The sequence below is a fragment of the Methanolobus sediminis genome (genome assembly GCF_031312595.1).
Classification (GTDB): Archaea; Halobacteriota; Methanosarcinia; order Methanosarcinales; family Methanosarcinaceae; genus Methanolobus; species Methanolobus sediminis.
This window is the reverse complement of record NZ_CP133592.1, coordinates 749,731-1,211,103: the sequence shown is the minus strand read 5'-3', so window position 1 is coordinate 1,211,103 and position 461,373 is coordinate 749,731. Positions and strand designations below refer to the sequence as shown.

Sequence of the window (461,373 nt, the reverse complement as noted above, 5' to 3'; positions counted from 1 at the left end):
TTTCTATGAGATGAGCTTTGCAACAGGTTCCATCAGGACCGTTAGCGGTGATGTGTCCGATGCCGAAGCAATTAATTTCTCGAACCAGACACATATCACCCCACCTATCGAGGGAACACAGGAACAGTTTGAGACAGGGCAGAATCTCTTTAACCTGTACTGTTCCCAGTGTCACGGTGTTGAAGGACAGGGGGATGGTGTTGCCTCTATTCTGAGTTCGGGAGGATATATCAATCCGGAGCCTGCAAATTTCACAGAATCCGGTGGTGATTTCCAATACTACGGACAATATGTCTGGAAGGTAAAAGAGGGTGTGGAGACCACTAATATGCCTCCATGGAAGTATGCTCTCAGTGATGAGGAGGTATACATGACGATATTCTATATCCAGAATTTCGCCACAACAGATGATTACAATGCAAAGTGGGGTCCATTGTATGAAAGTGACTATGCAAGAAATATGAGGAGCTGATATTTTATGGATGAATATAATCTGTCAATGCTTGTGGTAGCATTTTCATTATTCCTCATTTTCCTTGGTTTTTTAATATGGGGAATTAAGACCGGTCAGTTCAATGACATAGAAGAGGCAAAATATAGAATGCTTGAGATCGACAGGCCGGGTAGAACGGGTACGGATGAACCGGATGAAGTAAGGGGGGAGATAATATGAGTTTTACCATGGAGTACGCATCCCATGTGAATTTTCTGGTATGGCTAACTGTTTTCGTAGTGCTGTCAAGCCTGATATTTGTCTGGCTGAGCGCAAAGAACAGGGACCACTACAGTCTGGAAGATGCAAATTCACATGCAGAGGAGTTTGGAGGAGTGATAGCTGAATCCCATGGACCTATCACAATTTTCCTATATGTGATCTACTTTATACTATTTGTGTGGACAGTGGCTTACTTCATTGCACACTGGGCTGAGTTTGGAAGTATTTCAATGTGAATGGTGACAATGTATGAAGGAAACGGCAACGTCAGGTATAACCAATGCAAAAGATCTGAGTGTGGATGAGTTATTCACCAAATTAGGATCGACTTCAAAAGGCATAAAAGATAGTGAAGTGCAGGACAGGCTTGAACAATACGGCTATAACGAACTGCTTGAAAAGAAGACAAGTCCTTTCATAAAGTTCATAGGTTATTTCTGGGGTCCGATTCCCTGGATGATTGAGATAGCAGCTTTGCTTTCGGCATTTATTCAACGCTGGGAAGATTTTGCTATAATCTCGATCCTTTTGATCCTGAATGGTGTGGTGGGTTTCTGGCAGGAGAACAAAGCGGATAATGCCATTGAGTTACTTAAAAATAAAATGGCTCTTCAGGCAAGAGTTCTGAGAGATGGAAAATGGAAACCTCTTCCTGCACGTGAAATTGTTCCGGGAGATGTTATCCGTCTTCGCTCAGGTGATATTGTACCTGCAGATGTCAAACTTTTCGAAGGTGACTACCTGCAGATAGATGAGTCTGCATTGACAGGAGAATCGCTGCCGGCAGACAAAGGTACTAACGATATTGGTTTTTCAGGTTCCGTTATCCAGAAAGGAGAAATGAACGGACTCGTATTTGCCACCGGAATGGATACTTATTTTGGCAAGACCACAAAATTGCTGACTGATGTCAAGACACAAAGTCATTTCCAGAAAGCTATCATTAAGATAGGTGATTACCTCATATTCCTTGCTGCCATTCTGGTTGCAGTTGTTTTTATTGTTGCTGTCTTCAGGCAGGAGAGTCTTGTAGAGACGCTTCAGTTCGCTCTGGTGCTTGTTGTTGCTGCCATACCTGCAGCTTTGCCCGCAGTACTTTCGGTATCCATGGCTGTTGGTGCTACCAACCTTGCAGGAAAGGGAGCTATCGTAAGTAAGCTTGTATCTATTGAAGAAATGGCAGGTATGGATGTTCTCTGTTCCGATAAGACCGGTACGATCACAAAGAATGAACTGACGTTGTCTGACATGATCCCATTCGGTTATTATACAACAGAGGACCTTCTGATTTACAGTGCCCTTGCTTCCAGAGAGGAAGATAATGACCCAATCGATAACGCGGTTCTGAGAAAGATAGCAACTCTGGATGGTTTGCAGGAAAAAGCTGCTGGTTATAATGTACTGGATTTTAAACCGTTCGATCCTGTTATCAAACATACGGAGGCCAATATTGAGAGTTCTGATGGCAGAAAGTTCAAGGTAGCCAAGGGGGCACCACAGGTTCTTCTTGATATGGCTATTAACAGGGACAGTATCAAGGATGATGTGGAGGAAAAAGTAAATGTCCTTGCATCGAAAGGTTATCGTCCTCTTGGTGTTGGTGTATGCGAAGGGAATGAATGCCATTTTGCAGGACTTATCGGGCTGTATGATCCGCCACATGAAGATTCTGCAGAAACGATAGATACGGCTGTGAGCATGGGTGTTGATGTTAAGATGATCACCGGTGACCATGCTGCCATTGCAAAGGAGATTGCAAGCCAGATCGGTCTGGGTACTAATATCACCACCGCTTCTGAACTGGAAGATAAGACTGACCTTCAGGCACAGGAGGTAGTTGACAGGTCGGATGGTTTCGCACAGGTGTTCCCGGAACACAAGTACAGAATAGTGGAACTCCTTCAGGATGACGGACATATAGTGGGTATGACCGGTGATGGAGTAAATGACGCTCCTGCCCTTAAAAAGGCGGATGCCGGAATTGCAGTTGCCGGAGCCACGGATGCAGCAAGGTCTGCTGCTGATATTGTGTTCACTGCCCCGGGTCTTTCAACGATCATCGATGCAATAAAAGAGAGCCGAAAAATATTCCAGCGTATGAAGAGTTATTCTATTTACAGGATAGCTGAGACTGTGCGTGTGTTATTCTTTATTGCAACGTCGATTATTGCTTTTAATTTCTATCCTGTGACTGCTATTATGATAGTATTGCTCGCACTGTTCAACGATGCTCCTATCATGGCCATTGCATATGATAATGTGAATTACTCACCATTCCCTGAGAAATGGAATATAAGGGAAGTCCTGAGTATGGCAACTTTCCTGGGAATTATAGGTGTGATATCTTCATTCATAATATTTTATATCGGGCTAAATATTCTCAATCTGAATCAGGATGTACTACAGTCATTCATATTCCTGAAACTTGCAGTTGCAGGTCATCTGACAATATTCCTTGCACGTACAAGAGGTCCTTTCTGGTCTATCAGGCCAAGTGGAATACTCTTCTGGTCAACTATCGGAACCAAGATCCTTGCAACTCTTGTTGTTGTCTATGGTTTCTACATATCCCCAATAGGCTGGAAGCTTGCAGGCATTGTATGGCTGTATGCACTTGTGGCTTTTGTGATTACTGATCTGATAAAAGTGAGATTGTATCATCTACTGGATCATAAGGGTATAATTTTCCAGAGGTAATTATCAAGATAACTACTGACCAGGAACAAAGGAAGAACATCGGCAAAGCGGTGTTCATTTAGGGTTGGAGTAGTATAAAATACCAATGAATAGGCATGTTCTTATGTGTAATTAAGAAGAGAGTACTGAATATGCCTATCTTTCTCTCTAATTTATATCACTCAAAAGTATATTAAAGAAAGAACACATATTATTATTAAGGAGGGAAAAGGTTATGCTGAATTGTCAGATGAAATCAGAGAATATACCGGAAAACTCTTCGATGGTTCCTAAAGGATTGTTATCGACAACACAGAATAGACAGGAACTCTCTTCAAAGTGGGAAAAGACGGCACAGTCCGAAAGACTACAAAAATTATCGAACTTTCGTGTGTTATCAATGTAATAGCGTACCCTGGTATGCCTGGAAGAACTGCAACTTGTGAACCAAGAGCAGAGTAGTTCTTTGTAATATCAGGTGCCTGGTCTGGACAAATTGGGATTTGTCGGACCTTCAGATGAGTTTGCCTGCCCGAACCATCTCTCACTTTCAGACCACATTTTTAATTATGGCACAAAGCAATCAGATAATGTTATATTGGCAAATAAAAGCACAGTGTAAATCACTGCGCTTCGATCACTGCCCAGTTCCTGGGGAGAACTGCCTTGGCTTCAAATGCCCCGTCAGTCTGGAATTCTCCAAGCAGTGTGGCATCAGCTGTTATTTTTATGTCCTTTGCAGTAATGGTCGTAATGTGTTTTCCTTCTTCCGTGTAAATCTCAAATTTAGTTCCCATTCCCATTCACTTCCATTCTTTGTTATTTTGTTATATATGACCCTAGAGATTTTAATTTTGTGTTCTGAACGCAAAAAACCGGATTATCTATAGCTGAAAATGCATCGTAACATTTATCTGTCTGAGATTACCACGTAATCTTGTGGGGAAATATTTCAACTCGCACAATGGGGAATCAACTATGACGGAAACAAGCTCTTCCAATCTCACCCAGGTGACCTACCATAGAATATATATGGACTCACAGGGTGATTCTCACTTTGATGTAGTGACAGTCAAACAGAGTCTCTCACAAGCAGCACCACCAGCTGCCCCGTTCTATGTCTCTGAGGATGGACCTGCGACGAAGTATCGTTTCTATACATTTGATTCCGGCTGGATTGGCGAACTGCATCCGGCTCCAACCCGGCAGTTTCTGATCCTCATGTCAGGTGCGGTGGAGATGGAGACAACAGATGGAACTGTCAGACGGTTTATGCCCGGGGATCTGGTCCTGCTGGAAGATACATCCGGTAAGGGTCATGTGACAAGGAACATCGGTGATGGGTTCTGCACGTACTTTGTGGTACCTGTCCCATCGGTCTGATATATTTCCTAAGATATCGGCTCTTCATCACCCAAACTGCAAGGGTGTATACGTACTTGAACGTCTCTCCATTATTGGCAAATAGACAACAATATGCATAGCAGTAGTTTTATTCTGGAGAGGGGGGAGGTGTTAACACCACGTGGATGAGCATGCATTATGGCAGCCCCTCTAATAGTAAATAAGCACTTCAATTGGTTCAATACCTTGTGACTGTTATCAGGACTAAATGCTTCTAAAGGGAACTAATATTTAGCAGTTAAAATCTAATTCTTATTTATGAAATCTATTACCATCCTTTTTACTGTTGCACTTGTGCTGATAGTCGTCCTTGGTGCCGGCTGTACTGACACGGATACCACTCTTCCTCAGAACCAATCGGAAGCAGCCACGACCGACTCATTGTCGCCAGCTAAGAACTCTACCGTATCTCCGGCGGAACTCGTAGCATTCGTAGAGAGAGCTTATGAATATGCGCATGTCCATGGACAGGAAGCCGCTCTGCGGGAATTCAATGACCAGAACGGCCAGTTCGTTGACGGTGAACTCTATATCTTCGCCTACGATCTCGAAGGCAACACACTGGCCCTTCCTTTCCAGCCCGAACTCATCGGTACGAATCGGTGGAACATTACAGATGAGAACGGGATTGCATTTATCCAGGATCTGGCAGCTGCTGCAAAGTCTGACAAAGGCTTCTCAAGCTACCTCTATGTAGACCCTGCGGATGAATTCACGGTCAAACAAAAACTCAGCTACGTGATGATGGTAGACAAGGAGTGGTTCATTGGAGCCGGCATCTATGATCCGGATGAGGATTCACCCGTTGTGAGGATTGGAACCGACCCCCAGATAAGAGGGGAATTGGAATCTTTTGTAGGGGAAGCGATCGAGTATGCCCGTACGAACGGGAAGGATGCTGCAATCGCGGAGTTCAATGACCGGAATGGTACGTTTATACGTGACAACCTCTACATCTATGCTTTCGATTACAACGGAACTACCCTGGCTCTCCCTTATCAGCCCCAGTTGCTTGGAACCGATCTTTCGGGACTTCAGGATCCTTATGGTGTAAATTATACCCGGGTAGAAATTCTGCTAGTGCAACAAGGTGGTGGTTTCATCTTCTATCACTACTACAACCCGGCCCACGATCTGACCATTGAACCTAAGATGAGCTACGTCCAGAAGGTTGATGATACCTGGTGGCTCGGTGCAGGCATCTACCTGTCAGATGTAAAGCAGGTGATGACAGTGAATGACCTGGCTGAGTTTGTTGAGGATGCCTCGGAATATGCAGTTGCAGCCGGAGAGCAGGCAGCTCTTTCCGAGTTCTCGAAAAAGGATGGTCAATTCTCTCGTGACAATGTGTATATCTACGCCTATGACTATAACGGCACGCTTCTTGCTCATCCGTACCAGCCGGAGGCGGTCGGAACAAATAGGTTGAACTGGTCCGATGCCAGGGGATTGCCGATGATACGAATAGCTGAATCTACTGCTTCCAACGGTGGCGGTTTCATCGCCTACCTATACCCTGCGCCGGAGGATGGGGTGATAGATGAGAAGGCGTTGGACTCATATGAACCGAAGATCGGCTACGTTGCACCGGCGGGAGAGAACTGTTGGATCGGATCGGGAATATACTTCTCGGATATGGTGTCTGCAGGCTCCGGCCGGCCTGAGGTCATATCAGAGATGATCGGACTCGTGGAGGACTGTGCAGTCTACGGACGCGAGGAAGGATCTGTAAAGGCCTTTGCCGAGATCTCGAATCAGTCCGGGATGTTTGTGGACGATGAAGGACACTATATTTACGCCTATGACTATGAAGGCACACTCCTTGCCCATCCCTACCTGCCTGAACTGATTGGGTCCAATCTTATTGAAAAGCGAGATCAATTCGGCATGGAGACGATTAGGGCGCTAGCCGAAACTGCACGTTCCGGTGGCGGTTATGTGGTCTTTATATGGCCGAACCCGGACAATGAGAACATGGATGAATTGAAGATAGGATACGTTCTCCCTGTGAATGATACCTGGTGGGTCGGTTCCGGAGTGTATTTGAGCGAGATTACCGGAGAGGATTCATCCCTCTCCTCTTCAGTTTCAGGATGAAGTGTATATTCGCTTACGATTATTTATCCGTGAAAATGGCATTGCTGGTGTGTCACTAGCTGATTTGATGGTACCATCAACGTCTGTTCAGGTTCCTACGGAAATATCACCAAATGTGGTTCCAGGTATGTCAGCAACTGACACTGGTAAAAATGACACCGTTGTAGGAAAACTCACGGAAATTCTCAGCACCCCCACAGCAAGAACCCCGGCAGGTAGACCTTGACGCTGAAATAGAAATCAAAAACTACACTGATATCTATGACACCTTGCAAAGAAAGTTGCAGAAATCCTTCAGAGAGATATCACATACGGAGGGCAATAATGTCTGAATTGAGAATTCTGAAAGAGTATTTCTGTCAGTTAACCAAAGCAATGTGATTACATTTGTATGGCTGAAGAAAAAGAAGAATAAAGGAAGATTTTTCTTCAATTAATTCTTCCTGCGCTGAATTATGAATGCAAGTCCAATAATTGCTGCTATAGGAACAACAATTGTTGGGAACTCTGGGATTTCGTTATCTTTAACACCGAGGTAGTGGCTGTAATCCATATCATACCCCGAACCAATCAAAGTTGGTCCTGGATCATATATATCAACTGCTACATCAGCAAAGTTCTCATATTGACCAAACACAGCTATTCCACATGCAAAAAATTCAACCGATTCGTTAGCAGGAATAGTTTTTGGTGATATCGGCAGTCCATTTATAAAAGCAGGGATAGTGCAATTCTCGTCCTCGTAAATAATGGAGACGTTTGAGTAGTCATTAAGCCATGCAATAACCATTTCCCCAGGTGCATATGTATCCAGTATGCCATCTGGCTCGCTTACTGGCATGTTATTTGTGATTACATACTTCCACTTTACAATAGAACCGACAGGAATCTCTGGTCCGGTTGCTACATCAGCATCATACCAAACTCCATCTGTACCCAATGTATATTTCTCGAGGGAAACAACCTCAATTGGTTGAGCAATGGCATTCCCCACAAACATTGCTAAAAACACCAAGGCTAAGCCTATGTAAAGCGTTACGCTTTGTTTACTTTTCATTTTCACTCCACCTATAAAATATCCACTATAACTGTATCTCTATGCACGGGTATAAATATTTTTGGTAAGTATATTTCATGGAATAAATATTATCTATGTTGTAAAAAGAAATATTAACTAAAATAGAATATTGAGCATGGTGGAGAACGGAGGAAAAGAATGGTGCTTCCGTCATGCTCATACGAATAGAGAACAAAAGGATACACCGGAAATGTGAACCGGTGTTTATGATGTCCCACTCCTGAGACTTATTCCACTATATTATAGTCTGATGTTAGGGTATATAGAACGAACTCTTCTGAAATTACAACGTCATTATAATTTATATTGCTTTATATCACAACATAATTATGTTTCAAAATATTAGAAAATAGTTTGAGGCATGTGGTTTGGGGAGTGGGGGGTTAGTGTGGGAGTTGTATAAAAAGTGGGTTTCCACATGCCTCGATTAAAGAACTGTTTTTTGCTTTATAAAATGGTTAGTATCCATGTGGATACCCTTTGATTCTATAATCTTTTATTTCTTTAAAACAGGATACAGAATAAGGACTATGGCAAAAGAAAAAGATAGTCCCGGCCGAATTCGAATCGGCGTCTTCGGCTCCAAAGGCCGAAAGGATTGACCGCTACCCTACGGGACTACGATGATCAGCACAATAAATGCATAATAATACTTATTTGTTATGCAGGCAAGGCATTTAAGTTCATCATTTGGCGATGATAAGTGTCAGTAAGTCCTTGTCCGCAAGCACGTGGTCAAGACCGGCTCTCTGTCCGGGGTGCTTGGCAGAAGTTCCCCAAACTTGGGCGTATCTGAACTTTCTCCTGAAATCGCGATGCAGGTGGTCACAGATATCACCCACATTGACACCGTTTCTCACAATAAGAGGTTCTTCCATGTCAGCAGATTCACCCTGAGGTTTCAGGTAGATGCGAATGAAATCAAGAGCATCGTATATCAGATCTTTCACTGCATCAAGGTTCTCACCTTTATTGGCGGAAATGTATATAGCTTCAGGATATTCTGCTTTGCACTTCTTCAGCACATACTCATCAGCCATATCCACTTTATTCACAACGGTAACCGCAGGGATATAGACCCGGTTACCCATGATAGCATCGATAAGCTGATCCACATCGATATGATCCCTGATAAGCACGTGGGCATTGTGGATCTTATAATCGTTAAGTACCGCCTTGATAAGGTCATCGGATATCTCCAGGTCAAGGGTACTGCTAATGGTGATTCCGCCACGGTCCTGTCTTTTGATAACAACGTCAGGTTCCTTCTGGTTAAGACGGATACCTGCATCGTACAACTCCTGTGTAAGGACTTCATGGTGGTAGTTCTGGAACACATCCAGTATAAAGACTACAAGGTCACAGTTCCTCACAACTGCAATTACTTCCCTTCCACGGCCTCTGCCGCTGGCTGCACCTTTCACAAGTCCGGGTACATCAAGAATCTGGATAGTTGCATTATTGTACTCAAGCACACCGGGAATTACATCAAGTGTAGTAAACTCATAAGCACCGACCTCTGAATTTGCACCGGTGAGCTGGTTAAGCAACGTGGATTTACCTACAGACGGGAAACCTACAAGTGTTACCGTGGCATCTCCTGATTTCCTAACGGAGTATCCTTCACCGCCACCTTTACTTGCGGCCTTCTTCACAACTTCATCACGCAGACGTGCAAGTTTTGCCTTAAGTCTGCCTATGTGGTGTGATGTAGCTTTGTTGTAAGAAGTCTTCTTAATTTCCTCTTCAACTTCCTGTATATCCTCGTGTAATCCCATTTGCAACCTACCATAACGTCAAAATAAAAAAGATTTTCCCGATTTTTGAATATGACTTAACGTTAAAAGGAGGATATTATACTACCGGTCATTTCATAAGTACTGATTCCGGCTGGCAGTCTCTTTGAGAACTCTTCAGAACGCAATACAGCAAGGAAATTCTGTATCTCCTCAATTTCAAGAAGGTCCTTTTTTATAACAAAATCAAACTCATCCTCTGCCAGCGGGATGAATTCAAGTCCTGCCTCCTCTGCCGCAGCCCTGAGTCCAAATCCTACATCAGCTTTGCCACTCTTTACAGCATCACATACTGACCTGTGAGTCTTGGAGCCGGAATTGTATCCTTTCAGGCTTTTTATCATCTCACTTTTTGAGATTCCCTTTCCTTCAGCCAGCAGACCAATCTCCCTGTCAAGAAGTGCTCTTGTGCCTGAACCTCTGTTCCTGTTGATGATCTGGAGATTGATTATATCTTCAAGACCGTATACATGGTTATCCGGAGTGAATATCAGGCCCTGTTCTCGCCTGTATCCTTTTACAAGCACCACATTATCAAGGTTCATTCTCTTCAGGATAGATGAATTGTAATTACCATAGCTATCAACCATATTGACACATGCGATATCTGCAATGCCACCAGATATTGCTGTAAAACCTGCACTTGATCCCATATTCAAAGTCCTGAACGTAAGTCCCGTCATCTCTTCAAGCAGGTCAACTCCGGGACATTGGCCACCAACAAGCATCAGGTCAGGACTCCTTACATTGCCAAACATGGTAACCTCAACTTCTGCGCCGGGTTCGATGTACTCGGTATGTGCCCTTATCTCAATAATTCCGTCCGCATCTGATAGTGTTGTGATTGCTCCTGATGTCTTATCCGCAGGATAGACTTTTCCACGTACTACTCCTACAGGGAAAAGTTCCTCCCTGCCACCGGAACGTATTCCAGTTCCCATAACAGCAGTTACTTTTGTCTTAAATGATGGCTTAACGCCAAGTGAATTGTAAATGATCGGTGCAACAAACTCATTAAAAATACTAAGAGCAGAAGTAGGATTACCCGGAAGCCCGATTGTCGGGACATTGTTTATCATGCCGATAACTACAGGTTTTCCCGGCTTGATAGCAATTCCATGTGTAAGAGTTTCTCCCTTTTCCTCAATTATCATATACATGATGTCGCCTGCACCGGCGGAAGTGCTTCCTGATGTAAGCACGATATCACATTCTGCGATTGCCCTGTCAAGGGTCTCTTCCATGAGTTTTTCATCATCACGCACGATTCCGTATATTCGTGGTGTGCCGCCACATTCTTCGATTGCAGCAGCGATAGCATATGAATTAGCGTCATATATTTTGCTCGTTCCAAGCTTTTCTCCGGGTCTGATAAGCTCACTGCCAGTTGAAATAATTCCAACGACCAGTTCTTTGACAGGAACTTTATCCATACCAATAGATGCCAGAACTCCAATCTCACGGGAACCTATACGTGTGTTCTTTCTCAGGATCCTCTCACCTTTCATGATGTCGGTTCCTGCACGCATTATATTTTCATTGATGTGCACGGGCTGGTAGACAAGAAGTGAGTCTCCGGTCTGTTTTGTGCTTTCAACCATCACAACAGCATCGGCACCATCAGGAATTGGTGCACCGGTTGAGATCTCTATTGCCTCGCCGTCATCGACAAAGAAACTATCTTCACAGCCTGCCTGAATCGATGCAGTAACTTTTAACTCAATTGGCTCAGGCTCACTTGCCTGGTATGTATCTTTTGCCCTTACAGCATAACCGTCTTTAACAGAACGATTGAAAGCAGGTACATCTAACCCTGAAAGTATGTCCTCTCCAATTATGTGTCCTGCAGCTTTCTCAATAGGTAAAACAGTAATTTCCGGTTGAACTTTTATGCTTTCAACCAGTTTTCTCGCATCCTCTACGGATGTCAGCTCTCTGAATTCTTTCCTTTCCATTCTGGTCTGTCTACTCTTCGTCTATATACTCAATAAGCTTTTTGTTAAGCTTGAAAACTCTTGAAGCTACATACCAGAGTCCCATCAGGTACACTATCCATGTTGCAATGGAAATCCATTTGAGACTTCCTGTATCATCAAGTGCTTCAAAGGTGATGACAAGGGTAACAGGCATCAAAAGTAATATGGCCAACACTGAATCGTTCAGATATTTCAGGTTCTCCAGAACTATTTTATCTTTTCTTCCCTCTTCTACCATTTAATGACCTCATTAATTGGGCTATAGTCCCTCAGTCTTTGCCCAGTTGTGAATATAAGTTCAATTATTATTGTAATTATATATTACAAGACTTATTCCTAATTAATGTTTTGAAATATTTTGCTCTATTTTAATTATGCAGAGCATAAGCTGACAGGAAAAGAAATGTCAAAGAAAAAAGAGAATGAAGAACTATGTCTTCATTTTAGTGTCTTTTTGTATTATGATTTAGGGATTAATTGGTGTGCCAGTGGTAGTGGTTACCTTTTCAAAGGCTGCAACCATCTTCTTTGTGATCGGACCTGGCTTACCATCACCGATTGGACGGCCATCTACCTTTACGAGAGGTGCGGCTTCAGCTGCTGTTCCTGTAACGAAGATCTCGTCTGCGGTGTAGAGGTCGAACATTCCAAGGTTTTCAACATGGGTCTCTAGTCCGATTTCTGCAAGAAGCTCAATAGCTGTTGCCCTGGTGATTCCCTTCAGGTTGTTGATCGTTGGTGGTGTGTAAACCTTACCGTTCTTGATGATGAATATGTTATCTCCTGAACCTTCTGAGAGGTAACCATTCTGGTCGAAGAAGATTGCTTCATCTCCCCCCTTCTCGTTTGCTTCGATCTTGGCAAGGATGTTGTTCAGGTAGTTGAGTGACTTGATGTTTGGTGACAGTGCATCACAGGAGTTCCTTCTGACTGATACGGTAACGCCGGTAAGACCAACTTCATATAGGTCGCCATACATTGCGCCCCATTCCTGTGAGATTATGAATATGTTTGGTATAGGACACTTTCTTGGGTCAAGACCAAGGTCGCCAATACCTCTTGAAACGATAGGTCTGATGTATGCGTCTGTCAGGTTGTTTTTCCTGAGTGTCTCCAGAATAGCCTCTTCCATCTCTTCTTTGGAGAGCGGGATGTTAAGAGCGATTGCCCTTGCGGAATCATAGAGCCTGTCAACATGCTCACGTAACTTGAAAACACGTCCGTTATATGCTCTTATTCCCTCAAAGACACCATCTCCATACAAAAATCCGTGGTCATAGACGGAGGTTGTGGCCTGTGATTTAGGGACAAAGTCACCGTTGTAATAAATCAATAGTTCACTCATTGTAAAGCCTCAGTATAATAACAGTTGCTAGTGTTCATGTTAAACTATTATTTATTTGTATTCACATGAACCTCTTGCATTAATTGTTAAAGTGTACCCGGTTTGACAAAAGTGTTTTATACTAAAAAACCTATTTGCAATCCCAGTCAATGCTTAGCGGTCCCGTGGCTTAGCCAGGATATAGCATCGGGCTTCTAACCCGAGGGTCAGGGGTTCAAATCCCTTCGGGATCGCTTTTCTTCTTTTTCCTATCTTATTATGGATTAGCTTTGAGTTTATTTTTCAAATGTTCTATTTAGGAATATATAGTAATCATAGCCCTACAATTATTATTGTGTAAATATTATATATTGTCTCTATTATTATTATCACTTGTTAAAATCATATTAATTCAATTGGTGAGACAATGAGCATTTTGGTGGAAACAAATGATTACAGAAAACGTGAATCTTCCGGTATTCTGGATGAAGATGCAGATTACAGACCCATACTTCATGGAGTAATCAATACTCGTTGCAATTACGATGGTGGCAAGATTGAAGGACTTTTAGAGTAAATAAATTTGCATTCAAACAGCTATACTCAACTGTAGCAATATCTATCTTGAAGTTACTTTTTCCGATGTCTGTCATTTGGCAAAAAAGATACTAATAAAAAATATGGGCGCCGGTGAACCAGTTAGACGCCCGTTCGTACACCAATACGTTTTTCAGAAATATTTTAGGAAGGCACTTACAGTGAGTAACATGTTACTCAGAGCATACTAGTTCAGTCTCGTATTTAGTTGTAGGCAAAAGAATCTATATAGGCACATGTGCTGGTAAATATGCCTCTGAAAAAGAAGTAGGCACGATAAAATAAAAAAGGAAAAATCAGTCATTAAGGCCAAGGATATTTCTTTTATCTTTCTTTTTCTCGTCTTTTTTCTCTTTCTTGCTGGTCTTTACAAACTCAGTTACTTCTTTGAGCCTGTGAATATTTGCTTCATCCTTTCCCATGTTTTTTATCTCCAGGATATTCTTCCCTTTTATTATATGTCCAGTATCCTTTTAGGCTTTTCTGCCACCTTTTAAGTGTAAAATCGTGCTACCTTTTCTCAGGGCACATTATTATATTGTATAGTATATTTATAATATTATTATATATGTAACGTGCCATTCTCAATGGCTGGCGGGTATCAGATGAAAAAACAAGTAAAACACTACAGTTTATCCTTAATATGCTGCTTAATTATGTTCTTTACTATTATTCCTGTAAATGCAGCAGAGTTAGATCCACAAACCGAAATAAGTTCCAGTGACAACGGATCTCAATTATCTATGGCTCCTCTAAATCCCGCATTTCTTCAATATCAGGAAGAACTGGAACAGAGTCAAAATGACGCATTAGGTGCAGATTATCTGATATCCGTGTCTAGTTTGGTATTACCGGGCAGTCAATCAAATTTAGTATTTTCAAATGAAAATGAATCATCTGATATATTTACTCCTTCAAATGGTTTTATTCCATCGCCCGTTGACTTTTCTCATTTATCCTCCGTAAGTATGGATGCCTTGCTTACCGATGATACCATTAGGACTTCGGGCCTTGAACTTATGGATTCAGAAGTATCATACCCGGCACGATATGACCTGCGTGATGAAAATGGTGTCACAGCAGTAAGAGATCAAGGCAGTGCTGGAAGCTGCTGGGCACATGCATCAATAGCATCTCTTGAATCCTACCTTCTTTATAACAGATCAGAAACCTGGGACTTTTCAGAGAATAATGAAAAGAACGTTCTTGCATATACTTATCCGGATGGATTTGACCGTGATGCTGACGGTGGAGGTAACGCAGTTATAGCATCTGCTTATTTCACAAGGTGGTCTGGTCCGGTACTCGAGTCAGACGATCAATATAACGATCTTTCAGGGGACTCTCCTTCTAATATACCAGTATCAAAACATGTTCAGGAAGTACTTTTCATACCTCTGAGACAATCTGCACTTGACAACGATGAAATTAAATTTGCACTTCAACAATACGGTGCGGTGCATGTTAGTATGTCGTGGTATAATGAAGCCTACAATTCTTCTTTCAGTTCATATTATTATAATGGTTCTTCTAGCGGTGGGGGCCATGCAGTGACTATCGTAGGATGGGATGATAATTACGATCGCAATAATTTCACCGATGTTGCACCGGGCAACGGAGCTTTCATTGTTAAGAACAGCTGGGGTGATTCATGGGGAGATGATGGATATTTCTATGCATCATACAATGATGCCAAATTTGGAAGAAGATATGATAATGCTGTTTTTACTGCCGAGAATGTCAGCAATTACGATCGTATATATCAATATGATGAGTTAGGGCTGGTTGACAATATTGGCTACAATACTATCAGTGCCTACGGAGCTAATATTTTCACTGCAAGTTCAAATGAAACCCTGGAAGCAGTAAGTTTCTACACTGTAGCCTCCAATTCCATTTACAACATTTCTATTTATGTGGACCCGATTTCTGGTCCAATTAATGATTCTGGTCCGGTATCAGTGCAAAATGGAACATTTGCCTTTGCAGGCTATCATACTATCGATCTTGATACAAATATTTCACTTAATACAGGTCAGAATTTTTCAGTGGTTGTAAAATTCACAACACCTGCCTATAACTATCCTCTTCCAGTAGAATATCCAATGTCAGGCTATAGTAGTAATGCACATGCTGAAGCGGGTCAGAGTTATGTAAGTTCAGATGGATTTGAATGGGATGATATAAGCGAATCTGATGCAAATATATGTATCAAAGCTTTCACAACTGAAAATAAAGAACCTGAAGCATCATTTGTTGCAGGTACAAGATACGTTCATGTTAATGAGTCTGTAGATTTCCACGATGCAAGTCTCTTCTCATCGGAAAGCTGGGAATGGGACTTTGGGGATAATTCGACATCATCAGTACAGAATCCGTTGCATTCTTATGCAGATGCCGGTGTTTATAATGTATCACTGAATGCATCGAACTCTTTTGGAGATAACATTTCCACAAGAATTTCGTTTATTCATGTCCTGGACTCAATAATCATTGTCAATAGAAGTGGAAGTGCTGATTTCACGACAATCCGTGAAGCGGTTGATGCTGCATCTGATGGTGACACCATTGTTGTTGAATCTGGTACTTATAATGAAAATCTGTATTTCCAAAATGATAATATAAGTCTTGTTTCATCAACCGGCAATCCCGAAGATGTCAGGATAGTTTCATCATCTTCCAGTAACGTTGCTATTTACGTAAAAGCAGATAACATCACGATTTCAGGCATAAGTGCCGAAGATGGCTCTACTGCAATAGTCGTTGATTCATCAAGCAGTTGTGTCATAAGTAATTGTTCTGTATCTGGAAATACATATGGTATTTATTTCTACAATTCTCAGGACAACAGTCTCTCTAATTGTACTTCATATGAAAACTCATATGGTTTACGTTTGAGTGGTTCAGTGAATAATATTTTGAATAACAATTCTATGAATAATAACACGTTTAATTCATATTTTGATTCAAACGCCAATATTGTAGGAACAAGTAATCTGGTAAATGGAAAACCAATATATTATCTTGTTAACAGCTCTGATCAGGTTATAGATGCCAGTTCCAGTGCCGGACTTGTCTATTTACTTAATTGTTCTAACATAACAGTAGAGGATCTGGAAGTTGAGAATAATTATTATGGATTTTACCTCTACGACAGCGATAATATAAGTATTGATAATTGTACGAGCACTGATAATCGATATGGTGTATATCTTTCGTCTTCTGATAACAACACAATATATGGTTGCAATATAAGTGACATTTCCACTTATGGTCTTTCACTGGTTGATTGCAGTGACAATCTGATATATAACAACTACTTTAACAACAGTAACAACGCCTACGTATCTGGTGGCGGTTTCAACAACTGGAACATCACAAGAACAGCAGGCACTAATATCATCAATGGAACTTATCTTGGTGGAAACTTCTGGGCAAAGCCAGATGACACTGGTTGGAGCCAGACTGAGTACTCCGTTGGAAATGGTTTCTGCGATGCATATGATATCACAGATAATGGAAACAATACTGACTCTCTTCCATTGACTTTGAATAGTGTTCAACCAGTAGTCTCAGACGACAGTTCCAGCAATGAAAATGATGGAGTTCGTGTAAAGATAGCCACACCCACATCATCTACTTCAGATATTGTCGCAACTGATTTCAGTGTACGTTTTGTAGGTAAGGGTGCTGAAGTGGAATATGTGTTCACAGATGGTTCCACTCCGGTAAACGAGATTAGTTTTGAATCCGGGACAAATCAAGGTTATGTCATGGCAACTGTCAGTCTGCTAAATGAACTACCGGAAAGTTCTCCCGCACCTGCAACAGTATTGGTTTATCAGGGAATGGAAATTCTCCTTGGTGACAACGAATTCTCCTCTGGCATTGGTGATGCAAAGATATCTTTCTCAGTTTCAAAAGAATGGCTTGATTCAAATGGTTTTGGTGAAGGAGATGTCCGCATGGAGCATTTCTCTGAAGACATATGGAACAGGTTACCAACGGTTGTGACAGGTGAAGATGATGAGTACTTCTACTTTGAAGCGACAACAACAGGATTTTCGCCATTCATGATATGTGCTGAAGTTTCAGAAGAAAATCCGGTGAATGCCGGTTCTTCGTCAGGTATTGTAAATGACGATGCAGTTGCTCAGAATTCATCCGTAGAGAACCCGTTAAACTCACTGGTAGTATTGTCTGGTTTGATAGTGGTCACAATTCTGGCCACGATTATGGGTTCAGGTTACAAGAAGTCAAAGTAATCCTTTGATGTCTTCTTTTTTATTATTTATTCTGAAATTAGCAACATGCCTGCTGAATAAACAATAATAAAAAACGCGTGATATGTTATCAGGTATTATTCCTGATATCTGATCTCCGATTCCTCACCAAAGACCACTCTTAAGTTCAAAAGAAGTGATGATTTTGCCATATCAAATTCATCTTTAAGATTGTAAAGGTGCTTGCTCTCTGAATCTATCTCGTTGTTCACATCTTTCAGATTGAGATTGTACTTCTCAATCTCTTTCTCAATCTCTTCCTTTTCCTGATAGATGCTAAGGCCGTTCAGTTCAGCAATAAGCTCATCCTTTTCTTCAATGTGTTCTTTCCTGTTTTCAACAAGTGATGATAATACTTTCTTGTTGTTGAGAACCTCTATCTGCTTCAGAGCCTTTTCGCACATCTGGTCCTTCAGTCCGAGTTCTCCGCTATCTATCCTGTTTGTAAGCTCTAAAAGGAACGGATCGATATTCTGTTCAATTGCAGTAGCAGGCTCCTCTTTGATTGACTTCAGTATTGCCCTGTTTTCAGGCGAAAGAACACATCTGTCATTATCATGCTGCTTTTCCATTCTTGAAATTGCCTTGGAAAGTGGTGTAAACAGTCTTCTGGCTTCTGCTTCTATATCCATGATATCTGATTCAACAGTTTTTATCTCATCCTTCAGTTGCTTTGCCTTTTCAAATTCTCCACTGTTCACCAGTTCCGTGAGCCTCGAATCCGCTTTTCCAAGTTTCTCTTTTGCAGCATCATACTTGGAATGCATTTCCTGTATCTTTTTGGCACTGTTGTTCATTTCATCTTCTATTCTTTTTACATCCTCAACACCAGATGCAATTTTATCAAGATCTTCAATTCTTTTGATTCCCTGCATAATTGAGGAATAAAGCCCATCAAGAGAGTCCTCAAGTTCAGCCATACCTTGATTTATTTTCTGGTGTTCCTGAGGATAAAGAGCTTTGATATACATCAGACTACGGCTGGTATTATCAAGAACAGTTTTAAGGACTGATTTTGCTTCTTTGTAGAATTCCGAAGCGATCAAAGGCGATGTATCTTCTGGAACTTTCACTTTATCGTGAATAATATTCAGGTTGTTGACAACGTTATCCCTGTTGGAATCTCCGAGTTTTTCTCCTCGTTTGCTGACATTCTCAATATGATCGGCATTCAGTAAATCTTCCTTCAGGGTTTCAAGTTCCTCTAGCGCAGCCTTAATTGACTCATAATTCTTTTCAACAACAGGTCTGAGTCCCTCTATCTGCTTTTCAGATTCCTCTGTCACAATTGCGGCAAGTTTCCTGTACTCAAAAACAGCTGAATGAGATTCTTCTTTTTCCTGCTTTTTTCCCAAAAGCCTTTCAATGAGTTTCATCTCTTCATACAAAAAAGGCAATGTAACTTTAAAAGTTTATTGGGCATTTTGATTCAGGCAAAAAGCAAACATCAGAACAGGACTATCCTGTCCCTTTCAAAACGGACAAGACATCTGTCATCTTCTTTCAGGTTGAGACTTTCAAAGAACTGGTCAGATATCTCAGCTATCATCAGATTATTATGTTCCTTGATCTCAAGTGCGAGGTTTTTACTTGAACCCTTATTCACTATGCTCTTTACACTTGCATGGAATGTATTCTCATCTGTAACAGTGTCGTCAGTTGCAGGCAGTATGCGTAGATTCTCAGGTCTTATGCCCCATGATATTGTTTCTTTGACCTCGCATTCTGGTCTTTTTGCAGTTACCTTCAGATTTTCACAACCAATGGTGAGTGTTCCTGCCATCTCATCATCTTTGAGTACCGAAGAATCTTCAAATATATTTGTAATGCCTACAAGTTCGGCAACGTGGCTGTTCTTTGGATGATAGAATACATCTTCCGGAGTTCCTATCTGCTGAACTCTCCCATCATGGAATACAACAACCTTGTCTGCGATTGTGAAAGCTTCTACATGGTTATGAGTGATGAAAAGTACAGGGATCTTCAGTTCTCTCTGGATTTCCTTGATCTTTTCCCTGAGCTTCATGCGGACAACTCTGTCAAGAGCGGAAAAAGGCTCGTCCAGTAAGAGTATGTCGGGTTTTGGTGCCAGTGCACGCGCCAGTGCAACTCTTTGCTTCTGTCCTCCTGAAAGCTGAGAGGGATAATTATTCTCCAATCCCTTGATGTCCAGCATCTGGAGCATTTCATCAACTCTTTCTTCCTTGTCTCTCTCATCCCATCCTTTCAGTCCGTAAGCTATGTTCTTTTTCACATCCATATGCGGGAAAAGTGCATAGCTCTGAAAAACGTAACCAAGACTGCGCTGCTGTACCGGCAGGTTGATTCTCTTATGGCAATCAAAATACACATTGCCGTTGACAATTATCCTGCCTCCGTTGGGCTCCAGCAGTCCTGAGATACACTGGAGGGCTGTTGTCTTTCCTGAGCCGGAGCGACCGAAAAATACTGCAAGCTCATCACCGATCTCAAACTGGGCATCAAGTGTGAAAGCGGCTTCAATGCCTTTCCTCCTATCGCTTTTTTTCCTGTAATACCGTTTTCTGAAATCTGCTTTAATGCCCATGATCCCACCTTATATTTTCCAGCTATTGATGACCTTTGCAGTTATGGCCATTGAAAGCAGGGACATTACTATCAGTATAATGACCAGCATGTTGGCAAGTTCATTGTTTCCTGCCTGGAATGCGCTGTATATTGAAATTGACATTGTGTTAGTTCTTCCGGGGATGTTTCCGGCAAACATAAGTGTTGCACCGAACTCTCCAACTGCCCTTGCAAAACTGAGGACTATTCCTGCAAGTATGCCTTTCTTTGCAAGCGGGAGAGTTATGAAGAGGGCAGTGTCAAGTTCTTTTCTTCCAAGGGTGAAAGCCGCATATTCGTATTCCCTGTCCACTGCTTCTATGGCTGCAGTGGTGGTTTTGACCATAAGCGGCAGGGATACAACAAAAGCTGCAATTACTGCTGCCTGCCAGGTAAATACTATGCTCCATCCTGTGAAGTTGTATAAAATACTCCCCAGCACTCCTTTTTTCCCAAGCAAGACTACCAGAAGGTAACCTGTTACTGTGGGAGGGAGTACAAGGGGTAAAGTTACAACAATGTCGGCCAGCCATTTCCCGCGAAAATCACGTCTTGCAAGTATGTATGATATCATCATTCCTATTATTGCCACAATTAATGTGGACAGACCGGCGATCTTAAGTGTGATCAGCAGGGGAAATCCAATCTGGTCGAACATTATTATTTTCCTTTTAAGCTGTGAATCCGTAAGACTGCAGGATTGTCCTTCCTTCATCAGATGTGACAAAGTCTACAAATGTCTGTGCTTCCGTCTGATGTTCTGATGATGCAACCACTGCTATCGGATAGCTGATAGGGGTTACAGTTGGAACGGTTGCTTTTACCTCGATTGTTCCTTCATCTGCTGTTGCTGCGTCTGTGCTGTAGACAAATCCCGCATCAACTTCTCCTATTTCAGTATATACAAGTATCTGTTTGACGTTCTCTGCAGGCACATTTTTTGATTTAAGCTCATCCCAGAGGCCTGCTTCTTCAAGTGCCTCGATTGTGTATTTTCCAACAGGCGCAGTATCTGGGTTTCCTACACTTATTTTATCAACATTATCTGACAGGAGGTCTTCTGGTCCTGTAATATTCAGTTCACTGTCAGCAGGTGTTATCAAAACAACTGTGTTTGATGCAAAGTCCTTTCTTGATTCTTCAACAATAAGGGATTCATTACTTAATATATTCATATGGCTCTGTGATGCTGATGCGAACACGTCAATTGGTGCGCCTGCTTCTATCTGCATTCGGAGTGAACCTGATCCTGCAAAGTTGTAGGATACCTTAATGTCTGGATTCTCTTCCTCAAAAACAGTCCATAGTTCTGTGAATGCTTCTGTAAGGCTTGCTGCTGCTGATACCGTGATGGTCGTTACTTCACCTGAGGCACTATCGGTATTTACGTCAGTTCCTACATCTTCGCCTGTTGTACCGGTGTCGGTACAGCCGCTTACGAATACCACAAGAGTAAGTATGGCTGCAATAGCCAGAATTAGTTTTTTGTTAAATGTCATAATTACTACCTTCCTGCATGCAGTCAGCCGAACTTAACGTAAAATATCCATAAAATATGCGTTATGTTGTCGACCACATAACGCTAACTTCCTCATTCTGATATAAGTAATTTTCCTGATAATGATACTGTTAAGTTAAGGAGTATTTTGATTATCGAAATATTCTATTATTACAGAAATAATCCGGTAGATTAAAAATGTATCTTAAAAAAAAGAGAGTAGCAGCACAAAAGCTGCCAAAACAAAACAATTATTCTTCGACGACAGTGACTTTGTTCATCTTGTCTCTTGCCTTGATCTTGTTGACGACATCCTGGCCTTCGATTACCTGACCGAAGACGGTGTGTACGCCATCAAGGTGTGGCTGTGGAGAGTGTGTGATGAAGAACTGGCTTCCGCCGGTGTCCTTACCTGCGTGTGCCATTGAAAGTGCGCCTTTGCCGTGTTTGCGTGGGTTGCCCTTTGTTTCACATTTTATTGAGTATCCCGGTCCGCCGGTTCCGTCTCCTCTTGGGCATCCACCCTGGATAACGAAGTTTGGAATAACTCTGTGGAAAGTAAGTCCGTCATAGAATCCTTCCTTAATGAGTTTCTCAAAGTTTGCAACAGTCTTTGGTGCGTCCTTCTCGAACAATTCAAGGACAATATTTCCTTTATCGGTCTCAATGATTGCTTTCTTCATGAATTTCACCTTATGGGATTTCTTAATGGTCGGGGTTGATTTAAGGATTTCTGTGAGACTGCTAGTTTCTCAACTCAGCGTAACATCAAGCTCGTTATTTGTTATATGCAGGTAGGTAAGAATGGCTCCTTCTGCATCATAATCAAGAGTGTATGAGGACATGTCATACTCGATTTTATTACTGGGGTCCTGCTCAACATGAACCGTGATCTTGCCCTCCTGTGCTAGAAGTCTCATGTAATGCTGGGTAATGTTATTCAATGACTGGGTACTATTTGTGCTATCTGTTATCATTAGGTCTGGAGTTGTAGAATTGGAGCCAACAGGACCCCAGGAGAAATCATTATCTGAGCTGTCGTAATACATCAGGAAAGTATCACTAAGAAGATCTATTGTGGTATTTGTCTCTGCACTACCTCCTTGACCACCTGATTCGTTAATAGGAAAACTACTGCCCGGATTTGTTTCCCATATTTCGTTAAGTCCTTCTACTGAACTATCAGTATATTTGATTCCATAAGAGCTACTTTTCAGTAGTATTATGGGCGGGTTGGATCCCGGTTTTTGCCTAATTTCATACGTTAATGTTTTTGTTCCAGCCGTGGCGGTTATAGTCATTCCCGAGGCCACAAACTGACTTGAATCACCACTTGTATATAAATACAATGAGAAATTGTCAAGTGGTGTGGGGTTAGTGTGATTCAGAGAATAAATATCAAAATACTCTGGTAAAGGAGAAAATGTTCCCATTTTAGGTTCAGCATTCATCTCAATAATGGCTGTCTTGTTCTCATGATCAAGAGTTGCGGTGGTGGATGTGAGGGTTTCCGCATATGTGGCCCATCCTTCATAAAAATCGCTTTTGATGTATATCAGTAACTGGTTAGCTCTAATGGGATTTGTAAAATTAGCATTTGTGGTGGTATTGGGATAGAGGATTGCAGGAATATTTGATGATTTTATTTCGATATTAACATCAGAACTTCCGCTTATAGAGTCATTTCCCCGTACTTTCACAATTGGCAAGGTCATAGTCTCACCGTTGTAATGAAATTCAGGAGGTGAGGTCATTATTGTTCCTCCTCCGGGATATTTAGACCAGACTCCACCGCCCTCATAGGCAATCTCTCTGTCATCCAGATAATATCTCACTGATCCCATGGAAGTCTCAATCCCTGTAAAATCATTCAGATAGTTGCTCTCATAACTTTCCCATGCATTCCAGTAATTATGGTTCTGGTAGAAACTGTCATACCAGGATGAGTCAGAGTGCAGGAATATAATCATCATCTTGCTATTGTTGTAGGATTCATTGTTCCCATTAACTTCTATATTTCCTCCCATAAGAGTAAGTGAGGTTGTCTGGAGGGGAGACTCACCAAGTGATGCTTTACTTGTTCTTGAATCAAGAACCGTAAATGCCTGTTCAATCTTCTGGGTTTTGGCCATATCCTGTGTTTCACTTATAATAGGGGCAGTGTATAGTATCATTAGACCTATAGACAACAAAGTAATAGTAAGTATTATTGTAATGCCAACGACAGATGACACCGCCATATTATTTTTCCACATCTTTTTCAAGACCTTCACCTTCTCTGACACCTAGTCGATTGTAACTTTCATGGGTGAATATATTATGTATACATCAACATTGGTATTTTTACTACAGTTCACAGTTCTATTATTACTATCTTCCACAACTATTGGCATTTGAATGGTTTCATTAAGGTATCGACCCCATGCTGCATAGTAATCACTTGTGACGGATATGTTAACCATTGAGACATTTTCATATTTGTATATTTTTTTACTGTTTGCGTCCGCAGTCACTCTGACAAGACCGGATCCTGATAGGGAATCATATCCATCTACATTAGTAACGGGTATCACCATTACATTGTTTGCGTAGGTGATACGTGGCTCAGATAACATCACGACTCCACCATTTTCATATTTTGCCCATACGCCAGTATTTTCATAAGAAATGCTTGTATCAAGATAACTGTTCTCTATGTTTTTAACTTCATAAACGCCGGTGGATGTCATTTCTGTAGTGTTTGAAGAAGAATTCCATACCTGCAGGTCAATACTAATATAATTGTCACCGGTTAAAGACAAAGTTCCTCCATACATTTTCAGTTCAACGGATTGGGAAGGAGCGTTTCCGAACACCACTTTGTTCATATTCATAGCAAGTACCTCAAAGCTTTGTTCCATATTCTCTATATGCTGGACTTCCTGCATATGTTTCAGCATGGGTACACCAGCTACAGTAATGATGGCAGTTGCAAGAAGTATGATACTCAGGATGATGCTATAGTCCACCATTTCGGACACTGCGCTATCATCTTTCACAATAGTGTGTTGTTTCATGCAACTCTCCTTTAATATACTTCTATCATGTTAGAGGATGGGTCATAATTCAATACAAATTCGTTCGACCCACTGAACAATTTCACAGATGCAACTTCTACTTCTTGTACCTGATATGGCACTTTTACACGCGTGGCATCTTTTCCATGTGATTCGAATATGATCTCATTTGTCTGATTTGATATCTCCATAGAATATTGCTGGCCGGCAATCTCATCCGGAAGTGATAGTTTGAAATAAAAACTTCCAACATCTCCTCCTGCATTTCTGGTAATCTGCACTGCAGTGTCAATATTGGATAACTGTAAAGCCATATCGTTCCCATGTATCTCGAACTCATCTCTCATGATGGTCTGTTCTGCCCTGTCCATCATGGTATAGAACGAACTGATGACGACCATCATTGTTATTACGGTTATTGAAAGGGTAAGTACAAAGCCCACAGATATTGACACAGCTTTTTCATCTTCTCTGAAAGGCAACATTAGACATGCCCCCTGGGAAGAGTGATCGGTATTGTTGCATTGATCTCAAGATGTCCGTTCTTGTTGAGCTTTATATTACTATTGACCACTTCTACTCTTTCAATATAGAATGAGTTTCCGTTGACAAGGTCACCTTCTATGAGGAAAGTTCCCATGACCTTGCTTCCGTTTATGAATTTGATACTGTATGTTTGGTTTGCTGTCTGGTTATTGAAATGAAAATCAAATAAATTAGTTTCATCTTCGTCAATTTTATTGTTTGTGATATTGATCTCACTAAATGAACTGTTTTCTGAATTTAGTATGTAACTTCCATCGTATACTGTAAGGTTGATGTTGCCATTGCTCGAATTGAAAATACTAGCTGACCAGATTGTGTTCCCGGATTGATTATTGACTTCTATTACAAATTTATTTGATTCATTTCCCAGGGCAGATGCATTGAGACTACCCAATAAGAACAAATCTGTATAGTTTACCCTTTCAATAACGATCCAATCATCATTTCCATCGTCAAGGCCATTTTCTGTAAAATACGCATCCTGTAATGCGCCTGTATCAAGTGTGAATATGAATCCTGAAAGAGAATAGCTTTTCACCATTTGCTCCGAGTAACTGTCCATGTAGGCATCGAATGTGTTATTATTTGCATATGCTTTCTCATAGGCTTCAATGGTAGTATCAACAACATTTGAATAATCAAAGACATTTGTTTCTATGCTGGATTCTGATGCAGTGTTACTGGCATAGATAATATTGTTGAGCATGACGGTAAGGACTACGATCCCTATGCCTATTATAAAACCAGCAATCAATATCATCTGTCCGTGTTCATCCAGTCTTTTCATAGGATCGCCTTCACATTCTCCACAATGTCATTTTTACATCTATGAGATTATAGAAATCGGTACTTTTATCTGCATCCGGTATGCCCGTATTTGATTGGAACGTAGAGCTATTTGACATATCTGAATTTGATAATAGAACTCTTCTGGATATTGTTACTGCATTATCTGAAGGTTCACCACTGTAAATATATGGAAGAGTCACTACTGATTCGGATTCACTGATGTATGTGAATTCAACATTGTGGGCAATGCCTTTTGATACAATCACAGTTTGTAGTATATCTGCGGTTGAACTTGCTGAGAGTGTATTATTCTGTTCTGAGTGATAGGCTGTTGAATTCCAGGTATATTCTTCTCCGTTCCAGTTCAATATATCCTCTTTAAGGCTCGAGTTCTGTCCCTGAGAAGTATGGTCCAGCACAGTCAGTATATCCTGTCCGATTGTCTGTAGCTGTGCTTCTATGTGTGCATTTGCAGTTGATGATGTAAGGGGAGTAAGGGATGTTGCCTGAACAGTGAAGATGATTATACCTGTTATGATTACAACTACTATCAGGGCTTCAAGTGTATGCAACTGTGCAGAGATTTCTGCTCTGAGCGACCTGTCCGTTCTGCTACTTATTTTACCACACCCTCACAGCCAGTATTCCAAGAGTTTCATCCCCTGTAGTATCATCTTGGATAATAACTATCCTTTTAGTCTGGCCTATATTTCCATATACAGGCAGTGTTTTCCCTGTAGAATAAAATGTTCCTGTATCAATATTATCTAACGTTACATTGAAGTCATAATGCAGGTATGAACTTTTCATTCCATAGTGATTGATTTTACTCTCATAATCTCCACTATTAAAAAAATCATCAACTTTTGTGCTGCTAAGCATATTCGGTGTACGTATGCTTTCAGCACTCATGTTCTGTTCTATGAGGTTAGTTGCTATCCTGTCAGCTATTAGTGTCACTTCATCCGAATTCGATTGGAATGGAGTGAAAAGACCTGTAGTATATGTAAATACAAAAATGACACTTGTCAGGAAAATAGCGATGCCTATTAGATAATCTATGTGCATCTGCCCATAATCGTCTCTCATAGTTCCTCATGATATATAATAATGTTATTATATAAAAAAATAGTTATGGCTTATTTTTATTTATCTCTTAGTCCAAGGTAGCTACAAGGTCATTCCTGCTTACGTGGAGATATGTGATACTTCCCGGCATTCCATCATAGTTCAATGTAATGGTTGATTCATCGTAGTCTACTGGGTCGGAGTTACCATTGGTAACGATGTTGAATATCACTGATCCATCCAGGGTAAGAGCTTTCATATAATGTTGGGTTAAATTATTGAGTGGGAGTTCATCGTTATTTGTTTTTGTATAATTGATGTTCTCCCATGAAAAATCGGTATCTTCCTCATATGTCATATTCAATGTTGTGGAGAGCAGATCAACGGCTGATTCTGCATCTTCTTTATCACCTGTTACATTAAATGCTCCAACACTTGTCCATTTCTCGGCGTCCATACTTAGTGACGTATCTTCATAAATAAGGTCAAGTATAAGCTGATCAGCCCCATTTTTCTTTTGAATGTGGTATGTAAGTGTTTTAGTTCCCGATGTTGCAATTATATCATAGTCCAGTGAGTTAAGCTCATTTGATGATCTGGCTCCAAGGTCAAAACTGAAATCCCACATAGGTGCAGTGTTATCCTGATTCACCGCTCCAATTTTGAAATTTGATTTCAGTGTATCTTTTCCCATTGCAGGAATTACTTGTAGCTCGATGACCGCTGTTTTATTTTCATCATCGGTTGTTGCGCTGGTATATGTAAGTGTATTTGCATAGTCCGCCCATGCGCTGTAGAATTCACTCTTTATGTAAATGATTACTTTATCTACAGTCAGGGGATTAACCCTCCTGTAGTCTGCTGAAGGGTCCGGGTACATTACAAATGGCGTGTTGTCGGAACTGACAGTAATAGATACGTCTGCATTTCCACTGGACATTTCGGTTCCATTTATCTTCATTATTGGCAAGGTCAATGTTTCACCATTGTAATGGAACTCTGGAGGAGATATCATTACTGCTTTGCCAGTAGGATATTTTGACCACACACCACCGCCTTCATAACCGATGATACGATTATCATTGGTATAGGTTATACTTCCCATGGATGAGCTGATCACATTCATTCCACTTTCATTCACATGTGGTTCCCATGCTTTCCATTTATTTTTGTTTGATTTAAACGTATTATTGTACCACGAAGCACTCATATTTACACAGATAATGACTATCTCACTTTCATTATAAGAATCACTGTCTCCATTTACTTCAATGCTGCCATCCATCATGGAGAATGATGTTGTCTGGCTTGGTGATTCTCCGAGTGCTACCTTACTGGTTCTGGAGTCGAACACTGTGAATGCCTGTTCAACTTTCTGGGCATTTGCCATATCCTCCATATCATATATCGTCGGTACGCCATAAAGAAAGATCACACTAATGGATGTGATAGTTAGTGCGAGTATGATCATCATTCCCATTAGTGCTGAAACAGCTTTTTCTGATCTCAGGAAGTTTTTCATGATATGGCCTCTCCGAACTTTCTCATTCAATGGTAACGCTCATAGGGGAAATTGTCACCAATACGTCTATATTCTGGCTGTAGTTCTTTTCCATACTCACAGTATGTGAACTTGAATTGATGTCAACTGTGTGCATGCCTATCGAATCACCCAGATATCTCTCCCATGCATCATAGTATTCGCTGGATATTGTTATCTGAACTCTTGAAACATTCTCATACCTACCAACTGCAAGTTGCCCGCCATCTGCAATAACTCTGATAAGCCCTGAACCTGACATCCCACTGTTGCCTGTGATAGTTACCATGGGGATGACCATTGAATTGTTGTCGTATGCAATGTTGGGTTCGGTCACAACAACCGATTCCCCAGGTGGGTATCTTGCCCATGTGCCTGTGTTCTCGTAGGCTATTGTTGTGTCCCTGTATTCATTTTGTACCATACGTAATTGTCTCTCATGAGACACTGTTTCTGTGGCAGATGTTGTTTCATTCCATGTATCCATAGTAATATTCATGTAACTGGTCCCTGTGACAAATACGCCTCCTCCACTATACATTTTCAGTTCTACAGATTGTGAAGGTGCTTTGCCGGTCACTATCTTGTTCATGTTGGGTGCAAGTACGGCAAAACTTTGCTTTATATTATCTATGTGCCCAGACTCTTTCATATGTTCAATTAGAGGGTATCCTGCAAGACCAATGACACTTATCGCCAGAAGCATTATTCCAAGTGTGATGACGAAATCCACAACTTCGGTAAGTGCATCATCGGAAACTAATATGCTCTTCTTTCCTGTCTTTCTCATTTTAGTCCCTCAGGATATGATCATTGCATTGATATCGGGGTCATATTCTATTGTGTATTCACCCTTTGAGCTTTGCAATGTAGTTGAATATACTATCGTGTTCTCTGTGTAATAAGGTACTTTGATCCTGGTCTCTTTCCTGTCCTGTGAGATGAAAACAATATCTTTTGTGCTGTTATCGAACTCAATTGAATACGTCTTTCCAGCTATCCTTTCAGGCAGAGATATTTCATACTTTAGTTCATCAACTTCTGACCCAGAGTGGGAAGCAGTTCCTATCATAGTGTCGATTGTCGCTATACGTACAGCTATGTCATTGGCATGGATTTCGAACTCCTCTCTCATGACAGTCTGTTCTGCTGTGTTCATCAGGGAATAGAATGAACTGAGTATTGTCACAAGTATGATCACGGTAATCGAGAATGTAAGGATGAATCCTACAGTAATGGATACTGCACTGTCGTCTTCTCTCAGGCTACGGATGGTCATGATATCCTCCCTGGTAATGAAATAGGGAGGCTGCGTGTGATACTCACATCACTGGAATAAATGGTCACTGTTGGTTCTGCAACATAGTGCCTTATGAAGGTGAATGGTTCGCCAGTAGTGTGGTTCCCTATGAGGGTGAAGAGTGCGATTGTATTGCTCCCTCCAATGATATTAATGGAATAATCTTTCCCTTGCGTGTTATCAATGAATTTGTATGAGCTCTCTCCTGTTACATTGATATCAAAAACAGTAGTTCCATTTTCTATTATTGACATGTTATGGTCTTTAACAACAAAGTATCTTTGTCCGCTGGAGTTGTATATCTCAATGGACCAAAGGAGTCCTGTACTGTTAGTTGCAGTTATCATCAGGCTGTTTGAACTGTTACCCAGCTTGGAAACATCTGGAATATCTAGCACAAATTCATCGGTAGTATTTATATTGCTAACGATAGTCCAGTCATCCTTTCCACTGGCAAGTCCATTCTGTGTCATGTATGGGTCATATCGTGCACTGTTCTCAATACTAAATGTATGTCCTGATATGGCATAACTTTTTGAAGCTGTTTCAGCAAAGATTTCAAGCTCCTGCTCGAATGTTACGTTATCTACCGACCCATTCACACTAGCAGATTGGTATGCATTCTCATATGCCTGTGTTGTCATTTCAAGTGCATTTGAGATATCGTAGCGTGCAGTGTCAATGCTTGATTCTGATGCGATGTTACTTGCATATATCACATTGTTCAACATAATGGTGAGCACTACAATACCAACTCCTACTGCAAAACCTGCAAGGAGTAATAGCTGTGCTTTATCATCATATCTTTTCATTCTTTTACGCTCCGATGGGTCACATTCTCCAGAGTGTCATCTCGACATTGACTATGTTGTAGAAACCACTGCTGTTGTCGGCATCAGGTATTCCTGTGTTCGTCATGAAGGCTGACGTGTTACCGACATCGGTGTCTGAAAGGACCACTTTTTTCGATATTATGACTGCGTTATCAGAAGGGTCTCCATTGTAGATGTAAGGCAGTGTAATTGTGATCCCGTTATCACCGATACATGTAAAGTCTACATTATGGGCAATTCCTCTTGGAATCGCTATGAACTCGAACATCTCTGCAAGGGAACTGTTAGTGAGCGTTATATTCTTGGAATCGCTTGATTTGTACACCGTCCCATTCCATACATATTCGGTACCATTCCAGTTCATTACATCATTCTTTAGGTCAGAATCATGGCTGAGTCCTGTATAGGAGAGAACGTTAAGCATATCCTGACCCATGGTCTGCAACTGGGCTTCAATATGTGCGTTCGCAGTGGATGATGTGAGGGGTGTTAGCGAGGTTGCCTCGACTGCAAAAACGATGACCCCGATCATTATTAGCGAGGCCATTAATGCCTCAAGGGAATGCATCTGCCCGCAGGTGTCGAATCTTTTTTGAAAAGGTTTTTTGAACATCATTACCACACCCTGAATGAGAGAATGGCTGTCTCTCTGGTACCTGTGTCTGAATATTTCAACAGGATTATCCTTTTTGTCTGGCCTATGTTCACACCGGATGGCATTTCCTTTCCTGCCATAGCTACGATACCGGTTTCATTTTCGAGGGTGACGTTTAGATTGTATGATATGTATGAACCGGTCATTCCCAGATCACTTACAGTACTTTCATAGTTAGTATCATCAAGTTCTGTGAAAAAAGTTTCAACTTTTGTTTTGTTCACCATGTTGGGTACATTCTCATCACCTTCGCTCAGGATCTTTTCCACAAGGACAGTTGATACCCTGTCGGCAACAAGGGTAACTTCATCAGAATTAGAATTAAAAGGCGTGAATATTCCTGACGTGTAATTAAACACAAAAGCAACTGCAAACAGGAAAATGGTTACGCTGATAAGATAATCTATAGTGATCTGTCCTTTTTCATCCATGATGCCCGGTGTATTATTATGCATTTATTATATAAAAACAAATTGTAAATATATCTATATACAATAATATGATGGCATATTCTAATAATTGCCCAAAGAATTAAAAATCACAAAAACATATCATAATCCCTGATGGATGAGATAAGGATAATCCACACAGGGGATACACATCTTGGATACCGGCAATATCACAGCGATGTTCGTCGGAAGGATTTTCTTAATGCCTTTTCTGCTGTGGTGGATGATGCTATTGATATGGGTGTGGATGCTGTAATACATGCAGGTGACCTGTTTGACTCGCGTAATCCCACACTGGATGACATTCTTGATGCAATGGGACTTTTTTCCAGGCTTAAAAGTACCGGCATCCCATTGCTTGCGATAGTTGGAAACCATGAAAGCAAGCAGAATACACAATGGCTTGACCTTTACAGCAGTCTGGGACTTGTGACCAGACTCAGTAACGAGCCTTACAGGCTTGGAGATGTGGCTATATATGGCATTGACAGTATTGCCAAGACAAAGATTCCTCTTTTTGATTATTCCATATTTGATGGTATGATCACTGATGCACGTTACAATCTGCTTGTGATGCACCAGCTTGTAAAACCATTCTCATTCGGTGACTGGGACATAAAAGAAGTAATCGATTCCATTCCTTTTGATATACATGCAGTGCTTCTTGGTGATAATCACAAGTATGAGATCACCAAGGTTGATGGTACGTGGGTCACCTATCCGGGAAGTACGGAGAGGAACAGTACATCAGAACGCGAACCAAGGTCATATAACATAGTCACAATAAGGGACAGCGGTATAGAGATTAGCAAAAGGATCATTCCTACCAGGGATTTCCTGTTCATTCCAGTGGATGTGAATGAAGGACCAAATGCCCTTGAAGATGTTTTTAATGCTATAATGGAACACGACATTCATGATAAGGTCGTGTTCGTTGAGCTTTCAGGTGATGTAAAAGCCCGGCTTGATTTCAGTGAAATAGAGAAGTTCCTCATTTCAAGAGGAGCTCTTGTCCCCGGAATAAAGGACTTGAGAGCAGGAGTTGACACCCTGAATGACCCATCTCTGAAAGTGGTTTTCTCAGATCCTGATGATGTTATCAAAGAAGAGATCCGGAAAATGAATCTCACTTCAGGGGGTCTGCTTCTTGATGATATGATAAGGGATTCCCAGATAGCCAAGACCCGGATGGGAGACGAGGCAGAACTTAAACTGGGTGAGCTTCTGGAAAAGATCGATTTTACAAATCCTGTTCCGGTTTCAGTTTCTGTTGATGAACCGTTTTCTGAAAACTCCAATGAAAAGGAGTTGCAGTCTATTAATGAAACTCCCGTTTCCTCCTCTGAAACAGTTAAGGCTCCAGAAGTATCCTCTGGGCTTGTGGAAGACGAAAAAACGGTTTATGAAAGTGATGATGAAAATCCTTACGAGAATTCTGAGATCGAAGTATCTGATTCTGGTTCAGATACAGCATCAGAGCAGAATGCAGAACCGGCTGAAACTGTAACCCGTGATGAAAAGAAGCCATCTGCTGAGAATAAGAAGAATGAGGATACTCCAAAACCACGACAGTACAATCTGGGTGATTATCTGTGATGCTAAAACGCCTGAAAGTTGAGAACATCAGGAGCTACAAAGAGCTTGACCTGTCTTTTAAGGATGGGGTAACTGTAGTTTCAGGTGTGAACGGGAGCGGGAAATCCAGTCTTCTTGAGGCATGTTTTACAGGACTTTTCGGGAGCAAGACTCTGGATAAGGAATTCGTTCTTTCTGATATCATAACAAAAGGTGCTTCAAAGGCGTCAATATTGCTTGAATTCGAGCAGAATGGTCATGCTTATTCCGTGGAGCAGTCTTTCAGGAACGACCCTGAAAAAGGACGTGCTTCCAATACTAAATCTGTTTTCAAGAGGGATGGAGAGATAATATTCGATCAGGCTTCCCGTACCTATGAGGCAGTTACTTCCCTTCTTAATATGAATGAGGAGGCGTACCGCAATTGTGTTTACATCAGGCAGGGCGAGATCGATGTACTGATTAACTCCAAACCAAAAGACCGCCAGAAAATGATCGATGACCTGCTGCAACTTGGAAAACTGGAGGAATACAGGGAGAGGGCTTCAAGTGCAAGGGTCGGTGTGGGAAGGCACCAGAGAGACAATGAAAGGCGGATTAAAGAACTCAATGCAGAGATTCAGCTTATTGAGGATTCAGACCCAAGCGGAAGGCTGGCAACCCTGAGGACAAGGTCATTGCAGATTGATGAAGAAATCTCATCCCTGAATGAGAAAAGGGATCAGGCACGCAGTCTTATTGATGAGGTTACAAAGAAGCTGTCAGAATTAAGTGAGCTTTCATCCAAAAAAGAAGCTGTGCAGCAGCAGATAAAGGAACTTGCAGACCGCAAGTCCCGTTCTTTCGTTTCTATTGACACTCTTTCAAAAGATATTCGCTCACGCAGGGAAACTCTTGAACTGAAAAAAGCACGTGTGTCTGAAATTGAATCAAAACTTTCTGTTGATTCAAAGGAAGCTGATTCTCTTGTAGCTAAAACGGATGAGGAAGAACGTTCCGTTCGTGACAGGCTGGCTGAAGTGAAGAGCAGGAAGGCTGTTGCTGAAAAAGACATTCTCAACACGGGGCAATCGATAAAAGATGCTGAAAAACAGGTAAAGGCTCTTGAGGATGGGACGGCGGATGTGCAGTCCAGAATAGAATCTGTTCATGCCGAAACTAAAAATCATAAACTTAAGATCGCTGAACTTGAGAGCACGCGTAAGGAGATTGTTTCTAAAGTTTCCTCTCTTGGATTCAGTCTTGAGAAACTTGAAAATATCGATGAATTTCTTGATCTTGTAAATGACCAGCAGAAAAGGTTCCATGGTCTGCAGTCTGAGCTGAAGGTAAAGATCTCAGAATTGAAAGCCCGGCTTGAAAGATCAAAAAAGCTGTTGGAAGCCGGAAAGTGCCCGACGTGTGGTCAGGAACTGAAAGGTTCCTGTGTGGAGCAATCCACTGTTGAGGATGATGAGGCGCTTGTAAAGCTTGAAACTGAACTTTCAGAGTTGCAGGTTAAGCAGACTGAAACGGAAGCACGGGTTGAGAAAATAAAGTCTGCAAGAAGCTGTAAGTCTGATATTGACAGTGTTCTTCGGGATATTGGGGCTGAAAAGGAAGCAATCGAGCGTGATGAGAAGAGAATTGAGGAATACGGACTTCGTATTAAGAATGATGAGGCCAGGATAAAGGAATTACTGACTGATAAGGAGTCGCTGGAGAAATCCCTTGAAGGAACTAATGCGGCAATTCAGCAGATAAAGCAGGATGAGGATTCTATACAGAAAGAGCATGCTTCAGTGCTTGAAAAACTTGGTTTTCTCAGGGAAATGCAGAAGGCGCTTGGTGAATCTGAAAAGATAAACTCTGAGATCCTGCAGATGAATGATAAAATAAAAGGCATTCAGGAAATGGTTTCTTTGTTCGATGCTCAGATCGGTGAAAAGAAGGAATCACTTGCTGAGATTGATAAGAGTATTGGTGAGTTTGATAAGAAGGAACTGGAAATCCTGAGTAAGAAATACAATACTGCTTTTGAGAATATCAATTCCATGATCGGTAAACTGAAACTCGAAAAGGATGAAGTTATGAAGAAGGCAGGTATGGCTGAAAATGACCGTAAAAGACTTTCTGATATGAAGAAAGGTCTTACTGTGCTTCAGAATAAAGGTGATTTCCTGCGGGCTGTGTACTCGGATGCTGAAAACCTTGAGAGTATGTATATGCGTATCCGGGCTCAGTTGCGTTCAAGTAATATCCAGACGCTTGATACTCTCATCAATGAGATCTTCACATTCATGTATTCCAATAATGCATATTCTCATGTGATGCTGGATGCTGATTACAACCTGACTGTTTTTGAGAAGGACGGAACTGCGCTTGAACCCAAACTTCTCAGTGGTGGTGAAAGGGCGCTCTTTAACCTGGTGCTTCGTTGTGCAATCTATCGTTTATTGTCCCTTGGAAGTTCAACACATGCAAGAGAAGGTCTTCCACCTCTTATTATGGATGAACCGACGGTTTTCCTTGACCGCGGACATGTGCACCAGCTCATCAAACTTGTTGATATGATGAGGGATATAGGGGTTGCTCAGATACTCATTGTATCTCACGATGAGTCATTGATAGATTCTGCAGACCATGTATTTGCGGTTGAAAAAGATCCTATTACGAATACTTCTGCAATATTCTCCCGGTAAACTGGCCGATAAAGCTGGGTGAAACCGGTGAAACGCCAATCAAATTAAATAATTATTTATTGCTTGAATAAAATACAAGAGACAACCATAAGGTATATTATACTTTTATTCATATATTAACGTGGTATTTTCGCGTAACCGCGATGAGGGACTGAATGGATTTGCGAGGCTTTTCATGAACACTGAAAACAGGGACTTTGTCATTGAACGCCTTGAGCGGCAGCTCAAGGAAAAAGAAGCAGAACTAGACGATATTAAAACCAATCTCCGAGAGTCTATACTCCGTGAGATCAGAAGTGATCTCAAGAACGACCTTGATTTTAATAATCGCATTGCTCAGCTTGAACGTAAGGTCCAGTCCATAAGCAGTAATCTTAACGGGATAATGGATGAGCTTCTTGATCAGAAATCAATGATCAGGTCACTGAAAGAGGTTTCAGTTTCAAAAGAAAGGAAAGTTGAGCCAAAAGCCACACCAGATCTTTCATCAAATCTAACACCTAATTTAACACCTAATCCTGCACCTAAGGTTGAAAAGCCAGTTTCAGAGGCAGCACCTGTTGAATACTCAAGTCCCAGAGTTTACAGGCCGGAACCAAAACCTGTTTCAGCTTCAGCCAGTACTTCCCAACTTAAGAGTGTATCACCTTCATCGATGTTTCCTCCGTCAAACCCCTCAGTTCCTAAAGAACCCGCATCTTATGCAAGCCAGTCAAATCCAAAGGTTTCCATCAGGTCCGCAGAACCAGAATCAATTTCCAGACAAACAGCAACCTCTCAACCATCAAATATGCGTTTTAATGTGAGAGAAGTTCCTTCTGTGAAGCGTCCCGAAATGCCAGAACCTGAACCAAGATCTGAATATATTATTGCAGAAACCGATGATGAACGCCAGATGAGAATCAACAGGACATCACGCCAGGAAAGAGACTCCTGCAGTTATATCGTTGCTGAAGAGGACAAGCCAGCTTCACGCAATGATAATATCCATAATAATGAAGATTCTGATTACGACTCCATAGAGGCGCGTGAATCTGAAGATGCGGTAATAATGACTACCACACGACGAAAATAACCTTTCATAAAAACAGAGGAATCACGTGCATATCAAGGAACTTGAGTTTATAAACTTCAAATCCTTCGGGAAAAAGGTAAAAATACCTTTTTTTGATGGTTTCACCACTATTTCCGGCCCTAATGGTAGTGGTAAGTCTAACATAATAGACGGTATTCTCTTTGTGCTGGGTCTTTCAAGTTCCAGAACCCTGAGAGCCGAAAAGCTCACCGATCTCATATACAATGGAGAAGGCTCTAAAAAACCTGATTTTGCCCAGGTTACCATTCGTTTTGACAATGTTGATCGTGAAATGCCTTTTGATGCTGATGAGATCTCGATCACAAGGAAGATTAGGGAAACTGATTCCGGTTATTACAGTTATTTCTATTTCAACGGTAAGGCTGTAAGCCTTACTGATGTTCACAATTATCTTGCAAAGGCCCGTGTAACTCCTGAAGGATACAACGTTGTGATGCAGGGAGATGTCACCCGTATCATCAACATGACAGCCGGTGAGAGACGTAAGATTATAGACGAGATTGCCGGTGTTGCTGAATTTGACAGCAAGAGAGACAGGGCACTCAGCGAACTTGAGATCGTGCGTGAGAGAGTTGAAAGAGTCGACATTATCATTGAAGAGGTTGGTCAGCAGCTTGAAAAGCTAAAGACAGAACGTGACCAGGCTCTCAAATACCAGTCTCTCAAAGAAGAGAAAATGAAGTTTGAAGGCTTCGTTTTGCTGGCAAAGCTGAAGGATGCCAAGGTTGAACTCACAAATGTTGCTGACGATATTCTTGCAAAAGAAGAAGTCCTTGCCAAACTTGAAGTTGACCTCGAGGCCAAGAGAGTTGCTGTGGATAAGCTCGAGCAGGAACTTGAGGAAATGACCCTGAACATCCAGAGAATGGGTGAGGATGAGCAGATCCAGATCAAGAAGGATATAGAGGGCATCCGCGGTGAAGTTTCAAGGTGTATGGACACCATCGAGATCTCTGAAAAGGAGATGGAGGATGTAGAATCCAGAAGAAGGAAAGCTTTTGTAGAGATCGATGAGATCAAAGGCAAGCTTGAGGAACTGGATTCTAAGATTTCAGAAGAAACAATGCGTAAGGAAAGTATCCTTGCTGAGATGTCCGAGCGCAAAACTGAACGCATGCTTCTGCAAAGTAAGATTGCTGATGTTGATGCTAAATTTGCCCAGACCCGCGATGAATTGAGTAAACTGAAATCCCGGCTCGAAGCTGTGAAGAATGAGAAAAATGAACTCATGCGCCAGGAAGACCGCCTGCTTGATGCCCAGAGGAGAAAGTCTGTTGAGGCAAGGGACATTGAGAGCGAGATCGCAGATGCGAAGTCAAAAGCAGAATCTTCAGGTAGCGACACAAAATCCGTAGAATATGATATTGATAAACTCAATGAGAAGATCGATGCCCTGACCAAGGACATGGATGATCTTGAGTTCTCACGTTCCCAGTTAAAAGTTATTGTAAAGGAATTTGAGGACGAGCTTCGAAAACATGAGAATGATTATGCAAGGATCGAGGTTCGTGTCAGGGCAGCAGAGGACCACAGTAAGTATTCCAAAGCAGTTGACATGGTGATGAATGAGAAAAAACACCATGGTCTTCCAGGTATTTACGGGACGATTGCAGAGCTTGGCAGTGTTGACCAGAAGTATTCCAATGCGCTGGGAATTGCAGCCGGTGGACGTATGCAGGCTGTAGTGGTTGAGAATGATGAGGACGCTGCAAGAGCGATCTCTTTCCTGAAGCAGAGGCGTGGTGGTAGGGCAACTTTCCTTCCACTGAATAAAATGGAATCCCGCAGGCCGTACAAGGACCTTTCTGATAGGGAAGGTGTGATTGGCTATGCAATTGACCTTATTGATTTTGATAACAAATTTGAAGCTGCTTTCTGGTATGTTTTCAGGGATACACTTATTGTTGATACCTTGACGAATGCACGTCGCTTAATGGGTGGCCTGCGAATGGTTACTCTTGAAGGTGAAGTCATTGAGAAGAGCGGTGCAATGGTTGGAGGTTCCCAGCAGCAGCAGTCCGGTCTTTCCTTTGCCGCATCTGAAAAGGATAAACTTGTGAGAATAGCTGAACAGATCACCGAACTTGATTCCAAACGCAGCAACGCAATCAAGAAACTGGATCAGGTTGAAGGGCACATTGCTCAGATCAATCGTGAGATTCACGAGCACGATAAGGAAATCTCCAAGAAGCAGATGCAGCTTGAGGAGATCGAAGGTAGGGGCGAGCGTCTTGAACAGCTCATTGAGGCTAAGAGCCACGAACTTGCAGAGATCGAGGAAGCCCGCAAGCAGCTAAGAGTTGAGATGGATGCCACACTCACAAAGAAGCAGGAGCAGGAAGAACTTGTGGTTTCGCTTGAAAAGGACATTGAGGTCCTGGAAGAAAAACTTGAAGGTTCAGAGGTTCCTGAACTCAACAGGCAGGCTGAGCAGCTTGATGAGGAGATCAGGCGTCTGGATGGTCGTGTAAGGGATATTGAATCCACTCTTAATGCACTGAACCTTGACCGCAATTATGCATCTAATAAGATCGAAGAGAACAGGGAACTCATCAAGTCCATGGATGAGAAGAAGAGCACTCATAAGCAGCGTGTCTCTGAGCTAAAGAATAAGATCGCTGAACTTGAGGAATCTCTCAAGGAGAAACAGCAGCGTGAAATGGAACTTGCTGATGAGCTCAAGGAGTTGCAGCAGGAACGTGCCCGCATGCATGATGAGCATGTTGCATTGAAGAAGGAATTCGACAAGTTCAAGGGCAGGTTCGATGAGGGCAACAGGCAGATGATGGCTCTTAATGCAACAAAGGAAGCCCTCGATGAGCAGGTAAATGATCTTGCCGAAGAGATTCAGAGGCGTGGTATAGAGGAAACAGAAGAAGTTCCTAATTATGAGACTGTGCGCACAAGGATAGCTTCTATTGAAAGGGCAATGGAGCGCCTTGAACCTGTGAACATGCGTGCAATTGATGAATATGATGAAGTTGAAGCAAGACTTGACGAGCTTGTAAGCAGGCGTGATACTCTCTCATCTGAAAGGGAGCAGATTCTTGAGCGTATAAAACAGTACGAGCAGCTCAAAAAAGACACTTTCATGGAAACTTACAATGGTATCAATGAGCCATTTAAGGAAATATTCCACGAGCTTTCCGATGGAATAGGTGAGCTTGTTCTTGATAATTATGAAGACCCATTTGCAGGTGGTCTTACACTGAAGGCACAGCCAAAGGAAAAGACACTGCAGCGTCTTGAAGCGATGTCAGGAGGAGAGAAGAGTCTGACTGCGCTTTCATTTGTTTTCGCTATTCAGCAGTACAGGCCGGCGCCTTTCTATGCATTCGATGAGATTGACATGTTCCTTGACGGAGCAAATGCCGGAAGGGTTGCCCAGCGTGTGAAAAAGGCAGTTAAGAATGCACAGTTCATTGTTGTGTCCCTGAGAAAACCAATGATCGAAGCTGCAGAGCGCACGATAGGTGTTGCAATGCAGGAAAATAACATTACAAGTATTACGGGAGTGAAATTACGTTGAACGAAATAGCAGAAGATATGGAAATGGTTCAGGCAGTCGACATTGCCCAGATAGCTGATGTTTCGTTACCATGCACCATTGACCCTGAGTTCGTTGAGACTTTGAGGGGTCTGGGTGTTGATGAAGCCCTTCTGGAATTTCCGGAAGATGTCCTCAGCGAACCTGTTGAGATTCTTATGAACCTTGCAAAGGATGGCGCTATCAATCCCTGGGAAATTGATATTGTAAATGTCACCGACATGTTCCTTGAGCGCATCGAGGTCATGCAGATGCTTGATCTACGTATTTCAGGCAGAACTCTCCTTTATGCAGCGATACTCCTGCGAATGAAATCAACGGGAATCGTTCAGGAAGAAGAGGAAGATGACTGCTTTGACATGTTTGATGCTGAGCTGGATTTCTATGAAGTGGATGAATATCCTGTTCCAAAATTACCAATCAGGCGCAGGGCGACCCGTCCGGTCACACTTCAGGAGCTTATCGTTGAACTGCGCAAGGCTGAGAAGGTGGAAACCCGCAGGAAAGACCGCAGTGTCCACCGCAGGATTGAAGAAAGGGCAGTTGTAACCACAGATGAAGTCCTTGGAATTGCACATGAAGAGGACATTCTTGGGCGTGTAAGGGACATGGGTGCAATGCTGGAGAAATCCTTTGAAGACTGCGAATTTGTCATCCTTTCTGATCTTATGACCGATGACAGGTCTGAGAATATCATGACCTATGTTTCATTATTGTTCCTTGCAACCGAAAAGAAAGTCTGGCTTGCCCAGAAGGAACTTTTCGGTGAATTGTATGTGTATCCATGCAATGAGGCTTGCGATATTGTAAATGTAACTGAGGCTGCGTGAGGTGTATTCACAGTTATGAGTGATAAGGAAGTTATCGAAGCAGCTCTTTTTGCTGCCGGAGGCGCACTTGACGCTACAACTCTGGGCAGGCTGATCGGCAAAAACAAAACAAAGGCTATTCCTGTTGCTCTTGAGCTTGTGAAGGAATATTCGGAGCGTGAAACCGGCCTTGAGGTTCTGGACCTTGGCGAACGTTACGTTATGCAGGTCAAGCCCAAATATACTGATGATGTAAGACCTCTGGCTCCAAAGGAACTGAGTGCACCGATGCTTCGCACACTTTCCATGATTGCATATCACCAGCCACTTGTCCAGTCTGACCTTGTTGATATGAGGGGTAACTCTGCTTACGATCATATCAGGGAATTGAAAGAACGCGGATTTGTCGAAGCACTTCCTCACGGCAGGACTAAGATTCTGCAGACTACTTCTTTGTTTGCCGATTATTTTGGTCTGGAGTCCAACGACCCTGAACTTGTAAAAAAGAAGATCATTGAACTATCCCGCGTCCAGAGCGGACAGAGTGGTCTTAATAAATGGCTTGGAAGAAGGTTCATCGGGGTCACTCCAATGTATGAGTCCCTGATGCAGCTTTGTGGCATAAAGGAATACAAAGTTATCAATGCTTATGACCCGACTGAAGAAGAACTGGACGAGCTTGAGGACGTTTACAAGCTTGTTATTTCAAAAGGCTATCTTGAGAGGGTCAGTAAGTACTATGACGGAGAGATAATCGAGGTCAGCTCAACTACATTTGATGATCTTATAGATTCCATTAAGCTGCTTGAGAATGTCTGGGATGAAGATACCGCAAGTTCAAGTATTGAATCTATAAATGAACTCAAAGAACGTTATGTTTCTAGGGCCCTTGTAATCAGCAAGAAAGTCCGGCCTGCCACAGAGATGGTTGCGCGCATCGTCAGTGATTTGCGCCTTGGTGTTTCATCGACTGGAATTGTAATCGCTCCTGACTATGGACAATCAAGTGAGGGTGTTGAAGTTTCAGAGGGTGCTGACATTTTGATACCCACGCACAGAGGCATGGAAGGCGACCTTATAGAACGTATATGCAGCAAATATGATGCAGTGATTGATGGTCTTAAAAAACTCGAAGATGAATGATGCAGGACAAAAGTGTAAATTTCCTGCTAATAAATCTTAAAACATTTCCCATTTTATCATTTTCTTAAAAACATATATAAATGAGAGGGTATAACTTTATATACTGAATTGTTGAATATTAGCCCGCTTTAAATATGAGGATTATACTATGTCAGATTACAACATCAAAATTGAAAATGTGGTCGCATCTACCAAGCTTGCTGAGGAGTTCGATCTTACAAAAATAGAAGCTGAGTTCGAGGGTGCAGAGTATAATAAACAGAAGTTCCCTGGTCTTGTCTACCGTGTTTCTGACCCAAAAGCCGCATTTCTTGTATTCACTTCCGGTAAAGTTGTATGTACCGGTGCAAAGAATGTCGCTGATGTTCACACTGTCATAGGTAATATGGCCAAGAAGCTTAATGACATCGGCATCAAGACAATCGAGGATCCTGAGATCACCGTTCAGAACATTGTTGCATCAGCAGACCTTCAGGCGGTCCTGAACCTTAATGCAATTGCAATAGGTCTTGGTCTTGAGAATATCGAGTATGAGCCAGAGCAGTTCCCTGGTCTTGTTTATCGCATTGACGATCCTAAGGTCGTAGTACTTATTTTCAGTTCCGGAAAGCTTGTAGTCACCGGCGGTAAATCACCTGAGAATTGTGAACAGGGTGTTGAAGTCGTAAGACAGCAGCTTGACAGCATGGGTCTGCTTTAAGACCTTTCATTTCTATTTATATTAAGATGTCAAACGAAAATGTTTGTATTCTGTTGCCTACTCTGAATGAAGAGGCTACCATAGGTCAGGTCATCAGAGATTTTCGCTCTGAAGGCTTTGACAATATTCTTGTTATTGATGGTAATAGCAAGGATAAAACCCGCGAGATTGCCGAAGCAGAAGGTGCCAGGGTAGTTGTCCAGACCGGTAAAGGAAAAGGTCAGGCTATCAAGCAGGCATTTGAGCTTATCGAAGAAGACTATGTTGTCATGGCGGACGGTGACGGGACTAATCTTGCAAAGGATGTTCATGCTGTGCTAGGTCCGGTGCTGGAAGGTAAGGCCGATCATGTAATGGGCAACAGACTTGTGGATTATGAACAGGGAGCTTTCACAAGACTCAACCTTTTCGGTAACAAGGTAATAAACAAAATGTTTGGTATGGCTTATGGGGTCTGGCTTGAGGACATTCTTACAGGTTACAGGGCATTTAACAAAAAGGCTATCAAGTCCTTTGAGCTCAAGAAAATGGGATTTGAGGTCGAATCTGAGATCACAATAGATAGTGTGAAGAAAGATCTCAGGATACTTGAAGTCCCGACTACATATCTTGCCAGGAGTTCTCAGGGAGCTACAAAGCTGAATCCGCTAAAGGACGGTTTCAGGATAGTTTCCACGATCTACAAGATGGCCAAGCTTCACAATCCGATGTTCTATTTTGGAATAATAGGTGGTATGCTCATTGTAGCTGGTCTGATAGTTGGCACTTATGTCGTTCATCAATGGTTACATGGAATTACGCGCATTCCAATGACAATACTCACTACTCTGTTGGTAGTCGCAGGTTTCCAGATGTTTATTTTCGGAATGCTCAGCGACCTTATGGTTGCCCTTCACAGGGAAAACATGCGCATGCTCCGTAAGATAAGTGAAAAGGATGATGACTGATTTTTGATGACCCGTTTATTCTGGTTATGAAGTTTCAAATATCATAATTTTACGTCATTTTTCCTGTAAGCAAAACAATTTTAGTTGTATCTGGTCTTTTAGAAGATTACTTCCTATATTGTTATACTGACTTTAGATATGTCGATTGCTTCTTATTTTGTTGGAATATGTTCTTTTTTATGTTTTCATGTTCAACTAAAAATCAGCATCTATAAAGTTAACTTGACTTTCCCTCAAGTTTATTTTTTGACAAACATTATATACGATTTGGTTATTGTAGGATACATCAAAACTTGAGGTATAAACAATGACAATAGTTACAGATGCAAAAAATGGTAAGATCACAGAAGAGATGAAGATCGTCGCCGAGAAAGAAGGCAAGGATCCTGAATTCATAAGGCGTGGTATCGAAGCAGGAAGAATTGTAATCCCAATGACACCATACAGGGACATCAAGATCTGTGGTATCGGTGAAGGCTTAACCACAAAGGTCAATGCATCCATTGGTGCATCATCAGACATTGTTGACCTTGACATGGAAGTAAAGAAAGCACAGGCTGCTGAAGCTGCTGGTGCAGACACACTTATGGAGCTTGGAACCGGTGGAGACTTCCTTGGAATCAGGAAAGCAGTATGTGATGCAATATCCCTCCCAGTAGGTTCAGTACCACTCTACCAGGCATTCATCACTGCAGCAAAGAGAGATGGTTCCATTGTCCACATGACAGAGGACGACCTTTGGTATGCAACCGAGGAACAGGCAAAGCTCGGTACAAACTTCATGGCTATCCACACAGGTATCAACAATATTGTCCTTGACAGGTTGAAGTCACACGGCAGATACGGTGGTCTCTGTTCCCGTGGTGGTGCATTCATGAGCACATGGATGTTGCACAACGAGAAGGAAAACCCACTTTACGCAGACTTCGACTACCTCTGTGAAATCCTCAAGGAACACGAAGTCACCCTTTCAACAGGTAACGGAATGCGTGCAGGAGCAGTCCACGACGCAACCGACCGGGCACAGGTTCAGGAGCTCATAATCAACTCCGAGTGCGCAGAGAAAGCACACGACAAATACGACCTTCAGGTAATCGTAGAAGGACCAGGTCACGTACCACTTGATCAGGTAGAGATGAATGTCAAGCTCATGAAAGCAATGAGCAACAGGAAACCATTCTACATGCTCGGTCCACTTGTATCAGACATTGGTGCAGGCCGTGACCACATCGTAACAGCAATCGGTGCATCAGCATCTGCAGCAGCAGGCTGTGACTTCCTCTGTTACGTAACACCAGCAGAACACCTTGCACTTCCAAACCTTGAAGATGTAGTTGAGGGTGTCAAGACATCAAAGATCGCAGCACACGTCGGTGACATGGTCAAATACCCAGACACAGCTCGTGATGTAGACCTCGCAATGGGCAGAGCACGCGCAAAACTTGACTGGGAAGCACAGTACAAACTTGCACTCGACCCAGAACTTGCAAGAGCAACCCGTGACAGCAGATCCCCAGGCGACGAAGATGCATGTACAATGTGCGGTGACTTCTGCGCTCTTAAGATCGTAAACCAGAACTACGACCTTTGCAAATAATGCCATCGGGCATTATTTCTCTTCTTTTTTCTTTTTCAGATCTACACAAAACCTTTTTTCTTCTTTTCTGAATGTTTTTTGAAAAATCACTATCTGTCCGATTTTCATGGAAAGCACCTTTATGTAAATCCTGAGGAATGCAGGGTTACAGTTTATTCATGTGAAGAGCATCCTGAAAATGCATATTTATGATTAATTCTTGCTTCATGCATGGATACTTATGCGAATCTGCACTGTATAATCTAAGTATGTATTTATATCAAAACTGGCAAAAATAACCTTATGTCAGTAATCACTCTTACTACTGATTTTGGCTCTCTTTATCCCGCATCCATGAAAGGTGTCATACTCAGCATAAATCCTGATGCTACAATTGTTGATATTAGTCATTCAGTTCCTCCCACTGACATCAGGGCAGGTGCTTTTGCTCTCTATTCTGTGGTCAAATATTTCCCACCGGGGACAATCCATATAGGCGTAATTGATCCGGGAGTAGGCAGTGACCGTAAAGCAATAATTGTCAAAGCAGGTGACCAGTGGTTTGTAGGACCTGATAATGGTCTTTTGATTCCCTCTGCACGTCTGCTAGGAGCGATTGAGGTCTATGAGATTATGGAGGATGGACTTTCTGAGCGTATCTCATCAACGTTCCATGGCAGGGATATCTTCGCTCCCGCAGCCGCATACTTATCAAATGGAAAGGATGTCCTTGAAATTGCACGCAAAACAGATGATTATGTGGGCATGGATTTTTCAGGTTATACAATAGAAAAGCAGTTTATCGAAGCAACTGTTGTTTACGTGGATGATTTCGGGAATATAATTACCAATATCCCTGGTGAGAAGATACTGGATGAAATTGAAGTAGGAACCCTTCTCTCTGTATCTGGCAGACAAATGCCTTTTCTGAACACTTATAGTGGAGTTTCAAAATGGGAATTGGTTGCATTAATAGGAAGTCATGGATTCTTTGAGATAGCTGTGAATCAGGGTAGTGCTTCACGCCTGCTTCATCTGGCTAATGGTAATAGCATAAGAATAGGAATGAGCAGGAGTTAACTGCGCATCTCCTCATCTCCTCTTAATAAAGTACAAACAGCACATTGCCATTATTGCTATTAGTGCACTGTTCTGGCCGGTTTTTGGACTTTTTTCTTCAGCTGTGGTTTCCATATCAGTTTTCGGAGTGGTTAGTTCCACATCACCAACTGCAATCTCTGCATTGGTTACTGTTACGGGGAGTTTGTCCCCTTCAGAGTTGGTAATTACCACATTTTTCATCTCAAGATTGGCCAGTCCTGAATTGTTCTTTGCCTGAAGTGTAACGGTCGCAAATGCTTCCCTGTCAAGAATCATGTCATCTCCCATTATCACTGAATAGATATTGGTAACAGTTCCAAGCTCGTTATCAATAGTTCCTTTTGAGAACATTATTTTTGCTCCCTTCTGCTTGAAGAAGTTACCTTCTGCAATGGATACAACTTCTATCAGTGAGGGGTCATACGTAAGTTGCATCTCTGCACCGGAGACATTTACATCACTTTCCATCATAATATCAAATGTAAAAGTCTCATTTTCTTCAACGTGTAATTGAGATGGTTCCAGAGATACTGCTATCTCCGCGTTTGCAGTTCCTGCAATCAGCAGGGTTAAAAGAATAAAGACGGAGACGGCTGAGAATATCCTGCAGTTCTTAATATATGGAATATGATCACCTTCAATTATTGTATATAATTATTGGTGGGTTATTATATTAAAAGCATTGCAGGTGCTATTATGGGTAGATGAATTCACATCCATTCGTAGTGCCTTGCAACTTCGGTATTGAAATTATACATAAGACTGTTCTCAACATAACCAAAGAAAAGACATTTCTGGCAAACACGCGCTTTCTCTTTTCGGACTTTCGTTGTTCTTTCCCAAAAGTTCGCAATACCTTCGTTGATGTGACCTATTTGTTCACGATATACTCTGCAATTTTCTATACTGCCATCTGCTGTGACATCGAGTATGATGTCGTTTGCATGGCAGGTGAAATCAGGTTTCAGGTCACGGACCATTTTAAGATATGTATATGAGTTAATTATCGGATAACCTTCTTTTTTCATCTCAATTATCCTGTCCACAGTCTGATGATACCTTGAGATGTCACGAATTCCCATTCTTTCCCATGTATCGTTTTCTATTCCCTGGAATTCGTACATGGGCTCGAATGATATTTTCACGTCCAGATCTTTTGCCATTGTGATCAGTTCTTCGATATCATCCAGGTTCTTTCCACTGATAACACAGTTTAGCAGAAGAGGATTGTCAATCCTGTCTTTTGCTTTAAGGATTCCTTGCATTATTCTATCAAGATCCACGCCTCTAATGTCCTTGTAGCTGGAAGTCCCGTCAACAGAAACAGAAAGGTAGTCCAGGTCTGTGAGTTCATCTATTCGTTTTTCAAGCAAAAGTCCGTTGGTTATGAGGGATGTTACCATTCCAATGCTTTTTGCATGAGCCAGTATTTCAGGAAGGTCTTTTCTGAGAAGCGGCTCCACTGTCCAGGCGTTATATACAAGGATTCCAAAGTCTCTTGCTTCGTCAAGGAGCTTGAAGATATCCTGAAGCTCCATTTCTTTACCCTCTGTTTTCCAGTATTCGCAAAATGAGCATTTCATGTTACATCTGGAATTGATTGCGTGTGATAATACAAATGGACGTTTCCTGATGTGCATTTGCCAGACAGCTTTTGCAGCAATGAATGGTGAATATTTAGACATGTATTTTCATCCGATTTTATAGTTCTATCACTTTCTGTATTATATATCTTGGTTCTGATGGCTTTAGTGGAGGTAATACGAATATTGACAATGTTAATTCATTAAGTATATATAGTTCCTAGTACGTATCCACAAGTGTTACAAAAAAAGATAATTTTCATATTATTCCATATGACTTAATGAGGATTTAAAATGCATATTCCGGATTCCTTTATACCAATGGGTCAGGCAATCGTCTACTGGGTGATTGCTCTACCTTTCATATTTATGTCCCTTAAATGGGCTAGAAAAGAACTTGATGACATGAAAGTACCTATTCTTGCAGCTCTTGCAGCAGGTATATTCGCGATACAGGCATTGAACATTCCAATTGGAATGGGAACCAGTGGTCACATGGTCGGTGCAGTCCTTGTCTCCATTATATTCGGAAGCCCTATGGCAGGTGTTCTTGTACTTACACTTGTACTTCTGGTTCAGGGTTTCGTCTTTGGTGACGGTGGTATCACGACAATGGGTGCAAACATCTTAAATATGGGTGTCATATCCGGCTTTACAGGATATTACCTGTTTGTTGCACTGAAGAATAAGACTGGTATCAAAGCAGCTTCATTCGTAGGAGCCTGGATCGGTCTTCTGATTTCTGCTCTTACCTGTGCAGTTGAAATGTCAATTGCAGGTACATTCCCTCTGGTAGCAGGACTTGCAACAATGGGTCTTTACCATCTGATAATCGGCTTTATCGGTGAAGGTCTTATCACAGCAATTGTAATAACTGCGATTGAAAAATCAAGACCTGATCTGCTTGATTCATCGGTTACAAATGCAAAAGGTGTGAGGGCATGAGTGTGGCTGCAAGTTCCAACATGAACATGAAATTCCTTTATGCAGGAATTGCTATTGCCTTGTTGATCGCCATTGCTGCTCCTTTCCTGGCCTCTCCTGATCCTGATGGTCTTGAAAGTGCAGCGGGAAGCATTGTGGAAGAATCAAAATTAGCTGGAATGGAAGAATCAGCTCCTTTTGTAGAGTCTCCAATGCCGGATTACTCAATTGAAGGGCAGGGCAAGATGGGAGAAGTAGCCGCAGTTGTTGCAGGTACTATCCTTGTTCTTGGTATCAGTTTTGTATTGGGAAAAGCAGCGAAAAAGAACTGACCCTTTTCCTTTCTTTTTTTATTTTGTTTTCAGGCTGCAAAAGCCATAATTATTGTTCCGATGGTAATTAGCGAAAACAGTATGTCACTTGTTTTTATTTTGTTCTTGTGAACGTATACTTTATTGGTGCTGGAATAACCTCTGCATAGCATGCTGATATAGGTACGCTCGCCCTGTTCGTATGAACGAATGAACAATGAACTGATGGTATATGCAACCTGTTCGAGAATCCATTTACGTGGTACATCTTTATTCCACATATAGAACAGCCGTGTTTTCTGTGCAACCCTTATACGCTTGAGAATTATCCAGAATACGAAAAGGTACCTCACCATCATTGATAGTATAAGTGTGAACTCTGCGGGCATTCCGAGGCGTCTTGCAGAGCTAACCATGTCATTCATCTTCATTGTAGATGATATGAGGACAATGGCTGTGATGCAAACTATGTACTTGGCAAGCAGTATAATGCCGAATGTTATGCCTTCATAGGTCATAGTGAGTCCAAGCGGCAGGTCTACTGGGTAGATCGTGAATGTTTCAATAAAGGGTTGCCTTACAAAAGGTTGTATAAGGACAATTGCAAGTCCGAAAGGCAATATTGAGAGAATCCTTAAAAGAGAGTATAATGGATTAAGTTTTGCAATTGCCATCAGGAGTACGATATAAAGTTCCAGTATTGCGAGTTTTGTGAAATTGGCTTCATCCATGCGCGGAAGACTGACTGCAAAAATGATTATGGCAAGGAGTGCAAGTATCTTTGTTCTTCCGTCAAGCCTGTGGACCGGGCTGTCCTTATATGCTTCCCTTTCAATATCAGTGAGTGTGATCTTCATGGGCAGGCCTTTTATTTTTCATTGATGAGGCGGATAATTTCGTCTCTTGCATCCGGTGGTGTTATTTTTATATCTGCATCAAATCCGGATTCCTGAAGTAATTCAAACACTTCTGCAATGCGTGGCATTCTCAGGTGTGCATTTTCGAGTACCTGGTGCTTTTTGAATATTTCCTTTGCAGTTCCTCTGGCTTCTATCCGTCCGTGATGCATCACATAGACCACATCCGCAAAAAGAGGCACAATGTCAACATCATGGGTTGAAAGGATTACGGTTATTCCGAATTTCCTGTTCATGCCATCAATAATTTTCATTATATTCTCGGCGCTTTGGGGGTCAAGTCCTGCAGTTGGTTCATCAAGTACAACCACTTCGGGTTGCATTGCAAGTACGCCTGCTATAGCCACGAGTTTCTTCTGCCCTCCGCTTAGGTGGTGCGGGGAACGTTCCTCAAAACCTGAAAGGTTCACCAGTTCAAGTGCTTTCTTTACTCTTCTCTCAACTTCTTCTTCGTCAAGACCCATGTTTATGGGTCCGAAAGCAACATCCTGCTCAATTGTGGGTGCAAGTATCTGATCGTCAGGATTCTGGAACACAATACCTACAGTCTGGCGAACGGTCCTGATGTTTTTCTTTGAGATTTGCTCTCCTTTTACAAGGACTTCTCCTGAGGCAGGTTTTAATATGCCGTTCAGGTGTCTGAAAAGGGTGGATTTGCCGGCTCCATTTGCTCCGAGAATTGCTATCTTTTCTCCGGGATAAAGGTCAAGGTCTACATTATCAAGAGCCTTTGTCTTGCTGTTTGCGTAAAAATAGGATACTCCTTTTAATTGAACTATAGGTTTTTCGGTCATTATAGTCACGCTGATTTACAACCGGCCAAAAAGCCTGTTTTTGACAGGGAGCTTTTTCATTCTACATAAGAATCCTGTTATAAATACTTGTTTGGTGTTACCAAATGAAATTATTTTTTTATTCAAGTTATTTTAATGCACATTAATAGTAATATCGTGTTTTTATTCAAAAGGAAGAATTATTAGGATGATGCTAAGTTATATCTACTAACAGGACAAACATAGTATCGATGTTCAGGAAAATCCGCAGATACATTACTATCTTCAGGGTATTCTCAAAATACAACCTTTTCAGCCTTATATACAGTGAGGTCAACCAATATTATGTTTCCAACAGGAGAAATCCATGCGTTCTGGATTCCAAAAACAGGGAAAATGCTGTTAAACTCAGGAAAGCCATGGAGGAACTCGGTCCTACTTTCATAAAGCTGGGTCAGATCTTGAGTAAAAGGCCTGACATTGTTCCTGCTATATACATAGAGGAACTCGGGAACCTTCAGGATAATGTCAATCCACTTGAATTTGATAAAATGAAGGTGGCATTTGAAGGTTTCAGTTGTAGTATTGGTACTGAAGAGATCAACGATTCCCTTGAACATTCTAATTTTGATATTCTGAGTATTTTTGATGAATTCAACACTGAACCAATTGCTTGTGCTTCAATTGCTCAGGTCTATGAAGCTAAACTCGATGGAAAAAGAGTTGCTGTAAAGATTACAAGACCTAATTTGATAGAGACTATCAATCTTGATCTTGCAATACTTTATGACCTCAGACCTCTGATTGTAAGGATGATAGGTCTGGGTAAGAATTTTGATATCGGTTCTTTCCTTTATGAGTTCAGGGAACTCCTGAATCGTGAGCTTGACCTTAGTAATGAGGCAAGGAACATCAAGCGTTTTGCAGAGAACTTTGAGGATGTGAAGGAGGTCCATGTTCCGTATATTTATGATGATTATTCCAATGAGAATGTGCTTGTTATGGATTATATGGAAGGTGTTACCATCAGGAAACTTTCAGGAGTTACTCCTGAAAAGAAGAAATGGTATGCAGATATTGTCAGTAAGAGCTACCTGAAGCAAGTCTATCTTGATGGCTTTTACCATGCCGATCCTCACAGTTCCAACATTATATTGCAGGAAGATGGTATTGCATACATTGATTTTGGGGCAGTTGGCATAATTGATGATGAACTGCGCCGCAATATGCTAAATCTTTTCTACGGTATCTACAAGAAGAGACTTGATGTTGTTTTTGAATCTTTCATGAAGATCACGGGAGTAAATAAGGAAGATGTCAACGTACGTCGCTTCAAACTTGATCTTGATGATATAATATCCAAGCAGAATTATTCATCCGGCGAACGCCAGAGCGATAATTATGCAACACTTGCCCTTAAGTATGATCTCTCCTTGCCAAGCGAGTTCTCAACACTTGAAAGAGCATTAATTCTAATTGAAGCAAACTGTCTTGAACTGGATCCAAAATTCAACCTTCTGGAAAATGCAAAGCCTGTAATTATCAAGGTTTTGATGAAACGCTATTCGCCATTTGAGGCTTTCGAGTACTTGCAACTTGAAGGGGATAGGTATCTGGAAATTATCAAGGAATTGCCTCAGGGTGTCAATGATGTTATTGAAACCATCAGGGGCTATAAGATTGAGAGATTTGAAAAGAAGACCGATGAGATCAGGAAGTACAAGACAATTGATTCAATTTCCAAATATACCTTCCTTCTTGGTATTTTTCTTGCGTCTTCATACTTTGCGATTAGTGGCGAAGGTTACCTGCCATTAATGGGTATCATAGGATTTATCTGTGCTATATTCCTGTTTGCAGTTATGTTTGTAAAGAACTCCTGACTTTTGTCCATATTTTTATTTATTATCATGCAGTGATTGCAAATTTTATTTATGTTTAGTTTCATAGTAAATATTGGGAGTAAGAGTTCATTAGTTTTTAGTTAAGAACGGAAGAGGATGTGAGGAGATAAATCACACAAAGGGAAATTATTTTGGGTGGTTATTTGGTGGGAAGCACTATGATTTTTTTGCAACTATTCTCGGATTTGGTAATGCATATTACAATCAGGTAGCTGAAATTCTGCCACTTGAAAACGGGATGTCTGTCCTTGACCTGGGATGTGGTACCGAGTCTGTTGGTATTGCAATTTCCAGATATCATAGAAGGGATGTGGAAATCCATGGAGTTGACCTGTCAGGTACTCAGCTGGATTATGCAGCTGTTAAAGGCACAAGATCAGGTATTGATCTGAATCTTTATAGGGGCTCAATGGATCTGTTGCCTTTCAATGATGGATCATTTGATCTTGTAGTTACATCAGTGGCTTTCTGTGAAACAACATCCGAGGTTAGAAAAGGAGCTATTATGGAAGCTTCACGCGTGCTAAAGGATAAAGGTTTTTTTGCGATTGTGGATTGTGCAAAACCAATTCTTGGTCTGGATACAGTGATGATGCTTCCGTTCTTTATGTTCAAGGAAACAGCTGAAAGCTGGAATAACCATTATCCTGAAATTTGTAGGGAAAACGATCTGATTCTTGAAAAAGAGGTCTATATCAAATCCTATGTAAAATGCCAGCTTTTCAGGAAAGCTGATTAAAAAAGAATGTTTGTCCGCACAAAGGCGGACAAGAAGTAGTTTGTTTATCCGAAAAGTGCTCCGAGACCAGCCATGCCGCTCTCTTCTGATGCATCTTCTTCTTCTTCAGCTGCTGCTTCTTCTGCTGGAGCTGCCTCAGCTGCTGCTGGTGCTGCTGCTGCTGGTGCTGCTGCTACTGCTGCGGTTGCCATTGCTTCCTCGATGTCTACGCCATCAAGAGCTGCGACAAGTGCCTTTGCACGTGCATCGCTTACTTCAACGCCTGCTGCCTGAAGTACTGCTGTTACTGCTTCTTCTGTAATGTCTTTACCTGCTTTAAAGAGTAAAAGTGCTGCATATATGTATTCCATGTGAAATCACCTTTTATTTATTAATGTAAGTTATGTAGTTTGTTAATTCTGATTATCCGAAGAGTGCTCCAAGTCCGGCCATGCCATCTTCTTCTGATGCCTCTTCTTCCTGTTCTTCTTCCTTCTCTTCTGCTTCAACAGTCTCTGTTACAACTGCCGCGGCTGCTGCGCTTGCTGCTGCACCGAGTGCTTCCTTCAGTTCATCGTCAACTGCGTCTTCATTGTTAGCAGATGCAGCGGATGCGACTGAGAGCATCTCCAACTGTGCTTTTCCAAGGAGCAGATCGACAATTCCTGGTTCCAGTACCACTGCTTCGACACCAAGGTTGCGTGACTCTGTTGTTGCTTTTGCAATGAGTGTCTTGATGTTCTCTTCTGTTGGGTATGCTGCGAACACGGATGTGTTGAATGCCTGCTGTGTTGCCAACACAATGTCTGAGAAGAATTTGTCTTCGTCGATAGCCAGTACATCTGGTGTGAAGATCATTCCGTTCTCAAAGGCTGCTCTGAGGTCAAGACCTACTTCCATTGGGTAGATCTCAAGTCTTGTAAGCATTGCAGCAAGTTTCTGTGAAACTGCTTCGCCTTCCTTTGCTACGGCTTTAGTCTCTCTGATTACCACCTTGCCACCGTCGATAGCTGCAGGGATTCCTGCTGCCTGCATATCTCCGAGTATTGGGCCTGGTGGGAATGATGTTGGTCCCTTTTCGACGATAATATCGCGAGGTGCAATAGTACCTGCTTTGATTGGGGATGGGCTCTTGCTCTTTTCCAGTGTTTTGAACAGTTTGAATGGATTCTGTTCTGTAAATACAAGGGCGGTCTGTACGTCTACGTACTCTTCCATTTCCTTTACTTCACTGGACTGCTCAAGTGCTCTTCTGATAAGGGTGTTCCTTGCGACTTTCAAAACAGCCTTGCCTTTAAGATCCCTTCTCATTTTCTGAAGCTGCTTTGCTGGAATTCCACCAATACCAATGACACCCATTATTGGGTATTCCTTGATGAGTTCCTTAATTGCCTCAACTTCATCCTTCTTCCACTGTGGGATGTGGCTTGTGTGGTGTTCTTCAGCCATATTATACCACCTTCGCTGATTTACCCATAGTGGTCGTAACATAAATGGATCTTATGTTATGCTTACCTTTTTCAAGGGCACCTTCCACTCTGCTAAGGACTGTTTCTACGTTCTCTGCAAGTTTCCGGACATCCATGTCTCTGCGGCCAACGGATACGTGGAATGTGAGCTTGTCTTTTGATCTTATCCTGATTGAGCTTCTTGCGCTGTTGATAAGATCAGCCACGTTCTTTCCTGGTGGCAATGGAGTTGGCATCTTACCTCTTGGACCCAATATGGCACCAAGAGCCTTACCGATCTGTGCCATGTACTGAACTTCTGCAATGAAGAAGTCATACTCATTGGCAACTGATCTTGCACGTGCTTTGTCTTCTCCCATCTCTGCAAGATCTTCTTCGGAGAATACCATCTCTGCGCCAGCACTCTTTGCCTGGAGGCCGACCTCACCTTTCGCAAATACTGCGATCTTGAGGTCTTTACCCAGACCGTGTGGAAGTAATATCTCTTCATCAACACGGTTTTTAGGCTGACTCATGTCCAGATTCTTTAAGTTAATAGCGAGTTCAACACCCTCTGGGAATTTCCTCTCAGGTGAATCTGCTAATAACTTCTCAATAGTTTCTACTATATTTTCGTCTGCCATTCTTTACCTCCCGTAGTGTGAACTCATGGTTCAGGCAGGACCTTAACGGTCTACTACGGATTTGTCTAGAGTTTCAGGCTTTCAGACCTTCACTCTGTCTATAATGGGCACACCAATTAACGGTATTTATGTTAAAGTTATTGGTTAAAGCATGGAATTACCATGCTTCTTGTGCCAGTGCATCGTCAAACTGTCCCTCGTCGATAGCTTTCTGGCATTCTTTTGGAGACATGCCTTCTGCTGTAACGCCCATTGGGACACAGGAACCAATTACTTCTTTTATTGCAGCCTTAAGTTCGTATGAAAGAATATCGTCTTTCTTCATACGTGCTATTTTTGCTGCCTGTGCAATAGTAATGTTTCCTACGATTGTTGTGCTAGGTTCGCCGGATCCCTTCTGGATTCCTGCTTCCTGCAATATGAGTGCAGATGTTGGTGGGGTTCCGACTTCGATTTCGAAACTCTTGTTGTCTGCTACTATTACCTTGACAGGGACTTGCATCCCATTGTAATCTTTTGTCTTTTCGTTGATCTTGTCGATCACGTCTTTGATGTTAATTCCAAGAGGTCCAAGTGCAGGACCGAGTGGTGGGCCTGGATTTGCTTTTCCTCCTGGGACCAATGCTTCTACAACATTTGCCATTTGAATATCACCGTTGGATTAAATAATAAATATTAATTTAGATTCTTTATGTTCTCAGGCGTTTCCTTCTTCATCTTTCCTGAGGACTCTTACAGTATCTCCGCGAATAGTTATAGGTATCGGTACAACTGCATCGAACAGTTCTACTGTGATTTCCTCATGTCCTTCATCTACTCTCTTTACACGTGCCTTTTCACCTTTGAAAGGACCTGACGTGATTTCGATGATTGCGCCTTCTGAGATTCCTGTAACTGTTGGTTTTGGTGTAAGGAAATGTGATATCTCCTCTATGGAAGACTGCCCTTTTACCAATGCCCTGGCATGTGGTACGGTCTGTATTGCCTGTTCCACATCTCCGGGAGACGAAGCTTCAATTAGCACATATCCTTTCAGCTCATCCGGTGCAAGGATCGCCCTGATGTCCAGGTGCTCTTTCCTTGCGGATTGAGTTATCATATTTGCTACTGATCTTTCCTGATTCGCAGTTGTTTTTACTACGAATATTGCTGACTCTGCGGTCATGATTACACCCATTTAGGCATTTCCACCAGAAGTATATAAATAAGGAAACCTATGAACCCAATTGCAAGGATTCCAAGACCAGCAACCTTGGCTATGGTCAGGAACTCCTCTCTTGATGGTTTCTTTGTTAGTTTGAGTACCCTTAAATATGTCTTCAAGGATTGGTTTATGCTTGCGCTATTGATATTGCTTAAATCAAATGAATTTTCTGCCAAAGTACTTCACAACCGGTTATGATCGTTTATAATGCATGCGTTTATTTTGAAGCCGTATAATGTCAGAACTTTGTGTCTGCTGATATATAGCGCCATCAAAACAACGTCTTTGATAAAATACCTTTCGATTGGATTGCGTATATATGCCATCCCATCGAAAGTATGTATGTTAAAAAAGGGAGAGATTCTATTTAACAAAATCGATTCCGTATTTTCTGGTTACATTCTTCGCGCCGCCGTGACCATAGATTTGTGGTGATTTCACACCAGTTACCACGATCATTGTACGCACGGTCTGCTCAAGTTCATCGTTGACCTGGGCACCCCAGATAAGTCTTGCTTCGGGGTCGATCCTGCTGTAAACTTCCTGTACAACACTCTCTGCCTCTGCAATTGTCATGTCCGGTCCGCCGATCACATTGACTAGCGCTGAAGTTGCACCGGATATGTCTACGTCCAGAAGTGGACTGCGAAGTGCTTTCTGTACGGATTCGACAGCTTTTGCTTCACCATCTGCTTCGCCAAGTCCGATCATTGCCACGCCACCGTTCTGCATGACTGTTCTGACATCGGCAAAGTCAAGGTTAACAAGACCTGGTTTTGTGATTAGTTCTGTGATACCTTTTACTGCTCTCATGAGAACTTCATCAGACACTTTGAATGCTGCCTGAAGTGGTAATCTTGGAACAACTTCAAGGAGTTTGTCATTTGGAACTACAATAACTGTGTCTGCAACTTCCCTGAGTCTCTCAAGACCAGCTTCTGCATTTGTTCTTCTGACCTGTCCTTCCACACTGAAAGGCAGTGTAACAACAGCAATGGTAAGAGCTCCGGCATCCCTCGCAGCTTCAGCTACAACTGGTGCTGAACCTGTTCCGGTTCCTCCTCCCAGTCCGCATGTAATAAATACCATGTCACTGCCGTTTACTACGGCTGCGATCTCGTCAACGCTCTCCAGAGCTGCATCCTCTCCGATCTGCGGGAGACTACCGGCACCAAGGCCTCTGGTTTTCTTCCTGCCAATGAGTATCTTCTGGTCTGCCCTTATGTTTAAAAGGTGCTGAGCATCTGTATTTACCGCAATGAACTCTGCGCCTTTTATTCCTTCCTCGACCATTCTCTGAGTACTGTTGGAGCCTCCTCCGCCACAACCTATCACTTTGATATTGGTGTGTAACTGGCGTAGCATCTCCTCTAATTCTGCATTTATGTCTTTGTGCTCAGGGCTTGCAGGTGAACCGCGGATATTTGCCTCCTGCTCAGACCTTGCAAGTGCCTCTTCTACTATGGATCTCATTCTTTTTCTCCCTCAAATGAAAATCGTATATTGGATTACAGGTATGATTATATATATCTAATCGGACAACTGGATATGCTTTACCCTTCTTTTGTGCACCATTTCGGGCATGATGGTCTTTCCCTCTAATACTATTGGGTTACCTTTTGCAAGTTCCCCAAGCATTGGCCCGGGAGGAATACCCAGTTCTTTTGCTGCTTTCGGATCAAATTTTTCACTGATGATGTAAAGTATATTCTCATCAGCAATATATTTAATTTCATAATGCTCTTTTAGTATTTTAATGCATTCATTTGTAACGTTCTGCATAGCACTTTTAGTTTCTTCCCCGATTCCCAGTATGGTATTTGAAAGAGTTCCGTTATTTTTTTCCATGTAGACAGGAGCACAGCGTGCAAGCATTTCTTCAGTAAGCTTCCGGTTGGCTTTTATAGTTTCCTGGAACAATTCCTCATTGATGCTACACAGGGCGATTTCATCATCTGGTTTTTCGTCTTTCTGCCGGGATTCTTCAATTTGCGATGTGAATACATCAGTAGCCCTGAACTTCCCCTCGGGACAGAGTTCGTCACATCTGTTCTTGATGTCCATAAAGAGATCCCATGGAATCCTCTCAAATTCTCTGATATCACTCTCTCTTAGTAATATATAATGCAGCTCATCTATGATGCCTGAAAGTCTTTCTCTTTCTTTTGCACTCATGGACTTTCTGTCAAAATATGCAAAATCAGCACCTGACTTCTCAAAAGCCTGAATTATCATTTCTTTGTCTACAAAGGTTAACTGGTAGTCCGGGAAATTATGTCCGAATGTAACTTCTGAATTAAGTATCAGTTCAGTTTGTCTGGATGCATAATGTCCTCCTCCAAAACCAACCGCAATTGGGGTATACTTCTCATCATTCTCAGTGGATATGAATTCTCTAATAGCTTCCAGTATTGCCTTAGATGCAATATTGCCAGCTTCAGGATCATTCCACTGTATTTCAGAACTTCCTATCTCTGCATAGACCATTGGTGTTTTCAGGTCAGTGGGTCCATGGTGGGTGGATTCCATATTTACTTCATAATCCAGTTCCCTCGAGAACATTTGCATATTTTTCAGTATATGTCGCAACATGTGTGGTGCTGCCACAGAGAGCTCTTTTGTTCTTCCTCCAAAATCAGCTTTATCCGGATTTCCTGTAAAATGGGCAGTAAGTACAGACCTTCCGTCGCTGCTCTTGTGCTTTGAAGCGACGATTATCATATCTGTGTCAAAACCGGATGATTTCATCTTCTCATCGATTCTGTCTTCGTAAATATGGTGGCCTTCAATTTCCAAAATTCTCATTTCCGGATTATCGTAAACTGAAATGAGATCTCTCCAATTGTCAGGGGTCTGCTCTATTTGTTCCCAATGTGCATTTTGAAGCAGGTGGTTCTTTATGTTCTGGCTTGCTGCATCGGCAGCAGAACATAATATGTTGATCTTCTTCATGTTTTGTAGTCCTGTCTCTCGATGTGTCAGTGTATTAAATAATTACTTTTCTCTCAGTAGCTTTAATGCTTATGATGCATTCATTTGGGATGAAGTTTTATCATAGTAATAATTCCTCTGAGATTTGTGCCCGGAATAAAGGAAATGATACAGGCTGAATCCTGATGTGTTTCATAAAATTGATTTAAAGACGTGATACTTTGGCTGATATAACAATTAATGGTGTACTGATAAGAAAACTGGAATATGCAGGTTTTATGGTAAAGTCCGATGAGATGGTACTTTATATTGATCCCAATGGGCTTGGTGATGAACAAATTCCAGAAGAGGATATGGCAGACTTGATTCTTATTACACACGAACACTTTGGCCACTGCGATCCGGATTCTATCAGGAAGATTCGCAAATCTGATTGCACAACCCTTATACCTGAAAAGATGAGCTTGCAGTTCAGGGGCGATGCAAGAAGGGTGATGGAGGGTGACTCTTTAACAGGTGAGTTAAGTATCAAAGGCGTGGACATTGAAGTTCTCCCTGCTTATGTTTCCTGCGAGTCAGGCCAATCTCTTATGAGTGAAGGCGTAGGTTATTTCTTCACTTTAGGAGATCTTAGCATTTATCATGCAGGACATTCCTGTGATATTGCAGACATTGGAGGTCTTTCTCCGAATTTAGTAATGTTGCCTATCGGTAATGATCAGTTAATTAGTGTCCAAAAAGCAGCAGATTCATTAGCAAAACTTTCACCCGATTATGTTATTCCTATGTGTTATGATGATTCAACTGATATTGATGCATCGGAATTTGTAAATGCAATACATTCAAAGCTTCCATCCGCAGAGGTCTTGCTCTTCTAAGTTTCAGGTGCTTATTATGGCAAAATCCCGGAAAAATAACAAGGCAGTAGCTCGTAATATTGCACAGGAGCGAATTGAGTATCTTTTTGACCTTGCAAAAAGTGAGTTTTCAGAGAACCCTGAAATGAGCAAAAGATATGTTTCACTTGCCCGTAAAATAGGGATGCGTCACAGAGTCAGTATTCCCCCTGAACTGAAAAGAAGTTTTTGCAAAAATTGTGGCTCTTTGCTATTAACGGGAAGTAATTCAAGGGTGCGCTTGAAGGATGGCACTATCATAATAACGTGTTTGGATTGTGGGAGCATCAAAAGATATCCTTTTGACAAAGAAAAGAAAGGATGATTATGGATTAATCCATGAGAGCAACATTGTTGCCAGGTATGCTACAAGGAATATTATCACACCCATTGCTAAGTAGAGGAATATATTCCTGAACACCACCTCTTTTTCAGAGCCTGCTTTTATTCCAAAGCTGCCGCCGCATCCTCCGCCGCATCCTGCACCACATGATGTGCATGCAACATTTCTGCCTAACTCTGCTTCATTATCTTTTTTGTTTAATAAAGGAACTACTGTTTTTTCAGACATCATATTTTATTCTCTCCTTTATTCTATTAGGTTCTTGCCAGTGAAATATGGCATGATGTTCACTCTATGGTTTGACATTTATTAAAAACAGAGCGACGAGAGGGGGATTCGAACCCCCGAGGCGCATAGCACCACAGGATTAGCAATCCTGCGCCATACCGGGCTTGGCTATCTCGTCATATTTGTAGTGTTCGTTCCTAAATGCAATTCAGGTATTTAACGTTTTCCGGGTTAAAGTGACAGGCACGCCCGAAGTCGCTGCTTTTTCCATGATCAGGTGGTCTGGAATTTCTTCTCCACCCCGCAACCCTCCAAGCGACGATTGTCTACGGTAGGCCTGCTCCCTTCCGGGCCTGGGCTGGTTCCCACAGTTAAGGTATAAGTACATGCTCTCCAGCAAGCACCTATATCAACGTCATCCAAGCAGGACGGGGTTTCTCAGTTGAAATCACAGGTTTGAAAATGGTCCAAACATCTTCTTCAGGCTTCGTCCCCCGCGTATCGGCGATTTCGGGTTACAGGTAACGCCGGCCTACCCGGACTAGCCTGCCACCCTTAGATATGCATTACAGGTTATAAAAGTATCCTTCGGCGGTTAGCATAACCGTGTTCGATGGTTTTAAATACATTTTCCGGATTTACACATGTAAAAGTAATATATACAATGCTGGACAATACTATATAGGAGGCCTAAAATGGAAGAATTGATTGGATTTGTAACTGGTAACAAGAATCGCCAGAAATTGCTTACTCTCTTAGGTTCTAAACATCAGCTTGATGCCGGAAAACTTGCCAAGAACATGCACATTGCACGTCCATCAGTAGAAAAGATCGTGGAAGAGTTGCTTGAAAAAGAGTTGATAGTTCAGGAATCTGATATGTATATGCTTACTGAACTGGGGGAATCTCTGGAACGTAAGGTTCAGAGCATTTAATCCCTCTATCTTTTTTCGTTTTTGCTTATTCGTTGTTTGTTGAACTATGTAACATATTCAAATAAGGGCGTCTGTCCTGAGTTTTATGCCGCTCTCTGTAATTGCATACTCCTTTATTGAACGTTTATGTTTTGCACCTCTGGATTTAGTAACACACATGTATCTGCGGTCTCTTGCTTTGGAATTATGTAAAATTAACACAGAATCCATTATTGATGAGATATCTATTTTCTCGTTACCTGGGCATTCCGAAGGTGCAATGTCTGTGGTGAACAAAGACGTTATGTTCTTGCTTTTAAGGTAACTCGTAATTGAATAGATATATCCCTTAAGTTCAAGTATATCAGGTATGGATATCTCCATGTGGTTAGTACCATCAAAAAAAACCCTTTTAATATTGTTCGTTTCTATTATTTCCTTAATCCTGTCAGCATGTTCTGCAGGATATATTTGATTTGGATTTGTGCATATAAAATGTAAAAGTCCTTTATTAATGTATTCTTCCAGTTCCCAACCCATTCTTTTGGAATCAAGTATCATCTGATGAGGGGTATCCTCAAAGGTGATAACCATTGCAGATTCGTTGTTTTCCAGTCCCTTTAGTATAAATTGCAATCCAAAAAGTTTCTTGCCGGTGCCCGGGACACCTGCAACAAGCAAACTATTGTAACGGTATAATCCTCCTTCAAACATGCTGTCAAGGCCTGGGACTCCAATTTCGACCTGTGTATCATCAAGATCTATTTCTTTTACAGGTCTAAGGTGGGGATAGACCGTAAAACCAGATGAATTGATGTTGTAAAGATATTTGTGTGAAGTAATCTCTGAACGTTTGCCCGGATCGATTCCTCTCATCTTTATGAATTCAAGGCGATGGTCCGCTCTTGCGTTCCTATCTTCTCTGGAGAGGTATATTATTCCATCAGATAGATGACTGACAACAGAATTGTGAATATCGGATTTGAGTAGTTCTCCTGCCAGGAATGTAACCATATTTCTTTCCTGTAGCATGGAATCAAGTGTATAAAAAAATCTTCTTTTTTCCTGTTCGATAAAACCATATCCCAGTGGTGTAATAGGGTCGATGACAAGTCTGTCAGGTTTTCTCGATTCAAGGATGTTTCCTATTTCTATTAAAGTGGTCAGCGGATCTTTCTCAGCCAGTTGCCTGTTAATAGGGTGAACTTCAAAGGAGTCCTCATAAAAATCAAGTGTTGAATTGTAAAGCATCAGTTTTTCAGGACTTTCGGTTGTAATCGGGATATATAGTGCGTTTTCCCCATTTTTGGAAGCATTTGATAACATCTGGAGTGACATAATAGTTTTCCCTACTCCGGATGATCCTGCTATCAGGACTGTGGAGGGCGACATGATTCCTCCTAAGATTGTATCAAGTCCTTTGATACCACACGAAACATGTTTCAATTGGTCCATTTTATCTCTGGATTTCTGTAGTTTGAGTAAATGTTTATTCGTTAATTTAATATATGCTTTTATATAATTAATTGTTGGTGAAAATAATGAATTACAGATGTCCTGTTTGTGAAGGTAAAATGAACCGCTGGCGATACCCTGTACTAAAAAGATATGATCAATTTGGCCGCACACTGATAATCTATAAATGCGTAGAATGCGGCCATGAAGAAATGTATCCTGACTTATGATCTATTAAAACATTGAATAGACTTCTTCATGCGGATGGATCACAAATCCGTCAGGAGTTATATCGTACGGGTGGATCTTCTTACTATGATCCGATCCTCTCATCTTATATATTTCCATACTTCTCATTCTGACGTTCTCGTGCCTCTTGTAGTATAATACTATAGTACCGTCAGTGACGAAGTTTTCGACACCAAATCTTGAAGGTTTGGATTCGTCAATTAGTTCACATGTCATCATTGATGTAAGGCCAATAACTTCCAGTGTGGTGCTGAGTTTAAGAAGTTCTATTCTGATTTTAGCAGGGTCCTGCAGATAGAAACTGACAGATGTTGTAGAGTCAACAAGTGCACGCTTTGCATTGATCTCTTCCTGTGTAGCTATGATCTGATCCATCATTGACCTGATGTCAAATGGTCTCACATCAACATATTTTTCCTGAGAGGGGATGCCTATCTTAGTAGAGCATGCATCGATGATAACGAGTTTGTTTTCATCTTCAAGTGCCTGAAGGTCCCATCCAAACTTTAGGACGTTTTCCCTGATCTGCTCAGGTCTTTCCTCGGTTGCCACAATAATTCCATTCTCTCCGTATTTCGTGATTCCGTTGTATATGAATTGTATGGAGAAATTTGTTTTTCCTGCACCGGATGTACCTGATATGAGGTATGTTCGGTCACGTATCAGGCCGCCGCCACATAATTCATCAAAACCTGGAATGCCAGTTTTGACACGATTTGTTTCATCTTCCATTGATATTTCTTCAGAAACTGCACCATCGAACATCTTATTTTTCACTCCTTAATAATTGGTAAATCCCTCATTGATTAATAATGTCGAAAATTTTCTGAATTTTGCCAGACTTTTATTTCATGTCTGTTTTATGTAATAACATATATAAATATGTTGAACTATTCTAGCTTCAATGGCATTGATTTCATTGATGTTTTTCTAAATCTTCAATTCATACATCGACAATTAGTGAAGATTAATTTATGATTTGTCTGTTTTTTGACCTTTGTTTCTAAACGAGTTCGACATTTACCGTCGAATGCATCGGTGTTTGCCAATGCAATGCGATAATTGTCCTGTTTTAGACCACAAAAGATTTAATACGGCAATTGTTTAATAGAACACTTGTAATCCAATATGACGGGATTAGGAGGGTGATGAAGTCTCCTTCGGCAAAAGACGAACTCAACTGTTTGTCTGAAGCTAGAAGACTAATAGGGCGAAATTCGCTTTATTCCTTGATTCTCACTCTTTTACACGAATAAATACGGAGGAAAATAATGAAAAGATTTACAACTATCGCATTAGTTGCTCTTCTTGCAATTGCAGCATTAGTAGTGCCTGCAACTGCTCTTGTGGAGACAGTCGAAGTGCGCAGTCAAGTCTACAATGGCACTAATCTGTCTACTATAGTAGATGCTAATGGTGACCTTGTTTTTGATGAAACGAACTTTGCAGGTTTTTGGTATGATATTGATGCCAACAAGTCAAGTGAAAATCTCACTATCCTTAACAGTTCACTGATAAGCGGAGATTCTATCGAAGAGAAAGGTCTTTGGTATAACTCTACAATTCAGCAGACCGAGTATGAAGGATCATTTGCCGGAGAAGAGGGCGTTGCTTATCCAGATAACGAAACCTTCCCAGTAATTGGTCTCTTTGCAGAGAAGTATGTTCCACTTGATGACGCAGATGCAAGTGAACTTGTAAAGCTTCTTGTTGACAATGATGACAAATACACACTCAGGACCGGTTCTGCACTTGAACTCGCAAATGGCTATGAGCTTACTGCAAAGCAGATCGATGTTGAGGGTGACAAGGTCTGGATGGAACTCAGCAAAGATGGCGAGTTCGTCGAGGATGAAGTTGTCGATGTAACTAATGGCGAAGCAACCTGGGACTACGACACTGATGTCGGAGATCAGACTGATGTAATCGTCTTCAGAGTAAAGATCACTGATGTATTCCAGGGTCAGGTCGACAGCCTCGCTGTTGTTGAAGGTCTCTGGCTCATTGACTACGAGAATATTCTTGAAGTAGAATCTTCAGATGAATTTGGTGAACTTGAAGTCAATTCTGCTACTGGAAATACAATTTCCATGTTTAACTCTGGTACACTCACACTTTCCAATGATAAGACCGTCGACCTTGCAGAAGGTCTGATGTTTAAGACTGCAGATGTCGCATCTGGGGATCTCAGATTTGCACTTTATAAGGAATACACTGATGTAGGAACTTATGAGGTAAGGGGTAGTGTTGCATACGGTAACGCTTCAGAAACATGGACCGCAGCTGAATTTGCAGGTTTCTGGTACGATCTTGATGCCAACAAATCTTCAGAGACACTTACAATAGATCCAAACAACTGGAACATTGCAGAGAAGGACTTGTGGTATAACTCTACAATTCAGCAGACCGAGTATGAAGGATCATTTGCCGGAGAAGAGGGCGTTGCTTATCCAGATAACGAAACCTTCCCAGTAATTGGTCTATTTGCAGAGATGTATGTTCCACTTGATGACGCAGATGCAAGTGAACTTGTAAAGCTTCTTGTTGACAATGATGACAAATACACACTCAGGACCGGTTCTGCACTTGAACTCGCAAATGGCTATGAGCTTACTGCAAAGCAGATCGATGTTGAGGGTGACAAGGTCTGGATGGAACTCAGCAAAGATGGCGAGTTCGTCGAGGATGAAGTTGTCGATGTAAATAATGGCGAAGCAACCTGGGACTACGACACTGATGTCGGAGATCAGACTGATGTAATCGTCTTCAGAGCAAAGATCACTGATGTATTCCAGGGTCAGGTCGACAGCCTCGCTGTTGTTGAAGGTCTCTGGCTCATTGACTACGAGAATATTCTTGAAGTAGAATCTTCAGATGAATTTGGTGAACTTGAAGTCAATTCTGCTTCTGGACTTGAAATCAGCATGTTCAACTCTAATTCAATCGGATTCGGAAAGGACAAGACCGTCACTCTCGCAGAAGGCTTAATGCTTAAGACTGCTGATTCAGATAATGGTGAACTCAGATACTATCCATTCGTCGAGAGAACAATCGGTGAAGAAGTAACAGTTGACGACTCCGGTGTAGGCGAAGTTTCTGATGAAGAAATGCCTGCTGATGAAGAAGTAGCTGGAGAGGAAACTCCTGTTGTTGATGAAGAAGCACCTGTAGAGGAAGAAACTCCTGTAGAGGAAGAAGAAGCACCTGCAGAGGACACTGAAGAATCCCCTGGATTTGAAGCAGTTTTCGCAGTAGCTGGTCTCCTTGCAGTAGCATACCTTGTCAGAAGAAACTAAATTTCTAAAATGAAGAAGGGTTAATCCCTTCTTACTATCTTTTTTAATTTAATATTATTTTTTAAGAGGTGTAACCATGAAAAAAATGATTTTAGTTCTAATACTAAGTATTCTAATGTTGTCTATCTCCGGTTGCACGGATGAAGTTGTAGAAGAAACTCCTGCATCATCGGCAGGTTCTATCACGGATTCTGAGACAACAGCTGACCTTGTACCAATTGATAATCTCCCTGAAAACTATGAGTTACTTGGTATCCGTGATTTATCTGCAGAAACAGTAGGCTCTGAGTATGCAGTGGTTGAGGGCATTGTAGGGGGTTCAGAAGGTCTCTATACTAATGCAGAGTCAACAGATGTTTATGTTGATGTTATTGAAACTAACAGTGCTGAAAATGCCGAAGAATTTATAAATGCATACAAAGGTGAATTCAGTGATCTTGCTGTAGGTGACCGATTCACTGATGTTTCTATAAACGGACATTCTGCAGTACAAATACTTGATTATGTAATAGTAGGTATGGAAGATGCTAAAAGATATACTTACATCTGGAGCAACGGTAAGTTCGTATTTGTTGTAGGTGGCGCAACAGAAGATTCTGAAGTACTGCTCACATTGGCCGAATCAACTGGATATTGATTAGGTTCAATATCCTTTTTCGCTCTATTTTTATTCTTTAGACTGTCTCTCTTTCAATCGATACGCTTTAATATGACTTTGCCCTTTTACATGCTGCACTGCCCGGATAGCCTAGTTGGTTGGGGCGCCAGACTCATAGGGAATAAAATTCCGTGCGTCCAAAATCTCCTGAGATATCTGGAGGTCGCGTGTTCGAGTCACGCTCCGGGCATTCTTCCTTATTTTTTCTTTAATTACAACGTAAAGCATATATGGTGCAAGCCTGTAAGGTAAGTCATATGAACTTTCAGATACTGGATGCTGATTACATAGGACATGAAAGTGGTCCTGTTATCCGTCTTTTTGGTAGAGCAGAAGACGGACAAAGCGTCTGCTGTTTTGTACCGGGATTTGAACCTTATTTCTATATGAATGCAGAGGGGGAGCTTGATAAGCTTGCCACTATGTTGAAAGAAAGGTTTGATGTGATCAGGAAGGTAGAGATTGTTCCTAAATTTGAGCCTGTAGGTTATCAGGTGTCAAAGAAACCAATGTTATGCATTACTACCATGGAACCTCGTAATGTTCCAGAAATACGTGATGATGTTCTTAATCTCCCGGGCGCCAAAGAAGTATATGAGACTGATATCCTATTCAGAAACCGTTTTATGATCGATATGGGCCTGCATGGGATGGGTTGGGTTACTACAGAGGAGATCTCGGAAACTCCATTTTCTAATGATCATATTTACTGTGATTCAGTATTCACCGCTTCGTCTATTAAAGAAACTGAAAAGCTCTCCGTTGCTCCACTTAAGCATATATCATTCGACATAGAATGCCTCCCTATAGATGGTTCAATGCCTGTGCCAGAGACATCTCCCGTCATTATGATAAGTATGTCTTTCGGTCCTGCATTCAATGGACATGACACTCTTGTTCTGGTATCCAAAAAAGTAGAAGGCGCAGGGGAAGATGTCATAAGTTTTGATACCGAGACTCAGATGCTTAACAGGTTCTTTGAGTTGTTCCAGGAATATGACGCAGATATTGTATCAGGTTACAACATAAATGATTTTGATATTCCTTATATTGCCGACAGAGTTGCCATCCTTTCCAATTCAGGTGAATCTGTCAGGCCAACGGTTGGACGCGATGGCAGGGTATTAAGTTACCGTAAGATAGGCAACAGGACAATGGTATCAATTCCTGGAAGGGTTGTTGTGGATGCGTTACCACTTATAAGGAGTCAGTACAGTCTTAAACGCTATACACTAAGGAATGTGGCAAAAGAGTTACTGGACATGGAGAAATTGGATGTTGCGCCATCCGAGATGGAAGAATATTGGCTAGATGATGGTGAAAAGCTCCTAAAGTTCATAGATTATGCGCGCAGGGACTCAGAGCTTGCAATCGAACTAATCCTGAAGCTTCGTCTTCTTGACAAGCATATAGCAGTGGCTCAGGTAAGCGGTTCTCTTCTTCAGGAAGTTGTCGACGGTGGCCAGACCTCAATGGTTGATAACCTTCTTTTAAGGGAATATGGCAAGCAGGGTAGGGTTATTCCTCCAAAGCCAAGTGATGAACTTGTAGCGATGAGGAATCGCAGCAGTGAGGGTCTGAAGGGCGGTGAAGTACTTGAGCCTAAAAAAGGACTGCTTGAGAATGTTGTGATTCTTGACTACAAATCACTTTATCCAACTATTATGATGGCACATAATCTCTGTTATACGACTGTTGTGGAGCAAGACCGTCCTGCAGGAGGGGAAACTATAGTTCCTCCATCAGGCGGTGAGTTTGTATCTGCACATGTTTCTAAGGGTATAATGCCATCCATTCTTGAAAGTCTGCTTCAGAGAAGGGTTGAGACCAAGAGGAAAATGAAAAATGCATCAGATGAATCCGAATATCGCGTACTTGATGCCACACAGCTTGCACTGAAGATTCTGCTTAATAGTTTTTATGGTTATTCCGGATATACTCGTGCAAAACTTTACAGTCTGACTCTTGCAAATGCCGTAACCAGTTTTGGAAGGGAAAATATTCTCAATACACGTGCTCTTATTAATGGCGGTATCAGCAAAGTAATCCTGAAGGATGGTTCTGCTTATTTTACAGAAGAATTGCCCTCGATTGAACCTGATGATCATGTGGTGTCCCTGTCAGTAGTTTATGGTGATACTGACAGTGTGTTTGTTCAGTGTGCTTCCAAGAAGGAAATCTCTCTTGATGATGCCGGTCTGGTAGGCAGCAAGATCGCTGCAACAGTTTCAGCTTCTCTTCCCGACCCGATGGAATTAGAGTTTGAATCCATTGCAAAACGTGCTCTTTTCATCGCAAAGAAGCGTTATGCAATATGGGTATTTGAAAGGTCAGGGGAAGAATGGAAAGGTGGCATAAAGGTAAAGGGCATGGAAACGGTGCGAAGGGATTGGTGTGAGCTCACATCCAAGACTCTTAACCGTATCCTTGAGTTAGTGCTTAAGGAAGGTAATGTAGAGGCTGCTGTGCAGCATGTTCGAAAAGTGGTTGATGGTGTACGGAATATCGATGTCAGGAATGACTCTGATATAATCGAAGATTTGACTATGACTCGTATGTTCTCCAAGAAGGCTACCAGCTATAAAAATAAACAACCTCATCTGACTGTGGCGGAAAAAATAGAAGAAAGAACCGGAACTCCTCCTCCTGTGGGGGAACGTATTCCTTTTGTTATCATAGCGGGCAAAGACCTTTTTGTGAACCGCGCTGAAGATCCCGAATACGTAAAGGAGAACAATATTCCTATTGATGTGGACTATTATATCAAAAAACAGTTGTTGCCTCCGGTAGAGCGTATTCTGGGTGTTTTTGGAGTGGATGTGGCAAACCTCGACTATGATTCAAAGCAAAAAGGTTTATTTGACTTTTCTGACAAGCCGCCAGAATCTCCTGTTAAAAAGTTTAAGCAAAAGGAAGCGGAAGTAAAAACCCAGCAAACACCTGTGAACAGGAAATCACAGAGTTCGCTGTTTGATTTCTAAACATTCTATCAATTTAAAGATTAATTCAGATCTTTTCTCTGTGCTTCTGCAATGTAGACTATGCTTTCGCATATATTGCATGCGTGATCTCCTATTCTCTCAATGTAGCGGATCACGAATAGAAGATGTGATGCGTTTGTAATTATACTAGCATCTGCTACCATCATTTCTATGAGCTCTTTTTCAATAGCATAGAATGCCCGGTCAATCTCATCATCTTTTTTCGCAGTAGCTTCAGCAAGTTTAGCATCATTTATTTCAAAAGCTATCATTGCCTGTTCAAGCATTCCGCTGGCAACTTCTGCCATTTTGGGGATGTCTACCAGAGGCTTGACATGATCTCCTTCTATTCTTTCTGCAATCTCTGCAATATTCACTGCAAGATCACTCATTCTCTCAATATCTATTGCTATTTTGAGGCATGATGTAACAAATCTCATATCTCCTGCGGTAGGGCTTTGGAGTGCAATTATTTGAGATATTGATTTTTCAATTTTCATTTCATAATCGTCGATTGGCTGGTCTCCATCAATTACACTTTTTGCCAGCTCTTTATCAAGCTCTTCCAGGGCTTTTATTGAGTTTTCAATGGCTTCATGTGCCAACATCCCCATTTCTTTCACATCGCTTCTCAAACTATCAAGACTTTCATAGTACTTTGTACGCGTCATTTGTTCACCCCGATTATAATATCTGTTTATCTTTTATCATGATTTTATACATTTATTATGCATTTTGGTTGCTTTGCATCGAATGATGTTTATTATAATGATTCTCTAACTAATATATAATTGTCAATGTATCATGTAGTTTCCTATTTTTCATCTATTTTTGTAAAAAACGATTCTTTCAGATATTTACAACAATTCTTTAATAAAAAAGTGAAAATCCAAGCTTTTTATTTAATCTAAGCTCTGAATCTGTGATTTTGGCTTTATTGCTGTATTTTTAGGTATTAATTGAGATTGACTCTCTGACCAGTGGCCATATAGACAATACTCTCACAAATATTGCATGAATGGTCTCCAAACCTCTCAAGGTAGCGGAGTACCAGTAGGAGGTGTGATGCATTGGTAATGAGTGCTTTATCGCCCATCATCGATTCAATAAGCCTGTTTTGTGTTCCATAAAATAGTTTATCAACTTCTTCGTCTTTTAAGGCTGTAGATGCTGCCAGTTCATGGTCAAGTGTCTCAAAGGCCTTGATTGTCTGTTGTAGCATCTCATCACATATTTCAGCCATTTTCAGAATATTGTCCAGGTGCTCTGTATGTTCTTTTTCCATACATTTGGCAACGTTAGCAATATCCACAGCAAGGTCACTCATTCTCTCCAGATCAATAGCTATCTTGAAGCAGGAAATTATTAGTCTCATATCTCCGGCTGTTGGATTCTGGCGTGCTATCAGTTGTGTCGTACATTTTTCGACTTTCAGTTCATAGTCGTCAATTATCTCATCACCCTGGTAAATCAGGTCTGCAAGTTCAGGATCATGTGTTTTGAGTACCTGTATTGATCCGAGTATTGCCTCATTGGATAAATTTCCCATTTCAATAATGTATCCTTTAAGCGTTCCCATATTTTGCTGAAATAAGTCCCTTGTCATTTAATTTCACCCGAATCTGCCAGTGATATAATCTTCTGTTTCTTTTTTCTGAGGATTTTCAAAAATCTGGTTTGTTTTACCAAATTCTATCAGGTCGCCCAGCAGGAAGAATGCTGTGTAGTCTGATATCCTGGCAGCCTGTTGCATATTATGTGTTACAATGACAATTGTGTAATCTTTTTTCAGCTCAAGGATGAGATCTTCGATCTTGCTTGTGGATATTGGGTCAAGTGCACTACAAGGTTCGTCGAAAAGTATCACTTCCGGTTTAACTGCAAGTGTCCTTGCGATACACAATCTCTGTTGCTGACCACCACTAAGGTCAAGTGCAGAAGCATCAAGCCTGTCTGATATCTCTTCCCAGAGTGCTCCTGATTTGAGGGCGTTTTCAACTATTGCTGGCATCTCTTTTTTGCTAAAACCATGAATCTTTGGTCCATAGGAAATGTTGTCAAAAATTGACATTGGGAATGGATTTGGTTTCTGGAAAACCATTCCTACTTTTTTTCTGAGATCTACAACATCTGTACCCTTTGTGTATATGTCCTCTCCACTAATATTGACATTACCTTCTATCCTGCAACTGGGAATAAGATCATTCATCCTGTTAAGGCATCTGAGGAACGTGGATTTTCCACATCCGGATGGGCCAATAAAAGCGGTTACACTATTCTTTGGGATATCGATTGATATGTCATGGAGCGCATGGTTATCTCCATACCAGAGGTTAAGGTTCTTTACCTCAATTTCGGTCCCGTTGTCATAAATTTCTGGCATATGTTATCCTCTTAGTCTGATATTGAATTAGGCTTTGATTGGATTATCTTTTGAGCTTTTTTCTGTAGTGTGATCTTACAGTTACCGCAACGACGTTCACACTTAGTACGATTATTAGCAGTATCAAGGCTGTACCGTATTGTATTGGTCTGGTCTGGGTAATGTTGGTGCCCGACGTTGCAAGCACATAAAGGTGGTATGGCAGTGCCATAAATTGTGAATAAATTGAATCTGGGAGTCTTGGCAGGAAATATGCTGCTCCTGTAAGCAGGATTGGTGCAGTTTCGCCTGCAACTCTTCCGATACTGAGGATTGCTCCGGTTATCATTCCAGGGATTGCAGCTGGAAGAACTACTCTTCTGATAGTTTCCCACTTGGTAACTCCAAGTGCAAGTGATGCTTCCCTGTATTCTTTTGGTACTGTGAGAAGCGCTTCCTGGCTAGCTCTGATTATCACTGGAAGTATCAGCAGTGCAAGTGTCAGGGATGCAGAAAGGATTGAGGGGCCAAAGTCAAGATACTTTACAAACATTGCAAGTCCGAACAGTCCGAAAACGACGGATGGTGTTCCAGCAAGGTTGCTGATGGCCATTTCAATTGCCCAGGTTGTTTTCCCGGGTTTTGCATATTCTGTTAGGTAAATAGCAGAAAGCATTCCAAGTGGCAGTGCAACAGCTATTGATCCTATAATGAGGTATGTTGTACCTATTATGGCAGGGTATATTCCACCTTCTGTCATTCTATGCCTTGGCATTTCAGTAATGAACTCGATACTTAAGGCACTGTATCCGTTGGATACTATGTAATAAAGGATTACCAGTACAAAGAGAACAACCAGTCCCGTTGCTAATTTCAATAACCCGAAGGCTATTTTTTCATTTGTTTTTGCATTGGAAAACATGGTTATCACAGGTCGAACCTATATCTCCTTTTTATATAGTTGGCTATGATGTTGATTATGAATGTAGTAATGAAAAGTACAGAACCGATTGCAAAGAGTGCATGAAAGTGATCGCTTCCCTGTGGGACTTCTCCCATCTCAAGGGCGATTGTTGCTGTCATTGTTCTGACTGGTTCAAAAAGGCCAGAGGGAAATCCTGGTATTACGGCTGAGTTTCCTGTGACCATCATTACGGTCATTGTTTCGCCAATCGCTCTTCCAATTCCAAGCATAACAGCTGCAGATATTCCTGAAAGAGCTGCAGGAACTGTTACTTTGTATATTGTTTGCCATCTTGTGGAGCCCAGTGCAAGTGATCCTTCTTTGATAGATCTTGGGACTGCACTAATAGCATCTTCTGAAATGGATATGATCGTAGGCAAAGCCATAATGCCTAACATGATCGAACCTGTAAGTGCCGTCTGGCCAGTTGGGAGTCCCAGTGTCTTCTGTACAATTGGTACTAGTATAACAAGACCAAAGAAACCGTAGACCACAGATGGGATTCCTGCAAGTATTTCTGTGATTGGTTTAAGGAAATTGGCAACTTTGGGATTAGCAAGTTCTGAAATATATATTGCTGCTGCCAGTCCAAGTGGAACTGAGAATAATATTGCTCCAACAGTTACTATCAATGATCCAAGGAACAGTGGCAGTAGTCCGAAATGTTCCGGGTCCGCTGTTGGGAACCATTTAGTGTCGGTTAAAAAACTAGTGACCGGATAATTTTCAAATAATAATACTCCATCGCGGAATAAAAATATACAAAGGAGGAAAAGGACAACAACTGCCACTGCCCCGGATGCAAAGAGGAGTGACTCAATGCCCTTTTCCTTCAGGTATCTATTTAACATCTATTCCTCTGATACCTGTATTGTTTTTAGTTTACTGGGAAGTATCCTACGTCAGATACTATTTCCTGTCCTGCAGTACTCATCACATAGCCTATGTATTCTTTTGTAAGTCCTGTTGGCTCACCATCTGTGTAGTAGTGGAGAGGTCTTGCAAGTGGGTAGTTTCCTGCCATGATATTCTCTGGGGTAGCTTCTACAAAGCCATCTCCGCCATCAAGTGCAAGTGCTGTGACTGTGTCATCAAGGTATGCATAACCTATGTAGCCGATTGCTCCTGTGTTCTGTCCTACTTCCTGCACGATTGCACCGGTTGCTGGCTGTACAAGTGCATCAGCACGGTATTCTTCATCAAGGAGTACTTCTTCCTTGAAGTATGCATATGTTCCAGAGCTGCTGTCACGGGTGATTACTGTGATTTCAAGGTCATCACCGCCGACATCTGCCCAATTGCTTATGCTACCGTTGTAGATTGCCTTGAGCTGGTCAAAAGTGAGTTCAGTTACTGGGTTTTCAGGGTTTACGACTACTGCAATTCCATCCCATGCAATTACCTGTTCTACAGGGTAAATGCCGTTAGCTTCTGCATTTTCAATTTCTGAGTCCTTGATCTGTCTTGAAGCCATTGCAATATCGACTTCGCCATCAACGAGTGCTGCAATTCCAACACCTGATCCTCCGCCAATGACTGTGATGTCTGCGTCAGGGTTTTCAATCATGAATTCTTCAGCTTCTGCCTGTGAAAGTGGAAGTACTGTGTCTGATCCTTTGATCATAATGCTTCCTGTAGCGCCAGTAGCTGCATCATCTGCTGCAGTGTCTTCTGTAGTTGTATCTCCGTTATCTACACAACCGATTCCAATGAATGCAGCTGCAATAATTAACATTACCACGAAACAAAGTGAAATGTTTTTGAATAATTTTCCTGATATCATATTCTGGTTCACCATTTAGTTATGGATTCTACGTAACTTGTCAGTGAACCATTACAAAATCGATACATAAGGGTTATGTAAGTACAATATATACTACTATATTCTTGATAGCCGTATATATTGCCTATATAGTTACTATGTAGCTATATATTTGCTCAATATTTTATCATTGAGTGCTCTATCATAAAAAGCATATACTTCAATAGGAATATAGGACACTATGTCTGATATTCTTATCAAGAACACCAAAGTCTTTGTCAACAATTATCTTCAACCTGCAGAGGTTCTTATTGAGGATGGAAAGATATCCCGTATTGCAAAAGAGATAGATGTTCAGCGGTTGAACCAGGTCATTGATGCCAAGGGTTCACTTACCCTTCCTGCTGGTATTGATGTCCATGTCCATTTCCGTGACCCTGGCTTGATTGAAAAAGAAGACTGGTATACAGGATCCTGCTCTGCCGCAGCTGGTGGGATCACTACTGTTATCGACCACCCTAATACTATCCCTCCGACTATTGATAAGAAGACATTCAAGGACAAGCTTAAGATCGCAAATCGTAATTCTATAGTTGATTTCGGACTATATGGTGGAGTGACTGGGAATATTGAAAAACTTCCGGAGTTATGGAAGAGTGGCGCCACTGCATTTGGTGAGATCTTCATGGCAGAATCTACTGGTGCTCTCAATATTGATGAAAAATGTCTTGATGAAGCACTGGGTGTGCTGAAGCAGCTTGATGCGCTTCCATGTATTCATGCGGAAGATGATAAGATCAGGCTGGAATGCGAGGCTTTCCTTAAGGATGACTATGCTCCGGATTCTCACTCCCGCGCACGTCCTAATTATTGTGAGGCACTTGCCGTTGAGAAGGCAATCAAGCTGATAAGAAAAAATGGGATAAAGGCACATTTCTGTCACATAAGTGCCATGGAATCAGTTGGTCTTCTGCGCAAGGAACGCTATCTTGATTCTAAAGAGGGCATTGCTCCCTCAATTACAAGTGAAGCTGCGCCGCATCATCTGTTCCTTTCAACCAAAGACTGGGATCGTCTTGGTTCATTTGGCCGGATGAATCCGCCTCTGAGGGATCGCAGAAGTGTAAAGATGTTGCTGAATTCCTTAAATGATGGCACCATTGATGTAGTTGCATCGGATCATGCACCACATACTGAGGCTGAAAAAGATGTGGATATCAAGAGTGCACCTTCCGGAGTTCCGGGTGTTGAGACTCTGATCCCGTTGATGCTTGTTGCAGTAAAAAGGAATCTTCTGCCGCTGGGGCGCATGATTGATGTGACAAGTAAGAATCCTGCAAGGATATTTGGCCTAGATCGGTTCTTAAAAGGTAATTTTGCAGAAGGGTATGATGCTGATATCATTATAGTTGATCATTCCAAGGTTACTGAGATCAAGGGTGATGAGCTCCATAGCAAGGCAGGATGGACTCCTTATGAAGGTATGGATGGTATTTTCCCGGAATATACTATTGCCCGTGGTGAACTTGTGTGGGATGGTGACCTGATTGCACCAAGGGGTCGAGGAAATTTCCTTCCGGGCAGAGGTTTTACATCAGGTGACTCTGAATAGATATGTTCATAATTTTGAATGTGTGTTCACAATACCATAACATTTTAAATATAATAATCGCATATTATGTACATATGGTGGTGTGATGAAAACCAAATTCCCTATTCATACTACGTTGAGCGCAGACGCTATTAAGGTTCTTGAGCGATACGAGAAAGAACTTGGTGCAAAGAATGTTGTGCTTGAAAAGGCACTTCTCAATCTTGATTCTACACGTTTCAAGGCCAAACTTGATACTCAGAATATTGACCGTATCATCAAGAGAGTCCCAACTGGGATACCAGGATTGGATGATTTTCTGGAGGGTGGATTTCCCAAAGGGTTCGCCGTCGTTGTGACTGGTCCTCCCGGTACTGGCAAGACTACTTTTTCAATGCAGTATCTCATAGAGGGGGTAAAGAATGGTGAACGATGTATCTTTTTCTCATTTGAGGAGAGGGCGCAGCAATTAGTTCAGCATTTTGCAAGATTTGGGTGGGATGTTGGTAAGTTCATCGATGATGGCTATCTTGAAATATTCGGAATCTCTATGCTGACATCAGAAGAGATGATGGAGATAATTGATTCCCATAAACCTGAAAGGGTTGTTTTTGATTCAATGAATATCCTTACGGCACCAAGTGATTTCAGAACATCATCTTCGTGGCGTGGACTTCATCGTTTGCTAAAGAAGAATCAGACTACTGCTATTCTTGTTACTGAGAAATCCCATGGGATAGAAGTCAAGGAGTATGACGACTTTGATTTCCTTGGAGATGGTGTTATTTTCCTTGACTTCATTCAGACAAATGATATTGATACAACTCCAATGCCTGTGATGGCAGTTCAGAAAATGAGGGCAACACGTTTGGATCATACGCCTCAGCCATTCAGGTTCACAAACAATGGCATAGCCAAATACAGGGCTCTCAACCTTCCTTCAAAGGTTCTGCAGGACAGAATTGAAAAGCGTAGGGCTGAGAGGCTTGAAATGTCAATGGACGAAGAATGATAATAAACTGGCAACAATTGTTGTCAGGTATATTGCTTTAAAGGTACCGGCACCGCCTATGCTGATAAAGGCGCTACCTGTTTTTTCTTTGTTGAACGTGAGTACTGAGATTATATTTCCGGTAAGTATCCCGCCAACTCCTGCAATGAATGTGACCGATGCGGCATTTTCGGGAGAAACTATCAGTGAGAATGGTAATGCTATAAGGCCTATATAATCCGGGATTATGAGGCCGATTCCTCCCATCATTTCTGAAAGAAGGCTAACTGCAACTACGACAATGAGCATAATTTCCAGCGCTGTGTTGTTTGGTTGTGTCAGCAAGAGGTATATTGTTGCAAGTGCAGGAATAATTGCACCGCCAAGGTTCGCGGTTATTGTTGTATTGAAAACCCTGTCCTTTCCGATGTTTAGTTCTTTTACGACAGGCACTGAATATATATCTTCAAGGATTGGTGCATATCTGAACAGTTGTTCAGGTTTTTTGGATCTTGTTGTGAACAACGGGATATCAACGATGGATCCAAGAAGCATGGCAAAAAGGATAATCATCAGTGCAAAGGAACTTATTGTTCCCAGTGCAATGTGTCCTTTATAACAAAGGGCTGCTGTTGGGAGTAGAATCAGTACAAAAGCTGTGTATGTCCTAATCTCGGAACTGTTGATATATCCTCTCATCTGTCCTCCGATTGTTATTAGGGCTTTAGAGCTTTAATATTTTTGGTGAGATATACTATTCGTATATCTCTAAATGGTTTGTTTTATTTAATAGTAATCAAGCTGTGACTGGAGTAGTTCCTGTCTTTTCTTTTCCAAGTAGCTGTAAACACTTCCGTGATTCGCTCCTTCAATGAGCATCTCAATTGCGGTTCTGGCTATTTGATTTTGTTCAGGAGTGCCAATCACGCTAACTGTCTTTCCATAGACTGACATTTTCACGCCTATCAGCCTTTCAGTTATTTCACGTGTCTTGCCGCCTTTTCCTATGATCCTTCCTTTAAGGCGCAACAGTTCTTTTTGCGTTCCTGTATGTTTTGAAAGGTCAATGACTTCAAGCATCAGCATGTCATCATCGAACATTGTGAATGTTTTGTCAGGATTGAATCCTCTTGCAATTGCATTGATCACATCCTCCGCTTTCATAGCTCCGACCGGGTCATCTCCTGGTATGATCTCTACAGTTCCTTCTTCACTGTCAATATCCAGACTTGCTGTTGATTTCTCTTCTATTATCTGTTTGACGCGACCTTTTGGTCCGATTATTGCGCCAACTCTGTCTTTAGGAACTTTGATATGTGTCATAATTGTCTACCTTTGTAAGTTATAGGTCATTTTCTTCGTTTTTAGCTTCTTTGTTCCTGATCGATGTATACAGCTGGTGTGGATCTTCGTTAATGCTATATTTTTTGAAATAGCGTACTATGTTCTCGATATCTCTTATCAGGAATTCTATTGATCGCGGATGTTCCCTGGTAACTGACTGGCCCATATCTATGAATACGGGTTCGTCTGTTTCAGGTATTATGAGTATGTTATACTCGCTCAGATCTCCATGAACCAGGTTTGCTTCGTTGTACAGGAGATCAATGTAATTGATGATTGTATTGAATGCTTCCTTTGCAGCCTCTTTTTCCATCTTATAGTCTTTTAATTGTGGGTAGGGTATTCCTTCCTCTCCCATAAATTCCATTACTAGGATGTTGCGTTCTGCCACAATGGGTTCAGGTACTTTAAGACCCGCTTCTTTTGCACGTACTAGGTTTCTTTGTTCTTTTTTTGTCCATGCAAATATTATGTCGCGTTTCGAATGTCTCACGTTTCTGAAACGCGGGTCTCCGAGGATGTAGTCCTCCATTGAATTGAAGGTGCTTGAAGATATTCTGTATATCTTCACAGCTATGTCTTTTTCAGCATCTTCAGCAAGGAATACATTTGCTTCTTTTCCTGTGCTGATGGATCCTCCAATTGCTTCTATTATTCCTTTATTAGATAATGTATAAAGGGTCTTTAAGGTTGGTTCGTCAAAGACATTCTCTTTTACTTTAAGAGTGTCAGTGTCTTTGCGTCTCATCCTTGATTTATCGACTTCGGTATCAATGCGTTTTACTTTGCTTGTAACTTCTTTTTTCATGTTCTGTTTTACCCTTTCAGGTATCCTTTGCGCTCAAGCCAGTTTACCTGTGGACGTGTATATTTCCATATTACGTCTGCTTTCTCGTTCTGGAAGTCCCAGGGGACTGCAATTACAATATCTCCTTCCCGTATCCATGTTTTCTTTTTCATTGATCCGGGAATTCTGCCCATCCTCACGACGCCATCCATACATCTGAGCTTTACATGATTTGCTCCGAGCATGCTTTCCACGGTGGCTAGAATCTCGTTGTTTTCTTTACGCGGGGTGCGAACTCTTGTGACTTCGCCTGTATCTGGAACATTGTTTCTTTTCTTATATTGCAAGCTTATCCCTCTTGCATTTTTGTGGGTGAGTACTGCTATGTCACTTATATTGTTAAATCTTGCGTAGCTTTGCTTTTGTTTATAATTTTGTTCTTTTTTTATTATGTGATCGTTGATTTGCAGGTTATTATCTAGAGTAAATTAATTAAATACGTTAGGTTTATATGGGATATGTGGTATGTATGAATTCCCTCCAAGGTAGCTTGGAAGGGTCATGAGCACTTTTCTGTCAGATAGGCAGGGTGTCTTATGACAGTACCACAAACTCCATATAGGATAAAATTCATAAATATAAAATCCGAGTGGAAATGTGGACATTACATGTGTTCCAAAGGTCCGTCCTTTGGCTTCGAACTCCGCGTTCGAAAGCCTTATATACGATGGTGACCTTTGAAGGAGTCCGCGCAAATCGCGCGAAAACACTTACAATCACCGCCTTACAAGTGGAGACTGAAGTTTTTTCAGTCTGACGTTGGATTTGGCAGTTCGGTTAATTCTGACCGGTAGTGTATAACTACAAACAAATTAAGGAATTAACCAAACTTATGTGCAAATAGGAAATTTTCTCTCAAAGAGAGTTCTTTCCGACTGATTCCTAAATGACTTCCAAAAATAAACAATTCTTTGTGTGTGATCAACAATTCTGGTTGATCCTGCCAGAGGTCACTGCTATCAGTATTCGACTAAGCCATGCGAGTCAAATGTTCTTCGTGAACATGGCGTACTGCTCAGTAACACGTGGATAATCTGCCCTAAGGTCAGGTATAACTCCGGGAAACTGGTGATAATCCCTGATAAATCATAGATACTGGAATGTTCTGTGATTCAAAGCTCCGGCGCCTTAGGATGAATCTGCGGTCTATCAGGTTGTAGTGGGTGTAGTGTACCTACTAGCCTACGACGGATACGGGTTGTGAGAGCAAGAGCCCGGAGATGGATTCTGAGACATGAATCCAGGCCCTACGGGGCGCAGCAGGCGCGAAAACTTTACAATGCGGGAAACCGCGATAAGGGGATACTGAGTGCCAGCATATTATGTTGGCTGTCCATATGTATAAATAGCATGTGTTAGCAAGGGCCGGGCAAGACCGGTGCCAGCCGCCGCGGTAACACCGGCGGCCCGAGTGGTGGCCACTATTATTGGGTCTAAAGGGTCCGTAGCCGGTTTGATCAGTCTTCCGGGAAATCTGACAGCTCAACTGTTAGGCTTCTGGGGGATACTGTCAGACTTGGGACCGGGAGAGGTAAGAGGTACTACAGGGGTAGGAGTGAAATCTTGTAATCCTTGTGGGACCACCAGTGGCGAAGGCGTCTTACCAGAACGGGTCCGACGGTGAGGGACGAAAGCTGGGGGCACGAACCGGATTAGATACCCGGGTAGTCCCAGCCGTAAACGATGCTCGCTAGGTGTCTGGGACGGTGCGACCGTTTCAGGTGCCGCAGGGAAGCCGTGAAGCGAGCCACCTGGGAAGTACGGCCGCAAGGCTGAAACTTAAAGGAATTGGCGGGGGAGCACTACAACGGGTGGAGCCTGCGGTTTAATTGGACTCAACGCCGGAAAACTCACCTGGGGCGACAGCAATATGTAGGTCAGGCTGAAGGTCTTACCTGAATCGCTGAGAGGAGGTGCATGGCCGTCGTCAGTTCGTACTGTGAAGCATCCTGTTAAGTCAGGCAACGAGCGAGACCCGTGCCCACTGTTGCCAGCATATCCTTCGGGATGATGGGTACTCTGTGGGGACCGCCGGTGCTAAACCGGAGGAAGGTGCGGGCTACGGTAGGTCAGTATGCCCCGAATCTCCAGGGCTACACGCGGGCTACAATGGTCGGGACAATGGGTCCCTACCCTGAAAAGGGTTGGTAATCTCATAAACCCGCCCGTAGTTCGAATTGAGGGCTGTAACTCGCCCTCATGAAGCTGGAATCCGTAGTAATCGCGTTTCAATATAGCGCGGTGAATACGTCCCTGCTCCTTGCACACACCGCCCGTCAAACCACCCGAGTGAGGTATGGGTGAGGGTATGGACTAGTGCCGTATTCGAACCTAAATTTCGCAAGGGGGGTTAAGTCGTAACAAGGTAGCCGTAGGGGAATCTGCGGCTGGATCACCTCCTAAGCAAGATAGGCACAACGTCTATCACCACTTACCGGTCAGAAATCGAAAGACTGTCAGATTCAAGAAAAAAAGGCAAGATTCAATAAGTGAATCTTCTATGGGCTTGTAGATCAGTTGGAAGATCGTCGCCTTTGCAAGGCGAAGGCCCAGGGTTCGAATCCCTGCAAGTCCATTATTAGTGCACCTACAGAGTAACGTCTGTGGGGAAGGATGAAGCGGCTGAAGCAACAACAGCTGCAATGAAATCGTGTATATGCATGCATATATCAGACGCTCACTGGACAAAGTGAGATGGACTCTGGTAAATATGCCTTCAGGTGGATGGCTCGGCTCAAGAGCTGATGAGGGACGTGCCAAGCTGCGATAAGCCCGGGGTAGGTGCATGGAGCCTATGATCTCGGGATCTCCTAATGGGTCTTCCTAACACATTTTGTGTGTTGATCATCAATGATCGGGAACGCCCCGAATTGAAGCATCTTAGTAGGGGCAGGAAAAGAAATCGAAGAGATGCCGTTAGTAATGGCGAATGAACACGGTAAAGTTCAAACTGAATCCCACTGGTAACATGTGGGAGATGTGGTGTTGTAGGTTTTTTCTAAAGGTCCCACTTGGTTGAAGTTTAACTTTTCTGGAACGTTAGACCATAGAGTGTGATAGTCACGTAAACAACAACCAAAGGATCTGGATTATAACCTGAGTAGCGTGGGTCGGAATTCCCGCGTGAATTTGGGAGGCACCAACTTCCAAAACTAAATACTCCTTGAGACCGATAGCGAACTAGTAGGGTGACCGAAAACTGAAAAGTACCCCAAGAAGGGAGGTTAAAAGTGCCTGAAACCTGGAGGCGATAGAGCGATATGGCGTTAAAGGATCTTTATTACGAAGGAAACAGTCGCGAGGCTGCAGTACGGGTAATATTGCCAATGTCATATCTTACGTTTTGAAGAACGGGCCAGGGAGTGTATTCAAATGGCGATGGCTAACTTCTAAATAGGAAGCCGAAGCGAAAGCAACATGCTCGCAGTCGTAAGACGAGGAGCGACGTATACAAGTGCGTGGAGTCATTAGGATACGACCCGAAGCCGGGTGATCTAGGCGTGGGCAGGTTGAAGCGTGGCGAAAGCTACGTGGAGGACCGCAAGCGGTATTGATCTGCAAATCATTCGTGTGACCTGCGTCTCGGAGTGAAAGGCTAATCTAACCCGGCATCAGCTGGTTCCTTCCGAAACATGTCGTAGCATGACCTAACTGGAGATAGTCGGTGAAGTAGAGCACTGATTGGTGGTCCCGGGGAAGAAATTCCTCAGCCGCTTGTCAAACTCCAAACTCACCGTCGTCGTAGAAGGTTGGAGTCCGGACTACTGGGGTAAGCTTGTAGTCCGTAAGGGAGACAACCCAGCCCGTGGTTAAGGTCCCAAAGTGTCGACTAAGTGTTAATACTAAAGGGCGTCCTAAGCCCTAGACAGCTGGAAGGTTAGCTTAGAAGCAGCTATCCTTTAAAGAGTGCGTAACAGCCCACCAGTCGAGGTTTGGGGCCCCGAAAATGGACGGGGCTCAAGTCGACCACCGATACCACGGAGCACCGTAAGGTGATCTCGTAGGAAGGCGTTGCGTTCGGGCAGAAGCAGGGCTGTGAAGTCCTGTGGACCGTGCGGAAACGAAAATCCTGGTAATAGTAACAGCATAGATAGGTGAGAATCCTATCCGCCGAAGGGGCTAGGTTTCCTCGGCAATGATCGTCAGCCGAGGGTTAGTCGGTCCTAAGACGTACCGTAATTCGAGTACGCCAAAAGGGAAACAGGTTAATATTCCTGTACCTCATGACAGTGAAACCAACGTTTTTGGGCAGGCCAAGCGGCGCCGTCGCGCCGTCTAAGCAGCGAATCCCGTGGAGAGCCGTAATGGCGAGAAGCGGGCGAATCTGTAATGGCGAAAGTTGGCTGCACCCGGGAACCCGTGAAAAGGGAGTCATGGGTCCGTACCGAGAACTGACACAGGTGCCCCTAGCTGAAAAGGCTAAGGCGTGTCGGAATAATTTGGCTAAGGGAATTCGGCAAATTAGCTCCGTAACTTCGGGAGAAGGAGTGCCTGCTATGAAGATAGCAGGTCGCAGTGACAAGAGAGCTCTAACTGTCTAATATCAACATAGGAGATTGCAAACCCGTAAGGGCTAGTACAATCTCTGAATCCTGCTCAGTGCAGGTACCTGAAACCCCGGTTCAACGGGACGAAGGGCCTGTAAACAGCGGGGGTAACTATGACCCTCTTAAGGTAGCGTAGTACCTTGTCGCTTAATTGGCGACTTGCATGAATGGATCAATGAGAGCTCTACTGTCCCTAGCCAGAGTCCGGTGAAGCTTACTTTCTAGTGCACAGTCTAGAGACCTCTAGGGGGAAGTGAAGACCCCGTGGAGCTTTACTGCAGCCTGTCGTTGGGTTGTGATTTTGGATGTACAGTGTAGGTAGGAGACGTCGAAGTCGGTGCGCCAGCATCGATGGAGTCGCCATTGGGACACTACCCTTCCAGGATTACGACCCTCACTCCGAGAGGAGGACCCCGATAGGTGGGCAGTTTGCCTGGGGCGGGACGCCCTTGAAAAGATATCAAGGGCGCACAAAGGTTGACTCAAGTGGGTCGGAAACCCACTGAAGAGTGCAAGAGCATAAGTCAGCCTGACGTTATTCAGCACAGTAGTGGATGACGAGACGAAAGTCGGTTCTAGCGAACTTTTGAGCTCGCTTGGTGCGAGCCAAAAATGACAGAAAAGTTACCCCGGGGATAATTGAGTTGTTGCCGGCAAGAGCACATATCGACCCGGCAGCTTGCTACTTCGATGTCGGTTCTTTCCATCCTGGCCGTGCAGCAGCGGCCAAGGGTGAGGTTGTTCGCCTATTAAAGGAGATCGTGAGCTGGGTTTAGACCGTCGTGAGACAGGTCGGTTACTATCTACTAGAGGTGTCTGTAGTCTGAGGGTAAGCTACTTTTAGTACGAGAGGAACAGAGTAGCGGCGCCACTGGTGTATCAGTTGTCCGACAGGGCACTGCTGAGCAGCTACGCGCTAAGGAATAAGAGCTGAATGCATCTAAGCTCGAAATCTGACTTGAAAAGAGACTACATTAAGGGTCCCGGTAAAAGACCGGTTTGATAGGGTCGGGATGTACGCACCAAGGCAACGAGGTGTTCAGTCCGCGGCTACTAATAATCCGTGCCTGTCTGTCTTGCTTTGTCCAGGCGAAATCTGATATGTGTGTGTTGAGTATACACGGTTTTTTGATAAAGTATTTATACAATGGTTCCATCCATGTATCGCTCATTGCCAAGATGGCGGAGCGGCTACGCAATCGCCTGCAGAGCGATTCCATTCCGGTTCGAATCCGGATCTTGGCTTTAACTTTATCGTTCATCGTGAGTGAGTTTGGCGGCCATAGCGGCGGGGTAATTCCTGTACCCATCCCGAACACAGAAGATAAGCCCGCCAGCGTTCCTTATTGTACTGAAGTATGAGAGTCTTCGGGAACTCTGGATCGCTGCCAACTCACTCACATTTGATTCTACTTTTCTAAATACTATATTTTTGATTACAACTTGTCCTGAGCTTTTGGCTATTTTTGATTTTAGTACTATCCTAAAGGCTCACTGCACCGCGCAAAGCGCAGTACAGAGCGATAATGTCAAAATAATGGATAATTATTTATCCACGTTTCTACCCATGGCTTCATTTACATCAGAAATAAAATCAGCCTTTGTAACAATGATAACTTCGTCCTTTTCTCTGAGCTTTGGGTCTTTCTCTGCAAGGATAAAATCACTCTTTCGATAAATCCCAATGAAAGCACTATCTTCTGGTAGTGATATTTCTGACAATTTCCTGTCAATCACACTTTCTGTTGCCACAATTCCCATAAAACGAACATCAGAGCGAACCAGATTACTCAGTTCAATAGTATTAATCCCTCTAAGCACGTCTGCAATATATCTGGATGAAATGCTTGAAGGATTTATCATATAATAAAAACCAAGCTTATTAGCAACATCCATGAACTGGTTGTCATCTATTTTTAGAATGATCTTCCCAACTTTTGCATCTCTGGCAATCAAACCAATAAGAATATTGTTCTGATCATTACTGGTACAGGCAACAATGGCATCTGCGCTTGGAAGATCCGCCTTTTCCAGAATATCAGGTCTAGTGCCCTCTGCATTTATCACAGTACAGTCCAGGGTTTCAGCAAGCTCTTTTGCTATTGCTTCATCTTTCTCGATAAGTATGACTTCTTTTCCCTGATCGATCATATTCTTTGTCAGAAGTATTCCCAGTGAACCTGCACCTACAACGATAACTCTCATGTTCTCACAATCCTCCTATTGTTCCTTTTTCTTTTAATCCATGTTCCTGGCATAAACAGCAGTATCAATGGTATAATTTCAATTCTGCCAAATAACATATCAATAATTAGCACTGCTTTTAGCACCGTTGGCATGGCAGCATTAGTAACTCCTGCGGAAAGCCCTACTGTGCTCAAAGCACTTGATGCCTCAAAAACAGAACTGCTTGTTTCCACTCCATGAAGCATGAATATGAACGATGAGACTACAAGTATCAGTGTGTAAAGCAGCATGAATGTAACAAGATTGTATATCTCCTCACTTTCTATAATGTGTTCCTGTATCTTCATAGGAGTGATAGTTTCTTTTGGAAGGAACAACCTGAGAAGCACATTATGTACCACCTTAAAGAGTAAAAGTACTCTGAAAACCTTAATCCCCCCGGCAGTTGATCCCATACATCCCCCAATCCACATCATGAATATCAGTACTGCTTTTGATGCTTCCGACAGGATGGACAGGTCAAAGGTGGAAAAACCAGCAGTTGTAATCGCAGAAATTATCTGGAATAAGTTGTCCTTTATCACAGCATACTCAAAGTTTTCTCTGGATAATGTAAAAGCAAATACAATTGAGCCAAGCACTATCAGTGCCAGGAATAACTTTAGTTCCTTGTCCCTGAAAAACTTCTCCGGCTTCTTGAACAGATGTGGGTAGAGTACAAAACTGATAGCTCCAAGCAAGCAGGAAATGCTTATAGCAGTGGGTATAAGATTTCCATTATATGCACCTATGCTATTAATCTGTGTTGAAAATCCTCCTGTTGATACGCAACAGAACGCATGGCAGATGGAATCAAAAAGTGACATTCCACTGAGCAGTAGCAGCCCAATGGAAACAAGTGTGATAATGACGTAAACCTTGCCAATTGTACGGGTTGTGGATATCACAGTTGGTTTTATTTTCATGTCTCCATAGTTGGCTTTGTAGATTCTGGATGCTGTAGTTCCCGGGCTGATTAGAACCGAAAGAACCACAAGAATTATTCCTATTCCTCCAACCCATTGCCCCCATGAACGTGCAAAAAGAAAAACCGGTCCTACATCAGCAGGAGCGACACTAAGTCCTGTTGTTGTTACCGCGGATACACTTTCAAAGTAAGCATCAAACAACGGCATACCAGTTGACAGTGACATAGGAATGGAGCTAAGGAATGCAGATATGGGGAAAACCAGAGCAACAATAATGAGTGCTTCTTTTGTTTCGAGGTCGTAATCCGGCAAAGTCCTGTAGACAATAGCTCCTGCTATAAAAATGATTACTGCACTTGCCCCGTAATATGCAGCAGCTTCAAAATTGTGGAATATTATTGCAACAATCATCGGAACTACCAGAACAAATGAAAATGCCAGAAGGTAATATCCCATGTACTTAGCTACAGCCTTGGTATTAACAGGGGTATGCAGTTCATACATATACTATAATGATGCCTGAATCATTATAAATTATATAGTAAGTTCTGATAGTAAATTCGGGATAAATTCCATTATTTCCTCGTTAATTTCCTCGTTCATTATTTTGAAGAATATCCCAGAGGAAGCTTAAATATATCTTAACCTCATCTAGTGGCTCATGTCACAATTCGATATAATACATAAGGATGCGGCAGGGCGTATCGGTAAACTCACAACACCGCACGGAGTGGTGGAAACCCCTACCGTAATGCCTGTTATCAATCCAAATATCCAGACCATAAAACCATCCGAAATGAAGGATTTTGGTGCTGAGATACTTATCACGAATTCATATATTATCTACCGCAAAGACGAGTTAAGGGAAAAAGCTCTCAAAGACGGTTTGCATGCATTACTCGATTATGACGGTCCAATCATGACCGATTCCGGTTCTTTCCAACTTTCAGTTTACGGAGAAGTGGAAGTCACAAACCAGGAAATTATCGATTTCCAGCAAAAGATAGGAACCGATATCGGTGTCCCTCTGGATATTCCAACACATCCGGATGTATCCTATGAGAAAGCAAAGGAAGACATGGATATTACAATCGAGCGTCTTAAGGAAGCAAGAGGTCTTGTAAAAGAAGGCGGCATGCTCCTTGCAGGTCCTGTCCAGGGTGCCACTTACAAAGACCTTCGTGAAGAATGCGCACGTGAGCTTTCAGATGTTGGTTTTGATGTTTACCCATTCGGTGCTGTAGTTCCACTCATGGAAGCTTATCGCTATTCAGACCTTGTGGATGTTATCGCTTCAGCCAAAAAAGGTCTTGACCCTGTAGCACCAGTACATCTTTTCGGTGCCGGGCACCCAATGATGTTTGCACTTGCTGTTGCTCTGGGGTGTGATCTCTTTGACTCTGCAGCCTATGCTCTCTATGCAAAGGACAAACGCTACATTACTTCAAGAGGCACTTACCATGTGGATAAACTAAAGTATCTCCCATGTTCCTGTCCGGTATGTATGGCTCACACAGCAGAGGAGCTTAAAAAAGCCCACAACTGTACTGAACTTCTTGCAAGGCACAACCTCTATGTTACATTTGAGGAAATGCGAGAGGTCAAGCAGGCTATCTGGGAAGGCAACCTTCTGGAACTTGTAGAACAGCGCTGCCGCTCACACCCAAGAATGCTGGAAGCCTTAAAGCAGATGACCAATTATTCCTCATGGCTGGAGGAATGTGATCCTTCATCCAAGTCCACTTTCTTCTACTGCGGGCCTGAATCTGCAAAGAGGCCTGAGGTTCTTCGTTTCACCAAACAGCTTGAAAGGCTAACCATCAAGGGTTCAGTGCTTATCAGGCCATATCCTACAAAGAAGGATAAGGAGTATGATAATGTCATGGTATTCAAGCCACCATTCGGCTCCTATCCCCAGGATCTTGCAGAGGTATATCCATTCAATGCAGAGGTTGTGAGGACTCCTGACTATGAGTCTCTGGAAACTGCTTTCCTTAATACTATTAAGTTGATAGAATTGAATCCTGAAGCAACCTACACTTTCCTGATGAGAGAGAGTTTTGCACATCCACTGGTAGAGAAGCTTGCTGAAATGGATAACGTTACAGTTGTTCCTCCAAAGAGCGACTGATAACTTTTCCTTCTTTTTTCAAAATCTCTGTTTTCTTCTGATACTAAATTACATATAAGAGTCCAGCAAATGTAACTTCATGGGAGTTATTTTAACTGATGATCTATTGGAAAATATGGATGAGTATAAACTGATCGACATCAGGTCGGTTGATGCTTATAATGGCTGGAAGGAAAATGATGAGGCAAGGGGGGGTCACATCAAAGGTGCGAAGTCACTGCCATACAAATGGTTGCACTATATCGACTGGATAGAGATAGTCAGGAATAAAGGTATCCTGCCGGATGATCCTCTTGTGATCTATGGTTACGATCAGAAAAAGACAGAAGAGGTTGCAAGACAGTTTGAAAGGGCTGGATATTCTGATGTGACTGTTTTCAACTCATTTTCTGAATGGTTGGAGAGAGATCTGCCAATGGAGCATCTTGAAAGATACAGGCAACTTGTTTCAGCAGACTGGCTGAACCAGTTGATAACCACGGGCAACGCTCCTGAATATGACAATGACAGGTTTGTTGTTTGCCATGTTCACTACAGGAATCCTTCTGACTATGAAGAGGGGCATATACCAGGCTCAATATCCATGGATACCAACTCCCTTGAATCCACAGAGACATGGAACCGTCGTTCACCTGAAGAACTGAAGGAAGCTCTGGAAAGTGCAGGTATAAGCTCCGATACCACGGTGGTGGTCTACGGAAGATTCTCATTCCCCTACAATGATGACCCATTCCCGGGAAGCAGTGCAGGTCATCTTGGTGCAATGAGAGCTGCATTCATAATGCTCTATGCCGGTGTCAGAGATGTACGGATACTTAACGGAGGTCTTCAGTCATGGTTTGATTCCGGTTATGGGATAACTAAGGTCCCGACCGAGAACAACAGGCTTCCTTTCGGGGTTGATATTCCCCGGAAACCCGGGATAGCCGTTGACCTGGAGGAAGCAAAAGATATCCTTGCCTCTCCTGACAAGAATCTGGTCTGTGTCAGAAGCTGGAGGGAATATATCGGAGAAGTGAGCGGTTATAATTACATAGAGAAAAAGGGCCGTATCCCCGGTGCAGTGTTCGGTGATTGTGGGTCGGATGCGTATCACATGGAGAACTACAGGAACCTTGATCATACCATGAGGGAATACCACGAGGTTGCAGAAAGCTGGAAAAAGGTAGGTATCACTCCGGATAAACGCAATGCCTTCTACTGCGGGACCGGCTGGAGGGGCAGTGAGGCCTTTTTCAATGCCTGGCTCATGGGCTGGGACAATGCGGCTGTCTATGACGGCGGATGGTTCGAATGGAGTAACAATGACCTTCCATTTGAGACCGGGGTGCCAGAGTAATGATAATTGAGAATTTCATGCCCAGCACCGGGGAGAGCTCGGTAAGGGATAAACTGGTAGCAGGTCTGAGATCCAACCCCAAGACGCTTCCTTCTATGTTCTTCTACGACCATCGTGGCTCCGAGCTGTTCGAACAGATCACTAGATTGGAGGAATACTACCCACCCCGGATAGAGATACCACTTCTTGCATCGACTGCACGGAAACTTGCACCCGACCTTAAAGGTTGTGATATCGTGGAGCTTGGAAGTGGCGACTGCTCGAAGATATCTGTGTTCCTTGACGAAGTTCCAAAGGATGTTCGTGCGACGATGGCCTACTATCCTGTTGATGTCTGTAAGGAGGCTATTGAAAAATCCGCATGCAATCTCAATGTGAAATATCCTGAAATGGAGATACATGGCATCACTGCCGATTTCCTTGAGCATATGGAGATGATTCCGGGGGACAGGAAAAGGTTCTTCTGTTTTTTCGGAAGCACAATAGGTAATCTTACTAAAGCAAAAGCGATGGAGTTCATGGAAAATCTTGGTGAGGTCATGAACATTAATGACCGGCTGATCCTGGGGATGGATATGGTGAAGGATATCGATATCATCGAGAGGGCCTATAACGATGATAAAGGAATTACGGCTGAGTTCAACAAGAATATTCTTAATGTCACGAACAACAATCTCGGGACCGACTTCGACCCGGACGATTTCGAACATGTGGCTTTTTTCAACAGGGAATATTCACGGATCGAGATGCATCTGAGGGCAAAGAAGGATCTGGAAATAATGATCCCTGTGTTGAACGAAAGGGTCTTCATCAGGAAAGATGAGATGATCCATACTGAAAATTCCCACAAGTATACTGAGGATGACATCGAAGAACTGGCAGCTGCGGCAGGACTTGATGTGGAGAATGTCTTTACCGATGAAAGGAAATGGTTTTCTCTTGTTAGGATGGTGAAAAGATGATAGATGTCAGGAAGGATTTCCCTATACTTGAAAAAGAGGTCTATGGAAAGAGACTTGTCTATCTTGACAGTGCGGCCACTACCCAGAAACCATCCTGTGTAATCAATGCTATCTCTGAATTTTACAGGTCGGGTAACAGCAATATCCACAGGGGAGTTCACTATCTGAGCGAAGTTTCAAGTGAGAGATATGAGAAGGCAAGGGAAAAGGTAAGTGATTTCATTGGTGCCCGTAATTCGAGTGAAGTGGTATTCACTGCCGGTACGACCGATTCCATCAATCAGGTTGCATGCTCGTTAAGGCCAGTACTGGCCGGGAACGAGGTTCTGATAACTGGTGTGGAACATCATTCGAATATAGTGCCATGGCAGATGGCAGGAGCCACATTAAAAGCAATTCAGATGGATGACGACTGCAATGTATTGATAGATTCAATGGAAATTACTGACAGGACTAAATTAGTGGCAATAAACCATGCTTCCAATGTACTTGGTTCGGTGAATGACATTAAAGAGATAACTGAGATTGCAAAAGACCATGATGTTCCGGTTCTGGTGGATGCAGCCCAGTCAGTTCAGCATGTACCCATTGATGTAAAGGATGTTGATTGTGATTTTCTTGCTTTTTCAGGCCATAAAATGTATGCAGGCACTGGTGTGGGAGTGCTGTATGTAAGTGAACGTTTCAATGATCTCTTGCCTGCAAGAGGAGGTGGAGGAATGGTCGACAAAGTAACCCTTGAAAAGACGACCTATCTGGACCCTCCGCAGAGATATGAGGCAGGCACACCTAATATTGCAGGAGCCATAAGTATGGGTGTAGCTGTTGATTATGTGCAAAATATAGGCATGGATAAGATAAAAGAGCACGAGCATGAGGTATATTCCTATGCAAGGGAAAGGCTGCTGGAAATGGACGGTGTGACGGTCTACGGGAACACCGATGAGATGTGCGGAGCTATCTCATTCAACATAGAAGGTGTCCATCATTATGATGCAGGTCTGATCATGGATAAGATGGGAATTGCCGTAAGGACGGGTCACCACTGCGCTCAGCCGTTGATGAGGTCACTTGGCATTGAAGGCACTGTGAGGGCGAGCTTTGCACTATATAGTACTAAAGAAGATGCAGACATGCTGGTCGAAGGCATAGAGAAAGTAAGGGTGCTGCATGCATGATTGATGCTGTTCAGGATGAGATTATAAAGGAGTTCGAGGGACTCGAATGGTTCGACAAGTATGAACTCCTGATATCCTCTGCGAAACAGGTCGAGACCATGGCCGAAGAATTCAGGATCGAGGAGAACTCCATAAGCGGCTGTCAGTCAAAGGTCTGGATCAGGAGTTATATCAATGATGGCAAACTGCATTTCGAGTATGACGGTGATGCCATGATCACCAAAGGGATAATCTCTCTTGTACTCAGGGTTCTGAACGACCGTTATCCTCAGGAGATCCTTGACACTGATCTGTATTTCATAGAGGCCATCGGTCTGAAGTCTAATCTGTCTCCGGCAAGGGCTGATGGTCTGGCTTCTATTATTCGAAGGATTAAGGAGATTGCTGAGGCAGAATATTCAGGGATTTGATCAACAGACTTCTGAAGTTATACATGATGTAATTCTTACTTTTTAAAATTCGATCCGGGTTTTTAATCCACATAACCCTAATACTAATATACGATACTGGAGATTAGAAGCTATAATCTATCAGGTGATATACTTGGTTTCCACTTCAGGCTCTAAAACACGAAATCCCTATCTTGAGATGTTAAGGCCGGAAATTTCGGACATGGACTTAGCCCTGCCTGCAGCCAGCGCTTTACTGGCATCATATCTCACAATAGGGGCACTGCCGGACCCAATAATGTTCATTATAGCTGTGATAGGTGGCTATGCGGCTATCACCAGTTCCTATGTTTACAATGATTGTTGTGATATCGATATTGATACCATCAACCTGCCTGACAGGCCGCTTGTAGCTAACAAGCTCACAAGGGATCAGGCACTTAAATATGCAGGTTTTTTGTTTTTAGTTGCCAGTGCAGCAGCTCTTTACCTCAATCCGGAATCATTTTTGGTTCTTGTAATTGCTGTGTTAACCATCAGTATATACTCAAAACTCGCAAAAAGAATGACATTCCTGAGCTTTGTTCCCGTAGGAATTGCATACGGACTTGTGCCCATTGGCATATGGCTTGCCTTTGACCCTGCAGGCTTCCTGAAAACACCGGATTACGGTTCAATTCTCCCGCTTCCTGCAATATTCCTTGGTCTGATGATGTGCTTTACAGACTGGGGATTCACACTTTCAGGTGTGGCAAGGGATGTAGAAGGTGACAGGGCCAGAGGAGCACCAACATTCCCGGTAACCTTCGGCATTCCCGCAACAGCAAAATTTGTCACTTTCATGTGGACAGTAGGTGTAATTGCTTCAGTTGCCATTGGAATTACTGCAAAGATAGGTCCTATATACTTTGCAGGCGCACTGCTTGCAGGCGGATGGATGCTCATCCAGTCATTTGATTTCATAAAGAATCCAACAGAAGAGCGTGGAGGAAGACTTTTCCTTCAGGGTTCCAGATACAGGGGAATAATGTTTGGTTCTCTCATACTTGATGTAATACTTTGTATACTCGTACCGGCATATTCCGGTATCCTGTGGTAAATTTAGTCTAGAGGTTCAAAATGGATGCAGATATCATAGTAATAGGAGCTTCCCCTGCGGGAGTCATGGCAGCCAGAAATGCATCGGCAAAAGGCTGCAAGGTCATACTTCTCGACAAGAAGGAAGCTGTGGGAGTACCCACTCATCCTGCAAACACATTTTTCAAAGGAATGTTTGACAGGACCGGAGAGGAAGTAGACCAGAGTTATGTAATAAAGAACCTCAAAGGTGCCTATATCATCGCACCTTCCGGGAAGAATGTACTCTTTGAAGGTGATGCTTATTTCCTCGACAGGAAAAAGTTCGATGAATTCTATGTCAAGCAGGTCAGGGATGCAGGTGCTGATGTTCGCTTCGGTATTGAAGTGCTCAATGTCCTCAGGACAGAAGGTGGCTTTATTGTAAGCACATCAAAAGGCAAGATAAAATGCAAACTTGTCATTGTCTCAGATGGAATTAATTCAAGGATTGCCGCACTTCTTGGAATGAAACCGATCAAACATACACAGGATATTGCCTGGTCCCTTGAGGCTGAGATCGAGGCAGAAGGAATTGGTGAACCTGATTATTTTGAGTATTATGTAGGTAATCATGCTCCCGGATGGAAATCCACATACTCTCCATGCGGTGGCAACAGGGCTACACTTGGAATGTATGTACGCAGGCATGGTACAGATGTTTCAGACTTCTTCGATGCATGGCTTGAAAAGTTCAAGGAGCTTAAAGGTCTGGATGATGTGAAGATTATAAGCAAATCTGTTGGTGGTGACCCGATAGTTGCAATTCCAGGTGAGCTTGTGGCTGACGGTGTGATGATTGTCGGAGGTTCTGCAGCACAGTCCGGAATTGGTTATGGTATGCATGCGGGACAGATGTGCGGTGATGTTGCAGCCGATGCCATTGCAAAAGGTAATACTTTCAAGAACTTCCTGTTCGAGTACAGAAAACGCTGGAACGAAGCTTACAGGACAGAATACTATCTTGGAAGGTTCGCAATGGAGACTCTCAGGAAGATGACTGACAAGGAGATCGATGGGATGATGGAGGTCTTTGAAGGTGAGGACCTGAAGGTTCTTAGCGGAAGTCCTTTCAATCAGGCACTACAAGTATCAAAGATGATACTGAAGAACAATCCATCTTCTATACTGTCATACAGGGCAGTTTTCAGGAACAAGTAGTGATGAAGCCAAAATATTATTTCTACAGGAACCCGGTTTTCAAGGTATATGCCCAGGTTGAAAATAACCGGGTAAGAATGAAGACCTCAGGTATTGCATCATCTATTATGGGTTCTTTTGTAGCGGATATGATGGAAATATTCGAGAACACAAAACCCTCAAAGGTTGAAAAGGATAAACTCATCTATTCAACATGGATGCCTCCGATACCAAGCAAGGCATTCGACAGGCTTGTATCAAGCCAGATGAAAGCTATGAGGGGAAAGTATGTTCCGGAGCAGATCACAATTTCAATTACCGAAGAATGTCCTAACAGGTGTCTTCACTGTGCTCTTCCGGATACTAAGAACAAAGCAAGGTTAAACCCTGATACTGTAAAAAGTGTGATTGACCAGACTATTGATCTTGGTACCACGCTCATAATCTTTGATGGTGGCGAACCTTTGCTTTATGATGGCCTTGAAGATCTTATTAGCTATGTAGACCAGTCACGTGCAATTCCGGGTCTGTTCACATCAGGTGTAGGAATGACTGCGGAGCGTGCAGAGAGTCTCAAAAACGCAGGTCTTTCAATGTTAAGTGTAAGCTTTGACAGTGCCAGTGAAGAAGGGCACGATTACATGCGAGGAAGGCCGGGTGTTTTCAAGGAAGCTGTAAATGCTCTCAAGAATGGACTTGACGCAGGTCTGCTGGTTGGAATTTATGTAGTTCTTTCGCCACGTAACGTTGATGAGCTTGATGATTTCTACGAGCTTGCAAAAGAGATTGGTGTTCATGAACTTTCATTCTACGAGATAGTTCCAACAGGCAGGTGGGAAGCTCATGAGAAAGAAGTGCTTTCGCTGGAAGATATCAAAAAGTTCGATGATTTTGTTGAAAGAACCTCCCATACAGAAGGTCCCCGTGTATTCCCGATTCCTCAGATCATCAGAAAAATGGGATGCTTTGCAGGCAGGAAATGGCTCCATGTAACTCCAGAAGGTAACGTACTTCCATGTGCATGCATGCCAAAACCATATGGTAATATTCACTCAGATAGTCTTGCATCTATATGGAAGAAGATATACACAGACCCTGTGTTCGGTACAGGTCCCTGTCTGATGCGTGATTCTTCATTCAGGATAAATCATCTTGGCCTTGAACGCTAAGATTATTTCTTTTTTACTCTTTCAGATAATCATCTGAAATTTAAGCATATTTTTACTTCAAGAACTAGCTAATAACTTGCAATAGTAAGAAAATAACTAATAAAAAACAGTTGAAAAAAGGGTGAAAAATCACCCTCTAAATTTTGATTATTTCAGGAAACCTGATCTCTGGAGCGCCATGAGGTTCTCCATAGTAAGCTTCTCACCAGATTTGAATTTGTCAAAGATGTCTTCTGCATCCTTGCGTGCCTCTGCCTTTGAAGCTTCTTTCTTGCCATCAACATCTCCCTTCTTCATCTTGCGGAGTTCTTTGTCGATGTCACGGATCTCTTTCTGAGCTGTAATGAAGAGCTTGTGCTGTTCATCAGCCTTTTCCTGGAAGTTAACGAATTCTTTGTGAGCAGCATCAGATTCTGCACGGACCTTGTCAGCCTCTTTGAAGGTAGTGATCATCTTGTCGTGATACTCCTGAGCCTTCTGTGCGTACTCTGAAAGTGTAGTGTGATAGGTGGATGCCTCGTCCCTGATCTCCTGTGCTTCATTCAGCAGTGTCTTAAGCTCATCGTTGCTTTCAAGCTGCTGTTTCTTTACAACATACTGTTTCTGGAGTTCAGTTATTTTGTTGACCAGCTCTCTTTCCTTGTTGGTTGTAAGGACTTCTGTCTGCTGTGCGAATTCCAGCCTGTCGATCTCCTTGCGGATATCTTTGATAGAAGGACCACCAAGGTTGTTCTCATTGCGTATCTGGTCGATCTTGGCAAATACATCGTTAGCCTTGTTGTTGACCTCATCACGGAGTGCTTTGTTCTCCTTTACCTTCTCGTTGTTCTCGTCACGGAGCACTTTGTATTCCTGTGCTTCATTGATAAGGTCTTTTGTTTTCTTGTTCAGCTCGTTACGCTTTGCTGCGAGTGTACTTGCTTCTGCGTTGAGTTCGTTACGTTTCTTCTTGTAGTCTTCAGACAGGTTCTTAAGCTCTGTCTTCTTGTCGTTCAGTTCTTTCATCATTTCCTTATTATCCTCCCGGTCCAGCAAAAAAGCTGGCATTTCATGCATCTCTAATGCACGATACTTGGCATTACTCGCAATCCAGAGACTGGATTACAGGTATAACTGCTTCAAGGTTCTTCTCTGTAATGACAATATCAGCATGTGCATGAAGGATCGGTTTGGAATTGAATGCAATGGCATACTTTGCCCTTTTGAATATGCATATGTCATTGGCACCATCGCCAACTACTATACATTCATCAGGCTTAATTCCATATTTTTCTGAGATCTCTTCCAGAACACACTCCTTGGAGCCCTGATCTGTCAGCGGACCTCTTACCTCTCCTGTAAGACACCCATTGTCTATCAGAAGTTCGTTTGAAACCACGTGATCCATTCCCAGTGTCTCTCCAACACGGTCAGCAGCTATTGTAAAGCCGCCTGAGACCATTGCAGTTTTATAACCCTGAGATTTCAGGTAAGATACCAGTTCTTTCGCACCTGGCATAAAAGGCATTTTGGCAAGAGCCTCATTTGCCCTTTCAAGTGGCAGTCCTTTAAGTAGCTTAACCCTTTGCTGAAGAGCTTCGGAAAAGTCAAGTTCTCCATGCATTGCCCTTTCAGTTATGGCGGCTACTTCGTCTCCCACTCCTGCGGCCTCCGCTAGCTCGTCAATGGTTTCAGCATCAATAAGGGTGCTGTCCATATCAAAAACTATTAACTTGATCCTATCAGAATTGTTGCTGGTACGACTCACTTCATCAAACCTGGAATTTGAATCCCGTATTGAAACAGTATTTAAGTGCCGAGATTGATGTGAGATAAGTTACATTGCTTTTAAGGCTTTCGGACAATACCCGGTACATCTTTTTATTTTTTTGGCGGATGGTGTGAGTATAAGCTATAATTCAACCATAATATATAATACCAATATTATATATGTAGGATTCATAATACAACTTCTAGTCTGGAGGTTTCCGATGATAACAAATGATATATCTGCTAAAATTGAGAATTTCGATATTACAAAGGATGTTCTTGACCAGCTGCCATGCATGGTCATGGCAATTGATCGGGATTTTAATATTCTTTCTCTTAATGCAGTTGGATGTAAATGGCTTGAGGTGGAGAATCTTGAAGGTAAGAAATGCTATGATATAGTGCAATCTCCTCATTGTCGTACAGACAACTGCCGTGTAAAGCAGGCAATGGAAAGTGATCGCATATATGTATGGAGAAATAAGATGACAGCTGCTGGAAAAACATTTCCCATTGAATATACTGCTGCCCCTTTGAAGGACAAAGAGGGTAACATAGTGGGTGGACTGGAGTATGTCGTCGATATAAGTGAAAGGGTAAAGATAGAGGAAGAAGTCCGTGCCCATAGTCGTACTATTATGGAACTCTCAACACCTGTCATCAAACTGTGGGAAGGCATTGTTATTCTTCCGCTTGTAGGTGTAATTGACACAATGCGTGCCCAGCAGATAATAGAGAACCTGCTAGCTTCCATAGTAGAGAATGAAGCAGCAGTAGCAATTCTGGATGTAACCGGTGTTCCTATGATCGATACAAGTGTTGCCCAGCATATACTTAAAACCGTAAGTGCCGGAAAAATGCTCGGTGCTGAAGTCATCATTACAGGATTCAGTCCAAATGTCGCACAGACACTTGTGACACTTGGAGTTAACCTCGGTGATATCACTACCAGTGGTTCATTGCGTGACGGTGTCTCAAAAGCATTCGGCATAATAGGCAAGAAACTGGTATGATAAGGGGTGTTTCCGTGCAAATACCAATACTTAAACTAAAGAATATTCTCCTTACATCAATACAGAGTGACATGACCGATGATGATGCCTTGAGGTATCAGGCGGATGTTGTTTCTTTCCTCGAAAAGAGTGATGCAAAGGGCTTTATCATAGATATCACTGCAATGGATATTGTTGATTCCTTCATGGCCCGTGTGATAAACGAGACTGCAAGAATGGCACGTCTAATGGGTGCTAAGGTCGTTCTATGTGGAATGCAGCCAATGGTTGCGCTTACACTGGTGGAAATGGGACGTGAACTTATCGGCGTAGATACTGCTCTGAATCTCGATAAAGGCTTTGATAAGCTTCTGGAAATGATATCAGAGGGAGTTGATTAACATCACTGATAAGTGTATTGAACTCAAGATCGAGGATGATATTCTCATAGCCAGGAAGATTGCTAGGCAGGAAATGGCAGACATTGGATTTGGCTCGGCCGACCAGACCCGTATGGCTACAGCCATCTCTGAACTGACAAGGAACGTAATAAAATATGCAGGTCATGGTGTATGCCATATAGTTACCGAATCCTCATCTGAAGAGATCAGGATCAAGGTAGAGATTGAGGACTATGGGCCAGGTATCGAAGACATTGATAAGGCTATGGAAGATGGCTACACAACAGGCGGAGGTCTGGGAGCAGGTCTTCCGGGTGCAAAAAGGCTCGTTAATGATTTTTCCATAGAATCCAGTCCGGGTTATACCAAAATTAATTTAGAAATGAGTCGTCCGAATGTCTGAAACTGGAGATAATGCATTTACTGAGAAATATCTGGAAGCAACAATAGAGGTAACTAACCTGGTACATGTTGCGAACGTCCAGACAAAAGCCTTATCCTTCGCAAGAAAACTCTGCTTTTCGGATATAGATGCTCATAAAGTAGCCACATCTGCTTCAGAGCTTGCTTCGAATCTGGTTTACCATACTCTTAGTGGTGGCACTATCACGATTTGTGAGTTAAGAAAAAAAGGCTACGTAGGAATTGAACTTATTTCTAACGACTCTGGCCCAGGAATAAAGGATGCTGAACGGGTTTTAGTGGATGGTTATTCGACAGGTCCAGGTCTTGGTTCAGGTTTATCTGCGGTAAAAAGGATGATGGACGAACTTGAAATCTCAGTGACAGATGATACAAATACCTGTATTATAACACGGTTGTGGTATTCATGCGAATAGCAACGGAATCCCGTTCATTTAATAACGATGTACATTGCGGTGACCAGTGCGACTGGTGGCTTGAAGATGGCACATTGACAATGTGCATGATCGATGGTCTGGGACATGGGAAGCACGCTGAAGAAGCGGCAAAAGAAGCTCTTGATTATGTATCTCTCCATCTGGATGAGTCGCTTGATAAATTGTTTTCAGGTTGTGACAAAGCTATCAAGCATACCAGGGGTGTGGCAATGAGTATTGCACGCATCTATCAGGATGATGTCACTCTCGAATATGGCGGTATTGGAAATACCCGTACAATGTTGTATGGTGAAAAGTCCTCTCATCTTACATCCAGCTGGGGTATCGTAGGTGGTGGATACAGGCACCTGTATGTGGAGAAAGTGGATATCTCTTCTTATGGGCTCCTGGTCATGTGGACAGATGGCATACCTGAACATATTAAGCTATCATCGTATGGTATGTATCTGCTGCAGGATGAACAACAACTGGCAAAGGCAATACTTGGGGATTATGGACGTATGACTGACGATGCAACCATATTGGTCTGTACAATGAAGTGATCAATATGAATAACGATGAAATTAACGACAGATATTACGATATCTTGAAGGGGTATGTCTCCACTCGTGAAGAAAAATATCTAATGAGGTCAGAGGACCTTGGGTATGAATTGGTCAGATTAAATGTGCCTCCCGAAGATATTATTGAAATGCATGAGCTAGCGGTAAAGAAGCTGGCAGCAGACTTGCCTGCTAAAAGTGTGATGGAATCAGTCGGTTTCCTTTCAACTCCTCTTGTAGAATTAATGATGGCTTATGGTCTTGCATTCAGACAATGGATAGAGGATCTGGAAAAAAACAAGAAGGAACTTGAGGTTTATGCACAGGAATTGCAACATTCCAATGAGCTGAAAGAACTTTTTGCTGATATAATGCGGCATGATCTTTTGAATCCGGCATCTTTGATAAACGGCTTTGTTGCTGTCCTTCTTGAATGGGAGGCTGACGATAAGAAAAAGTCACTGCTATCAAATATTGATAAAAGTAACAGGAACCTTATCTCTATCATAGAAAAAGCAGCAGAATTTGCCAAACTTGACTCTGTGGAAGAAATTGATTTTTCGATTCATGATCTTGGTTCAACCCTGGAGAACATAGTTGATAATTTCAGGCCCAGATTTGAAGAGAATGAAATGACGGTGGATGTTCAGATCAATAGCTTTTATCCTTCAATGGTGAATTCCGTTATTGATCAGGTCTTTATCAACCTGATTTCAAATGCTATTAAATACAGTCCAAAAGGCAGCCATGTAGAGGTAACTATATCAGATATCGGTGAACAGTGGCAGGTTAATATAATAGATCATGGGTCCGGTATCCCTGAAGAAGACAGAGAACTGATTTTCACTCGTTTTTCAAGACTGGATAAGGTTAAAAAAGGGTGTATAAAGGGAACAGGATTAGGTCTTGCAATCGTTCATAAGATCGTAACTCTCCATAATGGTGAGGTTGGTGTGGATAGTAATTATCCTGAAGATGGCAGCACATTCTGGGTGCGTCTCAACAAGGTGCACACAGATTAATTCTTTCATTCATATTTTCTCATTTTTCATTTTATTTCTGGTATAATTATTCATTATTGAAGTGTAGCGGTATTATTCCAAAAGTAATATATGCTACACTGCCCATTGCACTACTGTGATTTTACATGGCAAAGATTGGATTCATTAAGCTAGGTAACTTAGGCATGAGCCAGGTGATTGACCTCGTACAGGACGAGATCGCAGCAAGAGAAGGAATTTCCGTTCGCGTATTCGGTACAGGTCCTAAAATGGGTAAAGACGAAGCAGCAGCAACAGCAGAACTCAAAAACTTCGATGCTGATTTCTACGTAATGATCAGCCCTAACTCAAGCGCACCAGGCCCAACCGCAGCTCGTGAGATATACAAGGACGTTCCATGTATCGTTATCTCAGACGGTCCTACAAAGAAGGAAGACCGTGAGGCACTCCAGGCAGCAGGTTTCGGTTACATTATCATGACCGTAGACCCACTCATCGGCGCAAAGACCGAATTCCTCGACCCTGTAGAGATGGCATCATTCAACTCTGACGCAATGAAGGTCCTTTCAACCTGTGGTGTTGTAAGACTCATTCAGGAAGAGCTTGACAAGGTCGCTGCAATGGCAGACGAAGGTAAGGAACTCGAACTTCCACACATCCTCGCAAAGCCAGAGAAGTGCATCGAGAGAGCAGGATTCAACAACCCATACGCAAAGGCAAAGGCACTTGCAGCTCTCCACATGGCTGACTCCGTCGCAAAGATCAACTTCCCAGCATGTTTCATGATGAAGGAGATCGAGCAGGTTACACTCACAGCAGCAGCAGGTCACGAAATGATGCGTGCTGCAGCACAGCTGGCAATCGACGCAAGAGAGATCGAGAAAGCAAACGACAGTGTCTTCAGGCAGCCACACGCAAAGAAGGGCTACCAGATGACCAAGACAGCTCTCTACGAGAAGCCACAGCAGTAAATTCAATGAAGTACCCTTGTGGTACTTTCTTTCTCTTTTTATGGATACTATTTACGTAATACTATTTGCCATAGCTTTGTTTCTGGCATTTGTTCTCTTCACTGCTTATTTTATGAAAAGTACATTGTACATGAATAAGCAGTCTAATGAAGCAGAAGGGAATAAAGAATATGATGTTAAAAATGAGAATGGGAATTGATTCCCATTGAAAGATTCTTATTTTATAGTTACTTTGGCTCTTCCTTAGCCCTTGGCATTGCTATGATTTCCCTTACCTGCATGCCAAAGAAATCAAAGGAATGTGCAGGTCTGACAACTACGGATACGTCTGCTCCCTGCCTGGTTCCGCCAATTGCTATAATTTCTGTGTCAAGGGATACTGGTATGTGACCTGAGTCGGCTGCCATCATTACGCATTCCAGAGCTACCTTGAATCCTTTTCCAAATACAGCTCTCAGTGTGTCGGATATGACATCAGCACGGCTTGCACCGCCAATACGCTTCTGGATAGCACGCTCAACGCCTGAGAACATGTGTGACTGTGTTGTCATTACAACTCCAAGCTCGTTGAGCTTTGCAAGCTTGTCTTCATCGACTTCCCACTTTCCAGGTTCCTTAAGTCCGTACTGGTGTGTGATCGCTATGATCTTGACATCCTGTCCTTTGAATGCTTCTGCGGCAACAAGTGCTGTTTCCCCGCTTGTGCTTGCCAGCACAACGTATTTGATTCCAAGTTCTGCTGCCCTCTTTGCAGATAACTTCATGACCTCTTCAGTGTTTGCTTTTCCAACTTCGTTAAAGTATGTGATTGTCTTTTCCATAGTATCGCCTTCATGCTTATGGTTTTATGATTGCTTCGTTAATGGCATGTTGATGATGATATTTTTGTATTGTGGCTTAGTGATGTGTTTGTATTGTGTTTACATAAAAAAGATTTAAAGGTGAGTGTTTGTACTATTTTTTTGAGCTTTCTTTTTACTCACCAAACTCAAATTATATGTTAAGTTGTTGTTATCCGCATGTTAAGCACTAATTTGGAAATACGCTCCATATTTGTAAATTATCATGTCTGCAGATTTTGCAGCATTTTTTACTCTATTGGAACAATCTTCACACAATATTGCAGTTTTAACATTTTTGTCAGGATATCGGTCTTCAATATCTCCTTTGTAACTAAGAACCTGAGCTACAACATCATCACGTGGAAATCCTTTTTTTATTTCAAGAATCACTATTTCGCCGGCTTCATTTTCTAATAAAAGATCAATTCTTCCCGTGGGTATTGTTAGCTGTCTTGAAATTACTTTCATTCCGGGTTCTACAAGATTGGGTTGCATAAAAACCATGTCTTCTATATATTTTTCTGGAAAATCAATGTCCAATCGAGTTTCGAATTCTAAATACGCCTTATTGCTTTCTTTGCTGAAACCGTCAATTTCATTCAATAAGCTAATTTCTTCAAATAAAGTACGAACATCGTTTTTAGTGATGTAACGAGGAACTCGTGTACAGGAAGTAATACATTCACTATCACTCATAGTTCGTCCGTTTTTGTTTATTATTCCAAGATTTATTTGATTGCCTTCAAACACTAATTTTTCAGCGAGTTCTTTATCAAAAGGTAATGGATTCTCAAGTTTCCCAAGAGACTTTTTTTATCTCCAAAAATGACAATGTCATTTGAATCTGTCTCTTTTTCCAAATTAACATCATAGGATGGCCACCACTCTTCGAAATTTTCAGGGTGAATGTGTACGTTTCTATATGTTGCTCTGGTATCTTTATCTTGCCTTGCGTCAAAGCCTTCCATAATCTTAGAAACAAAATAATGGGCTGTAATATAGCGTTGTCCTCCAATTGTAGTATGAAAGAAAATATGGCTTCCAGGTAGAACATTTTGCCTAACCATACTACTAAAGTTTCCACCTTCTCCGTAAGTTAATTCATCAAATAATGGATCAGGGTGGTCAATGTGCTTCTTTTTCATTACACTTGGACTCAAATAACGATACAACATATTTTTTCCATTTCCATACTCAATATCCAAACTATGAACCCTCCTATTCAATTTAATAAAATACAAAACCTATGATGAATATGGCTATATTCACAACATTTATTAATACAGTTTAACTGCCTTTAAATCTTACTCATCATGTAACAGTTCAATCAACGCTGGCAAACGATGCTCTTATCTATAAGCTAAATCTTATATTAATATAGGGAGTTTACTAAGTTGGATTTTAAAAGGTGATCGTTTGGCTGAAACAGATTATGAGGACAACAATGTAAAGATCATAACCACAGAGATTCAGACTGAAAATCCTATATTAATAGAGGGTTTTCCGGGAATAGGTTTAGTTGGTAACATTGCCAGTCAGCAGATAATAGACGAACTTAAGATGGAATATGTAGGTTCCATAGATTCCAGGCATTTCCCTCCGATAGCGGTTCTTTACGAAGGACTCATAAACATGCCTGTCAGGATCTACGAAAGCACAGAGCATGGCATGGTAATGGTAGTCTCTGACATTCCGATCAATCCGGTAATTGCATACGATATAAGCAAAGCTCTTCTCTCATGGGCACAGTCCATCAATGTAAAAGAGATCGTATCTCTTGCAGGAATCGCAACCATGAGTGAGGAACACAAAGTATTCGGTGCAGCCACCACCATGGAGATGCTGGATAGGATAAAGGACAAAGTAGAATTATTCCAGATGGGAACCATCTCAGGAATATCCGGCAGCATCATGGGTGAATGTCTCGTGCGTGAAATCCCTGCCATAAGCCTGCTCGGTTCAACCATGAGCCAGAACCCTGATCCAAGGGCAGCAGCAGTGGTGATCGATGTCCTGAATATTCTTTACGACTATAAGATCAACACCGCAGGCCTCATAGAACAGGCAGAGAAGATCGAGATTGAGATGCAGAGACTTGCCGAGGACGTAAGGACAACCGAACAGCCAACAACAGGTGGAAGAAAAGAGTTCCCAATGTACGGGTGATAACATGGAATATATTGCTTTGACAGGAATATCTGAGCGTGTTATCTCAGAACTGAGGCAGAACCGGCTTCTGACAATAGAGATCAGGAGTCCTCACAACTTTCTGGCAGCACTGCACATGAACGTAGGTGATATGTTACTCCTCACCCACACAAGCCCTGATGATCTCACAGGCGGGAACATGGGCATAGTCGCCAAACTGGTCAGGCATCAGGTATCAACACACCGCGTAACGCAGAGCAGTGAGGCCTATTATGAGGAACGTGAAACCACAAGCCTCAGACTTCAGCTCGATCCAAAATGCATTGCTCGTATAAGGAAAGTTCTGAACAACACCATAGGTGAAGTCACAAAAGTAGACGCGGAAGAAATTCCACTCTACAACGCCAGATGATTATACCCAATAGGATCAATAGATTCAATACAAGCCATATAATCAATCAAACGTTGCAGGGATGTTTTTCAGTCCCTCTTCTATTTTTTCCAGCATACTATAAGCAATTCCAATAGGAACTTCCTCATTAGCATAGCCGCTATGTTTTCTGGAACCCTTGCATCCATAGGAAATACCAATCCCATCTTTCAGCACCCTTGCAGTACAATCTCCGCATATGGACGCCGCACCAATTGACCTTGAAGTAATTCCCTCCCCAAAATGAAATGCATATGCCTGTATGATCTTCATAGCACTTTCAGGTTTAAGATAAAGCAAAAGAACATTAAATTTGCCATTATTTTTCCCAAGAGGCTCGATTTTAATTGATCTGTACTCCCTTTCAATCCTCGGAAGCGAATTCACAGCCCTCTGTGCCGTCTCCTCATCCTTATACCTATTGGATTTCAGGTAATAGTCTGCCGGACTGTTCTCACTCACACCAAGTATGAATTTTCCAGGTCTGCATCTCTGGTCTTCTATCAGGAAAGATTTCCCGTTTCGCGCCAGATGTACAAGTTCACAGTAAAGCATCTCTGAAGTCTCACCGTCATCATCACAAAGGGTGATGCACACAGGTTCACCTTCGTCCACAAGCGCTTCAATATTCGGGTATTTTTGATAATTTAGATGATCAGGATAATTTGAATCTTTGCATGGGTTCATAATATCAATTCCTGTCCTTCTGTTCCAGAATCTCTTTCTTAGCTTCTGCCGCATACATATGTGCAAGCCTGGTAGGTTCGGGCAGCTTATATCCTTTCAGGCAGTGTTTCACAATCTCAAGCGAGCTTTCAACAGAAACTTTGTGTCCGGGTGCCACAATAATCGGATTGCTGCGTTTATTGCTTTTCAGAAGCCAGCCAACCTGATTGCCTTCATACATCAGTTTCTGTGATTCTCCAACCTCAACAGGCGTTTCTGAATCGCCGCAAAGTATCTTCTTGGAAACACCAATAGTCGGTATATCCATGGCTGCTCCAAAATAAGTAGCCATTCCTGCCTTGATCGGATGGTTGATGCCGCAGGAATCAAACATAATCATGTCCGGCTTATTTTCAAGTTCCATAAAAACAGATGCAATGGCTTTTCCTTCCCTAAAGTTCAGGTAAGTAGGAATATACGGAAAAGCAACCTTTTGCACGATGTATTTCTTTTCAATGACTTCAAGTGTATTATAGTCCAGAACAGGCATGGCACAGACAATCCTGTCTTCAAAATATGCGCAGTCCACACCTGCAATCCTGTCTATCTTTCCAAAGCCATCTTCAAGACTTAACTTTTCAATGGCTTTGTTCTGGAGGACTCTCAGTTCCTCCAGTGTACGTGAAGATGGGTCGAACCAGTAGTCCAGTTCGTTATTATTCAATAGTTGCCCTCACAGTAGTGAACACAGGTCCACGGATGTCGATCTTCTTCTTGTTGCTTGTGATGAAACGCTGTGCAAGTGGTTCAAGGCGGATGTTGATCTCGGAAGGAACCTTAACGATCCTGACCCTCGTCTCAACTTCGCTTTCACCGTTTGCAATTGCATTTTCAATATCCTTTGCCGCCTGGCATGCAAATGCATCAAGGAATGTGACGCCGGTTCTTGCAGAGTGGTTCTCAAGTACATTCTTCCACTTCTTGTTATCCGGTACTCCAAGGATGTCGTTCTCGTATGCAACGACCTCATTGAATACAGCAGGTCCACAGAGCTTTGTTTCCTCTTCCGGTTCAACAACAGCTACCTTCACTGTCTTTCCGTTGATCGTTCCTTCCCATGCAGGGAATTCGCATGGACTTGGAGTTGAACCATGTTCATTACAGATGGCCACAATAGCCTTTACAATCTCCATGCCTTCTGCGGTCTCAGGAACATTTGCAACTTTGACATTCTTTGCAAGCTCATTGTCGGTCATCTTCCATTCAGAATACTGTGTGATCTGCGGATATGTGAGTGAACGGATGTCAGTTGCATCGTGGAGAATCATAGCAAGTCTTTCCACGCCAAGTCCAAGGTTCATCACCGGATATGGTATATTGTACTGTGAGAGGGCGATAGGAGAGTAAATACCGAAAGTTGCTATCTCTATCCATCCGTCGGAGTACTTTGTGTTAGAACCGACCAGCTTTGGATGGTAAGCAAATACCTCTATCTGAGTGTCAGGTACGTAGTACTTGCTGCGCTTGTCATCCGGCCTAAACATGAACTTCTCGAAACCGAATTGTGAAAGTAATCCCTGTGCCACTGCTTTTCCGTGATCGATGGTCACGTTCTCATCCATGATCACACAGGATGCAGAGTAGTATGTCATAAGACGCGCAGCGTCTTCGTCCTGTTCCCTTCTGAAGCAGCGGTCAATTGAGAAGAAGTTAAAAGGCGGGTTTGCACGCTCGATTATAGATGAAAGACTGATGAACCAGCCGGAGGTCATGTGACTTCTGAGGGTCTTCTTGGTTGCCTGAGGAATAAGTTCCTTGAATTCAGGGAAGACCTGGTCGATCATCTCAACGACAAGTGAGTCTGAGATATTGATGCTGGCTGCGATCTCAGGTACGAGGTCATCTCCCTCGACATCTCCCTTCTTGTATGCGTGAAGGACTTTCCTGATGGTCTCAATGGCTTCATCGTCAACACCACCGAGGATTTCCTTTATCAGGGCAATACGCTCGTCTGAGATACCTACATTCGGACGTGGGAGTCCTGCAAGGTAGAAACACCTGTCAAGGACCGCTAGTGCCTCATGGCTGAACTGTTTGTGAACCTCTCTCTCATCAACAATGAGCGGATTCATCATTTCCTCAAATCCCATTCTAAGGTAAGCATCACGAAGCTTTGAGATTGTATCATATACCGGATGTGGCTTACCGAATTTGATGGTCATGTGTGGATACTGGTCATTCAGCTTAGACTCGCTGATGTACTCTGTACCCTTATTCCATGCAGCGTCAAAATCCTCGCTAGCTGCTTTTTTAATATCATCAGGGTTGAATTTCATGTATATTCCTCGTAATATGTGTAAATATGTGATCTTGAAATTGAAATAAACGGATCAATTAAGGCCAATTGGTTAATTGATTCTGTTCTCAAATTCCTTCATTGCCTTTTCCAGCTTTTGCTGCCTCATGGCATTTGTAAGGTCGCCTCTGGTCTTCTCTATAATTGACCTTGTGACATCTGTCTTATGCCGGAGTCCTTTGGTCATGGCATCAGGATAATCAAACATCATAAGGCAATTGTAAATCTCTTCCATAAGCCCCAGGTATTTTTCACCTTCTTCAGGTCTGTCCTTTCTTATCAAGTCAAGGATGTGCCGTCTGAGTTCCCCGCCAACATCTCCAAGTCCGTTAAGATATGCCACACTGCTGACATTAAGCTCCTGAGGTCCGGGCATTTCTTTGTCTTCACCGTTGAGTATGTTGTATATCACCAGACACTCAACGAATTCCTGTTGCGCATGTTCCAGAAAACCGGAATAGTATATGTCAGGATGATCCGCAAGCAATGTGTTCATTTTCTCTGTCATTTCCATGGCTTCGGATATCAGCTTCTTCGCCCTATCAAAATCCCTGTTATGTATGCTATACATTGCTGTCCTGCAGTTGCGCACAACATCCCTGGAAATTGCCAGACTGCTTTCTCTTGCTTTGTCTTTTTCTTCAAAGCTATCTTTTATGCTGCAGGATATATTGTAGATCATTCCAATCATTTAGTTCATTTACAGCTTGATATAAACAGTTTTTCAAAAGCGCGGATAAAATAGGTGATGCGGTGATATTTAGTAGGAACTACAAGAATCGCAGTTCAAAACTAAAAAAGGTAAAAAAGCGAACAATTAGATTGTTCGTTTTACTCGTCGACCGGAATGGTCTCGAGCTGGCTTGCAACATCCCAGATGAGTGTTCTTGTGTGAACAGGGATGTTAGGGTCGTTGCTGATATCCTCAAGAATGGATATACTTGATGATGTCCTCAAAAAGAGCGGCTCATCACTTTTACTTAATGTTTCCAGAATATCATTTGCAGAACGCCTGATGTTTCTTGGTACTGAATTATCGTTTGCGATATATTCTAACTTTTGCTTGCATTCTTCAATGACTTGATCAAAATTTGACATATAGGATCACCTTGATAACTTTGAAATCAAAATAGGGTTGCTCAATTTATTCCTAAATAATTATATTCTATAAAAAGACTTTCATTGGTATATAGGTTTTGAGAAAAAGGAGATAACATGTCAAATACTGATGATGAAAATGTACAAAAAATATCCCGAATGCTTGAGATTGGCGGAACAATGCTTGCACAACATTGTGGCAACTGTGGTGCCCCTCTCTTCCGGTATCAAGGTAGGGTACTATGCCCTGTCTGTGATGATGTCCGTGACCCTCGTGGAGGCATGCAGCCACAATCTGCTCCGGCAGTCCCACCAAAACAAAAAACAGAAGTTTCTCCAGTAGAAATAAAGGAATCTCCTGTTGCGGCAGTCCCTAAATCCACTCCTTCAATCCCTCCACACGAAGAAACATCTTTAGATCAATCATCTTCAATTCCTGCATCAATTCCCGAACTGGAAACTTTACTGATCAGAAAAATGGTGTCACTTGCAAGTGCAATGCAGGATGAGACAGATGTCCGGAGAATATCCGATTATCTGGATATGATTGAGCGCTGCATGGATATTATGAATAAAATGAACTAACAAAATGATTTGCTATTTTGAAGTGGAAGTTTCCACTTTTACCTTATTTTTATTTTCAATGATTAGCGTTTATACTCGCTGCCAATTATTTCTCTGATCTTAGCCGCAGTCTTAGGCCCGACATTGTTGACTTCAAGCAGTTCCTCATAACTGGCTTTCATCATATTTTCCACAGAGCCGAAATGCTTCAGAAGATTTCTGGCTGCTTTAGGACCGATATCAGATATAGAAGACACAACATATTCCTGTTGTTGCGGCAACATGGCTGCCGCTTTCTTCCCGTGCATGTTCACTTCCCGTTTCTCATCAACCTGTTCTCTCTTTGCGATCTGTTGCAATAGGGCGGCAGTATCTTCCGGGTCGCGCGTATAGAATATTGAAACGCCAAAATCCAGTGATATTGATGACAGGGTTCCATGAATCGCATTTGGACTAATTCCTCTGCAATTAAAGAGGCTTTCACCCTCTATTATGAGTATTGGTTTTTCGTAAGCTCTTGATAGATTGGATATTTGTTCGAACAATTTTTGCTCGATAAGCGAACCAACGAAGTCCTGTGTCTCTTTTCTTTCCACAGCAATGCGGTCACTCAGGATGTAGTCCCCGACTTCCAGTGTCTTCACTATTATTTCTACTCCACTTCTGTCAAGGGAGCGGGCAACAGAACTGCGAATCTCACGCTGGTCTACAGCAATTTTGATACTATCCTTGTTTTCCGGTTTAACATCACTCTTGTCATCGTATTCGAACAATGTTTTCTGGTCATTCCCGTTGCCATCCAGCATGAACTCTTCTTCAATTGAGTTATTTTTCCTTGCCGGCATGGAAGCCTGAAGCTCTCTCATGTTACTCTGCATTTTCCTTTCTTTTGAAAGGCTGCTCCAGTAATATCCTTCATCCCTGGTGCCCTTTGTCACAAGCACGACAACACGACCTTCATGCTTTCTTCCGGTTCGTCCTTTCCTCTGGATACTCCTGATCTCAGAGGGAATCGGTTCGTAAAACAGCACAAGGTCTGTGGATGGGATATCAAGCCCTTCCTCTGCAACCGAGGTTGCCACAAGTACATTGTAATCTCCTGCCTTGAACTGCTCGATGATCTCAACCTGCTGCTTCTGTGTCAGTCCTTTGTCTTTGTATTTGGATGCCTGTCCCACAAACCTCACAGGTCTTATTCCTTCAACTTCAGCGAGTGCATTAGTCAGCATCTCGGCAGTATCACGGTAATTGGCAAAAACAATAACTCTGGAATGCGGCTTGTTCTCAAGCTCATTGAGAACAATATCCTTTACATATTCCAGTTTGGGATGCTCAAGGTCACAGTCTCTCAGGCGGTGAACCGCCTGCCTGATGTAGAGGTCTTCAGCCAGGCGCTTTGATGCCTTGCTTCCGCTTTTAGAACCTGCTTCGTTGTCAAGCCTTTCCATGTACATGCGGAGTGCTTCCAGTCCCTGTGTTTCCGTAATTTCCACAGCATGGCTTACTTTGAGTATCTCTGCAAGTAAGGAAATCGCGCTGTAAACTGAATTATCAGGCATTCCTCCTCTGAGTTCTCCCTGAAGTTTTGCCTGCAAACCAAGCAGGTCTTTTTTAGAAACATATCTCTGGTTGTAAATTGGATAGCCAAGCTCGGTGAGTTTCTTATACCTGTCTTCTAGAACCTTGTTCAACAGGTCTTTGATCTCTTTCATCTCGTCAGGAAGGTTGATGCGCTTCCATTCGATCTCTTTTTTATGAATGTACGGTTTGACATCGCTGTCTGATTCAGTTTTAACAGCAACCGATTCGATGTGAAGTGACTCACAAACTTCTGCTATCTTTTCATCCGAGCTTCCGGGACTTGCAGTTATCCCTAAGCAAAGAGGATTATTTGCAGTTTCAAAATATCTCTCTGCAATGTATGTGTAAGCATAGTTTCCGACTGCACGGTGAGCCTCATCAAATGTAATGTGGGTAACATCCTCAAGGCTTATCCTTTTGGTCAGTATATCATTCTCAATAACCTGAGGTGTGGATATGATAACTTTGCCAGTTTTCCAGAGTTCTGACCTTTTCTCAGGACTAACACTACCTGTGAAAGTGAGGACATCTTCCTCCGGGATGTTCATCACGTTCCTGAAAAAAGATGCATGTTGCTCCACAAGAGGTTTTGTTGGAGAAAGCACCATTACCTTGCCGCCTAATGTCTCAAGGCGGGAAGCCATAACAAGAAGACATACAACGGTCTTTCCAAGTCCGGTTGGCAATACAACAAGTGTGGAAACATCAAGAGCCTTGCCTGCCAGATCAAGCTGATATAGCCTCTGCTCCACAGTGTCTGCTTTTATCAAAGGGTGTTTGATATATTCCGGCATGTTACCATACTTGCATGTTTGAAAATCTTATAATTCTTACAATTTTACATTAAGTATCTGGCTTTGCAATATATATTCTCTTCAGACTTTTAAAGCTGAGCTAAGCAGGGTGAAAGTATTGTTTAATTTCAGAAACGGGAAATGACCTGGAAAAGTAAAAGAAAAAGAGTTTAGAGTGCCTTTCCAGCACTCTCAAAGTCCCTGCCCATATAAATCATTTCATAAACAAGGTCTGCAATTCCGTCAATAGGTGCACGGACCTGCTTCATGCTGTCCCTGTCCCTGATGGTGACGGTGTTGTCTTCCAGTGTGTCATAGTCGATTGTGATGGAGTATGGGGTTCCGATCTCATCGTTTCTTCTGTAACGTCTTCCGATGGTTCCTGAGTCGTCATAGGAAACAAGCAGACCTTTCTGCTTCAACTGAGCCTCTATCTTCCTTGCAGGGTTGATGAGCTCTTCCCTTGTAAGCAGTGGAAGAATTGCGACTTGCACTGGGGCGACTTCTTTCTTGAATCTCAGGACAATCCTTGCTTCTGCTTCTTCGTCCTCAGCTTCTTCCTTGCCGCTGACCATTTCTTCTTCAAATGCATGTTCCATGGTTGAGTAGAATATCCTGTCAATACCATAGGATGGCTCTATAACGTGAGGAATGATATTTTCTCCGCTGATCTTAACAGTTTCCTCTGCAAACTCTACAATATCTCCCGGTACGTTGACTTCCTCACCATCAACAGTAACTGTGATGTTCTCCTGTTCCAGTTCTGCCTGGTTAAGTGCCTTGAGTGCATCCGCAACAGCTTTTGCCTTGCCTTTGAAAAGTGGTCCAAGCTTTCCCATGTTTGGCTTGACAACGAATTGTGTAACCATCTTGGGTTCGCTGTATTCTCTGTAAATTGAGAGTTCGGTCTTGCTCACAGCAGCATGTGCCTTCAGGTCATAGTCTGTCCTGTCTGCAATTCCCACAACTTCAACCCAGTCAAACCTTTCAGTCTGGATCTCGGCATCCCAGCAGTCGATCGCATAGTGTGCCATCTCGTCTTTCTGGTGCTGCCTGAATCTCAGCTTGTCTGCTGTAATTCCAATGCGCTGGAGGAAGTGGTTTGTAAGTCCTATCTGGTAAGCCAGGAACTCGTGGGCAATTGTGCCTTTCTTAACTGCTTCGCCGAGAGTCATTTTCTCAATAACGCCTTTGTGCTGTGCTTCCTCTGAGTAAAGGTTGACAACTGTGTCAGCAAACCTGCTGAAGTTTGCGTGTTTCTTGTCGTTAGGGTCAATGAATATTTCAGCTTCTGCCTGAGTAAATTCCCTGAGCCTGATTACTCCCTGTCTTGGTGAGATCTCGTTACGATATGATTTTCCTATCTGTGTGGCACCGAATGGGAGTTTTTCACGGTAGAACCTTGCAAGTCTTAAGAAATCCACAAACATTCCCTGTGCGGTCTCAGGACGCATGTATCCCTTTCTTCCTGTGCCTGGGCCTATGTTTGTCTTGAACATGAGGTTGAACTCGTAAGCTTCCCCAAGTTCTCCTTCACATTCAGGACATCTGACGTTGTTCTCTATGATTACTTTGTCAAGCTCTTTAACGCTGAGCGCATCAGCACAGTCTACGATTTTGTCTATAAGGTGGTCTGCCCTGAATGCTTCTCCACAGTTCTTACATTCGCAGAGTGGGTCTGAGAAACCGCCAACGTGCCCGGATGCCACGAACACTTCTTCAATTCCGATAGTAGGGGCCTCTATCTCCATGAAACCTTCCTGTACAACGTAGGTCTCTCTCCAGATCTGTTCTATCCTGCGTTTCAGGGTGCTTCCAAGTGGTCCGTAATCGTAAAATCCAGCAGTACCTCCGTAAAGCTCAAAAGAGTTCCACAAAAATCCGCGACGTTTAGCCAGTTCTATTACCTGCTCATATTTATCCATGAATGATCCTCGATAATTTGGGTATATTTATGATTCTTATGAGTTCATCGATATGCCCATTGCATTTAATGGTAACGAAAGCAATTTCAAAACATGTATGTTCACAACATCTCGATTCATGTAGTAATATCCCATTTTTATTCTCGCAGATATTATATGTATGTTCATACATGGTATAATTGAGCAAGGTCGAATCTCAATCAAATCATATCGTACCACCATCTAAATATGATTCAATTGGTCATTTCAACACTGGCCTTGCTCTTCTTATTCACTTTTTTGGTAGTAGTTTCTTGACTTTCAATGATATTTCTCTCCATATATCTCCGTAATTATTATATATGCCGGAGTATATTATATGTTTGAGCAAGGTTGAATCTCAATCAAATCATATCGTACCACCATCTTAAATATGATTCTATTTGTCATTTCAACACTGACCTTGCTCTTACGATCCATTTTTTTGATATTGATTTTTACTTATCAATGTTGTTTTTTGTTAAAATGATACCAGTCCTTTATCTCCATAGCTATTTTCAATTAGCTTCACATTGTGTAAGGGTGCACAAGTCAAAAAAGAATGCATTTGTGAATATTGAACAAAAACCCCCTTGTTTCCACTGGAGTATAAAATATATACTATAAATAATAAAAAAATACTAAAAACAAAAAGTGCTCTTATAATTTGAGCACTTCTTCTGGTGTCATTCCACCATGTACGATCTTGGAGATGTCAGATACCAGTTTTGTAGGATCATCTGACTGGAAAACGTTCCTTCCAATAGCTACCCCTTTTCCACCGGCCTGGAGTGAATCGTAGATCATTTCCAGAAGCTGCTGTTCGGTGTCCATTCTTGGACCACCTGCGATTACAACCGGTACAGGACATCCGTTGACTACTTCCTTGAATGTGTCAATTTCACCGGTGTAGTTTGTCTTGACGATGTCTGCTCCAAGTTCTGCTCCGATCCTTGCTGCATGCTTTACATATTCAACATCATGCTCGGAGGTTACCTTTGGTCCTCTTGGGTACATCATTGCAAGAAGTGGCATTCCCCACTCATCACACTGACGGGCAACATATCCCATATCCTGAAGCATTTCCGCTTCATCGTCAGCGCCAACGTTTACGTGGATTGATACCGCATCTGCACCGACTTTGATAGCTTCTTCAATTGATGTGACAATGACCTTATGGTTTGGGTCAGGTCCAAGAGAAGTTGAAGCTGAGAGGTGTATAATAAGTCCTATATCTCTTCCGTATCCACGGTGTCCATGTTTAGGAAGTCCCATGTGTCCGAGAACTGCGTTTGCCCCGCCATCTGCAACTTTGTTCACTGCAGCAGGCAGGTCAATAATTCCTTTTATAGGCCCTGCACCTACACCATGGTCCATTGGAATGATGATTGCATTCTTTGTATTTCGATCGAAGATCCTTTCCATCCTGACAGATTTGCCTATTTCACTCATGCTTGCGTGATTGCTTTAATTATAGATAATCCTAACGTAGATTGTGTCACTATGTCACAGATTCTCATGTTGGTACTTTCCGTTGTATCCTTCTGCAAGCTCGCTGTGCAGGTCAAAAAATATTAGTTGCATTACACGTGCATTTCTTTTCAGCCTGAACCCGTGAGGATTGTAAACAACCAGCATGGATTCACTTCTGCCTCTATATCCAGAATCCCATACGGCAGTCCCGATATTCGCTCCACATCTGAGTAAGGTTGATCTTGGTCTTGCAATAGCAGCTCTGTCAAGTGGAATATTGACTATCTCGTTGAATGTTATCTTGTAGACCCCGGGTTTAAGGTATGCCCAGTCTCTCTCATCGAATTCTATCGGTTCAGTTGCTGGTGTTTCTCTTTCACTGTTGTCAAAGTCAACTGCACCGGAACTGGTGTATGTTTCAATACCTTTGAGGGTTAGCTCAACGCTGTTTGGTTGTAACTGTGTCTCTGTATCGATCATATTCTCAACAAGCGGTGTTTCGCTGTTTATCAAATCCCTTAGTTCATTTCTGGATAATAGGGCCATGGTTTTAGGTTTGCATTATGGGATATATTGTTTTGTGTAGTATCCGTCATGTCTGTAAACATAACTAATTGTATATGGCTATATTTGTAAACCAAACAGTTTATATGTATTAGTAACATTTATGCATGTGGTGAGTTTGAGAATGTTTTCATACTCCCACTTCCCTGGATACAGGGGGTTGGATGTGGAAGCCTGTATAAAATACATAAAATATGTTATTAGAAGGAGTGAATGATGTGAGTAGCACGGATCTAGTAAAGAATGGAAGCAGACCTGAAATGTTGTTTAGAGTAAGTTTAAGCCCTGATGGGACATCTTACCAGAAAGAGATCTCTCTTGTTTTCCCTAAGTATGCAAGTGCAGATCTTCCTCATTATAAAGAGGAATCTATTTCTCCTGCCAACATCACTAATGATGAATGTCAGTGGCACTTCCAGATAGAGGATTAATTTTAAGATCCTCTCTATTTTTTGAATTGTTTTTTGTGTTTATTTTTCCTGTGTTCTTGTTGTTTCTATCAGATGCGCTTGTATTAATTTGGATAAAATACTTTTATTTATCATGACTTGCAAATAATTAATCCGGAATAACATTTCCTCTGAGATATGATTTTTTACAGCTGGTCAGCAACTAATCCTGTTGGCTATATGAGTGTGGTACAATGGAAGGTGCAGGGTTTGATGGTGTTCGTTCAAAAGCTGAATTAGACACCTCTTATGATTCATCCCAGACACTTGACACTATTCAATCAAGTGATTCAGGTGCAAATATAGAATCAAGCGATGTTGCTTGTGTGAATGAATATCTAAGTGCTGATCGATTCTTCATGGAGAAAGGTGACGTATATCACTCACTTTTTAAGTATAACAAAGCAGTTACTTTACTCATAAACCCTGAGAACTTTGAAATCATTGATGCCAATAATGCTGCATGTGATTACTATGGTTGGCCACTTGAAGTAATCACACACATGAAGATACATGATCTCAATATTCTGCCTCCTGATAAAGTACTGGAAGAGATGCAGAATGCAGTTGCTGAAAAAAGGAACTATTTTCTTTTCAGGCACAAACTTGCAAATGGCCAGATTCGTGATGTTGAAGTTTACAGCAGTCCTGTTATTGTGAATTCACAGCAGCTCCTTTACTCAATTGTTCATGACATAACTGAGCGCAAAAAGGCCGAAGTTGAACTCCATAAACGAAATATGCAACTAAGAACTGCTCAAAAAATAGGGCATATAGGGAGCTGGGAGTTAAATCTTAATTCTGGTATGATGGATTCTTCGGATGAGGCTAAAAGGATATATGGATACGATACAGATAATGAAATTTTACCTCTTAAAGAGGTGCAGTCAGTAGTTTTGCCAGAATATCGTCCAATGATGGATGAGGCTATGAGGGAATTGATTGAGCACTTTTCTCCTTATGATGTACAGTACAGGATCGCCCGGCGAAACGATGGTGCTATTAGGGATATTCATTCAGTTGCTGAGTATGATGCAGAGAAAAATATTGTTATAGGTACAATCCAGGATGTTACAGAACGTAAAAAAACAGAAGACGCACTTCTTCATGCAAAGATCGTTGCAGAGGCTGCAAATCGCAGTAAGGATGAGTTCCTGGCAACCATGAGCCATGAATTACGCACTCCGCTGACCTCTGTTATCGGTTTCTCTGATGTACTTCTGGACCGTACATTCGGTGACCTGGATGAGAAGCAGACCAGATATGTACGTCATATATCAGATGCAGGAAAGCATCTGTTAAAGTTAATAAACGATGTACTCGATATCTCTAAGGTCGAAGCAGGTAAAATGGAGCTCTTAGTAGAAGAGTTCTCTGTTCCTGTTGCAATAGATGAAGTTCAGGTGTTACTATCACCTCTTGCAAAGAAGAAACATATCAAGATGGAAGTCGATATTGAACCGGAGGTGAATATTATCAATGCTGACAGGACCAAGTTCAAGCAGATCCTGTATAATCTGGGAAGCAATGCAATTAAGTTCGCTCCGGAGAGGAGTTCTGTTGATATATCTGGAAAACTTATGGGCAGTGTTATTGTTATCAGTGTGGAGGACAGTGGCATCGGTATTTCGGAAGAGGATATTGACAAGCTCTTCCACCCGTTCACTCAGTTGAATTCCTATCTGGCCAGAGATCAAAAAGGAACAGGGCTTGGTCTTGCTCTTGTCAGGAAGTTCGTAGAACTGCATGAGGGCAGGGTATGGGTTGAGAGTAGGTTTGGTGAAGGAAGTAAGTTCAGTTTCTCGATACCGGTCCGTGCAGATCCGGTAAAAGTGTGTTAGAATATGCATCTATATTGGGAATAGAATGAATTGATGGGATGGGGGAACATGGGATCTTCTAAGGCTTCTTTACCTTTCATGGGAATGAATGCTAATTCTGGTAAGGTGTTTAGCCTGTCCTCTCATATGATGGGAAATTAGAGAAATGTGATGGAGATCTCAGCCGGTCTCGTATGCAAGATGTTCTCTTGAAAAGAACATTTCTTTATCATATGCAATGATGGCAACGGCCACAACAATGAGGACCGCGGTTTCAATGCATTTTGTGGTCTGTGTTATATCCAACATCTCCTGTGACATATTGACTATGAAGTGAAAGATAATGGCAGCAAGGATGCTTTTTCCGTTCTTTATACATATCCAGCTGATGATCATTCCCATAGGGACGATGCTGACAAAGAAGTTCACACCATACCAGATGCTTTCTTGAAATATCTCATACTGATAGGAGTTGTTGACAAATATCAGTGGAAAGTGCCAGAGTCACTCATTAAATTTGACTCAAATTACAAATATCGATCATCTGGGCAATCTCATACATTCATCTAATTGAGTCAATTAACGAAACAATTTATTCAGCTTCTGTTGTTCCGATTACGATTGCGGAGATTGTTCACCAGGGAATCTGATAGTGCTTGAATATTTGAGCTGATTACTAATAATCAAAGAAGCTGTCAATCTTATAAAAATCCATCTCAACAGACCAAAATAAGCGTGATGGGCCCGGCGAAATTCGAATTCGCGACCTCTGCCGTGTGAAGGCAACGTCATGACCAGCTAGACCACGAGCCCTGATAAGAAGAGAATCTATTATGTGTTCGTGTCTATAAAAGTGTCGTTAACATCGCTATGGGTCATTCTTCTTTCTTTTTTTTTAATAAGGCATAAGTTATCAAAGCCACTATAATTGCGCCTGATAAGATGGTAATTAATGCTGTGTTGTTTGGTAGATATGTGTAGGCAATAATTGCCAACAGGGTTCCAAGAGCTACAGCAACAGGTATGAGCAAAGAATTTTGCTTAAGTGTCTTTTCTTCAATTTCTAATTTTGCCATTTCCACGTCTCTGAATGTTTTGCCATCTCTAATAATATATAATTATTCATATGTTCTGGATGGGTATATATACTTTATCCTTTCTGCGGCATCTGTTTGAACAATTCCACCTCAATTATGGCTTAAAATACTCAATCCGTGTACATCAAAATCTAATTTTACTGGAAAAACATCAGAGTTCCTGCTGTGAGATAAGCCAATGCTGCATATCTTGCAGCTTTCCCTATGAACACATAGAACGAGAATATCCTGAAATCAAGCTTCATAATTCCCCCTGCTGCAGTAATTGCATCGCCTATGATTGGAACCCATGTAAAGAGTAACAAAAAAGACCCATATCTGGCAAACAATCTATCCGTTTTTTTCAGTTGTTCATCAGAAATTGAAAAATACTTTTCAATGATGTCCTGTCTGCCCTTGATCCCAATGTAATATGTAGTACATGCTCCCATGTAGTTACCAACAGAAGCAACCATGATTACAGGTAGGATAGAAAATCCTTTGCTTATAAGCAGGACTACATAAGCTTCCGAACCGATGGGAAGAATAGTTGATGCAAGAAAGCTTGTAATGAACAAACCAGCAAGGGCATGTTCTTCTACAAGCATAGATAGGATTTGTATTGTTTTCAGCTCCAAGTCTTAATTTTTCTTCGTTCCATTTGATAAAACGTGTTAATGATGTTTATATATTAATAGCACTATCTACTGCAATGTAACATTTGCTCACTAGTGTGAAAATCATCACATATAATCATAACCGCATTTCACAGAATAGTCACTAGGCCAAATATATGCAAAATTTTGATTTCCAAGGTTTAAAAATGGATGAAAAAACCGGACATACCGTATTGATTGTAGATGACGACCCGCTAAACGTCAGGCTTTTGGAAGTATTTCTCTCAAAACACTATTCCGTTCTCGCTGCATACAGTGGGGAAGAAGCTCTTGAAATAGTGGGATCTAAACCTATTGACCTTGTAATACTTGACATAATGATGCCTGGAATGGATGGGTATGAAGTATGTCGCAGGATAAAGGCCAATGAATCTACAAAATTCATTCAGGTGATTATCGTTACAGCTCTTTCTTCTAAAGACGACAGAATAAAAGGAATAGAAGCAGGTGCAGATGAGTTCCTCGTAAAACCTGTGGACAGGGTGGAAGTTCTCACTCGTGTGCGCACTCTTCTGAAAAATAAGCATCTCTATGATGAATTAAAACTTGAAAGAGACAGGGTACAATCCTATCTTGATATTGCAGGATGCATAATTGTTGCCTTTAATAAAGACGGTACAGTAAAAATTGCAAACAAAAAATGCTGTCAGTTATTGGGATATACCGAGCAGGAACTTCTCGGTAGGAATTGGGTGGATATTGCTGTTCCCGATGATGAAAAAGAACGTGTATCCTGGGTTTTTGAAAATGTATCAAATGGCAACCTGGAGCTTGTAAAAGTAAATGAGAATGGGGTTCTGACAAAGAACAAAGAAAAAAGAATAATACTCTGGAATAATTCTTATCTTAAGGATTCTGATGGTGATATAATTGGTATTCTCAGTTCAGGTTCTGATGTTACCGAAGAAAGGCTGGCAACATTAAAACTCCAGGCATCTGAATCCAAATTCAGGGCACTTTTTGAAAATGCTGCCGATGCTATATTGATATTTGATTTTGATTGTAATATAATTGATGCAAATTCAATAGCATTAGAAATGCTTGGTTATTCAATAGATGAACTCTTAAAAATGACTCGTTATGACCTTGTAGCACCTGAATTCGATGGCATGTGTAGTGAAATAATGAAGGATTTCATGGAACACCAGTCCTTAAGACTGGAAATGGTCTACATGACAAAGGCTGGCTCCCGTATTCCGGTTGAGATGGGTGTGAGGATTATAGAGTATGATGGTAAACAGGTGCTTCTGAGCAATGTAAGGGACATAACTGAAAGAAAACTCGCTGAAAAAGAGCTTAGGGAAAGTGAACATAAATTCCGTCTACTTGCTGAAAACGCAAATGATGTAATATGGACTCTGAGTAAGGAGGGCAAATTCACATATACCAGTCCTTCTGTTTTCAAATTAAGGGGATATACTCCTGAAGAGGTTGCAGAGCAATCATTTGAGGAAATATTTCCTCCTGAGCACATAGAAATTATATTAGATGCAATAGCACGTTTTCGTGATCATCTCAAGGCCGGTGAAGTAAAATATTCGGAAACATTCGAGATTGAACAATATCACAAAGACGGTTCTAAAAGATGGACTGAAGCTGTTGCAAATCCTGTTTTTGCTGAGGATGGTACTTTTGAGTTTTTCCTTGGTGTTACGCGTGATATCACTGAGCGTAAGAAAGCTGAGGAAGAGATCAAACGGTATACTGAGGAATTGGCAAGGGTCTATGAAGAACTAAAATCTCTTGACCGGATGAAGGATGAGTTCATATCCAATCTGAGCCATGAGTTGAAAACACCTCTTATCTCCATCAAAGGTTATAGTGAACTGGTTCACGATGAAGTTATGGGACCACTAAATTCCAGGCAAAAAGCAGCCATGAAAACAGTACTTGAAAAGTATGACCATCTAAGTTTCCTTATGGATTCCCTTCTCTATATGAGCATTATCAAGTCTGGGAAAGTTCAATACAGGCTTGATCCTATTAGAATTGAGGATACTCTTACAAAAGTTGTGGAATATTTCTCCTTTAAGTCCCAGGAAAAGAACATTATTTTTTCATATGATTTCCAGAAGCATCTGCCACTGATGAAGGGTGATGTGGAGTATTTACCTTATCTTTTCAGGTCCATCATCGATAATGCTTTAAAGTTTAGTCCAAACGACTCCGAGATATTGATACGTGCATTTGAGGATGAAGGATATGTGCATGTGACGGTGACAGATTCAGGAATTGGTATTCCTGAGCATGAAATTGAAAATGTTTTTGAGCGTTTTTACCAGATAGATGGTTCGAAGTCCCGTAAATACGGTGGAAGCGGAATGGGTCTGTATGTCAGCAAAACCATAGCTGAGGTACATCATGGTAATGTGTGGGTGGAAAGTACTGAAGGCTCAGGTACTACGGTTCACGTAATATTCCCTGCATTTTCCCGGTCAAATTAATCAGTATTTCACGATTTTCGTTTTTGTAAATCTATTTTCACTGGTTTGTATATCACAAAGCATTTTATAGCCTGAAGTTTCTCTTTGTTCTGATGTATGCTGAAGATGTAGTCTCACGTTTATGGGAATTGTATCCCGGTGGGTATTTTCATATCAATAAGGATCCCTTTTACTTGCTGATATCCACTGTTCTGTCCCAGCGCACAAGAGATGAGGTGACCATTCCAACAACTCAGAAGCTTTTCAGTGTTTTCAGCACGGTACAAGAAATGGCAGAGGCTGATGTCGATGAGATTCAGGAACTCATTAAGAATGTAGGATTTTATAGAGTGAAGGCTCAGAGGATAATTGATATTTCACGTATCATTTTGCAGGACTACGACGGAGTTGTTCCTGACTGTATGGATGAACTACTCAAGCTTCCTGGTGTTGGCAGGAAGACTGCAAACTGTGTACTTGGTTATGGATTTGAGCAGGATGTCATTGCAGTTGATACTCATGTACATAGGATATCCAATCGCATGGGTCTGGTAGAGACTTCGGAGCCAAACGAGACTGAGAAAGAGCTTGAAAAAGTGCTTTCAAGAGACGACTGGAAAGATATCAACGGACTTATGGTATTGTTTGGTCAGAATATATGCAGGCCAGTGGGCCCGAAATGTGCCGAATGCATAATGGATGACATTTGTCCGAAACTGATCTGATATTTATATGATCTAATTTTAGCAGTTTGGCAAAAACCCGAGTTTCAACAAACTATTTATTGCCATATTCTATATAAAGCACAAATCTCATGTTCCTGCCACAAGTCTAATATATAAAGGACTGGTTTGCACGAGCAGTGATAAATTTCATATTAACGAATAGTATAATTTATTTATGAAATACTATGAGATATAGGCAAGTACATTTATCCAGCATATACGAGTGAGAATCATGTTATTAATCGGAGAAGCATTAATCGGCGAGGAACCAGAACTCGCACACGTAGACCTCATGATCGGAAACAAAGACGGTCCTGTTGGTCAGGCATTCGCAAATGGTTTAACACAGCTTTCAGCAGGTCACACACCTCTGCTTTCAGTTATTCGTCCAAACCTTCCAACAAAACCTGCAACACTTATCGTACCAAAGGTCACTGTAAAGAACATGGGCCAGGCAGCTCAGATCTTCGGTCCTGCACAGGCAGCTGTTGCAAAGGCTGTTGCAGATGCTCTTGAAGAGGGAGCATTCGGTGACCTTGACCCTGAAGACCTTGTGGTTGTTGCAAGTGTTTTCATCCATCCTGAAGCAACAGACTATAACAGGATCTACAGGTACAACTACGGAGCTACAAAGCTTGCTGTAAAGCGCGCAGTAGATGGCTTCCCGGACATTGACACAGTACTCAAGGAGAAGGACAGAATGGGACACGCAATCATGGGATTCAAGGTATCCAGACTCTGGAACCCACCATACCTTCAGGTTGCACTTGACAATCCAAACCTTCCTGTTATCCAGAACATCGTTAAGCAGATCCCTAAGAGCGATCACGTTATCCTTGAAGCAGGTACACCTCTTATCAAGCGCTATGGTGTTGACGTAATCAGCAAGCTCAGAGAGATCCGTCCTGATGCATTCATAGTTGCTGACCTTAAGACCCTGGACACAGGAAACCTCGAGGCACGTATGGTAGCAGACGCAACAGCAGATGCAATTGTAGTTTCCGCTCTTGCACCAATCGCAACCATGAACAAGGCAATTGAGGAAGCTCACAAGACAGGTATCTATGCTATCATGGACACACTCAACTGTGACGACCCTGTAGCAGTACTCAAACAGCTCGATGTACTTCCTGATGTAGTTGAACTCCACCGTGGAATCGACATCGAGGAGACAGAGCACGCATGGGGTAACATCGATGCTATCAAGGCACTCTCACCAAAGATCCTGGTGGCAGTTGCTGGTGGTGTACGTATCGACACTATGCCAGCTGCACTTAAGGCAGGCGCAGATGTCCTTGTAGTTGGAAGAGCAATCACCAACGCAAAGGATGTAAGGCAGGTCGCAGAGAAATTCATTGAAGGTCTTAACAACCCTGAAATCGACCAGTTCAGAGTTATGACCGACTTCTAAGCGTGTGGAATTTCCACACTCTTATCTTCTTTTTTCTAGACTTTCACTCTCGCTTTGACTTCTTCCAGCTTTCTTCCAAGATTATATTTATAGTTGGAGTTACATCTATAGTGCTGCATACAAGATGCGCATACTGATATTCATATAATCATATTGGAGAGATTTGATTTGAGTTCTACACTAATTGTCCTGAACCTCAAGACATACCTTGAGGGTACAGGCGAAGGCGCCGTAAAGGTTGCACAGGCATGTAAAGAAGTTGCAGATGACAGCGGAATTGAGATTGGTGTTGCACCACAGTTCTGTGACATCTATCGTGTAGCATCACAGGTTGACCTGCCGGTCTACTCACAGAGTCTTGACCCGGTAGGAGCAGGCAGCTTTACAGGACATGCATTCGTTCAGTCAATCAAAGACGCAGGCGCAGTTGGAACCCTTATCAACCACTCCGAATGCCGTCTTACTCTTGCAAACATCGATGCTTCTATCACAACCGCAAGAAACGCAGCTCTCAAGACAATAGTCTGCACCAACAACGTTGCAACATCAGCCGCTGCAGCAGCACTCGGTCCTGATTACGTTGCAGTAGAACCACCAGAGCTAATCGGCTCCGGCATCCCTGTGTCAAAAGCAGACCCTGAGGTTGTCACAGGTTCAGTTGAAGCGGTCAAGAGGATCAATCCGGCAGTGCAGGTGCTCTGCGGTGCGGGCATCTCAAAAGGAGAGGACCTTGCAGCAGCTCTTGAACTTGGTTCTGTAGGAGTTCTCCTGGCATCAGGTATTGTGAAGGCTGCTGATCCTAAGGCAGCACTTGAAGACCTTGTGAGCAAGGTCTGATCATTCTTTTTTTACTGAAGTTTCACATTGCTTCATTAATTATAGTTAAGAACCTTGGTGTTTAACTATAATGTATTTATACAAATATTGAGCATTGATGTAGGTGCTCAAAAAGTCAATGTTGTTATCGTGTCATAAATAAATTTCGGGCTCTGTAGAAGTCTTTATATGTGTAATTAGTGCAACCTTGAAATGCCTAAGGCTGTGCTTGTTGTTCAAACAAGGATTTCTACAGAGCCTTAAAAATGATTTCTTATTACTTAGTGTAAATCTGAACGATTTCCAATTTCTGTCTTTCAGCCTACTCTATGATGAATTTTTTGACTATTATTATAACGGCTACAAGCGTCAAATAAAATGGCCAAACTGAAAATGAAGCAATAGAAGTCGCAAAAGTTGTTTTTAAACTACCTGTTGGTGTCACTACATAAAGGTCATTAATTTGTATATTGCCCGTGTGCAATTTTTCGATAAAGTTATTGTATGATTGACGAAACATTCTTTCAAGTGCAAGATAATAAGTGTCCAATGAAAAAAAGAGAATGATGGGTACTAGTGCGATAAATGCATTCTGCGATTTATTCTCATCTGTAAGGATAACCAATATTCCAGAAACCAGTGTAATGCACCATGTCTTACAAGAAGCACTATTAGCAGCCATACGCTGAATGACGGATTGCATTATACCCAAATGTGCCTGTATGGCCTGCGAATTTTCTTTCAATATGTCTGTATTAGCCACGATAGTTACTCCTTATCTGAATTGCTTCTTCAATTAGGTTCCCCATATTAATCTTTATATCTCCGTACGCGTTCATGGGATGTGGATCATAGCATTTTACAATGCTTGATAGTCTTCTACCATTAATAGTGTATTTATCAAAGGGATTTTGACCTTTTCTACATTTTCCATTGCGAGGGCAGTTTATATTATGAATATAAATTCCCAAAAGACCTCTGCCTTCATTCCAAGCTTTCTGTATTTCATAATTTACCCAGTTTCTATTTGCTGTTTCTTCACCTACTAAGACGACAACACATGAGCGATTATTCATGTTGTCGTCAATCCACTTTTTAATAGCATTGGAATTATTTTGTATTTGCTCCCAATCATTTGGTTGAGCAGGTGTGTTACCTTCTATAGCACCTATATTTCGTATTTGTTGGACTCTCATTACATCATTTTGATAATGGAAACTGTAAAACACTCTTCTTCTTACCATTAAATTGCCTCTTTTTGGATTAATAGGACCTTTTTGTTGGTTGAACATTAATAGTGAATAGTTTTATTCTCTGATAATGGACCACACTACATAATTTTCTATATTATATAAATAAATTACTTTAAATAACCGTGTACAATTTATTACATATAGGCGGTCTTAAATCACAAAAATGTCAATTAGAAATAGCAGATAGATTTCATGTTCTAAAAACAGAAAATTTAGAGGATTTCTACAGAGCAGATTTTTGTTTTTATCTTATACAGCAACCAATACCCTTCAGTTGCCTCTCCACTTCCTGATGCACCTTCTCAGCTTCAACATCACCCATAATCATAACGCGGAATGTAACACTCAGCCGTTTAGTTCCTTCAACACCCTCATATCTGTCAATGATCTCAATTGAAACAATATCATCATTGCAGGAAACAAGCTCCATAATTACAGCTTCATCAGCTCCCTCAGGAATCAGCACAGATATATCTCTTAACTGATGTTCGAGGTTTTCGAGTTTCCACTCATGCATTTCCTCGTCGCTTAACAGGCGGATGTTCTCAATTTTGAGAGGTACCATCCTGCTGCCACATTCAATAACTACGTCTCTTGGGCTTACTTTCTTGACAATTCCTGTGTGCACTACACCTGAATAGATGTGCCTTACGCCAATTTCCTGTCCTATGGAATCAAGCAACCTGTCAAACTCAGCAATCTTTGAATTTATGAGTTTGTCAGACCTGCGGAGTGCAGATGCCGTGTCTCCGAAATGAGCTGCTGCTTCCTTCATCTTTGCTGTGAAGGCTTCAACATCCTTTTTCCTGACGATGGATGACATCTCGCTGCACTGCTGCATGAAAGCATCATGCACCTTGAGAACTTCCGGGTTCTCCATCTGGATATATGCGTAAAGGTATGGGTTCTGTCCGAGTATCCTGCCAACGAAATCAAGCATGATGTCGTAGACCGGGCTCATGAATCTCCTTGATTCGTTCACACTGAAATCAAGAGCATCAAAGGTTGTACCAATGGTGATGTAAGCGAAGTGTGTCAGTCCCTGTACAACGGAAACGAATCTGTCGTGTTCTGCGGGGGTGATTATTTCGATGTGTGCGCCGTTGTCTTCAAAAAGTGAGCGCATTACGGGGAACCATTTCTCACAGCGGCCGTTAATTGGTGTTAAAATGAATATCTGTCCGTGTAGACTTGGTATGGATGGTCCAAACATAGGATGGGTACCGAGTATCTCCACACCATCGGGAGCATACTTCTTCATGGCTTCAGTGGGTCCTACCTTAAGGGAAGTGAAATCCATAAGCAGGCTTCCACTCTTCATCTTGGGTGCAGTCTCACTGATGACCTTCTCGGTAATATTGATGGGTACTGTTACGATAACAATGTCGCTGGTGCTGATTTCAGCATCAAGATCACTGGCAAACTCAACTTCCATTCGCTCAGCAACTTCAACTTTCCCGCTGCTGCCCCAGACAACAACATCGTAACCGTGGTTCTTAAAAAAAGGAGTGAACCACTGCCCCATTTCACCGGTACCGCCTATAATAAGGACTTTCAAACTCAAAAGCCCTCCAGTACCGCTTTCTTCATAACGTCGATTGGTGGCTCAACGCCAGTCCATATCTTAAATGCCTCTGCACCCTGGTAGACAAGCATCATCTCACCGGTGACAGCTTTAGCACCAGCTTTCTTCGCTTCTTTCAGAAGGGTGGTTTCCAGAGGATTGTACACTATGTCAAATACAGTAAGATTAGGATGCATGTCCTCTGCTGTTGCTATTGTTCCCTCGGTCTTCGGATGCATTCCGAGGGTGGTACAATTGATGAGTATATCGTTATCAGCTATCAGTTGTTTCAGATTTCCAAGACCACTACCTTTTGCATTACCTACTTCCGACACACCGGCAGCAAGCTCAATAGCTTTTTCCTCGGTTCTGTTGGCGATGGTGATGTCCGCTCCATCCTTTGCAAACTGGAATGCGATAGCCCTTGAAGCTCCACCTGCTCCTACTATCAGTACGTTGGAGTTCTTTATCTTCACTCCTTTTTCCTCAAGGCTGCGTTTAGCACCAAGTCCGTCGGTATTGTAGCCGACCATTCCATCCTTGAAGTCAACAGTGTTCACAGCACCGATACCTTCTGCCAGCGGATCAGCATCAACAATCTTCAATGCTTCTTGTTTCAGCGGAACAGTAAGGTTCACTCCGCCAAAACCCATTGCTTTAGCTCCAAGGAGTGCATCCTTCAGGTTCTCAGGGCTGACCCTGAAAGCATGGTATGTGCATTCCATGCCAAGTTCCCTGAAAGCTGCATTATGCATATCGGGCGATTTTGAATGTGCTATAGGATCACCGAATACGCCGAAAACTGTGTTCAAAAGAGAATCTCCAGAGCTGATTTAAGTTCGTGTATCTTTATTTGTCCGGGAGCGACTGCCTGCGCGATTGCTCCGTATGTGAGGCGTGAACCATAGCATGGGGCAACAATGCGGCTATGTTTGCCGATCTCGCCCATTGCAATGGTGCATACTGGTTTTTTCATGTCCGCAGTCGCCTGAAGAACGTTCAGAACATCCTGCTTTGACTGTGCCATGACTGCAAGTTTTGCAATATCAGCACCTGCTTCATGTGCGCTGGTGAGTATCTTCTTCATGATTTCAACAGAAGGAGTTGCATCAAAATCGTGAGCAGATACAATTACAGTAACTCCTGCTGCTTTTGCTGCTGCAACTACCTTGTTGCGCTGGTCTTCGTCTGCGCTAAGCTCTATATCTACAGCTTCCACAAAAGGCATAATATCTATCAGAAGTTTAATCCTGTCTTCTTCAGAACCTTCCCACTTACCACCGTCAGATTGTAAACGATTGGTTGCAATGCAAGGCAGGTTTGTATTCACTTTGATTCTGTCAATGGTCTTCTTAGCTTCTTCAAGGTCTGAAAAATTGAGAAGATCAAGTCTCAGTTCAAGAACATTAGCACCCAGCCAGTTTGCAGCCTTTGCATTCTCAGCCGGGTCATCGTCTATCACTGAAACGATAGCGGGCTTTTCATCAAGGTCAAAGTTTCCTATCTTTACCATTGAATCGCTCCTGACTTTCTCTTCTTCTCGATTATTTCTCGATGATCGTCTCTTCGATCTTCATACCGAAGTGACGACCAATATCTTCTGAGTGTACAAGTATCTCATCGCCAACCTTGACATCTGTGACAGCTATTGGTTCCTTGTCCTTTGTGACGAGTTTGATGGTCTCTGCATTCTGCAGGATGTTCTTGATTATCTTACCGTTAAGGTCTGCTTCAACAAGAATGAGTGGTCTTCTCTCGATCTTGACCCGGCCGACAACACCTGTTCTCTGCTTACCGTCACCATCTACTATCGTAACCTGGTCACCTGCTTTAAGCTCTGAGAGGTAGCGTGTCTTCTCTCCTACCTTGATGTAAGCGTGAACTGCACCTGCATTGACCCTGAATGGCCGGGAAGCAACGTATGGACTTTCCTCTGATTCGGAGTGCACAAGGAACATTCCGTTTGCCTGTGAACCCACAAGCATTCCTTCGCCTCTTACCATGAGGTTGCATGTGTCGACACAAACCCTGTCACCCATGCCGATTGATTCGACCCTTGTGACAACTGCAGTCTGGATTGTGAGGTTCTTGACACCGGCAGTTTCTGCAACTTCCGCTGTCTTCTTAATCATACTCAGGTCCTTTGTGTCAAGCATTACACCATCAGTACCGTGTTCCATTGTCTCGAATGCAAGCTTTGCCTGTTCTGATGTCTGGACGCCAGATAGGAGCTTAACATCCTTCTTCTGAAGTCCTGCAATGAGGTTCTCCAGTGGAATGACCTGCCAGTCTGTGCCTATAGTTACAAGATAATCACATACAGTTCCCATTTCAGCTGCAAAGTTCTCGTAGTCCTTGTTACGGATAACGACATATCCTGCAACCTTGAGTCCCTTATCTTTCAGGCGAAGGGCTGTTGTAATGTCGAGTGAACCAGCGTAGTCTGGTGGCAATGGTTTTGTTCCATCTCCTTCTCCACCTTTTCCAACTACTACAATCTCTGCCCCTTCAACAGGGTTTGAGGAGAATGCTGCTACTTTCACGTTTCCAAGCTCTTTTACTTTTTCAACATCAGCAGCATCAACCATAATTGCATCCACGCCGGATTCCATTCCGGTGGTAATTACAGCCTTGCGTTCATCCCAGTTGCCTTCATCGGCTTTTATCCAGATTATCTTATTATTCATAATGAGCACGTCCGCAAGCACAGAAAATGATCTTATTATTTCAGCATTTCCAGTGCTTCTTCAACTGACTTTTTGTAGTGCACTATCTCTGTAATTGCTTTTGTAATTTTTGTAGGGTTCTCGTGCTGGAATACGTTCCTTCCTATTGCAACTCCTCTTGCGCCACCTTCCATAGCACCCTCTATCATCTGAAGGAATTCTTCATCGGTATTGGTTTTTGGTCCGCCTGCAATCACTATAGGTACTGGACATCCCTGCACTACATCTTTGAATGTATCCGGGTTGCCGGTGTATAGTGTTTTAACAACATCTGCACCAAGCTCTGCACCAACCCTGGCAACATGGGCTATAAGTTCGGAGTCATGCGGGTTGCTAATGTCCTTTCCACGTGGGTACATCATTGTAAGAAGTGGCATTCCCCAGTAGTTGCATTCCTCGGCTACGCTTCCAAGTTTCTGGAGCTGGTCTGCTTCGGTCTCAGAACCGACGTTCACATGGATAGAAACTGCATCTGCTCCCATTTTCATGACTTCTTCAACAGAACATACCTGAACCTTGTTGTTTGGGTCAGGGCCAAGGATAGTTGATGCGCTCATATGAACTATAAGTCCAACGTCATGACCGTATCCTCTGTGTCCGTGGTTGACAATTCCTTTCTGCATAAGAACTGCATCAGCTCCACCTTCTGCAACTTTGTTGATTGTATCAGCTACGTTAATGAGTCCTTTTATAGGTCCGTCTGATATTCCGTGGTCCATTGGTATGATTACCATGTTCCTGCTGTCTCTGTGCATAATTCTTTCAATACGGATTTTCTTGCCAATTTCTGTCATTTGCTTTCGCCTTCTATGATCTCAATTTAATGTGCATTAATGTATTATATAGTACATTAATGTGTTGTTAATATCTGTGTCAGTATGTGACATACTAGCACGGTTTAGTATATAAAAGTTTTTGTATGATTGGCTGAAACGAATTAAAAAATAAAGCTTACATATCTTTCAGGAATTCGCCGATTCTTATTCCCTCAGAAGTTATGTCGTAGCTTATAAGGTGTTTCTCGTGGTCACTACCATGCATTTTGAGAATGGACATGGTCTTTTTGATCTCTTTCCCAATATCCATATGTCTGAGAAGGATCAGCACGTCAACAAGCGAGGATACAGGTATCTCTGATTGTAGTATGTTACTCCCTGCAGCCATATTGCCGCTTATGAACATAGATGTAACGCCCATATTCTTGAAAAGCCGTATCAGGTTGGCAATATGCTCTCTTTTTGCTATCTGGCTGTCAAAAACATAATCAAAGCCTGAAATATCATCCAATAGTACTCTTTTTGCTCCCATTTCCTGAATGTAGTTCCGGAGTTCGATTGTGTGCTTGCATGCATTTATCTCAGAAGGTGGTGTGTAAATTATCCGTATTAATCCCTGTTTTTCCAGTTCTTCCAGTCCAAGTCCAAGACTTGCTGCATAGCGTCTCAGCTCTGTGGGGCTGTCTTCAAAAGTAGTGATTATTCCGGGTTCGCCATTTTTGGCACCTTCTACAATGAAACTGAGACCAAACAGTGTTTTTCCGGTACCTGTATTTCCAGCTATCAACGTAGCTGATCGTTCAAAAAGACCGCCTCTGCTTAATTCATCAAATTTAGGAATGCCTGCACTAATTCTGCTGATCTGTGCTGTTTCTTCTACAACAGGTGCAGTGATTCTGGGATAAATAGTAATTCCATTGGTATTTATGCTAAAACTATGCTCACCATCAATATAGTTCGGACGGTTCATCTTATGTATTGTGATCATGCGCTTGCTTCCTCTTCTCAGTATTTCCTGGGACAGATAAACTATCCCGTCTGCTACATCGCTGATCACTGATTTACAGATGTCTGACTTTGACATAGTTCCGGTAAGGTATACAATAGCATTCCATTCAACAATGGCTGAATTAAGTGAGTAGATAAACCTCCTTCTTTCAGCTTCAGGGAAACCAAATCCAATAGGTGTTATCGGGTCAATGAGTACCCTGTCAGGTTTGATGGAGTTAACTATGTTTCCAAGTTCAACAAGCATTGTCAGCGGGTCTCTTTCAACTGAGCTGACATTGAATATGCGTACATTCAGAGCTTCTTCGTAAAATGAATATTCTGAAAGTGATTCTCTGATGGAATTTTCAGATTGTGTTGTGATGCAGATGTAAAGTACCTTTTCACCGTTACGTGCTGCTTCACATAAGCTCTGTACTCCAAGTATGGTCCTTCCACTACCTGGGTTACCTGCTATTAATATTGTAGATGAGGCAGTTATTCCGCCTCCCAGTATCTCATCGAAACCGTCTATCCCTGTGAATTTTGTTTCCAATTTCAGAACCTCGTCCGGTATTGCTAAGCAATAATGAGATTTTTATGTAAAGGATTTATATGAAATTTCCTCTCCCTTACTTAATTTATTTTTAATTTTACTTAACATTATTCGTGATTTTATATATTATAAACAACTAAAGTTCAAATCTGCTTGAATGACTTTCCATTAGATTGATCATATTTGTGTTATGAAACCCTCTTATATGGTTAATTACTATAACGCCAATATAATACTGGCATTAATTGTAATTCTATGCTGATCATATTTGGAGATATTCTCCATACTTATAATTTAACACAAACCAATCAGGGAACTAATATGAGAGAGTTAAAAATCCTTGTAATCAACAATTATGGGCAGTTCTGCCATCTTATCCACCGTTCAGTAAGGGATCTGGACATGGATACAAAGATAGTTGCCAATACCACTCCGGTCGAGGAGATTCTCGATGAGGAGCCTGATGGCCTGATCCTCAGTGGCGGTCCGACAATGGAACGTGCAGGAATCTGTTCAGAGTATGTGGAAAGCATTGACCTCCCAATTCTGGGAATCTGTCTTGGACATCAGATTATCGCTAAGACTTTTGGCGGTGAAGTAGGTCAGGGCAGCTCCGGCGGTTATGCAGATATAGAAGTTGAGATAGTTGACGAAGATGATCTGCTGAAGGGAATTGGCCCAAAAACATCCGTTTGGGCTTCACATGCAGATGAGGTTGTCAGAATGCCGGAGCAGTTCATTCGGCTTGCAAGGTCTAACATTTGTGAATGTGAGGCTATGAGGCATGAAGAAAGACCAATATTCGGAGTACAGTGGCATCCCGAAGTGGCTCATACCGAAAAAGGAGAAAAGTTGTTGACGAATTTCTTTGAGATATGTGAGACTTACTAAGTCTCGCATTTGTCTATGTGAGAATTATTTAATCTAACATTTTTGATGTGAGAACTATTGCTCTCACATTCCCATTTTCTTCATCATTTTTTGCATATTGAATTTTCCGCCGCGGAATCCTTTCATGGCGGTCTGCATCATTTTATGATACTTTAAGAGTTCTCTGACATCTTCAGGATTGCATCCTGATCCTCTGGCAATTCTTTTGATACGGGCACTGCCAATAATTCTTGGATTAAGCATCTCCTCTTCTGTCATTGAGTCCATAAGGACTCTGTAACGGCCCAGCTTGTCTCCGGTAACCTGGTATGCATCTTCGGGAATCTTTGCTCCCATTCCTCCTAGTGGAAGCATCTGCATGATCTGCTTCATTGGTCCCATCTTGTTAAGGCTTTCAAGCTGTTTGTACATGTCTTTTAGAGTGAACCTACCGCGGAGCATCGATTCCATGTCGAAATCTTCTTCTCCAAGCGCTTCCTCCGCCTTTTCGATAAGACTCTTGATGTCACCCATTCCAAGAAGTCTGGAGATGAACCTGTCAGGCTCGAATCTTTCAAGGTCATCCGGTGTCTCACCAACACCAATGAATGCGATAGATGAATTTGTTTCTGAAACGGCAGAGAGTGCTCCACCACCTTTTGCGGTACCGTCGAGTTTTGAGATCACAACACCGGAGATTCCGATAGAATCATTGAATGCACGTGCCTGCTCGCTTGCCTGCTGACCGATTGCACCGTCAAGCACAAGCAGCTTGTAGTCAGGTTTAGCCATGGCATGAATCTGTTCCATCTCAGTAATGAGGTCGCTTTCAAGTGAGTGACGACCGGCGGTGTCCACAATAAGAACATCGTTCTTATGTAGTTCCTTGAGACCTCTCTCTACAATGCCTACTGCATCAGGGTTGCCTTCTTCTCCGTAGAATGCAACATTAAGTTTGGTACAGAGGGTCTTTAGCTGCTGGTATGCGCCAGGTCTGAATGTATCAGCGCAGACTACGCCCGGCTTCAGTCCTTTCCTCTGGAAGTAACGTGCAAGTTTTGATGTGGTGGTTGTTTTACCGCTTCCCTGCAGACCAATCATCATTATGGTCTGTGGTTTGAGTGGGATATCGGTACTTTTACCAATGATACTGATGAGTTCCTGGTAAACTATTCTGATTACATGTTCCCTGGGGTTCATTCCGGAGGGTACTTCTTCTTTCAATGCACGCTCTTTGATGTGCTGTGACATCTGCATGACAAGTTTGACATTGACATCTGATTGGAGCAAAGCCCTCTGGATATCCTTGACGACCTCGTTTACTGTACGTTCGTCAATACGCCCTGATTTAACCAGTTTCTTCAGGGCATCCTGCAGGGAATTTCCGAGTTTATCCATTACCATTTAAGGATCTTCCTGTTCAGTTCTCTCTTTTTGTTCTAATAAATGGGGAGTTCATATTTAATTCTGTTGTGAAAATCATACCTACGTTGAGTTGATTTGTGCTTTCAAATTCCTCTCAATTATGTGATCAACATTACTGCGACTAGCACTGCAAACACTCCAATCCATTGCCTGTTCTTGAGTCTCTCTTTCAGAAGTACCCATGCAAGAAGTACTGTCACAGCCGGGTAAAGTGAAGCGAGAATAGCTGCAATATCAAGTCTTCCGGTTTTTGCTGCAAGTACATAGAATACATTCCCTCCAATATCCAGAATACCTGCAAGCACAATAAGCGGAAGGTATTTTATTCCTGGTATAGTCAGTTTTTTGCCGTAATATGCCACTATAATAAATGCAGGGATTGTTGCCATTTTTGTTCCCACTAGCGGCCAGAATATTCCGGAACTCTGCACCTGATCAATGAGTATCATAAAAAGCCCAAAGCCTGTACCTGCAAGAAGTGGTAGTTTTATCTTTTCCAGTTCTAGTCTCTGGCTGGTCTCATCCCTGGAGATAAGCCATACTCCTGCAAAAGCAAAAGCAAATCCGATAAGCTGACTCATGGTTGGCATTCCTTCTGTAATCATTCCAAAAACCATTGGTATCGCTGCACTCCATACAGCCGTAACTGGTGCTACGATTCCCATTTTTTCTACAGAAAGTGCATGGTAGAGTGCCAGAAGGCCTGCACCTCCGCAAAGTCCTGCAACAGCACCCAACAGCAAGTCAGTGTTAGGAGGTATATTCTCTTTAAAAATGATCGCAGATACCGTAAGGATTATCAATCCTATTGCCTGGGAAATGATTGCAACAATCATTACTCCGTTGCGTTTGGTTGCAACTCCGCCGCTGAAGTCTCCGGCTCCCCAACACAAAGCAGCCACAAGTCCGAAAATAGCAATAGATAGTTCCATTTTTAATATCCTGAACTTACTGGAATGAGTAAATGATATAAAAGAGTTACAACTCAGTTTCCGAAAATGATAAAATGATATTTAGAAAAGAGAATTAGTAGCGGGGGATAGATTCGAACTATCGGTCTACGGGTTATGAGCCCGTCGGGATCTCCTGGCTACCCCACCCCGCTTCGGGGATTGAAGTTTTATTTGTAAAGCAAATCCTTCTATGTCTGCATACTATATATGTATATTTCCAGAAAACGTCTCTAACACACTAATACACTAATTGATGGTTAAATTGAAAATGTGTTAGAAAAGTAGCGGGGGATAGATTCGAACTATCGGTCTACGGGTTATGAGCCCGTCGGGATCTCCTGGCTACCCCACCCCGCTTCGGAGATTGATGTTTGTTCTGGAAGGGTACTCCCTCTTCAACTATTTCATTGTTGATATAGTTTGCGTATGACCGGGTTTTCACAATATAATGCCTGATACATAAATAGGTAAATTATATCTCTTATCTGTCTAAATATAGAGATTCATATTTAGTTGTATTAATTGGAGAGATTTAATGGCCTTACCTGACAAATTCAAATGTGTTGTTACAAACTGGGATTACATTTATGACCTTTGCAGAGAAGTTGCAAACGAAGTGAAAGCTTCAGGGTATGAACCTGACATGATAGTTGCCCTTGCAAGGGGAGGATGGTTTGCAGGTCGTGTGTTATGTGATTTCCTTGGTCTTGATGACCTTACAAGTCTTAAGATAGAGCACTACCTTGGAACTGCACTTGCAGGTGATGAGCCGCAGATAAAGTATCCTCTTGCCGACAATGCAGTTGCAGGAAAGAAGATCCTTATTGTTGATGATATTGCAGACACAGGCAAAAGCCTGATGCATTCTCTTGAATATGTGAATGAGCAGGACCCAAAGGAAGTCAGAACTGCAGCTCTCCAATATCTGGATTCCTCTGAATATAATCCTGATTTTGTAGGAGAACGCCTTGAAGAATGGGCATGGGTCGTTTTCCCATGGAACTTCATAGAGGATATGATCGATCTCATTTCAACCCTCATGACAAAAGAGGACAAAGAACTCTGGGATGTTGCTTCTATAAGACATGGTCTCTACATGTATCACTCACTTGACTCTTTCGCATTTGAAATTGCCCAGCCCGGCAGGCTTCCTGAGGTTATGGAAGAGATGCACCGCAGAGGTGTCGTATGCTCTGTGAATGAGGATGGAAAACAGTACTGGAAACTTGCCTGAATAAAACGAGTGATAAAATGCAGGAAAAAACCAAAGCTGATATCGCAATTATAGGCGGAAGCGGCATTTATGATGCCAATCTGCTTGACAATGTACGGGATGTTGATATTGACACTCCTTTTGGAAAACCTTCAGATTCAATAACAATTGGTGACCATGGTAATCTGAGTGTCTGTTTCCTTCCAAGGCATGGCGTTGGCCACAGGATATCTCCATCTGAACTGAACTCAAGAGCTAATATCTTCGCTCTCAAGAAGCTTGGTGTGAAGCGTATAATCGCTGCATCTGCTGTTGGCAGTCTGAAAGAGGAGTTCAAGCCACTGGATATTGTCATTCCAAACCAGATATATGACCGTACAAAATCCAGACCCTCAACTTTCTTTGAGGATGGTATTGTGGTTCACATGGGATTTGCAGACCCATTCTGTCCAGAGACTTCAAAAACCATAGTCGATGTTGCCAATTCAAAGGGTTACAGTGTCAAGGAAGGTGGAACCTACGTTTGTATGGAAGGTCCGCAGTTCTCAACCCGTGCGGAGTCCAGGGTTTATCAGGCACTTGGTTTTGATATCATCGGCATGACTGCTATCCCGGAGGCAAAACTTGCCCGTGAAGCTGAAATATGCTACTCCATGATCGCTACTGTGACCGATTACGATGTGTGGCATGAGGAAGATGTCACTATTGAGGCCATCATTGAGAATGCGATGAAGAACGAAGCGGCTGTAAAGGATATCATTGTATCAACTCTGGATCAACTGAGTGTCGAGCAGCACTGTATGTGTAAGGATGCTCTCATGGGTGCGATAACAACAGTTCCGTCCATGATCCCTCATGAAACAAAGAGAAGACTCGCTCCTCTTATCGGGAAATATCTGAATGGGTGAGTCTGAACTATCTGTAAGTGGCTTATCGCAAGTGTTTTAATATATCATGATGCTTATTTAATTCGGTGGACCATGCCTCATAAGTGTACAAGATGTGAATCAATCTTTGTAGACGGTGCTTCAGTAATACTTAGCGGATGCCCTAATTGTGGCTGGAATAAGTTCCTTTATGTCAAGGATGAAGAGCTTGAGAGTAAATCTCCTGAAGAGTCTGAGACAATTGAAGCCGGAGAGGAACATGTCATTGATGAGACCTCATCTGAAACTACAGATGAACAACCCTCTGGCGAAATTATACGGGAAATTGATGACATCCTGGGTATTGAAAAGAAGGAATCCAGTGTTACTGAAGAGGATGGTGAAAGGGTTGAATCCGTGCGTATCCTTGGTCCCGGTTCTTATGAACTGAACCTTGATTCCCTGCTTGACCGTAAAGAGATAGTGATGGCTTTCAAGGAAGATGGTGCATACGCCTTGCATCTTGGTTCTGTTTTCAAGGAAAACAAAGATAAGAAAAAGAAGAAAAAGTGATTATTTTCTTTCAGAAAGCTGACTATGGATCAAATTCGAAAACAACGTTTCTTTGAAGTTGATGCCCTGCGCGGCATTGCCATCATAATGATGGTTATATTTCATTTCATTTTTACTATTGATTACTTTGGTATTCATGAATTTGATATGCATTCCGGTATTCTTCTGGTAATCGGCAGAAGTGCTGCAATCCTTTTTCTATTTCTTGTTGGTGTTTCCCTTACGTTGAGCTATTCAAGAGCAAAGATCTCATCAGATGGCACACAAGGTCAATTCACTCATTATCTCAAAAGAGGTGCTGGTATCTTTGGCTGGGGCATGGTAATTACAGTTGTTACAGCTACACTCCTTGAACACGGTACTATTTATTTTGGAATACTGCATTTGATCGGTGTTTCTATAATTCTTTCTTATCCATTATTGAAATACAGAAATAAGAATCTCCATTTGGGTCTTTCATTCCTGTTTGCAGGCGTTATCATGAAGGGGGCCTATGCAAATTACCCTTGGTTGCTATTTCTTGGCGTCAAACCCTATGGTTTTTACTCTCTTGATTACGTCCCCCTGATTCCCTGGTTTGGTGTTGTTCTTCTGGGTATTTTTACAGGGAACAGCCTGTATCCTGATTACCGGAGGAACTTCTATATGTGTGACTGTGAAGGGAATGCTGCTGTGAAATTGCTCGAATATCTGGGGAAAAAGTCACTGCTGATTTACCTGGTGCATCAGCCGGTGATTGTGGGGATTTTGTTTTTGTTTATTTCGATCTGAATGACCGTATTCTGTGTCTGTACAGGCCATCAATGTTTTGAGAATTCTATGGTCGGGCTCAAAGCCAATTGGTTCTAACAAAGAGTTCTGTTTAGGAATGATCTATTTTGACTGTAAAACACTATATACATGTAAAACAGATGGTTATTGGGGTTTAAACTATGGTATATGTACTTATCAGACATGTAGTCGAAGATTTTTCTAAATGGAAACCAGGATTTGACGAGCACGGTTCCACACGAAAGAAGAGTGGTTCCAAAGGTGGAATGCTTTTCCGCACTTCAGATGATCCTAATTCTCTGGCGATTCTGTTTGAGTGGGATACTATTGAGAATGCACGCAAGTTCACTGAATCCGCAGAGTTAAAGCAGAAAATGGAAGAAGTAGGCGTGATCAGCAAACCAGAGATAATCTTCCTGGACAAAATAGAAGACGTAATAGTCTGAGCGGGGTCAATGACAATAGCCTGTATCCACTCCCATGTTATCTGTTTGTAATTCTTGCGGCTGGTTTGCCTGAGAAGGTAGCTGGAATGTTTGAATAGGGCAGGATAAGAAAGAGAGATTATATCTCCCTTCTTTCATTTCACAAAAGTCCCGTTCCTGTAATCATCAAAAGCCTTCTGTAACTCTTCCTGCGTGTTCATGACAATGGGTCCGTACCATGCAACTGGCTCACCGATCGGCTTTCCTGTCATGAGCAGGAAACGGACACCATCTTTGCCGGCTCTAGCAACTATGCTGTCGCCATCGTCGAACATGACAAGATTCTCCTTTCCGGTGGATGCACCGCTTTGAAGGTCGAAGTACTTTGCTCCGTCCACCTCGTATGAATACTGGTCGTTCTCTGGGTCGAAGCATCCCTCTCCTTCTATCACGTAGGCCAGTACTGTGTAACCGGATTTTGTGGCGTACTCAAAAATAGTATTTGCAGGTATTGTTATGTCAAAGTATTCCGGGTCTGTGACTATGTCCCTGACAGGTCCCTGAACTCCGTCCATATTGCCGCAGATGATCTTGATACGTGTGCCGTTGTCTCTGGTGATCTCGGGGATCTGACTGCCCTTCACTTCCTGATAGCGAGGGTCCATCATCTTGTGGGATGCGGGCAGGTTTGCCCATAACTGGAATCCCCAGAGATTGTTGTTGTCATCTCCCTTTGGCATCTCCTGATGGATAATGCCGCTACCTGCGGTCATCCATTGCACATCTCCGGGGCCAGTGGCTCCTTTATTCCCCATGCTGTCGCCGTGTTCCACATTTCCCTGGAGTACGTATGTTATAGTTTCCATTCCTCTGTGGGGATGCCAGGGGAAACCCATTATGTAGTTCTCCGGGTTGTTCGAATGAAAATCATCCAACAAAAGGAATGGATCAAGCTCCGGCACATGATTGAATCCAAATGCTCTCTTTAAATGTACACCTGCCCCTTCAATAGTGGGCATACTCTTCAGTATCTTGCGTATCTTTCTGATGTTTCCCATACTAATCCCTATGGAAAATTGGCTTCGAATTATGTTAAATCTTTTTATCTCTGCCCCGATATCCTCTCATCCGCACTCTTGAGAATCATGGATATCATATCGCTGTACGAGATATCAGCGATTTTAGCCATCTTTGCAAGGTGTCCGTCCCAGCACCAGCCGGGATTAGGGTTGACTTCGAGGAGCTTTGGATTGCCTTTTTCATCAAGTCTCCAGTCAAGGCGGGTGTAGTCCCTGCACTCAAGCCTGTTTATGAGTTTCAGGCTGCACTCAATAATGAGTTCCTCTGTCTCTTTTGGAAGGTTTGCAGGTGCGGACTTGATCTTCCAGTAAGGTGAGTCAGGTATCCACTTTGCCTCGTATCCGCAGAGTTTTGGAAGGTCTTCAGGCAGGTCAGAGTAATCTTCCTGTGTAAGCGGCAGTACGGTATAGTTCTCCGGCGGGTTGCCTATGATCCCTATGCTGAGGTCTTTTCCGGTTAGGAATTCTTCCACAAGTATTGGTTTATCATAACCAAGTCCTTCCCTTATGTCATAGATTGCCCTGACAACTTCATCACGACTGTTACAAACGCTGTGCTGGTTCAGTCCGAAACTGGAATCTCCAAAGTTAGGTTTCACGATAACCGGGAAATCCATGGGCAGCTCGAATAGAGTGTCCTCTCCTTTAACAACGATACCTTCAGGAACCGGAACTCCAAGGTCCTTTGCAATACCTCTCACAAGTGCCTTATCATAACAGAATGCAAGACACTGCGGTCCCGAACCTGTGTAAGGGATGTCGAACATCTCAAGTATTGCAGGCACATGCAGCTCTTTTTTAGGGTCGTTATCATAGCCCTCATCACAGAGGTTGAAAATGAAATCTGTTTTAGATCTTATCTTTGCAAGGTCAGTGACAAGTGTATCGTGGTTATCCAGGTATTTGAAAGAATAGTTTTCAAGTTCATGAAGTCCGCCTTTGAGCTGGTCTATGGTGTACATGTCATCATCGTCAAAGACACCACATGGCTTTAGTGAATCATTCTTCCTCGGGTCTCCGAAGACAACAACTACATTCCTCTTTGCTTCCTTTGCCTTCTTCTTATTAGGTGTCCATTCTTTCCTGACCGTTGCAGTCACAATAATGCGTCTCTCCATCATTCCAAGATCCTGGTTTCTCAGTGTCTGTGAATTGATGGAATCAACTATCTCGATATCCGTGAAATCTGCTTTTTTTAGCAGTTCTTTCAGTGCTTCCGTGGTGTAGAGGCGTTCCGCATAGAATTGGTCTGCTATAACTCCTGATGTGTCGTTGACGATTACTTCTCTGGATATGAGCTTCTGCCCATCGGTAGATATGGACCTCTCCCTGCACACAAAGTTGTGCTTGTCGATCCATTCCCATGAGCGTGGCTGGTATTTTTCCTTGAGGTAAGAGCCATCAGCTACATCAAGCAGCACCTTTCCCCAGGGTTTTAGTATCCTTTTTACCTCTTTTAAGACCCTCAGGTCTTCGTCAGACGTTTCAAAATAACCAAAACTATTGCCAAGGAGCATCACAACATCGAAAGTGTCAGTCGTGTATGGTGTTTTCCTTGCGTCCCCTTCCTTGAATTTGATACCAAGACTTTCCTTTTTAGCAGTGCCCTTTGCCCTCTGGATAAGGTAGTGTGACCGGTCTAAGCCTTCAAGGTTCTTCAAACCTCTTCTTGCAAGTTCAAGTGTATGTCTTCCCTGTCCACAGCACAGGTCAAGTACGTGGCTTTCAGGTGTCAGGCCAAGTATTGAAGAAAAGGTGTCTATTTCCTGTCTGGTGATATTTGCATCCTCAACGATGTCCGCATCGGTCTTCAGGTAGAGTGAATTGAATATTTTCTTCCACCAGTCGGGGTTCACATGCTCTTCCAGGTGTGGGACAGGTCCCAATGTCCTTGATTTTTGTTTTTCTTTGTTCTGGTATTCTTTAGGTCTTTCTTTCATCAGGTATAACCCTCTAATTTTCGGAACACACATCACAGTGTATTCAAAGGCTATACTAGGGTTTAAGGATAAATAATCTACGATAAATCATTTATTTTAGATATAATCTGATAATATTTGTTCTATTTTGTTTTAAATGGTATATTAGTTTTTAAAAAATAGAATACACAATTTATATGCTTTTTTTCTGTAAAAAAGCTAATTTTATCCTTAATATCTATTAATACTTGATTTACTTCCTTGTAGCGCGCTACAATAATGTGTTTTAGGGTGTAAAGGTTCCTAGTAAAAATCACTCAAAAAAGTCTGTCTTTCATCTATCTTTTCAAGTTTTGTGACCCCTACACCAAGTAACCTGAATCTGCCTTTTCCCATGAATTCTTCCATGAGTATTAGGGCATTCTTTGTGATGACTTCTTTATCTGTGGTTGCAGCATTCAGGGTTCTTGCCCGGGTGTATGTCCTAAAATCCTCAAAACGAACCTTGATTGTTACAGTTCTGTAGCGGAATCGTTTTTTCATCATTGACGTGTGGACTTTTTCGGTCAGTTCTGTGAAAACCTGTTCTATTTTACCGGGGTCGGAGATATCCTCATCGAAAGTATCTTCAGTGCTCACGGATTTGACTTCTTCTCTTTCCTTTACTTCTCTTGTATCAATACCATTTGCAAGCTGGTGCATAACAACACCGAATTTTCCAAAACGTGCTATAAGTAACTGCACATCGCAGGTTGCAAGCTGTCCCACAGTTTCAATTCCCATCTCTTCCAGAATTGGCTGTGTTTTCTTACCGATTCCAGGTATCTTTGACACATGCATGGGGAACAGAAAATCCTGTATGTCCTCAGGTCTTACAATAGTCAGTCCATCAGGCTTGTTAAAATCGGATGCGATCTTTGCAATCACCTTGTTCGGAGCCACACCTATGGAGCATGTAAGCCCATGAAGTCTTTGAACCTCACTTTTGATTTTCTTTGCAAGCAGGGTTGCTGATGCATAATCCGATATTGATTCTCCAATGTCAAGGTATGCTTCGTCAACACTTACCTGCTGGAACCTGTCAGCAAAAATACGGAGTGTCTGCATTATCTCTGCTGATACTTCCTTGTAAAGCTTCATGTTGACTCGAAGATATACTGCATCAGGGCACAGTTTGTAAGCTTTTGAGATTGCCATGCCGGAATGTATGCCATATGCTCTTGCTTCATAAGAACAGGTGCTGGCAACTCCTCTGCCACTGCCAGCTTTCGGGTCAGAACCCACAACAACGGGCAGTCCTTTAAGTTCCGGTCTATCCCTTACTTCCACCGAGGAGTAAAAACTGTCCATATCGATGTGCAGTGTTATCCTTTCTTTTCGAGAGTTTTCCATTGAATCTCCATTGATATTTTTATTCAAATGCAGTGACATTTATAGATTCAATTGGATATATCGTTTGTTTTGCTGTTTGTTTTGCTAATAGTAAACGGAACTCTGATATAATATCACGAACCATGGCAACATATAAATGTAATAAATCAATGGTCCTGTAAATCATGTATTATATCTATCTTGCAATTTTTGCTTACGTAGCTGTTCTTTATCTAACATTGAGAGATATCCGGATCTATAAAAGGACCAAAATTGATTCGTATCGTAAGGGAGCAATGAAAGGTATTCTTGCTTCCTCAATTGTACTACTGGGGATTCTGTTCACCACTTTTAATCCTGAGCTGGGACTTTTGATTGTTTTTGTTGGTTTGTACTTCAACAAAAAAGGTGTTAGAGAACGCGTTTTCATCAATGCTGATGGAAAGGATCGTTTTCTGGGAAAGACTGATATATAATCAAGTATTCAGGTGCAGTTCCAGTAATCCAAAAGGTATAAATGTAAGGGTATTTATTATAACCCCGATACAAGTTACTACTATAAAGTTTCATCAAATAATTGATTCATAATAATGGAGAATTATCATGGGAAATATTAGACAAACCAACATCAAGAGAATTGCACTTCGCTTAGCCGAAAACCACGGAAACGTATTTACAACAGATTTTGACACAAACAAGCACCTTGTAACAAAGTACACAACCATCGAGAGTAAGGTCATCAGAAACCGTGTAGCAGGTTACGTGACAAGGAAGATGACACACAGGCCAAGAGAGTAAGGTTTCTGGAGAGGGGAAGTTCCCATGTTCGAAGGAGTTTTGCCTGCTCTTGTAACGCCATTCTCAAAGGACGGTTCTATTGATTCTGAAAGTTTCAGGAACATAGTCGATTTTGTGGAAGATGGTGGCGTTTCCGGAGTTGTTGTCTGTGGTACGACTGGTGAATCTGCAACCCTGGAAACCAGGGAACACAAAGAGCTGATTAATCTTTGTGTTGATTGCGCAAAGGTTCCTGTCATTGCCGGTACAGGTTCTAACAACACTGCAGAGGCGGTGGAACTTACTAAACACGCAGCGGACGCGGGAGCAGATGGCGCTCTTGTAATATCCCCGTATTATATCAAGCCCAACAACGCAGGGCTTATTGCTCATTTTAAGAAGATTGCAGAAGCTTCCGATATTCCTATTGTATTGTATAATGTCCCTTCACGTACCGGACAGGACATGCCACTGGAAGTTATTGTAGAGCTTTCAAGGGTTGAGAATATCGTAGCTGTCAAGGAAGCAAGCGGTAGTCTTAGCAAGTTCTCACAGATAATTGAAGAAACTGCAGACGAAGACTTTGAGGTAATCTCAGGTGAGGATGGTCTTACGTTCCCATCAATGGCCATAGGCGGTGCAGGTGTAATTTCTGTGGTCGCTAATATTGTTCCTGCTAAGATGGTACAGCTTGCAGAGGCTGTGAAGGCATGTGACCTTGAAACTGCCAGAAGGATTCACTTTGAGATAGCACCACTTATACGTGCATTGTTCACAGAAACTAACCCGATACCAGTAAAGAGAGCAGTTGAGCTTATGGGTCTTTCAAGTGGTGATATGAGACTTCCTCTTGCGCCACTTAGCGACGAGAACAGTCTTCTTCTTGAAAATGCTCTTCGAAAGCTGGGGTGTATCGCATGATCAATGTTGGTGTGACCGGAGCTTCCGGAAGAATGGGCAGACTTATTATTGATAATATTCTCAGGTCAGAAGATGTACAACTGACCTCTGCATTCGATCTTGTGAACATTGGAAAGGATGTGGGTGAAGTTGCCCAGATCGGCACTCTTAATGTACCAATTTCCAGTGCAGAAGATATGGAATCCGTTTTGAAGGAATCCAAAACTCAGGTTCTTATTGATTTTACAATTGCAGATGCAACTGCTGTTAATGCACCAAGGGCTGCATCAGCAGGTGTGAGTCTTGTAATCGGAACTACCGGTCTTTCCTCTGAGCAGAAAAAGACAATTGAAGAGTCAATTATCAGCAACAACGTTGCAGGCATCATATCTCCTAACTATTCAATAGGAGTAAATGTTTTCTTTAAAATACTTGCAGAAGCTTCCAGGTATCTTGGTGACATGGACATTGAGATTATAGAAGCTCATCACCTGCACAAGAAAGATGCACCAAGCGGAACCGCACTGGGTGCAGCAAAGGTCATCAGTGAAGCACTTGGCGGCAAAGAATTCGTGTATGGACGTGAGGGTTTTGCACCCCGTGGAAAAGAGATTGGTATCCATGCAGTACGCGGTGGAGATATAGTTGGAGATCACACTGTTCTTTTTGCAGGTGACGGTGAGAGAATAGAGATAAAACACCAGGCACATTCAAGACAGGCTTTTGCAGGCGGTGCGGTCAAAGCAGCAGCCTGGATAGGCAATGCAGCTCCCGGTCTTTACACCATGCAGGATATATTGGGATTATAAATCTCCTTTTTTTTGGCACACACATGTTCAATTGTGGCGCAGTATTCTTTAATTGTGCTCACAATACTAAATGACAAATAGGAAATAATGGTCATCGACATTATATATATCACAATATAATATCTATTGTGGCATGAAAGCCCTGGTGCAATTGTTACTACCTCCAAACATATCTTCCTTCTTTTATTTTTATTGAATCTTTTCATAGCAGGTACTCTGCAATATTTTCAGAGATTACTCTTCCGCAATAATAGCATCTGAGTTTTAGGGATATATTTTCGGTATCAACAGCAAACTTTGATGTAATGGGCTCATTGCTATTGGATATGCAGTTTGGATTAATGCAGCTGACAACTCCTTCCACAAATGATGGAATGTGTACCTTGTACTTGCTGGCAACATTGAAGTCACGTATAATATTGATGGTTGCATTAGGAGAAATAAGTGCTATTTTGTCAACTTCTTCCACATTCAGTTCACGGTTTTCGACCTTCACCACATCTTTTTTTCCATATTTTCCTTTGGAGTTGATCACAACACTCACAACTCCCTTTGATGAATCAGGAAGTCCGAGGATCTTGAGCACATTAAGGGCTTTGCCTGCGGTTATATGGTCGATGACAGTACCATTCTCTATCCTGCTAACTCTGAGCTCTGTCTCAATATCGGTCATTCTATCGCTCCCAATACAAGTCCAAGTAATGCCATTCTCACAGGAACTCCATAGAATGCCTGTTTAAAGTAGCATGCATGTGGTGTATCATCCACGCTAGCATCTATTTCATTCACCCTTGGTAATGGGTGCATTATCTTAAGGTCAGGTTTAGCACCTTTCAGCATATCGGTTGTGATCTTGAGTTTGTTAGCAACTTTATGGTACTCAGCAGGATCAGGGAACCTTTCTTTCTGTATGCGCGTCATATAAAGCACATCAACATCCTTGATGGCTTCTTCAATGGTATCTACTTCTTTTATCTTTGCTCCCCTTGCGATAATATCATTGATTATCTCTTCAGGCATACGAAGCTCTTTAGGGGATATCAGGTTTATCTGCGCACCGTAAAGTGATAGTGCATAACACAATGAATGAACGGTTCTTCCATACTTGAGATCACCTGCAAGTGCTATCTTCAGGTTATCAAGGTGACTTTCACGTTTGATCGTATAAAGGTCAAGCAGGGTCTGGGTTGGATGGTGCCCTGCACCGTCACCGGCATTAAGTATAGGTACACTGGAAAATTCTGATGCAAGGTGTGCTGCTCCTTCCTTCGGGTGACGGATAACTATGGCATCAACATAACCGTCAACAACCCTTATGGTGTCTGCAAGTGTTTCGCCCTTTGCAATGGAACTGGCATCCACCGATCCCAGGTTCAAAACATCTCCGCCAAGTCTTAGCATTGCAGTTTCAAAAGACATTCGAGTCCTTGTACTTGGTTCAAAAAAAAGAACTGCAAGGATTTTCCCGGAAAGCAGGTCCGACCTTTCTTCTCCGCGTGCAATCGGCTCCATTTTTTCAGCAGCAGTAAGTATATGGTCGATCATCTCTCTGGAGAACTCTCTCATAGAAATGATAGGTTGGTCCTTAAATTTCATCGACTACTAAAGGCATTGCATGAGATATAATATTTGCCTGCTATGTCAGGACTTTTTGCTCCAGCGTTTGTCCTTCATATTCTCGGTCAGACTATCCCATTCGCATGTTTCTACATTGTCACATATGTGTCTGGATTTGAAAATAGTCTTTCTCTTGGCAGATGTTGTCAATTCCTTAAGGTCCATGATGGCCCTGCGAATGCCTGCAGCCTTCTCAAATATCTCTTTTGCCTTCTCAGAGCTAACATTTCCATGTGCAAGGCCTTCTTCATACTCCTTCTCCTTAACTGACAGCAATTCCAGAAACTTATCGATGTTGTCCACATCGCTTCTTTCAATATGGGGTTTGTTAACGATCTCCCATACGATCTCGTGCAGGTGTACTTCATTCCCATTGATTGTAATCGTATAGGGGATTTCTTTCCCTACCCAGAAAAGACTACTATGAAGGCTTTTCAATAGTTTTTCTCTTTCCCGGGTTGAAATCTCTTCATTATCCTTCATTTCCTATCTCACAAATATACAATGTTAATTTTTACGTGATTAAATTTATAGGTTTTCAAGTATTTTAGTAGTGTAAGTATGTCCAAAGTTGATCCTACTAAACCAATTATTCAGGTTGCTCTTGATCTCCTGGAAACCGACAGGGCAATACAGATAGCAAAGGAATCTCTGGAAGGCGGCGCAGACTGGCTTGAGGCTGGCACCCCTCTCATCAAAAGTGAGGGCATGGACGTTATCAGAAAACTAAGGGATGCCTTCCCCGAGAAAACCATCATTGCCGACATGAAAATTACTGATACCGGTGCAATGGAAGTTGAAATGGGTGCCAAGGCAGGTGCCGATATTATAGTTGTACTTGCAAGTGCGGATGATTCCACTATACTCGAGTCCGTACGTGCAGCTAGGAAGTACGGAGTAAAGATAATGGCAGACTTGATATCTGCAAACGACCCGGTTTCCCGCAGTATGGAAGTGGAAAAGCTGGGTGTTGATTATATCAATGTACATGCAGGGATTGACCAGCAGATGGAGGGTCAGGATTCACTTTCTATCATGAAGGAAGTGGTCAGGAAAGTCAACATCCCGGTTGCAATTGCAGGTGGTCTGGATGCGGCTTCGTGTGCAGAGGCTGTAAATGCAGGCGCTGATGTTGTTATCGTTGGTGGAAACATTGTCCGTTCATCTAATGTAACTGCATCTGCAAAGGCTATCAGGGAAAGTGTTGATTCGCCCTCAACGGTCCAAATCACAAAAATTTCAAAGGATGAAGAAATAAGGGCTATACTGGAATCAGTTTCAACATCTAATATCTCCGATGCCATGCACAGAAAAGGTGCCATGCAGGATATCTTCCCCATGTTTGAAGGGGAAAAGATGGTTGGTACTGCGGTAACTGTCCAGACCTTTAAAGGAGACTGGGCTAAAGCAGTTGAGGCCATAGATGAAGCAAAGCAAGGCGATGTCATTGTAATTTACAATGGTAGCAGGCACGTAGCTCCCTGGGGCGGACTTGCCACTTTGAGCTGTCTTAACAAAGGAGTTGCCGGTGTGGTTATCGATGGGGCAGTGAGAGATATCGATGAGATCCGGAAAATAGGGCTTCCTGTTTTTGCCACGTGTCATGTGCCCAATGCAGGAGAGCCCAAAGGTTTCGGTGAGATCAATTCCGAAATAGTTTGCGGAAACCAGACTGTAAATCCGGGTGATTATATTGTGGGCGATGACAGCGGAGTTGTTGTTATCCCTAAAGAACGCGCCTATGAGATCGCAAGGCGTGCAAAAGAGGTTGAAAAGACCGAGCAGCGTCTTTTTGAAGAGATTCGCAGGGGTGCGACATTATCTGAGGTCATGAAACTTAAGAAATGGGAGAAACACTGAAATGATCGAATTGTTAAAGGTGCTTGCATGCATGCCTTTTTTGTTATATTCCTGCTATTCGGATATCAAAACCCGGCGTGTTTCCAATGATGTATGGTTTATGATGTTCGGTGTGGGATTCATATTCATAATGTATGATCTCATGACCTATGGACTTCCGTATCTGATACGCAACATACTTTCATTCCTATTCATATTTGCCTTTGTTTACATCCTTTTCCAGTTCGGGGCATTCGGAGGTGCAGATGCTAAGGTCCTGATGGTAATTTCGCTGATCATTCCTACATTCCCGGTCATTGTGGTCGGATCAACTGCATTTCCACTCAATGGAATTCCTCCGATCGATCTCTTTGCCTTCAGTGTATTTGGCAATTCAGTGATTCTGACTGTGATCGTCCCCCTGGGGCTATTCCTGTATAATCTGGTGAAAAACCCATCTGAATCTCTGAAACGTCCGTTATACATGTTCATAGGATACCTTACTCCGATATCAAAACTGGAGAAAGGTCATTTCCGTATGATCGATTCCTATGAGGAAACAAAGGATGGGGTAAATTTCAGATTTTCCAGGTCAGGTACGGAACTTAGTTCTGATGTGATAAAAGAACTAAAGGCGTATGAGAAAGAAGGCAAGGTAAAAAATGGTGTATGGATAACGCCCGGTCTGCCGTTTATGATTCCGATAACCGCCGGATTCATTACTGCCGTGGTTTTCGGTGATCTGATATTCTATCTGACAATGCAGTTCATGATGATGTGAATTGCATTCAAATCTTTTTTTAACTTCTGTTTTGCATCAGGTTTTAATATCGTTTCTTCCAAATTATTAACTGGAGATGGATCAATGGAAGAAAAGAAACCTGAAAACAAAAAGCAGAACGAAGATGAGCAGAAGACAAAGATAAACCCTATTCATCCCGGTGATCAGAGGGTTCGACCCAAAAGACACCTTCTTGACACCTGTGAATAACATATGTCAGAAAGATGTTCCATCATTTCCTTTTGATAATTGACTGGTAAACATTCCTTATCTCATCATCAGAATAGTTTCCACCCAGTTTATCTTTTATACTTCTGATGAGGTCAACTTCCAGTTCATCCAGGGCTTTTAGAACAATTTCTTTTTTAAGGGCTGGTTTTGGGAATCCATTTCCTGAAACCTTATTTTTAACTTCCTTTTTTACGGGAGCTCTGGCCTTGCTTTTTTCATCACTCTTATTTGGGGATTCCACAGTCTCCAGATGTTCTGCAATAGTTTTGAGGAACATGTCGCCATATTTCTTGAGTTTGTACTCGCCAACACCGGTGATCTTCAGCATTTCCTCTTTTGTAGCTGGTCTTCTGGCAGCCATCTGGCGAAGGCTCGTATCCGCAAATATGATGTAAGGCGGCACATCCTGCATCTGTGCCAGGGATATGCGTAGCTCTTTTAATTTATCAAAAAGGATTTTCTCAGGGTCATCGCTGATCCTTCGGTGAACCACTGGCCTGTATTCTTCCTCAAATTCTTCTTCATCAATATCTGGCGTAACCGGTTCGTAGTCAGTTTGTGCATCCTCAACTTTTCGGGTAAAATTCACGGTTCTTTTTCCGTCCAGCACTTCCAGGCTCTTCCGGTTAAGCTTAAGAAGCGGATAACGTGCTCCTTCAACTTTGATGGCATCCTGCCTGACCATCTCCCGCGCCATATCCAGCCATTCATTCTTGGAATATGAGTCTCCCTGTCCGAAACTTTTGAGCAGGTGGTGTTTTTTGTCTGTGATCTTCTTTGCCCGGCTACCAGTTAGGACGTCTATAACATGGTTCATTCCAAATCTCTGATCGAGGTCCTGGATGCATTTGATTATCAGTCTGGCTTCTGCAGTCCCGTCTACTTCTATGCGGGGCTGGAGGCAGACATCGCATTTTCCGCAGTTGTCTTCCGGTATTTCTTCCCCGAAATACCTGAGCAATACTTTTCGGCGACATATGTTACTTTCACAGTAATCTACAATGTCGTTGAGCTGCTTGATTGCAATGTCTCTTTCTTCTTTTTTGTCCTTTTGTTTGATGAAATATTCAATTTTGAATTTATCACCACGACTGAAAAAGAGTACACACTCACACTCAAGTCCATCTCTTCCCCCTCGTCCTGTTTCCTGGTAATATCCCTCGAGGTTTTTGGGAAGGTCATAGTGTACAACAAAACGGACATTGGGTTTATCGATTCCCATTCCAAATGCAATGGTGGCAACTACAATGTCTGCTCTGTCCTTGATGAACATCTCCTGGTTCTTTGCTCTCTGAAGATCGGTAAGCCCGGCGTGGTATGAAAGTGCATTGAATCCGTCTTTCCTGAGCTTGGTAGTCAGGCTATCCACAGTCCTGCGGCTCTGGCAGTAAATAATCCCGCTTTCACCTTTCTTTTTTCGGAGGTACTGCAGAAGGTTATTGTATGTGTCTTTCTTGGCACGCACGCGGTAAAACAGATTCTGCCGGTTAAAGCTTGCAACATATATCCCGCAATTTTCAATTCCAAGTTGCTTTATGGTGTCTTCTCTTACTTTCGGAGTAGCTGTGGCTGTGAGTGCAATAATGGGTATTTTCGTGAACTTCTTTTTTAACATGCCGAGTTTTCTGTACTCCGGTCTGAAATCATGTCCCCATTCGGAAATACAGTGGCTTTCATCTATTGCAAAAAGACTTACATTGAGACTTTTCAGAAGTGTAATGGTGCCTGACATTGTGAGTCTTTCAGGGGCCACGTAGAGAATCTTGATCTCGCCTCTTTTCAGTTCCTCATAGATGCGTCTCGATTCTGCAGGTTTGAGTGTGCTGTTAAGGTATGCGGCATCAACACCATTCTCTTTCAGGCTGTCTACCTGATCTTTCATAAGGGAAATAAGTGGGGATACCACCACAGTGATGCCATCTTTGAGAAGAGCCGGAAGCTGGTAGCAAAGAGATTTGCCTCCTCCAGTGGGCATCAGCACAAAAGTATCGCGGTCATTTAGCACATCATTGATTATTTCCTCTTGTAAAGGACGAAAATCAGAATATCCAAAGTACTTGCTGAGAGTCTCGTGCATCTTTAGACCATACTTACTTTTCCTGAATATATGTTACTGATGTATTTAATCTTCAGCTATGCAGGGTGAAAGTATTTAGGTCTTTCAGTAAAGGATTATGCGACTTCCAAATCTTGTTAATGCACATAGTATCCTTTCTTCATATCTCCGGCAAGGCTCTTATCTATGGGCGAGCATTAATATGTACGGAACACTATTTCAGGGTAAAACCCATAGTAATCTTATATTCGGAGTTCTCATTCATGGTAAAAGTAGACAAATTCATTCCTAAGGCAATAGAAAAAATCCAGACGCAGATCGATGGTCCTGCCATCATAGCACTTTCCGGTGGTGTTGACAGTTCAGTCTGCGCAATACTTGCACACCGTGCAATCGGTGACAAACTTACACCTATTTACATTGACACAGGTCTCATGCGCAAAGGCGAGACCGAGAGAATAAAGGAAATATTTGCTGATATGAACCTTGAGGTCGTAGATGCAAAAGACCGCTTCCTTTCAGCACTTGCAGGTATCGAGGATCCTGAAGAAAAGCGTAAGGCAGTTGGTGAGACTTTTATTCGTGTTTTTGAGGAAGAGGCGAAATTACTCCAGGCCGAGTACCTCATTCAGGGAACAATCTATCCTGACAGGATCGAATCCGAGGGCGGTATCAAGTCCCACCACAATGTAGGCGGTCTTCCATCTGTTATGGACTTCAAGGCAATTGTAGAACCTATAGATGATCTTTACAAAGATGAGGTTCGTGAAGTTGCCCGCGCACTTGAGCTTCCACACGAGATATCAGAAAGGATGCCATTCCCGGGTCCCGGACTTTCTGTAAGGATCGTTGGTAAGGTAACCGAAGAGCTTGTAGAGGCTGTAAGGGAAGCCAATGCAATCGTTGAGGAAGAACTTGTAGAGCAGTTCCAGCCATGGCAGACCTTTGCCGCAATTGTCGGAAAGGGAACCGGTGTGAAAGGTGACGTAAGGGTTCACGGCTGGATCGTTGCTGTAAGGGCAGTTGGTTCAAGGGATGGAATGACTGCAGAGGCAATGGAACTTCCATGGAGTGTCCTCAGGAAGATCGAGTCAAGGATAACTGCTGAGATTCCTTCCGTTGCAAGAGTGCTTTATGACCTCACGCCAAAACCACCTGCAACAATTGAATTCGAGTAATTATACAATTAATATCAATTAACCAGAGCAAGACAAATGTCACTTAACAAAGCAGTTCTTGATATCCGTAATCGTCAGAGGGTAAAACCCTCTCCTTTAGATGTTCCTGCAGCCTCATGGACTGGAAGGGATATCATTGAATCCGGTGAGATTGACACAATTACTATTATCTTCAAGACATCCGGATGCTGGTGGGGCAAAGCCGGAGGATGTACTATGTGCGGTTATGTTTATGACAGCGCACAGGACAGTCCTTCAGATGATGACCTGATGGCCCAGCTTGGAAAAGCAATGAGGAAGGCTTCAGATTTTGACCGTTTCATGGTCAAGATATTCACATCAGGCAGTTTCCTTGACACAAAGGAAATCCCGCTTGAAGTAAGGCACAGGATACTTGAAGAACTGGACAACGATGAACGGATCGTTAAAGTGCTGGCAGAGACCCGCCCGGAGTTTGTGACTGCAGAGAATGTGAAGGATTGTGTTTCTGTTCTTAAAAATACGGACTTTGAAGTTGCAATGGGACTTGAGACAAGTTCGGATGTCATACGCAAGCAATCTATCAATAAAGGCTTCACTTTCCAGAACTTTGTTGATGCTGCGATTGTGGCAAGGGAAAACGGCGCAACCGTAAAGTCATATCTCATGCTCAAACCTCTGTTCCTTTCAGAAAAAGAGGCTCTGGAGGATATTGTCCAGACAGTCCGTGACGCCGCAGAGTACACTGACACTTTTTCAATCAATCTATGCAATGTCCAGCGCGGTACTTATGTGGAATTCCTGTGGGACAGGAAGCAATATCGTCCGCCCTGGCTCTGGAGCATTGTAGATATTCTTCAGAGAACAAAGAAAGAGTTCCCTGATATGATAATCACATCCGACCCGGTTGGTGCCGGTTCAAAAAGAGGACCACACAATTGCAGGGAATGCAGTCACACAGTTGCCGATGCAATAAGATTGTTCTCATTGACGCAGGATCTATCATGCTTTGAGCATTTGTCCTGTGATTGTAAGGATCTCTGGGGGCAGGTTCTGGAACTGGAAGACCACACTTTTGGTAGTCCTATCCTTGATTGAATTTGTTTAATTTGAAAATGAAATATAAAGATGAGTAATCACTCATCTCCTTTTTTAAACACCATTGTTCCGATTCCGGTGTCAGTGAACAACTCAAGTAATATTGAGTGTGAAACACTTCCGTCGATGATGTGTATCTTTTCGACACCGCTTGTAACGGATGTTGCGGCACTTCTCATTTTAGGGATCATACCGCCTGATATGAGGCCGCTATCTACCATATCGTCTATATCTTCAATAGCCACTCTTGATATGCGTGAGCTTCTGTCGTTGATATCTCTTAGAAGACCAGGGACGTCTGTCATCAGGATGAGTTTTTTAGCTTTCAGCGCAGCAGCGATATCTCCTGCGACTGTGTCTGCATTAATGTTCAGGGCTTTTCCATTGATATCCATGGCAATTGGTGAAATTACCGGAATGTAACCTTCCCTGATGAGTATATTGAGCAGTTCCGTATTGATGATCTCTGTATCGCCGACCCATCCAAGGTCTACTTCATGTTCTACGTTCTCGATCATCACTTTCTGGGATGGTTTCTTTTTGGCGATAATGGTTTTACCATCCTTGCCTGAAAGGCCAACTCCTTTTCCACCATGCTTGCCAATGAGGGCAACAATTTCCGTGTTGATATTTCCCACAAGGACCATGCGGGCTATCTCAAGGGTTTCATCATCAGTGACCCTCAAACCACCGACAAACTGGGATTCCTTGCCCATGCGTTTCATCTTTTCTGAAATTTCCGGGCCGCCGCCGTGTACAATGATCGGGTGTATTCCTACAAATCTCAGAAGGACCAGATCCTGTATGATATCACTCATCACTTCAGGATTGACCATTGCGTGACCACCTACTTTGATCACCATTATTGATTCATGGAATTCCCTGATGTATGGTAATGCCTCAATAAGCACATTCTCTCGATTAAGTGTCATGATGTTTACCTGTGAATATTTTCTGGGTCCGGCAAGTCATCATATTATAGCCGGAGCTCCCTGTTAATATGCTCAATTAATTTAAAAATAGTTTCTGCTACGATAAAATAGCTGTCTTGGTATATTGTTAGTATGGAAAAGTAAAACAAAAGACCCATGATATGGGTCCTTTATGAAATTCAGACCTTTTCAAGCTTTTCAATGCCTACTTTCTTTACGAAAGGCTTGTTGATCTTGTCAGGCATCCAGTCTGGCTTGTTCTTTGGAGCCTCGACTTTTTCCTTCCAGCCTTTGAATACGTGTACCTTCTTTGTTCCACGTTCACGAAGCCTGATCTCTTCTGGCTTTGATTTGCTTCCTTTACCTCTGTTTGCCACCTTCAAAGCTGCCTGTCTTGGCTGTTTTCCAGTGAATACCCCATGCTCATTTCCTTTCTTGTCTCTTAACACAAAATTTCTTGCTTCAGACATGATGTCACCTCGTAATCATTATGCGATTACATCTGCTAACCGTATTTAGTATATAAGGTATATATATTTTTCTTTTAATGTAGTCTTTTGTTCTCGTTTTATGGCATTTACTGCAATTTGGAGCAATTATTTGGGCAGATTATGAGCTTATTTTTATATAATTTTGAAAAAATAGCGCATGTTGCTATAGCAGGATGTGGCAACATGTCAAGTTAACTTGATTTGCAAACCGGCAGTGATTTATATTATTTTAGGTCGCAGTTGCCATATTGTTACTTTTTACATTCCTGTATTCCTATTTTCTTTTCTTTTATTATTCTTGAGCCTAACACAACATTTACATGTAATGAATCCCTTTCAGCATGATATAATTACTATCCGGTATCTGCATTTGCAGAACGGATCCTCATCCTTCACTTGATTTTAGAGGTATAATTATGGAAGTCCCGGTTGTTAAATTACCAGATATACAGGCTAACAAGCCCCAGATACCCATTAACCTGACACGTGTCGGTGTTACCAACGTTAAAAAGCTCGTACAGATTAAAAGGAGGGACAAGCGTCCAGTTATCCTTATTTGTACCTTTGATATTTTTGTAGATCTCCCATCACACCTGAAAGGTGCCAACCTCTCACGTAACTTTGAGGCTGTTGATGAAGTTCTCGAGATGGCGGTCAACATGCCGGTCTATGAGATCGAGCAGCTTTGCAGTGATGTTGCCCAGAGTCTTTTGAAGCGTCACGAATACGCAACCCGCGCAGAGGTTCTCCTCAAGAGTGAGTATGTCCTCAAAAGAGAATCACCTTCTACAAAGATGGAATGCCAGGAAGTAGTTGATATTTTCGCTGAAGCTATCGCAATGCGTGATGACGTAGAAAATATGGAAGTCAAGAAACTAATCGGTGCCGAAGTGGTGGGAATGACTGCCTGTCCATGCGCTCAGGAGATTATGAGGGACAACGCAAGGCAGGAACTTGAGAAGATTGGTGTTGATAACAAGCATATTGCAGAGTTCCTTCACAGGGTTCCAATGGCAACACACAATCAGCGTGGACGCGGCATAATCTCTATCGAGGTTGTTGGAAACGTTTATGTTTCACTCGAGAAGATCATTGAGATCATCGAAAAATCAATGAGTTCCAGTGTATTTGAGCTTCTTAAGAGGGCTGATGAGGCAGCAGTTGTCCAGACTGCTCACAATAATCCAAAGTTTGTTGAGGATTGTGTAAGGACCATGGCAAAGAATGTTGTCAAGGATTTCGAGCACCTCCCTGATGAAGCAGTTGTCACTATCAAACAGATAAATGAAGAAAGTATCCACAGGCACAATGCCTTTGCTGAAAGGGTTGCAACCATTGGTGACCTGCGTCTTGAAATATCTCAGGATGCTTAACTATTAAATCTGTAAGCTCATTATATCTTCCAGAATAAGAATTAATAGGAGTTATATTGTGGACGATTCAGCAAAGATCGAAGCTTTGAGTATGGATGGCAGTCCCATTGAAGTTGGGTCTGTTGTCAGATACCTGAACACAGGCACTGTGGGAAGAGTTACCGATCTTAAAGAAGATGAAGAAGGTATCTGGGTATTGCTTGACAGTACCGGTTTGTTCTATAAACCAGAGGTACTTGTCATCGCAGATGAAAGTGAGCTTAAAGGTGAGATGAAAGAGCGCACATCCGCAGAGGCTGCAGAGGCCTACATGCGTTCTTATAGGGCCGAAAATGAGGCTGGTTATGATATCGGCCAGGTAACAGGCGGTGGTTAAACCGCCTTTATGTCTTTTTTAAAATCAATTTTTAATTTTCAACTTTATATCTCAGATAAATCTTTCCTTTTCAAGCAGTGTAAGTGAGCGGATCCATTCGCCTTTTGGCTCTCTGGAAGTGCCGACTACAAGTCTTTTGATGTCTCCTACCTGCTCCACAACACCTTGGGCTTCAATAATTTCTCCTGCAAGAGCCTGTCCTGCATATGTGTGTGTGTATGAGAGTACGTGGTCGATTTCGTCATGATCTACCTTGTAAACTGAGGGGGCATCAAACGCAAGATCAGCATTTGTGACCTTTGCCTCTATTTTCATAGTGCCAATGTCCTCGCCTCTTTGGGTTGGGTTTTTGATCTGCTCCCAGTCCCTGACGAAAAGAAGATCAAAATAAGTACCTTCTACCATTCCGCGATTTCCTTTTCTCTTCTCATGGACCATGAATTCCTCAAAAGAGATCTCCGGGATGCGTTTGTTGTATATGCGTTTCCACATGTTCAAATCAATATCATCGATAGGTCCGTCTTCGGACTTTGCTTTTGCGATGGCATCCCTTGCTATGAACCACTGATCACCGTAAACTACAAAATCAATGTCTGAGCCTTCGTTCTGAAGTCCCGGCAGTAAAGATCCTGTGATTCCCATCATATCCCTGCTGATGCCCGCTTTTTCAAGTGTGTCCACAACAACTGTTACTCTGCTGTCAATACCATACCACTTTTCTATGGCACTTGACGGGGGAAGCACTTTTTTGATCTGGTCTTCAGGGACCACATGTACGTCCTCTACCCATTCAGGGCGGTTCTGGCGCATAAAGTCAAAAGCAACGTCAAAATCATATTTCTTGTAGCGTTTGCCGTCAAGTTCGCGCTCTCCGTTCTCGTCCGGCACATACCTTAGCGTTGACCTAATACCATGTGGGTGGAAATAATCGGAAACTGCAAAGATCCAGTCATCTTTTGTTACAAGGAAATCCCTGAGTCGTGTTTTTATCATATTTAGCCTTCCTGTTTGTATTCAACTCTGTACAGGTAATTGCCTTTTCCCATAAAAATGGTACGACTTTTATTGTCTTGGTTCAGATCTAGTAAAATCTAATATATACTTCTGCAACATGTCTATTTGTAAAATCAAGTCCTCATAAATGGTGATAGAGTTTGCAATCATTTGAAAAATGGGTACGTGAGATCCGCAGAGAGTTCCACAGAAATCCTGAGCTCAGTTTTCATGAGTATGGTACGCAGGCAAGAATAATGTCCATACTGGAAGAAATCGGGATAGATTGCAGGAAGATCGCTGACACTGGAGTGATAGCAGAAGTGCGGGGTATGTCTTCAGGTCCATGCATTGCCATACGTTCTGATACTGATGCACTTGCGGCACATGAGGTACTTTCCCCTGGAAATGAGGATTATATTTCTCAGAATCCCGGTGTAATGCATGCGTGCGGTCATGATGGGCACATGGCCATTGTTCTGGGTGTTGTCCGTCTGGTAAAGGAAAAACGAAAGGAAATATGTGGCACTGTCAGATTTATCTTCCAGCCTGCGGAAGAAGTTCCTCCCGGCGGAGCGATAAGGGTTATAGAAGAAGGTGGTCTGGATGATGTGGATGCTATCATTGGTCTGCACATATTCAGTGATGTTGACATTGGCCAGATCAATGTGCGTGCCGGTCCTTTAATGGCAAGTTCTAATCGCTTCACGGTAAAGATATTCGGAAAGGGTGGTCATCATGCAAGACCTGATCTATGTATTGATCCCATACAAATTGCCGCTGAATTCATTTCTTCTTTAAAGCCTGCTGTTTCACAGAAAGTGGATGCTTCTGATCATGTTCTTGGATTTGGTGCGGTGAATAGTGGTAAGCAATTCAACAGATCCCCGGATGATCTCGAACTTGTTGGTAGTTTCAGGACGTTTGATGACAATGATATTGATACTATAGAATGTATTATGTCCGATCTGCTTGATTCACTTATGCATTCATATTCAAAGGATGGCCAGGAAGGAGTTCCTTCATATGACCTGAATGTTTATCGTGGTTATCCTGTTCTTTTCAATGATCCCTCTTTCACAGAAAGAGCCAGCAGCTTGCTAAAAACTATGTTTGAAAATGTGAACACTCATGCAGGCCCGATTTTTGGGGCGGAAGATTTTGCTTATTACCTGCGGGAAGTTCCCGGGATGTACACAATAATCGGAACTAAAAACGTAGAAAAAGGAATAGTTGAAGTGAATCACTCATCCAGTTTTGACATTGATGAGGATGTACTGATAACTGGTGTGGAGTTGCTTTACTCTCTGGCAACGGATTTCCTGAGAAACTCCGGAGAATACCTTAAATGAAGATAGTATCATTCTCATCTGAATATTCTTCTGCGGCAAGGTCATTTGTAATAGATGTTCTTTCCGGGGAAGGTTTTGACTATGATCCTTTGAAAGATTCTGATCTGGATGATATTCCCGGGAACTATTCCGTAAAAGGAGGTGCATTTTTTCTATGTCTTGTGAATGGTGATATTGTGGGTACGTCTGCGGTCAAATATCTGAACCCGGATGTCTGTGAGATCAAAAGGCTGTATGTCAAAAAAGATTATCGCGGCAGAAGAATTGGTTTTGCTCTTTTTCAAAAGGCACTGGAATATGCGGAAGACAATTTTACAAGAGCAAAACTGAAAACCGATTCGACCTTAAAAACAGCTATTTCTATCTATGTGAAAAATGGTTTTTCAGTAGTGAAAGAAGAGAGTGGGACGGTTTATTTTGAGAAGTACCTTCAATCTGGTAAAAGTGAATGATGAATATTATAAATTTTTCATCATTGCGACTTCATCGCAGTTCGGGAATTTAGGACACTTGATGCATCCGGTCCACACTTTATGTGGAAGCATCTGTTTGTCTATTATTTCAAAGCCCTGTTTCTCAAAGAAAGGAACTGCATAGGTTAGTGTGAATATTTTATCCACTCCAAGTTCCCGGGCTTCACTCAAGCATGCTGCCATAAGCTTAGTTCCTATACCCTTGTCTCTGTATTCCTGCTTAACTGCAAATGATAATACCTCTGCCATATTCTCCCAGCTAACCTGCAGGGCGCAGCAGCCAATTATTTCCCCGTCAATTTCGCATACATGGAAACTGCGGGTAAACTCATACAGCTCACTCAATGAACGGGGAAGCATCATCTCCTGTTTTGCATAGGTATCTATGATGCCTTTTATTGCAGGGATATCATTAACTGTAGCCTTTCTTATTATCAACTATCAATCTCCGGTAATTGTTAAAAAGAGAAATAGCGAGCGTGAAGGGATTTGAACCCTCGGCTTGCAGCTTAGGAGGCTGCCGCCATATCCTGACTAGGCCACACGCTCATGTTGTGCTACTCTCGTAATAACATTCATTATCTTAAAGTTATTGGTGAAAAAGCTTTCCTGCGGGAAACATAGGTTTTTTCTCAGCTTTACTTAAATGATGAAATAAAACAGGAATCAATCTGAATTCTAGGGCTTAACCCTGGAATCCAGTAGCTCCATTAATTTTCTGTTCTTTTCAATGCCAATATCAATTCCAAGCATCTCTGCCGGAAATCCCAGCGCAAGTCCCAGAAGTTGTGTGTAATGGAGTACGGGTATTTCAAACTCAGTTCCTGATAGCTCTTTGATCTCATCCTGCCCACTGTCAAGTTGCATATGGCAGAATGGGCATGAGTTTACTATGCAGTCCACATCAGCTTCCTGTATCTTCGCAAGTTTTGCTTCTGTCATTTTCAGCGATTTTTCTTTCATGGCAGAACGCATTCCACCACCAGCTCCGCAGCATGCCATCTTATCCGGATAGTCCACACTTGTTGCACCAAGTGCGGTGATGAGTTCATCAAAGAACACAGGTCTTTCAGAACTTCCAAGTCCTCTTTCCTTTGTAGGTTTTATCAGGTGGCAGCCGTAGTGTACTGCAATTCTGATGTCAAGTGGTCTTTGTACAAATGAACTGATCTTTTCAGGTCCAAACTCCTGATAAAGATACTCTATAATATGTCTGACATCAATATTTCCTTTGATTTTCCTGCCTATTTTTTGGAGATGAATATTTACTTCTTCTTTTGCTTTTTCATCATCCTGAATAATGTGGTTTGCATCGGCAAGAGTGCTGAAACATCCATTACATATTGTGAGTACATCTCTTTCCATCTCTTCGGACAGGACTATGTTTCGACTTGCCAGGGCAAGCCAGGAAGTTTTGTCAAAAGACCGGAACACTCCGGGGGCAGGACAACATGATGCACCGGGAAGATCGCTACAGTCAATGTCTAATGTGGCAAGACACAGTTTTGTGGCGAGTTCAATGCCCGGATATCTGTTAGGTACCAGGCATCCGAGGAAAAGTGACAGTCCCTTCATTCTGTGATCTCCGTTGTTTGCTTCTCATTAGTATTATTTTCTGCGAATCTTTCAAAGCCACAGGATGTCAGGAGTTCTTTAACTTCATTGAGAGAGTCCGTGTATTTGTGTACGGTTTCCGGCAGTTCTTCCAGGCCAATTTCCACTCTTTTTATTTTGTATTTATCATTGATCGGGACGGCATGTCCGTATTTGAGCAGCATCTGGCAGACTAGTCTGTGTTCGGGAAGAATTATTCCCTGATGAGCTGAGATCGATCTTATCTCTAGTACTGTATCTACAATATTAATTCTGCGGGGACATCTTTCCTGACAGTTGTAACAGGTTGTGCACATCCATAATTCTTCACTTTTGAGAATATCTGAATTTGTACCTGCATTTTTTACAAGTTTACGGATGTTAAGGTTTGTATGTCTTCCAGAGGGACAACTGCTGCTACAAACTCCACATTGCATGCAACGGAGAGCGTTAGTTGACACTTCTTTCAACTGCTTTTTTATATCGATGTCCTCCCTTGGTATTTTGTCCATGTTTTCTCCTGTCTGTTAGAGTCAGTATTTTTGCAAAAGCGATAAGTTTCCAAAGCTTTGCAATAGTTGCGGCAACTTATGACACAGATATCCTTCTTCTTTTCTTTTAACTTTTTCAGTCGTATTGTCGTTAATTATTATACTATCTATTTATGAGATTAATTGTTTTTCACAAAGATGGTTATGCGTATTTTTATATCTACTAGTGGATAAGTTTTTAATATTATTCGCTTTTTTTATTTTTTGGAGGGTGGTGTGCTTAGCTCGTAAAAAAGGGAACTTATATATAGCCCCTAGTGGGTAATGGGATACTCACACCCCTTAGCGAATAGAGGAGTAATCAAAATGGTAAAAGTATTTCCAACAACAAAGGAAGAAGTGTTACAGGCTGTAGCCGAGAACGATGTTAAATTCATAAGGACACAGTTCACCGATACCATGGGTATGATCAAAAGCTGGGCAATCCCTGCTGAAGATCTTGAAGGTGCATTTGAGAACGGTGTAATGTTTGATGGTTCATCAATTGAAGGATTCACAAGGATCGAAGAGTCCGACATGATCCTTATGCCAGACCCATCCACATTCAGAATCCTCCCATGGAGACCAAAGGAAGGCGCTGTTGCACGTATCATTGGTGATGTATACAGACCAAACGGCAAGCCATTCGAGGGTGACCCAAGATACGTCCTCAAACAGGCAATCGCAAAGGCAGCAGAAATGGGCTACACAATGAACACTGGTCCAGAACTTGAGTTCTTCCTGTTCAAACTGGATGAGAACGGTCAGCCAACAACAGAACTCACTGATATGGGTGGATACTTTGACTTTGCACCTCTTGACAAAGCACAGGATGTCAGAAGAGCTATCGACTTCGCTCTTGAAGACATGGGCTTCAAACTGGAAGCTTCCCACCACGAGGTAGCTCCATCACAGCACGAGATCAACTTCAGATTCGGTGACGTGCTTTCAACATGTGACAACATTGTAACATTCAAATATGTTGTAAAGTCCATCGCAGCACACATGGGCTACTATGCAACATTCATGCCAAAACCACTTTATGGTGTAAACGGCTCAGGTATGCACTCCAACCAGTCCCTCATGATGGACGGTAAGAACGCATTCTACGATGCAAGCACCCCTGACCAGCTCTCAACAACTGCAAAGCAGTACATTGCTGGTATCCTTGCACACATCCGTGAGTTTGCAGCAATCACAAACTCAACTGTAAACTCATACAAGAGACTTGTACCAGGATACGAGGCACCTATCTACTGTACATGGTCTGCATCAAACCGCAGTTCCCTTATCAGGATTCCTGCATCAAGAGGCATTGGTACCAGGATCGAACTGAGATGCCCAGACCCAGCATGTAACCCATACCTCGCATTCGCAGCAATGCTCAATGCAGGTCTTGACGGTATCAAGAACGAGATGGAACCACCAGCATCAACCGATGTAAACATCTTCAAGCTCACAGAAGAAGACAGGGCAGCAAGAGGAATTGAGTCCCTCCCAGGCAACCTTAAGGAAGCAATCGACCTTATGGAAGCAAGTGAGTTTGTCAAGGGTGTAGTTGGAGACCACGTCTTTGAGAACTACATTGAGGCTAAGAAGGCTCAGTGGGATGACTACAAGGCACAGGTCCACCAGTGGGAAATCGACACATACCTTAGCATACTGTAAGGGGATTACCCCTTACTTTCACTTTATATTTCAATAACACTTCAACATATTTCTATCAGCCATTTTTCAGGCTGGTAAAACGTGAATAGAAGTTGTTCACGAAAACCGGGGTTTTTTTTATACTGGACGAATTTTTGCATGGTTAAGTTCATATCTGGTAAATACTATCTCATAGCCCCAAGACTAAATACTCATAGTGATCAACATGTGCGGAATTATAGGCGTAATCGATCGGACCATGTCCAGAATGGACGGCTCCAGCATAAAGGAAGCCCTGAGTCTGATGGATGAAAGAGGAAGTGGAGAAGGCGCAGGATATGTAGCCTATGGCATATATCCTGATTATGCAGACTGCTATGCCATCCACGTATTTTATGATAATCTGTTAGAACCGAAGACCAAGGTTGATGCAATACTCGAACAGTGGGGAAAGATAGTCCACGAAGAAGAGATACCTACATATGAACAGCCAGGTCTTAAAAAGGAACACATATCCTGGAGATATTTCTTCAAACCACATGCCAGCCAGACAGTGGGCACCACAAACCCAGATGATGATAACGTCAAGGACATTGTGATGGAGATCAATGGAAATGTGAAAGGTGCACTGGTATTCTCATCCGGTAAGAACCTTGGTGTATTCAAGGCGGCAGGCTGGCCTGAGGATGTAGCCAATTATTTCAGGATCGAGGACTACAAAGGTTACATATGGCTTGCACACAACCGTTATCCAACCAATACAGCAGGATGGTGGGGAGGAGCTCATCCGTTCAATCTACTTGACTGGTCAGTTGTGCACAATGGTGAGATTACCTCATACGGAACCAACCGTCGCTATGTGGAAGGCCACGGATACGAGTGTACAATGTTAACTGATACTGAAGTTGTAGCTTATCTCTTTGATCTTCTTGGAAGGGAGCACGGCCTGCCATCAGAGATGGTAGTCAAAGCATTGGCTCCACCTTTCTGGGATGAGATCGATGAGATGCCTGAGAAGAAAGAAGAGTTCATGCGCACACTGCGTCTGACATATGGCCCTGCTCTGATGAACGGTCCTTTCGCTATAGTTGTCGCAACAAAGGATGGAATTGTGGCTTTCACAGACAGGATCAAGTTGCGTCCTCTCGTTGTAGGAGAGAATGGATCCAAGCTCTATGTCTCAAGTGAAGAGGCAGCTATTCGTACAATGGATCCCGATATAAAATCCATATACATGCCAAGGGCAGGAGAACCTGTTATCGGGAGGGTTATAGAATGAGTCTTGGTAGTGTACCACTCAAATACAAGATCAGTATCGATCGTGACCAGTGTATGAAGTGTATGCGCTGTGTCGATAACTGTTCCTATGGTGTTTATCGTGTAGAAGATGACAAGATTCTCATCGACTCACGCAAATGTACTGCATGCCACCGCTGTATCTCAATGTGTCCAAGGGATGCTATCGGCCTGCAGGAAAGGCCGGTTGACTATCGCAGTCACCCCGTCTGGACAACAGAGGCACGTGAAGATGTTATTAACCAGGCACGCACAGGAAAAATAATCCTTGCCGGAATGGGCAATGCAGTTGATTATCCTATTATATTTGACAGGCTGTTACTTGATGCATGTCAGGTAACAAACCCAAGTATCGATCCTCTAAGAGAACCAATGGAACTGAGGACCTACATTGGAAAGAAGCCTTCAAAGCTCGAATTTACAAAGAACAATGGTGACATTGATCTTAAGACAAAACTGACCCCAAATCTCAAACTTGACACTCCTATTATGGTAGGTCACATGAGTTATGGTGCGATCAGTCTTCCTGCACAGCTCAGTATTGCAAAGGCAGTAGCAAAGACCGGAACCTTCATGGGAACCGGTGAAGGGGGAATGCACCAGGCTATCTATCCATATCAGGACCACTCAATTGTCCAGATAGCATCAGGACGTTTTGGTGTCGATATCGACTATCTGGAGCGCGGTGCAGCTATTGAGATCAAGGTAGGACAGGGAGCAAAACCAGGTATTGGCGGTCACCTTCCAGGAGAGAAAGTCTGTGCAGATGTATCGTGCACACGTATGATTCCGGTGGGTTCAGATGCGATCAGTCCTGCACCTCATCATGATATTTACAGTATAGAAGACCTTGCTCAGCTTGTTCGCAGTCTTAAGGAAGCTACAAACTGGGAAAAGCCTGTCTTCGTAAAGATCGCTGCAGTACACAATGTGGCTGCAATTGCAGCAGGCATTGCAAAATCATCTGCAGATGCTGTTGTAATTGACGGTTTCAAGGGTGGTACAGGTGCAGCACCAAAGGTATTCAGAGACAATGTGGGTATCCCAATAGAAGCGGCCATTGCTGCAGTAGACCAGAAGCTCAACGACCAGGGTATCAGGAATGAGGTCTCTGTCATAGCCAGTGGTGGTATACGCAACAGCGGCGACCTTGCAAAATCCATTGCACTTGGTGCAGATGCAGTCTATATCGGAACTGCCGCCCTAATTGCTCTTGGATGCCGTGTTTGTGGTAACTGCTACCGTGGATTATGTCCATGGGGTATCGCAACCCAGAAGCCTGAACTTGTCAGTCGTATTGACTCAGATGTTGGCGCAGAGAATGTCGCAAACCTTATCCATGCATGGACCCTTGAACTGAGTGAGCTCATGGGTGCAGCAGGTCTTAATAGTATAGAGAGTCTGCGCGGCAACCGTGAACGTCTTAGAGGATATATGCTCGATCAGGGATTACTTGATGTACTTCAAATTGAGTCAATGGGGGCCTGAAAGATGGCAGAACCTTTGGTTATAGATGTAAAGGGTATGCACTACTCTCCATTGAATAAACAGATCCGTGCAGCAGTGGCTTCCGGTGTAAAGGAGATAGTGCTTAATAATGTTCTAGGACAGCGTTTCATTGGAAACGGTGTAAGGGGCGATGCAAAGATCATCATCAATGGTGTTCCTGGCGGAGATCTCGGAATGTTCATGAGTGGTCCGGAATGCGAAGTATTCGGAAATGCAGAACATGCTCCTGGAAACACAATGGACAGGGGATCACTGATCATCCACGGAAGTGCCGGAGATGCCGTTGCACACAGTATGCGTGGCGGAAAGGTCTTTGTAGAAGGCAATATCGGCTACCGTGGCGGTATTCACATGAAGGAGTATGAGGGCAAACGTCCTATACTTGCTATTGGTGGCACATCCCATGCGTTCCTTGGAGAATATATGGCAGGGGGACTCATTCTTGTACTTGGCATTGGTCATGAACCTGCAGTACAGGATCGTGGGATCGGCAGTGGTATTCACGGTGGAGAAATTATTGTCCGCGGCGATGTAGACGAGAAACTGCTTGGTGTCGGAGCCAAGAAGGTTGAATTTACTGATGATGATCTGATAAGGCTGACTCCTGTGATAGAAGAGTTCTGTGGTAGGTTCAATATAGATCCAACTCCCTTCTTAGACACGAACTATTCAAGAATAATCCCTGCAAGCGCCAGACCATTTGCAGGTAAATACACATGGGAGTGATGATTATGGCAGGTAAGAACTATTTGGACCTTAAGGCAGAGATATGGGACACAGAAAAGTGTGCAGCATGTGGTGCATGTGTGGCTGTGTGCCCGGCAGATGCTATTTATTTTGAGATCAAAAGGGACTCTACCCATCCTCTCAACAGTGGATACTGTAAGGATGCCAACGACGGGGTTCCATGTGGAGCATGCTATGAAGTATGCCCAAGAGTTGAGAAACCATCTACAGAAGTTCTTGGAGAGTACCTTGATATCGTAACTGCAAAAGCAGAAATGGATATTCCAAGAAAACAGAGTGGTGGTGCGGTAACAGCAATCCTTACTAATGCCCTTGATGAGGGTATGATCGATGCGGTTGTCACTGTTGTCGAAGATCCATGGACGCTCAAACCATCATCGGCTGTAATTACTTCCACTGATGTGCTCGTACACCAGGCAGGAAGCCGCTACAACTGGTGGGTACCTCTGGTAGCTTCACTCAAGGAAGCTGTCATGAAGCGCAAGTACACTAACATTGCAGTTGTAGGTGTCCCATGTGTTGTTCAGGCAATCAAACAGATGCGTACAAGCGATCTTGACCTGTTGCGCCCATTCAGGAAGGACATCCGTCTTGTAGTAGGTCTCTTCTGTACAGAGACATTCGACTATGAGAAACTCGTACAGGACAAGCTCATTGCAGAACGCAAGATAAATCCTCTTGACATGCTGCACTTTGATGTGAAGGGTAAGCTTGAGATCACTCTCAAAGACGGTAGCATGACAGTCATTTCACTGAAAGATGTAGAAGACTGTGTTCGCCCGGGATGTCACATCTGTACGGATCTCACAGCTGTGGATGCAGACATATCAGCAGGTTCCATCGGCAGCGAGAAGGGTTACACGACCCTGATAATACGCAATCCTGTTGGTAAACAGTTTGTGGAAAGTGCTGTCGAGAATGGTAAACTGTTACTTGAAGATGATGTAAATCTGGAATTGGTTGAAAAGCTCTCCAAAAAGAAGCTTGAACGAATGCCAGAGGAGTAACAAAAACGAAAAATGACGTTTATGGACACGGTGCCTATCCACTTCCTCTATTCTTCCTAACCATGCAATAGGCATTCGTGTCCTGTCTTTTTTCAATCAAAGCGGTCAACTTTAAATTTACCGCAATGATAGGGATTTCAGAAAGAGCTCTCTTATCGAGACTCTGATGCTATATTATTGTTTTGCATATTTTGAAATCATATCAAAACCTTTTTGTAATAGATAGTATTCACTCCATTTCCTCTGTCATTAAGGACAACTGCATACCGGTAGTATCCGATTGATTCGTAGAACTTAATCGCGGCTGGATTGCCAGACCAGGTACAGAGATATATTCTTTTTATTCCTGATTCTGCAAGCTTTTTTTCAAGTTGCATATATAATGCCTTACTGATGCCCAAGTTCCTGTAATCCGGGTGCGTTGCAAGAAAATTGATATATGCAGTATCCTGTCCTTTCCAGTTTTTAGTATAACCAAGCATCCCGATGAATCCTTCTGATTGAGAATTCTCTCTATTTACATTTGGTTCAACAACCAGGAAATTTGCCTCATCAGTATCAAGACATCTTTCCACCCTTTCAGGTATACCTCCACTCCTCTGACTTAGTGGAGGGTAAAAGTCCTTATCCACAAGTTCTATGAAACTCGTAACTTTCTTCTCATCATTTTTGCTTGCAATTCGGATGGAATATTTGGAGTTCATATATGAGTATTCAAAAAAAGAAGAAAATCAAACGAATTTCAGACTTACGTCCTTCATCTCGTTTCTTGCTGCAACATTGATAAGCAATGGTGTAAGGGACTCGATCATTCCTGCGGTTTCAAGAGGTCCTATGTCCAGAGGTCTCATGTTGGAAATATCCTTTACAAGACCAAAAACAATTTCCTTTGCATGCATGGAGTTGCCGCAGACGCCGATGTCATAGTCAAGTTCCATGTCAAGGTTCGCCAGTTTTTTTGCAGGTACTGTATGAAAAGCTGCAACAAGCTCGGTACTGTCAGGTATCATTGTGAATATTTCCTGAGCGGCACTTCCAAGTTCAGGCATTGAAAAACAGAAATATTCAGTATTGAAATCCTGACTCTCTATTGGAGTTTTGGGATAATTGCTTCCCGGACTTATGTAACACATGTTCCTCTCCATAGGAACAACGACACTGACGACTATCTTGTTCTCGATGACAGGTTTTATAAGATCCATTACAGGAGCAAGCTGGTTATACCTGATGGCAACAACAATTATCTCTGCTTTTTCGGCGGCAGTTTTGTTATCAGTACCTGTTATACTTGTTTTATGACCATATTTTTCAAGTATTTCATTGTATTCTGATGCAACCGCTTTGGCTTTATCCGGCTCTCTGGAACCAATTATTATCTCATGTTTTTGGCCCCATCGCAGTGTAAAACCCTTGCCAATATTACCTGTGCCTCCAAGTATTGCAATTTTCATGACATTTCTCCTGCTGTAATAGGAATATTACCATAATCTATTGTATGTTAACGTTTTTGGTAATTATCGATAGAGACTAATTGACTGTGTTAATCAGTGTCATGGTATATATAGTAACTCCTATGATTCTCTAATCTTCAGTTTCTTTAGTCCTGATTATATAGCACGAAACATTATTTATTTACTACTGATTATCAGATAAAAAATCAGATATCTCTATAACTTTTCAAATAATGCTTTGAATCCTGTTGAATTACTGTTCGTGGACGGACCATTTAATTTACCAAAGCGAGAACATTTTCAAAAATCAACGTCTATAGGCACTATCATTGTTGTCAGTATAATTTGGGATGTGAACAAAGCCATGAGTGTGTTATGCAAATCCAATAAAACTTATTTTGTGTAGATTCTGCTGAAAAATAATATTTAAATACTCATATATTTTAAAAAGTAAATGTATCTCCAAAAGGTTTACCTGATTAATGATGTCAGGAGAATACGGTACAATATCAGGCAAACCTGGGATTATAGAAAAGTCATTGTATCAGAACAATGACTTGATCATGTTGATAAGACCGCTGAGAAGTCCTGTACTTTCTTCAGTTGAGTTTGTAGTGGAATCTACATTGACTGAATCAGTGTCATTTTTTCCTTGGTCCGGTCTTCCCATCTGAGCTCCATCGCTCATACTTCCATTTCCTGGGAATTCTCCTTCTGATGCCTGCATGGTTCCGTTACCCATCATACCTTCACCGTCCATAGATTCCATTCCTCCCCTGCCTCCTTCTCCTCCGGGGCCATTCTGCATCAGGGATTCACGGACTTCTTCAGGTGCCTCTTCCATCAATGTCCTGAACTCTTCCATTATGTCCTCAACAACATCTTCGTCATCAGTGTCTTCAAGTTCTGTTTTCAGTGACTCCATCTGTTCAAGAAGGCTGTCTATGGACTCCAATGTGTCCTCATCATCTGTTTCAGACTGAAGGGTGGTAAGTGCATCTATATTGTTCTCTATCATTTCAAGTGTCATTTCTTTCATTTGTGCAGCATCCATCTGTGGCATTTCCGTGCTGTCACTGTCTTCCAGGGCATAGACTCCCGGTATTGTGGTGCTGAACATTATCATCAGTAAAGCAAATGATATCGTTAACTCTCTTCTCATGTTAAAACTCCTTTAATTCGAATTGAGGGACAGGAATGATCCTGCCCCATAGGTGGTAGTTATTATTTCACAGATTATTCCATACGTTTACTCTTCTGTGGTTACCTCTTCCTCAAGTTCAGGAGCCTGACTCATTGGTCCGTGTTCTCCTCCGTGTCCGCGTGGATGGGGATTACTTTCCCTGTACTCTTCCAGAATCTCTTTGAGTTCATCAAGTGTTGTTGCACCCTGGATGTCTGCAAGCAGATTTTCAAGTCCGGTGATTTCCTCGTTGATAGATTCCTCTGTGACATTTTCGTCGTTTATCTCGTCGATGTTATCTATCTTCTCGTTGAGCATTTCGATTCTTTTGTTGATGTGTTCTGTTTCTCTCTCTACAAGATACTGCATTTCCTCCTCATCGGAATCGAATACCATCTTTTCCATTTCCGGTCTTTCACCCTTTCCCGGATTCTCCGTCATCATAGATCCTCTGGCTGTTTCCAGAATCCCCTTGAGCTCGTCAAGTGTTGTTGTACTCTCTACGTCTGCAAGCAATGCCTGAAGCTCTGTGATCTGCTCTTGAATAGAATCTGCTGTTACGTTCTCGTCATCAATTTCATCGATGTTATCGAGCATTCCCTGAAGCATCTCTATCTTCCTGCTGACCGATTCATTTGTTCTTTCTACTAGGAAAATCATCTCTTCTTCTTCGCTGTCAAACACAGGTTCTGCCATGCTTGAATTATTTATGCTGAAGTTCCCATCCGGGGCATGCATCATATTATGACCATCGAATTTTGTATCGTTTGATGTTCCTGTTTCATCAGCAAAGGCGCCTGGTGTCACAGCACCGAAAACCATTGCTATCAATGAAATACAGGCCAGTACTTTCAGTATTTTGTGTTTCATTGTTTCCTCCTTTTTCCTAACAATATCATCGCAATCGAAAGACATGTTAGAACTTTCACGACTTTGTGTTTCACAATTTCTGTCTCTTTTTTCTCTGCCCTGTCAGATGACTGCCTCAATTATTGGCGTGCTTCTGACATTTCCAAGATTTGCAGGCTTAAATATAAGGATACTTTTTAAAAAGAAGTCGAATTAGAGCTTAAAATCGAAAAATAAAACTTCTATAAAGGTTTATTGTTTAAGGGAACCTTTGAACACTTAAAATTAGGGAGTATGTTTGATTTTTTCAATTGGAGGTATGTCAGGTGTCTAAAAGGAAGTTTCTATTTGATAGAATTCTACGCCAAAAGAACAGATTTTTTGTATTTATCTGATTTTCCTGTTGTAATATGTAACACCTCTTAATGAATGGGATATGCTGCATTGAGTTTTTGAAATGTTCTGTTTCTCAGCTTTGTATCACGCATGTTGCAGTTATTTTTCCATTGTTTCGATGTGGGATTTTTCTCATAGGTTCTTAAAAATCATTATATTGTACCTTTCCATAATATCACAAAACTATGTTTAAATTTAAAATAGGTGCCTAATTTTGGTTATTTGTGCCTTAAATCCAGTTATATAGTTTTAAAATCGATTTTTATTGTGAAAAAAGCTTCATAAAGCTTAAAATGTCACTATATCGCTTATTATTTTTCTGAAAATCTCTTTCCTCTTAAGTATGTTTATATTTGAATCTCCCAATCCTGAGTATAATTCAAAAACGTCAGGTGCATTACACTATGATAACATGCTATACAGAATACCCTAATTGGAGAAAAATCAGATGAGGTGATACCCGTGAAGAAGTTACCACTTATTGTATTGGGGATTCTCATATTGATGGTATTGATATCGGGTCTGTCAAGTCGTGACAGGCATCCTGATAATGGAGACCATTCTAAAATGACTTCCAGTCAGCCGGAATATATCAATAATGAATTATATGGGGATGTTCCCTCGTCTGTTTCGGAAGAAAAAGTGAAGCAGCAGAATGAAAAGGATTTCCTGGCAGATAACATACAGAAATCTGATGAGACAATTCTTCGTCTTGAAGACTCTATAGATCGTCTGGCCAGTGAAGGAAACGATGTAAGTGATCTTGAAAAAATGGTCATGGATTATTCATCACTAGTTTCAGATGCAAGTTCATATCTTGAAAAGGCAGATAGTGCAGATTCAGTTTCAGATGAGCAGAAATATGTTGCATTGTCCAAAGACAAGATGGTCCAGTCAGATATCTTATTGAAAAAGATATTCATGTCCATGCACAACTACATGCCAGGACCTGTTAAAATTACAGAAAATGACAGTCTTGATGCTAATGGAAGCGGAGTAATAGTTCTCTCCGGTGATCTGGATGTAGACCTCAGTCTGTCTTCTGGAAAATTCTCCGTCGTGGACTTTGAAGGTGACATGTCAATAGACACAGACGGCTTACTAAGTTCCAATATAATAACTGAAGGTGCGGTTTCTGCTTCAGCGACTGAGGAACCGCATCACATGCTCTCATACTCAGATGTTCAGGGCAATGTGAGCCTGTCAGGCTCGGGAATGACAATTGCTGTAATGGGTGATAACACAACTCTCCATGTAACAGGTGTTGGAGAGATTCAGCTCTATGGTGATGGAAGTTATTACCTGGATAATTCCAGTGCAGTAAAAGAAGGAGTCTGGCTGTCACCAATATTTGAAGCCTTATGATGTAAAGCAAAAACACTTCGGATGGTAGTGTAAATGAAAATTACATCCTGTACAGGTTGCATTACCATCCTTCTTCTTTTGTCAACCATCGCGGCTGCATCAGAAACTGCAACCGTGCATGGGGTTGCTTATGAATGGAGTACCCTTAGTCCCCTTGATAATGTTATAATCGAGGTTAATTCCACTCCAATACAATCCATTGTTGCAAAATATGGTATGTATTCTTTTGAGCTACCCGAAGGCAGTTATTGTATCACTGCAAGTTATTACGTAAATGGTGATCTTACCTGCTATGATGAGGAAAATATCACAATTACAGATGAGGGAAATTATGTTGTGGATCTACTTCTGGTTCCTTCATATTTGAATAATAGTACAGAGGAACCTGCCAGCTATGTTTATTCCATGTCTTCATCTCATCTCTTAATATTATTTGTGCTAATAGTTCTGTTATTGCTGGTTTCGTTATTCTTCAAAGTAAGAGGTCCGGGAAGCAGTAATCCTGAGAGTGTAAACAAAAAAAATGTTCCTAATGGCTTTTCAAATAAGGCGGCTAAAGGAAATTCGCATACTCCTTTTCATGGTAACAGGATTCAGCCAATTGCAAGAAACCAGTCATTGATGGATATGAGTTCTGATCATCAGGAAATACTGGATATTATTCGTTCTGCCGGTGGAACAATTTCACAGAAAGAGCTGCGCAGATATTTGAGTTACTCAGAGGGTAAGGCGAGTACTATTCTGGTGGACCTTGAAAAAAGAGGCCTGATAAGGAAAGTAAAAAAAGGGCGCGGTAATATCCTGTTTCTGACCGGACATGAAAGATGATATGGGATCTGCAATGATGCAAGCATTTAGTTAGCTATTTTCTTAGTTTCTTTTTCTTCTTTTTATCCTTTTGTCACTTACTTTCTTACCTTTGCACCGCAATGAAAAGATTCTCTTTGGAAATAATCAGTGACAATAGAGTGATTATACATTTTTAAAGGTTCTTAAAAATCCCAATAAGTGTTAAAAGCTGCATTATGGTATATTTTTGTATTTGATGTCTCTATAAAGCTTAGAATCATGGTTGTACTGAATAAATCCTTTTTCTTGTAAGTATGCTTTTATTTAAAATTACCAATTGATGAATTACCCGACAACTAATACGTTGGAGGGTACCACCCCACTTAGGTGGCACCTAACCCCCAACCACATCCAGCCTAAGGTGCCACCACTGTACCAACAACCCCCTCCGCTTAAGAGATGTCCATCCTATCCGGGGCATCTCTTAACCGATACGGAGTAAAAATGGTGATATTCTGTCTGATATAAAAGATACCTTAAAGCAATTCATTGACTCAAGGCTTCAGGAAGCAACTCGTTCCCAGGTCATTTATCCCGACGAGATATATGTTGCATCCGGTCGTATAAGGCAGCTTAACTCTGATAAGCTGCACGAAAGCTCTGAGTCATTCTCATGTGATTATGGCTTTAAGGATATTGATGATTTCAGATGTCATCATAATAACATTTCAGTAAAGAAGGATTTCATTTGGTGATTTATTTCTTCTTTGCTTGCTTAATCTTTGCTTGTTTGTTTTATGGTATTCCGGCCGTTTTCTGCTTTATCGGCCCGAACCATTTTTTATATGTTTTATATATTGTTAATATTTAATCAGGCCTGATTTTGTCGTTTTTATGTTCCATCCCCTGAAATTGGCGCACAACTATTTATGTATATAAATACATTCAATTAAAACAGAGAAAACGTTTAAGGCAGATGATATCTGTTACCTTTGTGAAATTAGGTATACGTATTTATAGTTAGTAACCCCTGAAGATGTGATCATCAATGAATAAAATGCCCCTGACAGTATTGATTATCCTTATGTTAATGGTTGTAATTTCAGGGTTGGCTGATTCTGATGATGTGCATTCGTATTTAGATGACCGACTGGATGATCACAGAAATAATTACGTTCCTTCTATGGACAGGGATTCACCTCCAACAGAATTTTTCATGATAACTCATATGTTTTCTTTATCAGCAATGGATGAAGAAAGCTTTCTTGAAGATAATATTGAAAAATCCGAGTCAATGGTTCAAAGGCTTGAAAATGCAAGTAATGAATTGGAGAATGAAGGTGAAGATGTTTCAGAGCTCAATGGCATGATAGCCGATTATTCATATCTTGTATCAGAGTCCAGGTCTTATCTTGAAATGGCAAAGACAGCCTCTTCTGATTCAGAAAAGCAGATGTATCTGGATAAGTCCCGGGAAAGTATCATCAAGGCAAATTCAGGGCTCAAGCCAATACTGGATGAGATTAAGAAATATCTTCCGGGTTCTGTTAATATCACAAACACAACACTAACCGCCAAAGGAAGTGGAGTTGCTATTCTATCAGGAGACATTGACCTGGATTTCTTCCTATCCGATGGTAAATTCTCAGTAGTTGATTTTAGTGGTGACCTTGTAATTGATACAGAGGCTGATTATAAGCAGGAGTTTGCTCCTGATAAAGATGGATCTTATGATATGATAATGCCTCATGCAATGATATCATATCTTGATGTGACAGGAAATATTTCTATGTCCGGTTCGGCTTATACTGTCGCAATTGTTGCAGACATAATGACCCTGACTGCAACCGGACAGGGTGATGTTGAACTTGTAGGAAATGGTACTTATTATCTCGATAACGGTATATCAGAAGAGCAAGAAAATGTATGGATGATTCCAATATTTGAAAGAATAGATGTTGGGAAACGTTTCAATGAATGACAGGGTTGCGTGACATGAAATCAGTATATTACATCTGTTGTATTGCAATTATCCTGACACTGACAGGTATCGGATCAGCAGCTAATATTGCGACAGTTCATGGCGTAGCCTATGAATGGAATACATTTGAACCTCTTGACAATGCTATCATTGAGGTAAACTCAACACCGGCACAGTCCATGGTGGCTCAGTATGGTGTATATTCATTTGAACTGGCAAATGGTACATACCAGATAACTGCAAGTTATTATGAGAACGATCAACTGACCTATTACGCAGAGGATGTAATAACAGTATCAGAAGAAGGAAGCTATGTTCTTGATTTGTTACTGGTCCCTTCCTATTCCAGCTCCAATGATACCGGTTCAGAAGTTTCTGACACCGAAACCTCATCAGGTGCTAACAGTAACTCTCTTCTTTATGGTTCCATACTGCTTATCATTGTTCTTCTCGTTCTACTTCTAACACAGATGAAACAAAAGCCGCTATCTCCAAAACATGCTGCTTTAAAGAAGGAAGAAGTTCATCATGATGTATTGGAAGTTCCTGCAAAGGCCGAAGAGAAACAAGTTCAGTATTATAAGGAAGCATTGGAAACTGAGACCGAGACTGCACATGTGTCAGATGTTGTGCAGGAACCAGAGCAGGAGTCGGTAGAACTGGCAGAACCTGAGCCAGAGATCAAGGAACCTGCAGAGGAAGTCTTTTCTTCTGTCATGATATCAGAATCAGTTCTTAAGGAGCAGGAGTCTGTTTCTGGTACATCTCAAGAAGTGGATTTATCTGATGAGCCTGTACCTGCTGACCTTCAGGAAATACTGGACATCCTGGCATCTCAGGGTGGAAGGATGACGCAGAAAGATATGCGAAAGCGTCTGAAGTACTCTGAGGGCAAGGTGAGCCTTATGCTTCTTGACCTTGAGAAGAGGGGTAAGATACAGAAATTCAAGAAAGGACGTGGAAATGTCCTTTTCCTTGTGGAATCTGAGAAGTAATGTTATGCTTTTTTGATGCAATGATCTCAGATCATACTCATATTTTTCCAGTTTATTCTTAAACTATCTTTTATGTGTAATATTCATTTATCTTGTCTGAAATATAGATTAATGTGGTATTCTCTGTTTGATAAGTTTTTACAATATCTGTAAACCATATAATTCCTATTTTGGCATCTATAAAGCTTCATTGGTAATTTATGGCGATTTTTGACTCTTTTTGAAATAAGTATGCTTTTATTTAAAACTACGAATTTGGGGATTGCTTGTCAGCACTAAGCTGGCAGGCATACCACCCAAGCTAAGGTGGCATCAACCCCAACCACATCCAGCCTGATGTCACCAATGTACCAACAACCAACAACCCCCCCACTCGTATAAGAGACACCTGTCACCTATCCGCCAGGTGTCTCTTATCCGATACAGAGGCATGAATTATGAACACTAATAATATTCAGGTAATGTTTGAAGAGAAAGATGCTGGCGATTCTGCTGAACAGAAAGGAGCAAACGGACATGAAAACGCAGTAACTTCTCTGTGTAAAAAACTGAGTTCCGAACAAGTAGGCCGTTTGATCAGGATTTCTCCGGCAGCTTGTGGGGAAAATGGCAACTTATAATGATAATTTAGCAAGCAACATTATATCCTATAGCAGTTATTAAATTTATTATATATAATCAAAAACGGGAATGATTTGAGGTATATCATGGACGAGAATCTCAATAATACAGAACAAGAAAAACAGCCTAAAAACAGCACCCCTGATACTCTCATGCGTCTGACTGACGTGTGGAAGATCTACAAAATGGGAGAGGTCGAGTTTGCGGCACTAAAAGGAGTTGATCTGGAGATCATGCATGGCGAATTTGTAGTAATCCTCGGTCCAAGTGGAAGTGGTAAGAGTACAATGATGAACCTACTGGGCTGCCTTGATCTTCCAAGCAAAGGAGTTGTTGAACTCAACAACAAAGATATTGCCAAGATGAAAGAATCCGAACTTGCCCAGATCAGGGGACAGTTAATTGGGTTCATTTTCCAGACCTTCAATTTACTACCTACTTTAAACACTATCGAAAATGTCATGCTGCCTTTAGAATTCCAGGAAATAGATCCTGATGAATCATGGAAAAGAGCAGAAGAGCTTCTTGATGTGGTAAGTCTTGGAAATAAAAAATACAACCTCCCTTCACAATTATCAGGAGGCCAGAGGCAGAGGGTTGCCATAGCAAGATCCCTTGCAGTAGACCCTAAAGTAATCCTTGCAGATGAGCCAACTGGTAACCTCGATAGTGAAACTGGAAATTACATTCTTGAATTCCTCAGTGACCTTCACAAGAGAGAAGGCAAGACTATCATAATGATTACCCACGATCCTGAGCTGACAAAGTATGCAGATCGTGTTGTTCATATCAAAGACGGAATGGTTGATAATATAGAGATAATAAAGCGTGAAGCAATGTGATAAAAATGAGAAAAATTCTATTATTAATGTTAGTATTGTTGTTGCCAATAACTAATGCAGCAGCAGCTAGCCTGGATGCAGGCGCATCAGGGGTGAACGTGGATCTTTTAACCCAGAGTCCTTATCCTGCCAGGCCAGGCGAGACCGTAGAGATAACACTTAGTTTACAAAATGAGGGAAACAATGATCTTTCTGATGTCGTTGTATCTTTAGATGCCGAGTACCCGTTCAGTCAGGTATCCGGTGAATCATTGTCCAAGACAGTATCCTACATGGAAGCTCGTCAGGACGAAGATGATGCAACTTATCTAAAATTCAAGCTTAAGGTTGATTCCGATGTCTCAGACGGGACCTATGATATAGATGTGGTAGTGAAAGACAGTGAATCTGATTCCAGCTCAGTAACAACTCTTGAGATAGAGGTACAGGGAAAGGAATACGCTCAGATCGTTACTATAAGTGACTCAAGCATCGATGTTGCAACAGTAGAACCTCTTGAGTTTGTCATAACCAATACAGGTTCATCACCATTACAGAATATGGCGGTTTCATGGGAAGAATCAACCGGCACAATCTTGCCTGTATATTCCTCTAATACCAAGTACATAAATTCCCTGGATGTCGGTGAATCTGCTACAGTGGTATACTCTGTGATGGCCGATGTAGATGCAGATCCCGGATTGTACCAGCTTGATATCACACTTGAGTTTGAGGATTATGAATCCGATGCGACTGTGATAGAAACTAAGGCAGGCCTTTTCGTAGGAGGAACCACTGACTTTGATCTGAGTTATTCTGAAAGTGACGCAGGAGAAGTTTCCCTATCCCTTGCAAATGTGGGCAACAATGAAGCTTACTCTGTAAAGGTATCAATACCGGAACAGGATAATTTCCAGGCTACAGGCAGTACATCAACAATTGTTGGTAACCTTGAGAAAGGTGACTATACCATCACATCATTCTCAATAACCCAGACAAGCTCAATGCCATCTTCATCAGGAAATAGCACAGCAATGGCTGCACCTGGTGAGATGTCCCAGGAAGACATGGCATCTATGGAGGAGGAAATTACAGCAAAGAATCAGCTTCTTGTCAACATCGAATACACAGACTCTGCAGGTCAGAGACAGATTGTGGAAAAGGCAGTTCAGATCGAGGAATTGACCGGTGGCACAACGGCAACTGGTATGGGCAGCGGACCAGGATCCCAGAGCTCATCTTCTAACAGTTACCTGTTGTATGGTGCTGTTGCACTGGTAGTAGTAGTTGTAGGACTTAATTACAGAAAGAAGAAGATGATGAAAGAAGGCAACTATGTTCCACTCAACGTAGAGCTAAGAAATCTCAAGGCTAAGATACTGAAGAAGGAATAAAAATGAGGCGAAGCACCTATATCAAGCTTGCTACTAACATCCTGGTTCACAGCAAGATAAGAAGCTGGCTCACTATAATAGGTATCGTCATCGGTGTAGGATCAGTTGTCACCATTATGGCACTGAGCGATAGTATGGCTGCAGATATGGAAGACAGGTTTGCTGATATGGATCTGACATTGATCCAGATCACTCCTGGTTATTCTCATGCATCAATGGGAGGGCCAGGAGGAGGAGGTCCACCGGGTTCAGGTGGATCGTCAAGTTCTTCTTCCTCTACTGACGATGACCCGGAGTTGACCAAAAAGGATATACAGGCCCTCAAAGCGGTTGAGAACATAGATTACGCCTATGGGCAGATATCCGGCAGTGGTCTGGAAGTTTACTTCATGGGTCAGACCGCCGATCTTTCGGTGACAGGAGTCGATCCACAGGTCTGGCAGTACACAGTGACCTATGAGCTGGAATCCGGCAGATTGCTGGATGCCTCTGACAATAATGTCGTGGTCATAGGTTATGGTATAGCTCATGATATGTTCGACGATGAAGTAGGCCTGAACCGTGTGTTAACAATCGAAGGCAAATCTTACAGGGTTGTAGGCATACTGGCAGAAGACGAAAGTGACAATGCGATCATCATGCCGATAGATGCAGCAGTTGAGATCATAGAAGACGCAGAAGATGATGTTTACGATACTATTGTCGTAAAGGCTTCAGATACTGATTACGTTGAAACTGTTGTTGCAGATATCGAAGAACGTCTAATGTTATCAAGGGGTATCATGGACGAAGATGACAGGGACTTCTCTGTTTCAGATTCACTTTCACAGGCAGAATCTGCCAGTGAGATGATGTCATCCATGACAATATTCCTGGGAGCCATAGCAGGTGTTTCACTTCTTGTGGGTTCCGTGGGTATTGCGAACACGATGCTAACGTCCGTAATGGAAAAGACCAAGGAAATAGGAACTATGAAGGCTATAGGTGCTAAGAACAGAGATATTCTTATGATATTCCTGTTCAACTCCGCACTTGTAGGCTTTGTAGGAGGTGTGCTGGGCATATTGCTAAGTCTTGTGCTGACAATGCTGATGCCGTACCTTGGAATATCCATGATGCGTTCATCCATGGGTATGACCGTTGCTCCATATCTGATGGTACTGGGTATCTCCATTGCGGTGCTCATTGGAGTGGTATCCGGTATCATCCCGGCATACAATGCTTCAAAGATGAAGCCGGTCGATGCACTGAGATACGAATGAACAAAACTTAAGATTCCTCTCCTGAAGGGAATTGACAGGCTTCATATGAGGCTTCTTGCTTCATATGATGCCTTTACTATATTCAGGAATAAGTGGGGTAAGTAAGAACAAATGAACATGATTGAATAGAGGATCGTATGGAAAAGTAAGGTGAAATGCTATGAAGAAACTGATATTGTCTACATTTGTGGCACTTATACTTATGTTCTCTGCCTATTCTGTGGCTGCTGAAAATGACGATGCGACTCTGTCTCTTTCTTCTGTTTCCATAGAGGATGGTGTTTCAGGTCGCATGCAGGCAAAAGCCCAGCAGATATATGTGACCAGCCAGCAGTTCTTTAATTCCAATATGGCTCAGAGATTAGGCTTTAGTCAGGGTCAGATGCAGAGTTCTCAAAACGTGCAAACACCACAAGCCCCACAGAAAAACATGCAGAATCAGGACTTGCAGAATATGCAGAACATGAGACAACAGGGTCAGCAGGGAGAAATGAATTCTGCTCCTTCTAACATGCCTGCTCAGAATGTTCCTATGCAGCAGCCTGTTCCAAGAATACAGCAGGAAATGACTGACAGGGAACAACTCAGGGATTTCCTGCAGGAGAATACGTTCTCGGTGACAGATGTCTCTGAATTCCAGGAATATGTGACTCCTTATGCAGATGCGGTTCAGGATTATCTTGATGATGAAGACCTCGATGATGAGGATGAGATATATGAGGCTGCAGTTGAGTGGATATGGGTATCTGACATGACCCTGAATGGTCAGCAGGAAGAATGGTTGACTCCAACAGAGTTCCTTGAAGATACTCCTGATTATGATTCAAACCCTGTTCCCGGTGAGATTGTTAGTGACTGTGAAGATCAGGCTAACACTCTGGCATCATTGCTTATAGGCTCCGGCGAGTATGACGAGAGCGAAGTAAGGGTTGCCATAGGTCTTGTGAACTTTGATGGCAGTACCGGCGGACACGCATGGATAGAGGTCTACGAGGACGGAGAATGGTTCCCTGTGGATGCTACAGTAGGCCCATACTATGACGACGATGAGAAAGAAGTGATCTACCCTGATGACTATGAGGATATAGACTTCGATTACTTCCAGGATGAAGAATACTCTGTCATAGAAATATGGTACTATTACAACAATGAATATTTCATAGACGTAACTTCAGGTACCGGGGATGCTCCTGATAACTGGGACGATGCACCGTCCAGTTATAACTGAGCATTTCCTCCTTTTTTTATTTTTCATATAGATTAGCCTTATATATTAGTTTCACGTTAAACTAATTAGTTTCACATGAAACTAATTAAGACGGGAATAATATGAAGCAGTCTGAAAGAATCGGTGCAAAGATCGCATACATCTTTTCGCACAATCACCATTACATCGAGAATGCGCTTGAATCGTATAACCTGAAAGGTCCGATGTTTGCATTCCTGCTGACGCTCTCTCATAAAGACGGTTGTTCTCAGGAAAGTCTGGCACGCTATCTTATGTTTAGCAAAGCCACGGCAACCAGAGTCATTACGGCACTTGAAAAAGAAGGCTATGTCTATCGTGAAAAGGACAAGAATGACAGGCGTATATATCGGGTTTTCATATCTGAGAAAGGCAGGGAAGTCGTTCCGGCGATAAACGCTGCTCTTCAGGAATGGAATAGCATTTTGCTTTCAGACTTCTCTGATGAAGAGGAGCGTATTTTCAGAAAGCTCCTTGATAAAACAAAAAATACTCTTGAGGAATTTGACAGAAATTCCTCTAATTGAATGAAAAACAAATATTGATATCAGGATAACATCATGAATGAAAAAAGTGAGTTTTTAGGTACCGAGAAGATCAATAAACTTCTGTGGCAACTGGCCACACCGGCAATAATCGGGCTTCTTGTCCAGGCATTCTACAACCTTGTAGATACCTTCTTTGTAGGAAGAGCACTTGGTGAGCAGAGCGTACTCGGTATTGCAGGAGTTGCTGTTGCTTTTCCACTTCAGATGCTAATGATGGCTATCTCCATAGGCATAGGTGTTGGTGGTTCCTCGGTAATTTCACGTCTGCTGGGCTCCAGAGATGTCAACAAAGCTGAAAGAACTCTTGGAAATGTTTTTTCCTACACATTGATACTCAGTATAATTTTCCAGATTTTGTTCTTCTTCAATGTAGATACGATACTGAACCTCTTCGGTGCAACTGCTGATAACCTTGTCTACGCAAAGGAATATGCTGTTGTCATATTGCAGGGAACTCTGGCATTCACATTTGGTTTCGTACTTAACAATCTTGTAAGGGCAGAAGGCAATTCCAAAGTTGCCATGAACAACATGGTCTTTTCAGGTGTACTGAACATTTTCCTTGATGCAATACTTATGTTCGGATTTGGAATGGGTGTTAAGGGTGCAGCTCTTGCAACTGTTCTTGCACAACTGGCAGGTACTATCTATCTGTTATATTACTACATGAGTGGCAAAAGCCCTCTTAAGCTTGAACTGGCAAATTTCACACCGAAATTCGACCTGATAAAAGATATAACAACTATTGGTTTCGGTTCATTTGTCATGGGAGCATCAAACAGTTTCATGATGCTTGTCCTGAACAATGTGCTTGCTGTCTATGGTGGAGACCTTTCAATAGCTGTATTTGGTGTAGCCATCAAATTGTTAATGCTGATACTAATGCCAATTATAGGTATATCACATGGTTTGCAGCCAATTGTCGGGTACAATTACGGAGCAGAGAATTATGACAGGGTCAATGAATCTGTTAAGAAATCATTGATGATCACCACCCTCTTCGGACTGGCAGGTTTTATTTTGCTGTCTCTGTTTCCGGGAACGTTCTTCAGCATGTTCAGCACAGATGCTGACCTTATCAGCAGCGGAGCATCAGCTCTGAGAATAATGGTACTGGCAAGTCCTTTGATAGGTCTGAATGTGATAGGAACAACGTTCTTCCAGTCACTTGGCAGAGCAAGACCATCATTCTTCCTGTCAATGTGTCGTCAGATATTGTTCCTCATACCTCTGGTGATACTTCTTCCATATTACTTCGATCTTTCAGGAGTGTGGATGGCATTTCCAATATCTGATTTTATGGCTGCCATGATAAGTATGTTCCTTGTCTGGAGGGAATATCGTTATTTCCAGGATAGAAGTAGTAGCAATGCATAAGTATTGCTACATTTTCTATTTCACGACAACTATTTATATTTTTGAATCCCTGACTATTTATGGGAGATATAAATGCCGGAAAAATCATGGTTCTTTGCTATGAAAGACGATGACCTTAAAGAAGGCAGTATGGAGTTTGCAAGGGTAAAAGGGACACCTGTACTTCTTATCAGGAAGAATGATACTGTATATTCCCTTTTCGGGAAATGTAAACATATGGGCTGTCGTTTATCAAAAGGTACTTTCAGTGAAGAATATGTGCTCAAATGTGCGTGCCATGGTTGGGAATACGACATAAGGTCCGGTAAGTATCTCGGAGATGAGGACGAATCACTTTCAGTCTTTGAGAACAAAGTCGAAGACGGAAATATACTTGTCCTTCTTTAGATGCCGGATGACGGTGAGTACAGATGGCTTCATGGATGATAGCTGCAACTGAGAATGACGTGAAAGAAGGCAAAATGAAACCTGTGGAAGCAGGAGATACAAAGCTTCTCCTGATTCGTATTGACGGGGAAATATTTGCCATTGAGAATCGTTGTCCCCACATGAATTGTCCTCTTCAGGGAGGCATCCTTGTGGATCATTCTATTAAATGTCCCTGTCACAGCTGGAGTTTTGATCTGCGTACAGGAGCATATGTAGCATCAGACAAAATTAAGGTAAATGTATATGAAACACAGCTTAAGGACGGGAATATATCTGTTCTTGTGCGATAGCGGGAATATATCTATGAAACAGGAAGATAACTGGATATTCGCCATTAAGAAAGACGATCTTGGTAACGGCGAAAAAAAGCCGTTGCTTATTGAAGGTAACAAATTACTTGTTCTAAGGATCGATGACGACTTTTTCGCAATGTCCAACAAATGTCCGCATATGGAGTGTCCTCTTTCAAAAGGAACTCTTGAAGAATACGTGATCAAATGTCCATGTCATGACTGGAGATTTGATGTCCGTGAAGGCAAATTCCTTGATGCAGAAGAGATCAGGGTACCTATCTATGAAACCAGGATTATGGAAGAAGGTGTTTTTGTAAATTTAAGGAAGGAAGGTGCAGGTAAATGAAGAAAGTAGTAATGTACACCCTGAGCACCTGTCCTTGGTGTATGAGGGCAAAGAAATTCTTCAGGGAGCATGATATTCCTTTTGAATATACCGATTATGACAAAGCGGATGATAAGACCAAGGAAGCCATAAAGGAGGATTGCCTTGCACATGGGTCTGAAATGTCATTTCCGTTTGTGAAGATCGATGATGAGGTTGTGGTTGGGTACAATCCTGATAAATACACTATATTACTGGAGCTTTGATCTCCTATGGATAACGAGAAGCGTAAAGAGCAACTGAGAACCTGGTTCTCAAAAGTTGTGGACCCTCTGGGATACAAGTTCAGTCCCGATGAGGAATTAGTTGAATTCCTGCTTGAACAGGAGGTCAACATCGAAAAAGAAAAAGGGAGTCCGTTCTGTCCCTGTCAGGGACTTACGGGTGAAAGGGAACATGACATGAAACTTGTGTGTCCATGTATTCCATTCCACCGGGAACACTATGATGCGATGAAGCGTTGTTGGTGTGGTATGTATGTACATAAGGATGTTGATAATCCCGACAGCCTGATGCAGATCTCGCTGAAAGAGTTCCTGGAATCTAAAAATAAGAATTGAAAAGGGAATAGGGGGAGTGAATTAATGGGAGTAACAGAAAATTCTGTAATTGAAAATATAAAGACCAGAAGAAGCGTTCGTGAATACGTGGATGAGGATGTAAGTGATGAGGATATCAAAACCATAATTGATGCAGGTGTCCATGCACCTTCGGCTTTCAACAGTCAGCCCTGGTTCTTTGTTGTGATTAAGAACCGTGAAATGATGACGCGCATTTCAGATCATTGTAAGCCACGTCTTCTGGAAAAACTGGAAGAGGCTACCGGTGAAAGTATAGAAGAAATGAAAAAATACCTGTCAATGGAAGAATTCAACATTTTCTATGATGCTCCGGTACTGGTTATAATCCTTGGAAATAACGCAGCTATAACTGCGGACTATGATTGTACCCTTTGTGCTGAGAACATGATGCTTGCTGCTCATTCCATGGGAATCGGAAGTTGTTGGATAGGTTCTGCCTGTTTTGTTCAGGAAAGCGCTGAGCTGCTGGATGAGCTTGGAATCACTCCTGATTATAGGGTGGTTGCACCTATTGTTTTCGGCTATGAGGTTACGGTAACCGAAGAGCCACCCAAAAAAGAACCTCAGATTGTGTGGGTAAGGTAATTCTCATTTTTATTTTTTTAATTAAATCTGTGTAATAAGTGACTAATAATCCATACAAGTCTGAAAGTATCAGCAAATATCAGTATGAGTGGACTGCTGTGTGTACAATCCTTACAGCAATTCCTGATCAGACAACATTGAGGGAGGGTGCTGATAAAGTGGTTCTGGATTTTAGTGAATCAGGAATTGGAACTAATAACATTATCTCAAAAAGAAAAAAGGGTCAATGCAGGATAGGATTTACGTTTTTTTATCCTGCATCGTTTTTTACACATTTTTTGTTTAGTCCTCACGCTTCTGCGGAGTGAAAGCCACTTTCGCCGAGCGGAACGTAGCTTTCCGGTTCAGACCATTTCGCAGCTAATTCAGTATCCTCGACTTCGAGGATAGTATTGGTAATTCTGTCAAGCATGCGCATTGCTCCCTTGTATCCAAGTGTCAGTATCCTCTGCGCACCGACTCTGTCGTGGATGGGGAACCCGAATCTAATTAATGGGATGTTCATCTCCTTTGCAATGTACTTTCCATTGGAGTTTCCAATAAGCATCTGTGGCTTTGCCTTCTTGACAGCGTCATTGAAGGTATCAAAGTCAACATCTTCAAGGATTGTAACATCGCAGTCAGGCTTAACCTGCTTCACTCTTTCCATTGCCTGTTCTGCAAATCTTGGGGACTTGCTGGAAGCAACCACAAGAATAGGGTGCATTCCGTTTTCAAGGGCAAGTGAAAGCATTCCAAGTACGTTATTAGGATCACCATAGATGGCTACCTTAGTTCCATAAACGTACTTGTGAGAGTCTACCATAGCATCAATAAGCCTTCCGCGTTCCTTCTGGAACTCGTCTGGTATTTCTGCGCCTGATATATTAGACAATGCGGCCAAAACCCTGTCAGTGTATTCAAGTCCTATCGGGAGGGGCAGATTCTGCGAAGGGATATCAAAAGTCTGCTCAAGGTAGTTGACCGCTTTGTTATCATTGGTAATTCCCAGTCCGATGGTTGCAGCACTGTTCTTCATGTCTGCAATATCGGCATGAGTTGTTCCTCCTGGCTGGATTTTATGAAGTTCTCCTGTCATAGGAGCATCAAAAGTCTCAGAGATATCAGGGAGGAGTATGTATGAGTTGTGACCCACAATACTATCAAACACATGCTTAAGTTCCCTTGTGTCTTCAGGTGAGATATTCTCTGAAAGTACAACATTTAACTTGTTGTTGAATATTGCCTTCTTTGACTCATCCATTGTGAACGTCTTGACAATTGCCTCAACAGCCTTTATGTATCCGCTGTTATGGCTCTCTTCGTAGCTTGGTGTTGGCACTGGAATAATAATCCTTTCAGCACCAATGCCTTCTTCTTCTCTGAATTCACTGATTATGCGAGATATGTCATCTCCAATTGTCTCTGCAAGACATGTTGTAGAGACACCGATGACCTTCGGGTTGTAACGTAGTATGAGGTTCTTAAGTCCCTTCTTCAGGTTCTCGCTTCCGCCATACACGGCTCCCTTCTCACTCAGTGAACTTGAACCGATGTCCACAGGTTCTCTGAAATGGTGTGCAAGGTGCAGTCTCATGTAGGTACTGCAACCCTGTGATCCATGTAAGAGGACCATTGAATCTTCGATTCCCTTAAAAGCCATTACACTGCCAATAGGCTGGCACATGATACATGGATTTACAGTGGTATAGTTACGTTCACTCATGCCACTGGCTCCTGCTGTAATGTAATGGGATTAATCTTCTGCATATTATTATCCCCATCGATCTTCTTGATTGTTCCTGCCTTTGCAGTTGAATCAGTTGTTTCTTCTGCCCCGTTCTTACCGGTACATGAGTCTCCGATCTTGCTACCTACGTACCTCCACACAGGACTGTTGACTGTAGTGTCAAGTTCCCTTGCAAAGTTAAGGAATCCGTCGTAGCCTTCAAACTCAATTACCCTGTCATGGTTAAAGTCACAGAATGCTACTCCAAGCTTGAAAGCTAGGAATCTTTCCTTGACACCTGCTACCATGAGGTCTGCCTTCTGTCTTACAAGAAGATCTGCAAGTTCCAGAGCATTTGCATCATCTACAATGACGGTTCCGTCCTTTACCTGGTAACTTATCTGCTTGTAATCATCACGCTTTCCGGTTTGTGTTCCTATAATTACGGTTTCCATTCCGAGTTCACGGAAACCCTTTATCAATGTTAATGCCTTGGCCGCCCCGCCCATGTAAATTGCTGCAGTCTTCCCTTCAAGTCTGCTTCTGATTTCCTGAATTTCAGGCATTATTCTGTTTGTTTCCTGCTCGATTATTTCTTCTGCAATGTTCATCATTTCTTCTGAACCGAAGAATTCAGCAGTTGACCTAAGTGCTATTGAAAGGTCTTCTATTCCAAAATAGCTGACCTTTGTGAAAGGAATCCCGTATTCCTTCTTCATCCACTTCGCGAGATATGTCATGGAACCTGAACACTGAACCAGATTCAGTTGTGCTCCATGTGCCTTTGAGATGCTATCTGCCGTCGCATCTCCTGTCATAGAAGTAATGACCTGTATTCCCATCTTCTCAAAGAGGGGCTTTACTAACCAGACGTCTCCTGCTACGTTGTAATCGCCAAGAATGTTGATCCTGTATTCAGATGTAATTTCAGGTTCCTTTGTTCCGATAAGCTGCATAAGTGCATGACATGCTGCCTTATATCCATCGGACTTGGTACCCTTGAATCCTTCTGACTGGACAGGGATCACAGGTATTCCTGTTCTTTCTGTGGCTTCCTTACATATGGCTTGGAGGTCGTCGCCGATAATACCGACAATACAGGTTGAATAGACAAAGATGACAGGTGGGTTATATAATTCGACCAGTTCGTCAATGCTCTTTGAGAGTTTTTTCTCGCCACCGAATACAACATCTAGCTCCTTCATATCAGTTGAAAAACTGGTACGGAAGGTCTCCTTATCACTTGACAGGCTTCCTCTGATGTCCCAGGTGTAACTTGCACAACCTATAGGACCGTGCACGAGGTGGACTGCATCGGTTACGGGATTAAGTGCCACACGTGCTCCGGAATATACGCAGGCTCTCTGGCTCATTGCACCGGCAATAGATGTATTGTCACATGCAAGTTCTCCTGACTTGTTTGCCTGCTTCAGCTCTATGTATGGCTTTCTTTCATCCAGCGTATCTACCACGCTTGTAGTGTCTGGCATATACTCACTCCATAATAAAATGTACAGAGGCCGTTACTGTACGACCTCTAACTCTTCTTCAAATATGAAGAGGTCGTTACTGTACGACCTCTATTTCTTCTTCAGGAATTGTCTTGTCCTTGATGTCCAAGAATGTGTTTCCTATCCACTCGATCATGCGAGCTGCTCCTGCGTATCCCATGACCGGGAAGTGGTGCAGGTTTGCCCTGTCCATGATTGGGAACCCTACCCTGATCAGTGGGATATCCTCGGCAAGAGCAATGTGCTTACCATAGGTGTTACCGATCAGCATGTCTACAGGCTCATTCTTTATGATCTGGTGGAGTGTGAAAAGGTCAGCTTCGTCAAGAATCTGTGCGTTAGGGTACAGTGGGTGTACCATTTCAGAGACTCTTTCAACGTAAGCCTTGCTAATTGATCCCGAAAGAACTACAACAGGCTCCATTCCCATTTCAAGCACAAGGCTTGTAAGACCTTCTATTATGTCACAGTCGCCGAATATGGCTACCTTCTTACCATAGAAGTGTGGGTGAGCATCTGTCATCATGTCAACAACCCTTGCCCTTTCCTGTTCAAGTTCAGGTGGGATTGCTACATTTGCAAGCTCAGCTGCCTTCATGACAAACCTGTCTGTATAGCGTATGCCTATTGGTGCAGGTCCGATCTGGACTGGCATCTTGAACTTGTTCTTGAATACGGTTGCTGCTGCGCCGCCTGCCATTCCACAGAGTGCGATGGTACCCATGGAGTTTGCACTGTCCTCTACGTCACCGATTGGTGTTCCGCCATTTGCGAACAGTTCTCTTTCCATTCCCATTCCGGTATCCAGGACATCTGTCTGGTCAGGGAAGACTATTGTAGGGATATTCATGATGGAGAGTATTCTCTTCATCTCACGAATGTCTCCTGGGTCTACAAAACCAGGAATTAGGTTCAGCTTGCCGTTTGGCTTTGTCTTCTGTGCAAAGGTTGTGACAAATGACTTTACCATGTTGTCGTAACCTGTTACGTGGGAACCCACATAACTTGGGGTTGATGCTGAACAGAGCTTGATGGATGGGTCGATGAGTTCTTCTTCCCTTACAGATTCAATAATAGAGCCTACATCGTCACCAATTGTCTCTGAGAGACATGTAGTGTGGATTGCAACTACTTCTGGTGTGTATACAGCTTCAATGTTCTCAAGTGACTTCTTAAGGTTTGATGCACCACCGAATACAGCAGTACCTTCATAGAAACTGCTGGTTGTACCGATGGTTGGTTCTCTGAAGTGTCTTGTAAGAGCCATTCTCAGGTATGAAAGACATCCCTGTGAACCGTGGCTGTGGGGCATACAGTTGCGTATACCCAGCGCAGCATATGTTGCGCCAATAGGCTGGCAGATCTTTGCAGGGTTAACAACCAGTGCATTTCTCTCCACCTTTTCCTTTGGTGTATAATCTAACATTTTTCAGGCCTCCTTTATTCTCCCTTCCATGGGGTCTTCTGGAGCTTCCAGCTTGGGTTGTTTACTGCCATGTCTACATCTCTTGCAAAGTTCAGTACACCAGTAAATCCAGTGTAACGACCGCTGTAGTCATATGAGTGTATCTGTCTGGATGGGACACCCATCTTCTGTGCCCAGTACTTGTCCTTGATACCGGAACAGAACAGGTCTGGCTTGAGTTCCTTTATGAGGAATTCTGTCTCGTGGTGGTTAAGGTCGTCCACCATGATTGCACCATCCTTCATTTCTGGTAACATTCCTTCATATTGCATAAGGCCAAGCTTTTCCTTGAGTTCTGCCATACGTTCTGGACTGATAGCTGGTGTGAAGTTCTCATCTCTCTCATAGTGGAGGTCTTCAAGAATTCCACTTGATGCCTTTTCCTTCAGACCGTCAAGAATCTGTCTTCCTTCGTAGTCATCACGGTGAGCGAACTGGTATCCTGCAACAAGTACCTTCATTCCAAGATCTTCAAAGAGGTTCTGGTAGTGGTGTGACCTTGAACCGCCAGCATAGATAAATGCTGTCTTGCCCTGAAGCTTGTTCTTGTACTTCTCAAGTTCTGGCTGGATCTTTGCCATTTCTTCTTCAATTACTTCTTCAGTCTTCTTTGTGAGTTCTTCGTTATCGAAGTATTCAGCCATCTTCCTGAGTGTCTTCTTTGTTCCTTCAACACCAACGTAATTGACCTTGAGCCATGGAACTCCGTACTTCTCTTCCATCATACGGTTAGTGTAGTTAACTGACCTGTGACAGAGGAGGATACTGAGCTTTGCCATGTGTGCCTTTGAGATGTTGTGGTATGAACCGTCTCCAGTAAAGCTTGAAACTATACGGTATCCTATCTTCTCAAAGAGCTGCTTGACTTCCCAGAGGTCACCACCAATGTTGTATTCACCAAAGATGTTTATGTCAAATGGTGTTGGGTTCTCAAGTTCCTCAGTACCGATGAGCTGTTCCATGATTACGTTACTTGCAACGTGGTGTCCTGCAGACTGGCTTACACCTCTGTATCCTTCACAGCGAAGAGCCAGTACCTTTAAACCAGGATAATCCTTTTCTGCATTACGTGCTACGGATTCAATATCGTCACCGATAAGTCCTACCGGGCATGTTGCATTGATGGAGATAGCTCCAGGCTTGAAGATTCTCATTGCATCATCAATTGCTTCCTTGAGCTTCTTTTCACCACCAAATACAATATCTGTTTCTTTCATGTCTGTTGAGAAACAGTATTGCATATAGTTGTCACCGCCCTCTTCTGCCTTGGCCATGTTACGCCTGGTTCCCCAGGTGTAGTAACCACAGCCAATTGGGCCGTGTGTGATGTGAACCATGTCCTTGATAGGTCCCATTACCACACCCTTTCCACCGGCATAGGCACAACCACGGTTTGTCATTATACCAGGGACTGTCTTGGCGTTGGCTTCGATGTGCTGCTCTGTTTCGCAGGAGTCCTTTACTGTAAAGTGCTTTCTTCTATCCTTTTCAGTCTTCTTAGGATAGATCTTCATCATATCGTCGATGACTTGCTGTGATCTTTCTACTTCAGAACTCATTCGACATTCCTCCCTACGATCTCTTCTCCAGTTTCTCCGGTCCTTACTCTGACCGCTTCAGGTATGTCTGTAACGAAGATCTTTCCGTCTCCTGCATGGCCTGTCTGGTTTATTGTGATTATTTTCTGTATTATCTCATCAGCTGCCTGGTCATCCACAACGATTGTGAACATTCTCTTTGGGACAAAAGGCACGTGAGTAAGCTCTGGCTCTGGCTGTTCAGGAAGTGGAGGGTTGAACTCGAAGCATAATCCCTTTTGCTTACCGCGACCCATCACCTTTTCTACGGTGAATGAGGGGTATCCACATTCATCAAGGGCATCAAGTGTCTTCTGCACCTTGTTCATGCGGATGATCGCCGTTATTTCCTTCATTTAAAATCCCTCCGGATTTAAAGTCCGCTTGCGCCTGTACGGACTGTGTATGCGCTTTCTACTGGGCTTACGAAGATCTTACCGTCTCCGTACTTTCCTGTGCGAGCTGAAGCAGTGATGATCTCAAGAACTTTGTCCTTGTCAGCATCTTCAACTACCAGCATAAGCATTGTCTTTGGAAGTTCGTTAAACTGTAATTCTGCTGTGTGGATACCTCTCTGCTTACCTCTTCCGAATACATCGGTCTTGGTAAGGGAGACAAAGTCTTCCTTTTCGAGTGCATCTACTACATCAACTACCTTTTCTGGTCTGATAATTGCACGAATCATCTGCATAGTTTTTCACCTCAGATATTATAATTAGACTTCAATTATTCCGAATTCTACCATCATTGCTTCGAGGTCTTCCATGTCGAGTGGTGTTGGAACGACGAACATCTCGTTGTTGTCAATGTTTCTTGCAAGTGTTCTGTATTCCTCTGCCTGCTGGCTCTCTGGGTCAAATTCGATGACGACCTTTCTGTTGATTTCTGCGCGCTGTACAATGTTGTCTCTTGGTACGAAGTGAATGAGCTGACTTCCAAGCCTCTGTGCAAATGCTTCGAGAAGTTCACGTTCTCCGTCTACATTCCTACTGTTACAGATAATTCCACCAAGACGTGCGCCGCCCTTTGCGTACTTCTGGATACCCTTGCAGATGTTGTTTGCTGCATAGATAGCCATAAGTTCACCACTGGCTACAATGTAGATTTCCTGTGCCTTTCCTTCTCTGATTGGCATTGCGAAACCTCCACATACTACATCACCGAGTACGTCATAGAATACGTAGTCGAGATCTTCTTCGTATGCACCAAGGTTCTCAAGGAGTCCTATTGAGGTGATAATACCTCTTCCTGCACAACCTACACCAGGTTCTGGTCCGCCTGATTCTACACACTTGATTCCGCCAAATCCTGGCTGGATAAGCTTGTCGAGTTCAATGGATTCGTCGCCTTCTGATCTAAGGGTGTCAAGTACTGTCTTCTGGTTAAGACCTCCGAGAAGCATTCTTGTAGAGTCTGCCTTTGGGTCACATCCTACTAACAGTATCTTTTTGCCCATGGTGGCGAGTGCTCCGGTCAAATTCTGAGTTGTTGTTGACTTTCCGATTCCGCCCTTTCCGTATATTGCTACTTGTCGCATGGTCTTTTCCTTCTGTACTTATTTGATGTGTTTTTTTGTTTGTTTGTTTTGTTGTACGACTGTGTTATTTTTTGGAGCTGCGTTGCTTTGTATCGTACAACGGAATCCTATGTACTATGTTACCATATATAAAGTTATTCACTGTGATCTATTGGATTTTTTCGGAATAATAGGCGTAACCAATTGCATGAGGCATTATCGTGTGAGTTCCTAAAAAAAGATGTATTGTAGATAACGTTCATCTCATTTAGTCCAAAATTGGGACTTTTTTTCCTTTTTAGGTAAACGTTTATATACTCAAACAATCTGAACTCTTATTGTTCTACTTCACTTTTTGGTTAAGGCAATACTTTCGATTTTTATACAATATTCTTAGATGAAATAGGGACCAGGTTTTGGTTAGATCTTCCTGAAATGATTCCCTTCTCTCTGATTTTTTTCACAGTTCATAGTTCTCTATCTATCAATGGGTCGATAGTCCATGTTTGTGTGCCTCTATCCTCTCTCGGGTATCGGCAGCTGTTGTACTACTTACTAGTATTTAATACTTTTGTATATTTGATCGTGGAATCTTCTCTTGTAAACAAAAACAGCAACGGTTGCAACTATCAATTAATGAATAGCCAGAGTTTCTTCATGTCTTTTCAACTCTGTCTCTCGTTGTCTTTTTTGCATTATATGTCCTTTAATTTACGATACTTTAAAATAGGTAAGCACCGGAAACACGAGCTTTATTTTGTACCGATTCATATACGTTAGTGGTGACTTCTGCCTATCACTCTTGTAGAAATATCTGTTTTATCAATACGACATGGTGTACTTTGGCAGGGTCGTTGCATTTTATATCCTGCAAAAAAAGAATTCTTCATCCAAATATGGCATACTCTTATTGTGCTTCTAATATTTTGAATGAAAACGATCCTGCACGTCAAGGCAATGTATATCTGCATTATTAAGCAGATTAGCATCATTTCTGCCATGTTTGCATGATCATGCAGTACATCTAGTTAGAAGTAGGAAGTGTCCGCACCAGGATTGGGGCTGTATTCGGGCGGACCTATCACCTAAGAGGTAGTTAGCACCGTTTCCCTGTGAACGTTTTTCTCATGGCTGGTCTTCCATGATTACAGGGTTTGATGTGTGTTTCGTTTCGTTTTTGTTTGCTTTAAAAAGCAGGTTCTATGCTTGTTAGGATGCCAACGGAATCCTATGTATTATTTCATCTTATTTATTCCTATCTATTTGCATGGGCAAGCCCTATTTAGGCAGGTATATGTTTATGTTTGATACAGGTACTACAGGATTTATGCTGGTGGCCACGAGCCTTGTTATGGTCATGACCCCTGACCTTGCCTTTTTCTATGGCGGACTGGCATGCAAACGCAATATTTTGGGGATAATGATGCAAAGTTTCGTATCCCTTGGAATCACAACAATTCTCTGGTTCATTGTGGTTTACTCTCTCTGCTTCAGCGGTGGTGCAGGTGGCATCATCGGTAACCTCGACAAGATGTTCTTAAATGGTGTAACCATAACCTCAGCATTCTCAGCTAACGATGCAATTCCTGAGATCGTCTTCATATCCTATCAGATGATGTTTGCTATCATCACTCCGGCACTTATCACAGGAGCATTTGTCAACCGTGTGACCTTCAAGGCATATCTCATATTCCTTGTTCTCTGGCAGGTACTTGTGTACTATCCATTCGTCCATATGGTATGGGGCGGTGGTCTGCTCGCAAACATCGGAGTTCTTGACTATGCAGGTGGGATTGTCGTTCACGCCACAGCAGGTTTTGCAGCACTTGAATCTGTGTTCTATGTAGGCTCAAGAAAAGACCGCGCATCCAAGCCAAACAGTCTCCCGCTGGTTACAATAGGCACAGCACTTCTCTGGTTCGGATGGTATGGCTTTAACGCAGGAAGTGAGCTTAATGTTGACACTATCACACCTCTTGCTTTCCTCAACACAGACATCTCAGCATCCTTTGCTGCCATCACATGGCTCACGATTGCATGGATTAAACAGGGAAAACCAAAGTTTGTGGAACTCCTTACAGGTTCAGTAGCAGGACTTGCAACCATCACACCGGCAGCAGGTTATGTGTCAATGCCTGTAGCAGCTCTCTTTGGGATAGCAGCAGGATTTGTATGCTACCACTGTGTTCACATCAAGAACAAGCTAGGATGGATGATGCACTGGACGTATGGGGAGTTCACGGCATGGGCGGTGTGCTTAGTACTGTGCTTCTCGGTGTATTTGCATCAACAGCTATCAATCCAAATGGTGCCGATGGTCTCCTCTATGGTGGCAGCAGCTTCTTCATGATACAGCTTATTGTAGTGGCTGCCGCGTCCCTCTATGCATTTGTATTCACCTACATAATGCTCATAGCTATCAACTATATCACGCCGGTAAAGGTGTCAGATGACGAGGAGCATCAGGGACTTGATATGTCCATTCACGGTGAGATTGCATACGACATCCACCTTATTTAGTTGTAAAATAGACAGGTGCACAACACTGTGCACCATTCCTTTTTCAAATTTTGTTAATCAGACTTTGTAATTACAACATTTTTTTCAGGGTAAACCAGAATATACTTCCATGCCCTTCCGGATTATCAACAACACCAACGCTTTCTCCGTGAAGATCCATGATCCTTTTTGCAATAGCAAGCCCTATTCCGCTACCCTTGATACTTTCCTTGTGTAAACGGTTAAAACGCGTGAATACAGCTTCTTTGTCCTTGTCAGGAACACCATCCCCCTGGTCTGCCACAGAGATCTTCCATTTGTCTGTAAAATTCTCTACTTTTACTGTGATATTGGTGTTTTGCGGGCTGTATTTGATAGCGTTTGATATGAAATTAGAAATTACTCCTTCGATCATTGGGTTGGCAAGTGCCTGATGTTGGCCGAAAGTCTCAATTTTCAGGGTCATATTCTTACTTTTCAGTTCCTGCCCAAAATTGTCCTGTACATCATTTATGATCTGAGAAATATTTGTCTTTACAAATACCATTTCATCAATGGATTCAAGCTTTGCCAGTTTTGCAGCATTCTCAATAAGCTCTATGAGCTTGATATTTGACCTTTTAATGTTCGCTATGAGATTTTCCTGTCTCTCACTGGTCGCTGTCTCTTCAAGAAGTTCTGTGAATGATTTGATAAGTCCTGCAGGGTTTAGCAGGTCATGGCGGAGGACATCGGTAAAAAGATCTTTTATATCATTGGATTTCTGAAGCTCTCTGGCATATTCCATGAGCTTTATCTCATCCTTTCTCTTCTCGGTTATGTCCTCTCCTGACATCAGGATGTTTGTGATGTTTCCTTTTGCATCTTTCAGGACTGAATAGTGCCATTTAAAAAGTCTTTCTTTGCGGGTTATTGTCATTATGGGATATTCGGAACATTCGTTTTCGTCCATGATCCCATCCAGAAGCATGTCATATTTTCTCTTAACAAAGTTTGCATAGCTCTCTGATACAATAAGATCTATCCAGTCCCGGTTTATGATATTATTCCTGTTATATCCAAGGATGTCCGCACCTTTCTGGTTAATGTGGATAAGTTTGTAGTCCCTGTCAAGAACTGCTATTAAAACACCCACATAGTCCAGGTATTCATATGCTTTATTGCGGTCACGCAGAAGTGAGTCGTGTTGTTCTTTGATACGTAAAAGTGCTGTGATCTTCTTGTCAAGCTCGAACCTGTCAGCAGGTTTCTTAAGAAAATCATCTGCACCAACTTCTATGCCTTTCTGGTGATCATCCCTCGAAGTAAGTGCTGTAAGCATTATTATAGGTATAAAATCGAGTTTATAATCATGTTTGATGATGCGGCATACATCAAACCCATCCATTCCTGGCATGACAACATCGAGTAAGATGAGATCAGGCACATCATTCTTCACTATCTTTAGTGCTTCTTCGCCACTATACGCTGTAATCACATCATAATTGTCCGTCAGGTACGATGTAAGAACAGCGATGTTGATCTTCTCATCGTCTACTATCAGTATTTTATCCTTCCCCGTCAAAGTATCACGGGCAATAGTATATAATTAAAATATATTATATTATGGATTTTATCCGGGAAAATGAATTATTAAAAAAACAGTAATTTTAGGGAAGAGCCCCGAAACTATGGAAGTGCTATATTGTGACAACTGGACTGCAGAATCCTTTTACAATAGGTATATGTTGAATTTCCGGGGCTCACAGTGATTGTTTAGGTTTTGTCGTAGAAGTGTTGTAATATCAAAAATAAAAGAGAATAGAGAGCACTTAAAGTGCGTCTCCGTCTGTTTCTCCTGTACGGATCCTGACGATCTTGCTTACAGGGTAGATAAAGATTTTTCCGTCTCCAATGGAACCGGTTGCTGCGACCTTCATGATGACATCGACAACTTTGTCAACGCTCTCATCAGCAACTACCATTTCCATCTTGATCTTTGGAAGGAGATCTACGCAGTACTTGCGTCCTCTCCATTGCTGCATTACGCCCTTCTGCTTACCACGGCCTTTTACATCGGTCACGGTTACACTCTCAAATCCTGCTTCGTCAAGAGCATCCTTGACCTCGTGGATCTTTGTTGGCCTTATGATTGCTTCTATCTTCATCATTTAACATCACTCCTTAAGGATCATGAATTCTGGGTATGCACTGATGCCGTGTTCTACAACGTCCAGTCCTGTGATCTCATGTTCTTCGGATACACGGAGTCCAACTGTTACATCGAGTATCTTGAAGATTATGAATGAGATTACGAATGCCCATACTATACTGAGTATTGCACCTACAACCTGGATCATGAACTGTGATACTCCACCGTAGATCAGTCCTGCTCCTGCTGCTGTGTATGCTGCATCTGCGAGTGGTGATCCGTCACCCTGTCCAAGTGCGAAGATACCTACTGCGAGAAGTCCCCAGGTACCGCTGTATCCGTGTACTGCAATTGCGCCTACCGGGTCATCCAGCTTGAGTGTGTTTTCATTGAACATTACACCTACGTATACTACAATTCCTGCAATGAGACCAATGACAACTGCTGCCCAGTTTGCTACTGATCCACATGGTGCTGTTATTGCTACAAGACCTGCAAGCAAACCGTTTGCTGTGAGTGATGGGTCAGGCTTTCCTGTCTTCATCCATGTGATGATCATGACCATGATTGCACCTGCACCTGCTGCAAGGAATGTGTTTACGATTACTAGGCTCATATATGGGTCGTTACCGTCAAGGGTACTACCGCCGTTGAATCCTACCCAGCCGAATGCCAGGATGAGTGTACCAAGGAATGCCAGTGGGAGGCTGTGACCTGGAATTGGTATTGCCTTGCCGTTCTTGAACTTGCCGATCCTTGGACCTACAAGCATTACACCTGCAAGAGCTGAATATCCACCAATTGAGTGTACTACACCGGATCCTGCAAAGTCATGGAATGACTGTCCGATTGCGTCTACGAGGAACCCGCCTGTGAGAATTCCTGCACCGCTCCATACCCAGTGACCGTATACAGGGTAGATGAGTGCAACCATAAATACTGTGTAAATGAGATATGCCTTGAAGTCAGTCCTCTCAGCCATTGCACCGGATACGATTGTTGCGCCGGTTGCTGCGAAGACCATCTGGAACCACCATCCATTCCATACTGCATTGTCAGCTCCCATGAGGAAGAATTGGTCAATGCCTATAAGACCTGCATAGTCAGCACCGTACATTATTCCCCAGCCTACGATCCAGTATACAATGATGCCCAGGCAAACTGTCATGAAGTTCTTCATGAGAATGTTGGCTGTGTTCTTTGTTCTTGTCAGGCCGATTTCAACAAGTGAGAAACCTGCGTGCATGAGGAACACTATACCACCACAAATAATCAGCCAGACTGCAGTAAGTGCTGTCTGAAGATTTGCTATTGATGCAGCGTTCTCTTCTATTGTTTCAGCGGATGCTGGACCTATAAATACCATAAATATGACGCTCATTAGCAGTAAAACCTGCCAGATCATCTTTGAATTGAGTTTCTGTGATATTCCATACATGAGTAACACCTTTGTTTTGTCTTCTCAGGAAGACGGATGCTATGTGTAGACTTCATACTATTTAAATAGTTCGGTTTAATCGCAAAACATTCACCATTTAAATTAATATACTTGCAATTAATATCTACAGTTAGTCGTATTTAGCAACTAAATTAAGCTAAAAATTGCAAATCCCACACATTATATATTTTTAGTACGCATTAATATAAAAAGAGTTCTGTTTTTTCGTGCAATATATCCTTATTTGCGCTTTGTATGGGGCAAGATATTAATATAACGTCATTTATAAAAAAGTTTAGACATGTCTGTTTCTCTATTACTGCATATTAATAGTAAAAAGATTCCTGCAAAGGATAAATGAGTAAAAAAAGGTTCTGTGCAAGCAGATCTTGCTCAGAGTTTTTTCATTTTGCTGTATTCCATAACTGCAGATACAGGGTGTGTATCTACTTTTATACCAGCTTCCTCAACAGCAGCAACTGAGTTAATTCCAACCATCACAGGAATACCGATCTTTCCTCTCTCAATAGGGGCATAGAGCACGTCTTCCCCAGGTTCACCTATAGTGAGGTGGCCTGTAATATCATGTTTGCTGGCAATATTGAGCAACTCTTCAGCTCTTGTGGCGGCTGATACAGGGATCTGGCGGACATTAGCAAGCATCTTCCCATTACCTGTATCAATAGCTTCAAGTATGGATGTTGCTTTTCGTCTCAGGAAAATCTTTATAGGGTCGATGGATGTTCCGCTGTATGAGATAAGGTCCAAAAAGCCTGCAGGTGAGTAATCCTCCATCTGCATAACCCCTCCAAAAACCGGGACAACCGGGATTCCATTGTTAAGGAGCAACCCGTCAAAAGTGATACTGCACACAGTTGCAATGGCCACTTTTCCATCCGGTACATAAATATCAAGGTCAGTATCTTCTTCAAGGATTCCAACTCTCGGGCTGATAGTAGCACCATGGTCCATGGCATATTTTATTATATCTGTGGCATTATCAAAGTCGTCCTTGTCGATATTGGTAATATTGACGATCACGTTTCCCTTGCCGGTTTCAAGGTCATAGTCTGCCTTATATATCAGCTCTTCAATTTTGGTGATGACAAAACCGAACCTGTCACTTATAAGTGCATCATTGAGTTCCTTCTTTCCACGTTCTGTAATGGTACGCCCGATGTATCCGTGCTTCTTGGTAAAGCCACGCTCATCCAGTATTCTCAAATGATACCTGACTGCCCTTTCTCCTATTGCATAACCACGGTTATGGAGCTCATCAGCGATAAGGCGTGCACCTAAAGGCTTGTCGCTTTCATTAATGATACGCATTATTTCAACAAGCTTTCTTTCAACGTTTGGATCTGTCATTTTTTCACCCGAAGATGTTCATCGAAGGACACTTCAACGGCGTATAGTTATATTTTTGTCTATTTAAGATGTGCGATAAATATATGTTCTTTTTCTTATATTCTTCCGGTCCTTAAGATATATATCACAAGCCACATTCCCAGGAATCCTGCCATGAGAAAACCGATCACTCCAAGCAAAGGTACTCCCCATATGTGTGGCTCCATTCCGGTTTGTATAATAAATGATGAACCGACTATTATGGCTGAAATTATAAGGCTGAACGAAAGACGGTTACTCGCAGCATCAATCTCAGACACGACCCTGTCAAATCCGTGAGGATCAAAACGCAGCTTCAGGTATCCTCTTTCCGCAACATCAAGTATGTGTCCTAGTTGTATCGGTGCTTTATGGAGAACTCTTGCCCAATTGCTTGCATCCTTAAAAGTACTTTCCGCAATATTGGTAAGCCTTAACCTGTCCTTTATTGCTTTCTTCGCAAAAGGCTCTGCTATGACTGCCAGGTTGATATCCGGGTCCATGAGGTTGCCAAAGCTTTCAGCGGTCATTGCTCCCTTTGAAAGCAGTGCAACATTTGAAGGCACTCTTACCTGGTATTTTCTCAGCAGGTTAATCATTTCCTCAAGTATCAATGCGGTGTTCAGTTGTCTCAGAGGCCTGCCATAGTACTTGTAGATCAACTGGTCAATATCTATCTTAAGTGCTGAAATGTCAGTGTTCTCATCAACAGAGCCAAGTTCCCTGAGAAGTTCAATGTAAAGGACCGTGTCTCCTCTGCTAATGGCTATCAGGTCATCGATAAGCAGGGTGCGCATGTCCTGGGAGAGATATCCTGCCATGCCAAAGTCAAGAAGTGCTATTCTTCCATCCTTCATGATGAATACATTTCCCGGATGAAGGTCAGCATGGAAAAAGCCGTCATCGTATATCTGTTTCATAAATGCTTTCAGGACATCGATGCCAATTCCCTGTCTGTCAATTTCCATACGTTCAAGTTCTTCAAAAGAACTGCTTTTTACGCCATCTATGAATTCAAGTGTGAGTACTTTTGCACTGGTGCAGTCCCAATATACTCTGGGTATGTATATACGTGGATCATCCCTGAAGTTGCGTGCAAAATGGTCGGCATTCCTGCCCTCCTGGGTATAATCCATTTCAGCTTTAATGGTACGTTCAAATTCCTCTACGATTCCGATTGGCTGATAGAGTTTAGCTTCAGGCAGGTGCTCTTCTGCAAAAGATGCGATACTGTACATGATGTCCAGGTCAGAATTTATTATCTTCTTGATGCCCGGTCTTTGTACTTTGACAACAACATCTTCGCCGCTTTTTAGTTTTGCACGATGGACCTGGCCAATGGAGGCAGCTGCAATGGGTACCGGTTCAAAACATTCAAAAATGTCTTTTATTTCAGAACCAAGTTCAGATCTGATAAGTTTTTCCACTTCATCCATTTCAAATGGCTGTACATTGTCCTGAAGTTTTGAAAATTCATTTGCGTATTCAGGAGGTATGAGGTCCTGACGCATACTGAGGATCTGTCCGAGCTTAATGTATGTAGGACCAAGTTCCTCAAGCATCATCCTGGCTTTCATTGGTCCTGTATCAGTATCTTTGAGAACTTTTTCCTGTCTTCTTATCCTTGACCTTAATGGTCTTAGATTTTGAAGTCCCATTCTGTCAACAATATAACCGAATTCATATTTTACAAGTGCATCAACGATCTTGCCATATCTTCTGATCATTGAGTATCTGTGAATCTTTCTCGGTTTCATGATGCCCTGGACTTTGATTTTTTTATTTAGATGTACTATTTAATTGTACTGGCTTTATTATTAAATTATCGCACAAAATAATATCTTGCAAGTTTTTTTAGTTTTATTCCAGCCTGTCCTTTTCTCAAATTAAAGGGACAGTTATATAATTGCTGAAATCCGAATATAAATGCCAGAATAAAATGGCTTCGTTCAATAATACAAAAGGAGTGTGAGTAGATGTTATTTTTCGATATAAGCACATGGGATCCGCAGGATAATGATAAGGTTGTTGAACATTTCAAGAATCTCAGGCCACCTGCAGGAATAACTGTCATCAACCAGTGGGTAGACCTCAATGGAGGGCGCTATTTCATACTTTACGAGGCTGAAAGCAACGAAGCATATGCAGAATTCAATATTCCATGGTCAGACGTCTGTCTTATTGACAGTGTTCCGGTAATGGAATCTACCGATTTTATCAAATTGATGATCTCAAAGGGGTTGTAATCCCTTTTTATTTTGTCAGCGGTACTTTTCGTGGTAGTTTTCTCTATTCTTTAGTTCCGTCTGTCAGACTTATTACTTTTTCGTGATTGCCTATCTTTACTGAGAAATCGCCTTCCGGTAATGTGCAGGTATCATATTTCTGATGAAATCTGCCTTCATTGTCAGCCTTTATTGTCTGGGTTGCCAGAAAATCAAGTATGACTTCGTTTTCTCCTTCAATCGCATTTCCATTAATGGCAATTTCATAATTGCCGGGAGGAACGTTTTTCTCATGGAAATGCGCAATACCATTTTCAGCATCAAAGCTGCGTTTAAAGTCAACGAACATCCTCACAATGAAATTAAGATCATGGACTTTCTGTGCCATAACCTGAAAACTGTTGCTTCCTCCCGGAATTCCTACTTTCTTAAACAGGTGTTCATATCTGTTATCGATGACCGGGGATATTATTGAAAATGAAACTGCCATTGTTATTGTTTCACCAGGTTCTGTTCTGCCGGTAATGTCCAGAACGTCACCTGTACAGGGACTAAGTGGAAAAAAGCTCCACTCATCCACAATTGCTTTTGGATTTCCTTCCCTGTGTTCACTGGTTAAAGAATAAAGTGCCTTTGAAACATTTAAGAAGAGGTTGTTATCTTTACTGAAGAACACTCCTCCTTTTCGGGTTTAAAGGTCTTCCTTGTTGTCAGAGTCTATTAGTTTGTCTATTTTTGCTTCAAGACTTGAAATTATATCTTTAAGCTCTTTGACCTCATCCTTTGTTGCAATATCTGCCTTGTTAATGGTATCCTGGACTTTTGATGAGATCTTCTTCTCAAGTTCTTCCTTCTGCTTCTTCTGCTCATCCATTACTTCGCGGACAAACTTCTTGCCTTCTTCCTTTTTGATCTCCCCGTTCTCGATAAGGTCATCAGTGATGTCCTGTATCTTTTCTTCTGTCAGCGCCCATAAGCCTATTCCAAAAAGACCGACCTTTTTCGCGATTTCGGTATAGTCTGTAATAATATCTTTCATATTAAACCTCCAATGATTAATTAGCAGGTGTTAGAATAAAAATCTTGTTCTGAAAATAAGACTGCGTCTGGAACAATAAGAAAAAAGACTAACAGGCCGAAGCCATTGTGATTAATTATCTACAAGTTCTTGCAGGTCATGTTCGAGATACTTTGCATGGCTCATCTCTATGAGCTTCTGGCAAACATCTTCCGGATTTCCATCCATTGTGATCTCTGCATCGTCTATAAGAATTGCCCTGTGTGCAGCTTCCCTTACAAAATCAGTATGGTGGCTTACAAACACAATTGTAGTGCCGAATTTCCTGTTAATGTTCTTCAGGGAATTGGTCACGTCCCTGAGTGTTACAGGGTCAAGGTCACCGAATGGTTCATCAAGCATCAGTATTTCAGGACTTGTGACAAGTGCCAGTGCTATATATGCCCGGACGTGCTCTCCGCCGCTGATCTGGTATGGTGTTTTGTCCAGAATCGACATTGGGAGGTCAAGGGTTTCAAAGATCTCGGCTGCCTGTGTGTCAACTGTACCTTTGGTGATTGCAGGGAAAAGTTTTGCATAAATATCTATGGACAAACCGATTTCGCGTAGTGTCTTGTCCTTTTCTTCCTCTGTAACTTCGGTCAGCCTGTAAAGTGTATCGAGCTTTTCATCAGAGATTCCAATTTCAGCAGCTTTCTGTCTTGCATAATCCAGGGAACCTTCTCCCTTCAGGCGAAGTTTGAAAGCAAGCTGGTCTCTGATGGTGGAATGAGGTGATAGCGTGAATTCCTGGTGCATGATGCTCATCTTCCTGCGAAGATCCAGGCGCTGGATAGTAAAATCGATGATGTTGAGCCAGTTTCCTTCATGCAGGTAAGTGATCTCTCCTTCTTTAGGGACTCTGAGACCTTCTATCATTTTAAGCAGTGTTGTCTTTCCTGAACCCGATGGTCCGATAAGCGCAGTTATCTCTCCTTTGTTTATGTCAAGGGAAAGGTCTTCGAATTTCAGGACTTCTCCTACACGCAGGAGTGCAAAGCGGTTTGAAAGTCCTCTTACTTTAATGATAGGCTCCTTGCTGGTAATTTCTGCCAGAGGTGTCTGTTCTTTGATGTCCTTGAGGAAATGTTTCAGCACATTTTTAGCTTCTCCGGTTTCAACCACCTTTCCATCTTCAAGGTAAACAACCTTGTCTGCAAGGTAAAGGTGAATCTCCGGGAGGTGTGAAACAACTATAATAGGAATGTTAAGTTCTTTTTTGATGTCTTTTATTACATCAAGCATCTCCTGCTTTGTACCGGGGTCGGTCATTGTTACCGGTTCGTCAAGGAGTAGAAGTTTAGGTTTTGCTGCAAGCTGGCGGGCAAGTATAAGTCTCTGTTTCTCGCCACCACTTAACAGGTTTGAAGAGTGCTGTGCTTTATGTTCAAGCCTGACAAGGCGCATGTAGTACATTGCCTCTTCATAAATACCATCATAATGAAGTGCCTCCGGGTCTGGTACTCCTTCGTGACCTACTGCCAGGAAGTTCAGCCTGCGTACTATGTTTTCAATAGCAGGTCCATTCCATAGTCCGAAATTACGCTGAAGGTGTATAGCACTGTTATGGGTCAGGAATTTGAGTTTTTCTCTTTCTGCATTTGGCTCTATCCTTTCCTCATTAAGCTCGAAGTAACCTGAATCAAAGTCCTCAATACCACGAAGTATCTTCAAAATAGTAGTCTTTCCACTGCCGCTCTTTCCGGTAATTCCAAGTATCTCTCCGTCTGCAACATTAAAACTTACATTGTCAAGAACTCTTTTTTTAACACCATTGAATTCGTATTCTTTAACGATATTCTGTACTTCAAGCATTGTCAAACCTCCATGGGTTATTTCGGTCTGAAGGTAAATAACAGATTATTAATAGCTAATTAATAACCTATAGAAAAGGAAAATCCTTCAATTACTTCTTTATTGCTGAAACCAGCTCTTCTATCTTCGCAGTAACGTTGGAACTCTCTTCCAGAATAGTTCCTGTAACAATCATGTCCGCTCCTGCGAGGGCGCACATCTTTGCAGTCTCTCCGTCACGTATTCCTCCGCCAACGATTAGCTTGTTGTCTCCAAGGACGTGTTTGACCGCACCTATCATTTCCGGGGTGACTGGTGAATCTGCACCTGACCCTGCTTCAAGATAGGTATAATGCATGCCAAGATATTTTCCTGCCAGTGCGTATGCTACTGCAAGCTCTGGTTTGTGTTTTGGTATGAGCTTTGCATCACCTACCCATCCAACGGTTCCTCCTGGCTCTATTATTATGTATGCCATGGAGATGGGTTCAATTCCGCTCTTGTAAACGACCGGAGCACCCATTGCCTGATTGGTGGTAATATAATTTATATCTCGGGAATTGAGTAAGCTCATGAAAAATATAGCGTCAGCATGCTTGCTGACACCAGATGCATTTCCCGGGAATAATATTGTAGGCTTATCTGTTCTCTCTTTAATTTTAAGGAGCGTCTGGTCAAGGAGCACTCCTCCGGCTCCAGTGGAACCACCGACCATGATAGCATCTGTTCCTCCGAGTGCAGCTGCATGAGCTATCTCTGCAGCCTGATCCGGGGTCTGTGATGCCGGGTCGATAAGTGTCAAGTGAACTGTACCTTCGCTTTCAGCGATCTTATTAAGGTACTCTTCCACTTGCATGAGAACGATCAGCCACCCTTTGATTCCTTGGATTTCATGCGCAGGCTTTTGCCGCCGCATTTTCTGCATCTTGTTGCACGTACTGCATTGCGGGCATTGCAGTCCATACAAATCTTCTTAATCAGTATTCTGTTTTCAGCTTCTGGAAATCTTGCCATTATTTTTCACCTGAATGATTATAATATGTAATTAGGATAATAGGCTGCTTACATGATGCTCAAAACATATAATTGTTTTGGCAAATTTCAACCTCATTTCATGTCCTATTGAATAGTCCTGTGACTACTTTCTATGGTATAAATATTGCTGCTAAATTTTCTCATTTTTAGGACAAACTATTTATTAATATCATTATTAATAATGACTGATGGCTATGTCATATGAGGATAAGGAACAAAGAAGACAGGAATGGTATGAAAGAGTTAAAAAAGAGGGTAAGCTCAAAAGGGATCCCAAAGAGGAGCATGATGCAAAACTGAAGACCCTGCAAAATCCTGTCAGAAGAAACATCATCAAAAGCCTTTATCAAAAGAAGATGACATTTGACGAACTAACGGCTGAGCTCAATCTTGAAAGCATGCCGCTGAAACTTCACCTTGGAATGCTCGAAGACATTCTGTTCATTGAGAAAGATGGTGAGAGCAGCTATGTCATCACACCACGCGGTGAGGACTACCTTGATGCTGCTGACACCAATACCGAACCTAAAGATGACCTGAAGAAAAGATGGCAGGAATGGCATGACAAAGCACAGAGTGAAGGCAAACTTAAGGAGAATCCGACAGAGGATCACAAAGCTGGTTTGAAAGCTATGCAGAATCCTACTCGCAGGCACATTGTTGAAAGCTTGGGCGAAGGAAAAATGACCTTTGATGATGTCAAGGAAAAGTTTGACCTTAATGATATGCAGGCTAGGCTGAACCTCGATATGCTCGTGGATACTCTATACATTGAAAAAGAGGATGATTCAACTTACGTTCTCACACCACGCGGTGAGGCATTCCTTGAGAATGTTGATCCAAAGCACCTTTAACTCTAATAATAGGTGTAGCGAGTCTAAAAGTCAATAATGAACCATTAATAAGTGGATTTTAGTCAAAGATCTATAAAAAAGATTTCAAATGGGGTTTTTACCCCATTTTTAGTTTTAAATTAATCGTTCAATTTTGCAAGCACTTTCTCTCTTGCTTCACGGGCATCAGCACGTCCCTTTGTCTTCTGCATGACCTTACCAACGATGAAGTTAAGGGATTTTTCCTTTCCTCCAAGGTAGTCTGCCACTGCTTCAGGGTTCTCAGCAATTGCTTCTTCAACAGCCGTTGAAACGATGTCGTCTTCCACCTTGAGAAGTCCTTTCTTCTCGACGATTTCCTGTGGCTTGCCACCGTCATCAAGGACTGTGCGTATGATTTCAACACCACTCTGTTCAGTGATCTTGTTACCTGTTACAAGCTCGACAACAGCAACAATATCCTCAACTGTGAAAGCATCAATGCTAAGTTCACGGTAGTTCAGCTCGCCCTTCAGGATGTCAGAAACCCAGACGGCTGCGTCCTTCGGGTCAACCTTTGATGCTACTTCCTCGAAGAAGTTGGCCACCTTTATCTCGGTGGTAAGTGCTCTTGCATGAGTTTCACCAAGGCCGTACTGCTCCATGAAGCGTTCTCTCTTTGCGTCAGGAAGTTCCGGCAGTGTCTCGCGTATCCCTGGCACCCAGTCAGCAACTCTGAGAGGTACGAGGTCAGGCTCGGGGAAGTAACGGTAATCGTGTTCCTCTTCCTTGGTACGCATGGAAATTGTCACACCTCTTGCTTCGTCGAAGTGTCTTGTCTCCATGACGATCTCTCCACCACGTCTGACGTGGTTCTTCTGCCTCATAATCTCGTAGAGTAGAGCTCTCTCAAGACCCTTGAATGAGGAGATGTTCTTAACTTCAACACGGTCTCCCCAGAATACGGAAACGTTTGCGTCTGCTTTCATTGCACCTTCGAGATCACCATCGAACACGCCAAGATAGTCAAGAATGCTCTTGAGTTTTTCAAGATAGCGTCTTGCTTCCTTGGGGCTTCTCATATCAGGCTCACTGACAATCTCAATAAGTGTCATGCCCGAACGGTTGTAGTTGATGAGTGTACCCTTGGACCTGTCAATTGTACCCATGTGCTGCAACCTTGCGGGGTCTTCTTCAATATGGGCACGGGTAATACCAACTACATGTTCCCCGTCCTCGCCTTCAATGATAATCTTTCCATTGGCTGCGATCGGGAAATCGTACTGTGTTGTCTGGAAGTTCTTTGGAAGGTCCGGATAGTAGTAATTCTTCCTGTGGAACTGGGTCTGCTCCACGATATTACAGTTAAGAGCAAGACCAACCTTTATGGCAAACTCCACTGCCTTCTCGTTGAGTACTGGCAATGAACCTGGAAGTCCGAGACAGACCGGACATACGTGTGTATTTGGTTCTGAGTCGTGGTAATCTGTGGAACATCCACAGAAGAGCTTTGTCTTGAGCTTGTTCAGCTGGACGTGGACCTCAAGTCCTATTCTTACTCCGTCAGGGTTCTCGTACACCATTATGCCACCTCCGGAGGTCTTCTGGTGTGATGATCGGTATTCTGTTCAAAACTGTATGCAGCCCTGATGATGGTGTTCTCATCGAAGTGCTTACCAATTATCTGAAGTCCTACTGGCATTCCATCTGATAATCCACATGGGACTGAGATGGATGGCACACCTGCAAGGTTGATTGGTACTGTGTTGACATCAGCAAGGTAAAGTGAAAGTGGATCATCAATCTTCTCTCCGATCTTGAATGCTGGTGCAGGCATGGTTGGTGCCATGAGCACATCAACATTTGCAAGAGCCTTGTCAAAGTCCTGCTTTACAAGGGTTCTTACCTGTAGTGCCTTAAGGTAATACTTGTCATGGTAACCTGCTGAAAGTGCGTAGGTTCCGAGAAGTATCCTGCGTTTTACTTCCGGACCAAAGCCTTCTGCACGGGTCTTTGATGCCATGACGTGCCAGTTATCCCCATCTACACGTAATCCGTATCTTGTTCCGTCAAAACGTGCAAGGTTCGATGAAGCCTCGCTCATGGCTATAACATAATATGATGCAAGGGCGTATTTTGTGTGTGGCATGGATACCTTCTCGTAGGTGGCTCCCATGTCCTCGAACTTTGTAATTGAGTCCCACACTGCCTTTTCGACATTCTCATCGATACCCTCTCCGAAGTACTCGTCAGGAACACCGATCTTCATGCCTTTGACATCGTCCTTCAGGGCATCGCTGTAAGTGTTTTCCCTGTTAATGGATGTGCTGTCCCTGTTGTCATATCCTGCTACTACATCCATAATGGTTGCAATGTCTGCAACGTTTGTTGCAAGTGGACCGATCTGTTCCAGTGAGTTCGCGTAGGAGATAAGTCCGTATCTTGAGATGCATCCATAGGTTGGTTTTATTCCAACCACACCACAGTATGCTGCCGGACACCTGACTGAACCTCCGGTGTCAGAACCAAGTGATACAGGTGCTTCACCTGCTGCAACGACTGCTGCACTGCCACCGGAAGAACCTCCTGGGACCCTGTTCATATCCCATGGGTTAAATGTTGGTCCATAGTAGCTTGATTCGGTGGAAGTTCCCATGGCAAATTCGTCCATGTTGGTCTTTCCAAGAATTACTGCTCCTGCTTCCTTCAGCTTCTCAATGACATGTGCATCGTATGGTGGCACATATCCCTGAAGTATCTTTGATGAGCAGGTTGTGGAGAGTCCCTTTGTGGAAATGTTCTCCTTGATCGCGATCGGTACACCTGCAAGAGGTCCTTCGTGACCGTTTGCGTCTATCTCACGGGCTGTGTTGATCGCCTCGTCTGAGAGAGTGGTGAATCCGTTGATCTTGCTCTTGCCAATAGTCTCTATGTAAGAGGCAGTGACCTCTTCAGCTGAAGAGTCTGCAATCTTCTGTCTGATGCCTGAAATGTTTGTCCATGCTGCCATTTGTCCACCTCACATGATCTTAGGAGCTTTGAAGTTTCCTTCCTGCTTGTGTTCGGTGTTTGCAAGCACTTCTTCCTGTGACATCGATTCTGTGACTTCGTCTTTCCTGAACACGTTTACAATGTCCGCTACGTGGTATGTTGGCTTTACGCCTTCGGTGTCAACCTCATCGAGCTGCCCGAAATAGTCCAGTACGGAGTTGAGCTTCTCTGCATACGCATCAGATTCTTTTGCATCGATCTCGATACGTGCGAGCCAGCCTACGTGTTCTACCTCTTCTTTAGTGATCATCGTAAGTTCCTCTAATTGAAATAGGGTAATATGTAGTATATTTAAGTCTTAGAAAAGCAGGCGATTATATTAAAAATGTTGGTTAAGCAGTTTGCTTATGTCTGGCAGATAATTAACTGTTTTTTGTGAGAATCTATTTCTTCTACTGAATTATATTCTTCTTCAGAAATTTCAATGAGGGATTTTTAAATCATGAGTAAACATGAAAACCCGTGGATTGATGTTGAGGGAAAAGGACTCCCTGCAACAATAAAACTTGATCCTGTCATCTTCAAGTATATATCTGCTAATGCCCATATTCTTGATGTTGCATGTGCCACTGGAAAAGTGAGCATAGAACTAGCTTCACATGGATTTCCAGTAACAAGCATCGACATCAACCACGATGCTCTGGAGATGACCGCAAAAGCAGCCATAGAATATGAAATCCAGATGGTTCCTGCATTTGCAAGAGCCACAGCCATTGCTCTTCCGTTTGCAGATGAGAGTTTTGATGTTGTTATTATGCAGGCTTTCCTCACGGTTGTTGTCTCAAAGGAAGACCGCTCCAGAATTGTACGTGAAGCCTGCCGTGTTCTTAAGCCAGGTACCTACCTCTATATTGCAGATTTTGGACAGACCTGGCATTCTGATATCTATCGTGAACGTTACCTAAGGGATTTGCCTGTGACAAAGGAAGAGGGTTCATTCTTAGCCTATGATGAACAGACTGGTGAGATTGCTTATACTGCTCATCACTTTACTGAAAAGGAATTGGTGTTTTTGTTAGTTGAGAATGGGTTTGAGGTGGAGTTTTTCAAGAGGGATACTTTTGTGACAAGGACAGGGAATCAGGTTAATGGATTTGTGATTGTGGGGAAGAAAGTCTGAATTGGAAAGGTTGATGCTATAATATCAAATCTGCTGAATCTGAGATGCGGCAATCTTCAAGATTTTGTGATTTTGTTGAGTATAAGGTGGTGTATATCAAATTAAAATAATGGAAAAAGCCCTGGCATCTTCTCTATATTTTAGGTTTTACGTACTTTAGATCAGCAACTGTTATATTTATTTTTATGTAAATTTTTAAAAAACTATTTTTAATTTAATTTTTCTTCTGTTTATTCATAATTATTTGTTACTATTAATTAAATTATTAATTAAAAATCTATTTTATTTAGATATATATTTATTTTTAGAGATATAATTTTGTATGCAATCGGTGCAATTATATATGATGTTCATCACTTTTTTATTAGGGATAGTTGGAAATTCCTATCTTTAATTTTTGCATAAGTGGGGTGCGGAAATAGAACGAATTACTGTGCATATATAGCTAGGGCTGTATATGTGCTAACTTCTGAACACCACCTATTGCAAAATCAAGAAAGAGGTGGTATGATATGAAAATCAAGAAATTAACAGTAAAATCAGCTGTTACTACCATTCTAGTAATAGCTGTGTGTATAGGTCTGCTAAGTCAATCAGCATCGGCTCTGACCAGCAGTCAGAATGTAGTTGCAATAGGTGGATATAGCACACCTAATGGTGGTACTCTTCCTACAGTAGTCGCTGGTATGACCTTTGATACAATGCTCCCGGCAGATGTTAATGATGCAAACCTTGCTCCCTATGACACTGTAGTGATGCTGGTTGGAAATAACGCTTTGCCCAGTACAGGTACACTCACTGCTGCGCAGAAGACAGCCATTATAAACTTTGTAGCAAACGGTAACAAACTTATTATCTATGACAGTGAAGAAACAACGCAGGACTACAGCTGGCTGCCATATCCATTCACTACCAATAATCCTGGCGCAACAGGTAGGGTTGGTGTAGCCCTCACCATAGTAGAAGAGAACTCGCTGTCTTCAACAGATACAAGCAGTCCTTATTACATTGACACTGCAGCTATGTTGACGTATCCTGTTGATGCAGTAGGTGATATGAATGTCATGACAACCCATGATTCTCACTGGTGTCTGGATATGACTGGTACAAACACTAATAATGTATTCGGTCCCGTGCACACATATGCAAAATATCCTACTGGCACAGATACAGGCCTGTTCATCTATAATGGATTTGATATCGATTACATAGGCCTTTCTTATCCTGGTAGCGCTGCTCTGAGGGAGATATGGTATCAGGAGCTCCAGCAGTCTTTCAATCCTTCCAACCTGCCATGTGGATACGTTGTTACAGGCATCGGCCTGACACCATGCTGTGCCCAGAATGTAGTCAATACTGATCACACCGTTACTGCAACGGTCACTAGTCAGGCTGTGCCAGTTGAAAATGTCACGGTCTACTTTGAGGTAATAAGCGGACCAAATGCTGGAGACACTGGTACGGATGTAACAGATTCAAACGGAGAAGCAACTTTCACATACACAGGTGATGGTGGAATTGGAATGGATGAGATAACAGCTTACTTCTATGATGACCAGGGAGTTAAGGTAGAAATAGAAGATCCTGTTAATAAGACGTGGGTGCTAGATGGTGATATTCCAGAATTCCCAACAATTGCTGTTCCTGTACTTGCAATAGTTGGTCTGGCACTGTTCTTCAACAGACGTAAGTAAAAGTAAGGGTCCCTTCCCTTTCTTTTTTACAATATATTTTTTTAGGATTGTAAATCAAGATGGTTCTGGATATCTCTCCCTACATCATCCCCACCACAAGTTAGTTACTTATAAAGGAAAATGTAGTCATCTATGTCAGGATCATCTTGTTCTTTTCTATTCTATTTTTAATTATGAACGTGCACGTAATCTCAGGAACTTGTTAGTGACAAAAGAAGAAGGCTTATTTTCCGCTTATATTCCGAAAAGACTGGAGAGGTTGCTTATACTGCTCATCACTTTACTGAGAAGTAACTGGTGTTTTTGTTAATTGAGAATGGGTTTGTGGTTGTGGGAAAAAGAGTTGATTTTTTCTTCATATGTTTTGGTATGAATTTGAATCTGCAGTTCTCCCACAATATTGATAGTCTGCAATCATGGCAGCATGCGTAATCGCATAACCATTAAAATGAGGATTTCTACTGAACTGAAAAAAGATTAAGCAGATAAAAAATCAATAATAACTGGAAGGAATAGAATACCAATAATCAGGTGCATCTCCTGTACCTGAACTGACATCAATGATGTATTCATTGTTATAATAATACCAGAGCTCTACCACAGAGTATTTTTCATCCCGGAAGTAATCGAAATCAATATCTTTGTAATTGTCGGGATAGACCACTTCCTCAAGGTCCTCGTCATAATACGGACCTACTGTGGCATCCACAGGGAACCATTCCCCATCTTCGTAGACCTCGACCCATGCATGTCCACCATTAATGTTACTGCTGGTTACCTGACCCATAACAACCCTTAAGGTCTCTTCATCATATTCACCGGAGCCTATCAGTAACGATGCAAGAGTATTAGCCTGTTCGGTACAATCACTTACGATCTCACCTGGCACAGGGTTTGAATCGAAGTCCGGAGTATCTTGCAGAAACTCTGTAGGAGTGAGCCATCCATCCGGCTGGTAGTTCAGGGTAGTATCAGACACCCATATCCATGAAACTGCAGTCTCATATATCTCATCTGCATCATCAAGATCTTCATCCTTAAGATAGTCCTGCACAGCATCAGCGTATGGTGTTACATATTCCTGAATCCGTAAAACACCTGTCGTTTCAGGAGGGTTAGCCGGAAGAAAATCTTTGAGTTCTTTTTTGTCAGCCATTTCCTGCTGTATGCATGGAGCCGGATCCATAAGACTATTTTCAGAAAGAGCGTTTGAAGGAACAGCATTTATTGTATCTTCTGCCCTCATATTGTCTGAAACATTTTCTTCAGGAGTAACAGAAGAAAAAGATGTAACTGTACCATCATCCCCATCAGATACAGCATAAACCGAGAACATCAGTATTGCTATCAGGAAAATAAAAAGTATCGATCTTTTCATAGTATTTAGCCCTGTTTGACCACATGAATTCTGTTTGATATATTACCTATAGTTTTCTTCATTTTGTATGATTTTAGTTATAACATCAATAAATTAATAGATTATGGCTAAAATTAGCCATGAGGATAGAATCCAGTAGTGAGGACGAAACGATTGAACGTATGAGTTCAGGAGAATAGTCCTGTAATCATCCCTTTTTTAGTCATTTTCAATATAATTCATTACAATCAGAACCGTAAGCATTCTACTGATATGACACATTTAGAGGCTGGAAATATCTGTAGAGAAAAGCAAATGAATAATGCCGTTAGTATATCTATCACAAAAAGAGCCGGGTGTGTGTCTGTATATCCGCTCATTATCAGGAGTTGATACTCATTACTCTCATTATCGTTGATCAGGATCTATGCACAGGTTGCGGTATTTGCACAAAAGTATGTACTACGCGTATTATCGAATTAGCTGAAAAGTCAAATCTTCCACAGGTGAAGGAAGCAAACATTCTGCGCTGCATCAAATGCGGACACTGTGAGGTTTTCTGTCCGTCTGAGGCGTTGATTCTGAATCTTCGTCCTGATGAGAAAGTAACTCTGCCCGCCGGTGTTGGTGATATCTCTACTGAAGATATAGGTTTTTATCTTAAGAAACGCAGGTCAATAAGGCATTTTACAAAAGAGCCTGTTCCACGGGAGAAAATACTTGAAATCCTTGATATTGCCCGCTACGCTGCATCAGGAACAAATGGTCAACCTGTTCAGTGGCTGGTTGTTCATGATCCTGAAAGAGTCAGGAAGATTGCCGGACTCACAATCGAATGGATGAAGAGCCTTGTGAACACCTCACATCCAATGAGTGGCTACGTACCTGCATTCATTTCAGCATGGGAACATGGGCATGATGTCATCTGCCGGGATGCTCCGCATCTGCTTTTTGCACATATTCCCGAAGAAAATCCAATTGCAGCTACCGATGCTATAATTGCTCTCACCCATTTCGATATCGCAGCACCTGCATTTGGAGTAGGTACCTGCTGGGCCGGTTTTGTTGCTGCCGCTGCAACCTATTATGAACCTCTCCAGAAAGAACTTGGCCTGCCGTCAGGAAGGAAAAGTGCTTATGCAATCTTATTCGGGCATCCTATGTATAAGGTACATGGCATTCCCCGCAGGAAGCCACTTGAGGTCATGTGGCAGTAATATTATTTCGAAATCTATCTGGATGCTCTTCAATAATGAATTAAATATTGAACAATTTAAATGACATTCATCAAAAAAGGAAGTTGATCCTGCAATGATCTTGCAGGAATATTTCATTTATGCAAATGGGTGTGCTGCAATATCCTTTTTAGCAAGTGCTTCGTCGACTGTAGGAGTTCCGTCAACCGCACGCTTGATTGCAAGTTTTGTTGCTTCGTAGTTGAACTCATAGATCTTATCCTTGTCTTTTGCATCCCACTCTATGAACACAGAGACAATGAGAAGTAGGTCTTCAGCTTCTTCTTTTGGAATTACGCCTTCTTCAACACTGTCCATAACAGCTTTTGCAATGGATGCCTGTGCAGGTCCGAACATCAGGGCTGCCTGTGCCACATTCTTGATAGTTACTTTGTTCACAAGAAGTGTTGCGGGTTTTGGTGTGACATTTGGTTCAAGTACGGCAAGTAAAGGAGAGTGTCCCTGTCTTGGCATTGCAAGGGAATTCATAAACGCAGTTTCAACAGCACTTCCTTTTCTTCCTATCACAAGGTCTATATGAGCAACTTCCGGTCCTTCACCAACTAAGGCTTCGCCTACCAGGCTATTTAGTATTTTTGTCATCTTATTTCCTCAATCAGAACTTTGGAGAAACGCATTGTATAATTTTATTTATACATAAGACATTTCTACCGTTCCTTATTTTCACATCATCACATAACAGGAGAACATGTAAATAGTTATTCTAACCATTTGGTAACCTGGTGAGAAATCATGGGAGACCTGGAACGCAGTCCTATAGACCTGGCAATAAAACTAATAAGTAAGAAATGGACGCTCAACATAATCAGGGATATGTTCTGTGGAAAAAAGCAATTTAATGAATTCCTAAAAAACAATCCTAAACTTAGTAGCAAGGTTCTGTCCGGTAAATTGCGTCAATTGGAACAGGACGGGTTAATAGAAAAGGTAATTGTATCCAAGACACCGGTAACAATAGAATATCACCTGACCAGTAAAGGCAGGAACCTTAACAAAGTGCTTTATGAGCTTTCTGGATTTGCATATAAAGAATGTGCTGATGAGTCTACTCCCAAATGTACAGAACATAGCTATGAGTTGACTAAAGAACTGTTGAATATAGAGGATTAAAATAATTTTGTGAAATATCTTTAATCTCTCTTTTAAGTATTGATTTCTTCACAACTATATTGAGATTATATATTTCCCTGTAGTATGGATTCCAGAGCTACAACTATAACGATTACAAAAGTAACTACCATTGCCATAATGGCTCTCTTTTCATCCTTGCCACTTAAGTTCTGGCTATTTGGATTTGCCATAAGCAGTACCCATATGGGGGGGCTTAGTGAGATTATCCAGTGGAAATACCTAGTTTCTCCATAACTTACTACTCCCATAGCATCAGCAGTTATCAGTGCAATGAATACCCAACATTCAGCAATAATAATGGCAGTTGTTGTTTTTTTACTAATAGGGGGGATTAGCGATAGACTAACTTCACTCATTAGTCAATATTTTGTAACAACAGTATAAAAAGTTGTTGCAAAATTAAAAAAGAATGTATTTCATTCATTCTGCCTGCGGTTGATGAAGTATATCTGTATCTTCTTCTGTCCCCACTTCATCTACAAAGTATCAATGTAAGTTATGTATAACATTTTAATTAGTTGGAGCTATGGCCATAATTTATATCAATTGTTACTTACGATTATTTGCTTGGAGTGTAAACGTCAATCTTGCAGTACATGCTAAACCTGTGTCATGTACCTTTGTTTCATCTATGTATGACGTTTCAATATATCGTTTCAGTCTAAATTTATCATTCGTTTCACCCATTAAACTATTTACAAATATGAAGTATAAACATGAATTTTTCCAATAGTATAAATAAATCGTCAACGTTAAGATTCAGGATTAATTTGTTGATTCTAGTCGCTCTTACCTGTATTTCTTTGCATCCGGCAGTTGCAGGTAGTAATCCGGAACAGGTAAATGCAACTATTGTAGCAGACCTCCAGCAAACAGTAGGTGAAGACTTACTCAGTCTTGTGGATACTGATGTTTATGAAGGCTATGACGAAAACACGACCCCTTATTTTAATGTAATTTGGAGTCCTGATGGTGATCAGATGTTAATCCAGACATCTGTTTTTCTTCATATGATAGGGGGAGGGGATTTTGGCAGTGCCATAGTATACGCTCTTTACATTGCAGATGCAGACGGTTCAGATTTAAAGTGCGTTGTATGGGGGGAATCAAAATCCAGTGAAGGTCTGATAATTAGATCACCTGTATGGAGCTCTTCTGGCGATTATTTTGCATATGTGGAAGAATCAACAGGAGGAATGTATCGGGTAAAATCTTCCCAGCTTGGGATAATGTCAAATGATCTTCAGCCTGTTCATAGGATTGATCAGGATCTGGACGTAAGTGGATCAATTTCTGAGATGCCTGTTAATTATAAATGGTCACCTGTAGAGGATAAAATTATTACTTTTATCCCGGGAAACTTAGTCGTTTACAATTTAGAAGACAATACTAATTTCAGTTTGGACATAGGTGATAATTATTTCAAGATTAAAGATGTTACATTATCAGGTGATGGAAGCAAACTGGTATTCTCGATGCTGGAAGATAATTATACCAAAATCCATAAAGAAATGTTTCTTGTAGATATCGAAACCAGAGATATTGACCAGATATATTCCGTAGAAGGCGCAAATTTTTATTTTGTAAAATGGAGTCCAGATAGTAAAAAACTGTCATTCACTCAAGATAGTCTTTCAGAAGGAGGTGGCACCCTTCTTTATGTTTTGTCCTTCAACGATATGGATGGGGAAAAACCTGCTATAATACCCTTATTAGATTATGGAATTATTGAAGCGTGGTATCCGGACAGTGAAAGACTTTTAGTTTCTAATGGTTCGAGTAAGATGCATGAATTGTTTGCAGTTTCAATAAATGGTGAAATTGAGAAATTGTTCAGAGTTGATTCGGATATTGATACAATGCTTAGTGAAAATGGCTGTGTTCTGGTTATCTGTCGTACCTTAGACCGGGATGTCCCATCAAGAATGTATAATCTCACTTTGCTCAGCGGGCAGGATCAGATGGAAATAGATAATGTGTACTATTACAGTCTGGAAGGTAACGATCTCATATTCGTTTCAGATTCAAAAATTTCCTATCTTAATACTGCTACGAATGAAGCATGGTCTATTCCAACACCAATAGCATACCCTGAAACAATAAGTCTGAATCCTTCAGGCTATTCCATAGCTGTTGATGGTTACATCATGGAACTTCAGGGCCTTGAAGATCAGGCAGTCACATCAATTGGAAATGACACTTACAGTTCAGTCCCTGATGGGACGGATGTTACTACTGAAATAAGCCAACAGTCAGAAACGGAGAATAATGACAGTATTGCTTCTTTTATCAATGAAAAAGTGGATGCTTTCTTTGGAGCTGTCACGGAAATTTTAGGGGCTTGAAAGCCTCTAATCTTTCTGATTAAGTATCAGTGATGAACTAAATTAAACATCACAATAACAGTATAACAAATCAATGGAAAAAAGATAAAAAAGTATTGGTATTGCAGGTAGCAATACTATGTAACTTATAATTTTTCTCTGCGGTGGATGGGATACATCTGGATCTTCTTCATCTTTGCCAGGTTGAGGGCATTCTTCATTTCCTTTTCTTCAAGCAAACGTGATGTAATATATCCATTGTCTACGGCTTCGTTGAATATCTCATATCCAATACTGGAACGTGCAAGCACTGTGGTCCATCCCTGAGGTGTGCCAACACCGCCAAATGAGATGTCTGCATTCTCAGCTGCCATATCCGTACAGTATTTACATGAACTGCTCCTGTACTGGTCAAACTCCTCAAGCGGGAAAACCCTGAGTTCATCCTGTGTCTGGAACTCGAATTTACCCTTGCGGATCTTCATAGATTCGATGTCAGCAAGATTCATTTCCCTGCTCTCAACGAACTCCTTAATTCCTTCATAGTAGAAAGTATCCATACAGAACAGACCCATTTTAAGGATATTTGCTCTCATGAAATGGTGCAGGAATCCCTGCGGACTTTTCTGCATCTTGGTTACCGCATCGATATTACAGCTTGGTCCGACAAAAGCAATGCTTCTCATGCCTTCTTTAACAGCGTCCATCAAAGCTTTCAGGGTCATACTGTGACTGTAAATACTGCCCGACCCCTCCAGAATATCCTCGTAGGTCTTTGCAACGATAGGGACAGGTTTCCATGGCTCTTCCTCTGACCTGGTGGTTACAATGGCACAGTCAATAAGTCCTGCATCCAGTGCGTAGCCAAGCATGGCGGTGACAACACCTCCATCCTGTCCTTTCAGTTCAGGAAGAGCTGACTTTGCACAGTAAGCATGACGTAACTTACCAACCAGTCCGGCTTCAGTCGTAATCGTTCTTGGACACTGGTTGTAACAAACACCACACGCTGTACACTTATCTACAAGAGTGGGTTGTTCATCCTTAATAACAATAGAATCACAGGAAGCAGCGCAGGCTCCGCAAAGAGTGCAGATTCCAGGCTTGATAATTTCCTTCCTGAGCTTTCCAAAAGAGATCTTTTCCTGTTCAGCGATAGACTTCTTCAGGCGTATGACTCTTTTTTCAACAATGTCAAATTTATCTTTGCATTCAGACGAGCAGAAACGATATTTTTTCCCTGCATAATTCACAGAATATGAGGTGTCTTCCTGCACTTTATTTTTACAGATTGGATCGATAGGCATCTTAATCTCCCAGGATCGCGGATGTCCTTAGTATAATTCGTATATCGTTCTTATGGTATAAAACTAAATTTGAATTTAATAATCATGATGGTTCGCAGCATAATGATTATTAGTTATAATTATTATTTATGAGAAAATTCAGGGCACAATGTTTTTACAAGATACGGTATATCAAGTAAACTTGTTTTTAAATCATTGAATGTGTATTCTATGGCATAATTAAGTAACTAAAATACCAACTGGAACAGAAGTGACCCAAATGGTAAAAACCAACACAAACAAAGACCTGCTCAAGGAGAAAGGCTTTCTTTCCCAGAGGCAGGAAGATTTCTTCTCAATGCGCCTTCATGCTGCGGGTGGAAATCTGACATCTGACTACCTTCGGGCAGTTGCAGATGCAGCGGACCGTTATGGCAAAGGATATGTTCACGTAACCTCACGTCAGGGAATTGAAATTCCGTTTGTCCATCTGGACAATACCGAAGCTGCCAGAAATGACATGGATTCTAAAGACATAGGACCCGGAGCTTCAGGTAAAAAAATACGTGCAGTAGTCGCCTGCCAGGGGGACAGGGTATGCAAACGCGGACTTATTGACTGTCAGGGAATATGTGAAGAAATTGATGAGCTCTATTTTGCAGAACCTGTACCATACAAATTCAAGATTGCGGTAACAGGTTGTCCTGCATCATGCCTCAAAGTCCAGGAAAATGACTTTGGTATCATGGGATTCTGCGAGCCGTTTTTCATTGAAGAGAACTGTGTGATGTGCAGGGCATGCGAGAAAGCATGCGGCTCATCTGCTATCACAATAGAGAATGGTATTCTTTATCTTAATATGAATAAGTGCGTATCCTGTGGTTCATGCATAAGTGCATGCCGCAAGGATGCCATGCAGAAACAGGTACAGGGATTTACAATATTTGTCGGTGGTAAAGTAGGCAAAAAGCCACGCATGGGTGACATGCTGCTAAGAACTGAAAATAAAGATTACGTATTTGATATCCTTGAAAAGACCCTTGAATTCTATCGGGAGGATGCCCTTGAAGGAGAACGATTGGGTGATGTCATAGATCGATGTGGCATTGATAAGTTTGGGGAAAAAGTGAAATAATCCCGGCAAAAATAACCGGTATAATCATTTATTTAGTAAAAACGACCATATTACTGATGTCGGAGAATTCATGAAACCAGAAACTAAAGCTCAACTCATCTCTGTGGGTTCTGTAAATATGGACCCCTCACTCATTCACTGGTTAACCATACCTACAGCAGGTCCTGGAGCTGGCAACGTTGCTTTCTTTTTCAATTCAGAAGGACACCGTGTCCGTCTTGCTGTGAAAAAGGAATCTCCTCTTCAGGCCGAAATGGAAGGTGAGGAACTTGTTATCAGAAAAGATGGTGTTGAGATCGCCAGAGGCAGTATTGAAGAAGAGCTTATCCACTGTCCTGATCAGGCGTTCATAACCATGTGCGAGCAATGTATCTTTGACTGTAAGTTCTGTCCGGTTCCCAAACTTAGCGGTAAGGTCAAGAGCATGGATCAGATGCTTAAGATGATAGCCGAAGCTCATGAAACTGGAAGGATGAAAGCTATTTCAATTACTTCCGGTGTGGAAATATCAGCCGAAGATGAAGTTGACAGAGCAGAGAAACTCATCCGCAGGCTCAGGGAAAAATACAACGTTCCAATCGGAGTTTCAGTCTATCCAACTGAAGATTCAACTTGCAGACTAAAATTTGCAGGTGCTACCGAACTCAAATACAATGTTGAGACAATGGACCGTAAACTCCACGCAGAATTATGTCCTGATCAGGACCTTGAATACCTGCTCAATGCTCTCAGAGAGGGCGTGAAGGTATTTGGCAAGAATAAGGTTTGTTCCAATGTCATTATCGGCCTTGGAGAATCTGATGAATCCGCAAGGAAGGGGATTGAGGAACTTGTTTCCATTGGTGTTGTTCCAATCCTCAGGGCAGCAGCCAGACATCCGCTGCGTGAGGGTGAGGTTATAATCGAAAGGCCGTCAGCAGAAAGATTACTTGATCTCAATCGTTTCCTTAAAGAGAAACTGGATGAATATGGTCTGCGTGCGGATACTTTTGAGACAATGTGCCTGCCGTGTACCGGATGTGACATAAATCCTCATATCGATCTTGAGGAATAGGTTAAATCATGATTCAGTTTTGAACTCATTTTTCAGAATGGCATAGATGCAGTCATCCTGTACAATGCCATTTTTGATAATACTATTTTTTAGGATGGCTTCACATCTGAACCCTGCTTTTCCAGTACTCTTCTTGAGTTTGCATTCCTTGCGAACGGCAGTGCACAGACTCTGATAATATCGTAATTGTCAAAGAGGTATTGAGTAAAGCACCTGACAGCCTTTGCCATTATTCCCTGTCCCCAGTATTCTTCAGCCAGATAATATCCAATTTCTACGTTCTTACGGTGAACGTTCTCCTTGAAATATGCACCAATGCTACCTATAATAACACTTTCTTTCTCAATTGCAAGGTGCAGGTAAGTGGGATCATCCTTTCTGGAATGCGAGATGAACTGTCTGGCATCTTCAATGGAATAGGGATGAGGAAATCCATCATTCAGATTTTCAGCTATCTTCATGTTGTTTGCAATAGATGCAAGCTTTTCTGCATCTTTTTCTTCCCAGTTCCTTAAAGTAAAATCATCTGCGATAATCTGCATTTCACTTTAAGTAAATGAGGCTATTCTATAAAAATAGTAATTAGTGGCCTGGTTTTATTTCATCCTTTTCTCAATGATCCCCGGCCAGACCGAAGCTGCCACTATCATGCTGAGAATAAAAACAAAGATCATACCTGCAATGATATCGACCTGACTGTACAGTGGAACATCTCTTGAGCCATTCACTGCAAAGGAGAAGACTGCAAAAATTATCACAAGTGCAAGTGAAGAAACAATGCTGGCAATGAAAGCATATTTTCCTTTATTTTCCGATACATTATCCATTGATCATCTCCTCCTTTATTTTATCCTGCTTCTTTTCATCAGCAGTGAATTGGTTGTAACCGATACAGAACTCATAGCCATGAATGCGGCAGCCAGTTCCGGAGTGATGACTATCTTACCGATGAACGGATAAAGTATTCCTGCTGCAAGAGGAATTCCGATGCTGTTGTACCCCAGGGCCCAGAAAAGGTTCTGTTTGATCTTGTTCATTGTCAGGCGACTAAGTCTGATGGAGGCCAGCACATCTCTTATATCATTCTTTATCAGGACGATCTGTGCAGATTCCATGGCAATATCAGTTCCGGCTCCCATGGCAATTCCAATGTCGGACTGTGTGAGAGCAGGTGCATCATTGATGCCATCTCCTACCATTGCAACGATTCTGCCTTCATCCTGAAGCTTTTTGATATCTGAAGCCTTGTCTCCGGGAAGAACTTCAGACAGAACTCTTTGAATTCCAAGCTGTGCTGCAATGGCATCGGCAGTTCTTCGGTTGTCACCGGTTATCATTGCAACTTCAATGTTCATTTTCTGAAGTTTCTCAACGGCTTCCTTTGAGTTTTCCTTGAGTGTATCTGCAACGGCAACCAGACCAATTGCCTGTCCGTCCATTGCAACTATCATGGCAGTCTTGCCTTCGGATTCAAGTTTTTCCATGTCAAGGTTCAACGATGAGCTGTCAATATCATTATCTTCCATGAGCTTGCGGGTTCCAAGCAATACCTTACTGCCGTCAATTGTTGCTTCAATCCCGTGTCCTGCAATAGAATTGAAATGCTCAATGTTCTTCAGGCTGAGTTGTTTGTCCTGGGCAGCTTTTACAATAGCTTCTCCAAGAGGATGTTCGGAGCCTTTCTCGGCGCTTGCTGCGATTGCAAGTATTTCGTCATTGTCGTGTCCTGAACTAAGTATTATATCTGTAAGTTCAGGCTTGCCTTTTGTCAGAGTTCCGGTTTTATCAAACACAATTGTATCAATCTTTAGTGTTGTCTCCAGGGCTTCCCCGCCTTTTATGAGAATACCATTCTCGGCTCCCTTGCCAGTTCCCACCATGATGGCTGCAGGTGTTGCGAGTCCAACAGCGCATGGGCATGAGATTACAAGCACTGTGATCGAGATTAGCAGTGAGAACAGGAACGGACTTGAGATTCCGGAGTTCATTGCAGCATTGAATCTTTCATATCCAATGAAGTACCAGAAAAAGAATGCTGCAAGTGCGATTACGTGAACTACAAGAATAAAGTGGCCTGCAACAACATCGGCAATACGCTGTATTGGTGCTTTAGAGTTCTGGGCGTTCTCCACAAGCTCGATAATTCTTGCAAGGGCTGTATCTGCACCAACATTTGTTGCCCTGAATTTAAGTGCTCCTGACTTGTTGATGGTAGAGCCGATCACCATGTCCTCAACATTTTTCTCAACAGGTATGCTCTCACCTGTTATCATGGATTCATCAATTGCAGAAGTTCCTTCAGTAACAACACCGTCAACCGGTATTTTCTCACCGGGTCTGACAAAAACGATGTCATCAACCTGTACATCCTCAACCGGAATTTCCTTCTCCTGACCTGCAACGATGATACGTGCGGTCTTTGCCTGGAGTCCTATGAGCTTCTTTATGGATTCGGATGTCCTTCCCTTTGCCCTTGCTTCAAGGTATCTGCCAAGGGTTATGAAAGTGATAAGCATTACAGCGGTGTCATAGTACACATGCTGGTAACCAGGGCCAAGGTTCAGGTAGGTAGCTGCAATACTGATTACATAAGCTGCACCCGTTCCGGTGGCAATGAGCAGGTTCATGTCAGTAACGCCATGCCTCAGGCCCTTGTAGGTACCGACAAAGAACTGTCTTCCCGGGAACACCATTACAATGGTTGCCAGCAGGAACAGCAGATTCTTGTCTGAAAAGAAATCCGGCACAAACCCGAAATACGCAGGGAACATGTTGCTCATGTTTCCGAGCATTATAGGAATAAGAATAACAATGGATGTCAGCAGATTGTTTCTCTGGCTACGTATCTCTTTTTCTCTTTCTTTTCGTTCCCTGTCTTCAGCTTCATATCTGTCAGCAGGCAGGGAAGCTGTGTATCCTATACCTTCGATGGCTTTCCTCATCTCGTCAACTGAGACAAGTGATGAATTGTACTCTACCTGTGCTCTTCCAGTAGTGATATTCACATTTACGGAACTGACACCTTTGAGTTTCTTCAGGATCTTTTCAACATTCTGCGAGCAGGACGCACACTTCATACCTCCTACTTCCAGCACGACCTTGTCCCTTACCGCATGGTAGCCAATTCCATCAATGGCTTTTTCCATATCTTCAAGACTGACTAGTGCGGGGTCATAGCTGACCGATGCTCTCTCCATTGGCAGATTTACTGAAGCCGATACAACTCCATCAAGCTTCTTCAGTGTTCTTTCCACATTCTGCGAACAGGCGGAACATTGCATTCCTGATACTTTGAAGGCAATTTCCTCGACAGAACCGGGTTCGGTTTTATTCACATCCGGTTCATCGTCCTCTATTATTATCGGACATGCGGCTTCCTCCTCTGCAACAGGAATTGAGCAGGCATCTTCTCCGACTTCATATCCTGCATCTGTGATTGCCTGTTTGATCTCTTCAATACTGACAGTATAAGGATTGAAATCAACAGATGCATTTTCCTCTTCAAGGCTGACATCTACAGAATTCACTCCTTCAAGAGCTGATATTGCATCGGTGACACGCTTATGACAGTGCATGCATGTCATGCCATAGACTTTGATATTAGCTTTCATTTGTTGAAAAGAAAAATAATAAAAGGGGTTTTCAAATATCAGGCTACAACGGTGTAACCAGCATCTGTAACCGCTGACTTGATAGCATCAAGACTTGCAACACCAGGGTCAAAGGTTACTGTGGCCTGCTTTGCTGCAAGATCGACTTTAACATCGCTGACACCTGCTACGGCTCCGATGGATTTTTCCACATTTGCCTGGCAGTGTCCGCACATCATGCCTTCAATTTTGATAACTTCTGTTGTCATGATTTCGAGCCTCCGATTGTTTGATTGTTAGTATGGATGCTAACTATATAGGTTTCACGCTTGTGAAGTCCTGGTTATTATTCAGACATTCCTCACGCATTGTTCTATCATTTCTTTCCATTCTGCAGGATTTTCAACCATCAGAAAATGTTTCTTCATGTTTCCTGAATCCTCTGAAACGATCAATTGCTCTTTTTTCAGGAATCCACCTTTTAATTCCACACCAACTATCTTTTTGTTAGGTATGTCAAGCTCTGCATTTCCTGTATTATCCATAATTACAAGACGTTTATTTGTGAGTAAAGTGAGATTTGTTCCATTTCGGGATGAATTGATGAGGTGTTCTCCTCTGACATATTCAGGACGCATGCTTTCCAGTATTTCTTCGATGACCTGCAGTTTTCTTGAACTGAGTGAGTATAATTTAAGTTTCTTGTTACCTGTTACCAGGACAATTTTACCGGGTTCGCAGTGTAGTCCTAAAAGGTCTTTGAGTTCGATACGTTCCTCGATGTCTGAACTTTTTGAGAAAAGACCGGAGCTTATCCTTTTCAAAAATATGTTTTTGTTAGTGATGGTAAGCGTGAATTTCTCGTTTCCCACCATTACAGTTTCATTTGCAAGAACCTGTTCTCCTCTTTTGAGAATTGCGCCGGTATTATTTTCTTCCTGCTTTGCTTGTGCATTGTTTTCAGATTGAAAATCTGAATCTGCACACTCATCTGGAAGATAATGGTTCAGCATCTCCACAAGCAGGTAACCGTCAATGAGCTTGAGGTTATGTTGCTCTGCTTCTTCAATGGCTTCCTTAGTAAAGGACGAACTTGTGACAATTATGACACCATCAACATGGTCACGATACCTGATGCTACTGTATTCCCTGACATCTTTTACACCAACCGGGTTGGAGTATCTTTTTGCCTGAACGTGCCATGTGTGAACCAATCCAAAATTTTCTATCCTTATAACCAGGTCAATTCCTTTGTCTCTGGAGTACTGGGTAAGTTCCGTGTGGTATCCCATCTTTGAAAATAACCGGGAGAGCAGAACCTCAAAGTCCTGCGGGTCAGTTCCAAGCAGATGTTCAACAGTCCATTTTGCCATTCTAATCCTTGATATCCTATTATTTTCTAAATATCTATCCTCTTAATGTTTATTTGTTTTGGCCTGTACTACATGGTATTGTCGAGTTATCGCACAACCATACAAAAACTTAAATGCATTGAGTATAGATAGTAGGAAGAATTAACACGTCTATATTAAATCATGTCTACAGTTAAATATCTGTAAATTGTATTATTCAAAAGGGTGAATCGAATGGATGATATAGAATCTATCAGGCAGAAAAGAATGCAGCAACTGCAAGAGTCTCTGGAAAAGAAGGACTATCCTTCAAACCCTGTAACAATAAATGATGCTTCTTTTAACGAGTTAGTGTCAAAATATCCGCTTGTTCTTGTGGATTGCTGGGCACCCTGGTGTGGTCCATGCCGCATGCTTTCCCCGGTTCTTGACGAATTGGCTGTTGAAATGCAGGGAAAGGTCGTATTCGGGAAACTGAACGTGGACGAGGAAAAAATGACTGCCATAAAGTTTGGAATCACCAGCATTCCTGCAATGCTGATCTTCAAAAACGGGGAGTTTGTCGATAAACTTATAGGTGCTGTCCCTAAACAAACTATCATCCAGAAACTTCAGCCTTACATCTGAGGGATATAAATGTCACATAAACCAAGAATTGCAGAAAGCCCTTCAGTCCGTTTACTTGACTTAAAGGACAAATCAAAATCATATTTTATTGTAGCCTCGGTAGAAGTTGGTAACACTACCACTAAATGTATCCTTACCGCAACTAACCTTGAAGACGGAAAGACCAGACTTGTTAAGAAAACAGTTAGTATGACAAGGGATGTACGCCCTCCAAAACCCGGAGAAGAGGTTTTTGGAAAAACACTTAACGGTGTAGAGCTGACAAGGGAGTCTGTGGGCGAACTTGTAAAGGATACTCTTCTGGGTGCTGTGAAAGAGGCAAATCTTGACATAAAGACTGACGTTCATTTTGTAGTCCGTTCAACTGGTGTTGTAGCGGGTTTTGATTCACCTGATGAGGTTGGAGAATTCATCAAGGCATTGGCAGACGGGTGTCTTCAGGCAGGTGTTCCACCAAACAGAATGACACCTCCAATGGCCATCTCAAATATCCCTGATAGGTTCCAGAAATATTCCAAGCTTGAGAAGGTCATATTTGACGGTGCGGTGGCAAGTGTAACTCCTCCTGTCGGTGCGACAGGTGTTGAGATCGTTGCTAACGAGATGGAAGGTGAGCTTGCAACAGCCGGTATCAAGGAAGGTGCAAAGTGGGTGGATGTTGATTTCCGCAACCCCTGTCTGTCAATGGACTTTGGTACAACCCTTGACGGCAGGATAATCAGTCCGGATCTCCCCTATGCAAAGACAATAGGAAATTTCTGTGGTTATGCAGGTGCAATTCCTGATACCATCATTAAAGGAACAGGAATGGTTGATTCCAAAAAAGGTACTGCTCTTGACATTTTCGATGGCAAATCCCTTGATGGTATTGCACTGAAACTGAAAAGCAAGGTCATAAACGAGTATGCTGAGAAGATATTGAGTTACATTATCATTGAAAAAGTTCCAAAGGGACGTACAAGATATGGTAGTGTGCCTGTAAATTCTGAAGCTGCAGATGCTATTAATGTTGTTCTGATAGGGTGTGATGTCGGTGAGAATGGTACAGATCTTGATAAGCTTGCACAGCTTGGTGCTGAGATATACGAAAAGCACAATGTGAAAGTTCTGTTCGCTGTTATCGATGAAGTAATGGCGCGTGTTGTCCAGCGTCTTGTAAAGGTTGCACAGGATGAAGGTCTTGTCTTTGAGGACAGCGCGATAGGCATCACTGGAAGAGCAGGTATCACCGGAAACAAGCCAAAGCTGGTGCTAAAATATCTTCACGAGCTTGGAATAAATCACAATATAGAAGAACACGTGGTATTCGTAGACGATGGTCTTGCACGTGGTGCGGCTGTAATGGCAAGATGCATGAATTCCCTTGGAACGACCTTTAATCCTCTGGGTGGTCACAGGGGAGGAAAATGTATCCTTGCACAGCGTATTAAATTACAGAATAAGTAAGAATCAGAATAAGATGAATTGGCAGGTATTCCTGCCAGTTAATATTTTACATTTACTTTTAAAGCGGGTTATAAAACAGCTATGTGCCTAAACTCTTCTCTTCTGCTGCCTTTTTACTTCTTTCTGGAACTCGATCTCATGCTTTTTCATAGATCTGTCATGCCTGTTGGGTTTTGTACCTTTCAAAATAGCACCTCATAAGCGATCACAAATGATTCGTTTAACTACCGGCGAAGCATAAAGCTCGGAAAACTAAAAATAGCCTGCAAACCTGTACTTTTTAGTAAATCTACCCCTGTCATGTATTTATCAAAAAGAGATTTGTACAACAGGAATTTATATTTTTTGTTTTTTTCCGTAAGAAAAACAGGGTCAATGCAAATTATATATTTATTTCATGATTTATTTGTAATAAATTGCATTTTAAATCTCAAATCATTCTTTAGGAATATCCAGTCTGGAACAAATTTGTTTAAGGCTCATTGTGTTCAGGACATCATCAGGTTCAAGCCATGCTCTTCTGGCCATATTGATCCCAAATTCAACGTTATCCAGATGATCAATTGTATGAGTGTCCGTGTTTATAGCGAGCATTACTCCATGTTCCTTTGCACGTTTTGCATTAATGTCGTTGAGGTCAAGTCTCCAGGGGGATGAGTTGATCTCAAGCACTTTTTCATTGTCCTTTGCAGCCTGAATAACAGTTTCCATATCCATATCATAAGGTGGCCGTTTTCCGAATTTCCTTCCGGTTGGATGTGCCATGATGTCAACATGCTCGTTCTCAAGGGCAGAGACTATTCTTTTAGTCATTTTCTTCCTGTCCTGGTCAAGCCCTGCATGGACTGCAACAACCACAATATCAAGTTGCTCCAGCAGGTCGTTACTATAATCCAGCTTGCCGTCAGCCTTAATATCACACTCGGTTCCGGAAAGGATCCTTATCTCATCATACTTCTCGTTGAGCTTGTCAATGGCATCGATATGTTCCAGTAATCTCTTATCCGACAGGCCGTTGGCCACACCAGTTGAGTGTGAATGGTCGGTGATTGCGATGTACTCATATCCTCTCAAAATAGCAGCCTCTGCAAGCTCTTCCATGGTGTTGGCGCCGTCGCTCCAGTTAGAGTGTACATGGAAGTCACCTTTGATATCCTTTCTTTCGATTAGCTTTGGAAGTTTTCCTCTAAGACTGGCTTCGACCTCACCTCTGTCCTCACGGAGTTCAGGTGACAGATATTCAAGTCCAAGATTCTTATACAAGTCATCTTCACTGCTGAATTTTGTGAGTTTACCTGTGCTCTCGTCAGTCATTCCATATTCATTCAGGCTGTATCCTTTTGAGAGTGCAAGCTTTCGAAGGTGAATGTTATGTTCCTTTGAACCTGTAAAATGTTGCAGCATGGAACCATAGGAATCCCTGCTTACAATCCGAAGGTCAACATGGAAATTTCCGGGATAGATAATGGCTGCTTTAGTTGTTCCTGATTCCAGTATCTCTTCCACTTTTTCCATTCCGGTAAAACAGCTGATTGCTTTCTCCGGTTCTTCGGAGATTGCTATAAGGTCAATGTCACCAACGGTATCCTGTTTTCTTCGCAGGCTTCCGGCAACTGCCACTTTTTCAATATCACTGCTTTGTTTAAGGTTATCTGTAATTTCCCTGGCAATGTCCTTTGCCAGCACATAAGGATGTCTCCCGTGGTCTTTATCTTCTTTTTGTCTTGCAATGGAACGTAGTATTTTGTCTTCCTGCTTCTCTCCCATGCGTGGAAGTCTTCGTATTCTGTGTTCCCTTGCAGCCCTGCTGAGCTCATCAACGGTCTGCACACCAAGTTTCTCATAGAACAGTCTTGCAGTTTTAGGGCCTATTCCGGGGACATTCATTATTTCAATGATTCCTGCGGGGATTTCATCCATTGTTCTCTCATAAGCTTCAAAAGTTCCTGTTTCAAACATTTCCACGATCTTGCTTTTGAGGATTTTTCCAATTCCGGGAATATCTTCTATGCTCCCTTCTTTATGAAGTACCTGAAGTTCCTCGTCAAGTCCTTTGATCGTGCGTGCTGCATTTGTGTAGGCCCGTGTCTTGAACTGGCTTTCGCCTTTGAATTCAAGCATTTGTGCCATATGGTTGAACTTCTCAGCTATCCGGATGTTGTCCATGTTATCCCGTTGGATCAGTTTTCCTTCTTTCTTTTGATGGCATCTTCCACGGCTTTTTTGTGAATGTCGCCGGATTCGTGGATGCCGCCCGGTCCCCCTCTTACAGCCCTGCATGGGTATTGCTGTATAAGGAGTCCGGCTTTTGCAGGTGCATCTTCCACTTTTGTTCCCACAAGATCTTTTGCCATGTGCCATGTGCTTCCACACGGTGCCCCGCATAATACTTTGACCGAACTGATTATACCTTTATCGATGTCAACTTCCAGTTCGGGTATTGACAGGTATTTACAGAATTCTTCGGTTTCAGGTTTACCTTCAAGGGTGCAGCAAATGTCTTCCACTTCGATGACCATTCCGTATTTTTTTGCTATTTCCTGGAGTTCCACAACAGGAGCCTTGGAAGCACCTCCGGGAATTATCAGGGCTTTGACACCTGCTTTTCCTGCCATGTGTGCTATTGCAACTGTAAGGTCGGGGTGCAGGGAGTAAGTTATCACGATATTGGAATCAAATATCGAAGTATCTATGTTGAGTCCTTCCAGGAATTCCTCTGGCTCGTCTATGAAATCAGGCAATAGTTCCGGAACTGCTGTTTGAACGACTTCAAGGTCAGTTTTTGAGAGGATAGTCTCAATGAGCCTGTTTCCGTATTTTCCTCTGGTGATAACTCCGATGGTGGTCATTTTTCTCTCTAAAAAGGTTACTTCCTTTGCATATATGCCTGCCGGATATGCAGTGTTTGATAGTTTCGGAAAGACCGGCGTATTTATTGTACCGATTAGTATATTAATTATGATTATTCATATTCCTATGAGGTTTTGATCATGGACGAATACGACCCCAATAAAGTTTATTTCAGATGCAACGCTTGCGACTTCTTATTTATGGAAGATCCTTCTTTGTTTCCAGTAAGGTGTCTACAGTGTAGTAGTGAGGATGTTTCAAGGACCTGAACTTAAGTTCTGTTTGTCCTCTGGAACAAATTCTAAATAGTATTCCTTTGCTTTCATTGTTGATGTCAATGAAAGGTAAACTCATTACTCTGGAAGGTATCGACGGTTCCGGCAAGTCCACTATAACAGAGCGTCTGCGCTCAAATCCTGATTTTAAGGATTTTGTTTTCACAAGGGAGCCAACCACCGGCTGGATCGGTGATGCTGTAAACCGTGCCATTCATTCGGATACTGATGACCTTGCAGAGCTTTTGCTTTTCACCGCAGACCATGCGGAACACATTTCTAAACTAATCCTTCCTGCACTTGAAAGTGGCCAGAATGTTATCTCTGACAGGTATTCAGGAAGCAGGTATGCATATCAGGCCGTGACTCTTAAAGGCAAGTTCCCGGAACCAATGGAATGGATACAGCAAATACACCGCGGATGGACGGTTGACCCTGACCTTACAGTTCTTTTTGATATTGACCCGAAGATATCAGTGGAGAGGTGTGGCAACCGTGGTGAGCAGACCAAATTCGAGAAGATAGATTTCCTTGAGGAAGTGAGGGCAAATTATCTGAAACTTGCAGAAGCACATCCGGAGAGGTTTGTTATTATCAATACTGACAGGCCGGTCGATGAGATTGAGAAAGATGTTCTGGAAGCTATATTCTCTCTGGTTGGAACTAGATAGAAATTAGTTCTGGTAAATTAGAAAATAGTTAAATGAAGTAAAAAAGGAGTAACCGTTCGGTTACTCAAGTCCGTTCTCATCGGCGAATTTGATGAGTGCCTCTCCAAGTACGCGTGTGTATTTTGGATTGAGGTTGAAACGTGACTTTTTCTGTCCGCCTCTTTCCTTTGCGATCTCTATGTATTCGTTCTCGTATCTCTCGCTTGTTGCAAGCGTGATGGTCAGGAACCAGCCTGCTCCCATCTTGATCTCTCCATAGTTCTCGCCTATATCTACTATTTCTTCGTTGTCTGCCATGATAACACCGATAATTAAAATTTAAATTGGAATTTAAATCTGAATTCAATAATGCAAATTGAACTTTATTTCAGATTATTTTTATTGGTATATAATATTACTCTGAAATTTCCGTAAAAGGTGAGTTGGGTTGCAGTATTTCATTTACTGTGATTCACTGCCTGACCATGTCCAGTGGTATTGAGCCGTTATGCAGGGCTGTTGCCACAAGTGCGCCCTTTATCCCGATATTTTCCAGGGTCTTGATGTCTTCCACGTTGCTTACACCGCCACCCAGAAGCACATTGTGCCTTGAGATTGAAACTATCTTACTTAAGAATTGTGAATCCACGCCGCTTGCGGTTCCTACTCTGTCAAGGTCGAGGATTATGATATCTGCAAGGTCGTAGTCGTTGAGGATTTCCACGATCTTAAATGGGTCATCGGGCATATTCGGGTCGTTGGTGAGTATCTTGCCATGCTTTTTGTCGATACTGACGCTGATCCTTCCGGGGTACAGGGAACTTGCCTCTTTTATTGTTTCAAGTGAGGCAGTCTCGGTTCCGAGGATGACGGTCTGTACTATTTCCATTACATCCTCTGTTTCTGAGACTGAGGTCACACCGGGGTCGAGCATTACTTTTGCATACTCTGAGACTGCCTGTATGACATCGAAGTTCTTTTCCCTCTTGCCGATCCTCTCAAGCAGGTTGAGGTCTGCGATGTAGACCTCTGCTGGTTTTGCGGTCTCTACTATCTGTTTTGCATCGGATGTGTTGCATATGTGACTTGAAAAGTGAATGGGCTTGTATTCACTACGAGTACCGCCCTGTGCATGGACTATTGTCTGGTTGAATATATCAAGAACGAAGATGATACGAAACATATATAATTGATACATCTGTCATGCTATAAAAAAAGAGGTTAAAATTATGAAATTACTCATCAGTCCGATCAACCCTGAAGAGGCAATTGCAGCATATGAAGGTGGTGCTGACATTGTTGACGTGAAGAATCCTAAAGAAGGTTCACTTGGTGCAAACTTCCCATGGATCATTAGCTCTGTAAAGGAGTCTATCAATGCCGGTAAACCTATCAGTGCAACGATCGGCGACTTTAATTTCAAGCCTGGTACTGCATCTCTCGCTGCTCTTGGTGCGGCAGTTGCCGGTGCAGATTATATCAAGGTCGGTTTGTATGATGTTCAGACCGAAGAACAGGCCCTTGAAATGCTTACTAACATCACCAAGGCAGTGAAAAACTACGACTCTTCAAAGAAGGTTGTCGCATCAGGTTACTCTGATTACGAGCGTATCAATTCAATCAACCCTCATCTCCTCCCTGCAATCGGTGCAAAGGCAGGTGTTGATGTTGTGATGGTCGATACAGGTATCAAGGACGGACGCTCAACCTTTGAGTTCATGGACGAGGAAGAGCTTACAAAGTTCACAAGTGCTATCCGCGCAGTCGGTCTTGAGTCCGCTCTTGCAGGAACCCTCAAGTTCGAGGACCTCCCAATGCTCAAACGCATCCAGCCTGACATCATCGGTGTTCGCGGCATGGTATGCGGCGGCGACAGGACTTCCTGCATCAAGGCAGAACTTGTCGAGAAACTTAGAAACGAGATGTAACTTCGGTTACTTCTTCTCTATTTTTAATTTTTGTTACTTGATTTTTTACATCGGATATGGTTGCCCACAATAAAATGTTTTAAAAACAAAAAATAAAATGATGAACTCAATTCTTTCGAGTTCCCATTCCCAAATATACTGTAAGAACTATTGAGATGACAAGTGCTGCAATAGAACTTACTTTGTCCAAAAAATCTATTGTGGGAAATGTTACATAAAAAAAGGCTAAGTCTCCAAGAGTTCCTGTTATTAGCGGAATTTCCCATTTTACATATCTACCAGTTGATTGGTCTCTAAACCGGTTACTGGCAGTATCAAATACTGCCCCGCCAAATCCAAAAATGATGTATGACGCAATTGTCAATAAAAACCAATCAAAAATACCAATTTGGTAGCCTAAGCTTTCTGCCATTATTTCAAGAGGATTTAACATGATGATGTCTCCTTATTTGTGTAATAATGCACGGTTTGATTACCTGCCTTTTGATCTATATCCTTTTTTGCGCATTCGATCGTTTATGGATCCATCACCATTTTTTACTTCCGCAACAAGTCTATCTCGATCGATGTGGACGCCTTTAAATTTTATTTTTCGTCCATGTCTACCAATCATGCCTGATAATGTTCTTTTTGCTTTCATTCCACCATATTGGTGTAATTCATGTGCTCTAACGTTGGACAAACGTATTTTGATACCAACATTAAGCAAGAATGTATCACCATCTATATATCTAACTACGGTAGCAGAATGCCATTTTCTATCTAAATAAAGTTTCAAATTATTCAAGTTAATCACTCTGTTAATCAATTGTTTGTATGCCTACAGCTAAATTATTAGCTATACCAAAAGTTCTATAAATCTGCAAACCGTAGTATCTCTTGCACACGATTACGGAGCAGTGCCTTTTGGTGTTGTTCCTTAATCTCTGGTTACATCTTTTTAGTCCTCCTATTATGTAGCTAAATACATAATTACGAATCTATTTGAGTAGTAGAAAACTCGTAAATGGTAACAGGTCTTTGACCTTCAACGCGTCTTTTATTTGGAGTTATCCATGTTCCTTGGTATTTTTTCTCGATTGCATCACGAGCATTTCGGGTTATTCCTGCAAATGTCTGGTACAATTTCTGGTGGGCCCCTCTTGATTTTATTATTCGTCCCAAAAAATGTGTTTGCAGCTCGATGCTATCATGTTTATAATCTGGTTTTGTTAATATGTAGTTAGTTACTTCTTCTACGCTTGGTAAGTCATTAAGATTTGAGGTTTTTTTGTTTTCTGTAGTGTAATTGGAAGTTGGAGCCATTATTTTCAATCGAATTGACACTCCGTCTTCATTCTGATTGATTTCTGAAATCTGCATCTGGGATGGATCCCAGTTAATTTCTCCTTTCTCTAAGTTATAGGTTAATGTGTTGCTAGATGGAGTCATATGCATCCCTCTTTTTAGGTATATGGGTAATATGTAATTAATGGTATTTATACTTGTATGCAATGCTTCATTTGCTTTATACACATTACTATTGCATCTTTTAACATGTCTATTGATGCTGTTTAAATCATCTTGCTTTGGGTGGGATGATTTCTCTCTGTCTGTTTATTTCCGTTCCGTATATCCTGACAGATATCATTTGTCATACCGTCTTCACATATAATGTTCTTTGCAGTGTTGTTCGTGCAAAAATCCTTGTGGACATTATTTCCTGCTTTTTTAATCGTCCCACTCTTCCCTCCACCAAAAACCCCAGAAACGTTAAATCATACTTCTGCTGAATATATTATTGATGACGACCGTCGATACCGTATTCAAAAACAGTCATGTGGTGATATGGCTTGACAGATGAAATAACTGTAAAAGTAGGTCAGGCTTATCCAAGGGATGCAGGCAGGGGAATTGCCAGGCTCGATAAGACTCTCATGCAACAGATCGGTGCCATAAGCGGCGATATAATTGAGATCAAGAGCAAGGAGAAATGCTACGCAATAGTCTGGCCGGGTTATCTTGAAGATGCAGGCAAGGACATAGTACGCATAGACGGTAACCTGCGTAATAACGCCAAAGTAGGTATCGATGACTCAGTTACACTCAAAAAAGTGCAGGTCGTGGAAGCAGAAGCTATCACCCTTGCACCGACAAGGGAAACTCACCTTGTAGGAGGAGCACGTTTCATACTCAGGATACTGGAAGGTCGTCCCGTTGCAAAAGGACAGAACATCCGTGTCGAGACAGTGAACAACCCAATTTCTTTTGTTGTACTCTCCACCAAACCATCAGGCCCGGTGGTAGTGACCCGCAACACCCAGATAAACCTGCGTGAGAAAGCCGCCATAGCAGAATCAGCCGCAGGTTCTGTCACGTATGAGGACATCGGAGGTCTGCAACGTGAGCTTGGACTCGTGCGTGAGATGATAGAACTCCCGCTCAAGCACCCGGAACTATTCAACAAGCTCGGCGTCGACCCTCCAAAAGGAGTCTTGCTTTTTGGTCCACCGGGAACTGGAAAGACCATGATCGCAAGGGCAGTTGCCAGCGAGACCGATGCAAATTTCATCTCCGTAAGCGGACCTGAGATAGTTTCCAAATACTACGGTGAAAGCGAGCAGAAGCTCCGTGAAATATTCGAGGAAGCCCAGCGCAACGCTCCAACCATTATTTTCGTAGATGAGATAGATTCCATCGCTCCAAAACGAGATGAAGTAGTCGGGGAAATGGAACGCAGGATAGTCGCTCAGCTGCTTTCACTCATGGACGGACTTGCATCCAGAGGCAAGGTCATAGTCATAGCCGCCACCAACCGTCCCAATTCCATTGATGAAGCCCTGCGCCGTGGAGGAAGGTTTGACCGTGAGATAGAGGTAGGAATTCCTGATGCAGACGGAAGGCTGCAGATCCTCTACGTTCACACAAGGGGGATGCCTCTTGAAAAAGACCTTGAGCTAAAGGAAATAGCCGCAGTAACTCACGGTTTTGTAGGTGCTGACCTTTCCTCCCTGTGTAAAGAGGCTGCAATGCACGCCCTCAGGAGACTGCTCCCTGAACTTAAGATCGATGATGTTGAAGACGAAATTCCGCCGGAGTTCATGGAAAAGCTTGAAGTCACCAGAAGGGACTTCGATGAAGCTCTGAAGAACATCGAGCCTTCAGCCATGCGTGAGGTTTTCGTGGAAGTCCCTCATGTGAAATGGGATGACATCGGCGGCCTTGAAGGAGCAAAACAGGAACTTGCAGAAGCTGTAGAATGGCCTCTGAAATATCCTGCCCTCTTTGAGACCGTAAATACCAAACCACCAAGAGGAATAATGCTCTTTGGTCCTCCGGGTACCGGAAAGACCATGCTCGCAAAGGCTGTTGCTACAGAAAGTGAGGCAAACTTCATCAGTATCAAAGGACCGGAACTGCTGAGCCGCTACGTTGGAGAATCCGAGCGGGCAGTTCGTGAGACTTTCCGTAAGGCAAGGCAGGCTGCACCAACAATAATATTCTTCGATGAAATCGATTCAATGGCATCAGAACGTGGATCAAGTATCGATGCCCACACAACCGAGCGTGTTGTAAGCCAGATTCTCACCGAGATAGATGGAGTCGAAGAACTTAAAGACGTAGTGATAGTCGCAGCCACCAACCGCCCTGATATTGTAGACCCTGCGCTTCTGCGCCCGGGAAGATTCGACCGCCTGATATACGTCCGTCCTCCTGATAAACAGGGGCGTGAAAAGATATTCAATATCCACCTTGCCGACAAGCCGCTTGCAGAAGACGTAGACGTTGATGAACTTGCAGAGATGACCGAAGGTTACGTTGGTGCTGATATCGAATCCATCTGCCGTGAAGCTTCAATGCTGGCCCTGCGTGAAGTAATAACTCCGGGTATCAGTCAGGAAGAAGCCCTGAAAAAAGCAGAAGGCATAACGATAACTTATGACCACTTCCTCAAAGCCAAAAGCCGCGTGAAACCAACAACATCCCGCAGTGTTATGAATTTCTATGAGCAGGCTGCCGAATCATTTGCAATGTATGCGGCAAACGAGGAAGAGCAGGATATTGATGAAAGGGCGTATCAGTAAGAAAAGAAGTCAAACAAAATAATAAAAAGAAAAACAAAAAGGGACGATCATAGTCCCTTCTTATTTCCTTCTAATTTTGGTGCACTCCTCGGTGCATTCTCATGCATAACATGTTCTTCGCTGGCAAGTACGAACTTGCTGACCATTTCCTGCATTGAAACTGCCATTCCTGCAAGCTCCTGTGAGCTCTGCGCCAGTTCATGCATGGAAGCATTCTGCTGTTCCACAGATGCGGAAGTCTGCTCGGTTCCTGCTGCTGTCTCTTGAGATATGGATGTAACATCCTCGATAGACGCAGTGATCTCTTCAATGCTGGCAGACTGCTCCTGTGCAGCAGCAGCAATATTCTGGACCATTTCAGAAACCTTGATGGAACCCTCAACAATTTCCCTCATGGCGTTGACAGTTTCATTAAGTGCAGTCACACCTTCATGTACTGTAGTATTTCCTCTCTCAACTGAATCAACCACGACATTAGTCTCGAGCTGGATCTCATTGATAAGGTCGGATATCTGGCTTGCCGCCTTTCCGGATTCTTCTGCAAGCTTACGAACTTCATCAGCCACAACAGCAAAACCTCTTCCGTGTTCTCCTGCCCTTGCCGCCTCAATAGCAGCATTAAGAGCAAGCAGGTTTGTCTGGTCTGCGATATTGGTAATGAGACTGACGATCTCACCTATCATCTTGGATTTTGATTCAAGTTCCTTGATAGCATCAACAGATTCCATTGAACTTTTCTGGATCTCCTGCATCTGTTTCACCAGTTCCTCAGACCTGTTGCCAACACCCTTTGTCTTTTCACTTGATTCCAGGGCGATCTCTGCAGACATCTGTGCACTTGTAGCAATATCCTGAACGCTGAGTGACATATCGCTCATTGCACGGGCAATGTCATCGGCCTTTGCAGACTGTTCATTTGCTCCAAAAGCAATTTCCCCGACCGTCCTTGAGACCTCCTCTGATGTTGCAGTAACTTCCTCTATTGCAGCAGACATCTGTTCTGATGTACTTGCAATCACATTCGAGTTCCTGCTGATATCGGTAATAATATTGCTAAGTGAACCCAATATATGATTCAGACCTTTCGGGATTGCCTCAAAATCGATTCCAATATCGGTTTCAGCCCTGCGATCAAGTTTACCATCAAGAGCCTCAGTTGAGATCTTTTCGAAATCAACGACAATCTCTTTAATTGGTTTGGTAATCGATTGGGCTATAAGATAAGCAATTCCTGCCATTGCGATAATACCAATAATGGAAATAATGATCAGCTGATTTCTAAGTTCCATTGCGCCTGCGAACATCTCTTCTTTGGGCACAGTCAGTACAAATGCATAATCAGCGGTTTTAACCGGGCTGTATACCATTACAACATCTTTTCCGGTTGTGGGGTCAGTGACCTCTATATGTCCGCTGACTCCTTTTCCGATATCTTCTGCCATTTTATCGATCTGCGGGTCATTGAGATCCGCAAGGGTCTTGGTACCTATCCAGTTTTTTTCAGTTGGATGTGACATAAACAAACCTGTGTTACTGACCATGAATGCATAGCCAGTATCAAAAATGCTGACCTTTGAAACCTCGTCATCGATATAATTAAGAGAAACGTCAACACCGGCAATACCTACGAAATCTCCGTTTTTTATAATCGGAGAAACGTAGCTGATCATCATGACTCCGTTATACATGAAAGGTTCAAGTATAACATCCTGTTTCAGGGTTTTAGGGAGCTGGTAATAATCATCTGTTTCGTAACCTGCAAGCGGATCAAGAGCAACAGAACCACCGATTCTGCTCCAGTATGGAATAAATCTCCCGGTAGAGTCATGTCCCTGACTGTTTACATAGTCCGAATCCTTTCCATCAAAAGCGTTGGCTTCGTATGCAACATATGTGCCTAAAAGCCCCTGATTTTCTCCAAGCAGGCTCTTTAGGATGGAATTTACTTCATCCCTGCTGCCCGTATCATAATTTTCCATGGTTGTAGCCATGGTTTGAGCCATCATCTGATTTGATCTCATATCACTGTCGTATTGATATGCATAGCTCTTGGCAACGCTTTCAGCCTCTGACAAGGCCATGGTTGTTTCCTGTTCCGTGACCTTTTGAACGGTCACATAGGTGCTTATGGCCATCAGTATAATAATACTGGTAACGATGTATAAGAGAAGTCTATTTCTTATATTCATTTTTTTAAAATCCATATTTATTCCTTTGTTTACCTTTTTAGAACAGTGCAACACCGTCACACAAAGTATAAATAGTGAATTTTAAATATATAAATTATGCTATATTTTTTGATTGTATTGTGTGTGCCAACCGGTTCGCTTTTATATGCCCTCTAAGTTCCAATGACCGATACATATATATCATAGTACTTCAGGTTTAATTTTGTTTAATTGATTTGTTGTTGAAGTATTTTTGAGTAAATCCGATTATTCAATATTTACAAATCTTATTTTTTGAACAAATAACTTTGACTATATGGCATCTGCACAGCAGTTTACGGAACATTCGCAGGTTCTTACACTAGGAGCAGCAAAACTCAGGCGTCATTAAACCTGTAAAAAAGTATAATAAAATACAGCATTATTGCCATGATGTATCATCTTTTAAATTTATGAACAGATTTCAATTTCATTTTTGAATCTTTTATTATTGAGATTCTCAATATGTGGGATAAATCCCTCCTTGTTCCTCTTCTCTTTCTTACAAACCTTGGACCTCTATTGTGCCGTGTAAATTAATGACTACCAAAAATACTTTAACCTCGTCCTGCCCAATTATATATAAAAAAGTCCGGTTGATCGGATACATATGAGGTAATTCTATGCTAAGACAGCGTTTCGTTCTTGATACAACTGCATTGACCGATCTACAGGTGAGAGAAAAGCTGGAACAGGATGGCATGTGTGGCGGTATGCGGGAAGTGCTGGACCTGATAGCCAGTTCCAGATTGAATCTTGGTATCAGTTGCTATGTGCCTTTTCCATCAGTCTACAAGGAGTTGCAGGAGTTCGCCCATAACAACGGCTGTGACAGTGATGTCATTGCAAAGATCGACACATGGCTTGTAAAAAAGGCTCCTGACAGGTATAATGTACAGATTCCTTCCAAGGTATTCCATGAATATGTATCGCACATGCGGGAACGCATTAATAAAGGTATGACTATTGCCGAGGAAACAATCTGGGAAGCTTCCACTGAGTGTCTTCTCACCGAGTCAAAGGCCGAATCTAAGAAAGACATCAGTTTTGATATTGAAAGAAGGGTTATAGGAAGTCATATAGGGAAGTTCAGGAACAAATATCGTTCGGCACTTCGTTATGGTATTCTTGACAGTGCCCCGGATATTGATGTACTTATCCTTGCAAAGGAACTGGATGCTGCAGTAGTAGCAAGTGATTTCGGGATTCAGAAATGGGCTGAGGAACTTGGTGTGAGATTCGTACCTGCAAGCACTTTCCCTATGATATTGCAGGAATACCTGAAACATGCTGACTCATCAGGTGGCTTATCTCATGAATAAGAGTAGTTATTAAATCTATCCGGTCTAATTTTAAACATTATTCGGATATTCCGCTTCGATAGTGGGCAGTGTATCAGGGAGGAATGTAATTGAGATACATTACTGTAGAGAAATTCAGGTCTGTAAGTGCTTCTGAACAACATCTGGAAATTGTGGAAAGAAAGGGATTGGGACATCCTGACAGCATATGTGATGCTATTATGGATGCTATATCTGTAAACCTGTGTACTGAATATCTTGAAAAATTCGATGCGATCCTGCATCATAACATAGACAAATGCCTTCTTGTTGCAGGTGAGACTGCCGGGATATTTGGTGGTGGTGTTATGGTAGACCCCATGCTTCTGGTCATTGGGGATCGTGCAACTTTCAAGGCTGAGGACATCGAGATAGATGTAGCCAATATAGCAGTTGATACTGCAAAAAGATGGTTTGATGAGAAACTCCGCTTTGTCCAACCAGATTTTGTGGAATATCAGGTGGAACTAAAACCCGGGTCTGCAGAGCTTACGGATATTTTCCGAAGACAAAAAGGCATACTTGGTTCCAACGATACATCAGCAGCAGTTGGTTATGCACCTCTTTCATTTACGGAACAGGCAGTTCTGGATATGGAGAGACACCTGAACTCTTCAGTTTTCAAAGAAGAATTCCCTGAATCTGGTGAAGACGTAAAGATTATGGGTGTAAGGCGTGGTTCTAAGTTTGATGTAACTGTTGCAATGCCTCTTATTGATTTATTTGTGGACTCGGAGCAGCACTATTTCAATATGAAACAGGAAATTTTCAGATCAATGAATGCGTATCTTGCTGGTTATCTGGAAAAAAATAATGTGCAGATGAATGCATCTATTTCATTTAATAACCTTGACATTCCGGGTAGAGGAATGGAAGGGATCTATACCAGTGTAACAGGTACTTCTGCCGAGGATGCCGACTGCGGGCAGGTTGGCAGAGGTAATCGTGTCAATGGAATTATTCCCCTGAATCGTCCGGTAAGTAGTGAGGCAGCAGCCGGAAAGAATCCTGTAAGCCATGTGGGCAAGATATACAATGTGCTTTCCCATCACATTGCAGCAAGGATAGTGGAAAAAGTACCTGATGTTAAAGAGGCCTATGTGTGGCTTTTGAGTGACATAGGTGTTGCCATAGATTCTCCAAAGGTAGCTGCTGCTCAGGTAATAATGAATAAAGGTTCAGTGGATTCAGTTGCAAGGGAGATAGAAGAGGTCATCGATTTTGAATTGGAGCATATACAGGACTTTTGTATGCAGCTTGCAAGGGGTATGATTCCCGTATGCTGAAAACTTATGCACCTGCAATAAATGAAATAAGGGCAAATGCCATTGCCATCTTAAACATTTTTGAGGATCTTGCAGGATTGTTTTTTCCAAGTATTTCATATACGGCCACTGCAAAAAGTAGGTCTGCAACAGCTACCAGTATAAGATAACGCACAGTCATGAGTGACTGAATATATGGCAGAGGACTTGCCAGAACTGCAACAAGTCCGATAAGTGATGCCAGATAAGCTGCTTTTTTCGGGCCGATAATTATTGGCAGTGTTTGTGCTCCGTCTTCTCTGTCGCCTTCTATGTCTTCTATATCCTTGACGATCTCGCGGGCAATTGTTGCCATGGTTGCCAGCACAAAGAGGACAAACACAGCTTTAATACCTCCGTACTCAAAGAAAACAGCTCCTCCGAAAAGGAATGCTGAACCTGTAAGATAACCTACTGCTATGTTTCCAAGAAGTGCGGTACGTTTGAGAGTGCTCGCATAATAAATAAGCAGTAATGAATTTACAAGAGCGATGACTCCACAAATAATGTTGATTGATGCTGCAATTATGCTTCCTGCTGCAAAAAGTGCAAGTGAGAAATATAGTGCAGCTTTCAGACCGATTTTCCCGGAAGGGATTGGTCTGTCAGGTTTGTTTATCCTGTCTATATCTATGTCAAAATAATCATTAATGGCATTCCCTGCACCTGTTACCAGGAATACTACAAGGAACACTTTAAATGAATCTAAAATGGGGACTGTAGGAAATGCAACAGCATAAAAGTCCGGTGAGACATTAGATGAAACTATGTTATATGCTATGAATACTCCTACAAGGGCGGCAATGGCTGCCATAAGGCAGTTGCCTGAACGCATAAGTTTCAGATATGTCTGCATTTAGAGATTACCTGTTCCTTTTTATATCCAGCATTCTCTCAAGTGCAATTCTTGCTTTTGCACTAATGTCTTCAGGGACTGTGATCACATACTGCATCTTCTCAAGTGAAAGCAATAACGAATCAAGGTCTATGGCTTTCATTTCAGGACACACGGTAAATTCAGATACGTTATAGAATTTCTTTTCTGGATTGTCCTTCTGCAGTTTGTGGATGATTCCTCTTTCCGTTGCAATGATGAATTCATCACCTGCATTTTTGACGTGCTCCACCATTCCTGTGGTGCTGAATACTTTGTCTGCAAGGTCAATAACCTCTCTTCTGCATTCCGGATGTGCGAGCACTTCTGCGCCCGGATGCTCATGCTTTGCTTTGATCACATCAGTGGTGAGTATCTGGTTATGAGTAGGACAGTATCCATTCCATGGGATAATTTTCTTGCTGGTGAATCTTGACACATAGTCTGCAAGGTTCTTGTCCGGTACGAAGAGCACTTCCTCTTCTTTAAGGGAGTTTACAACTTCCACAGCGTTTGCGGACGTGCAACAGATATCACTTTCTGCTTTCACATCTGCTGTGGAGTTCACATAACATACTACTGCAGCATCAGGATATTTTTTCTTTTCCACGCGCAGTGCTTCGGCAGTGACCATTGAAGCCATCGGACATCCTGCGTGAATCTCAGGCAACAGCACAGTTTTTTCCGGGCTGAGAACGGCAGCACTTTCCGCCATGAAATTCACTCCGCAAAAAACAATTACATCGGCTTCCTGTTCGGTGGCCTGTATGCTAAGTCCCAGTGAGTCTCCGGTAAAGTCTGCAATGTCCTGTATTTCTCCTCTTTCATAGTTGTGTGCAAGAATCACTGCATTACGTTCTTCCTTTAGTTCCAGTATCCTTTCAATGGTTTTTTGGGTGTCCTGCATGGGATCATTACCTTAAATTTGAATTTTGTGCAGGGATCAAAACTATCCTGCAGTATTGTTTTTAGTTCATGTGCCAGTCTGGATCGGGTCTGAGAGTTTTCTCAGGGTGGCTATAGCCGAAAGTGATGCCAGGTAGCTGCTTTTTGGATTTGAAGGGGATGGAACGTTCTCGACTCTCGTTGTGAATTCACCAAAGGCCCCTTCCACGGATATTTCATGTATGTTGCGTGTAAGTGCCGGATTTGCCACTATTTTGACCTTGGTTTTCTCAAAACCAATGCCTGTAAGGCTAATTGTGGCTGCAACGTTCACATTTGCAGGAAATGCCTTTACGGCTTCACTGGCAGGTCCTTCGAAAATAACTGTCTTTCCGGTTATTTTATCGAGATCTATCTTGTTCCTGATAATGTAGGGAGCACCGGCAAGTCCTGCGGGTGGCTTCTGGGTTGTAAGTGTGACAGAATAAATTTTCTCTGCAGAGGCTGATTTCAGACCATCAAGACCAACAATGGCTCCTGACGGAAGGTAAACCTTGCATTTGTTCTCCTTTGCAAGTTCTCTTATGGTCTTGTACAACTTCTCATCAGAAAAAGCACCAACACTCATGATCATAACATCGCAATGTGCATGCAGTGCAGTGGGTATGATCTCATAGACTGCTTCCTGTGAGGCGCATTCTACAAGCAGGTCTATATTCCTGACCATTTCAGTGACTTCCATTACCTGAGGTTTTGATCTTTCTAAAGTGGACAATAGCTTATCCACATCATCAAGGTTCCTGTCATAAATGGCTACAAGCTCTGCCTCAATAGTTCCGTCATCAATGGCTTTACATATGCTGGTACCTATTGTTCCGCAGCCGATAAGTCCTATACTGAGCATTTTAGATCCCTGAAAATTAAAGTATAATTAGATTAATTTCGTTTACTGCTTATATTGATTGGTTAAGTAGGTTTTGCTTATATGCTGAAAGAATATAAATCACTTTACCATACATATCCGTAGGTAATATGATATACACACACGAGATCGAAAGTTTTCTGGAAGAAGACCTTGGATATAACGATATTTCATGCAAGCTTGTTCCGGATCATAATGTAGAAGCCATTATTTTCACAAAAGAGGACTGTACTCTTGCAGGAGTTGATGTTGCAATTTCCTTTTTTGATTATTTTGGGATTGAATATTCCACAGATTATTCGAATGGTGACAGATTATCAAAGAATGATGTAATATTTACCCTGAAAGGAAGTTCCCTGTCAATTCTCAGGACAGAACGACTGGTCCTTAATTTCCTGGGACATCTCTGTGGTATAGCCACCAACACAAGCAGGTGTGTGGATATAGTACGCAGTTATTCCGATAAAACAAAGATCGCATGTACAAGAAAAACAACACCCGGACTTCGCAAGTATGAGAAAATGGCTGTTATTGCAGGAGGTGGTGACCCGCACAGGTTCAATCTCACAGATTCTGTTATGATAAAGGATAATCATGTCAAGATGATGGGAGTGGAAGCTGCAATAAAGTCTGCAAAGGAAAAAGCAGGTTTTACCCAGAAAATAGATGTTGAAGTGGAGTCACCTGCCGATGCCCTGGTAGCTGCTAAGGCAGGTGCTGACATTATAATGCTTGACAACATGGACCCTGAAAATATAGTAAAAACAGTTGATTATCTGAAAAGTTCATCTATCTCTGAACACATCATTATTGAAGTTTCAGGAGGCATTAACATGGATAACCTTGAAGAGTATGCAAAGACCGGGGTTGACATTATCTCCATGGGTTCTCTTATCCATAGGTCACAATGGATAGATGTCAGTCTTGAAATTGTTAAAGTTCAGGAGTAAAATCAATTTATTGTAGTTGTTTTCACACAATCTTTAAAAATTATCATAATCATAAGGTTTATATTAATAACTGCGTATTTTACCTGAAAAACAAAATCAAATTCTGTTATTTGAGGAAAACAATGGTCCGAGTTGCTCGTTTATTGGTTATTTCTTTGTGCATGGTTTTCTTCTGTCTGGCACTGGCAGGAAATGCTGCGGCAGTAGAGATTTATAATGGTTCTATTACAACAGGTGATGGATACCAACTTAATAATTTTGTAATTGATTTAACTGATGCATTCCCTAGTGCGGATTCTGCCTCATTCTATGTGTATGAGAATGGTGATGAGGTCGATAGTTTCCTAATCAATGTGGGCGATTCCTATGAATTTGATTTTGAAGGCGATGCAGATGTGAAAGTCACCCTTATATCAGTAAGTAGTGGTACACTTCCTGTAGCAAGAGTGTCCATCATTGTTAACAACTATCGTGTAAGCGATCTCTTTGAAAGCTCAATTGTTGATGGTGGTAATGAGTATGCTATTTACTCTGGAACGCCTGCACTTGAAATCATAAAATCAGTCGACAAGTCTGAAATAGATGTAGGCGAAGTTGTGCGTGTGACCGTCACCGTTGAAAATACTGGTGATGATGATGCTGTAGATGTTGTTTTTTCAGACGCACAACAGGCAAAATTTATTCTAGTCGATAATATTCTTGGGGAACCGGGTAAGATTGATGTAGAAAAAGGTGCTTCAACTAAAAAGATATATGTCTATGATCTGAAAGCCACCGAAGCTGGTACTTTTTCATTGAATCCGGTAACAGCAAGTTTTACAAATGAAGCGGGTCTGGATTTTGATGATGTTTCTTCTAATTCGCCAACAGTGATCGTAAACGCAGCTGCAGATCTGGTTAATGCGGATCTTGAATTTACAACAACTCTTGACAAGTATACTGTCAACCGTAATGATGAGATACAGGGAACTATTATAATAAAGAATAACGGTGATGCTCCTGCAAAAGCTGTAACAGTTGACATTATGATTCCAGATGGTCTGGAGTTCCAAAGTGGATCTGATATTGAAGTAATATCTGGCGTCCCTACCATTTACCTCGAATCTTTTGGTGTACAGCAGGAGAAAGAATTTACCTTTACTGTGAAAGCTACTGAAGTTGGAACGTATACACTTTCTATGGAAAACAGTTATCTTTTTGACAATGGGGTAGATACGCAACTGGAAGAAGTCACATCAGAGTCTGTAACAAATAAAATATACGTTGTCAAAGGGGAATATGATTACCTTTTCGAGCAGCCTATATATTTCTATGTAATACCTCTGATAATTATCGGAGCTATCGTAGGATGGATTTATCACAGGCACAAACAATATAAGTTCTGATACAAGAGTTACAGTTAACATAAACTGGATTTATCACAAGATTTATCTTACTATAATTATATTACACTTAATTATATTACAGTTCGGAGGAATTATTTGCTCAACATACTCATCGTTGGTAACGGTCAATGTGGAAACCGCATACTGGATGCTATTAACAGGGAAGCTTTCGGTAAAAAAAGCCCTCTTGCCAAATTCTATTCTCAACAAAAATACAAAAGCAATGTACAGACCATTGCTATCAATACCGCTGTAAATGATCTCAAGGAGATGAAATTTACAAAGGCAAAGGACAGGATACATATCCCTCATTTACATGGTGTTGGAGCTAACAGAAATGTTGGAAAACACGTTTTTGAAGACAACAAAACCCATATTATGCGGCAGATCGAGGAACGAGGAAACTTTGATGTTTGCTTTGTTATAACTTCTGCATCAGGTGGTACTGGTTCTTCATTCACTCCAATGCTTGTAAAAGAACTCAAGGATAAATATGATTTTCCTGTTTATGCAGTTGTTGTCCTTCCATTCAGGGAAGAAGGCACACTCTATCTTCAGAATGCTGCTTTTTGTTTGAGGGATATTCGTGAGAGTAGTGCTGATGGTATAATTCTTGCTGATAATCAGTTCCTGAAACAGATGGGTGGAAATGTAGAATCTGCCTATAATGGCATCAATGATATGGTTGCCAGACGTCTTCTTTTCCTTCTTGATGCGCTTGACAGTGAAATGATGATGGTGACTGACCTTGGTGACTTCAAGACTGTCATGAGTGGTGGTGCAGGACTTGCAACCATCGGTTTCTTTGAAGCAGATACAGATATGCCAGTAAGAAGTGCTATTCAGAAAGCACTGTCGCCTTCAGGTCTTCTGTTCTCAAGTGATGTCTATAAAGAAGCAAGTAGAGCAATGGTTATTATCAGGGGTGACAAAGAACGGCTCAGTATCGATGAGATCTCAACGGAAGTCGAGAAGTTATCCAGTGCAGTAGGTCATGTCTTTAAGGGTATCATTGTAAGGAACGGAGAACTTCCACAGGTACTTGCAGTACTCACACTTGAATCTGCATCTGAACTCGAGAATCTTTATGCCATAGCAGTTGATGCTATTAAGTATGAACGTGATAAAAAAGAACGTGTGGCTACTGTCAAAGAAGTCGATCGCGCATTTTCACAGATAGACGGAATGGATCCGTCTTACTGATCTTTTCTTCTTTTTCGTTTTTCTTTATTAGTTTTATTTTGACTTTTTTTTCTTCAAATCAAATAGATTGAAATAGTCTAAGTCTAAATAAAGTTACCAGAGGTTTTTATTTGGATGATGATGCTTCTTATATTATACAGGCAAGAGGGCTATCCAAGGTATATCTGAATGGTGTGGAAGTCCGTGCTCTTGACAATGTCGACCTTGATATTAAAAGGGGTGAGTTCCTTTCGATAACAGGTCCTTCCGGTTCGGGGAAAAGCACTCTTCTCCATATGATAGGTATTCTGGACACTCCCACTTCCGGCAGCATAACCATAGACGGAGGGGTCGTTACAGATATGTCTGAAAAAGAGCGTTCCAAGGTGCGTAATGAAGTTCTGGGTTTCATATTCCAGTATCATCATCTTATGCCTGATTTCAATGCCCTTGAAAATGTGATGATGCCTCTTCTGATTGGTGGAATGAAACGCAGTGAAGCAAAGAAGATTGCAGCTAAACTTCTGGAGGATGTAGGTTTGGGTGACCGCATGGATCACCTTCCAAATCAGCTTTCCGGAGGGCAAGCCCAGAGAGTTGCCATTGCAAGGGCCCTTGCCAATAATCCCGGAATCGTCATAGGTGATGAACCTACAGGAAATCTGGATACTAAATCAAGTGACAGAATATATGAGCTTCTAAGGCAGCTTAACCGGGACAGGGGACAAACCTTTATTCTTGTCACTCATGATGAGGAAATGGCCAGGAAGACTGATCGTATCATCAGGATTGTAGATGGACGCATAGCGTCTGATTCCCTTCGATAAGATATCTGGCAAAAAGGTGATCTAATGGAATATTCACAGGGTAGCATAGGTAGAGTATTTACTGTTCGTCTGGATCAGGGAGATGACATTCTCGGGGAACTTGAAGGTCTTGCAGTTTCAGAGAATATCAGGTCTGCAATGTTCATGATGCTTGGAGCAGTAAAGGAAGCCAGTCTTGTGGTTGGTCCTAAGGAAAATATTGTCCCTCCTGATCCTCAATGGGCTCGCATCCATGATGCCCATGAGCTTATAGGAATAGGAAATATCTTCTGGGAGAATGATAAACCTAAGATTCATCTTCATTCAGCAGCAGGTCGTGGGGAATCTACAAAAACAGGATGTCTGCGCGAAAACAGTGAAGTCTTCATGGTTGTAGAAGTCTTCATAATGGAAATATCCGGTATTTCTGCAAGCAGGATATTCGATAAAGAGAGAGGTTTCGCTCCCGTATGTTTCCCGGATAAAAGCTGACAATAATTCTTATGACAATTTCAGGTTTAGATCTTATTCACCGTTACCACTGAGTTCCTTGAGCTGCTCAAGGGCTTCAACCATTTCCATGTTCTTTCTGAGAGCCTTTGACTCAAAGGTTTTGACTATTTCCTCAAAAGGTACAATGAGTTTGTAATATTTGACAGGCCTTCCTTTGTCAGTATTCTTTTTTTCGTTTCTTTCTTCTATCCATCCTCTTTCTCTCAAAGGACGCATAGCAATACTGACTTCCGGCTGCCTGAGGCCCGATGCCTGTTCAATGTTCTGTGAGGTCATTTCATTTCCACATACAAGGCATGCAATAGAGATGGCTTCGGTTCTGGGTACATCCAGTCCCTGTAAAAGTTCGATTATTTCATAGCCTTTTCCGCTTAAAAGATCAGTATCTCCGCTTTTCATTTGGTTACTATAATACTTTTAAGTTTATATAATTTATGTAAATATAATTTAGTTTTAGCAGATATGCCTGTAATTGTCGTTCAAGCGTAGAATTGAAAAGAAGTGAACGGTAACAATATATACAGTAATTGCGAAGTAGGTGTTAAACCAAGTCAAAGGTGGAATAGGATGCCGTATATTGATGATGACAAAAGTTATAAGATTAAAAAGATTCACGCACGTGAGATTCTTGACTCCAGAGGAAACCCTACCGTTGAAGTAGATGTCTATACTTCTAATGGATTTGGACGGGCAAGTGTTCCTTCCGGTGCTTCCACAGGCAGTAACGAAGCACTTGAGTTGCGCGACAAGGAAGAACGCTACCTTGGAAAGGGTGTTCTTGATGCAGTTGACAACGTCAACACCGCTATAGAAGCAGAGCTTCTGGGCATGGATGTCAGGAAGCAGCGTGAGATCGATGGTCTTATGCTTGCTCTGGACGGTACTGAGAACAAGATGGAACTTGGCGCAAACGCAATCCTTGGTGTATCCATGGCAGTTGCAAGAGCAGCAGCAGATTCACTCAACATGCCACTTTACCGCTATCTTGGCGGCATAAATGCATATACTCTCCCTGTTCCTACAATGAATGTCCTTAACGGTGGAAAACACGCCGGAAATGCACTTTCCATTCAGGAGTTCATGATCCAGCCAAAAGGTGCGGAAACCTATTCTGAAGCACTGCGCATGGGTACTGAAACATACCATGCACTTGGTAAGATACTCGAAGGAAAATACGGTGGCTCAGCAACAAATGTCGGTTACGAGGGTGGATACGCACCATCCATTGAGATGACCCATGATGCTCTCGATGCACTTGTAAGTGCAATCGAGGAAGCAGGATACACAGAGTCTGAGATCAGCATAGGTCTTGATGCGGCAGCTTCTGAGTTCTTTGACGGGGCAACATATTCAATCGATGGTAAGCTCTTAAAACCTGCTGAACTCATTGATTATTACCTTGAACTTATTGAGACATACCCAATTATCCTTATTGAAGACCCATTCCACGAGGAATCCTTTGAGGACTTCGCAACCCTCACAAACGATGCATGGGACACATTCATTGTTGGAGATGACCTCTTCGTTACAAATGTAGACCGTCTTGCAAAGGGTGTTGAAATGGGCGCTGCAAATGCACTTCTGCTTAAGGTAAACCAGATCGGTTCACTCTCAGAGGCATTCGATGCAGCTAACATGGCAAACCGCAACGGTTACAGTGTTGTTGTAAGCCACCGCTCCGCAGAGACCGAGGACACAACGATCGCTGATATTTCAGTTGCAATCGGTGCTGACCTTATCAAGACCGGAGCACCGGCAAGAAGTGAACGTACTGCAAAATACAACCAGCTCCTCAGAATTGAAGAGGACCTTGGTGAGGCAGCACGTTATATGCAGATATGAACTGAATAACAGTTCAATCTTGCTTTTTTCTTTTCTATTTTTAATTCGTTTATTTTCTTAAATCAAAAAAGGTAAAAGGGTTTTAGTTATTCAAGCAGCGGTACGGTGAGGCTCCCCTGTGGTAAAATCACAGCGTATGGTTCCTTGCCCTGCTCTTTGATCTTTTCAACCGCTTTGTTGAATGTTTCCTGAATATCCATGTGTGGTTGAAGTTTTGCCATTTTTATAGTATCATCATCTAGGTCTGAGATTGCCCACATTTCAGCATAAACTCCAATTTGTGCCATCTTAGCAGCTTTATGGTATCCGAGCTTGTAGCCTTCATCGATCTTACACATGACCTCGTCGCATGTATTTGCAGAACAAAGCAGGTTCAGGAATGTATCATCTCCCACGCCGTCCCTGCATTTTGATACAAGGATGATGACTCCGCCATCTTCCAGTGCAAGCTTGCCGTTCTCAAGTGCTTTCTGGGACTGGTAGAGGTCGATGTCCATTGGATATGGCGCTGCAGTGAGCACAATATTGCCCTTGCGGCTGCAATTTGAACAGAATACTTCTTTTGCTCTCTCAACTGCAATATCAAATGACTTGAAAAGATCACCTGCAACCGTGGCATAAAGTCCGTGGTCTGCTGTAAGGACAGTTTGAATTGAGAATACGTTCAGGTCTTTCAGCACTTTCATTGCATCTTCCATGTCCTCTGCAACAGGATTTCCTTTGATTGCAAGCGGCTGTGCAGCTTCTGAGAGTGCATGTTTGTGGTTCATTTCGATGGTCTTGTAGGAAGCAACTCCCGGCAGGAATGCTTTTCTTCCACCAGTATAACCTGCAAAATAGTGAGGCTCAACACTTCCAATGACGATGATGTTCTTGCTTTCATTCACCATTTTGTTGAGATACATCTCTGTTCCGTTGCTTGACACGCCAAGATATTCCATGTCCTCATCCTTGCGGGCATCGTGTACGAATATATTCTCTTTGAACTCGTCGTATATCTCACCGAAGATGTATCTATATTCATCCTCAGTTGGTCCTCTGTGAGCACCTGTAGCAACCATGAATCTTACGTCTCCATGCTCTCTTAGCATATCACGCATTTTCAGGAGGATCTTTGCAGTAGGAGTTGGCCTTGTGGCATCATTTACAAGAATCAATATCCTCTCGCTGTTTTTCATGAAATCCTCAAGTGACTCCATTCCAACCGGATTGTTCAGTGCCTCGTCTATTACTTCGGACTCAGCGCCGACTTCAACAGAATTAGGTGAAACGACCTCATGGGGTATTTCCACTTCAAGGTCTACGAATTCTTTTCCATAAGGTATCGGTATTTTGATAAAAATTCCTCCAGATAAGGTCAATAACTGGATAGTTCATAATAGGAAGCTTTATTTATAGCATTCTCTCCAGATAGAAAGAAAACCATAACTTCAAAGGAAGTACAAGTATTCCAGTTTAAAGACAGGTGACAAATTGATAGAAACCACGCAACTCGTCTACTTCATCGCAGCCTCAGTGGCTCTCACTCTCCTGCCCGGCCCTGATATTCTCTTCGTGCTCACACAGAGCATATCTCAGGGAAAAACAGCAGGTATGGCAATAGCCACCGGCCTTTGCACCGGTCTGCTGTTCCACACAACTGCGGCAGCACTTGGGGTTTCTGCGATATTGTACAGTTCTGCGGTGGCTTTCTCTCTCCTGAAATATGCAGGAGCTATCTATCTTCTCTACCTTGCTTATAAGGCAATTCGTGAAGAAGGCAGCCTCACATCACTTGAATCTGTTAAAGAAAAGAATCTGTCACTACTTTACAGAAGAGGTATTTTCATGAATATCTTAAATCCCAAGGTTTCCCTGTTCTTCCTTGCATTCCTGCCTCAGTTCATAAATGCAGATTCAGGCAGCATCCCTCTTCAAATGATATTCCTGGGTGCAGTGTTCTTTGCACAGGCAATAGTGGTCTTTTTCATAGTATCATTCTTTGCCGGAATGATAGGGACTAAAATCATGGAAAAGCCAGGTCTGGGTAAGAAGATCAACTGGGCAAAGGCTGGTATTTATTCAGTTATTGGGATCGAGCTTGCATTTGCACATCAGTGAGTATAGTTCTAACAGAACAATTTCTATTTTTCATCTATTTTTCTCCCACAGCTTCATAAATAGTTATATAATAACAGTCAAATCATTTCTATATTGGAAGCTGGTCAATGTTTGAAATGAGAATAGCCCTGAGGCATATAGGTGCAAGAAAGCGACTCACATTCTTTGCGGTGTTTGCGGTAGCGTTAGCCATAGCAGTTATTGTAGTTCTCATGTCAATGATGACCGGGTTTACCGAGGAGCTCATCAGTTCTACGGTGGAGAACTCACCGCATATCGTGATAACTTCATCTGATAAACAGGCGGATTATGTTCATTTCTACAACTATTACTCGCAGAAGATAGCTTTAATGGATGGTGTGGAAGCAGTATCTCCTGTCTTTGTAGGGCAGGCAGCCATAAGTCACAAGGATAATGCCGAAGGCATCAATCTCAATGGTATTGATCCTGTTGCCGAGGATGCTGTCATGCACATCTCTGATGACATTGTATCAGGCGATCTACTCTCTCTCAGCAGAAGCAACAACGGAATCATAATCGGTGACAAGCTTGCTGAAGATCTGGAAGTTGTCCTGGGGGATAAAGTCGATATAGTGATGCCTGGCTTTGGAAGCAGGTCATTCAAGATTCTTGGGATATTCGATACTGGAACATCCAGTGATGAAAGTATTGCATACGTCCGTTTTGATTCAGCTCTTGATTTCTTCCGGGAAAACGGAGTTGCAAGCAAGATAAACGTAAGAGTTACCGATCCATTCCAGGCAGATGTTATCGCAGCTTCTATTGAAGGTCAGAATTCCGGGCTTGAAGCTGTTAGCTGGATAGAAGCCAACAGCGAGATATTAGGACTTATCAATACCCAGGTTGTTATTGTCTGGCTTTACTATGGACTTATCTACATGATAGCAGGTTTTGGAATTGCCAACACACTTTTTACGGTTGTCATGGACAAGAAAAAAGAGATCGGCATGCTAATGGCAATGGGTGCCTCAAAGCGTCATATCACAGTAATATTCCTGCTGGAATCACTGATACTTGGTACGATGGGTGTGCTTCTGGGTTGTGTGCTTGGCTATGTTGGTTCCACGGCGCTGGCATCATATCAGATAGATTTACCGCAGGAAATGTACTTTGGCCTGACTACTCTGCCACTCAAGACCGATCCAATGAACTATGCCTACGCAATATTTTTCTCATTCTTCATCAACATAGTTGCAGGTGTCTATCCTGCAAGAAAGGCGGCTGCACTTGATCCAGTCGAAGCCATTGAGAGTGAATGAAAGAATTTCTAATATATTTCCTCAGATATTACGCGGATTTGACACTCTTTCAAATTAATATATATATATATATATATATCGTTTGTTCGTGATTATACGAAACATTTATATCCTAATATGTCGTTAGTATGTTTGCGAACGGGTATATTACTTAGTACCTCTCCAACCACTCCAATGTCACCATACCTGTGCATTCAACCACCTTTAGCCCGTTCGCATCCCCTATGTTTTTTATTTATTAAGCGTATCAATTAGCTGATATGAAAGTTGTTATCGAGACACCAAAATACAGTTTTTTCAAATACAATAAACAGGGTTCTCGTTTTGTCAAAGAGTTCCTGTCTCCGATACCAACAATATTCAATTATGGTTTCATCGAAGGGAGCCTTGCCGATGACGGCATGGAAAAAGATGTTGTTGTCATAGGTCCCCGTGTACCACAGGGTACAATTCTAAACGTCGATAGTTTCCACGGTGTTGTAAAGTTTGTGGATGATTCCCTTAAAGACAATAAAGAAATAGTCTTCACCAGTGGTTTTTACTCAAAGCCTCTATTCTACTTTTATTTTCATCTTTATGCAACATTCAAGGTCTCATATTACCTGATTCTCAAAAGAAAGATTGCAAAATGCCGGTTTGAAGGTATAGTGTGGTATAAATGAAATGAATGCAACGATTCTTTTTACAGCAGAGGATACTTGCGTTGTTATCAGTTTGCAAACACCGTACCTCATGAATAACTTGAGTGGTCCCGAAGGGTGCGGCGAAGCCGGCGTTTTTCCACAAGACGAAGAAGAAAAAACAATCTGTATGCTATCCAGGAAAACTATCTTTGCTGAACTTCTGCAGAATTAGTAGTATAACCGCACTAATTATTGGAATTACATTCTATATCGCAGGCATAGGAATGTGCCGCATTCGGCGGATGGTTATTTTGTTTTTTAGATTGAAGGTTGTTTTTGTAGAACTTAAAAAGAAAAGAGCAAAGTTTGTGTCACTCACATCAGCAGGAACTCTACAGGGATGTATTCCAGTCTCGTTATAGTCCTATCTGAAACACCAAAAGCCATAACCTGCCTAATGTGTAGATATTGCTTCTACCGGATCAAGACTTGCTGCTCTCTGCGCAGGATAAATTCCTGCAAACAGGTTCAGCAAAAAGACAAGAGTTATTATCGCCAGTACATCTCCCGTTCTGACAACAACAGGAATTGAATCCAGTCCGTATGCTCCTTCAGGAAGCGGATAACTCCCTATGGAAAGTGCCAGGGCTACACCGGCGGCAGTCCCAAAAACAGCTCCCGCAAGTCCAAGCATGCCGCTCTCAATTAAAAATATGGTTCTGATACTTGACTTGCTGGCACCCATGGCAAGTAATATACCAATCTCTTTTACTTTACCCATAACGACCATGTTCAAAGTACTGACAACTCCGAAAGATGCGATAAGAAGAATGAATCCCAGTGTCACATTGTTGGAAACCGTTTCGATGGCAATGGTCCTCAGAATTTCAGGATTGTTCTTGGTCCATCCGGCAGCATTGTAGCCGTAGTCCTCGATATTCTGTGCTATCTCCGTGTCCTGATTAAAGTCTGCGATTCTCAGGGATATCCCGTTAATTACGTCTGTTGTATCATAGAAATCCTGAGCAGTATTAAGTGAAGTATATGTCATACTCTCATCCAGAACTGTTCCTGTGTCATATATCGCAACGACCTTCAGGGAAACCGGATTAGCATTTGGAAACGAAACCTCAACATTGTCACCAATATCAAGTTCCATATCCTCTGCAAATTTATCTCCAACAATAATACTCTTATCAGAATAGGTCAGCTCATCATAGTTTCCTTTGATGATGTCATCTTTTGTGTGAGCTACAGCATCTTCCCTGGAAGGCATTATACCTTTGAGTGCAGCATTTTTAGTATTGTCTTTGAATTTGAACGAAGCCTCTCCTATAAGATATGGTGAAGAAGCGACAACGCCATCAATATTGTTAATCTTATCAACGATGTTCTTGTAGAGATGAATGTAATCCTCGCCATCCTGCGGAGAAACTACAACATGGGGCAGGTTGTTCACAGTCTTGCTGTAAAGTTCCTGGGTAAATCCTGCCATGAATGCCTGTGATACCATCAGGATCATGACAGCAATCCCAATTGCGGCAACAGAGAGAATTGTCTGTCTTTTCCTTGCTTTTATATGACGAAGTGCAATGAACAGTTCATAACGCATCATTCACACCTTTCAGTGTTGCTTCTGCCTGGATATAATTGCTGCAATTGTAATAAAGATCAACGCAACAGGGAGCAGGAAGCCGGGGGATTGCTGGGCACTCTGATCAGAACTTGCATTTGTCTGGTTAACCAACGGTTCATAATCAGATTCAATTATTTTTTCCTCTACATCCAGAATATTGCCATCATTACCAATGACCTCTATAAGAAGCTCGTATTCTCCGGCTGTCAGGCGCTCGTTCCATATGGTTTCCACAGTCTCATCATCACCGTTAAGAATAACAGGTGATTTTTCAACCACTGATATGATCTCACTTTTATCATTTCCGTCAACCTGTGAAACGGAAAATCTGACTGAACCTTTAAACGGAACCTGTGAGATACCATCAATGGTAGCACTTGCTCCGATATCATCTTCGTATGTGTCACTGATGAATACGTCGTCATGCGCGGTGAAATCCTCTGTCAGTGCGATATAAGTGACAGAAGGCGAATAAAGTTTGACTTTCACTCTTGCGCTGTAATCTTTGTTATTCTCAAGCAGGACATTCCAATCTTTACTTACTTCCAGAGGAAGCGTACTTACAGAGACTTTCTTCTCGGAGCCGGAGTATATCACGTCCGAGTCATCCATGAGCATGTATTCAATATCTACAAGCACTGCATCTATTGGTGTTATCATCACACTGAATCCCTGTGAGTTTGGTACAAGGTCATCAACGGTAATTCTTGGAATAGTCTGTCTTCCATTAACAAAACTATATGTATTTTCGGAAATGGTGCATCCGTCTTTTGATATAGTGCTGGTTACTGTATATTTTCCATCCTCCAGATTATCAGTGTTCCATCTGAAAGCTTTAGTAACGTCCGAGTCCGGTGTGATACTGTCGATAATGAAAGTTTTGCTGTCCAGCACAGTGCCTGAATGAACAAGACTTATGTCAAGTTCCAGTCCGCTTGCATTTTCTGAGCCGTGCAATGTGATGTCGCAGGTTTCCAGATCAGAGTAGATATCTGTGACAGTCACATTGTATTCATTTGATGAACAATCAAGTGCTGAACTAGGAATTACTAAAAAAAGTACCATTACTATGGCTGTAAGTGACAAAAAAGCAGATTTCATGTCAGGGCTCCTGTATTTCATTATGTTATTTTTGATACTATTTATAGCAATCTGTGAGTTTAATTACTATCTTCATACAGATTATCAAATATAGGGAAACAGCACATGACACTTTCAGATATATACAAAGATATAATCCATGAATTAGAATCAAATTCAAGATATGAAGCAATTGTTTATATTCATATCTGACGATATTTAGTCAATAATCCATAGGATTGAGATTATTTATACTTTTTTACTTTTGTGAACAGTATTTTTCATATTTTTCTATGTTCTCTGGTGAAACCTCATTTTTCCACGTATTTCTTCACGTCTCTATATTTGCCTGCAAAGAAGCTTTTTATAAGTTTAAACCTGAATTATTTTGAGTACTGGATACATTCTTCTTTGAAGGAAAAATATGACTTATTAAGTGCGTTTCTATGGGGGACACGTATGGATTCAAAAGCTGCCCATGATGAAAAAGACAGGGACAAAACACCTGTGATTGAGCTTGTGAACCTTTGCAAGAGTTATCATGTTGGGGATATGAATGTACCTATCCTCAAAAGTATCGACCTGAAGGTCATGCCGGGAGAATTTGTTGCGATCATGGGTCCTTCCGGTTCCGGGAAAAGCACACTGATGAATATGATCGGCTGTCTTGACAGGCCAAACTGTGGACAGGTTCTTCTGATGGGAAAAGATGTTGACACACTTTCCGATCCTGAACTTGCAAAGTTGAGAGGGATGGAGATCGGGTTTGTATTCCAGAACTTCAACCTTGTTCCAAGGCTCACAACACTCCAGAATGTGGAACTTCCTACTTACGCTAATAAAAAAATCGGAGTGGATACCAGAGAAAAAGCAAAGGAGCTTGTGGAAATGGTTGGTCTGAAGGAACGCATGAATTACAAACCTTCGGAGATGTCTGGTGGGCAGCAACAGAGGATTGCAATTGCAAGGGCTTTGATAAATGACCCATCTCTCATACTTGCCGATGAACCCACAGGAAATCTGGATTCAAAAACCGGCGACGAGATCATGAAGATATTTTCTGATCTCCATGAAAAGGGAAGGACAATAGTTATGATTACTCACGATCCTGATCTCACGGAATATGCAGATCGTGTAATCTATCTTAAGGATGGAATTATTGAAAATAATTAAAATGAGGTAATTACTATGTTGGTGTTGGGGAATAGGAAAAAAGGACTGACATTTACTGCATCGTTAGTGTTGCGAATATCACTGATCTTGGCTTTGTTTCTATCATTATCATTCGTTGCATCGGCCGCAGAAGGTGCCGATCTTAAAGTAAGTGTACTCAGGTATGAGCCAGTGCCAGCAGAGATTGGTGAATATGTGAGTGTCTGGGTCAAAGTAGAGAACCTCGGTTATGCAAAAGCCGATGATCTTTCCATAAAAATGGTTCCAGATTATCCATTCTCAGTTGACAGCAGTGAAAATGCTCTTGTTAATGTGGGAATATTAACTCCGGATAATGCAGCTGTTCACGAATATAGGCTTTACACTGATTCTGCTGCCAAGCAGGGAACCGGAACATTTGAAGTGTGGTACCAGGAAGAATCTGATGGCACCTGGTTCAAGAAAGAATTTGAATTAAGAGTTGGTTCTGATTCCTTTGACAGCAAAGGAACAATACAACTTGTGGGTGAGCCGGTAAAAGAACCTGAAGTGTTCATGCCAGGGGACGAAGGAACAATTTCATTCACACTCAAGAACAGTGCTACTGATTATACTATTACAATTGATGATGAGCAGTATGATACAAATGCCAGGATTCAGTCTGCTTCCCTTGAAGGAACTGAGGGTATTAAAGTCACAACCGGCACTTACTATGGAAATGGTGTTATTGGCCCTGGGGAATCAATCGGTCTGACCTACAATATAGAGGTTGCAAACGGCACTCCTGATGGCACTTATTATCTAGACTTTTCAATCGTTGGAAGTTCTCATTCCTATAACAGCAACTGGAGAATTCCTATCAAGGTAGATTCATCTTCTGTAAGGGTCATACCTTCAAAACCACTAGCTTTTGAAAATGGAGAGGGGACTCTGGAATTCGATGTTGCTAATATCCACCCCAATGCGCTTTCATCTGTGAGCGTGAAACTTGAAGCAGAAGGTATTGAGTTCTCACCCTCTGAATATTTCATTGGTTCAATGGATTCTGATGAGTTGTTCACTATTGAAATCAATGCAAAAGCAGTTTCTAAAGACATTACTTTCCCTCTGGATCTTGTGATTACTGCAGATTACAGGAACGGACTAAACGAACATACAGAAGAGATAACCACCCGCCAGCTTCAGAATCATGTTGTGGAAACAGGTGGCGGTTCGGGGATATATCTGGTAGTTATCCTGCTGGTAGTTGCCGGAGCCGGAATTTATTATTTCTACAGGAAGAACAAGGACAAAAAGGTGAAAGAATAAGTAAGCAGTTCAGGATGAACATTTCATGTTAAATCCGGCCCAGGCTATAAATATCGCATTGGGAAGTATCGGCAGTGCAAAGCTAAGGTCTGCCCTCACAACCCTTGGAATCATTATCGGTGTAGCGGCAGTTATAGCCAATGTTTCTCTTGGTGCAAGTTTTAACCAGTATTTCAATGATGAGATAGGTGCCGTAGGATCGAATTTCATAGTGGTTTACAGCCAGAATATAGACGTTTTTTTTGACAAGGAACTTGAAGTTATCAGGAATACGCCCGGCGTGGAGGGTGTTTCCCCGATAAATCAGCAGATGGCGAAGGTCACCTATATGTCAACTTCCCGGCAGATCGACATTCAGGGAGTGACCCAGGACTATGATGAAGTTGCAAACTTCAAAATGGATTCTGGTACTTTTCTTACTGACAAGGACCGCTACGTAGCAGTTATAGGCGCAGAGGTTGCCTATGATAAATTTGATAAGAAAATATCAATTAAAAATCCGATAGATATCACATTCAGGCGGGAGGATGGCGGTGTTGTCACAAAAACATTCATTGTAAAAGGTGTGATTACTGATCCCAACACAACATTTGCCCAGACCGGAGTAGAACCTGAAATTCGTGTCTTTATTCCAATAGATACAATGAATGAGATTCTTGGAAAAGATGACTATGGTGGCTTTTTCATAAAGGCAGAGAGCCTTGAAGTTGTCCGTGAGACCTCGGATGAGATCGATAAAAGACTGGCACGCACTCTGGGCGTCCCAAGCAGGGATCTGGAAAATGATGATGCCAAGCCTTACGTTATGTTTGACCAGATCGAGATACTGGAAGAAACTAACCAGCTTTCTGCAGCTTTAACATCGCTACTGATATCAGTAGCTCTCATTTCCCTGTTAGTAGGTTCTATCGGAATCATGAATATCATGCTTGTGACTGTTGCCGAGAGAACACCTGAGATAGGTCTTCTCAAATCTCTTGGGTATAGTGAGCATGATATCCTGTTACTGTTCATCATCGAATCAATGATCGTTGGCCTTATAGGTGGGATAATCGGTACGGTTATGGGAATCGGTGCTGCCTCTATAGCTAATGATCTCCTTGATGTTCCGGATGTTTTCCCTGCAAGTCTTATTTTCCTGGGATTTTTCGTATCTGTGCTGGTGGGACTTGTAGCAGGAGTCTATCCCGCAAGAAAAGCTGCACGTATGAACCCTGTTGAAGCCTTGAGGAAGGAGTGAGTATGATATACCTGCGATATGCTTTTGTTCTGGCACTTGGAAGCATACGCAGTGCAAAGCTGCGCTCAACTTTAACGGCTCTGGGTATTATCATAGGTGTCGCTGCTGTTGTTGCAAACGTATCTGTGGGTGCGAGTTTCAATCAATATTTCACCGATGAACTTGGTTCTCTTGGCTCGAATTTCATAATTATCTACAGTCAGGATGTCAATATTTTCTATGATACGGAGCTGGAACTCATCAGGAACACTCCGGGAATAGAAGGCGCTTCGGCATTTAATCAACAGACTGCGGCCATAACATATCTTTCATCCACTCGTCAGATCGATGTTCAGGGTGTGTCGGAAGATGCTCAGTATATTTCCAATCTGGGAGTCGAAGAGGGGAGTTTCCTCACAGACAAGGACAGGTATGTGGCTGTTCTTGGTAAAGAGGTTGCAACTGAAAAGTTTGATAAGAATGTATCTGTGAAAAATTACATCGACATTACAATCAAACGAAACGATGGTACAAGTGTGACCCGCAAGTTCCGTGTAAAAGGTATTCTTGCAAGTGAAGATAACACATTTGTAACCGGTGGTCCAGATCGTGATGTGACTATCTATATTCCGATAGCGACCATGAATGAATTGTTGAATGTCACTGATTATAGTGGTTTTTCTGCGAAGACCGGTTCAGCTGAGTCTGTTCAGGAAGTTTCGGATGAGGTTGATAAAAGACTTGCGAGGGATCTTGGTGTTCCAACAAGAGACCTTGATAATGATGATGCGAAACCTTACCGGATATTTAACCAGGCAGAAATAATTGAGCAGCTTGATTCCCTGACAAATGCTTTTACCATACTTATTACTATGATCGCCGCTGTGGCACTTTTAGTAGGTTCCATTGGAATTATGAATATCATGCTTGTCACGGTAACTGAAAGGACCAGCGAGATCGGTCTTTTGAAATCACTGGGATACACCAGACCGGACATTATTGTTCTTTTCATCATGGAGTCTATTATTGTAGGTGTGATAGGTGGCATAATGGGCACAGTTCTTGGTATTGTCGGTTCCTATATTGTAGAAGTATATCTGGGGATAACTCCTGTATTTCCGTTCTACCTGATCATTCTGGGATTCTTCATTTCGGTATTTGTAGGGCTTGTAGCAGGTGTGTATCCTGCTAACAAAGCTGCAAATCTGAATCCTGTGGAAGCTCTTCGTCATGAATAAACTGTGATTGGTTGTTGAGTTTCATTTTCCGTGTTTTATCTTACATATATAGTCTATATACTCTAAATATGCAAATCAGACTATTTGTAGAAAGGTTTAAATATTTTCTTCACATTGACTGACTTGTCGATAAATAGTCAAGTCGGGCGTACAAAGGTGAATTAATATGGCTGGTTGTAATGTGCAAAACCCTGAAACTAACAATGTGATAGATATTCAGGGTCTGAAGAAGAGTTATTTTCTGGGTAATATGGAAGTTCCCATACTTCATGGAATAGATCTGTGTATTAAAAAAGGGGAATTTGTGGCTATCATGGGTCCTTCCGGTTCCGGAAAAAGTACTCTGATGAATATGATCGGCTGTCTTGACAGGCCCACTAGTGGCAAAGTAATGCTTATGGGAAAAGACACGAACACCATCACAGACAATGAGCTTGCAGAGCTCAGAGGATTTGAGATCGGCTTTGTTTTCCAGAATTTCAACCTTATACCACGGCTCAGTGCTTATGAGAACGTATTGCTTCCAACTTATTCCAACACTAAGAAAGGAATGGACACGTCAGGTCGGGCACGAGACCTGCTGAATCTAGTAGGTCTCGATGACCGTATAGGACACAAACCTTCAGAATTATCGGGTGGACAAAGACAGAGAGTTGCAATAGCCAGGTCTCTGATAAACGATCCTTCGTTGATCCTTGCCGATGAACCAACAGGCAATCTTGACTCCAAAACAAGTGTCGAGATCATGGACATTTTCTCTGATCTCCATAAGAAAGGACGCACCATAGTGATGATAACACACGATCCTGAAATGGAGCAGTATGTTGACAGAGTTGTCCTTATAAAGGACGGTAATATCGGCAACAATTGAGGGTGGTTTTACATGAATTTCATAGATATTTTAAGTATTGAGAAGATGATGAAAAGATCATTTTACATTTTACTCTGCATAGCTTTATTTAGTACTTCTTCCATTATGCCGGTCTCTGCAGATTCGGCACCTAGCATGAAGATCGATATAATTGACTATGATCCTTTCCCGGCTCAGATTGGTGAATATGTAGATGTCAGTGTAAAGATCGAGAATACAGGTTTCGGACGTGCAGATGCAGTTTCCATTAAGATGGACCCTGAATATCCATTCTCACTGGATTCCCAGAACAATGCTGTGGAATTCATAGGAATATTATCTCCCGATGATGCGGCGGTACACGAATACCGTCTATATGTGGACGAGAACGCAAAGGTGGGCACAGGCACAGTTGATGTCTATTACCAGATCTATGAGGGTGGATCCTGGTATAAGTCCACCTTTGACCTGAACGTCGGTTCCAACACATTTGACAGCAAAGGAACCATTGAACTAACCGATATCTCCTGTGATCCTGTGGTATTTATGCCCGGAGATATCGGTACAGTCAGTTTCACTCTTACTAATACGGCAACAGATAGCTCTGTAACCATCGACGGTATGGACTATGATACGAATGCACGTGTTCAGTCTGCAATACTCTATGGTGACAACTATATTGATGTTACAAGTGACAGTTATACAGGCTCTGGTGTAATGGGTCCGGGTGATTCTATTACATTGAGCTACAATGTTGAAGTTGCAGATGATGTTACAGATGGCACTTATTATCTGGATCTTTCCATGGTTGGAAATTCTCACTCATACAACAACAACTGGAGAATTCCTGTCAAAGTAGATTCAGCTTCTGTAAAGGTCATTCCTTCAAAACCTATGGAACTTGCCAACGGAGAAGGAACCCTTGAGTTCGATGTTGCGAACATGCATCCGAATTCACTCAGTTCTGTAAGTGTAAAACTGAGTGCCGATGGTATTGATTTCTCTCCGGAAGAATACTTTGTCGGAGCAATGGATTCTGATGAGCTTTTCACAATAGAAGTGGATGCAAAAACAGACATCACAGACGAAACTGTTCCTGTAACCATCACTGTGGAATATAGAAACGGGATAAACGAACATAACACTGAAGTTGCTGTCCGTGATGTAAAACTCACTAGTGAAGAGGAAGGTAGCGGTTCAAACCTCGCTGTTGGAGCAATTGCTGTCCTGTTACTACTTGGTGTTCCTGCGGTAGTGTTCATGAAGCGCAGAAAGAACAATAACTAAGCTTACAGGTGAGACTATGCTGAGTCTGAAACACTCATTCAGAATGGCTGTAGGAAGCATCAGCAGCTCTAAACTGAGGTCCGCACTTACAACCCTTGGAATTGTCATAGGTGTAGCTGCAGTCATTGCAAATGTATCACTGGGCGCCAGTTTCAACCAGTATTTCACAGAAGAGATTGGCTCGGTAGGCAACAATTTCATAATAATTGAGGGAAAGACCTCAAACCTCTTTCATGATTATGAAATGGAAATCATAAAAAACACTCCTGGCATTGTTGGAGTATCTCCCCTGAGCCAGGAAGTTGCAGAGGTTACTTATCTCTCCACTGTACGACAGATAACTGTACAGGGAGTTTCCGAAGATTATGAACAGGTTGCCAATATCCAGATGGAAAGCGGCACTTTCATTGATGACAAGGACAAGTACATGGCCGTCATAGGGCATGATGTTGCATATGATAAGTTTGACCGCAAGATATCTGACAAGAATACAATCGAGCTTAGTTTTACAAGACCTGATGGGGAAGTTATAACTCAGAAGTTTAAGGTAAAAGGTATTGTTGACAGTCCTGAAACAACATTTGTGCAGAGTGGCATAGAGCCTGACAACAGGATATTCATTCCAATAGCAACTATGAATGAGATCATGGGTCAGGACTACTACTGGGGCTATTTTGCAGCCGCCACAAGTCTTGAATCTATTGATGATGTAACCGAAGAACTCGATAAGAGACTTGCAAGGGATCTTGGAGTTCCTTTCAGGGACCTTGATAATGAGGATGCTAAACCGTATGCACTTACGAATCAGGGAGAAATACTGGAACAGGTAAATCAGTTGTCTGCCGCACTTGGCTCTTTGCTGACTTCGGTTGCACTGATATCACTGATAGTAGGTTCCATTGGTATCATGAATATCATGCTTGTCACAGTGACTGAAAGAACAGGTGAGATCGGCATTATGAAATCTCTTGGCTTCAAGAACCATGAGGTTCTGTCCCTGTTCATGGTGGAATCTATAGTTGTTGGATTATTTGGCGGTGTGCTGGGTATTGTACTTGGTGTTGTAGGTGCATATTTCGCGGATACTGCCATGGGACTGCCATATGTGTTCCCGCTTGACATGATCATCACCGGCATGCTGGTTTCAGTGATAGTTGGTTTGCTTGCGGGTATTTATCCTGCTAATAAGGCAGCAAGAATGAATCCGGTTGATGCTCTCCGTCATGAATAAACACTATGGGAATCAAAGGAAAATCAAGGAGATATTAAGATGTTCGATATGTTTGGAATGGCAGTTTCATTCTTTCTGCTTATATTTGTCTTCGGGTTCGGGATCATCGGGACTTTGTTCTGGTTGTGGATGCTCATCGATTGTGCCACAAAAGAACCTTCTGAAGGAAATGATAAGCTGATCTGGATAATAATTATAGTTTTCACACATGTGCTCGGTGCTTTTGTGTACTTTTTTATCAGGAGGCCAAAACGCATTAAGGAGTATGGAAAATAAACCGGGATTAGTAATTCTGAAAGGTAGCAGTATTCAGGAATCATTAATATCAATAAATTTCAGAGGATGCCTAATTAGTTTAACAGTAATGTATGAGGAAGAGAAAAATGGTAGAGGTAGGGGGTGCTATTCGCGAATTCTTAATGGTTGCTTTTAAGAAGCAGACCTATCTGAATATCCTGTATCTGCTGTTCTCTTTCCCTCTGGGTACTGCATATTTTATATTCCTTGTTACAGGTCTCTCATTTGGTTTCGGCCTGCTGATTGTGTGGGTCGGGATCCCGGTCCTTTTGCTGATCTTCCTGGCGTGGTGGGAGATTGCATCATTTGAGCGACAGATGGCTATCTGGTTACTGGGAACTGAAATTCCTTCCATGTATACACAATCGTTTTATGGTGACAGCATACTTAACAAATTTATACAGAGGGTGAAGAGTCCTGTTACATGGAAAGCTCTTATATTTTTGCTGTTGAAGTTCCCTCTGGGAATTTTCTCACTGGTTCTTATGGTAGTACTATTGGGCCTTACTCTGACAATGCTGTTCACTCCTGTACTCTATTTACTGGGAGTGAGTGACGTAAATTCAGCTCTGGAAGCATTTATTGTTTCACTGTCAGGCATGCTTGTGGGTTTTGTATCTTTACACGTGCTAAACATGCTGGCTATCATATCAGGTAACTTCGCAAGAATAATGCTGGGCAGTTCAGAAAAACAGTTATGATGGCCGGTTATCGTTTTTCAATAACAATTCAAAAACAGGTATTAGTGTTTATAATGAGGCCTATTTCATCCTGTTCAGACGGTCATAGAAGTCAAGGATCAGCTTTGTTTTTTCATTCTCCAGATTAAGCCGGAAGGTTCTTATTTGCTTACCTAGCGGCTTTTCAATTACAATATCACTTTTGATAAGTGGGGTTATGACCCTTGCAACACTGGAGTGTGATAATCCGGTTTCGTCTGCAATGCCGGAAAGATAGGTTGATTCATCCTTATGTGCAATGAGGTTCTTTAATACCGTCATCTGAGCAGTTTTTCCAAATATCTCTTCCAGCGCGTCCATTAATATCCTAATTAAATATTCCGTTATGGCTTATAAGATTTTCTTTTATCGGATAGGTTGTTTACAAAAAAAGAAACCCTTTCATATTTCGAAAGGTTTTAATAATATCATCCAGCTATATTTTATGAGCTCATTCAGGTAGAATTATCATGCAAGTAGAAAACATTGGCGGAAAAATCCTTTCACTAATGGAGGAGAATCCAGGAATAACTGTAACGGAAATTTCTGAAAAGTTATCAGTACCAGAAGACCAAGTTGAAAATATACTGAAGAGTATGTCTGATACAAGGCAGAAAATTCTCATTGTTGATGATGAGATGGATGCCCTGATTTCACTGAAAGTTGCTCTGGAAGCTGAAGGCTACAATGTTGCTGAAGCAAAAGATGGTCATGAAGCTTTAGATAAAGTTCATTCTGAGAAACCGGATGCAATCCTGCTTGACCTTATGATACCCGGAATTGATGGTTTTGAGGTTTGCAGGCAGTTAAAATCTGATGATATGTATCGTCATATTCCGATCATCATGCTTACAGCGCGCGGAGAGATTGACGATAAGGTAGAAGGTATTGAACTTGGTGCTGATGACTACGTTACCAAGCCTTTTAACCTGAAAGAACTGAAAGCACGTGTAAAAATGGTCCTGCGAAGGCAGGATATCTGAATATTTAAAAGGATCCATGTGGAACCGTAAAAGCAAATGGAACCTCATACTCTTTGCTGTAGTAGTTTTGCTTCTGATAAGTTCCATCTTTTTTCTCTGGATGAAGACCAATATAGAGGTCAGGTCTGTTGTTGAAGAACAATATCAGAATCAGCAGTTGTTGCTTACAAGACATGTTGCTGGTAGTATAGAACAAACCCTTAATGAGAGAGTCTCTCTTCTGGAAGTCATAGCAAAAAAAGATTCAGGAGTTCCGGATGACTATTTTGAATCGGATCTAAGAAGTGTTTACGATATTGCCGGTCTTTTTTATGTGGTAGAATATGTTGCTGAAAACGGGACAATAGTGTCAGGTTATCCGGAAGAATCTGTTCCTATTGGTTTTAACCTTTATGAGAACGATCAGGCCCGCGCGTTTGAATACGTGAAAAATAATAATGAAGTTTATATCACAGACCCTCTGAAACTCATGGAAGGAAATTATGGAGCTTTTATCTGGGTTCCTGTTTTTGAAGGCGATGTTTTCAGGGGAGCATTCATTGCTATTATCAAAGAGTCGGATCTGAAAAACAGGTATGTGGTTGAGTCCAATTCATCAAGTTATGCATATCTTATTGATGAGCGTGGCAGGATACTTTATGAAGGCGATCATAACTATAAGCGAGGCGCTCTTTATGTTGATATTTTTGGTTCCAATGCATCTGGTTTACAGGAAATTATGGCAGACCAGATCAATGGTTCCGAAGGTAATGGGAAATATTTCCTGCTTGAAAATGGAACTATCTATGAAGAAAGACTGGTGTCATACTCTCCGATCGAATGGTACAATCAGAAGTGGTCACTTGCACTGACCAGTCCTTCTTCAGAAGTTGACCGTCTGATTGTTTCAGTTTACCTGAAACTCTTCATTGTGGCAATGGTTTCAGTTCTCTTCATTGTTTTTGTAAGTTCGTTCGTAGTGATAATTCTTTATAACTGGAGCAAGAGTCTTGAAAAGGAAGTAGACGAGAAGACTCAGGAACTGAAAGAATCCAATGAATCCCTGAAGTCTGCAAATAGAAAGCTCAAGGAACTGGACCGCCTGAAAACAGAGTTCCTTTCCATTGTATCGCATGAACTAAAAACTCCTCTTACAGCGATGAGGACCTCCAGTGAGTTCCTGCGGGAAAGTGATGAATGTAGTATTCCTGTCAGAAGGCAGATGCTGGATATTATCATCAGGAATATAGACCGGCAATCCAGAATGGTGGATGACCTCCTGGACATCTCGAAAATCGAATCCAACCGCATGAAATTCCATAAAGAATCTCTGGACATAGAGGAAGTAGTTCATACTTCTCTTGAGATGCTTTCCGCTGTCATCAAAGAGAAAGGTATGAACGTACTGGTGGAAATCCCGGATGATCTTGCTAAGGTCTATACTGACAAGGATAAGCTGGTTCAGGTTTTTGTAAATCTGCTGAACAATGCCGTAAAGTTCAGCAAAAAGAATGGTAATATCAGGATAACAGCACAGGAAGATTCTGATTTAGTGAGGATAAGTGTAAGTGACGATGGTATCGGTATGAATTCCGAAGAGCTGGAGAATATATTTGATAAATTCTACCAGATAGACGGTACTTCTACCCGCAAGGTGGGGGGAAGCGGTCTTGGTCTTTCAATTGTGAAAGGGATCATAGAAGGTCAGGGTGGAAGTATAACTGCCGCAAGTGAGCGGGGTAAAGGCAGCACTTTTGTTTTCACATTAACCAAATCATAATTAATGGAGGAGTAAATGGATGATAGTAACAACAACAGATGGAATTGATGGAAAAGAACTTGAGATTATTTCCGTTGTTTTTGGGAGTACTGTTCGTGCCAAGCATATTGGCAGCGATATTGCGGCAGGCTTGAAGAATATTGTAGGCGGCGAGCTTAAAGGATATTCTGATATGCTAACCCAGGCCCGAAAGGAAGCATATGAACGTATGGTAGAGAATGCGGAGCAGTTAAATGCGGATGCTGTTGTGAATGTGAGGTTCACAACATCACAGACAATGGCAGGTGCAGCAGAGTTACTTGCATATGGAACTGCTGTAAGGATTAAAAAAGTCGATATATGAGTTATGGGTCTAGTGAGTTTCAGTGTTCTCATTGGATAGTGGGATTGTAAAGCTGAAATTGCTTCCGTTATTTATCTCTGTATCAACATGAACTTTTCCGCCGTGCATTTCTACGAATTCCTTTACAATGCTGAGGCCAAGCCCGGCTCCTTCAAATTTACGGCTAAGTGAGGAATCGATCTGTGAGAAAGGCTGGAACAACTTATCGATATTCTCTTTTTTAATTCCAATGCCGTCATCTTTTACTGAAACATTGAGCATTTGCCCTTCTTTTGTAACATCCACTTTAATGTTTCCGTATTCGTTAGTGAATTTAATGGCATTATTTATCAGATTGTAGAGTACAGTTTTGAACTTGTTCTTGTCTGCTTTTATTGTTTTTATATTTTCATCAATAAAGAACTGCAGATCAATATTCTTTTTCTTTGCCATTGGAAGTGTGGAGTTCTTTATATCTTTAATTATGACGGGAATTGAGAACTCTTTAAGATCCAGTTCCATTTTTCCTTCCTCGATTGCTGATAGTTCTATCATTGAATTAAGCAGAAGAAGTAAGCGGTTTCCACTCTTTTTGACGACTTCAAGATACTTTTTTTGTTCTTTTGTTGTCGTGCCTATATAGTCTTCGTATAAAAGATCTGAGTATCCAATTATAAGATTCAAGGGAGTTCTCAGCTCATGACTTATGTTTGAAAGGAACTGTTTTTTAGTACGGTTCGCATTTTCAGATATCAATTTTGCAAAAACAAGTGCTTGCTCTGCTTTTTTTCTTTCAGTAATGTCATCTCCAGATGATAGTACTCCCATCATATTGCCATCTTCATCATTCATGCATCTGTTATGCCAGGCAAATATGCGTTCTCCGTCTTTTGTTTGTATAGTTACCTCAAAATAAGGTTTGAATTCAATTTCTCCCAAAATGAACTTTTTGTAGTCCCTTTTTGCTTTTTCCCTTATTTTTTCAGGTAATGCTATATCAAACCAGTTACTTGAAATAAGCTGGGATTCTTCCTTCTCGAATATTTCGCATCCTTTCTTATTTATAAGTTTTATATTACCTTCAGTATCAATTGCAAGTATAATTACACCTACGATATCAAGATAATTCTGTGCACGGTCTCTTTCTTCTTTGAGTCTTACCTCAACCTGCTTGAGTCTTGCAATATCGACCATCAGGCCGTTAATTCCTTTGAATTCACCATCCTTTATTATCGGTCTGGATGTAGTGTGCACGTAACTTATATTCCCATCCTTTTTCACTATCCTGAACATATAGGGTTTATGTTCTCCCGCAACTGTTTTTTCTATGTCCTCAAGCAGACCATTTATGTCATCAGGATGCACATGTTTTGTAAAATGTGTGCCCAGAACTTCTTCTATTGTATAGCCGGTTATGTTTTCGATGGCCGGGTTAATGTAAGTAAAAACCCCTTCCGGATCTACTGAAAAAAGAACATCATTGAGATTGTTGAGTCTTTCACTATAGAATTCTTCCGTGTCTTTGAGTTTAGATTCGGTGAATTCCAATCTTGCAGTAAGATTAGCAATTTTTCCATTGAGCTCTTTTACTAAATCATGGCAATCTTGCCCACCGATTTTATCTTCCAACGTGCTTTCCTTTGCTACCATTTGCCTAAGAACCGCCATAATCAATATGTTTTATTGTGGGTGTTCCACCTGGTTATAATTGTCCAGTGGATGAATCATAGGGCATAGACATCAAATCAATTATATAATGTCTACTTCCTAGTCATACTACTCCCTGCACAGAATATACAAATATATTAATTCTTTGTAATCCCTCAATCCCGGTTAATTTTTATGCCTACAAAGTCCCCTGTTGTTCTTCTATTTCGGCCATCTATCCATTGTTTATCATCTTATCCTTTATTTTGGAATTATCTATATAAATATTTATGTACAGCTTACATATTTTGCAAAATTAAGCTAATAAAAGAGGCAGAGTTCAGGATCTATCTTCTATTATAGGTGAAATCAATGTCATATTCCGGGTTAATGAAACAGACCTCATTTGGATGTAAGTACGGGTATATCCCTGAGCTTTTCAGTTTTTCCCCAAACAGTTTTGTGTTTTGAATGATATAAAAAACACATTTCTATCTGGTAGATTTAAGATGAATATTCTCTGTTTTTAAGATAGCAGATTACGCCGAGGTTGGGGGCCGGCAATATAGTTAAAAGCCTACATAGTAAAACAGGATTTTTGTTTATATATGCGTTGTGGGTAGAACGGACTTATCTTACCCTCAACAAAGTAATAATTCTTTGACCAAAATTAAAGTATAGCGTCGAAAACATGAATCAATGCTGATGGGGAGAACCCGACAACGGAGGGGTCAAAGCCTCATCTTTTCACAATACTACCGTAATGCCTCATGATACATATATTTAATCAAAGGTTGTGTGATTAAGCTTCCTTATCAGATCAATAAAATAGGCGAGATAATAGACCTTTGTTTTACAGTTTTCTACTGGTAGAGCAGATATAGTGAACCTGTTGTTCTTGTTTATGCTGGACAACGAAATATATGAGTAGAAAGAATTTGTTGATTTCTTAGCCTGATCACGTCTAACATAATTTTCTTTTGAAGCATTTATTTCTCCATAATAAGGATTGTTTGTAAAATCAACAGCAAATTCATACTTTTTCTCTGTTTTAAGCATAATGATTGGGTTTTGAAGCAGGATTTTTCCATTAAGGCGAATAAGTCCTTCTTATATGACAAAAGTAAAATATTAAATAATAACTATGAAAGCGTATTAATATTAAAACCTTATTTTTAAGGCTATACTCTTTGAAAGAACGATAATGATGTATTCAAAAACAGTAATGTATACTGGCGAACCGCTTATTATCCTTGTAGGATCATATCTGGGGAGACACTTATCACTTTTGAGAAAGTAATTCACCATATTGACGGAGGAATTTTGCCTGAGAGAATACTTGCCATATAAAACTGACAGTTTAGTAAATATTACAATGATGGATAGTGTCTCTCCGGTAATAGTTGTGAATGATGACACACTTAGTTCTAAAATTAAAATGGTTTTGTCTACGCATTTCATGAAAGGATTTAGATTGAATTCACCAATTGAATTAACACGATTTCGTCGTTTTGCTGCAGAAGATTTAGATGAGTGTATTAACTTGAACGATGAGGATTTGAAAAGAATAATTATTGCTTGTGGTATATCTTTTGACAACAAAGTTTATGCGATTCAGACAGAAATAATAAATAGAATTAAAAATGAGGTTGATGCTACATTCGAAGTTGGCACAGAATTAATATTTTATGAGACATTTCATGAAATACACAAAAGTTGGTTGCTATCTGCATGTATAGTATCATCTGAAATGTTGAAATGCATTTTAATGATTCTGTATCCTAATTATTTTATTAAAAGCAATTATTTATCAAAAACCAAACTAATGGGTTCCGAGGGTGAAAATATAAAAAAAGAAATCCTTCGTGTTTGGAAAGATGATATTTTGCTTAACTATGAACAGCTTTCAAAACGATTGCCTTATGTACCCATTGAAAAAATCAAAAACATTTTAGGCCAAAATAACGACTTTATTTGGAATAACTTGGAAACTTTTACACATATATGTAAAGTAGATATTACGGAGCAAGAATACAGAACAATTAATGCTTTTGTTGAAAAAGCATGTAATGAGGAAGGCTTCGCTTCATTAAATAGAATCCCTCTTGATGAAATAGCTGAACGAAACTCTGAATTGTCTCTAAATGCACTCCACAAAGCTGTATTCCAAAGGTGCCTTGTAAAAGAATATGTTTATCGCAATAAAATAATTGTGCACAAAGGTCATCAAATTACTGCTCTAGAGATAATGAAGAATCATTGTCAAACTATTGATAAATGCACGCTTGATGAACTGCTTGAATACGAAAAAAAACTAACTGGGGACACAAACCAGAGGATTTCGATGGAGGCAGCATCTGCCGTTTTGGTTCGGACTGACAAGAACACCTATGTTTCGAAAAAATATGTTGATTTCAACACTAAGGACATAGATTATGCGATTTCCTTATTTGTTACAGATGACTATCTGCCGCTTAAATCATTTACTACCTTTGCAGCATTTCCTCATTGTGAGCAAGCATGGAATCTTTTTCTGCTGGAAAGTTACTGCCGTAGATTTAGTGAGCAGTTCCGATTTGACACCACATCTATAAACTCGAGGAATGCAGGTGTGGTAATTCGTAAAAGCTGCAATTTAACCTACGAAGAAATTATGAGCGATGCTGTAGCTAAGTCCTGTGTTCTCCAAGAGGAAAAAACTGTAGGTAAATTTCTTTATGAAAAAGGTTATACAGGCAAAAGCACTACAGTCAAAGCTGCTGAGATTATAGAAATGACAAAAAAATTACGTGAAGGCAGGGGTTGAGATTGTACTCGTATACATATGATGAAGAAACTGGAGGATTATTGCTCAATTCCTCTCCGACGGGATTCTCAAAAGAACCTCGTCCGGTTTATGCTTCCGAACTTGATCTTTATGGGTTCGATAAATATTGGCGATACGCCAAGCAGAATGACTTTCCCTATATGTGGGCTGAAGCAAATAGGTATTGGTACCGCGGGAAACTTGTCGCTAAACTTAAAGGCGGTAATTTGCATAGCCCTCCAGAGATAATTATCCCCGTAAATGAAAATGGTGAACCTATAAGTCCTGAACAAAATGGGAATGCTTTGCGCCAAATTGACGTTACTGCGATGGTTGAAGCAAACCTAGATATGCTTGAAATCCTAGAACAAACTACAGTAAAAAAAATACTGGCAATCTATGAAAAATACAAAGACAAGCTTGACCTTTTCCATGTTGCATATTCCGGTGGTAAAGATAGTGCTGTATTACTTGATCTTGTAAAAAAGGCTCTGCCGAAAGGTAGCTATGTGGTTGTGTTTGGTGATACGGGGATGGAGTTTCCAGATACCTATGATTTAGTAGAGAAAACCCGACAAGCTTGTGAAAAAGAGGAGATACTGTTTCATGTTGCAAGATCACACCTAAAGCCTGAAAAGTCTTGGGAGTTATTCGGTCCCCCATCACGTGTTATACGTTGGTGCTGTAACGTGCACAAAAGTACACCGCAAACGCTGAAGTTGCGTGAGATTACAGGAAAAAATGATTATACAGGCTTGGCATTTGTAGGTGTTCGTGCACATGAAAGCGCAGTCCGAGCAGAATATGAATATGAGAATTATGGCAAAAAACAAAGGGGTCAATACAGTCATAATTCTATCCTTGAATGGACGTCTGCGGAGGTGTGGTTATACATATATGCAAATCGTATTCTAATCAACGAGGCGTATAAAAAGGGTCATTCAAGAGCAGGATGCTTATTCTGTCCTATGTCTATAAAAAAGGCGGATTTTGTCAAGCGCATGGTTTACCCTCGTGAAATCGAAATGTATCTGGAATTGATAAGAAAGACCAATGGAAGGAATTTTGGGAAAGATACTTACATCACAGAGGGCGGCTGGGTATCACGTAGAAGTGGACGTGATTTGATTGGCAATGTGATGAATTATTCCGAAATGCTAAAAGACGATGTCCTGAATATTACAGTCACTGCACCAAAAACCGATTGGCACGAATGGATTAAGACACTTGATGGTTTTGGACATATTCCTTACACAGTTAGAAAACTGTCCAATGGTTATACTGTTCAATTACCTACAACATATATTAAAGAAAATCCTACTATCGGTAAGTTATTTAAACAAGTTTTTCGCAAATCAGCATATTGTGTCAAATGTGGAGCGTGTGAAACAAACTGTAGCTTTGGACATCTGAAGTTTGATGTTGGATTGAAGATTACAGATTGTGAACACTGCTTGAAGTGTCATGATATAGAGGACGGTTGCCTTGCTTATAGATCACTAAGAATACCAAAGGATGAGAAAAGTATGTCTATAAATTGTTTTGATTCTACACTCCCCAAAAATGATTGGTTTTTCCGTTTTTTTGAACAAAGAAATAGTTTTTGGGACGCCCCCGGTTTAGGTCCTAATCAAGTGAAGACATTTAAACGTTTTCTCAGAGACGCAGGATTGACCGAAAAGAATAACTTTTCTGAATTAGCTGAACTTATTGAAAGGTTAGGTTGGGAAACAGATACGGCATGGGGGATAATTCTCACTAATTTTGCAGCTGATAATCCGCAAATTCGTTGGTATGTTTTGAATCTTGAGATCGGGCGTAAGTATCCCCGAGATACTGTTATTTCAATGCTCTTGGAAAGCAACAGTAGTAAAAATGTTGTGAAATTTGTTTATAGTGCATTTGGAAAACTTGTTGAATTGCCGCTTGGTACTTCGCTACGCTTTGGTTTTGTTACCGATGATGGCGACCTTGTCCGCACAAAATGCACTTTGTCAGACTCACGTGTGGTGCTGTATGGCTTATTCAAATTCGCTGAAAAGTGCAAGGATTATAAGGAGTTCACACTCGCCACCCTTTTGAACGACAGTATAGACCGTGATGGGATAAGCCCTACTCGTGTTTTCGGCCTTGATCGCGAGGATATTACGCCGATATTAATTGGGCTGTCGGCGAAATATCCGGAATTCATTACAGCTTCATTCACGCATGACCTTGAAAAGATAACGCTTGCGGAAGATAAAACTTCGTCAGACGTACTCAACTTGTTTAAGGAGGAACACGTAAATGACTAAAATGCCTAAATACTGTGAATACTTCGATATCGACGAAGAATACTTTCCGCAAATAAACGACTACTCTATTGCGGCGGCAGGCCCCGATTTCTGGACACGGACATTTCCACACCAGACCTTTATTGACATGCTAAGCAGTATTGAGCGTGTCTTAGCTCGGCAAGAAAAGCGTTCTCTTTGGATTGAGGGTGCCTACGGTACAGGGAAATCACAATGTGCATATGCTTTAAAGAAAATTCTGGAGGTGTCGGAAGAAGAACTTCGTGCCTATTGGAGTAGATATGAAGATCTGAAAATGAAACCTGACTTGCTAGAAAAACTTGTGGGTCATAAGCAAAAGGGAATATTGACTGTTCACCGCTATGCTTCCGGCGATATCACCTCTCCGCGTGGCTTGTTTCTTGCCGTGCAGAATAGCATAAGAGCAGCCTTAATTGAGCAAGAGCTATATGCAGGAGAAAATACGTTGAAAGAAAGTGTCATCGCTTGGATTGATGAACCTTCGCATAAGATATTTTTTGATGAGCTTTTACAAAAACCGGAATGGTCATCTTTGTTCCCACAGTCCAATGCTGACGAGGTGCTGAATGCCCTTCGTAAGGACGGCGAAGTTAAAAACCTGATGGATAATTTGTTTCGCCTTGCGGACAAAGAAGGCATTACCGCATTGAATATCGATGCGGACAGGCTATTGGCTTGGCTTACGGACGTTATCGATCAAAATAATAACATTAAAATTGTATTTATTTGGGACGAATTTTCTGACTATTTTAAGAACAACCGAGAGAGCTTGTCCGAGTTCCAAAAAATAGTAGAATTGGTTAGCTTAAAGCCTTTTTATTTTATTATAGTTACACATGAGTCAGGACAGCTGTTTAGAACGGCTGATACAACTTGGACAAAAATTCGCGACCGCTTTATTTCTGTAAACATAGCTCTGCCGGATAACATTGCTTTTGATCTCATTGGCCATGCCTTCAGCGTGAAGGCAGCTGCAAAAAACAACTGGGATGAATTGGCTGATGATTTGAACAGTAGTGTCAGTTCCTCCCGTGTGGCGGTTATGAAAGCGGCAAAAATCACCAATCCGAAAGCAATGAAAGGCATTATGCCACTCCATCCTATGGCAGCATTCTTACTAAAAAATATAGCTTCTGCATTTAAGTCCAATCAGCGCAGTATGTTCGACTTTATAAAATCATCAAACACGGATGACGTGAAGGCGTTCCAGTGGTTTATCAAGAACTTTGGACCCTTTGATGACCATCAACTGCTCACAGTGGATATGTTATGGAACTTTTTCTACGAAAAAGGAAGGGATAACCTCACCACAGACATTCGGCTTATTTTAGACACATTTCCCCAACAGCAAAATTTAAGAGATGAGGAAAAAGTTGTCCTCAAAGCCATCCTGATAATGCAGGCGATTGATCAACGATTGGGTGGCACGATTGATTTGTTTAAGGCTACAGAACAAAATCTTAGTTATGTGTTTGAAGGGATATCATCAGGCTTGGACCTGAACTGCAAAAATATTGCTAAACAGCTTGTTACAAAAGGAGTTTTGGTTACCCATCCGATAGGTGGCGGGAGGAATGTTTTTGCTGCCGCAGTGCTTGCCGGCGACCAAGCAAAAATTGACGGTCATAAACAAAAGATCCGTCAAAGCAGCACAACCTCGAAACTTGTTGCTGAGGGTGGTCTTTCAACCGTACTCTCTCTATCTACTGCGCTTAGTTTGCGGTTTGAGACTGAATCGAATACAGGAAAAATTACGCCAGTGACCACTGCAGACTTTACCCGCACAATAAGTTATTTACGTGACAAAGACACTGGGTGGAAATTCCATGCTGTTATAGCGTTTGCCAAAGACGATGCCGAAGCCGCAAGTTTCCGCAAGAAGATTAAAACGGTGGTCGCAGATGAACAATACGAGAACATTGTATTCATCGATGCGCTCTCTACTCCTCTCGGTATTGAAGCTTTTGAACAGTATGTCGATTTTTCTGCCATGGCTATGTACTATAGTGGAAGCAACAATTTAACATCACAAGAAAGTGCCGACAAGGCAAAACATGTTTTAGACCAGGACTGGAAGAACCGTGTTTACAACGGTCCGTTTGTCGTATATACCTATGCAAATCAAGAGGGTGAGAAACTCGGCAATGGGCAAGGCGTAGCAAGTGTTCTCCAGACCATAGTGACTACCAAATTCAATTATATCCCCGATTTTAACAGAAGCCTTACTGAAAATCAGCTTAAGTTGACCCCATCAGTAAAAGCATGTGCAAAAAGCGGTATTATACAAAGCACAAGTGGTGTTATGACTGGTGTAGAGAAGCATGTTTTACCTACTGTGTGGGAGAAAGATAAATACTGGGAAGATCCACTCACGGCAACCGAGTCGATTTCAAAGATTAAAATCGAGATTGACAAGTTGATAGAGTCCGCGTTTGACCGCGATGGGCAGATTTCGATAGGTGACATATATGATTTCCTTGAAGAGAGGTACGGTTTTTCACAATGCAACCTTTCAGCGTTTCTTGCAGGTTTCCTATTGAAAGAATACGGTGGTGAGCCGTTCCGTTACAGCGATTCATCCGGTGGGCATGAATCCATGACACAAGACAAACTCGCTGAGATGATTGGGAACTATATTGGAAAAACTCCAAAACCAACTTACATTGTAAAAATGACTGCCGACGAAATGGCGTTCTATAAACTAACTGAAAATGCGTGGAGCATTGCGCCCAATTCTTGTTCGTCGGCGGGGCAGGCTGCTGCTGTGGTGGCTGCAAAAATGCGTGGATTTGGATTGCCCGTGTGGTGCCTTGATGAAGTTGACGATTATGGTGTTTATGATGTTGTTCAAAAATATATTGAACTCGTTCAAAAAGAGGGCAACGAAGCACACAAAATAGCTGTTGAAATTGGCAAGGTTGCTACAGTTAAAACAACGCTTGCTGAGAACTTAGCGGCTCTTATCACAGATGAAAACTGCCAAAATGGAATGCGCGGCTTTTTGAGCTCATTCGAGGAGGGCACGATTCTATCACTTGCTAATGAAATCGGCTCTAATGAAAACGTACTCTCAGATATTCGTGATTTGTTCTCGGTGAAGCATTTCTGCTTGTGGGACAGGCAGATAGGCGAGGATGAGATTCGCAAACTTAAGACCAATTACAGCATTGTCAAAGAAAGCAACATCCTGTTGAACACGAATGCCCATTCTCTTTCAGAAGCATTTAAAGAATGGTGCGATCGGTTGAATTTTATGACCGTTTCTTGCGAAGCATTGCGAGCAAAGTTTCCTTCACTGAGTAAACTCCTTGATATACTTCAGGGAATATATCACGAATCGAGCTTGTTGCCAGAGCAGCATAAGGTTTTCCTTTTAGAACTGACGGGAAAGAGTGCACAGGTTCGTGATTTGCTTAACAACGATATGCAAATATTCATTGATGTTTATGCCCCGTATCTTAAGGACTTGGACAACTCCGATATCAACGAGATAAAGAGTAAACTACCAACAAGGATGTTCGAACTTCAACCGACTGTGTGCAACGCAAAAGTTAAGACAGCTGCGGAGGAATTCCGTAAAAACCAGTTGAAAACGCAAATGCTCACTCTTTGGAAAGAGAAGACCGGGACAAAAAACCCTCGTGAATGGTCAAGCCGTTATAGAACCCCGATACTTTGCTGTGTATCTGAAAACGAGTTTGACGCGGCGAAAAAAGCGTTTGACACACTCAATAGAAACGTGTCTAATGATTCGGAAATAAGAGGTGCACTTGATTTCCTTGAAAATACGAGCCTATTTGAAGTCTTAATGGACGATACTAAACGCAATACATCTTTTGGATGTGTTTTTGTCGGTGAATACCAAGCTTTACTCCCAAATCTGGACAATATTAGGGATGAACTTGAATGTATGTCTATCGACACCTATGAATGGTACGAAAATCCAAGTATCAAAAATAAAATCAAGACGCTTGCTGAAGTCGAATACAACGCTGGGGGTAGCGACATGGTTCTCAAGAAAATTGACAAAATGAACGATGCCCAATTGAAGCAGTACCTTAAGCGGCTCGTTAGGGAAAACATGACCATCGGGATTGAAATTATAACAAATGAAGGTGAGTGAGAAGATGTTGATTCAAGCAGTAAAAAACTATCTGTCCTCTCCCGTTACGACTCCATATTTTCTTGTTGTGGGCGATGAGAAGTATAAGGATATTAAGGGGAAACTGCTTGAATTAGGATTTGATTTCGTTAAATTGAGTGACCATTGCAGCGATGATAGATTGCCAGATATTGACGGTTTGCTTGAACGCCTCAAAACCGCCGATGTGAACGGGAGTAACAAACGATTGGTTGTTATCGGACTTGGAGAATATCTTGCTCTTAGTGGAAGCATTGTAACCACGAATATTTTGCTGCAATTGAAAGACCTTAACATTGGAAGCACCAAAGTGATTTTGCTTTTGCGTGGAGTTGCCACTCAAATAAAGGACTTGCAAAGAGACCCTCGCTTTGACAGTCGACGCTTATGTATACATGAAAAAGTAGATTGCGATTTATCTTTTACACTAGCTGATCCATCTGTTGACCTACCGACTTCACTGGGAATTAAGACTCTGCTCTTAGAACTCGAAAGTGGTTTATCAGGCAATGTTGTCGTCAGCACAACGCTTAATTTTGATAATGCTCTATTTAATGTTCATAAAATAACCGATGCCTACGAGGGCATTAAATTTTCCATGCCTGGTTTCAGCTTGCTGCGCTCCTGTGGTAGTGATGAGCAGTGGGCTGAACTACTAATGGAATTAATGCGAAACGAGGGTTCACTTGATGCTGTGTTAGAGAAAAACGGCTTTGACAGCATGCTTGAATCAAACTTCTATGTCAAAGTTGCCGGGCTTGAATATAGGAATTGGCTTTACTTCATTGCCTTGAAAAGTAAATCTGATACTCTGTCAAATAGCTATTTGCGCTTCGTACTGGATACTACGGATCGTTTTGAAGACTTTAAGATGAATGTGCTGAATGCAATAATCAATGTTTCTCACAATGATAAACAATTTTGCACGTTTTATGCTGAGAGAAAAACACTTGTGGAAAAATTCCCAGAGCCCGATGTCGCTGATTTTGTCGTAAATAATCGCAAGGACCCATCTGAGAGTATCTTCAAGCTGACGGATGGAACTAAAACTGAGCGCGAAGAGGTTATAGCTTGGGTTTCGCAACATGGTATTATACCGCAGATTTCCTATATATACCCCGCATTGGCAGCTTATTTGAGAGAATATGTCTTTAATTGTGGTGACCTGTCTAACCTACTGACTGAGTATTTTGAGGCCTATAAACGACAGAAAGTTTTAAACATGCTTGAAGACGATTTCATAGATAAAGTGGAAAGTTTCGCCAAAAGCCGTAATTATAATCGATTACCCACGCGCAATGAAATTATCGAAGGTTTGAGTAAAGACGATACCTACCTTTATTGGCTCGATGCGCTTGGTGTTGAGTATATGGCATTCATATTAGAATTGGTTCGCCAGCGTGGGCTATCTATTTCAATTAATATTGCTCGTGCAGAGTTACCAACTATAACTTCTATTAATCACGATTTTTATGATGCTTGGCGCGGTAGAAAAAGAAAAAACGATAAACTCGATGACACTAAGCATAGCGATGACGGTGGGTATAATTTTGAGAACAATATTTTACCAATCCATCTTGCAAAAGAACTTAGCATCATAGAAGAGGTTATTTATGAAGCAGCTACCGAACTTGGTATGCGTAAGTGTAAGCGTTTTCTGATTGCAAGTGACCACGGGGCCTCTCGCCTTGCTGTATTGCGACGCAAGGAGGAACGATACGAAACCGACACCAAAGGCGAGCATTCCGGACGTTGCTGTAAATCGTTTGAGCCATATGACTTGCCTTTTGCTGCTGAAGAGAACGGATACCTCGTACTTGCAGATTACGGGCGTTTCAAAGGAAGTCGGGCTGCCAATGTTGAGGTCCACGGAGGTGCTTCACTTGAGGAAGTCGTCGTTCCAATTATCGAACTAACATTAAAGGACAAGGATATAACCGTTGAAATGGTAGAAGAATTTGTTACTGTTGATTTCCGCACAGGAGCAGAGGTAACACTGTTCTTTAACTCTCCATTGAAGAACGTGTCGGTCATCTTGAATGGCAAACGCTATTCCGCTTCCCCGCTTGATAGTAATCACCACAATGTTGTACTTCCTGATATAAAGCGCGCGGGTGATTATCGTGCCGATGTTTATGCTGGTGATGATTTAATTGGGGAAATACATATCAAGGCACAAGGCAAGAGTGGTAAGGTCAACGACGCATTTGATGATTTATTTTAAAAGGAGGATTTTTGATGACTGATAAATTGCGAATTTGTTTTGACGAGATGGTTGTGTATAAGGATCTTAAGAAAAGCAACTTCTTTTCTGCACTTAGTCTACCTTCTTTCATGCGCGACTGGCTTTTAAAAAAATTTCAGGACGATGAAGGGTATTTTAATTCAGATGAAGTGGCTGAATTCGTTCGCATATATATACCTCGTAAGGATGACTGGATAGCGATCAAAAACAGGGTCATTATTGAAAATGAACGTGTGAAGTTTCTCGCCAAGGTATCTGTGGATATAGATATTAAAACTGGGGAGGTATCTTTTTCTCTTCCTGACTTTGGTCTTGCAAGCAAAGATACTATCATTGAAAATAGCGTATGGGATAGTTGTAAAGAAGCTTTGGTTCGTGGACGAGAGACTTGGGGTTTAATCGAAATTGGCTATCGACCTCCTGATGACTACGACATGCAATTCTCCCGGAACAAAGCCAAAGGAGCTAACAGAGGCAAAATCAAGCTTACTGATTTTAAGAGCTTCTGTCCATATACAATCGACATTGATTACTACAAAGATGCTCGTCGTGAATTCAGTACTTCAGAATGGATTGACGTCCTTTTAGGCGCTGTTGATTACAACGCAAGTGGTTACCTCGGAGATGAAGAAAAAAAACTGACAATGCTGACTCGCTTGCTTCCTTTTGTCGAAAAGCGATTAAACCTCATTGAGCTTGCGCCAAAGGGAACCGGAAAATCTTACCTATTTGGACGTGTTAGTCGCTTCGGTTGGCTTTCAAGTGGTGGCGTTATGAGTCGCGCAAAAATGTTTTATGACCAAAGCAAACGCAAGGAAGGCTTAGTTTCTGGAAATGATTTTATTACTTTAGATGAAGTACAGACAATATCTTTTACAGATGTTAATGAAATGAGGGCTGCTCTTAAAGGATATCTTGAATCTGGAATCTATACTGTCGGCAACTATGAGGGAACCGCTGATGCAGGTATTATTCTTTGTGGAAACATAAAGAAGGAAACTATGGATTCAAATGGCTATAGCAATATGTTTGAGGAATTACCAAATGTGTTTCACGAATCCGCGTTGGTAGAGCGATTTCATGGTTTTATCAAAGGTTGGAATATTCCTCGAATGAACGATGACCTTAAAATTTCAGGGTGGGCTCTTAATTCTGAATATTTCTGTTCAATTATGCATGAATTAAGGGAGGATATGAGTTATCGTGCAATAGTAGATGAACTTATAGAAGTGCCAGATGCTGCTGATACGCGGGATACTGAAGCTGTAAAACGTATTGCAACGGCATATCTGAAATTGCTTTATCCAAATGTGCGCGAACCCAGTGACATCCATTCCCGTGAGTTCAAGCGCTATTGCCTTGACAGGGCGCGTAAAATGAGAGATACCATTAAATACCAGCTTGACCTCCTTGACCTCGAGTATAGGGGTAAAGATTTACCTATATTTAGTGTACGGGACGATTATGATACGCAAAAATGATCATTCAATAGAATGTCGAAGTTGCTATGTATGTGGAAAAGAAAAACTCAGTAAGGACGAAATTGGTCTGACAAAAAAAATACTTGATAAAAACACAAGTTGTTTTTATTGCCTTTACTGTCTTGCGGAGTATTTAGAAGTTGATACAGAGTTTCTACTTGAAAAAGTTGAAGAGTTCAAAATGCAAGGTTGTATTTTTTTTTAGGAGGTATGGTGTGATTTATGCTGACAATGCAGCTACAACAAAAGTGTCAGATAGCGCTTTAGAAAGAATGCTTCCCTTTTTACAGGAACACTATGGCAATGCTTCAAGCCAATATTCATTCGGAATAAAAGCAAAACGTGCTATTGAACAAGCACGGCAACAAGTTGCGACAGCCATAGGAGCAGAACCAGATGAGATTGTTTTTACTTCAGGAGGCTCTGAGAGCAACAGTTGGGTGTTATCTTCTGTGGTCAGTGGTCATGTAATAACATCCTCTATCGAACATCATTCTTTACTAAACTCGTGCTATGCACTTGAACGCAAGGGCATAGATGTAACTTATCTGCCTGTCGATAAAACAGGACTTATTTCAGCAACTAGTGTTAAGAAAGCTATCCGACCTGATACAAAACTTGTTTCTATCATGTTAGCCAATAATGAAATTGGGACAATTCAGCCGATAATTGAACTTGGTCCTTATCTTCGTGAACGCAATATTATATTCCACACCGATGCTGTTCAGGCGGTTGGGCATATACCAGTAAACGTTAAAGAACTTGGAGTCGATTTGTTATCAGCCTCCGCTCATAAATTCAATGGAGCAAAAGGAACAGGGATTCTCTATAAACAAAAGAATTTATCATTACCTTCTCTTATCTTTGGCGGAGAGCAAGAAAGAGGTGCTCGTGCAGGAACGGAAAATGTTGCAGGGATAGTTGCAGCAGGATATGCACTTGAAGAGAGCATTGTCGATATGTATGCAACTACTGACAAACTAACTGCACTTGTTAGGGCAACTGTAGATGGAATTTCTACTAAAATACCAAATATTACAATAAATGGTGATAGGAATAAGTGTTTGCCCGGAATCGTCAATATACTCTTTGAAGGAATCACAGGCGAATCACTTATGCATCTCTTGGATTTAAAAGGAATATGCGTGTCTACAAGTTCTGCTTGTGCATCGGGAAAAAATGAAGCATCACACGTGTTAAGGGCATTAGGTTTATCAGAGCAACAGGCCAAATCTGCAATACGTATTTCATATGGCAGGTATAACACGATGCATGATGTAAACGCAATCGTTGCCGGGATTTGCGATGCTTACATGAAAATCACAGCTGTAAAATCATGAGTACGGTTTAATCAAAAGCCGGCTTTGTAGAAAGCATACTTTCAAGAATCCTACGCATAAATCCTCTAAATTCAAGTAATTGTATTTGTTTATAAAAACTCTATACATTGGCCTGAATCGTGATTATTTCCAGAATAATTGGGTTTGATTGTGATTTCAACAAGTGTTTACAGCGCCAATATTTTCATTAATCAAATGATGACATTAAATTTAAAAAGTTGTATTTTTGAATCTTAGCTATTATCCCTCATGTTTTACGAAGAGTTGAGTTAGAATCATACTACTTACTGTGACCTTGCTTCCACATAATACAAATGCTGCCTGTCCGGACAGTACATATCAAGCTCAATTTTCAACTGCTGCACCAGGTCACAACAATACTGTTCCAAAACACCAAACTTCTCCTTGAGGACCTTGCAGAGCTTATTGGTGGATATTCCGTTAAGACATGTTCTGCCAACTTACGAAGTACAGATATGGTTAGTTTTTCTGTGCTGAAGGTGTCAGTGACTTCAGCTGAGTGATCTCGGACGTTACTTTGTCCTTGAGGAATGTTCCCCACACGTAGGACAGGTCGTATTTCTGTACATTGCAGAAATCCCCTGTTTCAATGGAAAATTATGATTAATAAGTAAAATCATATCCATTTTTCGCCAAACACCCGGATGTCTCCTACTATAAATGACTCGTTCAATTCATATGTATCAGGCAAAACTTGTCCTTCTATGGATTCACCAGTAATTATAACCTTGAATGGTCCATTGTGTGTAAAACATGTTTCGTCATTAGTGCTCTCAAACATACTATTTTCCATACAAATCATTCTCCATGTTCCTGGGTAAATGGAACCCATCCATATGATGTCTTGATATTATTTACGCTAATATTCATATCTGGCAATCTTATAGCATTTATTTTACCGTTTGTAACAAATCGGCTTGCTGCCCTTGTACTCTCTAAAGTAGCACTGAACAACAGATAATCTATTGGTTCGATAGATACTACATTGATTTGTTGCAATATTTGGTTAAAAGCCTGTTGCATCAATTTAGGAGGGAGATTCGCAGGCATTTGTACTTGTCTGACAGGAGTTAGTAGATTACAAGTCTCCGGGTCATTGAGAACCAATTCTAACGGATTGAACGGTTTATTGCATTCCATTTCTATTTCCATGTCTTCCCATACGCTCCAAATAAGACCCTCCAGTTCATCATCTGGCTCGATTATGTTTAATCCGATTGATTTTGCTTCTGATCTGCCCAGAGGATAACCATGATGATAAAATGATTTGTTTAGTGCCTCTGATATTGCTGTTGCTTTGCTTTTGTCTTCCATATGTAAACTCAGCAGTTTTTCACCCATTGACAATGCAAGATGTGTGCTTCTTTTTGCAATACCTATCGGTAATGCACCAATGTCCTGACAAACAAGTTCAAATGTTTTTTCCATTTGCTCCTGATCAGTGATTCCTACGTCGTTTCTTACAAAATCGATAAAGTGCCTAAGGTCTTCTGATCCAAATTGAATTGTTTCTTCTTTTGCATCTTTTCCAATATTGTTTTTTCTTTTGTATGTCAGCTGGGGGTCAACAGGACCAAGATTTGAAAATGGATGCATTATAATTTCATTGGCACCAAGTGCAAGAAGAGTAGCTGCACTATATGCAGTGAATGGAAGTAATACACCAATTCTAGAAAATCTCTCTCGCAATAAGCTAATTATTCGCCAAGAAACGGTGGGATCACCGCCATTACTTACTATCAAAATATCGATATTAGTTTCTTCTTTTGGTATGGTTAGAAGTTGTTTAGTAAATTCCGGTATTACATCTGACGCCATGTTACCCGGTGCACCTTGACGCGAACTCGTTGCATAGACAATTAATGGGCATCCTCGTTTCTCTTCTATTTTTGTATATAGTTCCATCCTTTCAGAATAAGTCATCACAATCACCGTTATTTAGTATCCATGCGTATCTGTTTCTTCTGAAGTACGATAAGCAGCAAACAAGTTTTAATTTTAATCAAAACTCATTCATAATCACCAAGTTCCACAGGCAATATCACAATTTATTAACATTAAAATGATTATCATCCTATATGAAATATTTTGACTTCACACATAATACAAATGCTGCCTGTCTGGACAGTACATGTCCAATTCCTTTTTCATTCTCTGAATCAGATCACAGCAGTACTTTGATGCAACACCATAGTACTTTTTGAGTATTCTACAGAACTCGTCTACAGTTATTCCGTTGTACATGAATCCCCTAAGTTCACAAACAATTTGACTGGCGAGTTCTTCTTCGGACACACTGTCACAGACTTCCATCTCATCTACTCTTGCAGTGGTCTGGTCTTTTTTGATTTCACCGATTATCCACCAGTGGATATCATGGAAATCGGCATTTCCACATTTTGTGCATGTTGTTTTGATGTACATTTTTCATCCACCCACATTTATTTACTTTCGTCTTATTACTTGAATCCTGGTAAAAACATTACCGCCCACTTTCTGTAAATATCACGGTTTTGTTGTTTTTTGTTGATGATGAGAGTGACTCTCCGATAATCGATTTGATGAGAGCTTTGCCTTCAGGACTCTTCAGATATTCTTTGATTACACCTTCGACCATGTCCCCAGTATCTTCAGCATATTCACGCGTCGATAAGAATTGCGTGTCACCATCGCGCTTTGCTTGATCGTACATTAAAATGAACTGAGACATCGCGGTCGAGATAACATCGGACACCGATCCGAATTCTTCAGCATCGACCATCGCTTTTGCCCTATTCACAAGATAGGAACTCATGGCTATTGATACCTTTTCTTTGTTCCTCTTAACTACCATGGTAGTTACTTAGTAGTAACTGCATATATACCTTTTCACAGGGCAATAGTAGGACAAAACAAGAACATATAAATATAATGTAATTCTTATTTAGTGGTGCAATAGTAGTACTAAAGTACGGAGCTGAAATATGAGTGAAAATTATCCCACGAGTTTCCGCCTGGCACGTGCTGACAAAGAAGATCTCTGTGATCTTGTGAAAAGTGGCATTTTCACAAACGTCAGTGATGCTGGAAGAGGTGCAATGCGCAGGGGAATCCAAGCAATCAAAGAAGAAAGAGGAATGTGAATGGAAAAAATGGAATATAATAGTAATTGCAGCCACATCAATAGCTGGAATGGAGTGTTGACCAATGCCATCTGACTTTGCACGCGAGAAGGCATTGGCCGTCTATAACAAGGCACCTAAACAATGGGATGAGTTGGCGCTGATCCCGGGTGCCATGGGAGAATTGGCGTTGAGCGTTAAATTCCTTGCGGGGCTTGTGCATGGGTCGGTCTAGGAGCGGAGGCCACGCAGGCCGACCGATAGGATCCACAAAGGACAGGTTCTGGCTGAGCGAAGGTCACCTGGAACGCAGATTCAATCATGCTATGGACTTCTGCAAACTGACTATTGGCCAGATAACAAACTGCCCTATATGCAATCATCAAACTGCAAAATGCATCCAGGCAGGTGTTACGAAAGCCCTGGGTGCAAGATCCTGGTGGAGATGTGAATGTGGTCACCAGTTTACCAAATCGATATCCTCTGAGAAGATGGCCGAGTACTATTCAGAGGACCTCCAGAAGATGATCGATTCCAGAGCTTCGGAGGCCACTGCATGACCATTGACAACATGCCAATTGTACGGACACGAATCGTCGCCGAGTGTATATGCGACCATTGTGGCCATATTTTCGATATGGACTGGCAGTGTAAGAACCGACCGGTCTACTGCCCGGAATGCAATGAGGAGGTCAGACCATAAGGTCACCTCACACTCCGGGACACTTGGGTCATTTTCGGGTTCGAGCCCCGACCGGAGCTTCGGCCTGCACAATAGCTGCAGGCTTCTTCTATACTAACTGAAAGGAAGTGAGATCAATGACAGAAGAAGTTGAAGTGTACATCGATTTCGACCGAGTGCCAAACGGCATAGGTCGCATGAAGGACGACCCCCTCAAACACATCGATAATGCGGATGTTGCCAGGATCCAGCAGTGGATACGGACCAAAGTCTCCGGAAATAACGAGGTATTCGCGGTCATAACCGGTAAAGCATCCCGATTCGTGAATATGGTAGCAACTGCGGAGTTGGCATCATGCAAGAACGTCACTCGGATAGGATGGTCCCAGGCCGGGATGATACCCATCGTTGTGAAGGACCTGAGAAAGGGGGCGAACTGATGGAGCAGACCCAGACCATAACCTATGCCGAGCCCATCGAGATTTCAACGAAAGTCGGTGCAGATGTTGATTCCAAGGGTAATGTAAAACCACACGCTGAAATTACAATCAAAAGGAAGCTGGAATCGGATTGTGATGTTTTTGCGATCATTTCCGATGATGTACACGAATGTATGGACAAGGTGCAACAAACAGTGTACGAGATGTTGGCCGGAGATGGGGTGTGAGCATGGAAGTGAAACTCGACAAGGACAAGCTTGTACCTATCCTTGAGATGATGGGATACAACACCATCAACGGCACCGATGTCTGGAAAAAGGCCAGTGAGAACCAGAACGAGTTCGTATTCTGGGGAGTGGACTTCAAGAAGAATGAGATCTTCAAATGGGTAGAGGACCACCGGGAATACGATGTGCCTGACGACCCTGTTTTCATGGAACTCAAGATGCTTGTGGAAAACTCAAATGAACAAGGTGGTGAACCCAGCGCAGACGAACCTATCGCCGACCAAAGCAGAGAGGATTGTCAGGAAGGATCCACCAATGAAAAGAACGCACCCCCGTCTTATGAAAATAGCGATACATCAGATGAAAGGCCAGCACAGATACTGGACCTTATCCACGGATATGTAGGGAATGACGTCCTCGAGGTATTCGGGGATACTGGTAGTGGAAAGTCAAAGTTCGCTCTGACCGTTGCAAAGGAAGCCATAGATTCCGGGAAGAAGGTGTTCTACCTCGATACCGAGAGGAATCTGACGGAAGCGGACATTGCTGGCCTGAAAGGCTGTGAGTACAAGTACACCCCGGTTATCGAGGAGATCGATACCATATGCCAGAAGCTTCCTGCAGTCGATGTGGTCATCGTGGATTCCATCGGTTTCCCCATCCTGACATCATATGCAAGGCTCAGTGTCAAACAGAAGGGTGATGCTCTGCTGAAGCTTATCGCCATATTCGGGGACCTGAAGAACTGGGCCTACAAGAACAACGGAATAGTGGTCGTCACGAACCAGCCGGAGAGCGAGTTCAACAAGGCACCGAACCACGTGCTCAGACCCTTTGGAGATAAGAGCCAGTTCGCTGCCAAGGAGATCTGGAAGACGGAGATCGTGGACCGCAAACCTGCTTACACCAATATCCGCATCAGTGCTTTCCGCAGCAGAAGCGTTGGCCACAGGACCAAGATAACGAACATGAAGATCAGTAGCAATGGTGTGGAGCTGAAAGCATGATCCTGTTAGGTACTGATCAGATAGAAGATGTTGCACTTGATAAACTGAAAACAGGGTGGGCTGTCTTGTACGGCCATCCGGATGTGTTCAGATTCGTGGAATATAATTTGTACAAACCAGGAACAAATGCAAATGCTGGATTTGAGTTACTTGGATTCCTGCCAGCTGTCGCCTTCTGCAAGAAGACACATCGTTTCAGGAAGATGTTCAAAGAAACCGACGACAGGAAGGTTACGGTCCTTCAAGCGTTCAAGGTTGACAACAGTGAAGGTTTTGCATTCCATATCCTTGAAGCACCGAAGGATGGTGACAATGCAATCCGCTACAATAAGGTAGCACAGGCAGTTAGAAATTATCTCGTGAACGGTGAGTTTATTCCCCACCGGTGAGGTGATATCAATAAAACGTAAACGATTGCAAGGGGGCAGAACATGATGTCAAGCACCACCCGGACATCACCGTTCCAGACCCCTCTTGTCGTTCCTCGCACAAATCAGGACAAGCGCATCGCAACAGCATACAATCTGCTGAACGCATATCAGGAAGGATCGTATCTGGTGCATAAGACCACTCGTGCCGGTTGTACGACAGCGTTGGTAGCCGAATCTCTGAATCGGGAGGAACGTTTTCTAGTCGTTGTCCCGACTAATAAGATTGCCGATAAGACCGTTACAGAGGATTCCATCAAATACTCTGACCGGGATACATGCAATGTTATTCGGATACCCTCCAACCACGCCTGTCTGAAGAACCAGGAGCTCTGCGAGCAATATCCTGATCTTAACAAGTTACCGATACTGCCTGTTGCTGAGAGTTGTCCGGAATGCGAGAACTACTACTCCTGTCCTGTCACGCAGATACTCCACGAGCACATGTCCTGTGATGGTATCGCACTGACTTATCAGAAGCTTGTAGCCCTGATGATGGCATCCAGCAGCAGGCCTAATACCACAGCTGAGCAGGTACTGCGGAACATATTCCGTATTCACAACGCTGTTTTCGATGAGGTCCATGAGATCCAGTACGGCAGGTCTACGGGAATGACCATCTACAACGATTCCAGAAAGGAAGGAAAATGGCTGGACACTGCCCGGTATCTTCCACTCATGGAGGACTTTGAGCATATCCGCAAGACGGTCGTTGCTTTTGGTATGCTGATGGGAGAGGCAGATGTTCAGAATGCTGTGATGCAGACGTACAACAATGCTGCAGATGACAACTATTACCGGCACAAGCTGAGCAAGACCTTGAAGAACTGCTATTGTGACATGGGTGGCGAGAACAGCACAAAGTTCATCATGGCAGTGTATAGCGACATAATCAAGCTTACCATCACCAGGAAAGATTATGATCTGTCCATGCTCGACGTGCTTGACCTGTACAAGGTGATGAACATCGTCATGAGCGAACAGGTGGTGATACATGGAATACGTGACCGGGGAGCCATCAAGATAATGATGGTCGCGGTGGATCGGCTGTTCACTGACATGCTCAGGTCCTTTATCATGAGCATCCAGAACAAAGCCAAACGCACACTGTTAACGTCGGCCACTATTTGCAGTCATGATTATGACCAGTATTTCATGGGTAAGGCACGTCCACATGACATCACCTTCGGAACGGGTGGGGACCCCATGGAAACCAACTCGAAGATGCTTATCCTTGCGGATTCGAAGAAGTATGGGTCTATCGGCAGGAACTCCCGGTACAACAAGAAACACGAGATATTGGACAGGATAAGCACCCTGCTTGCTCTGTACGGGGATGAAGACTGCACCATCATTACACTGAGCATAGCCGAGGCTATGGAGCTTATGAAAGAGCTGGAGGCTTTCGGACATCCACACGAGGTGACATATTACAAGGCTCCTGAAATGATGGGTGTTTCATCCGATGCCAGGGTAATGATCGCTGTAGGTGTGGCTGATAAGCCGAGCAATTCCTTTGACGCGATATGCAAAACAAAGGAAGAGTCCCTTATCCTGCGAGAGGAGGCCATGCACTGTGATACCTGGCAGGCGTGGTCCCGGGTCAAAGATCCTGCAGGCAAGGTTCCGAGTCTGGTGTTTGCCCTTGGCTGCAGTGCTGAACAATGTGCGAACGTTGTCACATGGGGGTTTGGAAGAACGGTTGAGATAAGACCAAGTAAGAACGGACAAAAGAAAAAGGTCAAGGTAGTGGCAGATAGAAATGCGATTACATTTCCAAAGATCATATTGTGTAGGAGCTTTGAGAAAATGCTGGAAACAGCAAAAAAGCATAAACCTTTTAAAAAATCTTCTGTAACCTTAAAATTGAATCCAGAATCTTGCCAAAAAGCCCCTATTAATTATATTATAGGGGGTTTATGGCAAAAAGTTGGACTGGTTTTAGACTGTTCGAAGTCCGAGTTGATAAAGAACCATCTTATCAACCGCTTCGATACCTTTGCAGAACAGAATGTTAACGGAACACAATACTTCCGGGTCGCTGTTCCAATAACTGACAAGATAATCGAGAATCATATTGCAGGCAAGATCACCATCGGTGCTTATTCCACGAGCAAGGAAGGAACTTGTAAGTGGATATGTTTCGATGTTGATGCCCACAGGAAAAAGGATGATACAGAAGAGGACGTAATTCAAAAGGAGATAAAGGCCGAGGACGACCTGCAGAACCTGACATCCTTCCTGGACCGTATGCAGCTAAAATACCTGGTAGAATCGTCTGGTTCTCCTCACTCGTACCATGTATGGTTATTCATAAAAGAGGTGGAGGTTGAGAAGGCCTACTACTTTGCCAATGCAATTGCCAAGGAGGCAGGTTTCGATGGAGAGGTGAATCCCAAACAAAGGACCTGGAACAGAAATAATCAGTATGGCAACCTTGTGAAGTTGCCTTTTGCATTGCACAGAAAACACAACGTATTCTCCTCTATTCATGGATGGGAAGGTGAGACCATGGACATTGCTGTCTATGACATTTCAGATATTGAGATCCCAAAGACACGAAAGAACAGAAGCAGGTCAGTGAAACCTGTTAACGTAAAGCTCAACGGAGTAAGGCCATGCATCCTGGCAGCACTTGAAAAGGACCTGTCCGGTGATCAGGGCAATAAGATGCGAGTGGCCATAGTTCGGGAGTTCTACAATTTTGGCATGACAGACAGGGAACAGCTCATCGATCTGTTCAAAGGTCAAGCAGATTTCGATCATGGAAAAACAGAGTATCACGTCACCAAGATTATCGAAAGAGAGTTCAATGTCTGGCCCAGGGAGACCTTGCTTGAAAGATGTCCTAAGTACATGAACTGTGAGAACTGCGATAGATTCGATTGTAAGGAGGCACAATGACATTCACTCCAGTATCCCGTTTATGCATCAACTGCAAAGGGAGGATCTTCATCACAGAACCGGTTGATGAGGTCACCTGCCCCAAATGTGGTGAGGTTATGAAAGTGGTCATGGGAAAGAAGATCAAGCTGTCCAGGATACCTGTGGCAGAAAAAACAGACAAAAAAAGATAGATATATCTAACATTCAAAAAAGGTACGAAAAATGCAAGTCATTACTATTCCCGTTGGTGAATTGAAGCCTTTTGCCGACAACCCGAAACGACATCCTGAGAATCAGATGTCAGCACTTAAAAAGTCACTTTCTGAGTTTGGATGGACGAACCCTATCCTCATCACAGCCGACAAGATGGTCGTAGCCGGTCACGCAAGGCTTCAGGCTGCCCTTGAGCTGGGCTTTACCGAGGTTCCCGTAATAACCCTCGACCTGCCATACGAGAAGGCTGTGGCCTACGTCATCGCCGATAACAGGCTGGCCGAGCTGGCGGAGACGGATACCGAGACCCTGGCAAAGCTGCTGCAGGAGATCGCGGAGATCCCTGACTTCGACTTCGAGGCAATCGGTTACACGCTGGACGATGTGGACGGTCTGCTTGAATCGATAACACCTGTCGAGGTCACAGAGGATGAACCACCGGAGGTTCCGGAGGAAGCTGTGACGGTTCCAGGAGATATCTGGGAGCTGGGGAATCACCGCTTACTTTGTGGGGACAGCACCGACCCAGACCAGGTGGCCAAGCTCATGGGGGAGAATAGAGCAGATATGGTATTCACAGACCCGCCATGGAATGTGAACTACGGAGCGACAAAACATCCTTCCTGGAAGCAGAGAAGCATAATGAACGATGCCATGACAACTGAAGACTTCAAAGAGTTCATGATGGCAAGCTTCAGCTGTATGAACCAGTTCTCAAAGGACGGATGTCCGACCTATGTAGTGATGTCGGCTCAGGAATGGGGGAACATGATGCTTTCCCTGAAGGAAAACAACTACCACTGGAGCAGCACGATAATCTGGGCCAAGGACAGGCTTGTCCTCTCTAGGAAGGACTACCACACCCAGTACGAACCCATATGGTACGGTTGGAAGGACGGTGCACCAAGGCTGTGCCAGGTAGAGGACAGGAAGCAATCCGACCTCTGGGAATTCGAAAGACCCTCTGCCTCTGAGCTTCACCCAACCACAAAGCCAGTGGCCCTTGTCGCGAATGCCATCAGCAACTCCTCCCGGCAGAAGGGTATTGTACTGGACCTGTTCGGTGGTTCTGGCACGACACTAATTGCGTCACATCAACTCAATCGCGTATGCTACACCAGTGAGCTCGATCCACGGTATGCCGATGTCATCGTTCAAAGATATGTCAACTTGACCGGCAACCGTGAACTGAAACGAAATGGAGAGGATTTCACATGGGAAGAAAAAAGGGAAGCATAAAGATGATAGACATATCCGAACCGCTGATCAAACTCCTCAAGTCCGGGGTTCCTGTGATCCATGCCTGTGATGCGGTGGGGATTGCATCTGTCACCTACTACGACTGGATGAAGAAAGGAGAGACTGCCAAATCCGGCCAGTATTTCGAGTTCTACCACGCCGTCAAGAAGGCAAGGGCAGAGGCAGTTGCCAGGAACGTTGCCATTATCCAGAAGGCAGCTGCTCATTCCTGGCAGGCTGCAGCATGGTGGCTCGAGCGCAGCTGTCCTGCAGAGTTTGCTAAGCGGGAAGTTGAGATCAATATGACTCAGAACAACGTTGAGATAAACATTGATGAAACACGAGACAAGATCAATGGCAGAATCAATAGCATTGCTGCCAGAGTCAGAGTGGCAGAAGATCCTGAGTGATCTTAGCGACGACGAGATCCAGCAACTGGAATATGACTGGAAGTTCTGGGCCCGGCCTAATCAACTTGCTCCAGAAGGTGACTGGCGGTACTGGCTTTTGCTCGCAGGGAGAGGTTTCGGGAAAAGTCGCTGCGGGGGTGAATGGATCCGGGACAGGGTAGAGTCAGGCATGGCTCGCAGGATAGCTCTGGTGGCTCCTACTGCTGCAGATGCCAGGGATACAATGGTTGAAGGAGAATCTGGAATATTATCAGTCTGTCCTCCATGGAACCGACCGGTCTACGAGCCATCCAAACGCAGGCTTACCTGGCCCAACGGTGCGATTGCTTTGCTTTTCAGTGCCGAGGAACCGGACAGGTTGAGAGGTCCCCAGCACGACACTGCCTGGTGTGATGAGATTGCAGCCTGGAAGTACCCGGAAAAAACCTGGGACATGCTGCAGTTTGGCCTAAGACTTGGAGATGATCCAAGAGCTGCTATCACCACAACACCCAGGCCAATTCCACTAGTCAAGAACATCCTGAACGATTCCAGCACCCATGTTACAAGAGGATCCACCTACGAGAATCTGTCCAACCTGGCACCAGCTTTCATCGATGTGATCATAAGCAGATACGAAGGAACACGACTGGGAAGACAGGAACTCAATGCAGAAATCTTGGACGACAACCCGGATGCACTCTGGACCAGGAAGATGATAGAGGATGCAAGAATATCCAAAGTTCCCAATCTTCTACGCATTGTGGTTGGTGTGGACCCGGCGGTCACGTCCAGCGACACTTCCGCAGACACCGGCATAGTTGTTGCAGCTGTGGATGAACGTGGAGAATACTATGTCCTGGGAGACTATACCATTCATGCAACACCGAAGAAGTGGGCCCAAGAGATCATTGCAGCCTATTATAAGCATTCTGGAGACAGAGTCATCGGGGAAGTGAACAACGGTGGTGAGCTCGTGGAGTATACACTCAGGACAATCGATCCTAATGTTTCCTACAGATCAGTAAGAGCCAGCAGGGGAAAGCAGACCAGGGCCGAGCCTATCAGTGCTCTGTATGAGCAAGGTAAAGTGCACCACGTGGGATCTTTCCCTGCTCTCGAGGACCAGATGTGTGACTGGGTTCCGGGAGAAGGAAGTAGTCCGGACAGAGTGGATGCACTTGTATGGGCTTTGTCGGAGCTTAGTAAATCAAGGTACGGACCACAGAAACTGAACATGTCAGCACTTATCAAAACAAGACCGAGGTAATTATGAGACCAAAACTCTATGCAACCGTGAGCAAGAATACGACCGCAGTACTTCACAGGGTAATGAAAGAGCAGGACTGCAACAAGAGCCAGGCAGTGGACTTTATTGCGGAGTATTATTCAAAAATGCAGAACAATCTAAGAGAGAAACAGGTTGAAGAGACTGCTGAGCTTGTGATAGAGAAACTTAAACTGAAGAAGTTGGTGTAGATGTTCGCATTAGATGCTTCGCACTTTTAAGAGGAGAGATAGTTAACAAGAAAAAAGGAACTCTTAAAAAAATAGTAAGAGATTTGTGCTTATACAACTTATATCGTTATTTTTTCTTCATTCTGACAAGTTCAATGGCTTCTTTGCCTGTCATGCGTTCAATCTCAATTTCAACAAGACACAATTGCTTGAATTGGTCATCTATTTCTCTCCTCCTTCCTTCTTCATGATTAGGTGAGTATTTTGCCGCCAGTTTTTCAATGGCTTTCATTTTTTCCTCATGATTATCTAAAATACGGGCTTTACCGAATACAATTACACTTCTAAAATAGGTGGTGTATTTTTCCGGCACAACATTGTCATAGTCAATAACGCAAAAGGAAACTTTTTCGTTTCTTGCAATCGCATCTAACTTATGACCGTTTTTGGCACAATGGAAATAAATTCTGGAATTATCATATACGAAACTAAGCGGAACAGCATATGGATAATCATTATCCCCTGATACAGCAAAAACACCTGATGTTGCCTTATTAAGTATGGCTACACTATCCTCTAAAGATAATTCTTGTTTTTTTCTACGCATTTCTCTGAACATGTTACTAAATACCTCATTCTTTGTTATCTATGAACTAAATGACTTCTCTTTCCAAAATATCTTTATACTAATTATGCTTCAATAAGTTTTAATAATTATTAAAAGCTGCGAAACTGATAAACATGGAATGGATATATTTAATAATTGCAGGATTATTTGAAACCGGATGGGCAATCGGATTAAAATACAGTGATGGATTAACAAGATTTTATCCAATGGCATTTACGTTTATTACTTTGATTTTAAGCATGTCTCTATTGGAAAGAGCTTTAAGGACATTGCCTGTAGGAACAGCTTATGCAGTTTGGACAGGTATTGGTATTATTGGAACAACAGTACTGGGGATATTCCTTTTCAATGAGTCAATGAGTGTAACACGAATATTCTTTATTGGATTAATTGCCATAGGTATTGGAGGATTAAAGCTGGTATCAGCCTGATTATTTGTTTTCAATATTTATAAAAATATCTGATTCATGAGTGAAAAAAATGAGTGATATTGAAGAAAAGATAATTGACATTGGTCATGAGATTTTTAAAGGATATGGAGTCGATGATATCACTGCACAGATTCTATCGATACTTAATTTTGAATCTAATGAAATAAGTATGGAGGAACTAGCACAAAGAACCGGATATAGTCTTGCTTCCATTAGTCTTAAAGTTAAAAATATAGAACAATTTTGGAGCATAAAAAGGATATCCAAGCCAGGATCTCGCAAGACATATTTGTATATGGAAAAAAACCTGATAGATGCTTTTGCTACGCAAATCAGAAATGGATTTGAAACTGAATTGAACATTGCAAAGACGAAAATAACTCCCTTAATAGAGGCATACAAAGAAAATGCAACTACTCAGGAACAAAAAATTAAACTTCAGACGTATGAGAACTATCTATCCGAAATTAATAAGTTTGAAGAATTGATTCGCCACATATACCATCAAATAAATCTGTTAAAAGAGAATCAAATTTAGAATTTGTAAAATTCCTCATTTAAGGACTATCGTTCACACATCTCCAACCATTCCCATACATGTGAATTCAAAGTAAAAGTTTTATCAACTTCAGCATTCTTCTTCATGTGGAGTATTACTCAAAGATGCAGAACAATCTAAGGAAGAGGCAGGTTGAGCTAACTGCTTCACTCACCTTGGTATGTAGAACATAACAAAGACCCCCACAAGAGCTATCAATGCACCAATTATTTCGTACCTGTCAGGGTTCTTTTTGTCGACTACAAATCCCCAGATAAGGGATGAAACGATGAATATCCCTCCGTAAGCGGCATATACCCTTCCGAAATGTGCAGGTTGAAGGGTAGGAATGACCCCATAGATAGCAAGGACAACTCCTCCAAGAAGCCCAACACTCAACCCCTTGTTCTCACGTAGCCACAACCAAACAAGGTATCCTCCACCAATTTCGAACAATGCTGCAAGGAAGAAGAGCGCCACGGATATTGCAATATCAACCATCAATTCTCACCTTTCCTAGGCCAGTAGTATATGATTGCAACTCCAACAAGTATCATCATTGCACCGACCATGTCATAGGTATCAGGAACCGTACCATCGAAAATCCAACCCCAGGCAAGAGACATGACCACGAAAATGCCTCCGTATGTTGCATATATTCGGTGGAAATATGATGGCTGAAAAGTTGGAACTATACCATACAAAAACAAGACCACTGCTCCTAAGATAGCAAAAGTAATTTCTTTATTTTCACGCAGCCATAGCCATATAAGGTATCCTCCTCCTATTTCAAAGATACCTGCAAGAATGAAGAGGAAAATAGTATACAGAATGCATCTCGTTTTTGATATGCATTTAGGATCGTTTTCAAGGTTCATAATTCACGTTGAGTCAACAACAATATAAAGATGTCGTCATTTTGAACACAGTATCATTGACAAGATTGATCAATCTGTGGAGTATTGCTCGAAAATGCAGAACGATTTCAGAGAAAAGCAGATGGAAGAGGCTGTGGAGTTTGTGATAGAGAAGTTGAAGCTTTACGCTGGTATACCAAGAACACCAAAATAATAAGTATTGCGTAACATATATTGATAGTAGTCAGTGGGGCATAAAAATTATCAATTGTTGTTTTCGATATGGTAATATGGCCGTCGTGTATTGAAATACATATGATGAAAAATATCTGTTTAATCCTTTAATCAAAAAACATACAAGATGAACAAACTGGTGTGATATTTGTGAGAAATTTTAGCAGAGAGGAACTTTTAAAGTATGATGGCAAACAGAATAAAGAAATATATATTGCCTGTTATGGGAAAGTGTATGATGTGACTGAAAGCAGTTCATGGGCAGATGGGGAACACTATGATCATGAAGGTGGTATTGATCTTACCGAACAAATGGATGAATCTCCACATGGAGAAGAGGTTTTTGAAGGATATGAAATCGTTGGAAGCCTCGTAGACTAAATTGTCTGAGAATTCAGCTTTGTATAAAGAACATTGGCAAACAAAGGATAAACCTTGGTTTAATGAGCCTATTTTGTGACATCTACCAAGTAAATGTTTAGGTTAATTAGCCTACGTTGTAGATATCCACTTGGAAACTCCTCTCCTTATATGCAAGTATCCCATATATGGCAGTATCGAAAAGATATCACGTATAAGAAGCATGGTGAATAAAATGTTCTGTTATCAATGTGAAGAAACTTTGAATGCCTCCGGGTGTACAAAGAACGGAGTATGTGGAAAGAAAGGTGAAGTTGCAGACCTTCAGGATGACCTGATATATGTCCTGAAAAGCATTGCATTCTATAACTCAAAGGCAAGAGCCAACAACCTGAATGATGCAAAGACCGATCAGTTCATCCTCGATGGGCTTTTTGCCACAGTTACAAATACCAACTTCAGCAAAGCTGACTTTGAAAAGCTTATCAACGAAGGCTTTGAGATAAAGGACGGCATCAAAAAGAAACTCCTGGATTCAAAGGTCATCAATGAGAAGTCCGGTTCATCCTTCCCGAAATGGATAAAGGAGAAACTCCTCGGTGCAAGTCCAAATGCAGGAGAGGAAATACCTGTAATGGCAAAGGTCACACCAGCAAATCTGGCAGATATGAACACTGGTGTCATGAGGACCGAGAATGAGGATATTCGCTCCCTCCGAGAACTTCTCACATATGGTCTCAAAGGTATGGCAGCCTATGCCCATCATGCAAATGTCCTTGGTTACAAGGACGACGAGGTCATGGCATTCTTCGAGAAGGCACTTCTTGCAACAATGGATGATGAGATGGGTGTCGATGAACTGGTTCCAATGGTACTTGAATGTGGTTCAATGGGTGTCTCTACCCTTGCATTGCTTGACAAAGCAAATACTACTACTTATGGAAACCCTGAGCCAACAGCAGTCAACATAGGTGTCAGGGACAATCCAGGTATACTTATCAGTGGACATGATCTGCGTGACCTTGAACAGCTTCTGGAACAGACCCAGGGAACAGGTGTCGATGTCTACACACATGGTGAGATGCTCCCTGCAAATTCCTATCCTGCTTTTAAGAAATACGATAACTTCGTAGGTAATTACGGAGGTTCGTGGTGGAGGCAGAAGGAAGAGTTCGAAAAGTTCAATGGTTCCATATTCATGACCACTAACTGTATCGTTCCTCCAAAGGAGAGCTACATCGACAGGATCTATACTACCGGAATAGTTGGTTTTGACGGCGTCACTCACATTAACGCAGGTGAGGACGGAGCTAAGGATTTCTCTACCATCATTGAACAGGCAAAGACATGCCAGCCACCGCAGCAGCTTGAAGAAGGAACTATCATGGGTGGCTTTGGTCATGTATCAGCACTTTCTGTTGCCGACAAGATCATCGAGGCTGTAAAAGGCGGACAGATCAAGAAATTCGTTGTAATGGCAGGATGTGACGGAAGACACAAGGAAAGAAGTTACTACACTGACTTTGCAGAAGCTCTTCCAAAGGACACAGTCATCCTTACAGCAGGGTGTGCAAAATACCGTTACAACAAGCTTGATCTTGGCGACATTGGTGGAATCCCAAGGGTGATCGACGCAGGCCAGTGTAACGACTCCTATTCACTGGTTGTCATCGCACAAGCACTTGCCGAAGCCTTCGGACTTGATGATATCAACGACCTGCCGGTATCATACAACATAGCATGGTATGAACAGAAAGCAGTCCTTGTACTGCTTGCACTGCTGAGCCTTGGTGTCAAGAATATCATGCTCGGTCCTACACTACCAGCATTTGTTTCACCAAATGTTCTCAATGTCCTTGTCGAGAACTTCAATATTAGACCTAACTCAACAGTTGAAGAGGACCTTAAGGTCCTTCTTTAAATCTTTTTGCTGGAAGATAATTAATAAAATGATTTCTTGATTTCATTCTATTTAAGGACGTGAATATATGATAATAACAAATTACAAAGATGCAGAGAAGAAAGATAATCCACATGGAGTGACTGTGCATAAGCTCTACGACACCGAGCATGCCCAAGTAATGCACATGCAACTAAAACCAGGTGAGGCTTTAAAAAAGCATTCCACTCCTGTGGATGTGTTCTTCTATGTCTTAGAGGGTGAAGGTATTGTAGAGATCGGTGATGAGCACCAGACCATCACAAAAGATATGCTGGTTGACAGTCCTGCAAAGATTCCTCACAGGCTCATGAATGAAAGTGACAGCCTCTTCCGTTTCCTTGTGGTAAAGGTACCACGTCAAGCAGAGCAGACTAAAATGATGTAAGTTAATTTTTTTGGCTCTGTAGAAATCGTTGAAAATCAATGTGTTCGTTTTGATAAAATTTCTGCAGAGCCGTAAATTTTTCTCCCCAAAAAAGTGTATTAAACTTATATAGTTGCTGCATTCTGATTCCACTGCATGAGTGATACCTGTTCTACATGCACTTTTTTCAAACCAACGGCAATTACATATGGTTTTTGCAGACGTGAGTCTCCTGTTGCGAAGGCAGGGTTTCCGGTAGTTCCCTCAAATGAGTGGTGTGGCCAACATGAGCCAAGGAGCAGAAAAACATGATAGAATCATATGCTACCGAAGCAGTAACCTTCCTGGTGGGAATTGGTGCAGGCATAGTCATAAGGGCAAAGCTCTGGTGGAAGAACAAGACCGCAGAAGAGAAGAAATCTTTTGTCTACGAAGTTCTGCAGTCACTGGAAGACGGTAAGATTACCACTGCAGAAGCAAAGACTCTAATCAAGAACCATCTGTGAGGTATAATGGTCCGTCTGAATGCCACAATCAATGACCCACATACTAAGCCGATTACTCTCATGGCATCCGCAGGTGTCAAAAGAACAGACACATCTACCAAGTTTGGAGGATACCAGAACTTTGACACTGATAGCCGGTTCAAATATTACCAGCAGCTTTCAACCTGCACTCCACATGTTTCCACATCTTTGAACAAACTGGCACTTTCCCTGGTAAAAGGCATGCAGTTTGATGGAACCGGTTCCAAGATCATTAAAGATTTTGAGCGATGGTCCAGTAAGGTCAACTTCCTTGAGCAGGTGCAGACACTTGCCAGGCTTCTCTGCAGGGACGGAACATATGTGGCACTACCCAACGGGAACACAGAAACATTCTCTCTGATACCTCTGCTCATGCAAAACACAACTATTCTTCCAGAGGATTTTACTGTTGGCGAAATGAACCCTAAAGAAATCCTCACACCCCCCACTGGATCCGTCGTTATCAATGAAAGTGACAAGGCCAAAAGAAAGATCTTGAAGATCAGTGATGTGGTTTGCGGATCCTACAATGCCTGGGACACTGTTCAAAAGGATCCTCTCAAGAGAGATACATACGGCATTTACGGGGCTTCAATGATGGAACCTATTGAGCTCAGTATCCGGAACTTGCTGAACATCAACCATGGATACGTTTCTTTTGTTAAGAAATATGGCAATGGTAGGTATCTTATCGACTTCAAGCTTCTGGAAAAGCTGGTCGAGCAGGAGATCGTCAGCATAGAGGATGCACAGAATGTCATAGATGCCTGGCTTGACGAGCACAAGTACCTCTCTGAGAACGAGGATATTGCTGCAGTGGGTCTGGATGTTATTCCAGTGGATGCAAAGGGGTCTTTAGATGTTATGTCGTTCAAGAAATCACTGGAAACAGATATCCAAATAGGCTTGTTGCAGTCCCCTCTTAGCATGGGCGATACAAAAGGATCTACCTATGCTGCCGGATATGTATCCGAAGAGGACCGTATGGTTGTCCTGGAAGGTCTGCAGCATATTGTCCGGAATATTGCTAACAGTGCCATCAATATGCGCCTTCGACTCATGAACAAGGCGGAAGATTCTGTCTGGATAGAGTTCGAGGAGCTTAGCCGGCCACAGCTGGAATCCCGTGATGTGATAGAATGGTACAATAGTGGAGTTCTCACAAGAGAGCAGCTTCTCAAATGGGGAGGATTCCCGGTGGAAGGTGAATGATCAGGCATAAGAACAGCCTTGTTCTTGTTGCAACTGTGACCTGGTTACTTATTCTTGCTTTCGTTGCTTTGTGTTTCACGAATATTCCATAAGCAGGCGATATAATGTCACTCCTGAAATCTCCAGAACTGATCCGGGTCGAGAAGAAGCTTATCCCCCTTTTAGAGCGAACCATGAAGAGAGCATTCAGATTAAAGACCGTGGACTATCAGCGAGAGCTTATCCACAATGTCCGTAGGGAATTTGGATCAAATACCTATGTTAAGCAACTGGATAATATCATCACCGAGATTATCAAACAATCGTTGCTGTATGCTGACAATCAACTGAAGGAAATTTCTGCAGCTGCAATCGAAGATTCATATGTACTAACAGAAGAAGCTGTGAGGATATCCACAGAGCTGGCAGATAATGTTGTAGAATCTATCGTCCAGATGCTCAAAGATGAAGCAATCTATACAATGCACCCCAACCAGCTGGCCAAAAGAATAACAGAACTCTGGGAAGGGGAGCGATACAAGGCAGTTAGATTTGCCAGGACGTTCACTGCAGATGTCGCCACCCATACAACTGTTTACAGGTATCGACAACGTGGTGTGGAATATGTTGAGTTCGATGCTGAATTTGATGATCGAACTAGCAATCAGTGCAGGACCTTACACGGTACGATATTTTCAACAGGATCTGATTTGCTTGATCTGTATAGGCCTCCTTTGCATCATCATTGCAGATCTGGACTTAAACCAGTGCCTATTACCCGAGATATAAATCCTGATGTAAAGTTTGAAAACCGTGATTTTTTTCATCAGATGAATCAGGAAGGTATGTTTCTCAAAGAACTGGCCGATGAGAAAGTTGTGGAGAAAGCTTTCGAGAACATTGACAAGTTCAATGAGAAATATCGGATTTCTAAGTTCATCCTAGATAAAGATATTGAGAAGAGGTTGATGATGGAGGATGGTTTGAAGGTATCCATACTAGCTTAGGGTATTTAAAAATAAACTATTAGAATCTGTTAATATCTATTAAACTAATAGTTGAAATACTGTCTATTCTCATGAATGAACTCATGGAAGTAGTCAGACAATACCAACCAAAGCAATAATATAAAAGACCCTCCAAAATGTGTATCAGAGGTCTCATAAGGGAATCGATATGATCAAAAGGGATATTATTCTGGGAAGACTGGATGAGCTGCTTCCGGACTTAAAAAAGAACTATAAGGTAAAGGAAATAGGCCTTTTTGGATCGGTAGTAAGGAATGAATACAAAACCGGTAGCGATATTGACTTCCTTGTTGGGTTTGAAAAAGGTGCGGATCTTTTTGATCTCTCAGCCCTTGGAATTTTTCTTGAAGAAGAGTTCGAGTCAAAGGTAGATATCATCTCCAAACGTGCCGTAAGGGATGAATTGAAGAACAGGATTTATTCAGAAGTGGTTTATGCGCACGCATGAGGCGGTTTTCATGCGTGAGTACAGGTTATTTTTAACTGATATTGTTGAAGCGATTGATGAGATCGAAGAGTTCACTTCAGGAATGGACTTCACCGACTTTCTCAACGATAGGAAAACCCAGAAGGCAGTTGTGAAGAATATCGAGATCATTGGTGAAGCCGCTAAGAATGTGCCGGATGAAATAAAAGCAACTTATTCTTACATTCCGTGGCGAGTGATTGCTGGTATGCGGGATCGCTTAGCTCATGGTTATTTCGGAATCGATTATGTGATTGTGTGGGATGTTGTTGGCAATCGTTTGATTGGTTTAAGGAATTCTATTCGGGTAATTCTGGTTGAGATAGATGAGCAGGAAAAAACTTAACCCGTCTTACTGGGAATCGAACTTTATGTGTAAAAACGTTCACGTATCATATATATCATGTGACCTAAATTGGACATTATTTCCGTTCTCTTTTTCAGTATTCTTGTCTCCCTTTTAATTGTATAATCTTTTTATACCCGTTGTATTGTTCTTGGAACTATTTGTCCGTATCCAGTAATCCGTCCTTGACCCAGATAATCCGATCTGCTTTTTCACCTTCATCCTTTTCATGTGTAACCATTACTATGGTTTGTCCAATCTCCTTATTGAATTTCCTGAACAGATTTATAACATCCTCGGATGATGCGGAATCAAGATTTGCTGTTGGCTCGTCTGCAAAAAGGATCTTTGGTTTATTGACCAATGCTCTTGCAATGGACACCCTCTGCTGCTGTCCTCCGGAAAGCTCAGAAGGATAATGATACATCCGGTCTTTTAGTCCAACTGCAGTAAGCACCTCCTCTGCCATTTTCTCATACTCTTCCTTTTTCAGATTTCTGGCCATTGGTGTAACATATACATTCTCAATAGCTGTAAGTTCTGGTATCAGGTTATATGACTGGAAAACATAACCTAATTCGTGGAGTCTGAACCTTGTCCTCTCTTTTTCAGAAATGTTGATAACGTCATTTCCGTCTATGGTTATGTTTCCCTTTGTAGGCTTGTCCAGAAGTCCCAGCTGATGTAAGAGGGTGCTTTTGCCGCTTCCGCTCTTCCCCATGATAGCAACAAACTCTCCTTCCTCGATTTCAATACTGATATCCTTGAGGGCATAGGTCTTAACAGCACCAGTGGCATAGACTCTTTCAAGATGCTCGATCTTGATTATCGTTCTTTCCATGTTCATCCTCCGAATATTGCATCCAGTATGTTCTCATCAGCCGCTTTTCTGGATGGGAAAAATCCAGCTACAATTGATGCCAGTATCAGTGTGGCGGATGTTGTCATCAGTCTTTCAGTTGTCAGAATTGGGATTACCGGTCCGATTGGCATGTTTAGCGGATGTATTGACAGAAGTAAAAGCAGCAGCTTCATTATTATATTTCCAATTATTACTCCTGTGATTCCATAGGCCAATGACTGTAAAACATACGACCCCAGTATTATTTGCTTTTTAATGCCTACTGCCTTGAGTATCCCTATCTGCTTTCTTTTGTTCGTGACATTGATGAATATTATTATATATATCGTTGCAAAGGCAGTTAGAAGTCCGATGGTGCCTGTGATCTGGTTCGTTATCTGAAGACTTCCTACAAACTGATTTACGGCTCCCATCTTTGTCTGCCATTTATTTATCTGTTCACTAACCCCAAGATCGATGATCTGTTCTGAATAGGATTCTTCCATGCCTCTTTGAGGAAGTGCTATCAGGAGGTTAGATGCAATATCTTCTGTAGAACCAAATATCAACTGGTACTGGTTGAAGTTGATAATTATTTTGTCATCCACAAAGCGTGACCCGGTTTTGTATATGCCTTTTATTCTGTACTCTTTTACGAATCCATTGCTAAAGCTCAATGTGATCTTATCTCCAACACCTACATCAAACCTCTTTTGAGTGTCTCCTTCTTCGGCATAGGATTTCACCAAATTTGCTCCTATCAACAACTCATCAGTATCTCTTTTTGAGAGATATTCACCTGCAATAATACTGTTCCAGTAATCAGATACGTCTTTTTCGTTTTCAGGTTCTATAAATAGGACAGGATTTCCTATCTCTATAGTTTCATGCCTTGCCACTGCACTTGCATCAAGTCTTCGTGCAACCCCGACAACGCCGGGAATTCTTCGGATATCTTTTACAAGGTCTTCCGAATCTGAAATATAAAGTTCATCTTCCTGGGGTTCTATCATGAGATGTCCGGTTTGTCCCCTTATCATCCCTTCTTCAAATTCGTATCCAAGACCATCAATTATTGAAGCAAAGAAGGTAATGGAGAGAAAACTCATTGCCATTACAGCAACAATGACCATGAAAGTGATCTTGCTTTTAGTGAGGTTCTTGTATGCAAGGAAAAGCATTACTTTAAGGTCATTGGTCTCCATTTCCACCCCGCCTTCTCTTATAGATAATATAAGCTACCGGTACGGCTATTATTATTAGCAGGGAAATGACCAGGATTATATTGGTCTTGGGTCTCTCTACTTCGATCGGTATTGAATGTTCCAGTTCATATGAACCAAAATCATCGGTGTAGTTTATGGTTATGTTGAGATCTTTGTTCCCTGTAGCACCGGGGTCAATATAGAAATAGAACGGAGCGTCATCGTCACTTCTGAGCTCCCCGATAAAAGACTTATAGCTTCTGTCTTCATTTTCTAATTCCAGAACTACCTTTTCTGCATCACCGGTTCCTGTATTCTCAATAATTCCGGTGATGTATACTTCATCGATAGGAGTTATCTGTGTGGGGTTTACTTTTATACTCTGTATTCCGATCTCTGCTCTGTTCAGTATATTGATCCCTATATTATAGGTCAGAGTATAATTTGCACCCTGTTCGTCAATATATTTGAGTACAATAGGGAACTGATGTGCATCAGGATCCAGATCGTTCTTTGCAATAAAATCATATTCTATTTCTGATGTTTCCGCAGGCATTATCCGGTCTATCAGTTCAATGTTAGATCCCAGTATCAGTATATTTTCAGATTCGGAAATGACTTTCACATTCTTAGCCATGCCTGTACCGACATTGTCAACAGATATCTTTAAAGGAAAAGTATCTCCGGGTGCAACATTATCAATAGCATCCGCTTTTATTATAAGATCCGGTCTTCCAACAACCTGCACGTAAACATTATTGTCTGGTGGATTAAGTATCACATCGTTGACATAGATGCCGAATTCTATTGGATATGTACCGGAGATGGCATTTGGATCGACTGTCAGATAATATATATTATCCACAGAGGAACCGACATTCAGTATTCTCTTGTTCTCGAAATTATTACTTTCGCTTTTCAGATAGAAAGGATATTCTACATCTATTTTTACTGAAAAGTCTTCAATCGTCTCTACGCCGTTGTTTGTGACCCTTATTTTTAGAGTGACATCATCTCCCGGCTCTGCTGGTTGTGGTGTGATCTCCATGGCGCTTATTTCAATTCCATTGATCCCTGCAGAGCAGACAGCCGGAGTAGTAATGATCAATAATAGAATTAGCATGAGGACATTGATATTTCGTACACTTATTTTAGTAAAGATCACTGTTGTATTCTCCTGTATTTTGCAAGTTTATTCTAAAATATGGGATTTCATATCATAATAATTATAAACAACTAAGTGGTTGTTGATATATTGGAATTTCACTCGATGATAAACCTTAAAGTGGTTTAAACATGGAAAATGAACAATTGCTAAGAAATATAGGATTCAATAAATACGAGGCAGCTGCCTATTTGACAATATTGAAAGATGGATTTACAGATGCAAGGGCACTATCAAAAAAATCAAAGATTCCGATGGGCAAGATATATGCAGTTCTTGAAAATCTTGAAAACATGGGATTTATTGAAGTTCAGCGCTCGAGACCAAAAAAATATCGTGCAATAGAGGTGAAGATTGCATTTGATGATTTTATCATTAGAAAAGAAAACGAAATGAAAATAGAAATGGATACGCTACGAAAGACAATAGATAATATAAAACAGGCTTTGTCTTTCTATAGTATTCAGGAAGACAGAGACCAACACTTCTGGTCGGCAGCAATGGGAGCTGATGAGGTCATGAAAATGATCAGGAGCGTTTACAATGAAGCTGAAAATGAAATTTGTGTAATTGTCCCGAGAAATATAAGATCAATGGAATCCAGACATTTCAAGGACAGGTTTACTTTAATGTTCCATGACACTCTTCTTCCGTTAATAAAAAAAGGAATAAAGATCAAGATGATAGATCCAAATCCAGCACTTTCTGAAGCATTAAGGGAATTGGATGATTCTCCAGAAGATGGATCTGTTATGCAGAATCTCAACAAGTGTCTGCAAATAAGACTTTTAGATACTCCTCACAGATTTGTATTGATCGACAGGGATCTGGTTATATTGGAAGTCAATGATCCTCTTTCTGTAGATAAAATATTTGGCATGATCAAAATATATGACAGGACATTGTCAAATGAGCTTCATGCTAAATTCGAAGAATTCTGGCAAAATGGCAATAATCAGCTGTCTTATGGTTAATTCCTCTTAACTATTCCGTCGAGTTCTATCATTTTATTGATGCTGATATGATTGATATATGTTTAATATGAATTTAAAACTAAAAAGGCTATTGAAAAACCTATTAACATCATTATCATAAGTTATAAATGACAAATTCATTGCACAACAGATAGTATTTTTGTGATTATTGTTTGCTTCCATTTGAGCTGAATACTGAGGATTTCTACGGAGCAGAATTGTATAATCTTTTTATACCCGTTGTATTTGTACTTTAACGCCGATGGCTATCACTATTGAAGGTACTGCATTTCCACTAGGCGAGATAAATAAAAACGGATGGGGAATTCCATTTTCAGAAGCAGATAATGCCATCTCCTCTCTCAAAGGCTCTGTACTTCGTATATGCCCACGGGATGCTCCCCACGAGTGTGACTTCTCTGAAGATCCTAATGCTGAGATTGGCAGGGTTGTCGATGCCTGGCGAGAAGGATCGGAGATCAAAGCAAGAGCATCGGTAACCGACTCCGTGGCTGAAAGAAAGATCCAGGACGGAACCTGGGAAAACACATGGAGTGTCTATTCTCTGGCCGATTCTATCGATGATAACTGGGCCAGCGGAGTTCAGGCCAGGTCCCTTACCCTTGTCCAGAATCCTGCATGGGAGCAGGCAACCTGGAATGTAGCTGCATCCGATGACGGAAAGGTAGCGGTACGTAACATTCATCAATTCAAAATCATCGCATCAGGTGATCCTGTGACAGATAACAAAGACGATTCTAACAGCGGTGGAGATTCTTCACCGGACGAAAAACTTGCTGAGCTCGAAAAGGACAATGCAGCCAAAGATAAGGATATAGAGAATCTGAAAGCTGCTAAAGCAGAACTTGAAACGAAGGTCACCGATCTCGAAAAGGTGGTCGCTTCCCATGAAAAGGACAAGGCCACATCCGTTCCTCTAGAACAGGTGCAGGAGCTGGTGGCAAGTAAAGCTGATGAGATTGCCACTGCTAAAATCGTAGCATACAAAGAAGAGCAGAGGAGAGACCATGCAATGGATAGTCTCACTGCTGCCAGAAAAAATCTGAATCTCGAAACAAAGGATGAAGATTACCAGCACCTGTCAGCAGCGGATATCGAAAAGCTTGCAGAGGATCTGGGAAGTATAAAGCTCGGAGCAACGGCTGGGAATGTCAAATATCCTAGCTCAACAGGCATGGGTACCGTTGGAAGATGGGACAGCACCAAGAATGAATGGGTGGTGGACTAATGGCATACTCAGGCGTTGTGAAACCAGCAAACAAGATCGTAGCTGGTGGAAGTCCTCTGGAACAGGAGCTTAAGATTGAAAATGCCACGAGCATGTATCCAGGCAGGCTCGTCAAGAAAGGTACCAACGATGACGATATGGTTGTGAACACTGCAGCTGGTGCTACACTGGGATGGCTCGGATACGAGCAGACCAATCCTGCATTCATGCCCACTGACGTCGATACCATCTACGCACTGGATGACATGGCTGCTGTCCTCTATGGAGGCAGTTTCCTGATCGTTGGCAGCCTTGCATCAGGTCAGAACGTGACAAAAGGTGCACGCCTTAAAGCAGCTGCTGATGGAGAGCTTGCAGCCGGTATTGTCGGAACAGACGAGATCGTGGCCATCGCTGAGGAATCAGTGGATGCAAGCTCAGCTGCTGCAGATATTGTAGTACTGAGTCTCATATGAGGTGACAAAAATGACAAACGCACTCGCAACATTCTCAAAAGAAATAGACTCCTCTCTTGTCCCTGCTCTCAGGAACGCACTTATTGGGAGGAAACTGGTACATGTGACCTCGGAGAAGGGATTCGGTATAACCTCTGTTGACTGGGGTAAAATCACCGATGTCAGTGACGGATACGTATCATATGGTTTCCGGGACGGGAACGAAGATAAGATCGAAGTATCCCTGACCAACTCAAAGATACCTGTTTACTGGAAGGACTACACAGTTGACAGGCGCATTTACGAGAGCTGGCTTAGAAGCGGAGTGGATGTCGATAAAGCATCTTCCATTTCTGCAGCATACAAGGCAGCAAAGGCAGAGAATGCAGCCATTATGATGGGTGTCAGCAATGACGGTACTAATTATGACATGAATGGACTTTACCAGGGAGCCGGTAACGATTATGCAGTAAGCAAGGACTTCGGGACATATGGCAATGCCACGGATGCCCTGGCAGGTGTCTATGAACTCATGGACGATGATGGCATTCCTGTTGACAGTCTTTCATTCAACTGGGTACTTGCAACCACACAGCGCAGGCAGCTAATGGCCAGCCGTAGTGCAAATGGTATCAAGGAAATGCCGGATATTCTGGACATGCTCAACGGTGGACAGGTGTTCGGTACCAACACACTAACAGCAGGCACAGGTTTTGTATGCCCAACAGAGAACGTCGGAGAACCTTATGTCGACTTCTACATGACATCAGATTTCAAGACAGAGCATGGCGTGGACTCAAAACATCCAGACACAGGTGATCTTAACGGTCGTGTCTACAGTGCTGGAATCCTGAGAATAAAACAGGACGTAGCCATCTGCAAGACCAGTGCAATCTGAGGTGAGAACATGGTCAAGGTCCAGGTCAAAGTGAAAAACCTTGCTATCGATATCGATGGAAAGGAAATGAAGTTCAGGCAGGGAGATATGTTCGATATTCCTGCAGAAAGAGCTGAAAGAATGGGTAATACCCTTGTGGTACTCGAAGAAGAAACAACCCCAAAGAGAAAAGCAACCGGAAAGTGAACCTAGATGCTATGCTCGGTGTCAGAAGTAAAAACGATCGTATCTCCGGAATCCGTAACAGATGATGATATACTTGCCATCATAACTCACGCATCGGCAGAGATCTCTCTTGAAACCGGTGCGAGTACGGAGAGCACGGAACCTGCACTGAACATAGCCTGCATACATCTTTCAGCTGCAACCGTTCTGGAACGAATGAAGTACACCGGTGAACTTGCAAAGCAGGTCAAACTGGGGTCCGAACAGCAGTCAAACGATGTTGATGCTGACATACAGATGCATCGTGAGAAGGCCACTTCATACATAAACAGGTACAAGCATCGGGCTTTCTCAATCCCATATGGAAGAAGTGGTATCAGAACGGTGAACAGCGAGGAATAGGAATGACCATCCATACCATTGGTCTGATCCACGAATGCACCATTATTTCAAGGACCCAGGCCGGGACAGACGAATACGGTTCTCCTGTCTATGCAGAGAACAGCACCGTATCACCATGTCGTTTTCTGACATCCGATGATTCAGGACAGATCAATATACTTGAAAGCGGGGAGCATAGTGTTTCAGAGGTTTCTGTGATTTTGCCATCTGATATTGTTGTGGAAGTAGGTGATACCATAAGCAGCACGGTTCCTGGTTATTCCCATTCTTATGAGGTGTTGTCTGTCATACCGATCACCCGACTGTTCAACTCTATTGTTCATCATTACGAATGCAAGCTCAAGGCGGTGGAATAATGGAGATCGATTCTGACACTTATGACAAGATAATTGAGACTCATAACGATGTCAAGCACGTTCGTGCAGGCATTGACAAAATGAGCTGTCAGCTCGATGACCACGAGAAAAGGATTCGTGTACTTGAGAAGTGTTCCATCGAGGATCACGAAGAAAGGATCCGTCTGCTGGAAGAGCGACAGAACCGCTGGCTGGGAAGAAATGCTTTTCTCGGCCTGGCAGTGGTTGTGTTCCTGCAGCTGGCAGGGATTGTGGTGCAGATAATCAGGTGATGATATGTTCCAGTTCAAAGTCAGAGGAATGGAAAAGCTGCAGAAGAACCTGCAGGAGCTGGGCAAGGACATTGCCGACATTCTGGAGGAGGGTGTGCTTGCAGGAGCTGATGTTGTTGTGAGGGCTGCCCAGGAGAATTCCAGAAAGGGAGGTGATGATTTCCCACACAGAATAACAGGTAACCTGTTCCGCAATCTCGCAGAGGTCAACCCTGTGTCTGTTGAAAAGTCGAACGAACGATGTGAGGTGATGGTCGGCTCCACCATGAACTATGCAATGCGTCTTGAGAAGGGATTCAATGATACCGATTCCCTGGGAAGGAGATACCATCAGCAACCACGACCGTTCCTCAGACCTGCTCTGGATGAGAACACCGACGAGATCGAAAAGGCGATCAGCATCAAGCTTCAGCATGTGATCAGGAAGTATAGATGACATCTGTTCATGGAGCTCTTCGAAATCTGCTATTGCAGGACAGTTCAGTGGCTGATCTTATCAGCGACAGGATATATCCGCTGAGATTACCGCTTGATTGTCAAATGCCAGCGATATCCATCCACAAGATAAGCAATCCTATCGACCATGTGACCGGTTTTGCAACTCCAAGGTATCAATTCTCCTGCTGGTCCGGGACATATGCCCAGGTACAGCAGTTATCAGATGCCGTCATCGAATGTCTGAACCGGTACAAAGGTGTGGCCGACGGGAATCCCATCAAGCAAATAGCGTACCTTGATTCGCATGATGCTATAGAGGATGGTTCTGGCATTTTTCACATTCCGATAGATTTCAAGATCATACATATGAGGTAATAACATGGCACAAACAACCGTACAGAACTCAAATGCCATCCGGTTTGGATCCGGAAAACTGGAGATAGGTACATCCATAGGATCGCTTGTCAATATCGGCGCCATCCGTAATGCAGTGTTCAAGGAAGAATGGGAGGATGTCGAGGTAAAATCCGACAATGCCGGTATCGTGAAGGTTGGAATCAAGGAACATGTCGCATACATTGAATGTGACATGATGGAAGTGGACCTGGAAAACCTAAACACCATAAGAGGTGACCTGGACACATATTCCACGGTTGCAGGAACTCCTGTATCCGTGACCGATGAAACACATACTCTTGAAGGCACTGATTTTGTAAAGCTCGATCACATGAATGGAGATGGGACTGAAGTTTCCAGCATTGTGGTTACAGATGCATCAGACAATGCAGCCGTCAGGAACACCGACTACGTAGTAGCAGTTGATTCCGATGGATACACCTGCATTGCCAGGATATCAGATTCTACGGTCATCTCTGACGGTGAAGGTATCAAGGTAGATTATTCCTACACTCCCAGCTCTGCTGCCACTCTTACAAGCGGTGGTAAGACCTCAATCTCGGATCGTGTGGTTCGTATCACCAACGCCGATGAGAACGATAAGATCTTCCGCATCACACTCTACAAGGCCACGGTCAATGAAGGTCAGAACATCGAGTTCCCTGCAGACGATGGAGACGATCCTGCAATGCCACATCTAAAGATGAAAGGTATGCTGGATGTTAGCAGAACAGCAGGTGACCAATTGTATGAGATCTACGATGAGCAGGGGGTCTGAACATGAGCTCTGATATCATGAAGGATTTCGATACCATTGCACCGGTGAAGCGGATTGCAAGGATAGGTGGAGAAAAAGTTGATGTTTCGGTGTTTTCAACACGTGCAACCCTGAAGCTAATTGATATGACAGACTCTCCTGAGAAGATTCACAATCTTGAAAACGGCAAGAACATCGAGAGTTTTGTCGAGGTGGTTGCAATTGCCTGTCAGCGTTCAAATCCAAAGATAACTGCGGACTGGCTCATGGATAATGTGGACATGTTCACCCTCGTTGAGTTCTCAAAGTTCGTCCTAGAGCCTATCATCCAGAAACTAGAGGAGATAAAGCCGGCAGAGGGTACAGAAAAAAACTGTCAGTGACCATCGGGGACATCTTTGCCCAGATGGGGATCATGTATTCATGGGCCACCCCTAGCCATCTTCTAGACCAAATGTCCACGGACCAGGTCATGCTCTACTACGAAAAAGGAATGCAGGCAGTTGAGATGCAGGCCAGGGTTTTCTGGGCTGTGCTTGGAGAGGCTTTGGGTGAACAGGAAAAGATGACAGAAGTGAAAAACGCTGACAGACCGGACCTGAAACGATTCTACGAGCTGTACGGTAACAAGATAAAAAGAGGGTGAAAATGACTTCTATCGGTGAACTCATTGTTTCGATCATTGGAGACGTGAGCCAGATCAAGAAAGCATTTGATGAGGTGAGTTCACAGGCCAGCCAGATGGGAAAGAAGTTTCAGGAAACTGGTAAGCAGATGACCTCTGCCGGAAAAACACTCTCCGCATACGTTACGGCTCCAGTTCTTGGTCTTGGAGCTGTGGCTTTCCATACAGCTTCCTCTTTTGATGATTCCATGAGAAAGGTCAAAGCCATATCTGGAGCTACTGGCGATGAGTTCAAGCAGATGACAGACCTTGCCAGGGAACTTGGCCGAACGACCCGTTTCTCTGCAAGTGAAGCTGCCGAAGGTATGCAGTATCTTGCGATGGCGGGTTTCTCCACTTCAGAGGTAATGGAATCCATCGACGATATGCTTAGCCTTGCTGCAGCAGGAGCCATAGACCTTGGTACTGCTTCAGATATCGCATCAAATGTGCTTACTGGTTTTAATCTGCAGGCAAGTGAAGCCGGAAGAGTAGCTGATGTCCTTGCCAAAGCATCTGCTTCCTCTAACACCGATATTACTCAACTTGGACAAGCAATGTCCTATGTTGCACCCCTTGCTGCTGCAATGGGGATATCCATGGAAGAGACTGCTGCCATCATCGGAAAGATGTCAGATGCAGGTGTTCAGGGAAGCCGAGCTGGTACTGCACTACGAGGTGCTTTGACACGGCTTGCAGATCCAACAGCTGAAGTTGCCGGAGTGCTGGAGAAATACCAGCTAACCCTTGCAGACGTGGATCCCACCACACAGTCTTTCACAGACATCATTGGAACACTAAGCAAAGTTGGTCTGTCCACAGCAGATGCCATGTCACTCTTTGGACAGGAAGCAGGGCCTGGTATGGTTGCATTGTTATCCGTAGGGTCAGATGCTATTCATGATCAAACAAAATTGCTCGAGAACTCCGCTGGTGCTGCAGCTAAAATGGCAGAGGAAATGGAAGGGGGACCAGGAGGTGCTATACGTGAGCTCAAATCCGCACTTCAAGATGTCATGATAACTTTCGGTGATGTGATCGCTGAAGGACTCATGCCACTGGTCAGTGCCTTCATTGAGATTCTCAACGTTGTATCTGGAATTCCAAAACCAATACTCAAGGTCATTGTAGCAGTAGCAGCCATAGCTGCAGCCATTGGACCAGTGCTGATTGTAGCAGGTTCTGCTATCGGTGCTATCGGAACAATAACAACCTTCCTCGGTGGTGCCGGTCTGGCTGGTGCTTTGAGTAGTATAGTTGCGATTATAACAGGTCCAGTAGGAATAGCGATTGCTGCTCTTGCACTGGGTGCTATTCTGATATGGAAGAGCTGGGACAAAGTATCTCCAGTGGTTATGGATACACTGGAAAACATCCGTACTGCAGTTGAACCGCTCATTTCCATTGTACAGGACTTTGTGTCCAATGCCATGAACAGAATAAGTGATTGGTGGACTGAGAATGGTGATACGATCACATCTGCGGTGGCTGTTATAGCATCTGCTCTTGGGACATTGGTCTCATACATTGCAGACCATGTAGTCGATAATGTAATGGTCTGGCTGCCTCTGGTTCTGAAAACGTTTGAATACGTGCTTGGCCAGATACTCAACCTAATTCTATTATTTGCACAAATACTCACGGGAGATTGGGCAGGTGCATGGCAGACATTGCAGAATATTGCCAAGAATAGTATGGATTTCTTGTACTCCATAATATCGAGTGCATTTGATCCTATACTTTCGATATTTTCAACCGCTGGTAGCAGCTTCTATCGTTCAGGAAAGGACCTGATACAGAACTTCATCAACGGAATAAAGTCGATGGTAAATCCGTTGACATCTACGGTCTCAGACGTATTTTCCGGCATTTCCAGATACCTCCCTCATAGTCCCGCAGAAGTTGGGCCATTATCCGAGTTACCAAACTGGGATGCGTTCTTTGTATCTCCTCTCAAAAAGTCCATTGGAAATATGGATGGAGTGCTGGCCTCGGGTTTAACCAATGTAGCTGGATCTTTTTCTACAAGCACAAGTACCACTAATAATACATATGCAGGAGATGAGTTCGTGGTTCAGAATGTCAACCTCTCTGCAGATTACCCCTTCGAGAAGTTTGTCCATGACCTGGAGAAATACAACAGGCAAAAACGTGTTCAACGGGGTTATGGCATATGATTGTTACTTTCGATGGTTCACCTGTATCTGTGATAAGGGATACGGAAATTGCGGTTGATTCTCCTTTCAAGGAAACGACCTTGCTTTCCGGGAAAACGTACATCCAGGCATCTCCTGAGCAGAAGTTCGCCAGGACTTTTGAGTGCTACACAGAGGTATTTTCCGAGATATCCACTCTGCTGGGAAAACTCGGCTCGCCAGGTACACTGGTAATTGACTCCGATTCGTACACCAGCTGCTACATTGTTCCTCCGCTAAAGTATAAGGAACTGATTATGGGCAGTGGAAAGTATACTTACACAATCAGTTTTGGGAGGCATACTGCATAATGGTTGATTTGAACACATATCCTCTGGAATCCCTGAAAGTTTCAAAAACCATCAAGGACGCTTTCTGGCAACTGGAATCACATATAGTAGATGTTTCCATCCCGGTCAACTATTCAGATGTGCTTATTGAGCTGGAAGACCAATCCGGAAACAACAAAGCAGTATTTTGTGGCATCACGGCCCCTGATGAATCATATGATCTGAAACTTGTGGAAGAAACAGTCGATATCTATGCCTATGACCTCAGGTGGTTCCTATCCCGCCAGTTCGTACCTGGCACTCAACTTGTACTGGCAAGCATAGATGATATCATTACCTATATCGAGGACTTGCTTGGTGGAAGCAACTGGGCTACAGTGACAGGCGTGGAACCATACAAAATACGTTCTCCCGATTCTGCAATTACAAAAAAAGAATTCATCTTCAATCCAAATACTTCAAAACTTGATGCCATCGCAGAGATTGCGGAGTATTACAACTGCATTTTCGAGGTCAAATGGCGAAATGCAGGAACCGAACAATCTCCTGATTGGATTACCAGTGCCTATTTCATCAGGTCAGGAGAGATTGACGATGATACAGATGGCCTGGACCTGCCATTGCCTGCAGTGCTGGAGAAAACGGACAATGATATTCTTGAGATCACGGTGGCTAACTCCTCCGATGATAAGTACAACAGAATCATCGCCAAGGGGTCCGATTCCTCCGGCAATTGGTACACAGGAGTAGTGGAAAGTACCAATGTCACAAATGGGACAGCAAAGCCCAGGGAGTACATGGAATACCCATCTCCATATGTGACCAGCCAAGCCAGTGCAGACCAGCGTGCTTCTGAGCTTTACGCTTTATTCAATTTTCCTGTAAAGAGGATCTCTGCAACCCTTACAAAAAGACATGATCTGGAACTGTATCAGCTTGTCAAGTTCGATGGCTGGACTGAATATACAGATGTACTTTACACAGTAGGTATGACCGGGGTCAACTGGGTAAGGATAGTTGAGATTTCTCACGTAAAAACCGCCACGTCCTCTGAAGTGCACATTGTTTGTGTTCCGGACAGGGACCTGAGCCACAGCAGGCTGAAAGGCTACTCGGTGTCACCCAATAGTGTGGACATTACAGAATCTATTGTCATGGATGTACTGGCATCGCAAGCAACCACAGAGATTGGTGTGGCTACACTCCCTGAATCAGGGTCCTCGGCATCTGTTGCATTGAACAGGGGAGGTACGATTACTGCAAAAGTGCTTGGTTCTGGTGAGAGTATTGTTCTCCCCATCAACAATGAGCGTGTTATTGTATCTGGTGGAGGAGGTGGTTTCAGTAACCCTGCAGAAGAGGATCTGGACATGAATGGGTTTAAGGTAAAGACATCCAGCACAGGCAAGGATCTGATATTCGAAGTACCAACTGGACAGAAGATAGTCTTCACAAGGAGCACTGAAGAATGAGCGTAGGCAAGATAACAAACTCACAGCAGGACATGGTCTACGTCAAGGTCAGACCAGAGACAGGAGTGGAACTAGAGACAAGGACAGGCGGTACAGCAGCATGGGACGAAACCACAACCACCTTTGGCCAGGCTTTCACGGCAGAACACTATTTTGGTCGCATCAAAATAGTGGTACACGATGCGGGTGGGAAGAATTTAGTAGCAAGGCTCTACGATTCTCCGGCAAAGGGAGTGAAATATGTCGAGACTATCTTCAAGGAAGTTGACCAGGAAGAGGTGCTTCACTGGATATTTGACCCGATGGGGCCAGGCAGCTACTACTGGGAACTGGAGATATGGAGCAGCAATGATCCAACATTCAGGCTCAAGACCTACGATGGTTCTACTTTTAGCGGGGCTTACGAGGATGGAAGTGTGCTGTCCGGCAAGTCATTTATGAGTAAGATCGTGTACTGCGAGGACACAGAAGTAGAAAGGCAAGTAGCGATGACAGGAGATACGGTGGACAGTGGGACGACCACGGTAAAATCAGGTTCTCCATTAGGGCAGATAAACACGGGAACAGTAGTAGGAAACATATCACGTGAGAGTGATGAATTGAACAATGGAGGAACGATTTTGAACGGATCATGGTTCATGGAGGTGGATGATTAATGGCAGGAACTTTTTACAGTGGAGCAAAGGTGCTTGCAGACTTGATAGATGAGATCGCTGACAAGCTAATAGCAGAAGGCTGGACGGATGGAGACACAACATGGGACACCACGGACAGGACGGTAGGTGCAAATAACGCAAGAAGGTGCCTGTACCACTCCACAGATGACATATATCTGACCCTGGAATGCCATGACCAATCATATTGGGTATATAGTACATCATACCAGGCAAAAGGATTGAGGATTGCGTTCCATTCAACGTGGGATTCGGTGAACCACACATACCCGAACATGGACTATCATACCTATGTTCCGTTCTTTGGAAGAAGCAGTACAACGCCAGTGACTAACTGTTTCTCGACTCAGCTAACATATTATTGTTGGGTGGATTCTACAGGATTTGTATTGATGGCAAGACCGGAAGCGAACTCAACAGATAACCTGCAGGTTTCAGCAATTACTGTGGTAGAAAGGATTGCCAGTAAAGAATACAGCGATGGCCTGACGAATTTCTACAACTACACGAAGTTGAATTACGAAGGCTGGAGGAACACTGCCGGGAACTCTCTTGGAAGATGTCATAACATGTGCAGGCCATTCACCTATACAAATTCCTGGAGCACCGAAGGCATCCAGTTCTGGCACGCTGATTATCATGCGTTCAAGAGCGATGGTAACGGGAAGGTCTACTATGCAAAGCCCCTGATATTCAACGACCAGGCAGAGACAATGCCCATAGGTCAGAGCGAACTGTTCTTTATGTTCTCAGAAGGTGGCGGCCTTGTGGATGGAGATGTAGTAGCGATAGATGGAGCTACAACGAAGTTCCTGTGTATAGGAATGGACTCCCCAGACAACACAGGCAGGGTAAACTACGCAATAAAGTATGTAGAGTGAGGTAAAAAATGGGATTTACAAGTGGAGCAAAAGTATTACCTGACATCGTGGATGAGATCGCTGATGCATTGATTGCCTCTTCTGTGAACTGGGTAGAGGGAGATGCGACCTGGGACACAACTGATCGGAGCACAGAAGCTACGTTGGCTAGAAGATGCTTAAAATATACAGGCGATTCAGCAGACATCTGGATGACGCTGGAAGTTCATAACTACAAGACAAGCGAAGCCATAAGGTATCAGGGAAATGATACTGGTGCACAGGGATTAAGAGTTACGTTTACATCAACTTGGGACTCTATAAACCATACCTGGGGAGACACAAAATTCCAGACATTTATTGGATTTGAGGGAAGGGACTGGTCTTATGATATGTACACCGACATGGCAACCCTTCAGATAAATTATTGGCTGTGGGTGGATTCTACAGGGTTTGTGGTAATGGGCAAACCGGAACCTTCAAGCAACGACAGGCAGTCAAGTTTCATCTGTGTAATGGAGCACATGGGCACCAAAGAATATTCTGATGGCCTGACAAATTTCTATTGTTATACTACCAGGAACGCATGGTGGGCGGGTACTGGGGAACACTCTGGATTGGAAAATTACAGGATGACCAGGCCATTCTCATTCCAGGACAGGGATGAAGACGATGGCATACAGTTCTACTATGACACGCCATACGCTCGGAAAAGCAACGGGAACGGAAAAGTCTATTTCATGAAGCCTGTGATACACAATACAGCAAATAACAAGACCCCGATATATCAGTCGGAGCTGTTTTTCAGGCTGTCAATAGATGCAGGACTGGTAGACGGGGACGTGATAGCCATAGATGGAGCAACGACTAAGTTTCTGTGTAAGATGCTCACATCTCCAGACCATTCAAATGTGCTGGCGTTCGCTATGAAATACGTGGCCTGAGGTGAAGCATGGCATTTGATGCTGTCGTGTTCGGAACTTATGTTGTGGGCACAGGATTCACTGTGGGAGATTCAATATCATCAGGCGGATTCAGGTGTTTCATAGTGCCACAGGCCACAATAGGCGATGCACCTCTGGATGTGACTATTACTTATGTAGATCAGTTTGGCAATTCACAAACAGCAGACGTTAGCACTTCAGTAGAAGCCTATAAGACATCAGGCAGTCACATAGAAATTGCTCTTAATGCAGGTGACACAGGGATCCGGAGTGTATCGGCAGTATCAGTGACAGGCGGGACAACTGGTGATGAGTTCACGCTTGAGAGCTGGAATGAAGGTTTAGGTGGTTCCCTTGCATTGGAGTCATCAGATGCAAGCCAGCCGGATTCAAATACAGGACTGATTGGTGTAAGGGAATTTTCACCGGCTATGCTGCTGGAAGAGGAAACAGAGAATGACCTGATATTCACAGAAGGAGTCACTACGTTAAACGTGGACTATGATGGCGATATGTTCATGCTCCAGACAGAGCAGATCGACATCTATCCAGAGAACTCAGCCCACGTAGATACAGATGATGGATTCCTGCCAGGCCTGCTTACTCTGGATAATTCTACAATGAGCATGAAACTGGACCTGGCCGATGAGAGTGATTACAACAAGGTGGATGAGACCCACATGAACAAAGGGTTTGAGATAATCGCATCAGGCTTTATCCAGATAACCTTTGACTATGATGTAGTGCTGAATTCATCGTACTTCATTGCAGAGCTTGTGGACAGTGAAGGTACTGTGAAGTGGAGCAAGACAGGGACAGCTTCTGGCACTGGCCAGGTGGTTACCTTTGTAGACGATTACTGTGTATTCCGGGTCAGGTGCATTGCTCCGAATTCTCCTTCGGTCTGGACTTCGCCTGTGGATCCTTGGGACAACCACATGTACATAGGCAACGTGGTACTGGACAGGTACAAGACTTCAGGCTACATTGAGCAGACGGGTTACAAGTACAAGGAATCCATGAAAGCCTTGAGGATAATAGATCTTGGCTATACACTGGGCACAGCTGATACACAAGTGAAGGCTCAAATCGATGTAGGTGACAGTCTGGCATCCACGTCAGGATTTGTAGGCCCGGACGGGACATCAAGCACTTATTATACAGACAACAACGGGAAAATATGGACAGGAACGGCTGCTGGTAAATACTGGAGAACGAAAGTATGGTTAACAGGTGACGGAAAGTACACGCCTTCATTTGACTTTATCCGGTATTATTTCGACATGTGGATAAAGCACAGATTGCTCAGTTTCCCGGACACGAACCCCGCAACAGTGCTGGTCCCGGTTGATTTTCATCCACTGGTAATAGAGAGTTCACAGGTCAATCAACCGGACAGTCAATTCTTTTATTGGTCTAAAAACGAGATGCTGCACTCGGCTCTAACGACAGACATAGAGATATCATTGGAGCACACCGCAGACGTGGACAACAAGACTGGTGAGATTGGCCTGAGCACATACAGGATTAACAAAGAAGTGTTCGATGCTACAGATTTTGTATATGGCTGCATCACAAGCGGAGTGGTGTTCAATAACAATACCTTTGAACTAGAGGAAGAGGAAATTGAACCGAACTATTCAACAGAAATAGATGAGGATGACGGGTTCCTGTCGTGCAATGGCACCGTTGATGCAGGCAATAAAGAGCTGAAAATAGATCTGTTGGCAGACACTACATACACGGTGATAGATAGTAACTATCCGAATCATGGCTTTATATGGCAAGAATCAGGTTTTCTATCAGTGGAGTTTGATTATGATGTGAACATCAACTCGAGCTACTTCATACTGGAGCTTCTGGATGCAGACGGAACTGTGGTGTGGTCGAAGAACGGAGTAACAAGTGGGACAGGTCAAGTGGTCGCTATGACTACGACCAAGTTGCACTTCAGGCTCAGGTGTAAGGCAAATTACACGACACCGACAGAATACTCAGAAGGCATAACACTAAGCAATATCAAGATAACCCGGTATCCGCTAGCTGGATTAATTGAGATGCCCTGGTACCTGTGGAAGGAGCATAACAAGTCCCTGGACCTGTTCTATTTGTCAATTACAGAAGCAGCAGGCTGTGACATAAGGGCACAGATTTATATCAGTGATGACCAAAGCGGAACACCAAACTCAGGCTGGATCGGGCCGGACGGCACAAGTTCCACGTCCTACGGTGCAGGTTACAAGGTCATGAATAACGCAGGCTATCAGGGGAAATACTACAAGCTGAAGATAATGTTCAGCTCAGATGGTATGCACACACCGATATTCCATAAAATAGAGATACTGGAGAACGTCTATCTCTATCTCCGACTCCTGCCTTTGTCAACATCATGGTCAGAATCGACCGTAGGAGTGGTTATGTCTGGCTATGTTATAGACCAGAATGGCGACCCAATACAAAATGGGACAAAGGTGATCCTTGAGAGCACATACGTGTTTGGAAGGGATACGATGGGTGCAGTGAATTCAGACACAGGTTTCTATCAGGTATTTGTAAAGGATGCCTATTACGACAAGAGGCACCTGATATTACAGGTAGCAGGTAAGACTACGAACCTGTCCCTTCAGGGATATGGAACACCTGAAGCAGTGGATGCCACTACAGGGAACCCAACAAACCAGGACCTGCAGTTCTGGAAGGCACCGCTATGCAAGTCCGTGGCTCATGTTGATTCACTCGTCACTTATTGAGGTTGAAGTGCTATCAGACAATGCTTCCTTCAATTTCCCCAGGTATCCCTGTAATTCCTGAGCATCCTTTGGATCCTTTGCACCAATCTCAAGAAGCAATTGCATACCCAGTTGTTGCATTCCATCGATATTTGTTGCTGCAGCTGCATTAAGAGCCATTCCACAACTGCTGCAGAAATCAGATGTTGGACCGTTCGTGGTCTTGCAACGAGAGCATTTTCGAGGAGTAAGCTCCGAAACCTTATCCTGCTTTTCCTTCAGTCCATAATGTTCAAGAATGGTGTTGTCAACCTGAGCACCCTGAAGATGAAGATATGTTCCAGACATCCTTGTCCCGTGCTTCCACCCCATATGCATCTCAAGCTGTGCCTGTGACATGAAACCTGCATAATCGGTTGCTCGGGAATGTCGAAAAAGATGGTTGTATACCCTCTTCTTAATACCCGCTTTCTTTGCTGTTCTTTTAATCACCATTCGGATAGCTCCATACTTCATTTCCTTTCCGAAGTTTCTGTGACCAATGTTTACCCATAATGGAGCATCTGGGTCGTCTCTGAGAGGATGAATGTCCAACCACTTGGCAATGTATGGTGCACTGAAAACCAATCTTACTCTTCTCATGCCTGTTTTGCCTTTAACCATCACAAAAGCACCAACTTCATCGAAGACAACGTGCTTTATTTTTGCTTCACCGATTTCACCCACACGAGCTCCTGCATCATACCAGCTCGCAGCAATTGCTTTATCTCGTGGGTGGTTGGCACAGTCAATCATACTCATACACTCCTCTTCTGTAAGTAGTTCCTCTGGGAGCATTTGATCAGATTGTTTGATAGGGGTCTTGATCCACTCGGTCATTTCTGGTTCTTTTCCGCCATTGAGCCAGCGGAAGAAACGTTTTATTGTGACTTTATATCCCTGTTTAGTCCATGGCTTCTTATCAGATCTTTCCAGCTCTGCCAAAAAGCGATACATATCGCTCATTGTAATCTCATCGAAATCCTTGTCAAAATTCTTGCTGAGTATGTTCAATTGACTAAGGTATTTCAGAATTCTTGCATCGGAAAGACCCTCTGCGTACAATACGTTCACAAAAGCAAAAATAGTGTCCTTGTTCTTTTGTGAATAATCTGCTTCTATTATCCTTTGTTCAGCAGTTTGAATACTTTTCTTATAGTTGTATAGTCCCATATCCACTACTTCCTCTTCCCTGCATATAACTTGAAAACAAGCAGGGTGAAAGTGTTGGGCTTTTAACTATAGTTTTTACGCCGAGGTTGGGATTCGAACCCAAGCACTCCTTCCGGAGAAACCGGTCTCGAGCCGGTCGCGTTTGGACTCCGGGGCCTTTAAGCCGGGCGGATTAGTCCGCTCTGCCACCTCGGCACATTGGATTTGAAGGCTGTAATATCTTAAAAAGCTATCGAGGAAAACTCTAAAAGTCAAAAAGGGAACTCTGGCTCTTTTTAGGAGCGATTTCTTCTTTATTATCAGTTTCTTCGGGAATCTCGATATGTCCGTACTGTCCACCGCCACCCGGATGGATTATAAGCCTCTTTTCCCGGAATGCAAGTATTGCATTTGAAACACGTTTGTCAAGGAATCCCATGTCAGCAATTTCTGCATTCAGGAGGACATTGAGTTCATTTCCGTACCGTTCCATCAGTCCGTTCCAGGCAGTCTGGACACCTTTTGTATTGATACTGGCATGTCCAAGTGCAGTCATTATTATTTCAGAAAGCGGCATCAGGTGAACATAAGGTGGTCTGTGCTGTGGATGTTTAGGAGTATCAAAAGTTGCCAGTTCGTTAACTCTGTCCTTTACTCCTTTTTTAATTAGGCCACCACAATTGCTGCATTTCCATTTCAGTTCATGGCATTGTTCCAGTGAGTAATGTGTGTAGCACTTGATACATGCAGATTCATTGTATTTACCTTCCTGCGGATAGAAACCTGCATTGTATGTGACTCCATAACCTTCTTCCCTGAGAATAGCTTTTTGCAGTCCTTCAAAGGATATTTCCGGGACATTTATCTGGTTGAACTCCCGTGCCAGTTTATTGGACCATGGTGAATGTGCGTCTGAATTTGACAGAAAGGTGAGTCTTTGCAGTTCTTCTATCCTGTCAGCATAGTCGCTGTCAGCACTGAGTCCTAGTTCCAGGAATGAAATATAGTCTGTCATGTCTCCATAACAGCTTTTAAGGCAGTCGTGATATGCGTAAAGTGCTGTCCATGGGGTAAATGCATGGCATGGGCCAATGAGTGCTTCTACATCCTTTGCTATTTCGGCTATCTCGCAACCATTGAGTCTCACAGTGGGACGGCCATCTGCTGCAAGATTGCAATATCTACTGATTCTTTCTGAGAGTTCTTCTGCCTTGGATATTGAGGGCAGCAATAACAGATGATGAACGCGGCTGCTATCCTCTATTTCAGTAGTGATTATAAAATTAGTTTTCCCGATGGCTATGGTCTCATCATCTATGGATGCTTTTTTTATTTCCTTTAGCCATTGGGGGTGGGTGCAATCTCCTGTTGCAACCAGATCTATGCCTTTTTTCGCTGCTTCTTCTGCCATTAATGGCAGTTCCATTTTATTCGAGCAAGCCATCGAATATTTGGAATGCAGGTGCAGGTCGGCATTGATCAGCATTCTTATTAACCGATGTATCTCAGGTCTTCATCTTTTACGGTGCTCATCTCCGGCATGCCTTTCTGTTGCTGCTCAACTTCCTTGAGTCTTGCAACTATCTTTTCCATTTCCTTGGCACGCTCTTCAAGTGGACCAACGTCGATGTCAATGTCAAATATCCTGCATATGACTTTGAGGAGTGATTGTGCACTCTTCGGATCTACAAGATATCCTGATGTAAGTCCCATGAGGCAAGCTGCATCTATGTTCTTGAATCTGCTGAGTCCCAGCAAAAGGCCAGATGCTCCTACAATTCCGCCTCCTGGTTCGTTCTCCTTGAAGTTGACTCCGTATTCTTTAAGTTCATCAATAAGATCGATGTTATTGACAGCTCCAAGTACTTCGTCAGAATAAGTAAGTTGTCCTGTTGGGAATCCTCCAAGAGTGTATATTCTCTTAATTCCGAATTCCATTGCAAGATCAAGGTAAACAGTACAAAGTTTGTAATGACCTTCAGTTGAAGAACTCTGATGGTCACCTATTAGCGCAATAATATCGTGTTTTTCCGTGTGGCAAACAAACATCTCGTTGTTCACAAGCTGTATTTCGCTGTTTTCATCAACAAGAACCTGAGGTGGGAAATGATGTGAATATATCTCCAGAAGTTTTTCTGCTTCAAGCTCTTCCACCAGATGTTCAGCAACAAGTTTTCCTACGTGTCCTACTCCTGGCAGGCCCACTATAAGTACCGGATTGTTAAGCTCCACATCTTCTTTTATGTGTATTACTTCTATTTCCTTCACAGGTTACCCTCCCTTCTTGCTATCCTGCGATATTTGCCGTAAGGGTCCAGTGGGGAAAATCTTGCAGGTTGTGGCCTGAATGTATCAGATCCACATTTCGGGCAGACAGCCTCCAAAGTATATCTGCCGCAATTCCTGCATTTGAAGATCTTTTGTCCCAAAGGGTCTCACGCCTTAACAGTGTCATTATGCCTGTGGAATTCGCCTTTTCCACCAAGCTTCTCAATAGTATCTATAGCTGCGTTTGAGGACTTCTTGAGCACGGATTCAGCTTTCTTGTAGTCAGGAGCAATTACCTTGATCCTATATCTTGGTGCACCAGTATAACTGATGTCTACTTTGACTCCTTCTTCCTCAATTTCATTTCCTGCTTCAAGAGCCAGTTTAATGATCTCTATTCCATCAGGCAGATAGCAATTGAGGTCTATGTATCCGGCAATGTCTACAAATGGCAGTTTAATATTGCTCTGAGCAACCTTTACGATGCTTGTGACAATCTTCTTCTTCATCTTTACATCGTTAAAAGCATCTTCGCCACTCATGGCTGCTTCTTCGAATGCAGAATAAAGACTGCCGAAACTCTCCAGCAATTTTGGTTTGATTTTTTCCATCTCATCATTGCTGGTTCCCGTTTCCTCTGAAACGAACTGAAGCCACTTGAATGCCTTCTGCTCGTTCTTCCAGTCCTGTATCTTTGCACGTTTCTGGTGCTCGTTGACATCTTTAAGGGACAGGTCGATGTGGCGACGTGAGGGGTCCACATTCAGAACTTTGCAGACTACCTTCTGTCCTTCGCGCACATGGTCTCTTACGTATTTGACCCATCCGGCCTTAATCTCCGATATGTGGATAAAACCTTCTTTTCCATCGAATTCTTCAAGGGTTGTGTATGCACCGAAATCAGTAACATTCTTTACGGTACAGACAACAAAGTCCCCGCTTTCAGGCCAGTTGTTATCATCCATTATAAATCACTTTGATCTACTCGAGTACTTCGAGTATGTGTGTTGTGATTGTTGACTTGCCGCCGGTAGGTTCCGCAAGTGTCCTTCCGCATACAAGGCATGTTACCTTGCGGCTTGCACTGCCGAAAATTACCTGCTCGTTCTCACAATCATTGCATTTTACACGTAAGAATCTGCTTTTTGGTTTGTTTATCATGATAATCACTCTGCGAAGTCGAATTTCTTTGCTCTGAAGCATGGTCTCTGGTGTGCCTTGTTACATTCTGTGCACCTGTACCTGAGCCATATTCTCTTTGTTGGCTTGTCTCCACCAGGCACCTTTGAGAACTTTCCACTGTTTCCAATTCCGCTCTGGCGTTTCTTCTGTCTTTCGATGTGTGTAAGTGTTGATGCCTTACCCTTCTTTACTCTCTCAACAACATGCTCTGTGTGTTTTTTGCATGAAGGGCAGTGTGTTCTGAATCTCTTTGGAATCCTCATTATCTTCACCTAAATATGTTATTAATTTTACAGGATTATTTGTGCCACGTTGCGTTTGATCAGTCCCTTTGCATTCAGGGTCGGTAAAACGACAACATCTTCGGCATGTAATGTGTAATTGCGATTATCCATAGCCTTGAAAGTAGGCAGGTCCTCCAGTATTCGCACAACAACGAATTCTTTATTTATATTACTTTTGCCTATTTCATCTTTATTGCTGGTCTCAGATGGCATGTCCGCATTCATATGTTCTGAACTTTCGGCATTGAATGCGTCTGGTATTTTTACAGTAGCATCATCTTTAATATTTCTTGATGCCTCTTTTTTATCCTTGTTGCTTGCTGCCTGTGGATCAAGTATTGGTATCAGCAACTCTGAGCGCGCTGAATTTATTGCTGTGAGTACCGAATCATATACTTTTTTCTCTTCCGGAAGTAATTTGCTCATGTCCTGGGTAGGCGGCATGCTGGAAAAGGCATTCGTTCTTGCATAGTCTATTATTTTACGTATGCGACGCATGAAAATAATCTCAATGTCGGTAATAGCACTTTGTAACTCATTGTCAAGCATTTTAAACTCGACAGAGCGGGGATTATCTATTTTAGTTAGCTCCTCTTCCAGTTCTTTGAGGTATTTCTCAACATCCCTGTAAAAGCCCGGGTGCAGAGATTTGAGTGTGGAACTACCTTCATCTCTCAGTACGTTCTTTAGCTCATTACCGTCCATATTCTGCAACACCTCTGCACATAAGGTAAATTGCGGCATATTCAGGAACTTCCTGTACACCTTCCTCGACCATCAGGTCATTACCTTTCATCTGCACAGCAAACGGTTTTATTACTTTTATTCTTACCGACTTGTCACCAAAGACAACCGCATCATTAAGCGGTTCAAAAGTTTCAAGTTCATCAATTGAAAGTGCAGTTACTTTCATCCCTGATTTTCCATGAAGCGAACCCGGAAGCCTGATCAGTCTCTTAATATCTGCAGTTACAGGTTCGTCCACACATGCTGCCATCTGCTCAACACCCTTATTGACAATGGTCATTAGAATCTCTTTCTTGATGCCACCAAGGGCATCCATTTTCCCTTTCTTCAAAGCAGCAACCCTGGATTCATCCTGAAAATTATCCACAAGCTTTTCTGCAGTGGTCTTTCCAATTCCTTTGAACCCACTTAATATCTTTACTGCATCTTCATCCTTTGCAATTGAACTAAGGTATGTGATAAGATACCGGTTGATCCGTCCGCCCCAACCCCCGTCATCTTCTGATGGGAAAACTGCTATCTTGGCAGATTCAGCACCTGCGTCACCGGAAATATCTTTCTTGGAAAATATTCTGTCAAGGTTCAGTCCCTTTGAACTGACATAATCAACAATTTCTCTTCTCTCCGCACTTCCAAGTGAAAGTACAGACTCTTCGCTGATGTGGAAGTGATAACCTCTTCCTCCTGAGAACACAGCATGAACCTGTTCTTCCCTGAACCCGAAATCATCCATCAGGAACTCAAGGAGTTTCAGCGTTTCTTTCTTTCCTTTTTCAAGCATGTCAGCGTAGGAATTTATTCCTCCGGGCAGGTGGTCTGAATCAATATCAAAAATAAGATCGGCTTTAAGCCAGTTCTTTTCCTTCATTTTAGGAGCGCCAGGATACTCATAATACGCAACAGAATAATAGGCATGCGCAGGTCCGATCCCGCGCAGGTAATCATGAAGCTCTCCCTCTGAACCAAAAGCACGATGTCTTTTCATGAAAGTATCCTGTCCGCTGGTAAACTCAATGAAACCCCATTCTCTTGAAGTAAAATCGGGTGGCAACTTTATGTCTGCCGTAGAATAATAGTTCTGAAATGCAGATACCACGAACTGTCTTGTCCTTTCATCCATCTTATGCCTGTAGCTCCTATTTTGTAATCGTGCTTTGATATTAAATCTGCTTTATGCGTCATAAACCTTATAGTCACCGTCTACATTATAGTCCACGCATGAAGAAGGAAATGACGAGTGCTGATGTAGCTGCCCTTGCCCTTGAGTTAAGCTCAGGTGAGACATCTATAATAGATGCTAAAATAGCTAAGATTTACCAGCCTGCACCCGACGAGATAAGAATAAATCTCTTTGTCTATGAAAAAGGCAGGGATAACCTTGTGATCGAGGCAGGGAAACGTGCTCATATGAGCCAGCATATCCGTCCAAGTCCCAAGATTCCACAGTCATTCCCCATGATGCTCAGAAAGCACATCATGGCAGGGCGAATCACATTTGTCAAACAGTACGACTTTGACAGGATACTTGAGATCGGTGTTGTACGTGGCGGTGTGGAAACAGTTCTTGTTGTTGAACTGTTCTCTCCGGGAAACATTGTCCTTCTTGATTCCGAGCGAAAGATCATCCTTCCGATGAAACCGGTAACGTTCAAGGGAAGAAGAATACGTAGCGGTGAAGTATACCAATATCCGGAAGCCCAGATCAGCCCTGTTGATGCCAAGGCCAGCGATCTTGAAGCTGTATTTGCAGGGTCGGATGCTGATGTTGTAAGGACCATTGCAACAAGGTTCAACCTTGGTGGAGTGCTTGCGGAAGAGGTATGTGCCAGGTCAGGAGTTAACAAATCCGAACCTGCAAAGGAAATAAGTTCAGATGGAATTCAGGCAATCATTTCTGCTCTACAGGATGTTTTTAAGCCACTGTTGTCAGGTGACCTAAAACCCTGTCTTGTGAAAAAGGATGACAAGGGTAAGGTGAAGCCATTTGATGTGCTTCCGTTTGAGTTATCTATTTACAGTGATTCTGAAAAGGAATCATTCCCTACATTTAATGCTGCTCTTGATGAGTTCTTCGGAAAAGCTGCTGCAGAATCTGTGCAGGAAGCGGTCACAGCTGTCAAGAAAGAAAAGGTTGACGTATTTGCCCGTCGTCTGCAAAAACAGGAAGATGCCATTGAAAAGTTCGGAACGGATGCAGACAAGCAAACCCGTATTGCAGAAGTCATCTATGCAAATTATATTGATATAGAACAGATAATCAATGTACTGAAACAGGCTCGTGACAAGGGTTACTCATGGGATGAGATTAAATCCATCTTGAAAAAGGCAAAGGATACTGTTCCTGCTGCAAAGTGGATAGAGAATATCAATTCAGCAGAAGGGAATATTGTTCTGAATCTCGATGGTACAAGAGCCACTATAGATATTAAACTTACAATTCCTCAGAATGCACAGGTCTATTATGATAAGGCTAAGAAGCTCACCAAAAAGAAAGATGGTGCCCTTAAAGCCATAGAAGATACTAAACTTGCCATGCAGAAACGCGAAAAGAAAGTTTCTAACAAACGCAAGGTCAGTAATAAAAAGTACTGGTATGAGCGCTTCAGATGGTTCATGTCCTCCGATGGATTCCTCGTGGTTGCAGGCAGGGATGCCGATACTAATGAGGAGATCGTTAAAAAATACATGGAAAAGCGTGATATCGTATTCCACACTCAGGATCCCGGAGCTCCTATTACAGTTATCAAGACTATGGGCGAAGATGTGCCTGAGGAGACTCTGCAGGAGACTGCACAGTTTGTGGTTTCCTATTCAAGTGTATGGAAATCAGGCCAGTTCAGCGGTGATTGTTACTGGATAAAGCCTGAACAGGTATCCAAGACACCGGAAACCGGAGAATATCTTAAGAAAGGTTCTTTCGTAATACGTGGTGAAAGGAACTATTTCAGGGATGTCCAGGTTGCTGCAGCTATTGGCCTTGAACTTGAAGGAAGCACAAGGGTCATTGGCGGTCCGACATCTGCTGTCCGCAAATATGGTCAGCATGTGGTGGAAGTTGTTCCGGGTAAATATAACCAGAATGATGTTGCCAAAAAGATATACAAGATATATGTGGAGAAATTAAAAGAGCCAAATTTCGTCAAGCAGATAGCATCACCTGATAAGATCGCAATGATGTTGCCACCAGGTGAATCTGATATTAAGGTGTGAACATGAGAGTCGTAAAGAGAAATCTGAAAGGCAGAGATGGTGAGATTACCATAGTACCTGAAACTCTGGATGATCTCTGGCACCTGAAGTATATTATAGAGAAAGGTGACCTCATATTTGCTCTTACAAAAAGAAAAGCCGACACTTCGGCTGATAAACTGCGACCTGAAAAAGTTGAAAAAAAAACAGTAAGACTGGGTATTCGTGTGGAAGACATTCAATTCCATAAGTTCTCCAATCGTCTGAGAATTCATGGTCTTATTGAGCATGGTATGGATGCAGGCCACTATCACACTTTTAATGTTGAGGAAGGACTTGACCTTTCAATAATCAAAACCTGGAAAAAGGACCAGATAGAACGTATTGATGAAGCTGAGGCTTCTTCCAAGCGACCAAAAGTTGTAATTCTTGCTATTGAGGAAGGAGATGCGGATATAGGTCTGGTGCGTCATTATGGTATCGAATTATATTCTCACATTAGTCAGTCTTCCGGAAAAAGAAGTGAAGGCACTTTAAGGGAAGTCTTTTTCCAGGAAATTATCGACCAGTTGCTGCATGCAGCATCAGAATCAGAGGCTGTTGTTGTTGCGGGTCCGGGATTCATAAAAGATGACTTCATGAAGTACCTGAGATCAAAAGAAGCTGAGTTTTCTTCCCGTGTTGTTACAGAGGATACTTCTTCCATCGGAATGTCCGGTTTCCAGGAAGTGTTGAAGCGTGGTGCTGTGGACCGGATCATGGAGGAGTCCCGTATTGCCCGCGAGTCCCGCTTAATGGATGACCTGTTAAAGGAGATTTCTGTGGACGGCAAAGTTGCCTACGGACTTGAGGAAGTAAAGATGGCTCTGGATTATGGTTCCATTGATACTCTTCTGGTTGCAGATGAAATGCTGAGAATGGAACGTGAAAAAGGCGATATTGATTCATTTTTGCAAGCAGTAGAGCACTCGCAGGGGAAAATCGTTGTTTTTAGTACGATATTTGAGCCCGGTCAGAAGTTGCTTGCGCTTGGTGGAATTGCTGCTTTGCTGCGTTTTAAAATTTAGTATTTTTGAATTTACAGTCTTCTTTCTTCTTTGAAAAAGCAGAAAATATGTACGATTTTGGTATATAAAGTTTCCGTCTTGATTTTGTAAGAAATGTGCATAACATACAAATAGCAGACTCTCTGGAAATATATCTATTATATTTTATATTTAATTTGTATTTTGTAGGTTTTTTTGAGTGTATTATTGCTAAAAAAGCTGTATTTGGTTCTTATATTAATTTTAAGTCTTTATTTCTTCGTTGTTATCGGAAAGATAGCTTAATCTTTAATATTCTATTTTATCATAATCAAAAATGATATATACTTCTATTTTAAAGTCATTAGCAGGAGGTGAAATAGGTAACACTTGATGGAGGTAGCAAGCAGTTACAAGTAACACTTGATGGAGGTAGCAAGCAGTTACGTATTACACTATTTGATGGTAGAGAATTTCTGGCGTTTAATTTTATGGTCAGTATGAACAATTATACAAATTTGAATATTATATGATATTTATCCAATTTATCTTAGGGAAGTGATAAACTATGGAAGGAGAAATTACAATTAAAGATTTGTCTGCAGCAAGTCCGGCAGCAGTAGGTTTTTACGGTCTTGGTTTTGCAGCAACATTCGCAGGATTATTGAACTCAGGCATGTTCTCAGATGCTCTTATGGTTATTGCAATGGCAATAACACTTGGTGGCGTCGCAGAAGTATTAGCAGGATGGCAGCTCTGGCAGAAAGGTGATACCTTTGCTGCAACAGCATTCACAATATTTGGTCTCTGGTGGTTTGCATTCTCATACATCAACCTTGCACCAGCAGGACTTTGGGGTGCACCAGTAGATGCAGCAAGTTCCGCATCAATGGGATTCTTCACACTCGTATGGGGTCTCATCGCAACATCACTCACAATTTGCACACTCAAGATAGGTGTGAAGATGATCACTGTGGTCTTCATAGTGCTTGACCTCACATTCTTCAGTCTTGCACTTGTGTTCTTCGGAATGCTTCCATTGGCAATTGCAGGAATTATTACCCTGCTCACAGGCATTGCAGCACTTTATCTTGCAACTGCACTTGTATTTGACTCAGTTGGACTTAAGTTGCCAATTTAAGTGTAAGTTTGAATAATAATAAACAAGACTAAAGCAAATGATCGGTAGCTTCTACCGGTCAATTAATTTCTTTTTTTTTTTAAAATTCAACATATCTTTCAGACGTGTCGTTCTCGTATTCAGGAACAGTAATTAAAATAGATTTTGAAAGTAAACGATCCATATTATTTACTTTGTAATCTGTTACTAAGCTATTAGAGAAAGCGTACAGCTCTCTCAGTTGATTCGATATACATAAGCTCTTTCCCATCCATGTAGATGTGGATGACTCCGCCTGATTGTGAAACTGTGATTGCAATGGATACGGTATCTCTTGTGATCGCTGCTGCGGATACATGACGTCCTCCAAGACCTTTTTCAACGGCAATTTCTCTTGCGTCCACATCCAGATATCTTCCGGCAGCTTCGACAATGCCTTCTTCCGATATGACAAAAACGCCGTCAAGCTGGGCAAACTCTTTTACAGATTCCCAGTTCTTCCTGTCTTTCAGATCACAATCGGATTCTTCCTGGCCTGCATAGGGATTTAAGATCATCTGGTGTGAGCGCATCATGACCTCTTCTACATCACCGACAATAAAAGCAGTGCCTATCTGTTTACCTTCACGTCCAGTGTTAGAAATATCAAAAGCAATTTTCAGAACGGCACGCAGGACCTCCGGGGCAACCCTCTCCTCACATTCCTTCATTTTCTTCACAATAACATTATCTTCAAGGTTGTGGACAACGATTGCATATGAGTCCTTGCTTTCGATTATGCCTATAATGGTTCCTTCGCTGATCTCTTCCATTATGAGTTCGATTGCAGAGATATTTTCCACATGTTCGATTTTTCCGGCAGCCTGCTGACCTATTTTATCCAGAATCTCTTTTGTTTTCTCTTCCTTGGTTTTGCTGCTTGCTACAAGGTGATCAATTATATTCTTTTGTTTGCTACTTGCAAAGTATACAGGAATTCTAGTCTCAGGCTTCTCAAAATTTGCTTCTCCTGATATTATTATTGCCGTTGACTTCAGCTCTTCTGCAAGCTTGACAGCAGTGTTGACAACTACCTGTGCACTGTCCAAATTATCCCCTCTGTTTTTGTATCAACAATAAAACTACTAAAACATAAGATATTATATATGCTCATTTTATAAATAACACATGTTTAGCAGCGATATAAATTTATGTCCTCAGTATAAATGATAATTGGTGATATGTGTGGTGAGAGCTTTTGTTGCGGTAGACCTCCCTGTGGAGTTGCATGAAAAGATTACCGAAATTCAATTGAAGTTCAATGAATTCAAATTCAAGTTTGTCGATCCTGATCTGGTGCATGTTACCATGAAATTCCTTGGTGAAGTACCGGAAAATCAGATCCCTGATATCTCAAAGGCACTCGACAGTGTGAAATGTGAACCATTCACTTCCCGGGTAAAAGGTATTGGAGTTTTCCCAAAACCTAAATTTGCCAAGGTCATCTGGCTTGGATGTGAAGGTAACTTTGATGTGCTTAATGAGCAGATTGAAAATTGTCTTTCATCTTTTGAATTTGAGCCTACTCTTCATCGGTTTAGTGCCCATGCCACTCTGGCCAGGGTGAAATATCTTCCTAAAAAGAAAAAAACAGAATTCCTTGAACTGCTTGATGAGCTGAAGGATTTTGAAATCGGTTCAATGGATGTGAGTTCCATCAAATTGAAAAAGAGTACATTGACCCCAAAAGGGCCTATTTATGAGACCCTTCATGAGGTCAGCCTGCAATAATACAGGCAAATCTTACTTATTTTTTAATTGCTTTCATAGGTAGAGAATCCTGAAGACTTTATAATCTCCTTATCATTAGTTATGATAAGACATTCCACACCGTCCAGTTTCTCAATCATTGCAAGTCCATCCTTTTCTCCAAGTATGAATACGGAAGTTGCAAGAGCATCTGCATCCATTGCTGTTCCACCAATAACAGTGCTGCTTATCATGTTACTTGACGGGTATCCTGTTCTCGGGTCTGCTATGTGTGAGACCTTTGCTTCATCACTGAAATACCTCTCATAATTTCCGCTGGTTGCTACAGCAACATCCTGGATGTTCATTATGGTTACTGCATCTTCACTTTTATCAGGATTCTGCAAACCTACTCTCCACTGAGTTCCATCAGGCTTTGTACCGATGTATCTTCCGTCACCACCTGCATTTACAAATCCTGAAGTAATTCCGTCACTTTTCAGTGATTCTATAGCAGCATCAACTGCATATCCTTTTGCAACGCCACCAAGGGTTATTTTCATTCCTTCTTTCATAGAAACATTGTTTCCTTCTACTATTATTGCTGAATAGTTAACAAGTTTCAATGTTTCATTGATCTCATCTGGCGTAGGTGGCTGGTTAGTTCCACCGGGTGCATATTTGCTGGCCCATAGATCCAGTATTGGCTGAATTGAGATGTCAAAGGCTCCATTGCTTTTTTCAGAATAATATTTGGAACGATTGATCACATTGACAAGTTCTGGATCTGCATTAGTTACTTCGTCCTCTTTGTTGAGAATGCTGATCTCACTATTATTGTCGTAGTTGTTCATTAATTCGTCAACATATTTTATTTTTTCAAAAGCATTATCGATTGTCTCAGTAGCAGATGTTTCATTGGAACTTACGACTGTGATAGTTACAGTAGTATCCATCAGGCTTCTGGTTTGTGAGTAAATCTGTTGTTCAGGAAAACTCTGTGAATTCAGGTCCTGAACATAATTTATCATTAATAATCCTGTGAAAACCGCAATCAGTACAATGGCAACAGTTTTATACCTCATGTAATATGAAAAGATATAACTAAATATTAAACCTATGTACCGCGGATAGGAAGGAAGCAAATTTCCTTCTATTATATTTATTATATTCATCCAAAGGAAGTAATAGAATGAGCAATCCCAGCACAGGATCAGGTACGGGAACAAGTTCAAGCAAGGATAAGTACCTTGTTGTCGCTCTTCATGAATTAGTGGAAGAATACGGCTGGAGAGGTATAGAGAAGCACTTTGGTTCTGTAAAACATCATATTATTTACATAAAACCAGGTTCTCCTCTGGATAAAATTGAACTTAAAGCCAATGTACTTGGCAATCATATGGATGTGGACTTTTTAGGAGTAACTCCTCAAAAAGGTCTTCTTGATAAGGTTTTTGACTTTAATGTCAGAGTAGTGCGAAAGTCATTCGAAATAAGCAAATACGTTTCAAATGACATGAAAATAACCAATGAGCAGGATTTGAGAAACACCGTTGTTGTTGTAATCAAACAGCTTGAAGAAGTCGCAGAGAAATGACACGAGGTAAATTATGGCTAAATTAAATGTAATTCTTATAGGTATCCTCGTTGTGATGTTCGCTGCAGCTGGTGTGTATGCGTATGTAGGCAGCACCGGCAATGAAGCTATGTCTGCTCATTACATGACTGAACAGACATGGTCTGACAGTTCATGCAGTGGTTGTCACGCAGGAGTATACGAGGAAGTATCAACATCATCTCATGTTGAGCAGGACCTGAAAAAGTGGACCTCTATCATGGATTATGGTGTTGATGTTGACAGCATTGATGAAGATACAATGGCAGTAACATACGGACAGGTTCACCCCGGTGGTGGATACATGTCAGATTATGGTGTTGACATTGACTGTATGGCCTGTCACAACCAGGTTGGTTATGACTTTGAGGCACGTGCAGAAAGCATAGCTTCAGGTGACTTCGAGAATGCAAACGAAGCAGCAATCGAAGAATCAAGTGAAGAGATAAAGAGTGATACACTTTACATGGCAAGTTACATGCTTGATGTTCTGGCACCACTCCCACTTGTAACTGAAGTTCATGATGAGGTAAACGGTGCTCCAAGCAAGGCACTTTGTGGTAGCAACTGTCACACTGCTGACATTGAGACAACTGCTGTTGCATGGACTCTTGAAGATTCAGCTTCTTATGATGTTCACGATTCAGTAGACTGTCAGGAATGTCACGTGACAGAAGATCATAACATCGGCAGCCGTGAATATCTGTTCACATCTGAAGGTGCACATATGGAATCTGAAGTTGGTGTATTGGAATGTGACTCATCAGGATGTCACGAAGGTATCTCACACGGTACAATAGCTGATGGTCACCTTGAAACAGTAAGCTGTGAGACATGTCACATCCCGGCATTACCAGGCTCAGATGCTACCGGTACTCCGGTACTGAAGTCATTCAGCTGGCAGAACGGTGTCCGTGAAGATGTCACATATGATTCCGAGTTCACTCCGACAATCTCATGGTCATCAGGTGTAAATTATGATGCATTGCCAACAGCTCAGGAGCAGACCGACGGTTCCATGCTCAAACCATTTAATGTGATCACAGGTACCTGGTGGGACGAAGGAATTGATGCAGCAGTTGTTGCAGATCCGAATAACAGTTCATCCATTGGCAATCCGATAGCTCCGGCAGAAGTCCTGAAGGCAGATGCAGATGGTAATGGTAATGTTACAGAAGAAGAGATCCGCTCATATGACGGAAATGCAGATGGAAACGCAGATTATCCAAATGCGGTCATCAGGCATGTTGAGTTGTATTATCAGGTCAGCCACAATATTGTAAGTTCAAGTGTAGGTCTTGAGGACCCGCTTGTATGTGCAGATTGTCACGGTAGCACTGCAACAGCTATTGACTGGACATCTCTCGGATATGAAAAGGATCCGGCAGTAAGTGATCCTGAGGAAGATTTCACCACAAAGACTATTGAGGTAACTATTGCAAATGCAAAACCAACAGAAGTCGAAAGGGAGCCTGCATTCTAAGGAGTTGATAATGTGGAAATCAAGAAATTAGATACATTACCGGAAAAGATCATTATTCCGCTCAGGCAGCACAGGGGTGCTGTCTGTGAACCCCTTGTGAAGAAAGGTGACAGGGTTCTCATTGGACAGAAAATAGGTGAAAGTGCTGAATATCAATCTTCTGCAGTTCACTCAAGTGTCTGTGGTGAGGTCATTGCCATAGAAGAGGCAGCTCATCCGGATGGCAACAAGGTGATGAGTGTTATCATCCAGCCTGAAGACAGCAATGAAAGTGTTGCATTTTCAGCATGCAAGGATGTAAAGCCGGATCAGCTTGCAAAGTTCATTAAGGAATCAGGTATAGTAGAACACTACGGAATACCAACCCACACAGTCCTAAGACCAAAGGGTAAGAAGATCGATACTGTACTTATCAATGCAACATCATCCGAATGGATCGGTGGTACTTTCAAGACTCCTGGAGATTATGCTTCCCAGATGCTAGATGCCTTAAAACTTCTTATGAAGGCAGCAGGCGCTAAGAAAGGTGCTATCGTATTGAGGACTGATGATAAGGAATCAATCGATGCATTTGAAGGAATTGAAGTTAACAAAAAGAAGCTAAAAGTAGCTCCTCTTATCGGAAGCCGCAATGTAGGCTACTATTTCAATGAGCAGAATTCAGACATTGTTATTGTTTCCCAGGAGCGTATCTTTGGTAAAAAGATCCTTAATTTCTTCACTTACAGAGTAACAGGAAGAAAGGTCAAAATCGGCTGTGATCCAACAGATGTAGGAGTTGCTGTTTGTGGAATCAAATCTGCAAAAGCACTTTATGATGCAGTTCAAACCGGTGTTCCATTCTATGATACTGTTGTTTCAGTTGAAGGTGTTTCTAACAAGATGGAATATATTCTTGTAAGAATCGGAACACCATTCAAGGATGTTATTGATTCATACGGTTACACTGGCGCAATTGGTAAGATCATTGCCAATGGAGTAAGGACTGGTGTGGCACAATATACTGATCAGGTTCCTGTAACAAAAGGAACTACCAGAATAACCATCCAGAAACCAGAAGAGGTTATCAGGGATGAAGCAATAGAATGTATCCACTGCGCACGCTGTGTGGATGTCTGTCCTGTAGAACTTATACCAAGCCGCCTTGCTGTAATGGCAGACCAGGGTCGCTTTGACGAAAGCAGACAGATACACGTTGAGAACTGCATTGAATGTGGTGACTGTGCAGCAGTCTGTCCTTCCAAGATTCCAATATTACAGCTTATCAGGTATGCAAAGGATGCAATTGAGATGGCATACGAAGACTTACCTGAAAAAGAGTCATCCAATCTTAAAGTTGGATGTGGCTGTGGAGGTGAGTAAAAATGACATATACAATTTCAGCTCCTCCTCATAAGAAAACAAAATTAGATTTCAAGACATTAAACTTTAGCAAGATAATTGCTCTGCTTCCGCTTTGTCTTGCAGCAATATACTTCTTTGGCATTCCTGCCCTTGGTATTATTGTTGCTTCAGTGGTGACTGCTGTGGTTACTGAGTTTGCCATACAGACAATTTTCAAGCAAAAAATAACAATTGGCGATGGCCATGCTGCCATGCTGGGACTCATGCTGGCATTACTTATCCCGCCGGAAGCTCCTATATGGATACCAATTTTTGCAGCATTCTTTGCAATAACCATTGGTAAACACGTGTTCGGAGGCATTGGTTCTTACATATTCAATCCGGTTCTTGTTGCATGGATCTTTACAAGGAGTGCCTGGGCATCTTATATGACTCCTGCATCTATTCCTCATATCGGTCAGTTCTCTGATCTTATACTTGAGCATGGTGCAGGTCTTATGGTGGGCGTTTCCCCAATACTGCTTATTGGTGGTGTCTATCTTATCTACAAGAGATATATTGACTGGAGAGTTCCGCTTGCATTTTTTGCAACAATGATAATATTGCCACAGACACTGCTTTTCGTATCAGGTGTAATGGCTCTTGTTCATGAAGGTAGTCTGAATCCATTGATGTACATGTCACAGATGTTTGCACTGCTCAGTCCAAGTCCTGAGCTTTCATATTCAATGATAGGAATCGTCTTCTTCGGAATACTCTTCCTGGCAACGGACACTGCAACATCTCCTGTGACCAAGAAAGGACGTATTGTTTACGGAATTACATGTGGTTTACTTGTCTTCATCTATGGTTACTTCGCTAACTACGTTGATGGATTGATATATGGTATATTCCTTGCAAACTGTGTTGCATCATTTATTGAAATGAACACAATGCCTGCATCATTCGGTACAATGTCATGTGCAGAAAAAGCATACAGGCGTGTAATGGATAAGATCCCATCATCTTTGAAGTTCGAGGTGGTCAACAATGAGTGAATCCAATAAAGAAACCGCTATAATAATCGCAAAAATTGTGATAATATCTGTTGTAGCAGCTCTTTTGTTAGGTCTTACTTATATGCCAACAAGTGCTCAGCTCAAGATCAATGAGGCCAATGCCAAAACCGAGATATTGGCAGGACTTATTTCTGATGCCGCCAGTTTTGATCCTGTCTATAGTGATGCACTTGATGAAGAGGGTAATCCTGTCATTCTCTATTACCGTGCGCTTGATTCTTCGGGTAGTATAATTGGATATGCATTCTTCCAGACTCAGACCGGAGCACAGGGAATGATAGTTGTTGCAGGAGCTGTAGACTCCACGTTCTCCTATGTATTTGGAATGGACGTTCTAAGCCATTCAGAGACTCCAGGACTGGGTGCTAAGATCGTGAATGACGATTTCCAGTCTCAGTTCATTGATGTTCCTCTAGCTTCACTAAGTCTCTCCAAAGATGGTGGAGCAATTGATGCAATAACTGGTGCAACGATATCTTCAAGAGCGGTAGTAGATGCCTTGAATACAAAAATAACTGAAATTGAAGGGGCAGAGGAGTGATATTATGGATCCTTTAAGTGAATTTATACGTGGTATTACAAGGGACAACCCGACCTTCGGCCTTGTCCTGGGTCTTTGTCCTACACTGGCAGTAACCACATCGGTGGAAAACGCCATAGGTATGGCTGCAGGTACTGCATTTGTACTTGTATGTTCGAATATGCTGGTCTCATCCCTGAGGAAACTGATTCCTGCGACAGTGAGACTTCCAATATTCATCATAATCATTGCGACTTTCGTGTCTATAGTAGATATGATAATGGAAGCGTATTCGCCGTCGATGTATGCGGCGTTAGGTGTTTTCATACCTCTCATCGTCGTAAACTGTATCATTATCGGACGTGCAGAAGCTTATGCAAATAAGAATAATGTCTTCTACTCATTCATAGATGGTCTTGGTACATCAACAGGTTTCCTGCTTGTACTAATGCTAATCGGTGGCATAAGGGAACTTCTTGGTACTGGTCAGATAGTGACCTTTGGTTATACTCTGATCAACTTGCCGGTCAATCCTTCAATAACCACAATGATATTGGCACCGGGTGCTTTCCTGACCATCGGAGCATTGATGGGAATTGTGAACTATCAGAAAGAAAAGAAGATGGCAAAGGGTGGTTAAAATGGCAGAAGATGCATTATTCTCAATCTTTATGGATGGTCTGTTCATTAAGAACTTCCTGTTGATCCAGTTCCTTGGATTATGCTCCTTTGTGGGTGTGACCAAAGATATTAAAAGTGCTGCAGGAATGTCAGGAGCTGTCGTTTTCGTCATGGCAATGGCATCAACTGTGTCGTATCTGCTCTACACTTATATTCTGGTTCCGACAAAGATGGAATTCCTTGACCTTATCAGTTTCATTGTTGTTATTGCAGCACTAGTACAGCTGGTAGAGTTCGTTGTAAGGAAAAATATACCTTCTCTATACAGGTCACTTGGTATCTATCTCCCGCTCATTACTACAAACTGTGCGGTGCTGGGTGCTGTAATCCTGAATGAGAATGCAGGTTACAACTTTGCACAGAGTGTCGTATTCGGTACCTCAGCAGGTCTTGGATACACTATTGTTATGCTAATGATGGCCGGTATTAGGGAACGTTCTACATTTGTGAACGTACCTTCAGCAATTAGAGGACTTCCACAGGCATTTTTCATAGCACTGATGCTTTCTATGGCTTTTGTTAACTACTTCTGGGTGATTCCAATATGAGCGAACTGGTAACTTTACTTGTAAAGGCCACAGCCATCCTTGGAGGTCTTGGACTGGCTGTTGGTGTCATGCTTGTAGTGGCATCTAAGAAATTCAAGGTAGAGACAAATCCTCTGGTTGATGAGATTGTTGAAGTTCTTCCTGGGGCTAACTGTGGTGCCTGTGGTTATGCAGGTTGTGCAGACTTTGCAGAACGTGTTGTCAATGAAGGTGCGCCAATCAACGGTTGTCCAGTAGGTGGTTTTGATGTTGCCAAGGAAATTGGTGGCATTGTTGGACAGGAAGTTGCAGAAGGTGAGGAACAGTATCCATTCGTCAGATGTAACGGTGGCCTTAATTGTGTAGATCGTTTCGAGTATGTTGGCTTTGAAGACTGTAAGGCAGTTATGATGCTGTCAGACGGTGAAAAAGGCTGTAATTACGGATGTATGGGCAGAGGTACCTGTGTACGTGCATGTCCTTTCAGTGCTCTTTCCATTGGTGAGGACCGCCTGCCACATGTAAACAAGAACCTCTGTACAAGCTGTGGACTCTGTATCGCATCATGTCCGAATGACATACTTGTGTTTGCAAAGGAATCTGAAAAGGTACATGTACTCTGTATGTCACACGACAAAGGAAAGGCAGTAAAGGAATCCTGTACCGTTGGTTGTATCGGATGTAAGATATGTGAGAAGAGCTGTCCTGAGGAAGCCATCAAGGTAACTAATTTCCTTGCGGAGATCGATCAGGAGAAATGTACTGCATGTGGATTGTGTGTAGAGAAATGTCCACAGAACACAATTTCAATCAGGTGATCATATGACATATAAGACAAAGGTTGGTCTGAACGAAAATATCGTAGCAGCCCTTAGTTATGTAGGATTCTGGATCACAGGGATAATCTTCCTGCTCATTGAGCCGGACAACAAGTTTGTCAGGTTCCATGCAATGCAGTCACTGCTGATATTCCTCCCACTTTCACTTATCATCTTTATAGTGGGATGGATACCATATGTTGGCTGGATCATAGCCGATTTCCTTGGATTCGGTTCATTGTTCTTCATACTGGTGCTTGTTATAATGGCACTTAAGGGTACAATGCTCAAGATCCCTGTTGTGGGCAGTTACGCTTACAAGCTTATTTACCAGTAAAATCAGAAATACGAATTAGCAGGATGCTATCCGGCATAATCCTGCTCATCTTTTTTTTATTACGAAAACTTAAAAAACTACATCTTCCTATTATTGCAGGAATGTACACTTTTATGCGGAGGGTTTGAAATTAAAGAAGAGATATGGATTGAAAAGTATAGGCCCTTTAAGCTTGACGATGTGGTCGGCCAGAAAGAGACTGTAGAAAGGCTCAAATCGTACATCAAAACGAGAAACCTTCCACATCTTTTGTTCTCAGGTCCTCCCGGAGTTGGAAAAACCGCAACTTCCGTGTCAATTGCACGTGAGCTTTTCGGTGAATCATGGCGTGAGAATTTCACCGAGCTTAATGCTTCTGATGAACGTGGAATTGATGTTGTCAGGACAAAGATAAAGAACTTTGCAAAAACAACACCTATTGGCGGTGCAGATTTCAAGATAATTTTCCTTGATGAGGCAGATGCTTTAACATCTGATGCGCAGTCTGCGCTCAGGCGTACCATGGAACGTTACACAAACAACTGTCGTTTCATTCTGTCATGCAATTACTCATCCAAGATTATTGAGCCTATCCAGTCAAGATGTGCAGTCTACAGGTTCCGTCCGTTGTCTGATGAAGCTGTGGCAGAACGTGTAAGATTTGTGGCTAATAATGAGAATCTGGATATTGCAGACGATGGTGTGGACGCTATCAAATATGTTGCACAGGGCGATATGCGAAAAGCTATCAATGCTCTCCAGGCAGCAGCTCTGATTGCTGATACGATCCACAAGGATGCAATATACAAGATTACTGCAACAGCACGTCCGGAACAGGTGAAAGAACTGATCACGACTGCTCTGGAAGGAAGCTTCAGTGCTGCAAGAAAACACCTGGACAGTCTTTTGCTTGAGCAAGGTCTTTCCGGAGAGGACGTTGTGGGCCAGATATACAGGGCTATGTTTGACGTTGATATTCCTGAAAAGAAGATGGTTGAACTGATTGATGTCATCGGTGAGATTGATTTCAGGCTTACAGAAGGTGCCAATGAAAGAATACAGCTTGAATGTCTGCTGGCACACTTTGCATTATCAGGAAAGGAATGTAATTGAGTCTTGAAGCAACAGTACTAGGCTTACTTTCCTCTTTTCCTCATTGGCTTGCAACCATGGTAATCGGTGCATTGCCGGTATTTGAATTGAGGGGAGCAATTCCTATTGCTTTGTTTGAGTTCCATATGAGTCCTGCTTCTGCATTCATTTTTGCAGTATTGGGTAACATGCTTCCTGTTGTTCCTTTACTCCTGTTCCTCGATCCGGTTTCCACTTATCTTCGCCGCTATTCCCTATTTGATAAATTCTTTTCATGGCTTTTCGGAAGAACACAACGTAACCATTCGGAAAGATTTGAGAAATATGGTACACTTGCCCTGACGCTCTTTGTTGCAGTTCCGCTGCCTGTTACAGGTGCGTGGACCGGATGCGCTGCAGCATTTGTTTTTGGTATCAAGTTCCGTCATGCATTTCCGGCAATACTTGCAGGAGTACTAATAGCAGGAGTAATAGTAAGTAGTGTTACATTAGGCGGAATAGGTCTGTTAGACCTCATCAGCTGAACTATGCTCAATGCTGATTTCCATGAAAATAAAATGGTGAATTCCAGAATATAATGGATACTAAAAAGTAGGATATCTGGGATTATTTTCCCAGCATATCTTTTGCAAGGTTGATATCTTCAGCTTTCACTGTCTTTCTGCCAGCGTGTTCTGCGAGCTTGATAGCTTCCCTGGAGATCTCAAGACCGTATTCTTCAAGTATGTCGGTGAGTGCCATTCCTGCGGATTCGCTTACTCTCTGTGCTCCGGCATTTCTTATAACTCTCTCAATAGGTGCAAACGGAATTATTGTCATAAATATCCTCTTATATGAATTATATTTTGAATCTGGTTTAGTATTCTCTAACAACTAGCAAAATAACCTATATATAGTTTTTTAAAGAAAATTCCAAATCAAATCAAGCCTATTTGTCTTTTCAGGGTTATTTGGATATTTCTCTCATTTACGACTTAGATAAAATCACTCTTTCTTTTTCATTTTCTTAGCCAGGTCTTTTCCAAGTCTGATACATTCAGCCAGATCTTTTTCATTTGGTATGTACTGGATTCTTAATACCGGGTCAATTACTTCTACACCAGCCTTTCTGAGTTTTTCAGCAATTAATACAGGTGCTTCCCCGCTCCATCCGTAAGACCCGAAAGCTGCACCCAATTTACCTTCAATCCCTATCTCAATTAATTTGTCCAGAAATTTAGCTATGGGTTCAAGCATTGTGTAATAGAATGTGGACGAACCTATGCATATGGCATCGTATTTTGCAACTTCTGCCGGGTCCCATTCATAAAAACTATTGACATCAACGTCTACATGTTTTTCACGTGCACCTTCAGCAATGGCTTCTGCCATCATTTTTGTACTTCCCTGGGTGCTAAGGTATACTATAGCTAGTCTTGGCATTTATTGACCCCCATAAAATAGCAGAAAACAATTTTTAAAGTTGGCTAAGTGTTTCCTGTACAATTATTGTATGTTCGCATGATATTGATAAATATTTCTCACAAATCATAAATTTGAAGGGAAACAAAAATATTTTATAGGATAACAGATACATTATTGAATGTGAGCTGTTCTATCTTTAAGAATATAATACTAAAAAGTTGTCGTAAGATCTTTCTTTTTGTATTTTTTATGTTAGTTTTGATAGTTTTATCCGGAATATTAGTTTACTTCATAGGTGGCAAAGAATATGGATTTTCATCTTTGTTGATCGCAGTTTACTGGTCTTTTTCCACAGCTTTTACTATAGGCTACGGGGATATTGTTCCTCATGCAGGTTTTGCATATACAATTGGACTATTTTTGCCGATATTTGGTTATCTACTGATAATAATACCATTCCTGATTATTGTATTGGATATCCTTGAATCATTTTATTGTCTCTTGTACACGGTAGTAAAAGATTGAATCTTGTTTCTTATTTTCTCTTCTGTATACAGCTAGTTATCTTTATTGCCAATCAGGGAATACAATTATGGAAACTTCAATTAAAGGAGAATCCCTATGGAAGAGAAAATCGCGCCACATATAGACGAATTAACCATGGCGCTTGGAAACATTAGCAGGGAAGAGATCAGCAGAGAGCTTGACAAACTTTTGAAATATCGGGTTCCTCTGGATGAAGCTAAACGAATGATAAAAAGCAAATATCTTCCAGTTTCATCTAATATTGTAAGTGTCAAAGACCTTTCCCCGGGATTAAATGGCATTGAAATAAGCGGACGTATAATTGATATTGTTGAAAAAACCGTATCAATACAGGGTGAACAGAAAACCATATTTTCAGGAACTCTTGGTGATGGGACTGGCATCTGTTCTTTTACATGCTGGGATGACATGTCCTTAAAGTCAGGTGATGCGATACGCATTAAGAACGCTTATACACGCCTCTGGAACAACCGGCCTGAACTCTATTTTGGAAAAAGATCAACGATAATATACCTTCAGGATGATGAGCTTCCGGAATCGGAAGAGATGTCCCATTCAAATCTCAAAAAACTGGGTGACATTGTTCCTGCAGATGTACTTGTAAGCTCAGTAGTATTGATCGTGGAGATGTATCATCGTGAGATAATGCTCAAAGGTGAGGAAGTAACTGTTGTTGAAGGTGTCCTGGCAGACGAGACTGGTAAACTGCCGTTCACTTCATGGACTCCTCTGGGCGGGCCTGACATTGGTGATTACATTCGTTTTGAAGGCGCATCTGTGAGGATATTCAGGGGTCTTCCATCCATTAATTTCACAGAGACAACTTCCATTGAAAAAATCTCAGATGCAGCAGGACTTCCATTTACAATGGAATCGGTAAATAAGGCAAGTTCTTCTATTCCCATTGAAAAACTCCTTGAGAAAGAAGGAATGTTTGATGTGACAGTCAGTGGTAATATAATATCTGTCAGATCAGGCTCAGGACTTATTGAGCGCTGTCCACAATGCAATCGTGTAACACAGAAATCTTCCTGTCGTTCCCATGGGGAAGTGGAATGTATTACGGACATGCGCATAAAAGCCATTCTTGATGACGGCACAGGTGCAGTTCACCTGATGCTTAACAGGGAACTTTCTGAGACCGTTTACGGTAAAAGCATGCACGATGCTGAGAAAATGGCACAGAGTTCACTTTCCAATGAAGCTGTGTTTGAAGATATGAAAAAAGTGCTTACCGGAAAATATCTTGCAGCCAGGGGGAACTCATCCAGAAATGAATTCGGAGTTTCACTTGTTGCCAGGTCTGTATGGGTTCCTGAAAATAATGTTGAGAAGCGTATTGAAGAACTTCTGGAACGAATGGATGCAGGATGTGATAAGTAATGGTTGAGAGAGAAGTTGCATACAGGATGTTTGCCAGGGAGTTCAATGATTCCCGTTTCCATCTATATTCGTCATCACCATCCGATCAGGATATCTATTCACCTAATTTCCTCATAAGTCCCACAGGGGTTAAAGTAAACAGGGTACTTATTGTGGGTGTTGTTACGGAAGTTGACCGTCTCTCTGAGCAAAAAGGCAGTGAAAGGGATTTGTGGAGAGCACGCATCTCTGATCCGACCGGAGCATTCACTATCTATGCCGGAAGCTACCAGTCTGAAGCATCTGTTTTTCTGTCAACGATACAGGTTCCATCGTATGTGATGGTACTTGGAAAGGTTCGTTCATACGAGCCGGGAGATGGTTCTGTATTTGTTTCCCTGCGTCCTGAGGAAATGAATTATGTTGATGAATCCATCCGTGACAGGTGGATTGTGGACACTGCTGAAATAACGCTTAATCGTCTTGATGAATTTGATAAGTTCTTTTCAGGTGATACCGGTGAAGGAAAACTTATGGACAGGATCCGGACCAGCGGTGTGCCAGATTCATCTGCAGGAGGTATGTGTCTCTCACTTGATTACTACCGCAATGATGCAGAATATTATGATTCATTGAGGGATGATGTAAGGAAAGCTCTCTGTTCAATAAGGAAGTCCGTTGGTACGACTGAAGATATCGATTATGAAGCCGAGGTCCAGTCGATTGCCGAGGAACTTGATGACGGCAACGGATTTGAGTATATTGCTTTTATTAACAAAGCAATATCCATGAATATTCCGGAAAAGCTTGCAGATTCCAAATTAAAGATACTTCTTTCAAAAGGTCATCTTTATGAACCCAGAGCCGGAATTTTTAAAGTGATACATTAGCATTTCGGACTATATCTCTACTATAGGAGTTAGAGCTTTAATGCGATATGCTTAAATATGGCGGAATATTACTCCAGAAGAGTTATTGATACATCTGCTTTGCTTACTCATATAATGAAGGGGTACTTATGGAACACGATGAGATCATAGAGAATGTGAAAAACAGTATAATCCAGATGCAGGGTGTAGGAAACACTCTCCTGCTTAACGAAGAGGACAGAGAGATTATCAGAGAGCTTGAGAAGAAAGCTGATGAAATGACTCTCATGGGACTTGGCAGAGGTGACAATAAAGGTGTAAAAGCAGTTCTGAAGAACGATGTGATATTCGCTTTTACCACTAACATGAATTTCTGCTGGCCCGAAGGTCCGAATGTCATTCTTATGCACGATGGTTGTGTTGTTGGTCAGGATGTAGATGATGAGGCTAAACTTGAAGAAGTTAAAACATGTAAGGATAAACTTGTTATCGGTAATATTGTGATATATGACACCAGTGTCCTCAAAAAGATGGATGTCAAGAACAATCCTCTTATCGTAGTATTGCCTCCAAAACCATGTGCAGACGTAGAGGCAGTTGATAAGGTTTGCAATGTAGTACTTGCTTCCCCTTCCCCACCAAGCGATGAATACCTTAAAGAGAAAATGGGACTTGAGAATCTCCACGGCACAGGTACATTCCTGCTGGGATTCGATTTTGATTGTTCCTGTAATTAATTTCTGAATAGCTGCATTGACAGCTATTTATCTATATTTTTTCTGTATTTTTATTCCGTGATCCGGAGTGGGCAGTCTCACATGGACAGTTGTACCAATTTTGGGTTCACTTTCGATCCATATGTCTCCTTTGTGAGCTTCCACTATGGTCTTTGCAATGTGCAGTCCAAGCCCGTTGCCTCCATAACGCCTTGTTTTTGAACCGTCTATCTGGTAGAATCTTGCAAATATGTTTTCCAGCTCTTCTTCAGGTATTCCAATTCCTTTGTCGATTACCTTTATGTGAAGACTTTTGTAACCTTCATGGATTATCAATTGTATATTCTGTCCGTTCGAACTGAATTTACTTGCATTTTCAAGTATCTGGATCAATGCTTCATTTAGATATTTTCTATCACCTTCAATATATGGGAGATTAGGTCTGATATCAATGGCAACTTCCTGCTCTCTCTGGTTGAGCTGATCAGCTATATCCGCAACAGCTCCCGTTGCAATATCATTAATATTGAGTGTTGTATATGTGTATTCGATATCACCGGACTTAGCAACACTGATAAAGATAAGGGAGTCTATGCGCCTCTCCAGCTTTTCAGATGAATCTATCATCTTTTTAAGTGCTTCTTTTTGTTTCTGGTTAATCTCACCAAGGCTTCCATCATACAGGATTTCAGAATAACCTCTGATTGGTACAAGTGGAGTTTTTAGTTCATGCCGAAGGTTTGCAATAAATTCCTCTTTAATAGCATTAATGGAATTGAATTCTTTTATTGCATCCTTTGTATCATGGTATCGTCTGTAGGCAAATATCAAGGATGCTACCATGATTATTGTGATAGTTATCAGTATCTGACCCATTGTCCAATCTTCAAGTGGAAATGGAATATTTGGAAAAATGTCTGAAAGGTTCATTACCAATGAAAGAAATATTATACCGATTATACCTGTAACAAGAAGGATTGTGTCAGTGACAATCCTTTTAGAGTATTTTTCTTTTCTTAGGTTTATTGATCTTTCATCCATAATGGGCCCGTTTTTTTTAATTAGGAAATCCATTTCCTTTTAATCTATATATAATTATTCTAATATTATTTAATTTTTATTTTTGTAAGAACTCTGTATAGTTTATATTAGGGCCAATCAAAAAATAGTACAAGCTAATTAGTCAATCAAAATAAAAAGGGTGCACGGTTAAAACCATGCAGAAAAAAGAATTATTCTCCGTTGTAGATCTTGAGAGCATCGTCAACAGATGCATCCTCGACAGTAATAGCATAAATTGCGTTACACATTCTGACTGCTTCCTCGAGGGATTTCTGGTGTACGTTCCTTCCTGTTGCATTGCCACATGCACCACTGACGTGGATTTGTGCATAGAGCTTTTCAAGGAATGCTTTTGGATCGTCGCTGGAACCGCCCGCACAAACGACCTTTGTCCTGCCGGCTGCCAGTACAGCTTCCTTGAATGCTTCTTCGGTTGGCATGCCTTCAGCTTTAGGATAGTTCACCTTTACGAAGTCTGCGTTAAGACATGCACCGACACCAGTTGCACCTGCAATAAGGTGTGGGTCTTTCTCATTAGCAACTGCTTCTCCTCTTGGGTATATCCAGAGAACAGTTACCATTCCGTACTGATGTGCTTCGTAGATTAACTGTGCAGCCTGATGGAACATTTCAGCTTCATATTTGCTTCCAAGGTATATGGTGTAACCAATACCAAGAATATTGAGACCACTGTTGTCACGGAACTGTGCAACCTGCTCCATATCATACCACTGACCACTGTATGGGTCATCCTGCTTTGTTTTCACAAGGTGTGATTTGGAGTTGACTTTGACGAGATATGGTACATCTGCATAGTCCATTCCATATCTTGCAATAAGTCCAAGCTGTGTTGCAAAAACACCGATCTTTGAGTTTGCAGCTATTTTGAAAAGGTGCTCAGGATCATTGTCATCTGCAGGGATACCCTCTCCGAAAAAGTCATCGTTGAGGTGTTCAACTTTCTGGTCACCTGCAAAGAGCATCATATTTCCGCTGTTTGATGTGATCTTCATATAATTGTTAATATATGTTTCACGTGCATCCTGTGGTACATCCAGTGGAACTTTAATATCTTCTTCTTTTATTAAGGCCATTTAAATCACTCCGCTTTCTTAATTGGTCTTGTTTTCTAGTACCCTTAATCACGTTTTTCTATTTTAATTGTTGCGTGACTTACACAAATATGAAAATTTACTTTAATAAGTTGGAATCGAACTAACTAATAAATTGATTTATTTAGTATAATTATTTTCCCGCATTGCTCATCCATCAATTAGCAGGGATTAATTCTCTCTGTGCATTCTTCTTTTTTTTCTTCTATAATTTAAGAATACTCATATGCCTATATATATGGGTTTTTAAGTTCTTATTTTAGAGTTCTGCATTCATTAGTATTTTATATTTACAGCCCTATCAGATAATTATTACATGCATAATAATTAATGCATCATCAAACACAATTTAATATTTTGTATATTCCCGGAGCGTAAGTGTGGCCTCAATATTTTTACTTGAGATAGTTGTTTCTGTCCTTTTCATGAGTATGGTCGCGCAGACCCTCAGCAAGCATTTTAAAGTACCAATAATCATGTTTCTCCTGCTGGAGGGCATACTTGTTGGTCCAGAGGTTTTGAACTTTATTGACCCTTCTACCTTTGGTGACGGGCTTACAGCTATTGTATCTCTTTCAGTTGCTATAATAGTATTTGATGGCGGTCTGCATATTGACATAAAAAATATCCGTACAATACAGAAAACTGCTTTCAAACTTACAACTATTGGTGTACTTATTACCTTTACATGTACCACACTGATTACACATATCATACTCGGTGTAGATGTAAAACTTGCAGCACTGTTCGGTGCACTTGTGGCAGCAACCGGTCCTACTGTGATAACTCCACTTGTCAGGAACATACATGTAAATCATAAGGTTGGAAAGATCCTTGAGATAGAAGGTGTTTTCAACGATGCGGCCAGTGTAATTCTTGCTGCATTCATGTTTGAGTGGATAGTTTCCCAGCTTGATGGTTTTAGTGCAGCGTCTTTCATCTTACAAAGACTTGCCATCGGTATTGCCATTGGTCTTGTTAGTGGCAATATTCTCAAGCGCTTTTTGTCCAGTGGTTCCCTGGTAACAGACCAGACTGCCAGATTCTTCACTCTGACACTTGTTGTATTCTCTTATGTGCTTTCAGAACTTCTGGGTAACGAATCCGGTATACTTGCAGTTGCCGTTTTTGGCATCATTACAGGAACTTCTAATATCCCTCATAAGAATGCACTCAAGGAGTTCAAATCAGATCTTGTGATGATGATGCTGTCGATAATTTTCATTTTGCTGGCAGCTATGCTGAAGTTCGAGTACATAATTGGTATAGGTATCAAAGGAATCATAGTAGTATTATTGCTTATATTCCTGGTTCGTCCATTGGCAGTTTTCGGATCAACTGCGAATTCGCGCCTGAGGACAAACGAAAAGTTGTTCATATCATTTATCGGGCCAAGGGGTGTTGTCCCGGCATCCATTGCAACCTACTTTGCTATCAAGCTTGATGCTCTGAACATAATGGGTGGCCAGATGCTTGTAGGACTTGTTTTCCTTACAGTGATTATAACAGTCATAATGACCGGGACTTTGGCAAGAAGAGTAGCTAATCTTTTAGGAGTAATACCCATGGAGATCCTTATTATCGGAGGAGGAGAGGTCGGAAGAATTCTGGCCGAGAGATTTGAGAAACGAGGAGAGAATGTTGTTGTAGTTGATAATTCCGAGGAAAAATGCCAACGCCTGTTAAAGCAGGGAATCCGTGTTGTTCACGGTGATGCCGAAGACATCAGTATCCTGAAAGAAGCAGGTATCGAGAAGGCAAAGTATGTGGTTGCCACAACTGATCAGGATAATACCAATTTGCTGGTTTCACAGATTGCAAAAAGCAAGTTCAACCTTAAGGAAGATCAGATAGTTGCAAGGGTCAACAATGTAGAGAATCTCCATGCATTCTGGGATCTGTCGATCCGTTCCATGAGCCCCCAGATGACCACAGCACTTGTACTTGATAATATGGTTGGTAAGCCGTCTATGTTTTCAATGTGTGAGGTTGGAGAAGAAGGTGAGATTCTTGAGGTAAGGGTCACCAATCCAAAGGTTGCAGGCAAGGCCATAAAGGAGCTCACGCTCCCTGAAAACAGTCTTCTGCTCATGATCAGGAGGGGTGATAAATCCTATATTGCCAATGGTAATCTTGTCCTTGAATACGATGATCTTGTAACGGTCATTGGCGAGGATGACGCTGCAAGAGAAGTTGCGGACATACTTTACAGATGAGGATTACAGAATTATTCTGTTTTCTAATCTCTTTAATTTCCTTTTTTGAATCTGTTTTTTTACATTCATTTTATTTTTATCCGCAAATATTCCTTTATATATTACTTTCATATAGCTTGGAGTCAGGTTATATAGGCCGGACACAATACTAAGTATTGCCTCTCCATAAGATGAAACAAACAAGAGGCTTGAGGATTTGAAATGAAACAATTAGCACAGGAAATTAGTGCCAGGTTCAGCGAACTTGGAGTGGAGATCCCAATCGGGGAAATTGAAGAGCGTCTTGACAAGATGATCAATAAGTTCAAGGTGCCAAGGGAAGAAGCACGCAGAAGCGTTGTTAACTACTTTTTAAAATCATACAACATTAAGAGGAACGAGTTCTATACAGGACAGTCTGAATCTCCTCTTATCAACATTTCCGATGTTGATGATGGCAAGTGGGCAAACATCAGAGGAAAGATCGTCCAGTTGTGGGATAATACACATGAATCCATATCCCAGGTAGGTCTAATAGGTGATGAAACAGGGACTATCAAATTCACAATTTGGGAAAGTGCAGGAGTTTCTCCTGTAGAAGAAGGAAAAAGCTACCTTCTGAAGAATGTGGTTGTGAACGAGTGGAATGGTAAGTTCCAGCTTAATGTTAATAAAAGCAGTTCTATTGAATCTCTTGATGAAGAGATAGAAGTTGGTAATTCCACTGTAGAGTTCAGGGGAGCAATGGTGGATATTCAATCCGGTTCCGGTCTAATCAAGAGATGTCCTGAATGTAACCGTGCTCTTACTAAGGGGGCATGTATGGAACACGGTAAAGTGGATGGAGTTTATGATCTTCGCATCAAGGCAGTCATGGATGATGGCAGCTCAATACAGGATGCAATTCTTAAAAGGGACCTTGTGGAAGAGATTACAGGCATGACTCTGGAAAGTGCAATATCCCTTGCTGCTGATGCTCTGGACCAGGGAGTTGTCCTTGAGAAAATGAAAGATTCACTGGTAGGAAGATATTATAGCGTAAAAGGATCAAGGGTTGACAGGTATCTTATTGTTGAATCCATTTCTCCGATATTCGCATATGATCCATCCGAGCTGGATGAGCTTATTGCAGCTGCAGAGGTGATCTGAAATGGCAGGATACACAAGGGAAGTTGCCAGGAGGGTATTTGCACAGGAGTTCAGGGAATCCAACCTGAGTTTCAAGGATGGTGATGACCAGTATGCTCCACAATATCTTCTCACACCAACCGGTGCTAAAGTTAACAGGATTTTCATAGTAGGGACCCTCATTGAAAAAGAAGACATAGGTACTGATTCAGAGTACTGGCGTGGAAGAGTAAGCGATCCAACCGGTTCCTTCCTCATATATGCAGGTCAGTATCAGCCTGAAGCTGCACAGGTGCTTGCAGAATGTGAGACTCCAGCATTTGTAGCGGTTGTAGGAAAACCAAGCACTTATACCACCAATGAAGGTGATGTACTTACATCAGTAAGACCAGAGTCACTTCACATAGTTGATGGTCAGACAAGAGATATGTGGGTGATCGAAACCGCAAAACGTACTCTTGACAGGATAAAAGAACTGAATGGTTCATCTCCAAATTCCCAGAGAGCAAAGGAGTATTATGATCCTGATGCAAAACATTATTCTTCAATGGTTTCCCAGGCATTGAAGTCCCTGAAGGAAACATATTGAAATTATCGGGGTATAAATCCCTGATTATCCATTTTTTGGGGTAATTGGTGTTTATTGATTACTTGAGAGTTTTTGGGTAGTTTCAACCAAAACCCCCATAAGTAACATTAGCATTGATTAAATAGTGGGTGTTATGAAGACTTATTTAGTACTCTGGTTCAACAGTAACGGTGCTCTGCCTTCAGAAGTGGACAGGAGTCTTATGTCCCTTGGATTCAAGGCTGTTCAGGGAAATTTTGATTATGTCTATGATTGGGGCGATAATGTAAATCTGGATGATATACTTCGTTTTACCGACAAGATCCAGATGACATTACAGGGCAGCGGTGTAATGTTTAAAACCGAAACTGTAAACGGTCAGTTATAAAAGAAAATTAATTATCATTTTCCCCAAGCTTACGGGAAAACTCAATATAGCTGCAGGATTGTCCGGTTATAGGAATAATGTTTGTTGTCACAGCCCCGTCCTTGATTTCCAGTTCAACTGCACATGGATCTGACATACGTGGTTTTGTTGGTGACCCTGGACATATCAGAATCACATCACTTTTTTCTATAATTGGTCTGTGAAGGTGTCCGAATATAAGAACATCAACTCCCATTTCAAGGGCCATGTATCTTGTTGCTGTAGTATCAACAATAGAAAGTGATGCTTCGTGAATCACTCCTATCTTAACTCCTTCAACTTCAAACACAAGCTTCTCCGGAAGGATCTCCTTTACAGCAGGTTCATCTGAGTTGCCGTGAACAGCTTTCAGCTTTCCTGTAGCTTCAAGTGCCCTGTAAAAAGGAAGAGTGTCAAAATCTCCTGCATGAATGATCATTTCATAGTTGTCAAAAAGTTCGGACAGGTAAGCAGGAACAGTATCACTACTTAAATGTGTATCTGATATGATAATGATTTTCATGTTTCCTCGATTTGATTATTGTATGCTGAGATCAACAAGCTCGTATTCCAGATTCTCAGTCTCAAGTCTGCTGAGTATGGTTGGAACTTCTTCGTCAATGGCAAGTACAAGTGATGAAAGACCGTGATATGCTGCTTCGATTACAGATTCCTTTGCACCGAACATCACATGTGGTTCCATGTCTATTCTTCTGAGAGCTATCAGGGATTCCACACCAATTGTGGCAATATATGCTTTTGACTTAGCAAGTGCCCTGAGTCTCTCAACATCGACATTACGTGAACCGCCTCTTTCAACTCTGGGAATCCTGCAAACAGTTATGCTGGCATTCTCAAGGTCAATAAGTCCCATCAGGTCCGTAACACCTACATCCTCACCCTGCTTTGCAGCGGAAATTGTTGTTCCGGTTGCATTTGTCACATCAGTGGTGCTTACATAGAGCAGGCCACTTTCCATTTTCAGGTAGACTTCCTTACCTTCCTCAAGATCTTCCCTTGCAATTGCAGTCCAGGTAGATACATGGCTTATGATATCGCTCATCACGTAGCGGGCATACCGCTTCATGTCTGCCGCATTTTCAAGTACCCATTCAACACCTTGCTTTGTGATTCTGTAGCGAACCCTTCCTTCGGAATAGATAAGGCCCTCTGCAACCAGTTCTTTGATGTATTCAGAAACTGCCTGGGGTGTAACCCCAATTTTTTCAGCAATTTCTTTTTGTCTTACATTAGGCTGGTGTGCAGCTACTTCTATCAGGATCTGAAATTTAGTAATTCCGCTCTTACTATGAAGGAGTTCTATCATTCTGTCTCTCCGCTCAGAAGTACCTTGAGCCTCTGTCCCATAACGGAAAGCTTATCAGATCTGCGGGCAACAGCGCGAATATACAAAGGACTTTTATTCATCGCTCTGGTAAGACTGCTCATAGAGTCATTACCCTGTTCTACCAGTTGTTCAAGTTCTTCAATGGCATCCTTTACTTCTTCATATGGCATAAAAGTAAGCATAATGATGTCGCTCATATCCTCAAAAGAACACTGGAAATTTGTCTGGACTTTAGAATAAGATGTACGATACTCTTTCTCAGGTGTCTTCCCAGGTTCCGGCATGTGCCACTGACTTTCTATCAGACCGCTTTTTTTGAGTATGTTAATACTTTTTGTTACATCTGTTCCTAAAAGATCTTCAAGATCTTCCTTTGTCATCCAAAGGTTCAGAAGTGCATCAAATACTTTTTTGTGTCTCTGGGATCCAAAAACCTGAAGTAGAGGTACGAGTTCAGAAGGATCATTGATAATTCTTGTTCGTTTACTCATCTAATTACCCCGTATAGCCAACGGACCAGGTACAAAACAGACACATTATGGCACATAAAGCCTTGGAATGCGAAAAATATTGCCTATATGTTGTCTATTTTTAGTACCTATCATATGGAGGTTAAACTTAATAAATGTGTTGTGATTTCATAATGTTCTAAGATAGATACTGGTCTTTCAACCGTTCAATTTTAATGAAGGCTTCTTTCGAACATGTTCTTTTCTATTTTCGAGAAGTGCATTGGTTCAAATCCACTATCCTCCGAAATATACATAAATGATGAAATAATGTTCTATTCAGCATTTCCTGCACCATAATTGTATGATTCGTTGTATTAATGGCTTTCAAAAGCCCGGTAAAATCTCATATATTCCTGTTAATTGAATAGGAACATTGAAATATCTCTTATGTACTGTTACATACAGATTACAGGAGATAACCGTCTTTTCATGTCGATAAAAGCCGCATATACTGCTGCCGTATAACTATCTATTTACTTCCTCATCACAGGGACTCTAATAACGTCATTATTCTTATTAAAGGTACCTATTTTCTGCTTAATTATCTTTGGAAGAGACCGGCAAATATATCAGGTTTGTTATCAATTATGATACAGTCATTATGTCCGATAGCATCTATTTACTCATAAACGATATCCTGAAAGGCCGGCAGCTTTCTATTAGCGGTGTCACAAGGGAACTTAAGGACAAAGGTGTTGATGAACATCGCCTTGTAATGACAGGTTACCTGCGTGCTCTTAAGGACCTGAGAAAGCTGAATGAAGTTGAGATCCCACCTTCAAAAGTCTACAGTCTTGTAGAAACAGAGCATGTAGATACTGAAGATATATATTCTCTTATAGCTGAACATATAAGGTCTGTGGATTCAGCTTACATGGTTCCGGTGGCAGCCTATGTGCTTTCAAAGACGGTTGAAAGGCCGGTTTTTAAGGAAGAATTTGCACGTATGGGTATTGGTCCAAAAAGCCTGGCCGATTATCTTGCTTCATCCGATTGTGTTCTAAAACCTGCGGAAAAGAGTCCTAAAGAATATGCAGCCGGGATAACCAAGCTGAAGATTAGTTCCACAGAACCGGCCTACGAGCTGGAAAAAATAAATGAAGGCATTCTCAAGAATTCAAATTGCATACTTCTTAAGATTCTCAGAAACTCTGTTGACCTCACTGGGCTGATTCCCAAAACGAAGTCTACTTCATTAGAGGATTTTAGTTGATTATTCAATTTCCAGTAAGAATAGTCACTGTTATGGTATGTGATATCCATGTCTGAAAATAACAATGATATTTCTATTGTAATGCATCCAATTGGATTTGTAACTAATAGTATCTCCAACCCTGCTTCCGCAAGAGAAAAAAAGGATACTGAATCCCTGATAGTTCTAAAAAGTGAATATGCTGAAGGATTGGATAATATTACAGACTTCAATAAAATACAGGTCTTCTTCTATTTCCACCTTTCAGAAGGTTTTTCCATGATACAGAAACGCAGATATGATGGGAAAGTGGCCGGTGTATTTGCTTCAAGAAGCCCAAGAAGGCCAAATGGAATTGGTGTTACTGTTGTAGACCTTCTTAAAGTGGAAAATAATGTCCTTCACGTAAAAGGGCTTGATGCAATAAACGGTACTCCGGTTCTTGATATCAAACCCTATATCTCTGAATGAGATATTTTCAGAAAAGCTTCTCTTATTTGCCGGTAATATGACCAAGGAGATATTATCTATGTCTGGAAAAAGCAGCATTAAAGTGGCCTGTATTCAGATGAGCATAATAGATTGCAATAAGCAGCTTAATATTCAAAAAGCATTAGCTATGGCAAAATATGCTGTTTCTGCAGGTGCGGAACTTCTGGTATTTCCTGAAGTTTTTTCCACAGGTTTCTGTTATGACAATATTGAAAATGCGGCTGAATATGAAAATGGGGAAACAATCAGGGAAATGTGTGCTTTTTCAAAGGCACATGAATGTGTAATGGTATTTTCTATTATTGAAAAAAAGGAAAAAAATACATCCTATACGGAATTAGAATATTACAATCTGGGAGTTTGTGTAGAAGACGGACATGTTGCAGGTACTTATCGAAAGACACATCCTTTCAAACGGGAAAAACAGTATTTTTCAGCTGGATATTCGATTTACCCTGTCAGGCTTCCAAGAAGGAAATTAACAATTGGTCTTCAGATTTGCTATGAGATACGTTTTCCGGAAGTTTCCAGAAAACTTACTTTATTGGGATCTGATATTCTTGTAACAATAGCCGAGTTCCCAATTCCAAGAGGGCATATATGGCGTTCACTTGCAATTGCAAGGGCTATTGAGAACCAGATTCCTCACATCGCATGTAATAGAGTAGGTGAAGGTTCAGACTCGTTATTCTTTGGAGGTTCTATAATCGTGGATCAACTAGGTGATATAATGGAAGAAGCTGGAGATGATGAATCAGTAATCTCAGGCACAGTTGATCTTGAAAGAACGATTAAAACAAGAGATGAAATACCAGTACTTGATGACCGTAGGACTGACCTTTATTAGAAAAAGAAGCAGATATTTGTAATTTCATACTTTTGTTTTTTGCAACGTTACTTTAAACGTTGTTCCCTCTCTGTCAGTTCTGTCAAAGACTTCAACTGATCCTTCATGAAGGTCAACTATACGCTTGACAATAGCAAGGCCAAGACCTGTTCCTTTTATGTTGACCTTATGTACTCTTTTAAAGCGGTCAAAAACAAATGGCTTATCTTTATCAGGAATTCCCTCTCCTTCATCAGAGATAGTTATCTCCCAAGTGTCATCAATATCTTTGATATCGATATTGATACTGGTTCCAGATGGGCTATATTTGATGGCGTTGCTTATCAGATTAGAAAAAACATCTTCTATTGTTGTATTCACATCTGCAGGATAATTGCCTGATGGATTGAAATTTATAGTCATATTTTTTTCTTCAAACTTTGGCATGAGATGATTTATTACTTCTTCTATTATCTCTTTCAAATCCAGAGTCTCAAACGTCATATCATCCATGTTATCAAGTTTGGCCAGATGTGCTGCATTCTCTATGAGTTCTATAAGCTTGTTGTTATTCCTTTCAATAGCTTCCATTGCCTCTTTTTTTCGGGGTTCATTTTCAACTTCAATAAGGAATTCTACATAACCTTTGATAACAGTTGCAGGGTTTATGAGATCATGCCTAAGTATGTCTGTAAAAAGATCCTTCAGTTCATTTGAATCCTTCAGCTCAAGAGAGTATTGCTTCAATTTTTCCTCTACAATCTTCCTCTCTCTAATCTCAACTTCAAGTTCTCTGTTCTTTGAATTTAGTTCATATGTTTTCTCTTCAACTTTATTTTTGAGAGTAATACTCAAGATGACAAAAATCAGAAGAAGGCCACCGCCAATTCCAACCGAGAACTTAAGCCATGAAGGACTTTCCCATGTAGAAAGACTTTCTTCATTTTTACTTGTATCAATATTCTCCTGCATATAGTGGATAGTCCCGTTTTCCCTAATCATCAGGGCTATATCTGCATCTATCTGCTTCGCAATTTCGGGGTCAGTGTTCTCCGATAATGCAAAAACCATGTCAGTAGGGGATATTACAAACGGTATCTTTTCAAGATCAAATTGATTTTCGTAAACCTCTCCATATGATCTTGATACTATTCCTGCATCAGTCTCTTTGTTTTCAAGAAGTTCGAATATCTCAATATAGCTGCCGGCACTTATGAATGAATAACTTATGTTCGAGTTTCCCGGGCTTGCATTGAAGTTTTCATAGAATATGTCATTCACATGGGCTATTCTCTTTCCGCTAAGGTCATTCATGGAACTGATTCCTGAACCCTTGTATGTATAAACTATTCCCCAGTCTGTGTATGGAGCTTCTGATGTCAAAATATAATGTTGCTCTGTTTGAATGTAAGGAACTGCAGGAATGATATCTATACTATCATTATCAAGCATTTGATAACATTGTTCGAGCGTACCAGGGACATAATTTAAGTCCCAGCCTTCTTTTGAGGCCACACTTTCCAGTATCTCTGCATAAAGCCCGATGGCTGTTCCGTTCTGATCCTGTGATATTAGCGGCTCATTCGGATAAACCCCTACTTTGAGTTCCATGGTAGAATTAGCACCAGCACATGTAACCAGCAGGAAACAGAGTGTTATGAAAACAAGTAATGTTCTGGCTGCAAGCCTTACTTTGATTTTATTGCTTTCATCTGGGGTCAGATCTCTCTCGTTCATTTGATGCACAATAATTAGTTCTATTTTATTGGCTTCAAATTTATATTTATCTATCTTTTTACCTTTATGGCAACATAGAATAAGAATTGCAAAAAAAGAAAAGTGAAAAACACCAGTTAAAAACCAGTGTTTTATTCAAGATATATTGCAGGTCTGAGTGGTGCTGCAAACTTGGATTTATTCTCCGGGTCATACTCCGGCTCATCGGCATTGTATACCTGTATGGTACAACCGATCTCGTTTGCAAGGCAACCGATGTTCTCTTTGAGTATTGTCATCTCATCAAGACTCATTCCCAACAGCATCTCAAATCTTTCGGTCTTCATGCTGCTCAGGTCAGGTACAAGCTTCTGGACATATTTTGGTATGTCTTTGCCGTACTTGCGGTTTTCAGGATCTGCCATCAATGTTTTGATAAGCTTTCCAGGATTAAGGTCTCCTTCATTCTTCATCTCAAGAGCCATCTTGAATGCTTTGATCTTCCACTCAGGTGCGGTGTAAAGAGCTACCATCTTTGGTGTTATCTTTGTGACCTTGATGATCTCTTCAATATCTGAAAGTGTGCTGCACATGAGTTCTTCGGCAAGTTCTGCATCGTTATCAATGAACCTTGGGCAGAATATAGGATATGCCGCCTGGGATACGAAGTCTCCTTCACCGTGACCCATTGCACTCCAGAGCTCTTCACAGATATGCGGTGTAAACGGAGCCATTAGGCGCACCCATGTATCAAGAACATCGTAAAGCAGTGTACTTCCACCTCTTCTCTGGTACCATTTTATATCGTTGTAGAGCAGGAAGAATGCATTCTGGAGTGCGCTCCTTGTCCTGATGGATGTCATATCATTGTTTGTTTCCCTGACACACTGCTGTAGTCTGCTGAGCATCCAGCGGTCGATAAGCTTCAGTTCATCATCAATTCCTGATGTAGCACCGGAATCAATTATTTCCATTGCAAGTTTGTAGAATCTTTCAACCTGTTTCTTTGCACTTTCAACGCCTACATTTCTCCAGTCCGCATCCTGTGTCTGTTCGGCACTTGACAGGATATACATACGGGAGATGTCTGCTCCATAGGTTCCAACAGCTTCCATTAGGGTAAGTATAGGTCCCTTGGATTTGCTCATCTTCTGGCCTTCAAGGGATACGAATCCATTGACTGCAAGGCAGCGTGGCCATTTATCCTCCTCGAATATCGCAACATGGTGGAAAAGGAAGAACAACAGGTGATTTGGTACAAGATCCTTTCCTGAGGATCTCAGGTCAACAGGGTACCAGTAATCAAAGTCAGATTTGATGTTAGCAATGAGCTGCTCTGAAAGTCCGGTGTCAATGGCTGTCTGCTGGACTGAACCTTTTCCAAGAAGCACATAATCAAAGAGTGAAGGCTTTAGTTGCTCGACATCAACGCCCTGCGCAAAGAATTTGTTAGTAATATAATATGACATGTAGATTGTAGAATCACCAAGTGACTCAATAAGCCAGTTTGTGTCAAATGGAAGTTTTGTTCCAAGACCTTTCTTTCTGGCACATGCCTTATCCTTGAGCCAGTCTACTTTGTTGTTGAACTCGACCCTGATCTCTTCAGGGATGATCTCCATATTCTCAATACATTTGTAGACCTTTGCTTTCCACTGCGGGTCTGAATAATTGAGGAACCATTGTCCTTTTACCATATTCACTACACATTTTGTACCGCAGCGGCATACTACAGGTTCACTGAATTCATAGAACACTTCTCCGATGCCTTCATCGATCAGGTCACGTGTAAGAATGTCCTTTATCTTGGAAACAGCAACACCTGCATATTTACCGGTGTTCTCTTTCAGGACACCACCATGGAACTCACGGCGGTAAACCATTTTTGTTGCTTCCTCGGCTTTCGGATCGTTCTGGTCTTTAACACCAAGCTGTTCAACAGCTTCAACTGCCGGATATTCCCCGAATTCCTTGGCCTGGATAAGTGATATTAGTTTTATCTCTTTCAGGTCTTCTGTAATTCCGTATTCAGAAAGGTCTTTGTCGTAAAGATCTTTGAGTGCAAGATAATCATAAGGTGCATGTGCAGGCACACTCATGACAATACCACTGCCGTTTCCTGGTTTGACAAATGAAGCCGGGAGTGTGATGACCTCATTTCCTGAAAGCGGGTTCTTTACTTTGAGACCCACAAGCTCTTTTCCAGGGACATTCTCTATGAATTCAACTGTCCTGTCTGTAAAAGTGAGTTTATGATATGCTTCCTGGCTGACTACCCATATCTCTTCGCGTCCATCTTTGGTAACCTTGATCTTTGCGTGTTCTATATCAGGGTTGATCCAGAGATTTGTAACACCGAAAATGGTTTCAGGCCTGAGAGTGGCGCATGGAAGTACCATGCCGTCATAAGTGAATTTTACAAGTGTAAAGTCAACAATTGTGGCTTCTTCCCCATGAAGGATATCGTGGTCTTCGACTGGATTGTTGTCGTTAGGGCACCATTTAACAGGGTGTGCTCCTTTGACGATCAGCCCTTTGTCATGAAGAAGATTGAACTGCCATTCGATGAACTTTTTGTAAGTAGGGTCTGTTGTTGTGAACTTGCGTCTCCAGTCAATAGAGTAACCAATTGCACGCATTGCTTTTTCAGCTTCTACCTTGAAATAGTCAACTATGCTTTCAGGTGTTGTTAGCGTTTCAAGGATATCATCAGGAATCCCATGCAGGCGTGAGTAAACATCCATTGTCTGCGGGTCTTTGTTCGCAATAAGTTCAGCAAGACCTACAATAGGTGTTCCAGTAACGTGGAATCCCATTGGATAAAGCACGTTGTAACCAAGCATTCTTTTGTGCCTGGCAATAACGTCACCTATGGTGAATGTTCTTGTGTGCCCGGCGTGTAAATTGCCGTTTAAGTATGGGTAAGGGATAGTGATAAAGAATTTCTCTCTTTCATCAGGTTCTGGCTCGAATATCCTGCTTTCATTCCAACGGCTTTGCCATTTGTCTTCTATTCTATGTGGATCATAATCCTGTTCCATTGTCAGCACCTCTCACACCGGGTGTAATTAACCAAAAGAGTTAGCATATTTACTCTATTAGGTTAAATATTAACTTTCTGTATTCATCCTGTAAACTATAAATCTTAGTTGCATCCATGGATTCCGGGTTTTAATCGTGCCGGGATATTGGATAATAGTTCAGGGTGAAATTCAATTGTTTATTATCAGTAGTGTTTGATGTGGTAATAAATAACAACCTACATAAAACACACGGAAAAGACAATCTATGCTGCTCTTAAGAGTGCTTTCAAAGGTCGGCCGGATTATTTCTGAACATAAAATAATGGTTTTATCTCATCAATTTACTATTGTTTAGACATGTGTTCTCCACAAAAAGAACACTTTACTCCTCCATCATCACAACAATGACAGGAATTTTGGATTTCCATTATGTATCCACAGTTAAGGCATCGAAAACGTTCTCCAATGGAATTTACAAATTGTTCGTACATGAATACCCTCTCTTCCTTGCTATTAGTTCTGACATGTGATAAAGTTAACTAGTTGCACAAAAAATATGATATAAATCAATATTTTTCTTTTTTTCAGACCGTTATGCTTATTCTCGGTTACCTGTGTATTCAGTAATATGGAATTCAAGACGATTGGTGGTTCTGTATCTATCCGGAATGTACCTGCCTTTTTGAAAGAGCTGGCATCTGTTTCTTCTTCACATGACACTGTTGTACAGGCAATGGATGCGGACAAAGTTGCTGGTGATGAACATATCGCTTTTGCAGTTGAAAAAGCTTTAAGAGCTGTTGAGAATGGTTCAAATGTTGCCAGGGACATTGGCGTGGAGATCATGAGGTATGCTTCAGGGAAAAGACAGATAGAAGAAGCATTTTCCATGGGTGTTCGTGAAGGTGAGATGAATGTGGTCTTTGTAGTTCTCGGTGATCTGGAAAATATCGAAAATACTCTTCAAGATCTAAGGATGATTGTAGACGAAAAGCATGTGGTAGCTTATTCTAAAAGCAAAAATGAAACTCTTGCAAGTCAGTTCTCTATTACTGAACAGGAAATTAAGGCAACAGGAAAAGATAGTATTCCATTGTTAGTACTGGAACGGGTTGCTCTTGTTGATATCTTAAAATAAGTGAGTTCTAAACGGATCATGACAACGTATTGAAGCCCTCGCAACTCTAATATAGTAAACATTAATACATGTGCCACACAATCATTCATGAAAGAAACCGATTAGGAAAAGATAATTATGCCTCATCCAAAAACCGCCGAAGCTTTGATAAAATGTGCAGGACCAATCGAAAGTTCCCTTTTACCCAGACTTTTACATGTCACAGAAGCAGCCGCAATTGCAGCTTCTTACCAGATGGGCCGTGGTGACAAGAACTACGCAGACCAGGTTTCAGTTGAAGCCATGCGCAGGATGCTGAACTGTCTCGATATGAAAGGTGTCATCAAGATCGGTGAAGGAGAGCGCGATGAAGCACCTATGCTTTTCATCGGTGAGGAAGTAGGTACAGGTGTTGGTGATCTTGAAGTAGATATAGCAGTAGATCCACTCGAAGGAACAAATCTTGCAGCCGATGGTATTCCAGGTGCAATAGCTGTAATGGCTATGGCAGAGAGGGAAGGACTTTTCCACGGACCGGATATCTATATGGATAAGATCGTTGTCGGTCCTGAAGTTGTCAAATATGAGAAAACACATCCTGATGAAAAGATCGATCTGGATGCACCTGTTATCCGCAATCTTGAGATCGTTGCAAAAGCCTTAAACAGGAATATTGACGAGCTTGTTGTTGTTATCCTTGACAGGCAAAGACACAAGGATAAGATAAAAGAGATTAGAGAGACCGGTGCCAGAGTGAATCTTATCAGTGACGGTGACCTTATGCCTGGAATTGCAACTGCAATCCGTGGTTCAGGAATTCACATGGTTCTTGGTGCAGGAGGCTCAGGCGAAGCAGTCCTGACTGCTGCAGCAATGAAGATCCTTGGTGGTAAGATGCTTGCAAGACTTGTTCTTCCAACTGTTGCAAATGGTGGCACACCTGAAGAGATTGAAAAGGAGAAGGCTGAAAAAATGCCAAGGCTTGCAACTATGGGAATTACCGAGGAAAACCTCAATAATGTCCTTGATATTGAGAAACTGGCTCCTGGAAAAGATATCATATTCTCAGCAACCGGTGTAACTCCGGGAATTCTGCTCAATGGCGTAAGTCTTTTTGGTGAAGGTGATGCCAGGGTTCACAGTATTACTATGGGAAGTTCCGGTGTTGTGAAGTTTACCGACACTATCTATATCCATGACAAAGAGAAGAACCCTCTCAGAATGGCCTGATAAGGTTTGAACTAACTTAAAATGAAAGTACATATTTCTACATACGGCTGCTCTGCCAGTCAGGCATCAGCCGAAATTATGAAGGCAAGTGTCAGGGACGGTGGACATGAACTTGTCCCTGAGAACAATGCCGATGTGGTGGTTATCAACACATGTACTGTGAAGTACAGTACAGAGCAGAAAATTCTCCATCAAATTCGGGAATATGGTGAAAAAGGAATATCTGTCATTGTAACAGGGTGCATGCCTGAAGTACAGCTTGACGACATAATGCACCAGAACCCTGATGCTCATATACTGGGTGTAAATTCGATATCCAGATTAGGTCAGGTACTTGATTCCCTTTCACGCAATGAACTGACAGGCGGCAGCGTGAAACTCTTCCTTGAAGAACCGGAGGGTTTCCAGAGTGTCCCGAGGATTCGTTACAATCCTAATATTCATATCTGCCAGCTTTCCCAGGGTTGCAATTATGCATGTGCTTATTGCATAGTGACCATTGCACGCGGAAAGTTATCTTCATTTGAACCGGAAGATATCGTTGATGATATCCAGAGAGCAGTTGACGAAGGTTGCCGGGAGATCTGGCTGACTTCACAGGATAACGGGCAGTACGGAACAGACAAAGAAGTTCTATTGCCACAATTGTTGAAAATGATATGCAGGATTCCGGGTAACTACAGGATACGAGTGGGAATGATGAATCCATTCTCAGTTATTCCTATTCTTGATGACCTGCTTGACGCATTTGAGGATGAAAGGATATACAAATTCCTCCACCTGCCAATACAATCTGCTTCAGATGATGTTTTGAAGAATATGAACAGGTATCACTCAATTTCAGAAGCTAATGCTATCATCGAGGCTTTCAGGGAACGATTCTCTGATATGACTATTTTCACAGATATTATTGCAGGTTACCCCGGTGAGACGGATGAAGATTTCCAAAAGACAGTGGAATGGGTAAAAGAATGGAAGCCGGAAAAGGTTAATATTTCCCGTTTTACTCCAAGGCCGCATACAAAGGCATGGGACATGCGCAAAATAGATTCACGTGTTGTTGTGAACAGGTCCAATGAGCTTCATGAGGTGTGTGAGGCTGTGAAGCTTTCTACCCGCGAAGGAATGATTGGAAAAGAGGTGGAAGTTTTCCTGTCTAAACCTGCAAAGCAGAAAGGTATGATGGCAAGAACTGCGTCATACAAACCTGTTGTAATTCCTGAATGCGATTTGCAGCCCGGAATTACATGTCGTGTGCTTATCTATGATGCGACACCTGGTTATTTCCTGGGTCGCATTGTTGATGACAATTAAATATGCATCCGTTTAAAAAGCGGAATCCATTCCTGGATTTTTTCTTCAGCAAATGATTTACTGATCCGGGTTCATTTTCTGAATTCTCTGGACTTTGTCCAGTATCTTTTTGTCATATAGTTTGACTATGTCACTGCGGGTGATGATTCCCAGCAATTTAGTGCTATCTGATCTTGATACCACCGGGAGTCTGCCTATATCTTTTGCAGCAAGTCGTTTTAGTACAGTATTCAGTGTTTCGTCCTGATAAGCTATTGCAACATCTTTGGTGCATATTTCTGTGATAGTTTTTTCCAGTTCGTCATGGCCGACTTTATCTCTGACATCCTTAAGAGTTACAATTCCGGAAAGTTGTCCATTGGAGTCAAGTACAGGGAAGCCCGCATGTCTGCTTGACTGCATAAGTGCGATGAGCGCACCTACATTCTTGTTCTCGGACACAGTCTGTACGTTATGTTTCATTGCATCCTTAACAAGCAGTGCTTCCATAATGTCAACTTCTCTTCCTTTCCTGATGGTAAATCCTCTACGACGGAGTCCTTCTGTAAATATGGATTCTGAATTAATGGAACTGGATATGACATTACTGACGACACATGCCAGCATGATTGGCAGTATCATATTATAGTCCCTTGTAAGTTCGAAGAGGATAAGAATGGAGGTTAGCGGTGCTCTACTGGTTCCTGCAAAGACAGCTCCCATTCCAACAAGTGCGTATGCTCCGGATTCTGCCGTGACTTGCGGGAATAATCCATGAACTATTGATCCATAGCTTCCTCCCATCATTGCTCCTACAAAAAGAGCAGGTACAATGGATCCTCCTGATCCGCCGGAGCCCATGGTGAATGAAAAAGCAATTATCTTTAAAAATATCAGCAGGAACATTACTTGTAATGCGAGATTACCATTGAGGGCATCTGTGATCACATCATATCCGACACCGAACACCTGTGGATAGAAAAACCCGATAAATCCTACCAGTAGTCCGCCAAATGCGGGTTTAATCACCGGATGCATCTGCAGGGAGTCAAATATTTGATGTATGCTGAAAAGGGTACGCATCAGCAGTGCGGATGTAAGGCCTGCTAAAATTCCAAGCAGGAGATAGAGTACAAATTCATGGGAAGGATCAACGAATTCGTATGTTGCAACCCCTATATTCTCGGCACCAAAAACAAGACTTGAAACGATTGTAGCAAATACTGCTGATACCACAATTGGTATGAAACTGCTTGCTTCCAGTTCACCAAGAATCACTTCTACGACAAAGACAACACCTGCAAGAGGGGCATTATATGCTGCGGCAATACTACTTGCGGCACCACATCCGATGAGTATCTTTACTCTGTTTCCGTGGATATGCAGTGTTTCGGCAAGAGCAGATCCTATTCCTGAACCTGCAAGAACAACGGGTGCTTCTTTTCCGGCTGATCCGCCTGACCCGATGGATATGATGGATGCCAATACTTCAAGAAAAGCATTACGAACTGACATTCTGCCGCCACGCAGGGCAGTTGCCTCAATGATCTCTTCTATGTCGTATCTTCTGGTATTGATAGTATAATGGGCAATAAGCCCTACAATGAGTCCTCCGATTGCAGGCAAAAGAATAATGAAATATCGCGGTGAGGATGAAACTGTTCCAAAGAAGGCGGTGTGACCGATCTCCAGCAGTGTATCATAGAAAACAATTGCAAGCCCTGTCAGGATTCCTATGATCATCGCAAGCGTGTTAGATATCAGTGACTCTGTATGCAACCACTGAACTATATTCTGCTTGAATTTTTGGAAGGCTGTTTTTTCATCCAAATATTTCATCTCTATTAATAATAGGTGGCTGGTGTAACATGTACATTATAGATATATTTTTTGAATCACCATTCTTATCTATCATTACATTGATTATGTCATAGTTGTCAATACGTCACTGATGTATTCAATTCTATAAAATACTAGTATATAATTATATAGTATAATAATATGGTTTTATTTATAAAAACGCAGATATTGAATACTTTTATAATATATCAGGATATATTGATAAACGTGGAGTAATGTGGGGCATCAGTGATACAACTGTATGTCCGTAAAAGCAATAGACGTAGTTGTATTTGTGGTTGTATGCAGCTCAAAATAAATATATGATATATCGGACTCAGATCGCAGATATATTCAAGGGTGAGAGTATGCATCCCTTTATTAAAAACAGTAAGGAAAACGGGGTATTGAATTATATAAGGGTACTTTTGTCGATCTCCATAGTTTTATCGATATTTAACCCAGTGCTAGTAGCAAGTGCAGCAGCACCAACCTACACTATAAACTTGAATGCAAGTGGTACTGTAGATCTTGGTTCAGTTACTGCCGGTTATGCATCAGAGACTCCAACTACTGTCAATATTACAAGGACCGGAACCGGTGACATTACAAGCCTTGTTGTTGCACTTAGCGGCGTCAATTCTTCTGATTTCACAGTAACACAACCCGTAGCTACAACACTGGACGATTCCACAACCTTTACAACGTTCACAGTTGTACCTAATGACGGATTGGCTGTTGGAAGTTATACTGCAACCGTTACAGTGACAGCTGATCAAAGTGTCAGTGGATCATTTGATGTAACCTTCGTGGTTGCAGCAGCAGCACCAACCTACACTATAAACTTGAATGCAAGTGGTACTGTAGATCTTGGTTCAGTTACTGCCGGTTATGCATCAGAGACTCCAACTACTGTCAATATTACAAGGACCGGAACCGGTGACATTACAAGCCTTGTTGTTGCACTTAGCGGCGTCAATTCTTCTGATTTCACAGTAACACAACCCGTAGCTACAACACTGGACGATTCCACAACCTTTACAACGTTCACAGTTGTACCTAATGACGGATTGGCTGTTGGAAGTTATACTGCAACCGTTACAGTGACAGCTGATCAAAGTGTCAGTGGATCATTTGATGTAACCTTCGTGGTTGCAGCAGCAGCACCAACCTACACTATAAACTTGAATGCAAGTGGTACTGTAGATCTTGGTTCAGTTACTGCCGGTTATGCATCAGAGACTCCAACTACTGTCAATATTACAAGGACCGGAACCGGTGACATTACAAGCCTTGTTGTTGCACTTAGCGGCGTCAATTCTTCTGATTTCACAGTAACACAACCCGTAGCTACAACACTGGACGATTCCACAACCTTTACAACGTTCACAGTTGTACCTAATGACGGATTGGCTGTTGGAAGTTATACTGCAACCGTTACAGTGACAGCTGATCAAAGTGTCAGTGGATCATTTGATGTAACCTTCGTGGTTGCAGCACTTGTAGAGATCACCTCATTTGATTCAATAAGTGATGTTAGTGCAGGTACAGCAGGTTCAGCAACCTATGCCGATGCAGCAGAAGTAGCAGTAGTCTTGCCAGCAAATGTCACAGCTAACTCTGGTGCTGTAACCGTAAATGTAAGTGACTGGGTTGATACTGACATTTATGATCCTGATACTGCAGGAACCTATACTTTCACTGCTACATTGAGTGATATTCCAGAAGGCTATGCAAACACTGGTGGTTACACAGCAACAGTAGAAGTTGTAGTTAGTTCAGTCGAGACAACTTCTAGCTCAAGCAGCAGCAGTGGTGGCGGAGGAGGCGGAGGCGGAGCTTTGACCTCCGGTGAAGACTTTGATAACATCGATTTCAAGGACTATACCCTGAAGTCTGTAGTAAGGGATGTTGAAACGGTATTCTCCTTCTACGAGGAGAACAACAACATAGTTTCCCTGAGCTTTACATCTGAGCTCAATGGTGGACAGGTCAAGGCAGTTATCGAAGTATTGAAGGATACTTCCTCTCAGGTAAAGTCTGCAGCACCAGGTGATGTTTACCAGAACATGAACATTTACATCGATTCTAATCTGGGAGACGATGTAATAGGTGACCGTGTCATCAACTTTAAGGTTGAAAAGATCTGGGTAGAAGAGAATAATATCGATGTATCGTTCATCACACTCTGTAGGTACAACAGTGGTGAATGGGATACACTTTCAACAGAAGCAACAGGAGAGGATGAATACTACTACTACTTCACTTCCACAACACCCGGATTCTCTCCGTTTGCAATATCAAGTGTAGATCCATCCACACTTACCACAGAGGCTTCAGCTGAGAAGATTGAAGCAACTTCAGTGGATATAGAACAATTGAAGTCTACAGAAGATAATGACGCATCTCCATTGGACTCAGGAGCTGCTCTCCCACAAAAGGAAAGTTCATCATTCCCATTCCTGCTAATCATTGGGCTTATCGGTTTGGTAGCTATCGGAGTAGTTGGTTACAGGAACAGAGATTACTACGAGAAGGTGAAGTTGCAGCTAGGAAATCCTGATGGAAAGCGTTACAGACGTACCAAAAAATAAATAACATGTATTTGACAGCAGATGGTTTTATTCCTGCTGTCCTATTTTTCTTCATGTAACTATTAAACACCAATCTGAAAATATATGTGGATTATTATATTCAAATAGCTTTATCTCAATACGAGATAAAATAGAGTAGACTATAGAGGGGTTTGATAGCAAACAGAACATACCTTCTCATTTAGTTGGAGGGGAAAAATGGATCGTAATTTACTCATTCAGCGGTTATTTATAAAATTTCTGCTTATTCTCACACTTTTCATCTTATTACAAACGACAGCAATCGCAGCTGTAACAGATACTCCAATTCTTGATGTGATAGGTGACCGCTCGGTCAATGAGAACAGTTTGCTGACTTTCACATTATCTGCGGATGACCCCGAGAACGATACTCTTACGTTTTCCTGTCCGGATATTGATTCTATTGCTGGTGCAACTCTTGATGCTTCTTCTGGTCTTTTTGAATGGACCCCCTACTTATGAACAGGCTGGTGATTATCTGGTTCAGTTTGTGGTCTCTGATGGTTCACACCTCGATTCTGAGTATATCACTATTACAGTGAAAAACACAAACCGTGCACCGATTTTTTCCGCTATTGCTGATTCTTCCAAAAATGAGGGCGAAGAGATCCAATTAACACTTGCGGCAACAGATGAGGACTCAGATATACTTGCTTTTTCAAAGGATGTCTCATTCGGAACCCTTGAAGGCAATATTTTCACCTGGACACCTGACTATGATGACCAGGGTGAACATGATATTATTTTCAGTGTAACTGACGGTTCTTCCTCAGTGAGTCAGACTGCTTTAATAACAGTTTCAAATGTGAACCGTGACCCTATTCTATTTTCCATTAGTGATGTTTCAGTTAATGAAACTACACCTGTTACAATTCAACTAGACGCTTTTGATGCTGATGGTGATGAGCTTACTTACACAATGGTGAGTAGTTTGCCAACAGGTGCATCTTTTGATTCGGAAATAGGATTGTTCCAATGGCCGAATCCTACTACAAGTAGTCGTGTTCTGACCTTTAGCGTAAGTGATGGTTTCCTTTCAGATACAAAATATCCACAGATTGTTATTGGTGATTCAAATTCTCCTCCTGAGTTCAATATGGTAGATTCCCAATCAATTGATGAAAATTCAGAGTTGTCTTTTGATATCACGGCATACGATAATGATAATGATAAGATTGATATTGTACTTTCATCTTCTCCATCAGGTTCATATTTAACTGGCAGTGTTCCTCCAGTTACATTTACATGGCTTCCCAATTATGATCTATCTGGTATCTATAAAGTGGAGTTCAAAGTTTCAGAAACCAACACTAAGGATAGGTATGCCACATATCAGGTAGTTGACATCGTGGTCAATGATGTGAACCGTGCTCCTGTAATAGATGCTGTTGATGATTATACCGTTAGTGAAAATGGTCTTCTTTACGTTAATTTGAGTGCTACCGATCCTGACGGAGACACTCTTACATATTCAACAGATAGCAGCCTTGGTATTGTGCGAGGTAACACTTTCATATGTACGCCGGATTACAATGATGCAGATGTATACGATGTGCAATATACTGTATCAGATGGAAATCTGAAAAACAGTACAATGGCAACAATCACTGTCACAGATTCTAACATGCCTCCCAAGCTCAACTCTATCAGTGCTCAGGAGGTAGCGGTAAATAATACATTGGATTTCTCTCTTTCGGTTTCTGATGATGACGAAGGTGAAACATTCTCCTATAAAGCATTGGATCTACCTTCAACCGCATCATTCGATGAGTCAACAGGTGTCTTTGAATGGACGCCATCCAGTGAGGATATCGGTGATTATTCGGTTAGTTTTTATGTAAGTGATAGCTCTCAGGAAGACTATGAGACAGTTTCCATAACTGTTACTGAAACCTCATCTTCATCCTCTTCTTCTAGTACAACGTCCAGCTCAAGCAGTGGTGGTGGAGGTTCTCAGAATACCGGAGAGCCATATGAGAATATTGAACTCAAAGACTATGTTCTGAGGTCTGTAATGAGGGATACTGAAACAGTATTCTCATTCAACGAGGATGAGAACAGCATAACTTCAATTAGCTTTACATCAAAGCTCAATGCAGGTCAGATCAAAGCAATGGTTGAAATATTAAAGGGAACTTCCACTCTTGTTGACAGTAAGGCACCAGGGACAGTTTACAAGAACCTTAACATCTGGGTAGGCGATTCAAAGTTCTCATCAGATGTGATCTCTGACGTGATTATCAGGTTCAAAGTTGAAAAATCATGGGTATATTTCAATGATGTTGAACAGGATTCAATAGTACTTTCCCGTTACTCTGGTGGAGAGTGGACTCTTCTGGAAACCACCTTTGAAAGTGAAGATGAAGATTATCTGTATTATTCAGCCGAAACTCCGGGCTTTTCACCATTTGCGATTCTTGTTCCAGGAGTCACAACTCTGATAGAGAGCAGCTCTGCTGAAAACCAATCTGCTATGTCTATTGGTGATGAGATAGTTCCTGTTGGAACAGAGGTGCCCCAGGATAAGAAAAGTAACAAGGGAATTCTGCTACTATTGCTTGTAGGTATGATCGGTGCGATAGGATTTGTAGGATATAAATACAGAGGACACTATGAGCAATTGTATCTCCAGATCAGCAATCCTGACGGGAAGAGGTACAGACGTCTGAAAAAATGATTATGTAGTTTGTATCATAAATAAATCAGTAACATTAGAGGAATTCTCTTTGAGTTGAGGGAATTTCTTTTCTTTTTACTTTTTCCCTTAATTTTATCTATCATTGAACAGTATTAATAAAAAGGGAATAATCTCAGGGAGAAATCATGCTCGAGAAAATGTTCAATCCTGATTCTGTAGCCGTTATCGGTGCATCCAGAACAGAAGGAAAGGTAGGGCGAGCTGTACTTGAAAATCTGATGCAGAACAGTGAGCTCACTATCATACCTATTAATCCGAATGTTGATGAAATATTAGGACTTCCGTGTTATCATAACATACTGGAAGTCCCACCTGAAACAAAGGTCGACCTTGCAATAATCGTGGTTCCGGCAAAGTTTGTTCCCGGTTCCATTGATGAATGCGGCAGGGCCGGCGTTGGAAATGTCATTGTCATATCTGCCGGTTTTAAGGAAGCCGGTATAGAAGGTGCACGTCTTGAACGCGAATGTATAGCATTATGTGAAAAATATGGAATAAAACTGATAGGTCCGAATTGTCTGGGTATAATTGATACTGCTTCAGGACTTAACGCATCTTTTGCTGCTAATATGGCATATGAGGGAAACATAGCCATGATGTCCCAGTCAGGTGCGATATGTACCGTGACCCTGGACTGGGCTGAAAGGATCGGAGTTGGTTTCTCCAAATTCATAAGCCTTGGAAACAAAGCAGTACTTGCGGAAAATGATTTTTTACAATTGTTTGAACAAGATCCGTCAACGGCAGTTATTGCAGCTTATCTTGAAGGTGTAAAAGACGGTCCTGAATTCATTAAGATTGCAGAGCGGGTATCGCGTTCAAAACCAGTTGTTATTGTAAAATCAGGAAGAACCTCAGTCGGATCTAAAGCCGTGTCATCACATACCGGTACACTGGCAGGTTCGGACGCCGCCTATAACGCAGCTTTCAAGCAGGGTGGTGTTCTGCGTGCAGATTCTCTTGAGGAAATGCTCGATTACAGCCGTGCTTTCTCGGTCTGTCCTCTGCCGGAAGGCAGGAATATTGCCATAATCACCAATGCAGGCGGTCTTGGTATCCTGACAGCAGATGCCTGTTATAATTCAGGCTTGTCAATAGCTTCATTTGAAGAGAAGACCGTTGAAAGATTGAGGGAAAAATTGCCACCTGCTGCTAATTTCTACGACCCGGTTGACGTTTTAGGAGATGCAGGTGCAGACCTTTACGAACATGCTCTTGATGTAGTTCTGGATGATATTAACGTAAACGGAATCATAGTTCTCGTATCTCCCCAGTCAATGACAGATGTTCCGGGAATTGCTGAAAAGGTTGCAGCAAAGATTAAGGATTCTAAAAAACCGATACTCTGTAACTTTGCAGGTGGAAGCAGGATTGCGGCAGGTGAGGAAATCCTCAACAAATATGGAATTCCCAATTACTCCTCTTCAGAAAGAGCAGTTGCAAGTATGAATGCTCTCTGTAACTATTACACCATAAGGAATCACAAACGTGGCGCTCCCGCTGAGATCAAAGCGGACAAAGAGTATGCTCAATCTTTTATAGATTCTGCTTCTAAAAATAAAAGAAGGATGCATGGCCTTGAATCTATGGATATACTGAAAGCGTATGATATTCCGGTTGTTGATGCAAGGATAGCAAAAAACCTTCCCGATGCGGTCAAAGCAGCAGAAGACATGGGCTATCCCATTGTCATGAAGATTCTGTCACCCGACATTTCACATAAGAGTGATGTGGGAGGTATCCGCTTAAATCTCAAGCATGCGGATGACGTGGAGCGTGCTTACAATTCCATGATGTCAGATGTAAGACACTACATGCCTGATGCCGCAATCACAGGTGTCCAGCTCCAGAAGATGATAAGTGGAGGAAAAGAGGTCATCATTGGAATGGACAGGGACCCACAATTTGGTCCACTGTTGATGTTCGGACTTGGAGGAACTTACGTAGAGTTCCTGAAAGACGTTTCGTTTGCAGTTGCTCCTATCGCAGAAGCGGAGGCGAAGCACATGGTGTCGTCAATTAAGACATATCCGTTAATCGCAGGTGTAAGAGGTGAGGCGGCATCGGATATCGATTCAATAGTCCGGACACTTCTGAAAGTGTCACAGTTAGTTACGGATTTTCCGGAAATATTAGAATTTGAAATTAATCCTTTAATGGTAATGCCTGAAGGTCAGGGATGTGTTGCAATGGATATCAGGTTCACACTGAATCTGAATGAGTAAGGAGATGGTAATTATGGCTTCAATATTGGTTAGTTCATCAGAAGAGTACTCGGGTAAGAGCTCTATATGTATGGGTCTGGGGAAAATATTCCAGGAAAGTGGTCTGAAGATCGGTTACATGAAACCGGTTGGAAATCTCCTGATCGATGTGGACGGTTCACTTACGGATGAAGATTCCGAAGGTATCAAGAGACTTCTGGGAATTGAGGACCCTGCAAAATATGTTACTCCTATCCATCTTACAGACAGTCTCATAGACGATGCACTCAAAGGTGTTGAGAAAGACCTTGACAAAAGGCTTTCAGATGCATATTCTGTTATCTCAAAGGATAAAGATGTCGTATTCGTGGAAGGTACAGGTTGTATCGGTGGCGGTTCAATGTACGGTCTTTCCGACCCGGAAGTAGCATCTAAACTTGGAATCCCAATGTTGCTTGTCACACGCTTTGATTCTATCTCTGCAGTTGACAGGATACTTTCTGACCTGCGTATTGTTGGAGATAAAGCAACTCTTACAGGTGTAGTACTCAATGAGGTTCCGGAAAACATGGAAGACAGGGTTACTGAGATAGTTGTTCCTTTCCTTGAGCGTAAGGGCATAAAGGTGTTTGGAGTTATCTATGAAGACCACACCTTGCGCTCGGCATTCATTTCAGAGATTGTGGAGGATCTGCATGCCGAGGTTCTTGTAGCTCCTGATAAACTGGACCAGCTTGTTGAGAACTATCTTGTAGGAGCAATGGAAGTAGGCTCTGCGATCAAATACTTCAGACGCCAGCCAAACAGTGTTGTTATCACCGGCGGTGACAGGGCAGATATACAGATGGCTGCAATCGATTCAAGAGTTAAATGTTTGATTCTTACTGGAAATATGCGTCCAAGCGGTGCTGTTCTTGCAAGTGCAGAGGAAGCCGGAATTCCTGTAATTCTTGTACGTGGTGATACCATGAACACCATTGAGAGAATGGAAAACCTGATTGGTCATGCTCATATTAAACAACAGGTAAAGCTTGACAGGGTAGTTGACCTTCTGAAAAATCATCTTGATATTCATGCTATTGCAGCAAGCACAGGCATTGAATTAAATGAATAAAGGAGATTTGTTCTCCTTTTATCATTACTATTTATTCTGAATATTAATTTTGAATTCTAATAGTTAATTTTGCAATTTAATCTTCAAGCAACTTTGTTTTTTCTTTCAGTGCCTGAACAACATCAGGATCCTGCAGTGTTGTAAGGTCCCCTGGGTCTTTTTCGTTTGCAATTGCTTTAAGCACTCTTCTCATGATCTTACCACTTCTTGTTTTTGGCAGGTCCTCAGCAAAGATTATTTGTTTTGGACGTGCAAAGGGACCAATATTCCTTTCAACATAATTCCTGAGCTCTTTCTTTATATCTTCGCTTTCCTCAACCCCTGTTCTGAGAGTTATGTAACAGTAGATAACCTCACCCCTGACCTCATCTTCCTTTCCCACAACACCTGCTTCAGCTACAGAAGGATGTGACACCATGATGCTTTCAAACTCTGCACTTCCGATACGATGACCTGAAACTTTGATAACATCATCTACACGGCCAATTATCCAGAAGTAACCATCTTTGTCTTTCTTTGCTCCGTCACCTGCAAAATAGGTCTTATTGTCCCATTTGCTCCAGTAAGTTTCAATGAACCGCTCTTCATTCCCAAACACAGTACGTACCATACTTGGCCACGGATTGAGGATTGCAAGATATCCATTCTCTCCTGGTGCGGTTTCATTTCCTTTTTCATCCAGGACAGTTGCTTTTATTCCCGGGAATGGCATTGTGGCACTTCCTGGTTTTGTAGCAGTGATTCCAGGAAGTGGAGATATCATTATCATTCCGGTCTCGGTCTGCCACCATGTATCGACAACAGGACATTTCCCAAGTCCTATATTTTCATGATACCACAACCATGCACCCGGGTTTATAGGTTCACCCACAGAGCCGATAAGTCTGAGTGATGATATGTCATGCATCTGAGGCCATGATGGTCCCCATTTCATAAATGTCCTGATGGCTGTTGGCGCTGTGTAAAGTATTGTAATCTTGTGTCTTTCAATAATATCCCAGTACCTGTCCTTGTCAGGATAATCCGGCGCTCCTTCGTAAGTTATAAGGGTAGTACCGTTGGCCAGTGGTCCGTAAACAATATATGAGTGTCCTGTTATCCATCCGCAATCTGCAGTACACCAGTAGATATCATCTTCCTTCAGGTCAAAGATGAATTTGCTTGTTGTCTGGGTTGCAACCATGTATCCACCTGTAGTGTGGACAATTCCTTTTGGTTTTCCAGTTGTACCACTGGTGTACATCAAAAAGAGCATATCCTCGGAATCCATAATTTCAGGTTCACATGAAGTATCTGCTCCTTCCATAACATCATGCCACCAGAGATCTCTTCCCTCTTTCATCTGAACGTCGTTGTCCTGATGCTTGACAACAACGACTTTGTCAACAATTTCACTGGAGCGAATTCCATCGTCTACCTTGTTCTTTTGTTCGACCACATTTCCACGTCGTGAGTATCCGTCACATGTCACAAGGATTCTACTATTAGCGTTTTCAATCCTTGTTGCAAGGGATTCTCCGGAAAAAGCTGCAAAAACAACACTATGCGGTGCTCCAATACGTGCACATGCAAGCATGGAAATTATGACCTGAGGTATCATTGGGAGATATATTGTAACAATATCTCCTTTTTTGACTCCAAGGTCTTTGAGCACGTTTGCAAACTTACATACCTCTTCAAGCAGTTCACTGTAGGTATATTTGAGAATCTCACCGCTTTCGGATTCCCAGATAAGTGCATGCTTATCTGCACGCTCTTTGAGATTCACATCAAGACAGTTGTAACATGCATTGAGTTTCCCTCCAACAAACCATTTTGAGTGTGGAGGTTCCCATTCCAGAACTTTATCCCATTTGTTATACCACTCAATGTTCTCTGCGTTCTTTTCCCAGAACTTTTCCGGGTCTTCGTCAGCTATTCTGTAAATATCAGGATCATTGACATTTGCATTTGAGGCAAAGTCTTCTGGTGCTTCAAACAAAGCTCCGCTTTCTTGAGATTGGTCTGATTTTTCTCCCATGGTTACACCCACATGGACAAATAAATCCCTGTATTTGTCTCTAAGATAAGATTGTCTCAATTTGTTTATATGGTTTGTTGTGGGCTGTTGTAAAAACATCCAAAAAGAGTTGGACTGAAAAATAGTAAATGAATATAGATTGAATAAATATGTGAAGAAAATATTTCATTTCTTCATCATTTCAAGGACATCACAGACTTTGTTAATGGTGTCAACTGCTGTTTTCATGCCTTCTTCATCTTCTGCAGCAGGTTTCTGGAGAATTCCACCGAAGTGTCCGCCATCACCGACAATTATCATTCCGTGGATGTGCATCCACTCGTGGATAGTCTGTATTGTCTTCTCCTGACCGCCGTTTCTTGAACCACCGATTGCCATTGCTGCACCAAGTTTGTTGCTGAGCTTGAATCCCTGTCTTCTGTGCACCACACTTCTGTCACAGAGTGCTTTAAGCTGTGCAGTCATGGTTCCGAAGTAGACCGGGGAAGAAACTACAATTGCGTCTGCTTCCACAAGTTTGTCATAGACTGGCTGCATGTCATCGTCAATTACACACTTTTCCCCCTTTGCGCAAACTCCGCATGCAGTACATGGGGCTACTTTTGATTCTGAGAGAAATACAGCGTCAGTTTCAAAACCTCTTTCTGCTGCAATCTTTAGAATTTCTTTGATTAATGTGTCATTATTCTGGCCAACTTTTGGGCTTCCTGATATTCCGAGTATCTTCATATGATCACCATTTTGCAATGAAATACAAATAACGATACAAGTAATATTAGTTTTTGGCTGCCTTTTCCTTTTTCCCTTAATGGAAAAGATATAATAAGATTAGTTCATTATGACCAAAAATTAGACAATATATGTCATTTATATACTTACGTGGACTTATTTACTCTATATATATTGATCATTAGTCATTCAGGTTATAAGAAGCGGTGATGGAATTTTGACTAGCAGGGACTATCTTACTATTGATGATTTTGATGTGGACGGCAAGACCATACTTGTGAGAGTGGATCTGAATACTCCTATGGACATGGATGGTAATATTCTCGATGACATGAGAATAAAGAGCCACATTCCTACTATAAAAGATCTTGAGGATGCAAAGGTTGTACTTATAGCTCACCAGAGCCGTGCAGGTAAAAGTGATTTCACGACCATGAAACCGCATTCTCAGCGCATGTCTCAGTATCTTGGCAAGGAAGTCAAGTATGTGGACGATATTTTTGGAACATATGCACGTTCTTCCATTGCTTCTATGAAAAAAGGCGATGTGATCTTACTTGAAAATGTCAGATTCTATTCTGAAGAAAGTATAAATCGGCCTGCAAGTGAACACTCAACCACACATATGGTAAGAAAGCTCTCTCCTTTGATCGATATATTCCTTAATGATGCATTTGCTGTTTCTCACAGGAGTCATCTTTCTATCACCGGCTTTACTGAAACTCTTCCAACAGGTGCCGGACGTGTCATGGAGAAAGAGATATCTTCCCTTGACAGAGGTGTGAAAGGTGGCGAAAGACCATGCGTTTTCGTACTTGGTGGCGCAAAGGTTGATGATTCACTGACCGTTGCTGACAACGTGCTCAGTAATGGCGGTGCTGACAGGGTACTTGTTACCGGTGTTGTTGCAAATGTGATGCTTGCAGCATCTGGTGTAGATATAGGTTCTACTAATCTGAAATTCATAGAATCACAGGGTTATACTGACCAGATAGAAAGAGGAAAAGGTATTCTTGCAAAATTCAATGGCAAGATCGGACTTCCGATTGATGTTGCTTTTAATGATGGTGGAAAAAGGGTGGAAGTTCATGTGAGTGAATTGCCCGATGGAAACCTTCCAATAAACGATATTGGCCTTGAGACAATTGTTTCTTTTTCTGATGAATTAAAGAATGCAAAGACCGTAGTTCTAAATGGTCCGGCAGGTCTCTCAGAAGTTGAGCCATTTGCACTCGGTACACATGAGATCATTAAAGCTGCTGTGCAGTCTGAATATTCTATTGCAGGTGGCGGTCATATTTCAGCAGAAGTGAGAAACCTTGGTTATGACGAGAAGTTCTCTCATCTTAGTACTGGCGGTGGTGCATGTATAGATTATCTTGCAGGAGTAGAGTTGCCGGGAATTGAAGCTCTTAAGGTTGCAGCCACTCGATACAGACTTAACAGATAAGAACTAAATTAATTTGCTGATGATAATACCAGCAAAAAAGGAGTCTTATTTATGAGTGAAGGGTTAAAATTGCTTTCAGATACCGAAGGTCAGGCGGCTGTTCAGCTTGCCAGGGATGCCATTGAATTGTATTTAAGAACAGGCGAGATGATGGATGGTTCGGAGATCCAGCTCCCTGCTATATTTAATGAAGTAAGGGGAGTTTTTGTAACCTTAACCAAAAATCATGACCTGCGTGGTTGTATTGGTCATCCGTATGCTGATTCCTCATTAAGGCACGCGATCACAGATTCAGCTCTGTCAGCAGCTCTCCGTGACCCAAGATTCCCACCGGTGAGAAAAGAGGAGATGGATGACATCACAGTGGAAGTGACCATACTCACAAAACCCGAACTCGTTGATGTTCCACCAAAGGACCTGCCATCATCGATTAAGATCGGCAGGCATGGACTTATTGTGAAAAGTGGCTACAGGCAGGGTCTGCTATTACCACAGGTAGCTCCTGAAAATGATTTTGATGAGATTGAGTTCCTTAATCACACATGCATAAAAGCAGGTCTTCCTCATGATGCATGGGTAACAGGTGCCAAAGTTTACTCTTTTGAGGGTCAGATCTTTACAGAAACTGAACCTCGCGGCGAAGTCACAGAAAAAGATTTTAAAGAAGGGTCATGTTCAGGTAAGTGATTGCGCTTACCTGCCATGAAATTTGGTTGCGAAGTAATATTTTATTCTTATTCTAAAGGTAGTTCTTAAGCACTTTGAGTATGGAATCTACGTCCCGTTCAAGTGCTTCAACTGCCATTTCCATCATCAGGTTGACAATGCCTTCGTCTCCGAATGTCCTGAAGTCGGTCTTCAGTCCAAGTACCGGAATTCCTTTTGCATAGGCATAACCCATTTCCCATGCTGTTCCTGAATCCACATCACTGCCACCATCCAGCACTGCCAGTATAATGTCTGAGTTATCAATTCCCCGGACGTCGTTGTCAAAGATGTTTTTCTGCCTGTCCTCCATACGGCTTGATTCGGTATCATTACCATCCTCCTGTGGCAGGAAAACAGAGAACCCCATCTCAACCAGTTTGTCCCTGAGCAGTACGTTAAAGTCCCTCTCCGCCTGTGAAAAAAGTGGCCCTGCTAAGTATATCTGTTTTTTTCCATCCATTAATTATTCCATCCATTTAATTTAAGAGAAATGTATAATTGACCACCTGCTTAATAATAGTGTTGTAAGCGGGGTGAAACTAATATGCTGTTATTAGATTGCAGTGGGAAATTTGAATGACTGGAAAAACCTTTTATCTCCTGCACTCCAAACCTAAATAGGGGGTTTACAGGTGCAAATCAAGTCTGAGAAGAAGATATGGTGGATATCTTTTGTTTTTCTGGCAATTATCATAATCCTTGTCCTGTCTGCCAATTATCTGGGTGTTCGTCCAACAGTTACAGGTTCGGGAGTTGAAGGAATCACTTTGCCTGAAGGTTTTGTTATCGATGTCTATGCGGATGATCTTGGAAGCACTTTGCTTTCTTTCGGTGGTCCGTCACCCGGCCCTCGTATGATGATGATAAAAGATGGTCTGCTTTTTGTCTCAATCCCGAACAAAGGAATAATTGCCATTTTGCCAGACAGGAATAACGACAACATTGCTGACGAATTACAGATCTTTATCCGGGATCTTGATTATCCACATGGTATTGACTACTATGATGGCTGGTTTTACATAGCAGAGGAGAGCAGGGTCATTCGTGTAAGGGATGATGATGGAGACCTTGTAGCTGATAATGGTAGTATTGAGGTGTTAATCGATAATCTCCCAACAGGAGGTCATTATACCAGAACCGTAAAGGTTCATGATGATGAACTTTACCTGAGTATGGGCTCTTCCTGTAATGTCTGTGACGAGTCCGATAAAATGAGAGCAGCCATATCAAAGAGCAACCTTGACGGGAGCAACCTTACAGTATTTGCAAGCGGACTTCGCAATTCTGTAGGTCTGGCTTTCCATCCGGTTACTGGACAGTTGTATGTAACTGAGAACGGAAGGGACTGGCTTGGAGACAACACACCGCCAGATGAGATCAACCTGATAGTTGAAGGCGGAAACTATGGATGGCCTGATTGCTATGGAAAAAATATATTTGACACCGATTTCAACAATAGTGAATACATCGGAAACCCCTGTAATGATAGTGGAAGGATACCAAGTTTGATTGACCTTCAGGCTCATTCCGCACCTCTTGGCCTGGCATTCTACGATGGTGATATGTTCCCTGAAGAATATCAGGGTGACCTGTTTGTGTGCTTCCACGGCTCATGGAATCGCCAGGAACCCACTGGATATAAGATCGTCAATATTGATATGGACACTCTTCAGGTCAATGATTTTGCAACCGGCTGGCTCAAGGCTGCAACAATAAGCGGCAGGCCGGTTGATGTGATCGTTGCAGATGACGGCTCGCTTTTTGTCAGTGATGATAATGCAGGGAAGATATACAGGATATACTATGCAGGGTAACTCAAAAGTTATAGTGATAGATGTACTTTAAAAATAAGGGAAGTGCAGTTTCAAGCAAGGAAAATATACAGTATTAATGTAAAACTTTTAGAAAAATCCTTTATGATGAGCTTTTAGTTATTTAGTGTACAAATTAAACATTGGATAATCATTCCATTTCATCATTCAATATTTTATCTTTTACTTTCTTTGCAATCTCTTCATAACTACAATATTCAGTCTTTATTGAATGTAGACCAGAGATTATAAGAGAAAAGTTATCCACATCTTCTTTATTGACATTATGCCAAACAGGTAATATCATTGATTTTTTCTTTGCGAGCAAAGCGTTTAGTTCTCTTAGAGGCCAATCTTTTCGCATGTAATTTGGGCTTAAAATTATTAACCCATATTTTGATTCAGAGAGTCCTTTAGATATAGATTGGAGTGTATCATCCCCTATTTTTATTTCTGCCTCATCCCACCATATTGTCAAATTTTCTTCATGCAAAGTTTCTATCAATGGTCTTACAAATAGTTCTTTATCTTCGCTAGCATATGATACAAAAAGATCCTTTAGCTTATTTTTGGATTTTAAATTAGCTGCCACACTAGAACACTGTGTTTTTTTCCAATGCTCACTCATTTCTTTTATGGGTTCATGCATTTTATCATATAGATTTTGAAGTTCTTCTTTTGATGGACAGTCTTTGTTTTTAAAACAAACTCCGATATGTATTTGCCTAATCTTCGAGACAAATTTCCAACTCTTTACATAGAATTCTTTCTTATGTATTATAAAATAATAGATGTTATCCCAATCTGATTTCCTGTCCTTTATTCCATTATAGCAAAAATCTTCTTTTAGACAACCTGCACGATAATATGCATATGCTTTGCAGAAGTAGAATAGGGATTGCCAAATTGTTGAGAGAATATTTTCAAGTTCAATTTCATCCCAATCTTCTGTTACTAAACTTTCATATTCTTCTATTGATTTGTTCAAGAATACTTGTATTTCTTTTTTTGTTTCAACATCTTGATGGCTAGTAATTTTTGATTTTGTGATATTTGGTACGTTTTTGTCTTGAATCCATTTTATTAACTCTACAATCTCGAATTCATAAATATCTTCCAAAGGAATTAATTCAACTTCATCAATTTTTGAGTCCACAAACCAGTTATAAAACGATAATACTTCTACATTTTCATCTTCTATTTTCACAAACAATGATTCAATTGATGGATGAATCTTTTGTCGATTTTCATCCCTATCTGAATAGATAATTTTCTTTTTATAGAATTCTGTCTCAAATTTACTTTCATTTTTATATAGTTTTTTTTCTTCCCTTAATTTTATTAGGTATTTAATAGCATTTTTGAATTCATTTGGGTTATGATTCACAAAATCATAAATTTTGACTACATATTCTGCTCCCTTCTTTGCAGAAGGATCATTTAATATTTTGTTGTATATATGATTAAAATCTTTTGTGGAAAAATCTCTTGATAGATATGCCTCTTTTGTGATACGTTTTAAATTTTTTCTTTGAGCTTTTTGTAACGTATCTTTGACTTCCGCAATAATTGAGCGTGTTATCCCATTTTGCTTTTGAACAATTTCGTGTACAGCCTCAAAATTAAAAGGGTTTTCAAAATCATGATATGCAACTGATTTAAACCTATGATCAATTAGATGATAAGCTTCAATTGGTTTTAAACAGTTCAAAGTTATAGTATCCATCAAATAACTTATCTCAGCATCATTATTATTTTGTTTAAGTTCATCTATTAATTTTTGTTTGCAAGATATGTAAATCATTCCGCTTTTATGACTAAACATTTCAAAAAGAGATTGTGCGGTTGCATCTATTAAAAATTCTTCTGCATACTCTATCTTTTTATCAATATTGTCTATTAATAAGAGCGGTTTTAACTTTTCAGTTTCAAGTATTGTCAAAATCCACTCAGTAATACTTTTAAGATGAACAAAATGAATTTTTTTAAAGGGGTCAGATGGGCAATTATCTGTTCCTATAAGAAAGCCACCTTCTTCGATTATTTTGTCGAATGTTGGTTCATATTGCTTCCATATTTTTTTGTTATGTATATAAAAATCACGTAAAACCTCTTGTATAAATGTGTTTAATATGCTTGATCCTATAATTGTAGATATATTTGAATCTCTATCAACCTTCTCAGAAGTAATGTCTATATAAATTGGTTTTACATTATGAGACTTGTATGCTTCATTTTTGATATAATGCATTACAGTCGTTTTACCAATACCACGTTCACCTACTATTAATCTAATAAAAGGTAGAGACTTTTCAAAGTTACTAATCTCAGTATCTATTTCTTGTCTGATATCTGTCGTTTTATAAAATAATTCACGCTCATTATTTGATGATAAGGGACTTGTTGAAAAAGGATCGGAATGTAAATTGAAATACTGCCACCAACTTTCCATACTTTCTTTTTGAAACTTTTCATATATCTACTTAACGAAATAAATCTATAATCTCATTATTTAGGTAGATAAGTGTGAATTTTAAAAATCATCAAAAAATTTATTTATCAGTAAATGTAGGTATATATCAGTGATAAAAATGGGTGATAAACATAAAGTATTTGTTAGCTATCATCACAAAAATGATCAATACTATAGGGATGAATTTGAGAATATTTTAAGTAGTTCTGATATTGCTGTGCTCAGATCTGTGCAAATTGGTGATATTGATGATCAAAATTTGAGTGATGAAAGAATAAGGCAAATAATTCGTGATCAATACCTTAGGGATCCAACTGTTACAATAGTGTTGATAGGTACTGAAACATGGAAAAGAAAACATGTAGACTGGGAAATTGGTTCAAGCATAAGAAATACAGAGAAAAATCCACGTGCTGGGCTGTTAGGAATACTATTGCCAAGTCATCCTGATCACAATACAGGAAAATTCACTTCAGGTTTAATACCTCCTCGACTTTATGATAACTTCCAGTGTGATTATGCTAAGATATACAATTGGACATCAGATCCAGCTTCAATAAAAAATATGATTCATGCGGCATTTGAAACACGTAACCAAAATAATCCTGATAATTCTCGCACATCTTTTAGACGTAATCACAGTGGGGAAAGCTGGTGTTGAACAATAATCAAACGTTGATTAATCTTTATCATACAGATTATTCTGTGGGACTGGAGATTCACTTATTGGTAGTAATTTTATTGTTTGTTGTTGCTGTTATTGTGGTTATTTACGTAATTTACCAGAAACGTTTTAGTGTAGATTCTATTGATTTGAATTTCGATGCAAAATTGTTAAAATGTAGTTATCATTTAGAAAGAAATTATGAAAATCTGGAAATAGCTCATCGAATTTATACTGAATTGATTACAAGAAAAGCAGCTATACCGATTGAACCTGAAAATGATGTAATCAAAGAAATATATGATTCGTGGTATGCCTTGTTCAAATCTACAAGAGAAGAGATTAAAAAATTATCTGGTAAATCTCTTAGAACTGAACATTGTGGTAATTTAGTTTCAATGTCAGTAGACATTTTGAATAAAGGTTTGAGACCTCACCTTACAACTCATCAGGCAAAATTCAGAAAATGGTATTCTGAAGAACTAGAAAAAGCTGAAAATAAGGGAAAGTCTCCACAGGAAATCCAGAAAAAATATCCTGAATATAATGAGTTGATAGAATCGATGAAAAAGGTAAATGAACTTTTAATCGAATATGCTGAAAACCTTAAATCATTTCTTGATACTTCTAAATGAGGGTTCTAGGTAGCTAAGATAAGGGTGCTTTTATATGGAAATTATACTTACTTCTTTTTTACCAAATCAGGCGCTAGATATACTTCCATCTATTTCACTTATTTTTGTAGGTGTTATTGTTGAAACGCATTATGTCAGTAGAATTGCAATCTTTGCAAATGCTGTTGCATTAACATCTTTTTATTATACGTTTACAGCTTTACCACTTTGGTTGGTATTATATGTAAATGCTCTAACTGTAGCTGGCATTCTAAGTATATTATCCTATATGTCAAAAAAATCGTTGCCAACTGAATTTTATCAAATATCGGGTTTATTTTCTTCTGTTATATCTGGTTTAGTTCTTCTTTATGGGTTGAGTCTTTGAGAAGATAAGTTCATATGGAAATTTAAGAGTGAATTTCAACAGAATTAAAAGAAGTATATTGGTTTTAATTGCTTTTTTGTTAATTTAAGTTTTCATTTAGAATATACTCTTCCAACTGAAAAAAGCAACTACTTAAATATAAGAATTGGATAAATTAATAGTGAAGTAATTTATGTTGTTCTGATAGCAGCATAGTATTTGATAGTCAAATTAGTGGGGTTACATCATTACTATACAGAGTATCCGGTCAGACATTAATTTTACAGAAGATATGATACAGGGTAATTCATTTTCCCTGCTTTATGATACCACAGAGCAACTTGTGGATATAGTTGCTTCCTTTTTCGATGCCGGACTAAAGAATAATGAGTGCTGTTTCTGGGGTGTGGCAGGTCAGCTTGACACCGACAATGTGACAAACCTTCTCAGGGATTCAGGACTTGATGTTGACAGGTATGTTGAAAGCGGACAGTTGATATTTTCGCAGTGTAATGAATGCTACATCGCCGGGGAAGGTGCTGTTTCTGACATGGACCTTCTGAAATGGGAAGAGATCTACAATATTGCAATGGCTGAAGGTTACAATGGCCTGCGGATCGTTGACAAATTCACAATCGTAGATGGTGATTCCTGGGATAGCTTTGTGGAATATGAAAAAGAGGCTATGAATTTTATCAGGACAAAAAGGATCACAGGTCTTTTTGCATTTCTCCTTGAAGCACGTTCAAGAATGGAAATGATCGAACTTATCAGCATGCATGACGGAACAATTATTGAAAAGAACGGTATATGGACGCTGCTTCAGAGTTCTACTTCATGCAAGACCGTTAGCAGGAGTCAGTATTTCCGGGATGAGATCCTCGAAAATGTCTGGACAGGTTTCTGGGCTGTTGATGCAAATGACAAAATAGTCTTTTTCAACAAGGGTATGGAGTCTATATCCGGTCTGTCAAAAAGAGATGTATGCGGGAAGAAACTGACAAATTTTATACCACAAAGCGGTGAAGGTGAAGATCCTGGATTCGCAGATGTTTTCGAGGCTGTAAAGGAAGACCTGCAATCAAGAAATTATGATGTTTTTCCATTTATTAAACCGGATGGTCAGTTCATTTATCATAGTGGTTTTCTGCTTCCTCTTACTGATGATGAGGGAAATTACAGGGGTATGATAGGCACTATCGGCAAGCTTGTGGAGCAGACCATCGACCACGAAACACTGCGTGACAAGTTCAAATCCATGGAAAAGCTGGGAGATATCTACAGAAAAAGTCCTGTTGTGGCATTTCTGTGGAGCGCTGAAAATGGCTGGCCTGTTGCTTTTGTTTCTGAGAACATTTCCCAGTTTGGTTATACTCCTGTGGATCTGACTTCCGGTAAGATGAATTATGGGGACATAATCCATCCTGATGACCTGGATCGCGTGCGCGGTGATGTTTCAGAGCTTGAAATTCAGGGCAAGATGTTCTTCTCAAAGGAATACCGTCTTATGACAAAATCCGGCAAGATTCGCTGGGTTACTGAAAGGTCACACCTTGTAAGAGATAAAAAAGGGGATCCTGCCTACTATCAGGGTATAATCATAGATATAACGGAAAGGAAAAAGGCAGAAGATGCAGCTCTGGCTGCTGAGAAAAAATATCGTATGATCTTTGAGAATTCTCCGTTCGGTATATTTCATTTCGACAAGAACGGTATCATTACTCACTGCAATGAAAAGCTTCTGGAAATAATGCAACTTGGGAGAAAAGAGGATGTGATAGGTTTCAACATTGTTGCTTCCATTGTAGATGAAAAGATGAAAAAAGCTGTTTCTGATGTTTTCTCCAGGAAGGTGGGTCACTTTGAAGGACCATACCACACAGTTACGGCTGATATCACTATTAACATCAAGGCAGATTACAGTCCGAATATAGCGGAAGATGGAACATTTCTTGGAGGCATTGGTGTCTTTGAAGACATATCCGAGCGCATGAAGGCTGAAGAAAAACTGCAAAAGAGTGAAGCTCTTCTTGCTGAGGTCAGCAGAATAGCCAAAATAGGAGGCTGGGAATTTGATCCGGCAACCGGGAAAGGCACATGGACAGCTGAAATTGCACATATCCATGAATTACATCCTTCAACTCCTACTGATGTCGAGATGGGTTTAAGTTTCTATTCTCCGGAATCAAAGAAAATTATCGAAAAAGCTGTAGCTGACGCTGTGCAAAAAGGCAAACCTTACGACCTTGAGCTGGAAATGATTACAGCTAAAGGTACACACAAATGGGTAAGAACGATTGGCCACCCAATAATAAAGGATGACAAGGTTGTGAATGTCACCGGTGCATTACAGGATATAACCGAACGCAAAATGGCTGAAGAAGCTGTACATGAAGCCGAGAAGAAATATCGTCTTATTTTCGAGAACTCTCCGGTAGGAATTTTCCACTTCAATGCAGAGGGTATTGTTACTCATTGTAACGAGAAGTTCCTCCAGATTATAGATGTGGAAAATAAAGACAGAGTCATTGGTTTTAACATGGTGACCCAAATTCAGGACGAGGATATGAAAAAAGCCATTTCGGATGTTCTTTCAAGAAAAACCGGTCATTTTGAAGGAAAATACCATTCTGTCATTAGCGGCAAAAATCTGTATCTAAAAGCCGATTACAGCCCCAATCTTGCGGACGACGGCACTTTTCTTGGAGGTATTGGTATATATGGTGACATTTCCATTCGTAAAAAGGCCGAAGAGGCATTACGTCTTGATGAATCACGTCTGGAAGCATTACTGAAGATCAGCCATGTTACAGATCTTTCTCTAAGTAATGTTGCAGACTTTGTGCAGGAAGAAGCAGTTCGGTTGACACAGAGTAATATAGGTTACCTGGCATTTCTTAATGATACCAATACCAAGCTCACAATTTATTCATGGTCAAAGAGCATTATGGAAAGATGCAAGGTGAAGGGAAAGAAGCTGGAGTATTCTATTGAAGAAACCGGCCTATGGGGAGAACCAATCAGGCAAAAGAAAGCTGTAATTGTAAACGATTTCGAAGCTCCGAATCCGTTAAAACATGGTTATCCGGAAGGCCATATCAGGCTCAGGCGTTATATGAGCATCCCAATATTTGATGGGAAAAAGATCGTAGGTGTTGCTGGTGTTGGAAATAAGGACGAAGATTACGATAAAACTGATGTAAGACAGTTGACATTATTCATGGAAGGAATGTGGAAACTTATCCAGCGCCAGAAATCAGAAGATACACTGCGTAAGTATGCCGATGAACTTTCCAAGGTCAACGAAGAGCTTTCAAAAACAAATGAAGAACTTTCACAAGCCAACGAGGAATTGAAATCTCTGGATAGGATGAAAGATGATTTCCTCTCGAATGTAAGTCATGAGTTCAAGACCCCGCTAACATCTATTAAAGGATACAGCCAGCTTATTTCAGACGGTACACTTGGTGAAGTTAATGAGCAGCAGCAGAAGGCTGTTGAGACTGTCCTCAGGAATTCGGAGCGTCTTCGAAGGCTTGTGGATTCTTTGCTATATCTGAGTCGTGCCCAGTCCGGTAAACTGAACTACTCTTTTGAAATGCTTGAGATCAGGGATATACTTGAGCAATCAGTTCAGGATCTTGCACTCCAGGCTGCAAGCAAGAACATAGAGCTTGTAACTGACATCCCATCCGATATGCCACCGGTTGTTGTTGACCGTGACAAGATGATGGATGTTTTTGTGAACCTGATAGATAATGCTGTAAAGTTTACTCCTGATGGTGGTAAAGTAACAGTTTCAGCACATGTTTCCGAGGATTCGATGTATCTGGATGTAATGGATACAGGTATTGGAATTTCAGAGGATAAGATACCAATGCTTTTCCATCGTTTCTACCAGGTTGATTCTTCTGTGAAAAGGAGATACGGTGGTACCGGTCTTGGTCTGTATATATGTAAGAAGATAGTTGAAGATCACAAAGGCGATATTTACATCAGCAGTGAAGAGGGCAAGGGAACAACTGTTCATGTCCGTCTACCTCTGGTACAATAAAACTCTCCAAATCCTGTGTTAGAGGTGATTTTTCAAAAAGCTTTTAGTTTAGTAGCCGGATTTATGGGTATATTTGCTTTTGGACCCACACTAACTACAGACAATATTCAGATATTACTTAATGGTGAAAAAATGAAAGTCATAATCATAGGCGGTTTTCTTGGCAGTGGCAAAACTACTACTTTAAGGAATCTTGGAAAACATCTAATTGATAAAGGTCACAAGATAGCCATAATTGTCAATGAAGTTGGTGAAGTCGGAGTGGATGGTGAGACCATTTCAAGCAGCGGTCTTGTTACAAAAGAACTCACAAGCGGTTGCATATGCTGTTCACTAAAGGTCAGCATGGAATTCACTCTCCAGACTATCATAGAGGACTATGAACCTGATGTTGTTATTATCGAGCCTACTGGAATAGCATTCCCATTACAGATAAAGGAACACATTGAACTTATGGACCTTGGCGAAGTTTCCTTTGCTCCGGTTGTTACACTTATTGATGCCAGCAGGTTTGGTGCAGAATGGGATCAGATCCCGAAGTTCATTGAGAACCAGATAAAAGAGTCTGAGATCGTTTGTATCAATAAGATCGATCTTGTTGACAGGGAGGCAATTGCAGCTTCAACTCAGAAGGCATTGGAAATAAATCCTGATGCTATTGTTGTGGAGTTCTCTGCAAAGAATGCGGATAATAAGTTTGAGAGATTCATGGACCTGCTGACAGGTGAAAGTGATCTCCATCAGGAGCGTGAGGACATGAACTCCATGGAAGTTTCAGGTGTTGGAAGCTATGCAGGTGAATACTCCATTATTTCCAATGGCAAAGATGTTGACAGGATCACATCTATGCTTGTCCATATGCTTGTGGATATTAGGGGCAAGGTAAAGGAAATAAATCCTGATTTTGTGGGTCATGTTAAGATCAGTTTCAAGTCATCTTCAGGTCTTGTAAAAGGTAGTCTGACATCCTCCGATGGTGAACCAGTTGTTGAGATACTTGATGAGAAAGGTGATGGGGAAGAACATCTCAAGTTCCTCAGTGCTGTTACTAAGGTCGAGAGAGATGATCTTGTAGAGATTGTGGATAAATGCATCCAGAAGAATCTGGAAAAGGAAGCAGTGGAGTTTGAGAAGACACATTCTCACGTTCATAATGAGCCTAATTTCCTGACTCTTGATCTTTGATTTTTGTATTTTTTGTGTGAACGATAACGTCTGATATATTATTTTGCAGTCGTTTCGTTTTCACATTTATTAATATATTCTCTTCCAAATATTGGAGTATGTGGGTTTATATCCAATAAAGTCATATTAATATCCATGAAAGGATTTTCTATCAATATCGAAGAGGCCACTCTGGAAAACACCAATTTCCGTAAAGTTCTCTACACTTCAAAGCACAGCCAGCTTGTACTTATGAGCCTTAAGCCTATGGAAGAAATAGGAATGGAAGTTCATGAGGAAAATGATCAGTTCTTCCGTTTTGAAAGCGGACAGGGAAAGTGTATAATTGATGGCAATGAGTATGAACTCGGAGACGGAGTTGCAATAGTAGTACCGGCAGGCGCCCAGCACAATGTTATCAACACTTCAGGAACAGAGGATCTGAAATTATATACCATCTATTCCCCGGCACATCATAAGGATGGAATCATACGTTCCACGAAGGAAGAAGCTGAGGCAAATGAAGCAGAATTTGACGGGAAGACTACAGAGTAGGTTCTGAAAGGATTGGATCGCAATCCTCAATGAATATATAGAATCAAAACATTTCTTTTTTTATGAAACAGAATCCTGAACTTGAAGTACTCGAAATGCTTGCAAATACTATTCTTGTAGCTGCAAGAACAGCACCAAAAGGTAAGGGTATTGATGACATTGTGACTTATCTGTTAAATGATGATGAAAGAATGGACCTTGCCGATAAGATGGAGGAGCTCAGTGAGACCAAAGGTCTGAAATTCCTGATTCGGGATGCAAAGAATGTGAGAGATGCAGATTGTCTGGTTATCATTGGTTTGAAGTCTTCAGGGGTAAGCTCACTTAACTGTGGTGCATGTGGATTTGAGACATGTGCTGATATGGTTATGCACAAGAAAGTGAAGGTGGAGTTCACAGGTCCGCACTGTATGATCAAGTATATGGATCTGGGAATTGCAGTGGGTTCAGCGGTTGCCAAGGCGAAAGACCTGTGTATTGATAATAGGGTCCTCTATTCTGCAGGGGCAGCTGCATGTCATTCTGGAATGGTTGATGCGGATGTCGCAATGGGAATTCCGCTGAGTGTTAAAGGCAAGAATATTTTCTTTGACAGGCCATCCACCAGGTGAATGGTCGTTGAGCCGTCTACCAGGTAGGCGGTTTATATTCTAGATGTAATTGCTGGAGTTTTATTTTCTATAAGGAAAATCATATCTTCAAATTTCCTCTTTCTGTAATTATTTTCAATATATCATTGTGTTCTTTTTTGATCAAGGAATAAAGACAAATTATGGTCTTTATATAATCTATATAGGTTAACTATATCTTCCGTGTATATGAAAAATAAAATATATGGTGTCAGGCAACAATAAAATCAAGGTTCTTTTCATATGCATCCGCAACAGTGGTAGAAGCCAGATTGCCGAAGCTTATCTGAAAAAGATTGGTAGGGAAAGGTTTGAAGTTGAGAGTGCAGGCTACAAACCTGAACCCATAAATCCTCTGGTGCTGAAAGTTATGGAAGAGGATGGCTTTGACCTGAGTAGTAGCAAACCTCAGTCGGTATGGGATCTTTTCAGAGAAGGAAGATTTTACCAGTATATCATCACAGTATGTGATAGGGCACATGAAGAAGAATGTCCGCTTTTTCCAAAACCATTTCTTCAACTTCACTGGCCTTATCCTGATCCTGAAACCTTTACTGGTTCTGAAGAAGAGAAACTGGAACAGGCACGTGAACTCAGAGATTTGATTATGAAAAGAATTGAGCAATTTGTAGAAGACATTGATAATTCATAAATCCTGTTTATTTTCATATCAATGAGTTTTATGATTATGGATTTGAAGGATTCCGGGGGTGGAAATCATAGAAAAGCAGGATAAAAAGAAGATTCTTTTTGTGTGCTACCACAATTCTGCAAGATCACAGATGGCCGAAGGGTTAATGAGGTCTATCTATGGTGATGGTTATGACGTATACAGTGCAGGTGTGGAAGCCACTGCTGTAGATCCTCGTGCTATTCAGGTAATGCGGGAAATTAATATTGATATTTCCGGGCAGCGTTCAAAGACATTAAGTGAATATCAGGATATTGTGTTTGATGTCCTTGTAACTGTTTGTGATAAAGCAAAACAGGCATGTCCCGTTTGTAGTACACCGGAACTTGCATCTGTAAATGTTAGAAGTGATGAACCTCGTGCCAAAAAATTGATGCACAGGAGTTTTAAGGATCCTGTTGCAGCCACAGGCTCAAATACCGAACAACTTGAAATTTTCAGGCAGATACGAGATGAGATACGGGAATGGATCACTGTCGCGTTCAGGGCTGAATGATGACTCAAAATTCTGTTAATTTACTGTAGGCATAGGAATTGTGTAATCATTCAGAGTCATATTTTGCCGCTATATTGTTCTTTATATAGTTCCATGCCAGTATTTCAAATAGATTTGAAAAGCATTTTTCTGAAATGAAGTGCTTATATATAAAAAAGAATCAAATATATTCAATAGTAGAAGATTGGGAATACAATTCCAGTGGGGATAAATTCTATGGCAAAAGCATGTATAACTAAGCAGCCGCAAGGTCTTGCTTTTTTTGAGAAGTATCTGACAGTTTGGGTGATTCTATGTATCATTGCAGGAATCATTCTTGGGAAGGTTGCACCAGGTGTGGCTCTGTATCTTGACAGTCTTTCAATTTATGTAGAGGGAGCACCGGTTGTTTCAATTCCGATTGCTATTTGCCTGTTCTTTATGATGTATCCTATTATGGTGAAGATCGATTTCGGGGAAGTTGTCAAGGCTGGCCAGAATCTGAAACCTGTCGGTCTTACTCTGTTCATTAACTGGGCTATAAAACCCTTCACAATGTATGCCATCTCTCTCTTCTTCCTTGGAACACTGTTCCTCGGCTTCATAGGTCCTGAAGCAACTGACCTTGTAAAGATGCCGTTCGGACTTGACATGCCTGTTGGTGCAAGTTATGGTGTAGGTACTGTTGTACTCCACGAAGGTGTGAAAATGCTTGAGGTTCCGTTATGGAGAAGTTACCTTGCCGGATGCATCCTTCTGGGAATTGCTCCGTGTACTGCAATGGTGCTTGTATGGGGATATCTGGCACGTGGAAATGACTGTCACACTCTTGTGATGGTTGCAATTAATTCACTGACAATGCTTTTCCTTTATGGTCCTCTGGGTGGTTTTCTGCTTGGTGTTGGAAGACTTCCGGTTCCATGGGAAGCGCTGGCATTGTCCATTGGGGTATATGTGGCACTCCCGCTGGCAGCAGGTTATCTCTCCCGGAAACTGATAATCAGGACAAAAGGTGAGGAATGGTTCAACACAAGTTTTGTTCATTTGCTGACACCGATTACGATAACAGCCCTTCTTATCACATTGATTCTGCTCTTCAGTTTCAAAGGTGAGACAATACTTGCACAGCCGCTTACAATATTGTGGATAGCTGTTCCGCTTTTCATACAGACTGTGTTTATTTTCACGCTTGGATATGTGCTTGCAAAGCTGCTGAAACTGAGCTATCAGGATGCTGCTCCTTCCGCAATGATAGGGGCATCCAATCATTTTGAGGTGGCCATTGCCACATCAACTATACTGTTCGGATTGTCATCCGGTGCAGCCCTTGCAACAGTTGTAGGAGTTCTGATTGAAGTACCCGTGATGCTGATGCTTGTCAGGATCTGCCTGAGGACAGAAGGATGGTTTAGCTGATCCTCTGTTTCTTTTTTATTCTCTACTTTTGTTTTATTGTGGTCATCTCTCTATTAAATGAAAGCAAATATCTTTGAACATTTACTATATATTTTGTTTTTTCTCAAAAAAGTATAACTGGAATGATAGCGTAATGGTACTTATGGGTGCTGGATAGTTCAGATACTCTCTGTGTCTATCAATGGGAGTATGAAAAGGATAAATTGAATGGAGGAAGTGGATGAAAAATATAATTGTGATTTCACTGTTATTTCTTACGTTGCTTATGCCCGTAGCCAGCGCAGATATTGTCAGTGACCTTGAGAATGATGTTGATGAATATAATGCGAATGTGGGCGCTGTCCCCTCTTACCTTGTGACTCTTCTTGGTGACGAAACTATTAAGTTAGTGATAGTCGATGATGACGAAGATAAGGTATACATAAAAGCCATTACAGAGGATGCAGTCATTACAACATTTGAAGAGGTTGATGGGGACGAGGATTTTGGTGCAACCATGGTTGTAGGTGCAAATGAGTTCACCGTCAGGTCAGTTCTCAGATCATCAGACCCATTGTCAGAGTTCATTGCAGCAAAAGACAACGGTGAGATCGTTGTGGAACCTGTAGGTGTCACAAGCACCGTAAAATATACCGTTGCCAGTGTGGTAATGGATGTTACATCGCTGTTCGGATTTTAAGTTTTTGAATCGATATTATTCAGAGGATGGTTCAGTTGACCATCTTGATTATTTTTTCGATTACTTGTTGTAGTTACAAGTTACATTTTTAAAGCATACATTTCATCATTTTATGATAGTAGCAGGAGAAACTGTCATGTTGATAAGGAAAAAAGTTATTTTATCTATATGCATCATCCTTATAGTGATACTTGTTGCAGGATGTGCCGGACCCCGGGATCGGCAGGCACCGACTGAGGATGTAGATGGGACATCAGAAATAAGTGCTGAAGATACTGCTAATGATGTGTCAGAGGCAGAAGTTACTGAACCAGGACAATATGTAGTGACTGACACGATGCAGTATCTGTACTATGGCAATCAGAGGGTCATTCATCCGCCTTCAGAGGGGGATGCATTCTATGGTCAGGATGCCCAGTATAATGGTATAGAGCCTCATTTTGTTGATAATGGTGATGGTACTATAACTGATGAAAGCACCGGCCTGATGTGGCAGAAGGAAATGACCAGATCGGATTTCGATGATGCTGAAAATAAGGCTGAAGCAGCAACTACAGGTGGATACGACGACTGGAGGGTTCCTACTATCAAGGAAATGTATTCCCTGATGGATTTCAGAGGTACTGACCCTGATCCTATGGCAGAGTCTGCTTCCGGTCTTACTCCTTTCGTTGACACTGAATACTTTGATTTCGAGTATCCGACTGTAGGAAGGATAATTGATGCCCAGTATATTACCAGTACTGAATACGTTTATAAGGTAATGACCGTCCAGGCTGCTTTCTTCGGACTCAACCTCGCAGACGGAAGAATAAAAGGCTATCCGCAGTCAGGTGGAGATCTGAAAGTGGAGGAAGGGCGATATTACCTGAGACTTGTAAGGGGAAATACTGCATACGGTACCAACTTTTTTGTTGATAACGGAGATGGGACCATCACCGATGAGGCCACAGGACTTACGTGGACACAATCCGACAGTGGCGATGACGAGTTCGCCGATATGCTTTCAGCTTATACGAACGACGACGGTTCACTGAACTGGGAAGAGGCTCTTGACTTTGCAGAGAACCTGGATTATGCAGGTTACGATGACTGGCGCCTGCCAAATGCAAAGGAGTTGCAGAGTATTGTAGACTACAGCCGCTCCCCGGATACAACTGATTCACCTGCTATCGACCCGATATTTGAATGCACACAGATAGTTAATGAAATGGGAAATGATGATTACGGTTTCTACTGGACAGGCACGACACATGCAAAAACTGGCAATAGCGGTTCAACTGCTGTATATGTCTCGTTCGGACGTGCATTGGGTTACATGAACGGAAAGTGGATGGATGTCCACGGTGCCGGTGCACAGAGGAGTGATCCGAAATCAGGTGATCCTGATGATTATGGAAATAATGCTCCGCAGGGTGATGCTATAAGAGTGTATAATTATGTGCGTCCTGTGAGAGGTTGATTAGGAGAATGGTTAGATTAACCATTCTTTGTTTTCTATTTTTTGAGTGGTTTCTAGAATCAGAACTTCCGATTAGTCAGCATAATAGGAAATTAATTTCCACATCTTCTACCGATTCAACAAAATCCAAGATTGCAGGAATGACAATCAATAAACTCCATAAGTACCCAGCCCAAAAAATGCAACACCAATAACCACAGCAACCCCATCGAATGCTATACGCATTCTATCCTTCTTTGAAAAATCATCTATTTTCCAAAATGATTCTATAAAATCACTCTTAATCATGATTTCCTTTTCCAAAGTGTTTCGGAATTAATCAGTAGAATATAGAATATCTGTGTATTCTGAATCTCCACCATATTGAAGTAAAACAATATCTGGATTATCGCAGTTTTCTTCAACAAATTTAATTAACTGCCATCTAGCATCTTGCATTTCGCTATCAATACCCCATCCATACTTAGAACCATCTGATAAAAAAGATATAGTTACTACACCATTTAGACCTAAAACTGGCGCAGTGATGTGTTTCTGTACATCAGCAGATAACTTGTAGACATATTCCATTACTTTTTCCAGTTCGTCTATATCAATTGTAATAATTAACGCATCGTGAAAAATATCTGCCATAAATACCACCTATGATTTTATTCTTTATTTCCTTTACTTGGCGTAATCTGAAAAGACGTATTTTCTACAATCACCACCAAAGCGCAACCATTATACCCCTGCAACCACTTTTTCACCTTATATTCAAAAAATCATAGACTATGTGGAATACTGCAACCATTAGGTGCAAATCCTGAAATATCATAGTAAAGTAAGGTATAATCATGGACGTAAAAGATGTAATGAACACTGACGTTGTAACCTGTTCCTCTGAAACACCTATCAGGGAGGCAGCACAACTCCTGAAGCAAAATAAGGTAAGTGGTCTTCCAGTGGTAGATGACGGTAAAGTAGTTGGAATAGTATCTGAAGGCGACATTCTCAAACTGCTTGAGGTTCCGGAACACGGTGGTCTCTGGCTGCCAAGTCCATTTGAGGTAATCGAAGTACCTATCCGAGAGTTGCTAAACTGGGAAGAGACAAAAGACATGCTTGAAGACTTCGGTTCAAAACCTATCAAGGAAATTATGACCAAAAGTGTTTATGCAATAGGTCCTGATGCTTCCATTGAGGACGCTTCAACTGTCCTTAGCAAACACAAGATAAACCGCCTTCCTGTAGTGACTGAGGACGGCACGCTTGTGGGCATAGTAACACGTGGTGACATCATCGGCGGTCTTGGGCAATTGTAAGTTTAAGTTTAAATCTTAAAATCCAACACCCAATATCAAAATCTAATAATTACAAGTTATATTCAAATCGAATACAAGTTGATAGAAGGAATATCATGAAATTCATCGAAGGCGGTATCTGTGCTGTAAAAGGCGTGCGTGCCGGTGGAATCAAACCCGGTAAGATGGGACTGGCGATCATTCAGGCAGAAGGAAACGCTGCCGGAGCCTACACCAGGAATAAGGTCATAGCAGCTCCCCTGGTAATAACAAGGGAACATATCTCAAAGACCGGAAGACTCTCAGCTGTAATTGTGAACAGCGGCAATGCCAATGCTTTCACAGGTGCCCAGGGTCTTGCAGATGCAAGGATCATGGCATCTGCTCTCGCATCAAAACTCAATGTCAGCGAGGAACTCATAGGTGTGGCTTCCACAGGTGTCGTAGGTCGAAAACTTGACACCGGCTGGATTACTGCCCATGTAGATGAAGTCCTTGACTCACTGGGTGAAGATGCCGATGCAAGTATGAATGCAGCACGCTCTATCATGACAACCGACACTGTTCCAAAGGAAATTGCAATCGAGATGGACTGTGGCATCCGCATAGCTGGTATTGCCAAGGGTGCTGGAATGATCGAGCCGAACATGGGTACAATGCTTGCCTTCGTTTACACCGATGCAGAAGTTCACTCTGATGTATTACAGTCATGCCTGACAGTTGCCGTTGACAAGAGTTTCAATATGATAGTGGTAGATGGTGACACAAGCACTAACGATATGGTTCTTGTAACAGCCACGGGACAATCCGGCATCACCCCAGAGCTATCCGACATTCAGGCAGGTTTAGACTTTGTTCTCACTGAACTGGCAAAGATGATAGCCGTTGACGGAGAAGGTGCTACCAAACTTATTGAATCCAAGGTAACAGGTGCAGCAACAGAGGAGGATGCACGTCTTGTAACCAAGGCAATTGTCCGCTCTCCACTTGTAAAATCTGCAATATTCGGTCAGGACCCTAACTGGGGACGTGTGGTAGTTGCAGCAGGCTACTCCGGTGCAGATATTATACCTGAGAAGATCTCTCTTTCATTCTCAGCAGGAACCGAGGTTGTGGAGCTTGTAAAGAATGGTGAGGTCGTCAGAAATGATGAGGATACTCTCTCAAAATTGAAGTCCATCATGGCAGAGGATGAGATCTACATCATCACCGATCTTGGCATGGGTGACAAGAGTGCAACCGCATGGGGATGTGACCTGACCTACGATTATGTCCGGATAAATGCTGAGTACACGACCTGATTACAAATTAAATTTACATTCATTTGATTCGAGGAAGATAATGTACAAGATATATGTGGACGGTCAACACGGAACGACCGGCTTACTGGTAAACGAGCGTCTGGCAAAGCACCCGGAAGTAGAGATACTGGAGATCCCATATGAGGAGCGTCATAACAGGGAACTGAGAACTAAGCTGCTCAATGAAGCAGACCTGGTGTTCCTTTGCCTGCCGGATGAAGCGGTAGCAGATACGGTAAGTCTGGTCACAAATCCTGACACAAGGATAATTGATGCATCCACAGCCAACCGTACAAATGATTCATGGGCTTACGGACTACCTGAACTCTCTGCCAAACACAGGGAGGATGTAGCTGGTGCAAGCAGGGTTTCCAATCCAGGGTGTCATGCAAGTGCATCCGTAGTTGCACTTTATCCTCTTGTGGAAGAAGGTATCATTTCTAAGGAAACTGCTGTTCCGTTGTTCTCTATCACCGGATATACCGGTGGCGGAAAGCAGATGATACAGACATACGAGACCACAGAGCAGCGAGCTTACAAAGCCCCACGGCAGTATGCACTTGGTCTGACACATAAGCATGTGCCGGAGATCAAGGTACGTTCCGGTCTGAATGTAAATCCAATTCTCATGCCTGTTGTTTCCAATTACCCAAGGGGACTGGCTGTAACATTGCCTCTGTCAGTGAAGGATCTGGAAAAATCTGTAACAAAACAGGGCTTGTATGAGCTCTACCAGAAATACTATGGTGACTCAATATTCATCCGCGTTCACGAAGTTGATGAGGCTGATGACCTTGTGGACAATGCTTTCGATGTTCAGGGAAGCAACGACACCAATTATTCTGATATCTACATCTACGGCAACGATGAGCAGATTCAGGTAATATCACGTCTGGACAACCTTGGAAAAGGCGCATCAGGTGCTGCTATACAGAACATGAACATCATGCTTGGCATGGATGAAACAACCGGTCTCTTGTGAGACTGGTTAACAAATTCTTTAAAATCTATTTTTTAATTTATTCACTCTTTTTTCTCAAATATCGTCATCCATCGTTTATAAATACTCTATAAACATAATTAATATCAATTGGGTGAAATAATGGAGATTGAGGAATGGGAAAAACGCTACGTTGAAGCCGTTTCAAACGTAAAGGGCGAGCTTGCAAACGTACAGGGTGTGTTCGTAGCTTATAACAGCAACGTTGATGCCATGAAGCATGTACGCAAGGATGACATCAGAAAGCTCACAAGTATCATTGGTTATGATCAAGTGAGGGAAAGAATAACCGCTTATCCTCGTGAGATCAATGAACCGGCTGATTTTCTTGCAAGACTTATAATCGCTATGCGTGATGGGAAAGCCGCTGAGGTTCCGACTTATACATCTGACATTCACGAATGGCTCATGGATAACATGGTCTTTGACTCTGCACGCATGGGTGGACAGGCAGGAATAATTTCAAACTTACTTGCAAACCTTGGCGTGAAGAATGTAATAACTTATGTTCCCTGGCTGTCAAAAGAGCAGGCAGATTACTTTGTAGATTCTCCCAACCTGAAACATCCTGTAATAGAGAATGGTAAGCTGTATCTTAAACACCCAAAGGAAGCATACGACCCCAATCAGAAGCCAAAGATAAACTGGATACTTGAATTCTCCAAAGGCATACGTTTTAAATGCTCAGGCGAAGAGTTCGTGGTTCCAAGAGATAACCGTCTTATTATTTCCTCAAGGCCAAAGTGGCTGCGTATCGATATGAGTCCTGAAATGTACGAGCAGCTTTCTGATATCAGGGAAGACATAGATGGTGCCATACTTTCAGGTTACCAGATGATCAAGGAAGAATATGATGATGGTACAACGTACAAGGATTATGTGCAGCGTGCTGTCAGTGTCATTGAACGCCTGAAAGGCTGTAATCCTCAGATGCGTCTGCATGTGGAATTCACGTCCATACAGGACAAGGTCATCCGTAAGGCATTACTCACAGAAATTGTAAAAAAGCATGTAACTTCTCTTGGTCTTGATACCGTGGAAGTTGCAAATGCCCTTAATGTTCTTGGTTATGAGGAACTGGCGTATTCTGTTATCAATAAAGGTGAGAACAGCATAGTTTCACTTTACGAAGGCGCTGCAATGTTACTCAAGGAACTGGAACTTCAGAGAGTGCATATTCATTCGCTTGGATTCTACATCTGTGTAGTTTCAAAAGATCATCCTCTTGATGCAGATGCACATCGTCAGGCACTACTTTTCGCATCAGCGTTGGCAGCTACTCAGGCTGCAACCGGTAACATAACAGGTATCGATGACATCGATATTGGTCTTGGCGTGCCGGTATATGATCAGGGCTACATGGATTTGATAGAACTTGAAAGGCATCTGGTCAGGAACAATATATGTTCAGCCGAAGATTTCGAAGACGGCTGCATAAGTGCATTGGACCACGATCTTATAATCGTTCCTTCCAAAGTTGTAAAGGACCCTGTTGCAACAGTTGGAATTGGCGATGCCATCTCAGCAGGTGCGTTCATCGCTTTACTGGCAAAAATGCCAAAAATGAACGTATGCAGAATAACGGAGTAATCAATGAATATTCTCTGTGCCTATAATGCCAATATAGATTCAATTTACCATATAGATGGCAGTGAATTGTCCTGTATGATAGGAAAATTGGAATCAGAGGATTCTGCATTTTCAGATAGTCTCCAAAAAAAGCTCATCTCACTTCCGGGTTCTATTTCTTCAAAATCTGATTTTCTTGCAGGTCTTATCACCTGTATGCATGCAGGTTCAGGTGCAGAGTGGATGATAAGTGATTCCAGTGTTTTTGAGTGGATAAAGAAAACATTCATTGATGGATCATTTATGAGAATGGGCGGCAATATGGGAATAATGTCCAACGTCCTTTCAGAACTTGGAGCTTCCAGGGTTGTGCCCAACGTAGCAAGTTTATCAAAGTTACAGCTTTCTTTCTTTTCCACTAATGCTATTTACCATCCATTTGAAGGAAAGCTCTACAAAAGCTCAGAATTGGTAAACCTGCTCCCGGAAAATAACAATAATCCAGAGCTAATTCACTTTGTTTTTGATTTCAGAAAAGGTGATGTTGTATCTTTTTCAGGACAGGATTTTACAGTTCCAAGGGAAAACAGGTTCATAGCAACCTATGACCCATTGAATTTTGAGCTTCATATGGACGAGGAATTCAGGAATTATTCACTGAAACATGTATCAGAGATGGATGGAGCTATAATTTCCGGCTATCATATGCTTCATGAAAACAAAAAGTCTTCTTCTCAGGATGATTCTGGAAATAGTTCTTCAAGCTGCAAGGAGAAACTTGATAACTCCTTGAAGCAACTTCAAAGCTGGAAAAATATCCGTAAAGACTTGCACATCCATGTTGAATTCGGTCATTTCTCCTCAAACGATATTGCATTATATGCTTTCTCTAAGCTCTCACCAATTGTTGACAGAATAGGAATGAATGAGGATGAACTTGCCATGCTTGCAGGTTTAAGTGGAATTAACCCCGGACCTATCCTTGAAATGAATTCCGTGGCAATTGCAGACGCTGCTATTTCACTATGCAGCGATTCAGGGCTTTGCAGGATGCTTATCCATACAAGGGAATTTGTTGTTTCAGTTTCATGCATGAAAAATGATGATCCGGAAATCATAATCGAAGCAATGAACTTTGGAGCCGGATGCGCTGCAGCTTTTGCATGCTCGGGTAAACTTGCTGACAGGAATAAGTTGCTTGAAATTGCATCTGATATTCCGGAAAGTGAATTTGGCAAGAAAGAATGTTCCAGACTGGCACAACACATTGAGGACAAATGGAAGTGCAGTACTGTATGTGGTAGTCATGATTCGTATCAGGTGACCATTGTACCGACACGTATCTGTGATGAACCTGTCTCAACCGTCGGACTTGGGGACACTATATCAGCCGCCATTTTTTTAAGGGAGCTTGAACTCAATTCCTGATATGTACACTCTTTTCTCAGAGAATTTCAATCTGGATTATACTCTTGATTGCGGACAGGTATTCCGCTGGGACCTTATTGATGGCTGGTGGACCGGGGTGGTGAATGGCCATGTTGCGAGGTTGCAGCAGGATAAGGGCAGTGGGGAGGTTCTTGTAGACTGCTCTCTGCCGAAATGTTTCTTTGAGAATTACTTCCGTTTTGATGATGATCTTGATTCCATTCTTCAGGAAGTGAATAAAGATAAATTCATGAATGAAGCCATAAACAAGTACATGGGCCTTCGTCTTATCAGGCAGGATCCCTGGGAGTGTCTGATATCCTACATGCTTGCAACAGCATGGAGCATCCCTAATATCAAGCGTGCGATTTCCATGATGTGCAGGAACTATGGTGATGAAATAGAAGATGGTTACTACAGTTTTCCAGAACCACATGCACTTGTTCATGCATGTGACGATGACCTCAGGGCTTGCAAACTTGGTTTCAGGGGTGGCCGTGTGATAAAAGCTGCCAGACACGTTGAGGATGGTAATCTTGTTCTTGATGATATTTTCCAGGTGGACTACGAGGAAGCTAAGCAGAGACTGATGTTCCTTGAGGGCATCGGTGAAAAGGTTGCGGATTGTATTCTCCTCTTTGCATTTGAAAAGATGGAAGCATTTCCGGTAGACACTCATGTTGAAAAGGTTGTAAAAACAGTTTACGGTCACCATGAATATTTTAATGGAAATGCAACCAAAAGCAAGATTGGCAACTGGGGACGAATGTATTTTGGACGCTACTGCGGCTATGCTCAACAGTATTTCTTCTATCAGAAAAGACTTGAAGGAATCTGATTTAAAATCCCCTGGAATTTGCTAATACAAAGTGTCGGATGTAGGCCTATTTACCCTGCTCCCATTTTCTCATAAAAACCCTGAAGTCAGGATCTTTTATCTCAAGGATAACATTATTTTCAAGAACTGTGAAGCTTTCCAATACGGCTTTTCCAAGGTGTTTTCCAAGAGAACAGGTTTGCAATCTTTCCTGAAGCAGTTCTTTTGCAGTTGTAAACTTACGTTTTATATCAGCCACATAGACCCCGTCTTCAATATACATGGAAAACAGTTCATTAGAGTTACTATATTTTGTCTTGAAACCTTTTGCATGGTCAGTTACCCATACAGGAGGTCCTCTATGCTTTTTCACAGAAGGAAGTTTGGATGATATCAACTCGACAACAACTATGGACTGTTCATTCGCCCAGTATCCTGAGTTGAGGACCTGAAACTCGTAATCTTCCAGAAGTGCACGGACTGAGTTTTCCATCTTATCAAGTTGTGGATATAGTATATCATCCACAAGTTCAGGAGTTTCAAAAACAACTGCTACAAATGAGCTTCCTCTGGAATGCAACATGTCTTTTATCTCATCATCTGACATGGGTTCTTTTGCTTTCGGGAAAAAGAATTCTTCAGAAGGATTATCAGAATATGCCCTGCATGCATCGATAAACTGAGCAAAACGGTTCAGGGAAAGTGCTGCTGCTACATTTCTTTTTGGATCAGTGGGATCAATGACAACCAGAGGGTCTTCGTGCCTGAGAGTACCGTGTTCCAGCATGTCTATTACAAGTCCTGGTTTCCATGTGCAGGCATTGCGTATCAGGTTGCGGAACGAGCCATAGTGGACTATGAGAAGCTCAGTAAGGTAACCTGAAAAACCCTGTGTCCGAAGTTCAGAACCGTAGGTGCCGGTGCCTTTCATAAACTGTTTCATCATGAGTACATCGTCCTCTCTTCCGGGGATGCTCATTTTGATAAATTCGTTGTGAAATGGTGTCCTGTCAACTGCAGATTTAATCTCGGATGCGGACTCAACTGCAAAACAGGGTACGAGATCAACATCGAAGCCTTTGTAATGCATGTTCAGATATGGATGCTCTGCATATCTCTCTTCAACATTAGTACCATTCCTTGCAACTTCTCTTGCAATCAGGAGGCCGTTCTCTTCCAGTTCTTCACGGCTTACACTTTCAGGGAATGAGATAAAGACATCAAGGTCGTGTGTACCTGATATCCATGTATTCCTTGCTGCAGAACCCACTAGTTTTGGGATTATGCCATCTATTCCTTTTATTCTCGCAATGGTGCTGACTCTAGCAAGTAGTTCAGAAGCAACTTCCTGTAATTTCTCTTTTTCAGCAGGACTGGGTTTAATCCTTTCAAGCACTTGTTCTTCTAGTGTCATCATTGATCTTTCGTTTTAAACCTTTATAAGGAGAACCATTTATAAAAAAGTAATGAAGATATTATAAAAAAGTTAGCCTGGATATTTATGGCTGGCAGAAGCCAGCTTAACAAATACCTATATTCTCTTTCTTGATAACATGATTATAATTCTTGTAACCAAGAATTTCAGCTATCATATCTGTATGCTGGCCTTTGACCTGTTCCAGTTCTTCAGATGAATAGTCAGTTATGCCTTTTGCAAATACTTTGCCTTCACAGATAATCTCAACAATCTCTCCTCTGTCAAATTCTCCATTAACCTTTGTAACTCCGGAAGGCAGGAGGCTCATGCTGTTGAGTATTGCTTCCCTTGCACCTGTATCAACTTCGATAGAACCGCATGATTTTGAAAGTAGTATCCAGCGTATCCTGTTTTTGTAGACTTCCTGATTGGCAAGGAATAGTGTTCCTATATCTTCCCCGGAAAGTACTTTTGTAACTACATTTTCAGTAGCACTGTTTGCAATGATCAGGTAGCAGCCTGACATATAGCAAATCTTGGCGGCCTCGATCTTTGTTCTCATGCCACCAACACCTTTCATACTTGTCGGACTGCCTCCAAAGCTTTCAATCTCAGGAGTTATCTCTTCTACAAGGGCCAGGAGTTTTGCATCATCGTTGCGCTTTGGGTTCTTGTCGTAAAGCCCGTCAATATCTGAAAGGATGATGAGAAGGTCCGCTTCCATTTTGCTGGCAACCATTGCAGAAAGCTTGTCATTGTCACCGAATGTTGCCTCGATCTCATGAACTGATGTGCTATCGTTCTCGTTGATGATTGGTATAACTCCATAGCTTAGCAGAGTGGATATGCTGTTCCTGAGGTTAAGATATGTAAGCCTGTTTGAAAATGAATCGTATGTCAGGAGTATCTGAGCTACTTTCAGATTGTGTTTTGCAAAAGAGCTGCACCACTCTTGCATGAGCACACTCTGCCCAACAGCGGCACATGCCTGCCTGACCGGTATTTCTTTGGGGCGGCTGTCAAAATCAAGAATATCAATGCCGATTCCGATAGCTCCCGAACTTACAAGGATGACCTTTTTTCCCATTTCATGGAGTTCGGCAACCTGGGCAGCCATGTTCTCCATGAACTGCCGGTTAAGCTTTCCGTCTTCGGTATTGATGGATGATGTTCCTATCTTTACAACGATCCTGTTCACATCTTTGAAGAGCTCTTTCCTGTCGTACAAAAGTGATGCCCCTGCGTGTTTATGTTACCTGCTTTTATTTTCTGGAAACTGCATCACCGACTTTCTTATTGAGCGTGCGGTGTGTGTATTTCTTTGCTTCAGGACCGACGTAGTCAGCAACTTTGTCTCCATTGCCTACGAGTATGTACTTGTAGATGAGAAGTCCTTCCATTCCCACTGGACCACGTGCATGGATCTTGTTTGTGCTGATTCCGACTTCTGCTCCTTTTCCATAACGGAAACCGTCTGCAAACCTTGTTGATGCGTTAAGCATTACACTGGATGAGTCCACAAGTTCTGTGAATTTCTTCTTCTTGAGGTCATTCTCTGTAATGATGCCATCAGTGTGGTGTGAACCATAGTGGTTGATGTGCTCGATGGCTTCATCCATTGATTCTACTATCTTGATAGAGAGTGTGAGGTCGTTGTATTCGGTTCTCCAGTCGTCTTCAATGGCTCTGGCAATACTTTTAAGGAAGTCGATCTGTCCGAGTATCTCAAAGGATGCTTCGTCACAGCGCATCTGTACGCCTGCTTCGTCATACATTCTTGCCATCTTTGGCAGGAACTTGTCAGCAATTTCTGCATTTACAAGGAGTGTTTCCATTGCGTTACAGACAGCAGGGTATTGTACTTTTGAGTCAAAACAGACTTCGTATGCCTTTGAAAGGTCTGCTTCATTGTCAACATAAACATGGCAGATTCCGTCTGCGTGTCCGAGGACTGGAATCTTGGTGTTGTCCTGCATGTATTTGACAAATGCATTTGAACCTCTTGGGATGAGCAGGTCGATGTATGCATCCATGCTGAGGATATCGTTGACCTCTTCCCTTGTTTCCATGAGCTGGAATGCACCGGTTGGCATTCCTTTTGTGGATTCTGCAGCTTCATTTAATAAGTCGAAAATGACACGGTTGGAATTGAGTGCCTCGCTTCCACCCTTAAATATGGTGGCATTGCCGCTTTTAAGACATAAGGACATGACCTGTGGCACTACATCCGGACGTGCTTCAAATATTACTCCGATAAGTCCGATTGGGCAGCTTACCTGATAGAGTTCGAGTCCCTGATCAAGTTCAAGGGCGTGCAGGGTCTTGCCAACAGGATCTTCGAGCTGGATGACGTCACGGATTCCGTCTATCATTCCGCTGATCTTGCTGTCGTTGACCTTGAGCCTGTCTACAAGAGCCTGGGAAAGTTCACCTTTCCTTTTGAGCTTCTCTGCAGCTTCAATGTCTTTCTGGTTTGCTGCGAGTATCTTATCGCGATTATCGTCAAGTGCCTGTGCCATTGCTTCAAGGGCTGCATTCTTTGTGTCTGTATTGACACTTGCAAGAATGATGGACGCCTTCTTTGCCTCAATGACCTTTTCTTCAATTTCAAGAACCATGAATAAACCACCCTGGGTTTTTTAAAACAGTGATGTCAGATTATATACTATAGAGGTATTGCACATAGTTCTTTGGTTTTATATTTGTCGATTATGATGGAGTTGATTGAAATTCTAAGTCAAGCATCCTTTACTTAGAACTCATTCTCCTATTCTAAGTAAAGCAAACTTAAATTAGAGCAAAAGCCACAAACATTACACAATCCTCTCCGCCACCGCCATCACAATCTCAATAGCAATGAGTACAATAATTATCCATTCAAGGTAATTGGAGTGCTCAATCCTTACCTCGTCAGAGAGCATTGAATAATTGTCCTGTATCATGTCTATTTTACGATTCACACTCTCGGTCCACTGCTCGCTTCTTAGTGTTTTCAGGACGGTTGCATATACCCTTGCATAGTAAACATCCTCAGTAACTTTGATAAGGTTGTTGACCTTCTCGGTGACTTCAGAAAGGGCTGCGGTGTCCTGCATGAGCTTTGTCATAATTGCCCTGTACAATTTTCTTCTCTTGAAGAACGGGAGTTTGTCTGCAAGGGCAATATCCTCATACATCTTTTCCATGCTCCTGCTCAGTTCCCTATCATAGTAACGCAGCTCAAAAACCTGTACATTTGCAAATTCAATAAGGTCAAAAAGGTCTGTAGGAGTATCGGGATCGCAAATCAGGGCAGAGTCCCATGAAAATATGGCACGGTCATTTTTAGTATAGCTATGTGTAGCTTTGAGGATCTCATCGATCATCTGGGGTGAAAACTCACTTCTTTCGCCTGCAAGCAGTGGCATTGGATCAATGGAATCATCAATCCAGTCCATATGATAAATAGTATATTCCTCAAAGAAACCAGGAGTCATCTCAAATCCCCGGATGTGAGGTTTGAGTATGTCTGCAAGGGTATTGAGATGTGAAAGGAACAGATCCTCAAGTCCCTCCTGCTCAGAGAATAACAGTGCCGTGTTCTCAAGGAATTCAAAGTCCGCATCTTCCTTCTCATATGCAAAACACAGGCTTATGGCACCAATCTTGAAAATACGTGCAAACACCGAAAAATCGAATATTCTTCCATCCTTCTCCACACTGCACTGACCAAGTCTGATTAGCAGTGGGGGAATTTCCATAATAATAGATGTGGGCCTGACACGCACAAAACTTGCTCTTGCTGTGGTGAAGCTGCTGGCGAGTTCCTTTTCAAGCCAGTCAAGGTCGATATCCAGTCCGATGTCATAGATCCTGTAAAAACGAATCGTTATCATGGATTATTATCTCCTGCGGAGAACTATACTTGATATTGCACAGTGTAAGCTTATAAAGCTTTACAGGACGCTGCAAATTGCTTCTTTATTTCTGTTTTGTTCTCTGTTCAGTTATTGTTAAATCATCATGCAGTGACATATGTTAACATGCAACATTCGTTAGGATATCTTTATCAATAATCATTTTGTATGACTTGGCAGGAGATTAACATGAGCACACGCGAGTACATGCTGGGAAACGTTGCAATTGCACGCGGTATCGTGGAAGGAGGAGGACAGGTCATATCCGGTTATCCCGGAACGCCATCCTCTGAGATCATCGGTACACTGGCAGGAATGAAGGAAAGAGACTTTTACGTAGAGTGGTCAGTCAATGAGAAAGTTGCCTTTGAAGTAGCAGCCGGCGCTGCAATGACTGGCGTGCGTTCAGTAGTAACCATGAAACACGTCGGGCTGAACGTAGCAGCAGACCCTTTACTCACTCTTGCTTATACAGGTGTCAAAGGCAGCATGATAATAATCGTTGCAGACGACCCTTCATGCCATTCATCACAGAACGAGCAGGACACCCGCAGGTACTCACAATTCTCACTCATACCGTGTCTTGATCCTTCCACACCACAGGAAGCCAAGGACATGATTCCCTTTGCATTCGAATTCTCAAACAAGGTTCAGATGCCTGTAATTTTCAGGCCTACAACCCGTATCTCTCACGGAAAATCTGATATCGAGCTAGGGCCTGTGGAAGAAACCAGACCTTCAGCAGAGTTTGTAAAGGAACTCGAAAGATGGGTCATGGTCCCCAAAAATGCAAGGATACAGCATCCTCGACTTCTTGAATCTCAGAAAATAATGCAGGAAGAACTGGAGAACTCTCCATGGAATTCTCTTGAACTTACAGACGGTGCAAAGGTAGGAGTCATAGCATCAGGCATTGCTTCAGTCTACGCAAAGGAAGCCATCGTCAAACAGGGAACCAATGCATCATTCCTGAAGATTGGAACCTATCCTGTTCCTGAGAGCAAGATTCGTACTCTTCTGGAGAATACAGAGAAGATAATCATTTTCGAGGAAATGGAACCAATAGTTGAGGAGCAGGTAAGGATAATTGCACAGCAGACTGGCTCAACTGTAGATATAGTTGGCAAGATACCAGGGCCAGTTCCAAGAATCTATGAACTGAATACTGATATCTGTGCAGATGTTCTTGCAGAAGTCCTTGAGCTTGAAAGGCCGGATGTCCCTGCAGAAGTCGCAGAAGACTTCGATTACGACAGGTGCAGAATTGATCTGCCAATGCGACCTCCTGTCATGTGTCCGGGATGTTCTCACAGGGCAAGTTTCCATGTAATGAAAAAAGTCTACGGCAAAGATGCAATCTTTCCAAGTGACATCGGCTGCTACACACTGGGAATCCAGAGTGGTACAGTTGATACAACACTCTGTATGGGTGGGAGCATAACCGTAGCAAGCGGAATGTATCAGGCAGGAGAGAAGAAACCGATCTGCTGCTCAATCGGAGATTCCACATTCTTCCACACAGGAATGAATGGTCTTCTCAATGCTATCTACAATAAAGCAGATATTACAGTAACTATAGTAGACAACCGTATAACTGCAATGACCGGTCATCAGCCAAATCCTGGAATGGGTAAGCTTGCAACAGGCGAGTCAACCATTGAAGTTTCTCTTGAGGAATTATGTAAGAGTATGGGTGCTGGTTTTGTTGAAACAGTTGATCCATATGACCTTGAAAAGACAGAAGAGGTCTTCAAAAGGGCAAAAGAACACAAAGGTACATCAGTTGTCATCACAAGGCAGTATTGTGTCATTGATGCAAAACGCTCCGGTATTCGCAGGAAACCATTTGTCATCGATGCTGAGAAGTGTGTCGGATGCAGGTTGTGTGTGAACCTCGGCTGTCCGGCGATTGAATTTAACACAACGACCAAGAAAGCATCTATCAATGCAATGTGTACGGGATGTGGAGTATGTGCAGCTTTATGTAAGTTTGATGCTATCACGGAGGTGAAGAAATGAGTGCCGAAGGAATATCAAAATTCGATCTTGTAATTGCTGGTGTGGGTGGACAAGGTACCATCCTTGCATCCGATATAATTGGCAAGGCTGCTGTGAAGGAAAATATGTCAGTACGTGCAGCAGAAACACACGGAATGGCACAGCGTGGTGGGTCAGTTGTCAATCATGTCAGGCTTGGCTGTGAACTTGGTTCCATGATCCCTATGAAAGGTGCTGACGTTTTGCTTTCACTTGAACCAAGCGAAGCGTTAAGGTATCTGGAATTCCTTTCTGATGATGGTACTATAATAGTAAACACAGATCCTATACTTCCGGTAACTGTCACCTCAGGGCAGTGTAGCTATCCTGATGTTGATGCAATTATTGCGAAGCTGGAAGAAACCCACGAAGTAAAAGCCTTCAATGCAACTGAGCTTGCCAGAGAGGCAGGTCATCCTCAGTCCATGAACGTTGTAATGGTGGGTGCGGTTTCAAACTACCTGCCAGTATCCGTTGAAACTCTGGTGGAATGCGTAAAGGAACTTGTTCCTCAGAAGACTATTGATATCAACGTAAAGGCTTTTGAGATGGGTAGGTCTGTAATACAGGGATGATTTGTTCTCCATTCCCTCTATTTTCCATCAATAATGTTGTTATAATTGTGCATCTTGTGCAAAAATTTACTTTTTCTTTGTTTTGTCATATGCTACTTTGGTTGTGTACAAGTTCAATTCACAGTAATTTTATATTTTCACAGTTACTTTTACAAAAGTCTTTTAAATTATAATGTGCCATATTATATTATACCTAAAAATTTGGAGGGTTAATATGGCATCAGTTGGACAAAAATTGTTAGATGTCCCATTTGGGGATATGATAAAAGAGATGGCCTTTGCCATTGCAGAAGGGCAGACTGCACTTGATATGAACTCTATCAATGTTGCACAGGCTCTTGCAGAGACAGAATTAGAAGCTGGGAGTGTAATTCTCTATATAGAGGAAACAGTGGATGCGGATAATAACGTTACTGCAACCAATGTGGTCACAAACGATCAACCAATGTCACTGTTGACATATGGTCTGGAGCCACGTTTCTATGAATTCACCGAATCCATCATTGAGGTAAAGATGACAATCTCAATGAAAAGGGAGTATTCTACAGAAAAGAAATATGGCAGAGAATTCAAGTTCACCAATGAATCGAAGATAAAAGGTAGCTACCAGTCTGGTGGCCTTGCGGGTCTCCTTTTCGGTAAGGCTAAGGTAAGTGCTGAGAATACCACCAATGTTGCATATACATCAACTTATGATGCAACATACAAGTCCAAGTATACTTTCAATGAATCAGGCACCAGTCTTCTGAGGACCACTCTCAAGCCAGTACCACCTCCTGAAAGAGCTGTTCCTACGGTCCGTGTGAAAGAGGCTACTGAGTAATGAGGGCAGTATCAATGCAGTTACAATCTGCATTGGTCATTTATTTTTACGATGATCGAAGGAGGTAGTATATTGCCATCCGGTAGTAACGTGAATATCGAAGAGGTCCTTATAAGCCCGCTTTCAACAATCCTTGGTGAAATGGGTAAGTCAATTGCCCAGACTCAGAGATCACTTGACCGCAATTCAATTGATACTCAGATAGAGCTTTCAAGTGATGAAGTACTCAAGGAGTATAATCTGGAGGCTACATGGTATCATATTCCGGAAGTGGATATTGAACTCAAAATGACCCTTTCAATGTCATATGAGGAAGAAAAAGATTCCAAAGGCCGTGTTCGTGGATACAAACGGATTCTGAATGCAGCACCATTAAATGCATCTTATAAATCGCTCAATTCATATGATGTAGAAGGTTCAAGTGTTCTGAAGGCTAAGATCGTATCAGTACCACCATCTTACCGTGTAACGGAAGAATGAGGGCAGGAGGGTGGAATGGTTGATATTACTGATCTTAGGAAGAATATTGAAAGCCTGAACAAAGCAACTACTGCTGCATCAAAAAGAAATAGCTATCTTCTTGCTGAAAGAAGTATTGCAGCTATTGAGTCTGATTTTGAGAATCTCAATAAAGATCTTATATCTAAAACAGCTGCACTTGAAAAGTTTCAGAAAGAAAATCTTGCTTTAAAGCAGGAATATAACATACTGGATAGTCGTGTAAAGGACATCATCAATGAGAAGCTGGAAATTGAGAAAAAACTGGAACAAATATCACGTACCAGGCCAGAACTTTCATCTGAAAACCTGGTTAAAGCATTCAGTGATTCTCTTCAGAGTATGGAATCCTCTCTTAAAAGCAGTTCTTCAAGAGTAAATTATAGTGTAAGTTCAATGAATATCAAACTCAAGACAAATATTGCTATGAGTGGCAACGATCTTCGTTTCCAGTTGCCTAAGGCTGATGACATCATTCCTGCAAGTAACTTGAGTGAGGTTGAATTCACTATCAGTTCATCATCAAAGGGTCCTGAATTTGCCAGTTATGAAGATGTACCTAATGTGGTGGGTCTGGAGCTTGATGCTGCCCTTGCTACTATCAAAGAAGCAGGTTTTGTTAAGGGAGAACTTATTGAAAAGGACAGTGAACTTGCACAGGGTACGGTACTTTCACAGATACCTTCCGCTAGTTCGGTTGCAAAGTCCGGTGATGCAGTAGATCTTGTAATTTCAAAGATTACATCTGTTGAGGTTCCTGATTTGACAGGTAATACTCTTGCAGTTGCCAGGAAATTATTGGAGGAGATTGGTCTGTTCATTGGTAATGTGACTGAGCAAGTGAATTCCTTGAAGGCAGGTACCGTTATAAGTCAGTCTGTTGAAGCTGGCAGTTATGCAGGTATTGGAGCTGCCATAGATCTTGTTGTTGCAAGTTCAAATATAGAGTTTGCTGCAGTTTCTGGAAAGACCGTTACAAGTCCGACTATTTCCAGGTCCACTGCTAAAGCAATATCCGGCACAGCAACAAGAATCAGCTCCACCAGGAAAATAATTTCCCGGAAGTAAATGCAATGCCGGTTGAAACGCATCTTGTAAGGGTTGCAGATAATGCAACTCCTTCCCAGATTGAAGGAATACTTAAAGCTCTTGTAAGTATTGGTGGCCGTGTTGATGTTGTTGCAAATAAAAGCATAATTGCAACATTTGATGGTGATTATTCTGATGTCATCAAACGCAAACCCGGTGTCCTTCTTGTTGGTGGTGTGAATTTCAGAGGAAGGACTGTAAGAAAAGTTGTTAAACGAAGTTCACAATGATTTTCAGATTATGAATTAACGTTCCTATATATTATACTGTGAGATTTTTGATTGCTGTTAGATTAACTTGGGTATCTGTTTGCAAGAACTTGAAACAGATCACAGGTTAATGTTTGAGATGTGCTCTTTTATTTGTTCTCTCATGTCTTCTTTATTAAGAGCAAAGTCAATTACCGCCTTTACGTATTCTACTTTGTCACCTGTGTCATATCTCTTACCCGTGAACTTGTAAGCATAGACTTTTTGTTTTTCATTCAAAAGACGAATTCCATCAGTTAGCTGAATCTCATTACCTACGCCAATATCTGTTTGTTTGATGCAGTCCAATATTTCAGGAGTGAATACGTACCTTCCGATTGCACCTATATTTGAAGGTGCTTCTTCTGGTGAAGGTTTTTCTACGATGTCTTCCAGGATATAGAGGGAATCATCCAATGGGTGGCCTTTAATAATTCCGTAACTACCGGTTTTTTCCATAGGGACCTCTTCCACTGCAATAGTTGATCTGCCATATTTAATGAAATTATCAATAAGCTGTTTTGTACATGGTTTTTTGTTCACTATTATATCATCACCAAGAAGAACTGCAAATGGTTCTTCGTTTATATGCTTCTTGGCGGTGAGGATTGCGTCTCCAAGTCCCTTAGGTTCTTTCTGGCGGATATAGTGTATATCTACCATAGAAGATATGTTCTGTACGATCTTCAGGAGTTTTTCATTGTTCTTCTGGCGAAGGTGGTTCTCAAGTTCAGGGGAATCATCAAAATAATCTTCAATAGAACGCTTGCTCCTGCCTGTGATGAATATAATATCATCAATACCAGATGCAATAGCTTCTTCGACGACGTAATGGATTACGGGAATGTCGATAATTGGCAACATTTCTTTTGGCATTGATTTTGTGGCTGGCAGGAATCTCGTTCCCATTCCTGCAACAGGTATCACAGCTTTTTTTACTTCCACCTTTTTAACTCCTGGTTTTATTTCAATTGTATTTGATGATTTGTAGTATATGTTGTTTATGTGATACATTTTATGTAATAATTTATACATGTAAATCATTCCGGATAATTTAATCAGGTAAAATGATTTGAATTATTCTTTTTCTGAATTTGTCACTCATTCTGTTTTGTGGTTCATACGCAGTGTTGATATACGATCAGAAGCATGTTTTCAATAAAAGGGCAGTATGCTCTCAATAAGCTATGTGCCGTTGTATTTTTATTCTATGTTCTTGCAAAGGTTTTATATATAATATATTCCTTTAATGGCGCTACGGTAGATTACGTAGGAATATGTAATTCTGCATGTATTAAGATTACAGTGCGAAAAGTCGGATTTAACATGAAGTATAAATTGGGCCTCTTCAAGAATGCCCGCTTACACACAAGGTGTTAAAATACTGGGATGTTTAAATCTTTTCGAGATGACCCTCAGTAGTTCCTTTGGGCTACGAAGGTCCGGTGATGACTGGAATATTGTACAGGTCAGGCGTTGAATGCGTATCGTTGAATACGTGGAGTCCGCCTTATCTAGTCTTCTTCCTGTTTCTCTGGTTCCTGCCTGACTTTCTCGCGTAAATAGGTCTATGCAAAATTGCATGGATCTGAAGAAGAAAATGTGTAAATTAGGAGAATAATAATGGCAAAAGGACATAGACCAAAACGAGGTTCACTCGCTTTCAGTCCACGCGTTAGAGCAAAAAGCCACGTACCAAGGTTTAACTCATGGCCAGAGGCAGCTGGAGAATCAAAGCTCCAGGACTTTGCAGGCTATAAAGTTGGTATGACTCATGTGGTAATGATTGATGACACAAAGAACAGTCTCACAGAAGGTATGGAGATCTCAGTTCCTGTAACTGTTGTAGAAACTCCTGCTGTTCGTGTCGCTGCAATTCGCGCTTACGGAAGTTCCACTTATGGTGAGAGAGCACTTTCTGAAGCATGGGCAGCTGATCTTGATGAGAGTCTTGGAAAGACAATCTTACTTCCTAAAGAGTCAAACACTGAAGAGGCTCTTGGTAAGCTCGAAAGTTTGGTTGATGAAGGTAAGGTTACTGACATTAAGGTCATCACATACACTTTACCAAAGAAGCTGACTGGTGTTCCAAAGAAGAATGCAGATATCATGGAAACGGCAGTAAGCGGTTCTGATGTAAAGGCAAAGCTCGAGTATGCAAAATCCGTACTTGGTGCAGAAATCAAAATTACTGATGTATTCAACGAAGGTACATTTGTTGACGTAGCAGCTATTACAACCGGTAAAGGTACTCAGGGTCCTGTTAAGAGATGGGGTATCAACCTGATGAAGAACAAGCACTCACGTCAGGGAAGTCTCAGGCAGATAGGTACACTCGGTCCTTTCCGCCCTGCTATTGTAAGATGGATGGTACCTGCGATGGGTCAGATGGGTTATCACCAGAGGACCGAATACAACAAGCGTATTCTTAAGGTAGGCGAAAATGGAGAAGAGATTACTCCGGCTGGAGGTTTCCTTAACTACGGTCTTGTTCGTGGCGAATACATCCTCATCAAGGGTAGCATTCCAGGTCCTTCAAAGAGACTTGTAAGACTTAGAGATCCTATGAGGTCAAAGGTGCCTGCTATGGGTGAACCGGATATTGTTCACGTAAGCACACAGTCCAAGCAGGGGTGAACTGAATGGTTACAGCAAATATTATAGATTTATCAGGAAACACAAAAGGTGAAGTAGAACTTCCTGTTGTGTTCGATGAAGTATACAGACCAGACCTTATTAAAAGAGCAGTTCTTGCAGCTCAGGGTAACAGGTACCAGCCATATGGTCCTAGGATGTATTCCGGTATGGATACCTCTGCACGCTCATGGGGTTCAGGAAGAGGTGTAGCACAGCTTCCAAGGATTGCAAATGGCAGTCGTGCAGCAAGAATTCCTCAGGCAGTAGGCGGTAGAAGGGCACACCCACCAAAGCCAGAAGCTGACAGAACTGAAAAGGTCAACAAAAAGGAAAGACGTATGGCCATCCGCTCTGCAATTGCTGCAACATCAGATGCAGAACTTGTAAAGGCACGTGGTCACAGGTTCGAAGCTCAGCTCCCTCTTGTAGCTGCAGATGAACTTGAGAATGTTGAAAAGACCAAGGATGTAGTAAGCTTCCTCCAGAATGCAGGTCTTTACGATGATGTACTCCGTGCAAAGGACGGAAGGAACATTCGTGCAGGAAAGGGTAAGCTCAGAGGAAGGAGATTCAAGAACAAGAAGAGTCTTCTTATCGTTGCAACATGCGACAGTCCAATCATGAAGTCTGCAAAGAACCTTGCAGGTGTGGATGTAGTTTCAGTCGATTCATTGAACGCTGAAGTTCTTGCACCGGGTACACACGCAGGCAGGCTGACCGTCTGGACCGAATCTGCAATATCCTCACTTGGAGGGATGTTCGAATGAGCGTCATCAAATATCCGTTTATTACTGAAAAAGCAATGATGTTGCTGGAAGACAACAAACTCCAGTTTATTGTTGATTCCCGCGCAAACAAGAAGCAGATCAAGGCCGATGTAATGAAGATGTACGGATTCCCTGTAACATCTGTCTGCACAATGAGCACAATGAAGGGTCTTAAGAAAGCTGTCGTTACTTTCGAAGGAGTCGATGCTGCTCATGAGATCGCAACCAGGATTGGCCTGATGTGAGGTGGACATAAATGACAAAGAGAATCATATCACAGAACAGGGGTCGCGGAACTCCTACATACAGGGCTCCATCACACAAGTACAAAGCTGCACTTAAACACCCACGTGTCGATGAAGAAGACACATTGTACGGTACAGTTATTGAGATTACACACGATCCGGCTCGTTCAGCACCAATCGTCAAAGTTTCTTTCGAGAATGGTGAAGAGCGCCTGATCCTTGCTCCTGAAGGTATAGCAATTGGTGAGAAGATCGCCTGCGGAATTTCAGCTGAGATCAAACCTGGTAACATCCTGCCTCTTGCAGAGATCCCGGAAGGTATCCCCGTCTGTAACATTGAGTCCAAGCCAAATGACGGCGGACACTTCGCACGCGCATCAGGTGTTTATGCAACAGTTGTGTCCCACGACCGTGGAAAGACTGTTGTTCAGATGCCATCAGGTGAGATGAAGTGGTTAAATCCTAAATGCCGTGCAACAATCGGTATTGTTGCTGGTGGTGGAAGGGTCGACAGGCCATTCCTTAAGGCAGGTAAGAAGTACCACAAGATGAAGACAAGAGCTGCAAAATATCCTCGTGTATCAGGTGTTGCTATGAATACCATTGACCACCCATTCGGTGGAGGTAACCGCAAGCACCCTGGTAAGCCAACAACAGTTGGAAGGAATGCACCTCCTGGACGTAAGGTAGGTCAGATCGCAGCACGCAGGACCGGAAAGCGTTAACCGGAGGCTAATACATGGCAAAGAAATCATCATCAAGATTACCAAAACGAAAAGGTGAATATACCTACCGTGGAAAGACGGTAGCAGAACTCCAGGCTCTGGACGTCGATGAGTTTATCGGCATGCTTCCTGCACGTGAACGCCGCACTCTTAAGAGGGGCTACACTGAAGGCAGGAAGAGTCTTGTCCAGCAGCTAAAAGACGGTAAAGACAACTTGAGGACTCACTACAGGGACATTATCATCTTCCCTGATATGGTCAGCAAGACTGTAGAAGTATACAACGGCAAGTCATTTGTGGCATTTGAGATTCAGCCTGAAATGATCGGACACAGGTTCGGAGAATTCGCACCAACTCGCTCAAGAGTATCTCACGGTAGCGCTGGTGTAGGAGCAACCCGTTCAAGCAAGTTCGTGCCACTTAAGTAAGGTGAGATAAATGGCAAGAATTGGATATTCAATTGAGATGGACCCTGCTGTAAGTTCAAAGGCAATGGGTTCTGAGCTTCACATCTCCCCGAAAAAGTCACGTGAACTCTGTAAAGCGATCAAAGGCATGCGTACCAGTGTTGCCCAGAAGTACCTTGAAGATGTAGTGATTATGAAGCAGGCAGTACCTTTCAAGAGGCACTGTGATGGTTCTGGTCACAGAAAAGGTCCAATGGCAAACGGCAGATATCCTGTAAAGGTTGCTGAGGCATTCCTTAAGATTCTGGAAAATGCTAAGAGCAATGCTGAATATAAGGGACTTGACCCTGAGCACATGTACATTGTACATACTGCTGCAAAACGCGGACGTGTGATCCATGGTATGAGGCCAAGAGCACGCGGACGTGGCAGTCCAAGTAACACAGATACTGTGAACGTTGAGATTATTTTGAACGAGGTGCGCTAATGGCAATAGAGAAGAAATTCGTTCAGGAAGGATATGTAAAAGCTTCAATGAATGAATATTTCGCAAAACAGCTCAGCAAAGCAGGTTACGGTGGAATGGAGATCAACCGTACTCCTATGGGTACCCAGATCACTGTATATGCTGAGAAGCCAGGCATGGTCATTGGTAAAGCTGGTAAGGTCATCCGTAAGCTTACACGCGATATCGACAGAATGTACGATATGGACAACCCCCAGATCGATGCTCAGGAAGTTAAAAAGCCAGAGCTCAATGCCCAGATGATGGCAACACGCCTTGCTTCTTCCATTGAAAGAGGCTGGTATTTCAGAAAAGCCGGTCATAATACCCTCAGGGCTATTATGAACTCCGGTGCACTGGGCTGTGAGATAGTTATTTCAGGTAAGTTGACAGGTGCAAGGTCAAGGGTTGAGAAACTCGTTGACGGATACATCAAGCACGCTGGAAAACCTGCTGAAGATATGGTTGATGAGGGATTCGCAGTAGCTGTCAAGAAGCTGGGAACCCTTGGATGTAAAGTAAGGATCATTCCTCCAGGAGTTGTACTTCCTGATGCTTTTGATATCAGAGCCGATGTTGTTGACGAGGTTGTAGAAGCAGTTGCACCAGAAGTTGCAAAGGCTGATGTCACAGAACTTGTCGGTAAGGAGTCAGAAGGCGAGGTTGCAGACGAAGAGGAAACAGTGGAAGTTGCCGAAGAGGTTGCAGAAGCAGGAGTCGCAGAAGAAGCTTCAGCTGAGGAAGTTGAGGAAGAATCCTGTGCAGAAGAGGCATCTGAATCTGATGATTCAATTCCGGTAGAGGATCTCGGAGATGAACAGCGCAGGCTGGTTGAAGGTGTATGGCAGCATAAGCACGAAGGCTATGACTACTGGCACCCAGTCGCACGTGTTCACAAGGAGTGATAAGCAATGGCAATTCTTCGCATGAACGAGATTCGGGACATGTCCCCGGAAGAAAGAATGGACGAACTTGAGAAAATGAGAGATGAGCTCATTCGCGAGCGTGCTCTTTCATCTGCAGGTGGTGCGCCTGACAACCCTGGAAGAATCGGGGAACTCAGGAAAACCGTTGCAAGGATAAAGACCGTCCAGAAGGAAATGAAGGAGATCTGACTTGGAGATAACTCCTTCAAATCTGGTCTTCCATGAACTAATCGGATTACAGGTGGAAGTTGCAGGGTCTTCTAACTCTGCACTAAAAGCCATAAGTGGAAAAGTGGTCAACGAAACAAGGAATATGCTGATTATTCAAACAAAGGATAGAACTGATAAAATGGTTCAAAAAAACGGTACAACCTTTGTGTTTCAGATTCCTGCCCATCTGTCCGATAAGCATGCTGAGAGGTATGTTAAAGTGAATGGAAACCTTCTGCTCTCACAACCTGAGAACAGGACAAAGAACATAAAAAAATACACATGAGGTAATAATCATGGTTAGAGATATTGGATTGGATGTCCCTGCTCCTGAAGAGGAGTGTGACGATGTCAATTGTCCATTCCATGGAACACTCCCAGTTCGCGGACAGGTTCTTGTAGGAACCGTTGTAAGCGATAAAATGGACAAGACAGTGGTCATCCAGCGTAAACATGAAATGCTGATCAAAAAGTATCAGAGATACGAAAAGAGGCAATCCAAGATCCACGCACACAACCCTCCATGCATTGATGCAAAGGTTGGAGATGTTGTGACAGTGGCAGAATGCAGACCTCTTAGTAAGACAAAATCATATGTAGTCATCAAGGCGGAGGCACAGGAATGAGGGGTATAAGATCTACCGTTCCACGTGCACTCAACGCAGGTGCTAAAATCGACTGTATAGACAATACAGGTGCACGTGTAGTTGAGATTATCTCTGTAAAGGGCTACAGAGGTGTTAAGAACAGATACCCAAGGGCTGGTATAGGCAATATGTGCGTTGTTTCCGTAAAGAAAGGAACTCCGGAGATGCGCAAACAGATTCTCCTTGCAGTGGTTGTACGCCAGAAGCAGGAGTTCCGCCGTCCAGACGGTCTGAGGGTTGCTTTTGAAGACAATGCGGTAGTCATTGTTGACAAGGATGGAATTCCAAAGGGAACTGACTTTAAGGGACCGGTTGCAAGGGAAGCTGCAGAAAGATTCCCAAAGATCGGTACAACCGCATCTATTGTAGTGTGAGGTGTGAATAATGGTAACAAATCAGCCAAGAAAACAGAGAAAGGCAAGGTATACTGCTCCTCTGCACATCAAACAGAAGTACATGGGTGCTTCTCTTTCCAAGGATCTCCGCGACAAATACGGCCGCCGCAGTGCCAGCGTTATCGTTGGTGACACTGTGAAGGTAATGCGTGGGGACCATGCAGGAACAACCGGTAAGGTAGAGGCAATTTCCCTGAAGCACGGAACCATCGTTGTAGAAGGTGTTACCGTTTCCAAGGCAGATGGAACTGAGGTTGCAAGACCTGTCTACCCTTCAAATGTGATGATCACAACCCTCGATATGAAAGACAAACGCAGAGAAGAAGTAATCAATAACAGGTGATTTTGTGGGCAAACATCAGAAAAGAATATCTGTCCCTAACAGCTGGCAGATATCAAAGAAATCCAACAAATGGATCACATCAACAAGGCCAGGTCCACATAACAAGCAGCAGAGCATTCCTCTGGGTGTAGTTCTCAGGGATATGCTGGGTGTAGTAGATACTCGTGCAGAAGCAAAGCGCGTTCTTTCCGAAGGTAATGTGCTTGTTGATGGTGTCATCAGAAAGGATCTCAGGTTCCCTGTAGGTCTTTTAGACGTAATTACAATCCCTCTTGAAAATGTGGCATACCGTATGCTTCTGGACCGCAAGGGAAGACTTGAAGTTCACAAGCTTGCAGATGTAAATGCAAACAAGCTTTGCAGAATTAACGGTAAGACTATAATAAAAGGTGGAGCTGTACAGCTTAACCTTAATGACGGTACAAACCTCGTAGGTTCTAATGATTATAAACCAAAGGATTCACTTATCCTCTCCCTGCCTGACAAGGCAATTGTCAAGCACCTGAAATATGAGGTAGGTAACCTTGCAATGATTGTCGGTGGAAGGCACACTGGCGAGATTGGAACCATCAAGGAAATCAACACCGTAAGAAGTTCCAGGCACAACACAGTCGCAATCTCCGGTGACTATGAGTTCGAGACAATCGAGGACTTTGTAGTTGTAATCGGCGAGAAGGAACCTGAGATCAAACTAGGTGGTGAGGTAGTTGAGTAATCCAATGAGAACACCTGTAGTTGAAAAGGTCGTTGTTCACATGGGTGTCGGCGAAAGTGGTCAGCACCTTGTAGATGCTGAAGGAATTCTTAGTGAGATTACCGGTCAGACCGTTGTAAGGACTTATTCAAAGAGGACTCTTCCAGCATTCGGTATCAAGAAGAATGAACCAATTGGATGTAAGGTCACACTCAGATCTGACCTGGCAGAAGAGTTCCTTAAGACAGCACTTGGTATTGTAGAGAGCAAGCTTCGATTATCCCAGTTCGACAAATACGGAAACGTTGCTTTTGGTATTGAAGAACACACTGACTTCCCTGGAATGAAATACGATCCGCAGATAGGTATCTTTGGAATGGATATCAATGTAGTTGTAAACCGTCCAGGTTACAGGATCAACAAAAGAAGGATAGTCAAGAGGAAGATCCCATCATCTCACAGAATTACAAAAGAGGATACAATTGCTTTCTTCAAAGACGAATACTCCGTGGAGGTAATATAAATGGTACAAACCACAAAGAGCTTTGGAAGAGGAGCAAGCGAATGCAAGAGATGTGGAAGAAAACAGGGTCTTGTAAGGAAATACGGTATTTACCTTTGCAGACACTGCTTCCGTGAAGTTGCCCACGATATGGGATTTGAAAAGTATACGTGAGGTGAAAGAAATGGTATTATTAGATCCACTCGCTGATGCTTTGTCTACAATCAAGAACGCAGAAGCAATTGGTAAAGATTCCTGTATCATCAAACCCGCATCTAAACTCATAGGCACCGTACTGAAAGTAATGCAGGACCGTGGCTATGTAGGTGAATTCGAATTTGTCGAAGACGGTAAAGCGGGTGTTTACAAGGTAGAACTCATTGGTAGGATCAACAAGTGTGGTGCTATCAAACCACGTTATTCAGTAGGTGCTGCAGACTTTGAGAGATGGGAAAAACAGTTCCTTCCTGCAAAGAACTTCGGAACACTGATACTTACAACATCTAATGGTGTAATGTCACAGTACGAGGCACGTGAGAATAACGTCGGTGGACAGTTACTTGCATATGTGTACTGATGGAAGTGATGTCACATGGCAAAAGAAATAAAGAAAACAATCGCAATCCCTGAAGGCGTGACCGTCACAATGCAGGGTAAGCTCCTGTCAGTCACAGGCCCAAAAGGCAAGATTGAAAGGGACTTCTGGTACCCTGATGTTAAGGTAGAGGTTGCAGGTTCAGAGATCATTGTGGACTCTACAGTCATGAAGAAGACTCAGAAAGCAATGGTCGGTACTTTCGCATCTCACATAAGAAATATGATAAAGGGTGTTTCCGAGGGATTCGAATATCGCATGAAGGTCGTTTACTCTCACTTCCCTATGCAGCTTAAGGTTGAAGGGGACAGGTTGACGATCGGCAACTTCCTTGGTGAGAAGAAGCCAAGAACTGCAAAGATCCTCGGAGAGACCAAGGTAAAGGCTTCAGGTGACGAGGTAGTTGTTACAGGTAACAACAAGGAAGATGTAGGACAGACAGCTGCCAACATCGAGCAGACAACAAGGATCAAGAGATTCGACCCTCGTGTATTCCAGGACGGAATATATACTGTGGAGAAGATAGTGTAGGTGATTTGAATGGATGATAAAACTAAACGCCTTTTTAAGGTAAGGAAAATCCAGAAGCTCAAAAAACCTGTGTTCAGGAGAACTGATGGTCACAAGTACAAGCGTCTGGATGAAAACTGGAGGCGTCCAAGAGGTATCCAGGGCAAGCAGCGCAGGCATTACAAAGGAAAGGGTTGTATCGTACAGGTAGGATACGGAAGCCCTGCTGCTGTAAAGGGTTTACACCCATCCGGATATGCAGAAGTCCTTGTCTGTAACATTTCACAGCTTGACAATGTCAATGCAGAGGTGGAAGCTATCAGGATCGCTGCAAAAGTAGGCGGAAGAAAGAAGGCACTCATAGAGGCAAAGGCTGCAGAGCTTTCCATAAAGATCCTCAACCCAACAAGAGGCGAGTAAGATGACCGATCTGACAAACCAGAAGAGGATCGCTGCAGCAGTATTGGGCTGTGGTGTCAACAGGGTATGGCTTGACCCGGAAGCCGCTGAAGATATTGCAGTAGCTATCACAAGAGCTGACATCCGTGAGCTCATTGCAGCAGGCAGCATCAAGGCAGTCCAGGCAAAAGGTGTAAGCCGTGGACGTGCAAGAGAAAGAGATGCAAAGCGCAAGTACGGTCACCGTAAAGGACACGGTAAGAGGAAAGGTAAGAAGGGCGCACGTAATCCTCGCAAGGAGCAGTGGATGAAGAAGATCCGTGCTCTGAGAAAGGAACTTAAACAGATGCGTGAAGATGGCTCACTTGACAGGTCAACCTATTGTAAGGTTTACCGCAAGGCAAAGGGTGGAGAATACCGCAGTGTAGCTCACCTTAAAGCACACCTTGAGTCAGCTAAGCTCATAAAGCACGAGGCATAATCATGGCAACAGGACCCAAATATAAAGTCGCATTCAGGCGACGAAGAGAAGGGCGTACTGATTACCACCAGAGATTGAGGTTACTCCTTTCAAAGGAAGACCGTGTGGTAGTACGCAAGAGTTCAAGGCACATGCAGGTCCAGCTTGTAGCTCCAACACCTGAAGGAGACAAAACTCTTTCAGCTGCAATTTCAACAGAACTTAAGAAATATGGATATGATGCACCAACCGGAAACACAACAGCAGCATATCTTACAGGTCTGTTATTCGGTTACAGAGCACTGAGCAAGGGATATGATTACGGCGTTCTTGATATAGGACTCCAGGCATCATCATCCGGATCACGTGTATATGCAACCTTGAAAGGCATCGTAGATGCAGGATTCGAAATTCCTCATGACTCATCTGTTCTTCCTTCAGATGAGAGAGTAAGAGGAGAACACGTAGCAGAGTACATGGAAGACTCAAATCTGCCTGAACTGTTTGATGCAGTTAAGGAAAAGATCTCTGCAGAGTTCAATTAGGTGATTACATGGCATACGAATATGAAGAAGAATGGGTTCCACAAACCAGACTTGGAAAACTCGTTCAAGAAGGGCAGATCACTTCCATGGACGAGGTAATCGATTCAGGTCTTCCTGTAAGGGAATCCCAGATTATCGATATCCTTTTACCTGATCTTGAAGATGAGGTTCTGGATATCAACATGGTCCAGAGAATGACTGACTCCGGACGTCGTGTAAAGTTCAGAGCAACAGTTATTGTTGGTAATGGAAACGGCTTTGTCGGTCTTGGACAGGCAAAGGATGTTCAGGTCGGACCTGCTATCAGGAAGGCTATCAGCAACGCAAAGATCAACATAATCAAGGTAAAGCGTGGATGCGGTTCATGGGAATGCGCATGCGGTCTTGAGCACACAGTTCCTTCACAGGTACGTGGAAAGGCTGGCAGTGTTCTTGTAGAGCTTAAACCAGCACCACGTGGACTTGGTCTTGCTGCAGGAGACACTGCAAGGAAAGTTCTTGAGAAGGCAGGCATTAAAGATGTCTGGACAAGGACTGAAGGTACTACCAGAACAACCCTGAACTTCGCAAAGGCTACATTTAACGCACTGGAAAACACATGTGTTGTAAGAATGCCTGCAAACCATGGCAAGAAGGAGGCTTAAAATGTACGCTTTGATCAGGGTACGTGGTGACGTAAATGTCAGGGGTAACATTAAGGATACTCTTAAGATGCTCCGTCTGCACAAGGTAAACCACTGTGTCCTCCTTGCTGACAATCCTCACAACGCAGGAATGATCCAGAAAGTAAAGGACTATGTTGCATTTGGTGTAATCAGTGCAGATTCACTTGCAGAGGTGCTTGCAAACCGTGGAAGACTTGAAGGTGACGTAAGACTTACTGATGAGTATGTAGCAGAAAACACAGACTACGACTCAATCAAGTCATTTGCACAGGCAGTCTGTGATGGAAATGCAACTCTTAAGGATGTTCCAAAGCTGAAACCTGTATTCAGGCTCCATCCTCCAAGGAAAGGTCACGCAGGTATCAAGAGAACAGTCCAGCAGGGCGGTGTACTTGGTAACCACGGCGAAGATATCAACAAATTACTGAAGAAAATGAGGTAATTCCATGACATCTAAGAAAACCAACACAAAGAAGTTCAGAGGTTCACGTACATGTGGTGGCGGAACTACCAAGAACAGACGTGGTGCAGGTAACCGTGGTGGAAGAGGTAGATGTGGTGAGAATGCTCACCACCATACTCGTGCACTGCAGCTCGGATATATCCGCGGGCACCAGAAAGGATTCACTCGTCCATTGAAAGTATTGAACGATGCTTCAATTGTAAACGTCGGTGAACTTGATGAGCTTGCTGATCAGCTTGTCGAAGACGGTTTTGCAGAACTTCAGGATGGCACCTATGCCATCGACCTTGCAGTTCTTGATATCGACAAGGTACTCGGTTCTGGCAAAGTTTCAAAGAAGCTTGCAATCACAGCAGCTGCATTCTCTGCCAGTGCTAAAGAAAAGATTGAAGGTGCAGGTGGATCTTGCACCGAGATAGAAGAGTAATGCCATCGGGCATTACTTATTTTTTTATAATATTGCAAATTACAGGGTGTATATTTATTAATGTGTAAATCTATTAAGGTGTACTTTACCTAAATTTGCATGGATTTTTCCATTCAAGGGTGGAATTAATGAGTCTTAAGGATAGTTTGGAACCAATTTTTAATAAATTGCCTGCGGTTGCAAGTCCAGAAGGGCATGTCCATTTCAAAAATAAATTAATGTGGACGCTTGGAATTCTTGTGCTCTATTTTGCACTTGCAAATGTACCGCTGTTTGGATTGTCATCGGATTCGATCGACCTTTTCGAATCCTATAGAGCGTTTTTTGCCGGAGCTTCGGGTTCTCTGATGCTTTTGGGTATAGGTCCTATTGTTACCGCATCCATCGTCCTTCAACTTTTGGTTGGTGCAGATGTCATTAAGCTTGACATGTCCAATCCATCTGACCAGGCATTCTTTCAGGGTGCACAGAAGTTTATGGTCTTTGTAATGATAATACTTGAGGCTCTGCCACAGATAGCCGGCGGTTACATACAGCCCGATGAAGCTCTTGCATCTACTCTGGGAGTAGGTATAGGAGTAATTACGTTTATCATATTCATACAGATCTGTATCGGTGGTCTCCTTGTACTCTTCATGGATGAAGTTGTATCTAAATGGGGAATCGGTTCAGGTGTCGGTCTCTTCATTGTAGCTGGTGTTTCCCAGCAAATAGTAACCGGTCTGTTTAATTGGACTACAGATTCCAGTGGTCTGCCAACAGGTCTCTTCCCCAAGTGGATCTATATTGTGCAGAATGTGGGAGCAGACTACCTCTTCTCAGGTGATGGTATTACCTTTATGTTAGTAAGAGGTGGAATTCTCGCATTGATAAGTACAGTGATGATTTTCCTGTTTGTAGTCTATGTTGAAAGTACACGTATTGAAATCCCACTGGCACACAGTGCAGTAAGAGGTGCAAGAGGTAAGTTCCCTGTCAAACTGATTTATGCTTCAGTCTTGCCAATGATTCTTGTAAGGGCATTGCAGGCAAACATTCAGATGATAGGTCTTTTGCTTAGCAGTAAGGGCATTACTTTCCTTGGTGAGTTCAGCGGCTCTAAACCTATTAATGGTCTGATGTACTATCTGGCACCAATCCACAGCCCATACGACTGGATTCCTTCTCTGGTAAGAGAGACATTCACAAGTTATGGTGCTCCAGTACCTGCAATCTGGCAGATTATTTTGCACGTCTTTGTCGATGCAACTTTCCTTATAGTTGGAGGTATTGTATTCGCACTGTTCTGGATTGAAACAACTGGAATGGGTGCAAAACCAACAGCCAAGAAAATATTTAACTCCGGTATGCAGATTCCAGGTTTCAGAAGGAATATTGGCAGTATTGAGAAAGTCATGATAAGGTACATTCCAAAAGTAACCGTCATCGGTGGTGCTTTCATTGGTTTACTCACACTTGTTGCAAGTTTGCTAGGTACACTTGGCAGTACAAGTGGTACTGGTCTTCTTCTTGCAGTAAGCATTGTATACCGTCTGTATGAAGATATTGCATCTGAACAGATGATGGAAATGCATCCGATGGTAAGATCCTTCTTCGGACAGGAATAAAAACAGGTGTTGATTATGAATATTGCATTATTTGGTCCACCGGGTGCTGGCAAAGGCACCCAGGCAAAAGAATTATCAAAACAGTATAGTATCCCTCACATCTCTACAGGTGACATTTTAAGAGCAAATGTCCGTGACGGAACTGAACTTGGATTGAAAGCAAAACAGTATATGGACAAAGGCGAACTTGTCCCTGATGAGGTTCTTATAGGTCTTATCAGAAACAGGTTGAGTGAGTGTGATTGTGAAACAGGCTATCTTCTTGATGGATATCCTCGTACAATTCCACAGGCTGATGCACTTACTGACATCCTCAAAGAGATTGGTAAGCCTCTTGATGCAGTTATCAATATTGAAGTAAGCGATGATGAGCTTGTAAAAAGATTAAGTGGTCGTCGCAGCTGCACATGTGGTGAAAGCTATCATGTCATGTTCAACCCTCCTGAAAAGGAAGGAGTTTGTAATGCATGTAGTGCTGAACTCTATCAGAGGGATGATGATAAAGAAGAGGTCATCCGCCAGAGACTTACTGTCTACAATGAAAAGACAAAGCCTCTCATAAACTATTATGATGATGCAGGTATACTTGTCAATATTGATGGTAGTGGTGCAGTAGATGCTGTATTCGCAGATGTTTGCAAGGTAATGGACCAATTCAAATAAAGATATACAAAGAGGCTATCCCTTGGTTACAGAACAATTTAAGAAAAAGCTGGACCAGTTTCTCCTGGCTTTCGGAATTTCCCTTATGCTGGGAATAATGATTCTTGGTCAGGATTTCAGGGACTCCCTTGGAACAGCAATGAGTGTTATTATGGACCCTGTGGTGGTTATCCTAGGAGCTGATAACCTTCACATTGTTCTGTTCATAATGGCATCCATTACAGCTCTTTATGCTTCCCTCATACAGAAATACACAATTAACTGGGATCTTATGCGTAACACCCAGGAAAAGATGAAGGTATTTCAGAAAGAATTCAGGGAAGCTCAGCTTTCCAATAATACAGCTCTTATGAAGAAGATGGACGAAGAGCGCAAAGCAATGATGGAAGATCAGATGGAAATGTCCAAGCAGCAGTTCAAACCCATGGCATACATAAGTATTATTTCTCTTCCTTTGTTCATGTGGGCTTACCACTATATCAAAGGGCATGGTGCTGCTTCACTTGTATTCCCATTCTGGGGAGAACAGATATTGACTGATCCTGTATTCGGTCCTTTCCAGCATTGGATCTTCTGGTATTTTATTGCCTCTCTGGCTGTAAGTCAGTTGATAAGAAAGGCTCTGGATGTTGGTGGAGTCTGAAGTGTTACTGACTATCAGCGGCCTTCCGGGAAGTGGTACTACCACTGTATCCCGTTTACTTTCAGAGAAATATAATCTTCAAATGATTTCTGCTGGCGAGGTTTTCCGTTCTCTTGCAAAAGAGTACGGTATGACTCTGGCTGAATTTGGTGCTCTTGCAGAATCGGATGACAGCATCGATCTGAAAATAGATGAACGCCAGAAAGAGATTGCTAATACTCATGATAATATAATTCTAGAAGGCCGTCTTGCGGGACATATGGCTGCAAAAGCACTTAAGGTATGGGTAAAGGCTCCTGTGAATGTCCGTGTAGAACGGATTGTTGGCAGGGAAGGTAGTTCTTTTGATGACAAACTGGCTGAAACCATTGAACGTGAAGCATCGGAAGCGATCAGGTACAAGACTATCTATAATATAGATATCAATGACCTTTCAGTTTATGATCTTGTGATTGACTCTCAAAAGTGGGACCAATTCCAGATCACAAATATTATTTCCGCTGCAATAGATAATTATTCTGATATTTGATCGGCTATCCGGCGATTTTTATGAATAAGTGTATTCTTCCTTCTGAACAAAAACGTGAATTGCTGCACAAAGCAGAATCTGCAACCAGTCCTCTTTACGGTTGTTCTCCTTATGATCGTCCTATGAAAAAATACATAGAGATGGGCGTTGTAAATCTTGACAAACCTGTAGGTCCTACAAGTCATGAGGTTACTGCATGGGTCAAAGATATTCTGGAGCTGAATAAGGCGGGACACTCGGGTTCACTGGATCCTATTGTGACTGGTGTGCTTCCTATCATGCTTGGCAAAGCAACTAAAACAGTTGCAGCTCTGCGTCTTTCAGGGAAGGAGTATATTTGTCTAATGACGTTACATGAGCCTGTCCCAGAAAAAAAGGTGCGCAAGGTATGTACTTCAGTTTACCGGGCCAATTTTTCAAATGCCCCCTATAATTTCTGCAGTAAAACGTGCTGTGCGTGTAAGGAAGATATATTATCTGGAAGTCCTTGATGTAAAAGAAAAATCTGTTCTCATGCGCGTTGGCTGTGAAGCAGGTACATACATGAGAAAACTTTGTCATGATATCGGTGTTGCACTTGGATGTGGTGCTCACATGCAGGAACTACGCAGGACAAAGACCGGTCCTTTCAGGGAAGATACTCTTGTAACACTTCAGGAACTGAAGGATGCTTATGTTTTCTGGCAGGAGGATGGTGATGAATCTTTCCTGCGTAAAGTTGTCAGACCTATGGAAGAGGGTTTGTCGCATCTTCCACGTGTCATTATTCGTGATAGTGCAATTGAAGCCATCTGTTGTGGTGCGGCAATTGCAGTTCCTGGAATATTAAGCCTTGACAGTGGTATTAAAAAAGGTGATGACATTTGCCTCTTTAGTTTAAAAGGAGAGGCTGTGGCTTTATGCAAATCTCTTATGGATTCAGAGGAAATGCTTCAAAATGAGCATGGAATCGTAGCTACGACCGAAAGAGTAATAATGGATGGTGGCACTTATGCGCAAGGCTGGCACAGCAGGTCAGCAAAAACACAATGAAAGTCATGTGCCGAGATAGTCTAGCGGTAGGGCGCAAGCCTGGAAAGCTTGTGGGGCATCCGCCCCTCGGGAGTTCGAATCCCCCTCTCGGCGCCATAATCTTTTTCTAAATTCATATTCTAGTTATATTTTACTTTACTATCATTCTAGTGCTAAATGTATATACTATTGAATTATACTGTTAAAACTGAAATAAAAGGTATAATTATGTCTGATGTTAATGTATTTTTCATAAAAGAAAATATGGATGTCAATGATGATGGTAGCACTATTGTTACATGTCCTGAATGCGAGAATGAAATAAGTGTGCTATTTTCTAATGTATTGGATGATAGCATGGCACTTGCAGAGTGTATAGATTGTCCTGTCTGTCACAAAACTCTGGATCAGGTGCATCCTTCAGAAAATTTAAACAAAAAGATTGCTGATCATGTGGCAAAGGAATTGCTGAAAGGTCTTAAACTGGATCTGGGCAATGCACTGTCCAAACGCTGATGGTTATTAATGGTATGTGAGAACACTTTAAACCGCCCGGCTATAGTTTTTAAGGATAACTAATGTGAATAACGGCTATCTTCAGTTGTAATTCAAATTATTTCTGCATTTACTTTGAACATTTTTATTTATCACGTTTATACCTTCAATAGCTTAAAATACCCGAAATGGTCTTTGCACATTACACTATAATGAAAATAAATACTATTCAGTTTCTGGCAAATGCCTCTTACATGATGTCCAGCATTTTCATTCCCATATATGCAAGGTCACTGGGTGCCTCCTTCTTTGAAGTGGGCGTGATTGCTGCCTGTTTTAGTCTGGCTACCTTTGTTTCTTCTTTCATATTCGGAAAAGCAGCTGATATCAACCGTCTCAGGCCCATAGTTCTTATTGGCCTGCTGGCATGTTCACTTTCTTTCTTCCTGCAGGTATTTACCGTTGGCACGTTTACACTTGCTGTTGCAAGATCACTTGTTGGCTTTTGCATGGGCATTTATCCGGCAGCTCTCATAGTATATGTGTATTATCAGAAGGAAAGTATCGGGAAGTTCAGTTCCTTTGGTTCACTTGGGTGGATGGCCGGTTTTCTGGTTGCAGGTTATGTAGGCGAGATAAAGTATCTTTTTATTCTTTCTTCCTTGTTGTTTTTTGTCTCCTTCATAGCGGCATTAAAGTTGAAGGATATTGAAAAGCCATCCCTTGAGTTAAGCTATTTCTCATTTGAGACATTCAGGAAAAATATTGCAACCTATCTGTCAGTTTTCATAAGGCATTCAGGTGCTGCGGCCATGTGGGCAGTGTTACCTCTGTATATGGCTTATCTTGGAGCTTCCAGCATGTGGATTGGGATCATTTATGCAATCAATCCTTTTCTGCAATTCCTGATCATGAGGCGACTGGATAGTTTCAGGAATGAATTGCTCATTATATGGGGTTTTTTATTATCAGGTGTGGCTTTTTTTGTGTATTTCCTGTCACCAAATTATATCTACATTATTCCAGGTATGTTCTTTGTGGCTTTCGGGTGGTCTTTCTTGTTTGTAGGTGCCAGTCAGTTGCTCATGGAACGCAGTAAAGAAAAAGCCACTGCTGCCGGTATTCTTAACTCGGTGATAGCTGCAAGCAATATCGTTGGTGCTGTGCTTGGTGGTTTGACCCTGCAATTCTACGGGTACAGGGAAACCATGATTTTTGCGGCAGTTTGCTCAGTAGCAGGGGCAGTTATATTTTGGTTAATGGACAGGCCCGTTTGTTCTATTGCGGTCTGAATGGGTACATAATCTTGTTTTCTGGATTAAGAAGCTGAAAATCTTTTTTGAGTTATGGGAAAGTATTTAAATAATTAACCTATACTGGGTGCTCACCTGTTTCACTATTTCTGCAACATGAATAATGTTAAATAAGAACAATGGTATAAACAGGCAAGTTATTCTATTAATCTTTAGAATTGCCTGCTCCGTAATGTCGGAGTGTGTCGAAACTTATGTTTCGGGGCTACAGGACGCATGCGTCCCTAAGGAGGAACAACTAATGGCAGATGAAGAAATAAGACACTTAGTCCGTATCATGAATACTGACCTTCAGGGTAGTCAGCCTGTAATGTACGCGCTGACAGGTATTCGCGGTATTGGACTCAGAACATCAAGAATTATTGTTGACAGCACGGGTATTGACCCAAAAGAAACAATCGGTTACCTTTCCGATGAAGATATTGCAAAGCTCGATGATGCTATTGCTAGCTTTGAGAGCAATATCCCAACCTGGATGCTTAACAGATGTGAAGACCCATTAACTGGAGATGACAAGCATCTCCTTGGCCAGGATATCATCATGACCCTCAGGGAAGACCTGAACAACCTCAAGAAGGTAAGGGCATATCGTGGTATGAGGCACGAGAGAGGTCTTAAGGTCAGAGGTCAGAGAACAAAGTCCACAGGAAGGCGTGGCTCAACCATCGGCGTAAGCAAGAAGAAGTAATTCAGGTGATTTTATGGGATTCCCAGGTAAAAAGAGAAAGAGTTATGATACTCCAAAGCATCCTTGGCAGGCTGCCAGGATGGCAACTGAAGTCGAACTCCTTAAAAAGTACGGCCTCCGTAATAAGAAGGAACTCTGGAAAGCAGTCAGTATTCTCAGAAGATACAGAGCAGATGCTCGTAGAATTCTTGCAGAATCTGCAGAGACTGAACTTTCCGGTCACCTCAAAACTGAATCTGACCAAATTCTTGCAAGGCTTATCAGGTTCTCAGTGCTTCCATCCGATGCAAACATCGATGACATCCTTGCGCTTCAGACAGAAACAATCCTTGAACGCAGGCTGCAGACTCAGGTATACAGACTTGGACTTGCAAGAACTCCAAAGCAGGCAAGGCAGTTTATCACTCACGGTCACATCGCTATTAATGGGCAGAAGGCAACCGTTCCAGGTATGCTCATCTCCAAGGCAGAAGAGATGCAGATCGATTACTATGGTAACTCCCCTCTGACAAGCGAGTCACATGCAGAAAGACCAGCACAGATTGCTTCAGCAGTAGCAGGAAAGGAGGAGTAATACTATGGCAGCAAACGGAATCTGGGGTGTAGCACACATAAAATGCTCATTCAATAACACTATTATTACCGTAACTGACATTACAGGTGCCGAAACCATCGCCAAATCATCTGGTGGAATGGTTGTAAAGGCAGCACGTGATGAAAGTTCACCTTACACCGCTATGCAGATGGCAAGCCAGCTTGCAGACACTCTCAAGGACAAGGGAATTGAAGGTATCCACATAAAGGTGCGTGCACCTGGTGGAAACAAACAGAGAAGCCCAGGTCCTGGAGCACAGGCTGCTATCAGGGCATTTGCCAGGGCAGGTATCAAGATCGGAAGGATACAGGATGTAACACCTGTGCCACACGACGGTACACGTCCAAAAGGCGGTAGAAGAACATAATACTAAATAAAATGGATATGAACTCATGACAATGGAAGTAGACATACTTGAACTGTCAGAGAGGTCTGCGAAGTTTATATTATCCAATACAAGTGCGGCATTTGCCAATGGTGTCAGAAGAGCAGCGCTCTCTGACGTCCCAACTCTTGCTATTGATGATGTGAACATCTATAACAATACATCAGTCCTCTTTGACGAGCAGTTAGCGTTAAGGCTTGGCCTTATCCCTTTGACAACAGACATTGAGGAGTTCGTACCAGTTGATGAGTGCACCTGTGGCGGCGCCGAATGTCCTGCATGTAAGGTTTCCCTTACACTCAGTGCTGAGGGTCCGAGAATGGTATATTCTGGGGATCTTGTGTCTTCTGATGAAAGAGTACAGGCTGCTGACCAGAATGTTCCTATCATTGACCTGAAGGAAGGTCAGAAGGTTGTGCTTGAAGCTATTGCTCACATGGACTATGGTCACAAGCACGCAAAATGGCAGGCTGGTGTGGCATGCGGCTACAAGAATATGCCAATAGTCACGTTTGAGAACTGTGACGAGTGTGGTGCATGTGTGAATGAATGTCCAAAGAGCATAATTCACATTGGTCCGAACGGTGCAGAAATATCCGGTGACGATATCCTTAAGTGTATTCTTTGCAAACTCTGTGCATCTGTCTGTGAGATTGATGCAATAACTGTGTCTGAAGATGAAAATTCTTTCATTTTCACAATGGAATCTGATGGTTCATACACGGTTCAACAGTTAATTATAAATGCAGGAACAACTATTAAGGAGAAAGCCAGCCGGTTAGGAGAGATTTTAGAGTCCCTCTGACACGGTTTTAGGAGATATACTCTCCTAAAAATTTATATTTAAATATAGGAAATCCAACTTGATGCGGGGGTTGCCCAGCCAGGCCAAAGGCGCTAGGTTGAGGGCCTAGTCTCGTAGGAGTTCGTGTGTTCGAATCACACCTCCCGCACCAAAATCTCCTAAGAAAGATTTGGTTAAGATCTGATTTCCTGTAAACTATTAATTTAACTGCATACATGTGCGGGGGTTGCCCAGCCAGGCCAAAGGCGCTAGGTTGAGGGCCTAGTCTCGTAGGAGTTCGTGTGTTCGAATCACACCTCCCGCACCAAATATCTTTTTCTAAAACATAATTTCGTTTAAAATCATGATTCTTTTGAGTATATCATGTGAATTTATCTTTTCAAATAATCAAGTTAAAAATAGAACTTAAATTGTAAAATACTCAAGTTAATAGTCTGATTCTGTAAATCTAATTGCAATCTTTTGAATGGTGTCGCACTTCTTCAATCTCCGCTTTTCCCAGTGCTTTTAGGAAATGTGCCGCACGTATGGTTGTATGCTGATTCTTTTCTCTCATACGGGCCTGATACACGCGAATAGAGCGAAGAAAATCGATCTTACGGAACTCCGGCCAGAACGGGGCACAGAAGTAAGCAGCACACTCATTTCCATTGGCCTGCCATGGAAGGAAATTTGACACTCTTTCATCTCCTCCTGTGCGAATAATAAGATCTACGTCAGGCAGGGCAGAATTTCCCGAAGGATAAAGGTGATCTGAAATTGTTTCTTCGGTAATATCTTCAGGTTCAAGCTCTTCAGACTCTACTTTGAAAGCTATCTCTTTAACTGCCTGGATTATTTCCTGTCTGCCGCCATATGCAATAGCAACGTTGAGGACAAAATTATCATATTCTGATGTTACAAGTTCCACGTTCTTAATTGACTCTTTTAATGACTCCGGCAATTTATCAATATCGCCGATGGCATGAACTCGCATTTTTCTTTCATGGGTTCTTTCATCAACTACTATTTCATCAAACTTCACTCTGATAAGGTCAAAGAGCTTGTCTTTTTCATCATCATTTCTGTTGAAATTCTCAGTAGAAAATGCATAGATCGTGAGATATTCAATACCTAAGCTGCAGGCCCATTCCATGACATTTTCAGTTACATCTGCACCCCTGGCATGCCCATAGGAAGTTATCTGTCCTAGTTTTCGTGCATATCTCCGGTTCCCATCCATAATAATGGCTACGTGCCGGGGAACTTTCTCATTCTTCACTTCCTGTGTGAGAAGACGTTCATATCCTTTATAGGCTATTCCGGGTATTCTTTTCAGAATATTTGACACTCCCGTAGATTATGTAAAAGTAATTTCCATATGGCAAATATCCATTTGAAACTAATCAACAAAAAAGAAGATGGAATTAGTAGTTGTCAAGTACGTTTCTGACAATATCTCTGTAATCTTCCTTAAGCAGGTAAATATTGTGGTCACCGGTAACATCAATACTCAGAATTCCAAGTCTTGTGTTCATAAGGCCTACCATTGCGGAAACACCTCTGTAACTCACATCAAAATCCGTATCATGAAGATGCTCGTACACGTCTCCTGTAGTGAATTTACCACCATTAAGGAACAGTTTCAGTACTACTTTGCGTATACCTGTATCATCGCGACTAAGATATTTTATTAGCCTCTCTCTTACTCGCTCTTCAATCGTTTCCAGTACAAACACCTCTCTCTTCAATATGTTATTTTATCTTATAAAACTATTTATTTGCAATAGCTTTAAAACCTGCATTGTATATGAAAATTGTACCATCTATATCATTCTCACATATATATTTTGGCCTTTCATAAGGGTATTTTTTCAACAATTAGCCCTTCTTCAAAAGGATATCTTTCTATAATGTACAATTTTATACCCGATTCCTTAATATATTCCGCAATATCCTCAAGTATCCACCAGGCAAGATCGATTCCCTTGGATTTTATTTCCATCATGTCTGCGGGAACTTCCATCTGTGTCAGTTTTTCCAAAACAGATCCCTGATCAGTCTCTATACATTCAATATGCCCATAATAAACCGTTCCTTCCTCGCCGATCTCATCAAAAGGTCTTGCCGTATTTCCTGAAATCCTTATGAGTCTTCTGCGAAGCTGTACCGCATCTTTATAGCTAGATGAGCAGAAATGCATCCTTTCACAATTCCTTGCTACTTCAAGTGCATGTTCTTCAGAACCTGCCACAGCATTTGATACATCATCAATAAGAGAGTAGCCCAGCTTTATCATAGCATCGGAGTTGGTATCTGAAAATTCAAGTTCGTTAAGGTTCAGGAAACACTCCATGCTGTTTGCAAAATGCCCTACGCTTTCTACACCAGCAATAGATGGAATCTCAATGCCGGTTTCTATTCCCAACTCTTTGGCAGATCTGATGGAATTTGCATAGCCGGTTCCTTCTAATTCATCCCATACTTTTACAGGTGGATGGAACCTTATTTCGTCCAGGCCTGCATCGGCCAGTTCTTTCAATGTATCGTAGTCAGGTGCCATGGATGTATACATGTGGATGTGATGCTGCAGTCCGAAATTATCTTTCAGGAGCCTGATATAATGAATAACCTTATCTTTTCTCAGGAGTGGCTCACCGCCGGTAATTCCTGTTCCAAGGGCATCCATCTGTAACGCTTCATCTACAACATCCTGATCAGAAATGATTTTTCTTTCGTTAGCGTAGGTTACGTCTTTGCGTCTCTCTTCGGATACCGGGCAATAGAAACAATCCTTTGGACAGATGCCTGTAATAAAAAGAACCATCTTTGCTCCCTGCTGACAGAGCTTGCAACCTTCTGAAAGAAAAGAATGGAAAGAACCTGCCTCTCCCTGTACGACCTTACTCATCAGGGCTTTCTATAACCTGCTTGTATTTAAGGATATTTTACTTAAAGGGTTAAGACTTATCTAAGATTCAAACGTTAATCTGTTCTGATGGAAGAACGAGATGGTTTTATTGTCTCAATAGGTTGCCGCAAATGCGGCAAATGTGAGAATATCTGTCCCAACGGAGCACTTTACAGGATCAACGGTTTTGTTAATGTTGATCATCAAAAATGTGACCTTTGCATGAAATGCGTAAAAGTATGTCCTAATAAGGCTCTGGTCTACATGGAATAAGTTCCATGACCCAGAACCATATTACTTGTTCTATTTTTTATTACCTTCCAAACCAATGGAAAATGCCTTGCCCAGAAATTCACCAAGTCCGTAATAACTTCTCTCTGGTGAATAGATGATAGGTCTTATCTTCTCTATCTCCGGATTTCCTTTCTCATCCAGTACAGCTTCATCCGCTTTAATGTCCATTATCTCGCCAACGAACTGTGTATGGAGTCCAAGTTCAAAACTTTGTATCAGTTTGCATTCAAGGACAACAGGAAACTCTTCTACATACGGTGCATACACGACTTCACTCTTAACGGGTGTAAGTCCTATTTTTTCAAACTTGTCCTCATCTCTCCCGCTTGCAATTCCAAAATAATCAGTCTCTTTGACATAGTCTTCGGATGGGATGTTAATGGTAAAAGCTTCCTTTTCCATGATGTTAGCGTAACTGTATGTCGCCTTTCTTAAGGATACGGTGATACATGGGGGATCCGAGCAGCAGATACCCGCCCATGCGGCAGTCATTGCATTTGCTTTTCCGTACATGTCATAGGTACCTACCAGCCATGCAGGAGTAGGATATGCCAGCGTTTTCGCTCCGATTGATTTTTTCATAATAACACCTCTATAAAAATAGTGTTAAAGAAGCTTTAATCTTGCGGCAGTTTTCGTCAGATAGAGTTTATTCAATACTTTCACATTACTTCCCACTGGGTTTTATACTCCCGAAACATATTCTCTTAAAAGGCCGGAGATCTGAATGGGTATATACACCGTATCACAGCTGAATGAACACATAAAAAAGGTTCTTACAAGCGACCCGCAACTATCGCAGGTATGGGTTCGTGGTGAGATATCGAACCTGACCAAACATAGCTCCGGTCATTATTATTTCACGTTGAAGGACGGGAATGCGCAGATAAGCTGTGTCAGTTTCAGGATGACCAACAGAACACTGAAATTCGAGCCGGAATCATCAATGAAGGTGCTGGTATTCGGAACTGTTGATGTCTATACAGTTCGAGGTCAGTATCAGCTCAGGGTTCTTGATATGCGTCCTGATGGTATCGGTGAGCTTTACAAAGCATATGAACAGCTCAGGAACAGGTTACAGGAGGAAGGTCTGTTCGATGTTGTTCACAAGAAGAAGATCCCTCAGTATCCTTCCAGAATAGGTGTTATTACGTCACCAACCGGTGCCGCAATTCACGACATACTTCATGTACTCAGGCGCAAGTTCCCTGTGGATATACTGCTGAGTCCTGCGATAGTACAGGGTGAAACTTCCGCGGAGAGTATCGTAAAAGCCCTTGAATATCTAAACCGGACTGATGTAGATGTAATAATTCTGGGAAGAGGTGGTGGTTCCCTGGAAGACCTGTGGTCCTTTAATGAAGAAATTGTTGCAAGGGCCATATTTGATTCCGGGATTCCTGTGATTTCCGCAGTGGGACATGAAACCGATTATACAATTTCGGATTTTGTGGCGGATGTGAGGGCTCCAACACCATCAGCCGCCGCTGAGATTGCTGTACCTGAAAAAACCGGCCTGAAAAAACATGTTGAATCAGTGTCATCACGTATGCAGCAGGCTGCAATACATCTTATCGCTGATAAGCGGCATCATGTTGAATATCTTTATTCGCGTATAGAGCCGGAAAGATTTGCTGAAATCGTGCGGCGTGATATGCAGAGAATCGATGAACTAAGTTCCCGTATGGAAATGGCTTTTGGAAGGGCAATGGAATCCAGGCATGCTTCACTTAGCGGGCTTGCGGGCAGACTCAATGCAGTAAGTCCTTTGAACACTCTTGAACGAGGATATAGTATTGCTCTGAAAAGTGAGAGCCATGCTGTAATCAGAAGTGTTGATGACGTGGAAACTGAAGAGTCTGTTGATGTTAGATTGGTAGATGGTACTCTTGAGTGCAGAGTAACGGGTAGAAGGTCAGAGAAAATAAATAAGGCTGAAAATGGGAGTAGGAGCTGAATTTTATGGCAAGGACTAGGAAAAGTTCTGAAGAAAGCACAGATGTTGGTAAGCGCCAGATGAGTGACCTTATGGATAGTTCGGAAGATTCTGAGGCTATAAGTTTTGAACAATCTCTGGAAGAGTTGGAATCGCTGGTGGAAAAGCTCGAAAAGGGTCAATTAACCCTTGATGAGAGTCTCGGACTGTTCGAACGTGGAATGAAGCTTGCCCGTGTGTGCAACCAGAAACTTTCAAAGGCTGAAAGGAAGATCGAAATACTGGTAGAAGAGAATGGGAATCTCAAAACAGAGACATTTATTGAGGAATAAGGTCATTCAGGGTTAAGGAGGATTTCTGTGAAAAAGGGATTTGACGGTGAGAAGTACGAAAAGTTCTCAGCACCACAACAGGAGTGGGGCAGCAAAGTAATAGATGAGCTTGCCCTGAAAGGCGATGAACACATTCTTGATCTTGGTTGCGGCAATGGTCTTCTCAGCGCAAAACTTGCAGAAAAGGTTCCGGATGGAAAAGTAACTGGTATTGACAGTTCACCTTCTATGCTTGAACAGGCAAAAAAGCACAGGAAAGGCAATATGGATTTCTTACTGTGTGACATTACCGAGCTGGACTTTGAGGACGAGTTCGATGTTGTGTTCTCCAACGCTGCTCTTCATTGGGTAAAAGACCATTCTTTTGCTCTGCGTCAGATCAATCGCTCAATGAAAAGTGGCGGGATCATGAGGGTACAGTTTGCAGGTGAAGGTAATTGTATGAATCTGATTCCAGTCCTTAAAGGAATAATGTTTTCTCCGGAATTCAAGGATGATTTCAGTTCATTTGAATGGCCCTGGTACATGCCCGGCGCAGAAGAATACGGTGACTTGCTTGTAAGGTCCGGTTTTATGGGCATTCGTGCATGGATCGAAAATGCTGACCGCAATTTTCCTGATGAAGAATCTTATGTTGGATGGATAAACCAGCCAAGTCTTGTTCCTTTTGTATCTTTCCTCCCGGAGGATAAGGCTAGTCTTTTTGCAAAGCGTGTAATCAAAGAAGCAAAAGCGATAGCTGAGCAGGAAGGCGGGACTTATTTCGAG

466 protein-coding genes, 14 tRNA genes, 3 rRNA genes, 1 other RNA gene and 4 pseudogenes (2 of these 488 cut by a window edge) are annotated in these 461,373 nt (G+C 42.0%); 292 read left to right on the top strand and 196 right to left on the bottom strand.

The window, feature by feature from the left end:
• The 4 genes in view from RE474_RS05870 to RE474_RS05855 are tightly spaced (at most 13 nt apart) and all read left to right on the top strand, a layout consistent with a single transcriptional unit that may run on beyond the window.
• Positions 1-472: the final stretch of a cbb3-type cytochrome c oxidase subunit I gene (locus tag RE474_RS05870; RefSeq protein WP_309312033.1), read on the top strand. 2,378 nt of this gene lie to the left of the window's left edge; only the last 472 of its 2,850 coding nucleotides appear in the window; the start codon falls outside the window, past its left edge; its stop codon occupies positions 470-472.
• Positions 473-478: 6 nt separating this feature from the next.
• Positions 479-673, top strand: coding sequence for a cbb3-type cytochrome oxidase assembly protein (locus RE474_RS05865; RefSeq protein ID WP_309312032.1), 195 nt, complete (start codon positions 479-481; stop codon positions 671-673).
• Positions 670-951, top strand: coding sequence for a hypothetical protein (locus tag RE474_RS05860; protein WP_309312031.1), 282 nt, complete (start codon positions 670-672; stop codon positions 949-951). The genes RE474_RS05865 and RE474_RS05860 overlap by 4 nt, the downstream gene beginning before the upstream one ends.
• Before the next feature lie 13 nt (positions 952-964).
• Entirely contained in the window at positions 965-3,412 is a 2,448-nt protein-coding gene (locus tag RE474_RS05855) for a plasma-membrane proton-efflux P-type ATPase (RefSeq protein WP_309312030.1), read from the top strand.
• A gap of 602 nt (positions 3,413-4,014) precedes the next feature.
• Here RE474_RS05855 and RE474_RS05850 read toward each other — a convergent pair.
• A complete protein-coding gene (locus RE474_RS05850) occupies positions 4,015-4,188 on the bottom strand; it encodes a hypothetical protein (RefSeq protein ID WP_309312029.1) in 174 nt (57 codons plus the stop codon).
• 181 nt (positions 4,189-4,369) lie between these two features.
• Between RE474_RS05850 and RE474_RS05845 the strand changes: the two genes are divergently transcribed.
• The 3 genes from RE474_RS05845 (at position 4,370) to RE474_RS05835 (ending at position 7,118) form a co-directional block, all read left to right on the top strand.
• Positions 4,370-4,774: a cupin domain-containing protein gene (locus RE474_RS05845; protein WP_309312028.1), complete on the top strand. Its 405-nt coding sequence runs from the start codon at positions 4,370-4,372 to the stop codon at positions 4,772-4,774.
• Between the two features lie 279 nt (positions 4,775-5,053).
• Positions 5,054-6,892: a cache domain-containing protein gene (locus RE474_RS05840; RefSeq protein ID WP_309312027.1), complete on the top strand. Its 1,839-nt coding sequence runs from the start codon at positions 5,054-5,056 to the stop codon at positions 6,890-6,892.
• A gap of 67 nt (positions 6,893-6,959) precedes the next feature.
• Positions 6,960-7,118: a hypothetical protein gene (locus RE474_RS05835; protein WP_309312026.1), complete on the top strand. Its 159-nt coding sequence runs from the start codon at positions 6,960-6,962 to the stop codon at positions 7,116-7,118.
• 207 nt (positions 7,119-7,325) lie between these two features.
• Here RE474_RS05835 and RE474_RS05830 read toward each other — a convergent pair whose 3' ends face one another.
• The 6 genes from RE474_RS05830 to ilvE all read right to left on the bottom strand — a co-directional run bounded on the left by RE474_RS05830 (position 7,326) and on the right by ilvE (position 13,087).
• Entirely contained in the window at positions 7,326-7,949 is a 624-nt protein-coding gene (locus RE474_RS05830) for a PEF-CTERM sorting domain-containing protein (protein ID WP_309312025.1), read from the bottom strand.
• A gap of 568 nt (positions 7,950-8,517) precedes the next feature.
• Positions 8,518-8,590, bottom strand: a tRNA-Gln gene (locus tag RE474_RS05825).
• 66 nt (positions 8,591-8,656) lie between these two features.
• Positions 8,657-9,748 (bottom strand): OBG GTPase family GTP-binding protein, encoded by a 1,092-nt coding sequence (locus RE474_RS05820; protein WP_309312024.1) that lies wholly within the window; start codon positions 9,746-9,748, stop codon positions 8,657-8,659.
• 62 nt (positions 9,749-9,810) lie between these two features.
• On the bottom strand, positions 9,811-11,721 hold the full coding sequence (locus tag RE474_RS05815; RefSeq protein WP_309312023.1) for a molybdopterin biosynthesis protein: 1,911 nt from the start codon (positions 11,719-11,721) through the stop codon (positions 9,811-9,813).
• Positions 11,722-11,731: 10 nt separating this feature from the next.
• Complete coding sequence (locus RE474_RS05810; RefSeq protein ID WP_309312022.1) at positions 11,732-11,980, bottom strand: sodium:proton antiporter; 249 nt, start codon at positions 11,978-11,980, stop codon at positions 11,732-11,734.
• A 228-nt stretch (positions 11,981-12,208) separates the two neighbouring features.
• Positions 12,209-13,087, bottom strand: coding sequence for a branched-chain-amino-acid transaminase (gene ilvE / locus RE474_RS05805; RefSeq protein ID WP_309312021.1), 879 nt, complete (start codon positions 13,085-13,087; stop codon positions 12,209-12,211).
• A gap of 158 nt (positions 13,088-13,245) precedes the next feature.
• Here ilvE and RE474_RS05800 point away from each other — a divergent pair.
• Positions 13,246-13,320 (top strand) — tRNA-Arg (locus tag RE474_RS05800).
• 173 nt (positions 13,321-13,493) lie between these two features.
• A complete protein-coding gene (locus RE474_RS05795; RefSeq protein WP_309312020.1) occupies positions 13,494-13,643 on the top strand; it encodes a hypothetical protein in 150 nt (49 codons plus the stop codon).
• Between the two features lie 316 nt (positions 13,644-13,959).
• Here RE474_RS05795 and RE474_RS05790 read toward each other — a convergent pair whose 3' ends face one another.
• The gene (locus RE474_RS05790) at positions 13,960-14,085 is read right to left on the bottom strand and encodes a hypothetical protein (protein WP_309312019.1); all 126 of its coding nucleotides are present in this window, start codon (positions 14,083-14,085) and stop codon (positions 13,960-13,962) included.
• A 234-nt stretch (positions 14,086-14,319) separates the two neighbouring features.
• On the opposite strand from RE474_RS05790, the gene RE474_RS05785 reads away from it, so the two are divergent.
• On the top strand, positions 14,320-17,928 hold the full coding sequence (locus RE474_RS05785; RefSeq protein ID WP_309312018.1) for a lectin like domain-containing protein: 3,609 nt from the start codon (positions 14,320-14,322) through the stop codon (positions 17,926-17,928).
• 95 nt (positions 17,929-18,023) lie between these two features.
• On the opposite strand, the gene RE474_RS05780 is transcribed toward RE474_RS05785, so the two are convergent.
• The 17 genes from RE474_RS05780 to RE474_RS05700 form a co-directional block, all read right to left on the bottom strand.
• On the bottom strand, positions 18,024-19,322 hold the full coding sequence (locus tag RE474_RS05780; protein ID WP_309312017.1) for a hypothetical protein: 1,299 nt from the start codon (positions 19,320-19,322) through the stop codon (positions 18,024-18,026).
• Between the two features lie 71 nt (positions 19,323-19,393).
• Positions 19,394-20,512 carry an ABC transporter ATP-binding protein gene (locus tag RE474_RS05775; RefSeq protein ID WP_309312016.1) on the bottom strand — a complete coding sequence of 373 codons (1,119 nt, stop codon included), beginning with the start codon at positions 20,510-20,512 and terminating at the stop codon, positions 19,394-19,396.
• Positions 20,513-20,521: 9 nt separating this feature from the next.
• Complete coding sequence (gene modB, locus RE474_RS05770) at positions 20,522-21,190, bottom strand: molybdate ABC transporter permease subunit (protein ID WP_309312015.1); 669 nt, start codon at positions 21,188-21,190, stop codon at positions 20,522-20,524.
• A gap of 13 nt (positions 21,191-21,203) precedes the next feature.
• Positions 21,204-22,031 carry a molybdate ABC transporter substrate-binding protein gene (gene modA, locus RE474_RS05765; protein ID WP_309312014.1) on the bottom strand — a complete coding sequence of 276 codons (828 nt, stop codon included), beginning with the start codon at positions 22,029-22,031 and terminating at the stop codon, positions 21,204-21,206.
• 250 nt (positions 22,032-22,281) lie between these two features.
• Positions 22,282-22,713 (bottom strand): peptidylprolyl isomerase, encoded by a 432-nt coding sequence (locus RE474_RS05760; RefSeq protein ID WP_309312013.1) that lies wholly within the window; start codon positions 22,711-22,713, stop codon positions 22,282-22,284.
• Positions 22,714-22,782: 69 nt separating this feature from the next.
• A complete protein-coding gene (locus RE474_RS05755) occupies positions 22,783-24,285 on the bottom strand; it encodes a DUF7289 family protein (RefSeq protein WP_438861587.1) in 1,503 nt (500 codons plus the stop codon).
• A 30-nt stretch (positions 24,286-24,315) separates the two neighbouring features.
• Positions 24,316-25,086 (bottom strand): DUF7289 family protein, encoded by a 771-nt coding sequence (locus RE474_RS05750; protein ID WP_309312011.1) that lies wholly within the window; start codon positions 25,084-25,086, stop codon positions 24,316-24,318.
• 11 nt (positions 25,087-25,097) lie between these two features.
• Entirely contained in the window at positions 25,098-25,571 is a 474-nt protein-coding gene (locus RE474_RS05745) for a DUF7266 family protein (RefSeq protein ID WP_309312010.1), read from the bottom strand.
• A complete protein-coding gene (locus RE474_RS05740) occupies positions 25,571-26,419 on the bottom strand; it encodes a hypothetical protein (RefSeq protein ID WP_309312009.1) in 849 nt (282 codons plus the stop codon). The genes RE474_RS05745 and RE474_RS05740 overlap by 1 nt, the downstream gene beginning before the upstream one ends.
• A 10-nt stretch (positions 26,420-26,429) precedes the next feature.
• Complete coding sequence (locus tag RE474_RS05735; protein WP_309312008.1) at positions 26,430-26,993, bottom strand: DUF7288 family protein; 564 nt, start codon at positions 26,991-26,993, stop codon at positions 26,430-26,432.
• 49 nt (positions 26,994-27,042) lie between these two features.
• Entirely contained in the window at positions 27,043-27,510 is a 468-nt protein-coding gene (locus tag RE474_RS05730; protein ID WP_309312007.1) for a DUF7287 family protein, read from the bottom strand.
• A gap of 67 nt (positions 27,511-27,577) precedes the next feature.
• Positions 27,578-29,011, bottom strand: coding sequence for a DUF7289 family protein (locus RE474_RS05725; RefSeq protein ID WP_309312006.1), 1,434 nt, complete (start codon positions 29,009-29,011; stop codon positions 27,578-27,580).
• Positions 29,012-29,033: 22 nt separating this feature from the next.
• Positions 29,034-29,819 carry a DUF7289 family protein gene (locus tag RE474_RS05720; RefSeq protein ID WP_309312005.1) on the bottom strand — a complete coding sequence of 262 codons (786 nt, stop codon included), beginning with the start codon at positions 29,817-29,819 and terminating at the stop codon, positions 29,034-29,036.
• A 9-nt stretch (positions 29,820-29,828) separates the two neighbouring features.
• Positions 29,829-30,308: a DUF7266 family protein gene (locus RE474_RS05715; protein ID WP_309312004.1), complete on the bottom strand. Its 480-nt coding sequence runs from the start codon at positions 30,306-30,308 to the stop codon at positions 29,829-29,831.
• Positions 30,305-31,141, bottom strand: a complete 837-nt coding sequence (locus RE474_RS05710; protein WP_309312003.1) for a DUF7261 family protein — start codon at positions 31,139-31,141, stop codon at positions 30,305-30,307. The genes RE474_RS05715 and RE474_RS05710 overlap by 4 nt, the downstream gene beginning before the upstream one ends.
• A gap of 19 nt (positions 31,142-31,160) precedes the next feature.
• On the bottom strand, positions 31,161-31,778 hold the full coding sequence (locus RE474_RS05705) for a DUF7288 family protein (protein WP_309312002.1): 618 nt from the start codon (positions 31,776-31,778) through the stop codon (positions 31,161-31,163).
• Positions 31,778-32,272: a DUF7287 family protein gene (locus RE474_RS05700; protein ID WP_309312001.1), complete on the bottom strand. Its 495-nt coding sequence runs from the start codon at positions 32,270-32,272 to the stop codon at positions 31,778-31,780. Before RE474_RS05700 ends, RE474_RS05705 begins: the two co-directional genes overlap by 1 nt.
• A 108-nt stretch (positions 32,273-32,380) precedes the next feature.
• Here RE474_RS05700 and RE474_RS05695 point away from each other — a divergent pair, with 108 nt between their 5' ends.
• From RE474_RS05695 to RE474_RS05650, 10 genes are all read left to right on the top strand, one after another.
• Positions 32,381-33,862, top strand: a complete 1,482-nt coding sequence (locus RE474_RS05695) for a metallophosphoesterase (RefSeq protein WP_309312000.1) — start codon at positions 32,381-32,383, stop codon at positions 33,860-33,862.
• Positions 33,862-36,522 (top strand): AAA family ATPase, encoded by a 2,661-nt coding sequence (locus RE474_RS05690; RefSeq protein WP_309312209.1) that lies wholly within the window; start codon positions 33,862-33,864, stop codon positions 36,520-36,522. Before RE474_RS05695 ends, RE474_RS05690 begins: the two co-directional genes overlap by 1 nt.
• A gap of 175 nt (positions 36,523-36,697) precedes the next feature.
• The gene (locus RE474_RS05685; RefSeq protein WP_309311999.1) at positions 36,698-37,597 is read left to right on the top strand and encodes a hypothetical protein; all 900 of its coding nucleotides are present in this window, start codon (positions 36,698-36,700) and stop codon (positions 37,595-37,597) included.
• 25 nt (positions 37,598-37,622) lie between these two features.
• The gene (gene smc, locus RE474_RS05680) at positions 37,623-41,147 is read left to right on the top strand and encodes a chromosome segregation protein SMC (protein ID WP_309311998.1); all 3,525 of its coding nucleotides are present in this window, start codon (positions 37,623-37,625) and stop codon (positions 41,145-41,147) included.
• Positions 41,144-41,995 carry a segregation/condensation protein A gene (locus tag RE474_RS05675; protein ID WP_309311997.1) on the top strand — a complete coding sequence of 284 codons (852 nt, stop codon included), beginning with the start codon at positions 41,144-41,146 and terminating at the stop codon, positions 41,993-41,995. The genes smc and RE474_RS05675 overlap by 4 nt, the downstream gene beginning before the upstream one ends.
• Positions 41,996-42,010: 15 nt before the next feature.
• On the top strand, positions 42,011-43,117 hold the full coding sequence (gene scpB / locus RE474_RS05670; protein WP_309311996.1) for an SMC-Scp complex subunit ScpB: 1,107 nt from the start codon (positions 42,011-42,013) through the stop codon (positions 43,115-43,117).
• Between the two features lie 148 nt (positions 43,118-43,265).
• On the top strand, positions 43,266-43,817 hold the full coding sequence (locus tag RE474_RS05665) for a TATA-box-binding protein (RefSeq protein WP_309311995.1): 552 nt from the start codon (positions 43,266-43,268) through the stop codon (positions 43,815-43,817).
• A 26-nt stretch (positions 43,818-43,843) separates the two neighbouring features.
• Positions 43,844-44,764, top strand: a complete 921-nt coding sequence (aglJ, locus tag RE474_RS05660) for an S-layer glycoprotein N-glycosyltransferase AglJ (RefSeq protein ID WP_309311994.1) — start codon at positions 43,844-43,846, stop codon at positions 44,762-44,764.
• Positions 44,765-45,071: 307 nt separating this feature from the next.
• Positions 45,072-46,361, top strand: coding sequence for a phosphomethylpyrimidine synthase ThiC (gene thiC / locus RE474_RS05655; protein ID WP_309311993.1), 1,290 nt, complete (start codon positions 45,072-45,074; stop codon positions 46,359-46,361).
• A gap of 282 nt (positions 46,362-46,643) precedes the next feature.
• Complete coding sequence (locus RE474_RS05650; protein WP_309311992.1) at positions 46,644-47,420, top strand: SAM hydrolase/SAM-dependent halogenase family protein; 777 nt, start codon at positions 46,644-46,646, stop codon at positions 47,418-47,420.
• 12 nt (positions 47,421-47,432) lie between these two features.
• Here the strand turns inward: RE474_RS05650 and RE474_RS05645 are convergent, their stop codons facing one another.
• Complete coding sequence (locus RE474_RS05645) at positions 47,433-47,912, bottom strand: cohesin domain-containing protein (RefSeq protein ID WP_309311991.1); 480 nt, start codon at positions 47,910-47,912, stop codon at positions 47,433-47,435.
• Between the two features lie 239 nt (positions 47,913-48,151).
• Positions 48,152-49,126 carry a radical SAM protein gene (locus RE474_RS05640; protein WP_309311990.1) on the bottom strand — a complete coding sequence of 325 codons (975 nt, stop codon included), beginning with the start codon at positions 49,124-49,126 and terminating at the stop codon, positions 48,152-48,154.
• Positions 49,127-49,318: 192 nt separating this feature from the next.
• Here RE474_RS05640 and cbiM point away from each other — a divergent pair, with 192 nt between their 5' ends.
• A complete protein-coding gene (cbiM, locus tag RE474_RS05635) occupies positions 49,319-49,969 on the top strand; it encodes a cobalt transporter CbiM (protein ID WP_309311989.1) in 651 nt (216 codons plus the stop codon).
• Positions 49,966-50,280 (top strand): PDGLE domain-containing protein, encoded by a 315-nt coding sequence (locus RE474_RS05630; protein ID WP_309311988.1) that lies wholly within the window; start codon positions 49,966-49,968, stop codon positions 50,278-50,280. Before cbiM ends, RE474_RS05630 begins: the two co-directional genes overlap by 4 nt.
• Positions 50,281-50,309: 29 nt before the next feature.
• Here the strand turns inward: RE474_RS05630 and cbiQ are convergent, their stop codons facing one another.
• Positions 50,310-51,116, bottom strand: coding sequence for a cobalt ECF transporter T component CbiQ (cbiQ, locus tag RE474_RS05625; RefSeq protein ID WP_309311987.1), 807 nt, complete (start codon positions 51,114-51,116; stop codon positions 50,310-50,312).
• 11 nt (positions 51,117-51,127) lie between these two features.
• Positions 51,128-51,970, bottom strand: a complete 843-nt coding sequence (locus RE474_RS05620) for an energy-coupling factor ABC transporter ATP-binding protein (protein WP_309311986.1) — start codon at positions 51,968-51,970, stop codon at positions 51,128-51,130.
• 230 nt (positions 51,971-52,200) lie between these two features.
• On the opposite strand from RE474_RS05620, the gene RE474_RS05615 reads away from it, so the two are divergent.
• Entirely contained in the window at positions 52,201-53,832 is a 1,632-nt protein-coding gene (locus tag RE474_RS05615; RefSeq protein ID WP_309311985.1) for an ABC1 kinase family protein, read from the top strand.
• 127 nt (positions 53,833-53,959) lie between these two features.
• Positions 53,960-54,592 carry a class I SAM-dependent methyltransferase gene (locus tag RE474_RS05610; RefSeq protein ID WP_309312208.1) on the top strand — a complete coding sequence of 211 codons (633 nt, stop codon included), beginning with the start codon at positions 53,960-53,962 and terminating at the stop codon, positions 54,590-54,592.
• Between the two features lie 44 nt (positions 54,593-54,636).
• Here the strand turns inward: RE474_RS05610 and rpl12p are convergent, their stop codons facing one another.
• The 8 genes from rpl12p to RE474_RS05570 form a co-directional block, all read right to left on the bottom strand.
• The gene (rpl12p, locus tag RE474_RS05605; protein WP_309311984.1) at positions 54,637-54,942 is read right to left on the bottom strand and encodes a 50S ribosomal protein P1; all 306 of its coding nucleotides are present in this window, start codon (positions 54,940-54,942) and stop codon (positions 54,637-54,639) included.
• 52 nt (positions 54,943-54,994) lie between these two features.
• Positions 54,995-56,020 (bottom strand): 50S ribosomal protein L10, encoded by a 1,026-nt coding sequence (locus RE474_RS05600; protein WP_309311983.1) that lies wholly within the window; start codon positions 56,018-56,020, stop codon positions 54,995-54,997.
• A 1-nt stretch (position 56,021) separates the two neighbouring features.
• On the bottom strand, positions 56,022-56,663 hold the full coding sequence (locus tag RE474_RS05595) for a 50S ribosomal protein L1 (protein ID WP_309311982.1): 642 nt from the start codon (positions 56,661-56,663) through the stop codon (positions 56,022-56,024).
• A gap of 157 nt (positions 56,664-56,820) precedes the next feature.
• Positions 56,821-57,306: a 50S ribosomal protein L11 gene (locus RE474_RS05590; RefSeq protein WP_309311981.1), complete on the bottom strand. Its 486-nt coding sequence runs from the start codon at positions 57,304-57,306 to the stop codon at positions 56,821-56,823.
• A 54-nt stretch (positions 57,307-57,360) separates the two neighbouring features.
• Complete coding sequence (locus tag RE474_RS05585; protein WP_309311980.1) at positions 57,361-57,828, bottom strand: transcription elongation factor Spt5; 468 nt, start codon at positions 57,826-57,828, stop codon at positions 57,361-57,363.
• Between the two features lie 2 nt (positions 57,829-57,830).
• On the bottom strand, positions 57,831-58,043 hold the full coding sequence (locus RE474_RS05580; RefSeq protein ID WP_309311979.1) for a protein translocase SEC61 complex subunit gamma: 213 nt from the start codon (positions 58,041-58,043) through the stop codon (positions 57,831-57,833).
• A gap of 187 nt (positions 58,044-58,230) precedes the next feature.
• A complete protein-coding gene (ftsZ, locus tag RE474_RS05575; protein ID WP_309311978.1) occupies positions 58,231-59,340 on the bottom strand; it encodes a cell division protein FtsZ in 1,110 nt (369 codons plus the stop codon).
• A gap of 57 nt (positions 59,341-59,397) precedes the next feature.
• Positions 59,398-60,819, bottom strand: coding sequence for a D-aminoacyl-tRNA deacylase (locus tag RE474_RS05570; RefSeq protein WP_309311977.1), 1,422 nt, complete (start codon positions 60,817-60,819; stop codon positions 59,398-59,400).
• A gap of 200 nt (positions 60,820-61,019) precedes the next feature.
• Here RE474_RS05570 and RE474_RS05565 point away from each other — a divergent pair, with 200 nt between their 5' ends.
• Both RE474_RS05565 and RE474_RS05560 read left to right on the top strand, forming a co-directional pair.
• Positions 61,020-61,676, top strand: coding sequence for an MBL fold metallo-hydrolase (locus tag RE474_RS05565; RefSeq protein WP_309311976.1), 657 nt, complete (start codon positions 61,020-61,022; stop codon positions 61,674-61,676).
• A 16-nt stretch (positions 61,677-61,692) separates the two neighbouring features.
• Positions 61,693-62,019, top strand: a complete 327-nt coding sequence (locus RE474_RS05560) for a ribonuclease P protein component 4 (RefSeq protein WP_309311975.1) — start codon at positions 61,693-61,695, stop codon at positions 62,017-62,019.
• Here RE474_RS05560 and RE474_RS05555 read toward each other — a convergent pair whose 3' ends face one another.
• From RE474_RS05555 to ffs, 3 genes are all read right to left on the bottom strand, one after another.
• Positions 62,020-62,268 carry a hypothetical protein gene (locus tag RE474_RS05555; protein ID WP_309311974.1) on the bottom strand — a complete coding sequence of 83 codons (249 nt, stop codon included), beginning with the start codon at positions 62,266-62,268 and terminating at the stop codon, positions 62,020-62,022.
• Between the two features lie 90 nt (positions 62,269-62,358).
• Positions 62,359-62,443: transfer RNA gene (locus tag RE474_RS05550), tRNA-Ser, on the bottom strand.
• 59 nt (positions 62,444-62,502) lie between these two features.
• Positions 62,503-62,817: signal recognition particle sRNA (gene ffs, locus RE474_RS05545), an RNA gene on the bottom strand.
• Positions 62,818-62,960: 143 nt separating this feature from the next.
• On the opposite strand from ffs, the gene RE474_RS05540 reads away from it, so the two are divergent.
• Positions 62,961-63,200, top strand: a complete 240-nt coding sequence (locus RE474_RS05540; protein ID WP_309311973.1) for a winged helix-turn-helix domain-containing protein — start codon at positions 62,961-62,963, stop codon at positions 63,198-63,200.
• A 57-nt stretch (positions 63,201-63,257) separates the two neighbouring features.
• On the opposite strand, the gene RE474_RS05535 is transcribed toward RE474_RS05540, so the two are convergent.
• Positions 63,258-64,634, bottom strand: coding sequence for an ATPase domain-containing protein (locus tag RE474_RS05535; RefSeq protein ID WP_309311972.1), 1,377 nt, complete (start codon positions 64,632-64,634; stop codon positions 63,258-63,260).
• A gap of 234 nt (positions 64,635-64,868) precedes the next feature.
• Entirely contained in the window at positions 64,869-65,648 is a 780-nt protein-coding gene (locus tag RE474_RS05530) for an ATPase domain-containing protein (RefSeq protein WP_309311971.1), read from the bottom strand.
• A gap of 506 nt (positions 65,649-66,154) precedes the next feature.
• Between RE474_RS05530 and RE474_RS05525 the strand changes: the two genes are divergently transcribed.
• From RE474_RS05525 to RE474_RS05510, 4 genes are all read left to right on the top strand, one after another.
• A complete protein-coding gene (locus RE474_RS05525; RefSeq protein WP_309311970.1) occupies positions 66,155-68,179 on the top strand; it encodes an MA0829/MM1976 family S-layer protein in 2,025 nt (674 codons plus the stop codon).
• 76 nt (positions 68,180-68,255) lie between these two features.
• Positions 68,256-68,816, top strand: coding sequence for a hypothetical protein (locus RE474_RS05520; RefSeq protein ID WP_309311969.1), 561 nt, complete (start codon positions 68,256-68,258; stop codon positions 68,814-68,816).
• A 100-nt stretch (positions 68,817-68,916) separates the two neighbouring features.
• Positions 68,917-69,027 (top strand) — tRNA-Met (locus tag RE474_RS05515).
• Positions 69,028-69,094: 67 nt separating this feature from the next.
• A complete protein-coding gene (locus RE474_RS05510) occupies positions 69,095-71,818 on the top strand; it encodes a DNA-directed DNA polymerase (RefSeq protein ID WP_309311968.1) in 2,724 nt (907 codons plus the stop codon).
• 20 nt (positions 71,819-71,838) lie between these two features.
• On the opposite strand, the gene phoU (RE474_RS05505) is transcribed toward RE474_RS05510, so the two are convergent.
• The 6 genes from phoU (RE474_RS05505) to RE474_RS05480 all read right to left on the bottom strand — a co-directional run bounded on the left by phoU (RE474_RS05505) (position 71,839) and on the right by RE474_RS05480 (position 76,879).
• Positions 71,839-72,489, bottom strand: coding sequence for a phosphate signaling complex protein PhoU (phoU, locus tag RE474_RS05505; protein ID WP_309311967.1), 651 nt, complete (start codon positions 72,487-72,489; stop codon positions 71,839-71,841).
• A gap of 284 nt (positions 72,490-72,773) precedes the next feature.
• Entirely contained in the window at positions 72,774-73,424 is a 651-nt protein-coding gene (gene phoU / locus RE474_RS05500; RefSeq protein ID WP_309311966.1) for a phosphate signaling complex protein PhoU, read from the bottom strand.
• A 6-nt stretch (positions 73,425-73,430) separates the two neighbouring features.
• Positions 73,431-74,201, bottom strand: a complete 771-nt coding sequence (gene pstB / locus RE474_RS05495; RefSeq protein WP_309311965.1) for a phosphate ABC transporter ATP-binding protein PstB — start codon at positions 74,199-74,201, stop codon at positions 73,431-73,433.
• A 43-nt stretch (positions 74,202-74,244) separates the two neighbouring features.
• On the bottom strand, positions 74,245-75,102 hold the full coding sequence (gene pstA / locus RE474_RS05490; RefSeq protein ID WP_309312207.1) for a phosphate ABC transporter permease PstA: 858 nt from the start codon (positions 75,100-75,102) through the stop codon (positions 74,245-74,247).
• Positions 75,103-75,107: 5 nt separating this feature from the next.
• On the bottom strand, positions 75,108-75,995 hold the full coding sequence (gene pstC / locus RE474_RS05485) for a phosphate ABC transporter permease subunit PstC (RefSeq protein ID WP_309311964.1): 888 nt from the start codon (positions 75,993-75,995) through the stop codon (positions 75,108-75,110).
• Between the two features lie 26 nt (positions 75,996-76,021).
• Positions 76,022-76,879 (bottom strand): PstS family phosphate ABC transporter substrate-binding protein, encoded by an 858-nt coding sequence (locus tag RE474_RS05480; RefSeq protein WP_309311963.1) that lies wholly within the window; start codon positions 76,877-76,879, stop codon positions 76,022-76,024.
• A gap of 268 nt (positions 76,880-77,147) precedes the next feature.
• Here RE474_RS05480 and RE474_RS05475 point away from each other — a divergent pair, with 268 nt between their 5' ends.
• Both RE474_RS05475 and RE474_RS05470 read left to right on the top strand, forming a co-directional pair.
• The gene (locus RE474_RS05475) at positions 77,148-78,518 is read left to right on the top strand and encodes a dihydroorotase (RefSeq protein ID WP_309311962.1); all 1,371 of its coding nucleotides are present in this window, start codon (positions 77,148-77,150) and stop codon (positions 78,516-78,518) included.
• Positions 78,519-78,603: 85 nt separating this feature from the next.
• On the top strand, positions 78,604-79,509 hold the full coding sequence (locus RE474_RS05470) for an RAD55 family ATPase (protein ID WP_309311961.1): 906 nt from the start codon (positions 78,604-78,606) through the stop codon (positions 79,507-79,509).
• Here the strand turns inward: RE474_RS05470 and RE474_RS05465 are convergent.
• From RE474_RS05465 to eif1A, 4 genes are all read right to left on the bottom strand, one after another.
• Complete coding sequence (locus tag RE474_RS05465) at positions 79,492-80,187, bottom strand: DUF1614 domain-containing protein (protein WP_309311960.1); 696 nt, start codon at positions 80,185-80,187, stop codon at positions 79,492-79,494. The genes RE474_RS05470 and RE474_RS05465 overlap by 18 nt on opposite strands.
• A gap of 87 nt (positions 80,188-80,274) precedes the next feature.
• On the bottom strand, positions 80,275-80,811 hold the full coding sequence (locus tag RE474_RS05460) for a KH domain-containing protein (protein ID WP_309311959.1): 537 nt from the start codon (positions 80,809-80,811) through the stop codon (positions 80,275-80,277).
• 19 nt (positions 80,812-80,830) lie between these two features.
• Entirely contained in the window at positions 80,831-81,640 is an 810-nt protein-coding gene (locus RE474_RS05455) for a serine protein kinase RIO (RefSeq protein ID WP_309311958.1), read from the bottom strand.
• Between the two features lie 8 nt (positions 81,641-81,648).
• Positions 81,649-81,966, bottom strand: coding sequence for a translation initiation factor eIF-1A (eif1A, locus tag RE474_RS05450; RefSeq protein ID WP_309311957.1), 318 nt, complete (start codon positions 81,964-81,966; stop codon positions 81,649-81,651).
• 640 nt (positions 81,967-82,606) lie between these two features.
• On the opposite strand from eif1A, the gene RE474_RS05445 reads away from it, so the two are divergent.
• The 5 genes from RE474_RS05445 (at position 82,607) to rrf (ending at position 87,620) form a co-directional block, all read left to right on the top strand.
• A 16S ribosomal RNA gene (locus RE474_RS05445) occupies positions 82,607-84,080 on the top strand.
• 101 nt (positions 84,081-84,181) lie between these two features.
• Positions 84,182-84,254: transfer RNA gene (locus tag RE474_RS05440), tRNA-Ala, on the top strand.
• Positions 84,255-84,375: 121 nt separating this feature from the next.
• Positions 84,376-87,301 (top strand): 23S ribosomal RNA (locus RE474_RS05435).
• A 98-nt stretch (positions 87,302-87,399) separates the two neighbouring features.
• A tRNA-Cys gene (locus RE474_RS05430) sits at positions 87,400-87,471 on the top strand.
• Between the two features lie 27 nt (positions 87,472-87,498).
• Positions 87,499-87,620, top strand: a 5S ribosomal RNA gene (gene rrf, locus RE474_RS05425).
• Together the 16S, 23S and 5S rRNA genes with 2 tRNA genes alongside form the textbook arrangement of a ribosomal RNA operon.
• A 151-nt stretch (positions 87,621-87,771) precedes the next feature.
• On the opposite strand, the gene RE474_RS05420 is transcribed toward rrf, so the two are convergent.
• Positions 87,772-88,431 (bottom strand): potassium channel family protein, encoded by a 660-nt coding sequence (locus RE474_RS05420; RefSeq protein WP_309311956.1) that lies wholly within the window; start codon positions 88,429-88,431, stop codon positions 87,772-87,774.
• On the bottom strand, positions 88,428-89,885 hold the full coding sequence (locus tag RE474_RS05415) for a TrkH family potassium uptake protein (protein ID WP_309311955.1): 1,458 nt from the start codon (positions 89,883-89,885) through the stop codon (positions 88,428-88,430). The genes RE474_RS05420 and RE474_RS05415 overlap by 4 nt, the downstream gene beginning before the upstream one ends.
• A gap of 157 nt (positions 89,886-90,042) precedes the next feature.
• Here RE474_RS05415 and tgtA point away from each other — a divergent pair, with 157 nt between their 5' ends.
• The 8 genes from tgtA to RE474_RS05375 all read left to right on the top strand — a co-directional run bounded on the left by tgtA (position 90,043) and on the right by RE474_RS05375 (position 98,805).
• Positions 90,043-91,512, top strand: a complete 1,470-nt coding sequence (gene tgtA / locus RE474_RS05410) for a tRNA guanosine(15) transglycosylase TgtA (RefSeq protein ID WP_309311954.1) — start codon at positions 90,043-90,045, stop codon at positions 91,510-91,512.
• 79 nt (positions 91,513-91,591) lie between these two features.
• Positions 91,592-92,851, top strand: a complete 1,260-nt coding sequence (locus tag RE474_RS05405; protein ID WP_309311953.1) for a sulfurtransferase — start codon at positions 91,592-91,594, stop codon at positions 92,849-92,851.
• Complete coding sequence (gene egtD, locus RE474_RS05400) at positions 92,851-93,813, top strand: L-histidine N(alpha)-methyltransferase (protein WP_309311952.1); 963 nt, start codon at positions 92,851-92,853, stop codon at positions 93,811-93,813. Before RE474_RS05405 ends, egtD begins: the two co-directional genes overlap by 1 nt.
• Positions 93,810-94,991, top strand: coding sequence for an aminotransferase class V-fold PLP-dependent enzyme (locus tag RE474_RS05395; protein ID WP_309311951.1), 1,182 nt, complete (start codon positions 93,810-93,812; stop codon positions 94,989-94,991). The genes egtD and RE474_RS05395 overlap by 4 nt, the downstream gene beginning before the upstream one ends.
• Positions 94,988-95,401 carry a SufE family protein gene (locus RE474_RS05390; protein WP_309311950.1) on the top strand — a complete coding sequence of 138 codons (414 nt, stop codon included), beginning with the start codon at positions 94,988-94,990 and terminating at the stop codon, positions 95,399-95,401. Before RE474_RS05395 ends, RE474_RS05390 begins: the two co-directional genes overlap by 4 nt.
• Before the next feature lie 133 nt (positions 95,402-95,534).
• Positions 95,535-96,479 carry a UbiA family prenyltransferase gene (locus RE474_RS05385; RefSeq protein ID WP_309311949.1) on the top strand — a complete coding sequence of 315 codons (945 nt, stop codon included), beginning with the start codon at positions 95,535-95,537 and terminating at the stop codon, positions 96,477-96,479.
• Positions 96,480-96,499: 20 nt separating this feature from the next.
• Positions 96,500-97,657 (top strand): NAD(P)/FAD-dependent oxidoreductase, encoded by a 1,158-nt coding sequence (locus RE474_RS05380; protein ID WP_309311948.1) that lies wholly within the window; start codon positions 96,500-96,502, stop codon positions 97,655-97,657.
• Positions 97,658-97,659: 2 nt separating this feature from the next.
• Positions 97,660-98,805, top strand: a complete 1,146-nt coding sequence (locus RE474_RS05375; RefSeq protein WP_309311947.1) for a radical SAM/SPASM domain-containing protein — start codon at positions 97,660-97,662, stop codon at positions 98,803-98,805.
• Between the two features lie 147 nt (positions 98,806-98,952).
• On the opposite strand, the gene RE474_RS05370 is transcribed toward RE474_RS05375, so the two are convergent.
• The gene (locus tag RE474_RS05370) at positions 98,953-99,813 is read right to left on the bottom strand and encodes a coiled-coil protein (protein ID WP_309312206.1); all 861 of its coding nucleotides are present in this window, start codon (positions 99,811-99,813) and stop codon (positions 98,953-98,955) included.
• 70 nt (positions 99,814-99,883) lie between these two features.
• Entirely contained in the window at positions 99,884-100,501 is a 618-nt protein-coding gene (serB, locus tag RE474_RS05365; RefSeq protein ID WP_309311946.1) for a phosphoserine phosphatase SerB, read from the bottom strand.
• A gap of 274 nt (positions 100,502-100,775) precedes the next feature.
• Between serB and RE474_RS05360 the strand changes: the two genes are divergently transcribed.
• From RE474_RS05360 to RE474_RS05330, 7 genes are all read left to right on the top strand, one after another.
• Positions 100,776-101,567 (top strand): STAS domain-containing protein, encoded by a 792-nt coding sequence (locus RE474_RS05360; protein ID WP_309311945.1) that lies wholly within the window; start codon positions 100,776-100,778, stop codon positions 101,565-101,567.
• 14 nt (positions 101,568-101,581) lie between these two features.
• Entirely contained in the window at positions 101,582-101,947 is a 366-nt protein-coding gene (locus tag RE474_RS05355) for an STAS domain-containing protein (protein WP_309311944.1), read from the top strand.
• Complete coding sequence (locus tag RE474_RS05350; protein ID WP_309311943.1) at positions 101,940-102,350, top strand: ATP-binding protein; 411 nt, start codon at positions 101,940-101,942, stop codon at positions 102,348-102,350. Before RE474_RS05355 ends, RE474_RS05350 begins: the two co-directional genes overlap by 8 nt.
• Positions 102,343-102,786 (top strand): ATP-binding protein, encoded by a 444-nt coding sequence (locus RE474_RS05345; RefSeq protein WP_309311942.1) that lies wholly within the window; start codon positions 102,343-102,345, stop codon positions 102,784-102,786. The genes RE474_RS05350 and RE474_RS05345 overlap by 8 nt, the downstream gene beginning before the upstream one ends.
• On the top strand, positions 102,777-103,349 hold the full coding sequence (locus RE474_RS05340; RefSeq protein WP_309311941.1) for a PP2C family serine/threonine-protein phosphatase: 573 nt from the start codon (positions 102,777-102,779) through the stop codon (positions 103,347-103,349). Before RE474_RS05345 ends, RE474_RS05340 begins: the two co-directional genes overlap by 10 nt.
• 5 nt (positions 103,350-103,354) lie before the next feature.
• A complete protein-coding gene (locus RE474_RS05335; RefSeq protein WP_309311940.1) occupies positions 103,355-104,371 on the top strand; it encodes an ATP-binding protein in 1,017 nt (338 codons plus the stop codon).
• A 125-nt stretch (positions 104,372-104,496) separates the two neighbouring features.
• Entirely contained in the window at positions 104,497-105,321 is an 825-nt protein-coding gene (locus RE474_RS05330) for a F420-dependent methylenetetrahydromethanopterin dehydrogenase (protein ID WP_309311939.1), read from the top strand.
• Between the two features lie 227 nt (positions 105,322-105,548).
• Here RE474_RS05330 and RE474_RS05325 read toward each other — a convergent pair whose 3' ends face one another.
• The 3 genes from RE474_RS05325 to RE474_RS05315 all read right to left on the bottom strand — a co-directional run bounded on the left by RE474_RS05325 (position 105,549) and on the right by RE474_RS05315 (position 107,368).
• Positions 105,549-106,142 carry a pyruvate kinase alpha/beta domain-containing protein gene (locus RE474_RS05325; protein WP_309311938.1) on the bottom strand — a complete coding sequence of 198 codons (594 nt, stop codon included), beginning with the start codon at positions 106,140-106,142 and terminating at the stop codon, positions 105,549-105,551.
• Positions 106,143-106,343: 201 nt separating this feature from the next.
• Positions 106,344-106,859, bottom strand: coding sequence for an endonuclease NucS domain-containing protein (locus tag RE474_RS05320; protein WP_309311937.1), 516 nt, complete (start codon positions 106,857-106,859; stop codon positions 106,344-106,346).
• Positions 106,860-106,912: 53 nt separating this feature from the next.
• Positions 106,913-107,368: a hypothetical protein gene (locus tag RE474_RS05315; protein WP_309311936.1), complete on the bottom strand. Its 456-nt coding sequence runs from the start codon at positions 107,366-107,368 to the stop codon at positions 106,913-106,915.
• 211 nt (positions 107,369-107,579) lie between these two features.
• Here RE474_RS05315 and RE474_RS05310 point away from each other — a divergent pair, with 211 nt between their 5' ends.
• Positions 107,580-108,329, top strand: coding sequence for a proteasome assembly chaperone family protein (locus RE474_RS05310; protein ID WP_309311935.1), 750 nt, complete (start codon positions 107,580-107,582; stop codon positions 108,327-108,329).
• 4 nt (positions 108,330-108,333) lie between these two features.
• Positions 108,334-108,723 (top strand): DUF473 domain-containing protein, encoded by a 390-nt coding sequence (locus RE474_RS05305; RefSeq protein ID WP_309311934.1) that lies wholly within the window; start codon positions 108,334-108,336, stop codon positions 108,721-108,723.
• Positions 108,724-108,765: 42 nt separating this feature from the next.
• Here the strand turns inward: RE474_RS05305 and RE474_RS05300 are convergent, their stop codons facing one another.
• From RE474_RS05300 to RE474_RS05280, 5 genes are all read right to left on the bottom strand, one after another.
• Positions 108,766-109,428 (bottom strand): DUF169 domain-containing protein, encoded by a 663-nt coding sequence (locus tag RE474_RS05300; RefSeq protein ID WP_309311933.1) that lies wholly within the window; start codon positions 109,426-109,428, stop codon positions 108,766-108,768.
• 4 nt (positions 109,429-109,432) lie between these two features.
• Complete coding sequence (locus RE474_RS05295) at positions 109,433-110,131, bottom strand: endonuclease V (protein WP_309311932.1); 699 nt, start codon at positions 110,129-110,131, stop codon at positions 109,433-109,435.
• Complete coding sequence (gene sepS / locus RE474_RS05290; protein WP_309311931.1) at positions 110,124-111,743, bottom strand: O-phosphoserine--tRNA ligase; 1,620 nt, start codon at positions 111,741-111,743, stop codon at positions 110,124-110,126. The genes RE474_RS05295 and sepS overlap by 8 nt, the downstream gene beginning before the upstream one ends.
• A gap of 72 nt (positions 111,744-111,815) precedes the next feature.
• Positions 111,816-112,454 carry a haloacid dehalogenase gene (locus tag RE474_RS05285; protein WP_309311930.1) on the bottom strand — a complete coding sequence of 213 codons (639 nt, stop codon included), beginning with the start codon at positions 112,452-112,454 and terminating at the stop codon, positions 111,816-111,818.
• A 140-nt stretch (positions 112,455-112,594) separates the two neighbouring features.
• Positions 112,595-112,861, bottom strand: a complete 267-nt coding sequence (locus RE474_RS05280) for a stationary phase-response protein (RefSeq protein ID WP_309311929.1) — start codon at positions 112,859-112,861, stop codon at positions 112,595-112,597.
• Between the two features lie 117 nt (positions 112,862-112,978).
• Here RE474_RS05280 and RE474_RS05275 point away from each other — a divergent pair, with 117 nt between their 5' ends.
• A complete protein-coding gene (locus RE474_RS05275) occupies positions 112,979-113,446 on the top strand; it encodes an Sjogren's syndrome/scleroderma autoantigen 1 family protein (protein ID WP_309311928.1) in 468 nt (155 codons plus the stop codon).
• A gap of 62 nt (positions 113,447-113,508) precedes the next feature.
• Here the strand turns inward: RE474_RS05275 and RE474_RS05270 are convergent, their stop codons facing one another.
• The 4 genes from RE474_RS05270 to RE474_RS05255 form a co-directional block, all read right to left on the bottom strand.
• Positions 113,509-115,800, bottom strand: coding sequence for a DEAD/DEAH box helicase (locus tag RE474_RS05270; protein ID WP_309311927.1), 2,292 nt, complete (start codon positions 115,798-115,800; stop codon positions 113,509-113,511).
• 170 nt (positions 115,801-115,970) lie between these two features.
• Positions 115,971-117,725, bottom strand: coding sequence for a glycine--tRNA ligase (gene glyS, locus RE474_RS05265; protein WP_309311926.1), 1,755 nt, complete (start codon positions 117,723-117,725; stop codon positions 115,971-115,973).
• A gap of 678 nt (positions 117,726-118,403) precedes the next feature.
• The gene (locus RE474_RS05260) at positions 118,404-119,195 is read right to left on the bottom strand and encodes a 2-amino-3,7-dideoxy-D-threo-hept-6-ulosonate synthase (RefSeq protein WP_309311925.1); all 792 of its coding nucleotides are present in this window, start codon (positions 119,193-119,195) and stop codon (positions 118,404-118,406) included.
• A 54-nt stretch (positions 119,196-119,249) separates the two neighbouring features.
• Complete coding sequence (locus RE474_RS05255; RefSeq protein ID WP_309311924.1) at positions 119,250-119,762, bottom strand: deoxyuridine 5'-triphosphate nucleotidohydrolase; 513 nt, start codon at positions 119,760-119,762, stop codon at positions 119,250-119,252.
• Between the two features lie 236 nt (positions 119,763-119,998).
• On the opposite strand from RE474_RS05255, the gene RE474_RS05250 reads away from it, so the two are divergent.
• Positions 119,999-120,211 (top strand): hypothetical protein, encoded by a 213-nt coding sequence (locus tag RE474_RS05250; protein ID WP_309311923.1) that lies wholly within the window; start codon positions 119,999-120,001, stop codon positions 120,209-120,211.
• Positions 120,212-120,423: 212 nt separating this feature from the next.
• The gene (locus RE474_RS05245) at positions 120,424-122,070 is read left to right on the top strand and encodes a PAS domain-containing sensor histidine kinase (RefSeq protein ID WP_309311922.1); all 1,647 of its coding nucleotides are present in this window, start codon (positions 120,424-120,426) and stop codon (positions 122,068-122,070) included.
• 159 nt (positions 122,071-122,229) lie between these two features.
• Here the strand turns inward: RE474_RS05245 and RE474_RS05240 are convergent.
• The 4 genes and pseudogenes from RE474_RS05240 to RE474_RS05225 all read right to left on the bottom strand — a co-directional run.
• Positions 122,230-122,553 (bottom strand): annotated as a pseudogene (locus RE474_RS05240) (CPBP family glutamic-type intramembrane protease); the annotation flags it as partial.
• Positions 122,554-122,788: 235 nt separating this feature from the next.
• Positions 122,789-122,862: transfer RNA gene (locus tag RE474_RS05235), tRNA-Val, on the bottom strand.
• A 62-nt stretch (positions 122,863-122,924) separates the two neighbouring features.
• On the bottom strand, positions 122,925-123,125 hold the full coding sequence (locus RE474_RS05230; RefSeq protein ID WP_309311921.1) for a hypothetical protein: 201 nt from the start codon (positions 123,123-123,125) through the stop codon (positions 122,925-122,927).
• 158 nt (positions 123,126-123,283) lie between these two features.
• The gene (locus RE474_RS05225; protein ID WP_309311920.1) at positions 123,284-123,733 is read right to left on the bottom strand and encodes a YqaA family protein; all 450 of its coding nucleotides are present in this window, start codon (positions 123,731-123,733) and stop codon (positions 123,284-123,286) included.
• Between the two features lie 215 nt (positions 123,734-123,948).
• Between RE474_RS05225 and RE474_RS05220 the strand changes: the two genes are divergently transcribed.
• From RE474_RS05220 to tpiA, 4 genes are all read left to right on the top strand, one after another.
• Positions 123,949-126,246, top strand: a complete 2,298-nt coding sequence (locus RE474_RS05220) for a PAS domain S-box protein (RefSeq protein ID WP_309311919.1) — start codon at positions 123,949-123,951, stop codon at positions 126,244-126,246.
• Positions 126,247-126,338: 92 nt separating this feature from the next.
• Complete coding sequence (locus RE474_RS05215) at positions 126,339-126,950, top strand: endonuclease III domain-containing protein (protein WP_309311918.1); 612 nt, start codon at positions 126,339-126,341, stop codon at positions 126,948-126,950.
• A gap of 232 nt (positions 126,951-127,182) precedes the next feature.
• Positions 127,183-128,361, top strand: coding sequence for a bifunctional 5,6,7,8-tetrahydromethanopterin hydro-lyase/3-hexulose-6-phosphate synthase (locus tag RE474_RS05210; RefSeq protein WP_309311917.1), 1,179 nt, complete (start codon positions 127,183-127,185; stop codon positions 128,359-128,361).
• Positions 128,362-128,529: 168 nt separating this feature from the next.
• Positions 128,530-129,198 carry a triose-phosphate isomerase gene (gene tpiA / locus RE474_RS05205; protein ID WP_309311916.1) on the top strand — a complete coding sequence of 223 codons (669 nt, stop codon included), beginning with the start codon at positions 128,530-128,532 and terminating at the stop codon, positions 129,196-129,198.
• 301 nt (positions 129,199-129,499) lie between these two features.
• Here the strand turns inward: tpiA and RE474_RS05200 are convergent, their stop codons facing one another.
• The 8 genes from RE474_RS05200 to RE474_RS05165 form a co-directional block, all read right to left on the bottom strand.
• A complete protein-coding gene (locus RE474_RS05200; protein ID WP_309311915.1) occupies positions 129,500-129,940 on the bottom strand; it encodes a hypothetical protein in 441 nt (146 codons plus the stop codon).
• Positions 129,933-130,421 carry a TIR domain-containing protein gene (locus RE474_RS05195; protein ID WP_309311914.1) on the bottom strand — a complete coding sequence of 163 codons (489 nt, stop codon included), beginning with the start codon at positions 130,419-130,421 and terminating at the stop codon, positions 129,933-129,935. Before RE474_RS05195 ends, RE474_RS05200 begins: the two co-directional genes overlap by 8 nt.
• A 253-nt stretch (positions 130,422-130,674) precedes the next feature.
• Entirely contained in the window at positions 130,675-131,988 is a 1,314-nt protein-coding gene (locus RE474_RS05190) for a prephenate dehydrogenase (protein WP_309312205.1), read from the bottom strand.
• A gap of 2 nt (positions 131,989-131,990) precedes the next feature.
• Positions 131,991-132,806: a shikimate dehydrogenase gene (aroE, locus tag RE474_RS05185; RefSeq protein WP_309311913.1), complete on the bottom strand. Its 816-nt coding sequence runs from the start codon at positions 132,804-132,806 to the stop codon at positions 131,991-131,993.
• Entirely contained in the window at positions 132,803-133,507 is a 705-nt protein-coding gene (aroD, locus tag RE474_RS05180) for a type I 3-dehydroquinate dehydratase (protein WP_309311912.1), read from the bottom strand. The genes aroE and aroD overlap by 4 nt, the downstream gene beginning before the upstream one ends.
• Before the next feature lie 31 nt (positions 133,508-133,538).
• Positions 133,539-134,681 carry a 3-dehydroquinate synthase II gene (locus tag RE474_RS05175; protein WP_309311911.1) on the bottom strand — a complete coding sequence of 381 codons (1,143 nt, stop codon included), beginning with the start codon at positions 134,679-134,681 and terminating at the stop codon, positions 133,539-133,541.
• Between the two features lie 35 nt (positions 134,682-134,716).
• A complete protein-coding gene (locus tag RE474_RS05170) occupies positions 134,717-135,514 on the bottom strand; it encodes a 2-amino-3,7-dideoxy-D-threo-hept-6-ulosonate synthase (RefSeq protein WP_309311910.1) in 798 nt (265 codons plus the stop codon).
• 157 nt (positions 135,515-135,671) lie between these two features.
• The gene (locus RE474_RS05165; protein ID WP_309311909.1) at positions 135,672-137,039 is read right to left on the bottom strand and encodes a DUF7125 family protein; all 1,368 of its coding nucleotides are present in this window, start codon (positions 137,037-137,039) and stop codon (positions 135,672-135,674) included.
• Positions 137,040-137,360: 321 nt separating this feature from the next.
• Here RE474_RS05165 and RE474_RS05160 point away from each other — a divergent pair, with 321 nt between their 5' ends.
• On the top strand, positions 137,361-137,930 hold the full coding sequence (locus RE474_RS05160) for a GMP synthase subunit A (protein WP_309311908.1): 570 nt from the start codon (positions 137,361-137,363) through the stop codon (positions 137,928-137,930).
• 63 nt (positions 137,931-137,993) lie between these two features.
• Here RE474_RS05160 and RE474_RS05155 read toward each other — a convergent pair whose 3' ends face one another.
• The 4 genes from RE474_RS05155 to RE474_RS05140 all read right to left on the bottom strand — a co-directional run bounded on the left by RE474_RS05155 (position 137,994) and on the right by RE474_RS05140 (position 140,644).
• A complete protein-coding gene (locus RE474_RS05155; protein WP_309311907.1) occupies positions 137,994-139,313 on the bottom strand; it encodes a signal recognition particle protein Srp54 in 1,320 nt (439 codons plus the stop codon).
• Positions 139,314-139,432: 119 nt separating this feature from the next.
• Entirely contained in the window at positions 139,433-140,266 is an 834-nt protein-coding gene (locus tag RE474_RS05150) for an EamA family transporter (protein ID WP_309311906.1), read from the bottom strand.
• 98 nt (positions 140,267-140,364) lie between these two features.
• Positions 140,365-140,439, bottom strand: a tRNA-Met gene (locus RE474_RS05145).
• A gap of 130 nt (positions 140,440-140,569) precedes the next feature.
• Positions 140,570-140,644: transfer RNA gene (locus RE474_RS05140), tRNA-Met, on the bottom strand.
• A 178-nt stretch (positions 140,645-140,822) separates the two neighbouring features.
• On the opposite strand from RE474_RS05140, the gene RE474_RS05135 reads away from it, so the two are divergent.
• The 5 genes from RE474_RS05135 to RE474_RS05115 all read left to right on the top strand — a co-directional run bounded on the left by RE474_RS05135 (position 140,823) and on the right by RE474_RS05115 (position 144,156).
• On the top strand, positions 140,823-141,521 hold the full coding sequence (locus tag RE474_RS05135) for a phosphoribosyltransferase (protein ID WP_309311905.1): 699 nt from the start codon (positions 140,823-140,825) through the stop codon (positions 141,519-141,521).
• Positions 141,522-141,538: 17 nt separating this feature from the next.
• On the top strand, positions 141,539-142,408 hold the full coding sequence (gene mtnP / locus RE474_RS05130) for an S-methyl-5'-thioadenosine phosphorylase (RefSeq protein WP_309311904.1): 870 nt from the start codon (positions 141,539-141,541) through the stop codon (positions 142,406-142,408).
• Between the two features lie 72 nt (positions 142,409-142,480).
• Positions 142,481-142,939 (top strand): Zn-ribbon domain-containing protein, encoded by a 459-nt coding sequence (locus RE474_RS05125; RefSeq protein WP_309311903.1) that lies wholly within the window; start codon positions 142,481-142,483, stop codon positions 142,937-142,939.
• Between the two features lie 24 nt (positions 142,940-142,963).
• The gene (locus RE474_RS05120) at positions 142,964-143,710 is read left to right on the top strand and encodes a heparan-alpha-glucosaminide N-acetyltransferase (protein WP_309311902.1); all 747 of its coding nucleotides are present in this window, start codon (positions 142,964-142,966) and stop codon (positions 143,708-143,710) included.
• Between the two features lie 161 nt (positions 143,711-143,871).
• Positions 143,872-144,156, top strand: coding sequence for a hypothetical protein (locus tag RE474_RS05115; protein WP_309311901.1), 285 nt, complete (start codon positions 143,872-143,874; stop codon positions 144,154-144,156).
• 134 nt (positions 144,157-144,290) lie between these two features.
• On the opposite strand, the gene RE474_RS05110 is transcribed toward RE474_RS05115, so the two are convergent.
• The 3 genes from RE474_RS05110 to dinB form a co-directional block, all read right to left on the bottom strand.
• Positions 144,291-145,193 carry a pirin family protein gene (locus RE474_RS05110; protein ID WP_309311900.1) on the bottom strand — a complete coding sequence of 301 codons (903 nt, stop codon included), beginning with the start codon at positions 145,191-145,193 and terminating at the stop codon, positions 144,291-144,293.
• A gap of 44 nt (positions 145,194-145,237) precedes the next feature.
• Positions 145,238-147,154: a methyltransferase domain-containing protein gene (locus RE474_RS05105; protein WP_309311899.1), complete on the bottom strand. Its 1,917-nt coding sequence runs from the start codon at positions 147,152-147,154 to the stop codon at positions 145,238-145,240.
• A gap of 282 nt (positions 147,155-147,436) precedes the next feature.
• Entirely contained in the window at positions 147,437-148,525 is a 1,089-nt protein-coding gene (gene dinB, locus RE474_RS05100) for a DNA polymerase IV (RefSeq protein WP_309311898.1), read from the bottom strand.
• A 164-nt stretch (positions 148,526-148,689) separates the two neighbouring features.
• On the opposite strand from dinB, the gene RE474_RS05095 reads away from it, so the two are divergent.
• The 4 genes from RE474_RS05095 (at position 148,690) to dapB (ending at position 150,990) form a co-directional block, all read left to right on the top strand.
• The gene (locus RE474_RS05095) at positions 148,690-148,980 is read left to right on the top strand and encodes a hypothetical protein (protein ID WP_309311897.1); all 291 of its coding nucleotides are present in this window, start codon (positions 148,690-148,692) and stop codon (positions 148,978-148,980) included.
• Positions 148,981-149,107: 127 nt separating this feature from the next.
• A complete protein-coding gene (locus tag RE474_RS05090; RefSeq protein ID WP_154809648.1) occupies positions 149,108-149,302 on the top strand; it encodes a 30S ribosomal protein S17e in 195 nt (64 codons plus the stop codon).
• Between the two features lie 24 nt (positions 149,303-149,326).
• The gene (dapA, locus tag RE474_RS05085; protein WP_309311896.1) at positions 149,327-150,202 is read left to right on the top strand and encodes a 4-hydroxy-tetrahydrodipicolinate synthase; all 876 of its coding nucleotides are present in this window, start codon (positions 149,327-149,329) and stop codon (positions 150,200-150,202) included.
• Positions 150,199-150,990 (top strand): 4-hydroxy-tetrahydrodipicolinate reductase, encoded by a 792-nt coding sequence (gene dapB / locus RE474_RS05080; protein WP_309311895.1) that lies wholly within the window; start codon positions 150,199-150,201, stop codon positions 150,988-150,990. Before dapA ends, dapB begins: the two co-directional genes overlap by 4 nt.
• A 202-nt stretch (positions 150,991-151,192) precedes the next feature.
• On the opposite strand, the gene pyrI is transcribed toward dapB, so the two are convergent.
• The 3 genes from pyrI to RE474_RS05065 are packed head-to-tail and all read right to left on the bottom strand — an operon-like array spanning position 151,193 to position 153,090.
• Positions 151,193-151,663, bottom strand: a complete 471-nt coding sequence (pyrI, locus tag RE474_RS05075; RefSeq protein ID WP_309311894.1) for an aspartate carbamoyltransferase regulatory subunit — start codon at positions 151,661-151,663, stop codon at positions 151,193-151,195.
• Positions 151,660-152,586 (bottom strand): aspartate carbamoyltransferase, encoded by a 927-nt coding sequence (gene pyrB, locus RE474_RS05070; RefSeq protein ID WP_309311893.1) that lies wholly within the window; start codon positions 152,584-152,586, stop codon positions 151,660-151,662. Before pyrB ends, pyrI begins: the two co-directional genes overlap by 4 nt.
• Positions 152,587-152,631: 45 nt before the next feature.
• The gene (locus RE474_RS05065) at positions 152,632-153,090 is read right to left on the bottom strand and encodes a DUF5788 family protein (protein ID WP_309311892.1); all 459 of its coding nucleotides are present in this window, start codon (positions 153,088-153,090) and stop codon (positions 152,632-152,634) included.
• A gap of 78 nt (positions 153,091-153,168) precedes the next feature.
• On the opposite strand from RE474_RS05065, the gene hxlA reads away from it, so the two are divergent.
• The 3 genes from hxlA to RE474_RS05050 all read left to right on the top strand — a co-directional run bounded on the left by hxlA (position 153,169) and on the right by RE474_RS05050 (position 155,437).
• Positions 153,169-154,467 carry a 3-hexulose-6-phosphate synthase gene (hxlA, locus tag RE474_RS05060; protein ID WP_309311891.1) on the top strand — a complete coding sequence of 433 codons (1,299 nt, stop codon included), beginning with the start codon at positions 153,169-153,171 and terminating at the stop codon, positions 154,465-154,467.
• Between the two features lies 1 nt (position 154,468).
• The gene (locus tag RE474_RS05055; protein ID WP_309311890.1) at positions 154,469-155,227 is read left to right on the top strand and encodes an A24 family peptidase C-terminal domain-containing protein; all 759 of its coding nucleotides are present in this window, start codon (positions 154,469-154,471) and stop codon (positions 155,225-155,227) included.
• Positions 155,228-155,311: 84 nt separating this feature from the next.
• Complete coding sequence (locus tag RE474_RS05050) at positions 155,312-155,437, top strand: hypothetical protein (protein ID WP_309311889.1); 126 nt, start codon at positions 155,312-155,314, stop codon at positions 155,435-155,437.
• A 22-nt stretch (positions 155,438-155,459) separates the two neighbouring features.
• On the opposite strand, the gene recQ is transcribed toward RE474_RS05050, so the two are convergent.
• Positions 155,460-157,535: a DNA helicase RecQ gene (recQ, locus tag RE474_RS05045; protein WP_309311888.1), complete on the bottom strand. Its 2,076-nt coding sequence runs from the start codon at positions 157,533-157,535 to the stop codon at positions 155,460-155,462.
• 242 nt (positions 157,536-157,777) lie between these two features.
• Between recQ and guaA the strand changes: the two genes are divergently transcribed.
• On the top strand, positions 157,778-158,692 hold the full coding sequence (gene guaA / locus RE474_RS05040) for a glutamine-hydrolyzing GMP synthase (protein ID WP_309311887.1): 915 nt from the start codon (positions 157,778-157,780) through the stop codon (positions 158,690-158,692).
• 36 nt (positions 158,693-158,728) lie between these two features.
• Positions 158,729-159,769 (top strand): archaeosine biosynthesis radical SAM protein RaSEA, encoded by a 1,041-nt coding sequence (locus RE474_RS05035; protein WP_309311886.1) that lies wholly within the window; start codon positions 158,729-158,731, stop codon positions 159,767-159,769.
• Between the two features lie 38 nt (positions 159,770-159,807).
• Here the strand turns inward: RE474_RS05035 and argB are convergent, their stop codons facing one another.
• Both argB and RE474_RS05025 read right to left on the bottom strand, forming a co-directional pair.
• Positions 159,808-160,701: an acetylglutamate kinase gene (argB, locus tag RE474_RS05030; protein WP_309311885.1), complete on the bottom strand. Its 894-nt coding sequence runs from the start codon at positions 160,699-160,701 to the stop codon at positions 159,808-159,810.
• A gap of 179 nt (positions 160,702-160,880) precedes the next feature.
• Positions 160,881-161,171 (bottom strand): non-histone chromosomal MC1 family protein, encoded by a 291-nt coding sequence (locus RE474_RS05025; protein WP_091709600.1) that lies wholly within the window; start codon positions 161,169-161,171, stop codon positions 160,881-160,883.
• Positions 161,172-161,608: 437 nt separating this feature from the next.
• On the opposite strand from RE474_RS05025, the gene mptA reads away from it, so the two are divergent.
• Positions 161,609-162,565, top strand: a complete 957-nt coding sequence (gene mptA / locus RE474_RS05020; RefSeq protein ID WP_309311884.1) for a GTP cyclohydrolase MptA — start codon at positions 161,609-161,611, stop codon at positions 162,563-162,565.
• Between the two features lie 58 nt (positions 162,566-162,623).
• Positions 162,624-162,941: a DUF2098 domain-containing protein gene (locus RE474_RS05015; protein ID WP_309311883.1), complete on the top strand. Its 318-nt coding sequence runs from the start codon at positions 162,624-162,626 to the stop codon at positions 162,939-162,941.
• Positions 162,942-162,992: 51 nt separating this feature from the next.
• Here the strand turns inward: RE474_RS05015 and RE474_RS05010 are convergent, their stop codons facing one another.
• Positions 162,993-163,934, bottom strand: coding sequence for a nucleotidyltransferase domain-containing protein (locus tag RE474_RS05010; protein WP_309311882.1), 942 nt, complete (start codon positions 163,932-163,934; stop codon positions 162,993-162,995).
• A 161-nt stretch (positions 163,935-164,095) separates the two neighbouring features.
• Here RE474_RS05010 and RE474_RS05005 point away from each other — a divergent pair, with 161 nt between their 5' ends.
• Entirely contained in the window at positions 164,096-165,286 is a 1,191-nt protein-coding gene (locus tag RE474_RS05005) for a M20 metallopeptidase family protein (RefSeq protein ID WP_309311881.1), read from the top strand.
• On the top strand, positions 165,283-165,738 hold the full coding sequence (locus RE474_RS05000; protein WP_309311879.1) for a GNAT family N-acetyltransferase: 456 nt from the start codon (positions 165,283-165,285) through the stop codon (positions 165,736-165,738). The genes RE474_RS05005 and RE474_RS05000 overlap by 4 nt, the downstream gene beginning before the upstream one ends.
• A gap of 6 nt (positions 165,739-165,744) precedes the next feature.
• Here RE474_RS05000 and RE474_RS04995 read toward each other — a convergent pair whose 3' ends face one another.
• From RE474_RS04995 to hdrC, 4 genes are all read right to left on the bottom strand, one after another.
• The gene (locus RE474_RS04995) at positions 165,745-166,197 is read right to left on the bottom strand and encodes an N-acetyltransferase (RefSeq protein ID WP_309311878.1); all 453 of its coding nucleotides are present in this window, start codon (positions 166,195-166,197) and stop codon (positions 165,745-165,747) included.
• Between the two features lie 36 nt (positions 166,198-166,233).
• A tRNA-Arg gene (locus RE474_RS04990) sits at positions 166,234-166,308 on the bottom strand.
• A 129-nt stretch (positions 166,309-166,437) separates the two neighbouring features.
• The gene (hdrB, locus tag RE474_RS04985) at positions 166,438-167,334 is read right to left on the bottom strand and encodes a CoB--CoM heterodisulfide reductase subunit B (RefSeq protein ID WP_309311877.1); all 897 of its coding nucleotides are present in this window, start codon (positions 167,332-167,334) and stop codon (positions 166,438-166,440) included.
• A complete protein-coding gene (gene hdrC / locus RE474_RS04980; protein WP_309311876.1) occupies positions 167,331-167,864 on the bottom strand; it encodes a CoB--CoM heterodisulfide reductase subunit C in 534 nt (177 codons plus the stop codon). Before hdrC ends, hdrB begins: the two co-directional genes overlap by 4 nt.
• A gap of 345 nt (positions 167,865-168,209) precedes the next feature.
• Between hdrC and glnA the strand changes: the two genes are divergently transcribed.
• From glnA to RE474_RS04955, 5 genes are all read left to right on the top strand, one after another.
• On the top strand, positions 168,210-169,550 hold the full coding sequence (gene glnA / locus RE474_RS04975) for a type I glutamate--ammonia ligase (protein WP_309311875.1): 1,341 nt from the start codon (positions 168,210-168,212) through the stop codon (positions 169,548-169,550).
• A 205-nt stretch (positions 169,551-169,755) separates the two neighbouring features.
• Entirely contained in the window at positions 169,756-170,808 is a 1,053-nt protein-coding gene (locus RE474_RS04970; RefSeq protein ID WP_309311874.1) for a class II glutamine amidotransferase, read from the top strand.
• On the top strand, positions 170,805-172,313 hold the full coding sequence (locus tag RE474_RS04965) for a glutamate synthase-related protein (RefSeq protein WP_309311873.1): 1,509 nt from the start codon (positions 170,805-170,807) through the stop codon (positions 172,311-172,313). The genes RE474_RS04970 and RE474_RS04965 overlap by 4 nt, the downstream gene beginning before the upstream one ends.
• 3 nt (positions 172,314-172,316) lie before the next feature.
• The gene (locus RE474_RS04960) at positions 172,317-173,060 is read left to right on the top strand and encodes a GltB/FmdC/FwdC-like GXGXG domain-containing protein (protein ID WP_309311872.1); all 744 of its coding nucleotides are present in this window, start codon (positions 172,317-172,319) and stop codon (positions 173,058-173,060) included.
• 5 nt (positions 173,061-173,065) lie between these two features.
• Entirely contained in the window at positions 173,066-174,088 is a 1,023-nt protein-coding gene (locus tag RE474_RS04955; protein WP_309311871.1) for a Coenzyme F420 hydrogenase/dehydrogenase, beta subunit C-terminal domain, read from the top strand.
• Positions 174,089-174,285: 197 nt separating this feature from the next.
• Here RE474_RS04955 and RE474_RS04950 read toward each other — a convergent pair whose 3' ends face one another.
• The 4 genes from RE474_RS04950 to RE474_RS04935 all read right to left on the bottom strand — a co-directional run bounded on the left by RE474_RS04950 (position 174,286) and on the right by RE474_RS04935 (position 177,592).
• Positions 174,286-174,792, bottom strand: a complete 507-nt coding sequence (locus RE474_RS04950; protein WP_309311870.1) for a GNAT family N-acetyltransferase — start codon at positions 174,790-174,792, stop codon at positions 174,286-174,288.
• A 27-nt stretch (positions 174,793-174,819) separates the two neighbouring features.
• Positions 174,820-175,539 carry an NAD(P)-binding domain-containing protein gene (locus tag RE474_RS04945; protein WP_309311869.1) on the bottom strand — a complete coding sequence of 240 codons (720 nt, stop codon included), beginning with the start codon at positions 175,537-175,539 and terminating at the stop codon, positions 174,820-174,822.
• A gap of 544 nt (positions 175,540-176,083) precedes the next feature.
• Positions 176,084-176,701, bottom strand: a complete 618-nt coding sequence (locus RE474_RS04940; RefSeq protein WP_309311868.1) for a hypothetical protein — start codon at positions 176,699-176,701, stop codon at positions 176,084-176,086.
• Between the two features lie 87 nt (positions 176,702-176,788).
• Complete coding sequence (locus RE474_RS04935; RefSeq protein WP_309311867.1) at positions 176,789-177,592, bottom strand: AAA family ATPase; 804 nt, start codon at positions 177,590-177,592, stop codon at positions 176,789-176,791.
• Positions 177,593-178,429: 837 nt separating this feature from the next.
• On the opposite strand from RE474_RS04935, the gene RE474_RS04930 reads away from it, so the two are divergent.
• The 17 genes from RE474_RS04930 to RE474_RS04850 all read left to right on the top strand — a co-directional run bounded on the left by RE474_RS04930 (position 178,430) and on the right by RE474_RS04850 (position 192,639).
• On the top strand, positions 178,430-179,332 hold the full coding sequence (locus RE474_RS04930; RefSeq protein WP_309311866.1) for a hypothetical protein: 903 nt from the start codon (positions 178,430-178,432) through the stop codon (positions 179,330-179,332).
• 33 nt (positions 179,333-179,365) lie between these two features.
• Entirely contained in the window at positions 179,366-180,160 is a 795-nt protein-coding gene (locus RE474_RS04925; RefSeq protein WP_309311865.1) for a helix-turn-helix transcriptional regulator, read from the top strand.
• A 1,009-nt stretch (positions 180,161-181,169) separates the two neighbouring features.
• Positions 181,170-182,102: a hypothetical protein gene (locus RE474_RS04920; protein ID WP_309311864.1), complete on the top strand. Its 933-nt coding sequence runs from the start codon at positions 181,170-181,172 to the stop codon at positions 182,100-182,102.
• Positions 182,103-182,116: 14 nt separating this feature from the next.
• Positions 182,117-183,097 carry a helix-turn-helix transcriptional regulator gene (locus RE474_RS04915; RefSeq protein WP_309311863.1) on the top strand — a complete coding sequence of 327 codons (981 nt, stop codon included), beginning with the start codon at positions 182,117-182,119 and terminating at the stop codon, positions 183,095-183,097.
• A gap of 437 nt (positions 183,098-183,534) precedes the next feature.
• The gene (locus tag RE474_RS04910; RefSeq protein WP_309311862.1) at positions 183,535-183,717 is read left to right on the top strand and encodes a hypothetical protein; all 183 of its coding nucleotides are present in this window, start codon (positions 183,535-183,537) and stop codon (positions 183,715-183,717) included.
• 87 nt (positions 183,718-183,804) lie between these two features.
• Positions 183,805-184,560 carry an ABC transporter ATP-binding protein gene (locus RE474_RS04905; protein ID WP_309311861.1) on the top strand — a complete coding sequence of 252 codons (756 nt, stop codon included), beginning with the start codon at positions 183,805-183,807 and terminating at the stop codon, positions 184,558-184,560.
• A 26-nt stretch (positions 184,561-184,586) separates the two neighbouring features.
• Positions 184,587-185,933: a COG1361 S-layer family protein gene (locus RE474_RS04900; RefSeq protein ID WP_309311860.1), complete on the top strand. Its 1,347-nt coding sequence runs from the start codon at positions 184,587-184,589 to the stop codon at positions 185,931-185,933.
• Positions 185,934-185,935: 2 nt separating this feature from the next.
• Entirely contained in the window at positions 185,936-187,195 is a 1,260-nt protein-coding gene (locus RE474_RS04895) for an ABC transporter permease (protein WP_309311859.1), read from the top strand.
• Between the two features lie 160 nt (positions 187,196-187,355).
• On the top strand, positions 187,356-188,423 hold the full coding sequence (locus tag RE474_RS04890) for a transglutaminase domain-containing protein (protein ID WP_309311858.1): 1,068 nt from the start codon (positions 187,356-187,358) through the stop codon (positions 188,421-188,423).
• A 101-nt stretch (positions 188,424-188,524) separates the two neighbouring features.
• Positions 188,525-188,968, top strand: a complete 444-nt coding sequence (locus RE474_RS04885) for a MarR family winged helix-turn-helix transcriptional regulator (RefSeq protein WP_309311857.1) — start codon at positions 188,525-188,527, stop codon at positions 188,966-188,968.
• 33 nt (positions 188,969-189,001) lie between these two features.
• Positions 189,002-190,366 carry an MATE family efflux transporter gene (locus RE474_RS04880; protein WP_309311856.1) on the top strand — a complete coding sequence of 455 codons (1,365 nt, stop codon included), beginning with the start codon at positions 189,002-189,004 and terminating at the stop codon, positions 190,364-190,366.
• A 72-nt stretch (positions 190,367-190,438) separates the two neighbouring features.
• Positions 190,439-190,753, top strand: a complete 315-nt coding sequence (locus RE474_RS04875; RefSeq protein ID WP_309311855.1) for a Rieske (2Fe-2S) protein — start codon at positions 190,439-190,441, stop codon at positions 190,751-190,753.
• A 23-nt stretch (positions 190,754-190,776) separates the two neighbouring features.
• On the top strand, positions 190,777-191,085 hold the full coding sequence (locus tag RE474_RS04870; RefSeq protein WP_309311854.1) for a Rieske (2Fe-2S) protein: 309 nt from the start codon (positions 190,777-190,779) through the stop codon (positions 191,083-191,085).
• Positions 191,086-191,098: 13 nt separating this feature from the next.
• Positions 191,099-191,434, top strand: a complete 336-nt coding sequence (locus RE474_RS04865; protein ID WP_309311853.1) for a Rieske (2Fe-2S) protein — start codon at positions 191,099-191,101, stop codon at positions 191,432-191,434.
• Positions 191,431-191,679, top strand: a complete 249-nt coding sequence (locus RE474_RS04860) for a glutaredoxin family protein (protein ID WP_309311852.1) — start codon at positions 191,431-191,433, stop codon at positions 191,677-191,679. Before RE474_RS04865 ends, RE474_RS04860 begins: the two co-directional genes overlap by 4 nt.
• Before the next feature lie 6 nt (positions 191,680-191,685).
• Positions 191,686-192,033 carry a ferredoxin-thioredoxin reductase catalytic domain-containing protein gene (locus tag RE474_RS04855; protein ID WP_309311851.1) on the top strand — a complete coding sequence of 116 codons (348 nt, stop codon included), beginning with the start codon at positions 191,686-191,688 and terminating at the stop codon, positions 192,031-192,033.
• Positions 192,034-192,057: 24 nt separating this feature from the next.
• Positions 192,058-192,639, top strand: a complete 582-nt coding sequence (locus RE474_RS04850) for a nitroreductase family protein (RefSeq protein ID WP_309311850.1) — start codon at positions 192,058-192,060, stop codon at positions 192,637-192,639.
• 289 nt (positions 192,640-192,928) lie between these two features.
• Here the strand turns inward: RE474_RS04850 and RE474_RS04845 are convergent, their stop codons facing one another.
• The 7 genes from RE474_RS04845 to nifH all read right to left on the bottom strand — a co-directional run bounded on the left by RE474_RS04845 (position 192,929) and on the right by nifH (position 200,437).
• Positions 192,929-194,344: a nitrogenase component 1 gene (locus RE474_RS04845; RefSeq protein ID WP_309311849.1), complete on the bottom strand. Its 1,416-nt coding sequence runs from the start codon at positions 194,342-194,344 to the stop codon at positions 192,929-192,931.
• Positions 194,341-195,837 carry a nitrogenase iron-molybdenum cofactor biosynthesis protein NifE gene (gene nifE, locus RE474_RS04840; RefSeq protein WP_309311848.1) on the bottom strand — a complete coding sequence of 499 codons (1,497 nt, stop codon included), beginning with the start codon at positions 195,835-195,837 and terminating at the stop codon, positions 194,341-194,343. Before nifE ends, RE474_RS04845 begins: the two co-directional genes overlap by 4 nt.
• A 76-nt stretch (positions 195,838-195,913) precedes the next feature.
• On the bottom strand, positions 195,914-197,284 hold the full coding sequence (gene nifK / locus RE474_RS04835; protein WP_309311847.1) for a nitrogenase molybdenum-iron protein subunit beta: 1,371 nt from the start codon (positions 197,282-197,284) through the stop codon (positions 195,914-195,916).
• Positions 197,285-197,298: 14 nt separating this feature from the next.
• Positions 197,299-198,882, bottom strand: coding sequence for a nitrogenase molybdenum-iron protein alpha chain (nifD, locus tag RE474_RS04830; protein ID WP_309311846.1), 1,584 nt, complete (start codon positions 198,880-198,882; stop codon positions 197,299-197,301).
• Positions 198,879-199,256 (bottom strand): P-II family nitrogen regulator, encoded by a 378-nt coding sequence (locus RE474_RS04825; protein ID WP_309311845.1) that lies wholly within the window; start codon positions 199,254-199,256, stop codon positions 198,879-198,881. Before RE474_RS04825 ends, nifD begins: the two co-directional genes overlap by 4 nt.
• Before the next feature lie 17 nt (positions 199,257-199,273).
• Entirely contained in the window at positions 199,274-199,591 is a 318-nt protein-coding gene (locus tag RE474_RS04820) for a P-II family nitrogen regulator (protein ID WP_309311844.1), read from the bottom strand.
• 24 nt (positions 199,592-199,615) lie between these two features.
• Complete coding sequence (nifH, locus tag RE474_RS04815; RefSeq protein ID WP_309311843.1) at positions 199,616-200,437, bottom strand: nitrogenase iron protein; 822 nt, start codon at positions 200,435-200,437, stop codon at positions 199,616-199,618.
• A gap of 1,246 nt (positions 200,438-201,683) precedes the next feature.
• Here nifH and RE474_RS04810 point away from each other — a divergent pair.
• Positions 201,684-202,936 (top strand): annotated as a pseudogene (locus RE474_RS04810) (ammonium transporter).
• Between the two features lie 70 nt (positions 202,937-203,006).
• On the opposite strand, the gene RE474_RS04800 reads toward RE474_RS04810, so the two are convergent.
• The 5 genes from RE474_RS04800 to RE474_RS04780 form a co-directional block, all read right to left on the bottom strand.
• Entirely contained in the window at positions 203,007-204,479 is a 1,473-nt protein-coding gene (locus RE474_RS04800) for a response regulator (protein WP_309311841.1), read from the bottom strand.
• A gap of 247 nt (positions 204,480-204,726) precedes the next feature.
• A complete protein-coding gene (locus RE474_RS04795; protein WP_309311840.1) occupies positions 204,727-205,065 on the bottom strand; it encodes a P-II family nitrogen regulator in 339 nt (112 codons plus the stop codon).
• Positions 205,066-205,071: 6 nt separating this feature from the next.
• Positions 205,072-206,484: an ammonium transporter gene (locus RE474_RS04790; protein ID WP_309311839.1), complete on the bottom strand. Its 1,413-nt coding sequence runs from the start codon at positions 206,482-206,484 to the stop codon at positions 205,072-205,074.
• Positions 206,485-206,877: 393 nt separating this feature from the next.
• On the bottom strand, positions 206,878-207,852 hold the full coding sequence (locus tag RE474_RS04785) for a DUF128 domain-containing protein (RefSeq protein ID WP_309311838.1): 975 nt from the start codon (positions 207,850-207,852) through the stop codon (positions 206,878-206,880).
• Between the two features lie 95 nt (positions 207,853-207,947).
• On the bottom strand, positions 207,948-209,627 hold the full coding sequence (locus RE474_RS04780; RefSeq protein WP_309311837.1) for an ABC1 kinase family protein: 1,680 nt from the start codon (positions 209,625-209,627) through the stop codon (positions 207,948-207,950).
• Positions 209,628-209,846: 219 nt separating this feature from the next.
• Between RE474_RS04780 and RE474_RS04775 the strand changes: the two genes are divergently transcribed.
• Positions 209,847-210,116, top strand: coding sequence for a DUF3303 domain-containing protein (locus RE474_RS04775; RefSeq protein WP_309311836.1), 270 nt, complete (start codon positions 209,847-209,849; stop codon positions 210,114-210,116).
• A 43-nt stretch (positions 210,117-210,159) separates the two neighbouring features.
• Here RE474_RS04775 and RE474_RS04770 read toward each other — a convergent pair whose 3' ends face one another.
• The 5 genes from RE474_RS04770 to RE474_RS04750 form a co-directional block, all read right to left on the bottom strand.
• A complete protein-coding gene (locus tag RE474_RS04770; protein ID WP_309311835.1) occupies positions 210,160-210,771 on the bottom strand; it encodes a hypothetical protein in 612 nt (203 codons plus the stop codon).
• Positions 210,772-210,786: 15 nt separating this feature from the next.
• Positions 210,787-211,134, bottom strand: coding sequence for a phasin family protein (locus RE474_RS04765; RefSeq protein ID WP_309311834.1), 348 nt, complete (start codon positions 211,132-211,134; stop codon positions 210,787-210,789).
• A 111-nt stretch (positions 211,135-211,245) separates the two neighbouring features.
• Positions 211,246-212,967 carry an ATP-binding cassette domain-containing protein gene (locus tag RE474_RS04760; RefSeq protein ID WP_309311833.1) on the bottom strand — a complete coding sequence of 574 codons (1,722 nt, stop codon included), beginning with the start codon at positions 212,965-212,967 and terminating at the stop codon, positions 211,246-211,248.
• 91 nt (positions 212,968-213,058) lie between these two features.
• Positions 213,059-213,802 carry a phosphoglycerol geranylgeranyltransferase gene (locus tag RE474_RS04755; RefSeq protein ID WP_309311832.1) on the bottom strand — a complete coding sequence of 248 codons (744 nt, stop codon included), beginning with the start codon at positions 213,800-213,802 and terminating at the stop codon, positions 213,059-213,061.
• A gap of 8 nt (positions 213,803-213,810) precedes the next feature.
• Complete coding sequence (locus RE474_RS04750) at positions 213,811-213,960, bottom strand: 50S ribosomal protein L40e (RefSeq protein WP_023845608.1); 150 nt, start codon at positions 213,958-213,960, stop codon at positions 213,811-213,813.
• A 209-nt stretch (positions 213,961-214,169) separates the two neighbouring features.
• Here RE474_RS04750 and RE474_RS04745 point away from each other — a divergent pair, with 209 nt between their 5' ends.
• Complete coding sequence (locus RE474_RS04745; RefSeq protein ID WP_309311831.1) at positions 214,170-214,835, top strand: ArsR family transcriptional regulator; 666 nt, start codon at positions 214,170-214,172, stop codon at positions 214,833-214,835.
• A gap of 119 nt (positions 214,836-214,954) precedes the next feature.
• Here the strand turns inward: RE474_RS04745 and gatB are convergent, their stop codons facing one another.
• The 3 genes from gatB to gatC are packed head-to-tail and all read right to left on the bottom strand — an operon-like array spanning position 214,955 to position 218,094.
• Entirely contained in the window at positions 214,955-216,376 is a 1,422-nt protein-coding gene (gene gatB, locus RE474_RS04740; RefSeq protein ID WP_309311830.1) for an Asp-tRNA(Asn)/Glu-tRNA(Gln) amidotransferase subunit GatB, read from the bottom strand.
• Positions 216,376-217,803 carry an Asp-tRNA(Asn)/Glu-tRNA(Gln) amidotransferase subunit GatA gene (gatA, locus tag RE474_RS04735; RefSeq protein WP_309311829.1) on the bottom strand — a complete coding sequence of 476 codons (1,428 nt, stop codon included), beginning with the start codon at positions 217,801-217,803 and terminating at the stop codon, positions 216,376-216,378. The genes gatB and gatA overlap by 1 nt, the downstream gene beginning before the upstream one ends.
• Before the next feature lie 9 nt (positions 217,804-217,812).
• A complete protein-coding gene (gene gatC / locus RE474_RS04730; RefSeq protein WP_309311828.1) occupies positions 217,813-218,094 on the bottom strand; it encodes an Asp-tRNA(Asn)/Glu-tRNA(Gln) amidotransferase subunit GatC in 282 nt (93 codons plus the stop codon).
• Between the two features lie 192 nt (positions 218,095-218,286).
• On the opposite strand from gatC, the gene RE474_RS04725 reads away from it, so the two are divergent.
• Both RE474_RS04725 and RE474_RS04720 read left to right on the top strand, forming a co-directional pair.
• Entirely contained in the window at positions 218,287-218,964 is a 678-nt protein-coding gene (locus tag RE474_RS04725; protein ID WP_309311827.1) for a class I SAM-dependent methyltransferase, read from the top strand.
• A gap of 512 nt (positions 218,965-219,476) precedes the next feature.
• Entirely contained in the window at positions 219,477-220,658 is a 1,182-nt protein-coding gene (locus RE474_RS04720; RefSeq protein WP_309311826.1) for a PEF-CTERM sorting domain-containing protein, read from the top strand.
• Positions 220,659-221,151: 493 nt separating this feature from the next.
• Here the strand turns inward: RE474_RS04720 and RE474_RS04715 are convergent, their stop codons facing one another.
• Positions 221,152-222,036, bottom strand: coding sequence for a transglutaminase-like domain-containing protein (locus tag RE474_RS04715; protein WP_309311825.1), 885 nt, complete (start codon positions 222,034-222,036; stop codon positions 221,152-221,154).
• A gap of 368 nt (positions 222,037-222,404) precedes the next feature.
• On the opposite strand from RE474_RS04715, the gene RE474_RS04710 reads away from it, so the two are divergent.
• Positions 222,405-223,232, top strand: coding sequence for a nitroreductase family protein (locus tag RE474_RS04710; RefSeq protein ID WP_309311824.1), 828 nt, complete (start codon positions 222,405-222,407; stop codon positions 223,230-223,232).
• 117 nt (positions 223,233-223,349) lie between these two features.
• Here RE474_RS04710 and fae read toward each other — a convergent pair whose 3' ends face one another.
• Complete coding sequence (fae, locus tag RE474_RS04705; RefSeq protein WP_309311823.1) at positions 223,350-223,853, bottom strand: formaldehyde-activating enzyme; 504 nt, start codon at positions 223,851-223,853, stop codon at positions 223,350-223,352.
• Positions 223,854-224,003: 150 nt separating this feature from the next.
• On the opposite strand from fae, the gene RE474_RS04700 reads away from it, so the two are divergent.
• Complete coding sequence (locus RE474_RS04700) at positions 224,004-224,381, top strand: winged helix-turn-helix transcriptional regulator (RefSeq protein ID WP_309311822.1); 378 nt, start codon at positions 224,004-224,006, stop codon at positions 224,379-224,381.
• Positions 224,382-224,446: 65 nt separating this feature from the next.
• Here RE474_RS04700 and RE474_RS04695 read toward each other — a convergent pair whose 3' ends face one another.
• Positions 224,447-224,758, bottom strand: a complete 312-nt coding sequence (locus tag RE474_RS04695; RefSeq protein WP_309311821.1) for a hypothetical protein — start codon at positions 224,756-224,758, stop codon at positions 224,447-224,449.
• Positions 224,759-225,175: 417 nt separating this feature from the next.
• On the opposite strand from RE474_RS04695, the gene RE474_RS04690 reads away from it, so the two are divergent.
• Complete coding sequence (locus tag RE474_RS04690) at positions 225,176-226,747, top strand: TolB-like translocation protein (protein WP_309311820.1); 1,572 nt, start codon at positions 225,176-225,178, stop codon at positions 226,745-226,747.
• Between the two features lie 125 nt (positions 226,748-226,872).
• Here the strand turns inward: RE474_RS04690 and RE474_RS04685 are convergent, their stop codons facing one another.
• Positions 226,873-228,033: a Coenzyme F420 hydrogenase/dehydrogenase, beta subunit C-terminal domain gene (locus RE474_RS04685; RefSeq protein ID WP_309311819.1), complete on the bottom strand. Its 1,161-nt coding sequence runs from the start codon at positions 228,031-228,033 to the stop codon at positions 226,873-226,875.
• Positions 228,034-228,292: 259 nt separating this feature from the next.
• Between RE474_RS04685 and RE474_RS04680 the strand changes: the two genes are divergently transcribed.
• On the top strand, positions 228,293-229,147 hold the full coding sequence (locus RE474_RS04680; RefSeq protein ID WP_309311818.1) for a ferredoxin-like domain-containing protein: 855 nt from the start codon (positions 228,293-228,295) through the stop codon (positions 229,145-229,147).
• Between the two features lie 70 nt (positions 229,148-229,217).
• Complete coding sequence (locus RE474_RS04675) at positions 229,218-230,201, top strand: radical SAM protein (RefSeq protein WP_309311817.1); 984 nt, start codon at positions 229,218-229,220, stop codon at positions 230,199-230,201.
• 89 nt (positions 230,202-230,290) lie between these two features.
• Here the strand turns inward: RE474_RS04675 and RE474_RS04670 are convergent, their stop codons facing one another.
• The 5 genes from RE474_RS04670 to RE474_RS04650 form a co-directional block, all read right to left on the bottom strand.
• Positions 230,291-230,743: a GNAT family N-acetyltransferase gene (locus tag RE474_RS04670; RefSeq protein WP_309311816.1), complete on the bottom strand. Its 453-nt coding sequence runs from the start codon at positions 230,741-230,743 to the stop codon at positions 230,291-230,293.
• Positions 230,744-230,797: 54 nt separating this feature from the next.
• Positions 230,798-231,028 carry a hypothetical protein gene (locus tag RE474_RS04665; protein ID WP_309311815.1) on the bottom strand — a complete coding sequence of 77 codons (231 nt, stop codon included), beginning with the start codon at positions 231,026-231,028 and terminating at the stop codon, positions 230,798-230,800.
• Positions 231,029-231,043: 15 nt separating this feature from the next.
• Positions 231,044-233,812, bottom strand: a complete 2,769-nt coding sequence (locus RE474_RS04660) for a heavy metal translocating P-type ATPase (RefSeq protein ID WP_309311814.1) — start codon at positions 233,810-233,812, stop codon at positions 231,044-231,046.
• A 38-nt stretch (positions 233,813-233,850) separates the two neighbouring features.
• Positions 233,851-234,060: a heavy-metal-associated domain-containing protein gene (locus RE474_RS04655; RefSeq protein ID WP_309311813.1), complete on the bottom strand. Its 210-nt coding sequence runs from the start codon at positions 234,058-234,060 to the stop codon at positions 233,851-233,853.
• 81 nt (positions 234,061-234,141) lie between these two features.
• Positions 234,142-235,164: a restriction endonuclease gene (locus tag RE474_RS04650; RefSeq protein WP_309311811.1), complete on the bottom strand. Its 1,023-nt coding sequence runs from the start codon at positions 235,162-235,164 to the stop codon at positions 234,142-234,144.
• 213 nt (positions 235,165-235,377) lie between these two features.
• Here RE474_RS04650 and trxA point away from each other — a divergent pair, with 213 nt between their 5' ends.
• A complete protein-coding gene (trxA, locus tag RE474_RS04645; protein ID WP_309311810.1) occupies positions 235,378-235,770 on the top strand; it encodes a thioredoxin in 393 nt (130 codons plus the stop codon).
• Positions 235,771-235,779: 9 nt separating this feature from the next.
• Positions 235,780-237,216: a methanogenesis marker 14 protein gene (locus RE474_RS04640; protein WP_309311809.1), complete on the top strand. Its 1,437-nt coding sequence runs from the start codon at positions 235,780-235,782 to the stop codon at positions 237,214-237,216.
• A gap of 435 nt (positions 237,217-237,651) precedes the next feature.
• On the opposite strand, the gene polX is transcribed toward RE474_RS04640, so the two are convergent.
• Positions 237,652-239,382: a DNA polymerase/3'-5' exonuclease PolX gene (polX, locus tag RE474_RS04635; RefSeq protein WP_309311808.1), complete on the bottom strand. Its 1,731-nt coding sequence runs from the start codon at positions 239,380-239,382 to the stop codon at positions 237,652-237,654.
• 14 nt (positions 239,383-239,396) lie between these two features.
• A complete protein-coding gene (locus RE474_RS04630; protein ID WP_309311807.1) occupies positions 239,397-240,065 on the bottom strand; it encodes a DUF166 domain-containing protein in 669 nt (222 codons plus the stop codon).
• A gap of 338 nt (positions 240,066-240,403) precedes the next feature.
• On the opposite strand from RE474_RS04630, the gene tmk reads away from it, so the two are divergent.
• The gene (gene tmk, locus RE474_RS04625) at positions 240,404-241,012 is read left to right on the top strand and encodes a dTMP kinase (protein WP_309312204.1); all 609 of its coding nucleotides are present in this window, start codon (positions 240,404-240,406) and stop codon (positions 241,010-241,012) included.
• 60 nt (positions 241,013-241,072) lie between these two features.
• On the opposite strand, the gene RE474_RS04620 is transcribed toward tmk, so the two are convergent.
• Positions 241,073-241,309 carry a hypothetical protein gene (locus tag RE474_RS04620; protein WP_309311806.1) on the bottom strand — a complete coding sequence of 79 codons (237 nt, stop codon included), beginning with the start codon at positions 241,307-241,309 and terminating at the stop codon, positions 241,073-241,075.
• 154 nt (positions 241,310-241,463) lie between these two features.
• Positions 241,464-242,174 (bottom strand): HisA/HisF-related TIM barrel protein, encoded by a 711-nt coding sequence (locus RE474_RS04615; RefSeq protein WP_309311805.1) that lies wholly within the window; start codon positions 242,172-242,174, stop codon positions 241,464-241,466.
• 46 nt (positions 242,175-242,220) lie between these two features.
• Here RE474_RS04615 and RE474_RS04610 point away from each other — a divergent pair, with 46 nt between their 5' ends.
• Positions 242,221-242,919 carry a (5-formylfuran-3-yl)methyl phosphate synthase gene (locus RE474_RS04610; protein ID WP_309311804.1) on the top strand — a complete coding sequence of 233 codons (699 nt, stop codon included), beginning with the start codon at positions 242,221-242,223 and terminating at the stop codon, positions 242,917-242,919.
• Between the two features lie 106 nt (positions 242,920-243,025).
• Here the strand turns inward: RE474_RS04610 and RE474_RS04605 are convergent, their stop codons facing one another.
• The 3 genes from RE474_RS04605 to RE474_RS04595 form a co-directional block, all read right to left on the bottom strand.
• A complete protein-coding gene (locus RE474_RS04605; RefSeq protein ID WP_309311803.1) occupies positions 243,026-243,352 on the bottom strand; it encodes a hypothetical protein in 327 nt (108 codons plus the stop codon).
• Between the two features lie 39 nt (positions 243,353-243,391).
• The gene (locus RE474_RS04600) at positions 243,392-243,706 is read right to left on the bottom strand and encodes a thermonuclease family protein (protein WP_309311802.1); all 315 of its coding nucleotides are present in this window, start codon (positions 243,704-243,706) and stop codon (positions 243,392-243,394) included.
• A gap of 185 nt (positions 243,707-243,891) precedes the next feature.
• On the bottom strand, positions 243,892-244,350 hold the full coding sequence (locus RE474_RS04595; protein ID WP_309311801.1) for a hypothetical protein: 459 nt from the start codon (positions 244,348-244,350) through the stop codon (positions 243,892-243,894).
• A 401-nt stretch (positions 244,351-244,751) separates the two neighbouring features.
• Between RE474_RS04595 and RE474_RS04590 the strand changes: the two genes are divergently transcribed.
• A complete protein-coding gene (locus RE474_RS04590; protein ID WP_309311800.1) occupies positions 244,752-246,983 on the top strand; it encodes a CDC48 family AAA ATPase in 2,232 nt (743 codons plus the stop codon).
• 47 nt (positions 246,984-247,030) lie between these two features.
• Here the strand turns inward: RE474_RS04590 and RE474_RS04585 are convergent, their stop codons facing one another.
• On the bottom strand, positions 247,031-249,172 hold the full coding sequence (locus RE474_RS04585; RefSeq protein WP_309311799.1) for a methyl-accepting chemotaxis protein: 2,142 nt from the start codon (positions 249,170-249,172) through the stop codon (positions 247,031-247,033).
• A gap of 641 nt (positions 249,173-249,813) precedes the next feature.
• Between RE474_RS04585 and RE474_RS04580 the strand changes: the two genes are divergently transcribed.
• Together RE474_RS04580 and RE474_RS04575 are read left to right on the top strand one after the other, a co-directional pair.
• A complete protein-coding gene (locus RE474_RS04580) occupies positions 249,814-250,512 on the top strand; it encodes an RNA ligase partner protein (RefSeq protein WP_309311798.1) in 699 nt (232 codons plus the stop codon).
• A gap of 89 nt (positions 250,513-250,601) precedes the next feature.
• A complete protein-coding gene (locus RE474_RS04575) occupies positions 250,602-251,816 on the top strand; it encodes a methionine adenosyltransferase (protein WP_309311797.1) in 1,215 nt (404 codons plus the stop codon).
• Positions 251,817-251,820: 4 nt separating this feature from the next.
• Here the strand turns inward: RE474_RS04575 and RE474_RS04570 are convergent, their stop codons facing one another.
• The 3 genes from RE474_RS04570 to RE474_RS04560 form a co-directional block, all read right to left on the bottom strand.
• Positions 251,821-252,690, bottom strand: coding sequence for a geranylgeranylglycerol-phosphate geranylgeranyltransferase (locus RE474_RS04570; RefSeq protein WP_309311796.1), 870 nt, complete (start codon positions 252,688-252,690; stop codon positions 251,821-251,823).
• Between the two features lie 7 nt (positions 252,691-252,697).
• The gene (nadA, locus tag RE474_RS04565; RefSeq protein WP_309311795.1) at positions 252,698-253,615 is read right to left on the bottom strand and encodes a quinolinate synthase NadA; all 918 of its coding nucleotides are present in this window, start codon (positions 253,613-253,615) and stop codon (positions 252,698-252,700) included.
• 66 nt (positions 253,616-253,681) lie between these two features.
• Positions 253,682-254,497 carry an aspartate dehydrogenase gene (locus tag RE474_RS04560; protein ID WP_309311794.1) on the bottom strand — a complete coding sequence of 272 codons (816 nt, stop codon included), beginning with the start codon at positions 254,495-254,497 and terminating at the stop codon, positions 253,682-253,684.
• A gap of 131 nt (positions 254,498-254,628) precedes the next feature.
• Here RE474_RS04560 and nadC point away from each other — a divergent pair, with 131 nt between their 5' ends.
• The 5 genes from nadC to RE474_RS04535 all read left to right on the top strand — a co-directional run bounded on the left by nadC (position 254,629) and on the right by RE474_RS04535 (position 259,330).
• Entirely contained in the window at positions 254,629-255,465 is an 837-nt protein-coding gene (gene nadC / locus RE474_RS04555; protein ID WP_309312203.1) for a carboxylating nicotinate-nucleotide diphosphorylase, read from the top strand.
• Positions 255,466-255,587: 122 nt separating this feature from the next.
• Positions 255,588-256,850, top strand: coding sequence for a BatD family protein (locus RE474_RS04550; protein WP_309311793.1), 1,263 nt, complete (start codon positions 255,588-255,590; stop codon positions 256,848-256,850).
• A gap of 96 nt (positions 256,851-256,946) precedes the next feature.
• A complete protein-coding gene (locus RE474_RS04545; protein WP_309311792.1) occupies positions 256,947-258,053 on the top strand; it encodes an FtsZ/tubulin family protein in 1,107 nt (368 codons plus the stop codon).
• 110 nt (positions 258,054-258,163) lie between these two features.
• Complete coding sequence (locus tag RE474_RS04540) at positions 258,164-258,859, top strand: ABC transporter ATP-binding protein (protein WP_309311791.1); 696 nt, start codon at positions 258,164-258,166, stop codon at positions 258,857-258,859.
• Between the two features lie 24 nt (positions 258,860-258,883).
• Complete coding sequence (locus RE474_RS04535) at positions 258,884-259,330, top strand: PPC domain-containing DNA-binding protein (RefSeq protein WP_309311790.1); 447 nt, start codon at positions 258,884-258,886, stop codon at positions 259,328-259,330.
• Between the two features lie 33 nt (positions 259,331-259,363).
• On the opposite strand, the gene mreA is transcribed toward RE474_RS04535, so the two are convergent.
• The gene (mreA, locus tag RE474_RS04530) at positions 259,364-259,750 is read right to left on the bottom strand and encodes an MreA family transcriptional regulator (protein WP_309311789.1); all 387 of its coding nucleotides are present in this window, start codon (positions 259,748-259,750) and stop codon (positions 259,364-259,366) included.
• A gap of 168 nt (positions 259,751-259,918) precedes the next feature.
• Here mreA and eno point away from each other — a divergent pair, with 168 nt between their 5' ends.
• Complete coding sequence (eno, locus tag RE474_RS04525) at positions 259,919-261,193, top strand: phosphopyruvate hydratase (protein WP_309311788.1); 1,275 nt, start codon at positions 259,919-259,921, stop codon at positions 261,191-261,193.
• A gap of 86 nt (positions 261,194-261,279) precedes the next feature.
• Here the strand turns inward: eno and RE474_RS04520 are convergent, their stop codons facing one another.
• Positions 261,280-262,554 carry a nickel-dependent lactate racemase family protein gene (locus RE474_RS04520; RefSeq protein WP_309311787.1) on the bottom strand — a complete coding sequence of 425 codons (1,275 nt, stop codon included), beginning with the start codon at positions 262,552-262,554 and terminating at the stop codon, positions 261,280-261,282.
• A gap of 112 nt (positions 262,555-262,666) precedes the next feature.
• Here RE474_RS04520 and RE474_RS04515 point away from each other — a divergent pair, with 112 nt between their 5' ends.
• The 3 genes from RE474_RS04515 (at position 262,667) to RE474_RS04505 (ending at position 265,235) form a co-directional block, all read left to right on the top strand.
• On the top strand, positions 262,667-263,293 hold the full coding sequence (locus tag RE474_RS04515; RefSeq protein ID WP_309311786.1) for a LysE family translocator: 627 nt from the start codon (positions 262,667-262,669) through the stop codon (positions 263,291-263,293).
• A 116-nt stretch (positions 263,294-263,409) separates the two neighbouring features.
• Positions 263,410-264,573 carry an ABC transporter permease gene (locus tag RE474_RS04510; protein ID WP_309311785.1) on the top strand — a complete coding sequence of 388 codons (1,164 nt, stop codon included), beginning with the start codon at positions 263,410-263,412 and terminating at the stop codon, positions 264,571-264,573.
• Between the two features lie 260 nt (positions 264,574-264,833).
• Complete coding sequence (locus RE474_RS04505; protein WP_309311784.1) at positions 264,834-265,235, top strand: inorganic diphosphatase; 402 nt, start codon at positions 264,834-264,836, stop codon at positions 265,233-265,235.
• A 415-nt stretch (positions 265,236-265,650) separates the two neighbouring features.
• On the opposite strand, the gene RE474_RS04500 is transcribed toward RE474_RS04505, so the two are convergent.
• Together RE474_RS04500 and RE474_RS04495 are read right to left on the bottom strand one after the other, a co-directional pair.
• Positions 265,651-266,811, bottom strand: coding sequence for an ABC transporter permease (locus RE474_RS04500; RefSeq protein ID WP_309311783.1), 1,161 nt, complete (start codon positions 266,809-266,811; stop codon positions 265,651-265,653).
• A gap of 9 nt (positions 266,812-266,820) precedes the next feature.
• Positions 266,821-267,933: a hypothetical protein gene (locus tag RE474_RS04495; RefSeq protein WP_309311782.1), complete on the bottom strand. Its 1,113-nt coding sequence runs from the start codon at positions 267,931-267,933 to the stop codon at positions 266,821-266,823.
• 438 nt (positions 267,934-268,371) lie between these two features.
• On the opposite strand from RE474_RS04495, the gene RE474_RS04490 reads away from it, so the two are divergent.
• From RE474_RS04490 to RE474_RS04450, 9 genes are all read left to right on the top strand, one after another.
• Positions 268,372-269,085: an ABC transporter ATP-binding protein gene (locus RE474_RS04490; RefSeq protein WP_309311781.1), complete on the top strand. Its 714-nt coding sequence runs from the start codon at positions 268,372-268,374 to the stop codon at positions 269,083-269,085.
• Positions 269,086-269,109: 24 nt separating this feature from the next.
• Positions 269,110-270,372, top strand: coding sequence for a COG1361 S-layer family protein (locus RE474_RS04485; protein WP_309311780.1), 1,263 nt, complete (start codon positions 269,110-269,112; stop codon positions 270,370-270,372).
• A 25-nt stretch (positions 270,373-270,397) separates the two neighbouring features.
• Entirely contained in the window at positions 270,398-271,612 is a 1,215-nt protein-coding gene (locus tag RE474_RS04480; RefSeq protein WP_309311779.1) for an ABC transporter permease, read from the top strand.
• Positions 271,613-271,614: 2 nt separating this feature from the next.
• Positions 271,615-272,829 (top strand): ABC transporter permease, encoded by a 1,215-nt coding sequence (locus tag RE474_RS04475; protein ID WP_309311778.1) that lies wholly within the window; start codon positions 271,615-271,617, stop codon positions 272,827-272,829.
• Positions 272,830-272,995: 166 nt separating this feature from the next.
• Positions 272,996-273,700, top strand: a complete 705-nt coding sequence (locus RE474_RS04470; protein WP_309311777.1) for an ABC transporter ATP-binding protein — start codon at positions 272,996-272,998, stop codon at positions 273,698-273,700.
• Positions 273,701-273,712: 12 nt separating this feature from the next.
• A complete protein-coding gene (locus RE474_RS04465) occupies positions 273,713-274,966 on the top strand; it encodes a COG1361 S-layer family protein (RefSeq protein ID WP_309311776.1) in 1,254 nt (417 codons plus the stop codon).
• 16 nt (positions 274,967-274,982) lie between these two features.
• Positions 274,983-276,197: an ABC transporter permease gene (locus tag RE474_RS04460; RefSeq protein WP_309311775.1), complete on the top strand. Its 1,215-nt coding sequence runs from the start codon at positions 274,983-274,985 to the stop codon at positions 276,195-276,197.
• Positions 276,198-276,236: 39 nt separating this feature from the next.
• Entirely contained in the window at positions 276,237-276,473 is a 237-nt protein-coding gene (locus RE474_RS04455) for a PLDc N-terminal domain-containing protein (protein WP_309311774.1), read from the top strand.
• 107 nt (positions 276,474-276,580) lie between these two features.
• Positions 276,581-277,195, top strand: a complete 615-nt coding sequence (locus RE474_RS04450; RefSeq protein WP_309311773.1) for a sensor domain-containing protein — start codon at positions 276,581-276,583, stop codon at positions 277,193-277,195.
• 60 nt (positions 277,196-277,255) lie between these two features.
• Here the strand turns inward: RE474_RS04450 and RE474_RS04445 are convergent, their stop codons facing one another.
• On the bottom strand, positions 277,256-277,534 hold the full coding sequence (locus tag RE474_RS04445) for a MarR family transcriptional regulator (RefSeq protein ID WP_309311772.1): 279 nt from the start codon (positions 277,532-277,534) through the stop codon (positions 277,256-277,258).
• A gap of 149 nt (positions 277,535-277,683) precedes the next feature.
• Between RE474_RS04445 and RE474_RS04440 the strand changes: the two genes are divergently transcribed.
• The 3 genes from RE474_RS04440 to RE474_RS04430 are packed head-to-tail and all read left to right on the top strand — an operon-like array spanning position 277,684 to position 280,298.
• Entirely contained in the window at positions 277,684-278,196 is a 513-nt protein-coding gene (locus tag RE474_RS04440; protein WP_309311771.1) for a response regulator transcription factor, read from the top strand.
• Positions 278,197-278,212: 16 nt separating this feature from the next.
• Positions 278,213-279,955 (top strand): ATP-binding protein, encoded by a 1,743-nt coding sequence (locus RE474_RS04435; protein WP_309311770.1) that lies wholly within the window; start codon positions 278,213-278,215, stop codon positions 279,953-279,955.
• A 19-nt stretch (positions 279,956-279,974) separates the two neighbouring features.
• Complete coding sequence (locus RE474_RS04430; protein ID WP_309311769.1) at positions 279,975-280,298, top strand: YbjQ family protein; 324 nt, start codon at positions 279,975-279,977, stop codon at positions 280,296-280,298.
• Positions 280,299-280,307: 9 nt separating this feature from the next.
• Here RE474_RS04430 and RE474_RS04425 read toward each other — a convergent pair whose 3' ends face one another.
• Together RE474_RS04425 and RE474_RS04420 are read right to left on the bottom strand one after the other, a co-directional pair.
• Positions 280,308-281,906 (bottom strand): PAS domain-containing sensor histidine kinase, encoded by a 1,599-nt coding sequence (locus RE474_RS04425; protein ID WP_309311768.1) that lies wholly within the window; start codon positions 281,904-281,906, stop codon positions 280,308-280,310.
• 819 nt (positions 281,907-282,725) lie between these two features.
• Positions 282,726-283,028: pseudogene (locus tag RE474_RS04420) on the bottom strand (ISH3 family transposase); the annotation flags it as partial.
• Positions 283,029-283,299: 271 nt separating this feature from the next.
• On the opposite strand from RE474_RS04420, the gene RE474_RS04415 reads away from it, so the two are divergent.
• The 6 genes from RE474_RS04415 to RE474_RS04390 all read left to right on the top strand — a co-directional run bounded on the left by RE474_RS04415 (position 283,300) and on the right by RE474_RS04390 (position 296,252).
• A complete protein-coding gene (locus RE474_RS04415) occupies positions 283,300-284,730 on the top strand; it encodes a hypothetical protein (protein ID WP_309311767.1) in 1,431 nt (476 codons plus the stop codon).
• 2 nt (positions 284,731-284,732) lie between these two features.
• Positions 284,733-287,024 carry a phosphoadenosine phosphosulfate reductase domain-containing protein gene (locus RE474_RS04410; protein WP_309311766.1) on the top strand — a complete coding sequence of 764 codons (2,292 nt, stop codon included), beginning with the start codon at positions 284,733-284,735 and terminating at the stop codon, positions 287,022-287,024.
• Complete coding sequence (locus tag RE474_RS04405; RefSeq protein WP_309311765.1) at positions 287,017-291,168, top strand: hypothetical protein; 4,152 nt, start codon at positions 287,017-287,019, stop codon at positions 291,166-291,168. Before RE474_RS04410 ends, RE474_RS04405 begins: the two co-directional genes overlap by 8 nt.
• A gap of 4 nt (positions 291,169-291,172) precedes the next feature.
• Complete coding sequence (pglZ, locus tag RE474_RS04400; protein WP_309311764.1) at positions 291,173-293,410, top strand: BREX-4 system phosphatase PglZ; 2,238 nt, start codon at positions 291,173-291,175, stop codon at positions 293,408-293,410.
• 14 nt (positions 293,411-293,424) lie between these two features.
• Positions 293,425-294,912: a BREX system Lon protease-like protein BrxL gene (gene brxL / locus RE474_RS04395; protein ID WP_309311763.1), complete on the top strand. Its 1,488-nt coding sequence runs from the start codon at positions 293,425-293,427 to the stop codon at positions 294,910-294,912.
• Between the two features lie 215 nt (positions 294,913-295,127).
• Positions 295,128-296,252: a cysteine desulfurase family protein gene (locus tag RE474_RS04390; RefSeq protein ID WP_309311762.1), complete on the top strand. Its 1,125-nt coding sequence runs from the start codon at positions 295,128-295,130 to the stop codon at positions 296,250-296,252.
• Positions 296,253-296,889: 637 nt separating this feature from the next.
• Here RE474_RS04390 and RE474_RS04385 read toward each other — a convergent pair.
• From RE474_RS04385 to RE474_RS04370, 4 genes are all read right to left on the bottom strand, one after another.
• Positions 296,890-297,066, bottom strand: a complete 177-nt coding sequence (locus RE474_RS04385) for a hypothetical protein (protein WP_309311761.1) — start codon at positions 297,064-297,066, stop codon at positions 296,890-296,892.
• Positions 297,067-297,071: 5 nt separating this feature from the next.
• Complete coding sequence (locus RE474_RS04380; protein WP_309311760.1) at positions 297,072-298,196, bottom strand: SDH family Clp fold serine proteinase; 1,125 nt, start codon at positions 298,194-298,196, stop codon at positions 297,072-297,074.
• A 171-nt stretch (positions 298,197-298,367) separates the two neighbouring features.
• Positions 298,368-298,697 carry a hypothetical protein gene (locus RE474_RS04375; protein ID WP_309311759.1) on the bottom strand — a complete coding sequence of 110 codons (330 nt, stop codon included), beginning with the start codon at positions 298,695-298,697 and terminating at the stop codon, positions 298,368-298,370.
• Positions 298,698-298,755: 58 nt separating this feature from the next.
• Positions 298,756-299,106 carry a hypothetical protein gene (locus RE474_RS04370; RefSeq protein WP_309311758.1) on the bottom strand — a complete coding sequence of 117 codons (351 nt, stop codon included), beginning with the start codon at positions 299,104-299,106 and terminating at the stop codon, positions 298,756-298,758.
• A 130-nt stretch (positions 299,107-299,236) separates the two neighbouring features.
• Here RE474_RS04370 and RE474_RS04365 point away from each other — a divergent pair, with 130 nt between their 5' ends.
• From RE474_RS04365 to RE474_RS04305, 13 genes are all read left to right on the top strand, one after another.
• Positions 299,237-299,395 (top strand): hypothetical protein, encoded by a 159-nt coding sequence (locus tag RE474_RS04365; RefSeq protein WP_177187977.1) that lies wholly within the window; start codon positions 299,237-299,239, stop codon positions 299,393-299,395.
• A 200-nt stretch (positions 299,396-299,595) separates the two neighbouring features.
• A complete protein-coding gene (locus tag RE474_RS04360; protein ID WP_309311757.1) occupies positions 299,596-299,934 on the top strand; it encodes a hypothetical protein in 339 nt (112 codons plus the stop codon).
• Entirely contained in the window at positions 299,931-300,077 is a 147-nt protein-coding gene (locus tag RE474_RS04355; protein WP_309311756.1) for a hypothetical protein, read from the top strand. The genes RE474_RS04360 and RE474_RS04355 overlap by 4 nt, the downstream gene beginning before the upstream one ends.
• Positions 300,078-300,193: 116 nt before the next feature.
• Positions 300,194-300,496 carry a hypothetical protein gene (locus RE474_RS04350; protein WP_091937408.1) on the top strand — a complete coding sequence of 101 codons (303 nt, stop codon included), beginning with the start codon at positions 300,194-300,196 and terminating at the stop codon, positions 300,494-300,496.
• Positions 300,496-300,723: a hypothetical protein gene (locus RE474_RS04345; RefSeq protein WP_091934304.1), complete on the top strand. Its 228-nt coding sequence runs from the start codon at positions 300,496-300,498 to the stop codon at positions 300,721-300,723. The genes RE474_RS04350 and RE474_RS04345 overlap by 1 nt, the downstream gene beginning before the upstream one ends.
• Positions 300,724-300,725: 2 nt before the next feature.
• Positions 300,726-301,730: an ATP-binding protein gene (locus RE474_RS04340; RefSeq protein WP_309311755.1), complete on the top strand. Its 1,005-nt coding sequence runs from the start codon at positions 300,726-300,728 to the stop codon at positions 301,728-301,730.
• On the top strand, positions 301,727-302,119 hold the full coding sequence (locus RE474_RS04335; protein WP_309311754.1) for a hypothetical protein: 393 nt from the start codon (positions 301,727-301,729) through the stop codon (positions 302,117-302,119). Before RE474_RS04340 ends, RE474_RS04335 begins: the two co-directional genes overlap by 4 nt.
• Before the next feature lie 42 nt (positions 302,120-302,161).
• Complete coding sequence (locus tag RE474_RS04330) at positions 302,162-305,062, top strand: TOTE conflict system archaeo-eukaryotic primase domain-containing protein (protein ID WP_309311753.1); 2,901 nt, start codon at positions 302,162-302,164, stop codon at positions 305,060-305,062.
• Positions 305,059-305,235, top strand: coding sequence for a hypothetical protein (locus RE474_RS04325; RefSeq protein ID WP_209680995.1), 177 nt, complete (start codon positions 305,059-305,061; stop codon positions 305,233-305,235). The genes RE474_RS04330 and RE474_RS04325 overlap by 4 nt, the downstream gene beginning before the upstream one ends.
• A 31-nt stretch (positions 305,236-305,266) precedes the next feature.
• Entirely contained in the window at positions 305,267-306,496 is a 1,230-nt protein-coding gene (locus RE474_RS04320) for a site-specific DNA-methyltransferase (RefSeq protein WP_309311752.1), read from the top strand.
• A gap of 53 nt (positions 306,497-306,549) precedes the next feature.
• Positions 306,550-306,906, top strand: coding sequence for a hypothetical protein (locus RE474_RS04315; protein WP_309311751.1), 357 nt, complete (start codon positions 306,550-306,552; stop codon positions 306,904-306,906).
• The gene (locus tag RE474_RS04310) at positions 306,851-308,155 is read left to right on the top strand and encodes a DNA-packaging protein (protein ID WP_309311750.1); all 1,305 of its coding nucleotides are present in this window, start codon (positions 306,851-306,853) and stop codon (positions 308,153-308,155) included. The genes RE474_RS04315 and RE474_RS04310 overlap by 56 nt, the downstream gene beginning before the upstream one ends.
• Positions 308,156-308,157: 2 nt before the next feature.
• Positions 308,158-308,364 (top strand): hypothetical protein, encoded by a 207-nt coding sequence (locus RE474_RS04305; RefSeq protein WP_309311749.1) that lies wholly within the window; start codon positions 308,158-308,160, stop codon positions 308,362-308,364.
• A 106-nt stretch (positions 308,365-308,470) separates the two neighbouring features.
• Here RE474_RS04305 and RE474_RS04300 read toward each other — a convergent pair whose 3' ends face one another.
• Positions 308,471-308,962, bottom strand: a complete 492-nt coding sequence (locus RE474_RS04300) for a pyridoxamine 5'-phosphate oxidase family protein (protein WP_309311748.1) — start codon at positions 308,960-308,962, stop codon at positions 308,471-308,473.
• Positions 308,963-309,084: 122 nt separating this feature from the next.
• On the opposite strand from RE474_RS04300, the gene RE474_RS04295 reads away from it, so the two are divergent.
• Both RE474_RS04295 and RE474_RS04290 read left to right on the top strand, forming a co-directional pair.
• Positions 309,085-309,402: a DMT family transporter gene (locus RE474_RS04295; RefSeq protein WP_309311747.1), complete on the top strand. Its 318-nt coding sequence runs from the start codon at positions 309,085-309,087 to the stop codon at positions 309,400-309,402.
• Between the two features lie 49 nt (positions 309,403-309,451).
• On the top strand, positions 309,452-309,940 hold the full coding sequence (locus tag RE474_RS04290) for a GbsR/MarR family transcriptional regulator (protein ID WP_309311746.1): 489 nt from the start codon (positions 309,452-309,454) through the stop codon (positions 309,938-309,940).
• A gap of 171 nt (positions 309,941-310,111) precedes the next feature.
• Here the strand turns inward: RE474_RS04290 and RE474_RS04285 are convergent, their stop codons facing one another.
• Both RE474_RS04285 and RE474_RS04280 read right to left on the bottom strand, forming a co-directional pair.
• Positions 310,112-310,441: a YnfA family protein gene (locus RE474_RS04285; RefSeq protein WP_309311745.1), complete on the bottom strand. Its 330-nt coding sequence runs from the start codon at positions 310,439-310,441 to the stop codon at positions 310,112-310,114.
• Positions 310,441-310,818, bottom strand: a complete 378-nt coding sequence (locus RE474_RS04280; RefSeq protein WP_309311744.1) for a YnfA family protein — start codon at positions 310,816-310,818, stop codon at positions 310,441-310,443. Before RE474_RS04280 ends, RE474_RS04285 begins: the two co-directional genes overlap by 1 nt.
• Positions 310,819-311,181: 363 nt before the next feature.
• On the opposite strand from RE474_RS04280, the gene RE474_RS04275 reads away from it, so the two are divergent.
• The 8 genes from RE474_RS04275 (at position 311,182) to RE474_RS04240 (ending at position 317,255) form a co-directional block, all read left to right on the top strand.
• Entirely contained in the window at positions 311,182-311,412 is a 231-nt protein-coding gene (locus RE474_RS04275) for a cytochrome b5 domain-containing protein (RefSeq protein ID WP_309311743.1), read from the top strand.
• 214 nt (positions 311,413-311,626) lie between these two features.
• The gene (gene hcp / locus RE474_RS04270; protein ID WP_309311742.1) at positions 311,627-313,312 is read left to right on the top strand and encodes a hydroxylamine reductase; all 1,686 of its coding nucleotides are present in this window, start codon (positions 311,627-311,629) and stop codon (positions 313,310-313,312) included.
• A gap of 67 nt (positions 313,313-313,379) precedes the next feature.
• Complete coding sequence (locus RE474_RS04265) at positions 313,380-313,718, top strand: cupin domain-containing protein (protein ID WP_309311741.1); 339 nt, start codon at positions 313,380-313,382, stop codon at positions 313,716-313,718.
• 287 nt (positions 313,719-314,005) lie between these two features.
• Positions 314,006-314,203, top strand: coding sequence for a hypothetical protein (locus RE474_RS04260; RefSeq protein ID WP_309311740.1), 198 nt, complete (start codon positions 314,006-314,008; stop codon positions 314,201-314,203).
• A gap of 6 nt (positions 314,204-314,209) precedes the next feature.
• Positions 314,210-315,436 (top strand): hypothetical protein, encoded by a 1,227-nt coding sequence (locus tag RE474_RS04255; protein ID WP_309311739.1) that lies wholly within the window; start codon positions 314,210-314,212, stop codon positions 315,434-315,436.
• A gap of 104 nt (positions 315,437-315,540) precedes the next feature.
• Positions 315,541-316,422, top strand: a complete 882-nt coding sequence (locus RE474_RS04250) for a minor capsid protein (RefSeq protein ID WP_309311737.1) — start codon at positions 315,541-315,543, stop codon at positions 316,420-316,422.
• A 169-nt stretch (positions 316,423-316,591) separates the two neighbouring features.
• On the top strand, positions 316,592-316,891 hold the full coding sequence (locus tag RE474_RS04245; RefSeq protein WP_309311736.1) for a nucleotidyltransferase family protein: 300 nt from the start codon (positions 316,592-316,594) through the stop codon (positions 316,889-316,891).
• Complete coding sequence (locus RE474_RS04240; RefSeq protein WP_309311735.1) at positions 316,878-317,255, top strand: HepT-like ribonuclease domain-containing protein; 378 nt, start codon at positions 316,878-316,880, stop codon at positions 317,253-317,255. The genes RE474_RS04245 and RE474_RS04240 overlap by 14 nt, the downstream gene beginning before the upstream one ends.
• A gap of 157 nt (positions 317,256-317,412) precedes the next feature.
• Here RE474_RS04240 and RE474_RS04235 read toward each other — a convergent pair whose 3' ends face one another.
• The 3 genes from RE474_RS04235 to RE474_RS04225 are packed head-to-tail and all read right to left on the bottom strand — an operon-like array spanning position 317,413 to position 320,466.
• On the bottom strand, positions 317,413-318,096 hold the full coding sequence (locus RE474_RS04235) for an ABC transporter ATP-binding protein (protein ID WP_309311734.1): 684 nt from the start codon (positions 318,094-318,096) through the stop codon (positions 317,413-317,415).
• A 2-nt stretch (positions 318,097-318,098) separates the two neighbouring features.
• The gene (locus RE474_RS04230) at positions 318,099-319,301 is read right to left on the bottom strand and encodes an ABC transporter permease (RefSeq protein WP_309311733.1); all 1,203 of its coding nucleotides are present in this window, start codon (positions 319,299-319,301) and stop codon (positions 318,099-318,101) included.
• Positions 319,288-320,466, bottom strand: coding sequence for a COG1361 S-layer family protein (locus RE474_RS04225; protein WP_309311732.1), 1,179 nt, complete (start codon positions 320,464-320,466; stop codon positions 319,288-319,290). The genes RE474_RS04230 and RE474_RS04225 overlap by 14 nt, the downstream gene beginning before the upstream one ends.
• 131 nt (positions 320,467-320,597) lie before the next feature.
• On the opposite strand from RE474_RS04225, the gene RE474_RS04220 reads away from it, so the two are divergent.
• The 20 genes from RE474_RS04220 to RE474_RS04125 all read left to right on the top strand — a co-directional run bounded on the left by RE474_RS04220 (position 320,598) and on the right by RE474_RS04125 (position 336,656).
• The gene (locus RE474_RS04220) at positions 320,598-321,440 is read left to right on the top strand and encodes a TrmB family transcriptional regulator (protein WP_309311731.1); all 843 of its coding nucleotides are present in this window, start codon (positions 320,598-320,600) and stop codon (positions 321,438-321,440) included.
• A gap of 262 nt (positions 321,441-321,702) precedes the next feature.
• On the top strand, positions 321,703-322,689 hold the full coding sequence (locus RE474_RS04215) for a hypothetical protein (RefSeq protein ID WP_309311730.1): 987 nt from the start codon (positions 321,703-321,705) through the stop codon (positions 322,687-322,689).
• Positions 322,689-323,144: a structural cement protein Gp24 gene (locus RE474_RS04210; RefSeq protein ID WP_309311729.1), complete on the top strand. Its 456-nt coding sequence runs from the start codon at positions 322,689-322,691 to the stop codon at positions 323,142-323,144. Before RE474_RS04215 ends, RE474_RS04210 begins: the two co-directional genes overlap by 1 nt.
• 10 nt (positions 323,145-323,154) lie before the next feature.
• On the top strand, positions 323,155-324,021 hold the full coding sequence (locus RE474_RS04205; protein ID WP_309311728.1) for an encapsulin: 867 nt from the start codon (positions 323,155-323,157) through the stop codon (positions 324,019-324,021).
• Positions 324,022-324,030: 9 nt separating this feature from the next.
• Positions 324,031-324,207, top strand: coding sequence for a hypothetical protein (locus RE474_RS04200; protein ID WP_309311727.1), 177 nt, complete (start codon positions 324,031-324,033; stop codon positions 324,205-324,207).
• Between the two features lie 6 nt (positions 324,208-324,213).
• A complete protein-coding gene (locus RE474_RS04195; RefSeq protein WP_309311726.1) occupies positions 324,214-324,588 on the top strand; it encodes a hypothetical protein in 375 nt (124 codons plus the stop codon).
• Between the two features lie 2 nt (positions 324,589-324,590).
• A complete protein-coding gene (locus tag RE474_RS04190; protein ID WP_309311725.1) occupies positions 324,591-324,944 on the top strand; it encodes a hypothetical protein in 354 nt (117 codons plus the stop codon).
• Positions 324,944-325,216, top strand: coding sequence for a hypothetical protein (locus tag RE474_RS04185; RefSeq protein WP_309311724.1), 273 nt, complete (start codon positions 324,944-324,946; stop codon positions 325,214-325,216). The genes RE474_RS04190 and RE474_RS04185 overlap by 1 nt, the downstream gene beginning before the upstream one ends.
• A 4-nt stretch (positions 325,217-325,220) precedes the next feature.
• Positions 325,221-325,652 carry an HK97-gp10 family putative phage morphogenesis protein gene (locus RE474_RS04180; RefSeq protein ID WP_309311723.1) on the top strand — a complete coding sequence of 144 codons (432 nt, stop codon included), beginning with the start codon at positions 325,221-325,223 and terminating at the stop codon, positions 325,650-325,652.
• Positions 325,649-326,029, top strand: a complete 381-nt coding sequence (gene gp17 / locus RE474_RS04175) for a tail completion protein gp17 (protein ID WP_091938224.1) — start codon at positions 325,649-325,651, stop codon at positions 326,027-326,029. The genes RE474_RS04180 and gp17 overlap by 4 nt, the downstream gene beginning before the upstream one ends.
• A gap of 4 nt (positions 326,030-326,033) precedes the next feature.
• A complete protein-coding gene (locus RE474_RS04170; RefSeq protein WP_309311722.1) occupies positions 326,034-326,828 on the top strand; it encodes a hypothetical protein in 795 nt (264 codons plus the stop codon).
• Positions 326,829-326,830: 2 nt separating this feature from the next.
• The gene (locus RE474_RS04165; RefSeq protein WP_309311721.1) at positions 326,831-327,190 is read left to right on the top strand and encodes a hypothetical protein; all 360 of its coding nucleotides are present in this window, start codon (positions 326,831-326,833) and stop codon (positions 327,188-327,190) included.
• Positions 327,191-327,261: 71 nt separating this feature from the next.
• Positions 327,262-327,453 carry a hypothetical protein gene (locus RE474_RS04160; RefSeq protein WP_309311720.1) on the top strand — a complete coding sequence of 64 codons (192 nt, stop codon included), beginning with the start codon at positions 327,262-327,264 and terminating at the stop codon, positions 327,451-327,453.
• Between the two features lie 2 nt (positions 327,454-327,455).
• Positions 327,456-329,648 (top strand): phage tail tape measure protein, encoded by a 2,193-nt coding sequence (locus tag RE474_RS04155; protein ID WP_309311719.1) that lies wholly within the window; start codon positions 327,456-327,458, stop codon positions 329,646-329,648.
• Positions 329,645-329,977, top strand: coding sequence for a hypothetical protein (locus RE474_RS04150; RefSeq protein ID WP_309311718.1), 333 nt, complete (start codon positions 329,645-329,647; stop codon positions 329,975-329,977). The genes RE474_RS04155 and RE474_RS04150 overlap by 4 nt, the downstream gene beginning before the upstream one ends.
• The gene (locus RE474_RS04145; RefSeq protein WP_309311717.1) at positions 329,977-331,428 is read left to right on the top strand and encodes a hypothetical protein; all 1,452 of its coding nucleotides are present in this window, start codon (positions 329,977-329,979) and stop codon (positions 331,426-331,428) included. The genes RE474_RS04150 and RE474_RS04145 overlap by 1 nt, the downstream gene beginning before the upstream one ends.
• A complete protein-coding gene (locus tag RE474_RS04140; RefSeq protein WP_309311716.1) occupies positions 331,425-332,084 on the top strand; it encodes a hypothetical protein in 660 nt (219 codons plus the stop codon). The genes RE474_RS04145 and RE474_RS04140 overlap by 4 nt, the downstream gene beginning before the upstream one ends.
• Positions 332,084-332,983, top strand: coding sequence for a hypothetical protein (locus RE474_RS04135; protein WP_309311715.1), 900 nt, complete (start codon positions 332,084-332,086; stop codon positions 332,981-332,983). Before RE474_RS04140 ends, RE474_RS04135 begins: the two co-directional genes overlap by 1 nt.
• Before the next feature lie 8 nt (positions 332,984-332,991).
• Positions 332,992-333,906, top strand: a complete 915-nt coding sequence (locus RE474_RS04130) for a hypothetical protein (protein ID WP_091937763.1) — start codon at positions 332,992-332,994, stop codon at positions 333,904-333,906.
• Between the two features lie 8 nt (positions 333,907-333,914).
• Positions 333,915-336,656 carry a hypothetical protein gene (locus tag RE474_RS04125; protein ID WP_309311714.1) on the top strand — a complete coding sequence of 914 codons (2,742 nt, stop codon included), beginning with the start codon at positions 333,915-333,917 and terminating at the stop codon, positions 336,654-336,656.
• Here RE474_RS04125 and RE474_RS04120 read toward each other — a convergent pair.
• From RE474_RS04120 to priS, 10 genes are all read right to left on the bottom strand, one after another.
• Entirely contained in the window at positions 336,639-337,847 is a 1,209-nt protein-coding gene (locus tag RE474_RS04120; RefSeq protein WP_309311713.1) for a tyrosine-type recombinase/integrase, read from the bottom strand. The genes RE474_RS04125 and RE474_RS04120 overlap by 18 nt on opposite strands.
• 78 nt (positions 337,848-337,925) lie before the next feature.
• Positions 337,926-338,042 (bottom strand) — tRNA-Ser (locus RE474_RS04115).
• Between the two features lie 49 nt (positions 338,043-338,091).
• Positions 338,092-339,312 carry a TIGR00375 family protein gene (locus RE474_RS04110; RefSeq protein WP_309311712.1) on the bottom strand — a complete coding sequence of 407 codons (1,221 nt, stop codon included), beginning with the start codon at positions 339,310-339,312 and terminating at the stop codon, positions 338,092-338,094.
• A 5-nt stretch (positions 339,313-339,317) separates the two neighbouring features.
• Entirely contained in the window at positions 339,318-340,094 is a 777-nt protein-coding gene (locus tag RE474_RS04105) for a proteasome assembly chaperone family protein (RefSeq protein WP_309311711.1), read from the bottom strand.
• Positions 340,091-340,255 (bottom strand): RNA-protein complex protein Nop10, encoded by a 165-nt coding sequence (locus tag RE474_RS04100; RefSeq protein WP_154809852.1) that lies wholly within the window; start codon positions 340,253-340,255, stop codon positions 340,091-340,093. The genes RE474_RS04105 and RE474_RS04100 overlap by 4 nt, the downstream gene beginning before the upstream one ends.
• A 6-nt stretch (positions 340,256-340,261) precedes the next feature.
• A complete protein-coding gene (locus RE474_RS04095; protein ID WP_309311710.1) occupies positions 340,262-341,059 on the bottom strand; it encodes a translation initiation factor IF-2 subunit alpha in 798 nt (265 codons plus the stop codon).
• Positions 341,060-341,075: 16 nt separating this feature from the next.
• The gene (locus tag RE474_RS04090) at positions 341,076-341,255 is read right to left on the bottom strand and encodes a 30S ribosomal protein S27e (protein WP_023845697.1); all 180 of its coding nucleotides are present in this window, start codon (positions 341,253-341,255) and stop codon (positions 341,076-341,078) included.
• Positions 341,256-341,260: 5 nt separating this feature from the next.
• Entirely contained in the window at positions 341,261-341,539 is a 279-nt protein-coding gene (locus RE474_RS04085; protein ID WP_309311709.1) for a 50S ribosomal protein L44e, read from the bottom strand.
• Positions 341,540-341,566: 27 nt separating this feature from the next.
• Positions 341,567-342,265, bottom strand: a complete 699-nt coding sequence (locus RE474_RS04080; RefSeq protein ID WP_309311708.1) for a hypothetical protein — start codon at positions 342,263-342,265, stop codon at positions 341,567-341,569.
• Positions 342,255-343,427, bottom strand: a complete 1,173-nt coding sequence (gene priS, locus RE474_RS04075) for a DNA primase catalytic subunit PriS (RefSeq protein ID WP_309311707.1) — start codon at positions 343,425-343,427, stop codon at positions 342,255-342,257. The genes RE474_RS04080 and priS overlap by 11 nt, the downstream gene beginning before the upstream one ends.
• Before the next feature lie 98 nt (positions 343,428-343,525).
• Here priS and rqcH point away from each other — a divergent pair, with 98 nt between their 5' ends.
• The 3 genes from rqcH (at position 343,526) to RE474_RS04060 (ending at position 347,662) form a co-directional block, all read left to right on the top strand.
• Positions 343,526-345,517: a ribosome rescue protein RqcH gene (gene rqcH, locus RE474_RS04070; RefSeq protein ID WP_309311706.1), complete on the top strand. Its 1,992-nt coding sequence runs from the start codon at positions 343,526-343,528 to the stop codon at positions 345,515-345,517.
• Positions 345,518-345,519: 2 nt separating this feature from the next.
• Positions 345,520-346,563 carry an mRNA surveillance protein pelota gene (locus RE474_RS04065; RefSeq protein WP_309311705.1) on the top strand — a complete coding sequence of 348 codons (1,044 nt, stop codon included), beginning with the start codon at positions 345,520-345,522 and terminating at the stop codon, positions 346,561-346,563.
• Positions 346,564-347,089: 526 nt separating this feature from the next.
• Positions 347,090-347,662 (top strand): acetate uptake transporter, encoded by a 573-nt coding sequence (locus tag RE474_RS04060; RefSeq protein WP_309311704.1) that lies wholly within the window; start codon positions 347,090-347,092, stop codon positions 347,660-347,662.
• 194 nt (positions 347,663-347,856) lie between these two features.
• Here the strand turns inward: RE474_RS04060 and RE474_RS04055 are convergent, their stop codons facing one another.
• Positions 347,857-348,729, bottom strand: coding sequence for a DNA integrity scanning protein DisA nucleotide-binding domain protein (locus RE474_RS04055; RefSeq protein WP_309311703.1), 873 nt, complete (start codon positions 348,727-348,729; stop codon positions 347,857-347,859).
• A gap of 139 nt (positions 348,730-348,868) precedes the next feature.
• Between RE474_RS04055 and thpR the strand changes: the two genes are divergently transcribed.
• Positions 348,869-349,411, top strand: a complete 543-nt coding sequence (thpR, locus tag RE474_RS04050) for an RNA 2',3'-cyclic phosphodiesterase (protein ID WP_309311702.1) — start codon at positions 348,869-348,871, stop codon at positions 349,409-349,411.
• Between the two features lie 23 nt (positions 349,412-349,434).
• Here thpR and RE474_RS04045 read toward each other — a convergent pair whose 3' ends face one another.
• Positions 349,435-350,454: an FAD:protein FMN transferase gene (locus RE474_RS04045; RefSeq protein WP_309311701.1), complete on the bottom strand. Its 1,020-nt coding sequence runs from the start codon at positions 350,452-350,454 to the stop codon at positions 349,435-349,437.
• Between the two features lie 107 nt (positions 350,455-350,561).
• Here RE474_RS04045 and RE474_RS04040 point away from each other — a divergent pair, with 107 nt between their 5' ends.
• The 11 genes from RE474_RS04040 to RE474_RS03990 all read left to right on the top strand — a co-directional run bounded on the left by RE474_RS04040 (position 350,562) and on the right by RE474_RS03990 (position 359,347).
• Positions 350,562-350,966: a hypothetical protein gene (locus RE474_RS04040; RefSeq protein ID WP_309311700.1), complete on the top strand. Its 405-nt coding sequence runs from the start codon at positions 350,562-350,564 to the stop codon at positions 350,964-350,966.
• A 13-nt stretch (positions 350,967-350,979) separates the two neighbouring features.
• Positions 350,980-352,467 (top strand): methanogenesis multiheme c-type cytochrome, encoded by a 1,488-nt coding sequence (gene mmcA, locus RE474_RS04035; RefSeq protein ID WP_309311699.1) that lies wholly within the window; start codon positions 350,980-350,982, stop codon positions 352,465-352,467.
• Between the two features lie 12 nt (positions 352,468-352,479).
• The gene (gene rnfC, locus RE474_RS04030) at positions 352,480-353,829 is read left to right on the top strand and encodes an Rnf electron transport complex subunit RnfC (RefSeq protein WP_309311698.1); all 1,350 of its coding nucleotides are present in this window, start codon (positions 352,480-352,482) and stop codon (positions 353,827-353,829) included.
• Positions 353,830-353,831: 2 nt separating this feature from the next.
• Positions 353,832-354,848 carry an Rnf electron transport complex subunit RnfD gene (gene rnfD / locus RE474_RS04025; protein WP_309311697.1) on the top strand — a complete coding sequence of 339 codons (1,017 nt, stop codon included), beginning with the start codon at positions 353,832-353,834 and terminating at the stop codon, positions 354,846-354,848.
• Positions 354,841-355,410: an Rnf electron transport complex subunit RnfG gene (gene rnfG, locus RE474_RS04020; protein ID WP_309311695.1), complete on the top strand. Its 570-nt coding sequence runs from the start codon at positions 354,841-354,843 to the stop codon at positions 355,408-355,410. Before rnfD ends, rnfG begins: the two co-directional genes overlap by 8 nt.
• A 4-nt stretch (positions 355,411-355,414) precedes the next feature.
• On the top strand, positions 355,415-356,029 hold the full coding sequence (gene rnfE, locus RE474_RS04015; protein ID WP_309311693.1) for an Rnf electron transport complex subunit RnfE: 615 nt from the start codon (positions 355,415-355,417) through the stop codon (positions 356,027-356,029).
• Between the two features lies 1 nt (position 356,030).
• Positions 356,031-356,618, top strand: a complete 588-nt coding sequence (rnfA, locus tag RE474_RS04010; RefSeq protein ID WP_309311692.1) for an Rnf electron transport complex subunit RnfA — start codon at positions 356,031-356,033, stop codon at positions 356,616-356,618.
• Entirely contained in the window at positions 356,615-357,415 is an 801-nt protein-coding gene (rnfB, locus tag RE474_RS04005; RefSeq protein WP_309311691.1) for an Rnf electron transport complex subunit RnfB, read from the top strand. Before rnfA ends, rnfB begins: the two co-directional genes overlap by 4 nt.
• 4 nt (positions 357,416-357,419) lie before the next feature.
• Positions 357,420-357,752, top strand: a complete 333-nt coding sequence (locus RE474_RS04000) for a DUF4870 domain-containing protein (RefSeq protein ID WP_309311690.1) — start codon at positions 357,420-357,422, stop codon at positions 357,750-357,752.
• Positions 357,753-357,881: 129 nt separating this feature from the next.
• Positions 357,882-358,844 carry a replication factor C small subunit gene (locus tag RE474_RS03995; protein WP_309312202.1) on the top strand — a complete coding sequence of 321 codons (963 nt, stop codon included), beginning with the start codon at positions 357,882-357,884 and terminating at the stop codon, positions 358,842-358,844.
• Complete coding sequence (locus tag RE474_RS03990) at positions 358,841-359,347, top strand: COG2426 family protein (RefSeq protein WP_309311689.1); 507 nt, start codon at positions 358,841-358,843, stop codon at positions 359,345-359,347. Before RE474_RS03995 ends, RE474_RS03990 begins: the two co-directional genes overlap by 4 nt.
• 82 nt (positions 359,348-359,429) lie before the next feature.
• On the opposite strand, the gene RE474_RS03985 is transcribed toward RE474_RS03990, so the two are convergent.
• Both RE474_RS03985 and RE474_RS03980 read right to left on the bottom strand, forming a co-directional pair.
• Positions 359,430-359,642 (bottom strand): histone family protein, encoded by a 213-nt coding sequence (locus RE474_RS03985; protein ID WP_309311688.1) that lies wholly within the window; start codon positions 359,640-359,642, stop codon positions 359,430-359,432.
• Positions 359,643-359,807: 165 nt separating this feature from the next.
• Complete coding sequence (locus tag RE474_RS03980) at positions 359,808-360,245, bottom strand: flavodoxin domain-containing protein (protein ID WP_309311687.1); 438 nt, start codon at positions 360,243-360,245, stop codon at positions 359,808-359,810.
• Between the two features lie 231 nt (positions 360,246-360,476).
• On the opposite strand from RE474_RS03980, the gene RE474_RS03975 reads away from it, so the two are divergent.
• From RE474_RS03975 to RE474_RS03960, 4 genes are all read left to right on the top strand, one after another.
• Positions 360,477-360,752 (top strand): ion channel, encoded by a 276-nt coding sequence (locus RE474_RS03975; protein ID WP_309311686.1) that lies wholly within the window; start codon positions 360,477-360,479, stop codon positions 360,750-360,752.
• 96 nt (positions 360,753-360,848) lie between these two features.
• Entirely contained in the window at positions 360,849-362,156 is a 1,308-nt protein-coding gene (locus RE474_RS03970; protein WP_309311685.1) for a Single-stranded DNA binding protein, read from the top strand.
• Positions 362,156-363,025, top strand: a complete 870-nt coding sequence (locus tag RE474_RS03965; protein ID WP_309311684.1) for an RPA family protein — start codon at positions 362,156-362,158, stop codon at positions 363,023-363,025. Before RE474_RS03970 ends, RE474_RS03965 begins: the two co-directional genes overlap by 1 nt.
• Positions 363,026-363,153: 128 nt before the next feature.
• Complete coding sequence (locus RE474_RS03960; protein ID WP_309311683.1) at positions 363,154-363,741, top strand: hypothetical protein; 588 nt, start codon at positions 363,154-363,156, stop codon at positions 363,739-363,741.
• A gap of 27 nt (positions 363,742-363,768) precedes the next feature.
• Here the strand turns inward: RE474_RS03960 and RE474_RS03955 are convergent, their stop codons facing one another.
• Together RE474_RS03955 and RE474_RS03950 are read right to left on the bottom strand one after the other, a co-directional pair.
• Positions 363,769-364,761 carry a sensor histidine kinase gene (locus tag RE474_RS03955; RefSeq protein ID WP_309311682.1) on the bottom strand — a complete coding sequence of 331 codons (993 nt, stop codon included), beginning with the start codon at positions 364,759-364,761 and terminating at the stop codon, positions 363,769-363,771.
• A gap of 191 nt (positions 364,762-364,952) precedes the next feature.
• Positions 364,953-365,876, bottom strand: a complete 924-nt coding sequence (locus RE474_RS03950; protein WP_309311681.1) for a beta/alpha barrel domain-containing protein — start codon at positions 365,874-365,876, stop codon at positions 364,953-364,955.
• Between the two features lie 398 nt (positions 365,877-366,274).
• Between RE474_RS03950 and RE474_RS03945 the strand changes: the two genes are divergently transcribed.
• The 4 genes from RE474_RS03945 (at position 366,275) to RE474_RS03930 (ending at position 370,173) form a co-directional block, all read left to right on the top strand.
• Positions 366,275-368,110, top strand: a complete 1,836-nt coding sequence (locus RE474_RS03945; RefSeq protein ID WP_309311680.1) for a cation:proton antiporter domain-containing protein — start codon at positions 366,275-366,277, stop codon at positions 368,108-368,110.
• Positions 368,111-368,311: 201 nt separating this feature from the next.
• On the top strand, positions 368,312-369,238 hold the full coding sequence (locus RE474_RS03940) for a replication factor A (RefSeq protein WP_309311679.1): 927 nt from the start codon (positions 368,312-368,314) through the stop codon (positions 369,236-369,238).
• Position 369,239: 1 nt separating this feature from the next.
• On the top strand, positions 369,240-369,806 hold the full coding sequence (locus RE474_RS03935) for an RPA family protein (RefSeq protein ID WP_309311678.1): 567 nt from the start codon (positions 369,240-369,242) through the stop codon (positions 369,804-369,806).
• A gap of 133 nt (positions 369,807-369,939) precedes the next feature.
• Entirely contained in the window at positions 369,940-370,173 is a 234-nt protein-coding gene (locus RE474_RS03930; protein ID WP_309311677.1) for a hypothetical protein, read from the top strand.
• 7 nt (positions 370,174-370,180) lie between these two features.
• Here the strand turns inward: RE474_RS03930 and RE474_RS03925 are convergent, their stop codons facing one another.
• The 3 genes from RE474_RS03925 to RE474_RS03915 are packed head-to-tail and all read right to left on the bottom strand — an operon-like array spanning position 370,181 to position 372,030.
• Entirely contained in the window at positions 370,181-370,714 is a 534-nt protein-coding gene (locus RE474_RS03925; RefSeq protein WP_309311676.1) for a metallophosphoesterase, read from the bottom strand.
• 15 nt (positions 370,715-370,729) lie between these two features.
• Positions 370,730-371,518 (bottom strand): DUF7839 domain-containing protein, encoded by a 789-nt coding sequence (locus RE474_RS03920; protein ID WP_309311675.1) that lies wholly within the window; start codon positions 371,516-371,518, stop codon positions 370,730-370,732.
• Positions 371,515-372,030 (bottom strand): ArsR family transcriptional regulator, encoded by a 516-nt coding sequence (locus tag RE474_RS03915; protein ID WP_309311674.1) that lies wholly within the window; start codon positions 372,028-372,030, stop codon positions 371,515-371,517. Before RE474_RS03915 ends, RE474_RS03920 begins: the two co-directional genes overlap by 4 nt.
• Before the next feature lie 622 nt (positions 372,031-372,652).
• On the opposite strand from RE474_RS03915, the gene RE474_RS03910 reads away from it, so the two are divergent.
• Genes RE474_RS03910 through RE474_RS03900 form a run of 3 tightly spaced genes read left to right on the top strand, consistent with a single transcriptional unit; the run spans position 372,653 to position 374,582 of the window.
• A complete protein-coding gene (locus RE474_RS03910) occupies positions 372,653-373,264 on the top strand; it encodes a hypothetical protein (RefSeq protein ID WP_309311673.1) in 612 nt (203 codons plus the stop codon).
• A 48-nt stretch (positions 373,265-373,312) separates the two neighbouring features.
• Positions 373,313-373,714: a tRNA (N6-threonylcarbamoyladenosine(37)-N6)-methyltransferase TrmO gene (gene tsaA, locus RE474_RS03905; RefSeq protein ID WP_309311672.1), complete on the top strand. Its 402-nt coding sequence runs from the start codon at positions 373,313-373,315 to the stop codon at positions 373,712-373,714.
• 58 nt (positions 373,715-373,772) lie between these two features.
• Entirely contained in the window at positions 373,773-374,582 is an 810-nt protein-coding gene (locus tag RE474_RS03900; protein WP_309311671.1) for a nitrilase-related carbon-nitrogen hydrolase, read from the top strand.
• Between the two features lie 24 nt (positions 374,583-374,606).
• On the opposite strand, the gene RE474_RS03895 is transcribed toward RE474_RS03900, so the two are convergent.
• Entirely contained in the window at positions 374,607-376,298 is a 1,692-nt protein-coding gene (locus tag RE474_RS03895) for an ATP-binding protein (protein WP_309311670.1), read from the bottom strand.
• 131 nt (positions 376,299-376,429) lie between these two features.
• On the bottom strand, positions 376,430-379,318 hold the full coding sequence (gene leuS, locus RE474_RS03890) for a leucine--tRNA ligase (protein ID WP_309311669.1): 2,889 nt from the start codon (positions 379,316-379,318) through the stop codon (positions 376,430-376,432).
• Between the two features lie 610 nt (positions 379,319-379,928).
• On the opposite strand from leuS, the gene cgi121 reads away from it, so the two are divergent.
• The 3 genes from cgi121 to RE474_RS03875 all read left to right on the top strand — a co-directional run bounded on the left by cgi121 (position 379,929) and on the right by RE474_RS03875 (position 382,961).
• Positions 379,929-380,438, top strand: a complete 510-nt coding sequence (cgi121, locus tag RE474_RS03885) for a KEOPS complex subunit Cgi121 (RefSeq protein ID WP_309311668.1) — start codon at positions 379,929-379,931, stop codon at positions 380,436-380,438.
• Positions 380,439-380,555: 117 nt separating this feature from the next.
• Entirely contained in the window at positions 380,556-381,647 is a 1,092-nt protein-coding gene (gene glpX / locus RE474_RS03880; RefSeq protein WP_309311667.1) for a class II fructose-bisphosphatase, read from the top strand.
• A 21-nt stretch (positions 381,648-381,668) separates the two neighbouring features.
• Positions 381,669-382,961, top strand: coding sequence for a tRNA (N(6)-L-threonylcarbamoyladenosine(37)-C(2))-methylthiotransferase (locus tag RE474_RS03875; RefSeq protein ID WP_309311666.1), 1,293 nt, complete (start codon positions 381,669-381,671; stop codon positions 382,959-382,961).
• A 57-nt stretch (positions 382,962-383,018) separates the two neighbouring features.
• Here RE474_RS03875 and RE474_RS03870 read toward each other — a convergent pair whose 3' ends face one another.
• Positions 383,019-384,770, bottom strand: a complete 1,752-nt coding sequence (locus RE474_RS03870; protein ID WP_438861582.1) for a chloride channel protein — start codon at positions 384,768-384,770, stop codon at positions 383,019-383,021.
• 473 nt (positions 384,771-385,243) lie between these two features.
• Here RE474_RS03870 and RE474_RS03865 point away from each other — a divergent pair, with 473 nt between their 5' ends.
• The 5 genes from RE474_RS03865 to RE474_RS03845 all read left to right on the top strand — a co-directional run bounded on the left by RE474_RS03865 (position 385,244) and on the right by RE474_RS03845 (position 393,410).
• Positions 385,244-387,373 (top strand): PGF-pre-PGF domain-containing protein, encoded by a 2,130-nt coding sequence (locus tag RE474_RS03865; RefSeq protein WP_309311664.1) that lies wholly within the window; start codon positions 385,244-385,246, stop codon positions 387,371-387,373.
• A gap of 198 nt (positions 387,374-387,571) precedes the next feature.
• Complete coding sequence (locus tag RE474_RS03860; RefSeq protein WP_309311663.1) at positions 387,572-387,856, top strand: hypothetical protein; 285 nt, start codon at positions 387,572-387,574, stop codon at positions 387,854-387,856.
• Positions 387,816-390,071, top strand: coding sequence for a PGF-pre-PGF domain-containing protein (locus RE474_RS03855; RefSeq protein ID WP_309311662.1), 2,256 nt, complete (start codon positions 387,816-387,818; stop codon positions 390,069-390,071). Before RE474_RS03860 ends, RE474_RS03855 begins: the two co-directional genes overlap by 41 nt.
• A 146-nt stretch (positions 390,072-390,217) precedes the next feature.
• Complete coding sequence (locus tag RE474_RS03850) at positions 390,218-392,317, top strand: acetate--CoA ligase family protein (RefSeq protein WP_309311661.1); 2,100 nt, start codon at positions 390,218-390,220, stop codon at positions 392,315-392,317.
• A gap of 13 nt (positions 392,318-392,330) precedes the next feature.
• Positions 392,331-393,410 carry a phosphotransacetylase family protein gene (locus tag RE474_RS03845; protein ID WP_309311660.1) on the top strand — a complete coding sequence of 360 codons (1,080 nt, stop codon included), beginning with the start codon at positions 392,331-392,333 and terminating at the stop codon, positions 393,408-393,410.
• A gap of 76 nt (positions 393,411-393,486) precedes the next feature.
• Here the strand turns inward: RE474_RS03845 and acs are convergent, their stop codons facing one another.
• Positions 393,487-395,430, bottom strand: coding sequence for an acetate--CoA ligase (gene acs / locus RE474_RS03840; RefSeq protein WP_309311659.1), 1,944 nt, complete (start codon positions 395,428-395,430; stop codon positions 393,487-393,489).
• Between the two features lie 165 nt (positions 395,431-395,595).
• On the bottom strand, positions 395,596-396,159 hold the full coding sequence (locus RE474_RS03835; protein WP_309311658.1) for a flavodoxin family protein: 564 nt from the start codon (positions 396,157-396,159) through the stop codon (positions 395,596-395,598).
• Positions 396,160-396,373: 214 nt separating this feature from the next.
• Here RE474_RS03835 and RE474_RS03830 point away from each other — a divergent pair, with 214 nt between their 5' ends.
• Together RE474_RS03830 and RE474_RS03825 are read left to right on the top strand one after the other, a co-directional pair.
• Complete coding sequence (locus tag RE474_RS03830) at positions 396,374-397,609, top strand: phosphoglycerate kinase (RefSeq protein ID WP_309312201.1); 1,236 nt, start codon at positions 396,374-396,376, stop codon at positions 397,607-397,609.
• Between the two features lie 51 nt (positions 397,610-397,660).
• Positions 397,661-398,296 (top strand): TIGR00296 family protein, encoded by a 636-nt coding sequence (locus tag RE474_RS03825; RefSeq protein WP_438861581.1) that lies wholly within the window; start codon positions 397,661-397,663, stop codon positions 398,294-398,296.
• Positions 398,297-398,348: 52 nt separating this feature from the next.
• Here the strand turns inward: RE474_RS03825 and RE474_RS03820 are convergent, their stop codons facing one another.
• A complete protein-coding gene (locus RE474_RS03820; protein ID WP_309311657.1) occupies positions 398,349-398,777 on the bottom strand; it encodes a nucleoside 2-deoxyribosyltransferase in 429 nt (142 codons plus the stop codon).
• Between the two features lie 172 nt (positions 398,778-398,949).
• Here RE474_RS03820 and RE474_RS03815 point away from each other — a divergent pair, with 172 nt between their 5' ends.
• Positions 398,950-400,131 (top strand): PQQ-dependent sugar dehydrogenase, encoded by a 1,182-nt coding sequence (locus RE474_RS03815; RefSeq protein ID WP_309311656.1) that lies wholly within the window; start codon positions 398,950-398,952, stop codon positions 400,129-400,131.
• A gap of 148 nt (positions 400,132-400,279) precedes the next feature.
• Here RE474_RS03815 and RE474_RS03810 read toward each other — a convergent pair whose 3' ends face one another.
• Entirely contained in the window at positions 400,280-402,580 is a 2,301-nt protein-coding gene (locus tag RE474_RS03810) for a TIR domain-containing protein (RefSeq protein WP_309311655.1), read from the bottom strand.
• 139 nt (positions 402,581-402,719) lie between these two features.
• On the opposite strand from RE474_RS03810, the gene RE474_RS03805 reads away from it, so the two are divergent.
• From RE474_RS03805 to RE474_RS03750, 12 genes are all read left to right on the top strand, one after another.
• On the top strand, positions 402,720-403,262 hold the full coding sequence (locus RE474_RS03805; RefSeq protein WP_309311654.1) for a TIR domain-containing protein: 543 nt from the start codon (positions 402,720-402,722) through the stop codon (positions 403,260-403,262).
• A 65-nt stretch (positions 403,263-403,327) separates the two neighbouring features.
• Positions 403,328-403,900: a hypothetical protein gene (locus RE474_RS03800; protein ID WP_309311653.1), complete on the top strand. Its 573-nt coding sequence runs from the start codon at positions 403,328-403,330 to the stop codon at positions 403,898-403,900.
• Positions 403,901-403,934: 34 nt separating this feature from the next.
• A complete protein-coding gene (locus tag RE474_RS03795) occupies positions 403,935-404,267 on the top strand; it encodes a hypothetical protein (RefSeq protein WP_309311652.1) in 333 nt (110 codons plus the stop codon).
• Positions 404,268-404,538: 271 nt separating this feature from the next.
• On the top strand, positions 404,539-408,300 hold the full coding sequence (locus tag RE474_RS03790) for a PAS domain S-box protein (RefSeq protein ID WP_309311651.1): 3,762 nt from the start codon (positions 404,539-404,541) through the stop codon (positions 408,298-408,300).
• Between the two features lie 132 nt (positions 408,301-408,432).
• Positions 408,433-409,485: a GTP-binding protein gene (locus tag RE474_RS03785; RefSeq protein WP_309311650.1), complete on the top strand. Its 1,053-nt coding sequence runs from the start codon at positions 408,433-408,435 to the stop codon at positions 409,483-409,485.
• Between the two features lie 135 nt (positions 409,486-409,620).
• Positions 409,621-410,019: a cupin domain-containing protein gene (locus tag RE474_RS03780; protein ID WP_309311648.1), complete on the top strand. Its 399-nt coding sequence runs from the start codon at positions 409,621-409,623 to the stop codon at positions 410,017-410,019.
• A gap of 62 nt (positions 410,020-410,081) precedes the next feature.
• A complete protein-coding gene (locus RE474_RS03775; RefSeq protein WP_309311647.1) occupies positions 410,082-410,630 on the top strand; it encodes a ferredoxin domain-containing protein in 549 nt (182 codons plus the stop codon).
• Positions 410,631-410,853: 223 nt separating this feature from the next.
• Complete coding sequence (locus tag RE474_RS03770; RefSeq protein WP_309311646.1) at positions 410,854-411,300, top strand: arsenate reductase ArsC; 447 nt, start codon at positions 410,854-410,856, stop codon at positions 411,298-411,300.
• Between the two features lie 58 nt (positions 411,301-411,358).
• Complete coding sequence (locus tag RE474_RS03765; RefSeq protein ID WP_309311645.1) at positions 411,359-411,835, top strand: arsenate reductase ArsC; 477 nt, start codon at positions 411,359-411,361, stop codon at positions 411,833-411,835.
• 216 nt (positions 411,836-412,051) lie between these two features.
• Complete coding sequence (arsB, locus tag RE474_RS03760) at positions 412,052-413,230, top strand: ACR3 family arsenite efflux transporter (protein ID WP_309311644.1); 1,179 nt, start codon at positions 412,052-412,054, stop codon at positions 413,228-413,230.
• Positions 413,231-413,450: 220 nt separating this feature from the next.
• A complete protein-coding gene (locus tag RE474_RS03755) occupies positions 413,451-413,909 on the top strand; it encodes a hypothetical protein (RefSeq protein WP_309311643.1) in 459 nt (152 codons plus the stop codon).
• A 136-nt stretch (positions 413,910-414,045) separates the two neighbouring features.
• Positions 414,046-415,371 carry an Lcl C-terminal domain-containing protein gene (locus RE474_RS03750; RefSeq protein WP_309311642.1) on the top strand — a complete coding sequence of 442 codons (1,326 nt, stop codon included), beginning with the start codon at positions 414,046-414,048 and terminating at the stop codon, positions 415,369-415,371.
• Positions 415,372-415,518: 147 nt separating this feature from the next.
• Here RE474_RS03750 and RE474_RS03745 read toward each other — a convergent pair whose 3' ends face one another.
• Both RE474_RS03745 and RE474_RS03740 read right to left on the bottom strand, forming a co-directional pair.
• Positions 415,519-415,674 (bottom strand): hypothetical protein, encoded by a 156-nt coding sequence (locus RE474_RS03745; protein ID WP_309311641.1) that lies wholly within the window; start codon positions 415,672-415,674, stop codon positions 415,519-415,521.
• Positions 415,675-415,686: 12 nt separating this feature from the next.
• Positions 415,687-416,004: a hypothetical protein gene (locus tag RE474_RS03740; RefSeq protein WP_309311640.1), complete on the bottom strand. Its 318-nt coding sequence runs from the start codon at positions 416,002-416,004 to the stop codon at positions 415,687-415,689.
• Positions 416,005-416,207: 203 nt separating this feature from the next.
• On the opposite strand from RE474_RS03740, the gene RE474_RS03735 reads away from it, so the two are divergent.
• From RE474_RS03735 to RE474_RS03710, 6 genes are all read left to right on the top strand, one after another.
• Positions 416,208-416,675 carry a CBS domain-containing protein gene (locus tag RE474_RS03735; protein ID WP_309311639.1) on the top strand — a complete coding sequence of 156 codons (468 nt, stop codon included), beginning with the start codon at positions 416,208-416,210 and terminating at the stop codon, positions 416,673-416,675.
• Positions 416,676-416,770: 95 nt separating this feature from the next.
• The gene (gene argJ, locus RE474_RS03730; protein WP_309311638.1) at positions 416,771-417,955 is read left to right on the top strand and encodes a bifunctional ornithine acetyltransferase/N-acetylglutamate synthase; all 1,185 of its coding nucleotides are present in this window, start codon (positions 416,771-416,773) and stop codon (positions 417,953-417,955) included.
• Positions 417,956-417,995: 40 nt separating this feature from the next.
• Positions 417,996-418,937 carry an N-acetyl-gamma-glutamyl-phosphate reductase gene (argC, locus tag RE474_RS03725; RefSeq protein WP_309311637.1) on the top strand — a complete coding sequence of 314 codons (942 nt, stop codon included), beginning with the start codon at positions 417,996-417,998 and terminating at the stop codon, positions 418,935-418,937.
• A 120-nt stretch (positions 418,938-419,057) separates the two neighbouring features.
• Positions 419,058-420,545, top strand: a complete 1,488-nt coding sequence (gene pfkC, locus RE474_RS03720) for an ADP-specific phosphofructokinase (RefSeq protein WP_309311636.1) — start codon at positions 419,058-419,060, stop codon at positions 420,543-420,545.
• Between the two features lie 3 nt (positions 420,546-420,548).
• Positions 420,549-421,952 carry an ADP-dependent glucokinase/phosphofructokinase gene (locus RE474_RS03715; RefSeq protein ID WP_309311635.1) on the top strand — a complete coding sequence of 468 codons (1,404 nt, stop codon included), beginning with the start codon at positions 420,549-420,551 and terminating at the stop codon, positions 421,950-421,952.
• The gene (locus RE474_RS03710; RefSeq protein ID WP_309311634.1) at positions 421,936-422,790 is read left to right on the top strand and encodes a DNA-3-methyladenine glycosylase family protein; all 855 of its coding nucleotides are present in this window, start codon (positions 421,936-421,938) and stop codon (positions 422,788-422,790) included. Before RE474_RS03715 ends, RE474_RS03710 begins: the two co-directional genes overlap by 17 nt.
• Before the next feature lie 46 nt (positions 422,791-422,836).
• Here RE474_RS03710 and cca read toward each other — a convergent pair whose 3' ends face one another.
• The 4 genes from cca to RE474_RS03690 all read right to left on the bottom strand — a co-directional run bounded on the left by cca (position 422,837) and on the right by RE474_RS03690 (position 428,061).
• Positions 422,837-424,186, bottom strand: a complete 1,350-nt coding sequence (gene cca, locus RE474_RS03705; protein ID WP_309311633.1) for a CCA tRNA nucleotidyltransferase — start codon at positions 424,184-424,186, stop codon at positions 422,837-422,839.
• A 103-nt stretch (positions 424,187-424,289) separates the two neighbouring features.
• The gene (gene proB, locus RE474_RS03700) at positions 424,290-425,414 is read right to left on the bottom strand and encodes a glutamate 5-kinase (protein ID WP_309311632.1); all 1,125 of its coding nucleotides are present in this window, start codon (positions 425,412-425,414) and stop codon (positions 424,290-424,292) included.
• A 34-nt stretch (positions 425,415-425,448) separates the two neighbouring features.
• Positions 425,449-426,804 carry a glutamate-5-semialdehyde dehydrogenase gene (locus RE474_RS03695; RefSeq protein ID WP_309311631.1) on the bottom strand — a complete coding sequence of 452 codons (1,356 nt, stop codon included), beginning with the start codon at positions 426,802-426,804 and terminating at the stop codon, positions 425,449-425,451.
• Between the two features lie 195 nt (positions 426,805-426,999).
• Positions 427,000-428,061 (bottom strand): hypothetical protein, encoded by a 1,062-nt coding sequence (locus tag RE474_RS03690; RefSeq protein WP_309311630.1) that lies wholly within the window; start codon positions 428,059-428,061, stop codon positions 427,000-427,002.
• 210 nt (positions 428,062-428,271) lie between these two features.
• Here RE474_RS03690 and iorA point away from each other — a divergent pair, with 210 nt between their 5' ends.
• The 6 genes from iorA to RE474_RS03660 all read left to right on the top strand — a co-directional run bounded on the left by iorA (position 428,272) and on the right by RE474_RS03660 (position 433,334).
• Positions 428,272-430,101 carry an indolepyruvate ferredoxin oxidoreductase subunit alpha gene (gene iorA / locus RE474_RS03685; RefSeq protein ID WP_309311629.1) on the top strand — a complete coding sequence of 610 codons (1,830 nt, stop codon included), beginning with the start codon at positions 428,272-428,274 and terminating at the stop codon, positions 430,099-430,101.
• Positions 430,098-430,694, top strand: a complete 597-nt coding sequence (locus RE474_RS03680; RefSeq protein WP_309311628.1) for an indolepyruvate oxidoreductase subunit beta — start codon at positions 430,098-430,100, stop codon at positions 430,692-430,694. The genes iorA and RE474_RS03680 overlap by 4 nt, the downstream gene beginning before the upstream one ends.
• A 214-nt stretch (positions 430,695-430,908) precedes the next feature.
• A complete protein-coding gene (locus RE474_RS03675) occupies positions 430,909-431,517 on the top strand; it encodes a hypothetical protein (protein WP_309311627.1) in 609 nt (202 codons plus the stop codon).
• A 72-nt stretch (positions 431,518-431,589) separates the two neighbouring features.
• Positions 431,590-431,997, top strand: coding sequence for a hypothetical protein (locus RE474_RS03670; RefSeq protein WP_309311626.1), 408 nt, complete (start codon positions 431,590-431,592; stop codon positions 431,995-431,997).
• Positions 431,998-432,012: 15 nt separating this feature from the next.
• Positions 432,013-433,083: a PASTA domain-containing protein gene (locus tag RE474_RS03665; RefSeq protein WP_309311625.1), complete on the top strand. Its 1,071-nt coding sequence runs from the start codon at positions 432,013-432,015 to the stop codon at positions 433,081-433,083.
• Between the two features lie 5 nt (positions 433,084-433,088).
• Complete coding sequence (locus RE474_RS03660; RefSeq protein WP_309311624.1) at positions 433,089-433,334, top strand: hypothetical protein; 246 nt, start codon at positions 433,089-433,091, stop codon at positions 433,332-433,334.
• Positions 433,335-433,433: 99 nt separating this feature from the next.
• Here RE474_RS03660 and galU read toward each other — a convergent pair whose 3' ends face one another.
• On the bottom strand, positions 433,434-434,297 hold the full coding sequence (galU, locus tag RE474_RS03655) for a UTP--glucose-1-phosphate uridylyltransferase GalU (RefSeq protein ID WP_309311623.1): 864 nt from the start codon (positions 434,295-434,297) through the stop codon (positions 433,434-433,436).
• Between the two features lie 678 nt (positions 434,298-434,975).
• On the opposite strand from galU, the gene rpl3p reads away from it, so the two are divergent.
• The 37 genes and pseudogenes from rpl3p to RE474_RS03470 all read left to right on the top strand — a co-directional run bounded on the left by rpl3p (position 434,976) and on the right by RE474_RS03470 (position 455,460).
• Positions 434,976-435,989, top strand: coding sequence for a 50S ribosomal protein L3 (rpl3p, locus tag RE474_RS03650; protein WP_309311622.1), 1,014 nt, complete (start codon positions 434,976-434,978; stop codon positions 435,987-435,989).
• A 5-nt stretch (positions 435,990-435,994) separates the two neighbouring features.
• A complete protein-coding gene (gene rpl4p / locus RE474_RS03645) occupies positions 435,995-436,756 on the top strand; it encodes a 50S ribosomal protein L4 (RefSeq protein ID WP_309311621.1) in 762 nt (253 codons plus the stop codon).
• Complete coding sequence (locus tag RE474_RS03640) at positions 436,753-437,001, top strand: 50S ribosomal protein L23 (RefSeq protein ID WP_309311620.1); 249 nt, start codon at positions 436,753-436,755, stop codon at positions 436,999-437,001. The genes rpl4p and RE474_RS03640 overlap by 4 nt, the downstream gene beginning before the upstream one ends.
• An 11-nt stretch (positions 437,002-437,012) precedes the next feature.
• Positions 437,013-437,726 carry a 50S ribosomal protein L2 gene (locus RE474_RS03635; RefSeq protein WP_309311619.1) on the top strand — a complete coding sequence of 238 codons (714 nt, stop codon included), beginning with the start codon at positions 437,013-437,015 and terminating at the stop codon, positions 437,724-437,726.
• 14 nt (positions 437,727-437,740) lie between these two features.
• Positions 437,741-438,154 (top strand): 30S ribosomal protein S19, encoded by a 414-nt coding sequence (locus RE474_RS03630; RefSeq protein ID WP_309311618.1) that lies wholly within the window; start codon positions 437,741-437,743, stop codon positions 438,152-438,154.
• A gap of 10 nt (positions 438,155-438,164) precedes the next feature.
• Positions 438,165-438,620 (top strand): 50S ribosomal protein L22, encoded by a 456-nt coding sequence (locus tag RE474_RS03625; RefSeq protein ID WP_309311617.1) that lies wholly within the window; start codon positions 438,165-438,167, stop codon positions 438,618-438,620.
• Positions 438,620-439,543, top strand: a complete 924-nt coding sequence (locus RE474_RS03620; RefSeq protein ID WP_309311616.1) for a 30S ribosomal protein S3 — start codon at positions 438,620-438,622, stop codon at positions 439,541-439,543. Before RE474_RS03625 ends, RE474_RS03620 begins: the two co-directional genes overlap by 1 nt.
• A gap of 6 nt (positions 439,544-439,549) precedes the next feature.
• The gene (gene rpmC / locus RE474_RS03615) at positions 439,550-439,753 is read left to right on the top strand and encodes a 50S ribosomal protein L29 (protein WP_309311615.1); all 204 of its coding nucleotides are present in this window, start codon (positions 439,550-439,552) and stop codon (positions 439,751-439,753) included.
• A gap of 1 nt (position 439,754) precedes the next feature.
• Positions 439,755-440,060: a ribonuclease P protein component 1 gene (gene rnp1, locus RE474_RS03610; RefSeq protein ID WP_309311614.1), complete on the top strand. Its 306-nt coding sequence runs from the start codon at positions 439,755-439,757 to the stop codon at positions 440,058-440,060.
• Between the two features lie 10 nt (positions 440,061-440,070).
• Positions 440,071-440,400 carry a 30S ribosomal protein S17 gene (locus RE474_RS03605; RefSeq protein WP_309311613.1) on the top strand — a complete coding sequence of 110 codons (330 nt, stop codon included), beginning with the start codon at positions 440,071-440,073 and terminating at the stop codon, positions 440,398-440,400.
• Positions 440,397-440,795 carry a 50S ribosomal protein L14 gene (locus RE474_RS03600; RefSeq protein WP_309311612.1) on the top strand — a complete coding sequence of 133 codons (399 nt, stop codon included), beginning with the start codon at positions 440,397-440,399 and terminating at the stop codon, positions 440,793-440,795. The genes RE474_RS03605 and RE474_RS03600 overlap by 4 nt, the downstream gene beginning before the upstream one ends.
• 10 nt (positions 440,796-440,805) lie before the next feature.
• On the top strand, positions 440,806-441,159 hold the full coding sequence (gene rplX, locus RE474_RS03595) for a 50S ribosomal protein L24 (protein WP_309311611.1): 354 nt from the start codon (positions 440,806-440,808) through the stop codon (positions 441,157-441,159).
• Positions 441,160-441,163: 4 nt separating this feature from the next.
• Complete coding sequence (locus RE474_RS03590) at positions 441,164-441,874, top strand: 30S ribosomal protein S4e (protein ID WP_309311610.1); 711 nt, start codon at positions 441,164-441,166, stop codon at positions 441,872-441,874.
• A gap of 4 nt (positions 441,875-441,878) precedes the next feature.
• Positions 441,879-442,376, top strand: a complete 498-nt coding sequence (locus tag RE474_RS03585; RefSeq protein ID WP_309312199.1) for a 50S ribosomal protein L5 — start codon at positions 441,879-441,881, stop codon at positions 442,374-442,376.
• Complete coding sequence (locus RE474_RS03580; protein WP_091709280.1) at positions 442,377-442,529, top strand: 30S ribosomal protein S14; 153 nt, start codon at positions 442,377-442,379, stop codon at positions 442,527-442,529. It begins immediately after the preceding gene.
• Between the two features lie 10 nt (positions 442,530-442,539).
• Positions 442,540-442,932, top strand: coding sequence for a 30S ribosomal protein S8 (locus RE474_RS03575; RefSeq protein ID WP_309311609.1), 393 nt, complete (start codon positions 442,540-442,542; stop codon positions 442,930-442,932).
• 15 nt (positions 442,933-442,947) lie between these two features.
• Complete coding sequence (locus RE474_RS03570) at positions 442,948-443,481, top strand: 50S ribosomal protein L6 (RefSeq protein ID WP_309311608.1); 534 nt, start codon at positions 442,948-442,950, stop codon at positions 443,479-443,481.
• Between the two features lie 9 nt (positions 443,482-443,490).
• A complete protein-coding gene (locus RE474_RS03565) occupies positions 443,491-443,880 on the top strand; it encodes a 50S ribosomal protein L32e (RefSeq protein ID WP_309311607.1) in 390 nt (129 codons plus the stop codon).
• A 1-nt stretch (position 443,881) separates the two neighbouring features.
• Complete coding sequence (locus RE474_RS03560; RefSeq protein WP_309311606.1) at positions 443,882-444,340, top strand: 50S ribosomal protein L19e; 459 nt, start codon at positions 443,882-443,884, stop codon at positions 444,338-444,340.
• Between the two features lie 2 nt (positions 444,341-444,342).
• Positions 444,343-444,864, top strand: a complete 522-nt coding sequence (locus RE474_RS03555) for a 50S ribosomal protein L18 (RefSeq protein ID WP_309311605.1) — start codon at positions 444,343-444,345, stop codon at positions 444,862-444,864.
• An 8-nt stretch (positions 444,865-444,872) separates the two neighbouring features.
• Positions 444,873-445,508, top strand: a complete 636-nt coding sequence (locus tag RE474_RS03550) for a 30S ribosomal protein S5 (protein WP_309311604.1) — start codon at positions 444,873-444,875, stop codon at positions 445,506-445,508.
• Position 445,509: 1 nt separating this feature from the next.
• A complete protein-coding gene (locus RE474_RS03545) occupies positions 445,510-445,971 on the top strand; it encodes a 50S ribosomal protein L30 (protein ID WP_309311603.1) in 462 nt (153 codons plus the stop codon).
• Positions 445,972-445,975: 4 nt separating this feature from the next.
• Positions 445,976-446,419, top strand: a complete 444-nt coding sequence (locus RE474_RS03540) for an uL15m family ribosomal protein (RefSeq protein ID WP_309311602.1) — start codon at positions 445,976-445,978, stop codon at positions 446,417-446,419.
• Between the two features lie 128 nt (positions 446,420-446,547).
• A complete protein-coding gene (gene secY, locus RE474_RS03535; RefSeq protein ID WP_309311601.1) occupies positions 446,548-448,026 on the top strand; it encodes a preprotein translocase subunit SecY in 1,479 nt (492 codons plus the stop codon).
• A gap of 15 nt (positions 448,027-448,041) precedes the next feature.
• A complete protein-coding gene (locus tag RE474_RS03530) occupies positions 448,042-448,689 on the top strand; it encodes an adenylate kinase (protein ID WP_309311600.1) in 648 nt (215 codons plus the stop codon).
• A 22-nt stretch (positions 448,690-448,711) separates the two neighbouring features.
• Positions 448,712-449,332: a DUF106 domain-containing protein gene (locus RE474_RS03525; RefSeq protein ID WP_309311599.1), complete on the top strand. Its 621-nt coding sequence runs from the start codon at positions 448,712-448,714 to the stop codon at positions 449,330-449,332.
• 1 nt (position 449,333) lies between these two features.
• Positions 449,334-449,861 (top strand): (d)CMP kinase, encoded by a 528-nt coding sequence (gene cmk, locus RE474_RS03520; RefSeq protein ID WP_309311598.1) that lies wholly within the window; start codon positions 449,334-449,336, stop codon positions 449,859-449,861.
• A gap of 20 nt (positions 449,862-449,881) precedes the next feature.
• Positions 449,882-450,893: pseudogene (locus tag RE474_RS03515) on the top strand (RNA-guided pseudouridylation complex pseudouridine synthase subunit Cbf5).
• A 9-nt stretch (positions 450,894-450,902) separates the two neighbouring features.
• Positions 450,903-450,989: transfer RNA gene (locus RE474_RS03510), tRNA-Ser, on the top strand.
• A 111-nt stretch (positions 450,990-451,100) separates the two neighbouring features.
• Positions 451,101-451,388 carry a hypothetical protein gene (locus RE474_RS03505; RefSeq protein ID WP_309311597.1) on the top strand — a complete coding sequence of 96 codons (288 nt, stop codon included), beginning with the start codon at positions 451,101-451,103 and terminating at the stop codon, positions 451,386-451,388.
• Between the two features lie 191 nt (positions 451,389-451,579).
• Positions 451,580-452,659, top strand: coding sequence for an MFS transporter (locus tag RE474_RS03500; protein WP_309311596.1), 1,080 nt, complete (start codon positions 451,580-451,582; stop codon positions 452,657-452,659).
• Positions 452,660-452,921: 262 nt separating this feature from the next.
• A complete protein-coding gene (locus tag RE474_RS03495; RefSeq protein ID WP_309311595.1) occupies positions 452,922-453,368 on the top strand; it encodes a 30S ribosomal protein S13 in 447 nt (148 codons plus the stop codon).
• 13 nt (positions 453,369-453,381) lie between these two features.
• Positions 453,382-453,942, top strand: coding sequence for a 30S ribosomal protein S4 (locus tag RE474_RS03490; RefSeq protein ID WP_309311594.1), 561 nt, complete (start codon positions 453,382-453,384; stop codon positions 453,940-453,942).
• A gap of 4 nt (positions 453,943-453,946) precedes the next feature.
• On the top strand, positions 453,947-454,330 hold the full coding sequence (locus RE474_RS03485; RefSeq protein ID WP_154809958.1) for a 30S ribosomal protein S11: 384 nt from the start codon (positions 453,947-453,949) through the stop codon (positions 454,328-454,330).
• Positions 454,331-454,355: 25 nt separating this feature from the next.
• Positions 454,356-455,153, top strand: a complete 798-nt coding sequence (locus RE474_RS03480) for a DNA-directed RNA polymerase subunit D (RefSeq protein ID WP_309311593.1) — start codon at positions 454,356-454,358, stop codon at positions 455,151-455,153.
• A 63-nt stretch (positions 455,154-455,216) separates the two neighbouring features.
• A tRNA-Leu gene (locus tag RE474_RS03475) sits at positions 455,217-455,304 on the top strand.
• A 68-nt stretch (positions 455,305-455,372) separates the two neighbouring features.
• Positions 455,373-455,460 (top strand) — tRNA-Leu (locus RE474_RS03470).
• A gap of 141 nt (positions 455,461-455,601) precedes the next feature.
• Here the strand turns inward: RE474_RS03470 and uppS are convergent.
• The 3 genes from uppS to RE474_RS03455 all read right to left on the bottom strand — a co-directional run bounded on the left by uppS (position 455,602) and on the right by RE474_RS03455 (position 458,043).
• Positions 455,602-456,474: a polyprenyl diphosphate synthase gene (gene uppS, locus RE474_RS03465; protein ID WP_438861586.1), complete on the bottom strand. Its 873-nt coding sequence runs from the start codon at positions 456,472-456,474 to the stop codon at positions 455,602-455,604.
• Positions 456,475-456,559: 85 nt separating this feature from the next.
• On the bottom strand, positions 456,560-456,871 hold the full coding sequence (locus tag RE474_RS03460; RefSeq protein ID WP_202905736.1) for a DUF2551 domain-containing protein: 312 nt from the start codon (positions 456,869-456,871) through the stop codon (positions 456,560-456,562).
• 119 nt (positions 456,872-456,990) lie between these two features.
• Entirely contained in the window at positions 456,991-458,043 is a 1,053-nt protein-coding gene (locus RE474_RS03455) for a radical SAM protein (protein WP_309311591.1), read from the bottom strand.
• Positions 458,044-458,130: 87 nt separating this feature from the next.
• Between RE474_RS03455 and RE474_RS03450 the strand changes: the two genes are divergently transcribed.
• The gene (locus tag RE474_RS03450; protein WP_309311590.1) at positions 458,131-458,316 is read left to right on the top strand and encodes a 4Fe-4S binding protein; all 186 of its coding nucleotides are present in this window, start codon (positions 458,131-458,133) and stop codon (positions 458,314-458,316) included.
• Between the two features lie 30 nt (positions 458,317-458,346).
• On the opposite strand, the gene RE474_RS03445 is transcribed toward RE474_RS03450, so the two are convergent.
• A complete protein-coding gene (locus RE474_RS03445) occupies positions 458,347-458,919 on the bottom strand; it encodes a flavin reductase family protein (RefSeq protein ID WP_309311589.1) in 573 nt (190 codons plus the stop codon).
• 145 nt (positions 458,920-459,064) lie between these two features.
• Between RE474_RS03445 and xseA the strand changes: the two genes are divergently transcribed.
• The 3 genes in view from xseA to RE474_RS03430 are tightly spaced (at most 27 nt apart) and all read left to right on the top strand, a layout consistent with a single transcriptional unit that may run on beyond the window.
• Entirely contained in the window at positions 459,065-460,294 is a 1,230-nt protein-coding gene (gene xseA / locus RE474_RS03440) for an exodeoxyribonuclease VII large subunit (RefSeq protein WP_309311588.1), read from the top strand.
• Positions 460,295-460,299: 5 nt separating this feature from the next.
• Positions 460,300-460,605, top strand: coding sequence for an exodeoxyribonuclease VII small subunit (locus RE474_RS03435; RefSeq protein ID WP_309311587.1), 306 nt, complete (start codon positions 460,300-460,302; stop codon positions 460,603-460,605).
• Between the two features lie 27 nt (positions 460,606-460,632).
• Positions 460,633-461,373: the 5' portion of a class I SAM-dependent methyltransferase gene (locus tag RE474_RS03430; RefSeq protein ID WP_309311586.1), read on the top strand. The gene runs 39 nt beyond the window's last position; the window shows 741 of its 780 coding nt (coding positions 1-741); the start codon lies at positions 460,633-460,635; the stop codon falls past the right edge of the window.

What these genes read in the sequence shown, in the direction of transcription:
- RE474_RS05865 (WP_309312032.1), top strand. Translation starts at nt 479, where the DNA reads ATGGATGAATATAATCTGTCAATGCTTGTGGTAGCATTTTCATTATTC.
- RE474_RS05860 (WP_309312031.1), top strand. Translation starts at nt 670, where the DNA reads ATGAGTTTTACCATGGAGTACGCATCCCATGTGAATTTTCTGGTATGG.
- RE474_RS05855 (WP_309312030.1), top strand. Translation starts at nt 965, where the DNA reads ATGAAGGAAACGGCAACGTCAGGTATAACCAATGCAAAAGATCTGAGT.
- RE474_RS05850 (WP_309312029.1), bottom strand. Translation starts at nt 4,188, where the DNA reads ATGGGAACTAAATTTGAGATTTACACGGAAGAAGGAAAACACATTACG.
- RE474_RS05845 (WP_309312028.1), top strand. Translation starts at nt 4,370, where the DNA reads ATGACGGAAACAAGCTCTTCCAATCTCACCCAGGTGACCTACCATAGA.
- RE474_RS05840 (WP_309312027.1), top strand. Translation starts at nt 5,054, where the DNA reads ATGAAATCTATTACCATCCTTTTTACTGTTGCACTTGTGCTGATAGTC.
- RE474_RS05835 (WP_309312026.1), top strand. Translation starts at nt 6,960, where the DNA reads ATGGTACCATCAACGTCTGTTCAGGTTCCTACGGAAATATCACCAAAT.
- RE474_RS05830 (WP_309312025.1), bottom strand. Translation starts at nt 7,949, where the DNA reads ATGAAAAGTAAACAAAGCGTAACGCTTTACATAGGCTTAGCCTTGGTG.
- RE474_RS05820 (WP_309312024.1), bottom strand. Translation starts at nt 9,748, where the DNA reads ATGGGATTACACGAGGATATACAGGAAGTTGAAGAGGAAATTAAGAAG.
- RE474_RS05815 (WP_309312023.1), bottom strand. Translation starts at nt 11,721, where the DNA reads ATGGAAAGGAAAGAATTCAGAGAGCTGACATCCGTAGAGGATGCGAGA.
- RE474_RS05810 (WP_309312022.1), bottom strand. Translation starts at nt 11,980, where the DNA reads ATGGTAGAAGAGGGAAGAAAAGATAAAATAGTTCTGGAGAACCTGAAA.
- ilvE (WP_309312021.1), bottom strand. Translation starts at nt 13,087, where the DNA reads ATGAGTGAACTATTGATTTATTACAACGGTGACTTTGTCCCTAAATCA.
- RE474_RS05795 (WP_309312020.1), top strand. Translation starts at nt 13,494, where the DNA reads ATGAGCATTTTGGTGGAAACAAATGATTACAGAAAACGTGAATCTTCC.
- RE474_RS05790 (WP_309312019.1), bottom strand. Translation starts at nt 14,085, where the DNA reads ATGGGAAAGGATGAAGCAAATATTCACAGGCTCAAAGAAGTAACTGAG.
- RE474_RS05785 (WP_309312018.1), top strand. Translation starts at nt 14,320, where the DNA reads ATGTTCTTTACTATTATTCCTGTAAATGCAGCAGAGTTAGATCCACAA.
- RE474_RS05780 (WP_309312017.1), bottom strand. Translation starts at nt 19,322, where the DNA reads ATGAAACTCATTGAAAGGCTTTTGGGAAAAAAGCAGGAAAAAGAAGAA.
- RE474_RS05775 (WP_309312016.1), bottom strand. Translation starts at nt 20,512, where the DNA reads ATGGGCATTAAAGCAGATTTCAGAAAACGGTATTACAGGAAAAAAAGC.
- modB (WP_309312015.1), bottom strand. Translation starts at nt 21,190, where the DNA reads ATGTTCGACCAGATTGGATTTCCCCTGCTGATCACACTTAAGATCGCC.
- modA (WP_309312014.1), bottom strand. Translation starts at nt 22,031, where the DNA reads ATGACATTTAACAAAAAACTAATTCTGGCTATTGCAGCCATACTTACT.
- RE474_RS05760 (WP_309312013.1), bottom strand. Translation starts at nt 22,713, where the DNA reads ATGAAGAAAGCAATCATTGAGACCGATAAAGGAAATATTGTCCTTGAA.
- RE474_RS05755 (WP_438861587.1), bottom strand. Translation starts at nt 24,285, where the DNA reads ATGTGGAAAAATAATATGGCGGTGTCATCTGTCGTTGGCATTACAATA.
- RE474_RS05750 (WP_309312011.1), bottom strand. Translation starts at nt 25,086, where the DNA reads ATGAAACAACACACTATTGTGAAAGATGATAGCGCAGTGTCCGAAATG.
- RE474_RS05745 (WP_309312010.1), bottom strand. Translation starts at nt 25,571, where the DNA reads ATGTTGCCTTTCAGAGAAGATGAAAAAGCTGTGTCAATATCTGTGGGC.
- RE474_RS05740 (WP_309312009.1), bottom strand. Translation starts at nt 26,419, where the DNA reads ATGAAAAGACTGGATGAACACGGACAGATGATATTGATTGCTGGTTTT.
- RE474_RS05730 (WP_309312007.1), bottom strand. Translation starts at nt 27,510, where the DNA reads ATGAGAGACGATTATGGGCAGATGCACATAGATTATCTAATAGGCATC.
- RE474_RS05725 (WP_309312006.1), bottom strand. Translation starts at nt 29,011, where the DNA reads ATGAAAAACTTCCTGAGATCAGAAAAAGCTGTTTCAGCACTAATGGGA.
- RE474_RS05720 (WP_309312005.1), bottom strand. Translation starts at nt 29,819, where the DNA reads ATGAGAAAGACAGGAAAGAAGAGCATATTAGTTTCCGATGATGCACTT.
- RE474_RS05715 (WP_309312004.1), bottom strand. Translation starts at nt 30,308, where the DNA reads ATGACCATCCGTAGCCTGAGAGAAGACGACAGTGCAGTATCCATTACT.
- RE474_RS05710 (WP_309312003.1), bottom strand. Translation starts at nt 31,141, where the DNA reads ATGAAAAGATATGATGATAAAGCACAGCTATTACTCCTTGCAGGTTTT.
- RE474_RS05705 (WP_309312002.1), bottom strand. Translation starts at nt 31,778, where the DNA reads ATGATGTTCAAAAAACCTTTTCAAAAAAGATTCGACACCTGCGGGCAG.
- RE474_RS05700 (WP_309312001.1), bottom strand. Translation starts at nt 32,272, where the DNA reads ATGCATAATAATACACCGGGCATCATGGATGAAAAAGGACAGATCACT.
- RE474_RS05695 (WP_309312000.1), top strand. Translation starts at nt 32,381, where the DNA reads ATGGATGAGATAAGGATAATCCACACAGGGGATACACATCTTGGATAC.
- RE474_RS05690 (WP_309312209.1), top strand. Translation starts at nt 33,862, where the DNA reads ATGCTAAAACGCCTGAAAGTTGAGAACATCAGGAGCTACAAAGAGCTT.
- RE474_RS05685 (WP_309311999.1), top strand. Translation starts at nt 36,698, where the DNA reads ATGAACACTGAAAACAGGGACTTTGTCATTGAACGCCTTGAGCGGCAG.
- scpB (WP_309311996.1), top strand. Translation starts at nt 42,011, where the DNA reads ATGAGTGATAAGGAAGTTATCGAAGCAGCTCTTTTTGCTGCCGGAGGC.
- RE474_RS05665 (WP_309311995.1), top strand. Translation starts at nt 43,266, where the DNA reads ATGTCAGATTACAACATCAAAATTGAAAATGTGGTCGCATCTACCAAG.
- aglJ (WP_309311994.1), top strand. Translation starts at nt 43,844, where the DNA reads ATGTCAAACGAAAATGTTTGTATTCTGTTGCCTACTCTGAATGAAGAG.
- thiC (WP_309311993.1), top strand. Translation starts at nt 45,072, where the DNA reads ATGACAATAGTTACAGATGCAAAAAATGGTAAGATCACAGAAGAGATG.
- RE474_RS05650 (WP_309311992.1), top strand. Translation starts at nt 46,644, where the DNA reads ATGTCAGTAATCACTCTTACTACTGATTTTGGCTCTCTTTATCCCGCA.
- RE474_RS05645 (WP_309311991.1), bottom strand. Translation starts at nt 47,912, where the DNA reads ATGATGGAAAGTGATGTAAATGTCTCCGGTGCAGAGATGCAACTTACG.
- RE474_RS05640 (WP_309311990.1), bottom strand. Translation starts at nt 49,126, where the DNA reads ATGTCTAAATATTCACCATTCATTGCTGCAAAAGCTGTCTGGCAAATG.
- cbiM (WP_309311989.1), top strand. Translation starts at nt 49,319, where the DNA reads ATGCATATTCCGGATTCCTTTATACCAATGGGTCAGGCAATCGTCTAC.
- RE474_RS05630 (WP_309311988.1), top strand. Translation starts at nt 49,966, where the DNA reads ATGAGTGTGGCTGCAAGTTCCAACATGAACATGAAATTCCTTTATGCA.
- cbiQ (WP_309311987.1), bottom strand. Translation starts at nt 51,116, where the DNA reads ATGAAGATCACACTCACTGATATTGAAAGGGAAGCATATAAGGACAGC.
- RE474_RS05620 (WP_309311986.1), bottom strand. Translation starts at nt 51,970, where the DNA reads ATGACCGAAAAACCTATAGTTCAATTAAAAGGAGTATCCTATTTTTAC.
- RE474_RS05615 (WP_309311985.1), top strand. Translation starts at nt 52,201, where the DNA reads ATGTTCAGGAAAATCCGCAGATACATTACTATCTTCAGGGTATTCTCA.
- rpl12p (WP_309311984.1), bottom strand. Translation starts at nt 54,942, where the DNA reads ATGGAATACATATATGCAGCACTTTTACTCTTTAAAGCAGGTAAAGAC.
- RE474_RS05600 (WP_309311983.1), bottom strand. Translation starts at nt 56,020, where the DNA reads ATGGCTGAAGAACACCACACAAGCCACATCCCACAGTGGAAGAAGGAT.
- RE474_RS05595 (WP_309311982.1), bottom strand. Translation starts at nt 56,663, where the DNA reads ATGGCAGACGAAAATATAGTAGAAACTATTGAGAAGTTATTAGCAGAT.
- RE474_RS05590 (WP_309311981.1), bottom strand. Translation starts at nt 57,306, where the DNA reads ATGGCAAATGTTGTAGAAGCATTGGTCCCAGGAGGAAAAGCAAATCCA.
- RE474_RS05585 (WP_309311980.1), bottom strand. Translation starts at nt 57,828, where the DNA reads ATGACCGCAGAGTCAGCAATATTCGTAGTAAAAACAACTGCGAATCAG.
- ftsZ (WP_309311978.1), bottom strand. Translation starts at nt 59,340, where the DNA reads ATGAGATCCATAGTAGAAGAGGCACTTGCAAGGTCTGAGCAGGAGGCA.
- RE474_RS05570 (WP_309311977.1), bottom strand. Translation starts at nt 60,819, where the DNA reads ATGAAGAAGATCAACATATTATGTTCTGCTGCCGATGCAGCAAGCCAG.
- RE474_RS05560 (WP_309311975.1), top strand. Translation starts at nt 61,693, where the DNA reads ATGGCAAAATCCCGGAAAAATAACAAGGCAGTAGCTCGTAATATTGCA.
- RE474_RS05555 (WP_309311974.1), bottom strand. Translation starts at nt 62,268, where the DNA reads ATGATGTCTGAAAAAACAGTAGTTCCTTTATTAAACAAAAAAGATAAT.
- RE474_RS05540 (WP_309311973.1), top strand. Translation starts at nt 62,961, where the DNA reads ATGGAAGAATTGATTGGATTTGTAACTGGTAACAAGAATCGCCAGAAA.
- RE474_RS05535 (WP_309311972.1), bottom strand. Translation starts at nt 64,634, where the DNA reads ATGGACCAATTGAAACATGTTTCGTGTGGTATCAAAGGACTTGATACA.
- RE474_RS05530 (WP_309311971.1), bottom strand. Translation starts at nt 65,648, where the DNA reads ATGTTCGATGGTGCAGTTTCTGAAGAAATATCAATGGAAGATGAAACA.
- RE474_RS05525 (WP_309311970.1), top strand. Translation starts at nt 66,155, where the DNA reads ATGAAAAGATTTACAACTATCGCATTAGTTGCTCTTCTTGCAATTGCA.
- RE474_RS05520 (WP_309311969.1), top strand. Translation starts at nt 68,256, where the DNA reads ATGAAAAAAATGATTTTAGTTCTAATACTAAGTATTCTAATGTTGTCT.
- RE474_RS05510 (WP_309311968.1), top strand. Translation starts at nt 69,095, where the DNA reads ATGAACTTTCAGATACTGGATGCTGATTACATAGGACATGAAAGTGGT.
- phoU (WP_309311967.1), bottom strand. Translation starts at nt 72,489, where the DNA reads ATGACGCGTACAAAGTACTATGAAAGTCTTGATAGTTTGAGAAGCGAT.
- phoU (WP_309311966.1), bottom strand. Translation starts at nt 73,424, where the DNA reads ATGACAAGGGACTTATTTCAGCAAAATATGGGAACGCTTAAAGGATAC.
- pstB (WP_309311965.1), bottom strand. Translation starts at nt 74,201, where the DNA reads ATGCCAGAAATTTATGACAACGGGACCGAAATTGAGGTAAAGAACCTT.
- pstA (WP_309312207.1), bottom strand. Translation starts at nt 75,102, where the DNA reads ATGTTTTCCAATGCAAAAACAAATGAAAAAATAGCCTTCGGGTTATTG.
- pstC (WP_309311964.1), bottom strand. Translation starts at nt 75,995, where the DNA reads ATGTTAAATAGATACCTGAAGGAAAAGGGCATTGAGTCACTCCTCTTT.
- RE474_RS05480 (WP_309311963.1), bottom strand. Translation starts at nt 76,879, where the DNA reads ATGTTAATTATTGCAGCTGCATTCATTGGAATCGGTTGTGTAGATAAC.
- RE474_RS05475 (WP_309311962.1), top strand. Translation starts at nt 77,148, where the DNA reads ATGTCTGATATTCTTATCAAGAACACCAAAGTCTTTGTCAACAATTAT.
- RE474_RS05470 (WP_309311961.1), top strand. Translation starts at nt 78,604, where the DNA reads ATGAAAACCAAATTCCCTATTCATACTACGTTGAGCGCAGACGCTATT.
- RE474_RS05465 (WP_309311960.1), bottom strand. Translation starts at nt 80,187, where the DNA reads ATGAGAGGATATATCAACAGTTCCGAGATTAGGACATACACAGCTTTT.
- RE474_RS05460 (WP_309311959.1), bottom strand. Translation starts at nt 80,811, where the DNA reads ATGACACATATCAAAGTTCCTAAAGACAGAGTTGGCGCAATAATCGGA.
- RE474_RS05455 (WP_309311958.1), bottom strand. Translation starts at nt 81,640, where the DNA reads ATGAAAAAAGAAGTTACAAGCAAAGTAAAACGCATTGATACCGAAGTC.
- RE474_RS05420 (WP_309311956.1), bottom strand. Translation starts at nt 88,431, where the DNA reads ATGAGAGTTATCGTTGTAGGTGCAGGTTCACTGGGAATACTTCTGACA.
- RE474_RS05415 (WP_309311955.1), bottom strand. Translation starts at nt 89,885, where the DNA reads ATGTATGAACTGCATACCCCTGTTAATACCAAGGCTGTAGCTAAGTAC.
- tgtA (WP_309311954.1), top strand. Translation starts at nt 90,043, where the DNA reads ATGTCACAATTCGATATAATACATAAGGATGCGGCAGGGCGTATCGGT.
- RE474_RS05405 (WP_309311953.1), top strand. Translation starts at nt 91,592, where the DNA reads ATGGGAGTTATTTTAACTGATGATCTATTGGAAAATATGGATGAGTAT.
- egtD (WP_309311952.1), top strand. Translation starts at nt 92,851, where the DNA reads ATGATAATTGAGAATTTCATGCCCAGCACCGGGGAGAGCTCGGTAAGG.
- RE474_RS05395 (WP_309311951.1), top strand. Translation starts at nt 93,810, where the DNA reads ATGATAGATGTCAGGAAGGATTTCCCTATACTTGAAAAAGAGGTCTAT.
- RE474_RS05390 (WP_309311950.1), top strand. Translation starts at nt 94,988, where the DNA reads ATGATTGATGCTGTTCAGGATGAGATTATAAAGGAGTTCGAGGGACTC.
- RE474_RS05380 (WP_309311948.1), top strand. Translation starts at nt 96,500, where the DNA reads ATGGATGCAGATATCATAGTAATAGGAGCTTCCCCTGCGGGAGTCATG.
- RE474_RS05375 (WP_309311947.1), top strand. Translation starts at nt 97,660, where the DNA reads ATGAAGCCAAAATATTATTTCTACAGGAACCCGGTTTTCAAGGTATAT.
- RE474_RS05370 (WP_309312206.1), bottom strand. Translation starts at nt 99,813, where the DNA reads ATGATGAAAGAACTGAACGACAAGAAGACAGAGCTTAAGAACCTGTCT.
- serB (WP_309311946.1), bottom strand. Translation starts at nt 100,501, where the DNA reads ATGGACAGCACCCTTATTGATGCTGAAACCATTGACGAGCTAGCGGAG.
- RE474_RS05360 (WP_309311945.1), top strand. Translation starts at nt 100,776, where the DNA reads ATGATAACAAATGATATATCTGCTAAAATTGAGAATTTCGATATTACA.
- RE474_RS05345 (WP_309311942.1), top strand. Translation starts at nt 102,343, where the DNA reads ATGTCTGAAACTGGAGATAATGCATTTACTGAGAAATATCTGGAAGCA.
- RE474_RS05340 (WP_309311941.1), top strand. Translation starts at nt 102,777, where the DNA reads ATGCGAATAGCAACGGAATCCCGTTCATTTAATAACGATGTACATTGC.
- RE474_RS05335 (WP_309311940.1), top strand. Translation starts at nt 103,355, where the DNA reads ATGAATAACGATGAAATTAACGACAGATATTACGATATCTTGAAGGGG.
- RE474_RS05330 (WP_309311939.1), top strand. Translation starts at nt 104,497, where the DNA reads ATGGCAAAGATTGGATTCATTAAGCTAGGTAACTTAGGCATGAGCCAG.
- RE474_RS05325 (WP_309311938.1), bottom strand. Translation starts at nt 106,142, where the DNA reads ATGGAAAAGACAATCACATACTTTAACGAAGTTGGAAAAGCAAACACT.
- RE474_RS05320 (WP_309311937.1), bottom strand. Translation starts at nt 106,859, where the DNA reads ATGAGTGATAGTGAATGTATTACTTCCTGTACACGAGTTCCTCGTTAC.
- RE474_RS05305 (WP_309311934.1), top strand. Translation starts at nt 108,334, where the DNA reads ATGGAATATATTGCTTTGACAGGAATATCTGAGCGTGTTATCTCAGAA.
- RE474_RS05300 (WP_309311933.1), bottom strand. Translation starts at nt 109,428, where the DNA reads ATGAACCCATGCAAAGATTCAAATTATCCTGATCATCTAAATTATCAA.
- sepS (WP_309311931.1), bottom strand. Translation starts at nt 111,743, where the DNA reads ATGAAATTCAACCCTGATGATATTAAAAAAGCAGCTAGCGAGGATTTT.
- RE474_RS05285 (WP_309311930.1), bottom strand. Translation starts at nt 112,454, where the DNA reads ATGATTGGAATGATCTACAATATATCCTGCAGCATAAAAGATAGCTTT.
- RE474_RS05280 (WP_309311929.1), bottom strand. Translation starts at nt 112,861, where the DNA reads ATGTCAAATTTTGATCAAGTCATTGAAGAATGCAAGCAAAAGTTAGAA.
- RE474_RS05275 (WP_309311928.1), top strand. Translation starts at nt 112,979, where the DNA reads ATGTCAAATACTGATGATGAAAATGTACAAAAAATATCCCGAATGCTT.
- RE474_RS05270 (WP_309311927.1), bottom strand. Translation starts at nt 115,800, where the DNA reads ATGCCGGAATATATCAAACACCCTTTGATAAAAGCAGACACTGTGGAG.
- glyS (WP_309311926.1), bottom strand. Translation starts at nt 117,725, where the DNA reads ATGGATAAATATGAGCAGGTAATAGAACTGGCTAAACGTCGCGGATTT.
- RE474_RS05260 (WP_309311925.1), bottom strand. Translation starts at nt 119,195, where the DNA reads ATGAGTGAAATAGGCAAATCTGTCAGGATGGAAAGGATCTTCGATCGA.
- RE474_RS05255 (WP_309311924.1), bottom strand. Translation starts at nt 119,762, where the DNA reads ATGGCCCTATTATCCAGAAATGAACTAAGGGATTTGATAAACAGCGAA.
- RE474_RS05245 (WP_309311922.1), top strand. Translation starts at nt 120,424, where the DNA reads ATGGAAGGTGCAGGGTTTGATGGTGTTCGTTCAAAAGCTGAATTAGAC.
- RE474_RS05230 (WP_309311921.1), bottom strand. Translation starts at nt 123,125, where the DNA reads ATGGCAAAATTAGAAATTGAAGAAAAGACACTTAAGCAAAATTCTTTG.
- RE474_RS05225 (WP_309311920.1), bottom strand. Translation starts at nt 123,733, where the DNA reads ATGCTTGTAGAAGAACATGCCCTTGCTGGTTTGTTCATTACAAGCTTT.
- RE474_RS05220 (WP_309311919.1), top strand. Translation starts at nt 123,949, where the DNA reads ATGGATGAAAAAACCGGACATACCGTATTGATTGTAGATGACGACCCG.
- RE474_RS05215 (WP_309311918.1), top strand. Translation starts at nt 126,339, where the DNA reads ATGTATGCTGAAGATGTAGTCTCACGTTTATGGGAATTGTATCCCGGT.
- RE474_RS05210 (WP_309311917.1), top strand. Translation starts at nt 127,183, where the DNA reads ATGTTATTAATCGGAGAAGCATTAATCGGCGAGGAACCAGAACTCGCA.
- RE474_RS05195 (WP_309311914.1), bottom strand. Translation starts at nt 130,421, where the DNA reads ATGGTAAGAAGAAGAGTGTTTTACAGTTTCCATTATCAAAATGATGTA.
- aroD (WP_309311912.1), bottom strand. Translation starts at nt 133,507, where the DNA reads ATGGTAAAGATAGGAAACTTTGACCTTGATGAAAAGCCCGCTATCGTT.
- RE474_RS05175 (WP_309311911.1), bottom strand. Translation starts at nt 134,681, where the DNA reads ATGAATAATAAGATAATCTGGATAAAAGCCGATGAAGGCAACTGGGAT.
- RE474_RS05170 (WP_309311910.1), bottom strand. Translation starts at nt 135,514, where the DNA reads ATGACAGAAATTGGCAAGAAAATCCGTATTGAAAGAATTATGCACAGA.
- RE474_RS05160 (WP_309311908.1), top strand. Translation starts at nt 137,361, where the DNA reads ATGAGAGAGTTAAAAATCCTTGTAATCAACAATTATGGGCAGTTCTGC.
- RE474_RS05155 (WP_309311907.1), bottom strand. Translation starts at nt 139,313, where the DNA reads ATGGTAATGGATAAACTCGGAAATTCCCTGCAGGATGCCCTGAAGAAA.
- RE474_RS05150 (WP_309311906.1), bottom strand. Translation starts at nt 140,266, where the DNA reads ATGGAACTATCTATTGCTATTTTCGGACTTGTGGCTGCTTTGTGTTGG.
- RE474_RS05135 (WP_309311905.1), top strand. Translation starts at nt 140,823, where the DNA reads ATGGCCTTACCTGACAAATTCAAATGTGTTGTTACAAACTGGGATTAC.
- mtnP (WP_309311904.1), top strand. Translation starts at nt 141,539, where the DNA reads ATGCAGGAAAAAACCAAAGCTGATATCGCAATTATAGGCGGAAGCGGC.
- RE474_RS05125 (WP_309311903.1), top strand. Translation starts at nt 142,481, where the DNA reads ATGCCTCATAAGTGTACAAGATGTGAATCAATCTTTGTAGACGGTGCT.
- RE474_RS05120 (WP_309311902.1), top strand. Translation starts at nt 142,964, where the DNA reads ATGGATCAAATTCGAAAACAACGTTTCTTTGAAGTTGATGCCCTGCGC.
- RE474_RS05115 (WP_309311901.1), top strand. Translation starts at nt 143,872, where the DNA reads ATGGTATATGTACTTATCAGACATGTAGTCGAAGATTTTTCTAAATGG.
- RE474_RS05110 (WP_309311900.1), bottom strand. Translation starts at nt 145,193, where the DNA reads ATGGGAAACATCAGAAAGATACGCAAGATACTGAAGAGTATGCCCACT.
- RE474_RS05105 (WP_309311899.1), bottom strand. Translation starts at nt 147,154, where the DNA reads ATGAAAGAAAGACCTAAAGAATACCAGAACAAAGAAAAACAAAAATCA.
- dinB (WP_309311898.1), bottom strand. Translation starts at nt 148,525, where the DNA reads ATGGAAAACTCTCGAAAAGAAAGGATAACACTGCACATCGATATGGAC.
- RE474_RS05095 (WP_309311897.1), top strand. Translation starts at nt 148,690, where the DNA reads ATGTATTATATCTATCTTGCAATTTTTGCTTACGTAGCTGTTCTTTAT.
- RE474_RS05090 (WP_154809648.1), top strand. Translation starts at nt 149,108, where the DNA reads ATGGGAAATATTAGACAAACCAACATCAAGAGAATTGCACTTCGCTTA.
- dapA (WP_309311896.1), top strand. Translation starts at nt 149,327, where the DNA reads ATGTTCGAAGGAGTTTTGCCTGCTCTTGTAACGCCATTCTCAAAGGAC.
- dapB (WP_309311895.1), top strand. Translation starts at nt 150,199, where the DNA reads ATGATCAATGTTGGTGTGACCGGAGCTTCCGGAAGAATGGGCAGACTT.
- pyrI (WP_309311894.1), bottom strand. Translation starts at nt 151,663, where the DNA reads ATGACCGATATTGAGACAGAGCTCAGAGTTAGCAGGATAGAGAATGGT.
- pyrB (WP_309311893.1), bottom strand. Translation starts at nt 152,586, where the DNA reads ATGAAATTTAAGGACCAACCTATCATTTCTATGAGAGAGTTCTCCAGA.
- RE474_RS05065 (WP_309311892.1), bottom strand. Translation starts at nt 153,090, where the DNA reads ATGAAGGATAATGAAGAGATTTCAACCCGGGAAAGAGAAAAACTATTG.
- hxlA (WP_309311891.1), top strand. Translation starts at nt 153,169, where the DNA reads ATGTCCAAAGTTGATCCTACTAAACCAATTATTCAGGTTGCTCTTGAT.
- RE474_RS05055 (WP_309311890.1), top strand. Translation starts at nt 154,469, where the DNA reads ATGATCGAATTGTTAAAGGTGCTTGCATGCATGCCTTTTTTGTTATAT.
- RE474_RS05050 (WP_309311889.1), top strand. Translation starts at nt 155,312, where the DNA reads ATGGAAGAAAAGAAACCTGAAAACAAAAAGCAGAACGAAGATGAGCAG.
- recQ (WP_309311888.1), bottom strand. Translation starts at nt 157,535, where the DNA reads ATGCACGAGACTCTCAGCAAGTACTTTGGATATTCTGATTTTCGTCCT.
- guaA (WP_309311887.1), top strand. Translation starts at nt 157,778, where the DNA reads ATGGTAAAAGTAGACAAATTCATTCCTAAGGCAATAGAAAAAATCCAG.
- RE474_RS05035 (WP_309311886.1), top strand. Translation starts at nt 158,729, where the DNA reads ATGTCACTTAACAAAGCAGTTCTTGATATCCGTAATCGTCAGAGGGTA.
- argB (WP_309311885.1), bottom strand. Translation starts at nt 160,701, where the DNA reads ATGACACTTAATCGAGAGAATGTGCTTATTGAGGCATTACCATACATC.
- RE474_RS05025 (WP_091709600.1), bottom strand. Translation starts at nt 161,171, where the DNA reads ATGTCTGAAGCAAGAAATTTTGTGTTAAGAGACAAGAAAGGAAATGAG.
- mptA (WP_309311884.1), top strand. Translation starts at nt 161,609, where the DNA reads ATGGAAGTCCCGGTTGTTAAATTACCAGATATACAGGCTAACAAGCCC.
- RE474_RS05010 (WP_309311882.1), bottom strand. Translation starts at nt 163,934, where the DNA reads ATGATAAAAACACGACTCAGGGATTTCCTTGTAACAAAAGATGACTGG.
- RE474_RS05000 (WP_309311879.1), top strand. Translation starts at nt 165,283, where the DNA reads ATGAAGATAGTATCATTCTCATCTGAATATTCTTCTGCGGCAAGGTCA.
- hdrB (WP_309311877.1), bottom strand. Translation starts at nt 167,334, where the DNA reads ATGAAGGGACTGTCACTTTTCCTCGGATGCCTGGTACCTAACAGATAT.
- hdrC (WP_309311876.1), bottom strand. Translation starts at nt 167,864, where the DNA reads ATGGACAAAATACCAAGGGAGGACATCGATATAAAAAAGCAGTTGAAA.
- glnA (WP_309311875.1), top strand. Translation starts at nt 168,210, where the DNA reads ATGGTAAAAGTATTTCCAACAACAAAGGAAGAAGTGTTACAGGCTGTA.
- RE474_RS04970 (WP_309311874.1), top strand. Translation starts at nt 169,756, where the DNA reads ATGTGCGGAATTATAGGCGTAATCGATCGGACCATGTCCAGAATGGAC.
- RE474_RS04965 (WP_309311873.1), top strand. Translation starts at nt 170,805, where the DNA reads ATGAGTCTTGGTAGTGTACCACTCAAATACAAGATCAGTATCGATCGT.
- RE474_RS04960 (WP_309311872.1), top strand. Translation starts at nt 172,317, where the DNA reads ATGGCAGAACCTTTGGTTATAGATGTAAAGGGTATGCACTACTCTCCA.
- RE474_RS04955 (WP_309311871.1), top strand. Translation starts at nt 173,066, where the DNA reads ATGGCAGGTAAGAACTATTTGGACCTTAAGGCAGAGATATGGGACACA.
- RE474_RS04950 (WP_309311870.1), bottom strand. Translation starts at nt 174,792, where the DNA reads ATGAACTCCAAATATTCCATCCGAATTGCAAGCAAAAATGATGAGAAG.
- RE474_RS04945 (WP_309311869.1), bottom strand. Translation starts at nt 175,539, where the DNA reads ATGAAAATTGCAATACTTGGAGGCACAGGTAATATTGGCAAGGGTTTT.
- RE474_RS04940 (WP_309311868.1), bottom strand. Translation starts at nt 176,701, where the DNA reads ATGAGAAGAGAGTTAACGATATCATTTGCTTTACTGATGATAATGTTC.
- RE474_RS04935 (WP_309311867.1), bottom strand. Translation starts at nt 177,592, where the DNA reads ATGAAACACAAAATACTGAAAGTACTGGCCTGTATTTCATTGATAGCA.
- RE474_RS04925 (WP_309311865.1), top strand. Translation starts at nt 179,366, where the DNA reads ATGAAAATTACATCCTGTACAGGTTGCATTACCATCCTTCTTCTTTTG.
- RE474_RS04920 (WP_309311864.1), top strand. Translation starts at nt 181,170, where the DNA reads ATGAATAAAATGCCCCTGACAGTATTGATTATCCTTATGTTAATGGTT.
- RE474_RS04915 (WP_309311863.1), top strand. Translation starts at nt 182,117, where the DNA reads ATGAAATCAGTATATTACATCTGTTGTATTGCAATTATCCTGACACTG.
- RE474_RS04910 (WP_309311862.1), top strand. Translation starts at nt 183,535, where the DNA reads ATGAACACTAATAATATTCAGGTAATGTTTGAAGAGAAAGATGCTGGC.
- RE474_RS04905 (WP_309311861.1), top strand. Translation starts at nt 183,805, where the DNA reads ATGGACGAGAATCTCAATAATACAGAACAAGAAAAACAGCCTAAAAAC.
- RE474_RS04900 (WP_309311860.1), top strand. Translation starts at nt 184,587, where the DNA reads ATGTTAGTATTGTTGTTGCCAATAACTAATGCAGCAGCAGCTAGCCTG.
- RE474_RS04895 (WP_309311859.1), top strand. Translation starts at nt 185,936, where the DNA reads ATGAGGCGAAGCACCTATATCAAGCTTGCTACTAACATCCTGGTTCAC.
- RE474_RS04890 (WP_309311858.1), top strand. Translation starts at nt 187,356, where the DNA reads ATGAAGAAACTGATATTGTCTACATTTGTGGCACTTATACTTATGTTC.
- RE474_RS04885 (WP_309311857.1), top strand. Translation starts at nt 188,525, where the DNA reads ATGAAGCAGTCTGAAAGAATCGGTGCAAAGATCGCATACATCTTTTCG.
- RE474_RS04880 (WP_309311856.1), top strand. Translation starts at nt 189,002, where the DNA reads ATGAATGAAAAAAGTGAGTTTTTAGGTACCGAGAAGATCAATAAACTT.
- RE474_RS04875 (WP_309311855.1), top strand. Translation starts at nt 190,439, where the DNA reads ATGCCGGAAAAATCATGGTTCTTTGCTATGAAAGACGATGACCTTAAA.
- RE474_RS04870 (WP_309311854.1), top strand. Translation starts at nt 190,777, where the DNA reads ATGGCTTCATGGATGATAGCTGCAACTGAGAATGACGTGAAAGAAGGC.
- RE474_RS04865 (WP_309311853.1), top strand. Translation starts at nt 191,099, where the DNA reads ATGAAACAGGAAGATAACTGGATATTCGCCATTAAGAAAGACGATCTT.
- RE474_RS04860 (WP_309311852.1), top strand. Translation starts at nt 191,431, where the DNA reads ATGAAGAAAGTAGTAATGTACACCCTGAGCACCTGTCCTTGGTGTATG.
- RE474_RS04855 (WP_309311851.1), top strand. Translation starts at nt 191,686, where the DNA reads ATGGATAACGAGAAGCGTAAAGAGCAACTGAGAACCTGGTTCTCAAAA.
- RE474_RS04850 (WP_309311850.1), top strand. Translation starts at nt 192,058, where the DNA reads ATGGGAGTAACAGAAAATTCTGTAATTGAAAATATAAAGACCAGAAGA.
- RE474_RS04845 (WP_309311849.1), bottom strand. Translation starts at nt 194,344, where the DNA reads ATGAGTGAACGTAACTATACCACTGTAAATCCATGTATCATGTGCCAG.
- nifE (WP_309311848.1), bottom strand. Translation starts at nt 195,837, where the DNA reads ATGCCAGACACTACAAGCGTGGTAGATACGCTGGATGAAAGAAAGCCA.
- nifK (WP_309311847.1), bottom strand. Translation starts at nt 197,284, where the DNA reads ATGTTAGATTATACACCAAAGGAAAAGGTGGAGAGAAATGCACTGGTT.
- nifD (WP_309311846.1), bottom strand. Translation starts at nt 198,882, where the DNA reads ATGAGTTCTGAAGTAGAAAGATCACAGCAAGTCATCGACGATATGATG.
- RE474_RS04825 (WP_309311845.1), bottom strand. Translation starts at nt 199,256, where the DNA reads ATGAAGGAAATAACGGCGATCATCCGCATGAACAAGGTGCAGAAGACA.
- RE474_RS04820 (WP_309311844.1), bottom strand. Translation starts at nt 199,591, where the DNA reads ATGCAGATGATTCGTGCAATTATCAGACCAGAAAAGGTAGTTGATGTA.
- nifH (WP_309311843.1), bottom strand. Translation starts at nt 200,437, where the DNA reads ATGCGACAAGTAGCAATATACGGAAAGGGCGGAATCGGAAAGTCAACA.
- RE474_RS04795 (WP_309311840.1), bottom strand. Translation starts at nt 205,065, where the DNA reads ATGATGAAGATAGAAGCAATCATAAGGCCAACAAAGATCCACGAGGTC.
- RE474_RS04790 (WP_309311839.1), bottom strand. Translation starts at nt 206,484, where the DNA reads ATGTATGGAATATCACAGAAACTCAATTCAAAGATGATCTGGCAGGTT.
- RE474_RS04785 (WP_309311838.1), bottom strand. Translation starts at nt 207,852, where the DNA reads ATGACAGATCCAAACGTTGAAAGAAAGCTTGTTGAAATAATGCGTATC.
- RE474_RS04780 (WP_309311837.1), bottom strand. Translation starts at nt 209,627, where the DNA reads ATGAAACCGAGAAAGATTCACAGATACTCAATGATCAGAAGATATGGC.
- RE474_RS04775 (WP_309311836.1), top strand. Translation starts at nt 209,847, where the DNA reads ATGTTATTTTTCGATATAAGCACATGGGATCCGCAGGATAATGATAAG.
- RE474_RS04765 (WP_309311834.1), bottom strand. Translation starts at nt 211,134, where the DNA reads ATGAAAGATATTATTACAGACTATACCGAAATCGCGAAAAAGGTCGGT.
- RE474_RS04760 (WP_309311833.1), bottom strand. Translation starts at nt 212,967, where the DNA reads ATGCTTGAAGTACAGAATATCGTTAAAGAATACGAATTCAATGGTGTT.
- RE474_RS04755 (WP_309311832.1), bottom strand. Translation starts at nt 213,802, where the DNA reads ATGCAAGTGGAAGAGTACCTTAATAAGATCGCTGAAAGCGAAGGTACA.
- RE474_RS04750 (WP_023845608.1), bottom strand. Translation starts at nt 213,960, where the DNA reads ATGGCAAGATTTCCAGAAGCTGAAAACAGAATACTGATTAAGAAGATT.
- RE474_RS04745 (WP_309311831.1), top strand. Translation starts at nt 214,170, where the DNA reads ATGGCTATGTCATATGAGGATAAGGAACAAAGAAGACAGGAATGGTAT.
- gatB (WP_309311830.1), bottom strand. Translation starts at nt 216,376, where the DNA reads ATGGTGTACGAGAACCCTGACGGAGTAAGAATAGGACTTGAGGTCCAC.
- gatA (WP_309311829.1), bottom strand. Translation starts at nt 217,803, where the DNA reads ATGGCAGCATGGACAAACATTTCAGGCATCAGACAGAAGATTGCAGAC.
- gatC (WP_309311828.1), bottom strand. Translation starts at nt 218,094, where the DNA reads ATGATCACTAAAGAAGAGGTAGAACACGTAGGCTGGCTCGCACGTATC.
- RE474_RS04725 (WP_309311827.1), top strand. Translation starts at nt 218,287, where the DNA reads ATGAGTAAACATGAAAACCCGTGGATTGATGTTGAGGGAAAAGGACTC.
- RE474_RS04720 (WP_309311826.1), top strand. Translation starts at nt 219,477, where the DNA reads ATGAAAATCAAGAAATTAACAGTAAAATCAGCTGTTACTACCATTCTA.
- RE474_RS04715 (WP_309311825.1), bottom strand. Translation starts at nt 222,036, where the DNA reads ATGAAAAGATCGATACTTTTTATTTTCCTGATAGCAATACTGATGTTC.
- fae (WP_309311823.1), bottom strand. Translation starts at nt 223,853, where the DNA reads ATGACAAAAATACTAAATAGCCTGGTAGGCGAAGCCTTAGTTGGTGAA.
- RE474_RS04700 (WP_309311822.1), top strand. Translation starts at nt 224,004, where the DNA reads ATGGGAGACCTGGAACGCAGTCCTATAGACCTGGCAATAAAACTAATA.
- RE474_RS04695 (WP_309311821.1), bottom strand. Translation starts at nt 224,758, where the DNA reads ATGAGTGAAGTTAGTCTATCGCTAATCCCCCCTATTAGTAAAAAAACA.
- RE474_RS04685 (WP_309311819.1), bottom strand. Translation starts at nt 228,033, where the DNA reads ATGCCTATCGATCCAATCTGTAAAAATAAAGTGCAGGAAGACACCTCA.
- RE474_RS04680 (WP_309311818.1), top strand. Translation starts at nt 228,293, where the DNA reads ATGGTAAAAACCAACACAAACAAAGACCTGCTCAAGGAGAAAGGCTTT.
- RE474_RS04675 (WP_309311817.1), top strand. Translation starts at nt 229,218, where the DNA reads ATGAAACCAGAAACTAAAGCTCAACTCATCTCTGTGGGTTCTGTAAAT.
- RE474_RS04670 (WP_309311816.1), bottom strand. Translation starts at nt 230,743, where the DNA reads ATGCAGATTATCGCAGATGATTTTACTTTAAGGAACTGGGAAGAAAAA.
- RE474_RS04665 (WP_309311815.1), bottom strand. Translation starts at nt 231,028, where the DNA reads ATGGATAATGTATCGGAAAATAAAGGAAAATATGCTTTCATTGCCAGC.
- RE474_RS04660 (WP_309311814.1), bottom strand. Translation starts at nt 233,812, where the DNA reads ATGAAAGCTAATATCAAAGTCTATGGCATGACATGCATGCACTGTCAT.
- RE474_RS04655 (WP_309311813.1), bottom strand. Translation starts at nt 234,060, where the DNA reads ATGACAACAGAAGTTATCAAAATTGAAGGCATGATGTGCGGACACTGC.
- RE474_RS04650 (WP_309311811.1), bottom strand. Translation starts at nt 235,164, where the DNA reads ATGGCAAAATGGACTGTTGAACATCTGCTTGGAACTGACCCGCAGGAC.
- trxA (WP_309311810.1), top strand. Translation starts at nt 235,378, where the DNA reads ATGGATGATATAGAATCTATCAGGCAGAAAAGAATGCAGCAACTGCAA.
- RE474_RS04640 (WP_309311809.1), top strand. Translation starts at nt 235,780, where the DNA reads ATGTCACATAAACCAAGAATTGCAGAAAGCCCTTCAGTCCGTTTACTT.
- polX (WP_309311808.1), bottom strand. Translation starts at nt 239,382, where the DNA reads ATGGACAACATCCGGATAGCTGAGAAGTTCAACCATATGGCACAAATG.
- RE474_RS04630 (WP_309311807.1), bottom strand. Translation starts at nt 240,065, where the DNA reads ATGACCACCATCGGAGTTATCACCAGAGGAAAATACGGAAACAGGCTC.
- tmk (WP_309312204.1), top strand. Translation starts at nt 240,404, where the DNA reads ATGAAAGGTAAACTCATTACTCTGGAAGGTATCGACGGTTCCGGCAAG.
- RE474_RS04620 (WP_309311806.1), bottom strand. Translation starts at nt 241,309, where the DNA reads ATGGCAGACAACGAAGAAATAGTAGATATAGGCGAGAACTATGGAGAG.
- RE474_RS04615 (WP_309311805.1), bottom strand. Translation starts at nt 242,174, where the DNA reads ATGTTTCGTATCATCTTCGTTCTTGATATATTCAACCAGACAATAGTC.
- RE474_RS04610 (WP_309311804.1), top strand. Translation starts at nt 242,221, where the DNA reads ATGAAATTACTCATCAGTCCGATCAACCCTGAAGAGGCAATTGCAGCA.
- RE474_RS04605 (WP_309311803.1), bottom strand. Translation starts at nt 243,352, where the DNA reads ATGTTAAATCCTCTTGAAATAATGGCAGAAAGCTTAGGCTACCAAATT.
- RE474_RS04595 (WP_309311801.1), bottom strand. Translation starts at nt 244,350, where the DNA reads ATGACTCCATCTAGCAACACATTAACCTATAACTTAGAGAAAGGAGAA.
- RE474_RS04585 (WP_309311799.1), bottom strand. Translation starts at nt 249,172, where the DNA reads ATGAATATAAGAAATAGACTTCTCTTATACATCGTTACCAGTATTATT.
- RE474_RS04580 (WP_309311798.1), top strand. Translation starts at nt 249,814, where the DNA reads ATGCTAAGACAGCGTTTCGTTCTTGATACAACTGCATTGACCGATCTA.
- RE474_RS04570 (WP_309311796.1), bottom strand. Translation starts at nt 252,690, where the DNA reads ATGCAGACATATCTGAAACTTATGCGTTCAGGCAACTGCCTTATGGCA.
- nadA (WP_309311795.1), bottom strand. Translation starts at nt 253,615, where the DNA reads ATGCAGGACACCCAAAAAACCATTGAAAGGATACTGGAACTAAAGGAA.
- RE474_RS04560 (WP_309311794.1), bottom strand. Translation starts at nt 254,497, where the DNA reads ATGCTCAGTATAGGACTTATCGGCTGCGGAACAATAGGTACCAGCATA.
- RE474_RS04550 (WP_309311793.1), top strand. Translation starts at nt 255,588, where the DNA reads ATGGTCCGAGTTGCTCGTTTATTGGTTATTTCTTTGTGCATGGTTTTC.
- RE474_RS04535 (WP_309311790.1), top strand. Translation starts at nt 258,884, where the DNA reads ATGGAATATTCACAGGGTAGCATAGGTAGAGTATTTACTGTTCGTCTG.
- mreA (WP_309311789.1), bottom strand. Translation starts at nt 259,750, where the DNA reads ATGAAAAGCGGAGATACTGATCTTTTAAGCGGAAAAGGCTATGAAATA.
- eno (WP_309311788.1), top strand. Translation starts at nt 259,919, where the DNA reads ATGCCGTATATTGATGATGACAAAAGTTATAAGATTAAAAAGATTCAC.
- RE474_RS04510 (WP_309311785.1), top strand. Translation starts at nt 263,410, where the DNA reads ATGAGAATAGCCCTGAGGCATATAGGTGCAAGAAAGCGACTCACATTC.
- RE474_RS04505 (WP_309311784.1), top strand. Translation starts at nt 264,834, where the DNA reads ATGAAAGTTGTTATCGAGACACCAAAATACAGTTTTTTCAAATACAAT.
- RE474_RS04500 (WP_309311783.1), bottom strand. Translation starts at nt 266,811, where the DNA reads ATGATGCGTTATGAACTGTTCATTGCACTTCGTCATATAAAAGCAAGG.
- RE474_RS04495 (WP_309311782.1), bottom strand. Translation starts at nt 267,933, where the DNA reads ATGAAATCTGCTTTTTTGTCACTTACAGCCATAGTAATGGTACTTTTT.
- RE474_RS04490 (WP_309311781.1), top strand. Translation starts at nt 268,372, where the DNA reads ATGGATTCAAAAGCTGCCCATGATGAAAAAGACAGGGACAAAACACCT.
- RE474_RS04480 (WP_309311779.1), top strand. Translation starts at nt 270,398, where the DNA reads ATGTTAAATCCGGCCCAGGCTATAAATATCGCATTGGGAAGTATCGGC.
- RE474_RS04475 (WP_309311778.1), top strand. Translation starts at nt 271,615, where the DNA reads ATGATATACCTGCGATATGCTTTTGTTCTGGCACTTGGAAGCATACGC.
- RE474_RS04470 (WP_309311777.1), top strand. Translation starts at nt 272,996, where the DNA reads ATGGCTGGTTGTAATGTGCAAAACCCTGAAACTAACAATGTGATAGAT.
- RE474_RS04465 (WP_309311776.1), top strand. Translation starts at nt 273,713, where the DNA reads ATGAATTTCATAGATATTTTAAGTATTGAGAAGATGATGAAAAGATCA.
- RE474_RS04460 (WP_309311775.1), top strand. Translation starts at nt 274,983, where the DNA reads ATGCTGAGTCTGAAACACTCATTCAGAATGGCTGTAGGAAGCATCAGC.
- RE474_RS04455 (WP_309311774.1), top strand. Translation starts at nt 276,237, where the DNA reads ATGTTCGATATGTTTGGAATGGCAGTTTCATTCTTTCTGCTTATATTT.
- RE474_RS04450 (WP_309311773.1), top strand. Translation starts at nt 276,581, where the DNA reads ATGGTAGAGGTAGGGGGTGCTATTCGCGAATTCTTAATGGTTGCTTTT.
- RE474_RS04445 (WP_309311772.1), bottom strand. Translation starts at nt 277,534, where the DNA reads ATGGACGCGCTGGAAGAGATATTTGGAAAAACTGCTCAGATGACGGTA.
- RE474_RS04440 (WP_309311771.1), top strand. Translation starts at nt 277,684, where the DNA reads ATGCAAGTAGAAAACATTGGCGGAAAAATCCTTTCACTAATGGAGGAG.
- RE474_RS04435 (WP_309311770.1), top strand. Translation starts at nt 278,213, where the DNA reads ATGTGGAACCGTAAAAGCAAATGGAACCTCATACTCTTTGCTGTAGTA.
- RE474_RS04430 (WP_309311769.1), top strand. Translation starts at nt 279,975, where the DNA reads ATGATAGTAACAACAACAGATGGAATTGATGGAAAAGAACTTGAGATT.
- RE474_RS04415 (WP_309311767.1), top strand. Translation starts at nt 283,300, where the DNA reads ATGATGGATAGTGTCTCTCCGGTAATAGTTGTGAATGATGACACACTT.
- RE474_RS04405 (WP_309311765.1), top strand. Translation starts at nt 287,017, where the DNA reads ATGACTAAAATGCCTAAATACTGTGAATACTTCGATATCGACGAAGAA.
- pglZ (WP_309311764.1), top strand. Translation starts at nt 291,173, where the DNA reads ATGTTGATTCAAGCAGTAAAAAACTATCTGTCCTCTCCCGTTACGACT.
- brxL (WP_309311763.1), top strand. Translation starts at nt 293,425, where the DNA reads ATGACTGATAAATTGCGAATTTGTTTTGACGAGATGGTTGTGTATAAG.
- RE474_RS04385 (WP_309311761.1), bottom strand. Translation starts at nt 297,066, where the DNA reads ATGGAAAATAGTATGTTTGAGAGCACTAATGACGAAACATGTTTTACA.
- RE474_RS04380 (WP_309311760.1), bottom strand. Translation starts at nt 298,196, where the DNA reads ATGACTTATTCTGAAAGGATGGAACTATATACAAAAATAGAAGAGAAA.
- RE474_RS04375 (WP_309311759.1), bottom strand. Translation starts at nt 298,697, where the DNA reads ATGTACATCAAAACAACATGCACAAAATGTGGAAATGCCGATTTCCAT.
- RE474_RS04370 (WP_309311758.1), bottom strand. Translation starts at nt 299,106, where the DNA reads ATGGTAGTTAAGAGGAACAAAGAAAAGGTATCAATAGCCATGAGTTCC.
- RE474_RS04365 (WP_177187977.1), top strand. Translation starts at nt 299,237, where the DNA reads ATGAGTGAAAATTATCCCACGAGTTTCCGCCTGGCACGTGCTGACAAA.
- RE474_RS04360 (WP_309311757.1), top strand. Translation starts at nt 299,596, where the DNA reads ATGGGTCGGTCTAGGAGCGGAGGCCACGCAGGCCGACCGATAGGATCC.
- RE474_RS04355 (WP_309311756.1), top strand. Translation starts at nt 299,931, where the DNA reads ATGACCATTGACAACATGCCAATTGTACGGACACGAATCGTCGCCGAG.
- RE474_RS04350 (WP_091937408.1), top strand. Translation starts at nt 300,194, where the DNA reads ATGACAGAAGAAGTTGAAGTGTACATCGATTTCGACCGAGTGCCAAAC.
- RE474_RS04345 (WP_091934304.1), top strand. Translation starts at nt 300,496, where the DNA reads ATGGAGCAGACCCAGACCATAACCTATGCCGAGCCCATCGAGATTTCA.
- RE474_RS04340 (WP_309311755.1), top strand. Translation starts at nt 300,726, where the DNA reads ATGGAAGTGAAACTCGACAAGGACAAGCTTGTACCTATCCTTGAGATG.
- RE474_RS04335 (WP_309311754.1), top strand. Translation starts at nt 301,727, where the DNA reads ATGATCCTGTTAGGTACTGATCAGATAGAAGATGTTGCACTTGATAAA.
- RE474_RS04330 (WP_309311753.1), top strand. Translation starts at nt 302,162, where the DNA reads ATGATGTCAAGCACCACCCGGACATCACCGTTCCAGACCCCTCTTGTC.
- RE474_RS04325 (WP_209680995.1), top strand. Translation starts at nt 305,059, where the DNA reads ATGACATTCACTCCAGTATCCCGTTTATGCATCAACTGCAAAGGGAGG.
- RE474_RS04320 (WP_309311752.1), top strand. Translation starts at nt 305,267, where the DNA reads ATGCAAGTCATTACTATTCCCGTTGGTGAATTGAAGCCTTTTGCCGAC.
- RE474_RS04310 (WP_309311750.1), top strand. Translation starts at nt 306,851, where the DNA reads ATGGCAGAATCAATAGCATTGCTGCCAGAGTCAGAGTGGCAGAAGATC.
- RE474_RS04305 (WP_309311749.1), top strand. Translation starts at nt 308,158, where the DNA reads ATGAGACCAAAACTCTATGCAACCGTGAGCAAGAATACGACCGCAGTA.
- RE474_RS04300 (WP_309311748.1), bottom strand. Translation starts at nt 308,962, where the DNA reads ATGTTCAGAGAAATGCGTAGAAAAAAACAAGAATTATCTTTAGAGGAT.
- RE474_RS04295 (WP_309311747.1), top strand. Translation starts at nt 309,085, where the DNA reads ATGGAATGGATATATTTAATAATTGCAGGATTATTTGAAACCGGATGG.
- RE474_RS04290 (WP_309311746.1), top strand. Translation starts at nt 309,452, where the DNA reads ATGAGTGATATTGAAGAAAAGATAATTGACATTGGTCATGAGATTTTT.
- RE474_RS04285 (WP_309311745.1), bottom strand. Translation starts at nt 310,441, where the DNA reads ATGGTTGATATTGCAATATCCGTGGCGCTCTTCTTCCTTGCAGCATTG.
- RE474_RS04280 (WP_309311744.1), bottom strand. Translation starts at nt 310,818, where the DNA reads ATGAACCTTGAAAACGATCCTAAATGCATATCAAAAACGAGATGCATT.
- hcp (WP_309311742.1), top strand. Translation starts at nt 311,627, where the DNA reads ATGTTCTGTTATCAATGTGAAGAAACTTTGAATGCCTCCGGGTGTACA.
- RE474_RS04265 (WP_309311741.1), top strand. Translation starts at nt 313,380, where the DNA reads ATGATAATAACAAATTACAAAGATGCAGAGAAGAAAGATAATCCACAT.
- RE474_RS04260 (WP_309311740.1), top strand. Translation starts at nt 314,006, where the DNA reads ATGATAGAATCATATGCTACCGAAGCAGTAACCTTCCTGGTGGGAATT.
- RE474_RS04255 (WP_309311739.1), top strand. Translation starts at nt 314,210, where the DNA reads ATGGTCCGTCTGAATGCCACAATCAATGACCCACATACTAAGCCGATT.
- RE474_RS04250 (WP_309311737.1), top strand. Translation starts at nt 315,541, where the DNA reads ATGTCACTCCTGAAATCTCCAGAACTGATCCGGGTCGAGAAGAAGCTT.
- RE474_RS04245 (WP_309311736.1), top strand. Translation starts at nt 316,592, where the DNA reads ATGATCAAAAGGGATATTATTCTGGGAAGACTGGATGAGCTGCTTCCG.
- RE474_RS04240 (WP_309311735.1), top strand. Translation starts at nt 316,878, where the DNA reads ATGCGCACGCATGAGGCGGTTTTCATGCGTGAGTACAGGTTATTTTTA.
- RE474_RS04235 (WP_309311734.1), bottom strand. Translation starts at nt 318,096, where the DNA reads ATGGAAAGAACGATAATCAAGATCGAGCATCTTGAAAGAGTCTATGCC.
- RE474_RS04230 (WP_309311733.1), bottom strand. Translation starts at nt 319,301, where the DNA reads ATGGAGACCAATGACCTTAAAGTAATGCTTTTCCTTGCATACAAGAAC.
- RE474_RS04220 (WP_309311731.1), top strand. Translation starts at nt 320,598, where the DNA reads ATGGAAAATGAACAATTGCTAAGAAATATAGGATTCAATAAATACGAG.
- RE474_RS04215 (WP_309311730.1), top strand. Translation starts at nt 321,703, where the DNA reads ATGGCTATCACTATTGAAGGTACTGCATTTCCACTAGGCGAGATAAAT.
- RE474_RS04210 (WP_309311729.1), top strand. Translation starts at nt 322,689, where the DNA reads ATGGCATACTCAGGCGTTGTGAAACCAGCAAACAAGATCGTAGCTGGT.
- RE474_RS04205 (WP_309311728.1), top strand. Translation starts at nt 323,155, where the DNA reads ATGACAAACGCACTCGCAACATTCTCAAAAGAAATAGACTCCTCTCTT.
- RE474_RS04200 (WP_309311727.1), top strand. Translation starts at nt 324,031, where the DNA reads ATGGTCAAGGTCCAGGTCAAAGTGAAAAACCTTGCTATCGATATCGAT.
- RE474_RS04195 (WP_309311726.1), top strand. Translation starts at nt 324,214, where the DNA reads ATGCTATGCTCGGTGTCAGAAGTAAAAACGATCGTATCTCCGGAATCC.
- RE474_RS04190 (WP_309311725.1), top strand. Translation starts at nt 324,591, where the DNA reads ATGACCATCCATACCATTGGTCTGATCCACGAATGCACCATTATTTCA.
- RE474_RS04185 (WP_309311724.1), top strand. Translation starts at nt 324,944, where the DNA reads ATGGAGATCGATTCTGACACTTATGACAAGATAATTGAGACTCATAAC.
- RE474_RS04180 (WP_309311723.1), top strand. Translation starts at nt 325,221, where the DNA reads ATGTTCCAGTTCAAAGTCAGAGGAATGGAAAAGCTGCAGAAGAACCTG.
- gp17 (WP_091938224.1), top strand. Translation starts at nt 325,649, where the DNA reads ATGACATCTGTTCATGGAGCTCTTCGAAATCTGCTATTGCAGGACAGT.
- RE474_RS04170 (WP_309311722.1), top strand. Translation starts at nt 326,034, where the DNA reads ATGGCACAAACAACCGTACAGAACTCAAATGCCATCCGGTTTGGATCC.
- RE474_RS04165 (WP_309311721.1), top strand. Translation starts at nt 326,831, where the DNA reads ATGAGCTCTGATATCATGAAGGATTTCGATACCATTGCACCGGTGAAG.
- RE474_RS04160 (WP_309311720.1), top strand. Translation starts at nt 327,262, where the DNA reads ATGTCCACGGACCAGGTCATGCTCTACTACGAAAAAGGAATGCAGGCA.
- RE474_RS04155 (WP_309311719.1), top strand. Translation starts at nt 327,456, where the DNA reads ATGACTTCTATCGGTGAACTCATTGTTTCGATCATTGGAGACGTGAGC.
- RE474_RS04150 (WP_309311718.1), top strand. Translation starts at nt 329,645, where the DNA reads ATGATTGTTACTTTCGATGGTTCACCTGTATCTGTGATAAGGGATACG.
- RE474_RS04145 (WP_309311717.1), top strand. Translation starts at nt 329,977, where the DNA reads ATGGTTGATTTGAACACATATCCTCTGGAATCCCTGAAAGTTTCAAAA.
- RE474_RS04140 (WP_309311716.1), top strand. Translation starts at nt 331,425, where the DNA reads ATGAGCGTAGGCAAGATAACAAACTCACAGCAGGACATGGTCTACGTC.
- RE474_RS04135 (WP_309311715.1), top strand. Translation starts at nt 332,084, where the DNA reads ATGGCAGGAACTTTTTACAGTGGAGCAAAGGTGCTTGCAGACTTGATA.
- RE474_RS04130 (WP_091937763.1), top strand. Translation starts at nt 332,992, where the DNA reads ATGGGATTTACAAGTGGAGCAAAAGTATTACCTGACATCGTGGATGAG.
- RE474_RS04125 (WP_309311714.1), top strand. Translation starts at nt 333,915, where the DNA reads ATGGCATTTGATGCTGTCGTGTTCGGAACTTATGTTGTGGGCACAGGA.
- RE474_RS04120 (WP_309311713.1), bottom strand. Translation starts at nt 337,847, where the DNA reads ATGGGACTATACAACTATAAGAAAAGTATTCAAACTGCTGAACAAAGG.
- RE474_RS04110 (WP_309311712.1), bottom strand. Translation starts at nt 339,312, where the DNA reads ATGCTGATCAATGCCGACCTGCACCTGCATTCCAAATATTCGATGGCT.
- RE474_RS04095 (WP_309311710.1), bottom strand. Translation starts at nt 341,059, where the DNA reads ATGGATGATAACAACTGGCCTGAAAGCGGGGACTTTGTTGTCTGTACC.
- RE474_RS04090 (WP_023845697.1), bottom strand. Translation starts at nt 341,255, where the DNA reads ATGATAAACAAACCAAAAAGCAGATTCTTACGTGTAAAATGCAATGAT.
- RE474_RS04085 (WP_309311709.1), bottom strand. Translation starts at nt 341,539, where the DNA reads ATGAGGATTCCAAAGAGATTCAGAACACACTGCCCTTCATGCAAAAAA.
- RE474_RS04080 (WP_309311708.1), bottom strand. Translation starts at nt 342,265, where the DNA reads ATGGACGGTAATGAGCTAAAGAACGTACTGAGAGATGAAGGTAGTTCC.
- priS (WP_309311707.1), bottom strand. Translation starts at nt 343,427, where the DNA reads ATGGATGAAAGGACAAGACAGTTCGTGGTATCTGCATTTCAGAACTAT.
- rqcH (WP_309311706.1), top strand. Translation starts at nt 343,526, where the DNA reads ATGAAGAAGGAAATGACGAGTGCTGATGTAGCTGCCCTTGCCCTTGAG.
- RE474_RS04065 (WP_309311705.1), top strand. Translation starts at nt 345,520, where the DNA reads ATGAGAGTCGTAAAGAGAAATCTGAAAGGCAGAGATGGTGAGATTACC.
- RE474_RS04060 (WP_309311704.1), top strand. Translation starts at nt 347,090, where the DNA reads ATGGAAGGAGAAATTACAATTAAAGATTTGTCTGCAGCAAGTCCGGCA.
- RE474_RS04045 (WP_309311701.1), bottom strand. Translation starts at nt 350,454, where the DNA reads ATGAGGTATAAAACTGTTGCCATTGTACTGATTGCGGTTTTCACAGGA.
- RE474_RS04040 (WP_309311700.1), top strand. Translation starts at nt 350,562, where the DNA reads ATGAGCAATCCCAGCACAGGATCAGGTACGGGAACAAGTTCAAGCAAG.
- mmcA (WP_309311699.1), top strand. Translation starts at nt 350,980, where the DNA reads ATGGCTAAATTAAATGTAATTCTTATAGGTATCCTCGTTGTGATGTTC.
- rnfD (WP_309311697.1), top strand. Translation starts at nt 353,832, where the DNA reads ATGACATATACAATTTCAGCTCCTCCTCATAAGAAAACAAAATTAGAT.
- rnfG (WP_309311695.1), top strand. Translation starts at nt 354,841, where the DNA reads ATGAGTGAATCCAATAAAGAAACCGCTATAATAATCGCAAAAATTGTG.
- rnfE (WP_309311693.1), top strand. Translation starts at nt 355,415, where the DNA reads ATGGATCCTTTAAGTGAATTTATACGTGGTATTACAAGGGACAACCCG.
- rnfA (WP_309311692.1), top strand. Translation starts at nt 356,031, where the DNA reads ATGGCAGAAGATGCATTATTCTCAATCTTTATGGATGGTCTGTTCATT.
- rnfB (WP_309311691.1), top strand. Translation starts at nt 356,615, where the DNA reads ATGAGCGAACTGGTAACTTTACTTGTAAAGGCCACAGCCATCCTTGGA.
- RE474_RS04000 (WP_309311690.1), top strand. Translation starts at nt 357,420, where the DNA reads ATGACATATAAGACAAAGGTTGGTCTGAACGAAAATATCGTAGCAGCC.
- RE474_RS03985 (WP_309311688.1), bottom strand. Translation starts at nt 359,642, where the DNA reads ATGACAATAATTCCGTTTGCACCTATTGAGAGAGTTATAAGAAATGCC.
- RE474_RS03980 (WP_309311687.1), bottom strand. Translation starts at nt 360,245, where the DNA reads ATGCCAAGACTAGCTATAGTATACCTTAGCACCCAGGGAAGTACAAAA.
- RE474_RS03975 (WP_309311686.1), top strand. Translation starts at nt 360,477, where the DNA reads ATGTTAGTTTTGATAGTTTTATCCGGAATATTAGTTTACTTCATAGGT.
- RE474_RS03970 (WP_309311685.1), top strand. Translation starts at nt 360,849, where the DNA reads ATGGAAGAGAAAATCGCGCCACATATAGACGAATTAACCATGGCGCTT.
- RE474_RS03965 (WP_309311684.1), top strand. Translation starts at nt 362,156, where the DNA reads ATGGTTGAGAGAGAAGTTGCATACAGGATGTTTGCCAGGGAGTTCAAT.
- RE474_RS03960 (WP_309311683.1), top strand. Translation starts at nt 363,154, where the DNA reads ATGGAACACGATGAGATCATAGAGAATGTGAAAAACAGTATAATCCAG.
- RE474_RS03955 (WP_309311682.1), bottom strand. Translation starts at nt 364,761, where the DNA reads ATGGATGAAAGATCAATAAACCTAAGAAAAGAAAAATACTCTAAAAGG.
- RE474_RS03950 (WP_309311681.1), bottom strand. Translation starts at nt 365,876, where the DNA reads ATGGCCTTAATAAAAGAAGAAGATATTAAAGTTCCACTGGATGTACCA.
- RE474_RS03940 (WP_309311679.1), top strand. Translation starts at nt 368,312, where the DNA reads ATGAAACAATTAGCACAGGAAATTAGTGCCAGGTTCAGCGAACTTGGA.
- RE474_RS03935 (WP_309311678.1), top strand. Translation starts at nt 369,240, where the DNA reads ATGGCAGGATACACAAGGGAAGTTGCCAGGAGGGTATTTGCACAGGAG.
- RE474_RS03930 (WP_309311677.1), top strand. Translation starts at nt 369,940, where the DNA reads ATGAAGACTTATTTAGTACTCTGGTTCAACAGTAACGGTGCTCTGCCT.
- RE474_RS03925 (WP_309311676.1), bottom strand. Translation starts at nt 370,714, where the DNA reads ATGAAAATCATTATCATATCAGATACACATTTAAGTAGTGATACTGTT.
- RE474_RS03920 (WP_309311675.1), bottom strand. Translation starts at nt 371,518, where the DNA reads ATGATAGAACTCCTTCATAGTAAGAGCGGAATTACTAAATTTCAGATC.
- RE474_RS03915 (WP_309311674.1), bottom strand. Translation starts at nt 372,030, where the DNA reads ATGAGTAAACGAACAAGAATTATCAATGATCCTTCTGAACTCGTACCT.
- RE474_RS03910 (WP_309311673.1), top strand. Translation starts at nt 372,653, where the DNA reads ATGTCCGATAGCATCTATTTACTCATAAACGATATCCTGAAAGGCCGG.
- tsaA (WP_309311672.1), top strand. Translation starts at nt 373,313, where the DNA reads ATGTCTGAAAATAACAATGATATTTCTATTGTAATGCATCCAATTGGA.
- RE474_RS03900 (WP_309311671.1), top strand. Translation starts at nt 373,773, where the DNA reads ATGTCTGGAAAAAGCAGCATTAAAGTGGCCTGTATTCAGATGAGCATA.
- RE474_RS03895 (WP_309311670.1), bottom strand. Translation starts at nt 376,298, where the DNA reads ATGAACGAGAGAGATCTGACCCCAGATGAAAGCAATAAAATCAAAGTA.
- leuS (WP_309311669.1), bottom strand. Translation starts at nt 379,318, where the DNA reads ATGGAACAGGATTATGATCCACATAGAATAGAAGACAAATGGCAAAGC.
- cgi121 (WP_309311668.1), top strand. Translation starts at nt 379,929, where the DNA reads ATGGAATTCAAGACGATTGGTGGTTCTGTATCTATCCGGAATGTACCT.
- glpX (WP_309311667.1), top strand. Translation starts at nt 380,556, where the DNA reads ATGCCTCATCCAAAAACCGCCGAAGCTTTGATAAAATGTGCAGGACCA.
- RE474_RS03875 (WP_309311666.1), top strand. Translation starts at nt 381,669, where the DNA reads ATGAAAGTACATATTTCTACATACGGCTGCTCTGCCAGTCAGGCATCA.
- RE474_RS03860 (WP_309311663.1), top strand. Translation starts at nt 387,572, where the DNA reads ATGGATCGTAATTTACTCATTCAGCGGTTATTTATAAAATTTCTGCTT.
- RE474_RS03855 (WP_309311662.1), top strand. Translation starts at nt 387,816, where the DNA reads ATGCTTCTTCTGGTCTTTTTGAATGGACCCCCTACTTATGAACAGGCT.
- RE474_RS03850 (WP_309311661.1), top strand. Translation starts at nt 390,218, where the DNA reads ATGCTCGAGAAAATGTTCAATCCTGATTCTGTAGCCGTTATCGGTGCA.
- RE474_RS03845 (WP_309311660.1), top strand. Translation starts at nt 392,331, where the DNA reads ATGGCTTCAATATTGGTTAGTTCATCAGAAGAGTACTCGGGTAAGAGC.
- acs (WP_309311659.1), bottom strand. Translation starts at nt 395,430, where the DNA reads ATGGGAGAAAAATCAGACCAATCTCAAGAAAGCGGAGCTTTGTTTGAA.
- RE474_RS03835 (WP_309311658.1), bottom strand. Translation starts at nt 396,159, where the DNA reads ATGAAGATACTCGGAATATCAGGAAGCCCAAAAGTTGGCCAGAATAAT.
- RE474_RS03825 (WP_438861581.1), top strand. Translation starts at nt 397,661, where the DNA reads ATGAGTGAAGGGTTAAAATTGCTTTCAGATACCGAAGGTCAGGCGGCT.
- RE474_RS03820 (WP_309311657.1), bottom strand. Translation starts at nt 398,777, where the DNA reads ATGGATGGAAAAAAACAGATATACTTAGCAGGGCCACTTTTTTCACAG.
- RE474_RS03810 (WP_309311655.1), bottom strand. Translation starts at nt 402,580, where the DNA reads ATGGAAAGTTGGTGGCAGTATTTCAATTTACATTCCGATCCTTTTTCA.
- RE474_RS03805 (WP_309311654.1), top strand. Translation starts at nt 402,720, where the DNA reads ATGGGTGATAAACATAAAGTATTTGTTAGCTATCATCACAAAAATGAT.
- RE474_RS03795 (WP_309311652.1), top strand. Translation starts at nt 403,935, where the DNA reads ATGGAAATTATACTTACTTCTTTTTTACCAAATCAGGCGCTAGATATA.
- RE474_RS03790 (WP_309311651.1), top strand. Translation starts at nt 404,539, where the DNA reads ATGATACAGGGTAATTCATTTTCCCTGCTTTATGATACCACAGAGCAA.
- RE474_RS03785 (WP_309311650.1), top strand. Translation starts at nt 408,433, where the DNA reads ATGAAAGTCATAATCATAGGCGGTTTTCTTGGCAGTGGCAAAACTACT.
- RE474_RS03780 (WP_309311648.1), top strand. Translation starts at nt 409,621, where the DNA reads ATGAAAGGATTTTCTATCAATATCGAAGAGGCCACTCTGGAAAACACC.
- RE474_RS03775 (WP_309311647.1), top strand. Translation starts at nt 410,082, where the DNA reads ATGAAACAGAATCCTGAACTTGAAGTACTCGAAATGCTTGCAAATACT.
- RE474_RS03770 (WP_309311646.1), top strand. Translation starts at nt 410,854, where the DNA reads ATGGTGTCAGGCAACAATAAAATCAAGGTTCTTTTCATATGCATCCGC.
- arsB (WP_309311644.1), top strand. Translation starts at nt 412,052, where the DNA reads ATGGCAAAAGCATGTATAACTAAGCAGCCGCAAGGTCTTGCTTTTTTT.
- RE474_RS03755 (WP_309311643.1), top strand. Translation starts at nt 413,451, where the DNA reads ATGAAAAATATAATTGTGATTTCACTGTTATTTCTTACGTTGCTTATG.
- RE474_RS03750 (WP_309311642.1), top strand. Translation starts at nt 414,046, where the DNA reads ATGTTGATAAGGAAAAAAGTTATTTTATCTATATGCATCATCCTTATA.
- RE474_RS03740 (WP_309311640.1), bottom strand. Translation starts at nt 416,004, where the DNA reads ATGGCAGATATTTTTCACGATGCGTTAATTATTACAATTGATATAGAC.
- RE474_RS03735 (WP_309311639.1), top strand. Translation starts at nt 416,208, where the DNA reads ATGGACGTAAAAGATGTAATGAACACTGACGTTGTAACCTGTTCCTCT.
- argJ (WP_309311638.1), top strand. Translation starts at nt 416,771, where the DNA reads ATGAAATTCATCGAAGGCGGTATCTGTGCTGTAAAAGGCGTGCGTGCC.
- argC (WP_309311637.1), top strand. Translation starts at nt 417,996, where the DNA reads ATGTACAAGATATATGTGGACGGTCAACACGGAACGACCGGCTTACTG.
- pfkC (WP_309311636.1), top strand. Translation starts at nt 419,058, where the DNA reads ATGGAGATTGAGGAATGGGAAAAACGCTACGTTGAAGCCGTTTCAAAC.
- RE474_RS03715 (WP_309311635.1), top strand. Translation starts at nt 420,549, where the DNA reads ATGAATATTCTCTGTGCCTATAATGCCAATATAGATTCAATTTACCAT.
- cca (WP_309311633.1), bottom strand. Translation starts at nt 424,186, where the DNA reads ATGATGACACTAGAAGAACAAGTGCTTGAAAGGATTAAACCCAGTCCT.
- RE474_RS03695 (WP_309311631.1), bottom strand. Translation starts at nt 426,804, where the DNA reads ATGGTTCTTGAAATTGAAGAAAAGGTCATTGAGGCAAAGAAGGCGTCC.
- RE474_RS03690 (WP_309311630.1), bottom strand. Translation starts at nt 428,061, where the DNA reads ATGATAACGATTCGTTTTTACAGGATCTATGACATCGGACTGGATATC.
- iorA (WP_309311629.1), top strand. Translation starts at nt 428,272, where the DNA reads ATGAGCACACGCGAGTACATGCTGGGAAACGTTGCAATTGCACGCGGT.
- RE474_RS03680 (WP_309311628.1), top strand. Translation starts at nt 430,098, where the DNA reads ATGAGTGCCGAAGGAATATCAAAATTCGATCTTGTAATTGCTGGTGTG.
- RE474_RS03675 (WP_309311627.1), top strand. Translation starts at nt 430,909, where the DNA reads ATGGCATCAGTTGGACAAAAATTGTTAGATGTCCCATTTGGGGATATG.
- RE474_RS03665 (WP_309311625.1), top strand. Translation starts at nt 432,013, where the DNA reads ATGGTTGATATTACTGATCTTAGGAAGAATATTGAAAGCCTGAACAAA.
- RE474_RS03660 (WP_309311624.1), top strand. Translation starts at nt 433,089, where the DNA reads ATGCCGGTTGAAACGCATCTTGTAAGGGTTGCAGATAATGCAACTCCT.
- rpl3p (WP_309311622.1), top strand. Translation starts at nt 434,976, where the DNA reads ATGGCAAAAGGACATAGACCAAAACGAGGTTCACTCGCTTTCAGTCCA.
- rpl4p (WP_309311621.1), top strand. Translation starts at nt 435,995, where the DNA reads ATGGTTACAGCAAATATTATAGATTTATCAGGAAACACAAAAGGTGAA.
- RE474_RS03640 (WP_309311620.1), top strand. Translation starts at nt 436,753, where the DNA reads ATGAGCGTCATCAAATATCCGTTTATTACTGAAAAAGCAATGATGTTG.
- RE474_RS03635 (WP_309311619.1), top strand. Translation starts at nt 437,013, where the DNA reads ATGACAAAGAGAATCATATCACAGAACAGGGGTCGCGGAACTCCTACA.
- RE474_RS03630 (WP_309311618.1), top strand. Translation starts at nt 437,741, where the DNA reads ATGGCAAAGAAATCATCATCAAGATTACCAAAACGAAAAGGTGAATAT.
- RE474_RS03625 (WP_309311617.1), top strand. Translation starts at nt 438,165, where the DNA reads ATGGCAAGAATTGGATATTCAATTGAGATGGACCCTGCTGTAAGTTCA.
- RE474_RS03620 (WP_309311616.1), top strand. Translation starts at nt 438,620, where the DNA reads ATGGCAATAGAGAAGAAATTCGTTCAGGAAGGATATGTAAAAGCTTCA.
- rpmC (WP_309311615.1), top strand. Translation starts at nt 439,550, where the DNA reads ATGGCAATTCTTCGCATGAACGAGATTCGGGACATGTCCCCGGAAGAA.
- RE474_RS03605 (WP_309311613.1), top strand. Translation starts at nt 440,071, where the DNA reads ATGGTTAGAGATATTGGATTGGATGTCCCTGCTCCTGAAGAGGAGTGT.
- RE474_RS03600 (WP_309311612.1), top strand. Translation starts at nt 440,397, where the DNA reads ATGAGGGGTATAAGATCTACCGTTCCACGTGCACTCAACGCAGGTGCT.
- rplX (WP_309311611.1), top strand. Translation starts at nt 440,806, where the DNA reads ATGGTAACAAATCAGCCAAGAAAACAGAGAAAGGCAAGGTATACTGCT.
- RE474_RS03585 (WP_309312199.1), top strand. Translation starts at nt 441,879, where the DNA reads ATGAGAACACCTGTAGTTGAAAAGGTCGTTGTTCACATGGGTGTCGGC.
- RE474_RS03580 (WP_091709280.1), top strand. Translation starts at nt 442,377, where the DNA reads ATGGTACAAACCACAAAGAGCTTTGGAAGAGGAGCAAGCGAATGCAAG.
- RE474_RS03575 (WP_309311609.1), top strand. Translation starts at nt 442,540, where the DNA reads ATGGTATTATTAGATCCACTCGCTGATGCTTTGTCTACAATCAAGAAC.
- RE474_RS03570 (WP_309311608.1), top strand. Translation starts at nt 442,948, where the DNA reads ATGGCAAAAGAAATAAAGAAAACAATCGCAATCCCTGAAGGCGTGACC.
- RE474_RS03565 (WP_309311607.1), top strand. Translation starts at nt 443,491, where the DNA reads ATGGATGATAAAACTAAACGCCTTTTTAAGGTAAGGAAAATCCAGAAG.
- RE474_RS03560 (WP_309311606.1), top strand. Translation starts at nt 443,882, where the DNA reads ATGACCGATCTGACAAACCAGAAGAGGATCGCTGCAGCAGTATTGGGC.
- RE474_RS03555 (WP_309311605.1), top strand. Translation starts at nt 444,343, where the DNA reads ATGGCAACAGGACCCAAATATAAAGTCGCATTCAGGCGACGAAGAGAA.
- RE474_RS03550 (WP_309311604.1), top strand. Translation starts at nt 444,873, where the DNA reads ATGGCATACGAATATGAAGAAGAATGGGTTCCACAAACCAGACTTGGA.
- RE474_RS03545 (WP_309311603.1), top strand. Translation starts at nt 445,510, where the DNA reads ATGTACGCTTTGATCAGGGTACGTGGTGACGTAAATGTCAGGGGTAAC.
- RE474_RS03540 (WP_309311602.1), top strand. Translation starts at nt 445,976, where the DNA reads ATGACATCTAAGAAAACCAACACAAAGAAGTTCAGAGGTTCACGTACA.
- secY (WP_309311601.1), top strand. Translation starts at nt 446,548, where the DNA reads ATGAGTCTTAAGGATAGTTTGGAACCAATTTTTAATAAATTGCCTGCG.
- RE474_RS03530 (WP_309311600.1), top strand. Translation starts at nt 448,042, where the DNA reads ATGAATATTGCATTATTTGGTCCACCGGGTGCTGGCAAAGGCACCCAG.
- RE474_RS03505 (WP_309311597.1), top strand. Translation starts at nt 451,101, where the DNA reads ATGTCTGATGTTAATGTATTTTTCATAAAAGAAAATATGGATGTCAAT.
- RE474_RS03500 (WP_309311596.1), top strand. Translation starts at nt 451,580, where the DNA reads ATGAAAATAAATACTATTCAGTTTCTGGCAAATGCCTCTTACATGATG.
- RE474_RS03495 (WP_309311595.1), top strand. Translation starts at nt 452,922, where the DNA reads ATGGCAGATGAAGAAATAAGACACTTAGTCCGTATCATGAATACTGAC.
- RE474_RS03490 (WP_309311594.1), top strand. Translation starts at nt 453,382, where the DNA reads ATGGGATTCCCAGGTAAAAAGAGAAAGAGTTATGATACTCCAAAGCAT.
- RE474_RS03485 (WP_154809958.1), top strand. Translation starts at nt 453,947, where the DNA reads ATGGCAGCAAACGGAATCTGGGGTGTAGCACACATAAAATGCTCATTC.
- RE474_RS03480 (WP_309311593.1), top strand. Translation starts at nt 454,356, where the DNA reads ATGACAATGGAAGTAGACATACTTGAACTGTCAGAGAGGTCTGCGAAG.
- RE474_RS03455 (WP_309311591.1), bottom strand. Translation starts at nt 458,043, where the DNA reads ATGAGTAAGGTCGTACAGGGAGAGGCAGGTTCTTTCCATTCTTTTCTT.
- RE474_RS03450 (WP_309311590.1), top strand. Translation starts at nt 458,131, where the DNA reads ATGGAAGAACGAGATGGTTTTATTGTCTCAATAGGTTGCCGCAAATGC.
- RE474_RS03445 (WP_309311589.1), bottom strand. Translation starts at nt 458,919, where the DNA reads ATGAAAAAATCAATCGGAGCGAAAACGCTGGCATATCCTACTCCTGCA.
- xseA (WP_309311588.1), top strand. Translation starts at nt 459,065, where the DNA reads ATGGGTATATACACCGTATCACAGCTGAATGAACACATAAAAAAGGTT.
- RE474_RS03435 (WP_309311587.1), top strand. Translation starts at nt 460,300, where the DNA reads ATGGCAAGGACTAGGAAAAGTTCTGAAGAAAGCACAGATGTTGGTAAG.